This window comes from Pseudomonas sp. B21-028 (assembly GCF_024749045.1).
Taxonomy (GTDB): Bacteria; Pseudomonadota; Gammaproteobacteria; order Pseudomonadales; family Pseudomonadaceae; genus Aquipseudomonas.
Genome location: NZ_CP087184.1, coordinates 3,439,843 through 3,901,215, shown reverse-complemented (window position 1 = coordinate 3,901,215; position 461,373 = coordinate 3,439,843). Strand labels below are relative to the sequence as shown.

Sequence of the window (461,373 nt, the reverse complement as noted above, 5' to 3'; positions counted from 1 at the left end):
AGCAGGCTCGGCTGGGAGTCTTCAAGGATCAGCCGGATACGTTCATGGGGATAGCTCAGGTCGATCGGCACATACGCCGCGCCGGCCTGCACGACGCCGAGCAGGGCGACGATCAGCTCGGGCGAGCGGGGCATCATGATCGCCACCCGGTCGCCCTGGCCGATACCCTGCCGGTGCAGCCAGCTCACCAGTTGCGCGCAGGTATCGCTCAGTTGGCGATAGGACAGGCGGGTCTCTTCGAAGCTCACGGCGATCTGTTCGTCATGGCCCGCCAGGCGATCCAGCAACAAGGACGACAGATTGTCATGGGGCATGGCCGTGACCGGCGTTGGCATGGTTTGGACGGAGTCGGGCAACCAGGCCGGTATGCTCGGCGCCGAACCGGGCCCGGCGATCATCAGTTCAAGGGTGCGCAGCAGGTAATCGGCGTAGGCCTCGGCCTGGCTGGTGGCGACCCGCGCCGTGCAGTAATCCATTTTCAGTATCAGTGAACCGTTGGCGGGATGGCGCCCGATGGTGGTCAGCAGGTCATAGTTACTGGCTTCCGTGGTGTCCCATTCGGTGAGGATTTCCTGGTTCTGCGCCAGCATGTCCTTGAGCACATAGAAGTCGACGTAGTTGAACACCACGTCCAGGGCGACGGCGGTTTCGCGATGGATCAGTGCGAACGGATAGCGTCGGTGGGCGAACACCTGTTGCTCCTGGGCGATCAGCGCGCGGATCACCTCGAGCCAGTTGTGGCCCTGGGTGCTGAAGCGCACGGGCAGGGTGTTGAGGAACAGGCCCAGCACCGAGGCCGCATCTTCGAATTCCGGGCGACCGTGGCTGATGACGCCACACAACACATCGGTCTGGTTGGACAGAATGGCTTGGGCGAAACCATGGGCCGCCAGCAGGACGGCGCGCAGCGGCAGGTCGTGGGCTCGACAGAACGCCTCGAGCCGCGCCAGGTCTGCCGGGGGCAGCTCGCGCCAGGCCGAGCGGTGCGGAGCCGGGTCGGGGGCAACCACGGAAACCCAACTGGTCATGGAGGCGGCGGGTGCGTCGCGCAGGTATTCGCGCCAGAAGTCCCGGTGGACGTCGGACGCCATGGCGTCCTGCTCCAGGGCGGCAAAATCGGCGGGTGTGGTGCTCAGCACGGGCAGTACGTCCGTATCGGGCTCCGAGGTATAGAGCGTGATCAGGTCACGCATGAGGGTGGCGACGCTCCAGCCATCGAGAATCGCATGATGGAAACTCAACACCAGGTCGATTTCCTGGGCCGCGACAAATACGCAGAACTGATACAGCGGCGCCCGTTGCCAGTCTTCGCGGTAGCGCTTGCGCTCCTCCACATAGGCGGCAATCGCCTGGGCCCGTGCTTCAGGGCTCAGTGACACGGCGTCGATGATCTGCACCGGCGGCTCGACCCTTGAATGAATCCGGGCCATGGGGGTATCGGCGTGACCGATGTCGAACGACATGCGCAATGCCGGGTGACGGCGGATCAACGCGCGACAGGCCCGGTCCCAGGCGCGCGGATCCCAGCGCAGGCGCAGGCGGTAGCGGAAGATGTCGTGATAGATCGCCGAATCCGGGTGCATCATCGAGTGGTAGATCATCCCGACTTGCAGTTGCGAGGCGGCAAAAACATCCTCGAACTCACCTTCGCTGGCCAGGCGGATCGCCTCCGGCACCTGGGCGAACGGCGCGACATGGGACGAGGGAGACAGCTCCGCCGACGCGCCAGCTTGTGCCGGCAGGCTCTGAGCCAGTTCAGCGATGGTCGGGTGCTGATAGACCTGCGCCAGCGTCAGGGCGATCCCTTGTTCACGGGCCTTGATCTGCAAGTGGATGACCTTCAGGGAGTCGCCGCCGAGCATGAAGTAATTGTCGTGGATGCCGGGCACGGGGCGTTGCAGGTTGTCCGCCCAGAGCTGGGTCAGTGCCTGTTCCAGGGCGTTGCGCGGCGCGGTCGCGTCGGTGCTGCCAAAGGATTGCGCAGGCTCCGGCAAGGCTTTGCGGTCGAGCTTGCCGTTGGCGTTCAAAGGCAATTGTTCGAGCTGGATCAGGTGCCGGGGCACCATGTAGTCGGGCACATGCTGGCGCAAGGTTGCACTCAGGGCCTGGGGTGACAGCACACAGCCGGGCTCACCCACCAGGTAGGCACTGAGGCAGGCATCGCCTTCGGTTTCCTGGCGCGCAATGACCACGACTTCCTTGACGCCCTCACCAGCCGCCAGGCGTGCTTCGATCTCACCGAGTTCGATACGCAGGCCACGGATTTTTACCTGGAAATCGTTGCGGCCCAGGTATTCGATGCTGCCGTCGGGCAGCCAGCGACCGAGGTCGCCGGTCTTGTACAGGCGCGCTTTCGGGTCAGCCTGGAACGGGTCGCGGATAAACCGCTCGGCGGTCAATTGCTCGCGATTCAAGTAGCCCCGAGCGACCCCGATGCCGCCGATGTGAAGTTCGCCGGCGATGCCCGGCGGCAACAGTTGCAGGTTGGCATCGAGAATGTACAGCTGGGTATTGGCGATCGGGTGGCCGATAGGGACGATGCCCGGGTGTACATCGGGCCGGCAATGCCAGGCGGTCACGTCAATGGCCGCCTCGGTGGGGCCATAGAGGTTGTGCAACTGCACCCCTGGCAGGCGTTCGAAAAAGCGCGCCTGCAACGCATGGGGCAAGGCTTCGCCACTGCACAGGACTTTTTCCAGGGCCGGCAATGGTTGCGCCGTGACCTGATCGAGGAACACCTGCAGCATCGACGGCACGAAATGCAGCAGGGTGATGCCGGCGCTGTCCATGATCTCCAGCAGGTAGCGAGGGTCCTGATGCCCGCCGGGAGCGGCGACCACTAGTTGCGCGCCACTGAGCAGCGGCAGGAAAAACTCCCAGACGGACACGTCGAAACTGAACGGGGTTTTTTGCAGGACGCGGCTGTGCTCATCGAGCTGATAGGCGTCGCGGGCCCAGAGCAATCGGTTCACCACGCCGTCATGCTGGTTCATGACGCCTTTGGGCAGGCCGGTGGAGCCGGAGGTGTAGATCACGTAGGCCAGGTGCCGGGGCGTCAATCCAAGGGCAACGGGGTCCGGGTTGTGCTGCGGTTGCCGGGACAGGTGCTCGAGATCGCTGTCCAGACACAGCACCGGCATCGTCACGGCGGGCAGGCTGCTGAGCAACACATGGGTGGTCAGCAGGGCGCTGGGGGCACTGTCGCTCAACATGTGGCGCAAGCGGTCGGCGGGATAACCCGGGTCCAGCGGCACGTAGGCGCCGCCCGCCTTGAGAATGCCCAGCAGGCCCACCACCATTTCCAGGCTGCGCTCCAGGCAGATGGCGACCCGTGCGTCCGGGCCGATACCTGTTTCGAGCAGGGCGTGGGCCACCTGATTGGCCCGTCGGTTCAGTTCAGCGTAGGGCAGCGTCCGGTCTTCGAAGCGTACCGCTGTGGCTTCGGGACGCCTGGCTACCTGGGTTTCGATCAGTTGATGAAGCAGTACGTCGCTGGGGTAGTCGACCGGGGTGTGGTTCCATTCATTCGCCACCCGGTAGCGCTCGACAGCGGGCATGATGTCGAGGGCGTTGACCGGTACTTCGAAATTATCGACCACTGCGTGCAGCGCGGTCATGAAGCGCTGTTGCAAGGCCTCGATCTGCTCCGCGTCGAACCAGGCTTCGTTGTAGATGAAGTGCATCCACACATCATCGTCCGGCTCGGCTTCGCGAATGTGCATCGCCAGGGGCATCTGTTCGTAGCCATTGCTGAGCTTGACCGGCTGGGCGGGCGCGGATCCGTACCAGGTGTCCTGATCCTGTTCGTAAGACACCACCAGGTCGAACAGTTGCCGCCGCCCCATGTTCTGCAGGCCCAGTTCGCGGTTCAGTTCGCTCAACGGATAGCGTTGATGGCGATAGTCCTGCTTGAGTGTCAGGGCGATCCTGGCAACCAACTCGCCGAAGCTCAGTTCGGTGCCCAGGCTCAGGCGCACCGGGCTCATGCCGACGAACAGGCCGACCGTGGCCTTGTGTGCGGCGTTGGCGCGATTGAGGATTGGCATGCCGATCACGATCTCATCGCGTTGCGTAACCCGTGCGAAGTACGCGTAAAGCAGGCCCAGCATGGCGTGGAAGACCGTTGCTTGCCCGCAGGCCCTGGCCTGCTCGCCGAGACGATTGTAGAGCGCCCGTGGCAAGCGCCAGGCGTGGTTCTGGCTGGGGGTCAGGCGTTGTTCGAATCGACCGGGGTGACGCGGCGCGAGCAAGGGCTCAGGCACGTTGCGGTATTTGTCCAGCCAGTACTGGCGCTGACGCTGGAAGGCAGGTGAGTCCTTGTCGTTCTGCTGCTGCTCCACATACGCCTGGTAGGTCGGCGCCGGCGGCGGCGTTTCCGTCGGGTGCAGTATTGCAGTGTAGGCTGCGCTGATGGCTCGGCTGATCATGGCGAAGGACCAGCCGTCGATGATCAGGTGGTGGCAGTTGGCGAAAAAGTAATGGAGGTCTTCGCGAACCTTGATCAGGTCCATGCGAAACAGCAGTCCGCCTTCAAAGGAAAACGGCGTTTGCAGGTTGACTTGCAACAGGGCCAGGGCGCTGGCCTGGGGATCGGCGTCTGCCGAGACATCGTGCAAGGTCAACGGCGCGCCGGCCGATTCCAGAAAGCGCTGCCGCGGCAGCGGGTGCTCCGCCGAGCCGGGCACCAATTGAATGCGCAGGGCGTCGTGGCGACTGATCACCTGGTCGATGGCCTGTTTCAACTTTTCGGCGTCGACCGGGCCGTTGATGCAGGCATACCCGCCGATGTTGTACAGCGGGCTGTCGCCGTGCAGCACTTGATCCAGCCAGATGTCCAGCTGCGGAGCGGTAAGCGGGTAGAGCAGGTCCATGTTCGTCGTCCTTTTCAAAAGCCAGACAGAAAAAGCGCCTGGCGCTCTTCTGTCGGTGGCTGTTTCATCCATGATTACGCCGGGCAATGCTTGCCTTAAGCAGCGCGTGACCGGGCAGTCCGGGCGAGCGCCTCGATCTGCAGGGCCGCCGCTTCACTGGCGCTGTCACCGCCTGGAATCAGCGTACGGTAGAGGTCGCAACTGGCGCGCACCTCCTGGCTGTTCAAGACTTTGTCCAGCGCCGCGGCCAGCGCCTCGGCGGAGGCGGGCGGGAAGACCCGCAAGCCACAACCCAGGCGCTCCATTCGTGCGGCGTTGTCGAATTGATCGTGAGCGAACGGCGTGGCGATCTGTGGCACGCCGGCGGCCATGGCCAGGGCCGTGGTCCCGACACCGCCGTGATGCACCAGCGCCGCGCTGTGGGGCAGGATCCGACTCATCGGCACGTAGCGCCGGACCAGGATCCTGCCTTCGCTGGACACTGAAGGGTCCACCGGCTGGCTGGTCAGGAACACGCCGCGGCGGTTGATCAATTTCAGTGCCTGAACCGCCGCAGTGAAATATTGCTCGCCATTGACCATGGTCGAGCCCGGGGTAAACACCACCGGCGATGCCTCGTTCAGGAAGTCTTCCAGTTCGGCGTCGAGTGGTTGCAGACCTGACTCATCGAACAACGGGAAGCCGGCCAGGACGGTCTGGGCCGGCCAGTCACGCTGCACGGAGGCGAACCATTCCGGAAACAACCCCAGCACCCGATCAGGCGAGGAAATCCACTGGCTGATAATGCGTTTGGTCGGCGCCAGCCCCAGCTCCTGGCGGAAGTTGTTGAGCTCCGGCGCCATGACCCGGTCAAGAATTGCTCGTTCGATCATCCCCAACAGCAGCCGCTTCACCGGATAGGGCACGAACGCCGGCAGATTGGCACCCGGTGGATGGGTCGAAGGCGCGGCGGCCGACCAGAAACCGAACGGCGACACCTGCGCAGTGATCAGTGGGATACCGTGTTTTTCCTGCAGCAGACGCGCGGAGAATGCCCACAAGGACCCCAGCATGACCGTTTCGTCGTCACAGGCCTGTTCCAGTAGCCGGTACTGTTCGCGCAAGGTGCTGGCGATGGTTTTCCAGAGAGTCGGCAAGGACGTGCGCGGATGCCACAGCGCCGGGTCGGCCATGACCTCGTCATATTCCTCGCGGGTACCCAACGGCAAGAAGTTGAAACCACAGCGCTCGATCAACGGCGCGAACGCCGCGCTGGCGCAAAACGTGACCCGGTGCCCGCGTGCCACAAGCGTGCGGCCGATGCCGACAAATGGATGAACGTCACCGGCTGAGCCGACGGCCGTAATGATCACATGCATAAGGTTCCCTCCAGAGTGATCCTGCGGTGGTAGGCCACCCTGATCAGCAGCGATCAGAGACCGTCCGTGGACTCCGTCCACTAAAACGATTCAGCCTGTGGGGGGGCATTAGGCATTGGTGGAAGGCAAAAGTCTGTGGCGGAAAATGGGGACACTCGACGACTGGTAGGTGTACAGCTGCGATCCAGTGTGGGAGCGGGCTTGCTCGCGAATGCGGGGTGTCTGTCACGGAGATGTTGAATGTGCCGCCGTCATCGCGGGCAAGCCCGGCTCCCACAGGTCTTGGGGTGGATGCAAAGGCTGTGTACACCACCAAATCCAGTGTGGGAGCGGGCTTGCTCGCGAATGCGGGGTGTCTGTCACGGAGATGTTGAATGTGCCGCCGTCATCGCGGGCAAGCCCGGCTCCCACAGGGGGTTGTGGTGTATGCAAAGGCTGCGTCCACCCCCAGACCCAGTGTGGGAGCGGGCTTGCTCGCGAATGCGGGGTGTCTGTCACGGAGATGTTGAATGTGCCGCCGTCATCGCGGGCAAGCCAGGCTCCCACAGGGGGTTATGGCGTATGCAAAGGCTGCGTCCACCCAAATCCAGTGTGGGAGCGAGCCTGCTCGCGATAGCGGAATGTCTGTCACGGAGATGTTGAATGTGCCGCCGTCATCGCGGGCAAGCCCGGCTCCCACAGGGGGTTGTGGTGTATGCAAAGGCTGCGTCCACCCCCAGACCCAGTGTGGGAGCGAGCCTGCTCGCGATAGCGGAATGTCTGTCACGGAGATGTTGAATGTGCCGCCGTCATCGCGGGCAAGCCAGGCTCCCACAGGGGGTTGTGGCGTATGCAAGGGCTGCGTCCACCCCAGATCCAGTGTGGGAGCGAGCCTGCTCGCGATAGCGGAATGTCTGTCACGGAGATGTTGAATGTACCGCCGTCATCGCGGGCAAGCCCGGCTCCCACAGGTCTTGGGGTGGATGCAAAGGCTGTGTACACCACCAAATCCAGTGTGGGAGCGAGCCTGCTCGCGATAGCGGAATGTATGTCACGGAGATGTTGAATGTGCCGCCGTCATCGCGGGCAAGCCCGGCTCCCACAGGTCTTGGGGTGGATGCAAAGGCTGTGTACACCACCAAATCCAGTGTGGGAGCGGGCTTGCTCGCGAATGCGGGGTGTCTGTCACGGAGGTGTTGAATGTGCCGCCGTCATCGCGAGCAGGCTCGCTCCCACAGGGTTGTGGTGTATGCAAAGGCTGCGTCCACCCCAGATCCAATGTGGGAGCGAGCCTGCTCGCGATAGCGGTAGGTCGGCTAGCATCCATGCTGACTGACCTGCGCAAACCCGACCCTATGCCATGGCGCAATCCTTCAGGGCCTGGGACATCGCCTCGCCCAACCGGGCCACGTGAGGGGCCTTGACCACGGTGTTGTGGGTGCCGGGAAGGGCGGTCACGTTCACCTGGTCATTGAGCAGCCCGCGCCAGCCCAGGGTCGGGTCGTTGCGTTGCTGTTCGCTCGCGGTGAACAGCGATACCTCGAGCGGGCTCGGTGGGCTGACGTAGGCGCCGATGGCCTGCCGCATCGCATAGGCCACTCCCAGGTGGGTGCGCAGCAGGGCGGCGTCGATGTCGTGGGGCAGTTCCTCCGGTAACAGGCGGTGAGTGATGCACAGCGTCAGCATCGCGTCGATGGCCGAGTGCTGTGCCAGTTCCGTCAATTGTCCGAGCAGGTCGGGGGCGATTTGCTCGGGGAGCCAGGCCATCAGAAACTGCGCTTCACTCAACGCTTGTATCGGCACCGGTTCAGGACGGGCCGACGCATCGATGATGCCCAGGAACTCCACCACCTCGCCGCCGGCCAGCAGTTGACGAGCCATTTCATAGGCAATCAAACCACCGGCCGACCAACCGGCAATCCGGTACGGACCTTGCGGCTGGACCTGACGGATGCCCGCCAGGTAACGCGTCGCCATGGATGGGACATCCGACAGCGGTGCTTCTCCCGCCACCAGGCCACTGGCGGCCAGGCCATAGACCGGGACCTGGGGATCCAGCGACGGCGCCAGGTCCCGTGCGTATTGCACCTCGCCACCGAGTGGGTGCACCAGGTACAGCGGCCGCTGGGAACCGCTGCGACGGATCGGTACGAGATTGCTGTTGGCCCCCGGTCGGGCTTGCCCATCGAGGGTCCTGGCGAAACCGGCAATGGTCGGTTCGACGAACAGGTCGCGCACGGCGATGGGCTTGCCGAGTACCTTGCGCAAGCGCGAAGCCATCTGTACCGCCATCAACGAAATCCCGCCGAGGCTGAAGAAGTCATCGTGACGGCTGATGCGCTCCTGTTTGAACAGGTCCCGCCAGAGCGCCGCGATGGCGATTTCGGTCTCGCCCCGAGGAGCTTCGTAAGGCAAGGCGGGGGCCGGGCTGTCTTCGGTGCCGGTCGGCGAGGCCACGGCAGTGACCGAGCGCTCCAGCGGCGGCGTATTTTCCAGCAATTGGCCGATAGATTGCCGTGAATCGGTCACCAGGTTTTCCAGGACCTTGGCGAACAATCCGGCGATGTTCTGCACGGTCTCCCGGTCGAACAAATCGTCGGCGTATTGCAGGCTGCCGCCGATGCGCTCGCCATTGTCGATCAGCGACAGCGACAGGTCGAACTGGGTGGTGTTGTGCGGGCTTTCCAGGGTTTGCACCGCAAGCCCCGGCAGTTGCAGCGGCGCCGGTGGCGTGTTGTCCAGGCTCAACATCACTTGGAACAACGGGCTGTGGCTCATGCTGCGAGTCGGCTGCAGCGCACTGACCACCTGCTCGAACGGCAGGTCCTGGTGACTGTAGGCCGCCAGTGTCTGATCCTTGATCCGCGCCAGCAACCCGTCGACGCGGCTGTCGCGCCCGGTATCGATCCTCAACGCCAGGGTATTGGCGAAGAAACCGATCAGCGCCTCCAGCTCCGGCCGCTGACGGTTGGCCACCGGTGTGCCGACCACCACATCGTGTTGTCCGCTCAGGTGGCTCATCAACACCGACCAGCCGGCCAGCAGCACCATGAACAACGTGGTGCCCTGGGCCTGGCTGAAGGCACGCAGTTCGGCGCTGAGGGACGCAGAAAAGGCGCAGTCGACGATACCGCCGGCATAGCTCTGTATCGCCGGACGCGGACGATCCAGTGGCAGGTTCAGCAGCGCGGGCGCGCCTTCCAGCTGTTGCCGCCAGAAGTCGATCTGCGCCTGCAAGGCCGGGCCTTCGAGGGATTTGCGCTGCCAGGCGGCGTAGTCGACGTATTGCAGCGCCAGCGGCGGCAACGGGTCTTTCTGGCCCTGAGCGAATGCGCTGTAGAGCACGCTCACTTCCCGGGCCAGGACGCTGTTGGACCAGCCATCGGAGACGATGTGGTGCAAGGTCATGAACAGCACGTGCTCGTCGTCCGCCAGTTGCACCAGGTGGCCGCGCATCAGCGGCCCCTGATTCAGATCGAACAACTGCGTGGCGTTGGCTTGGCCGAGGCGTTCCAGCGTGGCCGTGCGTTCGTCGGCCGGCATCTGGCGCAGGTCCTGTTGTTCCAGCTGGAAGCGGTAGTCGGCCGGGGCGATTTTTTGCACCGGCTCGCCGTCCACCAGCTCGAAACGGGTGCGCAGGGTTTCATGGCGCGCCACCAGACGATCGAGGGTTGCCTGCAAGGCGGACTTGTCCAGCGAACCCGTCAGGCGCAAGGCCAGGGGCAGGTGGTAGGCGGCGCCGGCGGCATGGTCCAGGTGATCGAGGAACCACAGCCGTTGCTGGGAGAAGGACAACGGCAGTCGTCCCGAGCGATTGGCCAGGGGAATCGATGCCGCCTCGTTGGGCGACGCACTGTGGACCAGCGCGGCGAGACCACGCACGGTCGGTGCGTCGAACAGTTCGCGCAGGGTGATCCGCGCGCCCAATTTGCGACGTAGCCTGGACAGCAGTTGCACGGCCAGCAGCGAGTGACCGCCCAGCTCGAGGAAGCCGTCGTGACGGCCAACCTGATCCAGGTGCAGCAGGCCTTTCCAGATCTCGGCGATGGCGATTTCGGTGTCACCCAGCGGCGCCTCGTAGGCTTTGCTGGCGAGAGAGTCCTGACCGGGTTCGGGCAAGGCACGGCGGTCGAGCTTGCCGTTGGCGGTCAGCGGCAGGGCGTCCAGGTGCACAAAGGCGCTGGGCACCATGTACTCGGGCAGGCCACTCAACAGCGTGCTGCGCAATTGCTCGGCCGGCACCGGTTCGCCGCAGACGTAGGCCACCAGGCGTTTGCTCTCCGCGTCACCCTGGCTGTCCTCACGGGCGATCACTACGGCTTCGCGGATACCCGGGCAAGCCACCAGGGCATTTTCGATCTCGCCCAACTCGATGCGGAAACCGCGGATCTTCACCTGGAAGTCATTGCGGCCCAGGTATTCCAGCGTGCCATCGGCCAACCAGCGACCGAGGTCACCGGTCTTGTACAGGCGGGCGTTCGGCTCGCTGTTGAACGGGTCGGCAATGAAGCGTTCGGCGCTCAGTTCCGGCCGGTTCAGGTAACCCCGGGCCACGCCGACACCGCCGATATGGATTTCCCCGGCCACCCCCAACGGTGCCGGTTCGCCTCGCGCATCCAGCACGTGGACCTGGACGTTGGCGAACGGCCGACCGATGCTCGGCCGTTCACCCAAGTCGCGAATCAGGTCGAGGGTGGCGTCCACCGTGCACTCGGTGGGGCCGTACATGTTGTAGAACCGGATGCTCTGGCAGTTGCGCAGTTTCTCCCAGGTGGCGGCGTTGATCGCCTCGCCACCGAGCAGCACGCTCACCGGCTGGTAGCTCTGACGCTCCAGCAGGCCGGCGGCGAGCAGGGTGTCGAGCTGCGACGGGGTGGAGTCGAAGGCGTGCACTTGATGCTGTTCGAGGAAGTCCAGCAACTCGCTGCCGCTGGCGCGGATCAGTTGCGGGATGATCACCAGGCGATGGCCGGAGAACAGCTGGGAGATGCCCTTGATCGACATGTCGAAGAAGAACCCGGCGTTCAGGGCCACGGTGGCCGGGGTCGGGCAGTGCTGGTGGGTGGTGCGGGTCAGCACATTCCAGAAGTTGAACACCGAACGGTGCTCGACCATCACGCCCTTGGACTGGCCAGTGGAGCCCGAGGTGTAGATCACGTAGGCCAGATTTTCCGCGGTGAGGTCTGGAATCTGTGGGTTGCTGTCGAAAACCGCATCGTCCGCCGCTTGCAACGACTCCACGATATCCAGCAGCAACACCGGCAGTTCCCCGGACGGCAGGGACAGCGCCGACTGGGTCAACAACGCCTGGGGTTGGCTGTCCTGCAGCATGAAGGCCATGCGCTCGGCCGGGTGGGCCGGGTCGATGGGCACATAGGCTGCGCCGGCCTTGAGCACGCCCAGCAGGCCAACGATCATTTCCAGGCTGCGCTCGGCGCAGATGGCCACGCGTTGATCGGGCTGCACGCCGAGGTCGAGCAGCTGCCGGGCCAGGTGGTTGGCGCGGCGATTGAGCTGGCGATAGCTCAACTGGCGGTCTTCGCAGACCAGGGCCACGGCGTCGGGGTTGGCCTGCACCTGGGCTTCGAACAGCTGGTGGATCGGTTGTGCCGGGCCAAAATCGCCGGCGGTGCGGTTGAAGTCTTCGAGCAGCAACTGGCGTTCGCTGGCGGGCACCACGTCGAGGCCGCTGGCGAGGCGGTCAGGGGCTTGCTCCAGGGCATCCACCAGGGCGGCCACGGCTTGGCCGAGATAGGCGGCGATGCGTTGCGGGTCGATGCCGGTGATGGACTGGGCCGTCAAGGAGAAGCCATCAGCCACATTCGCCACGGCGATTTCAATGGGGTAGTTGGTGCGGGTTTCCGAGGCGATGAAGTGCATGCCTTCGTGCTCGCCCATGTCCTCGACGTTTTCCCCGGAGGCGTTTACCAGGTCGCCATGACGGCAGTTGAGGATCACCGTGAACAGCGGCAACGAAGCGTCCACCGCACTGCAACGCTGGGCCAGGGCCAGGGAGGCCTGTTCGTGGGTCAGCAGTTCACTCAGTTGCTGGTAGGCGTCATGAACAATGTCGCTGACGGTGTGCTGCTGCAAGCGGATGCGCATCGGCAAGGTGTTGATGAACATTCCCAGCGCGTGGTCGGCACCGGCGTTGCCTTGGGAGCGACCCGACAACACCGTGCCGAAAATCCCGTCGTCGCGGCCGCTGGTCGCGGCTACCACCAGGCCCCAGGCCGCATGGAACAGCACCGAGGTGGGTACCCCTTGCTGGCGCGCCGTGCGGTGCACCCGGGCACTGAGTTCATCGCCCAGGTGCTCGACCGCGCGCTTGATCCCGGCGCCATTGCCACGCACATCCAGCACCCCGTAAGGCGCAGTGGTAGAGTCGACGTCCGCCAGTAAGCGCCGGAAGTAGGCTTCGTGGTCGGCCTGGGACACGCTGGCGGCCTGGGCGATGAAGTTACGGTAAGGCTGGGACGGCGGCAGGCTGTCGGCCTGGCCGGCCAGGACTGCCTGGATCTCCAGCATGATCAACCGCAACGTGACGTTGTCACTGACCAGGTGATGGTCGAGCAGCGCCAGCAGCCATTGTCCGCAAGGTTCGTCGTGGATGATGTAGGCGGCAATCAACGGTGCCCGCTGCAGGTCGAGGCGCAGATGATGGGTGTCGGTCGTGTCGCGCAGGATCTGCAAGGCATCTTCGCCGGGGACGCATTCCAGGTTCACCACCGGCAGTTGCGCCTGGCGATGGACGACCTGCACCGACTGCGGCAGGCCCTGCCAGCGCAGGGCGGTGCGCAGGATGTCGTGGCGGTCGATCACCACCTGCACGGCGGCCAGGAAGTCATCGAGCAACTGGCGTCGGTTGAACGTCACCACCGTACGCATCAGGTACGCATCGCCTTCGGATTGCAACAGGTGGTGGAACAGGATGCCTTCCTGCAACGACGACAGCGGGTAGATGTCCTGCACATTGGCGGCGCCGCCGGGAACATCGGCGACGATCTGCTCGATTTCCTGCTGGCTGAGGGTCACCAGCGGCAGCATGTGCGGTTCGATCGCGGTGCAGTCGGCGGGAATCAGGTTCTCCGGTACGACCCGCTGCGTGTTGTTGCCGCCGGCCAGGACCGCGGCCATGGCCTTGAGGGTCGGCGCCGAGAACACCGTGCGCACGTCCAGTTGCAGGTCGGCCTGGCGCAGACGCTCGATCAGGCTGATGACCAGGAAGGAGTGGCCGCCGAGTTCGAAGAAGTGATCCTGGCGACCCACCCGTTCTACCCCGAGCAACTCCTGCCAGGCATTGGCCAGGGTGATTTCGATGGCGCCCAGCGGTGCGTCATACCGCTGGCTCGCGGCGGCGGAGGCGTCCGGTGCCGGCAAGGCGTTGTGGTCCAGCTTGCCGTTGGTGGTCAGCGGCCAGGTCGCCAGGGTCACGAAGGCACTGGGCACCATATGCTCGGCCAGCACGCTCGCCAGTTGGCTGCGCAAGGCCGACGATTCCACGACCACCCCATCATGGGCGATCAGGTACGCCACCAGGCGCTTGTCGCCGGGTTGGTCTTCGCGCACGGTCACCAGGGCTTCACGGACTTCGGCGCAGGCCAGCAGTTGGGCTTCGATTTCGCCCAGCTCGATGCGGAAGCCGCGGATCTTGATCTGCGAGTCGTTGCGGCCCACATAGACCACCCCGCCGTCGGTCCGGTAGCGAGCGATATCGCCGGTGCGGTACAGCCGGGCATCGGCGTGTGTCGCGAACGGATCGGGAATGAAACGCTCGGCGTTCAGTTCGTCGCGATTGAGGTAATGCCGGGCCACACCGGCGCCGCCGATGTAGATCTCGCCATTGACCCCCACCGGCACCGGTTGCCCGTAGTCGTCGAGAATCCGCAGGCACAGGTCGGGCAATGGCGGGCCGATCAGGCTTGGCGCGCCCGCGTCGATTTCTTCCTGGCTGACCGGGTAATAGGTGGCGTGCACGGTGATTTCGGTGATGCCGTACATGTTCACCAGGCGCGTGCGGGACAGCGCCGTGCGCGCGGTCCATGGCCGCAGGCTGCGGAAGTCCAGGGCTTCGCCGCCGAAAATCACTTCCCGCAGGCCGTGCTCCAAGTCGCTGCGCTCACGGGCCTCGATGAACTGGCGGAAGGCACTCGGCGTCTGGTTCAGCACAGTCACCTGTTGCTGGCAGACCAGTGCATAGAAGTCGTCGGGCGAACGGGCCACGTCGCTCGGAACCAGCACCAGCTTGCCGCCGTAGCTCAGCGCGCCCCAGATTTCCCAGACCGAGAAGTCGAACGCGAAGGAGTGGAACAGCGTCCAGACGTCGTTGCGAGTGAAATCGAACAGTTCGGCGGTGGCGTCGAACAGGCGCGCGACGTTGCCGTGCTCCACCAAGACCCCTTTGGGCAACCCGGTGGAACCCGAGGTGTAGATCACATAGGCCAGATGCCGCGATGTCAGGCCGAGGGTATCGGCGTCCGGGTTGCGGTCCAGTTCCGCCAGGTCGTCGGCGGCGAGGTCCTCGTCGAGATTCACCACTGCCACGGCGTGCTCGGGCAGCGCGTCGAGGCACGCCGGTTGTGCCAGCAGCGCGACCGGGGTGCTGTCGTCCAGCAGGTAGCCGAGTCGTTCGGCGGGGTAGGCCGGGTCCAGTGGCACATAGGCCGCACCGGCCTTGAGCACCGCCAGTACCGCGCAGACCATTTCCACGCCGCGTTGGGCCAGGATCGCCACCCGGTCGTCAGGGCGCACACCCTGGGCCAGCAGCGTCTGGGCGATGCGGTTGGCCCGGCGGTTGAGGGCCTGGTAACTCAATTCCGTGTCGCCAAAGACCAGGGCAATGGCCTGGGGCTGGGCGGTGGCGAGTTGTTCGAAGCGCTGATGAATCAACGGGTCGGGAGTAAACACGGCCTTGGACGGTAACGCCGCTGGCGAGGCCTGGCGCTGTGCAGGGCTGAGCAATGGCAAGCCGAGCACGGGTTGTTCGACATCCGCCACCATCGCTTCCAGCAGGGTCTGGAAATGCTGGGCGAAACGCTCCACGGTGGTGCGGTCGAACAGGTCGCTGGCGTATTCGATCACGCCAGCCAGCGTGCCGCCGTCATTGCCCAGGGTCAGCATCAGGTCGAACTGCGAGGTTTCATGGGCCTGGGCCACGGGCACCAGGGTCAGGCCGGGCAGGCTCAGTTCGCCACCACCCGGGGTATTGTCCAGCGACAGGGCGACCTGGCACAGCGGGTTGTGGCTCAGGGAGCGGGGCGGCTGTACGGCTTCGATGACCTGTTCGAAAGGAATGTCCTGGTGCTCGTGGGCCGCCAGGGTGGTCTGTTTGATCTGCTCCAGCAGTTGCGCCACGCTCGGGTTCTGCGTCAGGTCTACGCGCAGGGCGAGGGTGTTGACGAAGAAACCGATCAGGTTTTCGGTCTCGGTGCGGCCGCGGTTGGCCGTCGGTACGCCGATGACCACGTCCCGTTCGTTGCCCAGACGCGCCATGAGCACCGACCAGGCACTGAGCAGTGCCATGAACAGGGTTACGTTGTGGGCCTGGCAGAACTGCTCCAGGCGTTCGCGCAAGGCCGGGGCGATGGTCACCGCGACGTCGCCGCCCCGATAGCTCTGCATCGCCGGACGTGGGCGGTCGGTGGGCAGGGACAGCAGGGCCGGCGCGCCTTCCAGGTGTTCACGCCAGAACCCGGCCTGGCGACCGAGCCGTTCGCCGTCGAGGGTCTGGTGCTGCCAGGCGGCGTAGTCGGCATATTGGATCGGCAATGCTGGCAGGGGATCGGGCTGCTGCTGGCTGAAGGCTCGGTATAGGGCGGCGAATTCCTTGACCAGTACACCCACCGACCAGCCGTCGGAGATGATGTGGTGCTGGGTGATCAGCAGGATGTGTTCGTCATCGGCCAGGCGCAGCAGGCGCCCACGAATCAGTGGCCCACGGCTCAGGTCGAACGGCGCCAGGGCCTCGGTGTTGCCGATGCGTGAAGCGCTGAGGCTGGCCTGTTCATAGGGCAGCGCACGCAGGTCCTGTTCGGCCAGGGCGAAGCCACAGTCCGCGGGGGCGATGACTTGCACCGGCTGTTCGCCACGGCGGTCGAAGGTGGTGCGCAGGCTTTCATGCCGGGCCACCAGGCGATCCAGCGCGGCCTTGAGGGCAACACGGTCGAGATCGCCACGCAGCAACAGGGCCGCCGGCATGTGGTAGGCGCTGCCGGCGCCGGAATCGAGTTGGTCGAGGAACCATAGGCGCTGTTGGGCGAACGACAACGCCAGCGGCCCGTTGCGGTCGACCAGGCCGATGGTCTCGGCCTCGGCGGTGAGCGGGTGACCCACCACCCGCGCCAGTTCTTCCACGGTGGGGTGGCTGAACAGTTCGCGCAGCATCAATTCGCAGCCCAACTGCTGGCGCACCCTGGAAACCAGTTGCGCGGCCAGCAGGGAGTGCCCGCCCAGTTCGAAGAAACTGTCATGGCGTCCCACGCGCTCCAGGCCCAGCAATTCCTGGAAAATCTGCGCCAGGGCGGTTTCGGTGGCGCCCTCGGGGGCGGTGTAGCCGCGCTCGGACATGGCGCCCAGGTCCGGCTCGGGCAAGGCATCCTGGTCGAGTTTGCCGTTGGCCGTGAGCGGGTAGGCGTGCAGGCTGACGAAGGCCATCGGGATCATGTAGTCGGGCAGGGTCGCGCCCAATTGCTTGCGCAAGGCGGCCACTTCCAGCACCGCACCCGCACGGGGAATCAGATAGGCGATCAGGCGCTTGCCCTGGTTCGCCTCATCACGGGCCAGCACCTTGGCTTCGCGCACGCCCTCGCAGGCCAGCAGCTTGGCTTCGATCTCCCCCAGTTCGATGCGGAAACCGCGGATCTTCACCTGGGCGTCCATCCGGCCCAGGTGCACGATCTCGCCGTTGTCCAGCAACTTGCCCAGGTCCCCGGAGCGATACAGCCGCTCGCCGGGACGGAACGGGTCGGCAATGAAGCGTTCGGCGCTCAGGGCCGGACGGTTCAGGTAGCCGCGGCCGACCCCCAGGCCACCGACGCAGATCTCACCGGCCACGCCTACCGGCAGCAGCCGCTGCTGGGCGTCGAGCACGTAGGCCACGGTGGTCGGAATCGGCCGTCCGACATTGGAGATGCCGGCGGCGATGTCGGCCGCGCCAATGGCTTTGTAGGTGACGTGGACGCAGGTTTCGGTGATGCCGTACATGTTCACCAGGGCCACATGCCCGAAGGCAAGGTGGAAGGCATCGAGCTTGCCCAGCTCCAGGCTTTCCCCGCCGAAAATCACGTAGCGCAAATGCGCCAGACGTACCTCCGGCGTAGCCAGGGCGGTGGCACTGAGCTGATGGAACGCCGAGGGGGTCTGGTTCAGCACCGTCACCTGTTCGCGTTCGAGGAAGTCCAGCAGCGCTGCCGGATCCCGACGCAAGGCCTCGGGCACCAGGGTCAGGCGTGCGCCATGGAGCAGCGCACCGAAGATTTCCCAGACCGAGAAGTCGAAGGCGTTGGAGTGGAACAGCGACCAGACATCCTCGGCATCGAACTGGAAGTCCGGGCGGTTGTTGTGCAGCAGGCGCACGACGTTGCGGTGTTCGAGCAGCGCACCCTTGGGTTCACCGGTGGAGCCCGAGGTGTAGATCACATAGCACAGGTGCTCCGGGGTGTTGACGTGGGTCGGGTTGGCGACGCTGGCGTCGACGTTGCCGAGGGTCGGATCGAGGACCTCGATATCCAGCGCTTGCAGCGCCGGCGCCATGCCCTGGCGAGCGATGGCCTTGCGTGCGCCACTGTCGCGCAGCACATAGGCAATACGCTCCTGGGGCGAGGCCGGGTCGATGGGCACATAAGCGCCGCCGGCCTTGAGCACCGCCAGGGTGGCGACGATCATCTGCACCGAGCGCTCCAGTGTGATGGCCACCAGTTCCTGGGGCCGCACACCTGCGGCGCGCAAACGGTGGGCGAGGCGGTTGGCCTGTTCGTTGAGCTGGCGATAGCTCAGCTGTTCCTCGCCGAGGTTGACGGCAATGCGTTCCGGGGTCCGGCGGGCCTGCTCCTCGAAAATCTGCTGCAGGGTCAGGGTGTCGGGCCAGGCCGCTTCGCTGTCGTTGAAGTCGATGATCTGCCGTTGCCGCTCGGCGCTGTCCAGCAGGGGAACGTCGTCGACGCGCTGCCGGGCATCCTCGACAAAGGCTTCCAGCAGGCGCACGTAGTGGCGCATCAACTGCTGGATGAACCCGGCGTCGAAGAACTCCGCGTTGTACACCACATGCCCGGCCCAGCGTTGTTCGCCAGCCGTGATCAACAGGTGCAGGTCGTTCTTGCCATAGCCCAGGTTGCTTTCCAGGGTACTGACCGCCAGCCCCGCGACCAGGGCGCTGGCGTCGGTGTCGCGCTGGAAGTTGAACAGCACGTCGAACAGCGCGGTGCGGCTCATGTCCTTGGCCGGATTCAGCGCCAGCACCAACTGGTCGAACTGCATGTGGCGATGGCGCAGGGCCTGGGTCAGGTTGTGGCTGGTCTGTTCCCAGAGCTGTTGCAAGGTGCTGTCGCTGTCGCAGAACCCGCGCATCACCAGCAGGTTGTCCAGCGGCCCGACCACGTCGTTCAGGCCGGGCTCGCGGCAGGCGGCCGTGGTGCCGATCACCAGTTCGTCGTGGCCGGCATAGCGGCGCAGCAACGCGGTAAAGGCGCTGAGGGCCAGGCTGTCGCTGCTCACGCCGACTTCCCGGGCCAGGGCTTCGAGGCGGCGGACCAGTGGCGCTTCGAGGGTGAAGGCATGGGTCGCTTCGGCAAACACATGCACGGCCATGCGCGGGCGATTGAGCGGCAGCTCCAGGGCTTGCAGCTTGCCGCGCAACTGATAGCTCCAATAGGCCCGCAGGTTCTCCAGCACCGCAGCCGGGAGCTGGTGTTGCCAGGCGGCAAAGTCACCGTAGCCCAGCGGCAGGGCCGGCAGCTCGGCGTTGCGTTCGGCGCAGGCGGCTTCATAGAGGGCCAGCAGGTCGCGCTTGAGCAATTGCATGGAGGTGCGGTCGGCCAGCAAATGATGCACGGCAATCGCCAGCACGGCGGTGCGCTCGTCCGCCTGCACCAGGCTGGCACGCACCAGGCTGCCGCCGTTCATGGCCAGCGGCCGACGGGTCTCGGCCAGGGCCTGGGCGGCGAGGTTGTCCGAGTTGCCGTGGATCCGTTCAAGGGCCAGGGTGGCCGGCCCGTCGAAGCACTGCCAGGCACTCGCACCGTCGCTCTGGATCCGGCAACGCAGGATATCGTGACGGGCCAGCAGGCCATCGAGGGCGGTTTGCAGGGCCGCTTGGTTGATCTCGCCGGTCAGCTCCAGCAGCAAGGGGATGTTGTGATAGACCGGGTTGGCGTCGTACAGGTAACCGGTCTCGAAGGTGTCGACGAACCAGAGCCGTTCCTGGTGATAGGACAGCGGCATGCGCTCCGGCATTGGCGCCAGCGCGGTGATGGGCGGCAGGGCCAGGGTCGGGTCCAGTTCCAGTGCACCGATACGGGTGTCCGGTGCTTCGGTGAAACAGTGCAGCAGGCGTTCGAAGCGCGCCGCGAGGCGTTCGACGGTGGCGGCATCGAACAGCGCGGTGGAATACGACAGGCTGCACGACAGGCTCGAGCCACCTTCGTCGATGTGCAGGGAAAGATCGTGTTGGGTGTTGTCCTTGCGCGACGGCAGGAACTCCAGGTCCAGCCCCGGCAACTGCAACTGGCCGCCGGCTCCCCCGGCATTGGTGTAGAGCATGGTCTGGAACACCGGGCTGTAGCTGGCGCTGCGCGGCGGCTTGAGGGCTTCGACCACCAGTTCGAACGGGGTGTCCTGGCGACTGGAGGACTCCAGCATCAGGTCCTTGACCTGCTGCAACACCTGCTCGAGGGTCGGGTTGGCTTCCAGGCGGATGCGCAGGGCCAGGGTGTTGACGAAGAAGCCGATCAGCGACTGCACGTCCTGGCGGTCGCGGTTGGCGGCAACGGTGCCGATCACCAGGTCCTGCTGGCCGCTGATCCGCGCCAGCAATATCGCCCAGGCCGCCATCAGGGTCATGAACGGCGTCGCGGCGCGGGACTGGGCGAACCGGGCGATGGCCGCGGACAGCGCGGCGGGCAGGTCGAAACCCAGGGTTTCCCCCCGATAGCTTTGCACCGCCGGGCGTGGCCGGTCGGTGGGCAGCGCGAGCAACGCCGGGGCGCCGGCCAGGTGAGCGCGCCAGAATTCCACCTGCTGGTCGAGGCGCTCGCCTTGCAGGTGGCGGCGCTGCCAGGCGGCGTAGTCGGCATATTGCAGCGCCAGCGGCGGCAGCGGATCGGCTTGTCCGGCGCTGAATGCCTGGTACAGCGCGGCGAATTCCTTGACCAACAGGCCGATGGACCAGCCGTCGGAGATGATGTGGTGCTGGGTGATCAACAGCCGATGCTCATCGTCGGCCAGGCACAGCAATGTGCCGCGGATCAGCGGACCGTGCAGCAGGTCGAACGCTCGGGCCGCTTCCTCTTCCGCCAGCCGGGCCGCTTGCCGTTCGGCCTCGTCCCGAGGCAAGTGGCGCAGGTCCTGTTCCTGCAGGTTGAAGCCGCAGTCGGCCGGGGCGATCACCTGCACCGGCTGTTCGCCATCGCGGCGGAAGGTGGTGCGCAGGCTTTCGTGCCGCGCCACCAGGCGATCGAGGGCGTTCTTCAGCGCGGTCCGGTCGAGGGTGCCGCGCAGCACCAGCGAGGCGGGGATGTGATAGGCGGCGCTGGCGGTCGGGTCCAACTGATCAAGGAACCACAATCGCTGCTGGGCGAACGAGAGCGCCAGCGGACCCTCGCGATCCGCGCCGGTGATGTCGTCGGGAGCCGTTTCGATGACCCGTGTGGCGCCGCGCTGCTTAAGCAGACGCAGCAGTGCGGCACGTTTCAACTGGTCGAGACTATCGTTATGTTCGTTCAATTGTTAAGCATCCTTGGAGACGATAGCGAGCAGTTCGCTTTCAGACAGCGAAGCCATTTCTTGTTGCAGGTCCATCAGTTCGTCCGACTCGTACTGGGCCAGTTGCAAGGTGGTGATCAGGTCGGCCAGTGCCAGCAGCGACGAGTGTTCGAACAGGCTCCTGAGGGGCACTTCGACGGCGAAGTTTTCTCGTGCCCGCAGGGTGACTTGTACCGCCAGCAGCGAGTGGCCGCCGAGCTCGAAGAAGTCGTCGTGCCGACCGATCCGCTCCAGGCCCAGCAGGTCGGCCCAGATCTGCGCCAGCAGCTCTTCGGTTTCGCCGTTGGGGGCTTCGTACTCGCGATAGGCGAAGTCTTCGCTGCGAGGCGCGGGCAGGGCGCTGCGGTCGAGCTTGCCGTTGGGGCTCAGTGGCAACTGCTCGACCACCACGAACGCCGCCGGGACCATGTAGTCCGGCAACTGCGAGGTCAGGTACGGGCGCAAGGTGCTGCTGGCATTGCGGCCGGCCAGGTGCGGCTCGACGCTCAGGTAAGCCACCAGGCGCAGGGCCCCCGGGCTGTCTTCGCGAGCGATGACGGCCGCCTCGCGCACCCCCGGCAGGGTCAGCATCAGGGCTTCGATTTCGCCGGGCTCGATGCGGAAACCGCGGATCTTGACCTGCTGGTCGTTGCGTCCGAGGAATTCGAGTACGCCGTCGGCGCGCATGCGCACCAGGTCACCGGTGCGGTACATCCGCGCCTCATCGTCCGGGCTGAACGGGTCGGCGAGGAAGTGTTCGGCGTTCAGTTGCGCACGGTCCAGGTAGCCCCGGGCGACACCCGCGCCACCGACATACAGTTCACCCGGCACGCCGAGGGGTGCCGGCCGGCCCTGTTCGTCGAGCACGTACAGGCGGCTGTTGGGGATGGCACGACCGATTGGCACCGTGCCCTGGTCCTGGGCAGTGCAGCGATGCACCGTGGCCCAGACCGTGGCTTCGGTGGGGCCGTACTCGTTGTACAGGGCGATGGCCGGTTCCAGGCCCGCACATTCCTGTACCAACTGGGCCGGGCAGGCTTCGCCGGCGACGATCATCTCCCGCAGGCTGCGATGCCCGTTTTCACTGGCAAGGCTCGCCAACACCAGCCGGCCGAGGGACGGCACGCACAGCAGTGAGGTGATGGCCTGTTCGTCGATGAAGCGGGCGATGGCTTGCGGATCGCGGGCGGCTTCGGCCGCCGGAACGCACAAGGTGCCGCCGCTGATCAGGGTGCCGAAGATCCCTGCCACGGAGCTGTCGAAGGCAATCGACGAGAGCAGCAGGAAGCGCTTGTCGATCGCCGGCCCGTACACCGTGCGCCGGGCCAGCGTCGAGGCGACCAGGTTGCGGTGTTCGATCATCACACCCTTGGGTTTGCCGGTGGAGCCGGAGGTGTAGATCACGTAGGCCAGGTGCGCCGGGGTCAGGCCGGTGGCATCCCAGCGCGGATCGCGGGTATTCGTCTGCGCCGCCAGGGCCTGTTCGATGGCCAGGTAGCGGGTGCCTTCCTGCAGCGTGCCGACGGCTGCGCGACCGACCGGATCGGCCAGCAGCAGGCGTGGCCGCGCATCCTCGACAATCGACACCAGGCGTTCGGCCGGATAGCTCGGGTCCAGCGGCACGTAGGCGCCGCCGGCCTTGAGAATACCCAACAGGCCGCTGATCATCGCCGCGCTGCGTTCGACGCAGATCGCCACCAGATCCCCCGGTTGAACCCCGGTGGCGATCAAGTGATGGGCCAGGCGATTGGCTTGGGCATTGAGCTCGGCGTAAGTGAAGGCTTGCCGAGCGTCGACCAGGGCACAGGCGTCCGGCGTGCGGAGTACCTGCTCTTCGAACAGGTGCTGGATGCACAGGTGCGTCGGGTAGTCCTCGCGGGTCTGGTTGAAGGTTTCCAGCAGCAGGTTGCGTTCCTGGGGCGGCAGCACGTCCAGTTGCGTGAGTGGAATCCGTGGCGTGTACATCAAGGCCTGGGTCAGTTGTTCCAGGGCCCGTTGCATCAGGGCGCAGATGCGTTGCGGGTCCACCGCCCGGACGCTCTGCACCGTCAGCCCCAGGGCATCGCCATAGTCGTTGACCGACAGGGTCAGCGGATAGTTGGTGCGCTCGGCGCTGTTCAGGATGCGCATGCTTGGCCATTGCAACTGGCTGTCGTCGCGCTGGTGCCGATAGTTGAGCAGGGTGGTGAACAGCGGCAAGGCACTGGGCACGTCGCTGCAGCGTTGGGCCAGGGCCAGGGAGGCCTGTTCGTGGGCCAGCAGTTCGATCAGGTCGCGGTGGGTCGCCAGGACCTTGTCGTTGGCGCCAGCGCCGGCCAGTTGTACCCGCACCGGCAAGGTGTTGATGAACACCCCCAGGGCCCGTTCGGCCCCCGCCGAGCCTTGTAGGCGACCGGCGACCACGGTGCCGAACACCACATCGTCGCGCCCGGTGCAGCGGGCCAGCACTTGCGCCCAGGCCACGTGGAACAGCGCCGCCGGGGTGATGCCGCGTTCCCTGGCCTGGGCCCGCAGGCGCAGGTTGAGTTCGAGGCTCAATTGCACGCTGGCCTCTTCGATGTGATTGCCGTCCCCTTGTACTTCGAGCAGGTCGAAGGGCGCGGTGGGCGAATCGACGTCGGCCAGTCGACGGCTGAAGTAGGCCTCGTGGACCTGGGCCGGCGTGGCCTGGGTCTGGGCGATGAAGTCGCGATAAGGCTGTGGTGTGCCGAGGCTGTCGCCTTGTCCGTGGAGGATGGCGTGGATTTCTTCCAGGACGATTTCCAGGGTGACGTGGTCGCTCGCCATGTGGTGATTGAGCAGCGCCAGCATCCAGCGTTCGGAATGCGGATCCCGGGCAATGCAGGCCCGCATCAGCGGTGCCTGGCGCAGATCCAGGCGCAGTTGCCGTGGGTCGCTCAGGGTTTCGAGCTGGCTCAGCGGGTCTTGGTAACTGTCCAGGGTGACGCTGTGCACCGGCAGGCGGGCCTGGCGTTGCACCACTTGCACTGCCTGGGGCAAACCGTCCCACTGCACGCAGGTGCGCAGGATGTCATGGCGGTCGATCACCTGCTGCAAGGCGCCGATAAAGGCGTCGAGGCGCTGGCGGTCGTCGAACTCGAGCATCGAGCGCACCAGATAGGCGTCGCCTTCATGTCCGAGCAAGTGATGGAACAGGATGCCTTGCTGCAGCGGGGCCAGGGGATAGATGTCCTGGATGTTCGCGGCGCCGCCAGGTACCGCAGCGACGATGCGTTCCAGCTGATCCGCCGTCAGGTCCACCAGGGGCAACATGTCCGGCGTCAGGCTGGTGCAATCGGCCGGGATGCGGTTGGCCGGGGCCTGGAAGGCCGTGTGGGTGGCATCCGTCAGGGCCGAGGCGAGGTCCCGCAGGGTCGGTGCGCCGAAGACGCTGCGCACGTCGGCGTTCAGGCCGTGTTCGCGCAGGCGTTCGATCAGGCTGACCGCCATCAGCGAATGACCGCCGAGTTCGAAGAACCCATCGTGGCGGCCGACCTGTTCGAGGCCCAGCAGTTGTTGCCAGATATCGGCGATGGTCCGCTCCACCGTGCCTTGCGGTGCTTCATAGGCCTGGCTGGCGTAGGCGTCCTGATCCGGTTCGGGCAGGGCGCGGCGGTCCAGTTTGCCGTTGGGGGTGAGTGGCAGCGTGTCGAGCACCACGAAGGCGCTGGGCACCATGTGCTCGGGCAGGCGGCCGAGGAGTTCGACGCGCAACTCTGTGGCGGCCGCCGGTTCGCCGCACAGGTAGGCCACCAGGCGTTTGCCGGTCTGGTGGTCGCGGGGGACGACGGCCGCTTCGCGGACCCCGGTGAGGGCGGCGAGGGCGGCTTCGATTTCTCCCAGCTCGACCCGCAGGCCACGGATTTTCACCTGATCGTCGTTACGTCCCAGGTATTGCAGGGTGCCGTCGGGCAGCCAGCGGCCGATGTCGCCGGTCTTGTACAGGCGCGCCCCGGCCCGCTCGCTGAACGGGTCGTCAATGAAGCGTTCGGCACTGAGCTGCGGCAGGTTGAGGTAGCCCCGCGCCACACCGACACCGCCGATGTGGATCTCGCCGGGCACGCCCAGGGGCAGCAACTGGCCCTGGCTGTCCAGCACATGCAGTTGCATGTTGCGGATCGGCCGGCCGATCGGAATCGAGCGGTTGCGGTAAGCCCCGAGATCGGTGTCGGCGGTGTACCAGGCGACCACGTCGCTGCACTCGGTCGGCCCGTAGCTGTTGATGATCGCCGGCCGTGGCAGCGGCAGTTTTTCCAGCATGGCGACCTGGATCGGCTCGCCGCCCAGCACCACCCGTTTCAGGCAGGCCAGTGATTCGTGCTGATCGGCGTCCACCAGGGCGTGAAAGGCGCTGGGGGACATGTTGAGGTGGGTGATGCCGGCCTCGGCGATCTGGGCGACGATGGCGCTCGGGTTGAACGGCTCTTCGGCCAGGTGCAGCGAGGCGCCGACCATCAGTGGGGCGAGGATGTTTTTCTGGGTCAGGTCGAAGTTATAGGACGAGGCCAGCAGCACCGCGTCGCCGGCATGGAAGGCCAGGTCGTCGAGGTACCAGTCCAGCAGGTTGCGCAGGCCGCGATGTCCGACCATCACGCCTTTGGGCAAACCGGTGGAACCGGAGGTGTAGATCACATAGGCCAGATGACCGAAGTTCAGCTCGTTCACTTGCGGGTCATGGGCCGGCTGCTGCAGCAGCGCCGGGCTGCCCAGTTCGAGAGTAGACAGGCCTTGCGGCACCGGCAGTCCGTCCAGGCTTTGCTGGCGCACCAAGGCTTTCGGTGCGCTGTCGGCGAGCATGTGGGCCAGGCGTTGCGCCGGGTATTGCGGGTCCAGCGGCACATAGGCCGCCCCGGCCTTAAGGATGCCCAGCAGGCCGATGACCATCTCCGGGCTGCGACGTGCACAGAGGCCGACGGTGTCGTCAGGTCCTACGCCCAGGGCGATCAGGCCGTGGGCCACGCGGTTGGCCTGGGCGTTGAGTTCGGCGTAGCTCAGGGTTTGCCCGGCACCGACCAATGCCACTGCATCCGGCGTGCGACCCGCCTGTGCGGCGAACACGGCGTGGGGGAAGCGGCTCGGGCTTTCATCCAGGGTGACGGGGGCAGGGTTGAACGTCTCCAGCAACTGCCGGCGTTGTGCGTCATCCAGCAACGGCAGGGTCGCCACCGGCTGCGTGGCATCATCGAGCATCCCATCGAGCAGGTGCAGCAGGTGCCGGCCCCAGCGGGCGATGGTGCTTTCGTCGAACAGGTCGGTGGCGTACTCGAACTGGCCACTGATGGTTTCGCCGTCGTCATTGAGCGACAGGCTCACATCGAACTGGGTGGTGCCGGTCGGTTGCGGCAACGGGCTCAGGTTCAAGCCTGGCAATTCCAAAGCCTGGTCCTGTGGCGTGTTGCCGAGCACCAGCATGGCCTGGAACAGCGGGCTGTGGCCGAGGCTGCGTTCCGGTTGCAGGGCTTCGACCACTTGTTCGAACGGCAGGTCCTGATGGCCGTAGGCGTCGAGGGTGGTGGCTTTGATGCGTTCGAGCAGGTGTTCCACAGGGCTGTCGGCCGGCACGTCGATGCGCAGGGCCAGGGTGTTGACGAAGAAGCCGATCAGCGCTTCGGTTTCACGCCGTGGACGGTTGGCGACCGGCGTGCCGACCACGACTTCCGATTGATTGCTCAGGCGCGACAGCAGGATCGACCAGGCCCCCAGCAGGGTCATGAATGGGGTCAGGCCGCGCTGCTGGCTGAAGCGCCGCAGGCGCGCGCTCAATGGGGCGGGCAGTTGCAGTGTCAGTGCGGCGCCCTGGTAGCTCTGCACCTGGGGCCGCGGATGGTCGGCCGGCAGTTCCAGCAGCGCCGGGGCGCCGGTGAGGTGCTCCTTCCAGAATTGCGTCTGGGCGTGCAGGCGCTCGCCTTGCAGGTGCTGCTGTTGCCAGGCAGCGTAGTCGGCGTATTGCAGGGCCAGGGGCGGCAGCGGGTCTTCGCGATCCTGGCTGAACGCGGCGTACAGCGCATTGAACTCACCGATCAACACCGCCACCGACCAGCCGTCGGAGACGATGTGGTGCTGGGTCACCAGCAGGATGTGTTCGTCCTCGGCCAGGCGCAGCAGGCGTCCGCGAATCAGCGGGCCGCTGCTCAGGTCGAAGGCGGCGCGGGCTTCTTCCTGGGACAGCTGTTCGACGGCCTGTTGCCGGGCCTCGGCGTCCAGGGCTTGCAGGTCATGTTCCACCAGGGTGAAGCCGATCTCGGCCGGGGCGAAACGCTGGCGTACTTCGCCGTCCTGGCGGTCGAAGGTGGTGCGCAGGCTTTCGTGGCGGGCGACGATGCGGTCCAGGGCCCGTTGCAGGGCTTCGCGGTCCAGGCAGCCCCGCAGGTGCAGGGCGGCGGGCATGTGGTAGGCGACGCTGGCGGCATGGTCCAGTTGATCGAGGAACCACAAGCGCTGCTGGGCCAGGGACAACGGCAGCGGCTGCTCGCGGGAGACCACGGCAATCGCCTGGAGCCGCGATTGGCCGGCCTGCTCGACGTGTCGGGCCAGTTCGCTCAGGGAGGTCTGGGCGAACAGGGTGCGCAGGTCGATCTCGGCGCCGAGGTCCTGGTGCAAGCGGGCTTGCAGTTGCACGGTAAGCAGGGAGTGGCCACCCAGTTCAAGGAAGCCGTCGTGACGGCCAACCTGATCCAGGTGCAGCAGGTTTTTCCAGATCTCGGCGATGGCGACTTCGGTGTCGCCTTGCGGCGCTTCGTAGGCCTTGCTGGCGAGGGCTTCCAGGCCGGGCTCGGGCAGGGCGCGGCGGTCGAGCTTGCCGTTGGCGGTGAGGGGCAGGGCGTCCAGGTGTACGAAGGCGCTGGGTACCATGTATTCGGGCAAGTGTTTGAGCAGAGTGCTGCGCAGCTCTTCGGCACTGGCCGGTTCACCGCACAGGTAAGCCACCAGGCGACTATCGTCCCGGGCAATGACCACGGCGTCGGTGATGCCGGCACAACCAAGCAGCACGTTCTCGATCTCGCCCAACTCAATGCGGAAACCGCGGATCTTCACCTGGAAGTCATTGCGGCCCAGGTACTCCAGCGTGCCATCGGCCAACCAGCGACCGAGGTCACCGGTCTTGTACAGGCGGGCGTTCGGCTCGCTGCTGAACGGGTCGGCGATGAAGCGCTCCGCGCTCAGTTCCGGCCGGTTCAGGTAACCCCGGGCCACGCCGACACCGCCGATATGGATTTCCCCGGCTACCCCCAACGGTGCCGGTTCGCCCCGCGCATCCAGCATGTGGACCTGGACGTTGGCGAACGGCCGACCGATGCTCGGCCGTTCACCCAAGTCGCGGATCAGGTCGAGGGTGGCGTCCACCGTGCATTCGGTGGGGCCGTACATGTTGTAGAAGCGGATGCTCTGGCAGTTGCGCAGTTTCTCCCAGGTGGCGGCGTTGATCGCCTCGCCACCGAGCAGCACGCTCACCGGCTGGTAGCTCTGGCGCTCCAGCAGGCCGGCGGCGAGCAGGGTGTCGAGCTGCGACGGGGTGGAGTCGAAGGCGTGCACCTGATGCTGTTCGAGGAAGTCCAGCAACTCGCTGCCGCTGGCGCGGATCAGTTGCGGGATGATCACCAGGCGATGGCCGGAGAACAGCTGGGAGATGCCCTTGATCGACATGTCGAAGAAGAACCCGGCATTCAGGGCCACGGTAGCCGGGGTCGGGCAGTGCTGGTGGGTGGTGCGGGTCAGCACATTCCAGAAGTTGAACACCGAACGGTGCTCGACCATCACGCCCTTGGACTGGCCGGTGGAGCCGGAGGTGTAGATCACGTAGGCCAGATTTTCCGCGGTCAGGCCCGGTACTTGTGGGTTGCTGTCGAACGCCGCATCGTCCGCCGCTTGCAACGATTCCACGATGTCCAGCAGCAACACCGGCAGTTCCCCGGACGGCAGGGACAGCGCCGACTGGGTCAACAATGCCTGGGGTTGGCTGTCCTGCAGCATGAAGGCCATGCGTTCGGCCGGGTGGGCCGGGTCGATGGGCACATAGGCTGCGCCGGCCTTGAGCACGCCCAGCAGGCCAACGATCATTTCCAGGCTGCGCTCGGCGCAGATGGCCACGCGCTGATCGGGCTGCACGCCGAGGTCGAGCAGCTGCCGGGCTAGGTGGTTGGCGCGGCGATTGAGCTGGCGATAGCTCAACTGGCGCTCTTCGCAGACCAGAGCCACGGCGTCGGGGTTGGCCTGTACCTGGGCTTCGAACAGCTGGTGGATCGGTTGCGCCGTACCGAAATCGCTGGCGGTGCGGTTGAAGTCTTCGAGCAGCAACTGGCGTTCGCTGGCGGGCACCACGTCGAGGCTGCTGGCGAGGCGTTCAGGGGATTGTTCAAGGGCGTCCACCAATGCAGCCACGGCCTGGCCCAGGTAGGCGGCGATGCGTTGCGGGTCGATGCCGGCGACAGCTTGGGCGGTCACGGAGAAATCAGCGCCTTCATCCGCCACGGCCACTTCGATCGGGTAGTTGGTGCGGGCTTCGTTGCTCAGGAAGCGCACACCGTCCCAGGCCAGGACCTGATCGGTGTTGGCCAGCGAGCCGCCGTCGGTCTGATGGCGGTAGTTGAGCAGTGTGGTGAACAGCGGCAGGCCGGCGCCGACGCCACTGCAGCGTTGGGCCAGGGCCAGGGAGGCCTGTTCGTGGTTCAGCAGTTCGCTGAGGTCGCGGTAGGTTTCGTCCACCAGCGCGGCCACCCCGAACCCGGCCAGTCGGACCCGCACCGGCAAGGTATTGATGAACACCCCCAGCGCCCGGTCGGCACCCACCGAGCCTTGCAGGCGGCCGGCGACCACAGTGCCGAACACCACGTCGTCGCGGTCGGTGCAGCGCCCAAGCACCTGGGCCCAAGCGATGTGGAACAACGCGGCTGGGGTGACGCCGGCCGCGCGCGATTGGGCGCGGATCCGTCGGCTCAAGGCTGGATCGAGACGCACGCTGGTTTCGGCAACCTGGCTGCCGTCACCCTGGACATCCAGCACACCAAACGGCGCGGTGGGTTCGTCGACAGTGCCCAGGCGCTGGCTGAAATAGCTTTCGTGAGCTTGCGGCGGCGTCGTGAGGATCTGGGCGACGAATTCCCGATAAGGCATCGGCGGCGGCAGGCTGTCGCCCTGGCCTTGCAACAGGGCCTGGACTTCTTCGAGGACGATGCCCAGGGACACATGGTCGCTGATCATGTGATGGTCGAGCAGCGCCAGCAAGCAGCGTTCAGAGTGCGGAACCCGGGCGATGCAGGCGCGCATCAGCGGCGCCTGTTGCAAGTCCAGGCGCAGGTGCCGGGGATCGCTCAGGCGTTCCAGTTGAGCGCGCGGGTCTTCATCGGCGGCCAGGGCGATGTGCTGCAGCGGCAGTGTGGCCCGGCGTTGCACCACCTGCACCGGCTGCGGCTGGCCGACCCAATGCACGGCGCTGCGCAGGATGTCGTGGCGGTCGATCACCTGCTGCAAGGCACCGACAAAGGCCTCGAGACGTGCGTGGTTGTCGAATTCGATCAGCGAGCGGACCAGGTACGCATCGCCTTCGTGTCCCAGCAGGTGATGGAACAGAATTCCTTGCTGCAAGGGGGCCAGCGGGTAGATGTCCTGGACATTGGCGGCCCCGCCGGGTACGGCGGCGACGATGCGTTCGAGCTGGGCCTCGGTCAGTTCCACCAGGGGCAGCATGTCAGGTGTCAGCGCAGTGCAGCCATCCGGAATCCGGTTGGCCGGGGCGAGGAACGGCGTTTCGTTGCTGCGGCTCAGGGCCTGGGCCATTTCCCGCACGCTGGGCGCGGTGAACACCGTGCGTACGCTGGCGCTCAGGCCATGCTGGCGCAAGCGGTCGATCAGGCTCACGGCCAGCAGCGAATGTCCACCGAGTTCGAAGAAACGGTCGTGACGGCCAACCTTGTCGAGGCCCAGCAAGTCCTGCCAGACGTTGGCAACGATCTGTTCGATCTCGCCTCGCGGTGCCTCGTAGGCGCGGCTGGCGAACGCTTCCTGGCCCGGCGCGGGCAGGGCGCGGCGGTCGAGTTTGCCGTTGGGTGTCAGCGGCAACGCTTCAAGCTGGACGAAGGCGCTCGGCACCATGTACTCGGGCAGCGCCGCCAACAGTACGGCACGCAATTGCTCCACCGGCACCGGCTCGCCACACAGGTAGGCGACCAGCCGTTTGCTGTCGGACTGCCCCGGTTTGCTTTCCTGGGCAACCACCACCGCTTCGCGGACACCAGCGCACCCGGCGAGGACGGCTTCGATTTCCCCCAGCTCCACGCGGAAACCGCGGATCTTCACCTGATCGTCGTTGCGTCCCAGGTACTGCAGCGTGCCATCGGCGCACCAGCGGCCAAGGTCGCCGGTCTTGTACAGGCGTGCGTCCGGATCGGTGCTGAACGGGTCGGCGATGAAACGCTCGGCGGTCAGTGCCTCGCGATTGAGGTAGCCGCGAGCGACACCGACGCCGCCGATATGAATCTCCCCGGCGACCCCCATGGGCACCAGGTTGCCGAGCGCATCCAGCACGTGCAGTTGGGTGTTGCGCAGCGGTTTGCCGATGGAGCGGAAATCGTCGTGGTCGCTTTCCATGCGGCGGATCGAGGCGTTGACCGTGGCTTCGGTCGGGCCGTAGGCATTGAACAGCGCCGGGCGATGGCCGGCGCGGGCGAACCACTGGCTCACCGCCTGCTTGCCCACCGCTTCGCCACCGATCATGAACTGACGCAGGCAAGCGGGCAGCGCGACATGGGCGTCCCGGGCGACCTGCTGCCAGAACACGGTCGGCAGGTTGGCGACGCTGATTGCGTACTGCTCGCAGAGCGCGGCGAAGGCGGCGGTGCCGGCGATCCAGGCATCGCTGCGCAGCACCAGGGTGGCGCCGGACAGCAAGGCGCCAAAGATCTCTTCCACCGACATGTCGAAGGTCATGGTGGCGAATTGCAGAATGCGATCCTGGGGATTCAGGCCGTAGCGTTCCTGCAGGGCACCGATCTGGTTGCACACCGAGCGGTGTTCGAGCATCACGCCTTTCGGCTTGCCGGTGGAGCCGGAGGTGTACATGACGTACGCCAGGTGCCGGGAGGTCAGGCCTTCGACCCTTGGATTGCTGTCATCGCCCTCAGTCGAGTCGTCCAGCAACAGCTGCGGCATGTGCAGCGCCGGCAGTTGTTCGGCCATGGTTTCGATCAGGTAGCCCTGAGTGAGCAGCACCCGTGGCGTGCTGTCGTCGAGCATGTGCTGCAAGCGGTCCTGCGGATAGTTCGGGTCCAGTGGCACGTAGGCGCCGCCGGCCTTGAGAATGGCCAGGATGCCGACGATCATTTCCGGACTGCGTTCCACCAGCAGCGCGACCCGTTCGTCCGGGCGCAGGCCGGCGGCGATCAGGCGATGGGCAATGCGATTGGCCCGGGTGTTGAGTTCGGCATAGCTGAGGCTGACCGCTTCGGCCTGCACGGCGATGGCTTGGGGACGCTTCTGTACGTGCTGTTCGAACCATTCCTGCAGCAGCCTGCCTTCGGCAAACGGTGCGTGGGTCTGATTGAAGCCGCCGAGCAGTTGCCGGCGTTGTTGGTTATCCAGCAATGGCAGGGTCGCCACCGGCTGCGTGGCGTCGTCGAGCATCCCGTCGAGCAGGTGCAGCAGGTGCCGGCCCCAGCGGGCGATGGTGCTTTCGTCGAACAGGTCGGTGGCGTATTCGAACTGGCCGCTGATGGTTTCGCCGTCATCGTTGAGGGACAGGCTCACATCGAACTGGGTGGTGTCGGTCGGTTGCGGCAACGGGCTCAGGTTCAAGCCTGGCAATTCCAAAGCCTGGTCCTGTGGCGTGTTGCCGAGCACCAGCATGGCCTGGAACAGCGGACTGTGACCGAGGCTGCGCTCCGGTTGCAGGGCTTCGACCACTTGTTCGAACGGCAGGTCCTGATGGCCGTAGGCGTCGAGGGTGGTGGCCTTGATGCGTTCGAGCAGTTGTTCCACAGGGCTATCGGCCTGCACGTCGATGCGCAGGGCCAGGGTGTTGACGAAGAAGCCGATCAGCGCTTCGGTTTCACGGCGTGGGCGGTTGGCGACCGGCGTGCCGACCACCACCTGGGACTGGTTGCTCAGGCGCGACAGCAGAATCGACCAGGCGCCCAGCAGGGTCATGAATGGGGTCAGGCCGCGCTGCTGGCTGAAACGCCGCAGGCGCGCGCTCAATGGGGCGGGCAGTTGCAGCGCCAGTGCGGCGCCCTGGTAGCTCTGCACCTGGGGCCGCGGATGGTCGGCCGGCAGTTCCAGCAGTGCCGGGGCGCCGTTGAGGTGCTCCTTCCAGAATTGCGTCTGGGCGTGCAGGCGCTCGCCTTGCAGGTGTTGCTGTTGCCAGGCGGCGTAGTCGGCGTATTGCAGGGCCAGGGGCGGCAGCGGGTCTTCGCGGTCCTGGCTGAACGCGGCGTACAGCGCATTGAACTCACCGATCAACACCGCCACCGACCAGCCGTCGGAGACGATGTGGTGCTGGGTTACCAGCAGGATGTGTTCGTCCTCGGCCAGGCATAGCAGGCGTCCGCGAATCAGCGGGCCGGCGCTCAGGTCGAATGCGGCGCGGGCTTCTTCCTGGGACAGTTTCTCGACGGCCTGTTGCCGGGCCTCGACGTCCAGGGCTTGCAGGTCATGTTCCACCAGGGTGAAGCCGATCTCGGCCGGGGCGAAACGCTGGCGCACTTCGCCGTCTTGGCGCTCGAAGGTGGTGCGCAGGCTTTCGTGGCGGGCGACGATGCGGTCCAGGGCCCGTTGCAAGGCGTTGCGGTCCAGGCAGCCACGCAGGTGCAGGGCGGCGGGCATGTGGTAGGCGACGCTGGCGGCATGGTCCAGTTGATCGAGGAACCACAAGCGTTGTTGGGCCAGGGACAGCGGCAGCGGCTGCTCGCGGGAGACCACGGCAATCGCCTGGAGCCGCGATTGGCCGGCCTGCTCGACGTGTCGGGCCAGTTCGCTCAGGGAGGTCTGGGCGAACAGGGTACGCAGGTCGATCTCGGCGCCGAGGTCCTGGTGCAGGCGGGCTTGCAGTTGCACGGTCAGCAGGGAGTGGCCACCCAGTTCGAGGAAGCCGTCGTGACGGCCGACCTGATCCAGGTGCAGCAGATTTTTCCAGATCTCGGCGATGGCGACTTCGGTGTCACCTTGCGGCGCTTCGTAGGCCTTGCTGGCGAGGGCTTCCAGGCCGGGCTCGGGCAGGGCGCGGCGGTCGAGCTTGCCGTTGGAGGTGAGGGGCAGGGCGTCCAGGTGTACGAAGGCGCTGGGTACCATGTATTCGGGCAAGTGCTTGAGCAAGGCGCTGCGCAGTTGCTCGGCCGGAACCGGTTCGCCACAGACATAGGCCACCAGGCGCTTGCTCTCGGGTTGACCGGGATGGTCTTCCCGGGCAATCACCACCACTTCGCGGACACCGGGGCACAGCGCCAGGGCGGCTTCGACTTCGCCGATCTCGATGCGCAAGCCGCGGATCTTCACCTGGAAGTCATTGCGGCCCAGGTACTCCAGCGCGCCGTTGGCGAGCCAGCGACCGAGGTCGCCGGTCTTGTACAGGCGTGCGTCCGGCTCGTTGCTGAACGGATCGGCGATGAAGCGCTCGGCGCTCAGTTCCGGCTGGTTCAGGTAGCCCCGGGCGACGCCGATGCCACCGATGTGGATTTCGCCGGCGATCCCCAACGGTTGCGGTTCGCCACGGGTATCGAGCACGTGCATCTGGATGTTCGCGATGGGCTTGCCAATGGGCACGCTTTCGCCGGGATCGCTGGGGCGGCAGTGCCAGGCGGTCACGTCGATGGCCGCTTCGGTCGGACCATAGAGGTTATGCAGTTCAACGCCCGCCAGTTGCCGTTCGAAGCGCCGTTGCAGGGCACGGGGCAGGGCTTCGCCACTGCACAGCACGCGGCGCAGCGAGGGGAAATCCTGGCTGTCGCGGTGTTCCAGGAACAGGTCGAGCATCGACGGCACAAAGTGCAGCATCGTGATGCTCGCCTCGCGCATCACTCGGGCGAGATAATCCGGTTCCTGGTGGCCGCCGGGCCGGGCCATGACCAGCTCGGCGCCGGCCAGCAAGGGCAGGAAGAATTCCCAGACCGACACGTCGAAGCCGAACGGGGTCTTTTGCAGGACCCGGTCGCTGGCGTCGACGCCGTATTCGTCACGGGCCCACAGCAAGCGGTTGACCACGCCGAGGTGTTCGTTCATCACCCCCTTGGGAGTGCCCGTGGAGCCCGAGGTGTAGAGCACGTAGGCTAAATGCTTCGTGGTCAGGCCCAGGGCCTGCGGATCCGGATTGTGTTCGGGCTGTGCGACACGTTCGTCGTCATCGAGCACCAGCACCGGGATTGCCAACGCCGGCAACTGCTCCAGCAAGGCCCGGCTACTGAGTACGGCACGGGGACGACTGTCGTCGAGCATGTAGGCCTGGCGTGCGCTCGGCAGGTCCGGGTCGATGGGCACGTAGGCGCCACCGGCCTTGAGAATCCCCAGCAGCGCGACGACCATTTCCGGGCCGCGCTTGAGGCTCACGGCCACGCGGTCATCCGGCTTGACCCCCAGTTCGATCAGGTGATGGGCGAGCTGGTTGGCCTGGCGGTTGAGTTGCTCGTAGCTGAGCAGCGGTCCGCTATCGCCGCGCACGGCGCAGTGATGAGGACGTTGCTCGACCTGCTGTTCGAACAGGGTGTGGATCAACACATCCCGCGGATACTCGCGGGCGGTGGCATTGAACTCGACTTGCAGGCGCTGGCGTTCGGCCGCGCTCATCAGCGGGTAATCGCCCACCGGCGTGTCATGCTGGTCAAGTACCGCTTCGAGCATCGAGACGATGCGTTGTTGCAGCAGCCGGGCCTCTTCCACGCTGTAGTAGGCGGTGTTGAAGTTGAAATCCAGATGCACGTCTTCGAACGGGTGGTAGTCACGCACGAAGATCGCCATGGGCGTCTGTTCGTAGCCGTTATCCATGGTGATGACGGTGGACGAGGTGCCGCCGAACTGGTCGTCACCGTCCAGGCTTTCGAATGACAGCGAAACGTCGAACAGCTGCCGACGCCCGGCCTGCGCGAGGCGCAGGATGCGGTTGAGCTCGGCAATCGGGAAGCGCTGGTGGCGATAGCAGCGGCGCAGTTGGCCGCCGGCGGCGTGCATCAGGTCCAGCAGCGAGGCGTCGAGGTCGACGGGCAGGCGAATCGGGCTCACCGAGGAAAACATCCCTGCGGTTTCCTTGGTGCGGGCATTGGTGCGGTTGTGCACGGGCATGCCGATGACCATCTCATCGACGCCCACGGTACGGCAGAAATAGGTGGCGACGACGCTGATCAACACGTGGGCCACCGACAGGCTGCGCTCGCTGGCGAATTGCGTCAGGTCGTTGTAAAGCGCCCGCGGCAGCATCGCCTGGACCTGGGCGCTGGGGGCCAGTTCATTGGCCTGGCCGGTCGTGAAGTCGGCCCGGCGTTGCAGCAGCGACGGCGGCAACTGCGCGTAGGTTTCCTGCCAGAACTCGCGGTCGCGCTCGTAGCGTGACGATTGCAGGTAGTCGCGGTCGTCCTCCAGGAACGACAGGTAGGAATGTCCTTGGGCGACTTCGTCGTTGCCGGCCAGCAAACCGTTGTAGGCGGCACCCACGGCATGGCCGATCAGCGCCACGCCGATACCGTCGGTGACCAGGTGGTGATAACGGTTGAGCCAGTAGTGACGGTTCGGGCCACAACGCACCATGCGCGCTTCCCAGAGTTGGCCGGTCAGTTCAGGGAACGGCTGGCGGAAGGCGTTGCGCAGGTACTCCATCGCCAGTCCGGCATCGGCTTCAGCCTCGGTAAACTCGACGATTTCCAGCTTGACCTGGACCTCCGGCAAGACCCGCTGGCGGCCGATGCCGCCTTCATGGCTGAAGCTCAGCCGCAGGGCGTCGTGGTTGTTGGCCACCAGCTCGATGGCTTTCTCGAACAGCGGGATGTCGATTTCGCCCTTGATTTCCAGGGACATGCCGATGTTGTAGTAGGGCAGGTCCGGGTGCGCGATCTGGTCGAGCCAGATGCCCTGCTGGACGGAGGCCAATTCGTGGGTGGCGCAGTCTTGCGTGGGCAGCATTTCGGTCGACGAATCCATTTCGGAGCACCTGCAGACAGAATCAATTGAGGTTTGTCTCCGTTCGAATGGCGGTGCATGAAGGCCTGGGCGACTGCCAGTCGGCGGATGCAAATGGTCGTGGAGAGGACATCGGGGCCGTAGGCAGGCGCCTGATGCGAGGGGGGGCGTCGGGGGGGCTGTGGTGCGGCTGTCGATGGGCCGTCCTGCCGTCCGGTCACGCCTGATGTCCCTTCACAACGTGGGAAAAAATTAGAGGATCCGTTTCCCGGTGTCTGTCATGGGAAGCAGGGACAACGGCGGGAAACGCGGCTTTGCGGTGCTTGGGCGTGGTCGCGCGAGTCTGTTATACCAACGACCCTGAGTGAGTTTGCGAGGGTTGAACATGCCACTGATCGCCGAATCGGATCGTCCGGTTTCCAAGTTCTGGAGCCTGTCCCGTTTTCCCAATCACCCGCAGGCAGGGGCGGTCGAAGTGATCGATGCGCTGGCGATTTCCAAGGAGGATTTCACCCGCCGCTATGTCAATCGCAACCGGCCCTGCCTGATCAAGAATGCCGTGCGGCACTGGCCGGCCTTCCACAAGTGGAACCGCCTGGACTACCTCAAGGCCCACTCGCACAACAGTAACGTAGTGGTCCGTTCGCAGATCGTCTCGGAAGTCATCGGCTGGTCCAATCCCAAGGTCAAGGCCGAGCTGACCGAGTATGCGAACACGGTCTACCGGGACATGCCGTTCCATGAGTTCCTCGACAGCCTGGGGGAGGGCGATTCGCCGCTGGTGGCCGACAGTTGCCGTTTCTCCGAAGGCTCGGCCATCGAGCGGCTGAAGGAGGACGTCGGTGGCCTACCGTTCATGCCTCAGTTGGGCAAGACCCGGGCCTATCCTCCCCATCGCAGTTTCCTGTACCGCAACTCCTACACCGATTGGCACTTTCATGTCACCGACGAGACGTTCATGGCCCAGGTGGTCGGGGCCAAGGAGGTCCTGCTGCTGCCGCCGGACGAGACCAGTTGGCGGGCATTGCGACCGGTGATCGAAGAAGCGGGCTACCTGTACGACATCGATACCGGGCGTTTCCCCGGAACGCTGGACCTGCGCGCCCTGCGCACGGTAGTGGAGCCGGGTGATGCGTTGTACATCCCGGTCTACTGGTGGCATGCGGTCCAGTCGATGGACGATGCGTTCGGTGCCACGGTCGCAGCCACGTTCCCAACCCCTTTGCATGTCAGCGGTAATATCAGCTCGCCTATCGCCAGGCGGGTGTTGCGCACCTATCTGTTTTCCCGTTATGCCCCCCTGGTGCTTGGCGCGGTGGCGTATTCCCTGGTCTATCGACTGATGAGCAAGCTGGTGGATGTCGCCACGTCCCGCGATGTGCGCACATGAGCCTGGTGAGCGACCGCAAGGGCTTCGATCTGGGGCGGGGTTTCTATTTCCTCTGGTGTGGCGAATCCCTGGCGGTCATCGGCACGGCGCTGATGGAGTTCGCCCTCGGCGTCTGGGTGTACACCCACACCGGCTCGGCGGTGGCGTTTGCCAACGTAGTACTGGCGGCCACCTTGCCGGCGGTGCTGTTCCTGCCGCTGGCGGGAGGGCTGGCGGACCGGATCAGTCACCGGGTCATCATTGTCTGTTGCGATGTCAGCCTGGCGGTGCTGTTACTGGGCGTCATGGCGTTGCTCTGGTTCGAACGGCTGGAGCCGTTGCACCTGTACATCTTCAATTGCCTGGCGTCGATTGTCGGCGCCTTCCGCAAGCCGGCGTACCAGGCGGCCGTCAGCACGATTGTCGCCCCGGATAAATTCACCCGGGCCTCGGGATTGATCAGCATCAGCAAGAACGCTTCGGCCCTGGTGGCGCCCCTCTTGGCGGGGGCGATCATGGCGAAGGCCGGGCTGGTGACGATCCTCGCGGTGGATCTGCTGACGTTCTGTTCCGGCACGCTGTTGGTGATCAAGGCGTTTTCCCATGTGCGGCCGCCAGCGGCCCATCACGACGCGATAGCCAAGGGCACGGTGTTCGGCGGTGCCCTGGGCAACGTCGCCGCGGCCCTGAAATTCTTCGTCGCCGAACGCCTGATGGCCGGGCTGCTGGTGTACACCATGATGCGCAGTGCGCTGTTGGCCCTGGCGACCCTGATGATGACACCGCTGCTGTTGTCGACCCTGGGCAGCCAGGTCCTGGGCATGGCCTATACCTGGGCGGCCCTGGGCGGTTTGGCCGGGGCGGGGTTGTTGATTTCCATGGGCAATCCGCGCCGGTTGATGGCGATGGTGGCGGTGGCCGACCTGTTGCTGGCGGCGTGTGTCGTGGCCCTGGGGATGGTCTCGCAGGCCGTGGCCTACTGCGCCTTGGCCTTCGTCGCGATCACCATGGCGAGCATCGCCGATGCCAGCGTGAACGCGTTGTGGATGCGCAGGATTCCCGCCGGCAGTCGCGCCAGTGTATTTGCCTTGATCAGCATGTTGACCATTGCTGCCACCAGCCTGGCCGTCATCGTTGGCGGCTTCCTGGTCGACCATTGGTTCCAGCCGGCGTTGATGCCGGGCGGCCTGTACGCCGATTCGATCGGGCGCTGGCTGGGGACAGGCCCGGGGCGTGGGGTGGGGATGCTGTTCGTGGTCGCCGGGGCGCTGTTTGCGCTGCTGCCGCTGGGCGTTCTTCTCTACGGGCCGATGCGTCGCCTGGACGAGGCGCCCACGCCGATGGCCGTGGCACGGATGGTCGACGGCCCGCAGGTCGACCCGCTGTGACGCTGTACCGGATTCCCGTGACAGACAGGCCGGGCCCGCTGGGTCAATCTTCCCAGGCTGGTCCGCTGCGCCCCTCATCGCCACCGGAATCGACAATCCTCAACAAAAGGAGCTCCTATGCGCCCGTCGTTTTATGATTCCAGCCGTTTTCCGCACCTCAAGAACCTTGCCGACAACTGGGAAGTGATCCGCGAGGAGTTCCTGGCCCTCGATGCGCCGACCCTGACCATCAACCGCGTGGGCAAGTCGATCACCGAGATCGTCGATGAAGTCGCCGCGCACATGGAGGCCGGCGGTGAGTATGGCTGGCTCTGGGGCTGGGGCGATGACATGGACGTCATGCCGGAATGGACCCAATACGGTCTGGTCGCCTATGACACCCCGATCCCCTATGCCCGCGCCGCCATGCCCGGGACCATCGACCTGCTGAGCAAGATCCCCGGGATCAAGCTCTGCGCCTTGCTGCGCATGGAGCCGAACGTTTTCCTCGGCACCCATTCCCACACCGGTACCTGGGAAGAAGGCCTGTTGCACATGCAGCTGACCATCGATGCCCCGACCACTCAGAACTATGCCTACCTCAACGTCAATGGCAACTTCAACCAGAGCACCAACGGCAACCTGGTGATCTTCGACGGCTCCCTCGACCACTTCGCCGTCAACGCTTCCCGGGCTCACCGTACTGTGCTTTATCTTGAGTTCTACCGCGAGAAGCACATGGCGGCGTGAGGTTCGCCTGGTTGGGTGGGTTGGCGCGGTCTCCTGCCTCAACTCACCATGGCAGCCCGGTAAGCCCCTGGCCCTATGCCAAAAGCTTGTTTGAACTGCCGGGTAAGGTGGCTCTGATCAGCAAAGCCGAGCTCCGCGGCAACCCTTGACGGGGCAATGCCTTGCTTCAATAACACTTGTGCACAAGCCAGGCGCTTTTGCGTGACCCAGCTATGGGGAGGCAGGCCGGTTGCGTTGCGAAACACGCGGGCAAAGTGAAAAGGGGAGAGACCGACGCTGGAGGCAAGCTCCTCAAGCGACGGGGGGAACGCCAGGCGCTCAAGCAGTATTTCCCTGGCTCTGCGCACCGCTACAGGCTCCTTTCCTGGCGCTGCGACCGGGCCTATCCCGGCATGCCGCTGGAACAGCATCAGCGTGGCTTCCCTCCACGCGGTTTGTTGCAGCAATACCGAGGCCTCATGTTCTGCAAACAGATGAACGTTACTGAACGCTCGCGCCACTTGTGAATCGGTCAAGACACTGCTGATAAAGCGGGGAGAGCCATTGAAACGTATATCCAGCTCTGCCAGGACCTCGGCAAGTTGCGCCAACGTGGGGTAAAACCCTCGGTAGCGCCATCCTTCATGGTGGGCGGTTGCACCGGTATGCAGCTCATCCGGATTGATCAGGACCACGGTTCCGATGGGGGCAACGTGTTCACTGCCTCGATGCCGAAACCGCTGCGCACCCGACTCGATGACCGAGATGACAAAACTGTCGTGAACGTGAGGGGTGAAGCGCTGCTGGTAATATTGAGCGTGCAGCAATTCCACGCCACCCAGGCTTGAGGCTTGCCAGAAATGCGTGTTTTCAATCTTGCTGGCCACGGCTCACCTCAGAATAGAGACCTGAACAGGTAGAAACAGCCCATGCTGACCAGGACGCTCGTCAGCACCCGTCCCGTCCAGAGCATGAGACCCACGGTGCAGAGCCCACCCAGCAGGTAGGGATTCAGAACGCTCAGGCTCAGCGTATGGCCTGGCATGAAAATGATGGGCCCGCAGATCGCCGTCAACATCCCTGGCACCGCGAAGGAAAGAAAATCCCGGGTGCCTTGGTTCAGTCTAAACGGTAAGCGTGGCTCCAGAAACAGGTAGCGGTTCAGGAACACAATCACACCCATTCCAGCGATAACGGCGAGGATCATGAGCGTCCCTCCATGAGCCGCTTGCAGACGAAACCCGCAGCCATGCCAGCCAGCCCCGACACCACCAGCGCAGACTCCCAACGCAAGTAACTGAGCAGCACCGAGCAGGCGAGGGATACGAACACACAAATGATCGTCGGGACCGATTTCACCACAGGGGTGACCAACGCGATGAAGGTCGCAGCGATGGAAAACTCCAACCCGAGCGACTCAAGGTTAGGAATGCTCTTGCCCAACAGGATCCCTGCCAGGGTGAACACATTCCACGCCAGGTAAAAGCTGAGGCCGACACCCAGGGCAAACCAGCGGCTGAAGGTCTTTTGATCGTACTGGCTGTTCAGCGCGAAAAACTCGTCGGTCAAAAGAAAGCCGAGGCCTATTCTCCATCGTGAAGAAAGCGAGGAAAGGGTAGCGCGCATGTGCAAACCGTAAAGCAGGTGCTGCGACGTCAGGAGCAGGGTCGTCACAAGAATCGAGGACAGGCTGGCCCCTGTCTTGATCATGCCAATGGCGACGAGTTGGGCGGCACCGGCAAAAACAATGGCCGAGAAGCCTTGGCTTTCGAGAGGCGTCATCTGGGCATCGATCGCCAATGAACCAACCAGCAAGCCCCAGGGAGCGCAGGCCAGGGACAGTGGAATCACAGCCATCGCGCCTTTCCAGAAGGCTTGATAAGGCGAAAGGGTGGAACGCATGGGCGATGCACGTCGATTATGAATGGGGTTTCAGGATCCCGGATCGTGCGGTGGCCGTATTGAACGATATTGCTGTTTGGGGGGGCGCTGGAGCACCTTCACGGACAGGCTGAGTATCAGCCTGGAAATGAGTCAAAAGTCGGTGATTCCACTCTCTGGAAGGCCCTGTTCGGACCTTCCGGAGAGACGGCGGGGCAGTCACGTCTTGAACCGCAGTACCAGATTGTTCAGGTTTACCGCGAGTTGCGACAGTTCGTTGCTGGCAATGAGCGTTTGACGGGTTCCTTCGCTGCTTTGCACCGCCAGATCGCGAATGCTGACCAGGCTTCGATCCACATCACGTGCTACATGCGCCTGTTGCTCGGACGCCGTTGCGATTTGCAGGTTGCGTTCGTTTATCTCCAGTACGGCATGGGTGATCTGTTGCAAGGATTGCCCGGCGTCTTCTGCAGTTTTCCTGGTGCTATGCACTTCCTGGGTGCTTTTGTGCATCGACTCCACCGTGGCAGAAGAACCAGCCTGTATCGCTGCGATCATCAGCTCGATTTCCTGGGTGGACGTTTGCGTACGATGTGCCAAGGCGCGCACTTCGTCGGCAACCACTGCAAAGCCTCGACCTTGCTCGCCTGCTCGCGCCGCTTCGATGGCGGCATTCAATGCCAGAAGATTGGTCTGCTCGGCAATGCCCCTGATGACGCTCAACACTTTGCTGATGTCTTGGGCTTGGCCGGCCAACGTCAGAACTTGTGCGGATGAACCTTCCACCAGGCTCGTCAGATTGCGCATGGCCGCCAGGGTTTCAATGACACGTTCATTGCCCAGGTCTGCCGACAGGCTCGACTGTTGGGCTGCCTGGGAGGTTGACGTAGCATTGCGAGCCACTTCTTCAACGGCCGCACTCATCTCGTTGACTGCAGTAGCGGCTTGCTCGATTTCGCTGCTTTGTTGCTGCAATGTCCGGTCAGCGCTTTCAGTGATGGACGTCATTTCGACGGCTGCAGTACTTAATTGAGCAGACGCACCGGAAATCTCCAGAACAGTTCGCCGCAGTTTCTCCGACATGATGTTGAGCGCCTGCATCAGGCGGGATGCTTCATCTTTCCCGGTGACCTCAAGCTGCCGGGTCAGATCCCCTTCGGCAATGCTTTCAGCCAGTTTCAGCGATGTATTGATCGGAACGACAATGCTGCGGGTCAAGGCGACAGCGAGGAAGACCGTGAGAATCAGCGCGACGACTACGACAATCATCAGGACGTTGACGCTATGGCCATACACTGCCGTTGCAATGGCGCCTGACTGCTCCGTCTCTTTTGCATTCAGCTCGCGCATGAGCGTGAGTTTTTCTTGATAGGCCGTGGCGCGGTTTGCCTGTTCCGAGTTGGCAAAGACAACGGCCTTGTCATGGTCGGAAGCGTCCATTGCGATGACTTGCTTCAATCCATCGATGTAGACGTTCATCGCGGTTTGGGCGTCATCGAGCTGGGCGCGGTCCTTGTCGCCTGTCATCAGATTCTGCCGATAGTATTCGCTGCGCGACTGCAGAGTCTCCATGGCTTGTCGTACTTTGGCTTGTGACGTGCTTTTGACTGAGGGATCGGTGCTGGCCAGCATTCTGATGCTCTCGAGACGAGCGTGTAGAAGCGCAATTTGAATATCATCGACCACTTGAATGCTAGGCAGTGATTTTTCTTCTATGTCTTGTTCCGCGGTGCGCAAATGACCGATTTGAACGTAGGAGAAGCCTCCCAGCCCGATCAAAAGCAAAGTGATTGCACCGAAGCAGAATGCAGCCCTGCGCGCGATATTGAGCGATCTCAGATTCATGTTTGGCTCCGGTGGCGTACCACGTAACGCCTTTCGAGAGCTGGCTCTTTGCCAGCTATTACAGGGTTGGCCAGAGCGGATGAAAATTCTGTGAGTTGTTTGTGGTTTTTTTGCGAATGAGGAAGAGCGCGGTTATCGAGATATTGTTACCTAGGACTGCTGGAATGAGTGGCAATGACTGCGGGCTGCTTATGCCACGCCATGGTGGATCGGCGCCAACCAGATTCCCCAGTCACAGCAAATTGCGAGACGATTACGCATACATGTGTTCGCCCTGATCGAGCCTCTTTACTGATCGCTACGCCGTTGTTACGGAGATGAGATGACGTTTCCACCCTTGCACAATTTCAAAGTGTTCGAGAGCGTAGCCCGCTTGGGCAGCCTGGCGGCCGCTGCAGTTGAGTTACATGTGACAGTCGGCGCTGTGAGTCAGCAAGTCAAAGCGTTACAGGCCAGCCTGGGTATAGAACTGTTCGAGAAGCGCGGCCGGCAACTGGTGCTCACCGCCAATGGTCGGCTGCTGCAAAAGCATGTGGCGAACGCAATAGGCGAGATCAGCAGTGCGGTAACCGCAATGCAGTCCGGTTCTGATGCCGAACAGGACGTTGTTGAAATCACCCTGTCCATTCCGCCTGCCGAGGGCGTGGAGTGGCTGACTACGCCGTTGCTGCACTTCATGGAGGCATCGGACTCGGTGCGGGTGAACGTGATCACCGCACCGGGGATGCCGCAAGTAGACTGGCGTCGCGCCGATGTGGCGGTAATTTACGGTTCGCCGCCATGGCCAGGCGTCTGGTGGCGCTTGATGCACGGTATTCGCATGACTCCCGTGTGCAGCCCGCAATATTTGCGAGGGCCGAAAGCCATTCGCGAAGTAACGGATCTGGCTCGACACCGCCTGCTCCACGAAGACACTGGCAGCCAGTGGCAGCAATGGCTGGCCGATGCAGGCTGCAGCCTTATCTGCAAGGAGGACATCTATTTTGAAGATTTTGGCATGGTCTTGCAGGCCGCGCGCGATGGTTTCGGCGTGGCGCTGAGCGATGAACTCGTGTCTGCCCGCGATCTCGACGAAGGACGTTTGGTGCGTCCGCTGCCGAGCACGGTGCCCGCGCTGCACAATTACTATGTTGCCTGTCGTGAAAGCGCGCGTGAACGCCCGGAAATCCGGGCGTTCATCAACTGGTTACTCGCTACGGCCGGTCAGCCCGATCAGTAACCGTAGCCTCGACCATCGGTGAACTGGATGTTGGTGAGAATGCTGATGTCCTTTTCGACCTTGTACAGTTCGGAACTCTTGATCAGTTCCGGGTCGCTGAAGGTTTCACCTTTGGCACGCCCGGCGAGGATCAGCGCCATCTTGTCGCGAATCGACTGTACATTGGCGTAGGTCATCGCCGGCACTTTGGTCGGATCCTCGTCCGCATGAGCACCATAAATGGCGGTCTGCTGGTTGATCATTTTCAGCGTGGCGTCGAGAGAAGCGACGTAGTCTTTGAGATTGCCTGCCAGTAGCCACGACGGATAGACATGATCCCCGGAAAGCAAGATGTTATGCGTCTCATCGAAGAGCGCGACTTCGTCCTGCGTGTGTCCCGGCACGCTTATCAGACGCATCTTCAGACCGCCAAGGTCGATGGTCTCGTCGGGTTTTATCAGTCGCGCGACCTTGAAGGGCGGCACCACCATGTGATCGAAGTTGCCCAGATAAACCGGCTCGGGTACACGGTAGAAGTCATCCTTGTCCTTGAATTGACGAGTGAATGGCGTATCGACCAAGTAGATACTTTTGAAATTGTGTAGGCCACCCAGGTGATCGAAATGCAGATGTGAGGGCAGCAGCGAGAGTGGCTTGTCAGTGATCTTGCTTGCCACCAGCGTGATGTCTTCTTTCTGATTCGCACCCGAATCGAACATCAACGCCTGGTCATTGCCGACCAATAAGTACGAAAAATTCTTCTGGTAATAACCGGGTTCGCCAATGGCGTAAAGGAAGTCCGTCAATTTATGCACGACGAAGGCCGAGCCTTGCGTTTTATCGGCCTCCTGCGCTTGAAGAGCAGACGATGCGGATAGGAAAACAGAGGAGGCGAGGGTCAGGAATCTTACGAGTTTGCGCATGGTGTGCGAACCTTTTCTTATATTCAGCGGATGGCGGGCTGTTTGTTGCCTTGCCTATCTCACGGGTTGTCGGTTCACACATCAATGGATGATTTTTAAAGTGGGATACTTGAGTTCAGCTAAAGCGTGAGTCGAACAGTTTATTTTCAAAGAGGCTGCTGCCCCTTCAACCCTTCCACACAAAGGGCATGAAGAGTTTACTGATTCGGCTGGACATGGCAGAAATAAGCTACTTTACTGACCCGCTTGCTTATCGCTCAGGGAGAGCGCCGTGCCTTTGCAAATCCAACTTTCGGAAAATGTGACCGAATCAGAGCGGTTGGGAATTTTGAACCCGCTGCTGGCCCATAATCTTGCCAATGGTGGGGACGATGGCCACGAAACCTTTGCCCTGTTGCTACGAGCCCCGGATAGCAATGAAGTCATTGGGGGACTGTATGGAAAGATTTCTTATCGGTGGCTGCTCATCGATCTTGTCAGTGTTCCCGAGTCGATGCGTGGTCAGGGTATCGGAGAACGACTGATGCGCATGGCAGAAGACGTGGCAAAGGAAAAGCACTGCATCGGGATCTGGCTGGAGACTTTCAGCTTTCAGGCGCCGGAGTTTTATCAAAAGCTGGGTTATTCCGAATTTGGACGCCTGGCGGATTATCCGCCGGGATATGCCCGGTTCTATTACCAGAAGCGGCTATGCTGACAGTGGAACAAACCAGTGTGGTGCTAGTCTTCAAGTCTGCTCCCTGCAACGGGCTGTTCTTACCGGGGGCGATGCGCAACGTTGGAGTGTTTTTTACACAGGAGGTTTAGAGCGTGTCCTGGAAGTCAAATCTTGTAACGCTGGCCCTGTCTGCCGTTGCCTTTTCGGCGCAGGCCCAATCCGATCGTGAAGTGGTCGAGGACATGGTGACTCGCTCGGCCAATGTCTGCCCAGGCCACAGCACCGAGCGCACCACGCCCACGGTGAAGGCGGTGCCTGTCGGCGCGTTGCGGGTCATGCTTGACCGCGGTTTGGTCATGTGTCCCGACCGGCGCCTCGATGTCGACGCACCGGCCGTGTTCTACGGTAGCGTTGGCGTATTCGAATGGAACCCCGAAGTGCCTGCAAGCTCGGAAGTGATCGTCAAGCAGATCGACGCCATGACCCGCAAGGACGAGTACCCATCGGACACCTTGGTTTGGGACGCGGAGGGTATGCCACTCAAGCAGCGCACTGTACCGGCTTTCGAATCCAAGCCAGGGGCTGCTGTGCTGTATCGGGTACGCTAAGCCCTGCCGACGAGGCGCGTGGAAGTAGGCGTCAGATTGGTTTATAGGGTCATGGCTGTAGGTACCTACGCCGAATTAGATTCGACCCCATATCCCGTTCAGCATCCACGCAATGGCTGCTTTTGGTCAACGTCCGTCTGTAGTGATCGATAGATGTCCTTCGATGACATTTCAGCACGGCTACTCTTGTGTCCACTCTCCAAACTAAGCGGCCTTGATGCTTATTCGTATTCTGATTGTGTCATTCTTTTTGTGGACTTCTGTCAGCGTCTACGCGGATGAAGAGGTGTCGCAATTCATCGAACGCGGCGCTTGGACTGCAGCGGGAAGCCAGATCTATGACGCGGCCTGGAATAGACGTCCAAGTTCGGACATTGCCATCTCCCTGGCTCGATCCGGCTTTACTGATCTGGCCATTGCCCGCGCCGATGAACCCTTCCGAAATAGTAAATCCTATGTTCTGAGGGCCATCGCGGAAAAAGGCAAAGGGCTCACAGACACTCAGCGCACTCACATCCTCGACGAAGCGCTCCGGGCAGCCACCTCTCCAGACCAGCAAGTAAGTATCGCGCTGGCGTGGGCGAATCTCGACAAGCCCGAACGAGCCATTGCTATTTGCCGAAAAGCTATGGCTGATGCTCGGGGCAACCGTGATTACACCAGACGTATACTTGAGGATCTGGCAATCAGCGAAAACTTTCAGCTGGCCTCAGCTTTAGCTCAAGACCTTGTCGTGTTCGCCGAAGCAACTCAGGGTGACGACGACCCTTATATATACCTCGGCCTGGCGCAGTTGTTTGGATTAGCGGGTGACGAAATACGGGTGGAAAAAGCACTCCAGGCAGCCGAGCAACGCGTCTACCACCTGCCGCGATGGCAGCAGGCTAACGTCAGGGCGAGAATGGTCAATGTCGCGTTACTGAATGACCTGCCCGAGATGGCCGCAATAATCACGCCGCAGAAATACACGCTGATGGAATGGACGCGGTACTACGCTCGTCATAGGGACTACCGCAAGGCAGAAGAGCTGACCCAGGGCATGCGCGACACTCTATACGTTTCGCCTCGAAACGACAGCCTGGCGTATACCATCCGTACGGCGGTTGCTAATGGCGATATCAGACAGGCCAGCGAGATGGTCGACAGGCTAGTGAACATCGACTCCGCGTATGTAAAGCTGCAATTATTCATCGGTCGGGCCTATGTCAGGGCGGGCCGGAATGCAGATGCCTCAAGTGCCTACGCGAAGGCCGCAGCTAAGTATTTGCGGCTGGAGGAACGTACCTACAGCCAACATGACGCTGAGGTATTAGCCCAACTAGTTCACGCATCCAGGATCCATGGTGAGGAAAAGCTCGCCAAGCTCGTCATGGACCTAATGCCGACCATCATTGCAAAAAACTATTCAAAGAATCTGGATGGACAAATACTGAGCCGAGTGTACTTTGCCGCCATTCTTAACGAGGCCGGAGAAAAGGCGGCGGCCTCAACTTGGTTAGCCCAAGCATACGAAATACTGAAGGCTGAGCCCGAACCAGATAAAAGACTAGGATTTGACGATCTTGAGTTGCGTATTGCGGAAGGTCTCGGGGAAGCAACGGATTTAGAATTACCGAACCGCTAGCGAGGCTGATACCACCAGACCACCAGCAAACGGCCGAGGCTACGATCCCCACCGGGGAACTTACTCACCACATCGAACGAGTACAACAGTCGTTCCTGCCCACTCGATAACCGTCCCATCATGCGCGTAATCTTCCCACTGGTCGATGAAGTGATTTTGCCGTAGACGCCACAGGAGTTCCATTCTTAGCAAAGTCGACCTGAAGCAGGCCATGACAAGTGGTTATCAAATAAAGAAGGTTTCGCAGTTTTATCTGACTCTTGACTGGTCATTCCCAGCCCAGTTCTCTGTAGGAAGTCTTGTCTTGTTCGGGAAAGTCCGTCAGGTATTCGCCCCACTGCATGTGCGCATAATATTTGGTCATCGCTTCAAAATGACTTTCAGCCTCGACCTCCCAAACAAGCTTCGCTTCCGAATGCATAAGCGCACGCGCACCATCACCTTGAGCACCAGCTAGACAAAAGGTTTGACAACCATCAGGCTCCTGCCAAAGTTCATGATTCATATTCGAGGCTCTGTTTGTTAAGGCCGTTATGGTGTCCGGAACGAATCGCTCGAAAGCGCCATTCACGAACGTTGGCTTTTGGCCGCTTTCTACTTGTCTTGAATCCACAACTCGAAGCGGATTTTCAAGCTTGATCATCGTGAATTGATTTTATGAGCAACAGCTCGTAGGTCAAATCTGCTTCATGGAATGTGGAGCACCATTCTTGAAAGCCTGACCGGGGCTCGCACAATAGACGGACGATGAGTCCGGACTCCGTACTAAAAATTTCTTTGACGACTGCGATATCCCCAGGCGTTGCATCACGAAAATTTATCCAGTCAACATACACAGCCTTCGTAGGATCGACGTGGATTAGTTTTATTAAGTCGCCTTGGGAAAGTGCCATAGCGTGTTTTTAATACCTCATACCGATCAGGTAAAGCCTAGTTCGAGGAGCTGCTCCTGGCCGGTTGTTGCCAGCCGCGAAGGCATTTTCGGTCGAGAGCGAATGTCTGTACATCATATTTATCCGGGCGTTCATGCCCCTGGGCCCGGTTGTGGGAGTAGGGGGTTAAAACTTGTCATCGTGATCAGGCGACGGCTAAAGCGATATCCCTTTGCTGCTGCATGAATCCGATTTCAATCGAGGCGGCCGATGGCACGTGCAAGATTTGCGCGTGCCTGCTGCTCGAATGCGTCGAAGTAGGGTGCGGTTGTATAAATGCGCTCGCGCACTAGAAAACCCTCCAGGATCTGGCGTCGCTTTCGGCGATATACAGGCATCGGCACGTGCAGGTACTCGCGGCGGATTTGTTGGTCGTACTCTTCGAACCGCTCGGACGATGCCCCAAGGATCGCCAGATCCGTGTCCACCAACACCGCCTCGTCTACCGACTGCGGGGCGCTGTCGTGCCGGGTCGCCATGACCAGGTCGTAAAGCCTGCGGCGCGTTTCGTCGTCCAGGCCGCTATTACGGGCCACCTCGTCCAGCCATTGGGCGCTGCGCAACTCGTTGTCGCTGCGCAGGGGGTCGTAGATTGCGTCGTGGAACCACAGCGCGAGGTCGACTTCGGCGGGGGCTTGGCAGGCGGCGTTGACGAGTCGACGCACCTGAAGGCACTCAGCCAAGTGCTGGCGGTTGTGGTACGCGCGGTGTGGCTCGTCGTAGTGCCGAATGAGTTTTTCGTGCGTCTCTTGCGACGCGCATCTGACTCCTAACTCCGTCCAGACGCGAGCCCAGGCGGTAAAACCCAGGGCCTCAGGCGCGTCGAGGTCGTCGTGTGCCCTGGCTCGGAATAGGCTGCTTTCTTCTGACTGTCCCGTCATTGCTGCTCCCGCACATCAAAGTAGTGCTACACCCAGGCGATCAATGTCGGTGCGAAGGCCACCGGCAGAAGTGGCCGCGCTGGGTAGATAGGGTAAACGCCCCCGGATAAGCACCTGATGCCATCCGCGAATCCTCGGGCTGCTGTGCGTTACAGGTCCAATGTTTTCGCCATTATGATCGTGCGCTCCGACCCGTGAAACTCGTCCCTGACTTTTTTGTAACCAAGCGATGCATAAAACCCCTCTGCGGTGATTGAGGAGGGAACACGTAGCAGGTTCAGACCTGCATTCTTGGCAATTAATTGAATCCTCTCCATCAAGCGTCTCCCGATCCCTTTTCCTTGATAGTTCGGATCGACAAACACACTTCGAACGACGTCTTGGTCAAGACTCGCTGTTGCGACGATATGATTGTCGACTACTGCCACAAGGACCTGGCGCTGAGTCAACAGGTGAAGGATTGCCGCGGGAGAAAAGCTTTGCGCCACTTGATCGATGATGTCGGATGAGTAGTCTTGGGCATTGGACTTGCGGAGGCTTTTAATGATCGTTCGACTGATAGCCGGCGCGTCTACGCTCATAGCGTTTCGAATCAGATAATCCGTCAAGGCAGGTCCTTCCGTGTCATCGTTTGAACTTGGAAGACTTCGGGCTCATTGATACCAGTCGTCTACTTTTGCGGCACCTGGAAATCTCGAAAACATTACATCCCACGCCGCACCCGTCCCGGCGTCTCCCCATAGACCTCCTTGAACTTCTTACTGAAAGCCGCCTGGGATTGATACCCCACCTGGGAGGCAATGTCAGTCAGTCCCAAGTGTGAATGGCTCAACAGGCTGAAGGCCAGCTCCATTCGAACCTGCGTCAACAAAACCCAAGGCGAAACGCCGGCTACCCGCACGAAAGCTCGCATGAACGTGGCGCGGGACATGCTCGCAAGTTCGGCAAGCGCATCCACTGTCCATTCGTGACCTGGATCGGCCAGCATCGCCTGCCAGGCTTGGCCCAGTCGTTTATCGGCCAACAGGGCCAGGGTGCCGGTGTGTTGGCCGTGGCTTGCGAGGTGAGCGCGCAGGATCAAGGTGAACAGCGCCTGGGACAAGGCATCGAGTAAGAAGTGTGCGCCGACCTGATCGCTATCGGCTTCACCTCGCAACAGGTCGACCAGTGCCGGCAAAGGGGCACTTGCAGGGAGAACCGCGCTGGGAATCACGAGATGTTCGGGGAGGGCGGTGAACAACAGGGAGGCACGATTGTAGTGGAAGTTCCCGCAAAGCATGTCCAGGTCCGTGCTTCCGCGGCCAATGCGGTAAAGCGGCAGTGTTCCACCGGAAACCAGCCGCGGGGTACCCGGCTCAGCCGTTTTCCCGATGCCATGCAGCAGGTGCGGTGCCCCACGGGGCAGGAGCAGAATGTCTCCTGCTCGCATCGGCAGGCGCTGGCCATCCGGAAATTCGACTCGGCATTCTCCTGCCAAGACAACGTGATAGGGCGCTTTTCCCAAGGCTTCCTGTTGGTGATCGAGTGCCCAATCTCCTTGAAACTGACACCGCAGATCCACGCTGCCCCGCACATTGGCCAAACTGATGAGTTTATCGATCGAATTCATTTGAGCGCTTCGCATAAAAAGTTGAGCGGATTGGACAAACCCGAATCACGCCCTGGGGGGAGACTGAGCCTGTCGAAACAGTACACCAACTTGCTCAGGAGTCATGCGATGTTCAACAACTGGTCCGAACTGCTACCCACCATTCAGAAGGCTTTCGGTGCGCTCGGAAAGAGCAACCCTAAAATGGTCAAGGCCTATATGGCCCTTGGCGAGGCTTCCGCCGAAAACGATGTGCTGGATGCGAAAACCCGAGAGTTGATTTCGATTGCCGTCGCTGTTACCACCCGTTGTGACGGATGTATTGCCGTCCATGCGGATGCGGCGATCAAGGCTGGAGCAAGCCGCGAAGAAGTGGCGGCTACATTGGCAAGCGCAATCTCGCTCAACGCCGGCGCTGCCTATATCTATTCGTTACGCACGCTGGAGGCGTACGACTCGCTGAGAAAATAGATCCGGCTGGCGCAGGTGTCAGGCCTCGGTACCGTGCGGTACCGGGGCTTTTTAATGCCTGCGGGATCTTCGGGATTACGCCCCGACGCAGCGCGCAAGGTTATCCACTACGATGAGACTGCGAGTTCACTGACGATGGAGACATACCCACGATGAACTACACGGGCGCCTGTCACTGCGGAGCGGTTGGCTTCGCGTTTGAAGCCGAAGTTGAAGAACTGATCAGTTGCGACTGTTCGCTGTGCAGCAAGCGCAATGCGTTGATGGCCACGGTGCCGCGGCAGCATTTTCGCATCAGCCGTGGCGAAGATGCGCTGCGTCTGTATCGCTGGAACAGCGGCGTGGCCCAGCATTACTTTTGTGGTGCGTGCGGGATCTATGTATACCACCGACGTCGCAGTAATCCCGAGGTACTCAGCGTCAATGCGTGCTGTATCGATGGATTGGATTACCGCGCCCTGCCGTTGCGTCATGTCGATGGCAAGAACCGAAGCCTGGTCGGCCCGCCTTGAGCACAATGCTTGTTCGACCACAGGGTGCCGACCTCAATGGTTGGCACCGTGCCCAGGTCATGAGTCCAAAGGCGGGCAGAGCCTAATGCCAGTCCTGGCGGCGCAAAACCTGTGGGAGCAAAGCTTGCTCGCGATAGCGGCGGCACCGTCAACATTGTTGCTGACTGACGTACCGTAATCGCGAACAAGCTTTGCTCCCACAGGTTTGCTTAACTGACTGGCATCAGGGCAGGCCTCTGTCTGGCAGCTCAGACAGCCACCGATTCCAGCGTCGCTTCAAGAAAGCGGAAGGCAGTCTGTTTCGAACGTAGGGTCGATTCAAAGAACGCCAGGTGACTGCCGTTGCGTTCCACATGCAGCATGGCATCGCTGATGGACTCGGCGATGCGCTGGGAGCCGCCGATGTGGGTGGTTTCGTCGGCGTCGCCGGCAACCACCAGGGTCGGCACGCTGATCTGTCCCAACCGTGACTGCAACTCGGTCTTGTTCAACGCATCGTTGAGCCGTGCATAACGGTAGAACAGCTCCTCGTTGACGTAGGGGTAGAGCGCCGCATGGGCGATCGAGTCCGGGATGGTCGCCAGTGTCGCCTGGTCCAGGAACAACGCCTGCAAGTCGCTGGCTTCGTTGCGGTCGACGGCGGCCGACTCCATCAGCCATTCGAAATTCTGCTGATGGGCGGTGCGCAGGCTGTTGTCGCCGAGGTTGTAGTCACCGTGCCACAGGCTCAGGGAGTTCACCCGCCCGGGGTGGATGGCGGCGGCGCTCAAGGCGATCACCGCGCCGCCGCAGATGCCCATCAAGTGCGCACTGGGCAGTTCGTAGTGGTTCATCACGTTGATCAGGTCGCCGACCTGGGCATCGGTGTCCACGGAGAGTTGGTCGAACGAGGTACAGGAACCGAACAGCCCCCGGGTTTCCCAGGTGACCACGAAGAATCGCTCGCTCAGCGCATTGAACCAGTCGCGACACAGGTCGAACGGCATGCCGCAGGGCAGGGCCAGGACGATAGCCGGGCGCTTGCGATCCTTACTGGCGTGCACCGACAACGCAACGTTGTCGCGGGTGATCAGGTGCACGGTCTCGACCTCGGGCACCGAACCACTGAAATCGAAGTGTCTGACCAGGTGCCCGAATTCCCTGACACTTTCGAACTCGTCGAAGTGATCATAGGAGTAATCCAGCGCCTGGCAGATTTTCTTGCTGATGAACATCTCGAAAGACGACAGCTGCCCTTCGCCATCGTGCACGTACTGCACGGCTTTGACACCGATGCGTGCGAAGGTAGCGCTGACCGCCCGCTCCGTGGCTCTCACGCTGGGGGAGGCCTGGTCGGGTGATGGTCCATCTGCCTGAGCGAGGAAGCTCAGGCAGATGGGGTCGGGCAGATGGATGGCAAGGTGCCTAAGCATCCTCACGGTCTCACACAGGCGCGTTGCTGCGTCGGTGGAAATAGTCATGGATTGGGGACTCCTGTCAGGCACGTTGCGCATGCCACTGTCTTATGGCACCGAAAAATCAGACCGCTTCGAATTTCTTGCCTCGGGTGGTATGGGTGACAAGGCGGTTGTATTCCGGGGTCTTGTCCCCGATCACCTGGACCGCGCCGTATTTCTCAAGGCTGATGCGACCGCCGTACTCCTCGATATGCTCGGAGTCCGGGTAGATCTTCACGAAGGACGGTACATAGCGTGAGGCGAAGCCCATGCGCATGTCCTGGGACTCGCCGCTGTGGGGGTAGGAGGCGTGCATCAGGGTCGACCAGAAAATGATGAACTGGCCGGCTTTCATCTGCATCGGTACGGCGGCGGATTCGTCAGGCTTGAAGTTCTCGTCGATCTGCAACTGGCGATAGTCGTAGCCGAAGAAGCCACGGCGCACGCCATCCTTGACCACCGTGCTGTTGTTGGCATCGGGATCGTAGGCCATGCGCTTGGTTTCGTCGTAGTTCATGCTGTTCTGGGTGCCGGGAATGAACTGCAGGCAACCATTGGCGATGTTGGCGTCGGTGAACGCGGTCCAGACGGTGATGGTGCCGCCGAAGTCTTCGTTCTCAGGCCACAGGATCTGCGGCTTGCCCGAGGCGTTGGCGAAGGTGTCGGCCTGGTGCCAGTCGGTGCCTTCGTCGCCGGGGTATTTGGGGAAGAACTCGGTGCGCCAGCACAGTACGTCCGGACCGAGGATGCTTTCGACGCGGTCGCAGATCTGCGGACGGCAGATGTGGCTGGCGAGGAATTCGTCGTCCAGGTGGCGATCATAGTTGGCGATATTGGTGCCGGCGGAAATCGCATCCAGGTCCTGGTAGGCCGCGGCGCTGCGGTCGAGCAGGCGCAGACGGGTGCGTTTCCAGGTTTCTTTCATTTCTTCGGGGGTATAGGCGTCGAAAGGACCGATGAAACCGTTCTTCTCGAAGGACGCGCGTTCTTCCGGGGTCAAGGCGAATTTCTTGCTCATGGGCTGTTCCTTTTCGGTCAATGGGCTTGGACAAGGGAGCGCTGGATGCAGTCGGCCAATACCTTGGCGGTCGCGCCGTCGGCCAGTACGCCGGGGTCCAGGTTGACCTTGTAGTGGGCCTTGAAGGTGCTCAGGGAGCGAATCAGTGCCAGGGAGGTACCGCCAAAGTCGAAGAAGTCATCGTTCAGGCCGATGTTCTTCAGGCCGATATCCTGCGACCACACCTTGAGCACGAATTGCTCTTGCTCGGTAAGGTTGTCGGCCGCGTGCTGCACGGTGGCTTCTATGGATTCGGGCGAGGGCAGGCGTTGCTTGTCGATCTTGCCGTGGTCGGTGACCGGCAGTTGCGCCAGGGCGATATAGGCCGAAGGACGCATGTAGTCCGGCAGGTTGGCGGCCACCAGCGCGGCGACTTCGCTGCGGACCTGTTCGGTCCAGGCATCCACGCCCTGGGCCGGCACCACGTAGGTAACCAGGCGCCAGTCGCCATCGCCGTAATCGTGACCGGCCACATGGGCGGCGGCCACGGCGGGACTGCTCTGCAGGCAGGCCTCGACCTCGCCGGGCTCGATGCGGAAGCCGCGGATCTTCAGTTGCTCGTCGCAACGCCCGGCGTAGCGATACTCGCCGTCATCGCCCAATACCACCAGATCGCCGGTGCGATAGGCGCGGCTTGAGGTCCCTGGCAGTTGCACGAAACGCTCGCTGTTCAGGGCCGGGCGGTTCAGGTAACCCAGCGCCACGCCGGCGCCTTCGATGTACAGCTCACCGGCGGTGCCCTGGGGCACGGGTTGCCGGTCGGCATCGAGCAGGTTCAGGCGCCAGCCATCCAGCGGGGCACCAATCGATACCATGGCGGCACTTTCCAGGTCCTGGCCCAGCACGCGCTTGAAGGTGGTATGCACCGTGGCTTCGGTGATCCCGTACATGTTGATCAGCGCGGGTTTCTGGTCGCCGTGGCGTTCGACCCATGGACGCAACACGGTGGCCGGTAGCGCCTCGCCGCCGAATACCACGTAGCGCAGCGCCAGTGGCTCCTTGGCCTGGCGGTCCGCCTCATCGAGGCCACGGAAGGCCGAAGGGGTCTGGCTCAGGACGGTCACGCCCCGGTCGACCAGCCATTGACGGGTGGCGGTTGGCGAGCGCGACACATCGTAGGGCACCACGGCGACCTGGCCACCGTGGGCCAGAGCGCCCCAGATCTCCCAGACCGAAAAATCGAAGCCGATGGAGTGGAACATCGACCAGACGTCGTGCTCGTTGAAAGCGTATTCACGCTGGGTGCTTTCCAGCAGGCGGCTGACGTTGCCGTGGGCGACCAGCACACCCTTGGGTTCGCCGGTGGAACCGGAGGTGTAGATGACGTAGGCCGGTGCCTGTTCGGGGTTGCGGCGGTCGACATCGCCGATCGGTTCCAGCGCCGGGCCGGCCAGCAGATCGGCCAGCGGCAGGACGCGCACGGACGGACTCTGCGCCAGCTCGGCGGGCTCGCCGATCATCAGGCTCAGGCCGCTGTCGCGCACGATGTGTTCGACGCGCTTGCCGGGGTATTGCGGGTCGACCGGGACGTAGGCGCCGCCGGCCTTGAGAATGCCCAGCAGGCTGATGACCAGGTCGACGCTGCGCGTCAGGCACATCCCCACCAGCATGCCGTCGTTGACGCCTTCCTGGCGAAGACGGGCTGCCAGTTGTGACGAGGCCGCTTCGAGTTGCGCGTAGCTCAACGCGCGAGTGGCGTCGGAGACGGCCGTTCGCTCGGGAAATTCACGGGCCCGGGCGGTAAAGATTTCATGCAGGAATGCACCGGGCGTGAGAGGGGCTGGCGCGGGGTTGACCGATCCGCCAGTGTTCTTAATCGGCATGACTAACGCTCCTGTTGATTGCCAGGTGCAGCGTATTTGCGCGGTTGCGAAAACCGTTGCACTCGAGACGTCACTGCGGCCCACGGGATCGTTTAATGCGCCTGTGCGATTCGCAGCTGTCGCATTTCAGCACCGACTTTGTGCCGGCGTCTGTCGCGGGAAATGGGGACAAACCGCGTTCGGATGAACGTCGACTCCGACGGTGTAACCGGGCGTGTCGGGTCTGTCCCGGTTTGCGGTGCCAGACATCACCGTGGATCAGTGTTTTTATCCTTGCCCGACAGTGGGGCGCATTGGTTTTGCCCCGTACGACGTGGATCCGAGGATCCGTGGTTCAGGAGTGATGAATGAGTCTTCAAACTAACGCTTCGCCCGTGATGAGCGATGACGGGACGGCGGATTCGCTTTCCTGGCCCGGTCAGCCAGTCGATGGGCAGGTCAGATTGTCGCTGCTCGCCGATGGCTTGAGCCTGCCCGTGGTGATCGAGGCGATCGCCCCTGGCCTGGATCCGTCGGCATGGGCTGGCACCCACCGCGAGGCCATCGAGGCACTGTTGTGTCGCCATGGCGCGGTGCTGTTTCGTGGTTTCGAACTCGCCTCGGTACCGGCCTTCGAAGCGTTTGCCGAAGCCTTGTCCCCCGGCTTGCACGGCAGTTACGGCGACCTGCCGAAGAAGGAAGGGGGGCGTAACGTCTACCGCTCCACGCCTTATCCCGAACGGGAAATGATCCTCTACCACAACGAGAGTTCGCACCTGGAAAGCTGGCCAAGCAAGCAGTGGTTCTATTGCGAACAGCCTTCACGGGTCGGTGGCGCGACGCCGCTGGCGGACATCCGGCAAGTGTTGCGACACCTGCCTGCCGAGGTGGTGGCCCGCTTCGAACAAAAGGGGCTGATGTACAGCCGCACCTTCACCGCCGGGGTCGAGCCAAGCTGGGAATCGTTCTTCGGCACCACCGACCGTGGAGAAGTCGAACGGCGTTGCCGCGAGCAAGGCACCGATTTCGAATGGCTCGACGGCGACAGCCTGCAAGTGCGCACCCTCTGCCCGGCGGTGATCCGTCATCCGCGGACCGGCGAGGCGGCGTTCTTCAACCAGGTGCAGCTGCACCATCCGTTCTGCCTCGGCGAAGAAATGCGCGAAGACCTGCTCGACATGTTCGGCGCCGACCGTTTGCCGCGCATGGTCAGTTATGGCGATGGAACACCGATCGAAGACGAGGTCATGACCCTGGTCGGCGACGCCTACGAGACCTGCGCCGTCAGGTTCGACTGGCGCAAGGGCGACGTGATCATGCTCGACAACATGCTGGCCGCCCACGCTCGCGATCCTTACGAGGAACCGCGCCTGATTGTCGTGGCGATGGGCGAGATGACCGCCCGGGGCGATGTATGGCGACCGGCGTGAGCCCTTTCGCGATTCCATTCGAGGATAGCAACCCATGAAGAAAGAGAAGAAAGAGAAGAAAGCAAAGAAAGTGAAGAAGCCCAAAGCGGGTTCGGTCATGCGCCTGTTATGGCGCAACCATCCCTGGCTGACGCTCTTTACGCTGGTCTGCGGTGTCATCAGCGGGGTCGCGTCCATCGCGGTGGTGAACGTGATCAACGAGGCTATCCACAATGACGGCTCTCGCCTGCATGCGCTGTACTGGTTCATCGGCCTCAGTGCCACGGCGCTGATCTTGCGTAACGGTGCTGCCTTGTTCCCGGCCTACGCCAGCATGCGCATCATGACGCGGTTGCGCATTGCGCTGTGTCGCAAGATCCTCGCCACGCCGCTGGAAGAAGTGGACCGGCGCGGCCCGCCCAACGTGCTGACGATGTTGACCAACGACATCCCGCAATTGAATACGACGCTGATCATCATGCCCACGATCCTGGTGGAGACGACGGTGTTCCTGTTCGGCATCGCCTACCTGGCCTACCTGTCGTGGGTCGTGTTGGCTTTGACGGTGTCACTGATGATCCTGGGGGTGGGGCTTTATCTGTTCTTCTTTTCCTGCGGCGTCAGGAACACCTCCCGTGTGCGGGATGAGTACACCGCGTTCAATGAATACACCCATGCCCTGGTGTTCGGCCTCAAGGAGCTCAAGCTCAATGGCGTGCGCCGCCGCTGGTTCGGCCGCTCGGCCATCGAGGCGTCTTCCACCCGCGTGGCGCGCTACAACTTCGTTGAGCGCGTGTGGTACACCGCCGCCGACAACGTCGGGCAACTCACGCTGTCATTGTTGATCGGTTGCCTGCTGTTCGCCGCGCCCCTGGTGAGCGCCGTCGACCCGAAAATCATGACCGCCAGCGTCCTGGCCGTGCTGTACATCATGGGCCCGTTGTCGTTGCTGGTCGGGGCGATGCCCCTGCTGGCGGCGGGCCGTGTGGCCTGCACGCGTCTTTCGGAGTTCGGCTTCTCGATCAACGATCCGCATCCGGAGCCCATCGAGACCGACGTGCCCAAGGTTCATCTGCTGGAGCACAAGAAATCGTGGAGCCGCATCGAATTGAAGGCCGTGCGGATGAATTATCAGGAGCTGCACGCAGAGACCGGTTTCTCCCTGGGACCCGTCGACCTGACAGTGCAGGCAGGCGAGTTGATCTACATCGTCGGTGGCAACGGTTGCGGCAAGAGCACCTTGGCCAAGCTCCTCTGCGGGCTCTACATCCCCCAGGAGGGTGAGGTCCTGCTCGATGGCAAGCCGGTCACGGATGAAAATCGCAACGACTATCGCGATCTGTTTTCCGCGGTGTTCTCCGACTTCCACCTGTTCAATCGCCTGATCGGCCCCGATGAGGAGGAGGGCAACGCCATCCTGGCGAGCAAGTACCTGGAAACCCTTGGGCTGGCGGACAAGATCAAGATCGAAGGAGACGGTTATTCGACCCTGAAGGCCTTGTCCTATGGCCAGCAGAAACGCCTGGCCCTGGTGTGTGCGTACATGGAGGACCGGCCGGTGTACGTGCTCGACGAATGGGCCGCCGACCAGGATCCGCCGTTCAAGAAGTTCTTCTACGAGGAGCTGCTGCCCGACCTCAAGCGCCGTGGCAAGACGGTGCTGATCATTACCCATGACGACCAGTACTTCCAGCTGGCCGATCGCATCATCAAGTTGTTGGACGGCCAGATCGTTTCCGACATCAACTGCGCCCTGCGCGACAAGCGAGCCTGAATGGCTGTCCTGACTGCACCGTTCGGCTTGCGATGTTGTCGCGACAACACCCCTGCCAACCCGTAAAAGACGCCTGACGCAAAACCCGCCCGACAATGGAGTTTCTGTCGGGTGGCGCCGGCTGTCTGCGCGAATCTGCATCATCAACTCCAGGCTTGCCCTGTTGCGTTTGCCCCGGGCAGCACTGACAAATATCTGAGAAGGAACGTATGACATTTTTCTTTGCTGTGGGTGTTGTTGTCGCAACGGGCCTTTCGGCCGGCCGTCATCCGGAAACTGCCGGCGTACAAGTGACGGGGGGCTGTGTATGAACCAGTCCCTGGAGCTTGCGGCAACCTATCCGCTGACGGCGTCCCAGCGGGACATCTGGCTGGACCAGATGACCAAGGGCGATTCCCCCCTGTACTCCATGGGTGGCTACCTCCATATCCAGGGTGCTGTCGACCCTGAGCGCATGGAGCAGGCGGTCGAGCTGCTGGTCCGCAAGCACGACGCCTTGCGCACGGTCCTGCACTGCGACATCGGCGGCGACGGCGTGCCCATGCAGACCCTGGTCGAGTCGCTGGAGGTGCGGGTCCCGCTGATCGACTTCTCCAATCGTCCCGAGCCGTATACCGCGGCCCAGACCTGGGTGCAACAGGGGCTGGAAGTGCCATTTGCTCTCGATAAGGGGCCGCTGTTTCGCTTCTACCTGGTCAAGCTCGATGACGCTTCGTTCTATTTCGTCGTCAACCTGCACCACATCATCCAGGACGGCTGGGGCATCAACCTGATGCTCGCCTCCCTCAGCGATCTGTACAACGCCTTGGGGGAAAACCGCGAACCTGACCTGTCGGCACCGTCCTATGCCGGGTTCATCGAGGATGACGCCCGTTACCACGACTCGGACCGTTTCCAGCGCGACCAGGCCTACTGGCTCGACAAATACCGGGATGTGCCGGATCCATTGTTCACGGCCCGTTACCGTGATCGCTTCGTCGAGCCTGTGGTGCCCAGCGCCCATGCCATGACGTCCTTCCCACAGACACTGAACGAGCGGATCGACGCCCTGGCGCTGGCCCATCAGGTCTCGCGTTTCCCGGTGCTGCTGGCGACGTTGTACGTGTACTTTGTCCGCACGACCCAGCGCGACGAGCTGGTGGTGGGCCTGCCGATCCTCAATCGTTCCAATCCGACCTTCAAGCAAACCGTGGGGTTGTTCACCCAGGTCAGTGCCATGCGCTTGAGATTTGCCGATGACCTGTCGTTCGGCGAACTGATCCAAGAGGTGGCGCGGGCGCTCAAGCAGGACTATCGCTACCAGCGGTTTCCTTTAAGCGACATCCATCGCTCCCTGGAGCTGCGGCGTGACAATCGCGCGCAGCTGTTCGACGTGTCGTTCTCCTACGAGGAAGAGAACTATCTGTACCGGTTCGGTGACGCCACGGCCTATTCGGTGAAGAGTTCCAACGGCCAGGAGCAGATGCCCCTGGCGATCCATTTCCGGACCAACCCCAACGAGAAAAATGCCTGGGTGCACTGGATCTACAACCAGGCGTTCTTGCAGGCCGATGAAATCGAGGCAATGGCCGAGCGCTTCGTCCACGTGCTGGAGCAGGGGTTGGGTGACGATACGCTGCCGATCCATGATTTTGTCCTGCCGACACCGGCTGAAGCCCGTCTGCTCCAGGCCTGGAACGCGAGCGATGCGCAGCGGTATGAGCACGACCGCACGATCCACAGCCTGTTCGAAGCACGGGCCGCCGCGCAGCCTCGCGCGGTGGCGGTGGTCCATGAAGAGCAGACGCTGACCTACGGCGAGCTGAATGCCCGGGCGAACCAGGTCGCCCATCGTCTGCTGGCCCTGGGTGTGTTCCCGGATGACCGGGTGGCGATCTGCGTCGAGCGTGGCCTGGACATGATCGTTGGCCTGTTGGGCATCCTGAAATCCGGCGCCGGCTATGTGCCGCTGGACCCGGCCTATCCCCAGGACCGCCTGGCCTTCATGCTCGAGGACAGCTCGCCGGTGGCGTTGCTCACCCAGGCGGCGCTGCAAGAGCAAGTGCCTGTGCTGTCTGTCCCGGTGCTGTTGCTCGATCAGCCAGAGGCCGCGGGGTTTGCCGAGCAGCCACGGCATGATCCGAATATCGGCACCCTGGCCGCCCATCACCTGGCCTACGTGATCTATACCTCGGGTTCGACCGGCTTGCCCAAGGGAGTGATGGTCGAGCATCGCAATGTGGCGCGGTTGTTCTCGGCCACCCAGCCGTGGTTCGACTTTGGCCCGCAAGATGTCTGGGCGTTGTTCCATTCTTTTGCCTTCGATTTCTCGGTCTGGGAAATCTGGGGCGCGCTGACCCATGGCGGTCGCCTGTTGGTGGTGCCGCAGCTGGTCAGCCGTTCGCCGCAGGACTGCTACGCGCTGTTGTGCGAGGCGGGCGTTACGGTGCTGAACCAGACGCCAAGCGCATTCCGCCAGTTGATCGCGGCCCAGGGCGAAAGCGAGCTGAAGCACAGCCTGCGTCAGGTGATTTTCGGTGGCGAAGCACTGGAAACCGGCATTCTCAAGCCGTGGTACGCCCGGGAAATCAATGCCGATACGCAACTGGTGAACATGTACGGCATCACCGAAACCACGGTGCACGTGACCTATCGCGCGCTGCAAGCGGCCGATGCCCAGTTGATCGGTGTCAGCCCGATCGGCAAGCGTATTCCCGATCTGCGCCTGTACCTGTTGGACAAGTACGGCAAGCCGGTGCCCAAGGGCGTGGAGGGCGAGTTGTACGTTGGGGGCGCCGGTGTGGCGCGAGGCTACCTGAACCGGCCGGAGCTCAACGAAGCGCGGTTCCTGCCCGATCCGTTCGGCACCGATGCGAACGCGCGGATGTACCGCACCGGCGACCTCGGTCGCTGGTTGAGCAACGGTGAACTGCAATACCTGGGGCGCAACGATGAGCAGGTGAAGATCCGCGGTTTCCGTATCGAACTGGGTGAGATCGAAGCGAGGCTGACGGCCTGCGCAAAAGTGCGCGAGGCCGTGGTGATCGCCCGGGAAGACGAGCCGGGGAACAAGCGGCTGGTGGCCTATGTGCTTGCCGAAGACGGCGCCTGTGTGTCTGCGGGCGAGTTGCGCAGCGAGCTGCTGGGCTCGCTGGTGGACTACATGGTGCCGAGCGCCTTCGTGATGCTCGACGCCTTCCCGCTGACCACCAACGGCAAGCTCGACCGCAAGGCGTTGCCGGCTCCCGATTCGCAGGCGTTTGCCCGTCGCAGCTATGAAGCGCCGGTGGGCCAGGTGGAAATCACCCTGGCCGCTTTGTGGGCCGAGCTGCTGGGCGTCGAGCAGGTGGGACGTCACGACCGTTTCTTCGAACTGGGCGGCCACTCGCTGCTGGCGGTCAAGCTGATCGAACGCATGCGCCAGTTGGACCTGAGCGCCGACGTCGGCGTGCTGTTCGGCCAGCCGACGCTGGAAACCCTGGCCACTGCCACGAGCACCAGCGGCGGTGTGGTGGTGCCGGAGAATCGGATTACCTGGGACGTCGAACGCATCACCCCGGACATGCTGCCCCTGGCGACGCTGACCCAGGGTGAAATCGACCGCATTGTCGCCACCGTGCCGGGGGGCGCGGACAATGTGCAGGATATCTATGGCCTGGTGCCGTTGCAGGAAGGCATCCTCTATCACCACCTGGCGACCAGCGAAGGCGATCCGTACCTGCTGCAGGCCCTGTTGCGTTTCGGTACTCGCCAGCAGTTGGACGCGTTCGCACAAGCCTTGCAGGCGGTCATCGCCCGGCACGACATCCTGCGTACCTCGGTGGCGTGGGAAGGGCTCGGCGAACCGGTGCAGGTGGTCTGGCGCGAGGCGCGCCTGAGGGTCGAAGAGTTGGCCCTGGACCCGGCCGAAGGCGACATCGCCGACCAGTTGCAGGTCCGCTTCGATCCCCGTCATACCCGCTTCGATCTGCGCCAGGCGCCGATGATGCGTATTCACTTTGCCGAAGATGCCGCCAGCGGCAGTTGGGTGGCGGTGCTGCTGTTCCATCATCTGATCGATGACGCCACCTCCCTCGGCATGCTGGGCAAGGAAATCGATGCGCACCTGCAAGGTCGTTCGGCGGAGCTGCCGGTGTCGGTGCCTTACCGTAACTACGTGGCGCAGGTGCGGCTGGGCAGTCATCCCGAGCAACATGAAGCGTTCTTCAGCGAGATGCTCGCCGACGTGGACGAGCCGACGCTGCCGTTCGGCCTGCAGGATGTGCAGGGCGACGGCAGCGGCATCGAAGAAGCGATGCTGGCGCTGGATGTCGGGCTGGCCCGGCGTCTGCGTGCCCAGGCCCGGCGCCTGGGGGTGAGCACCGCCAGCCTGCACCACTTGGCCTGGGGCCAGGTGGTGGGGCGCTTGTCCGGTCGTCAGGACGTGGTGTTCGGCACCGTATTGATGGGCCGGTTGCACAGCGGACAGGCGGCCGGACATGCCTTGGGCATGTTCGTCAACACCCTGCCGTTGCGGGTCGAGGCGGGGAACCAGGGAGTGCTGGCCGCGTTGCAGGCGACCCATGGCCGCCTGGCGACGCTGCTGGGCCACGAACATGCGCCGTTGTCGTTGGCACAGCGGTGCAGTGGCGTTGCGGCGCCGGCGCCGCTGTTCAGTGCGCTGATGAACTATCGGCAGACCGCCGTGGCGGCACAGGCGAGCGAGGACGCGGGCCAGGCGAGAATCTGGGCCGGCGCGGAAATCCTCGGCGGCGAAGAACGGACCAACTACCCGCTGTCGCTGTCGGTGGATGACCTTGGTGATTCGTTTGGGCTGACCGTGCAAGCCGTGGCCGGGATCGGTGCGCAGCGGGTTTGCGGTTACGTGCACACCGTACTCGAAGCATTGGCCGATGCCCTCGACCAGGATGGCAACACCCCGCTGCACACGCTGGCCTTTGTCCCGCCAGCGAACGCCAGCAGTTGTTGCACGACTTCAATGCCTTCGACGCGGTGTACCCGTCGGGGCTGCTGGTCCATCAGCTGTTCGAGGCCCGTGCCGAAGCTCAGCCTGAAGCCGTTGCGCTGACGTATCAGGGGCAGAGCCTGAGCTACGGCGAGCTGAATCGGCTGTCCAACCAGATCGCCCATCGTCTGATCGAGTTGGGTATCCGTGCCGACGACCGGGTGGCGATCTGTGTGGAACGCAGCCTGGAAATGGTCGCGGGGCTGGTAGGTATCCTCAAGGCCGGGGCCGGCTATGTGCCGCTGGACCCTGCTTACCCGGCCGAGCGGCTGGTCTACATGCTGGAAGACAGCGCACCGAAGGTGCTGCTGACCCAGCGCAGCCTGCAAGAGCGCTTCCCGGCGGCGGGTGTGCCGGTCTTGCTGCTCGACGGTGAGGAGCGCGACGCCGCCGGCATCGACCGGCAACCGTCCGGCAACCCGGACGTCCAGGCGAACGGCCTGAACCCCGACAGCCTGGCGTATGTCATCTACACCTCGGGTTCTACCGGCCAGCCCAAGGGCGTCGCCATGCCGCACCGCGCCCTGGTCAACCTGATGCAGTGGCAGATCGACCTAGCCGCGCAACAGGGGCGCGCCGCTGCACGCACCTTGCAGTTTGCCGCGCTCGGCTTCGACGTGGCGTTCCAGGAAGTCTTCAGCACCTTGTGTGCCGGCGGCGAGCTGTCGCTGATCCATGCCGACATCCGTCTGAATTTCCATCGTCTGTTCGAGCATATCCGCCAACAGCGCATCGAACGCCTGTACCTGCCGTGCATCGCCCTGCAAGCCTTGGCCGAAGCGGTCGCCGGCGATGGCGAAGGCACGCCGCTGGCATGCGACTTGAAAGATGTGATCACTGCCGGCGAACAGCTGCGCATCACGCCACAGATCCGCGCATTGTTCGAGCGTCTGGATGGCTGTCGCCTGCATAACCACTATGGGCCAACCGAGTCCCACGTCACCACCGCCCTGACGCTGCCGGATGATGTCGCCGCCTGGCCGACGCTGCCGGCCATCGGCCAACCGGTGGCCAACACCCGCATCTACCTGCTGGACGCACAGCAGCAACCGGTTCCGGTCGGCGTGGCCGGCGAGATCCACATCGGCGGCATCTGTGTTGCCCGTGGTTACCTGAACCGCGATGACTTGACCGCCGAACGCTTCGTCCGCGATCCGTTCGCTGGCGATGAACAGGCGCGCCTGTACAAGACCGGTGACCTGGGCCGCTACCTGCCCGACGGCCATATCGAGTACCTGGGCCGCAATGACGATCAGATCAAGATCCGTGGCTTCCGCGTCGAGCTGGGGGAGATCGAGTCCAGGCTCTGCCAACATGGTGGAGTCAAGGAAGCGGTCGTTGTCGCCCGAGAAGACCAACCCGGCGAGAAACGCCTGGTGGCCTACATCACCGCCCAGGCGGCGGATGCGGCGCCGGAGGCCGACGAATTGCGTGCGCACTTGCAGGCGCTGCTGCCGGACTACATGGTTCCGGCGGCCTACGTGCGCCTGGACAAACTGCCCGTGTCGCCCAACGGCAAACTCGACCGTCGCGCGTTGCCGGCCCCGGAAGCGGACGCCTTCGCCAGCCGTGCGTACGAAGCGCCACTGGGCGAGGTGGAAACCACGCTGGCAGGGTTGTGGGCTGATGTGCTCGGTGTCGGGCAGGTGGGGCGCCACGATCATTTCTTCGAACTGGGCGGACATTCGCTGCTGGCGGTAAAGCTGATCGAGTTGATGCGCAAGGCTGGGCTGAGCGCCGATGTGCGGGTGCTGTTCGGCCAACCTACCTTGGCCGCCCTGGCGGCGGCGGTGGGCAGTCGTGCCGAGGTGAGCGTACCGGCCAACGGCATTGACGCGGGTTGCGAACGGATTACCCCGTCGATGCTGCCGCTGGTGACGCTTGATCAGGCAACCCTCGACCGGATCGTTGCCGGTGTGCCGGGCGGTGTCGGCAATGTCCAGGACATTTACCCGTTGGCGCCGTTGCAGGAAGGCATTCTCTACCACCACATTGCCGCCGAAGAAGGCGACCCCTATCTGCTGCAAGCCACCTTCGCCATGGACAGCCGCGCTCGACTCGACGGCTTCGTCGCCGCCTTGCAGGCTGTGATCGACCGGCACGATATCCTCAGGACCGCGCTGCTGCGCGAAGGCCTTGAGGCGCCGTTGCAGGTGGTTCTGCGCCAGTGCCGGTTGATGCTCGAAGAGCAGGTCCTCGATCCGGCCAAAGGCGATATCGCGACGCAGTTGCAAGGGTTGTTCGATCCTCGCCGTTGCCGGCTGGCGCTCGACAAGGCGCCACTGATGCGCCTGGCCTGTGCCTGGGACAGTGTGCACCAGCGCTGGGTCGCGATTCTGCTGTTCCACCACATCGCCTTGGACCATACCGCGCTGGACGTGATGCAGGAGGAAATGCTGGCGTTCCTCAATGGCGAGGCCGACCGCCTGGAAGCGGCCATGCCTTACCGCAATTACGTGGCGCAAACCCTGTTGGGCGTGCCGCGTGAGCAGCATGAGCGCTTTTTCCGTGACATGCTCGGTGATGTCGACGAGCCGACGCTGCCGTTTGGCCTGCGAGAAGTCCAGGGGGACGGCCGGGGCGTCGAAGAGGTCAAGCTGAACGTCGATCCGGATCTTTGCCGGCGTCTGCGGCGGCAGGCGCGTCAACTCGGCGTGAGCGCGGCAGCCTTGCATCACCTGGCGTGGGCACGGGTACTGGGGCGCGTGTCCGGCCGCGAGGACGTGGTCTTCGGTACCGTGCTGCTGGGCCGCATGCAGAGCGGCGAGGGGGCGGACCGTGCCCTGGGCATGTTCATCAATACCTTGCCGCTGCGAGCCGATGTAGGTGGGCAGGGCGTACGCGCCGGGGTCAAGGCGATCCACGCGCGCCTGACCGCGCTGTTGGGCCACGAACATGCCTCGCTGACACTGGCCCAGCGTTGCAGTGGCGTGCCGGCTTCGCTGCCGCTGTTCAGTGCCTTGCTGAATTATCGGCACAGCCCGCTCCAGGAAGGCGACAGTGTCGACCGCTGGGCAGGTACCCAGGTACTGGACGTCACGGAGCGGACCAACTATCCGTGCATGTTGTCGGTGGACGATCAGGGCGAAGGCTTCCTGCTGAGCGTGCAGACGGTCGGCGGGGTTGATGCCCGCCAGGTCGGCGCCTACATGCAGACGGCCCTGGCGAGCCTGGTGGATGCACTGGAGTGTGCGCCTGAATCCGCGATCAACGATCTGGAAATCCTGTCTGAGCACGAGCGCCTGCAGGTATTGCAGGACTTCAACAGCACCGCGGCCGATTACCCTCTGGAACAGACCGTTCATGGGTTGTTCGAGGCACGGGTGCAGGCCTGTCCCGAGGCGCTGGCGGCAGTGCATGACGAGCACAGCCTGACCTACGCCGAGCTGAACGCCCGAGCCAATCGCCTGGCCCGTCATCTGGTCGGCCTGGGCGTTCAACCGGGCGAGCGCGTGGCGATTTTGCTGGAGCGCTCTCTTGAACTGTTGGTCAGCCAACTGGCGGTACTCAAATGCGCCGCCGCCTTTGTACCGCTGGATATCCACGCGCCCCTGGAACGCCAGCAGTTCATGGTCGAAGACAGCGGGTCGCGGGTCCTGCTGACCCTGAGTGCCACGACCGCGGCGCGAGGCCCTGTGCGTGTCGATCTGGATTGCGTGGCGCTGGATGAAGCGCCCGCGAACCTCGACCTGATGCAGAGCGCCGAATCGGTTGCCTACATCATGTACACCTCGGGCTCTACCGGCACGCCGAAGGGTGTGCTGGTGCCGCATCGGGCGATCAACCGCTTGGTGATCAACAACGGTTATGCCGACTTCAACGAGCAGGACCGGGTGGCGTTTGCCTCCAACCCGGCGTTCGATGCCAGCACCCTGGATGTCTGGGCGCCGTTACTCAACGGCGGCTGCGTGGTGGTGGTCGATCAGGATGTGCTGTTGTCCCGGGAGCGTTTTGCCGCGCTGTTGACCGAGCAATCGGTCAGCGTGCTGTGGATGACCGCTGGTCTGTTCCACCAATATGCCGCCGGCCTGATGCCGGTGTTCAAACAGCTGCGTTATCTCATCGTTGGCGGGGACGTGCTCGATCCGGCGGTGATCGGTCGTGTCCTGAAAGAAGGCGCACCGCAGCATCTGCTCAACGGCTATGGCCCGACGGAAGCGACCACGTTCACCACCACGCACGAAATCCGTACCGTGGGCGAGGGGGGAATTCCGATTGGTCGTCCTGTTGGCAACAGTCGGGTCTACGTGCTGGACGCCCGACGGCAACCGGTGCCGGTGGGTGTGGCGGGCGAGTTGTACATCGGTGGCGATGGTGTGGCAAAAGGGTACCTGAACCGCCCCGAGCTGACCGCCGAGAAGTTCGTCGCCGACCCGTTCAGTGCCGACCCGACGGCTTTGCTCTACCGCACCGGTGACCTGGCGCGCTGGCGCGCGGACGGCACCGTGGATTACCTGGGCCGTAACGACGATCAGGTGAAGATCCGTGGTTTCCGCATCGAACTGGGCGAGATCGAAGTCAAACTTGCCCAACATGACGCGGTGAAAGAAGCGGTGGTGCTGGCTCGTGAAGACGTGCCGGGCGACAAGCGCCTGGTGGCTTACTTCACTCATTCTGAAGCGGTGGACATCGAAACCCTGCGCAGCCACCTGCAAGCGCAACTGCCGACCTATATGGTCCCCGTGGCCTACGTACAGCTTGATGAACTGCCCCTGACTCCCAACGGGAAGCTCGACCGCAAGGCCTTGCCGGTGCCGGAACACGATGCACTGATCACCCGTGGCTATGAAGCCCCGCAAGGCGAGACCGAAACCGCCCTGGCGCAGATCTGGCAGGACCTGTTGGGGCTGCAACAAGTGGGACGTCACGACCACTTCTTCGAACTCGGCGGCCACTCCCTGCTGGCCGTCAGCCTGATCGAACGGATGCGCCAGGCCGGTTTGAGCGCCGACGTGCGCGTGCTGTTCAGCCAACCGACCCTGGCCGCGCTGGCGGTGGCTGTCAGCGACGATGGCGGCAATGAGGTCCGCGTCCCGGCCAACCTGATTGTGCCGGACTGCCAGCGTATCACCCCCGACATGCTGCCTCTGGTGACGTTGACCCAGGACGCCATCGACTGCATTGTGGAAACGGTGCCGGGTGGTGCACGCAACGTGCAGGACATCTACCCGTTGGCACCGTTGCAGGAGGGCATCCTCTATCACCATCTGGCGGCCGAACAGGGTGACCCCTACGTGCTGCAAGCACAGTTCGCCTTCGACAGCCGCGAGCGCCTGGATGATTTCACCCAGGCCTTGCAGGGTGTGATCGATCGCCACGACATCCTGCGCACGGCCATGGCCTGGGAAGGGCTTTATGAGCCGGTGCAAGTGGTCTGGCGCGAGGCCTCGCTGGGCATTGAACACGTGGAGCTGCAGCCTGAGGACGGCGACATTGCCGTCCAGTTGAACACCCGGCGGCACCTGGATATCCGCCAGGCGCCGTTGATGTGCATCCGCTTTGCCCAGGATGAAACCCACCAGCGTTGGGTGGCGACCCTGTTGTTCCATCACATGGCGCTTGATCACACGGCACTGGACGTGGTGCGCCACGAAATGCAGGCACACTTGCTGGGCCAGGCTGACCAATTGGGCGACGCGGTGCCGTACCGCAACTATGTGGCCCAGGCCCGCCTGGGGGTGAGCCGTGAAGAACACGAAGCGTTCTTCCGCGAAATGCTGGGTGCCATCGATGAACCTACGTTGCCATTCGGCTTGCAGGATGTGCGTGGCGACGGCAGCGATGTCGAGGAGGCCAGTCAAGAGGTCCCCATCGATCTGAGCCATCGTCTGCGCAGCCAGGCCCGTCAATTGGGCGTGAGCGCGGCAAGTCTCCATCACCTGGCCTGGGCCCTGGTGCTGGGCCGGGTATCGGGTCGCGAAGACGTGGTGTTCGGCACGGTCCTGATGGGCCGGATGCAAGGGGGCGCGGGGGCCGACCGCGCCCTGGGGATGTTCATCAATACCTTGCCGCTGAGCATGCAGGTGGGCGCGCAGAGCGTGCGCGATGGTGTGCTGGCGACACATGCGCGGCTGACCGGGTTGCTGGGGCATGAGCACGCGTCCCTGGCCCTGGCCCAGCGTTGCAGCAGCGTGGTTGCACCGACGCCATTGTTCAGTGCTTTGCTCAACTATCGTCATTCGATGGCGGAGCCCTTTGCCCCGCAAGCATCTCCGGCCTGGCAAGGCATCGAGGCGCTGGGTGGCGATGAACGCACCAACTATCCGCTGACTCTCAGCGTCGATGACCTGGGAGATGGCTTCAGCCTGACGGCGCAGATCGAGTCCCGGATCGGGGCCCGACGTGTCTGCGACTACATGCAGACGGCCCTGATGAGCCTGGCGGATGCACTGGAACAGGCGCCGCAAACCCCACTGCACGGGCTGGCGATCCTGCCCCAGGCCGAGCGCCGTCAGGTACTCGAAACCTGGAACGCGACGGACCGGGTCTATGCCGGTGCTGCGCTGATCCACCGGCAGGTCGAAGACCAGGCCAGTGCCCGGCCCGAAGCGGTGGCGGTGGTGTATGAAGGCCAGACGCTGACCTACGGCGAACTCAACGTCCGGGCGAATCGACTCGCCCACCGATTGCTGGCTCTGGGGGTCCGCCCGGATGACCGGGTGGCGATCTGTGCCGAACGAAGCCTGGAGATGATCGTCGGGCTACTGGGCGTGTTGAAATCCGGGGCGGGTTATGTCCCGGTGGACCCGGCCTATCCGGCGGAACGTATCGCTTACATGCTGCAGGACAGCGCGCCGGTGGCGGTGCTGGCGCAATCTTCCACGCGCTTGCTCCTGGGCGAGGTCTTGGTGCCGGTGCTGAATCTGGACCCGGACCAGAACTACGCTGCCGAAGCCGTGGCCAACCCGGAAGTGTCCGGGCTCGACGCGGGGCATCTGGTTTATGTGATCTACACCTCGGGCTCCACCGGCCAGCCCAAGGGGGTGATGGTCGAACATCGTAACTTGCGCAACCTGGTGGGCTGGCATTGCGAGGCCTTCGGGGTGCGACGCGACAGCCGCACTTCGAGTGTGGCCGGTTTCGGTTTCGACGCCGCCGCCTGGGAGGTCTGGCCGGCGCTGTGCGCGGGGGCCACCTTGTTGCTGCCACCGGCCCATGCGGGCAGTGAGGATGTCGATGGGTTGCTCGACTGGTGGCAGGCCCAGGCCCTGGATGTGTGCTTCCTGCCCACCCCGGTGGCTGAGTATGCCTTTGGTCGCAACCTGGGCCACCAGCGCTTGCACACCTTGCTGATCGGCGGTGATCGCCTGCGCAAGCTGCCGGTGGACGCTGCTTTCGAGCTGATCAACAACTATGGCCCCACCGAGACCACCGTGGTCGCCACCTCGGGGCGGATCGACGCCACGCAGGCGGTGCTGCATATCGGCAAGCCGGTGGGCAATACCCGGGTCTACCTGCTCGATGCCCGATTGCAACCGGTTCCTGTCGGCGCGACGGGTGAGCTGTACATCGGCGGCGCGGGGGTGGCGCGGGGTTACCTGAACCGTGAACAACTGACTGCCGAGCGCTTCGTGAGGGATCCTTTCAGCCCGGCCGAGGACGCCAGGATGTACCGCACCGGTGACCTGGGGCGCTACCTGCCGGACGGCAACATCGAGTATCAGGGGCGCAATGATGGGCAACTGAAAATCCGCGGCCAGCGCATCGAGCTGGGAGAAATCGAGTCCCGGCTCGGCGATTGTGCCGGCGTGCGGGAGGCGGTGGTCGTTGCGCTCGAGGACGCTTCGGGGGACAAGCGTCTGGTGGCCTACTACACGGTGCGGGAGGGTGAGGCCCCGGCCCCGACGATCGATAGCCTGCGTGAGCAATTGCAGGTGCATTTGCCCCGGCACATGGTGCCGTCGGCCTACCTGCGCCTCGATGCGTTGCCATTGACGCCGAACGGCAAGCTTGACCGCCGCGCCTTGCCGGCCCCTGGCAGCGAGGACTATTCGGGCCGAGGTCATGAAGCGCCCGAGGGTGACACGGAAATCCGAATGGCCGAGATCTGGCGCGAGTTGCTGGGTGTGGACCGAATCGGCCGGCATGATGATTTCTTCGAACTGGGCGGCCATTCGTTGCTGGCGGTGAGATTGATGTCCCTGGTGCGCCAGCAAATGGACGTGGAACTGAGCCTCGCGCAACTGTTTGCCAACCCTGACCTGCGAGCGCTGTCTGCCCAGGTCGCCGAGGCGACGACGAGCACCCTGGCGCCGATCATGCCGGTGCCGCGGGACGAGCGCCTGCCGTTATCGTTTGCCCAACAGCGCTTGTGGTTCCTGGCGCAAATGGACGGAGGCAGCGCCGCCTATCACATCTGCGGCGGCTTGCGTCTCAAGGGCCAACTGGCAACTGGCGCCCTGCGCGAAGCGCTGGACCGGATCGTTGCGCGCCATGAAGCCCTGCGTACCACGTTCGATCTAGTCGATGGTGAAGCGGTGCAGTGCATCGGTGCCGAAGGGATCGGCTTTGCCTTGATGGCCCATGACCTGACGCATCACCTCGACCAGGAAGCCGAACTGGCCAGGCTGACCGACGACGAATCGCAGGCACCGTTCGACCTGCAACAGGGACCACTGATCCGTGGCCGGCTGGTGCGGCTGGCGGATGACGAGCATGTCCTGCTGGTGACGATGCACCACATCGTCTCGGATGGCTGGTCGATGGGCGTGCTGACCCATGAACTGGGGGCACTCTACCAGGCCTGCCTGCATGGCGCCGCCGACCCGTTGCCGGCGCTGCCGGTTCAGTATGCCGACTATGCCGTGTGGCAACGTCGCTGGCTGAGCGGTGAGGTCTTGAGCGAACAGAATGCCTACTGGCAGCAGACGCTGGCGGATGTGCCGCCGCTGCTGACGTTGCCCACGGACTACCCGCGTCCCGCGCAACAGGATTACCGCGGCGCGAACCTCGCGCTGGCGCTTGACTCTGAGTTGACGGCCGACCTCAAGGCGCTGAGCCAGCGCCACGGCACGACGCTGTACATGACCGTCCTGGCCGGCTGGGCCGCGGTGCTCGCACGGCTGTCGGGGCAGCAGACGGTTGTCATCGGCTCGCCGGTGGCCAACCGCGGGCGTGTCGAGGTCGAGGGGCTGATCGGCTTCTTCGTCAACACCCTGGCCCTGCCGATCGATCTATCGGGCCAACCGAGCGTCGAAACCCTGCTGCAACGGGTCAAGACGCAGACGTTGGAGGCACAGGCCCACCAGGATCTGCCGTTCGAGCAGGTTGTGGAGCGGGTCAAACCGGTGCGCAGCTTGTCCCACAGTCCCTTGTTCCAGGCCATGCTGTCCTGGCAGGCCGTCGATGGACAAGCCTTTGCCCTGGAAGGCCTGATCCTTGAAAGCACGGGTGCACCGGCCCGTGGCGCGAAGTTCGATCTGTCCCTGAGCCTTGGGGAGGCGAACGGCCAGATTGCCGGCAGCCTGGAGTACGCCACGGCGCTGTTCGATCAGACGACCATTGAGCGTTACCTCGGTTACCTGGAACGCATGTTGCGAGCGATGGTGGCGGATGCCGATGTGACGGTCGGTGAGATTGCCTTGCTCGGGGAAACCGAGCGCCTGCAACTGGAACGGTTCAACGCCACTGAGGCTGCATATCCGCTGGAACAGACCATTCACGGGCTGTTCGAGGAACAGGTGCAGCGCACGCCGGAGGCGGTGGCCGTGCTGCATGGCGAGCAGCGCCTGACTTATGCCGAATTGAACGAACGGGCCAACCAACTGGCGCATTACCTGCGCGGGCAGGGCGTGCGGCCGGATTCGCGGGTGGCGATCTGCGTCGAGCGCGGTGTCGACATGGTGGTGGGGTTGTTGGCGATTCTCAAGGCCGGCGGTGGTTATGTGCCGTTGGATCCGGCGTATCCGGCGGATCGGATTGCCTACATGCTTGAGGACAGTGCGCCGGCCGTCGTTTTGGCCCAGAAGGCAACCCTTGGGTTGTTGGCAGAAGCCTCGATGCCAGTGATCGACCTCGGTAGCGGACTGTGGCAGGACAAATCCGTCCTGAATCCGTTGGTGCCTGAGCTGACTTCTGCACATCTGGCTTATGTGATCTACACCTCGGGTTCGACTGGTTTGCCTAAAGGCGTGATGATCGAACACCGCAACACGGTGAACTTCCTGACCTGGGCGCATCGCTCCTTTGACGATCAAACCCTGTCGAAAACCCTGTTCTCGACCTCGCTGAACTTCGATCTGGCAGTGTACGAGTGCTTCGCGCCGCTGACGTCGGGCGGCAGCATTGAGGTCGTCACTAATGTGCTGGAACTGCAACAGGGCGAGCACGACATCACCCTGATCAACACCGTACCGTCGGCGCTCAAGACGTTGCTGGAGTCCGGTGGGCTGGGCGAGGGCGTGGACACGGTCAACGTGGCCGGTGAAGCTTTGAAGCGCAGCTTGGTGGAAACGCTGTTCGAACAGACTTCGGTCAAGCGTCTGTGCAATCTCTACGGTCCCTCGGAAACCACCACTTATTCGAGTTGGGTCTCGATGGCCCGCGAAGATGGGTTTGCCGCGCACATCGGCAAGCCGGTGGCGAACACTCAGTTCTATTTGCTGGATGAACATAAACAACCGGTGCCATTGGGTGTTCCAGGGGAAATCTACATCGGTGGCGCGGGTGTCGCCCGTGGTTACCTCAATCGTGATGATCTGACCGCAGAGCGTTTCCTCAAGGATCCGTTCAGCAGTACCGCGAACGCCCGGATGTACAAAACCGGCGATTTGGGTCGCTATCTGGCGGACGGCAACATCGAATACCTCGGCCGTAACGACGACCAGGTGAAGATCCGCGGTTTCCGCATCGAACTGGGCGAGATCGAAACCAAGCTCGCCCAGCATGAGGCCGTGAAAGAAGCGGTGGTGCAGGCCCGCGAGGACGTGCCGGGTGACAAGCGTCTGGTGGCTTACTTCACCGAAGCGGCAACGGTGGACATCGAAACCCTGCGCAATTATCTGCAAGCGCAACTGCCGGAATACATGGTCCCGGTGGCGTATGTGCGTCTCGACGCCATGCCCCTGACCCCCAACGGCAAGCTCGACCGCAAGGCCCTGCCGGCACCCGACCACGAAGCATTGATCAGCCGTGGCTACGAAGCCCCTCAGGGCGAAATCGAAACCACCCTGGCGCAGATCTGGCAAGACCTGCTCAAGGTCGAGCGCGTCGGTCGTCACGATCACTTCTTCGAACTCGGCGGCCACTCTCTGCTGGCCGTCAGCCTGATCGAGCGGATGCGTCAGGTCGGCCTGAGCGCCGACGTGCGCGTGCTGTTCGGTCAGCCAACCCTCGCCGCACTGGCGGCAGCAGTGGGTAACAGCAGCGAAATCGTGGTGCCAGCCAACGGCATCCCGCTCGACTGTACGCGTATCACACCCGACATGCTGACACTGACCACCCTGGACCAGGACGCCATCGACCGCATTGTGGCGACAGTGCCAGGCGGCGCCCGCAACGTGCAGGAGATCTATCCGGTTGCGCCGTTGCAAGAAGGCATCCTCTACCATCACCTCTCGGCCGAACAGGGCGATCCCTATGTCCTGCAGGCCCAATTCGCCCTACAGGACCGGGCGCGGCTGGATGACTTCATTCAGGCCTTGCAAGGCGTCATCGATCGTCATGACATCTTGCGGACCGCCATCCTCTGGGAAGGTCTCGACGAACCCCAGCAAGTGGTCTGGCGAGAGGCGCCGCTAGGACTGGAAGCACTCGTGCTCGATCCACAGGCCGGAGACATCGGCGAGCAACTGCATGAGCGCTTCGACGCTCGCCAGTTTGCCCTGGACATGACCCAGGCGCCGTTGATGCGCCTGGCATTCGCCGAAGACCCGTCCAACCAGCGTTGGGTGGCAATGTTGCTGTTCCACCACATCGCCCTCGACCATACGGCGCTGAAAGTGGTGCAGCGCGAAATGCAGGCGCACCTGCAGGGCCAGGCCGGGCAGTTGGACACTCCCGCGCCGTATCGCAACTATGTGGCCCAGGCCCGCCTGGGGGTGAGCCGTGAGGCCCACGAAGGATTTTTCCGCGAGATGCTCGGTGATGTCGATGAACCGACACTGCCGTTCGGCCTGCAACAGGTCCAGGGTGATGGCCGCCATATAGAGGAAGCCAGGTCGCTGCTCGACAACGATCTGAGCCGCCGCCTGCGGGCTTTGGCACGACAAGCGGGTGTGGGCGCCGCCTGCCTTCATCACCTGGCGTGGGCGCAGGTGCTGGCGCGGGTTTCAGGCAAGCCTGAGGTGGTGTTTGGCACGGTGCTGATGGGTCGGATGCAGGGCGGTCAGGGAGCCGACCGCGCGTTGGGCATGTTCATCAATACTCTGCCACTGCGCGTGAGCGTGGGTGAGCAGGCCGTCAAGGCCGGCGTCAAGGCGGTCCACGAGCAACTGACCGCACTGCTGGGTCATGAGCACGCCTCGTTGGCACTGGCGCAACGCTGCAGTGGGGTGAACGCACCGACGCCTTTGTTCAGCGCGCTGTTGAACTACCGCAACTCCAGCGAACAGACGGACACCGATGAAGCCCTGGAAGCCTGGCAAGGCATCGAGACCCTGGGCGGCGAAGCTCGCACCAACTACCCGCTGACGCTGTCGGTGGATGATCTGGGTGAAGGTTTTGCCCTGACGGTCCTGACCCTTGGCGGTGTCGGCGCGCAGCGGGTCTGTGGCTTCATGGAAAGCGCATTGCGTAGCCTGGCCGCAGCCTTGGAATCCAACCCGACCGCACCCTTGCAGAGCCTGGATATCCTGCCTTCATCCGAACGTGGGAAAGTGTTGGAAATCTTTAATGCGACCACTCGCGGCTACCCGCGGAACAGGACCGTACACGGCCTGTTCGAGGCGCAGGTGCAAGCTCGGCCGCAGGCCACCGCTGTGGTTCACGGTGAGCACCGCCTGACGTATCGCGAGCTTAATTCCCGGGCCAACGCCCTGGCCCGCCACTTGCTCGATCTCGGCGTGCAGTCGGGTGACCCGGTGGCCCTGGGGCTTGAACGCTCCATCGAGATGCTGGTGAGCCAACTGGCGGTGCTCAAATGCGGCGCCGTCTATGTACCGCTGGATGTCAGTGCTCCCGTCGAGCGTCAGCGCTTCATGGTGCAGGACAGCGGGGCGCGGCTCGTGCTGGCATTGAGCACGATGGCCGTGCCTGAAGGCGCGCACCGGGTGGACCTGGATACCGTCGAACTGGTTGAGACGGCCGATGACCTCGATTTGGTCCAGAGCGCCGAATCGGTCGCTTACATCATGTACACCTCCGGTTCCACCGGGATGCCGAAGGGCGTGTTGGTGCCGCACCGGGCAATCAGCCGTCTGGTGATCAACAACGGTTACGCCGATTTCAACGAGCAGGACCGGGTGGCGTTTGCCTCCAACCCGGCCTTCGACGCCAGTACCCTCGACGTCTGGGCGCCACTGCTCAACGGCGGGTGCGTGGTGGTGGTCGAGCAGGACGTGTTGTTCTCCCAGGAGCGGTTCGCGGCGCTGTTGCGCGAGCAATCGGTCAGCGTGCTGTGGATGACCGCCGGGCTGTTCCACCAGTACGCCGCTGGTTTGCTGTCGGTGTTCAAGCAACTGCGTTACCTGATCGTGGGCGGCGACGTGCTGGATCCGGCGGTGATCGCTCGGGTATTGAAGGATGGCGCGCCGCAGCATCTGCTCAACGGTTATGGTCCGACCGAGGCCACGACGTTCACGACCACGTATGAAATTCAAACCGTGGGCGAGGGCGGTATCCCGATTGGTCATCCGATCGGCAACACCCGTGTCTATGTACTGGATGCGAATCAGCAACCCGTGCCGGTCGGTGTGGCAGGTGAGTTGTACATCGGTGGCGACGGCGTGGCGAAGGGATACCTGAACCGCCCGGAACTGACCGCCGAGAAGTTCGTCGCCGACCCGTTCAGCGCCGACCCAGCCGCTTTGCTCTATCGCACCGGCGACCTGGCGCGCTGGCGTGCCGACGGTGCCTTGGACTACCTGGGCCGCAACGACGACCAGGTGAAGATCCGTGGTTTCCGTATCGAACTGGGTGAGATCGAAGCGCGGCTTGCCCGGCATGATGCCGTCAAGGACGCGGTGATCCTGGCCTGTGAAGAGGCGCCAGGCGAGAAGCGGCTAGTGGCCTACTTCACCCAGCACGACCCGGATGCCGAGGTGGCCATCGAAACCTTGCGCGAGCACCTGCATACGCAGTTGCCGGACTACATGGTGCCGGTGGCCTATGTGCGGCTCGAGGTCCTTCCGCTGACTGCCAACGGCAAGCTGGACCGCCGCGCACTGCCGGCTCCGGACGCCAAGGCTTGCGTCAACCGCGAGTACGAGGCCCCGCGAGGCGACATCGAAACCACCCTGGCCCGGCTCTGGGCCGAGGTGCTCAAGGTCGAGCAGGTCGGTCGTCACGATCACTTCTTCGAGCTGGGCGGGCACTCGCTACTGGCGGTGACCCTGATCGAACGTATGCGCCAGATCGGCCTGAGTGCCGACGTGCGGGTGCTGTTCAGCCAGCCGACCCTGGCGGCGCTGGCGGCGGCCATCGGCAGTGGCAGGGAAATCGAGGTGCCGGCGAACCTCATCGAGCCTGGCTGTGGGCATATCACCCCGGCCATGCTGCCGCTGGTGACCCTTGACCAGGAAACGATCGACCGGATCGTCGCCACCGTTCCGGGTGGGGCAGCCAACGTGCAGGACATCTACCCGCTGGCACCCTTGCAGGAAGGCATCCTCTATCACCACCTGGCCGCCGAGCAGGGCGATCCCTACGTGCTGAAAGCGCTCTTCAACCTGCAGGGTCGGGATCGGCTGACGGCATTCGTCGATGCGCTGCAACATGTCATCGATCGCCATGACATCCTGCGCTCCAGTGTGGTGTGGCAAGGCTTCGATTCGCCGGTGCAGGTGGTCTGGCGCGAGGCGGCGCTGCATCTGGAGGCCGTCGACCTGGACAGCTCCGCTGGCGATATCGCTACTCAGTTGCAGGCTCGCTTTGACCCACGGCATTACCGGCTCGATATCACCCAGGCCCCGATGATGCGCCTGGTGTATGCAGAGGACCCGCTCAACCAGCGTTGGGTCGCACTGTTGTTGTTTCACCATATGGCCCTGGATCACACGGCCATGGAGGTGGTGCGCCACGAGATGCAGGCGCGCCTGCTGGGCGAGCCAGGTCCAACGGCGGCGGCCGTGCCGTACCGCAACTATGTGGCCCAGGCGCGGCTGGGGGTGAGTCAGCAGGAGCACGAAGCCTTCTTCCGCGAGATGCTCAGCGATGTTCAGGAGCCGACATTGCCGTTCGGTTTCCAGGATGTGCAGGGCGACGGACGGGATATCGAGGAGGCCAGGCTGCCTGTCGACCTGTCTTTGAGTCTGCGTCTGCGGGCCCAGGCGCGCCATCTCGGCGTGGGTGCGGCCAGCCTGGTTCATCTGGCCTGGGGGCAGGTGCTGAGTCAGGTCTGCGGCAAACCGGATGTGGTGTTTGGCACTGTGCTGATGGGCCGGATGCAGGGCGGCGATGGCGCCGATCGGGCGTTGGGTATGTTCATCAACACCTTGCCGTTGCGGGTGGACGTGGGCGACCAGGGCGTTCGTGACGGCGTGAAAGCCACTCACGCCCGGCTGACCGGTCTGCTGGGGCACGAGCACGCCTCCCTGACCCAGGCCCAGCGTTGCAGCGGCGTAGCCGCGCCGATGCCGTTGTTCGGTGCGTTGCTCAATTATCGGCATAGCGCGGTTGACGAGTATTCGAGCGAGACCCAGGCCGGCTGGGAAGGCATCGAAACCCTCGACATGGAGGAACGCACCAACTATCCGCTGAGCCTCTCGGTGGATGACCTGGGCGAAGGTTTCGGCCTGACGGCGCTGGCCGTACCGCAGATCGGCGCACAGCGGATCTGTGTCTATATGAACATCGCGCTGGAGCATTTGGTGGAGGCCCTGGAGCAGACGCCGCAGAGGCGATTGGACAGTCTGTCGATCCTGCCATCGGCCGAGCGCCAACAGGTGGTGGCAGACTTCAACGCGACCACGCGCAGCTATCCACGGGACAGGACCGTCCATGACCTGTTCGAAGCACAAGTGCAGACGCGTCCGGATGCCGTTGCCGTTGTCCACAATGGACAACGCCTGACTTACCGCGACCTCAACGCCAGGGCCAACCGCCTGGCCCGTCACCTGATCGGTCTGGGCACCCAACTGGGCGATAGCGTGGCCATCGGGCTGGCGCGTTCGATCGATCTGCTGGTCAGTCAGCTGGCGGTTCTCAAGTGTGCTGCCGTCTATGTGCCGCTGGATGTCAACGCACCGGTCGAACGCCAGCAGTTCATGGTCCAGGACAGTGGCGCACAGGTGGTGTTGACCCTGAGCACAAGGATCGTGCCTGAAGGTCCGCTACGGGTGGACCTGGATACCGTCGAGCTGGACGAGTCCGCCGATAACCTCGATCTGACCCTGAGCGCCGAATCGGTCGCGTACATCATGTACACCTCCGGTTCCACCGGCACCCCGAAAGGCGTTCTGGTGCCGCACCGGGCGATCAATCGCCTGGTGATCAACAACGGTTATGCCGACTTCAATGAGCAAGACCGGTTGGTCTTTGCCTCCAACCCGGCATTCGATGCCAGCACCATGGACGTGTGGGGCGCGCTGCTCAATGGTGGGCAAGTGGTGGTAGTCGACCACGAAACCATGCTTGAGCCAGCACGTTTTGCCCAAGTGCTGAGGGAGTCGGGGGCCACCGTGTTGTTCGTGACCACGGCAATCTTCAATCAGTACGTGCAGCTGATTCCTGAGGCCATTGGTGGTTTGCGCATTCTGCTGTGCGGTGGCGAACGGGCCGACGTGACGTCGTTCCGGCGTCTGTTGGGCCTGGCGCCGACATTGCGTCTGGTGCATTGCTATGGCCCGACTGAAACCACCACCTTTGCCACCGCGCTGGAAGTGAAGACGGTGGCAGAGGACGCGCAAAGCGTGTCGATTGGCGGACCGATCTCCAATACCCGTGTCTATGTGCTGGATGCGAATCAGCAACCCGTGCCAGTCGGCGTGGCGGGTGAGCTGTACATCGGTGGCGATGGCGTGGCCCTCGGCTATCTGAACCGTCCGGAACTGACCGCCGAGAAGTTCGTCGCCGACCCGTTCAGCGCCGATCCGGCGGCCTTGCTCTACCGCACCGGCGACCTGGCGCGCTGGCGTACCGACGGAACCGTGGATTATCTGGGCCGTAACGACGACCAGGTGAAGATCCGTGGTTTCCGGATCGAGCTGGGCGAGATCGAGGTCTGTCTGGGCCAGTGTGCCGGCGTGAAGGACGCCGTGGTGCTGGCGCGACAGGACGACAACGGTCCTAAACGTCTGGTGGGTTACGTGATTCCCGAAGCGGGCGCCACCCTGTCGGTTCACGACCTGCACAGCCAGTTGGTAAGCACGTTGGCCGAGTACATGGTCCCCAGCGCCTTCGTGGTGCTGCCATCCTTCCCGCTGACCGCCAACGGCAAGCTGGACCGTCGTGCCTTGCCGGCGCCGGACGCGGACGCTTACGCCAGCCGTGAATACGCAGCCCCGCAAGGCGAGATCGAAACCACCCTGGCCCAACTGTGGGCCGAGGTGCTCAAGGTCGAGCAGGTCGGTCGCCACGATCACTTCTTCGAGCTGGGCGGGCACTCGTTGCTGGCGGTGACGCTGATCGAACGCATGCGTCAGGCCGGCCTGAGTGCCGACGTGCGCGTCCTGTTCAGCCAGCCGACCCTGGCGGCGTTGGCGGAGGCGGTGGGCAGCGGCAAGGAAATCACTGTTCCGCAAAACCTGATTCCGCTGGATTGCGAACACATCACCCCGGCCATGTTGCCGCTGATGACCCTTGACCAACAGACGATCGACCGAATCGTCGCCACCGTTCCGGGTGGTGCTGCCAACGTTCAGGACATCTACCCGCTGGCGCCGTTGCAGGAAGGCATTCTCTATCACCACTTGACCGCCGAGCAGGGCGATCCCTATGTGCTGCAATCGCAGTTCGCCTTCGACAACCGCGAGCGTCTCGACGCATTCGTCGAGGCCTTGCAGGTGGTCATCGACCGCCACGACATCCTGCGCACCAGCGTGGCCTGGGAAGGCCTGGACGAACCGCTGCAGATGGTCTGGCGCAAGGTGCTGCTTGAGCCGCAACGCTTCGAAGCCGATGTCACGGCCGGCGATGTCGCCACGCAATTGGCGAGCCGCTTCGATGCGCGCCACTATCGCCTGGACCTGCGCCGTGCACCGATGCTGCAACTGATCTACGCCCGGGACGAGGCCCAGGACCGTTGGGTGGCGATCCTGCTGTTCCATCACATCGCGCTGGACCACACCGCGTTGGAGGTGGTGAACCACGAGATGCAGCTTTATCTGATGGGCCAGGCTGGGCAGTTGACGGAGGCGGCGCCTTATCGCAATTACGTGGCCCAGGCACGCCTGGGGGCGAGCGAGGCGGAGCACGAGGCGTTCTTCCGCAAGATGCTCGGTGATGTCGATGAACCCACGTTGCCCTTCGGGCTCGCCAAGGTGCGAGGTGATGGTAACGGTATCGAGGAGGTGACAGAGGCGGTCGACGAGAGCTTGAGCCAGCGCCTGCGCATCCGGGCCCGGTTGCTGGGGGTGAGCGCCGCGAGCCTGGTGCATCTGGCCTGGGCGCAGGTTCTGGCCTTGGCGTCCGGCCAGTCCAGGGTGGTGTTCGGCACGGTGTTGTTGGGCCGGATGCAGGGCGGTGAAGGCGCCGACCGGGCATTGGGCATGTTCATCAACACCCTGCCGATCCGGGTGCAGGTGGACGGGCAAGGCGTGCGCGAGGCCGTCAGGACGACCCATGCGCGGCTGACCGGGCTGTTGGCCCACGAGCATGCCTCGCTGGCATTGGCCCAGCGGTGCAGCGGCGTGGCCTCACCGACGCCTCTGTTCAGCGCACTGTTGAACTACCGGCACAGTTCGGTGGAGATGACGGATGAAGGGCTGTCGGCCTGGGATGGCATGCAGATGCTGTCCAGTGAAGAGCGTACCAACTATCCGCTGACCCTGAACGTCGATGACCTCGGCACAGGCTTCAGCCTGACGGTCCAGGTGGACGCGCAACTCGATGCCCAACGCCTCTGTGGCTACATGCAGAAGGCGCTTCGCAGCCTGGTGGAGGCCTTGGAAGAGGCGCCGCAGACACCGGTGCAGAGTCTGGCGGTGATGCCAGCGGCCGAGCGTCGGCAGTTGCTCGACGACTGGAATACGACGGGCCAGGCGCATGCCCATGACGTACTGCTGCATGCCCGGTTCGAAGCCTGGGCGGCGGCGAACCCCGAAGCGCCGGCTCTGGTCTTCGAAGAGCAGGTGCTGACCTACGGCGAACTCAACGCCCGGGCGAATCAGCTTGCCCATCGCTTGGTGTCACTGGGTATCCGCCCGGATGATCGCGTGGCGATCTGCGTCGAGCGCGGGCTGGACATGATCGTGGGGCTACTGGGCATCCTGAAATCCGGTGCCGGCTACGTGCCGGTCGATCCGGCCTATCCGGCGGAGCGCATCACCTACTTGCTTGAAGACAGCGCGCCGGTGGCGATTGTGATGCACACCGCGACACGGGACCTGCTAGTCGAGGGGGCGGTTCGGATAGTCGACCTGAATGATCCCGGGCTGCATAGCCAACCTGAGGTCAATCCGCATGTGCCAGGGCTGACGTCGCACCACCTGGCCTATGTGATCTACACCTCGGGCTCCACTGGGCAGCCCAAGGGCGTGATGGTCGAGCACCGCAACGTGGCGCGCCTGTTCTCGGCCACGCAATCGTGGTTCGAGTTTGGCCCGCGGGATGTCTGGGCGTTGTTCCATTCGTTTGCCTTCGACTTCTCGGTCTGGGAAATCTGGGGTGCTTTGCTCCATGGCGGGCGATTGCTGGTGGTGCCGCAACTGGTCAGCCGTTCTCCCCAGGACTGCTACGCGTTGTTGTGCGAATCGGGGGTCACCGTGCTCAACCAGACCCCAAGCGCGTTCCGCCAGTTGATCGCGGCCCAGGGCGAGAGCGATCTGAGCCACAGCTTGCGCCAGGTGATTTTTGGCGGTGAAGCACTGGAAACCGGGATCCTCAAACCGTGGTATGCCCGCGAGGCCAATACCGGTACGCAACTGGTGAATATGTACGGCATCACCGAAACCACCGTGCACGTGACCTACCATGCGCTGGAGGCCGCGGATGCCCAACGGGTTGGCGTCAGCCCCATTGGCAAGCGCATTCCAGACCTGCAACTGTACGTACTCGATGTCCGGCGCGAGCCGGTGCCGGTTGGTGTGGTCGGTGAAATCCATGTCGGCGGCGCCGGTGTCAGTCGTGGCTACCTGAACCGCGCCGAGCTGACCGCCGAGCGCTTCCTCGATAACCCTTTCAGCGCCGAGCCGAACGCACGGATGTACAAGACCGGCGATCTGGGACGCTGGCTGGCCGACGGCAGCCTGGAGTATCTGGGACGCAACGACGACCAGGTGAAGATCCGCGGTTTCCGTATCGAGTTGGGAGAAGTCGAGGCGACCCTGGCCGATTGCGAAGGAGTCCGCGAAGCGGTGGTCATTACCCGGGAAGACCAACCGGGCGACAAACGCCTGGTGGCTTATGTCATCGCCATGGCGGATGTACAACTCACCGCCGCTGATCTGCGCCTGCGCCTGCTCGGCACTCTGGCCGAGCACATGGTGCCGAGCGCCTTTGTGTTGCTGGACGCTTTCCCGCTGACCAGCCACGGCAAACTCGACCGCAAGGCGTTGCCGGTGCCCGATCAGTCCTCGGTGGTGAGCCGCGGCTACGAGGCCCCTCAAGGCGCGGTCGAGAGCGCCATTGCCGGGATCTGGCAAGACCTGCTCCAGCTCGAGCAGGTGGGGCGCCAGGACAACTTCTTTGAACTGGGCGGCCATTCGTTGCTGGCGGTGAAACTGATCGAGCGTATGCGTCAGATCGATCTGGCCGCCGACGTCCGGGTGCTATTCGGCCAGCCAACGCTGGCAGCGCTGGCCGCGGCGGTAAGCGGTGCCCGCGAAGTAACGGTACCGGCCAATGGTATTCCCGATGGTTGCACCCGTATCACTCCCGATATGCTGCCGTTGGCCGACCTGGATCAACAGGCGGTCGACGGACTGGTTGCAAGAGTACCCGGTGGCGCCAGCAACGTGCAGGACATCTACCCGTTGGCGCCGTTGCAGGAAGGCATTCTCTACCACCATCTCGCTGCCGTGCAGGGCGATCCCTACCTTCAGTACATGACGTTTGCGTTCGATACCTTCAGCCGTCTCGAAGCTTTCACCCAGGCGCTGCAGGTTGTCGTCGCACGGCATGACATCTTGCGCACGGCCGTGTTCTGGGAGGGGCTGGCCGAGCCTGTGCAGGTGGTCCTGCGGCAAGCGCAACTGGATGTCGAACCGGTGCTGCTGGACCCGACAGCCGGGGACATCGCCGGGCAACTGCATGAGCGCTTCGATCCACGTCATTACCGCCTGGACATCCGTCAGGCACCGATGATGCGGGTTGCTTATGCCCAGGACCCGGCGAACCAGCGCTGGGTGGGCATCCTGCTGTTCCATCACCTGGTGGACGATGCCACTTCGCTGGGGGTGCTGGCCGCGGAAATCGAGGCGCACATGCTCGGTCAGGCGCAACATCTGCCCGCGTCGGTACCTTATCGCAACTATGTGGCGCAGGCACGTCTGGGCGTGAGTCGCGAGGCCCATGAAGCGTTTTTCCGTGACATGCTCAGTGACGTCGACGAACCGACACTGCCGTTCGGCTTGCTGGATGTGCAGGGTGACGGCAGTGGTATCGAAGAGGTGCGCCAGGACGTCAGCGCGGACCTGTCACGGCGTCTGCGCAGCCAGGCCCGTCAGTTGGGTGTGAGCCCCGCCAGCCTGTATCACCTGGTCTGGGCGCAGGTGCTGGGCGCGGTGTCGGGACGGGACGACGTGGTGTTTGGCACCGTGCTGGTCGGGCGGATGCAGGGGGGCGAGGGGGCCGACCGGGCCCTGGGAATGTTCATCAACACTTTGCCTTTGCGGGTGAGCCTGGGACAGGTCGGGGTGCGTGCCGGGGTCAAGGCGACCCATGCCCGCCTGACCGCGCTGCTGGGCCATGAGCATGCTTCGCTGGTGCTGGCCCAGCGCTGCAGCAGCGTGGAAGCACCCATGCCGCTGTTCAGTGCCTTGCTCAACTATCGCCACACCGCCACGGTCGCTTCGACCGAGGCGCTGACGGCCTGGAGCGGTATCGAACTGCTTGGCGGTGAAGAACGGACCAACTATCCGTTGACCCTGTCGGTCGACGATCAGGGCGCGGGGTTCAGCTTCAGCATCATGACCCCGGCGCGGATTGGCGCTCAGCGTCTGTGCGGCTATGTACAACAGGCGTTGCACAACCTCATATGGATGCTCGAGCAGACCCCCGAGGCGCCGCTGCACCAACTGGCGATCCTGCCGACGGAAGAGTCCGAGCAACTGCTGGAGACGTTCAACGCGACGCAAGTCGACTACCCGGAAGAGCCGATTTTCCACCGCGCCTTCGAAGCCCAGGTGGAGCGCACGCCGCAAGCCCTGGCGGTTCAGCAGGGTGGGCAGCAGCTGAGCTATCGCGAGCTCAATGCGCGTGCCAACCAGTTGGCGCATTACCTGCTTGAGCAGGGTGTGAAGCCGGATTCGCGCGTGGCGATCTGTGTCGAGCGCAGCGTCGACATGGTCGTGGGGCTGCTGGCGATCCTCAAGGCGGGCGGCAGCTATGTGCCACTGGACCCGGCCTACCCGCTGGATCGGATCGCCTACATGCTGGAGGACAGCGCGCCTGCAGCAGTGCTGGCGGAAGCCGGCACCTGTGGGCTGCTGACAGAGGCCGCGATTCCGCTCATTGCCGTCGACGGCGATGCCTGGTTGGACCGGCCGACGGGCAACCCGTCCGTGACGGACCTGACCCCGGCTCACTTGGCGTATGTGATCTACACCTCGGGTTCCACCGGCAAGCCGAAGGGGGTGATGGTCGAACACCGCAACCTGACCAACCTGCTGTGGGCGATGCGCGACACCCTGGCTGTCGCGCCGACCGATCGCGTGCTGGCACTGACCACCCTGGGCTTCGACATTGCTGGCCTGGAGCTGTACCTGCCGCTGGTCTGCGGTGCGGGCGTGGTGTTGGCGACCCGCGACCAGGGGCGCGACGGTCGATCCCTGGCCGAGCTGGTCGCCCACCATGGCGTCACCGTTGCCCAGGCCACCCCGGCGAGCTGGCGCATGTTGCTGGAGTCGGGTTGGCTGGGGGATCAGCAACTGACCGCGTTGTGCGGCGGTGAAGCGTTGCCCGCTGAGCTGGCCCAACGCCTGGGTGCCCGGGTCAAGACGCTGTTCAACGTCTACGGCCCTACCGAAACGACGATCTGGTCATCGTCCACCCCGGTTGAAGACCCGGAGTCGGACGGCGGCCCGGTCAGTATCGGTCGGCCCATAGCCAATACCCGGCTCTACCTGCTCGACGCTCACGGCAAGCCTGTACCGGTGGGCGTAGCGGGCGAACTCTACATCAGTGGCGCGGGGGTGGCGCGGGGGTACTTGAACCGCGATGAGCTCACCGCCGAACGCTTCCTCTGCGATCCGTTCAGTGATGTTGCGAACGCCCGTATGTACCGCACGGGTGACCTCGGCCGCTATCTGCCGGATGGCAGGGTCGAATACCTGGGCCGCAACGATGACCAGGTGAAGATCCGTGGCTTCCGCATCGAGTTGGGCGAGATCGAAGCCAGGCTGGCCCAGCATGCAGGCGTGAAGGATGCCGTGGTACTGGTGCGCGAAGACATGCCGGGGGAAAAACGTCTGGTGGCCTACTTCACACAGCATGATCCAGACGCGGCGGTGAACATCGAAACCCTGCGCATGCACCTGCAATCCAGGCTGCCGGGCTACATGGTCCCGTCAGCCTACGTGCGCCTCGACCTGCTGCCGTTGACCCCCAACGGCAAACTCGATCGCAAGGCCTTGCCGGCACCGGACCTGGCGAGCGTCATCCGCCGCGGTTACGAAGCCCCGGTGGGCGACACCGAAATCACGTTGGCCCAACTGTGGGCTGAAATTCTCAATGTGGAACGCGTTGGCCGCCACGATGACTTCTTCGAGCTGGGTGGGCACTCCTTACTGGCTGTCAGCCTGATGGAGCGGATGCGCCAGGAGGGCATGGAAGCGGATGTGCGGACACTGTTCGAGCAGCCGACGCTCTCGGATTACGCGGCAATGACAGAAAAAATGGAGATTGTCCTGTGAACGTGATCGAACTGTTGGCGACCCTGAAGGAAAAAGACGTACAGCTTTCGGTCAAGGGCGATCAGCTCGTGGTGCGGGGCCGGAAGCAGTCGTTGAGCGAGCCGGCGGTCCTGGCCTTGCTGCGCGAGCACAAAGCTGCGCTGATCGAGCTGATCCAGGCCGGGCAATACGACGCCGGCCAGACCGGAAACGTCGAGATCCCCGCCAATACCATCCCCGCCGGCTGCACGCGGATTACCCCGCAGATGCTGCCGCTGGTGACGCTGGACCAGGTGGCCATCGATCGCATCATCGCGACGGTGCCCGGCGGCGCCGCCAACGTGCAGGACATCTACCCGCTGGCACCCTTGCAGGAAGGCATTCTGTACCATCACCTGACCGCCGCCCGTGGCGATTCCTACGTCTTGCAGGCCCGCTTCAGCTTCGACCGGCGCGAGCGCCTGACGGACTTCGTCGAGGCTTTGCAGAGCGTGGTCGATCGCCACGACATCCTGCGTAGCGCGGTCGTGCGCGAGGGATTGGAGGAGCCGGTCCAAGTGGTCTGGCGCCAGGCTCGAGTGGGCGTCAGGGACCTTGGCGACTCGCTCGGCGAGGGCGATGTCATGGCGCAGTTGCAGGCCCGTTTCGATCCCCGTCAGTACCGCCTGGATATCAGTCAGGCACCGTTGCTGCTGCTCGTCTTCGCCGAAGACGTGGCCAATCAGCGTTGGGTAGCCTTGCTGCTGTTCCATCATATGGTCCTCGACCATACCGGGCTGGCCATCGTGCAGCATGAAATGCAGGCCTGGCTGACCGGGCAGGGCGGCCAACTTGAGCCTGCCGTCCCTTACCGGAACTATGTGGCGCGCACCCGGCAGGCCGCCCAGCGTCAGGCCGATGAGGCCTTCTTCGTCAAGATGCTTGGCGATGTCGATGAGCCGACGCTGCCATTCGGTCAGCAGGATGTGCTGGGCGACGGCAGCGCCATCGAGGAGAGCCATCGACCGCTGGCGCCTGAACTCAGCCGACGCCTGCGTGGGCAGGCCCGCCAACTCGGGGTCAGCGCGGCGAGTATTTTCCACCTGGCCTGGGCCCAGGTGCTGGGCTGTGTCTCGGGACGTAAAGATGTCGTGTTCGGTACCGTGATGCTTGGGCGCATGCAGGCCGGAGAGAGCCTGAGCCGGGCACTGGGCATGTTCATCAACACTCTGCCGTTGCGGGTGGACGTGGGCGCGCAGAGTGCACGCGATGGGGTAAAGAGCACCCATGGCTGGTTGAGCGCTTTGTTCGGCCACGAATATGCCTCGCTGGCCCTGGCACAACGTTGCAGTGGCGTGGCGGCACCGGCGCCGCTGTTCAGCGCACTGTTGAACTACCGCCATAGCGCTGGTGCGGCCCAGGTACCCGCTCCGGAAGCGCTCCAGGCTTGGGAGGGCATTGAAACCCTGGGCGCCCAGGAAAGGACCAACTATCCGCTGATCCTGTCGGTGGACGATTTCTCCGATGACTTTGCCTTGGAGGTGCAAGCGAGCGTCCAGATCGGCGCGCAGCGGGTCGGTGCCTATATGGAAATGGCGCTGGCGAATCTGGTGGAGGCGCTGGAGCGTGCGCCTGAATCGCCATTGGCCGGCTTGCCGATTCTGCCTGCGGCGGAGCGCGAGCAACTGCTGGTGGCGTTCAACGCCACCGACGCCGGGTATCCGCTGGAGCAGACTATTCACGGGCTGTTCGAGGAACAGGTGCAGCGCACGCCGGAAGCGATGGCAGTGCTGCATGGCGATCAGCATCTGACTTATGCCGAACTGAACGAACGGGCCAACCGGTTGGCGCACTACCTGCGCGGGCAGGGCGTGCAGCCGGATTCGCGGGTGGCGATCTGTGTCGAGCGCGGTGTCGACATGGTGGTGGGGTTGCTGGCGATCCTCAAGGCGGGCGGCGGTTATGTGCCGCTGGATCCGGCGTATCCGGCGGATCGGATTGCCTACATGCTCGAGGATAGTGCACCGGCCGTCGTTTTGGCCCAGAAGGCAACCCTTGGGTTGTTGGCAGAAGCCTCGATGCCAGTGATCGACCTCGGTAGCGGGCTGTGGCAGGACGAATCCGTCCTGAATCCGTTGGTGCCTGAGCTGACTTCTGCGCATCTGGCGTATGTGATCTACACCTCGGGTTCGACCGGCCTGCCGAAAGGCGTGATGATCGAGCACCGCAATACGGTGAACTTCCTGACCTGGGCGCATCGCTCCTTTGACGCTCAAACCCTGTCGAAAACCCTGTTCTCGACCTCGCTGAACTTCGACTTGGCCGTGTACGAATGCTTCGCACCGCTGACGTCTGGCGGCAGCATCGAAGTGGTCACTAATGTACTGGAACTGCAACACGGTGAGCACGACATCACCCTGATCAACACCGTGCCGTCAGCGCTCAAGGCTCTGCTGGAGTCCGGTGGGCTGGGTGATGGCGTCGACACGGTGAACGTGGCCGGTGAAGCCCTCAAGCGCAGTCTGGTGGAAATGCTGTTCGAACAGACTTCGGTCAAGCGCCTGTGCAATCTCTATGGGCCTTCGGAAACCACGACCTATTCCAGTTGGGTCTCGATGGCTCGCGAAGATGGGTTTGCCGCGCACATCGGCAAGCCTGTGGCGAACACCCAGTTCTATTTGCTGGATGAACATAAACAACCGGTACCGCTGGGTGTTCCAGGGGAAATCTACATCGGTGGCGCCGGGGTCGCTCGCGGTTATCTGAATCGCGACGATCTAACCGCAGAGCGTTTCCTCAAGGATCCGTTCAGCAGCGCTGCAAACGCCCGGATGTACAAAACCGGCGACCTGGGTCGCTACCTGCCGGACGGCAACATCGAATACCTCGGCCGTAACGACGACCAGGTGAAGATCCGCGGTTTCCGCATCGAACTGGGTGAGATCGAAGCCAAACTCGCCCAGCATGAGGCCGTGAAAGAAGCGGTGGTGCAGGCCCGCGAGGACGTGCCGGGTGGCAAGCGTCTGGTGGCTTACTTCACTGAATCGGCAACGGTGGACATCGAAACCCTGCGCAGTTATCTGCAAGCGCAACTACCTGAATACATGGTCCCCGTGGCGTATGTGCGTCTCGACGCCATGCCGCTGACCCCCAACGGCAAACTCGACCGCAAGGCCCTGCCGGCACCGGAGCTGGACTCGGTCATTACTCGGGGTTACGAAGCCCCCCAAGGCGAAATCGAAACCACCCTGGCGCAGATCTGGCAAGACCTGCTCAAGGTCGAGCGCGTCGGTCGTCACGATCACTTCTTCGAACTCGGCGGCCACTCCCTGCTGGCTGTCAGCCTGATCGAACGGATGCGTCAGGTCGGCCTGAGCGCCGACGTGCGCGTGCTGTTCGGTCAGCCAACCCTGGCCGCACTGGCGGCAGCGGTGGGTAACGGCAGCGAAATCGTGGTACCGGCCAATGGTATCCCGCTCGACTGTACGCGTATCACACCCGACATGCTGACGCTGACCCACCTGGACCAGGACGCCATTGAGCATATCGCGTCGATGGTTCCAGGTGGCATGGGCAACATACAGGACATCTACCCGCTGGCGCCGTTGCAGGAAGGCATCCTCTATCACCATCTGGCCGCCGAACAGGGCGACCCTTACGTGTTGCAATCGCAATTCGCTTTCGACAGCCGCGAGCGTCTGGACGGGTTCATCGAGGCGTTGCAAGTGGTGATCGATCGCCACGACATCCTGCGGACCGCTATCGTCTGGGAAGGCCTCGACGAACCTCAGCAAGTGGTCTGGCGCGAAGCACGTCTGGGGGTGGAGGCGTTCGTTGCGGATCCGCAGGCCGGCGCCGTCACCGCGCAAATGCACCGTCGCTTCGATGCCCGGCACTATGCCTTGGACCTGACCCAGGCGCCGCTGATGCGCCTGGCGTTCGCCGAAGACCCGTCCAACCAGCGCTGGATCGCGATGTTGCTGTTCCACCACATCGCCCTCGACCATGCGGCAATGAAAGTGGTGCAGCGTGAAATGCTGGCGCACCTGCAAGGCCAGTCCGGGCAGTTGGACACCCCCGCGCCGTATCGCAACTATGTGGCCCAGGCTTGCCTGGGGGTGAGTCGTGAGGAGCATGAAAGCTTCTTCCGCGAAATGCTTGCTGACGTCGACGAGCCGACACTGCCGTTCGGTCTGCAGGACGTGCAGGGTGACGGTCACGATATCGAGACCGCTACACGGCTACTCGACAGCGACCTCAGCCGCCGTCTGCGGAGCCTGGCCCGCCATTCGGGCGTGGGCACGGCAAGCCTGCACCACCTGGCCTGGGCCCTGGTGCTGGGCCGGGTATCGGGCCGCAGCAATGTGGTGTTCGGCACGGTGTTGATGGGCCGGATGCAGGGCGGCGAGGGAGCCGATCGTGCATTGGGCATGTTCATCAATACCCTGCCGCTTCGCGTCGATGTCGATGAGCTGGACGTCAAGGCGGGCGTCAAGGCGGTTCATGCCCAACTGACAGCCCTGCTGGGGCATGAGCATGCCCCATTGGCACTGGCCCAGCGTTGCAGTGGCGTGGTTGCACCGACGCCGTTGTTCAGTGCGTTGCTGAACTACCGTAACTCCAGCGAGCAGGCGGCTGGGCAGGACACTCCGTCGGTCTGGCAGAATATCGAAATACTGGGTGGCGAATCACATACTACCTATCCGCTGACTCTCAGCGTCGATGACCTGGGGGATGGCTTCAGCCTGACGGCGCAGATCGACTCCCGGATCGGGGCCAGCCGTGTCTGCGACTACATGCAGACGGCCCTGATGAGCCTGGTGGATGCGCTGGAACAGGCGCCGCAAACCCCACTGCACGGGCTGGCGATCCTGCCCCAGGCCGAGCGCCGTCAGGTACTCGAAACCTGGAACGCGACGGACCGGGTCTATGCCGGTGCTGCGTTGATCCACCGGCAGGTCGAAGACCAGGCCAGTGCCCGGCCTGAAGCGGTGGCGGTGGTGTATGAAGGTCAGACGCTGACCTACGGCGAACTCAACGTCCGGGCGAATCGACTCGCCCACCGATTGCTGGCTCTGGGGGTCCGCCCGGATGACCGGGTGGCGATCTGTGCCGAACGAAGCCTGGAGATGATCGTCGGGCTACTGGGCGTGTTGAAATCCGGGGCGGGTTATGTCCCGGTGGACCCGGCCTATCCGGCGGAACGTATCGCCTACATGCTGCAGGACAGCGCGCCGGTGGCGGTGCTGGCGCAATCTTCCACACGCTTGCTCCTGGGCGAGGTCTTGGTACCGGTGCTGAATCTGGACCCAGACCAGAACAACGCTGCCGAAGCCGTGGCCAACCCGGAAGTGTCCGGGCTCGACGCGGGGCATCTGGTTTATGTGATCTACACCTCGGGCTCCACCGGCCAGCCCAAGGGGGTGATGGTCGAACATCGTAACTTGCGCAACCTGGTGGGCTGGCATTGCGAGGCCTTCGGGGTGCGACGCGACAGCCGCACCTCGAGTGTGGCCGGTTTCGGTTTCGACGCCGCCGCCTGGGAGGTCTGGCCGGCACTGTGCGCGGGGGCCACCTTGTTGCTGCCACCGGCCCATGCAGGCAGTGAGGATGTCGATGGGTTACTCGACTGGTGGCAGGCCCAGGCCCTGGATGTGTGCTTCCTGCCCACCCCGGTGGCTGAGTATGCCTTTGGTCGCAACCTGGGCCACCAGCGCTTGCACACCTTGCTGATCGGCGGTGATCGCCTGCGCAAGCTGCCGGTGGACGCTGCTTTCGAGCTGATCAACAACTATGGCCCCACCGAGACCACCGTGGTCGCCACCTCGGGGCGGATCGACGCCACGCAGGCGGTGCTGCATATCGGCAAGCCGGTGGGCAATACCCGGGTCTACCTGCTCGATGCCCGATTGCAACCGGTTCCTGTCGGTGCGACGGGCGAGCTGTACATCGGCGGCGCGGGGGTGGCGCGGGGTTACCTGAACCGTGAACAACTGACTGCCGAGCGCTTCGTGAGGGATCCTTTCAGTCCGGCCGAGGACGCCAGGATGTACCGCACCGGTGACCTGGGGCGCTACCTGCCGGACGGCAACATCGAGTATCAGGGGCGCAATGATGGGCAACTGAAAATCCGCGGCCAGCGCATCGAGCTGGGAGAAATCGAGTCCCGGCTCGGCGATTGTGCCGGCGTGCGGGAGGCGGTGGTCGTTGCGCTCGAGGACGCTTCGGGGGACAAACGTCTGGTGGCCTACTACACGGTGCAGGAGGGTGAGGCCCCGGCCCCGACGATCGATAGCCTGCGTGAGCAATTGCAGGTGCATTTGCCCCGGCACATGGTGCCGTCGGCCTACCTGCGCCTCGATGCGTTGCCATTGACGCCGAACGGCAAGCTTGACCGCCGCGCCTTGCCGGCCCCTGGCAGCGAGGACTATTCGGGCCGTGGTCATGAAGCGCCCGAGGGTGACACGGAAATCCGCCTGGCCGAGATCTGGCGCGAGTTGCTGGGTGTGGACCGGATCGGTCGGCATGATGATTTTTTCGAACTGGGCGGCCATTCGTTGCTGGCGATGAGGTTGATCGAACGGATGCGCCAGCTCGGTCTGGCGGTCGATGTGCGCATGCTGTTCAGCCAGCCGACATTGCAGGCTTTGGCCGCTGCGGTAGGCGGGCATCGCGAGGTGGTGGTGCCGGCCAACGCGATCATCGAAGGCTGCCAGCGGATCACTCCGGACATGTTGCCGTTGACTGCCCTGGACCAGGCGACGATCGATCGTCTGGTGGCGGGCGTGCCGGGCGGCGTGAGCAATGTCCAGGACATCTATCCGCTGGCACCGTTGCAACAAGGCATTCTCTACCACCATCTGGCTGCCGGACAGGGTGATCCCTATCTGCTGCAATCACAGTTCGCCTTCGACAGCCGCGAGCGCTTCGATGCCTTCGCCAGGGCGCTGCAGCAAGTGATCGACCGTCACGATATTCTGCGCACGTCGCTCGCCTGGGAAGGCCTCGACGAGCCGGTTCAGATTGTCTGGCGCCAGGCACCGCTGCATCTGGAAACCTTCATGCCCGATCCGGCTCGCGGTGACATCGCCAGGCAGTCCCATGAGCGCTTCAACGCCCGGCATTACCGGCTGGATCTGCGCCAGGCGCCGATGTTGCGTCTGATCGTGGCCGAGGACGCGCCCAACCAGCGTTGGGTCGCGACGCTGCTGTTCCACCATACGGTGCTGGACCACACCGCACTGGAAACCCTGGTGCATGAAATGCAGGCCCACCTGCTCGATAGGGCGCACGAGTTGGGTCCTGCGGTGCAATACCGCAACTACGTGGGGCAGGCCCTCTTGGGTGGCAGCCAAGAAGAACATGAAGCGTTCTTTCGCGAAATGCTCGGCGATATCGAGGAACCGACGTTGCCGTTCGGTCGCCAGGACGTGCAGGGCGACGGCAATGATGTGGAGGAGGTGAAACAGGCGCTGGAGGCGGGGCTGTGCCGGCGTCTGCGTGGGCAGGCGCGGCGGTTGGGTGTCAGCGCGGCGAGCGTGATGCACCTGGCCTGGGCCCAGGTACTGGGCCGCGTCAGCGGTCGCGACGAAGTGGTCTTCGGCACGGTGCTGTTGGGGCGGATGCAGGCGGGGGACGGCGCCGACCGTGCCTTGGGCATGTTCATCAATACCCTGCCGTTGCGGGTCAGCCTTGGTGAGCCGGTCGCACGTGAGTCGGTCAAGGCCATCCACAGGCGGCTCACCGAGCTGTTGGGACATGAGCACGCGCCGCTGGCGCTGGCCCAGCGTTGCAGCGGTGTGACGGCGCCGACACCGCTATTCAGTGCGTTGCTCAATTACCGTCACAGTGCCGAGACAGTGGAGGTCGGGGCTGAGGGAGTGTGGCAGGGCATCGAGGTTCTCGGTGGCGAGGAACGCACCAACTACCCGTTGTCGCTGGCAGTGGATGATGAAGGCGAAGGATTCAAGCTGGTTGTGCAGGCGATGGCCGGGATCGATGCCCGACGTATCGCGGACTACATGCAGACCACGCTCTACAGCCTGGTCAGCGCCTTGGAAAGCGCGCCCGATACTCCCTTGCATACGCTGCAAAGCCTGCCGCCGGCCGAGCTTGAGCTGTTGCTGGACACCTGGAACGCCACGCAAGTCAGCTATCCGCTGGAGCAGACGATCCATCAACTGTTCCAGGTCCAGGCGCAGGTATCACCTGATGCCGTGGCCGTCGTCTTTGGCGACCGCTCGTTGAGCTACGCCGAACTGAACGGGCAGGCCAACCGGCTCGCCCATCGCCTGCTTGCCCAGGGCGTGCGCCCGGACGATCGGGTGGCGATCTGTGTGGAGCGCGGCCCGGACATGCTGGTCGGGCTACTGGGTATTCTGAAGTCGGGCGCGGCCTACGTCCCCCTGGACCCGGCGTACCCGAACGAACGTCTGGCCTACATGCTTCACGACAGCGCGCCGCTGGCGCTGGTGGTGCACGGTGCTACCCGAGGCTTGTTGGCCGACGCCGGGTTGGAGGTCGTTGATCTCGACAGTGCCGAGGGCCAGGCTTTCTCCCTGGACAATCCGTCCGTGCCCGGACTGACTTCGGCACACCTGGCCTACGTGCTCTACACCTCGGGATCGACCGGCAGGCCGAAGGGCGTGATGGTCGAGCACCGCAATGTGGTCAACCTGTTGTGGGCGATGCGCGACACCCTGGACGTGACACCCTCCGACCGGATGCTGGCGCTGACCACCCTGGGCTTCGACATCGCCGGTCTGGAACTCTACCTGCCGCTGGTCTGCGGTGCGCAGGTGGTGCTGGCCTCCCGTGACCAGGGCCGTGACGGGCAGGTGCTGGCCCGGATGATCGCCTCCCACGGCATCACCCTGGCCCAGGCGACTCCGGCTAGCTGGCGCATGTTGCTGGAGTCGGGCTGGGAAGGCGCGCCCGGGCTGGCGGCACTGTGCGGCGGCGAAGCGCTGCCCGCCGACCTTGCCCGGCGCGTGGCGGAGCGGGTCCGGATCTTGTTCAACGTCTATGGCCCGACCGAAACGACGATCTGGTCATCGTCCATGCCGGTCGGGGCGCTGGAAGCGGATGGCGGCTCGGTCAGCATCGGCCGACCCATCGCCAATACCTGCTTCTACCTGCTCGACCACCACGGCAATCCGGTGCCTGTCGGCGTTGCGGGTGAGATCTGCATTGGCGGCGCAGGTGTGGCGCGGGGCTATATGAACCGCGCGGACCTTACCGCTGAACGCTTTGTGAAGGATCCGTTCAGTGTCCAGGCGGACGCACGGATGTACCGCACCGGCGACATCGGTCGCTACCTGCCGGACGGCCGGATCGAGTACCTGACCCGCAACGATGGGCAAGTCAAGATCCGTGGCCTGCGCATAGAACTGGGGGAAATCGAAGCAGTGCTTGCCGGTTGCCCGGGGGTGAGCGAGGCCGTGGTCATCGCGCGCGAAGACCTGCCCGGCGAGAAGCGTCTGGTCGCGTATTACCGCACCCAGGCCGACTCGTACGCACCGACGGCCGAGGCGTTGCGGGCCCTGGTGCTTGGGCAACTGCCCGAGTACATGGTGCCGGTGGCCTACGTGCGGTTGGACGCGATGCCGCAGACGCCCAACGGCAAGCTGGATCGCAAGGCGCTGCCGGCGCCGGAGTCGACGGCCGTGGGTCTGCAGGCCTATGAGGCACCTCAAGGCGATGTCGAGCTGCTGCTGGCAGACGTCTGGCAGCAACTGTTGGGCCTGGACCGGGTCGGCCGGCATGATCGGTTCTTTGAGTCGGGCGGGCATTCGCTGTTGGCGATGCGGCTGATCTCACAGGTGCGCCAGCGCCTTGGGGTAGAGCTGACACTCGGTGATCTGTTCGCTCATTCGCAATTGAGCGAGCTGGCCCTGGTGGTATCCGGCGCGGCACGCAGTACGTTGCCGTCGATCGTGCCGGTCGATCGGGATGAGCCGCTGCCGCTGTCCTTCGCCCAGCAGCGTCTGCTGTTCCTGACGCGGATCGAAGGAGCCAGCTCGGCCTATCATTTACCGGTGGCCTTGCGCCTGACGGGAGCACTGGACCGCAACGCGTTGCAGCGGGCCCTGGACCGGATCGTGGCGCGCCACGAGGCCCTGCGTACGACCTTCGTCCAGAGTCCGGAACTACCGGCGTGGCAGCGTATCGACGCCCAGGACAGTGGCTTTGCCTTGGAAACTCTCGATCTGCGCGCCGACTCCATGGCGCAGGCGTCAATGCAGGCACTGATCGAGAGTGAAGCCGGCGCGGCCTTCGACCTCGAGCGCGGGCCGCTGATCCGTGGCCGGCTGGTGCGGTTGGCGGATGACGAGCATGTGCTGATGGTGACGATGCACCACATCGTTTCGGATGGCTGGTCGATAGGGGTTCTGACCCGGGAGCTGGTCACGCTCTACAGCGCCTATCACGAGGGTCGAGATGACCCACTTCCGGCGCTGGAAGTGCAGTATGCCGACTACGCGGTCTGGCAACGCCGCTGGCTGAGTAGCGAGGTACTCAAGTGCCAGGGCGCCTGGTGGCAAGCTGCGCTGGCCGATGCGCCGGGGCTGCTGATGTTGCCCTCCGACCGTCCACGGCCGGCACACCAGAATTATGCCGGCGCAAGCCTGGCGGTGCGCTTCGATGCGGCGCTTGCCTCGGACCTCAAGGCCTTGAGCCAGCGCCATGGAACGACGCTGTACATGACCGTGCTGGCCGGTTGGGCCGCGGTGCTCGCACGGCTTTCAGGGCAGGACATGGTGGTCATCGGCTCGCCAACCGCCAACCGCAGGCGAGGGGAAGTCGAGGACCTGATTGGTTTCTTCGTCAACACCCTGGCTTTGCCCATCGACGTGTCGGGCCAGCCCAGCGTCGAGGTCCTGTTGCAGCGGGTCAAGACGCAGACGTTGGAGGCACAGGCCCACCAGGACCTGCCGTTCGAACAGGTGGTGGAACTGGTCAAACCGGTGCGCAGCCTCTCTCACAGCGCCATATTCCAGGCCATGTTGTCCTGGCAGAACACCGAGGGTGTTGAGCTTGTCCTGGGTGATCTGAAGCTCGAAGCACTGGGGGCGGCGAGGCGAACGGCGAAATTCGACCTGTCCCTTGACTTGGGCGAAGTCGACGGTTGTATCCAGGGAACATTGGAATACGCCACGGCGCTGTTCGATCAGACGACCATTGAGCGTTACCTCGGTTACCTGGAACGCATGTTGCGAGCGATGGTGGCGGATGCCGATGTGACGGTTGATGAGATTGCCTTGCTCGGTGAAACCGAGCGCCTGCAACTGGAACGGTTCAACGCCACTGAGGCTGCGTATCCGCTGGAACAGACCATTCACGGGCTGTTCGAGGAACAGGTGCAGCGCACGCCGGAGGCGGTGGCAGTGCTGCATGGCGAGCAGCGCCTGACTTATGCCGAATTGAACGAACGGGCCAACCAACTGGCGCATTACCTGCGCGGGCAGGGCGTGCAGCCGGATTCGCGGGTGGCGATCTGTGTCGAGCGCGGTGTCGACATGGTGGTGGGGTTGCTGGCGATCCTCAAGGCGGGCGGCGGTTATGTGCCGCTGGATCCGGCGTATCCGGCGGATCGGATTGCCTACATGCTCGAGGATAGTGCACCGGCCGTCGTTTTGGCCCAGAAGGCAACCCTTGGGTTGTTGGCAGAAGCCTCGATGCCAGTGATCGACCTCGGTAGCGGGCTGTGGCAGGACGAATCCGTCCTGAATCCGTTGGTGCCTGAGCTGACTTCTGCGCATCTGGCGTATGTGATCTACACCTCGGGTTCGACCGGCCTGCCGAAAGGCGTGATGATCGAGCACCGCAATACGGTGAACTTCCTGACCTGGGCGCATCGCTCCTTTGACGCTCAAACCCTGTCGAAAACCCTGTTCTCGACCTCGCTGAACTTCGACTTGGCCGTGTACGAATGCTTCGCACCACTGACGTCTGGCGGCAGCATCGAAGTGGTCACTAATGTACTGGAACTGCAACACGGTGAGCACGACATCACCCTGATCAACACCGTGCCGTCAGCGCTCAAGGCTCTGCTGGAGTCCGGTGGGCTGGGTGATGGCGTCGACACGGTCAACGTGGCCGGTGAAGCGCTCAAGCGCAGTCTGGTGGAAGCGCTGTTCGAACAGACTTCGGTCAAGCGCTTGTGCAATCTCTATGGGCCTTCGGAAACCACGACTTACTCCAGTTGGGTGTCGATGGCCCGCGAAGACGGGTTTGCCGCGCATATCGGTAAGCCTGTGGCGAATACCCAGTTCTATTTGCTGGACGAGCACCAGCAACCGGTGCCGCTGGGTGTACCGGGGGAAATCTACATCGGTGGCGCGGGTGTCGCCCGTGGTTATCTCAATCGTGATGATCTGACCGCAGAACGCTTCCTCAAGGATCCGTTCAGCAGCGCTGCAAACGCCCGGATGTACAAAACCGGCGACCTGGGTCGCTATCTGCCCGATGGCAACATCGAATACCTCGGCCGTAACGACGACCAGGTGAAGATTCGCGGTTTCCGCATCGAACTGGGTGAGATCGAAGCCAAACTCGCCCAGCATGAGGCCGTGAAAGAAGCGGTGGTGCAGGCCCGCGAGGACGTGCCGGGTGACAAACGCCTGGTCGCCTATTTCACCCAATCGCAAGCAGTGGGCATCGAAGCCCTGCGCAGCCACCTGCAAGCGCAGTTGCCGGCCTACATGGTCCCGGTGGCCTACGTACACCTCGACACACTGCCGCTGACTCCCAACGGCAAGCTCGACCGCAAGGCCCTGCCGGTACCCGCCAGTGACGCGTACTCCGTGCGTCAATACGAAGCCCCACTGGGTGACACCGAGATGAAGCTCGCAGCGTTGTGGGCCGAGTTGCTGAAGGTCGAGCGTGTCGGCCGCCATGACCATTTCTTTGAACTGGGCGGGCATTCGTTGTTGGTCGTGACGCTGATCGAACGCATGCGCAAGGAAGGCATGGAGGCTGATGTCCGTGTGCTGTTCGGCCAGCCGACGCTGGCACTGGTGGCCGCGGCGGTGGGGCAGGTGCAGCGTATCGAAGTGCCCGAGACAAAGATCCCGGCGCTCACGCGCCAGCGACGTATCTGAACCCTGGCGGTGGGGAGCCTGCTCGCGATAGCGGTGGGTCAGTTGGCATTGATGCTGGATGGGCTGACGCCATCGCAAGCAGGCTCGCTCCCACGGGGTTCGGGGTGTTTGCCGGGTGCTGCGGGCTTTCACGGTCCAGGGTGGGAGCGAGCCTGCTCGCGATAGCGGTGGGTCAGTTGGCATTGATGCTGGATGGGCTGACGTCATCGCGAGCAGGCTCGCTCCCACGGGGTTCGGGGTGTTTGCCGGGTGCTGCGGGCTTTCACGGTCAGGGTGGGAGCGAGCCTGCTCGCGATAGCGGTGGGTCAGTTGGCATTGATGCTGGATGGGCTGACGTCATCGCGAGCAGGCTCGCTCCCACGGGGTTCGGGGTGTTCGCGGATGCTGCGGGCTTTCACGGTCAGGGTGGGAGCGAGCCTGCTCGCGATAGCGGTGGGTCAGTTGGCATTGATGCTGGATGGGCTGACGTCATCGCGAGCAGGCTCGCTCCCACGGGGTTCGGGGCGTTTCCCGGATGCTGCGGGCTTTCACGGTCCAGGGTGGGAGCGAGCCTGCTCGCGATAGCGGTGGGTCAGTTGGCATTGATGCTGGATGGGCTGACGCCATCGCGAGCAGGCTCGCTCCCACGGGGTTCGAGGCGTTTCCCGGGTACTGCGGGCTTTCACGGTCCAGGGTGGGAGGGAGCTTGCTCGCGATAGCGGTGGGTCAGTTGGCATTGATGCTGGATGGGCTGACGCCATCGCGAGCAGGCTCGCTCCCACGGGGTTCGGGGTGTTTGCCGGGTGCTGTGGGCTTTCACGGTCCAGGGTGGTGGGGAGCCTGCTCGCGATAGCGGTGGGTCAGTTGGCATTGATGCTGGATGGGCTGACGCCATCGCGAGCAGGCTCGCTCCCACGGGGTTCGAGGCGTTTCCCGGATGCTGCGGGCTTTCACGGTCCAGGGTGGGAGCGAGCCTGCTCGCGATAGCGGTGGGTCAGTTGGCATTGATGCTGGATGGGCTGACGTCATCGCGAGCAGGCTCGCTCCCACGGGGTTCGGAGTGTTTCCCGGATGCTGCGGGCTTTCACGGTCCAGGGTGGGAGCGAGCCTGCTCGCGATAGCGGTGGGTCAGTTGGCATTGATGCTGGATGGGCTGACGTCATCGCGAGCAGGCTCGCTCCCACGGGGTTCGGGGTGTTTCCCGGGTGCTGCGGGCTTGTGCCCGCCTGCCCGTTGCCGGGACTTGTCCCTGCTTCCCATGACAGACATGCCCTACTGAATGCTCTAATTTTTTTTGGCCTGTAAGGAGACAGTCCCGGAGAGGGCTCTCCTTCGGTTGAACATGACGATATTCACTGCATTGGCCTGCCCGACGTGATCGGCCCATCAACTGCCAGTCCTCGCGTCCAGGCGACACGCCGTCTCTGAAAGTCACACTGATCGTCAACCACTCCGAACCAGAAAAGCAGGTCCTTCGATGCAATTCAGCGAACTGATGGCAGCTCTTTCCAAGCACCCGATCCGTCTCCAGCAGGACGGCGACAACCTGCTGATCCAGGGCGATGACGAAGGGCTGGACGGTGCGTTGTGGGATAGCCTTACCGCGCATAAGCAGGAATTGCTCGATTTGGTGGGGACCAATGGCGGGGATTGGTTGAGCCCGGCGTTTCGCATCACGCCGGACATGCTGCCGCTGGCGAGCCTGACCCAGGAGGACATCGACCGGATCGTCGAGAGTGTGCCTGGCGGCGCCGGTAACGTGCAGGACATTTATCCACTGGCGCCGTTGCAGGAAGGCATCCTTTACCATCACCTTGCCGCAGAACACGGCGATCCCTATGTGCTCCACGCCTTGTTCGGGGCCGACCGGCGTACCCGTCTTGACGACTTTACCCGGGCCTTGCAAGGGGTGATCGATCGCCACGACATCCTGCGCACATCGGTGTTCTGGGAAGGCCTCGAAGAGCCGGTGCAGGTCGTCTGGCGCGCTGCCAGTCTGACGTTGGAAGAGATCGTACTTGATCCGCTTGACGGTGCCATCGAGTGGCAATTGCAGCAACGTTTCGACACCCGGCACCATCGGCTGGACGTGGGCAAGGCGCCTTTATTGCGCCTGGTCTGTGCGCAGGATCGCCCGAACGAGCGCTGGGTGGCGATTCTGTTGTTCCATCACATGGCGCTGGACCATGTGGCGCTGGAGCTGGTGCAGCATGAGATGCAAGCGTTTCTGCTCGGCATGCCCGATGCCTTGCCTGAGGTGGTGCCATATCGCAATTATGTGGCGCAGGTCCGGCTCGGGGCGGGTGACGATGCTCATGAGACGTTCTTCCGCCAGATGCTGTCCGATGTCGATGAACCGACGCTGCCCCTGGGCTATGCCGAAGTGCCCAAGAACGAATCGGCGGTCGAAGAAGTGCGTTTCCCAGTCGATAGTGCGTTGAGCCGTCGTCTGCGGGCTCAAGCCCGTCAGTTGGGCGTCAGCGCGGCGAGCCTGCATCACCTGGCCTGGGCCCGTGTGTTGGGCGGGCTTTCGGGCAGGGATGACGTTGTGTTCGGCACGATATTGATGGGCCGGATGCAGGGCGGTGACGGCTCCGATCGCGCGCTGGGCATGTTTATCAATACCCTGCCACTGCGGGTGCGACTGACTGGGCAAGGCGTGGGTGAAGGCGTGGCGTCCACCCATGAGAGCCTGGCGGCCCTGCTTGGTCACGAGCACGCTTCGCTGGCGCTGGCCCAGCGTTGCAGCGGTGTTCCGGCACCTGCACCGTTGTTCGGCTCATTGCTCAACTACAGGCATAGCGGCACGGCCCAGCAGCTACCGGCGGCCCAGACACTCAAAGCGTGGGAAGGTTTGCAGGCCCTGGCAAGCGCGGAGGAAACCAACTATCCGTTGACCCTGTCGGTGGATGACCTGGGTGCGGACTTCAGCCTGAGCGTCTTGGCCTTGACTGAAATTGGCGCCCGGAACGTCGGCGAGTGCATGCTGACGGCGCTTGAGAGCCTGGTCCAGGCGCTGGAGCAAGCCCCGGAAATGCCGCTGCATCAGCTCAATAGCTTGCCACCGGACAAGCGTCGGCAGTTGCTGGTGGATTTCAACGCAACCACGCGGCGCTATCCGCAGGACAGAACCGTCCATGGATTGTTCGAGGCGCAGGTGCAGCTCAATTCGGATGCACCGGCCGCGGTACATAACGAACACCACCTGAGCTATGCCGAGCTGAACGGCCGGGCCAATTGCCTGGCCCGGCATCTGATCGTCCTGGGGGTGCAGCCGGGTGACAGTGTGGCGATTGCACTGGAGCGCTCGATTGACTTGCTGGTCAGTCAACTGGCCGTCCTCAAGTGCGCCGCCGTCTACGTGCCGCTGGACGTCAACGCACCGGTCGAACGCCAACAGTTCATGGTGCGGGACAGCGGAGCGCAAGTTGTATTGACCCGCAGCGCAGCGACTGCCCTTGAAGACACCGTGCGGGTGGACCTGGACACCGTGGTGCTGGACGGAACCTCCGATAACCTGAACCTGAACCTGACGCAGAGCGCCGAATCCGTCGCCTACATCATGTATACCTCCGGTTCCACCGGGATGCCGAAGGGTGTGCTGGTACCCCATCGCGCAATCAACCGCTTGGTGATCAACAACGGTTACGCCGATTTCAACAAGCAGGATCGAGTCGCGTTTGCCTCGAACCCGGCCTTCGACGCCAGTACCCTCGACGTCTGGGCGCCGTTGCTCAACGGCGGTTGCGTGGTCGTGGTCGAGCAGGATGTGCTGCTGGATCAGGCGCGCTTTGCCGCGCTGTTGACCGAGCAGTCGATCAGCGTGCTGTGGATGACCGCCGGGCTGTTCCACCAGTACGCCGCTGGTTTGCTGCCGGTGTTCAAGCAACTGCGTTACCTGATCGTGGGCGGCGACGTGCTGGATCCGGCGGTGATCGGGCGCGTGCTCAAGGATGGCGCGCCGCAGCATCTGCTCAACGGTTATGGCCCGACCGAAGCCACGACGTTTACCACTACTTACGAAATCAAGACCGTGGGCGAGGGCGGTATCCCGATTGGTCATCCGATCGGCAACACCCGCGTCTACGTGCTGGATGCGAATCAGCAACCCGTGCCAGTCGGTGTGGCGGGTGAGTTGTACATCGGTGGCGATGGCGTGGCGAAGGGATACCTGAACCGCCCGGAACTGACCGCCGAGAAGTTCGTCGCCGACCCGTTCAGCGCCGATCCGGCGGCCTTGCTCTATCGCACCGGCGACCTGGCGCGCTGGCGTGCCGACGGCGTCGTGGATTACCTCGGTCGTAACGACGACCAGGTGAAAATCCGTGGTTTCCGTATCGAACTGGGCGAGATCGAGGCGCGGTTGGGCCAGTGCGCCGGCGTGAAAGACGCCGTGGTGCTGGCGCGACAGGACGACAACGGACCTAAACGCCTGGTGGGTTATGTGATCCCTGAAGAGGGTGTCACGTTGTCAGTGCACGAACTGCGCAGCCAACTGGCGAGCACGCTGGCCGAGTACATGGTGCCCAGCGCTTTCGTGGTGCTGCCATCCTTTCCGCTGACCGCCAACGGCAAGCTGGACCGTCGCGCCTTGCCGGCGCCGGACGCGGACGCCTACGCCAGCCGTGAATACGCAGCCCCGCAAGGCGAGATCGAAACCACCCTGGCCCAACTGTGGGCCGAGGTGCTCAAGGTCGAGCAGGTCGGTCGTCACGATCACTTCTTCGAGCTCGGCGGTCATTCGTTGTTGGCGGTGACGCTGATCGAACGCATGCGCCAGGCCGGCCTGAGCGCCGACGTGCGCGTCCTGTTCAGCCAGCCGACCCTGGCGGCGCTGGCGGCCGCCATCGGCAGTGGCAGGGAAATCACTGTTCCGCAAAACCTGATTCCGCTGGATTGCGGACACATCACCCCGGCCATGTTGCCGCTGGTCACCCTCGACCAACAGACGATCGACCGGATCGTTGCCACCGTTCCGGGCGGTGCCGCCAACGTCCAGGACATCTACCCGCTGGCGCCGTTGCAGGAAGGCATTCTCTATCACCATCTGGCCGCCGAGCAGGGCGACCCCTATGTGCTGCAATCGCAGTTCGCCTTCGACAACCGCGAACGTCTCGACGCATTCGTCGAGGCCTTGCAGGTGGTCATCGACCGCCACGACATCCTGCGCACCAGTGTGGCCTGGGAAGGTCTGGACGAGCCGCTGCAAGTGGTCTGGCGCAAGGCGACGTTGCACCTTGAAACGGTCGATCTCGATCCGGCCGCCGGTGATGCTGTGACACAACTGCGCCAGCGCTTTGACCCTCGGCATCAGAGCCTGGACGTCAGCCAGGCACCGCTGATGCGCTTGTCCTATGGGCGCGATGACGTCAATCAACGTCTGGTGGCGACTTTGCGGTTCCATCACATGGCCTTGGATCACACGGCGATGGAAGTGGTCCAGCATGAAATGCAGGCGCACTTGCTGGGCGAAGCCGCAGAGCTGAGTGCAGCTGTGCCGTACCGCAACTATGTGGCTCAGGCCCGTTTGGGTGTGAGCCGTGAAGAACACGAGATGTTCTTCCGCGAGATGCTTGGGGACATCGATGAGCCGACGTTGCCGTTCGGCCTGCACGATGTGCAGGGGGATGGCCATGGTATCGACGAGCTCCACCGGAGCGTGGACCCCGCATTGTCCGAGCGTTTGCGGGCCCAGGCGCGCCAGCTGGGTGTCAGTGCCGCCAGCCTGATGCACCTGGCCTGGGCCCAGGTGTTGGGCAAGGTCTCCGGCAAGCAGGAGGTGGTGTTCGGCACCGTGCTGATGGGGCGGATGCAGGGCGGCGAGGGCGCCGACCGGGCGCTGGGGATGTTCATCAACACCTTGCCGCTGCGGGTGGACGTGGGCGCGCAAGGCGCACGTGCCGGAGTCAAGGCCACCCATGCCCGCTTGACAGCTTTGTTGGGTCACGAGCATGCCTCCCTGGCTTTGGCCCAGCGTTGCAGCGGCGTAGCGGCGCCATTGCCACTGTTCAGTGCCTTGCTCAACTATCGACACAGTGCCACGGGCGAGCTTTCGGCGCAGGCGACGGACGCTTGGCAGGGTATCCATGCCCTGGATGGCGAAGAGCGCACCAACTACCCGCTGACATTGAACGTCGACGACCTGGGCAACGGTTTCAGTCTGACGGTACTGGTGGCGGCGCAAATTGGCGCGCAGCGGGTCTGCGGGTACATGCACACGGCCCTGGAAAAACTCGTGGAGGCGTTGGAGCGGACGCCGCAGGCGGCGTTGTATCGCCTGCCGATTCTGCCGGTGGCAGAACGCGAGCAACTGCTGGTGGCGTTCAACGCCACTGAGGCTGCATATCCGCTGGAGCAGACCATTCACGGGCTGTTCGAGGAACAGGTGCAGCGCACGCCGGAGGCGGTGGCCGTGCTGCATGGCGATCAGCATCTGACTTATGCCGAACTGAACGAACGGGCCAACCGGTTGGCGCACTACCTGCGCGGGCAGGGCGTGCAGCCGGATTCGCGGGTGGCGATCTGTGTCGAGCGCGGTGTCGACATGGTGGTGGGGTTGCTGGCGATTCTCAAGGCCGGCGGTGGTTATGTGCCGCTGGATCCGGCGTATCCGGCGGATCGGATTGCCTACATGCTCGAGGATAGTGCACCGGCCGTCGTTTTGGCCCAGAAGGCAACCCTTGGGTTGTTGGCAGAAGCCTCGATGCCAGTCATCGATCTGGGTAGCGGACTGTGGCAGGACGAATCCGTCCTGAATCCGCAGGTGCCAGAACTGACCTCGTCGCACTTGGCCTACCTGATCTACACCTCGGGCTCCACCGGTTTGCCTAAAGGCGTGATGATCGAACACCGCAACACGGTGAACTTCCTCACTTGGGCCCATCGGTCGTTCGATGCTCAGACGCTGTCGAAGACGCTGTTCTCGACTTCGCTGAACTTCGATCTCGCGGTCTATGAATGCTTCGCGCCGCTGACGTCGGGCGGCAGCATCGAGGTGGTCACTAATGTGCTGGAACTGCAACACGGCGAGCACGACATCACCCTGATCAACACCGTACCGTCGGCGCTCAAGGCGTTGCTGGAGTCCGGTGGGCTGGGCGAGGGTGTGGACACGGTCAACGTGGCCGGTGAAGCGCTCAAGCGCAGTCTGGTGGAAGCGCTGTTCGAACAGACTTCGGTCAAGCGCCTGTGCAATCTCTATGGTCCCTCGGAAACCACCACTTATTCGAGTTGGGTCTCGATGGCCCGCGAAGATGGGTTTGCCGCGCACATCGGCAAGCCGGTGGCGAACACTCAGTTCTATTTGCTGGATGAACATAAACAACCCGTGCCGTTGGGCGTACCGGGGGAAATCTACATCGGTGGTTCCGGGGTTGCTCGCGGCTATTTGAACCGTGATGACCTGACGACTGAACGTTTCCTCAAGGATCCGTTCAGTAGCGCTGCAAACGCCCGGATGTACAAGACCGGCGACCTGGGTCGCTACCTGCCGGACGGCAACATCGAATACCTCGGCCGTAACGACGACCAGGTGAAGATCCGCGGTTTCCGCATCGAACTGGGTGAGATCGAAGCCAAACTCGCCCAGCATGAGGCCGTGAAAGAAGCGGTGGTGCAGGCCCGTGAAGACGTGCCGGGCGACAAACGCCTGGTGGCTTACTTCACTCAATCGCAAGCGGTGGACATCGAAGCCCTGCGCAGCCACCTGCAAGTGCAGTTGCCGGCCTACATGGTCCCGGTGGCCTACGTACACCTCGACGCACTGCCCCTGACCCCCAACGGCAAGCTCGACCGCAAGGCCCTGCCGGCACCCGACCACGAAGCATTGATCAGCCGTGGCTACGAAGCCCCCCAGGGCGAAGTCGAAACCACCCTGGCGCAGATCTGGCAGGACCTGCTCAAGGTCGAGCGCGTCGGTCGTCACGATCACTTCTTCGAACTCGGCGGCCACTCTCTGCTGGCTGTCAGCCTGATCGGGCGGATGCGTCAGGTCGGTTTGAGCGCCGACGTGCGCGTGCTGTTCGGCCAGCCGACCTTGATGGCGCTGGCGGCCGCAGTGGGCAGCGGCAGCGAAATCCAGGTACCGGACAACGGCATCCTGCTCGGTTGCACGCGGATCACACCGCCGATGCTGCCCCTGGTCGAACTGGACCAACAGGACATCGACCGCATCGTCGAGACGGTGCCGGGTGGCGCGCGCAACGTACAAGACATTTATCCGTTGGCGCCGTTGCAAGAGGGCATTCTCTACCACCATATTGCCGCGCCGTCGGGCGATCCCTACGTGTTGCAAGCCACGTTCACCGTTGCCGATCCCGAGCGGCTGGACGCGTTTGCCCATGCGCTCCAGGGCGTCATCGATCGTCATGACATCCTGCGCACGTCAGTGGTCTGGGAAGGCCTGGACGAGCCGGTGCAGGTGGTTTGGCGCAAAGCGCAACTGGCGGTGGAAGAGGTGGTGCTGGCGGCGGGTGCGGGAGATATCGCCGGGCAGTTGCGCGAGCGATTCGACACGCTGCATTACCGTCTCGATATGCAGCAGGCGCCGCTGATGCGTATTGCATTCGCGGAAGACCAGCCCAACCAGCGCTGGGTGGCGATCCTGCTGTTCCACCACATGGCCCTCGATCACACGGCGCTGGAGTTGGTACGCCACGAGATGCAGGCCTACCTGCTGGGCCAGGCCGACCGGTTGGGCGAAGCGGTGCCGTTCCGCAACTACGTGGCTCAGGCCCGCCGGGGCGTCAGTCGCGAGGAGCATGAGGGGTTCTTTCGCGACATGCTCGGTGACGTCGACGAACCGACCTTGCCGTTCGGCGTGCAGGATGTGCGCGGTGACGGCAGCGATATAGAAGAGGCCAGCTTGCAGCTGTCCGGCGACCTGAGCCGCCGCCTGCGGGCCCAGGCGCGTGAGTTGGGCGTGAGCGCGGCGAGCCTGCACCATCTGGCCTGGGCCCAGGTGCTGGGCCAGGTGTCCGGCAAGCAGGATGTGGTGTTCGGCACGGTGTTGATGGGGCGCATGCAGGGCGGCGACGGCGCTGAACGTGCGTTGGGCATGTTCATCAACACCTTACCGCTGCGGGTGGAAGTGGGCACGGGGGATGTGCGCGGCGGCGTGAAGACGACCCACGCCCGATTGACCGGTTTGCTCGGCCATGAGCACGCCTCCCTGGCCCTGGCCCAGCGCTGCAGCAGCGTGGTCGCGCCGATGCCGTTGTTCAGCGCCTTGCTCAACTACCGGCACAGCTCCGTCGATGTCACTTCAAGCGACGCACGGGCCGCTTGGGATGGCATCGAAATCCTGAGCAACGAAGAACGCACCAACTACCCGCTGACCCTGTCGGTGGATGACTTGGGTGAAGACTTCCTGCTGACGGCGCTGGCTGTGCCGCAGATCGGCGCGCAGCGGGTCTGCGCCTACATGAACATTGCGCTGGAATACTTGGTGGAGGCGCTTGAGCAGGCGCCGCAGACGCGGTTGAACAGCCTGTCGATCCTGCCATCGGCCGAGCGTCGGCAGTTGCTGGTTGAATTCAACGCAACCACCCGCAGCTTTCCACGGGACAGGACCGTCCACGGACTGTTCGAGTCCCGGGCCCAGGCCAGCCCTGAAGCGCCGGCGGCGGTGCACGACGGGCAGAGCCTGGCCTACGCCGAATTGAACAGCCGGGCCAATCGCCTGGCCCGTCACCTGATCGACCTTGGCGTCAAACCGGGCGAGCGTGTGGCGATCCTGCTGGAGCGTTCGATTGACCTGCTGGTCAGTCAACTGGCCGTCCTCAAGTGCGCCGCGGCTTATGTGCCGCTGGATATCCACGCGCCCCTGGAACGCCAAGACTTCATGGTGCAGGACAGCGGAGCGCGGATCCTGCTGACCCTGAGCGCTACGACCACACCGCAAGGCACGATGCGGGTGGACCTGGACACCGTGGTGCTGGGCGGAACCTCCGATGACCTGAACCTGACGCAGAGCGCCGAATCCGTCGCCTACATCATGCACACCTCCGGTTCCACCGGGATGCCGAAGGGTGTGCTGGTACCCCATCGCGCAATCAATCGCTTGGTGATCAACAACGGTTATGCCGATTTCAACAAGCGGGATCGAGTCGCGTTTGCCTCGAACCCAGCCTTCGACGCCAGTACCCTCGACGTCTGGGCGCCGTTGCTCAACGGCGGTTGTGTGGTCGTGGTCGAGCAGGATGTGCTGCTGGATCAGGCGCGCTTTGCCGCGCTGTTGACCGAGCAGTCGGTCAGCGTGCTGTGGATGACCGCCGGGCTGTTCCACCAGTACGCCGCTGGTTTGCTGCCGGTGTTCAAGCAACTGCGTTACCTGATCGTGGGCGGCGACGTGCTGGATCCGGCGGTGATCGGGCGCGTGCTCAAGGATGGCGCGCCGCAGCATCTGCTCAACGGTTATGGTCCGACCGAAGCCACGACGTTTACCACCACTTACGAAATCAAGACCGTGGGCGAGGGCGGTATCCCGATTGGTCATCCGATCGGCAACACCCGCGTCTACGTGCTGGATGCGAATCAGCAACCCGTGCCAGTCGGCGTGGCGGGTGAGCTGTACATCGGTGGCGATGGCGTGGCCCTCGGCTATCTGAACCGTCCGGAACTGACCGCCGAGAAGTTCGTCGCCGACCCGTTCAGCGCCGACCCAGCCGCTTTGCTCTACCGCACCGGCGACCTGGCGCGCTGGCGTACCGACGGAACCGTGGATTATCTGGGCCGTAACGACGACCAGGTGAAGATCCGTGGTTTCCGGATCGAGCTGGGCGAGATCGAGGCGCGGTTGGGCCAGTGCGCCGGCGTGAAAGACGCCGTGGTGCTGGCGCGACAGGATGACAACGGACCTAAACGCCTGGTGGGTTATGTGATCCCTGAAGAGGGTGTCACGTTGTCAGTGCACGAGCTGCGCGGCCAACTGGCGAGCACGCTGGCCGAGTACATGGTGCCCAGCGCTTTCGTGGTGCTGCCATCCTTCCCGCTGACCGCCAACGGCAAGCTGGACCGTCGCGCCTTGCCGGCACCGGACGCGGACGCCTACGCCAGCCGTGAATACGCAGCCCCGCAAGGCGAAGTGGAACAGACCCTGGCGCGGCTCTGGGCCGAGGTGCTCAAGGTCGAGCAGGTCGGTCGTCACGATCACTTCTTCGAGCTCGGCGGTCATTCGTTGTTGGCGGTGACGCTGATCGAACGCATGCGCCAGGCCGGCCTGAGTGCCGACGTGCGCGTCCTGTTCAGCCAGCCGACCCTGGCGGCGCTGGCGGCCGCCATCGGCAGTGGCAGGGAGATCACTGTTCCGCAAAACCTGATTCCGCTGGATTGCGGGCACATCACCCCGGCCATGTTGCCGCTGGTGACCCTCGACCAACAGACGATCGACCGGATCGTTGCCACCGTTCCGGGCGGTGCCGCCAACGTCCAGGACATCTACCCGCTGGCGCCGTTGCAGGAAGGCATCCTCTATCACCACCTGGCCGCCGAGCAGGGCGACCCCTATGTGCTGCAATCGCAGTTCGCCTTCGACAACCGCGAACGTCTCGACGCATTCGTCGAGGCCTTGCAGGTGGTCATCGACCGCCACGACATCCTGCGCACCAGTGTGGCCTGGGAAGGTCTGGACGAGCCGCTGCAGATGGTCTGGCGCAAGGTGCTGCTTGAACCGCAGCGCTTCGAAGCCGATGCCACGGCCGGCGATGTCGCCACGCAACTGGCGAGCCGCTTCGATGCGCGCCACTATCGCCTGGACCTGCGCCGTGCACCGATGCTGCAACTGATCTACGCCCAGGACGAGGCCCAGGACCGTTGGGTGGCGATCCTGCTGTTCCACCACATGGCACTGGACCATACCGCGCTGGATGTGATGCAGCATGAAATGCAGCTGCACCTGTTGGGGCAAGGCGAGCGATTGGGCGAAGCGATGCCTTATCGCAACTATGTGGCCCAGGCACGCCTGGGGGCGAGCGAGGCGGAACACGAGGCGTTCTTCCGCGACATGCTCGGCGATATCGATGAGCCAACACTGCCCTTCGGCTTGCAGGATGTGCAAGGGGACGGCCATGGCATCGATGAGGTCCGTGAGCCGGTGGATCTCGTGCTGTCCAGGCGTCTGCGGGCTCAGGCCAGGCAATTGGGCGTCAGTGCCGCCAGCCTGGTGCACCTGGCCTGGGCGCAAGTACTGGGCAAAGTGTCCGGCAAGCCGGACGTGGTGTTCGGCACGGTGTTGCTGGGCCGGATGCAGGGCGGTGAAGGCGCCGACCGGGCGCTGGGGATGTTCATCAACACCTTGCCGCTGCGCGTGGACGTGGGCGCCCAGGATGTTCGTACCGGGGTCAAGGCGACCCACGCCCGACTGACGGGCCTGCTGGGCCATGAACATGCCTCCCTGGCTCTGGCCCAGCGTTGCAGTGGCGTGGCGGCACCGACGCCGCTGTTCAGCGCCTTGCTTAATTACCGTCACAGCGCCGCCGAGGTGACCCAGGATGGCCTCTCGGCCTGGAACGGGATCGAGGCGCTCAATGGTGACGAGCGCACCAACTACCCATTGACCCTCAACGTCGACGACTTGGGGGAAGGTTTCTCCCTCACGGCCCTGGTCGAAACCTCGATCGGTGCCGCACGCATCTGTGGTTACATGCAGATGGCGCTGGACAGTCTGGTCACCGCCCTGGAGCAAGCGCCGCACACTGCGCTGCACGCATTGACGGTCCTGCCGCCAGCCGAACGCCGGCAGTTGCTGGAAACCTGGAATACCCAGGATGCCGAATATGCCGCGCAGGCCCTGATCCATCGTCAGTTCGAAGCCTGGGCAGTGGCCCAGCCTGACGCCGTGGCGGTGGTCCATGAAGAACAGACGCTGACTTATGGCCAGCTCAATGCCCGCGCCAACCAGTTGGCCCACAGCCTGTTGGCCGTGGGTATTCGTCCGGACGACCGGGTGGCGATCTGTGTAGAGCGCGGCCTGGACATGATCGTCGGCCTGTTGGGCATCCTCAAGGCGGGGGCGGGTTATGTGCCGCTGGACCCTGCCTATCCGGCGGAACGCATTGCCTACATGTTGCACGACAGCAGCCCGGTAGCGCTGGTGACCCAGCGGGAATGGTGTGAAACCCTGCCGCCATTGCGCGTGCCGACCGTGCTGCTCGATCCACTCGAAGCCGGCGAAATGGAGCAGCAGCCACGGCATAACCCGGATGTGCCGGGCCTTGAGGCCAGTCACCTGGCCTATGTGATCTACACCTCCGGCTCGACCGGCTTGCCCAAGGGCGTGATGGTCGAGCACCGTAACGTCGCCCGGCTGTTCTCGGCCACCCAGCCCTGGTTCGACTTCGGCCCGCAAGACGTCTGGGCACTGTTCCATTCCTTCGCCTTCGATTTTTCGGTCTGGGAAATCTGGGGCGCATTGACCCATGGCGGACGCCTGCTGGTGGTGCCGCAACTGGTCAGCCGCTCCCCGCAATACTGCTATGCGCTGCTGTGCGAGGCCGGGGTGACCATCCTCAATCAGACGCCGAGCGCGTTCCGCCAGTTGATCGCGGCCCAGGGCGAAAGCGACCTGGACCACAGCCTGCGGCAGGTGATCTTCGGCGGCGAAGCGCTGGAAACCGGGATCCTCAAGCCCTGGTACGCCCGTGAAACCAATGCCCGCACGCAACTGGTGAACATGTACGGCATCACCGAAACCACCGTGCATGTGACCTACCGCGCACTGTGTGCTGCCGACGCCCAACTGACCGGTGTCAGCCCCATTGGCAAGCGCATTCCTGACTTGCAGTTGTATGTGCTCGATGTACAACGCGAACCCGTGCCGGTCGGTGTGGTCGGCGAAATGTACGTCGGTGGCGCGGGTGTGAGCCGGGGTTATCTGAATCGCGATGAACTGACGGCCGAACGCTTCCTCGACAACCCGTTCAGCAAAGAACCGAACGCCCGCATGTACAAGACCGGTGACCTCGGTCGCTGGCTGGCCGACGGCAGTATCGAATACCTCGGACGTAACGATGACCAGGTGAAGATCCGTGGTTTCCGGATCGAGCTGGGGGAGATCGAGGCCAAGCTGGCTGCCTGTAGTGGCGTGCGTGAAGCCGTGGTCCTGGCGCGCCAGGACACCCCGGGTGACCAGCGCCTGGTGGCCTACGTGATTGCCGAGGAGGGCGAGCCACCGTCGGCGGCCGAACTGCGCGCCGAGCTGTTGGGTTCCCTGGCGGAATACATGGTGCCCAGCGCGTTCGTGATGTTGACGGTATTCCCGCTGACCACCAACGGCAAACTGGACCGCAAGGCCTTGCCGGTGCCCGACCAGTCCTCTGTGGTGAGCCGTGAATACGAGGCGCCCCAAGGCGAGGTCGAGACGGCGATTGCGCGGATCTGGCAAGACCTGCTGCACGTGGAGCAGGTCGGCCGTCATGATCATTTCTTTGAAATGGGCGGCCATTCGCTGCTGGCGGTGAAACTGGTCGAGCGCATGCGCCAGATCGACCTGGCCGCCGACGTCCGCGTGCTGTTCGGCCAGCCGACGCTGGCGGCACTGGCGGCGGCCGTGGGCGGCGTGCGCGAAATCGTGGTGCCGGCCAACCTCATCCCCGCCGACTGCACGCGAATCACTCCGGACATGCTGCCCCTGGTCGATCTGGACCAGGACGGTATCGACCGTGTCGTCGCGTCAGTGCCGGGCGGTGTACGCAACGTGCAGGACATCTATGCCCTTGCACCCTTGCAGGAAGGGATTCTGTATCACCACCTTGCTGCGGCCCAGGGCGACCCGTATCTGCAATATGTACAGTTCACCTACGACAGCCGCGCCCGCCTGGACGACTTCGCCAGGGCGTTGCAAGGCGTGGTGTCCCGCCACGATATCCTGCGCACCGGCGTGGTCTGGGAAGGGCTGGACGAACCTGTGCAGGTGGTCTGGCGCGAGGCCCGACTGGGGCTCGATGAGATCGTGCTGGACCCGGCGGCGGGAGATATCGCGCAACAACTGCGCGAGCATCTGGACCCACGGCATCACCGCCTGGACATCCGTCAGGCGCCGATGATGCGTATCGGCTATGCCGAAGACGTGGTCAACAATCGCTGGGTTGGCATGCTGCTGTTCCACCACATGGTCGACGACGCGACGTCTCTGGCCATGCTCACGGCGGAAATCCAGGCCCATGTGATGGGGCGCGAGCATCTGCTGGCAACCTCGGTGCCGTATCGCAACTACGTGGCCCAGGCCCGTCTGGGCGTCAGCCGCGAAGAGCACGAAGGGTTCTTCCGCGAGATGCTGGGCGATGTGACCGAGCCGACGTTGCCGTTCGGCCTGCGGGATGTGCAGGGCGACGGAGGTGGGATCGAAGAAGTCCGCCAGCCGGTCGATGGGGCGCTCAGCCAGCGCCTGCGGACGCAGGCCCGTCAGCTCGGAGTGAGCGCGGCGAGCCTGTATCACCTGGCCTGGGCGCAGGTGTTGGGCCGTGTCTCGGGCAAGGACGACGTCGTGTTCGGCACCGTGTTGCTGGGCCGGATGCAGGGCGGCGAGGGCGCCGACCGGGCACTGGGGATGTTCATCAACACCTTGCCGTTGCGTGTGGAACTGGGCACCCAGGGCGTACGCGCCGGGGTCAAGGCGACCCATGCACGCTTGAGCGCATTGCTCGGCCATGAGCATGCTTCTTTGGTTCTGGCCCAGCGTTGCAGTGGCGTGACCGCGCCGGCACCGTTGTTCAGCGCGCTGCTGAACTACCGCCATATCGGTACGCAGACGGCCTCCAGCGAAGCCATCGCGGCCTGGGAGGGTATCCAGGTACTGGGCGGCGAAGAGCGGACCAACTACCCGCTGACGCTGTCGGTGGATGACCTGGGTGAAGGCTTCAACCTGACGGTCATGGCCGAGGCGTCGATCGGTGCCGGGCGTGTCTGCGGCTATGTGCAATGTGTGCTGGAACAACTGCTGGAGGCGCTGGAACAATCGCCCCTGGCGTCTTTGAACAGTTTGCGGATCCTGCCGCCGGCCGAGCGCCGGCAGTTGCTGGAAACCTGGAATGCCGCGGATGTGGCCTACGCCGACAATGCGCTGATCCATGGGCAGTTCGAGGCCCGTGCCGGTGCGCAACCCGATGCGCTGGCAGTGGTGTATGAAGACCAGGCCCTGACCTACGGTGAACTCAACGCCCGGGCCAACCAGCTCGCCCATCATTTGCTGTCCCTGGGCATTCGCCCGGATGACCGGGTGGCGATCTGTGTCGAGCGGGGCCTGGACATGATTGTCGGCCTGTTGGGGATTCTCAAGGCGGGCGCCGGTTATGTGCCGCTGGATCCGGCCTATCCGGCCGAACGCCTCGCCTACCTGTTGCGGGACAGTGCGCCGGTGGCCGTGTTGGTACAAACCACGACACGTCGCTTGTTGGCCGACATTTCGGTCCCCGTGGTCGATCTCGATGGTCGCGACTGGCAGGACCAGTCCGTCCGGAATCCGCAGGTGGCGGGGCTCGACTCCAGCCATTTGGCCTATGTGATCTACACCTCCGGCTCGACCGGCTTGCCCAAGGGGGTGATGGTCGAGCACCGCAACGTCGCGCGGCTGTTCTCGGCCACGCAACCGTGGTTCGACTTTGGCCCGCAGGACGTCTGGGCGCTGTTCCATTCCTTCGCTTTCGATTTCTCGGTCTGGGAAATCTGGGGCGCGCTGACCCATGGCGGTCGCCTGTTGGTGGTGCCGCAGCTGGTCAGCCGTTCGCCGCAGGACTGCTACGCGCTGTTGTGCGAGGCCGGCGTCACGGTGCTGAACCAGACGCCAAGCGCATTCCGTCAGTTGATCGCGGCCCAGGGCGAAAGCGAGCTGAAGCACAGCCTGCGTCAGGTAATCTTCGGTGGCGAGGCACTGGAGACCGGTATTCTCAAGCCGTGGTACGCCCGGGAAATCAATACCGGCACGCAACTTGTGAACATGTACGGCATCACCGAAACCACGGTGCACGTGACCTACCGTGCGCTGTGTGCGGCGGATGCCCAACTGGTGGGCGTCAGCCCGATTGGCGGGCGCATCCCCGACTTGCAGCTGTACGTGCTCGACGCCCAACGCGAGCCGGTGCCGGTGGGCGTGGTTGGTGAAATGTACGTGGGTGGCGCCGGTGTGAGCCGGGGTTACCTGAACCGCGCCGAGCTGACCGCCGAGCGTTTCCTCGACAACCCGTTCAGTAATGAGCCGAACGCACGGATGTACAAAACCGGCGATCTCGGTCGCTGGCTGGCGGACGGCAGCATCGAATACCTGGGCCGTAACGACGACCAGGTGAAGATCCGCGGATTCCGTATCGAGCTGGGCGAAATCGAGGCAGCGCTGGCGGCTTGCGAAGGTGTCAGCGAGGCGGTGGTCATCGCCCGCGAGGACGAGCCGGGCGACAAGCGCCTGGTGGCTTATGTCATCGCCAGGGAAGACGCGCAGCTATCGGCTGCCGACCTGCGCACGCAGCTACTGGGTTCGTTGGCGGACTACATGGTGCCAAGCGCCTTCGTGATGCTCGAAGCCTTCCCGCTGACCACCAATGGCAAGCTGGATCGCAAGGCGTTGCCGGCACCGGATCAATCGGCAGTGATCAGCCGTGAATACGAAGCTCCCCAAGGGGAAGTGGAAAGCGCCATTGCCCGGATCTGGCGGGACTTGCTCAAGCTCGAACGAGTAGGGCGCCACGACAACTTCTTTGAACTGGGCGGTCATTCGCTGCTGGCGGTGAAGTTGATCGAGCGCATGCGCCAGGTCGATCTGTCCGCCGACGTGCGGGTGCTGTTTGGCCAGCCGACATTGGCCGCGCTGGCTGCCGCAGTCGGCGGACACGCGGAAGTCGTGGTGCCGGCCAACCTCATTCCCGCCGGCTGCATGCGAATCACCCCGGACATGTTGCCCCTGGCCGACCTGGACCAGGACGCCATCGACCGGATCGTGGCCACGGTCCCGGGTGGCGTGGCGAACGTGCAGGATATCTACGCCCTGGTGCCGTTGCAGGAGGGCATTCTCTACCACCACCTTGCCGCGGAACAGGGCGACCCCTACGTGCTGCAGGTGCTGTTCGGCTTTGACAATCGCGAACGGCTACAAGCCTTTGCCCATGCCTTGCAGAGCGTGGTATCGCGTAATGACATCTTGCGCACCAGCATGGTCTGGCAAGGCTTGGCGGCACCGGTGCAAGTGGTGTGGCGCCATGCGACCCTGGGCCTTGAAGAGGTCGAGGTGGATCCCGCGGCTGGCGAGGTGGTACAGCAACTGCACGGGCGTTTCGATCCGCGGCATTATCGTCTCGACATCGCCCAGGCACCGCTGATGCGCCTGGCCTATGCCCAGGACGTGGCGAACCAGCGTTGGGTCGGCATGCTGTTGTTCCATCACATGGCGCTGGATCACACGGCGCTTGAAGTGGTGGTGCACGAGATGCAGGCCAGTTTCCTGGACCAGCCGCACCTGCTTTCGCCTGCCGTGCCGTATCGCAATCATGTGGCCCAGGCGCGGCTTGGAGTCAGTCGCGAGCAGCACGAAGGGTTTTTCCGCGAGATGCTCGGCGATATCGATGAACCAACCCTTCCGTTCGGCCTGCAGGATGTGCAGGGTGACGGCAGCGGCATCGAAGAAGCGCATCAGGACGTGGACGCCGGGCTGGCCCAGCGCCTGCGTGCCCAGGCCCGTCAACTCGGCGTGAGTGCGGCAAGCCTGGTCCACCTGGCCTGGGGTCATGTGGTCGGCCGGGTTTCGGGCCGTGAAGAAGTGGTGTTCGGCACCGTGCTGATGGGGCGGATGCAGGGCGGCGATGGGGCCGATCGGGCCCTGGGAATGTTCATCAATACCTTGCCATTGCGCGTCAGCGTCGGTGCCCAGGGCGCCCGCGCCGGTGTCAGGGCAACCCATGACCGGCTGTCAGCCTTGCTCGGTCACGAGCACGCTTCGCTGTCCCTGGCTCAACGTTGCAGTGGCGTGCCGGCCTCGCTGCCGTTGTTCAGCACCTTGCTGAACTATCGCCACAGTGCCGCTGAAGCGGTGTCCGACAACGCCATCTCGGCCTGGCACGGGATTCAGACCCTGAGCATGGAAGAGCGGACCAACTATCCATTGTGCCTCAACGTGGACGACCTGGGCGAGGGCTTCCGGCTCACGGCCCAGGCCGTGGCCGAAGTGGGGCCCCTGCGTGTCTGCGGTTACATGCACACGGCGCTGGACAGCCTGGTGACGGCGTTGGAGCGCGCCCCGGACCTGGCGTTGCGGGCATTGTCGATTGTGCCGGCGACGGAACGCGAGCGGTTGCTGGTGGACTTCAACGCCACCCAGGCCGATTACCCGCAGGAGCAGACCATCCACGGCCTGTTCGAAGCCCAGGTACTGCGCACGCCGGATGCCGTGGCGGTGCGCCACGGCCGACAACAGCTCAACTATCGCCAGCTCAATGGCCTCGCCAACCGCCTGGCCCATTACCTGCGCAAGCAGGGCGTACAACCCGATTCACGGGTGGCGATCTGTGTCGAGCGTAGCATCGACATGGTCGTGGGCCTGCTGGCGATCCTCAAGGCCGGCGGTGGTTATGTACCGCTGGACCCGGCGTATCCGCTGGACCGGATTGCCTACATGCTCGAAGACAGCGCGCCGGCGGCGATCCTGGTTCAAGGCGCCACCCGCCACTTGCTGGGCGAGACGGCGGTGCCGGTGATCAACCTCGACAAGGGCGTCTGGCAGGACGAGGCAGCGCCCAATCCCGAGGTGCCGGGCCTGACGTCCTCGCACCTGGCTTACGTGATCTACACCTCGGGTTCGACCGGTTTGCCCAAAGGCGTGATGATCGAGCACCGCAATACGGTGAACTTCCTGACCTGGGTGCATCGCTCCTTTGACGCTCAAACCCTGTCGAAGACGCTGTTCTCGACTTCGCTGAACTTCGACCTCGCGGTCTACGAATGCTTCGCGCCGCTGACTTCTGGCGGCAGCATTGAAGTGGTCACTAATGTGCTGGAACTGCAAGACGGCGAGCACGACGTCACCCTGATCAACACCGTGCCGTCGGCGCTCAAGGCGTTGCTGGAATCTGGTGGGCTGGGTGAAGGTGTCGACACGGTCAACGTGGCCGGTGAAGCTTTGAAGCGCAGCTTGGTGGAAACGCTGTTCGAGCAGACTTCGATCAAGCGCCTATGCAATCTCTATGGTCCCTCGGAAACCACCACTTATTCGAGTTGGGTCTCGATGGCCCGCGAAGACGGCTTTGCCGCGCACATCGGCAAGCCGGTGGCGAACACTCAGTTCTATCTGCTGGATGAACACAAACAACCGGTGCCACTGGGCGTGGCCGGGGAAATCTACATCGGTGGCGCGGGTGTCGCCCGTGGTTACCTCAATCGTGATGATCTGACCGCAGAGCGTTTCCTCAAGGATCCGTTCAGCAGCGTACCCAACGCCCGGATGTACAGGACCGGTGACCTGGGCCGCTACCTGCCGGACGGCAACATCGAATACCTGGGCCGTAACGACGATCAGGTCAAGATCCGTGGCTTCCGCATCGAACTGGGTGAAATCGAAGCCAAGCTCGCCCAGGCTCCAGGCATCAAGGAAACCGTGGTCCTGGCCCGGGAAGACGTACCGGGCGACAAGCGCTTGGTGGCGTATTTCACCCAGCACGCGCCGGACGCAGCAGTCGACATCGAAGCCCTGCGCGCCCATCTGCAAGCGCGCTTGCCGGCCTATATGGTGCCCGCTGCCTACGTGCGCCTGGAGGCCTTGCCGCTGACGCCCAACGGCAAGCTCGACCGCAAGGCCCTGCCGGCGCCGGACCTGGATGCCGTCATCTCCCGGGGCTATGAAGCGCCGCAAGGCGAAGTCGAAACCGCCCTGGCGCAGATCTGGCAAGACCTTTTGGGCTTGCAACAGGTCGGTCGCCATGACCAGTTCTTCGAACTGGGAGGCCATTCATTGCTGGCGATTCAATTGATTTCCCAGGTGCGCCTGCGCCTGGGTGTGGAGTTGGGCCTGACCGAGTTGTTCGCCCAACCCCAGCTCATGGGCTTGGCGCAGGCCGTGGCCCAGGCCGGTCGCAGTACGTTGCCGGAGATCGTCCGGGTTTCCCGAGAGGAGGACCTGCCGCTGTCGTTCGCCCAGCAGCGCCTGTGGTTCCTGGCCCAGATGGAAGGCGCCAGCGCGGCCTATCACATGCCTGCCGGGCTGCGCCTGCGCGGTGTGCTGGATCGTCCCGCCTTGCAGCGGGCGCTGGACCGCATCGTCGCCCGTCACGAGTCCCTGCGTACTCTCTTCGTGCAGGTCCAGGGCCAGGACCAGGACCCCCGGCAGCGCATCATGCCGGCCGATGTCGGTTTCGCGCTGCTGCACCATGACCTCCGCGGCCAGGCCGATGCCGAGGAGCAACTGCATGCGCTGGCGGCAGAGGAGGCCACCGACACCTTCAGCCTGGAACAGGGCCCATTGATCCGCGGCCGCCTGATCCGCCTCGGCAACGAAGACCATGTGCTGCTGGTCACCATGCACCACATCGTTTCGGACGGCTGGTCCATTGGTGTGTTGATCAAGGAACTGGCGGCGCTCTATGAAGCGTTCCGTCATGACCTGGAGGATCCATTGCCGGTCCTGACGGTGCAGTACGGCGACTACGCTGTCTGGCAACGTCGCTGGTTGAGCGGCGAGGTACTGCAAGCCCAGAGCGACTACTGGCGCCAAGCCCTGGCCGATGCACCAGCCTTGTTGATGCTGCCCACCGACCGTGCGCGTCCCGCGCACCAGGACTACGCCGGGGCGACAGTGCCGGTGGTCTTCGATGCTGACCTGACCGCCAGCCTCAAGGCTCTCAGTCAGCGCCATGGCGTCACCTTGTACATGACCTTGATGGCGGCCTGGGGCGCATTGTTGAGCCGGCTTTCGGGCCAGGAAGAGGTGGTGATCGGCTCGCCGGTCGCCAACCGCACGCGCTCGGAAATCGAAGGGTTGATCGGTTTCTTCGTCAACACCCTGGCCGTGCGCATCGATCTCTCTGGCGCGCCGACCGTGGAAACCCTGCTGGCCCGGGTCAAGGCCCAGGCCCTTGGTGCCCAGGCGCATCAGGACTTGCCGTTCGAGCAAGTGGTGGAAGTACTCAAGCCGGCGCGCAGCCTGGCCCACAGCCCGCTGTTCCAGGCCATGCTGTCGTGGCAGACCCATGACAACAGCGAATTGGTATTGGGGGACTTGAAGCTCGAAGGCCTGGGTGCGGCTAGCAACGTCGCCAAATTCGACGTGTCCCTGGAACTGGGCGAGATCCAAGGGCAGATGTTCGGCGCCCTCGAATACGCCACGGCGTTGTTCGACGAGCGCACGATGCAGCGTTATCTCGGCTACTTCGAGCGCCTGCTGCGGGCCATGGTTGCAAGCGACCAGGCCCCGGTCGAACGGATCGCGCTGTTGGACGATGCCGAACGTGAGTACCTGCTGGAGGGGCTCAACGCTACCCAGGCAGCGTACCCACGTGAACGGACAGTCCATCAGCTGTTCGAAGCCCAGGTCGAGGCTCGACCGGATGCCATCGCTGTCGCGTCCGCTGATGAGCGCCTGAGTTACGCCGAACTGAACCGCCAGGCCAACCAGCTTGCCCATCACCTGATCGGGCTGGGTATCCGCCCGGATGACCGGGTGGCGATATGCGTCGAACGTGGTGTCGAAATGCTGGTCGGCCTGTTGGCCATCCTCAAGGCCGGTGCCGGTTACGTGCCGCTCGACCCGGCGTATCCGGCTGAACGGTTGGCCTACATGCTTGCCGACAGTGCTCCGGTGGCACTGCTCACCCAAGATGAACTGCTAGGGTGCCTGCCGGCGTTGACGGTCCCGGTGGTGCTGCTCGACCGCGCCGAACGCGTGCGTTGCGGCATCGCCGGCGGTCGTGACGATAATCCGCTGGTGGCGTCCCTGGGCGTGCGCCACTTGGCTTACGTCATCTATACCTCGGGCTCCACCGGCAATCCAAAAGGGGTGATGATCGAACACCGTGGGCTGGTCAACTACTGCGTCGATGCGGTCCGCTTGTTTGGCCTGACAGCGGCCGACACGGTGCTGCAACAGAACACCCTGAACTTCGACCTGTCGGTGGAAGAGATCTTCCCGGCGCTGCTGGCCGGCGCCACCCTGGCTCCCACCCGGCAGCTGTTTGGCAGTACCGAGTTGCAACAGAATGGCGATATTCGCCCGACCTTCCTGCACCTGACGGCGGCCCATTGGCACACCCTCGTGGCCGAGTGGCATAACACGCCGGCCCAGGCCCGGGACCATTTGAGCGACGTGCGGCTGATCAACGTCACCGGCGATGCCTTGTCGACGCAGAAACTGCGGATGTGGGACTCGGTTTGTCCCGCGCATACCCGACTGGTCAACACCTATGGCCCGACCGAGACCACGGTGTCCTGCACGGCGGCCTACATGGAGCATGACGCCGTCAATGGCATTCTCGGCAACGCCAGCATCGGCAGACCGATGGCCAACACCCGTATCTACCTGCTCGATGCGCACCGCCAACCGGTGCCGTTCGGAGTCGCGGGGGAAATCTTCATCGGCGGCGACGGTGTGGCGCGCGGTTACCTGAACCTCGACACCCTCAGCGCCGAACGCTTCCTGGCCGATCCGTTCAGCGACCAGCCCGATGCGCGCCTGTACAAGACGGGTGACCTGGCCCGCTATCGTCCGGACGGACGCCTTGAGTACCTGGGGCGCAACGACTTCCAGGTCAAGGTCCGCGGTTTCCGTATCGAACTGGGCGAGATCGAGGCCCGGCTGAGCGAGTGTGCCGGGGTCAAGGAAGCGGCGGTGATCGTGCGCGAAGACACCCCGGGGGAAAAACGCCTGGTGGCCTATGTGGTGCCGCAGGCCGGAACGAGCCTGGACGCCACGACCTTGCGCGCGCAGTTGTCGACGCAACTGGCCGAATACATGCTGCCCGGCGCGTTCGTCAGCCTGGCCGCGCTGCCGCTGACGCCGAACCGCAAGCTCGACCGCCAGGCCCTGCCGGCACTCGATGCCGAGGCGCATGCCAGCCGCACCCATGAAGCGCCTCAAGGCCACACGGAAAGCGTCCTGGCGCGGATCTGGCAAACCCTGCTCAAGGTCGAGTCGGTGGGCCGTCACGATCATTTCTTCGAACTGGGTGGCCATTCCCTGCTGGTCATGCGTTTGATCGCCCAGGTGCGCGAGCAATTGGGCGTGGAGCTGAACCTGAGCGATGTCTTTGCCCAACCGCAACTGAGCGCGCTGGCCCGGGTGCTCTCCCAGGCGGCGCGTAGCACCCGGCCTGGCATCGTGCCGGTGTCCCGCGAACAAGCGTTGCCATTGTCTTTCGCCCAGCAGCGCCTCTGGTTCCTGGCGCAACTGGACGGGACCAGCGCGGCGTATCACATCCCCACGGGCCTGCGCTTGCGAGGTGCGCTGGACATCCCGGCGCTCACCCGCGCACTGGACCGTATCGTGGCCCGCCACGAGGCCCTGCGTACCACCTTTGTGCAGGCGCAAGGACAGGAAGTGGAACAACGCATTGCGCCGGCCGATATCGGTTTCGCCTTGCAGCTGCATGTCCTGGCTGGGCGAGCGGACGCCGAAAGCGAACTGCTGGCCCTGTCCGGGGAAGAGGCTCGCCAGGCCTTCGACCTGACTCGCGGCCCACTGGTACGTGGCCGGCTGGTAAGCATGGCGGACGATGATCACGTGCTGTTGGTCACCCTGCACCACATCGTTTCGGATGGCTGGTCTGCCGATCTGCTGACCCATGAATTGGGGATGCTGTATGAGGCGTTCCGTCAGGGGTATGACGATCCACTGCCGGCGTTGCCGATCCAGTACGCGGATTACGCCCTCTGGCAGCGACGCTGGCTCACTGGGGAGGTATTGGAGACACAGGAGCGCTACTGGCAGCAGACCCTGGCCGACGCACCGGCCCTGTTGACACTGCCGACCGACCGGCCACGGCCCGCACAGCAAGACCACGCTGGCGCGGCGGTGGGGATCGTTCTCGACGAAACCCTGACCCAAGGCCTCAAGGCGTTGAGCCAGCGCCATGGCGCCACGTTGTTCATGACGATCATGGCCGCCTGGACCACGGTGCTCAGTCGCCTGTCCGGCCAAGACGACGTGGTCATCGGCACGCCGGTGGCGAACCGCATGCACGCGGAAGTCGAGGGCCTGATCGGCCTGTTCGTCAACACCCTGGCGCTGCGTGTCGATGTCGCGGATGAACTGACCGTGCAAGCTTTGCTGCAACAGGTGAAGGCGCGGACCCTGGAGGCCCAGGCTCATCAGGATTTGCCTTTCGAGCAGGTGGTGGAGGTGGTCCGGCCACTGCGCAGCCTGTCCCACAGCCCGGTGTTCCAGGCCATGCTGTCATGGCAGAACAACGAAACCACCGGGTTGGAGCTGGGCGATATGTCGCTGCAAGGGCTGGGCGTGACCAGCCGCACGGCGAAATTCGACGTGTTGCTGGACATGGCCCTGATCGATGGGCGCCTGTTCGGTTCGCTGGAGTACGCCACGGCGCTGTTCGACACGGCCACGATGGAACGCTACCTCGGTTACCTGGAGGACGTACTGCGGGCCATGGTTGCCGATGAGCAGACCCTGGTGGCCCAGATCCCGTTGCTGGGTGACAACGAACGCCAGCATCTGCTGGAAACGTTCAATGCCACTTCGGTCGACTACCCGCAAGGCCTGACCCTGCACGGCCTGTTCGAGGCACGGGTCGCGGCCAGTCCGGACGCGGTTGCCGTGGTGTCTGGCGAGGCACAACTGAGCTACACGCAACTGAATGGCCGCGCCAACCAGATTGCCCATCGCCTGCTGGAGCTGGGCATCCGTCCGGACGACCGCGTGGCGATCTGTGCCGATCGCAGCCTGGACATGGTTGCCGGCCTGCTGGGCATTCTCAAGGCCGGCGCGGCGTATGTGCCGCTGGACCCGGATTATCCAGCCGAGCGCCTGACCTACATGCTGGAAAACAGCGCGCCGACGGTGGTGCTCACCCAAGTCAGCTTGCAGGCGAGCCTGCCAGCGTCCGCTGCCAGGGTGATCGTGCTCGACGAAGAGGACTTCGCCACGCAGCCAACCGGCAATCCAATGGTGCAAGGCCTGCGGGCCGATCATCTGGCCTATGTGATCTACACCTCCGGTTCCACCGGCCTGCCCAAGGGCGTGATGAACGAGCACGGCGCGGTGGTCAACCGCCTGCTGTGGATGCAGGACGAGTACGGCTTGAGCGCGTCGGACGCGGTGCTGCAGAAGACTCCGTTCAGCTTCGACGTGTCGGTGTGGGAATTCTTCTGGCCGCTGTTCAGCGGCGCGCGGCTGGTGATGGCACGTCCGGGCGGGCATCGCGACCCGGCGTACCTGCGCGAAGTAATCCAGGCCCAGGGCATCACCACGCTGCACTTTGTGCCGTCGATGCTGGATGTGTTCCTGGCCCATGGCGAGGCGGGACAGTGCGAAGGCCTGGTGCGGGTGATGTGCAGCGGCGAGGCGTTGCCGGGGCATCTGGTGCGGCGCTTCAAGGCGCAATTGCCGCACACCGGCCTTTACAACCTGTACGGCCCGACCGAAGCAGCGGTGGACGTCACGGCGTGGGACTGCGCGGGCGCAGAAACCCCGGAAAGCACGCCGATCGGCAAGCCGATCGCCAACACGCGGATCTACCTGCTCGATGCCCATCAGCAACCGGTACCTTTGGGCGTGGCCGGGGAAATTTATATCGGCGGCGTGCAGGTGGCGCGGGGTTACCTGAACCGCCCGGAACTGACCGTCGAGCGTTTCCTCGACGACCCGTTCAGTGACCGGTCGAACGCACGGATGTACCGCACCGGCGATCTGGGTCGTTACCTGCCGGACGGCAATATCGACTACCTGGGCCGTAACGACGACCAAGTCAAGATCCGCGGTTTCCGCATCGAGTTGGGCGAGATCGAGGCCAAGCTTGCCCGGCACGAGGCGATCAAGGAAGCCGTGGTGCTGGCCCGTGAAGACGTGCCGGGGGCCAAGCGCCTGGTGGCGTACTTCACCGTGCACGGTGACGAGCACAACGTCGAGATCGAAACCCTGCGTGCCCAGCTGCAAGGGCAACTGCCGGAGTACATGGTGCCGGCGGCCTATGTGCGCCTTGAGGCGCTACCGCTGACCCCCAACGGCAAGCTGAATCGCAAGGCACTGCCTGAGCCGGACCTGGCCTCGGTGATTTCCCGTGAGTACGAAGCGCCGCAAGGCGCTGTGGAAACGACGCTGGCACACCTGTGGGCCGAGCTGCTCGAGGTCGAAAGGGTGGGGCGTCATGACCACTTCTTCGAACTGGGCGGTCATTCGTTGTTGGCGGTCACGCTGATCGAACGCATGCGCCAGGCCGGTTTGAGCGCCGATGTGCGCGTGATGTTCGGCCAGCCGACCCTGGCTGCGCTGGCGGCCGCCGTGGGTGGCACGACGGAGATTGTGGTCCCGGACAACGGCATCGTGCCGGGCTGCTCGCGGATCACTCCGCAGATGTTGCCGCTCGCCGACCTCACCCAGCAGGAAATCGACGCCATCGTCGCCGGGGTGCCCGGTGGCGTGGGCAATGTCCAGGACATCTACGCCCTGGCGCCGTTGCAGGAAGGGATTCTGTATCACCACCTGGCTTCGCAGCAGGGCGATCTCTACGTGCAGCAGGCCATGTTCAACCTCAAGGACCGTGCCCGGCTGGATGACTTCGTCAATGCCCTGCAAGGGGTGATCGAGCGGCACGATATCCTGCGCACGGCCGTGCTCTGGGAGGGCTTGCGCGAGCCGGTGCAGGTGGTATTGCGCGAGGCGCGATTGACGCTGGATGAGTGTGTTTTCGAACCCGGCCAGGATGTCGCCGCGCAGTTGCTGGAACGCTTCGATCCGCAACATTACCGGCTCGATGTACGCCAGGCCCCGCTGATGCGCATGGCATTTGCCCATGACCCCGTCAACGGGCGTTGGGTGGCGATCCTGCTGTTCCACCACATGGCGCTCGATCACACCGCGCTGGAGGTGGTGGAACACGAGATGCAAGCGCATCTGCTGGGGCTGGCGGATCGGTTGGGCGACGCGACGCCGTTCCGCAATTACGTGGCCCAGGCCCGATTGGGTGTGGGCCGTGAGGCTCATGAAGCGTTCTTCCGCGACATGCTGGGTGATATCGACGAGCCGACGTTGCCGTTCGGCGTGCTGGACGTGCGCGGTGATGGCAGCGCTGTCGAAGAGGCCGGGTTGAATCTTTCCGTTGACCTGAGCCGTCGGTTGCGGGCCCAGGCCCGTCAGTTGGGCGTGAGTGCCGCCAGCCTGCATCACCTGGCCTGGGCCCAAGTGCTGAGCAAGGTCACCGGCAAGCAGGATGTGGTATTCGGCACCGTGTTGATGGGACGGATGCAAGGTGGCGAGGGCGCCGACCGGGCGCTGGGGATGTTCATCAACACCTTGCCGTTGCGGGTCAAGGTCGGTACCGAGGAGGTGCGTAGCGGCGTGAAGGCCACCCACGCCCGGTTGAGCGGTTTGCTGGGCCACGAACATGCCTCGCTGGCACTGGCCCAGCGCTGCAGTGGCGTGGCCGCGCCGATGCCGCTGTTCAGCGCCTTGCTCAACTATCGGCACAGCGCCGTCGAGATGGCTTCGAGCGAGGCGTTGACGGCTTGGGACGGTATCGAGGCACTGAGCAGTGGCGAACGCACCAACTATCCATTGACCCTGTCGGTGGACGACCTGGGCGAAGGCTTCAGCCTGAGCGCGCTGGCCGTGCCGCAGATAGGCGCGCAGCGGGTTTGCGTGTATATGAACATTGCACTGGAGCATCTGGTGGAGGCGCTGGAAACGTCGCCCCGGACGCCGTTGAACAGCGTGTCGATACTGCCTTGCACCGAGCGTCGGCAAGTGTTGGTGGACTTCAACAGCACGGACGTGGATTTCCCTGTGCATCCGACAATCCACCAGCGATTCGAAGCGCAAGCGGCCATGTACCCCGCTAGCGTGGCGGTTGTGTATGGTGAGCAACATCTGGCCTACGACGAGTTGAACCGTCAGGCCAACCAATTGGCGTATCGCCTGCTGGCGCTCGGCATACAGCCTGAGGACCGTGTCGCCATCTGCATGCAGCGCAGCCTGGAAACCGTCGTCGGCCTGCTGGCGATTCTCAAGGCCGGTGGCTGTTATGTGCCGATGGATCCGGCTTATCCAGTGGACCGTCTGGCCTATCTGCTCAAAGACAGTGCCCCGGTGGCGCTGCTGACTCAGACGGTGCTGCAAGAACGCCTGCCGAGCCTGGACGTGCCGGTGCTGTTGCTGGACGGCGATCAGGGAACCATGGCCGATTTGACCGGGCATGCTGAAGCCAACCCGGCGCTCGCGGCGCTGACACCGCAATGCCTGGCCTACATCATCTACACCTCGGGCTCCACCGGCGAACCCAAAGGCGTGATGGTCGAGCATCGCAACCTCGACAATCTGGTGAGCTGGCATTGCCAGGCGTTCGAGCTCAAGCATGGCAGTCTCACCTCGAGCGTGGCTGGTTTCGGTTTCGATGCGGCGGCCTGGGAAGTGTGGCCGGCGCTGTGTGCCGGGGCCACGTTGTTGCTGCCACCTGCCCATGCGGGCAGTGAGGATGTCGAAGCGCTGCTTGACTGGTGGGATGCCCAGGCGCTGGACGTAAGCTTCCTGCCCACGCCGATTGCCGAGTATGCGTTCAGTCGCGACCTGACTCAGAATCGACTGCGTACCTTGCTGGTCGGCGGAGACCGTTTGCGCAAGCTGCCTGTCGACCCGCATTTCAGCCTGATCAATAACTATGGCCCCACGGAAACGACGGTGGTCGCCACTTCGGGCCGGATCGATGCTTCGCAGCCGCTGCTGCATATCGGTAAGCCGGTGGCCAATGCGCGGGTTTATCTGCTCGATGCACAACAGCAGCTGGTCCCGCTTGGCGTGGCAGGCGAGCTTTATATCGGTGGGGCGGGGGTGGCGCGAGGTTACCTGAATCGCGATGACCTCACCGCCGAACGCTTCCTGCGGGACCCGTTCAGCAGCGCTCCGGATGCCAGGATGTACCGCACCGGGGATATGGGGCGCTACCTGCCGGACGGCAATATCGACTATCTGGGGCGCAACGACGATCAGGTGAAGATCCGTGGTCTGCGCATCGAGCCGGGTGAAATCGAGGTAAAACTCGCCCGGCACGATGCGGTAAGAGAGGCGGTGGTATTGGTCCGCGAGGCCGGGTCGGGCGAGAAACGCCTGGTGGCTTATTTCACTCAGCACCCAGCGGACGAAAGGGTGCAGATCGAAGATTTGCGCAGGCATCTTAAAGCACAGCTGCCCGACTACATGGTGCCGGCTGCCTACGTATGCCTCGATGCGCTGCCATTGACACCCAACGGCAAACTCGATCGCAAGGCATTGCCGGAACCGGATCAGGAAGCGCTCATCCATCGCGTATACGAAGCTCCACAAGGTGAGACCGAAATCCTTCTCGCGCAGATCTGGCAAGACCTGCTGGGCCTGCAACGGGTCGGTCGCCATGACAGCTTTTTCGAGCTGGGCGGGCATTCGCTGTTGGCCATCCGGTTGGTGGGGGCACTGGCACAGGTCGATCTGAAGCTGTCGCTGGCCGAGTTGTTCGAACACGAAACCGTCGCGGCAATGGCGTCGATGCTGCAAACCCGCATAACGGATACCCAGGTGAAGGAGGTTGTTGTACCGGTACGCACCACGGGCCGGCAGACCCCGCTGTTCCTGGTGCACGAGTTCAGTGGGCTCGACCTGTACTTCCCGACATTGGGCAAACACATAGACCCCGATATCCCGGTGTATGGCCTGCCCGCCGTCGAATGGGGCGAGCCGCAGTTGCAAACCATGGAGTGCATGGCCTCGCGGCTGGTGGGGATCATTCGTTCGGTACAGCCCAAGGGGCCTTATCGCCTGGCCGGCTGGTCGTTCGGTGGCGTGCTGGCTTACGAAACCGCGATCCAGCTGATCGGCCTGGACGAGGAGGTCGAGTTTGTCGGCCTGATCGACAGCTACCTGCCTCGGCTGGTGGATCAGGGTCGGGAGCGCTGGGCATTGGACGAAGCCCACAAGCTTCATCTGTTGGACCGCTGCGATGTCTTCTGGAAGGCTGCACTGCCTGGCGCGGGCGCGCAGGCGCAGGTTCTGGAGAAACTGGCCGGTCTGCAAGGGCAACTGGATCGATTCGATTTCCAGGGCCTGGTGCAGCATTGCCGCGACGAGGCGCTGCTGCCTGCCGAACTGTCCATCTACAGCGCCGGGCAGCTCTGGCAGTACCTCGATCGCGAAGTGGCCCATGGTCACGCGTTGGCCCATTACCGGGTGTATCCGATTTCCGTGCCGGTGCATCTGCTGGTGGCCGAAGAGCGCAAGGACGACGCTCCCGGGCACTCCGGCTACCTGGGCTGGGACGCTGTCCTGCCGACGTCGCAGCTGCATTGCGTCAAGGTTCCGGGTAACCACCAGAGCATGATGCAGGCGCCGCATGTCCAGGCGTTGGGCCAGGCCATCAGTGCTGAACTTCACACCGCCGCATCGCGTCCGGCACCCTCACCGAAGAGCGGTTACCAGCCGCTGCTGACGATCCAGGGCGGGCGGGCCGATCGGGCGCCGATCTTCTGCGTACCGGGGGCCGGCGACAGCGTCACCGGTTTCATCGGCCTGACCGACGCCTTTGGCCCGGACTGGCCGATCCATGGGCTGCAACACCGTGGGCTGGACGGCAGCACAGAGCCTTTCAGCCTGGTGGAAACCGCCGCCCAGGCGTACCTCGAAGCCATCGACAAGGTGCAACCGGAGGGACCGGTGCATCTGCTGGGGCATTCCTTCGGTGGCTGGATTGTCTTCGAGATGGCGGCCCGCCTGAACGCCCGTGGCCGCAAGGTGGCCTCGTTGACGCTGATCGACAGCGAATCGCCGGGCGGTAACGGCGTGGTGGGCAAGCCTTATACCGGGACTGGGGTGTTGAACCGGTTGATCGAGGCGATGCAGCTGGCCTCGGGCAAATCCCTGGGTATCGATGCCACGGTATTCGGCGCCCAGGACGATTCGGCGCAGATGCGCTTGCTGCATGCCGGCATGGTCCGCGCCGGCATGTTGCCGCAGCGCTCGGCGGTGGATTCGATGCGCGGCCCGGCTCGGGCCTTCGGTACGGCCTTGCGCACGGTGTATCAACCGCAACATCGCTACACCGGACCGGTGCGGTTGGTGCTGGCCAATGATCCGACCCTGGACACGGCTGGTAACAAACGCGAACAGGAACAGATGATCGAAGGCTGGCGCAAGCATATCCCTGATCTCAGTATCTGGTACGGCCCGGGCAACCACTTCACGATTCTCAAGGCGCCTCACGTACATAACCTGGCTGCCTGGTGGCAGGACGGCCTTCCCATGCTCGATGAGGAGGAGGCCAGTGACTACGTCTAGCCGTCCTTCCTTTGGGCGCACCCATGGAACCCGGCGCTGCATTGGCCGGGCCTGAACTCAACGCACTCATGGTTATTTATGGAAAAGTCGAAGTTTCGAAAAATCGCTATCGTGCTTGTCCTGGTCGTGGTGACCGGCCTGGTTTTCTACAGCGCTCAGTCGCCGGGCAAACCGCCGGAGTATCTGACCGCCACGGTCGAGCGCACCGACATCGAGAACGCGGTGCTGGCCACCGGGACGCTCCAGGGCATCAAGCAGGTCGATGTCGGGGCCCAGGTGTCCGGGCAACTGAAGTCGCTCAAGGTCAAGCTGGGCGACAAGGTGAAGAAGGGCCAGTGGCTGGCGGAAATCGACCCGTTGCTGGCGCAGAATTCCTTGCGCCAGGCCCAGGTCAACGAAGAGAACCTGAAGGCGAAGCGACAAGCCACCGCGGCACAACTCAAGGATGCGAAAGCCACCTACGATCGCTACAAGGTGCTGCAACCGGACGACGCGATTTCCAAGCAGGAATACGAGACCGCCGAATCGAACTACAAGGTGGAGGCTGCCAACCTGCTGTCCCTCGACGCACAGATCAAGGATGCGCAGATCCAGGTGGAGACGGCCCGGGTCAACCTGGCCTATACCCACATCGTCGCGCCCATCGACGGCTACGTCGTGGGGATCGTGACCCAGGAAGGCCAGACCGTGATCGCCGAACAACTGGCGCCCGTGCTGCTCAAGTTGGCCGACCTGGACACCATGACCGTCAAGGCCCAGGTATCCGAGGCCGATGTGATTCATATCGTGCCCGGGCAAGAGGTGTATTTCACCATTCTCGGTGAAGCGGAAAAACGCTACTACGCCACGCTGCGCGGCACTGAACCGGCACCGCAGAACTTCCTCGAAAGCCAGAACTCCGGGGCGCCCAAGCAGAACACCGCGGTGTTCTACAACAGCCTGTTCGACGTGCCGAACCCCGATCATCGCCTGCGCATTTCGATGACGGCCCAGGTCCGTATTGTCCTGGACAAGGCCAAGGCCGTGCTGACGATTCCGGTCGCGGCCCTGGGCCCGAGGAACCAGGATGGCAGCTACGTGGTCCGGGTACTGGATGCCGAAGGCAAGGCCCAGCCGCGTAACGTCCAGACGGGTATCAACAACAACGTCAGGGCTGAAATCAAGGACGGCCTGGCTGAAGGCGACAAGGTCGTCATCGGTGAGCCCACCCCAGCTGTGGCGGGAGCCTGACCATGACGCGACCACTGTTGGAGCTCGAGGGGATCACCCGCAGCTTTCAAGCGGGCGAAAAGGCGTTCATCGCGCTCAAGGACATCAACCTGACGATCAACGCCGGGGAAATCGTGGCAATCACGGGGGCGTCCGGTTCCGGCAAATCCACCTTGATGAATGTGCTCGGTTGCCTCGATCATCCGAATTCCGGCAGCTACAAAGTGGACGGGCGCGAAACCGGCTCGATGGACGATCATGAGCTGGCGGAGCTGCGTCGCGATCACTTCGGTTTCATTTTTCAGCGCTATCACTTGCTGCCCCACCTGAGTGCCTTGCACAACGTCGAGATGCCGGCCATCTACGCCGGTACCGCCGAGTCGCAACGGCACAACCGTGCCGGGGAGCTGCTGGGCCGCCTGGGACTGACCGGGCACCTGGCCAATCGACCCAGCCAGCTTTCCGGCGGGCAGCAGCAACGGGTGAGTATCGCCCGGGCCTTGATGAACGGCGGCGAGATCATTCTCGCCGACGAACCCACCGGTGCGCTGGACACCACCAGTGGCAAGGAGGTGATGAAGATTCTGCTGGAGCTCAACGCGGCGGGGCACACGGTGATCATCGTGACCCACGATGAGAAAGTGGCGGCCTACGCCCAACGCATCATCGAAATCCGCGACGGCGAGATCGTCAGCGACCGGGCCAATCCGCAGCGCTCGATGGAAGACCAGCCGCCACAAGGCACCCCCCCGACCAAGGTCAAGCCGTCGAACCGGCTGCTTGCCAGCTTCGGGCCGTTCAGCGAAGCGTTCAACATGGCGTGGGTCGCGCTGATCTCGCACCGGATGCGAACATTGCTGACGATGCTGGGCATCATCATCGGCATCACCTCGGTGGTATCGATCGTGGCCATCGGCGAAGGGGTCAAGCAATATGTCCTGAAAGACATCGAAGCAATCGGTAGCAATACCATCGAGATCATTCCCGGGGCCGACTGGGGCGACAGCCGCTCGACGGCGATCGAAACCCTGGTGCTCTCCGACGTCACGGCCCTGAGCGACCTGTACTACATCGACAGCGCCACCCCGAACCTGGGGCGCAACCTGCTGTTGCGCTACCAGAACATCGACGTCAATGCGACCGTCAACGGTGTGAGCGAGAGTTACTTCCAGGTGCGCGGGATCAAGATCGGCTCGGGCGTGGCGTTCAACAAGGACGACTCGAGGCGGCAGTCGCAAGTGGTGGTGATCGACCATAACACCAGCCAGCGACTGTTCGGCTCGCACACCGACCCGCTGGGCAAGGTGATCCTCGTCGACAACCTGCCTTGCACCGTCATCGGCGTGACCGAGGACCGCAAGAGTGTCTTTAATACCAGCAAGAACCTGAACATCTGGATGCCCTATGAAACGGCGGCGGGGCGCTTGCTGGGCCAGCGTTTCCTGGACAGCATCACGGTGCGGATAAAGGACGGGCAGCCGAGCAAGCTGGTGGAAGACAACGTGGTCAAGCTGCTGACGCAGCGCCATGGCACCAAGGACTTCTTCACCTACAACCTCGACAGCGTGATGCAGACGGTGCAGAAGACCAGCCAGTCGCTGGCGCTGCTGCTCTCGCTCATTGCAGTCATCTCACTGGTGGTGGGGGGCATCGGCGTGATGAACATCATGCTGGTTTCGGTGACCGAGCGAACCCGTGAGATCGGCATCCGCATGGCGGTGGGGGCGCGTCAGTCCGATATACGCCAGCAGTTCCTGGTGGAAGCGGTGATGGTCTGCCTGCTCGGGGGCACGATTGGCATTGGCTTGTCGTTCAGCATCGGCTACGTCTTTTCGATCTTCGTCAAGGAATGGCAGATGGTGTTTTCGATGGGGTCGATCATCACCGCGGTCGTCTGCTCGACACTCATCGGCATCGTGTTCGGCTTCGTACCTGCCCGCAACGCGGCGCGACTTGATCCGATCAATGCCTTGGCGCGTGATTGAGGTCGGGGCCAGCGTCGCTGTCCTCTGTGGGAGCGAGCCTGCTCGCGATAGCGGTGGGTCAGCTTGTGGGGATGTTGGCTGTGCCGACGCCATCGCGGGCAAGCCCGGCTCCCACAGGTGATTTATGTCGGACGCAGAGCCAGCAAACACCAGGAACCACTGTGGGAGCGAGCCTGCTCGCGATAGCGGTGGGTCAGTTGGCGGGTATGTTGGCTGTACTGACGCCATCGCGGGCAAGCCCGGCTCCCACAGGGATTTGTGTCGGACGCAGAGCCAGCAGACACCCGGAACTACTGTGGGAGCGGGCTTGCTCGCGAAAACGGTGGGTCAGCTTGCCGGGATGTTGGATGTGCTGACGCCATCGCGGGCAAGCCCGGCTCCCACAGGGATTTGTGTCGACGCAGAGCCAGCCAACACCAGGAACTACTGTGGGAGCGAGCCTGCTCGCGATAGCGGTGGGTCGGCTTGTGGGATGTTGGCTGTGCCGACGCCATCGCGAGCAGGGCTCGCTCCCACAGGGGATCAGTGTCAGACACAAAGCCAGCAGACACACGGGACTACTGTGGGAGCAAGCCTGCTCGCGATAGCGGTGGGTCAGCTTGCGGGTATGTTGGCTGTGCTGACGCCATCGCGGGCAAGCCCGGCTCCCACAGGGATTTGTGTCGGACGCAGAGCCAGCAGACACTCGGAACTACTGTGGGAGCGGGCTTGCTCGCGAAAACGGTGTGTCTGCTTGCCGGGATGTTGGCTGTGCTGACGCCATCGCGAGCAGGGCTCGCTCCCACAGGGGATCAGTGTCAGACACAAAGCCAGCAAACACTAGGAACTACTGTGGGAGCGAGCCTGCTCGCGATAGCGGTGGGTCAGCTGGCGGGTATGTTGGCTGTGCTGACGCCATCGCGGGCAAGCCCGGCTCCCACAGGTGATTTATGTCGGACGCAGAGCCAGCAAACACCCGGAACTACTGTGGGAGCGGGCTTGCTCGCGAAAACGGTGTGTCTGCTTGCCGGGATGTTGGCTGTGCTGACGCCATCGCGAGCAGGGCTCGCTCCCACAGGGGATCTGTGTCAGACACAAAGTCAGCAAACACACGGAACTACTGTGGGAGCGAGCCTGCTCGCGATAGCGGTGGGTCAGCTTGCAGGTATGTTGGCTGTGCTGACGCCATCGCGGGCAAGCCCGGCTCCCACAGGGATTTGTGTCGGACGCAGAGCCAGCAGACACACGGGACTACTGTGGGAGCGAGCCTGCTCGCGATAGCGGTGGGTCAGCTGGCGGGTATGTTGGCTGTGCTGACGCCATCGCGGGCAAGCCCGGCTCCCACAGGTGATTTATGTCGGACGCAGAGCCAGCAAACACCAGGAACTACTGTGGGAGCGAGCCTGCTCGCGATAGCGGTGGGTCAGCGTGCATTGATGTTGGATATGTTGACGCCTTCGCGAGCAGGCCCGCTCCCACAAAGGGGGGCGGGTGCTAGCGTGCTGCAAAGGGTGGTTTTTCAGACTGTTTCGCGTGCCGCCTGGGGGCGTGTTTCGACGATCTTTGCGAGTGACTGTTCAAACCGGTCCAGGACCATGTCGACTTCACCCTCGGTGATGGTCAGGGGCGGCAGGAACCTCAGTACCGCGCCGTGGCGTCCTCCGGTCTCCATCATCAGGCCGTTGTCGAAGCACTTGAGCTTGATGGCCTGTGCCAGGGCGCCGTCGGCCTGGCCGGCGCGTTGGGTGGTGGTCGGTTGGGTGATTTCCACGCCGATCATCAAGCCGCGACCGCGGATGTCGCCGATGAAGGAAAACCGCTGCGCGATCTGCTGCAGGCCGTTTTCCAACCGTTTGCCCATCCGGGCGGCATTGGCAACCAGATTGTCTTTCCTGATCTGACGCATGGTTGCGGCACCCGCGATCATCGCTATCTGGTTACCGCGGAATGTGCCCGCGTGCATGCCGCGGCCCCAGGTATCCAGATGCCTGGCATACACGATGACCGACAAGGGGTAGCCGCCGCCGATGGCTTTTGACAGCACCAGGATGTCGGGCACGATACCCGCGTGCTCGATGGCGAAGGTATTGCCGGTACGACCCAGGCCGGTCTGGACTTCGTCGACGATCAGCAGGATATCCTGCTCGAGGGTGATCTCCCGCAAGCTCCTCAGCCAGTTGGCCGAGGCCGGGATACAGCCACCTTCGCCCTGTACGACCTCGACGATCACCGCCGCCGGCTTCGCAACGCCCCCTTCAGGGTCCGACAGTACAGTGCGGATGTAGTCGATGGACAACTGATCGGTATGTTCGCCATCGGTGCCGAACGGACAGCGGAAGCGATAGGGGAACGGCAAGAAGTGTGCGCCCTGGGCAATGAGACCTTCGGCGCTCTTGGGCGACAGGTTGCCCATGGCGGACAAGGCCCCGGCAGTCATTCCGTGATAACCGCCGTGAAAAGCCATCAACGGCGAGCGGCGGGTGTAATGGCGTGCCAGCTTGATGGCGGCCTCGACGGCATCCGAACCGCTGGGCCCGCAGAACAGGATCTTGCTGGTCTCGCGCATGTTCGCCGGCAGCATCGAGAACAGCTCTTGCACGAAGGCATGCTTGGCCGGTGTCGCCAGATCGAGGGCCTGCTGCAGATGATCGCCCGCGAGAAACGTCATCACGGCGTCCCGGACTTGCGGCGGGTTGTGCCCCAAGGCCAGGGTCCCGGCGTTCGACAGGCAATCGAGAAATTCCTGGCCACTGGCGTCCTTGATCCGCATTCCCTTGCCGCTGACAAACAGCCGCTGGAAAGTCTGCGCATAGGTCCGCGCATTCGACTCGATACTTTCGAGATAATTGAGTGCTTCCATGTTCGATCATCCGTTGGCTATGGAAAGGGAGGCGGGCGCAGGACATCCGCAGGTTCCTGTGGGAGCGGGCTTGCTCGCGAAAGCGGTAGGCCAGCTTGCACTTATGCTGAATGTGCTGACGCCTTCGCGAGCAAGCCCGCTCCCACAAAAGGGGCATTCGTTGCCAGCAACAGAGCGGCCCATATCAGGCAAGTCCGGGCCATTTCAGCAGGCCTCTGCATTTAGCGCGAGCTTTCTGGCCGGCACCTGTCCCCGTTTCCCACGCCAGACACAAAACCGGCCCCAAGGTTAAATAACCGAATCGAATCTGCCGCGTCCCTGAACGGTCCGTTCACTCTGCCAGGCTTCCAAAAAACCTATGTATGCCTTCAAGCCCCGGGAAAACCTACTGCTGGTGACACTGTGTGCGGCGGTCCTGAGCGGCTGCGTATTGGGACCGGATTATCGGGTGCCGGTCGTCCCGGTCGCGACACAGTGGCAGGCCCCCTTGCCCCATGGTGCGTCCGTGGCCGCCTTGGCGGACTGGTGGCAGCAGTTCGACGACCCGGCATTGGCCGAACTGCTGCGCCTAGCCGAAGCTGACAGTCCGTCGATGGACCAGGCGTGGGCCAATATCGCCCTGGCACGGGCGACTGCGGACAGCGATGCAGCCGATGCCTTGCCCAAGGTCGATGGCCGGTTATCCAAGGGGCGTGGCGGCCAACAGACGGGGCCCCAGCGCCTGGGCGGCTCAGGTTCTTCCGCCGCGCTGGACGCGGCGTGGGAGCTCGACCTGTTCGGCAAACTGCGGCGCAATAACGAAGCGGCCCGTTCACGGGTCGAGGCGCGGGTCGATGACTGGCATGACGCCCGGGTTTCCCTGGCGGCACAGGTGGGCGACTACTACGTGCAATACCGTGGTTGCCAGAAACTGGTGCTGGCCTATAGGGATCAGGCCCAATCGCAACAGGATACGGCGCGCATCACCCGTCAGTCGTTCGATGCCGGCTTCACATCGTCCGCCGATGCGGCCCTGGCCGATGCCAGTGCCGCCAGCAGCGCGGCAGCCCTGGTCCAGCAGCAAAGCGAGTGCGAGGTGCTGCTCAAGAGCCTGGTGGCATTGACCGGCGGCGACGAAGGACGATTGATCGGCGTGCTTGGCAAGACCCCGGCGCAACTGCCGGAGCCCGCCGGACTCAACGTGCAGCAGATCCCCGCCGACCTGCTGCGCCAGCGCCCCGATGTAGCCTCCCGCGAACGGGAACTGGCGGCGGCGAATGCCGAGATCGGCGTGGCCCAGGCCGAGCGGCTACCGAGCCTGAGCCTGTCCGGCACCTTTTCCGTCGGCAATACGGTGGGGCAGCACAACCGCTCCTGGTCGCTGGGCCCGGTGTTGTCGGTCCCCCTGTTCGACGGCGGCAAACGTCGCGCGGCGGTGGACGGTGCCAAGGCTACCTACGACGCGGCCCTCGCGGTTTATCGCCAGACGCTGCGCACCAGTGTCATGGAAGTCGAACAGGCCCTGGTGCGTCTCGATGCGGCGCGGCGACGGGAGTCCGATGTCGAGCGTTCCACTGCCGGTTTTCGTGAGTCGTTCGAGGCCATCGACCGCAATTGGCAGGCTGGCAGCGTCAGTCTGCTGGACCGTGAAACCGCCCGCCGCCAGGCGCTGACGGCGGAAATCGAATTGATCACCTTGCAACAGGATCAGGTTCGCTACTGGATCGCGCTGTACAAGGCATTGGGCGGCGGATGGCAAATCGGTCAGCCGCTGGCTCGGCACCCGACATCGAACGGAGAAGGCGTGTGAGGCCAATGTTGCGAAAGATCCTGCTGACCATCGCCGTGCTTGCGGTCGTGGCAATCCTGCTGACGTTTCGCCGTGGCGCCGAGCCGGTCGCGGCCGCCCCCAGTATCAGCAGCCTGAGCGTGGAAGTGGTCCAGGCCAGGCCCCAGCTCTGGCCGCAGCTGCTGTTCGCCAATGGTGCACTGGCACCCTGGCAGGAAGCGGTCATCAACGCCGAGACCAGCGGACTGCGCATCGCCAGCCTCGAAGCCGACGTGGGCAGTCGGGTAAAGAAGGGGCAATTGCTGGCGACGCTCGCTTCTGACACGGTGCTCGCCGAGGAAAGCAAGCAGAAGGCGCTGGTCGCCCAGGCAGTAGCCAACCTGGAGCAGGCCCGGTCCAACGACCGTCGTGCCCGGGTCGTCGGCCAGGGCGGCGCCTTGTCGGAGCAACAGCGCGAAGACTATCGCATCAAGGTGGCACTGGCCGAGGCTGACCTGGCCGGGGCCCGGGCGGAATTGCAAAGCACCCGGATCAGGCTGCGGCAAACGCGTATCGTGGCGGTGGACGACGGCATTATTTCCGCACGCACGGCACTGCTCGGCAAGGTGTTGTCCGCCGGTGACGAGCTGTTTCGCCTGGTGCGTGACGGTCGCATCGAATGGCAGGCAGAGCTGGATGCCCGGCAGTTGGCCCAGGTCCAGGCCGGCCAGGTCGCCCGACTGACGTTGCCGGGGGGGCAGAGCCTGGAGGGGCAGGTACGGTTGGTGTCGCCCACCTTGAGTACCAAGACCAGCCGGGCATTGGTGTATATCTCCTTGCCCACCGGCAGCCCCGCCCAGGCCGGCATGTATGCCAGCGGCCAGATCGAACTGGCGCCCCGCCAAGCGCTCACGGTGCCGGACACGGCGGTGATCCTGCGTGATGGCCGCTCCTATGTGTTCACCCTCAACGACGACATGCACGTGGTCCAGCGACCGGTGGTGGTGGGCAGGCGGATGCACGAGGCGGTGGAGATCCTGAGTGGGCTGGATGATCAGGCGGCCCGTATCGTGCGTGCCGGTGGCGCCTTCCTCAATGACGGCGCGAGTGTGACCCTCGTGCAATCCCAGGTCGCTCAACCATGAATATTTCAGCCTTGTCGATCCGCTATCCGGTCCCGGCGGTGATGCTGTTTATCCTGCTCACGCTCTTCGGCCTGTTGGGCTTTGGCAAACTTGCCATCCAGGACTTCCCGGACATGGACCTGCCGATGGTGGTGATCAGCGCCTCGCTGGAAGGTGCCGCCCCCGAACAGCTGGAAACCGAGGTGGCGCGCAAGATCGAAGACAAGCTCACGTCCTTGCGCCTGCTCAAACATGTGACGACCGTGATCACTGACGGCGCGGTCAGCATCAGCGTCAGTTTCGACATCGACAAGGACGGCAACGAGGCACTCAACGAAGTGCGCAACGCGGTCGATAGCGCCATGCCGCAATTGCCGGCCAGCCTGGATACGCCTTCGGTGTCCCGGCTGACCACCAGCGCATCGCCGCTGCTGACCTATGTCATCGCTTCCGACGTCCTGGATGAAGAAGCGCTATCGTGGTTTGTCGATAATGAGCTGAGCAAACAGCTGCTGTCGGTGCCGGGCGTGGCCCTGATTTCACGCATTGGCGGGGTTGACCGGGAGGTCCAGGTCAATCTCGATCCGGCCTTGATGGCCGGGTTGGGCATCCGTGTCGCGGACGTCGCAGCACAGCTGCGGGCGATGCAGAAGGACAACTCTGGTGGCCAGGGCAATCTGGGCAGCGGCCAGCAGGCCGTGCGCACCCTGGGGGCCATCGATGATCCGGCGGCCCTCGGCGCCATCGATATTCCCAGCGGCGATGGCCGCCTGCTGGCGTTGAACCAACTGGCGGAGATTCGCGACACCCACGCCGAGCGCAGCAGCCGGGCTTTTCGCGACGGCAAGCCGGTGATCGGCTTCCAGATCACCCGGTCACTGGGATTCTCCGATATCGGTGTGGCCAATGATGTGCGCCAGCGCATGACCGAGTTTGTCCAGCAGCATCCCAATGTGCGCATCGACGAGGCCAGCGATACGGTCAAGGCCGTACTCGCCAACTACCACGACTCGATGAACCTGCTCTACGAAGGCATGCTGCTGGCGGTGCTGGTGGTGTGGTGGTTCCTGCGGGACTGGCGCGCCACGCTGATCGTCGCCACGGCGTTGCCGTTGTCGATCATCCCTACCTTTGGCGTGATGTACCTGGCCGGGTTCACGCTCAACGCTGTCTCCCTGCTGGCCCTGGCGTTGGTCATCGGTGTGTTGGTGGATGATGCCATCGTCGAAATCGAGAACATTGCGCGGCACCTGCGCATGGGCAAGACGCCGCTTCAGGCGGCCACCGAAGCCGCCGATGAAATCGGCCTGGCGGTGCTCGCCACGACCGCCACCCTGGTCGCGGTGTTTCTGCCCACGGCGTTCATGGGCGGCGTGGCTGGCAAACTGTTTCGCCAGTTCGGCGTGACCGCCTCGGTGGCGCTGTTGTTTTCGCTGCTGGTGGCCCGGGTCCTCACGCCGATGATGGCGGCGTACTTCCTCAAGGCAAAAACCGATGCCGCGCATGACGGCCCGTTGATGACCCGCTACCTGGGCTGGATCCATACCAGTTTGTCCCGCCGCAAAACCACGATGGTCCTGGCCAGCCTGTTTTTCATCGGCGCCCTCGCACTGGTGCCGTTGTTGCCCACGAGTTTCCTGCCGGCCCAGGACGTCGGTCGCAGCCGGATAACCCTGGAGCTGCCTCCCGGCACGACGCTGGAGAAGACCACCGCGATGGCATTGCAGGCCAGCGAAAGGCTGAGCGCGATGCCCCAGGTCAAGCATGTGTTCATCTCGGTGGGGACGGCCAGCAGCTCGGGCGCCGGGGCAGCCGATATAACCGGCGCCGGTGACGCCATCCTGACGGTCGATCTGGTGGATCGGGATCAGCGCGACCTCAAACAGGTGCAAGTCGAGGCACAGATGCGCGAGGCGCTGCGTACATTGCCCGGAGTACGGATCAATGTTGGGGGCGATGGAAGCGGCGAGAAACTCAATATCATCCTGGCCAGCGACGACGGCGACCTGCTGGAGCGCACGGCAAGTGCTCTGGAACCGCAACTGCGCGAGCTGCACGGGATCGGTAATGTCACCTCCAGCAGTGCCCTGCAACGCCCGGAAATCCAGATGCGCCCGGACTTTGCCCGCGCGGCGGAACTGGGCATCACCAGCCAGGAAATCGCCGATACCTTGCGCATGGCAACCTACGGCGAATACTCCTCGCAGTTGGGGAAAATCAATCTGTCGCAGCGTCAGGTGGATGTGCGGGTGCGCATGGATTCGCTGCTGCGCGACGATTTGCAAAGCATCAACCAACTGAGGGTCACCGGTCGCGACGGCCAGGTCGCCCTGGCCTCATTGGGAGAGATCAGCCTGGGCAGCGGGCCGGCGCAGATCAGTCGGCTCGATCGCTTGCGCAATATCACCCTGTCCATCGAACTCAACGGGCGCAACCTGGGCGAAGTCATGGCCGAGGCCAGCCAGCTACCGGCGATGCGCAACCTTCCACCGGAGGTAAAAAGGGTGGAGCAGGGCGAGTTGCAACTGATGACTGAATTGTTCGGTAGCTTCAGCCTGGCCATGGCCATCGGAGTGTTCTGTATCTACTCGGTCCTGGTGCTGTTGTTCCACGACTTCCTGCAACCGGCCACGATTCTTTCGGCGCTGCCGCTCTCTCTGGGCGGTGCCCTGGTGGCCCTGTTGGTGTGCAACTTCAGCTTCTCCCTGCCATCGGTCATCGGTTTGCTGATGTTGATGGGCATCGTGACCAAGAACTCCATTCTGTTGGTGGAATACGCGATCATGGCTCGCCGCGATTATGGTCTGGGCCGATATGACGCGTTGGTGGATGCCTGCCACAAGCGTGCCCGTCCCATTCTGATGACCACCATCGCCATGGGCGCAGGCATGTTGCCCACCGCGCTGGGAATGGGTGAAGACCCCAGCTTCCGGCAGCCGATGGCCGTGGTGGTCATGGGCGGCTTGCTGACTTCGACGCTGTTGAGTCTGTTGGTGGTGCCGGTGATTTTTACTTATGTCGACGATGTGTTGGAGTGGCTGAAGCTGCACGTGCGCAGATCGACCGGGGAAAGAATGGAGGGGAACAATACGCGGGCATGAATCATCCCCCAACGCCCGCTCGATTGCAGTGATCGAGCAAAGGTTGGGGGGGACGTTTTATACGGCTTGGCGAATTGCCGGGGTACCATTCCACTCGATGCCCGAGGGCGTGGCATCCATCGAGTGCATCCAGCGGATGAGCGAGCGGCGTCCACCTATGCCCATCTTGATAGCGGCACGTTTCAGATAACTTTCGACGGTGTTGACTTTCAGGTTGAGTTGTTCGGCCAGTTCCGGGGCGGTGCGTCCGGCCAGCAAACCGACACACACTTCGGTTTCACGGGAGGACAAGCTCAACCCGGACAAAGCCAGCCGGTCGGCGAATCTCTGGCGTAATGCTTCCATCCCGCCATTTTCCGGACCATCCAACGGCAGGCAAGCATCCTGTCGGTGGACCTCCGCTGGCACCAGGGCGGCAACATGTTCTTCGACCATGGGTAACAGAAGGCAGGAAAAATCTTTCAGCAGGGCATGTTCCTGTGCCGTGAATCCGCTGGAAAAAGGTGAGCGGTAGACGGAAAGAACATAGCGAATACCATTTTTACGGGTGGTCAGGTGCAGTTGAGAGGTGGTGTTGTGGTAGAGGAGGCTGTCCGATTGTTCACGATTGAGCAGGCAGCGGGAAAAATTGGGGACTTTTTGTGGGGTCGAATCCTCGAAAAAAATATCATCGGCGAGGAAAAAAGGCTTGGCGGTATGCGCATCCATGATCGCGTCGATGCAGGCGCTGTCCATGCCGACGCCACCTATGCTGGAAGTGCTGGGTTCAGAAATATGGCTCGATCCTATTCTTTGCTCGGTAATATGCGTTGCGTCGACAGGTATTTCGGTAAGTATCAAGTCGTGCAACAAGCGAGGAAAGTTGCGGCTTCCAGTACTGGCAATCACTTTGCCAACATGCGGGAATAGTCGTTGTAGGTTCATCCTTTCTCCAATTTCATGCCAGAGTCTTGGTGTTATAGATGCAACTCGGTGTGCATTTGTTTTTTTGTTGGAGTGTTTCGGTCAGTGTGCGCTTGGTCGATGTCAAAGGGTTTATGGGATGTGTCTGTTGAGCGGTTGTCCATAAGAAATTGTTCGTAGGCGGTGATGGTCTGGATGGCATTCTTTCTGAGCACTTCTTTATAAGCGTCAGACGTGCAGGGCAGTGTGCCGTAGATGATGGTCTCGCCCTTTGAGCCCCGCGCCGTGTTGTGCCTGTCAACTATCCACCCGGAACGTTTCAGAATTTTTTCCATCATGGTGTCGACGACAATTTCATAGGTATCTATATTTTGCAGTTGTGCAAACTTTATCATTGACAGAAAAAGTGCCACCGTGCGAACGTCCATGTTGGTCTGGGTGACTTGCACCGCGGAAGTTCTATCGGCCGAAAGTGCGAATCGGGTGGCTTCCCAACAGTAAGGTGAACGAGGCCTGATGTTGTCGGTGGGAAGAATGAAACTTAGAGCGCCACTCATGAGAGTCGGTTTGTTGGAAGGGCGTAATCGCACACAGCCGGAGACCTGTTCATGGGTGTGAGTATAAATATAGACTGCGTCAGGATCGTCATATTCATCCCATTCGTAATCACTGCCTTGATAACTTTCAATGTCCCACTTTTTTCTATCGATGAAGGCGGTTTTACGAATAGCAAGAATTTGTTGCAGCGTTTGGGTTGGTATTTTCGAGTAGCCTGCAATGCGGGTAGATACGCCGGAAAAATGATGAATACAAGAGGAGTAGTTCATGAGTGACGTTTCTTGGTTGTGGGTGAGGCTACTGTTGACTTTGCACTAAATCATTTCAACTGTACTAAAGTACAGTGCTGAATTTTGTAGAGTGGATAGTCTAATTAGTTGAGGGATAAATGCGATGAATAGTGTTTTGGAAGAGGAGGGAGAGAGCTGGTTTAGTACCGTCTAGTGTCCAAAAAAGTACCGGATTGAAGTAAGCGCTGGATGTCGCAAAGAGATAACCTGAGGGCGTATTCAGCTAACGGGTGAATGCCTGTTTTTTTGACGGTTGGCTGGAGCTCCCATAAAGCACTGATAATGGGCGGGTCGAAAAATTGACACCGAAACCGAGGTAAGTAACCAGTTTGTCATAAAGATTCGGGAGTGTTCTTAAATTGCAGGCTTGCGGCCCTGCTGAAAGTCTAAACGACTGTATGAACTATGGGTAGAAGGCACAATACGATGCCGTCGTAGCATTAGTGTAACTGCTCTAAGTGTGAAAAATTGGTCTGACGTCATACAACTAAAAAGTTGATGTTGTATGAAGAGGGCCGGTCCGAACCTGAAAAGATGAGCCATCGTGGCTCCTGGCATGGATGATCTTATGTCTTATATCGCGTTTTCACTGATGACTGTCCTGTTGGTTCCGGGACCGACTAATTCATTGCTGCTGCAAACCGGAATAAAGAGAGGGCTGAACGCTCGCTCCATGAGGTTTGTCGTGGCGGAGTGGCTGGCTTATGTCATCCAGATGACGATGTGGGGAGTTTCCATCGATCTCCTGATGACTGAGCATTCCTGGGTGGTTATTGCGACAAAGTTCTTTGCTGTGTGTTTTTTGTTTTATATTTCCCTGAAACTTTGGTTCTCGGTAAAAGACCATCTGCCTGGCGACTCGGTAGGCATCAATGTGCCTGACCTGTTCGTGGCGACGCTGACCAATCCGAAAGGGCTGTTCTTCGTTTCCTTTGTTGCGCCGACCGGAACGTTTTTGTCACTGAGCGACTACTTGCCATTCATGATGTTGTTCACGGCTATCATATTTCCGGTCGGGCTGGTCTGGATCGCGATTGGGGCATTCTGCGGACGTAAACTCCACACCATCGTTTCCGGCCGGTTTTTGAGTCGGGCCATTTCGCTGGTGATTGGTTTGTTCGCGTGCGGCATGCTTTTCAACATTGCATCACAAGTAGTGTTCGCCTGAGGGGCGTAACTGCGGTAATGCCAGGTATGGCGTCGGATCTCGATAAGATCGTCGCCAGAGGGGAGAGGTATAGAGGAAAGGGGTCAAACGAAGTTCAGTTGCACCGCTTTGATCATAGCTTGCTTGACATTGGTGCAATCCATTTTTTCGGTCATCTGCTTGGCGTGAAACTTCACCGTTCGCTCGGTGATATTCATGATCAGGCCGATCTCCTTGTAGTTTTTTCCCAACGCGAGCCAGCGCAGGAATTCAATTTCCCTGGGCGATAGTTTCAAGTTGCTTTCAATGCTGGTTGTCACGGGCCGATATTGATTGGCGATGACGCTGAGGGTTTTGATGATGAACAGATTCGAGCGGACGATGAGGGGGAAGTCGGGATCATTCTCTTCTGAAGACAGGTGAAGTGAACCGAATGCCCGACCGGGTTCATGGATGGGAACGGTGTAACCCTGTTTGATGCCGTAGGAGGCTGACTGGTCGAATATCTCGGGATTGTTGTCTAGTTCCGCCGGTATTTCATTCCAGAAAAAAGGTGTTGCCGTGATGGCCGTGTTGGCCATGACCGGATCTGATTTGTAGAGTGAGTTCTTGCGGTAGGTATCCACCCATTCGGATGGATAGTTGCTGTAGATGGAAATCTTGGAGCTGTTGAGCGGCGTAGGTTCAAGATGGACGTAAGCGAACTTGTCAATCCCCAGTTTGGAGAATATCCACCCCAGTATCTCGGTGTACTCCTCTTCGCTCACACCCGAGATGTTGTTCTCCACTTCCTGGATCAAATTGAACAGATGGCTTGAAATGGGCTTGAATGATGCCATTGTGCCTCCTGGCAAGTACGGTCTCACACCGTGGGCAGCGAGACCGCTAGTTAAACTACACGTACTGAAACGATTAACTGGAACGCAGTATAGACAGCTTTTCCGACACAGCCAGTGGCATTAAAAAAGCTTAATGTTCACGCTGCAGCGCACTTTTCAGGAACCCTGCCGTTCGACTTTGCGCACAGTCGGCCACCTGGCCCGGCGTTCCGCAAGCCACTACTTTTCCTCCCTGGGAACCTGCTCCCGGACCGATATCGATGACCCAGTCGCTTTGCGCCACCACCCGCATATCGTGCTCCACCACGACCACCGTGTGGCCGTCATCCGCTAGGCGATTCAACTGCACGAGCAGGCGATCGACATCTTGGGGGTGCAAGCCATTGGTTGGTTCATCCAATACATACAACGTCGCCCCTCGGGCTTTACGCTGCAGTTCCGTCGCCAGCTTGATGCGCTGGGCCTCGCCGCCGGACAGCTCCGTGGCCGGTTGACCCAGGCGCAGGTAGCCTAATCCGATATCCTGCAGGACCTGCAATGCACGTCGTGGCGCCGCTTGTCCGGCAAATGCCTCGAGCGCCTGGTTGACGGTCAATTGCAACACCTGCGCGATGTTCAGTCCCTGCCAGTTCACGGTCAGCGTCTGTGGGTTGTAGCGCGCACCATGGCAGGTCGGGCAGGGGGCATATACGCTGGGCATGAACAACAACTCGACACTGACGAAGCCTTCGCCTTCACAGGTTTCGCAACGGCCCTTGGCGACGTTGAAGGAAAACCTCCCGGCATCGAATCCCTGTTCGCGGGCCTGCTGCGTTGCGGCAAACAACTTGCGCACGTGGTCGAACAACCCGGTGTAGGTGGCGAGGTTGGAACGCGGTGTACGGCCGATGGGTTTCTGGTCCACCCGGACCAGGCGCTTGATGGTGTCGAGCCCGCCGGCGACACGTCCGTCGCTGGTCTGTTCGGGTTCGTCTTCCAGGCTTGCCTCATCCGGTTCGGGGTCGTGGCTGGCCAGGCCCAGGTGGGTGCCCACCAGGTCCAGCAGGGCCTGGCTGACCAGGCTGGATTTACCGGAGCCGGAAATGCCGGTCACGGCCGTGAAGCAGCCGAGGGGAAAAGCAACGCTCAGATTGTCGAGATTGTTGCGGGTGATGCCCTCCAGGCGCAGCCAGTCGGCGGGTGTTCGCGAGCTGCGCGGGGCAAGAGTCTGTTCGGCAAAGAGATAAGCGCGGGTTCGCGATTCCGGCACTTGGGCAAGACCGCCAGGCGGGCCACTGTAGAGAATCTTGCCACCTTGTTCGCCGGCATCCGGGCCCACGTCGATCAGCCAGTCGGCGCGGCGCATGGTGTCCAGGTCGTGTTCGACCACGAACACCGAATTACCCGCGGCCTTGAGGCGTTGCAGGGCGTCGAACAGGGCTTCGCTGTCGGCAGGGTGCAGGCCGGCGGAAGGTTCGTCCAGCACATAGATCACCCCGAACAGTTGGGAGTTGAGCTGGGTCGCCAGGCGCAGGCGTTGCAGCTCGCCGGAGGACAGCGTCGGGGTGCTGCGCTCCAGGGCCAGATAGCCCAGGCCGAGGTCGATCAGGGTGACGATCCGCTCCAGCAGTTCGGCGGCAATGCGCTGGGCGGCCAAGCGTTTTTCCAGCGACAGGTTGGGCGTATGGCGTGCGTCCGGCCCGCCTGCGTGGGGGTTGTCACCCCTGGCGGCACGTTGCTCGCGAGCCTCTCTGGTTTGCCGGTGGGTGAGGACCCCGGTCGATTCTTCGGGTTGCTCCAGATAATCCGGAGCCGTGACACCCTTGAGCACATCGGCCAGTTCCAACAGGGAAAGATGCGACAGCTCGGCGATGTCCAGGCCGGCAAACGTCACGGTCAGCGCCTCGCGCTTGAGACGTTTGCCCGCGCATTCGGGGCAGGCACTGGCGCGCATGTACTGCGCCACGCGTTTGCGCATCTGCGCGCTTTGCGATTGCATGAAGGTGTGCAGCAGGTAGCGCCGGGCGCCACTGAACGTGCCCTGGTAACTGGGTTCGAGTTTGCGCTTGAGAGCGGCGCGGGTCTGGGCCGGCGTCAGCCCGGCGTACACAGGGACGGTGGGTGTTTCTTCGGTGAAGAGGATCCAGTCGCGCTGCTTTTTCGGCAAGTCGCGCCACGGGATATCGACGTCATAGCCCAGGGTCACCAGGATATCCCGCAGGTTCTGGCCCTGCCAGGCCATCGGCCAGGCCGCGACGGCGCGCTCGCGGATGGTCAGCGAAGGGTCCGGCACCATGGACTCCTCGGTCACTTCGTAGACCCGGCCCAGGCCATGGCATTGCGGACACGCGCCCTGTGGCGTATTGGGCGAGAAGTCCTCGGCATAAAGCATCGGCTGGTCGGCCGGATAGCTGCCCGCCCGGGAGTACAACATGCGAATCAGGCTCGACAAGGTGGTGACGCTGCCCACCGAGGATCGCGCACTGGGCGTGCCGCGTTGCTGCTGCAAAGCCACCGCCGGCGGCAGCCCTTCGATGCTGCCCACGTCCGGCACGCCCACCTGGTCGATCAGACGTCGCGCATACGGCGCGACGGATTCGAAATAGCGGCGCTGGGCTTCGGCGTAGATCGTCGAGAAGGCCAGCGACGACTTTCCGGATCCCGACACGCCGGTAAACACCACCAGGGCATCGCGGGGGATATCGACATCAATGTTCTTGAGATTGTGTTCGCGGGCGCCACGCACCCGGACGAAACCGCTGTACTCGGGCGGTGGGGCAGAGCTGTCCAGGCTGACGCGTGGGGGCATCGGGTGTTCCTTGTAGTTCAGTGCGACCTTAACCCGTTGAGGCTGCGCGGCGAAACTGCATCGCTCGGCAAATGCAAAATGCAGCCTGAGTCACAGCGATGAAATCATGCGACAGGCTTTAGCGGTTTTCGTGCGATAAAAATTTACTGGCGTTGAAAGAAATGAGAAAAGCTTCTCATTTTTCCGATGGATATGGACCTTTCATGCCTCGATCAAAACTGTTCGTCACTCTGTTTGCCGCGCTGTTGGGCGCCGCCGGGCTGTGGTACATGTGGATGCTGACCAGCGCCAAGCTGGAGTGGGGCGGTGCCAGTCCAGACCAGCAACAGCTCGGATCGGTGAAGGATACCCGGCTGCGAGCGATGACCCAGTATTGCACGGGCGTCGTCGTGACCGCGCAAGGTACCTGGCTGGTCGGACGCCTGGATGGTGATGCCAGCCAGTTGAACCCCGGTGCCGAGGTGGTGAACCTGGACACCGTGGTCTATGGCAGACCGAAAGCGCCAGAGCCGGAGGGGTTTTACGCCAACCTCATCGTCCGTGAAGAGGAAACCTCCTTCATTTCACGCCTGGATGCCCAGGGGCAGTTCCAACTGGTGGCTCACGTCAGTGGCGCGGCTTGCCTGGTCGCCAGTCCGGACGGCGCCAGTGTATTCCTGCTGACCGGTCTTGACCGGCCTGAAAGTGCCAGTGGCGACGACATCAACCAGACCGTGGTCTTGCGCAGCGACGATCAAGGCAAGCGCTGGACCTGGTTGAGCAAAGGCTGGTTTGCCGGTGCCGACCAGTTGGCCTGGAGCCTGAAGCCATATTTTCACGGCGCTGACGAAGTCTGGGCCTGGGGCCGGCCGGCCACGGCGGATGACTTCGGCGGCGAGGCGACCCCGGGAGCCGTTCCCACCGGGGTCTTCTACTCTGCCGATCGTGGCATGAGCAGCACACCGGTCATGGCGTCCGAGTCGTTGCTGGTGTCCGCTGAGTCAGTGCAGGAAAAACACCCCGATATTACTCAATGGCACACCGACCTGGGCGAGCAAGGGGATGTGCGAACCAATGTCCTGCAACTGGATGCCCAGCATGCCTTCATCTGGGTGTCCCAGCGCTTTTGGGCCAGCAATCCCGATGGTGTCGGCAACAACCTCGCGTTCAACCTGACCACCCGCGCCCGTTTGCAGCGTGAAGCGGGGGAGTGGCGAGTAGTGGAGCTGCGGCGTGAAGACAATCTGTTTATCAGCAAGCTGATCCAGAACGACAGCGGACGGGTCGTCGGACTGATCGACCAGGGCAACCGTGGCCGCGACCTCATCGCCGAACTGGACACCCGCGCGCTGACCTGGCGCACCTTGAGCGAGCTGCCCAGCGCGTTTGCACCCCTGGCCTCGGAGAGCCGGGTGCGCGAGGAGAATTTCTGGGTCGGGCAAAACAGCTTGCTGATCAACACCTCCAGCAGACACCACCCGCCGCGCTGGCTCTACTGGTGGTCGGACGCGACCATTTCGGCCGACGGGGTGTTCTATTCCAACGACTGGGGCCAGTCCTGGAAGCGCCTGGACATTGATGGTTACCTGGGCGTTGTCGGGTTTCAGCCGGCTCAGGACCGGGTGATCTGGGGCAACGGCAATTGGTACGACAATAATGATGGCGGGCTTTATTCCTATGGGTTGCACTGAATGAATGGCTGATCGGCGTTGTCTGTCTGGCGCTTCGCGAGCAGGCTCGCTCCCACAGTGGATTTGCGGTGGATGCGGTATCGAAGCCTAGCGCCGGACCCTGTGGGAGCCGGGCTTGCCCGCGATAGCGGTGGCAGGGGCAACATAGGGGCAGGCTGGACCGACGCCTTCGCGAGCAAGCCCGCTCCCACAGTGGATTTTGCGGTGGATGGGGTATTGATGCCGGGCGCCGGACCTGTGGGAGCGAGCCTGCTCGCGATAGCGGTGGCAGGGGCAAGCATAGAGGCGGGCTGAGCTCGGGGGGCCCTCGTTAACGATTTACCGCTGTTCAGTGGGATGTCCCTTCGACAAACTCGATCTTGTTGCCGACGTTGTACTTGCCCGAAGGCTTGTTCATGGGCAGGCGCTTGATTTCCTCGAGTGTATTGCTGTCATACACGATCAGCGCACCGTCGGTGTCCCAGATGCTCAGCAGCAGATGACGGCCGTCACGGGTGAACTCGACGTGGGCGGCGGTCTTGCCGGGCATGGGGCGCAGGGTGCGGGCGATTTCCAGGGTCTGTTTGTCGATCAGGTGAATGGCATCGTTGCCCTGGGCGAAAAATACGTCGGTCCAGGCGTAGCGGGAATTGGCATGGCTGCGCAGGAAGAACCCCGGTCCCAGGGTCGGAATCTGCTTGATGACTTTCCAGGTGTCGAGGTCGATCACCGACACCAGTCCCTTGCTGATATTGGGCGTCGCGAACAGCCAGCGCCCGTCGCGTTTCCAATAGGTGCCCGAGCCCAGATGAGGCATCCCCGGCAAGGCGATGTCGGTCACCACCCGGCCGGAGTCCAGGTCGATCACCTGTCCGCCCTGGGCCTGGCGGGAGGTGGCGAGCAACTGGCGGTAATCGGGCGAGAAGGAAAAATCATCCAGTTGGTCCTGGACCTCGATGCGCCTTGGCACGAAGTCCGGCTTCGGACCGGTGGACAGCTCCCAGACTTCCTTCACATCCTTCAAGGCGACGATGAAACTGTTGCGCGGCGGGGCAGTGTAGACCGCGCTGACCCGCGAAGCCTGGCCATCGCGGCCCACCGTCTCGATCATCTTCACCAGCGACAGGTCCCGGGCATCCAGCACCGCGAGATTGCCGGGCAGGTAATTGCCCACCAGCACCCAGCGACCGTCCTTGCTCACCGCCAGATTGCGGGTATTGAGCCCGGCGCGCACCTCGGCGATCAGCTTGAGATTGTGCAGGTCATACAGGCTGATCCAGCCGTCCCGGGACGCCAGGTAGACGAAGCGCCCGTCAGGGGAAAACTTCGGCCCGCCATGCACGGCAAAATGTGAGGCGAAGCGGGCCAGCACTTCGAAGCGATCGCCATCGACGATGTCGACATGATGATCGCCGGCTTCCACCACCACGAACAGGTTCAACGGATCGGCGTTGTGCTGGGGCTTGTCGGAAAGGGTTGCGACATCCGCCAGCATGCGGTGGCTGTGGCGGATGTCCTCTTCGCTCCAGGTCGGCTCGACGGCGGGCGGACGCTGGAGGTAATGGGTCAGGCTGTCGATCCGCGCGGGTTCGAGCACCGCGCCGAACGCCGCCATCTGGCTCGCCGGGCGACCGTTCTCGATCACCTGGCGGATTTCGTCGGGTTTGATCCGGCTCAGGCTCTGGGGCAATAGCGCGGGCCCGGCGCCGCCGATGCGATTGACGCCATGGCATTGTTGGCAGTGCTGCTGGTAATCGCGCTCGGCCTGTTCCCGGTCCGGCCCGCCGCTCACGCTGCCGTGGGCCGCGCTGATCCACAGCAATGATGTCAGCCACCAGCACCTCATGGCGCCACCTTCGACAATTGAGGCCGGGTGGGTAGGGGCAGCAGGCGCGCCGGATGATGCAGCGGTTGCTGGGCGAACAGCCCGACCACCTGGCCGATCACCGTCAGGGTCGGCAGGCCTTCGGCGCAACGCCTTGCCAACTCCGGCAGTTGCGCGAGGGTGCCGCGCAGCACTTGCTGGTCGGGGCGGGTGCCGTTGCTGACCAGTGCCGCCGGGGTGTCGGCTGCCAGGCCGGCCTCCATCAACCGCGCGGCAATGGTGCCCAGGTTCGACAGCCCCATATAGAACACCAGGGTCTGGCTGGCCTCCGCCAGGCTTTGCCACGGCAGGTCCAGGTCGCCTTCGCGTTGCAGATGGCCGGTGATGAAGCGACAGGAGTTGACCAGGTCGCGATGGGTCAGCGGGATGCCGGCGTAGGCACTGCAACCGGACGCGGCGGTGATGCCGGGTATCACCTGGCAATCGATGCCACGGGCCAGCAGGTATTCCAGTTCCTCGGCGCCACGGCCGAAAATGAACGGATCGCCACCCTTGAGCCGGACCACCCGTTGGCCCTGGTCGGCGAGATCGGCGAGCAGCTCATTGATTTGCGGTTGGGGCAGGCTGTGGCAGCCAGCCGCCTTGCCGACATAATGCCGGGCGCACGGCAATGGGATCAGGCTCAGCAATTGTGGGCTGATCAGGCGGTCGTAAACCACCGCATCGGCCTGCATCAACAGGCTCCAGGCGCGCAGCGTCAACAGGCCAGGGTCACCGGGGCCGGCGCCGACCAGAGCGACTTCGCCCGGTCTGAAGGGGGATTGCAACGCCGCGGGTAGAACGAGGGGGACGGGCATGGGGTTTCCTTGGTTCGGACTCAAGTTATCGGGTGCAAGGCATCGCCACGCTGGGGATCGCATCCAGGCCAATTTCCTCGTCGCTGAGATGGCAGCCGGGGTCCTGGCCCCACAGGTCGCCATTGGCCCAGGCGCGGGTGCGGGTGTTGCCGTTGCAGATCGCCAGCCAGCGACATTGTCCGCAGCGACCTCCGACAGTTCGCGGATGCTCGCGCAGTTTCAGCAGAAGCGCGTCGGGGCGCTCCAGCCAGAGGGTCTTGAACGGCGTCTGGCGGACATTGCCCACCGAGTGCTGCCACCAGTAGGTGTCGGGGTGGACCTCGCCGGTGTTGTCGATATTGGCGATACCACTGCCCGAGGCATTGCCGCCCCAGGCCCGCAGCATCCGCTCCAGTTCGGCGCAGTGGTGAGGCTGACGGCGGGCGATCCATTGCAGCAGCAGGATCGCATCGGCGTCATTGTTGCCGCTGACGAAATCACTCTCGCGGCCCTGTTCGATGTCGCTCCAGGCCCGCTCGAAGATCATCGTCATGGCTTCGCGACTCATCTGTTGATGGGCATCGAGCTTGCGGCTGCGCTTGCCCCGGCCGCTGTAGTTGAGGTGCGACAGATAGAACTTCTGCACGTCGTACTCATTCATCAGGTCCAGGAGCCGGGGCAGTTGGGCATGGTTTTGCTGGGTCAGGGTGGTGCGCAGTCCGACCCGGATCCCTCGCTCACGGCAGAGTCGGATGGCGGCCATGGAGCGGGCGAAGCTGCCTTTGAGCTGGCGGAAGGCATCGTGGGTCGCTTCCAGGCCGTCGATGCTGATGCCGACGTAGTCGAAGTTCGCGGCGCGGATCTGCTCGATATTGCTCGGGTCGATGAGCGTGCCGTTGGTGGACAGGGCGAGGAAGAAGCCTTTGTCGCGGGCATGGGCGCTGAGCTGGAACAGGTCCTCGCGCAACAGGGGTTCGCCGCCGGAGAGGATCAGTACGCGCACACCGGCGTCATGCAGGTCGTTGATAACCTTGAGCGCGGCGGCAGTGTCCAGCTCGTCGCGAAACACGCTGTCGGCCGAGGTGGCGTAGCAGTGCTTGCAGGTCAGGTTGCAGCGCCTGAGCAGGTTCCAGATCACCACCGGCGCCCGGCTGCTGCCCGCGGGTGCGGTGCGTGGGGCGGGGCACTGGCCGGCCAGGGCGCGCAGATAGTGGCTGATCCTCAACATGGTCGCTCCTTCCGATACACGAGTTCTCGATCTATGGGCTCAGTGCACAAACCTGTGGAAGCAAAGCTTGCTCGCGACTGGGGCAAGTCAGTCGACTGCTATTGGCTGTTCCACCGCCATCGCGAGCAAGCTTTGCTCCTACAGGGTTGTGGTTTAACTGACCGGCGTCAGGCGCAGGCCGGTTTTCTTCAGGATGCGGCTGCTCACCAGCATGTCGTCGGCGGCACAGGCATCTCCCAGCAGGTAGCGCAGATGGTCGCGGTAGCTGTCGATTTCCGCGCGGCTGCGGCCATGGACCATGGCGAACAGGTTGTAGCGCCAGCCAGGCCTGCGCGGACGCCGGTAGCAGTGGCTGACGAAGGGCTGCGCGCCCAGCAGCGAGCCAAGGCGCGGCATGTCGGCGTCGGCGACGTCCCAGACGGTCATGCCGTTATGGCGATAGCCCAGGCGGTAGTGGTTGGGAACGGCAGCGATGCGGCGGATGGCGCCTTCGGCCTGCAGGCGTTTGAGCAGGTCGAGGGTGGATTCCACGCTCAGTCCCAACTGTTCCGCGAGCCAGGCCCAAGGGTCTTCCAGCAGCGGCAGACCTTCCTGGGTCAGTTCGACCAGTCGCCGCGCCAGGGATGTTTCACTCAACGGCGGTGGTGCTTGCAGCGACGGTTCAGACGGGGAAATACAGGCCGACATGGTAAGTCTCCTCCTTGGGCAGGTTCAGCGGCACCAGGCCGGTCAGGCGCTCGATGCGCAACAGGCTGGCGCGAATCGCCTGTGCACTGGCGCAGGCCAGCACGAACCACATGTTCAGGTGGTGTTCGCGGCGATAGTTGTGGGCCACCTCGGGCATCGCCGCGAGCTGCTCGGCAACGGCTTCGAAACGGGCGTCGGGCACTGCCAGCGCCGCCAGGGTGAACGCACCGCCCAGGCGGTCGACATCGAACATCGGGCCGAAGCGGGTGAGCACGCCGTCGTTGAGCAATTCGTGCAGCCGGTCGAGCAGTTCGGCGCTGCTGCTGTCCAGCTCAAGGGCCAATGCCTGCCAAGGCTGGCGCACCAACGGCAGGCCCAGTTGCAGGCGGTTGATCAGGCGTCGGTCGAGGTCATCCATCAATACGGGCTCCTGCCGGAGCGGTGAAGCGTCCACCGCATTGCTTGAACAGCTGGGTGCTGAACAGCAGCTGGTGGGGCAGATCGTCCAGCAAGTGCTCGGCCAGCAATGCCTGGACCTGGGCCTCGACCCGGTCACGCTGACGACCGTGGATCATGCAGAACAGGTTGTACTGCCACTGGGGCAGGCGCCGTGGTCGCTGGTAGCACAGGTTGATGCCCGGGGCTTTGCCGAGGCGGCGACCGACTTCATCCACCAACGCGTCCGGCACATCCAGCACCAGCATGGCGTTGGCGGCAAAACCCAAGGCCCGGTGGTTGACCACCAGGCCGACCCGGCGAAACAGGCCTTGTCCCTGCCATTGCCGTATCTGCTCGAGCACCTGTCGTTCGTCGGCGTCGATCTGTTCAGCCAGGACCTGGAAGGGGCGTGGCGTCAGGGGCAGGCCGCTCTCCAGGAGACGGCGCAGCGCCAGCGATTGCTGTTCGCTCAACGGTTTGTTCATGGGGTGGCCTCCAGGACAAAGCCCAGGTTGATGCGGTAGGCGGTGAGCATGGGCAGGTCCAGCGGTGTCAGGCCGGTGTCGCTCTCCAGTTCCCGGAGAACGTTTTCCAGATGCGCGCGGTCGGGGCCGGTGAGGACGAACCACAGGTTGTAGCGATGCTCCCGGGCATAGTTGTGATTGACCTCGGGATATTGGCTGACGCGGGCGGCCACCTGTTGCAAGCGGTCCTCGGGCACGGCCAGGGCCGCCAGGGTGCTGGCACCGGCCCGGGAATGCTCGAACACCGGGCCGACCCGGTACAGGGTGCCGGCCACTTGCAGGTGTTGCAGGCAGTCAAGGACTTGGGCTTCGCTGCAACCGAGGGCGTCGGCCATCGCCCGATAGGGTTCGGCGCACAACGGCATGCCATGCTGGAAACGGTCGATCAGGCGACGGGCCAGTGAATTCCCGATCATGCTCAATACCCCGGTTTATGCGCGCGACTGCTGAAGAAAATGCCGCTGGGACTGAGAGCGGGCAGGGTCGCGAGGCGTTCGAGTCGGTAAGGGTCCCAGACCTGTACCTCGTTGCCGTCCCGAATCGACAGCCACACCTGGTCGCCGCGAGCGGTGAATTCCATGTGCAGCACCGCCGGTCCCGGCCGCAGATCGGCCACGATGGCATGGGTCTGGATGTCGATGACCTGGACCCGGTCGTTGTCCGGATAAGCGAAGTTGACCCACAACTGCCGGGCGTCCGGTCGTGCCGTGACAAATACCGGCTGGCCGGCCACGGCGATGGTGTCGGTCTGCTGCCAGTCACGGGCATCCATCACCAGCACCTGGTGATGCCCTACGGCGGGGACGAAAGCCTGTCCGTCGGCCAAGGCCCAGCCTTCCAGGTGAGGCATCTTGTACACCGGGAGCCGCGCCTGACCGCGTCCGTAATGCCCCAGCACGCGCTTCACGCCGCGTTCCGGATGCCACAGGTCGAGCTGCGCCATGCCGTCCTCACCGAACAAACCGGCCATGTAGTAGCGGCCCTCGGGCGTGATCAGCGCGTCATAGGGCTGCTGGCCGATGGCGGTGAAGCGCTCGATGCGTGGTAGTGGGCCCTGGCTGAAGTCGGCGGTCCAGATTTCGCCGGTGTCGAACAGGCTGAACACGAAGCGCTGTCCCGGTGCGTCCACCAGACCGACCACCCGGGAGCGCTTGCTGCCGTCTGGCAAGGGCGTGGCCGGGATGTCGGCGATCTGTTCCAAGGTGCGGGCATCGAACACCTTGACGCCGCCGGGTTCGTAGTTGGAGACGGCAATCAGCTTGCCGTCCTGGCTGATCGCACCGCCAATGCTGTTGCCGCCCTGGAGGATGCGCCGCTCGATCCGCAAGGTCAGCAGGTCGACTTTGCTCAAGCCGCCGTCACGACCGAACACGTAGGCATAACGCTGATCGCGGGAGAACACCACTGACGCATGGGAGAGGTCGCCCAGCCCTTCGATACGACCGAGCGCGGTGCGCCGCTCGCTTTCGATGATCTGCAGGCTGCCGCTGGCGCGCTCCACCACCACACCGAGGTCGCCGGTGCCGCGCAGCGGTGTCTGGGCGCAGGCCGACAGCAACAACACCGCGGCTGAAAATGACAGGAGGGAACGGATCATGGGGCGGGTTTTCCTTGCAGGAGCCGGTCCACCAGCCAGCGGATGTCGTCAGGCCCGAGCAGCGGCGCCCAGCCGGGCATGGCACTGCCGGGGCGGCCTTGGGTGACGGTGGCGATGAGGTTGTCGCGGGGTTTTCCGGCCAGGGCGGCACGGGTCAGGGGCGGGCCGAGGCCGCCGGTCAGGTACAGGCCGTGGCAGGCGCCGCAGTCCTGGTCCAGCAGGTGTTGCAATTGGGCCTGGCGCTGGGGATCGGGGGTGGCCAGGGCGCAGGCAGAAAAGGCCAGGAGCAGGGCCGTCGTCCAGGTTGCAGCGCTGTGTCGTTCCATGACGTCCTCCTGAATTGAAAGGGTGCGAGCAACAACAATCATCTGTGGTGAGAGGATTGATCTGTGGCTAGGGGATTTATCTGTGGCGAGGGGATTTATCCCCGCTGGGCTGCGGAGCAGCCCCCAGAACCTGATGTCGCAGTGTGTCAGGCTGATGAGTGCCGCTTTTTTGTGGGGCTGCTCCGCAGCCCAGCGGGGATAAATCCCCTCGCCACAGATCCACTTGCTACAGATCCCCTCGCTACAAAGTGTCTCTCGCCAGGGGCTATTTAAGGCTCAACACCCATGCCGCCAGAACCTTGGCTTCCTCTTCGGTCACCGGATTCGCTGGCATCGGCATCGGCCCCCAGTTGCCTTGCGTCCCTTCCTTGATGTGCTTGGCGAGCACTTCCTGGGCCCCGGGGACGCTGGCGTTTTTCGCCGCGACGTCCTTGAGGGCCGGGCCTACCACCTTGGTGTCGATGGCATGGCAAGCCGCGCAGGGTTTGCTCTTGAACAGTGTCGGGCCATCCTCGGCCAGCGCCGGTTGCAGGCTGGAGAGGGCGGTCAGGGCCAACGCGATCAGAATAGGCTTCATGGTTTTTCCTCTTATTGATGGAGCTCAATAGATGTCATGTTGGGTGTTGTAGACGTTGAATTTCCCGGTCGGAGTGATCAGGCGCTTGTCTTTGATCACGTCCTTGACCTTGAGGGTCTTGTCGTCGATCACCACCAGTGCCGACTCGTCCTCCTGGCCGCTCCAGACCGAAAACCAGACCTCGTCGCCGGCCTTGTTGTATTCAGGCTGAACCACCCGCAGCGCGCCTTTCTTGATGCCCGCGTACTCGGCAATCGGCAGCACGGTGTAGCCGGCGTCGAGCTTGTCGATGTCGAACACCGCCACCGACTGACTGAGCTTGGCGTCGGGGCTCAAGGTGGTGTCCACATACAGGTGACGGGACTGGGGATGGGTCTTGATGAACAGTGAACCGCCGCCCTGGCCCTGCAGCGAGCCGACCTGTTTCCAGGCATATTGCGGGTGCTTGACCGGGTCGGTACCGATCATCGAAACCCCGGCATCGCCCAGGTGGCTGGTGGCCCAGACCGGTCCGTACAGCGGATGGTTGAAGTTGGCGCCGCGCCCCGGATGAGGGGTCTTGCCGACGTCCACCAGGGCGGTGAGCTTGCGTTCCTTGGAGTCGATCACTGCCACCTTGTTGGAGTTGTTGGCCGCCGTCATGAAGTAGCGATGACTGCTGTCCCAACCGCCGTCATGGAGGAACGGCGCGGCGTCGATGCTGGTGATGGTGAGGTTCTTGATGTCCTGGTAATTGACCAGCATCACCTTGCCGGTTTCCTTGACGTTGACGATGAATTCCGGCCACTCGTGGGAGGCGATGATGGCCGCCACACGCGGCTCGGGATGGTATTGCTGGGTGTCGACGGTCATGCCCCGGGTCGAGACGATCTGTTTCGGCTCCAGGGTTTCGCCGTCCATGATGGTGAACTGCGGCGGCCAGTAGGAACCGGCGATGGTGTACTTGTCTTCGTAGCCCTTGAACTTGGAGGTTTCCACCGAGCGGGCTTCGATGCCCACCTTGATCTCCGCGACCTTGGTCGGCTCTTTAGGCCACAGGTCGATCATGTCGATCCTGGCATCCCGGCCGATCACCAGCAGGTAGCGCCCCGACGCCGAGATGCGGGAAATGTGTACCGCGTAGCCGGTGTCGATCAGCTTGACGATTTTCTTGGTGTCGCCATCGATCAAGGCAATCTTGCCGTCATCGCGCAGGGTGACGGAAAACAGGTTTTGCAGGTTGAGGCTATTGAGCTGCCGGGTCGGCCGGTCCTCAGGCTTGACCAGCACTTTCCAGGTCTTGAGGGTTTGCGCCATGCCCCATTCCGGTGGCGTTGGCGGGGTGTGCTGGATGAACTTGGCCATGACCGTGATCTGGTCTTTGGTCAACGCATTGGAGGTGCCCCAGTTCGGCATGCCGGCGGCCGAGCCGTAGGTGATCAGCGCTTCCAGGTACGCCTGGCCACGTGCCTGGGTGATGTCCGGCGTCAGCGGTTTGCCGGTGGCGCCCTTGCGCAGTACGCCGTGGCAGCCGGCGCAGCGCTGGAAGTAGATTTCCTTGGCCGCGTCGAAGTCGGCGTGGCTCAGGTCCGGCGCGCCTTCGGTCTTGACCATGCGCGGTTGCTCCGGGGCGGCGGGTTGGTCGGCGAAGGCGTGGGGCGCGGCCAGCGCCGTACACAGCGCCGTGACCCTCAGGACCCACGATTTTTTGTGGCTGATCAGCATTCCATTTCTCCTCAGGCATGACCCGCGCTGCGCTGTAACGGATGTTCGGCGCGCAGGTTCCGGGTGCAATGCAAGGCTATTCCCTGCTCAGTGATTACTCGCTTGACCTCGATCAAGTTTGCCCGCCGAGTGCCTTGCCAGGTTGTCGCAGGGCCCCGTAGCGTGAGCGGTAATCGTATTGTTCAAGCAGGACACGCCATGAACCTGAGTCAGATCTCCCCCCATCCGGACGAACCTTTCTATCAACCCCAGGACAACGAACAGGCACTGTTCGAACAGGCCTGGCACCACGGCATGCCGGTGCTGATCAAGGGGCCGACGGGCTGTGGCAAGACCCGTTTCGTCCAGCACATGGCTCACCGCTTGAAGCTGCCGCTGTATACCGTGGCGTGCCACGACGACCTGAGCGCCGCCGACCTGGTGGGCCGCCACCTGATCGGTGCCCAGGGCACCTGGTGGCAGGATGGGCCGTTGACCCGGGCGGTGCGCGAGGGTGGCATCTGTTACCTGGACGAGGTGGTCGAGGCGCGGCAAGACACGGCGGTGGTGTTGCATCCGCTGGCCGACGATCGTCGGCAGCTGTACCTGGAACGCACCGGCGAAGTGCTCCAGGCACCTCGTTCCTTCATGCTGGTGGTGTCTTACAACCCCGGTTACCAGAACCTGCTCAAGGGCATGAAGCCCAGCACGCGCCAGCGTTTCGTCGCGATGCGTTTTGGCTATCCGGCCGTGGCGGATGAAGAGCGCATCGTCGCCCGTGAGGCGGGCGTGAACCTGGACCTGGCCGCCCAGGTGGTGCGCCTGGGCCAGGCCCTGCGCCGGCTCGATCAGCACGACCTGGAAGAAGTGGCTTCGACCCGCCTGCTGATTTTCGCCGCGCGCATGATCGGCGCCGGCATGAATCCGCGGCAAGCGTGCCTGGCGTGTCTGGCCGAGCCGTTGAGCGACGATCCGCAGACTGTCGCCGCCTTGATGGATGTGGTCGATGTCCACTTCGGCTGAAATCGCAGTCATGCCCCGGCGTCTACCGGGGGATCTGGCGATGTGGTTCTTCATCCTCGCCGAGCTCTCGGTGTTCGCGCTGCTGATGCTGACGTTCGCCGTCGCCCAGGCGTTGTATCCGCAAATCTTCAGCGAAGGCCGGCAGTTGCTGGATCGCTCGACGGGACTGGCGATGACGCTGAGCCTGTTGACTGCCGGGCTGTTCGCCGCACTGGCCCTGGAGCAGGTCAAGCTGGATCGGCCGCGCCGGAGTGCTCTGCTGTTGTGCGTGGCGTTGCTGTTTGCATCGGGCTACGTGGGCATCAAGCTCAGCGAATATGCCCATCTCTCGGCCAGCGGCCTGGGCCTTGAGCACAACACCTTTTTCACCCTGTACTGGATCCTAACCGCGTTCCATTTCCTGCATGTGCTGCTGGGCATGGCGATCCTCGGCTGGCTGGCCGAGGGCTGTCGGCGAAGTCGCCATGGCTCGCGGCAGTGCAGTGGCCTGGAGTCCGGCGTGTTGTATTGGCACATGGTGGACCTGGTGTGGGTGCTGTTGTTTCCGCTGGTCTACATCCTGGATTGAGCCGAGGCGCTCGTGTCGAATTCCCATGTTCTGATTCTTTGCTGGATGGCACTGGCGGTGCTGAGCGGCGGCACCGTCGCCCTGGGCCAGTTCGCCGGTTCCGGTGTCGTCTCCGTCGCGCTGCTCAGCGTGGCGGTCACCAAGGCCTGGCTGATCGCCGACGGCTTCATGGAGCTGCGCCATGCGCCGCGATTGTGGCGGTGGTTGGTGTTGAGTTGGGCGGTGGTGCTGGCGACAGTCATCGCAACGGTCCTGCTGTCCGCGCCTTGAGCCTCAAACACCGCATTGTGGCGAGGGGATTCATCCCCGCTGGGCTGCGAAGCAGCCCCAAGGCCGGTGCCTCGGTGTGTCAGGCTGATTGAGTCGGTAGTTTTGGGTCTGCTTCGCAGCCCAGCGGGGATAAATCCCCTCGCCACAGAAGCCTCGTTGCCTGGCTTTCGGATACCGCTGGAACAACCCACCAAAACCATCGGAGATTCTTGATCGCCATCAAGCGGTTCCTGACCCCTCGCTTCTTAGAATGAACACGCCAAGCAATGAGGAAGTGACCATGTCAGATACCTTCACCAAAGGCATGGCCAGGAATATTTACTTCGGGGGAAGCGTGTTCTTTTTCCTGATATTCCTGGCCCTGACCTACCACACGGAACAGACCTTTGCGGAGCGCAGCAACCAGGCGCAATTGACCGAATCGGTGATACGCGGCAAGGGCGTCTGGGAGCGCAACAACTGCATCGGCTGCCACACGCTGCTGGGCGAGGGCGCGTACTTCGCGCCGGAGCTGGGCAACGTGGTCAACCGCCGTGGCGGCGAGGAAGCCTTCAAGCCGTTCCTGCAGGCCTGGATGAAAATGCAGCCCCTGGGTGTACCCGGGCGCCGGGCCATGCCGCAGTTCCACTTGAGCGAGCAGGAGGTCGACGACATCGCCGAGTTCCTCAAGTGGAGTTCGAAGATCAATACCAATGGCTGGCCGCCAAACAAGGAGGGCTGAGAGATGAGCATGGCTAATCCGCATCTGAAATTCGCCTCGCAGGCCGTCGCCAAACCCTACTTCGTGTTTGCCCTGATGCTGTTCCTGGGGCAGGTGTTGTTCGGTTTGATCATGGGGCTGCAATACGTGGTCGGCGACTTCCTGTTCCCGCTGATCCCCTTCAACGTGGCCCGCATGGTCCACACCAACCTGCTGATCGTCTGGCTGCTGTTCGGCTTCATGGGCGCGGCCTACTACCTGATACCAGAGGAGGCCGACCGCGAGCTGCACAGTCCGATATTGGCGCGGGTGCTGTTCTGGGTGTTCGCCGTGGCCGGGGTGCTGACCATCCTGGGTTACCTGTCGGTGCCTTACGCCACCTTGGCCAGGATCACCGGCAATGACCTGCTGCCGACCATGGGACGCGAGTTCCTGGAGCAGCCGACCATCACCAAGATGGGCATCGTGGTGGTATGCCTGGGCTTTCTCTACAACATCGGCATGACCCTGCTCAAAGGGCGCAAGACCACCGTCAGCATGGTGATGATGACCGGCCTGATCGGCCTGGCGGTGTTCTTCCTGTTCTCCTTCTACAACCCGGAAAACCTGGCCCGCGACAAATACTACTGGTGGTGGGTGGTGCACCTTTGGGTCGAAGGTGTCTGGGAGCTGATCATGGGCGCGATGCTGGCCTTCGTGCTGATCAAGGTGACCGGCGTGGACCGGGAAGTGGTGGAGAAATGGCTCTACGTGATCATCGCCATGGCCCTGATCACCGGGATCATCGGCACCGGCCACCACTTCTTCTGGATCGGCGCGCCGGAGGTCTGGCTGTGGGTGGGTTCGATCTTCTCGGCGATGGAGCCGCTGCCGTTCCTGGCGATGGTGATCTTCGCGTTCAGCATGGTGAGGAACCGTCGCCGGCAACACCCGAACCGCGCCGCCACCTTATGGGCCAAGGGCACCACGGTCACCGCGTTCTTCGGCGCGGGGGTATGGGGCTTCCTGCACACCCTGGCTCCCGTCAATTACTACACCCACGGCTCGCAGTTGACGGCAGCCCACGGTCACCTGGCGTTCTACGGGGCCTACGCGATGATCGTGATGACACTGATCAGCTACGCCATGCCCCGTTTGCGCGGTTTGGGCGAGGCAGCGGACGAGCGTTCCCAACGCCTGGAGATCTGGGGCTTCTGGCTGATGACCCTGTCGATGGTGATGATCACCTTGTTCCTCACCGCGGCCGGTGTTGTCCAGGTGTGGTTGCAACGCTGGGCGGCGGACGGCAGTGCCTTGCCGTTCATGGCCACGACCGATCACTTGCGTCCGCTGTTCTGGGCACGGCTGGTCAGCGGCGTTGGCTTCCTGCTGGGGTTGCTCTGCTATCTGTTGAGCTTCAGGCAGCGCGGGCGTGCGGCTCAACGCATTCCGGCAGCGGTGGTGTCTTCGTGAGTGATCACGACAACTGAAGCGGACCCATTATTTGTGGCGAGGGGGTAAATGCCCTTGCCACAAAGAGGAGAACAACCATGGCATTCACCCTCGAACTGGAAGAATGGGTCGGCAGTGTCTGGCACCGCTTCATCACTCGGCGTGCCAGCGCCGATTTTCCCGAGGCACGGGTCGAGCTGAGCGATCGGCAGCGATCCCTGCAGGTGCTGTTTCACGCCACCGGCGGCGCTCGTCACCAGGGGGTGGAGGCGGTCAGTGATCGCGACCTGCTGTTGCGCCGCAACCTGCTCCAGCAGATCGCCGGTACCTGCAAGCAAACGCCATTGGCTTGGTGTGACGCGGACAACCTGCGGCTGCCGGCGAGCCTGGCGGCGTTTCCCGATGCCGGCTTGAACGAAGAGCTGTATCGCTGGCTGGCCTTGCTGGCCGCGCAGTCGGGGCCGATGAAACACTGGGGGCGGGACAATCAGCGTTGGACCCAGGCCGTGTTGCGGCGCTACCCGGCGCTACGTGCTCGTTATCGGCGGCTGGTGGAAGCACACCTGTCCCTGCGTCCCGATCCGGCGGCACTGAATCGCGACGAAGCCTTGCTTGAGCGCGCCCTGTGCCAGGCCTTGCGCGACCCCGGCAGTGTCGAGCATTTCCCTCGCAGCGAACGGGCGGCCTGGCCGTTACCGTTGTGGCTGTATCCGCCCCGGCATCTGGGCAATCCCCAGGCCGGCAACCTTGAGGAATCCGAGCAATACCTGGCGACCCCGCCGGGTGAGCAGCGGGGTGGACGCAAGCGCGCCGAGCGGATCGACGAAACCACCCGTGACGGCGGACTGCTGATCGTTCGCCTGGAAAACCTGTTCAGTTGGACCGAGCATGTGGACCTGGATCGCTGGTCCGACGACAGCGAGGACCCAAACGCTGCACGGGTCGCCGAGGACCTGGACCAGTTGACCCTGTCGCGCACCCGGTTGCGCAAGGGCGGCGGCTTGAAACTGCACCTGGATCTGCCGCCGGCGGATGTGGATGACGTGCCGTTGGGCGAGGGCATCCGGCTGCCGGAATGGGACTATCGCAAGCAACACCTGCAGGACGATTTCGTCAGCCTGCAAACCTTCATTCCCAGGGATTGCCAGCCCCAGCCCCTGCCGTCACGCCTGCGAACGCCGGCCCAGCGCCTGCGCCGCCAGTTCGAACACCTGCGCAACGACCGACAATGGTTGCGCCAGCAAACCCAGGGCTCGGAGCTGGACTTGCAGGCCTGGCTGGATTTCCACGTCGAGCGCCAGCATGGCCCATGCAGCGAGCGCGGCCTGTTCATCGAGCAGCGCCAGACCCGTCGTGACCTGGCTTGCCTGTTGCTGGCCGATCTGTCGATGTCCACCGACGCCCACCTCAACGACGAGCACCGGGTGATTGATGTGATCCGCGACAGCTTGCTGCTGTTCGGTGAAACCCTGTCGGTACTGGGGGACGATTTCGCGTTGTACGGGTTCTCATCGTTGCGCCGCCATCATGTGCGGATACATGAACTCAAGGCCTTCAATCAACGCTACGACGACCACACCCGTGGCCGTATCCAAGCACTCAATCCCGGTTACTACACGCGCATGGGGGCGGCGATCCGCCAGGCCACGCAACGGCTGGCGGGCTGCAAGCGGCGACGCAAACTGCTGTTGTTGCTCAGCGACGGCAAGCCCAACGACCTGGACCTCTACGAAGGACGCTACGGCGTGGAAGACACCCGCCAGGCCGTGCTGGAAGCGAGGCGCCTGGGCTTGACGCCGTTCTGCATCACCATCGATCGCGAAGCGGGGGACTACCTGCCGTACATGTTCGGCGCCAACGGCTACACCTTGATCCGCCAGCCCGAACAGCTGCCGCTGCGTCTGCCGCAGCTGTATCGGCAACTGACCCAGGACTGAGGGTTCAGACGATGTCGCGGGGCAACCAGAAGAACATGATGATGCAGAAAATCGTCAATCCGACACAAAACCAGGTGAAGCGTCGCAGCCGGCGTTCCGTGGCCACCGCAGTGCTCTCCGGCAGGGGCATGCCGCACTGGCGACACTCGAGGTCATCCGCCGGGTTGGCCTGTTGGCAGTACAAGCAAGTAGCCTGGGCGCTCATTCGAACTGCTCCAGGCGCAGGCGGTCGAGAATGGCGATCTGGCGGCCGTCCTGGGTGATGATCTTTTCGTCGATCAAGCGCCGGATGATCCGCGAAAAGGTTTCCGGCTGGATGGACAGGTGGCCGGCAATCAACTGCTTGGCCATCGGCAGTTCGAACTGGCTGTCCACGGTCTGCAGGCGAACCAGTTGCGTCAGCAGGTAGCGCACCACGCGGTGAGTGGCGTTTTTCAGCGACAGGGTTTCGATCTCGTTGACCCGCTGGTGCAGGCGCACGCAGAGCTTGCCGAGCAGGGCAAAGGTCAGCCGGCTGTTGCTTTGCAAGAGCCGCATGTAGGTGGCGTTGGAGAGGCGATACAACTGGGTCGGGCAGACGGCATCGGCGGACGCGACGTAGTTGGGCGTATCCATCAGCATCATGGCTTCGGCGAACGTCTGGCGCTCACCAATCACCTCGAACACCTTCTCCTGACCGTCCGGGGTCAGGCGATAGATTTTCACGGCCCCGGCAATCACGAAGTAAAACGCTTGCGCCGGCTCCCCCTGGCGAAACAGCGGGTCGCCCTTGTCGATGTTCAGCAGTTGGCTGGAACTCATCAGTTCGTCGAGCTGTTCGTCATTGAGCGGTTCGAACAGATGATGACTGCGCAGAATCTGGTGATGGACGCGGTGGAGCACCATGGCGTGGATCCTTGTGATAACGGGGAAATTGATTGGGGTCAGACGAGGTTCAGGGACAGGCCGCTGGCCAGTGCCACGACGCAGGAGAGCAGAGGGAACCAGATGAGCGGCAGGGCGACATGTTTCATGGGCGTTCTCGGCAAAAGGGTTATGCCGTGCCTGAGCAAGAGCCGGGCCATGCTTGCGGGCCTTGTGTTTCGGCGATTTCCGTTGACCAGGGTCAAAACAACCTCGGCGTAACAGGGTGAAAATAACCACGAAGCGGTCATAAATACCCTGTCCTCCTGTGGGAGCGAGTCTGCTCGCGATAGCGATGTGTCAGCCGACTCGCTGCCAACTGCCAGGCCGCTATCGCGAGCAGGCTCGCTCCCACAGAGGAAGAGGGTTGTTCTTTGAAGGATGGGCGCGCGCTTCGTGCGGTTCCGGCAAGCCCCTTGCAAGTCCCGCTTCGAAGCGGACCGCCGGGGGGCTTGCTTGATCTGAGACAAGCCCCGTCGGCGCCGATAGCCGATCATTCGGATCTGATTGTCGACCCTCGTCCCGGGGCCATTCCCGGGAGGGTTAAGGAGTGAAGTATGCAAGTGCTTGACCGTCGCAAGGCCATGGCCATCCTGCCGTTATGGCGCCTGGCGTTCCGGCCGTTTTTCCTCGCCGGCTGCGTGCTTGCGTTGTGTGTCGTGCCGCTGTGGCTGGCGGTGTTCAGCGGGCGGCTGTCGGCCTGGCAACCGGCGGGAGGCTGGTTGGCCTGGCACCGTCATGAGCTGTTGTTCGGTTTCGGCCTGGCGATCATTGCCGGGTTCCTGCTGACGGCGGTGCAGACCTGGACGGGTACGCCGGGGCTCAGCGGCAAGCGCCTGGCGGCATTGGCGCTGGTGTGGCTGGGGGCGCGGCTGGCCTGGCTGGTCGATGCACCCTGGCCGTTGCTGGCGGTACTGGAGGTGGGTTTCGCCCTCGCGGTGGCAGCGTTGATGGGCGTCACGCTATGGTGCGTGCGGCAGAAACGTAATTACCCGATCGTGCTGGTGTTGCTGCTGTTGGCCGCAGCCGATGGGTTGTCGGTGTACGGCCTGGTTCAACAGGATGACGGCATGCAGCGGCAAAGCGTGCTCACCGGCCTGTGGCTGGTGGCGGCGATGATGGGGCTGATCGGTGGACGGGTGATCCCGTTCTTTACCCAGCGCGGACTGGGGCGCGTCGAGGGCGTTGCGCCCTGGCCATGGCTGGATCGACTGCTGTTGGGCGGCTCGGCCCTGGTGGCGCTGCTTTATGCCGGCGGTGTGGCGTTGTCGGCCAATGTCTGGACCGGCCTGTTGTTTGCCGCCCTGGCGACGGGGCATGGGGTTCGCTTGATCCGTTGGCACGATCGGGACTTGTGGCGGGTGCCGCTGCTGTGGTCGTTGCACCTGGCCTACGCCTGGCTGGCGCTGGCGTGCCTGGGCATGGCGCTGTGGCATTTCGGCGCGCCGCTGAACCCGAGCCTGGCGGTGCACAGCCTGACCATTGGCGCCATGGCCGGGCTGATCCTGGCGATGATCGCCCGCGTCAGCCTCGGCCATACCGGGCGTCCCCTGGAGCCGCCACTGGGCATGACCCTGGCGTTCATCCTGCTCAATCTCGCGTGCCTGAGCCGAGTGTTGCTGGTGCTGGTGTTCCCGTTGGGCGCGTTGTGGCTGGCGGGGTTGTGCTGGACGCTGGCGTTCGGACTCTATGCCTGGCGCTATGGGCCAATGCTCTGCCGGGCTCGGGTGGATGGGCATCCGGGATGAGCCGAATGAATGGAGACAATCGATGATGTATGGGGTCTTGCTGGTCACGCACCTGTTGGCGGCCATTGCTTTCATCGGCACGCTGTTCTTCGAGGTGTGCATCTGGCACACCGCTCGCCGGCCATTGGCTCAAGGCGCCCGGGATGCCGCCGACCAGGCCATCGCCCAGCGTTCGCGCCGGGTGCTGCATGCTGTGGTGCTGTTGTTGTACGGCGCTGGCATCGGCCTGGCCTGGCAGCATCGCGGGGCGTTGAGCCAGCCGCTGGGCAGCAGTTTCGGCCTGCTGCTGAGCCTGAAGATCCTGCTGGCCCTGAGCATCATCGGACACTACCTGCTGCTGGCCTATTGGCTCAAGCGTGGTCGCCTGAGCCCGGCCCGGGCCTGCTGGCTGCGGCGCAGCATCCTCGGGCATATGCTAGTGATCGTTGTGTTGGCGAAGGGGATGTTCTACTGGCAGTTCTGAGCCGGAGGACAGCTTCCAACTCACCCCTGTGGGAGCAAAGCTTGCTCGCGATGGCGTCGGATCAGCCACTATCAAGTGGTTTGATCCACCGCTGTCGCGAGCAAGCTTTGCTCCCACAGGGTGATAGAGGATGTTGGTTATTGAGCTAGATCCATCGCCTTGACGAACAACACGTTGTTCTCCAGGTGGATGTGCTGCATCAGGTCGTCACGCAGTTCCACCAGGCCACGATACAGGGCGCGCCAGGTGTTGCAGGCGTCGGCGGGCGGGGTGATCTGGTCGGTCAGGGCGAGCATGGTTTCCAGGGCTTCGCCGTGCTGGTCATGTTCGTAGCGCAGCACCTGGATCGGTGCCGAGGCCCGTTCGCCCAGGCCTTGTTGCAGCATCGGGAACAGCACCTGTTCTTCCTTGAGCATGTGGCCTTCGAGTTCCTGATACAGATCCTGGAGGTGATTGGCCAGGCCGTTCGGGCAACTGGGGCGGGCGCCATGCACCTGCTCGACACGGCGGGCCAGGCGGATCAGTTCCGGCAGTTGTTCGCGGTGGCGGGCGTGGTAGCGTTCCAGGATGTGGGCGATCAGCAGGGCCTGGGGTTCGTCGCGCCAGTCGTGGCCGAGCTCCCCGGCGGCTTGCAGCGTCTTGAGGGCGTCGGCGATCAGCAGCGGGTTCAGGCCTTTGCCCAGCGCCGCTTCACGCAGGGTCTTTTGCCCGCCGCAACAGAAGTCGAGGCTGTAATGATGGAAGGTACGGGTGGCACCGGGAATGTCGCAGGCCAATTGGCCCAGGCTTTGTTCCAGCAGTTCGAGGCTCATCGTGTTTCCTTGGGTTGAATCCCGGTAGGGACAGATGATTTGGCATTGCAGCCGGCATGCCATTTTCAACTGATTGATATTAAAAGAATTTATTTTATGGTCGGGTGAATCCAACCCCGGCTGGAAAGGGTCAAACCAACCCTGGAGGGTCATCACTACCATGCTGCGTGAAAGCCTGGCCGCCGACCTGATCGTCGAGCTGCCCAATGCCGTGCGGTTGCAGCGCCTGGTGCAGACCTTGCGCGAATATTTCAACAGTGGCGCCGTGGGGTTGCTGCGCCTGGACGATGACAGTCTCAGGCCCGTGGCGACCGTCGGCCTGGTCCATGAGGCGCTGGGCCGTCGCTTCGTGATCGCCCAGCATCCACGCCTCGCGGCGATCATGGCTTCGCGCGAGCCCACCTGGTTCGAGCCCGACAGCCGATTGCCGGACCCTTATGACGGCTTGCTCGATCACCACGTCGGCGAGCCACTGCCGGTGCACGACTGCATGGGTGTGAGCCTGTACGTGGAGGGGCGCCTCTGGGGGGCGATCACCCTGGATGCGTTGCACGCCGGTACCTTCGACAGCCGTGCTCGCGAGGAGCTCAAGCGCTGCACCCTGCAGATCGAGGCGGCGGTGCGAGTGACCCGGCTGGAGCAGGAAAACCGCAGCCTGCGGGCGTCGCGCAGCGACTCGCCGGACCTGCACCTGCCCGTCGAAGAGGGCGAGATCCTTGGTCGCAGCGAGGGCTTGCAGCAGTTGCTCAACGAATTGGACGTCTTGGCCGATTCCGAACTGCCGGTTCTGTTGTTGGGGGAAACCGGCGTCGGCAAGGAACTGTTCGCCCGGCGCTTGCACAGGCTGTCCCGGCGCGGTCACAAGCCTCTGATCCAGGTCAATTGCGCGGCGTTGCCGGAATCCCTGGCGGAAAGCGAGTTGTTCGGTCATGTCAAAGGCGCGTTTTCCGGCGCGACCACCGACCGCGCCGGGCGTTTCGATGCGGCCAATGGCGGCACGCTGTTTCTCGACGAGGTCGGCGAGTTGCCGCTGAGCGTGCAGGCCAAGTTGCTGCGCACGCTGCAAAACGGCGAGATCCAGCGCCTGGGGGCGGACAAGCCGCTGCATGTCGATGTGCGGATCATCGCCGCCACCAACCGGCACCTGCCCGACAGCATTCGCGACGGACTGTTTCGCGCTGACCTGTATCACCGCCTCTCGGTCTACCCGGTGCCGATTCCGCCGCTGCGCGAGCGCGGTCACGATGTGCTGATGCTGGCGGGACATTTTCTCGAGTTGAACCGCACGCGACTGGGCTTGCGCGGCTTGCGCCTGTCTCCTGCCGCGGAGCAGGCGCTGCTGGCATACAGCTGGCCGGGCAACGTGCGGGAGCTGGAACACGTGATCAGCCGAGCGGCATTGAAGCAGCTCAGCCGGGGCGCCAGTCGCAGCTTGATCATGACCTTGGAGCCGCAGGTGCTGGACCTCGACGTCAGTGCCAGCGCATCCAGCGCACTAGCCATGCTCGAGCCTCTGGAATCGCTCGAGGCGCCGCCCCAGCCCTTGAGCGAAACCGTCGATGCGTGCCAGCGCCAGGCGATCCTCAAGGCCCTGGACCGTTGTGGGCAGAACTGGGCCGGGGCGGCGCGGTTGTTGGAGGTCGATCCGAGCAATCTGCATAAACTGGCGCGGCGGTTGGGGCTCAAATAGCGGCTCCGCCAGAGGTCGCTTCATCGCGAGCAGGCTCGCTCCCACAGGGGTACGGCGGCGTGCTCGGATGTGTGAGCGAGCACGGTCCAGGGTGGGAGCGGGCTTGCTCGCGAAAGCGGTGGGTCAGCTTGCGTTGATGTTGAATGTGCTGCCCCGCCATCGCGAGCAGGCTCGCTCCCACAGGGGGACGCCGGCGTGCTCGGATGTGTGAGCGAGCACGGTCCAGGGTGGGAGCGAGCCTGCTCGCGATAGCGGTGGGTCGGCCTGCTCTGAGTCACTGCGCCTCGGGAACCGCGAGCCATTGGCCGATGACTTTCTGGTAGCTGCCGTTCGCCTTGCTCAGGTGCAGCCACTGGTCGACGTACATTTTCCAGGTGGTATCACCCCGAGGCAGCAGGTAAGCCTTTTCGCCGTATTGCAGGTAGCGGGTCGGGTTGACGGCGCACAGGCCAGGCTTGAGTTTCTGTTGGTAGAGCGCTTCCGAGGCATCGGTGATCATCACATCGGCTTTCTTGTCCAGCAGTTCCTGGAAGATGGTCACGTTGTCGTGAAAGCTCAACTGGCCCTTGGGCACGAAGGCGCGGACGAAGGCTTCGTTGGTGCCGCCGGCCGGTTCCACCAGGCGTACCGAAGGCTGGTTGATCTGCTCGAGGGTCTGGTAGCGCGACTGGTCTTCGCAACGGACCAGCGGGATCTTGCCGTCCACGTCCAGGGTGTCGCTGAAGTAGGCTTTCTTCTGGCGCTCGAGGGTCACCGAGATCCCGCCCATGCCGATGTCGCATTTGCCCTCGGTCATATCCGGCATCAGGGTTTTCCAGCTGGTCTGTACCCATTGCACCTTGACACCCAGGCTTGCGGCCAGGGAGCGCGCCATGTCGGTGTCGATGCCTTCGTATTCGCCGGTTTCAGTTTTGTAGGTGTAGGGCTTGTAGTCGCCGGTGGTGCACACCTTCAATTCACCACGTTGCAGGATCTGGTCAAGGTGCGAAGGCGTCGGCTCGGCCTGGGCGCCGCAGGACAGTGCCAGCAGGCCGCAGAACGTCATTGTGCTTGTTATATTTTTCATCGGGGCACACGTCTCGCAAGGGAAAGGGGACAGGACGGGCAGTGTAGTAAAAGTGTTTGCAGGCTGTCACGGGCACGTCGGCAGCGCCGGCTGCTCATGGCGCGGTCGCGTCGGGTCGTTGCTGGAGGCTTTCGAGGTAGGCGCGGAACATATCGGCCATGGCGCCGGCATATACCTCAATTTCCTCAGGCGAGCGCGGGACGGTCGAAAATTGCTTTCCCACCTTGCTGAGGGTCGTGATGATCAAGTCGCCCGCCAGGCTTCGGGTCTGTGAAGAGGCGGCTGGCAGTACTTGCAGCATGAAGGCATCGACCGACTGCTGGACCGACACCCGTGCCGCCCGTGCCTCGGGGGCATCGCGGTAGAGCGGGGCGGCGTCATCGAGCGCGCCACGCATCCGGGCCTCGTCGCATTCGGACTGGACGAATGCCCTGACAAGACTATGCAGCCGCTCGAAGGGCGGCCTCACCTGGTCGTCAAGGATCCCGCGCAGCATGTCGCTGGTTTGCCGCCACTCATCACTTTGCAGGCGGAACAGGATAGCCGCCTTGTTCGGGAAGTATTGATACATCGACCCGACGCTGACACCGGCTCGCTCGGCCACGCGGGCCATGGTGAAGCGCGTGGCACCCTGGCTTTCCAGAACCTGAACAGCGGCCTCCAGGATGGCTGCGACGAGCTCGGTGGAACGTACCTGCTTGGGTTGTTTGCGCGAGGATATCTGTGGGCTTGGGCGTTCGGACATGGAGGCATCAACCTCGGAGGGGAATGCGATTTAACCTTACAGGCCTTTAGCGGGCAATGATCCCATGGTCGATCGCGTACTTCGCCAGGGCCGCCGGTTTGTCGATATTGAGCTTGCGGCGGATGCTCAGGCGGTGGGTCTCGACGGTGCGCACGCTGATGTCCAGCTCGCGGGCCATCTCCTTGTTGTTCAACCCCTGGACCATTTTGAGCAGCACCTGGCGCTCACGGGGTGTCAGCTCGTCATCGGTACTGGGGGCGGCGGCGAGCCGCTGGGCGATCTCTGCGCTGTAGAAGGTGCCGCCGCCGATAATGGCCTCGATGGCGGCGATGATCTCCCGCGAAGGTGCATTCTTGAGAACGTAGCCGCTGGCGCCGGAACGCACCGACTCGCTTACGTATTCATGATTGTCGTACATGCTCAGGACCAGGATCTTGAGGCTGGGGTACTGCTTGCCCAGCCGCCGGGTCAATTCGAGGCCGTTCATGTCCTTGAGGCCGATGTCCATCAGCAGCAGGTCCGGCTGGCAGCGCCCGACCATCTCGATCGCCTGCGCGCCGTTCTCGGCTTCGCCCACCACGTCCAGTTGGGGCATGACGGACAGCAAGGCCCGGATGCCGTCGCGGACCAGGGAGTGATCGTCAACCAGCGCGACGCGGATCGCAGGGGGCAGGGTCATTGGCAGGGGCTCTCGCTATAAGGGGAACGCATCAGCTTTCCGTGGCCGACAGGTCCATGGGCAGCAGGACGTCCAGCTCGCTTCGCCCCGCTGTCGACGTCAGCTCCAGTCGCCCGCCGAAATGCTCGACCCGTTCGCGGATGTTCCGCAGGCCGATACCGGCATGGCCACGTTCGACTTGCGGGACATTGAAGCCCATTCCGTCATCCACCACCGTCAGGCGCAAGGATTGAGCGGAGCCGAACAAGGTGATGGCGACACGTTTCGCTCCGGCGTGGCGTTCGATATTGGTCAGGGCTTCCTGGGCGATGCGGAACAGCGAGACCGGTGCGCCATTTTCCAGCCGGCAATCGAACTCATTGCTTCTGTAGGACACCTCGAGCCCGCTGCGCTGTTCGAATTCGGCCGCGAGCTGACCGATGGCGGCGGGCAGGCCCAGGGTGTCGAGCAGGGAAGAGCGCAAGTCGTGGGAGATGCTGCGGATTTCACCGATGGCTTCCCCCAGCCGGTCCGTTGCGTTCTTGAGGATGCCCAGGCCGTTTTCCTGACCGTTTTCGAGCACATGACAGGCCAGCTCGAACTGGAATTTGATCGACACCAGCAACTGGCTGATGCCGTCGTGGAGTTCGCGGGACACCCGCGAACGTTCTTCCTCCTGCAAACTGACAATACGTTGGTTCAGCCGCTGCAGTTTCTTGTCGGCCAGGCGATGTTCGCTCACGTTGAGGGTCATGCCGCCGGCGAACACCAGCAGGACCGCCACCAGTGCAATGGCGGCAATGGCCTGCATGGTGGTGTGGATGCCATGGGCGACTTCATCGCGAGCCTGCTGGGTGGCGCGTTCGACATCTTCCAGGTAGATCCCGGTGCCAAGCATCCAGCCCCACCGATCCAGCATCACCACGTAGGCCAGCTTTTCGCTCACCTGGCCGGAGGACGGCTTGTTCCAGGCGTAACGCTGGAAACCCTCGCCGGTCTCGGCACTTTTGATCAATGCCTGGATGACAGGCAGGCCGTGGGGGTCCTTCATGTCCCAGAGGTATTTGCCCACCAGTTCCGACTGACGCGCGTGCATCAGGCTGCGGCCCTGGCGGTCATAGACGAAGAAATAGCCGTTGATGCCGAAGCTGAGCTTGCGCAGCTCCTCGAGCACCTGTTGCTGTGCGCGTTCGTCCCCAAGGCCGCCGTTGTACAGCGGCGCGATCAGGCTCTGCGCCATCTCGACGTAGTTTTTCAGCTCGGCGCGCTTGCTGGCCAGGATGCTGTCTTCGATCAGTTGCGCCTGTTGATCGCCCAACTGGCGGTTGAGCGAGATCACCAGCGCACAGATGACGGCTATCGCCAGGACCAGGGGCAGGATCCCGAGGGCGACGATTTTGTGTTTGAGCAGCATCTGTACTCCTGCCAGGGCCTGACGCGGGGAGGTGGATGGTCGGCATCATATGCCAAACATCGTACCGGATTGGAGATAAAACCTGTGGGAGCAAGACCTGTGGGAGCAAGCTTTGCTCCCACAGGTTTGCACCTTTGATCCTTAACTGGCATTAGGGCAAGCCTTGCTCCCACAGGGGCCGGTGTGCGTCTACGTAGTACTACGGATTTATTTATTGACGTCGGACAGGGATATTGGGCCCGCTCCGATTAGCCGGGGCACACTATAAAAACAATCGCCGCAGTCCACTGGACCTCGGCAGGAGACACGCAATGACAACCCGTCTGGTTAAACACCTCGCCTGGTTTGCCGTGGCTGTTCTGGGAGCCTGTGCGTTGAGTGTCGTGGCCTTGCGCCGCGGCGAACCCATCAACGCCCTCTGGATCGTCGTCGCAGCCGTGGCCATCTACCTGGTCGCCTACCGCTACTACAGCCTCTTCATCGCCAACAACGTGATGCAACTCGATGCGCGCCGGGCCACCCCTGCCGTGCTCAACAACGATGGCCTGGACTTCGTCCCGACCAACAAACACATCCTCTTCGGTCACCACTTCGCCGCCATTGCCGGCGCGGGGCCGCTGGTCGGGCCGGTGCTGGCGGCGCAGATGGGCTACTTGCCCGGCACGCTCTGGCTGATCGCCGGCGTGGTGCTGGCCGGGGCCGTGCAGGACTTCATGATCCTGTTCCTGTCCACCCGTCGCAACGGTCGCTCCCTGGGCGACATGGTCCGCGAGGAAATGGGCCGCATTCCCGGCACCATCGCGCTGTTCGGCTGCTTCCTGATCATGATCATCATCCTCGCGGTGCTGGCGCTGATCGTGGTCAAGGCCCTGGCCGAGAGCCCGTGGGGGATCTTCACGGTGATGGCGACCATCCCGATCGCGATGTTCATGGGCATCTACATGCGCTACATCCGCCCGGGCCGCATCGGTGAAATCTCGCTCATCGGCGTGCTGTTGCTGCTGGGTTCGATCTGGCTGGGCGGGCAGATCGCCGCCGACCCGGTCTGGGCCAAGGCCTTCAGCTTCACCGGGATCCAGATCACCTGGATGCTGATCGGCTACGGTTTCGTCGCGGCGGTGCTGCCGGTGTGGCTGATCCTGGCCCCGCGGGACTACCTGTCGACCTTCCTCAAGATCGGCACCATCGTCGCCCTGGCGATCGGCATCCTGGTCACCATGCCCGAGCTGAAAATGCCGGCGCTGACCCAGTTCACCAACGGCCTGGGCCCGGTGTGGAAGGGCGGGCTGTTCCCGTTCCTGTTCATCACCATCGCCTGCGGCGCGGTCTCGGGCTTCCATGCGCTGATCTCCTCGGGCACCACGCCCAAGCTGCTGGACAACGAAACCAACGCCCGCTACATCGGCTACGGCGGCATGCTGATGGAGTCCTTCGTGGCGATCATGGCGATGGTCGCCGCGTCGGTGATCGAGCCGGGCGTGTACTTCGCCATGAACAGCCCGGCGGCGGTGGTCGGCGGTGATGTCGTGGCCGTGGCTCAGACCATCAGCGGCTGGGGCTTTGCCATCACCCCTGATGCCTTGCAGGCGGTGGCCCGGGACATCGGTGAAACCACCGTCCTGGCCCGTGCCGGCGGCGCGCCGACCCTGGCGGTCGGTATCGCGCAGATCCTGCATTCGGTGCTGCCGGGTGAGAACACCATGGCGTTCTGGTACCACTTCGCGATCCTGTTCGAAGCGCTGTTCATCCTCACCGCGGTGGACGCCGGCACCCGTGCCGGGCGGTTCATGCTGCAGGACCTGCTGGGTTCGTTCGTACCGTCGCTCAAGCGCACCGATTCCTGGACCGCCAACCTGATCGCCACCGCCGGTTGCGTGGCGCTGTGGGGTTATCTGCTGTACCAGGGCGTGATCGATCCGCTGGGCGGCATCAACACCTTGTGGCCGCTGTTCGGCATCTCCAACCAGATGCTGGCCGGTATCGCCCTGATGCTCGCCACCGTGGTGCTGATCAAGATGAAGCGCCAGCGCTACATCTGGGTCACGCTGCTGCCGGCGGCCTGGCTGCTGATTTGCACCACCACGGCGGGCCTGATCAAGCTGTTCGACGCGAATCCTGCGATCGGCTTCCTGGCCCTGGCGCGCAAATACAACGATGCCCTGGCAGCCGGCCAGGTCCTGGCCCCGGCCAAGAGCATCGAGCAGATGCAGCACGTGGTGTTCAATGCCTACACCAACGCCACGCTGACGGCACTGTTCCTGTTCGTGGTGCTCAGCATCCTGTTCTACGCGCTCAAGGTCGGCGTTGCCGCCTGGGGCACGAAAGAGCGCACGGATAAGGAAGCACCTTTCCAGGCCCTGCCGGACGCCTGAAACGAGGATTGCAACGATGTTCAATGACTTGAGTCGCCTCGGTAAATACCTCGGTCAGGCCGCCCGCCTGATGGTCGGCATGCCCGACTACGACAACTACGTCGAGCACATGCAGACCAAGCACCCGGACAAACCGCTGATGGACTACGAGGCGTTCTTCCGCGAACGCCAGGAGGCCCGTTACGGTGGCAAGGGTGGGCCGAAGTGCTGTTGACCGCAGCCCTGAGGTAAACCCTCTGTGGGAACGAGCCTGTGGGAGCAAGGCTTGCCCGCGATAGCATCGCCTCGGTATCACTGTAGACCGAGGCGCCTGCATCGCGGGCAAGCCTCGCTCCCACATCTATGGTTACCCCCTTTTCTGCAATACTGTCTTTGATGCGTGTTTGGCTTGCTTTCATCTATCCGGCGTCTGGGTGGGGAATTGCGTCCCCCGCGCCTTGATGAGAATTCGATGCCCGACGATCCTGATTAGTTGAACGGCCTTGCAGCCGTGTGGGAGCCCAGGGTTTTCGTCAGGCCGGTTAGCCGTTCATGTCATCTGTTATCCAGCATCGCAAAACCAGGTAGGTGGTGCTCGGGTAATAGCGGGGTCAGGCGTTCATCGCGCTTGGCCCTGCATCGAATACCGTATGGTTTGCCGCAATTGACCAAGCGATCCTGGCTAACTTGTTGGCCAGTGCGCAGACCACAAGGTTGCGGTGACGGTGGCTGGCCAGGAGCTTGCGAACCCAATCGGCCAGCTTCCCTTCCTGTCGATCCAGCCTGTTCACATACGTCTGGGCACACTGGACGAACAGGCGCCTTTGATTTCGATCGCCACGCTTGCTGATGCCCAAAAGTACCGTCCGTCCGCCCGTTGAGTGTTGTTTGGGGACCAGTCCAATTGACGCTGAGAAGTCTCGACCACATTTGAACTGCTTACCGTCGCCCACTTCGGCAGCCAGGACGCTGGAGGTGATCGGACCCACGCACGGCATTGTCATCAGGCGGGAGGCCAGATCATCTCCAGCGGCCTGGCAGTCGACCTCCTTGTCTAACGCCTTGATACGCAGATTGAGGTAGAGGTAATGCTCGTACAAGTCCGCCAGGAGTTTGCGGATGAGCCCATGAAATGAACTTGCCTCCAACAGGGCTGGTATGTCCTTGAGCGATTTGTAGCCTGGAGTCAGGCTGACGCCGACTTCCAGAAACGCTGCATGGATCCGATTGACGGTCGCCGTGCGATCCTTAATGAACGAGTCGCGCACCGAGTTGAGCATCGCCAAAGCCTGCTGAGCTTGGTTTTTAACCGGTACAAAGCGCATCGTGGGACGACTGGCGGCCTCGCAGATTGCCTCGGCATCGGCGAAATCGTTTTTGTTGCTTTTCACATAAGGACGTACGAGATGAGGCGCTATCAGTTTGGGAGAATGCCCAAACTTGGCGACTTCTTGCGCCATGAAATGGGCCCCACCACAGGCTTCCATCACGACGATGCACGGTTCGAGATTTGCTAGATGCTGGAGGAGCTCCACTCGCTTAAACTTTTTGCGCAGAAGTGGATGCCCCTGATCATCTTGCTCATGTACGTGAAAGGTGAGCTTTCCAAGGTCGATGGCGACAACGGCTACTTTGTTCATGACGGCGGTCTCCGGTAGATCCCCCTGTGAAAGCTTAGTGGGCGTTCACAGGGGGCAGCGGGGGTAGCCATCTCATTAGTTGTTTTGGGTAGCCTCAGGCTTTGCGTTCGCCACCGATTCCCTGTGGGAGCGAGCTTGCCCGCGAAGGCGTCGGGTCAGTTGATGAGATGTCGACTGACCCACCGCCATCGCGGGCAAGCCTCACTCCCACAGTTGTTTTGGGTAGCCTCAGGTTTTGTGTTCGCCACCGATTCCCTGTGGGAGCGAGCCTGCTCGCGATGGCGTCGGGTCAGTGATGAAGATGTCGGCTAATCCACCGCTATCGCGAGCAGGCTCGCTCCCACAATGCTTCTTGTTGGCTGACTCTCACTCCGCCAACAACACCGCCGCATCGAACCCCACCCGCAGATTGCCCCAATGGCGGCCGTCGAAGAAGAACGGGACGTCGATCTCGGTCATGATTTCCCCGGTATCGCGCAGGTAGGTCTGGAGCAGGAAGCGCTGGACGTTGCCCGCCGCGCGCAGGCCGATGGGGTCGTTGAAGATGCGTTTGTTGCGGCACACCGGGAGGTCGACGGCGCGGTCACCGGTGGGTGGTTTCGACACCCAGCTGTTGTTCACCGGGCAATAGCCCTTGGTGTCGACGATGAACGAGACCTTGCCGCCTGGTGTGCTGCGGGTGAGGGCGTCGCAGGCTTCCTGGCAGACCTGGGCAAAGCGTTCGGTGTAGCCGGTCATGTACTGCTTGGGATCGGTGCCGGGTACCAACTGGTAATTCTGGTCGAACAGGTTGACGCCCTCGCGGTGCAGTGCCTCCAGGCGTACCTGGAGAGTGTCGCGGCACTGACTGGCGCGGGTGATGGCCGCATCCAGCTTGCCGTGGCCGAGCACGAACCGGCCCAGTAGCGCCTGTACCTTTTCAGCGACACCGGACAGGTCACGGGTAGCGGTCGCCGAATGCTGCATGCGCTGATCGATCGACTGGCTGTCGGCGTGGATCCGGGTGACCCGTTCGTTGATGCCGGTGTTGGTATCGGCGAACTGCTGGATGTGCCCGGCGATGTCGGCCAACTTGCCGTTGGTGGATTCGAAGTCGACGATCATGCTCTCGAAGTGGCCGGAGGCACGCTCCACGACTTTCTGGGTTTCCCGGGCGTTGTGGCTGATCTGGGTGGTCTGTTCGTGGGTGGAGCCGACCTCCTCGAGCATGGCGTCAATGTTGCGCGAGATGTCGTCCGTGGCCCGGCTGACGTTCTGCGCCAGGGTCCGCACTTCATCGGCCACCACGGCGAAGCCCCGGCCGCTCTCGCCGGCACGGGCGGCTTCGATGGCGGCGTTGAGGGCCAGGAGGTTGGTCTGGGCAGAGATCTGCTGGATCAGGCCGACGATGGACTTGATGCTCGATGAACGCTGGTTCAGGGCGCCCACCAGCGTCGCGAACTCATTGAGGCCGCCGGCAATTTCGCCGATGCTGCCGGTCACCTCCAGCAGTTCGGCATAGGAATCGCGGGCCATGCTCAGGTTCTGGGCGGTGGTGTTGGAGATGCCCTGGGTCTGGCGCGAGACTTCTTCGATACGGTCCACGGCGGAGTTGCTCTGCTCCATCACTTCCTTGGCGAAACGTGCCTGGTGGGTGGCACTGTCGCTGGAATCGCTGATGTTCTTGAGCGAGCGCGCCGACTCGACGGCGATGTGCACGGTGAGCGCCTGGACGTTGCTGATGATTTCCCGCTGCTTGGCCAGGAAACGGTTGCAGGTGCTGGCCAACACGCGGATTTCGTCATGGGTCACCAGCGGCAGGTCCCTGGACAGGTCGCCTTCGCCGTTGGCTATTTCCTCCAGTGCCCGGGTCATGGCGGTGACGGGGCGCACGATGAGGTGGCGAAAGTACCAGACCATGAAGTTGATCATGCACAGTGTCAGGAGTGCCCCGAACAACAGGGCCTGGGTCAGGCTGTCGAGCCGACCCTCGATCTGTCCCAGCAGGGCGGTGTCTAGCTGCGCGTTACGCAACTGCACCACAATGTCGGTACGGGCGCTGAGGGCTACCCAGTACAGCAACCCGCTGACGGCGACCAGCAGGAAAAGGCTTGAGAGTTTCCTGGTGAGCGTATCGAAGAAGTGCATTTCGATGGACTCGTACAAAGCCTTCAACGTCTGCATGCCATAGCTCCTGGGCAAAATAATCTCTCAATGGAATACATTCGACCGCTAGGGCCAAAGCTTTAGTGCGTTGGGGCGTTTTGATATCACTTTGGCCACTTTGTTTGTTTGGTGTACGGAGAATCTGTGGGAGCGAGCCTGCTCGCGATGAGGGCGTCACATCCAAACAGGGTGTGACTGATACGCCGCTATCGCAAGCAGGCTCGCTCCCACAGGGGTTCGCCGCGGCAATAAGGTCCTGGAAAACATTTACTGGGAATCATTCTCAAAGTATATTCACTCGCATTAACATCCCCTGTGAGTGCCGCGTCTTGAATCGTTTCACCCCTCCTGCGAATCGCAACGTCTTCATCAAGTGTGTATTGCCGACTTTGTCCTGCTGCTTCATCGCCAGCCCGCTGTGGGCCCAGGATGTAATCCAACTGCCCACCACGGACATCCAGGGCAGTCGCGTCACTCAAGATGAGGTCTACACGGCATCGCAAGCCAGCACGGCGAGCAAAAGCGATGTCCCGATCAAGGAAGAGGCGCAATCGATCAATGTGGTGCCCCGGCAGACCCTGGACGATTATCAGGTGCGCTCACTGGGCGATGCGATGAAGTTCGTCAGCGGCGTCAGCCAGGGCAATACCCTGGGTGGTTCGCGGGACTCGCTGATCAAGCGTGGTTTCGGCACCAACGACGATGGCTCGATCCTGCGCGACGGCGTGCGTTCTAACCTGGGACACAACTTCAGTGCCACCACCGAACGGGTCGAAGTGCTCAAGGGCCCGGCCTCGATGCTGTATGGCGCGCTGGAGCCTGGCGGCCTGGTCAACATCATCAGCAAAAAGCCCGAATACACTCAAAGCACCACGCTGAGCGGCTCGGCCTACAGCGAAGGCGGCGGCACCCTGGCCGTGGACACCACCGGGCCGCTGGGCGATACCGGGCTGGCGTATCGGTTGGTTGCCGAGCGTGGTCATGAAGATTACTGGCGCAACTATGGTGTGAATGAGAGCACCCTGGTCGCGCCGTCCCTGGCCTGGACCGGAGAGCGGGCTTCGTTGAACCTGAGCTATGAGTACAACGAATATTCCAACCCGTTTGACCGTGGGACGGTGTTCACCGACGGGCATCCGGCGGATATCGATTATGACAAGCGTCTCGACGAGCGCTGGACCAGGAGCGTGGGGATTCGTGAGACGGCGACGGCACGTTTCGAGTATGAGCTGAGCGAGGCGTGGAAGACTCGGGTGACTTATGGCTGGAACAATGACCGCTACAGTCTTTCGATTGCGCAGCCCGACACTCTGACGGGAAATCTATTGAGTCGAAAGGCCAATGGTGCTCATTACGACGACGAAACCCGCTATGCCAGTTGGGATTTCATGGGTAAGCAGGAGCTGTTCGGTCAGCGCCATGATCTGCTGATCGGTGTCGATAATCAGGTGTCCGATCAATACCGTGGCAAGACCTACCGTGGCACTGCACAAGGAGGGTTCGATATCACCGCGCCGGTTTATGGTGGCCTGGCAGAGCCAAGCAAGATAAATGCTGCGCAAAGCAACCTGAGTAACAAACTGACTTCCAGCTCCGTTTACCTGAAGGACAACTGGCACCTGGATGATCGGTGGATTCTCGTATTTGGCGGACGCTACCAGCATTACGATCAGTTCAGTGAAACGGGAATGATCAAGCGAGTGCCTGTTCGCGACGATAACGGCGATGCCTTTGTTCCGTTTCTTGGACTGGTCTACAAGGCGGATGAAACCTTGTCCCTGTACGGGAATTACAGCCGTTCGTTCAAGCCCAACGATACCGTCGATGACAACCTCAGCACTTTCAAGCCGGAGGAGGGGCGCAGTTATGAAATCGGTGCCAAATATGATCCTCTGCCTGGGCTGAATATCAATCTCGCCTTGTTCGATATCGAAAAAAAGAATGTGGTAACCAACACGGTGGTCGGTGGGAAAACCATTGCAGAAGCCGCCGGCAAGGTCGGCTCCCAAGGCCTGGAACTCGACATCACCGGACGTCTCGCCGAACGCTGGGACCTGATCGGCACCTACGCCTACACCCATACGGAAATACTGGATGATCCAAAGAACGAGGGCCATCGCCTGTCGGACGCGCCCAAGCACACCGCCAGCCTGTACCTGTCGCACCACTTGAACGTACCCGCCGAATTCGGCGCCTGGCACGCCGGTGCCGGCGCACGCTACGTCGGTGAGCGTGCGGCCAACAATGCCAACGATTTCTGGCTGAGCAGCTACACCGTTGCCGATGCTTTCCTGCGCTGGGAGTCGCCGGTCTTCGGGCACAATACGTCGCTGCAACTGAACGTGGACAACCTGTTCGACAAGCAGTACTACCCGTCCTCCACCGGCAGCCAGTTGCAGGTCGCCGTCGGGGAACCACGTACCGCGCGCCTGAGTGCCAGCGTGACGTTCTGATCCTTGAAAACAAAAAAGCCCGGACCTTCAAGTCCGGGCTTTTTTTTGCTTTGTCTTTTGCTTCAGGGCGCCATCGCGAGCAGGCTCGCTCCCACATGGGTTGCAGGTGTGCACATGATCTGTGTTCACCATGAATCCCTTGTGGGAGCGAACCTGCTCGCGATAGCGGTCTAACTAGCCGGCACGATCAACGAAACGCCGGCACCACATGCTTGATGAACAACTCCAGGGACCTTTTCTTTTCGGCATGAGGCAGGCTGTTGTCGCACCAGAAGCTGAACTCGTCGACGCCCAGTTCCTGGTAGTACTTGATGCGCGGAATGATTTCTTCCGGGGTACCGATCATGGCCGTCCTGTGCAGGCTCTCCAGTTCGAACTCCGGGCGACCGGCGAATTTTTCTTCCGGGCTTGGCGCCAGGAAGCCGTTGACCGGGGTTTCCTTGTTGCCGAACCAGGCATCGAAGGTGCGGTAGAACTTTGCGATGGCCTTGGCCCCGACTTGCCAGCCTTCCGGGTTGTCGGCCGAATGTACGTGGGTGTGGCGCAGCACCATCAGTTGCGGGCGCGGTACGTCGGGGTTGTTGTCCAACGCGCTTTGGAACTTGTTCTTCAGGTCGAGGACTTCTTCGTCACCCTTCATCAACGGCGTCACCATGACGTTACAGCCGTTGGCGACGGCGAAGTTGTGCGAGTCCGGGTCGCGGGCCGCGATCCACATGGGCGGGTTCGGCTTCTGGATCGGCTTGGGCACGCTGGTGGAGGTCGGGAATTTCCAGATGTCGCCGTCATGGGCGTAGTCGCCTTGCCACAGTGCCCGTATCGCCGGAACCATTTCTCGCAAGGCCTGGCCGCCGGAGGCCGCTGGCATGCCGCCGGCCATGCGGTCGAACTCCACTTGGTAAGCGCCACGGGCCAGGCCGACTTCCATGCGGCCGTTGCTGATAACGTCCAGCAATGCGCATTCACCGGCTGCCCGCAGCGGGTGCCAGAACGGCGCGATGATGGTGCCGGCGCCCAGGTGAATGGTGGTGGTCCTGGCTGCCAGATAAGCCAGCAGTGGCATCGGGCTGGGTGAGATGGTGTATTCCATGGCGTGGTGTTCACCGATCCAGACGGTGCTGAAGCCGCCGGCCTCGGCCATCAGGGTCAGTTCGGTCAGGTCTTCGAACAACTGGCGATGGCTGACGCTTTCGTCCCAGCGTTCCATGTGTACGAACAGGGAAAATTTCATGGCGCTATCTCTTGATGATTGACGATCGGTTCAGGCAAGGACGGGCAGGGCACCCATCTTTCCGTGGCAATACACCAGCGGGCCCTGGGTGTGTTGCGGCACGATCAGGTTCTTCACGGCGCCGACCATGATGGCGTGGTCGCCGCCTTCGTATTCACGCCACAGTTCGCATTCGATGATGGCGGTGGCATTGCCCAGCAACGGGTTACCCAGCTCACTCAGAGTCCATTCGATGCCCTGGGCTTTGTCCTTGCCTTTGCGGGCGAAGGCATAGGCTTCGTTCTGTTGCCCGCCGGAGAGCAGGTGGATGGCGAAGCGCTTGTTGCGGATCAGCACCGGGTAGGAATCGGAACTGTAGTTGGGGCAGAACAGCACCAGGGCCGGGTCCATCGACAACGAGCTGAAAGCGCTGGCGGTGAGGCCGACGATCTGGCCGTCGTCATCAAGGGTGGTGATGACCGTCACGCCGGACGGAAACGAGCCCATGACCTGTTTGTAAACGTTGGCATCAATCATTTAGCAGTCCTCGCACGTATGCGGTAGTGACGCCGTGTTCATCAATGAGCACCGGCGGCTTTGTTCAGGTCGCTCTCGGCCCATTGGGTGTAGACACAGGCATCGGCGGTGGCCCAGCGCACACGCACCGGATCGCCGGCCTTGAGCGGCATGCCGGCGGCTGAGAGGGCCTTGACGGTCATGGCGGTGCCGCCGGACGTCACCACGCTGCAGGTCTGGCTTTCACCGAGGAACAGCACTTCGACGACCTTGGCCGAGACTTCATTCCAGCCCGCCGCCAGGGGCTCTTGAGCAGCCTGTTCGGTGCTCAGCGCCAGGGCCTTCTCCGGGCGGACCATCAACAACACATCCTGGTCGGTGTGCAGGCCGGCGGTCAGGCGGATCGACAGCGACTGGCCTTCGAAGGTCGCCACCGCGTTGCCCTGGGCCTTGAGCTTGAGGAAGTTGGAGTTGCCGAGGAACGACGCGACAAAGGCATTCGGCGGGTTCTGGTAGAGGTCGTAGCCGGTGCCCAGGCCGACGATCTTGCCGTGGCTGAAAATGGCGATGCGCTGGGACAGGCGCATGGCTTCTTCCTGATCGTGGGTCACGTAGACGATGGTGATGCCCAGGCGCCGATGCAACTGGCGCAGTTCATCCTGCAGGTCCTCGCGGAGTTTCTTGTCCAGGGCGCCAAGGGGTTCGTCCATCAGCAGGATGCGTGGCTCATAGACCAGCGCCCTGGCGATGGCGACCCGTTGTTGCTGGCCGCCGGAGAGTTGCGAAGGGCGGCGATGAGCAAACTGTTCCAGCTGCACCAGCTTGAGCATGGCATCGACCCGACGGTCACGCTCGGCCGGCGCCAGTTTGCGGATCGCCAGGGGGAAGGCAATGTTGTCGCGTACCGACAGGTGCGGGAACAGCGAGTAGCGCTGGAACACCATGCCGATGTCGCGCTTGTGCGGCGGGACGTTGACCAGGGATTTGCCGTCCACCAGGATCTCGCCGCTGCTGGGGGTTTCGAAGCCGGCCAGCATCGACAGCGTGGTGCTCTTGCCCGAGCCGCTGGAGCCGAGGAACGTCAGGAACTCACCGTCCTGGATCTCCAGGGCGATGTCGTCGACGGCGGCAAAGTCGCCGTAGTGTTTGTTCAGGTTGCGCAGGCTGACCAGGGTTTTGTTGTTCTGTTGTGCGGGATCTTTGACGGCACTCATCGGGTTCTCCTAGGCGCTCAGGCGCTGATTTCATTGCGCCGGCGCAGGGCGGCGGCGATCACCATCACCAATACCGAGAGGCCGATCAGCAGCGTCGAAGCGACGGCGATCACAGGCGTCAGGTCCTGGCGCAGGGTGGTCCACATCTTTACGGGCAGGGTTTGCAGAGTCGGGCTGGCCATCATCACGCTCAGCACCACCTCGTCCCACGACACCAGGAACGCGAACAGGGCGCCGGCGATCATGCCCGGGCGGATGGCCGGGAAGGTGACCTTGAACACCGCTTGCAGCCGCGAGGCACCGCAGATCACGGCGGCGTCTTCGATGGACTGGTCGAACAGCTTCAACGAGTTGATGATCGAGATGATGGTGAACGGTAACGCGACAATGACGTGGCTGACCACGAACGCGAACATCGTGCCGGTGTAGCCAAGCTTGAGGAACAGCGCATACACCGCCACGGCGATGATCACCAGCGGCACGATCATCGGCAGGGTGAACAGGCCGTAAAGCATTTCCCGCCCCGGAAACCGACCACGCACCAGGGCAAATGCGGTCGGCAGGCCCAGTGCTACGGCGCAGATCGTGGTCAGCACCGCAACCTTGAGACTGGCCAGCGCGGCGCTCATCCAGTCGGGGTTGGAAAAGAACTGGCCGTACCATTTGAGCGTCCAGCCCGGTGGCGGGAAGACCAGCCACTGGGACGAGCCGAACGACAGCAGCACGATGAATACGATCGGTAGCAGCAGGAACAGCCCGATCAACCCGGTCGTGAAGTACAGACCGAAGCGCATGCGCCGGCTCATGGCATTGGGAGTCAGGAGCATGACGATTTACCTCGCGTTACTGGCGCCAACCGGGGATTCCGGCTGAAGCTTCAGGTAGAAGTAGAACAGCACCAGCGTGATGACGATCAGCAACGCGGCACCGGCGCTCGCCAGGCCCCAATTGAGGAACGATTGCACCTGCTGGATGATGAACTCGGGCAGCATCATGTTCTGCGCGCCACCGAGCAACGCCGGGGTGACGTAGTAACCCAGGGACATCACGAACACCATCAGGCCACCGGAAAACAGCCCCGGCCGGCACAGCGGCAGGAACACCCGGAAGAAGTTGGTCCAGGGACTGGCACCGCAGATGGAGCCGGCCTGCAGGATCATCGGGTCGATGGCTTGCATAGTCGCCTGCAACGGCAGGACGATGAACGGGATCATGATGTAGCTCATGCCGATCACCACGCCGGTGAGGTTGTGCACCATCTCCAGCGGCTGATCGATGATCCCCAGGGCCATCAGCGCCTTGTTGATCACCCCGGAAGCCTGCAATAACACGAGCCAGGAGTAGGTCCGGGCCAGCAGGCTGGTCCACATCGACAGCAGCACGATGTTGAGGATCCAGCGACCCCAGCCACGGGGTACCAGGGTGATGGCCCAGGCCAGGGGAAAGCCCAGCAGCAAGCTGAACAACGTCACCAGGCCGGCCACCGAAAAGGTATTGAGCAACACTCGGGTATAGGCCGAGTTGGCGAACAGTTGCTCGTAGTTGCCCAACCCGGGCACCGGCTCCAGCACGCCACGCAACAGCAGGCCGATCAGCGGTGCCAGGAAGAACAGGCCAAGAAACAGCAGGGCGGGCGCCAGGTTACCGGCCCCGCGCCAGCGTTGGGCCAGCGACGGCGTCGTCGCGGCCTTGGCGGTTGCCACGCCGGCAGCGCCTGGGGCGCTCCCGGTGTGCCGGGTTGTCGTTGCCGACATTTTCATTTGACCAGCCATTCGTTCCACCGTGTCGCGATGTCCTGACCGTTCTTGGCCCAGTACGCGAAATCGAGCGTGATCTGATCCTTGGCGTAGGCGGTCGGCAGATTGGGAGCGAGCACCGAATCCAGGCGCGCGACGCTATCAACGTTGACCGGCGCATAAGCGGTCAGGTTGGAGAAGTCGGCCTGGCCCTTGGCACTGCTGGCGCTGGCCAGGAACTTCATGGCGGCGGCCTTGTTCTTCGAGCCCTTCGGCACGACCAGGATGTCGGCCATGACCAGGTTCTGTTTCCAGCTCACGCCCACCGGCGCGCCGTCCTGTTGCAGTGCATAAATCCGGCCATTCCAGAACTGGCCGAGGCTGGCTTCACCGGACGCGAGCAGTTGCTGGGACTGAGCGCCGCCGCCCCACCAGACGATGTCTTTCTTGATGGTGTCGAGTTTCTTGAAGGCGCGATCCAGGTCCAGGGGATAGAGCTTGTCCTGGGGCACGCCGTCGGCCAGCAGGGCCAGTTCGAGCACGCCAGGGCTCGGCCATTTGTACAGGGCGCGTTTGCCGGGGTAGGTCTTGGTGTCGAACAGCGCGGACCAGTCCTGCGGCTTACCGGCGCCGAGCTTGCCTTCGTTGTAGCCGAGGACGAAGGAGAAGTAGAAGGAACCTACGCCGTGTTCGGAAACGAAGCGCGGGTCGATCTTGTCGCGCTGGATGACCGAGAAGTCCAGGGGTTCGAGCAGGCCTTCGGCGGCGGCGCGCAAGGCAAAGTCAGCTTCGACGTCAACCACGTCCCACTGCACGTTACCGCTTTCGACCATGGCCTTGAGTTTGCCGTAGTCGGTCGGGCCATCCTGGACGACAGTGATGCCGGTGCTCTTGCTGAATGGGTTGGCCCAGGCCTGTTTCTGCGCATCCTGGGTCGTGCCACCCCAGCTGACGAAGTTGACGCTTTCAGCCGCCATCGCCCCTTGGCTGGTGACACCTAGCAAGCCAGCAAAAAGAACGGCAACTGCACTTTTCTTCAACACCATTTTCACGCCCTCATTGTTGTGTTTATTGAGCGGGCTTGTGTGTGCCCGCTTATCGGGAGCTATAGGTCCATCTGGCTTTGCAGGACCGGGCCAAGGGCTGAATGGCTGTGCTTTCCCTGCCGGGCGCACTTGGCTGAAACGTTCGGTCTATGGAATATCATATTATGGTATTCCAAACTTTCTGCAAGCATTTTGCCGTACCGGCTATCTGTCCGAGGCAGATTTTTTTCTATGGTCTTTTCAGGTAATCATTGTCCTTGTGGGAGCGAGCCTGCTCGCGATGCGGCGTCTCATTCGGCCTTGCAGTGACTGAATCACTGCTATCGCGAGCAGGCTCGCTCCCACAGGGTGTTCCCGGCTAATCGGGATTCACTCGGTAAACGGAATGCTCTCCACCACCTCAAGGTCGTACCCCGTCAAACCGGCATACTTGAGTGGCGGTCCCAGGTGGCGCAACTTGCCGACGCCCAGGTCCTGGAGGATCTGCGCCCCGGTCCCCACCTCTGAATAGATGCGTGACTGGGAGCGGCTGAACTGGCGTGGTGGCTGGGTGAGTTGCGGCACGCGTTCGAGCAGCGCCTGGGAGGACTCGTGGTTGGCCAGCACGACCACCACGCCGCAACCCTCTTCGGCGACCCGTTGCAGGGCCGCCCAGAGTGTCCAGTTGGACGGGCCGTTGTATTCGGCGCCCACCAGGTCCCGCAGTGGGTCGATGACGTGGACCCGCACCAGGGTCGGTTCTTCCCGGCGGATGTTGCCCATGACCATCGCCATGTGCACGCCACCTTCGATGCGGTCTTCAAAGGTGAACAGCCGGAAGGTGCCGTGCACGGTGGGCAGTTCCCGTTCGCCGATGCGTACCACGGTGTGTTCGGTGCTCAGGCGATAGTGGATCAGCTCGGCGATGGTGCCGATCTTGATCCCGTGTTGGCGGGCGAACACTTCCAGGTCCGGGCGGCGGGCCATGGTGCCGTCGTCGTTCATCACTTCGACGATCACCGACGCCGGCGTGAAGCCGGCCAGGCGCGCCAGGTCACAGCCGGCTTCGGTATGCCCGGCACGGGTCAGGACGCCACCTTCCCGGGCGCGCAACGGGAAGATATGTCCTGGCTGCACGATATCGGCGGGACCGGCATCGGCGGCGACGGCCGCGGCCACGGTGCGCGCCCGGTCGGCAGCGGAGATGCCGGTGGTCACGCCGGTGGCGGCTTCGATGGACACGGTGAACGCCGTGCTGAACACGCTGCCATTGCTCGGCACCATCTGTTCGAGCCCCAGGCGCTGGCAGTGTTCGTCGGTCAAGGTCAGGCAGATCAGTCCACGGGCTTCTCTCGCCATGAAGCTGATGGCCTGGGCGCTGCAGCAATCGGCGGCCAGCAGCAGGTCGCCTTCGTTTTCCCGGTCTTCGTCGTCCACCAGCAGCACCATCTTGCCCTGACGGTAGTCTTCGATGATTTCTTGAATACTGTTAAAGGCCATGTAGGGCTCTCTTTGTTCGGGTGGGATGCAGGATGGAAACCGACTGTGGTATACCATAATACAAATTAACCCGAGAGGTCACTATGAAGGCGTACTGGATTGCCCATGTGGATGTCACCGACCCTGATCAATATAGCCAATACACCCAGCGGGCTCCGGCGGCGTTTGCCTTGTACGGAGGCCGGATGCTGGCCCGGGGCGGGCGTAGCGAGGCGATGGAGGGCAGGGCCACGCCGCAGCGCAGCGTGGTGATTGAATTCGATTCCTACGAGCAGGCGCTGGCCTGTTATCACTCGCCGCAGTATCAGGAGGCCAAGCACCACCGCAAGGAGGTGGCCCGGGCCGAAGTGATCATCGTCGAGGGCGTGCCTACCTCGTAGGCACTGATGTTGCGTCAATTACCTGTGGGAGCGAGCCTGCTCGCGACAGCGGTGGTTCAGTCGCAGCGATGTCGAATGACAAGCCGCCATCGCGAGCAGGCTCGCTCCCACAATGGACTCGTGGTGTGTGCAAGGTTTATGTACGGCATCGAACTCTGTGGGAGCGAGCCTGCTCGCGATAGCGGTGGCACAGTCAACGTGGATACAGGCAGCTTGGCGTCTTCGCGAGCAAGCCCGCTCCCACAAAGGGGTCAACGGATGAAGTGGATCTTGCCGCTGTCGTCGTTGCCGATGTAAATGCCATAGACCCCGGCCTGGCGCTCCTCGATGTAGCGTTCGAGGATCTGGCGGATGGCCGGGTAGTAGATGCTGTCCCAGGGAATGTCCTCTGGGGCGAAGAACTGGCAGGCGAGGGTTTCCGGGCCGAACTGGCCGGTGATTTCCAGCGCGACGGCGCGGAAGATGATGTACACCTCGCTGATCTTCGGCACGCTGAAGATCGAGTAGGGCGAGACGATGTCCGCCCGTACGCCGGTTTCTTCCCAGACTTCTCGCAGCGCCGCCTGCTCGGTGGTTTCGTTGCCTTCCATGAACCCGGCCGGCAGGGTCCAGGTGCCCGGGCGTGGAGGGATGGCGCGTTGGCACAACAGGTATTTGCCGTCCTGCTCGATGATGCAGCCGGCAATGATCTTCGGGTTGACGTAGTGGATGTAGCCGCAGCCGCCACACATCAGTCGCTCATGGGTATCGCCCGCCGGCAGGCGTTGACTCAGATCGCTGCCGCCACACTTTGGACAAAAGTTCGGGCTGAACATGTCAGTGTCCTATGCGGGGTTCTTTCAGGGCGATGGGGACCGTGATTTCAGGAATGGCGCCGGTCTCTTCCTGCTTGCGCTTGAGGTACTCCAGCGCAACCTTGGCCGCGGCCCGTACGTGGTCCACGGACGCTTGGTGGGCGGCCAGCGGATCGCCGCTCTTGATGGCTTCGACGATGCGTTCCATTTCCTGGTTGCTGGCGCCGCGGCGGTTTTCCTGGGACACCGACGTGGCCCGCAGGTAGCTGATGCGCGCCTGCAGCTGGCGCAGTTGGGTCGCGGCCACATGGTTGCCGGAGCCTTCGAGCAGCACGTCGTAGAAACCCTGTACCGAATCCAGCACCTGTTGCAGTTCGCCGTCCTTGAGGGCTTCGCGGTTTTCCTTCAGGGCCTTTTCGAGGGCCTTGATGTCCTTGGCGCTGGCGCGCAGGGTGAATAGCTGAACGATCAGCCCTTCGAGCACGCAACGCAGCTCATAGATGTCACCGGCATCGCTCAGGGTGATGATCGCGACCCGTGGCCCCTTGGCATCGGCGAATTCCACCAGGCCTTCGGACTCCAGGTGACGCAAGGCTTCGCGCACCGACGTGCGGCTCACGCCCAGGCGATCGCACAGATCACGCTCGACCAGACGATCTCCCGGCAGGAGCTGGAAGTTCATGATGGCGCTTCGCAGCTTATCCAGCACGATCTCGCGCAGGGTGACGGGGTTGCGATTGACCTTGAAGCTGTCGTCGAGTGGCAGGCGTTTCATGGGCGTTGCTCTTTAGGTGGCTGTCCACGCAAAAAGAGCACGTCGATCATCGTCACGTGCTCTTTGCAAAAACAGCCAAGGTTAACTGGAGGCCTCGGCATCGGCTTCAGCGAAGGCTTCACGGGCGAGCCGGAAACTGTCGACGGCCGCGGGTACGCCGCAATAAATACCGACCTGAAGCAGGATTTCGCGTATTTGTTCACGACTCAGGCCGTTGCGCAAGGCACCGTGTACATGCAGTTTGAGTTCGTGAGGTCGATTGAGGGCTGAAATCATGGCCAAGTTTATCATGCTGCGTTCCTTGAGCGACAAACCCTCACGGCCCCAGACGTGACCCCAGCAGTACTCGGTGACCATTTCCTGCAAGGGCCGGGTGAAGTCGTCCGCGTTCTCGATGGAGCGCTTCACATAGGCTTCGCCCAGCACTTGGGTGCGGATCTGCAAGCCTTTCTCGTACTTTTCGTTGCTCATTGCGATTCTCTCCCGTGGGGCTCAGAGCCCGCCCATCAAGGTGTATTTGAGCTCAAGGTAATCCTCGATGCCATATTTGGAGCCTTCGCGCCCCAGGCCCGACGTCTTGACGCCACCGAACGGGGCTACCTCGGTTGAAATCAGCCCTTCGTTGATGCCGACCATGCCGTATTCCAACGCCTCGCTCATGCGCCAGGCCCGGCCCAGGTCGCGGGTGTAGCAATAGGCGGCGAGCCCGGAATCGGTGTCGTTGGCCATCTGCACGGCCTGGGCTTCGCTGTCGAAGCGAAAGACTGCCGCCAGTGGGCCAAACGTTTCTTCCCGGGCGACTTTCATCTGTGGCGTGACGCCGGCCAGCACCGTCGGCTGGAAGAACCCGTGTCCCAGGGCATGGCGTTCGCCGCCGCAGAGCAGACGGGCACCGTGGGCGAGGGCGTCCTGCACGTGATCCTCGACCTTGGCGACGGCCCGCTCGTTGATCAGCGGACCCTGGCTGACGCCGGCCTCGAAACCGTCGCCGACCTTCAGTTGTGCCACGCGCTCGGACAGGCGCGCGACAAATGCGTCATGAATGCCGTCCTGCACCAGGAAGCGATTGACGCAGACACAGGTCTGCCCGGCATTGCGGAACTTGGCGATCAGCGCTCCGTCCACCGCGCGTTCCAGGTCGGCATCGTCGAAGACGATGAAGGGGGCGTTGCCGCCCAGTTCCAGCGATACCTTCTTCAAGGTTGGCGCGCACTGGGCCATCAGCAATTTGCCAATGGCCGTGGAGCCGGTGAACGACAGCTTGCGCACCAACGGGCTGCCCGTCAGTTCGCCGCCGATGGCCACGGCATCCCCGGTAATCACGTTGAAGATCCCCGCTGGAATCCCGGCCTGCTCCGCCAGGGCTGCCATGGCCAAGGCCGAGAAGGGTGTTTCCGGCGCGGGCTTGACGATGCAGGGGCAGCCAGCGGCCAGGGCGGGACCGGCCTTGCGGGTGATCATCGCTGCCGGGAAATTCCACGGGGTGATGGCCGCGACCACACCGATCGGTTCTTTGCTGACCACAATGCGGGCATCGCCCTTGTGGCTGGGGATGGTGTCGCCATAAATGCGTTTGGCTTCTTCGGCGAACCACTCGATGAAACTCGCGGCGTAGAGGATTTCGCCTTTGGCTTCGGTCAGCGGCTTGCCTTGTTCGAGGGTGAGGATTTCTGCCAGCGCATCGGCGTTTTCAAGCATCAGCCCGTGCCAGCGCTTGAGGATCTGGCTGCGCTCCTTGGCGATCAGCCCGCGCCAGGCCGGCCAGGCCTTGTTGGCGGCGGCGATGGCCTGGCGGGCCTGTTCGGCACCCAGGTTCGGCACCCGGCCGATCAGCTCGCCATTGGCCGGGTTGAAGATTTCCTGGCAGGCGCCATCGGGTGCTTCCAGCCATTGGCCGTCGATGTAGGCCTGCTGGCGGAACAGTTGCGAGGCTGCTGGACTCATGCCGGCTCCTGAAATAAAGATAGAAAAATCACTTCTGGCCCCTGTGGCGAGGGGATTTATCCCCGCTGGGGCGCGAAGCGGCCCTAAGACCTGCCAGCTCGGTGTGTCAGGTTGATTGAGTTGACAGCTTTTGGGGCCGCTTCGCGCCCCAGCGGGGATAAATCCCCTCGCCACAACAGTGTTCGGCTCAGGTTCTCCTTGCGCCGTTCAGCCCAACGCGGGCAAGGCGCCCAGCTTGCCCTTGTGGTAGATCATCGGCGTGACCGGCTGCTCGGGCAGGATCAGGTGCTTCACCGCGCCGACGATGATTGCGTGATCGCCACCGTCGTATTCGCGCCACAGTTCGCATTCGATGATCGCCGTGGCTTTGGCCAGGATCGGGTTGCCGAGGTCGCTCAGGTGCCAGTCGATGCCCTTGGCCTTGTCCTTGCCTTTACCGGCGAAGGCGTAGGCTTCGGCGGTCTGGTCGGCGGACAGCAGGTGAATCGCGAACTGCTTGCTGTCCCGCAGGATCGGGTAGGTGTCGGAAGCGTAGTTGGGGCAGAACAGCACCAGCGCCGGGTCGATCGACAGCGCGCTGAACGCACTGGCGGTGATGCCGACGATGTTCCCTTCAGGGTCCAGGGTGGTGACCACCGTGACGCCGGAGGGGAACGAGCCCATGACTTCTTTGTAAATGCCGGGTTCGATCATGGCGGCGGTCTCCTAGCGCATCACGAAGGGGTCAGGCATCGGTGCCTGAGAGAGATTGATCCACACCGTTTTCAGTTCGGTATAGGCCAGCACCGAATCGATGCCGCTTTCACGTCCGTAGCCGCTGTTCTTGAAGCCGCCGATAGGCGCCATGGCCGAGACGGCACGGTAGGTGTTGACCCAGATGATGCCCGAGCGCACGTCCCGGGCCAGGCGATGGGCGCGGCCGAGGTCGCGGGTCCAGATGCCGGCGGCGAGACCGAATTGCGAGTCGTTGGCGATGGCCAGGGCTTCGGCTTCGTCCTTGAAACGAATTACCGAGGCCACCGGGCCGAAGACTTCTTCCTGCATGATCTTCATCGAATTGTGGTCGCATTCGAACAGGGTCGGTTCATAGAACCAGCCTTCGCCCAGGTTCTGCGGACGCTTGCCACCCAGGCGCAGCCGCGCGCCCTCGGCGATGGCATCGGCGACCAGGCCTTCGACCACTGCCAGTTGCTGGGCGGTGGCCATAGGGCCCATTTCGCTGCTGTCGTCCTGCGGGCTGCCGATGCGGATGCGCTTGGCGCGTTCTTCCAGGCGCGAGACGAACTCATCGTAGATTTCGTCCTGCACCAGCAACCGTGAACCGGACACGCAGCTCTGGCCCGACGCCGCATAGATCCCTGCAATCGCGCCGTTGACAGCGCTGTCGAGGTCGGCGTCGGCGAAGATGATGTTGGGTGACTTGCCCCCCAGTTCCAGGGACAGCTTGGCGAAGTTCTCCGCGCTGCTGCGCACCACATGGCGAGCCGTGGCGGCGCCGCCGGTGAAGGCGATCTTGCGAACCAACGGATGGCGGGTGAGGGCGGCGCCGGTGCTCGGGCCGTAGCCGGTCACGACGTTGACCACGCCCGCTGGAAAGCCGGCTTCCAGGGCCAGGCGTGCCAGCTCCAGGATGGTTGCCGAGGCATGTTCGGACGGCTTGATCACGATAGTGTTGCCGGCCGCCAGTGCCGGGGCAAGCTTGATCGCGGTCAGGTACAGCGGACTGTTCCAGGGAATGATTGCCGCCACCACGCCCATGGCTTCGTGCACGGTGTAGGCAAACATGTCCGGCTTGTCGAGGGGCAGGGTGCCGCCTTCGAGCTTGTCGGCCAGGCCCGCGGTGTAGTGGAAGAACTCCGGCAGATAGCCGACCTGGCCCCGGGTTTCGCGGATCAGCTTGCCGTTGTCGCGGCTTTCCAGCTGGGCCAGTTGTTCCTTGTTCTCGGCGATCAGGTCACCGAGACGACGCAGCAACTTGCCCCGGGCGGTTGCGGTAAGGCCGCGCCAGGCAGGGCTTTCGAAAGCCGTTTGCGCCGCCTGGACGGCGCGTTCGACATCGGCTTCGCCGGCATCGGGCAGTTCGGCCCAGGCCTGGGCCAGGGCCGGGTTCAGGCTTTCGAAGGTCTTGCCGGACAGGGCATCGACCCATTCACCGCCGATGCACATCTGGAAGCGTGCGAGTGTCATGCAACGATCCCCTTTATTGGATTGTGTTGGGCGTACGCCTTGTCGAGGAATTCCAGTAGCAACTGGTTGACCAGGCGTGGCGATTCCACCGGCATCATATGCCGTTGCTCGGCAAGCACCGCAACGGCGGCACCGGGTATGCGCGCGGCCAGTTGCTCAGCCATCTCGGGGGTTGAACCCGGGTCCAGCTCGCCGGTGGCGATCAGCGTCGGCGCCTGGATGCTGCCCAGGTCGTCGGCGCGGTACATGTCCTGGGTGGCGAACAGTTCGTAAGTGGTCAGATAACCCTGGGGGTCGTTCTTCGCCAGGGTCTGGCGCAGCGCGGCGATCTGTGCCGGGTTGGCCGCCTGGTATTCGCGGCTGAACCAGCGTGACAGCGCCGCTTCGGCGTTGGCGTCCGGGCCATGCTCGGCGGCCTGGGCGGTACGGGCAATGACCCCGGCGCGTTGCTCGGGGCTGCGGTTGAACACACTGTTGAGCACCACCAGGCTTTGCAGGCGCTGCGGGTAATGCAGGGCGAAAGCACGTGCCACCAGCCCGCCCATGGAGAAACCGATCACCGTGGCCTGAGGCAGTTGCAGGTGGTCGAGCAGCTCCAGCAACTGGTCGGCGTAGCCGAGCAAACCGGTGCCGCTGGCCGGGCGTGGGCTGGCGCCATGGCCGAGCATGTCATAGGCAATCACTCGGTATTTAGTGGCCAGGCCGACGACCTGGCCGCCCCACATTTCTTTATTCAGGCCCACGCCGTGGATCAAGACCACGGGCTGGCCTTGGCCGGTCGCCAGGTAACTGGTGCCGGCCGGGGTGAGTTCAGCGGTGAGCCGAATCATGGAGCGCTCCTGCATGCCTTTTCTTGTTATGGGGCCGGGCTGAATTATTGCGCCTTCTCGGCGGCCAGTTCTTCCAGGTCGATATAGCGGTTGCCGATGCGTGGATGCAGGCGACCACCATCGGCGCAACCCAGCACCACGACGATTTCGTCGGCGCGCGGTGCGTCTTCGATCTGCATTTCCAGGGTGATGTAGTGCGAACGCAGGCCCTCGTCGTCCTTGTGCATCATCGGGATCTGGATCGAGGTGCCAGGGCCGCCGCGTTTGTTGGTGAAGCTCAGGTAGCTCTTGGCCTTGACCGCCTCGCGGTAATGATTGCCGAAACGCAGGGTATGGATCACGGCGGAAGCGTGCTCGATTTCACCGTCGGCGCCGACGACAGCGGCCTTGCCGTAGGCTTCGATTTTCTGCGCACCGCCGATGATGCCCACCAGGCGTTCGACCATCAGCGCACCGAGATCTGAACAGTTGGCGCGGATTTCCGGCTTCAGGTCTTCGACGAAACCACGACCCAGCCAAGGGTTTTTCATGACCACCGCCAGCCCGACCATGGTCACCGGCTTATCCGTGACCTTGCCACCTTCGATAAAGGTTTCTTCGACATAGCTGACGATCTTGCGAATTTCGAAACTCATGAGCTGCTCCGTGGACGGGTGAAAGATGTCTGTGCGTATGATGGTATACCATAATACTGCCTGCGCAAGTGCCTCCGTAGAGTTTGTTCGCGAGGAGGCGACAGAAGGACTTGCAAGGAGGGGCCCGCCTAACGCTCGGAGAGATCACGGGTGGCGAAGGAGGGCGAGAGAAAGCAGGCGTCCGATGCCAAAGAAATTGCACAAGGGGTGAGGCCCAGCGTTTGGGGGCAAGGGCGCGTGGCGTTTTCTGATTACAGTAAAGGCATAAGCTAATCGCAAATTGAACTAAAAGAACAAATTGACAATCTGTTGTCTGAATATAGGCTTCCAAAGCGTTGCCGGGTGGGCACGCACAAGACTTGGCCAAGATGGCCTGTCTGATGAGAATACTGGAGTTGTTTGGCATGGATAGCGGAGTGTTTGGCGGGCTGATGGTGATGTTGTGTTGGGGGATCTCGGACTTTATTCAAAGCCTTATGATTCGCCAATTAGGCACCGCGAAAACAATGTTGGTTCGTAACATATTTACTTTTGCTGTTGCACTCCTTCTCGGCGTGTATTTGATCGCTTCCCATCAACTCAGGTTTGATGCGACCGCTGTGTTGATCATTACCTGCAGTTCTGCCGCGTATGTGTCCGGGTATTATTTCTACATGCGTGGCTGTGAAGTCGGCAATTTATCCCTGGTCTCCCCGATCGCCTCTACCTATAGTCTCGTCACTATTTTTTTCTCCATCATTTTTCTCCGGGAAAGCCTGGCTCCGGTTGCCTGGCTCGCTGTATCGATTATTTTTATCGGTATTGTCATGACCTCCGGCAATATCTTCCAATCGTTGCGCGGTGGCTCACAAGGCTTTCTCCAGGCCATCCTGGCCATGGTGGGTTTTGGCGTGGCCTTCTTCATTCTTGGTTTTTCCGCAAAGACACTTGATGTCACCAATGCTTTTTTCTATTCCGCGTTAACCCAGGCTGTTCTTTTCATGGCATTGGCTTTGAGCAAAAACGGTCGGCTGGAAAAAGGTGATCTGACCCGGCGTCGTGGAGGATATTTTCTTACGCACTCTATATTGGTCAATGCAGGTTGGGTGTTTTACATCTTCGCTTCCAAAGTGGGTGATCTCTCGCTTGTTACGCCTATCAGCTCCGTGTACTCCGGAGTAACGGTGTTATTGGCCATTGCCATTTACAGGGAAATAACCACCCTGGGACAAAAGGTCGGAATAGGCACCGTTCTTGTTGGGGTCTTTTTGCTTAGTTATAAATGATCGTCATTAAACTATGGCTCTCCTCATGGAGGGTGACTGATATTGTTGTGCCGAATACCTCTGCTGGTCATTTGGCACTGCATGCATGCCCATTTTAATTCTGTATGCCGAAAGCGGTAGAAGGAGTTCTTGGAATGATGCAGCGGAAAACAAACCTTATCGACGATCTACCCATTGCCTTGGATCTTGTCACTAAAATCGATGAATGGGCGGATCAGTATCCTGAAAGAACAGCGATAGTGTTTCAAGGTCAGCCAGTCACCTATGCGGTACTTTCAAATCGAAGAAAAGCACTCGCCAAGCACCTCTTGAGCCAAGGTCTTGGCGTGGGAAGCAAGATCGGAATCCACTTACCCAGGGAGCCTGATCTGATCGTGGCCTTGACTGCGGTTCTGTCGATAGGCGCCATCTTTATTCCACTTCCTCCGGATTCACCACCGCAGCGTAATGAACTGATCTCCAGGCTCGCCCATCTGGACGCCGTGATTAAATCTCAGTCGGTTGATCTTTCACAGTGGCCCATAGGCACATGCCTGGATATCGAGGCGGTGGACTGGTGTGATTCGACATTGTTCTTCGAACCCCTTGTCGATGACCTCTCGCTGGCCTACATATTGTTCACTTCGGGTTCAACGGGGCTTCCCAAAGGGGTGATGGTCCGTCGACAGAACCTCGCTTATTTCTTATCTGCGATCAATGAGGTGATTGATTTTCCGGCGTGGGGAGCGCTCGTTTCCACCACGACCTATGGTTTCGATATTTCCATCCTGGAGTTTTTCCTGCCTCTTGCCCAAGGTGGCACGCTGTACCTGGCCAGTGAGCAACAGAGCCGGGATGGCCAGGCGATCGCGAACTTGCTCGACCACTGCGACAAGGCCTTGCTTCAAGCCACCCCGGCTACCTGGAGGCTGCTGATAGCGGCAGGGTGGCCCCGTACCTGCGCCGTCGGAGCGCTGTGTGGCGGTGAAACATTGCCCGTTGAATTGGGTGAAATAATCTTCCGCTCGGCGAGGGCGGCCTGGAACCTCTATGGACCGACAGAAACAACGATCTGGTCTTTCTGCCATCGCCTGCAAGCCAGCGACTTCACCGGTTCAGCGACCAGTGTCCCCATAGGCCAGCCTTTGCCCGGTACGCGTTTTCGATTGTCTGAATCGCAAGACCCTTCGGGGTCCGAACTGGTGATCAGTGGCCCCGGGGTCAGCGCGGGTTATTTCAATCGGGACGATCTGACCGCGGAGAAATTTCAAGGAGCTGAGACAGGTGGCGCTTCAGCGACCTACTGCACCGGCGATCGGGTTCGACAACGGCTTGATAACTCGCTGGTTTTTATCGGACGTAAGGACCGGCAACTCAAACTGAATGGCTATCGTATCGAGCCCGGCGAGATCGAGTCGGCCCTTCATAAGTCCGGGCTGGTCAGTCAATCGGTCGTCACGCTGGTGGAACATGCGCCTGATGACCGCAGGCTGGCTGCCTATGTGGTGCTGGATAACCAGGCGTCCAGCCAACGCGACGCGGATGCCGGTGTCTGGCTCGACGTGTGGGAAGCCGCTTACCTGTCGGCCCAGAAAAACGAGGTCGCCAGTGCCGAAAGTGGTTACACCTCAAGTTTCTCAGGCGACTTGATCCCGGACAGCGATTTGCGTGAATGGGTGCAGGCGACGGCTTCGCGGGTCCTGGAGTTCGCCGGTCACTCGGTGCTGGATGTTGGCTGCGGTATTGGCATGACGGGGGCGGTTCTGCTGGAGAGCGGCCTCCATCGTTACGTCGGTTGCGATGCCTCCGAGGCGGCGGTTGAGCGCGCGCGCTTGCGTCTGGAGCAGGTCACCAGTCCCCAGGCATCCCGTGTGGTGATGAAGAGGGCGGCCCATGAGCTGGACGCGCTGGATGAGGCGCCTTTCGACGTTGTTCTCCTGAATTCGGTCATCCAGTACTTCCCGGACACGGCCTACCTTGTCGGTGTACTTGAAAAAGCTGTCGGCCTGTGTCGCAAAGGTGGCGTGATTGTCATCGGTGATGTGCCTTACGCGTCCCTGAAACAGGTCTTGTCTGCCGCCGCGAGCCGTACACGGAAACAACTGAGGCGCGCACTTCCCGTGATCGGAGAAGGGGAGTTGTGGCTGGATCCTCTGCAGATCAAGCAACTGGCCTATGCAGTGAAGCGAGTCGTCCACGTAGAGACTGAATTGCGAACGGGGCAGGGCAAGGATGAAATGACCCGTTATCGTTACGACGTCATCATCAGGCTCGACAGGGATGACCGAGCGATTCTGGCGCCGGCAGCACGCTATTCGTATCCGCACGAGCGTCTTCACGCACAGGACCTGGGTCAATGGCTGGCATCGATGCCTTCGTCGTTCGTGCTTTCGGGTGTTCCGAACGTCAGGATCAGCCTGGATCTTCAGCTTGCCGAAGGCGGCTCTTCGATCCGCCCGAGCGAGGCCTGCGACCCGGAATACATTCGTCAATGGGCGGCGAGCCGTCATCGCCAGGCCAAAGTACGCTGGAGCGATAGCCTCCCCGCCGGGACAATGGACATATTCGTGGGGCCCCATGACAGCCTGGACCCTACGTTCGAGCCGCGTCCTGCGTTGAGCGACATGCAGATGGAACCCCCTCCTGTCCGGGAAATCGGGGATGCCGCTATGCGGCAAGAGCTCATCGAGCAACTCAAGGCATCTCTGCGAGCTCATGTGCCTGCCTACATGATCCCCGCTCATTTCATTTTCCTGGAGCGTTTCCCGCTGACGTTCAACGGCAAGCTGGATGTCGCCGCCCTGGAGCGGTTTGCGCCTCGCGTCCACTCCAGGCGCTTGCCCGCGGACGATCAGTCGTTGTCGGTCAAGCAGCGCCTGACGCAAATATGGTCAGACATCCTGATGAATGCCTCGATACATCCGACGCTGAGCTTTTTTGCGCAGGGAGGATCCTCTCTGCTCATCGTCAACCTGACCCGGGCATTGAACGATGCCTTTGGCTTGAACCTTCAAGTCACGGAGTTGTTCGAGGTGAACAGCCTTGACGCGCAAACCCGCCTGATCAACCAAAAGCTGGGATCGGGTGACGCCTCGTCCAAGAATCCGTTTCCTTCTTCCAGTGTGGACCGCAGGACCGCCGCCATCAGATCAGCGGCGCGTAGACGCCAGAAGCAGTTATAGGCGCCATGTGCCAAGTCACTTTCAAATTTGGGAGAGAAGAGGATGAGCGAAACCAATTATCACGGGAATGAGATTGCCGTCATTTCCATGGCTTGCCGATTCCCCGGTGCCGACTCCGTTGACGCCTTCTGGGAAAACCTGGTCTCGGGACGGGAATCCATCGACTCCATTTCGCTGGGGGCCTTGCTGGAGGCCGGTGTGGCAGCTGAACAGGCTGACCGAGAGGACTACGTCGCCAGAGCGGCCCGGCTGGACAATGTCGATCGGTTCGATGCCGGCTTCTTCGAGATGCCGGCCCGCGAAGCGGCGATTACCGATCCCCAGCATCGTCTGCTGCTCGAATGCGCCTGGGAGGCGTTGGATGCGGCGGGCTTGAGCAAGGATCGTGAAGCACTGAACATCGGTGTTTTCGCCGGTGCAGGCCATAACGATTATCTTCATAACCAGGTTCTAGGCGAAGGGACCGGCGAAAGCGGTTTCCTGGACAGCAGCGCAGGCTTCATGAATCTGCTGGGCAACGATAAGGATTATCTGTCGACGCGGATCGCCTACAAACTGGGGTTGCGGGGGCCCGCGCTGAACATTCAGACGGCGTGCTCGACCTCGCTGGTCTCGATCCATATGGCGTGTCAAAGCCTATTGCTGGGCGAGTGCGATGTCGCGTTGGCCGGCGGCGTGACCGTGCTGGTCCCGCATGCCATGGGCTATGTCTACCAGGAGGGAATGATCCAGTCGCCGGATGGGCATTGCCGGGCGTTCGATGGGTCCGCGCAGGGAACGATCTTTGGCAGCGGTGCCGGGCTGGTCACGCTCAAGCGTCTTGCCGATGCCCTGGAGGCGGGCGATGCCATCCAGGCGGTCATCAAGGGGTCGGCCATCAATAACGACGGCTCCAATAAGGTCAGCTTTGCCGCTCCCAGTTCCCAGGGACAAGCCCAAGTCATTGAGCAAGCGCTGGCGAATGCCGAGGTGAGCGCTGCGACCCTCGGCTTTGTGGAAACCCATGGGACGGGGACCCCATTGGGCGATCCAATCGAGTTCAAAGCGTTGAGAGATGTGTTTACGCAGCACGGTGCCGGGGCAAACACCTGTGCATTGGGAGCGGTGAAAACCAACATCGGTCATCTCATCGCCGCGGCTGGCGTGGCAGGCTTTATCAAGACCGTGTTGGCCCTCAAGCACCGGACGATTCCCGCCACGCTGCACTTCACCCAGGCCAACGAAGGCATTCATCTGGACGGCAGTCCGTTCTTCATCAGCGCTCGAACCGTTCCATGGCCGGCCACTGACCTGCCGCGTCGCGCAGGCGTCAGTTCTTTCGGCGTGGGAGGGACGAACGCACATGTCGTTCTCGAAGAGGCTCCCCTGCGGCCGGCCCGTCCGGAGAAAGAGGCCGACGGTCCTTATCTCCTGGCGCTTTGCGCAAAGGACCGCGGCGCCCTGAAAGACCAGATCACCCAATACCGGGAATGGCTCGAACGTCCCGGGACGCCTTCCCTGGGCGATATCTGCTACAGCGCCCGGGTCGGGCGGGCGGAGTTCCCTTTTCGTTATGCCGCATCGGCCCGCCAGACAGAAGCCCTGCTCGCCAAGCTTCAACAGGGCGATCAGGATATTCGCTGGGTCGATCCTGCGGGGGAGCCTGGGCTGGTGTTTGTCTTCACCGGACAAGGGGCTCAGTTTCCAGGCATGGGCAAGGATCTCTACGCGCATAACGAGGTGTTCCGGGCGTCTCTCGATCGCTGCGATGCGATTGCACGGACTTGCATGGGCGTTTCCCTGCTCACGATCCTTTTCCCTTCCGCGCAGGATGATGCCGGGCTGATCGATCAGACACGCTACGCACAACCTGCGTTGTTTGCGCTGGAATATTCCCTTGCCCAGGTGTGGCTGAGCCTGGGCGTCGTCCCCGATATCCTGCTCGGGCACAGCCTGGGTGAGTTTTCGGCGGCCTGCGTCGCAGGCGTATTCAGCCTGGAAGACGGTATGACCCTGGTGGCCGAGCGGGGTCGCCTTATGCAGGCGCTGCCGCGGGATGGTGGAATGTCAGCCATCACACTCAAGGGCGAAGCGTTGGAGCAACTGCTGGCGGAACATGCCATTGACCTGAGCATCGCGGCCATCAACGGCCCAGGTAATGTGGTGGTGTCCGGTGCGTTGAATGAATTGGACAGGCTCCACCGTGTGCTCGATGCCCGGCAAACCCAGTTCACGCGCCTGAAGGTTTCTCACGCGTTTCACTCTGCACTGATGGAGCCGATGCTGGCCTCCTTTGCCTCCGTTCTCAAGCGTATCAGCCTGTCGCCGCCGCGCTATCCGCTGATCAGTAACGTCAGCGCAGAGATCGCGACAGCGCGCCTGGTGACGCCGGAGTACTGGCTGGAACATGTTCGCCAGCCAGTACGTTTCATGGACTGCATCCAAGCCGCATTCGAAAACGGCGGCCGCACTTTCCTCGAGATTGGGCCGAAGGCGGTGCTGTCAACGATCGGAGCGGCGTGCCTGCAACCTGATGACGCCGACCAGGTCAGCTGGATAACCAGCCTGAGCAGTAAGATCGCCGATCGGGACCAGCTTCTGCAAAGCGCGGGACAGCTGTTCGAGTCCGGGGTCGAGCTGGACTGGAATACGCTTCTGAACGGTTCGGCGTCGACACGCGTCACTGTCCCGAATTACCCATTCCAGCGGTCCTGCCACTGGCTGGGGCGTCCTGTCCCAGCCAAGTCGCAATGGCTGACGACCGTGGAATGGGTGCCGCAACCCAGCCGTACGCCGGTCGTTGACAATCAGAGTCCTAGCGGGATGTGGCTGTTTATCGGCGGCACCAGCGAGTTGGTCCAGGGTATTGGCAAGAGTCTGCCGAGTACTGACGGGCCGGTGGTTCATGCGCTGTTCGCCGATGATTGCCGCCGGGTCAGCGCCCATCTCTGGCACATCAGGACCGGTTTCCCCGAGGACCTCCATGAGCTGTTCCAGTCGCTGCCAGTCTCTGCGCAATGCCCGCTCAAAGGCGTGGTTCACCTCGGCGGGACCGACCCGATAGCCTCCCAGGATCGCCTTTCAGGACAGGAAGACCTCGCTCCCCTGGAGACCGGTCTCTACAGCGTGGTGGCGACCCTGCAAGCACTGGCGAGCGCCTCCAGATCAGAGGTCGCCAGGTTCTGGATCGTGACACGCGCAGCGGTCAACGTACGTTCGGCTTCTTCGTTGATCAATGTCGCACAGGCGCCGCTTTGGGGATTGGCCAAAGTGATCGCACAGGAAGAGCCCGCGGCCTGGGGCGGCTTCATCGACTTGCCGCCAGACCTGGAGGATGTCGATCTGTCGCTTGCCGCGCAATTGATGCTTGCGAGCGGCCAGGAGGATCAATTCGCTATTCGCCAGGGTGGCGTCCATGTACCCAGGCTCGTGGAAGCCTCCCCAGGGAAGTCGAGGCACATGGCGTTAAGTCCGCAAGCGACCTATCTGGTTGTTGGCGGGTTCGGTGGGCTAGGGCGCGAGGTCCTTGCCTGGCTGGTGGAAAAGGGCGCCCGTCATTTGGCGGTGGTTGGGCGCAAGTCGCTGGACGCAACGGGCTCGACCGTGCTGGACAGCTTCAGGCACCAGGGGGTGGGCATCGATTATCTGCGTATGGATATCGCCACGGGTGAGGCCGCCGAAACCCTGGCGTCGTACATCGGTACTTTGCAATGGCCGCTACGAGGTGTGTTGCAATTGGCGGGGACAGTTGAAGACGCTGTCCTGTCGAAACTGAGTGCGTCGTCCCTCCATCATGTCCTGTTGCCAAAACTGCAGGGCACCCAGGTGCTGGATCGGGTCACCCGCGATCAGCCGCTGGATTTTTTCATCGGATTTTCCTCGATCAGCGCGTCGCTGGGTTTCAAGGGCCAGGCGAACTATGTCGCGGCCAACAGTGCGATGGACGCCATCATGGAAAACCGCGTCAGTTCGGGATTACCCGGTTTGAGCATCGCCTGGGGCCCCTGGTCCTCCGAAGGCATGGCCAGTCGGGTCGACAGTGTCTTCAAGAAGCGCTTGTCGGCATTGGGCATCAACTTCATATCCGCGCAAGCCGGCTTGCAGAGATTGTGGGACAACCTGTCCGCACAAGGTGTCATGGGGATCGCGCCGATCGACTGGAAGCCCTATAAGGCCCACTTGCAATCCAGCGACTGGCCCTACCTGTCGCTGATTGACGCGCAGCATCCAACGGGCGAGACGACGGCGGAGGGCGATACGGTTCCTTTCCTGGACACGGTGTCGTCGCTGGATGGCGAGCAGCGACAGGCGTTCATCCTAGATCGGTTGAGGTCTGTTGCAGCGCGTGTCGCAGGCGGCTTCGACTCTGATGCGATGCCCATGGACAAGTCCCTCACGATGATGGGGTTTGATTCGCTGATGACCGTTGAATTTCGCAACAGTCTGAAAAAGCTCGGCATCAATTTCCCCCTGGGCAGGCTTATCGTAGGTGCCACGCTCAACGATATCGGCGATTTCGTACTCGAGCATGTCGAGGCGGCCCGTCCGGGCGATCCGGTCGAGCCGACAAAGGCTGGCCCACCCAGGTCGCAAGAGGAGCAGACCTCCGGCTGCCTGGTTATTCCAGTCCCTCGACCCCAGGCCACGCTGCGTTTGATCTGCTTTCCCTATGCGGGCGGCGGGCCGGCGGTGTTCAAGGGGTGGGCAGATCGACTACCGGATCATATCGAGCTCTGTCTGTTGCAATTGCCCGGACGCAATGCGCGACTGGGGGAGAAGTCGTACACCCGCATGGAAGAGCTGGTGACAAACCTGACGCCGGATCTGCTGCCCTACCTGGACCGGCCGTTCGCATTCCTTGGCCTGTGCCTGGGCGGTGTCCAGGCGTTTGAAGTGGCGCAACGCCTCGCCAAGGCGCATGACCTGTACCCCTCACAGCTGATTTTTGCCGGAAGCCGGGCACCGCATTTCTACAACGAGCATCAATTCGCCTCGGATGTCCTGCAGTTCAATTACGAATCGGATGGTGAGTCCGCGCAAAAGGGTGACAGCGAGCTCATCGCCATGCTCAAGGAAATGAATTTTGCCAACAATCAGGCGCTGTTCGATGACGCTGAAATGCGTGACTTGATGCTTCCAATCATCAAGGCGGACTACGAAGTCAATAACACCTACCTGTACCGGGCCCATCCGCCGCTGGCGGTGCCCATTACCTCGATTGGCGGACGGATCGATCCCTACGCCACTGGCGTGCACATCACCGGCTGGCGTGAACATACCACCGACGCGTTCAGGTCGGTGTTCTGTGCCGGGGATCATTACTTTGTGGAAGGCCAGCGAGATCTGATCGCCAGTATCGTGGTGGAAACGCTTGCCGGTTCACCCACCCCGGCGCCCCATCGCCCCGCAGAAAACGTTCACTCATAGGAGAGTTCAAATGCCTTCAATGTTCTTGCGTACTGTGCTGTGCTTCATCCTGAGCCTGACGTCCCACTGGGCTTTGGCGACATCTGACCCGCGTCCGATCCGGTTCTACGACGGTGGCTGGGAAAATATCCAGATCGACAATCATATCGCCATGTACATCCTCAAGCATGGATACGGTATGAACGTGGAATCCGTCAGCCTTGATATTGCGCAGATGCAGAATGCGATGGAGACCGGTGCCATCGATATCAATATGGAGGTGTTTACCTCGCTGATGCCACAGTGGGTCCAGGATCAGACGGCGAAGAAAACCATCCTCGATTTCGGCCCCACGTATGAACGTCTTACCCAGGCTTTCTATGTCCCCACCTACATGATCAAGGGCGATGCGGGGCGCGGCATCAAGCCGACGACCCCCGATCTGAAAAGCGTCGCCGATCTCCCCAGGTACGCCGAGGTCTTCAAGCAGGCATCGGGGTCGGGCAAGCCGACCTGGCTGAACTGCATCAGCAGTTGGGCGTGCCGGGAAATCAACCTGATTAAGATGGCCACCTACGGGATCGATAAAACGTTCACGCCAGTGGAGCTCAAGTCCGAGTCGGCACTCAATGCCGCGATCATCTCCGCTTACGAGAAAGGGCAGCCCTTCATGACGTACTACTGGGATCCGAGCCCCCTGATGGGTGAGTTGGCCCTTACGCGTCTGGAGGAGCCCGCCTACAGCGAAGCCTGCTGGGAAGCGATCAAGCAAAGCCTCGCCCAGTTCAAGGAAGGCGTTGGGAGCCGACAAGCCTGTGCCTATGCAGATATCCCGCTGAATAAATACACCTCAGCCAAGTTCGCCGAAGAGCATCCGAGCGTCATTCCTTTCCTGAAGTCGATGTTCGTGGGAACCGACACCATCCGGACCCTGGCAACCCGAATGGTCTCCAACAAGGAGACCCCCGAGCAAACGGCGCGCTATTACTTGCGTAACCACACCGCCGATTGGAAAGGGTGGGTGCCTGAGGATGTGTTCAAGAAAGTCTCCGAGACACTGTAGAAAAGGCATCAGGGACGGGTCGCAACGAAAAAAGGCATGCCGAGAGAATCGGTATGCCTTGTTGTTTGTGCCTGAGTGGGCAGGCAAGACATTCTCGTGACTCCCGTGCAGTGAGTAAAAATTTCCCCCTTTCAGGGCATTCACGCCCTGTTACCGGTCTTTGTGCACCTATTCGACCCGTTCCCGCGCTCTCCACGGGAAGCTGAAATAAAACGTTTCAGCTCTAGAGCCTGCTTTTGTCGCAAAAACGACAGCGAACTTCGCCTGATCGTAATTTTCGCGCTGTTTTTCCACCGGTTTTTTGCCGCTTCATGCTTAGGCATAGCCTTTGCTACGCTTCAACAACCCAAGCCAAACCACCGATGGCTTCAGACGGAGGAATTCATTACGCGGATTTAACAGGGGGCGCACGTCATCCAGACGCAAAGGCCACACCAGAGACGGATGTCTATCGAGGTGCCGAGAGAAAACAGGGCTCATTAGCGCAAGGCAAGGCCGGACCATTGGAATGACGAAGTAATAAGAAATGCCGTGTAGAACGCGGCTGGGAGTTGGCTATGCCCCGAGCTTTTTTTGATGAAATGTATGACGCCAAGGGTGACTGCCGCCCGCATTACCAAGCCTTCGCACGTTGGCTGGCGGACACGCCGGTCGAACTGCTCGAGCAGCGCCGACGCGAAGCCGACCTGCTGTTCCATCGAGCCGGGATCACCTTCACCTTGTACGGGGACGAGCAGGGCACCGAGCGGTTGATTCCCTTCGACATCATTCCCCGCAGCATCAAGGCCAGCGAATGGCAGAAGGTCGAGCAGGGCTGCATCCAGCGGGTCCAGGCGCTGAACATGTTCCTGGCCGACATCTATCACCAGCAGCACATCCTCAAGGAAGGGATCATTCCCGCCGAGCAGGTGCTGGCCAACGAGGGTTACCAGATTGCGATGCAGGGCCTGAACCTGCACCGGGGCATCTACGCCCATATCGCCGGTGTCGACCTGGTTCGAGACGGTGACGGCAGTTACTACGTGCTGGAAGACAATCTGCGCACGCCCAGCGGTGTCAGCTACATGCTCGAAGACCGCAAGATGATGATGCGTCTGTTCCCCGAACTCTTCGCCGCCCAACGGGTAGCCCCCATCGATCATTACCCGAACCTGTTGCTCGACACCCTCAAGAGCTCGAGCCCGCTGGATAACCCTACCGCGGTAGTCCTGACCCCGGGCCGCTTCAACAGCGCCTACTTCGAACATGCGTTCCTGGCTCGGGAAATGGGCGTGGAGCTGGTGGAGGGCGCCGATCTGTTCGTGCGCGACGACCATGTCTACATGCGCACGACGGCCGGTCCCAAGCAGGTGGATGTGATCTACCGGCGTCTCGACGACGCGTATCTCGACCCGCTGTCGTTCAATCCCGATTCGATGTTGGGTGTGCCAGGCCTGATTGCCGTCTACCGTGCCGGCAATGTGGTGCTGGCGAACGCGGTCGGTACCGGCGTCGCCGATGACAAGTCGATCTACCCTTACGTCGACGAGATGATTCGTTTCTACCTCACCGAAGAACCCATCCTGAAGAATGTCCCTACCTGGCAGTGCCGCAAGCCCCAGGAACTGTCCCATGTGCTGGCGAACCTGCCTGATCTGGTGGTCAAGGAAACCCAGGGCTCCGGCGGCTACGGCATGCTGGTGGGGCCAGCGGCCACCGCGGCGGAAATCGAAGACTTCCGTGCACGACTCAAGGCCCGTCCCGAGGCCTACATCGCTCAGCCGACCTTGAGCCTGTCCACGTGCCCGACCTTTGTCGAAAGTGGCATCGCGCCGCGCCATATCGACCTGCGGCCGTTCGTGCTGTCAGGCAAGGAAACCCGCCTCGTGCCGGGTGGCCTGACTCGCGTGGCACTGCGCGAAGGCTCGCTGGTGGTGAATTCGTCCCAGGGCGGCGGCACCAAGGACACTTGGGTAGTGGAGGATTAAGACATGCTTTCAAGAACCGCTTCGGACCTCTACTGGATGTCCCGCTACCTGGAGCGCGCAGAAAACCTGGCGCGTATGCTCGAAGTCAGTTACTCGCTGTCCCTGATGCCCCAGGCCGGGCGCAGCGACGGTCATGCCGAGCTGGCGATGTCGCTGCTGGCGGCCGGTACGCTGGATGACTACAACGCGCGTAATGGCGAACTCAACAGCGAGCAAATGCTGCATTTCTTCGCCCTGGATGAAACCAATCCCGGCAGTATCTACAGCTGCCTGCGGGCGGCGCGGACCAATGCCCATGCGGTGCGCGGACGCATCACCGCGGACATGTGGGAAAACATCAATGCCACCTGGCTGGAGATGCGCAACATCGCCAGCAATGGCCTGGGGCGCTACGGCATCAGTCATTTCTGCGAATGGGTCAAAGAGCGTTCGCATCTGTTCCGCGGCGCGACGTCGGGCACCATCATGCGCAACGATGCCTACTGTTTCATTCGCCTGGGGACGTTCATCGAGCGGGCAGACAATACCCTGCGCCTGTTGGATGCACGCTACGAAATGTTTGGCGAGGAGTCGGAAGAGGTCAGCGACAGTTCGGCGCGCGGTTATTACCAGTGGAGTGCCTTGCTGCGGGCGCTGTCGTCGTTCGAGGCGTTCAACGAGATCTACCGTAATGCGCCGAATGCCGAGCAGGTTTCGGAGATGTTGCTGCTGCGCGCCGATGTCCCGCGCTCGTTGCATGCCTGCATCGAGGAACTCGATCAGATCCTCGCCAGCCTGCCCGGCCACAACGGCCGTCCGGCCCAGCGCCTGGCCGCGGAACTGAATGCGCGCCTGCGGTATTCCGGGATCGATGAGATCCTGGCGTCGGGCCTGCACCTTTGGCTGACCGACCTCATCGACCAGATCCGTCATCTGGGCCAGACCGTTCACGAGTCCTATCTGGAGGTCGTATGAAACTGTCCATACGCCACGACACTACCTATCGCTATACCGATGAAGTCTGCACCAGCATCCAGTTCCTGCGCCTGACCCCGAAGGACAGCCAGCGCCAGCGCATCCTGCAATGGCATCTGGAATTGCCGCGACTGGTGCGCAGCCAGATCGACCCCTACGGCAACATCCTGCATGTGATGACCATGGACGAGCCCCACGGCGCCTTGGTGCTGACCGCTTATGGCGAGGTGGAAATCCACCAGGCGGTGGAGATGGAACCGGACCCGCAGTCGCCGCTGCCGTTCCTGCGCACGAGTCGTCTGACCCAGGCGGATGACGCGCTCAGCGCATTCGCCATGGAACAATGCGCAGGGCGACGCGATCGTGCGGCACTGGTCGATCTGATGGAGGGCCTTGCGGCGCGCATGCCCTATAGCCCGGGCACGACCGCTGTCAGCAGCACGGCCGCCGAGGCGTTTGCCGGTGGCGCGGGCGTCTGCCAGGATCATACCCATGCTTTCCTGGCCTGCGCGCGCAGCCTCGGTATTCCGGCGCGCTATGTCTCCGGTTACTTGTACACCGAAGATGAATCTCATCTGGCCAGCCATGCCTGGGCCGAAGCCTGGCTGGACGACGGCTGGTACAGCTTCGACGTGACCAACCGCCTGACCCGTCCCGACCGGCACCTGAAACTGGCGGTCGGCCTGGACTACCTCGACGCCTGCCCGGTACGCGGCATGCGCCGGGGCGGCGGGGCAGAACAGATGCACGCACGAGTGCAGGTGAACTCGATGGTGCAGGTGCAACATCAATAAGCCGGACATTCGCTGACGCTGAAGGCCTCATCGTCGGATCGCCGCCCGGAGCAGGCTCGCTCCCACAGGGTCTGGGGGTGTATGCAAAAACTGCGTCCATCCAAGTCCAGTGTGGGAATGGCGTCGTGCGCAATCCAGCGACCACCCGGATCCCCTGTGGGAGCGAGCCTGCTCGCGAAGCGGAGGGTCTGTCATGAAGATATTGAATGTTCCGACCCCATCGCGAGCAGGCTCGCTCCCACAGGGTCTGGGGTGTATGCAAAAACTGCGTACATCCAAGTCCAGTGTGGGAATGGTGTCGTGCGCAAATCCAGCGACCACTCGGATCCCCTGTGGGAGCGAGCCTGCTCGCGATAGCGGTGGGTCTGTCATGAAGGTATTGAATGTTCCGACCCCATCGCGAGCAGGCTCGCTCCCACAGGGTCTGGGGGTGTTTGCACATGCTGCGTCCATCCAAGTCCAATGTGGGAGCGGGCTTGCCCGCGATGGCGTCTGTACATTCGCTACCGGATGATCGTCGGTTTATAGTCGACGGCCATGTCACGTTTCCAGGAAGGAGCCGTATGTCCGAGCCCACGATCACCATTGCCCGTTTCACTGAAGCCCATCTCGACGCAGTTACCGCACTGTATAACGACCCGGCCGTTACCCGTCAGGTGCTACAGATGCCGTTCCAGTCCACCGAGGTCTGGCGCAAGCGTCTGGCGATGGACGATGAACGCCATGTGAAACTGGTCGCGCTGCATCAGGGCACTGTCATTGGCAACCTGGGGCTGGAGCAGTACTCGCGTGTCCGTCGTGCCCACTGCGGTAGCCTCGGTATGGGCGTTGCCGTCGCCTGGCAAGGCAAGGGCGTGGGCTCGATGCTGCTGGCCGCCGCGTTGGAGGTGGCGGACAACTGGATGAACCTGCGACGGGTCGAGCTGACGGTATACGCCGACAACGAGGCCGCTGTCGGGCTGTACCGTAAATTCGGCTTCGAGACGGAAGGCCTGATGCGTGACTATGCGGTGCGTGACGGGCGCTGGGTTGACACCCTCGCCATGGCGCGGCTCCGTTGAGCAGGTTGTAGCAAGGCCGGGCACCTCAGGCCTGTCGATCAATCCAAGGCAAACGCTACTGCCGCCCGCGCATGCAGGTGGGTAGTGTCGAGCAGGGGCAGGGCGCTGTGCTCGGGTTTGATCAGCAGGCCGATTTCCGTGCAGCCCAGGATGATCGCCTGGGCGCCACGGCGGGTCAGGGACTCGATGACCTGCTGGTAGACCTCGCGCGATGCCGGGTTGATCACGCCCACGCAGAGTTCGTCATAGATGATGCGGTGCACCGCCAGGCGCTCTTCGGCGTCGGGTACCAGGACGGTCAACCCTTGGGCACTCAGCCGTTCCTTGAGGAAGTCCTGCTCCATGGTGAACGCCGTGCCCAACAGACCGACCGTCACGGTGCCCCCATCGAGGGCGGCCTGGCCGGTGGGGTCGGCGATGTGCAGGAATGGAATCGAAATGGCCGACTGGATCTGCGCCGCCACCTTGTGCATGGTGTTGGTACACAGCACCACGCACTCGGCACCGCCGGCCTGGAGGCGTTGCGCGGCATCTACCAGGATGGCGGCGGCATCCTCCCAGCGCCCGGCGTGCTGGGCCTGCTCCACCGGGCCGAAGTCGACGCTGTGCATCAGCAGTTGCGCCGAGCGCAATGGCCCGAGCCGGTCCCGTACCTGCTGGTTGATCAAGCGATAGTATTCGGCGCTGGATTCCCAGCTCATGCCGCCGATAAGGCCGATGGTGCGCATTGGATGTCCTCGGGCAATGGCCTGTGTCGACGGGACAGGCCTGCCTGGAGTCTCCAATTGTTCAGGCACGGGGGCCAGCGGAATATCAACTGTAACGCTCATCTTTGCGCCAGGTGTCATGGTATGGGCGCCTTGCCGCCGCCATCCAGGGGAAAACGAAAAACCTGGGCAGGCGCGTGTTCGATCTGTTGACTATACCTGTAGTCCCGGCCCGTCTCGTGTGGCTTACAGGAGTGACAGCATGAAATTCGCGTCCACCATCAGCATCGCCTGTGTCTTCTCGCTCACCTTGGCGGGTTGCTCCAGCAAAGTCACTCAGCCAGATGAATACTCCGGGTTCCTGGGGGATTACAGCCGGCTGAAGGAAGAGAAATCACCTTCGGGAGCCGAGGTGATGCGTTGGGTCGATCCGCAGATCGATCCGGACAAATACACCCACATCTATATCGAGCCGACGCAGTTGTACCCCAAGCCGAAGCCGACCGTGAAAATTCCCCAGGCCACCTTGTCCGGCATCACCGCGTATTACGACCAGGCGCTCAGGCGAGAAGCAGGCAAGTCCTTGCCCCTGGCGACCGCTCCAGGCCCGGGCGTATTGGTGATGCGTGCGGCCATCACCGCCGTCGGCAGCAAGACCGAGGGCCTGAAGCCTTATGAGGTGGTGCCGATTGCGCTGGTGGCGGCCGCGGTCAGTACCGCCAGCGGGATTCGCGACCAGGAAACCACGCTGGGCACCGAGGCGGTGTTCCTCGACGGCGGTAACAACGCGGTGATCGCCCAGGTGGTGCGCAAGGGCACGGGCAGGCCGTTATCCAATGACTCCCAGGTGATGAAGCCTGATGACGTCAAAGGCGTCATCGATGGGTGGGCGGTGGATCTGCACCAGTCGTTCCTGAAGCTCAAGGACAAGTAGCGGCCTCCGAGCCGTGACTTTTTATGTCCAGCCATAGGTCGCGGCGGGATTTCATGGTTAACTCCGGCCTCGACCTTTTTCAAACATGTCAGAAGGAATCCGTTCATGGCTCAAGTCACCCTCAAAGGCAACCCGGTTCAAGTCAATGGCCAGTTGCCGCAAGCCGGTTCCAAAGCGCCAGCCTTTTCCCTGGTTGCCGGCAATCTGTCAGACGTTTCCCTGAAGGATTTCGCCGGCAAGCGCAAGGTGCTGAATATCTTCCCAAGCGTCGACACCCCGACCTGCGCCACGTCCGTGCGCAAGTTCAATGCCCAGGCCAACGAGCTGAACAATACCGTGGTGCTGTGCATCTCCGCTGACCTGCCGTTCGCCCAGGCGCGTTTCTGCGGCGCCGAAGGCCTGGAGAACGTCCAGAACCTGTCCACCCTGCGCGGTGCCGAGTTCATCGAGAGCTACGGCGTGGCCATTGCCGACGGCCCGCTGAAGGGCCTGACCGCCCGTGCCGTGGTTGTGCTGGACGAAAACGACACCGTGTTGCACAGCGAGTTGGTCAAGGAAATCGCCGAAGAGCCAAACTACGACGCTGCGCTCGCGGTCCTGAAATAAGTGCTCCTGAAATAAGTGCTCTGACCGGAGTATTTATTACAATTGTTAACGGCCTGGACCTGTCCAGGCCGTTTTCTTTTGCACTTCAAACGCTTAGCCTGCCACGCGATACGTAAGCCCAAGGTAAATTGCCGGTAAAGGCGCTTTGCTAAATACCCGCCAGTGCTTATCGTTCAGCCTTCCATAAAAGATGCCCACGCGCCCAATGGTTGATCACTCCATGCAATCCTCTGCTCCCCGCAATTCCCGTCGCTGGCTGTTGAGCCTGTTCATCGTGCTGGTCGTCGCAGTGCTGGCCTGGAAATTCTGGCCCGCCGGCGCGGATCACAAGTCCACCACAGGACAGAAAGCCGCCGCTGGGCACATGGGGCGTTCGGGCGGCATGCGGCCTGGGTTTGGCGGTGCGACGGGGCCGATCCCGGTTCGGGTGGCAGCCGCCGTCACCGGGGATTTCCCTTTGTATTACAAGGCATTGGGCACGGTCACGGCGCTCAATACCATCAACGTGCGCAGCCGGGTCAGCGGTGAGCTGGTCAAGATCGCCTTCGAGGAAGGGCAGATGGTGAAGGCCGGGGACCTGCTGGCCGAGATCGATCCGCGTCCCTACCAGAACGCCTTGCTGCAGGCCGAAGGTACGTTGCTGCAAAACCAGGCCCAGTTGAAAAACGCCCAGGTCGACCTTGAACGCTATCGCGGCCTGTATGCCGAGGACAGCATCGCCAAGCAGACCCTCGACACCGCGGCCGCGCTGGTGGGGCAGTATCAGGGCACGGTCAAGACCAACCAGGCGGCGGTCAACGACGCTAGGCTCAACCTCGAATTCACCAGGATCCGCGCGCCGATCTCCGGGCGCGTCGGCTTGCGGCAACTGGATATCGGCAACCTGGTGGCGGCCAACGACACCACGGCCCTGGCCGTCATCACCCAGACCCAACCCATCAACGTCGTGTTCACCCTGCCGGAAAACAACCTTGACACGGTGCTGGCCCGCTATCGCAGCGGCGCGAAGCTGCCTGTCGAAGCCTGGGACCGTGGGGACGTGAAACTCCAGGCCCGCGGTGTGCTGCAAAGCCTGGACAACCAGATCGACATCACCACCGGCACCCTGAAATTCAAGGCCCGCTACGATAACCGCGAGCAGTCGCTGTTCCCCAATCAGTTCGTCAACGTGCGCCTGTTGGCCGACACGCTCAAGGGGGTGGTCCTGGTGCCGACCGCCGCCATTCAGTTCGGCACCAACGGCACCTTCGTCTATGCCCTGGAGGGCGATAAGAAGGTCACCGTCAAGCCGCTGAAGATTGGCGCCAGTGATGGCGAGCACACCGTGGTCACCGAAGGCCTGGCCGCCGGCGACCGGGTGGTGCTCGAAGGCACTGACCGCTTGAAGGAAGGCAGCGAAGTGGAGGTGGTCAACGACAGCCAGGACGTGCCCACCACGCCAACCGAACACCTGCAGGGCAAGCCTGCGGCAGCCCCGGCTGAACCGGCTGGGGCCGACAAGGCGAAAAAGGGCGACGCATGAACCTCTCGCGGCTGTTCATCCTGCGTCCGGTCGCCACCACGCTGAGCATGCTGGCCATTGTCCTGGCTGGCCTGATCGCCTATCGGTTGCTACCGGTGTCGGCCTTGCCCCAGGTCGACTATCCGACCATCCGCGTCATGACCCTGTACCCGGGCGCCAGCCCCGACGTGATGACCAGCGCCGTGACCGCGCCTCTGGAGCGGCAGTTCGGACAGATGCCCGGCCTGACCCAGATGGCGTCTACCAGCTCGGGTGGCGCCTCGGTGATTACCCTGCGCTTCAGCCTCGAGATCAACATGGATGTCGCCGAGCAACAGGTGCAGGCGGCGATCAACGCGGCCAGCAACCTGTTGCCGACTGATCTGCCGGCGCCGCCGGTGTACAACAAGGTCAACCCGGCCGACACCCCGGTGCTGACCCTGGCGATCACTTCCAAGACCATGCTGCTGCCCAAGCTCAACGACCTGGTCGATACCCGCATGGCACAGAAGATCGCCCAGATCAGCGGAGTCGGCATGGTCACCATCGCGGGTGGCCAGCGCCAGGCGGTACGGATCAAGGTCAACCCCGAAGCCCTGGCGGCCAACGGCCTCAATCTGGCGGACGTACGCACCCTGATCGGTGCATCCAATGTCAACCAGCCCAAGGGCAACTTCGACGGCGAGACCCGGGTGTCGATGCTCGATGCCAACGATCAGTTGACCTCACCCAAGGACTACGCCGAGCTGATCCTGGCCTACGCCAACGGTGCGCCGTTACGGCTCAAGGACGTGGCGCAGATCGTCGATGGCGCCGAGAACGAGCGCCTGGCTGCCTGGGCCAACGAAAACCAGGCCGTGCTGCTGAATATCCAGCGCCAGCCGGGGGCCAACGTCATTGAAGTGGTGGACCGGATCAAGGCGCTGTTGCCGAGCATCACCGACAATCTGCCGGCCGGGCTGGACGTCACGGTGCTCACCGACCGCACCCAGACCATCCGCGCCTCGGTCACCGACGTGCAGCATGAACTGCTGATCGCCATCGCCCTGGTGGTCATGGTGACGTTCCTGTTCCTGCGTCGTTTCAACGCCACCATCATCCCGTCGGTGGCCGTGCCGTTGTCGCTGATCGGTACGTTCGGCGTGATGTACCTGGCAGGGTTCTCCATCAACAACCTGACGTTGATGGCCCTGACCATTGCCACCGGTTTCGTGGTGGACGATGCCATCGTCATGCTGGAGAACATCGCCCGTTACATCGAGGAGGGCGACAGCCCGTTGCAGGCCGCGCTCAAGGGCGCGAAGCAGATCGGCTTCACGCTGATTTCCCTGACGCTGTCGCTGATTGCCGTGTTGATCCCGCTGTTGTTCATGGCCGATGTAGTGGGGCGGCTGTTCCGTGAGTTCGCCATCACCCTGGCGGTGGCGATCCTGATTTCCCTGGTGGTTTCCCTGACCCTGACGCCGATGATGTGCGCGCGCTTGCTCAAGCGTGAGCCGAAGGAGGATGAGCAGGGGCGCTTTTACCGTGCCAGCGGCGCGTGGATCGACTGGTTGATCGCCGCCTATGGCCGCAAGCTGCAATGGGTGCTCAAGCATCAGCCGTTGACCCTGCTGGTGGCGGTGGGCAGCCTCGTGCTCACGGTGGTGTTGTACCTGGCCGTGCCCAAGGGGTTCTTCCCGGTGCAGGACACCGGGGTGATCCAGGGCATTTCCGAGGCACCGCAGTCGATTTCCTTCGCCGCCATGAGCGAGCGCCAGCAACAACTGGCCAAGGTGATCCTTGCAGACCCGGCGGTGGAGAGCCTGTCTTCGTACATCGGCGTGGACGGCGACAATGCCACGCTCAACAGCGGCCGCCTGCTGATCAACCTCAAGCCCCACAACGAACGGGATGACAGCGCCAGCGAAATCATCGCCCGCTTGCAGCCGCAACTGGATCGCCTGGTGGGCATCCGCCTGTTCATGCAGCCGGTGCAGGACCTGACCATCGAGGACCGGGTCAGTCGCACCCAGTATCAGTTCAGCCTGTCGTCGCCGGACGCTGAATTGCTCACCCTGTGGAGTGGTCGCCTGGTGGAGGCCCTGGCCCGCCAGCCGGAACTGACCGACGTTGCCAGCGACCTGCAGGACAAGGGCCTTCAGGTCTACCTGGTGATCGACCGCGACGCCGCTTCACGCCTGGGCGTGTCGGTGTCGAACATCACCGATGCGTTGTATGACGCGTTTGGTCAACGGCAGATTTCCACCATCTACACCCAGGCCAGCCAGTACCGGGTGGTGCTGCAGGCCCAGTCTGGAGAAAGGATCGGTCCCCAGGCCCTGGATCAGATTTACGTCAAGACCACCGACGGCGGACAGGTGCGGTTGTCGAGCCTGGGCCGGGTCGAGGAGCGTCAGGCCCAGTTGGCGATAGCCCACATCGGCCAGTTCCCGGCAGTGATGATGTCCTTCAACCTTGCGCCGGGCGTGGCCCTCGGGCATGGGGTTGAGGTGATCGAGAAGGTCCAGCACGAAATCGGCATGCCGGTGGGCGTGCAGACTGAATTCCAGGGCGCTGCCCAGGCGTTCCAGGCCTCGCTGTCGAGCACCTTGCTGTTGATCCTGGCGGCGGTGGTGACCATGTACATCGTGCTGGGCGTGCTGTACGAGAGCTACATCCACCCGATCACGATCCTCTCGACCTTGCCCTCGGCGGCCATCGGCGCTTTGCTGGCGTTGATCCTCAGCGGCAATGACCTGGGCATGATCGCGATCATCGGCATCATCCTGCTGATCGGCATCGTCAAGAAGAACGCGATCATGATGATCGACTTCGCCCTCGATGCCGAGCGCAACCAGGGTGTCGATCCGCAGACGGCGATCTATCAGGCAGCATTGCTGCGCTTCCGGCCGATCCTGATGACCACCCTGGCGGCGCTGTTCGGCGCGGTACCGCTGATGCTCGCCACCGGCTCCGGCGCGGAATTGCGCCAGCCTCTGGGGCTGGTGATGGTGGGCGGATTGCTGGTGAGCCAGGTGCTGACGCTGTTTACCACGCCTGTTATCTACCTGGCGTTCGATCGGTTGGGACGGCGGTTTGCCAAGCCTGATGCGAAAGAGGTGCAGGCATGACGGTTTGTAGAACGATGACCACCATGCACCCAAGGCAGAGGCGCTTTTTGTGGCGAGGGGATTCATCCCCGTCAGGCTGCGTAGCAGCCTCTTTTGTGAGCGCTGCGCACTCAAGCGGGGATAAATCCCCTCGCCACAAAAGCACTTGCCGCTTGAAGCTTGAGGCTTGGAGCTATCCTCCATGAACCTCTCCGGCCCCTTCATCAAGCGTCCCGTCGCCACCATGCTGCTGAGCTTCGCCATCATGCTGCTCGGTGGTGTGTGCTTCGGCCTGCTGCCGGTTTCGCCGCTGCCGCAGATGGATTTCCCGGTGATCGTGGTCCAGGCCAACTTGCCGGGGGCCAGCCCGGAGGTGATGGCTTCGACGGTGGCGACGCCCCTCGAACGGTCCTTCGGCGCCATCGCCGGGGTCAACACCATGAGCAGCCGCTCCAGCCAGGGCTCGACCCGGGTGATCCTGCAATTCGACCTGGACCGCGACATCAACGGCGCGGCGCGGGAAGTGCAGGCGGCCATCAATGCCTCGCGCAACCTGCTGCCCAGCGGCATGCGCAGCATGCCGACCTACAAGAAGGTCAACCCGTCCCAGGCGCCGGTCATGGTGCTGTCGCTGACCTCGGATGTATTGGAGAAAGGCCAGCTTTACGACCTGGCCTCTACCATTCTGTCCCAGAGCCTGTCCCAGGTGTCGGGCGTCGGCGAAGTGCAGATCGGCGGCAGCTCGTTGCCGGCGGTGCGCATCGAACTGGAGCCACAGCTGCTCAACCAGTACGGCGTGGCGCTGGATGACGTGCGCAAGACGATCGCCAACAGCAACGTGCGCCGACCCAAGGGCTCGGTCGAGGACGACCGGCGCATGTGGCAGGTCCAGGCCAACGACCAGCTGGAGAAGGCCAAGGACTACGAAACCCTGATCATCCGTTACCAGGACGGCTCGGTGCTGCGCCTCAAGGACGTGGCGAAGGTCGCCGACAGCGTCGAGGATCGTTACAACAGCGGTTTCTTCAATAACGATGCCGCGGTGCTGCTGGTGATCAACCGCCAGGCCGGCGCCAACATCATCGAGACAGTCAACGAAATCAAGGCGCAACTGCCGGCGTTGCAGGCGGTGCTGCCGGCCAGCGTCAAGCTGAACCTGGCCATGGACCGGTCCCCGGTGATCAAGGCGACCTTGCACGAAGCGGAAATGACCCTGCTGATCGCGGTGGCCCTGGTGGTGCTGGTGGTGTTCCTGTTCCTCGGCAACTTCCGCGCTTCGCTGATCCCGACCCTGGCGGTACCGGTGTCGCTGGTGGGCACGTTCGCGGTGATGTACCTCTACGGGTTTTCCCTGAACAACTTGTCGTTGATGGCGCTGATCCTCGCCACCGGCCTGGTGGTGGATGACGCCATCGTCGTGCTGGAAAACATTTCCCGGCACATCGACGAAGGTGTGCCGCCGATGAAGGCCGCTTACCTCGGTGCCAAGGAGGTGGGCTTCACCTTGTTGTCGATGAACGCTTCGCTGGTGGCGGTGTTCCTGTCGATCCTGTTCATGGGCGGCATCATCGAGAGCCTGTTCCGCGAATTCTCCATTACCCTGGCGGCGGCCATCGTGGTCTCGCTGGTGGTGTCTCTGACACTCACGCCGATGCTTTGCTCGCGTTGGCTCAAGCCCCATGTGCCAGGCCAGGAAAACCGTCTGCAAAGGGAGAGCCGGCGTGTCAACGAATGGATGGTTCGCGGTTATGCCACCAGCCTGGACTGGGTGTTGCGTCATCGACGCCTGACCTTGCTGAGCCTGCTGGTGACCATCGGGGTCAACGTCGCGTTGTATGTGGTGGTGCCGAAGACCTTCATGCCGCAGCAGGACACTGGCCAGTTGATCGGTTTTGTACGCGGCGACGACGGCCTGTCGTTCAACGTGATGCAGCCGAAGATGGAGATCTTTCGCCGTGCCGTGCTCGAGGACGACGCGGTACAGAGCGTGGCGGGCTTCATCGGCGGCAACAACGGCACCAACAACGCGTTCATGCTGGTGCGCCTCAAGCCGATCAAGGAACGGAGCATTTCCGCGCAGAAAGTCATCGAGCGCTTGCGCAAGGAAATGCCCAAGGTCCCCGGCGCCCAGTTGATGCTGATGGCCGACCAGGACCTGCAATTCGGTGGCGGTCGCGAGCAGACCACCTCGCAATACTCCTACATCCTTCAAAGTGCCGACCTGGCGTCCCTGCGTCAGTGGTATCCCAAGCTCGTGGCGGCCTTCAGAACCTTGCCGGAGCTGACCGCCATCGATGCTCGTGAAGGTGGCGGGGCGCAGCAGGTGACGCTGGTAGTGGACCGCGACCAGGCCAAGCGCCTGGGCATCGACATGGACATGGTCACCGCCGTGCTGAACAACGCCTACAGCCAGCGCCAGATCTCGACCATCTACGACAGCCTGAACCAGTATCAGGTGGTGATGGAGGTCAATCCCAAGTACGCCCGCGACCCGAACACCCTGGAGCAGGTGCAAGTGATCACCGCCGACGGCGCGCGAGTGCCGTTGTCGACCATCGCTCATTATGAGAACAGTCTGGAAGACGATCGGGTCAGCCATGAAGGACAGTTCGCTTCCGAGAGTATTTCCTTCGACATGGCCGAAGGGGTGACGGTGGAGCAGGGGACTGCCGCCATCGAGCGGACCATTGCCAAGCTCGGCATGCCCGAGGATGTGATCGTGAAAATGGCCGGCACCGCAGACGCCTTCGCGGCGACACAGAAGAGCCAGCCGTTCATGATCCTCGGGGCATTGCTGGCGGTGTACCTGGTATTGGGTGTGTTGTACGAAAGCTACATTCATCCGCTGACCATCCTGTCCACCTTGCCGTCGGCGGGGGTCGGCGCGCTGCTGTCGATCTACGTGCTGGGCGGTGAGTTCAGCCTGATTTCCCTGCTGGGGCTGTTCCTGCTGATTGGCGTGGTGAAGAAAAACGCGATCCTGATGATCGATCTGGCCTTGCAACTGGAACGGGGCGGGCAGGCCCCCCTGGAGTCGATCCGCAGCGCCTGCCTGCTGCGCTTGCGGCCGATCCTGATGACCACTTTGGCGGCCATCCTCGGTGCCGTGCCGCTGTTGATCGGCGGCGCCGAAGGTTCGGAAATGCGCCAGCCGCTGGGCCTGACCATCATCGGCGGGCTGGTGTTCAGCCAGGTCCTGACGCTTTACACCACACCGGTGGTTTACCTCTATCTCGACAAACTGCGCCATCGCTTCAACCGCTGGCGCGGCGTGCGCACCGATGCTGCCCTGGAAACTCCGCTATGACCGACCGTTCGTTCTTCAACCTTGTCGCGCCGCTGGCGACTGCCCGTGGCTCGCGGGCACTGAGCCTGGCGCTGTGCGTGGCGATGCTCAGCGCCTGTGCGATTGGCCCGGATTACCAACGCCCGCAGGCCGCCGCGCCGGCGCAGTACAAGGAGGCCCAGGGCTGGCGCCAGGCCAACCCCAGCGACGCCCTGGCCCGTGGGGCCTGGTGGGAGCTGTACGCAGACGCGCAGCTCAATGGCCTGGTGGAAAAGCTCAACACGTCCAACCAGACCGTGGCCCAGGCCGAAGCCCAGTACCGCCAGGCCCAGGCCCTGGCGCGCAGTGCCCGGGGGGCGTTCTTTCCCTCGGTGGACCTGACCGTCGGCAAGAGCCGCTCCAGCCAGGGCACCGGCAGCAGCAGTTCGAGCCTGAGCAGCTCATCCAGTGGCATCCGCGACACCTACAGCGCCCAGGCCGGGGTCAGTTGGGAAGCCGACGTCTGGGGCAAGCTGCGGCGCACCCTGGAGGCCGATGAAGCCAGTGCCCAGGCAAGTTTTGCCGACCTGGCCGCCATGCGCCTGAGCCAGCAATCGGAACTGGTGCAGAATTACCTGCAATTGCGAGTGATCGACGAGCAGAAGCGTCTGCTGCAGACCACGCTGGAGAACTATCAGCGTTCGCTGAAGATGACTGAAAACCAATACCGCGCCGGGGTGTCCGGCAGGGACGCAGTGGCCCAGGCGCAAAACCAGCTCAAGACCACCCAGGGCGACCTGATCGATTTGATCTGGCAGCGTGCCCAGTTCGAAAACGCCATCGCCGTGCTGATGGGCTTGCCTCCGGCCGAGTTCAGCCTGGCGGAAACCCGGGACATCCCGTCGTTGCCGCAAATCCCGGTGGCGCTGCCGTCGCAGTTGCTCGAACGCCGGCCCGACATCGCCTCGGCGGAGCGCTCGGTGATGGCCGCCAACGCCAATATCGGCGTGGCCAAGGCGGCTTATTACCCGGACCTGACCCTGAGCCTGAGCGGCGGTTACAGCAGCAGTACCTACGACAACTGGATCAGCGTACCGAATCGCTTCTGGTCGGTGGGGCCGCAACTGGCCATGACCTTGTTCGACGGCGGCCAGCGTTCGGCGGAAGTCGACCGCAGCGTCGCGGCCTACGACCAGACCGTCGCCACCTATCGCCAGACCGTGCTCGACGGGTTCCGCGAGGTGGAAAACTACATGATCCAGCTCAAGGTACTGGAAGACGAAGCCCGCGTGCGCCAGGAAGCCCTCGACGCCGCGCGCGAATCCTTGCGCCTGACCCAGAACCAGTACAAGGCCGGGCTGATAGCCTACCTCGACGTGGTGACCGTCCAGGCCACAGCTCTGAGCAACGAGCGCAGTGTGCTGAGCCTGCAGCAGAGCCGGTTGATCGCCAGCGTGCAGTTGATCGCGGCGTTGGGCGGGGGGTGGGATGGGCAGATGGAGACGGATGAGTAAAATCGTTGGGAGGGCTTTTTGTGGCGAGGGGATTTATCCCCGCTGGGCTGCGCAGCGGCCCCAGAATCTTAGGGCCGCTTCGCGCCCCAGCGGGGATAAATCCCCTCGCTACAAGTTTGTCTCACGGCGACCAGCGAGTCCTGCTTTTGGCCGATGCACTGCCTACGACCTGTCTCAATGGCTTGTTATAGTTCAAGCCTCTTTTTCAGCCGGTAAAGGATCACTGCCATGTCGCAATACCAAGCGTTCAACGTTGAACTTGCAGACAACATTGCCCATGTGCAGATCAATCGCCCGGACAAGATCAATGCAATGAACGCCGCGTTCTGGAGCGAGATCGTCGAGATATTCCAGTGGATCGACGACACCGACGAAGTGCGGGCAGTGGTGCTGAGCGGTGCCGGCAAGCATTTTTCCTCTGGCATCGACCTGATGATGCTGGCCGGCGTGGCCAATGAGCTGGGCAAGGATGTCGGCCGCAATGCCCGCCTGCTGCGGCGCAAGATCCTGCAACTGCAAGCCTCGTTCAACGCCGTGGACAACTGCCGCAAACCGGTGCTCGCGGCGGTCCAGGGGTATTGCCTGGGCGGTGCCATCGATCTGATCAGCGCCTGCGACATGCGCTACGCCGCCGAAGACGCCCAGTTCTCCATCAAGGAAATCGATATCGGCATGGCCGCCGATGTTGGCACATTGCAACGCTTGCCCCGGATCATCGGGGACGGCATGCTGCGTGAACTCGCTTATACGGGGCGCACGTTCGGTGCCGAGGAAGCGCGCGGTATCGGCCTGGTCAATCGCGTCTACGGTGATGCCGCCAGCCTGCTCGACGGCGTGATGGGCATCGCCCGGGAAATCGCCGCCAAGTCGCCGATTGCCATCGCCGGCACCAAGGAAATGATCAGCTACATGCGCGACCACCGCATCGACGACGGGCTGGAATACGTCGCTACCTGGAACGCCGCCATGTTGCAATCGTCGGACTTGCGCGTGGCCATGGCCGCCCATATGAGCAAACAGAAACCCGAATTTCTGGATTGACTGACCATGATTTCACGCTGGACCACCGCAGTACTCGATACCGATCTTCCTGGCGGCTGGGCCGTGGCCCGGAGCCCGGAAGGCTTTCTGTTCGATGACAACGGCGCGCTGTTTCCCCGCGAATGGCTCAAGCGCCAGGACCTGTCGGTCCTCGCCGAGCATGGCATCGGCCATTTGGATGGTGAGCCGGTCTACCTCCTCGAGTTGCACGCCTCGCAGGACATTCCCGGTTGCAACTGGAAAGGCCTGCGGGCCTTCATGCTCGAGGACGATCACACGCTGTTCAAAGTGCTGGGCTATGCGGCGCAGATCGCTACCTGGGCCCGTGAGCACCGTTTCTGCGGCAGTTGCGGCAAGCCCATGGGCCAGATTCCGCTGGAGCGGGCGATGTATTGCGATGTGTGCGACCTGCGGCACTATCCGCGGCTTTCACCGAGCATGATCGTGCTGATCACCCGTGGCGATGAAGTCCTGCTGGCCCGTTCGCCTCGCTTCGTCACCGGGGTCTACAGCACCCTGGCCGGGTTCGCCGAACCGGGCGAGTCGGCCGAGGATTGCCTGGTTCGCGAAGTGCGCGAGGAAGTCAGCCTCGAAGTGAAGAACATCCAGTACATGGGTAGCCAATGCTGGCCGTTCCCGCATTCGATGATGCTGGGCTTCCACGCGGAGTACGCCAGTGGGGACATCGTGTGCCAGGAGGATGAAATCGAGGACGCCCAGTGGTTCAACGTCCACGACTTGCCTCCGTTGCCGGCGTCGCGCTCCATCGCGCGTTATCTCATTGACCTCTATGTGGCGCGGCGCCTAGGCCATGCCGAACCAGTGCTGCCAGACTAGGCGCACGGTCAGCCCCAACACTACGGTGATGAACACCGGCCGGATGAACTTTGCGCCGCCACTGATGGCGGTGCGGGCGCCGAAGAACGCGCCGATCATCACCGAGAGGCCCATGCACAAACCAATGATCCAGTCCACTTGCCCCGAGAGCATGAACACCACCAGCGCCGCGATGTTGCTGACGAAGTTCATGCTACGGGCCACGCCGCTGGCCTTGACCAGGTCGATGGGGTAGAGCAGCAGGCTGCTGACGGTCCAGAACGCGCCTGTGCCGGGACCGGCCACGCCGTCATAGAAGCCCAGGGCGAAACCCTGGGGTGATTGCCATGTCTTCTTGATCGGCGCGTGGCTGTCCAGCGGCGCCTTGGGCGTACCGCCGAACAACAGGTACAGGCCACAGGCGAAGACGATCACCGGCAGCATCTTGTTCAGCCATTCGGCAGGCAGGTAATGAGCGACGATGGCACCGCTCAAGGCGCCGACCAACGTACCAACCAACGCATGGGTCCATTGCTTCGGATCGAACAGCTTGCGCTTGTAGAAGGTGAAACTGGCCGTAGCCGAGCCGAAGGTAGCGCTGAGCTTGTTGGTCCCCAGGACCAGATGCGGCGGCAGGCCGGCGGTCAGCAGCGCCGGAGTGGTCAGCAAGCCACCGCCGCCGGCGATGGCATCGATGAAACCGGCCAGGAAGGCGACAACGGTAAGAATGGCGAGGGTGGTGAGGTCAACGCTGAGTTCAAAAGGCATGGAAAAGGCTTATTCGGCAGGTCGCAGGAGGGCTGCGGGGAAGGCCGGTATGTTACCCGTAATGGCTCTGGGCCGCGACTCCGGCATGAGGGCGTCGGGGAATCCTTGGCGAGGGAGCTTGCTTCTCCTGGGCTGTGTAGCTGCCCCCTCGTCATCTCAATCACTCTGGCCGAAACACTGCGCGTAAACAGTTTTCACGCTTGTCCTTGAACATCGCATAACCCTCGACCGACTGCTCCAGCCCCATGGCATGAGTCAGCAGGTAGGAAGGGTCTAGTTGGCCTTTCTGGATGTAGTCGAACAGCCGCGTCACATAGCGTTGCCCCGGTTGCTGGCCCGAGCGCAAGGTCAGGGACTTGTTGACGATGGCTCCCATCGGAAACTTGTCCAGCAGGCCGCCGTACACCCCGACCACCGACACCGTGCCGCCCTTGCGACAGGCTCGGATCGACTGGCGCAGCACGGTCCCGCGCTCGGTGTGCAGGCGCATCATCTGCTTGGTCTTGTCGTAGTAATAATCGACCTCGGTGCCGTGGGCTTCCATGCCCACGCAGTCGATGCAGCGATCCGGACCGCGGCCCCCGGTCAGTTCCAGCAGGGCGGCATGCACGTCGATGGTTTCGTAGTTGAGAGCAATCGCACCGGCCTTTTCTTCGGCCAGGCGCAAGCGGTCGGGGAAGCGGTCGATGGCGATCACCCGCTCGGCCCCCAGCAAGTAGGCGCTGGAAATCGCCATCAACCCGACGCCGCCGCAGCCCCAGACCGCCACGGTGTCACCGGGTTGGATATTGGCGTTATCGGCGGCGAAAAAACCGGTGGGCACCGCATCGGAGACGAATACGGCTTGTTCGTCGCTGACTCCTTCGGGGATGGTGAACAGGTTGACGTCGGCGAAGGGCACGCGGATGTAAGTGGCGTGGCTGCCGGCAAAGCCGCCGAAGGCGTGGCTGTAGCCGATGATGCCGCACGCCGGCTGGCCGTAGGCGATGTCGGTGGCACTGGGGTTGGGGTTGGAGTTGTCGCAACAGGCAAAATCCGCGCGTTGGCAGTGCTCGCACGCACCGCAACCGAGGATCGACACGGTGACGACCCGGTCGCCTTTCTTGAATTGAGAGATGGCCGAACCTGTTTCTACCACTTCACCCATGAACTCATGGCCGATGATGTCGCCGGCTTGCATGGTTGGCACGTAGCCGCCCAGCAGGTGCAGGTCCGAACCGCATACCGACGACAGCTTCACCCGCACGATGGCGTCCCGAGGGTTGAGGATGGACGGATCATCGACGGTTTCAACTTGCAGCTTGTTGGGGCCTTGCCAGGTCAGTGCGCGCATCAGGCAGTTCCTCCATTGAGAGGCGTGGGTGACGGATCGGTCGATGCAGGGGTGGCGGAACTCGGCGGGTGGATGAACAGCAAATCCTTCTCTCCGTGGGGCCGGATCCTGTTGGTGGTCACTTCGCCGGTCTCCAGTTGCTGCTTGATGCTGCGCAGCAGGTACAACAAGGCTTTGTCCGAGAACCTGGAAATGGCCGCGGCCAAGGCATAGCCGGCAGCCCCGAAGGAGGGCTGGCAGGCGACGATGATCTTGATCTGCGTGCCCCGGCCTGTCGGCGCATCGCTGAAATGTATCTGGATATCGTGTTTGAACCGGGTGCCCGGTGCGGCCAGCCAGTGCAACTTGCGGCCTTCCTTGGGTTCACTCTGTTCGAGATCACAGTGCAAGGTCTTGTCCCTCGGCCCATGGGCCACCCAGCGGTAGGTACGCTCGCCGGTCTGCTTGATGGTATCGACCCAAGGCACCAGGGCGCCCAGGTTGGCCGGGTTGCGGCAGAACGCGAAGACTTCCTCCCGGGGTTTTCCAATCGTGATGCTGCGGGAGATCACTTTGCTTGAATCCCACCCCCGATCTTGCTCGAAAGCCCGCTCGAACGGGCTGTGGGTCAGCGCTTGCTTGACCCTGCACGAGCCGGAGTAAGCCCGCCAGGCCGCACAAGCCCCGAGCAGAACTTGCGGCCAACCCCTGAGTCCGCCCTGGCGCAACCCATTGGCAATCAGCAGGGTGCCGGCCAGCAGCGACACCGCACGCTCCGGTGTACCGAGATTGGGACGCGACGGACTCGGCACCGCAGCCCGGCTCGCGACCAATGGTGGACGTTCGGTCATGATGGTTTTCCTTATCAATTCGAAGGCGACATAAGGAATGAGCCGCCGGGTCTGTGGTTGTTCCATCGACATCCAGGGTTTCCGATGAGGAGGGTCCCTGCCGGGTGCATGGCTGCGGGATACGAGAGGGGAAAGGCTCGCCTGCGAACGATTTTTTTTTGAAATCAAGGGGTTGTCAGCTTTGGCAAATGAGTACATAATTGCGCCCATCGAATGCGTTGGGGCGTAAAAAATCTCAATGTTTTCAAGGAGATAGCGCTGAGTAAGCGGTTTTTTTCCAACCAGGTAAGTACACGGTTGATGTGGTGTGATTGCATCAGGCGTTTGAGGCCGAATAGCAAAATGGTTATGCAGTGGATTGCAAATCCACCTACGCCGGTTCGATTCCGACTTCGGCCTCCACTATAAAAAAGCTCTGTAGATCTATGATTTACAGAGCTTTTTTCTTTATGGGGCAATGAAGCTTTTGTCTTGAAAAGGACATGGGCAACCTTGCTTCGTTGGGGAGGGATGTATATATTTCGTCCCTCTGCTGCACCAGCCTCGATCCTGTCGGATCCTCTGATCCGTCGCTTCCACGAGGCTGACCGCGCTACCGCCCGAATGGCGAAACTGGTAGACGCATGGGACTTAAAATCCCCCGCTCGTAAGGGCGTGCCGGTTCGATTCCGGCTTCGGGCACCATATAAAACAAAGGGTTGCATGAGATATCTCAGGCAACCCTTTTTGTTTGCGCTCAGTTTACCGGGCGGCGTCGAAGGCCCTCATAACCGCCGCCTGAACGCCTCAAGTATCTCCCGCATACCTTTCTTCATCTGCAATTGCGCAATGGTGTCCAGCGGATACCAGAGACAATCACTGATTTCGTTCAGTGGCCTGGCCGCCCCAATGTCGCTGACTGAAGCCTCGAATACGTGATGCAGGGTGTCGCCATCGCTGATGCGCATCAGGTAGAGCAGGTTTTCGGCGCCCAGTCCGGTTTCTTCTGCAAGTTCCCTGAGGGCTGCATCGGCATGGCTTTCGCCACGTTCGACCGCGCCGCCCGGCAAGGCCCAACGGCTGTTGGGTTTGCGTACCAGCAAGATGTGGCGATTTTCCTCGCAGATGACGGTCGCTCGAATTTTCATGGGCATGCTCGTTCAGTGACTGTCATTAAAATGAAATATAACTGAAATATTCGAGCCTTGCGTCATCGACAGTCCCAGGCAACGGTCCTCGGCTCATACCCTTACGACCGCAGCGATGCGGGAAAGACTGACTTCATTCTGTGCCTGGTTTCTCGTCTGTCGGGCTTTCTGGCGCTGGCTGCATTCATGACCGGCCATCGCCAAAAATGAATCAGATCCAAAAAAAGGTATCCATGTTGGGTGGATGGCCGACCCCTGGGCAGCGGGGAGAGAGGAAAGATGACGACTGTTGAAGATTTCAAAGTCAAATCCCATGAGCTCCTGGTGGAGCTCGATTCGGCGACATCGGAGATGATGACGCTCATTTGTGCCCATCAGATGTCCGGAATGGCTTGGGAAGAGGCCGTACGGCGCCAGCATGAAGCCTATGAGCGATGGGTAGGCTATATGAACGAACGTTCATAGACCTGTCGCCACAGATTCTTTGAACGGACCCGAAGGGCCTGTGCCTAATCAACAGTGACCTGTGTGGCTGATTCGTACAGGCCACTAACCGTCAAGAGGATCGGGCCATGTCTGAATTAGCCAGTTATTTCTGGATCGCTGTCGCGGTACTGCTGTTGCTTGTTGATCTGTGGGCGATCGTCAGTGTGTTTCGCAGTGACAAATCGGCCGGGACCAAGGCCGGCTGGGCCTTGCTGCTGATCATTCTGCCTGTGTTGGGTCTGATCATCTGGGGCGTGGCCGGGCCTCGGGGAATCAAGGAAGGCCCGTCGTCGCCGGAACACAGCAAGGGCTAATGATTCTTCCACCGGCCGCCGGTGCTCTCACAGTCTTTTTGCGCTTGCTGCAGCTGCTCGACGCCGTAGTAGTACCAGGTGATCTGCGCGTGATCGGGAATGTTGACCGATCCACCGTTGCTGTCTTTGCTGGTTGAACGAGGGTTCGCCAGGGTTTCCTGGGTGAGTCTGGCTTGGCACGTTGCGACATATCCGTCGGCGCAGCTGTCGACCGGCGTCTTCTGGGTGCTGAGCGCCGTCTGGTTTTCGTTGCTGCACGACCAGCCGATAGCCCCGTCGGGCATGCCTTTGTATTCATAGCAGGCATGGGTTTCGACGGCTGGCACCGACTGGCTCTGGGCCCGGGTGATGACATCGCAACCCTGGGCCATGACGGTGGCCGGGCTTGCACAGGCGATGAGCAACAGGATTCTGGCATTCATGGTGGCTCTCCTTTTCGCGATTTTCTGCACCTATCAATATCGAGGCGCAAAAGGTTTGCGCGTTCCATCGGCTTTTCAGCCGGTAGAACTCAGGAGTCGCGTGGCTGACGCAAAGCGTTAGCGGAATTTGGGCAAGGGCCGTTCAATGGGCTTGAGAGATGACAGTGCGTGCTGGATCGACGGAACGTCTTTATCTATATCGCTCAGGCGATCCCGGATACGCATGGCAGTCGGGTGGCCGCCATTGTGGTCGACCCAGTCGGCAATTTCCTTGCAGGCCGCCGTCAGGCGAGTCTGGCGCGATTCCAGCAGGGTGAGCAGGGTGGTGATGGACTCTTTTTCGGACATGTCACACCTCCATTCAGGGTTGATAGGCAGCACGAAATCCGCCGCAGTCGGGTCGTACTGTGCTTTAAGCGTAGTTGAGTTATTACCGGTTTGCCGGGGAATCCGGCGCCCGGCGGGAAGCCGGCGCGCCGAATGAGTAAAGGTCATGAAATCAGCCGGACTCCTTGATCCAGGTGGGTGCGACGCTCGCTCGCCAGCGCACGTCGGTGATGCCGTATTTTTCCGCAAGGGGTTTGGTAACCCGCTTGACTTTCTCCCTCCCGAATTTGGGTATGCGCCCGACACCCGCGTCGCAACTGGCCCAATGCCAAGCTTCGGAGTTATTCATCACTTCGGCTCGAATGATGAATGACTTGGGCTCGCCATGGAGCATGTAGTCGATGATGTAAAGCGATGGCCCGCCCATAAATCCTCCCTAATTAGTCCTATACGGATGGATGCGGAGGCGTTCGGAAAATTCAATCGGATTTCCAGACGGTCGAAATAGACACGTCAGGCGCCAGATCCGGTCTACAACAAGCGAAACGAAGCATTGCTCACCGCCAGGAACCAAACCCGGTTAACCTTCTCCAAGGTGGGCTTCAAACATCATGCGCCAGGGAGCGGAGGCGTAGCAGTGCGGTATTACATAAAGGCAGAACATGAAAAACATCGCCAGGGCGCTGGTCATTGCAGTGCTCGCCAGCGGTTTGTCGGGGTGCATCGGATCACCCATCGAATTGACTGCGCAAACCGAGCAGCGCTTGCGTGAACAGCCTCCGATCCGTTTCCTGCTGACGTTCGATGATGGGCCTAGCGCATCGTCCTTCTGGAATCCGAGCATTGATGTGTTAGATGCCCTTGCACAGAACCCGGTGCAACCCGGGATCAAGGCCGTGTTCTTTGTCCAGACCCGTGCCTGGCGCGCTGGCGACAGCGATATCGGTCGATTGGTGATGCACCGTGAGCATAGCGAAGGTCATCTGTTGGGTTTTCATACGGCCACCCATTGGCACACCAATCATCGCTTCCTGAGTCCCAAGGATCTGGAACAATCGCTCATCGACGGTGGGACCGACATAGCTGCCATTACCGGTGCGGCGCCCACCCTGGTAAGGCCACCGTTCTGGAGTTATGACCGGCGCACTTTCACCGCCTACCAGCGGCATGGCATGCATGTGTTGCTCACCGACCTGAGCGCCAACGACGGCAAGATCTGGGGGATCACCGTCAGTCCGCGCCGACGGATCAACCTGACCCGCCAGCTCTCCGAAGTACGCGAGCGCATCGCTGCCGGGCAATTGCCTGCGGTGGATGGCGTGATTCCCGTGGTGGTCACATTCCACGACCTCAATCGCTATACCGCCCGACACGCCCGGGAGTACCTGCAGATCCTGGTCGACAGTGCCAGGGCTACGGGAGTGAGGACCGACGTCAAGCCGTTCTATGACGATCGCCAGGCGCTGGAGCGGGCCGCCATGGCGCGTACGGTCAAGGAAAGCGGCCAGCCGGTGCGCCTGCCCGGCCTGTGGGACTGGCTTTGGGATTCGGATTCTCACTGATGAATGGTTGCGACGTTCGGTCGGCACCCTGGCGAAACTGAGTGTAAGGTAGACGCTGTAGCCCTTGGTCCATACCGAAGGAGGTTGACGATGAGTACCGCAATGCTGACGAAAATGCACATCAACGGTTATGACGTCCTCAGCGTAAACAGCGGCCCATGGAGGGTCTGTACCCAGGCTGACCGGCTGGGTTCTTTCGCTTCGCGTGAAGAAGCACTGGCTTACGCGGCGGCGTTGCCAGCCAGGAGAAACCGCGAGGCGCGGGCGACGAACGCCAAGTAACCGGGGCGGACGCTAACCGTCCAGTGGGAGCGGGCTTGCCCGCGAACGCGGCGTCTCAGGCGTCATATCAATGTCTGACCCACCGCCATCGCGAGCAGGCTCGCTCCCACAGGTTATTGCTGGAAGCCAAGGATTATGTGACCGCGCAGACCCCTTGTGGGAGCGAGCCTGCTCGCGATGGCGTCGGCACATTCACCACCAGTGCTTGCCCTACACCAAGCTTCTTCAAGACTGTGCCAGTTCCAGCGGAATCTCCAGCGTGAAGAGGGCGCCCTGACCTAGTCCATCGCTATGGACATGGAGGCGACCATTCATCTCGACCGCTGCCAAGGCGCAGCTGTGCAAACCGAACCCATGGCCGTCCTTGCGAGTCGTGAACCCGTGGTTGAAGATGCGAGCCAGATTATCGGGGGCGATGCCTTCACCTCGGTCCTTGACGCTGAGGCATAACGTTGTCCGGTCGACGATCCGTATGCCCAGGATCATCTCCCGTGGTTCGGAAACATGGGACATCGCGAATTTTGCATTACTGATCAGGTTGATCAGGACCAGCAGGAGCCGGTGTTTGTCGCCCATGATCGTGGGGGCGTCCTGATAGTCCTTGATGACAGTGACGTGATGCCGGTTCAGTGCGCCCGAGTTCATGCGCAACGCATCTTCGAACAAGTCACTGACATTGAGCGGCTCGACCAGCCTGGCCGCCCCGGCATAGGATTGCTGGGTGGTGACAATTTCCTTGATGTGGTCGACGCTCTTGGTCAATTGCGCCAGTTCATCGATCAACAGTGCCTGCTCGGCAGCGATGGAATCGACCAACTCATTGAAGTAACGGGGAAGCAATCTACCCTTTTCATCGAGGGTCATGAACTGGCCAAGGTCTTCGGCGTGTTCATTCATCATCTTTACCGCTTTTCCGAGCCCCAGTGTCTTGCTGTTCTTCAATTTGCGGGTGACGAGCTCGGCGGAAATGTTCACGCTGTTAAGCACGTTTCCAACGTTGTGCAGTACGTTCGTGGCAATCTCGGCCATGCCCGCCATCCGTGCCGCGTCCACCAGTTCGCGCTCGGCCTCTCGCAACTCGCGAGTACGTTCCTCCACCCGCTCCTCCAGCCGTTCATTGGACAACTGCAGCGCGTGGTTGATCAGGTTGATGACGGCGTAGCTGCGCACCAGCCGCACGGCCAGGTAGATCATCAACAGCGCCATGAGGGTGGCGCATACGGCCAAATAGATATGATATTGACGGTCGGTTGCAGCCGTCCGGCGCTGTGTCTCATTCAACAGCTCATTGATGTTGTCCAGCTCCCGGGCCACCGGCATCACATTGATGCGGTCAAGCAGATCATTGACGATCGGCTGTTCCTCGATAATCGACCGGACATGCTGCTTCAGCATGACAAAGGGCGGCTGGTAAGGGGCGGGTAACCCATTGATGAAATCTTCCAGCTCGGTTAGTTGACTCTCTACTTCCTTGGCCTTGTCTGATGTGACATAGGTGGCGTACTCCAGTGTCGTCAGTGTCAGCTCAAGGACATTGGAGGCTGTTGTCAGACGCTCCGTCGCACTGCCAATCATCAACTCCTTGAGCCGCGCCTGAATGTCATTTTCGGCCGTGGGCAACGCATCCAGGGCCGTACGCAAGTTCGCATTGTGCCGTTCGAACTCTTCTACCAGCAGGGTCTTGTTCTTGATCGCATCCACATAACCCTGGCGCCTGGAGTTCCAAAGAGCGGCCAAGGGCCCGGCATTGTTGAGCCGTTCCAGTTGAGCCCAGCGATTGTCCGCTTCCGCCGGTGGGGCCAGCGACAGGTTGTTATTGGCGCCGATCTTTTTCCTCAGAATCTTGACGTTCCAGTCGGCGTCGGACTGCTTGAGTTGCCGGATGAAATCACGAGACTCGAAGTAGGTCGTGGTGTCATAGGTATAGGATTTGATCAGAAAGAATATCAAGGCCGAGAAAACGGCCAGCGCGACGGCCAACAAGGCAGGCCACTTATATTTTTGGATAATCGTGGTCACGCTGTTCTCCTGTCCGGGATGTCGATCGACGGAGTCGCTGGGTTTACGAGTCGGGCGAGGGTTTCAGGGTGTGAAACGATGGGCTGAGGCTGTCTGGAGCGGATTGGCTGTGGTGGGTACACGTTGAGCTCCCTGCTGACGCTGAGCTGCGGGTTCGTCATTCAGGCCAGTGTAGCGCTAACGGGAAATGGGGCGATTTTCCCTGTTTGGGAACAGGCGCGGCCAGGGCAGGCCGCGCCAGCGCGATTACTTGGTGTCGATGAAGGGCAGGGTGCTATTGGGTAGCACGGTGGTCGGCAAGACCCCGTTCCAGCGCTCGGCCTTGGTCAGTTCCACCAGATTCTGGTTGCTGGCCAGGGCTTGGGCCCGCGCCTTGATCGCCTCGGCTTCGGCCTTGCCACGCAGTTCGGTGGCCAGTGCATCCGCCTTCGCCTGGGCGATCTGCGAGTCGGCTTCCGCCTGGGCCTGGGTTACGCGAATCTGTGCCTGGACCTGCTCAGTGGCGAGCTGTTGCTCGCGGGTCTTGACCTGGACTTCCGCTGCCATGCGCGCTTCGATCGCTTTTTCGTAAGCGTCACTGAAGTCGATGTTCTCGACCTGGACGCTGTCGATGATCACCGGGCCGGTGATGGTGGACTTGATGGCGCTCGAAATGTCGTTGACCAGCTGGACGCGGTTCTGCACCGCGGCCACGGCATTGAACCTGCCGAACACGTTCTCTACCTGGGTTGGCACCTGCCGGCTGATCATCCGGTCGCGGATGCCTTCTATATCCTTGAACTGGCTGTAGACCTTCGCCACGTCCGCTGGCGCAATGTGCCAGGACACCGATACCTTCAGTTGGGCGGACTGTTGATCCTTGCTGTACGCCTGGAGGTCTTCATAGGAAGTGACTTGGCTTTGTACGCTGATCAGGCGTACGGACTCGATGAAGGGCATCTTGAACGACAATCCCGGTTCCACGACCCCGACCAACGCACCGTTGCGCAGCAGTACGCCGCGTTCGGTTTCGTCGACCGTGTACCAACTGCCAAAGAGTACGCAGAGCAAGAGGATGCCCATGATTGCTGCAACGAGAGAGCCGATGGTTTTGCTGGTCACTGTTCTTTCCTTTGAATGAGAGCGGGGGGCGATGTGCCGTATCCAGCACTAAAGTCGACAGCTGTTTTTCTGAACGCCAGACACGAAAAAGCCCTGAATGATCAGGGCTTTAACGTACAAATATGGCGGAGGCGATGGGATTCGAACTCATGGACCTGTTACAGTCGACGGTTTTCAAGACCGTTGCCTTAAACCACTCGGCCACACCTCCGTATTGCGTTGCGGGCGCCATAATACCCGAATGAAACACACTGTCAAACTCTCTGCGTAGCTTGTTACAGGGCGTCTGTTATGATCCTTGCCACTGAATGTTTCAAACCGGAGGAGTGTCGCCATGCGCGAACAGGATTACGCAGTGAACAACAGCGTGCAGGCCGAGCAGCTAGAGGTTAGCCGCGTCCTGCGCAACACTTATGGCCTGCTGGCACTCACGCTGGCTTTCAGCGGTGTGATGGCCTACGTCGCCCAGCAAATGAATGTCGGCTACCCGAACGTGTTCGTGGTGCTGATCGGCTTCTATGGGCTTTTCTTCCTGACCAACAAACTTCGCGATTCGGGCTGGGGCCTGGTTTCGGCGTTCGCCCTGACCGGCTTCATGGGCTTCATACTCGGGCCGATCCTCAATCTTTACCTCAAGATGCAGGGCGGCGCCGAACTGGTCAGCTCGGCCTTTGCCATGACCGCACTGGTGTTCGGTGGGCTGTCGGCCTATGTGCTGATCACCCGCAAGGACATGAGCTTCCTGGGCGGTTTCCTCACCGCCGGGTTCTTCGTACTGGTGGGGGCGATGCTGGTCAGCATCTTCTTCCAGATCAGCGGCCTGCAATTGGTAATCAGCGCCGGTGTCGTACTGTTCTCCGCGCTGATGATCCTGTACCAGACCAGCGCCATCATTCATGGCGGCGAGCGCAACTACATCATGGCGACCATCAGCCTGTATGTATCGATCTACAACCTGTTCGTCAGCCTGTTGCAGCTGTTTGGCCTGATGGGCCGCGACGACTGAATGCACACGCTATTCAAAGCCCGCTTCGGCGGGCTTTTTTTCGTCCCCGTTTCTGTCTCGACTCACATCATCGGTGGCAGACGCCGCTTGACCGGGGTCTTCTTGACGATGGCGGTATTGGTTTCGGCAAGAATATTGAGCTTGTCCAGCAAGGTATCCAGCTGTTCCATCGAGCGCACGTGCAGTCGGGCGATGAAGCAATCGTCGCCGGTCACCTTGTCGCATTCGGTAAATTCGGCGATGGCCTGGATCTGCCGCTCCACTTCCTGCAACTGCCCCGGTAACGGGCGGATGCGGACAATGGCCTGGAGCTGGTAGCCAAAGCACTTCGGGTCTACCTCAACGGTATACGCCCTGAGCACGCCGCGCTCCTCCAGCCGCCGCAGGCGCTCGGCCACGCTGGGAGAGGAGAGGCCGCTCAGGTTCGCCAGGGCCTTGAGCGAGCGCCGGGAATCTTCCATCAGCGCACTGATGAGAATCTGGTCAATATCGTCGGTCATTTCGACTCCGTTAGGCGAATGTCTGAAGTTGCCTTGATAAAAAAGGTCGAATGGCAGTTTAGCCTTTTTCGGCTCATGGAGAACCCCTTCACCGGCTTGTCATACTGTGCCCACTTGCTGAAGGAGCCTGATGATGGACAAGACCTTACGTCGCGGTTCGCTGGAAATGACCGCCGCCATGCTGATTTCCGGAACCATAGGCTGGTTCGTGCTGGTTTCCGGCCTGCCGGTGCTGGATGTGGTGTTCTGGCGCTGCGTGTTCGGCGCGGTCACCTTGTTGCTGATTTGCGCCGGTTTCGGTTTTTTACGCCGGGACATCCTGACCCGCACGACATTTCTGCTGGCGGTGCTCAGCGGCGTGGCGATCGTTGGCAACTGGGTGTTGTTGTTCGCCTCTTACTCGCGGGCCTCGATTGCCATCGGCACGGCGGTGTACAACGTCCAGCCGTTCATGCTGGTGGGGTTGGCGGCGCTGTTCCTGGGGGAGAAAATCACCGCGCAAAAGCTGTTCTGGCTAATGGTGTCGTTTCTCGGGATGCTGGCAATTGTCAGCGCCCACGGTGAACAAGGGCAGGGCAGCGGGGAGTATCTGGTGGGCATCGCCCTGGCACTCGGGGCGGCATTGCTGTACGCGATTGCCGCGCTGATCATCAAGCGCCTGACCGGCACCCCGCCGCACCTGATTGCGCTGGTGCAGGTCAGCACCGGTGTATTGCTGCTGGCACCCTGGGCGAACTTCTCGGCCTTGCCGCAACAGCCCGAGGCCTGGGCCAGCCTCGTCACCCTCGGCATGGTCCACACCGGGGTCATGTATGTGTTGTTGTACAGCGCGATCCAGCGCTTGCCGACCGCAATCACCGGCGCACTGTCATTCATCTATCCGATCGCGGCGATCTTCGTCGACTGGTTCGCCTTCGGCCATCGCCTCGAACCACTGCAATGGCTGGGTGTGGCGGCGATCCTGCTGGCGGCCGCTGGCATGCAGCAGGGCTGGGGCATCAAGAGGCGTCGCCCAGCCCTGCTGTAATGCGGGTCAGAAGATGTAGTCGGTGGTCAGGAAGTTCGAGTCCCGCTCGCGGATGATGTCGCTGATCAGCGCCTTGTTGCTCTCCTGGAATTTGGTCGCCACCAGGGTGCGGATCGAAAAAGTACGCAACGCATCGTGCACGGACAAGGTGCCCTCGGCCGAGTTTTTCCGGCCGTTGAACGGGAAGGTGTCCGGCCCGCGCTGGCATTGGGCGTTGATGTTGATGCGCCCGACCTGGTTGGCGAACGTGTCCACCAGCTTGCCGACTTCAGCCGGATGGGTGCCGAAAATACTCAGTTGCTGGCCGAAGTCCGACTCCAGCACGTAGTCGACCACGGTATTGAGGTCGCGATAGGGCACGATGGGGACCACCGGGCCGAACTGTTCCTCGTGATAGACCCGCATCGCGGTGTTTACCGGATAGAGCACGGCGGGGTAGAAGAATGAGCTGCGGGATTCGCCGCCGTGTGCATTGGTCACCGATGCACCCTTGGCCACCGCGTCGTCCACCAGGGACCGCAGGTAATCGATCTTGCCGGCCTCGGGCAGCGGCGTCAGCGCCACACCGTCCTCCCAGGGCATGCCCGGCTTGAGGGCGGCGAGCCTGGCATTGAATTTCTCGATGAACGCCGGTGCCACGTCCTCATGGACGAAGAGGATTTTCAACGCGGTGCAGCGCTGGCCATTGAATGACAGCGAGCCGGTCAGCGCTTCGCTGACGGCATTGTCGAGGTCGACGTCGGGCAGCACCAGCCCCGGGTTTTTTGCATCCAGCCCCAGGGCGGCGCGCAGGCGGTGTGGGCGCGGGTGGAGTTTCTTCAGGTCGCTGGCGGCTTTGTTGGTGCCGATGAAGGCGAAGATGTCGATCTTGCCGCTGGCCATCAACGCGCTGACGGTTTCCCGGCCGCTGCCGTAGATCACATTGATCACTCCTGCCGGGAAACTGTCACGGAAGGCTTCCAGCAGTGGACGCACCAGCAGCACGCCGAGCTTGGCCGGCTTGAATACCACGGTGTTGCCCATGATCAAGGCGGGGATCAGGGTGGTGAAGGTTTCGTTCAGCGGGTAGTTGTAAGGCCCCATGCACAGGGCCACGCCCAGGGGCACGCGACGGATCTGGCCGAGGGTGTCCTGCTCCAGCTCGAAGCGGCTGGAGCGCCGGTCGAGTTCCTTGAGGGCATTGATGGTGTCGACGATGTAGTCGCAGGTGCGGTCGAACTCCTTCTGGGAGTCCTTGAGGTTCTTGCCGATCTCCCACATCAGCAGCTTGACGACGGCGTCGCGTTGTTCGCGCATGCGCGCCAGGAAGGTTTCCACGTGGCGGATGCGTTCGGCCACCCGCATCGTCGGCCACAGGCCCTGGCCGCGGTCATAGGCGCGGACGGCGGCATCGAGGGCGGTAAGGGCGGTTTCTGCATCGAGCAGCGGCGTGCTGCCCAACACCACCTGTTCATCGCCTTGTTCACCGGCCAGATACACCGGACTACGCACGACGGCCAGCGGTCCCGGCCAGGTCTTCAGGACGCCATCGACCAGGTATTCACGCTGCTCGATCCGCTCTTCGAGGCGATAGGCCAGGGGGATATCAGCGGCACTGGGAAACAGATTGGCGAGAAGGTTGGCTGTGGTCATGTCGTTACTCCCTCAAAGAAATGAACCCTGCGACGACTAGCCGTCGTCTTCGCTTCCAGGGTTATACGCCTTAATGGGGGGAGTTTTTAAGTGGCAGGGGCCGGCAACTGCGTTTTTGCCGACCCGGATGCGCAATGCTGCTCACTTGAGACTTGCGCAGTTCGTTGTGGCGAGGGGATAAATCCCCTCGCCACAGTTCGGTGTTTCACCAGCGCATCCGTACGCCCAGGCTGGCAATCACGCCATTGAGGTCGTTGTCGTCGACGTCGCTGCTGTAATCGGCGCTGACGTACAGGCTCACCACCGGCGTGACCCGAGCCACCAGGCCCAGGCCCAGCTCGACGGTGGAGGATTTGCGGCTACTGCTGATCTTGTCGACCTTGTCCAGGGAAAGGGTGTCTGCGCTCTGGACGGTGTGCCACAGGTTGGTCCGCACGTAGGGCTCCACGCCCAGGCCGTTGACTTCATAAGTACCTTTGAGCCGTGCCCCCACACGCCCGCTCCAGGTACTCAGTGCACTGCTGCTGCCGTCCTCGGTGTTACCGGTGTCGAGGGTCACGCGCTGGTTGATCAATTGCGCCTGGGGTTCGACCACCCAGTTGTCACTGATGCCGATGGGAAAGCCACCTTCGACCGACAGCGTGACGGCATTGCCTTCGGCTGCCTGGCGCTGGCCCTGCTCGGTACGGCTGTAACCGTTGACCCGGCCGCCACTGGCGCTCAGGTCCACATGCCAGCCAGCGGGGCCGGTGAGGCTCCAGTAGGCGCCCAGGTTCGTTCCCTGCAGGTTCAACGCGTCTTTGCCCGGTTCGGCCATGACCGGGCTTACCAGCATGCCGCCGGTATTGGCGATGATCTGGCTCTGGCCACCGATCAGGCCCATGCGCTGGGTATGGCCGTTGTCGTTGCGAAGCGTGAACAGGGCGGGGCTCTTGTCGGATGCAGGCTCGGGATTGATGAGGGTGGCATTCGAGTCGTCGGAGGGTGTTCGGCCATACCAGGATTGCTCGACGGGCCAGGCCATGACCTCCATGGATGAGCACAGCAACAACGAAGTCGACACGGTATAGAAGGTGGTGGTGATTTCTTGTGGGCGGGGGGAAGTTCTCATGGGGGTCTGCCTTGCAATCGCATGCGTCTCTCGCTTTGGGCGTCTCTCCTACCCCGAATGAGGGGCGACCGAATGGATTGAGGCAAGTCTCGGGCGGCCCGCCGTAACGGGTTCCCGAGGCCTGCCCCTGACTGTATTTCCGGGGGTAGTACGGTGTAGTCAAGAAGACCGATGTCATCGCGTCAAGAAACTGTGCGATGAATGGCGTTATGAAATCAGGCCCGATAAATAACTGATTCTTTTCGGTTATCGATGGGCCTGATTGGCGTCAAATCACCGTCGGACGCGGTCGCGCTGGGGTCACCAACTGACCCGCACACCAAGATTGCCCGCCACGCTGCGTTGTTGGTTGCTGTCCAGATTGTTGCTGTAGTCCGCGCTGGCATAGACGCTGACGGAGGGGGCCAGGCTTACGATCACGCCAACGCCCAGATCGCCAGTGGAGGCGCGCTGTTGGGTTTCGACCCGTTCGGTGTTGTCGAATGTCACCGTGTCGGTGCCGGAAAAGGTGTGCCACAGGTTTGCCCGCAGATACGGCTCGACAGGCATGCCACTGACTTGATAACGGCCCTTGAGCCGGGCGCCGAGGCGGCCGGTCCAGGCGCTGTCGGAATCGAATTCGACCCTGGAGACACCGTCGTCCTGGCTGTCCAGGGAGATTTTCTGGTGGATCACCTGGACCTGGGGTTCCAGGACCCAGTCAGTGGCCACGGCGAATGGGTAGCCGGCCTCCGCGGAGAGGGTCAGGGCGTGCCCACGGTTGTCGATCTTGAGACCGCGCTCGGAGCGGTTGTCGCCATCCAGCCGCGTGCCCATCACGACCGCGTCGACATAACCGCCGGTGGGATCGGTGAGTGTCCAGTAGAGCCCGTAGCTGTCGCCATCGAGCTCTATCTTGCCGGCGCGTCGGTCCTGGAGGCCCAGGTTGAAGCCGTCGACATTACCGTTCAGTTCGGTGTGGCCGACGAAGAAACCGATGCGTTGGGTCTGGCCGCCCGACATCTGCGAGCCGTACAGGTCGTTGCCCACCTGGAAGCCTTTGATGGAGCCGTCGAACCGAGGCGAAACCGTACCGGCCCAGCTCTGGTCCAGATCCTTGCCATAGACCCGTCCCCAACCCGCGCCAAACGCGCCGGTTTCGGTGAGCAGGCGCTGGTCGCCCTGGCGGTCATGGAAGGTGCCCAGGGCCATCAGGGTCAGTTGCGCCGCCGCGGGAGGCAACACCGACCAGGTGGGCACTTCGGGGCGATACAAGGGAATGGGCGCGGCGCCCGGCACTGCCGCCGGCAACGACGGCAAACCCGGGCTGGGTGCCGCCACCGGTCCGGCGACCACGGTCGAGCGCAGGTACCAGTTGTTTTCATTGCCGTTCACGCCCCCCTTGAACAGGCGGTAATCGAAGGCGCCGGCCGACACTGCATTGGCCAGCGAAAACGCACCGCTGTCGCTGACCGCGCCGCCCTGGGCCTGGACCAGCTCGATACCGTCTTGCGTGGTCAGTGCGCCCGCGCCCCCCACATTCGTCACAGTGATGGCGGTGGTTCCCGTGAGCGTTCCTCCATTGACCACCAGCTTGTCACTGGGCGAGTCATCGGCTCCCAGAACCGATTGCAGGCGTAGCTGGCCGTTGGTACCGACGTAGTGACCCTGCACGGTGAGGGTGTCGTTGGTGCGGGTATTGTCCCGGGCAAGGTCCACCGTTCCACCGTTGTTGAGCGTTGCCAACTGGCCGGCGGTGAACGGTGTGAGGCTGCCCTGGGTCGAGGTCAACACGCTGCTGCTGTCGAGGGTGAGGGTGCCCGTGGCCGTGGCGCTGTCGCCCAGGACCAGGGTGTCATTCAGGTCCAGGCGCGAACTCTGGGTGAGGTTGACGTTCTCCCAATTGACGTAACGGGCGCCCGTGCCGGAGGTGCTGCCTTCAAGGGTCAGGACGTCCTGGCCCAATCCGCCGTTCAGGCTTGGGGTGACGGCCAGCGCGGTTTCATCGAGACCGCGCAACAGCGCCGTGTCATTGCCATCACCCATCGAAATGGCAGAGTGGATCAGGCCACCGCTCCACTGCAATTGGTCATTGCCGGCACTGGCACGGACCTCGCCGATGATTTCGCCACCGCTGACGGTAATGCTGTCATTGCCGCCACTGACACTGACGTTGCCGCCGATGCGTCCCGCCGAAAGGATGATGGTGTCCTGGCCGAAGCCGGTCACCAGGTTACCGATGATCTGGCCGCCCGACATGTCGAAAAGGTTGTCGTCGAGCTTCATATCGACCCGCCCGATCGTACCGCCGCTCATGTGCGCGATATCGCCGTCCTCGAAGGCATCGACAATGGTGCCGCCGGACATCGTGAACGTATCGAGGCCATCGCCCTGGGACAGGGACAGGATGCGGCCGCCGGTCATGAGAAAATCGTCGGCCTCCGAGCCCTGGCTCACGTCACCGTCAATCACGCCGTTGGCATGGATTTCGATGTGATCGACGCCTTCGTCAAACGTGACGTCGCCTTGAATGACGCCACTGCCACTGGCGGGCATGGTCAGGCTGTTGTTGCCAGAAAGGTCCGTCAGCCCGGGGCTGGTGCCGCTGTCGCAGACATAGGTGTCGTTACCGGCGGTTGGCGTCAGCGTACAGGCCGCCATGACGTTGGGAACGGGGAACAGGAAGGGTGTGGATACCCATAAGGCGTTGAACAGCCGCTTGAAACCATGATCGTGCGAGCTCATGCGCTATCCCTCTGCATCGGCATTCGGGGAATGCCGGTTTCAGCATCGGCTGCACGACAGCTGGCACACAGGGCCTGGCAACGCTCGCTGTATGGGATGGCACCGTAACAATGAAAGGTAGGCGTCGCTACTGTCAGAACTTACAGGTGGCACGTTGTCATTAGCGACCCGTCGTCGGCTTCACAGATGCACTTCCACTGACAATGGCAGGTGGTCGCTCAGATGCGTCCAGGGCTTGCTGCCGAGGATTTTCGGGGCATGGCTGGTGGCGTTACGCAGGTAGATGCGGTCCAGGCGCAGCAGGGGGAAACGGGCCGGGTAGGTCCTGGCCGGGCGGCCGTGGTGGTGCTCGAAGGCCTCGTGCAGATACTGACGCTGGGCGAGGGTGATGTTGCCGCGCAACTGCCAGTCGTTGAAGTCGCCGGCGATGATCACCGGAGCGTCCTCGGGCAAGGATTCGAGCAATTGGCAGAGCAGTTTGAGTTGTAATTGACGATGGCTTTCCAGCAGGCTCAAGTGCACGCAGATCCCATGGACTTCGGCATGGCCTGGCACGTCCAGCACGCAATGCAGCAAACCACGCCGCTCCGGGCCGGTGATTGAAACGTCGAGGTTGCGGAACTGGCGGATCGGGTACTTGGACAGCAGCGCGTTGCCGTGATGGCCGTCGGGGTACACCGCGTTACGGCCGTAGGCGAAGTCGCTCCACATGCTGTCGGCAAGGAACTCGTACTGGGACGTCTGTGGCCAATTGTCGTAGCGCGAGGCATGGCGGTCGTGCTCACCCAGTACTTCCTGCAGGAAAACCAGGTCGGCACCGGTACTTCGCACCGCTTCACGGAGTTCCGGCAGGATGAAACGGCGATTGAGGGCGGTGAAGCCCTTATGGGTATTGACCGTCAGCACCTGCAGCCGATGGACCGCCACAGGCGAGTCCAATGGCACCGATTCGACAGCCCGCCAGTCGGGATCGCGAGTCACATTCACTCCTGAATCAGAGGTACCTGTTCATGCGACTGATGGGGGCATTGGCAGTTCCGGATATTTACTGTTTCAGCCAGTTTTCATGTTGATCCATCACCGATTTCGCGAGCAGGCTCGCTCCCACAGGAGATTTGTAGCGACACTGTATTGTGTGACCATCCGAAGCCAATGTGGGAGCGAGCCTGCTCGCGAAGAGGCCCTACCTGACCCAACGCTTTCGTGGTGCTTCAGATGAACACAATCTCATACGGCAACCCCATGCGGTCCAGGATGACCCGCGGCACCAGCGGGGCGATACCACTGGCGGGTTCACCGTTGAGCTGGCTGGCATAGGCGTGCATCGCATGGCGTTTGCGGGCGGTGGTCCAGACGTCCAGGCGCAGTTTTCGCGCACGATGCCAGGGGATCTTGTTCTGCTCGCGAACCGGCCAGTGCCAGGCCCACACAGGCAGTTCGTTGAACGTCGCGCCCACGCTTTCGGCTGCCAGTGCTCCTGCGCGGCCGACGGTCTCGTGATCACTGTCGCCGTCCTTGCGCCAGGTGCCGAACACCACGTCGCCCGGTCGCAAGTAATGGCCGATGAAGGCGGTCAGCTGTGCCTCATGTTCGGTCAAGGCTTTTTCCGGAAAGCCGCCGCGCACCCACTGCAAGCCGTGGGTCGATATGCCCAGGCGATGCAGGGCATCCACGCTTTCCTGGGGGTGGGGCCGATAGATGCGCAGGCGCTCATCGGTCCACAACGGCGAAGCAGGGTGGTTGAGGTCACCGTCGGTGACCGAGATCAGCAACATCGGATAGTCCAGGTTGCTGAGTAACTGCAGCAACCCGCCACAGGCACCGATCTCATCGCCAGGGTGCGGGGAGAGGATGACGGCACGGGCGCCGGCGGGGATGAGTGTCTGGGTGCTGATGATGGGAATGTCGGCCAGCCGGGGCGAGCTGTTCCAGATTTGCGGGTGCTGCCGGCCGTGCAAGCGAGAGGCAAGTTTCATGGGATACGTCCTTGTTGTATTCAATCTTTCAGCCACGCCTCGAGCCGACTGCCCGGGTGCCCTCGAAAGGGCTGGCTGCGATCCGCAGTGCTCCGAATCCTGGAATACCGCCTGCGAAGTATTGACCATGACGCTCGATTCGTCGCGTCACTTGTGTATCTGAACTGCAATTTCTTATTCGAACTGAACTGTACAAGCGGGTGACACGGCTCCTGGGCCGCGTCCTTGCGGCACCTGATTCTCTGTAACCGTTTATCACCGAGCCTGTTCTATTCTTCGCGTTGCAACTCGAACAACAGCAAGGAGCGGCCCGTGACGGAGTACTCGGAATCGAAGTCGAAACGCTCCTGGCCCCGCACCTTGGGCTGGTTGGTGTCTACCATGCAGGTCCAGAAGCTGCCTTCAGGTACTTCCGGCAGGCGGAAATTGACGATGTCATGGTGCGCGTTGACCACCAGCAGCAACGTCGCGTCACCGCCCTTGCGGCGGATGCCGGTCTCCTGGGCGCGGCCGTCCATCAACATCCCCAGGCAGCGACCATGGCTGTCCTGCCACTGTTCAATGGTCATCTCGCTACCGTCCGGTGCCAGCCAGGTCACGTCCTTGACGCCGATGTCCTCGTTGTAATTACCCACCAGGAACCGTCCGCGCCGCAGGATCGGGTAGGCCAGGCGCAACTTGATCAGGCGTTTGACGAACTCGAGCAATGCCGCGCCGTCTTCGCTCAGGTCCCAGTTGACCCAGCCGATCTCGCTGTCCTGGCAATAAGCATTGTTGTTGCCATGCTGGGTGCGGGCGAACTCGTCCCCGGCGACGATCATTGGCGTGCCCTGGGCCAACAGCAGGGTCGCGAAGAAGTTGCGCATCTGCCGATGGCGCAGGGCGTTGATCTGCGGATCGTCCGTCGGACCTTCGACGCCGTGGTTCCAGGACAGGTTGTTGTTGCTGCCGTCCTGGTTGTTTTCATCGTTGGCTTCGTTGTGCTTGTCGTTGTAGGACACCAGGTCATGCAGGGTAAAACCGTCGTGGGCGGTGACGAAATTCACCGAGGCATAGGGACGGCGCCCGCGCTGGTTGAACATCTCGCCCGAGGCGGTCATGCGGCTGGCGAAATCAGCCAGCTGGCCGTCATCGCCTTTCCAGAAGGCGCGCACGGTGTCGCGGAACTTGTCGTTCCACTCGACCCAGCCCGGCGGGAAGCGCCCCACCTGATAGCCACCGGGGCCACAGTCCCAGGGTTCGGCGATCATTTTCACCTGGCGCAGCACCGGGTCCTGGCGGCAGGCGACGAGGAAACTGTGGCGCTCATCGAACCCGTCGTGATACCGGCCGAGGATGGTGGCAAGGTCGAAGCGGAACCCGTCGACGTGCATCTCCGTGGCCCAGTAGCGCAGGGAGTCGGTGACCATCTGCAACACGCACGGATGGCTCAGGTCCAGGGTGTTGCCAGTGCCCGAATCGTTGATGTAGTAGCGTTTGTCGTCGGGCATCAGCCGGTAGTAGGAGGCATTGTCGATACCGCGCATGGACAGGGTCGGGCCCTGCTCGTTGCCTTCGGCGGTGTGGTTGTAGACCACGTCGAGAATGACCTCCAGGTTGGCATCGTGCAGGTGCGCGACCATTTCCTTGAACTCGGCGATCTTGCCGCTGGCCAGGTAGCGCGGGTCGGGGGCAAAGAACGCGATGCTGTTGTAGCCCCAGTAGTTGGTCATGCCCTTGTGCAACAGGTGCTGGTCGTTGACGAACGCATGGATGGGCAAGAGCTCCACCGACGACACCCCCAGCTTGCGAATGTGTTCAAGCACGTCATCGACCATCAGCCCGGCGAAGGTCCCGCGCAGGTTTTCCGGTACGGCGGGGTGGCGCATGCTGATGCCGCGCACATGGGTCTCGTACAGGATGGTCTTGTCCCAAGGCACGCTGACGCGATGGTCATGGCCCCAGGTGTGGGCAGGGTCGATGACCTTGCACTTGGGCACGAACGGGGCGCTGTCGCGCTCATCGAAGCTGAGGTCGCCGTCGGGGTGGCCGATGGTGTAGCCGAACAGCGCCTCGGACCATTTCAATTGGCCGACCAGTTGTTTGGCGTAGGGATCGATCAGCAGTTTATTGGGATTGAAACGATGACCGTTCTCCGGATCGTAGGGACCGTAGACCCGGTAGCCGTAGATCAACCCCGGATGGGCATCGGGCAGATAGCCGTGGTAGATCTCATCGGTGTACTCCGGCAGCTCGATGCGTTCGACTTCGACCTCGCCGGTGTCATCGAAAATGCACAGTTCGACCTTGGTGGCGTTGGCTGAGAACAACGCGAAATTGACCCCCAGGCCATCCCAGGTCGCGCCGAGCGGGAATGGCAGCCCTTCACGAATCCGCGAGGCCTCGATAACAGGCGGCGGGGTGGTTTTCTTTGGACGGGTCATGGGTTGCTCCTGCAAAAGACAGACAGATACGGCAAAGCGGGTGGTTCAGAAATCATTGGTTCCAGTGTGGCCAGAGCTGGCGCTCCAGTGTGACTAGAGCTGACACAGAACCCTGTGGCGAGGGGATTTAGCGAAACGTCGCACCGCCCCGCTGGGGCGCGCAGCGGCCCTGTTTTCTTGGGGCTGCTACGCAGCCCAGTGGGGCGGTGCGACGTCTCGCTGAATCCCCTCGCCATAAATGCGGTCTGCTTGATCCCGAGGATCAAACCGCCGGTGGCTTGCGTGCCGCTCGTGGTTTTTTGTCAGCCGGCTTGCCAGCCGCTGGCGCCGCCGCAGCGGGTTTAGCCGCTGGCTTGGCCTTGGGCGCAGCGCTTTTTGGCGGCGCCTTGGCCGGGGTGCTCTTGGCCGCCACAGGCTTGATGCCATCGGCCTTGCTGGCGGCTGGTTTGCCGGCGGCCTTGGCTGGCTTGCTCGGCGCCAGCGCTTCGGCTTCGGCCAGTTTGCGCGCCATCTCCCAATGACGCTCTTCCTGCCCGGCAGGCTTACCTTCGGATTCCCAGATCTGATAGGCGAATTCACGAATGCGTTTATCGTCGGTACTCATCGCAATGCTCCTGACATGACTCAAGACGGGATAAAGACGTTGACCGGGAAATCCCCCAGCGCGGTGCTGACCATCAACTCCCCTTGGGGTGTGACTGCTGCACGTGTAAAAAGTCCCTTCAGTTTTCCATCCTCCACGGCGAACGGTAACGAAACGCGGGTATCGCCCCAGTTCGAAGCGGTCACCCAGGGTTCGGTACCGTTGCCCAGCAGGCGGGCGGCGTGGATCGGTACCACGACGATGGCCCGCTGTTGCTCGTGCTCACGCATGAAGGCCAGGACCCGGTCCGCGTGTTCGCCGGTCACTGGTAAGGGCTGGTAGCTGCCCTGGCGGAACAGCTGCGGGTATTCGGCCCGCAAGGCCAGCGTCCTGGCGATCAGGGCCTGCTTGACCCGACCATCGCGCCAGTCGCGTATCAGCTCGGCAGGAGGGCTGTCGGCCTGGATCGCCTGACGGCGCGCGTCGAAGTCCACCGGGCGACGGTTATCCGGGTCCACCAGGCTGAAATCCCAGAACTCGGCACCCTGGTACAAATCCGGCACGCCGGGTACGGTCATGCGCAACAAGGTCTGCGCCAGGCTGTTGAGGGCGCCCGCCGGAGCGATGGACTGGACAGCCTCGGCGAGGGCGCTGCGCAGCGGCAATCCTTCATCGCAGAGCAACAATCGTTCGAGGAACATTTGGGTCGCCTGTTCATAGGCGTCGTTGACGGCCGCCCAACTGCTTTGCAACTTGGCTTCACGCAACGCCTTGCGCTGCCACTGCCACAGGCGTTCGTTGTAGTTCGAGAGTGCCTGGTGATCATTGAGATCGAGGTCCAGCGGCCAGCTTCCGAGCAGCGCCTGGTACATGATCAGCTCATCGCCGGCCGAGGGCGCGGCCGGGTCGCTGTGCAGCGACGGCGACAGAATCCGCCATTGCTCGACGCACGCGGTGTACCAGTCGGCGCGTTCGCTGAGCACGGCCAGCCGTGCCCGGGTGTCTTCACCACGCTTGTGGTCGTGGGTGGCAGTCGTGATCAGGTTGTCGGGAAAATGCGCCTGCCGTTCCAGGCAAGCGTCATGGAATTGCTGCAGCGGTGCGCTGAAGCGTTCGGTGTTGTAGCCCACGTCATTGCGCGACAGCAGGACCGCCGAACGATACAGGGCCGTGTCCTCCACGGCCTTGGCGGCAGCGGGCGAGGTCAACTGCTGGAAGCGCACACAGGCATGGCGCAGCCGCTTGCGCTGGCTCCCTCGCGGGCGTTGTCGCCATGGCATCCCGCCGAGCCAGTCGGCCAGGCAGTCGAGCACTGGCCAGTCGGCTTCGCCGAGGGTCTGCCTGGCGCCTTCCAGGGCCTGGCGGAAAAAAACCTCGTCCTCGGCGCCACGGCCCAAGGGGCTGATGTAGGTGCGGTACACCGGGAAGTGCACGATGAGCTCCTGCAACGCCCGGCGAATCGCGCCGAGGGTCAGGTCGCGGGTCATCACGTCATCCCGGGCGACTTGGAGCAGGGCCTGGGCGACGCTCTCGAAGTCCCCAGCCAGGGAACCATTGAGAATCTGCTGGCGGGCCAGGCGGGCTTCTTCGATGAAGTGCGCCGGCCGTTCGCTATGGCGGTTCCAGAATTCGGCGAGGAGGGCGGCACCGCTTGGATCATGCTGCAGCAGCGAAACCTGGTTCATGAATTCGTAGCCGGTGCTGCCATCGATGTTCCAATCCCGGCGCAACGTCTCGCCATCGCCGAGGATTTTCTCGACGAAGATCGGCAAGTGTCGTGACGGGGACAGCGCATCGACGCGCCTGCGCAATTTGCGACAGTAACCGCGAGGGTCGGCCAGGCCATCGATGTGGTCGATCCGCAGCCCGTCTACCAGTCCGTCGCGGATCAGCTCGAAAATCTTTGCGTGAGTGGCTTCAAACACCGCCGGGCGTTCGACCCGCAGGCCACCCAGTTCGTTGACATCGAAAAACCGCCGCCAGTTGATGTCGTCCGCCGCCGTGCGCCAACTGGCGAGGCGGTAGCTCTGGCGTTCCAGCAATTCATGCAGGCGCTGGAAACCCTCGGGCTGCTCGGAATCGTAACCGCGCAGGTTGTCTTCGATGGCGCTCAGGATTTGCGCCTGCGTAGCCAGTTCGCTCAATTCCTGCTGGAGCGGGCGGGCGAGGCTATGGGCGTCGGTCTGGTAGTTCAGCGTGGTGAAACGCTCCGCCAGGGCCTTGAGGGAATCGGCCTGTTCGGCCGGCAAGGTGTCGGCGGGCCTGAGCAGTTCGCCGTACTGCATCGGACAGATGGGAAAGTGATGCTCGTAGTGCTCGACATAGAAGCGGCCCAGGGCAGGATCGAAGCGCAGCTTCAGCGTTCCTTCCTGCAATGCCACGCCGTAGTCGCTGCCCAGGAATGGCAGCAGCAGCTGGCCTTCCATCAGCGGATCGGGAGAGTGCCACTGGATATCGAAGAACTGGCCATAGGGGCTCAGGCGCCCCCACTCCAGCAGGTCAAGCCACCAGGGGTTGTCGTTACCACCGACGGCCATGTGATTGGACACGATGTCGAGGATCAGGCCCATCCGATGCTCGCGCAAAGTTGCCACCAGGCGCTTGAGCGCGGCTTCGCCCCCCAGTTCGGGGTTGACCAGGGTCGGGTCGACCACGTCGTAGCCGTGCATCGAGCCGGCGCGGGCCTTGAGCAGGGGCGAGGCATACACGTGACTGATGCCCAGCGAGGCGAAGTACGGCACCAGCGGTACCGCATCGTCCAGGGTGAAGCCTTTATGGAACTGCAGGCGCAGGGTTGCCCGCAGCGGTTGGGTCGACGTCTGTTTCATTGGTCACGCTCGTTCGCCTGAAGCCTCGCGCAGGCGAGTATTTCCAGACGCCGGGCGGCGTCCGGGCCATCCAGCAGCGCCTGGCTCTCGCCGGGCAGGCGCCTGCGCCAATTGGGATGAGTGTCGGTGGTGCCGGGCAGGTTGGCCTGCTCGTCGATGCCCAGGGCGTCTTCGAGCGGCAGCAGCACCAGCGGCGCACGGGTATGGCCAAGAAAGCGCACGCTGGCGTCCAGTACCTGATCGGTCTCGCGATGTTCTTCGCGAAAGTTCTGCGGGTCCTGGTTCAACACGTCGCGCAGGCCCTCGCGCTCACGTTCGCGGTGACGACGCCAATCCATTTCGGTGTGGGAGTCGATCAGGTCCAGCCGGGCGTTCCAGTCGATGTCATGACCATGCCACCAGCCGTTGAGGGTCGGCAGGTCATGGGTGCTGGTGGTCGCCAGGGCGTTGTCCGGCCAATCGAGAATGGGCTTGAAGCGGGTGTTGTCTTGTTCGAACAACAGCACCCGCATGCCCAGGATCGAGCGGGCGCTGAGCTTCTCCCGCAGCCCATCGGGCACGGTGCCGAGGTCTTCGCCGAGCACGATGGCTTGATGACGATGGGATTCGAGGGCCAGCAGGCGCAGTAAGTCGTCCACCGGATAATACAGGTAGGCGCCTTCGGAGGGCGGCGCGTCGTTGGGGATCACCCACAGTCGTTGCAGGCCCATGACGTGATCGATGCGCAAGCCGCCGGCATGGGCAAAGTTGGCCCGCAACATTTCAATGAAGGCGCGAAAGCCGTTGCGCACCAGGCCTTCCGGTGAAAACGCCGAGATGCCCCAGCCCTGGCCGGAACGATTGAGGATGTCCGGTGGCGCGCCCACGGTCAGCGCGGCCAGCAACTCATCCTGGCGGCTCCAGGCCTGGCTGCCGGCGCCGTCGGCACCCACCGCCAGGTCGGCGATCAGGCCGATGCCCATGCCGCTGGATCTGGCGGCGCTCTGGGCCCGCTCCAGGCATCGTGCAATCAGCCATTGGCAAAAGGCGTAGTAACCGATTTCGTCGGCGTTTTCCTCGGCGAAACGCGCCAGCGCCGCACTGCGCGGGTTGCGCCACTCTTCGGGCCATTGGCGCCAATCGAGGCTTTCGCCGCGAGCGGCGCGATCCGCTTGCAGGGCCTCGAAACGGCAGTGGTTTTCCAGGGCTTCGCCGCTGGTGTGGCGGAAACTGCTGAAGTCTTCATGTAGCGGATGCTCGCCCTGGCTGAAGCCGTCGTACAGGGCACGGAGGATTTTCTGCTTGGCCTCGGCCGCCACCGGCCAGTCAACCAGGGGCTGTTCTTCGAGATGGCGCAGTTGATTGACCAGGCCCGTGGCGTCGATCGCCGTGCGCAAGGCGCGTTCACCCAGGATCGTGCCTGGCGCGGCATACAGGCTGTTGAGGAACAGGCGGCTCGATGGCGAGTAGGGGCTATAGCGCCCGGTGTCGCTGCTGAACATCGCGTGTATCGGGCTGATAGCCAGGGCTTCGGCACCGCGCTCGCCGGCCACCCGTGCCAGTTCTTCCAGCGCCTGGGTGTCGCCGAAGCCGCCGTCGCCAGGGCGGCGCAGCGCATACAGCTGTGCGCTCAAGCCCCAGGCCCGGGGCGTCGGGTCGTCGACGGCCTCGGCCACGCTGTAGCAGCGGGCGGGCGCGACGGCCAGGGTGAAATGCTGGTCCTGGATGCGGACCTGCTGGTAGCCCACCGGGACCATCCCCGGCAGCTTCGCGTCGGCGTCGAGCTTCAGGTTCAGCGTCGCGCCGTCTTCGAGCTGGATTTCGCAGGGCATCGAGCCTTCGAAATAGCGGCTCAGGTCGACGCTGGCGCCGACGTCGGCGGTGATCAAGGGGGGTAGACGATGGTTCTGCTGATCTTCCTGCAATTGCAAAAGACTGGCGTCGATTTCCTGGGCACTGCCGGCCGGATGGCCCAGGCCCGTCAGGACCGAGCGCAATACCGCCGGCGAGACTTTCTGGGCCCGGCCATTGGCGTCGATCCAGTCCACCGCCAGGCCCGCGCGGCCGGCGAGGATTTCCAGTTGCGCATCGCTCATGGGCGCTCTCCAATAATGTTGGGCAACGTTGCCGCTTGCGTCAGAGTGACCAGCGCGCTGTAGGGCGCAAGAGCACCCTGTTCCAACAGACCCATGGCTTGCTGCGGATGTTCGAAAAGAATGCGCGCCTCCTCCGGGGCGCTGTGTTCAACCGGCTGCTCGCTGAGGTTCAGGTCGATGCGCAGCACGCTGCCATCCTCCATCCGCCAGCGTGCACTGATCGCGCCGTGGCCCAGCACGTCGGCCCCCAATGCCTGGATCGCGGGCAGGCGCGGGACGATCTCTTCGCGACGGATTTTCAGCAACTGACGGTACAGCGCCTCGCTGGCTTGCTGCTCCGGCCTACGGGACTCCAGATTCGGCCGTGAAGCATCGAACGTGGCGGCTGCGTTGGGATCGGGAATGCGTTCGCGTTTCTCGGGATCGGCAAAGGCGCTGAAGGCCTTGAACTCGTTGCGCCGACCCTCACGCACCAGCTCCGCCAGCTCACCGTGGTGGCTGGTGAAAAACAGGAACGGCTGTTCGGCGAGCACTTCGTCACCCATGAACAGCAACGGAATCATCGGACTCAGTAGAAGAAGCACTGTCGCCGCCTGCAGGGCTTGGGGCGGGGCCAATTGGTGCAGGCGTTCGCCCAGGGCCCGGTTGCCGATCTGGTCATGATTCTGCAGAAACAGCACGAAGGCGTTGGCGGGCAAATGACCGCTGGGTTCGCCCCGGGGCTCGCCGTGGCGGTTGAGATGGCCCTGGAACACGAAGCCCTGGCTGAGGCAGCGTGCCAGTTTTTCCGTGGGCTGTTCGGCATAGTCGGCGTAATAGGCGTCGGTTTCCCCGGTGAGCAACACGTGCAGGGCGTTATGGCCGTCGTCGTTCCACTGGGCGTCGTAACCCTGCTCGAGCAGGCTGGCCTGGTTGTGTTCGTTTTCCACGGTCAGCCAGACATGCCGCGCCGGGTCGACCTGTTGACGCACCCTGGCGGCCAGCTCCTGGAGAAAGTCCGGGTCTTCAATCGCGTGCACGGCATCCAGGCGCAAGCCGTCGAAGCGGTATTCCAGCAACCACATGAGCGCATTGTCGATGAAGAAGTCCCGCACTTCGCGGCGACGGAAATCGATGGCCGCGCCCCAGGGCGTGTGCTTGTCTTCGCGAAAGAAACCCTTGGCGTAGCGATGCAGGTAATTGCCATCGGGGCCGAAGTGGTTGTAGACCACATCCAGGATCACCGCCAGGCCATGACCGTGGGCGCTGTCGATCAGGTGCTTGAGCTGTTCCGGCGTGCCGTAGGACGCCTGGGGCGCATAGGGCAGGACGCCGTCATAACCCCAGTTGCGATCACCGGGGAACTGCGCCAGGGGCATCAGTTCGATGGCGGTGACACCCAGCCCGGCCAGGCGTGCCAGTTGCTGCTCGACCCCCTCGAAGCCACCGAGGGTGCCGACGTGCAATTCATAGATCACCGCTTCGTACCAGGGGCGGCCGGACCATTGGGTGTGGCGCCATTGATAAGCGTGGGGATCGACCACCACGCTGGGGCGGTCGATGTCTCCGGCCTGGGCACGGGAGGCGGGGTCGGGTACCTCCAATTCTCCGTCGATGTTGTAGCGGTAGCGAGTACCAGCAGGGCAACGGGTCTGGATCATGAACCAGCCGTTGGCTTGGGGCAGCAGTGGTATTGATTCGCCAGTGTCGAATTCGACACTGACGTAAAACGCATCCGGGGCCCACAGGGCGAAACGCGTGTGCTCGGCATCAAGCATGGTCGCGCCGTGGGTCCAGGTGTCAGGCGTCCTTGACGGCATCGATCACCTCATTGTCTGGCCGATTTACCCAGGGATTTCGCCACCAGTTGTTCGTAGAGTTCGGCGTAGGGTTCGACCGCCTGGCACCAGTTGAAAGGCGCCGACATCGCCCGGCAGCGCATGGCGTTGAGCAGTTCGGGGAAGGCGAAGACCTTGAAGGCCCGGCTCAGTGCCTGCTTGTAGCTGTCCACGGTGGACTCGGCGAACAGAAAGCCGGTAATGCCGTCTTCGATGGTGTCCGCCAGGCCGCCGGTATTGCGCGCCACCGGCAGCGAGCCGAAGCGCTGGGCGTACATCTGGCTCAGGCCGCAGGGTTCATAGCGCGATGGCATCAGCAGGAAGTCGCTGCCGGCGAACATCCGCCGTGCGTCGGTCTCGTTGAAGCCGATGCGCACGCCGATCCGACCGGGGAAACGCAGCGCCAGCTCGCGCATGGCCTGTTCTTCTTCCGGTTCGCCACGGCCGATGATGGCGATCTGGCCGCCGGACTCGACGATGAATTCGGCCACGGCTTCGGTCAGGTCCAGGCCTTTCTGGTACACCAGGCGCGATACCACGGCGAACAACGGGCCCTTGGATTCATCGAGGCCGAACAGTTCACGCACGTGGGCGGCGTTCACCGCCTTGCCCTCCCAGTCGCCAATGGCGAATTTGCGGAACAGGTGCGTGTCGGTGGCCGAATCCCAGCTTTCGTCGATGCCGTTGGGGATCCCGCTGAGCAAGCCTTGTTGGGTCTTGGCCGCGAGGAAACCGTCGAGCCCGCAGCCGAACGCCGGGGTGGTGATTTCCTGGGCATAGGTGGCGCTGACCGTGGTGATATGGCTGGAATAGGCCATGCCCGCCTTGAGAAACGACAGCTTGCCGTAGAACTCCATGCCTTCCTGCTGCAGCGCGTGCTCGGGAATGCCCAGCTCAGGGCAGGAGGCCAGGCTCACGACGCCCTGGTACGCCAGGTTATGGATGGTGAACAGGGTCGGTGTGCGTTGTCCGCGCCAGTGCATGTAGGCGGGTGCCAGCCCGGCCGGCCAGTCATGGGCATGGACCAGGTCGGGGCACCAGTGGATCTGTGCCAGGTTGGCGGCGATGTCCGCAGCGGCCAGGCCCAGGCGTGCGAAGCGGATGTGGTTATCCGGCCAGTCGCGGCCATTGTTGGCGCCGTAGGGCGAGCCTTCGCGGGCAAAGAGTTCGGGGCAGATCAGCACGTAGATCACCAGGCCGTCGGCCATGTCCATGCGTCCGATCTTGCAGGGTGGCAGGGCCGCATGGCCGCCGAGTTCACCAACGATGTGGATCGGATTACCGCTGTTCATCACCTGCGGATAACCGGGGATCAGCACCCGGACATCATGCAGGCCGGCCATCGCCCGGGGCAGTGCGGACGAGACGTCGCCCAGCCCCCCGGTCTTCACCAGGTCGGCGATTTCCGAAGTGACGAATAAAACTTTCTTGCGGTTGGGGTTCTGGCGGACGACGGGGAGCAGTGCCTTGCCTCCGGTGGACAGCACCGGTGCCGTCGGCGATTCAGCCGCCGGCGGTAGTTGTGAACGGACTTGCTGGGGTTCCAAGGCAGCACTGATCATAAGTATCTCCTGTATCTCGATCTGTTTCCGGCACGCGCCAGAGCTGTTGTTTCATTGGCCGAATCCTGCGGCCAGGCGCACAAGCGCTACGCAAGGAGAGCGAAGCGCTGCCCAATGCGGCTAAGCGAATCAGGTAATGGGACTGTGCAAGGACTGCACCAGCCGCTGTTGCCCTACCTCTAACCTGACCCGTCGCCGTTGCGAAAAGTTTCGACTTTTTTTCGTCGAAATGACCGGTCGGTTTTCCTCCGGGATCGGCAGTCTAGGACAGAACCTAGAGCGGTGCGGTGCGCTTCGTCGATTTGTCGGACAATCACGTTTTTTGTCGGCAATGTCTTACATGACGGCGGGAGATACGCGCCGACGAAGTGCACTTATCTGAAATAAAAATGCGGTAAGGGGGAGGAGTGGTTTCATCGACGTGCGCGACCGGGTGACGGGATGCACCATTGGAGTGCGCGCGAAATAGAGGCGTTTTGATAGCTCTTCCGATGAAGGAAATTCTGTTTTTTGTGGGAGCGAGCCTGCTCGCGATAGCGTCAGCACAGTCAAGATCTTCATCGACTGATCCACCGCTATCGCGAGCAGGCTCGCTCCCACAGGAGATCTGCAGTGGCTTCGGATCTTGCTATCACAGGAGAGCCCATGTGGGAGCGAGCCTGCTCGTGATAACGATCTGTCAGCCGGTCGAGGTCAGCAAGCGGATCGGTGCGCCGGCCGCCCAGGCTTGCAGGTCTTCGATCATCTGCCCATAGAACTGCCTGTAGTTCTGCCGGCTGACATAACCCACGTGCGGCGTGGCCAGTACGTTGTCCAGCGTTCGGAACGGGTGATCGACAGGCAGGGGTTCCTGGGCGAATACATCCAGGGCGGCGCCGGCCAGGCGTTTGTGGCGCAGGGCATCGATCAGCGCGTTTTCATCGACGATTGGCCCCCGTGCGGTGTTGACCAGCAGCGCCTCGGGTTTCATCCACGCCAGCGCCTGGGCGTCCACCAGGCCTCGGGTACGTTCACCCAGCACCAGATGGATCGAGAGAATGTCTGCCTGCTCGAACAACTGCTGTTTGCTCACGTAGGTCACGCCCACCTCGGCGGCCTGCTCGGCGGTGAGGTTCTGGCTCCAGGCGATCACCCGCATGCCGAACACCTGGCCGAACTGTGCCACTCGCTTGCCGATGCTGCCCAGGCCGAGGATGGCGAGGGTCTTGCCGTGCAAGTCGCCACCGAGGCCCTGCTGCCACAGGCCCGCACGCAGGGCATTGGCTTCCTGGACAAGATTGCGGCTCAGGGCCATCACCAGCGCCCAGGTCAGTTCGGGGGCCGCGTGCTTGTAGCTTTCGGTGCCGCACACCTGGATGCCCAGCTCGGCAGCGGCCTTGAGGTCGAGGGCGGCATTGCGCATGCCGCCGGTGAGTACCAGCTTGAGATTCGGCAGGCGACGCAGCAGGCCTGCGTCGAATGCCGTGCGTTCGCGCATCACGCAAATCACCTCGAAGGGTGCCAGACGTTCGGCGAGGGTGTCGCGGTCGGCAGGGTAGTCACGCAGGAACGTGACCTGGCCGATGCTGTCCAGGGCCGACCAGTCCACCACGTCCCGTGCCACGTCTTGCCAATCGTCGATGACCGCTATTTGCACCGCCATGGAACACCTCGTCAGGGAATGGGTTTGTTCAGCCAGTTCAGCAACGCTTCATGGAAGCGGTCCGGCTCTTCCATCTGCGGAGCGTGCCCCAGATGAGGGAACTCCACCAGGGTCGAGCGCGGGATGAGCTGGGCGGCCTGCTTGCCCAGTACCTCGTAGCGGCCGAGCCTGGCTTTTACCGCCGGTGGGGCGATGTCGCTGCCGATGGCCGTGGTATCGGCGGTACCGATCAGCAGCAGGGTCGGCATCTTCAGGTCCTTGAATTCGTAGTAGACCGGCTGGGTGAAGATCATGTCGTAGATCAGCGCCGAGTTCCAGGCGACCTGGGTGTGTCCGGGCCCCTTGTTCAAGCCGGCGAGCATGTCCACCCAGCGCTCGAACTCCGGTTTCCAGCGGCCGCCGTAGTAGGTCGTGCGCTCGTAATTGCGAATACCGTCGGCGTTGAGCTTCAGCTCCCGTGCGTACCATTGGTCCACGGTGCGGTAGGGCACGCCAAGGGCCTTCCAATCCTCCAGGCCGATAGGGTTGACCATGGCCAGGCGCTCTACCTGATCGGGAAACTGCAAGGCATAACGGGTGGCGAGCATACCGCCGGTGGAGTGTCCCAGGATGACTGCTTTCTGTATGCCAAGGGCCTTGAGCAGCGCCTGGGTGTTGCTAGCCAGTTGCTGGAAGCTGTACTGGTAGTGGTCCGGTTTGCTGGACGTGCAGAAGCCGATCTGGTCCGCCGCAATCACCCGGTAACCAGCCTCGCTGAGGGTCTTGATCGAGTCGCCCCAGGTGGCGGCGCAGAAGTTCTTGCCGTGCATCAGCACGACGCTACGGCCATTGACCTTGCGCTGGGCCGGTACGTCCATGTAGCCCATCTGCAGGGACTTGCCCTGGGACTGGAAGGTGAAGTGCTTGAGGGTATAGGGGTACTCGAAACCCTGGAGTTCCGGCCCGTAGGCCGGCCCTTGCACAAGGCTTTCGGCATGGGCGGCCAGCGGCAGGGCGGCGGAAAGGAACAGGCTGGATAACCAGCGAAGGGTGGGGCGCGGCATGGTCGATCTCCTTGTGGCAGCCGGCCGATCCTGGAGCGGCCCGGTTATGGCGACATTAACCACAGGCAATCGACAGGCCGGAATGTTCAACCGACCCAGGAAAAATGCAACTGACGCGGCGCGGCGATCTCCGTCAGTGGGCCGGGTAATCCGCCACCACGGTCTGCGTTCCGTCTTTCTTCAGGCCGATCACCTGGTAGGCGTCGCTCATGCCGTCCATTTCCATGCCGGGCGACCCCATGGGCATGCCGGGTGCGGCCACGCCGAGCAAGTCGTCCCGTTGGCTCAACGCCCGTACCTGATCGGCAGGGACGTGGCCCTCGACGAATTTGCCGTTGATCTCGGCGGTATGGCAGGAACGCATGTTGGGCGCCACGCCCAGGCGTTGCTTGACTGAACTCATATCGGTTTCGACATGGTCGTTGACCTTGAAGCCGTTCTCTTGCAGATGAGCAATCCATTTCTTGCAGCAGCCGCAGTTGGCATCGCGGTGCACATCGATGGTGGTCGGTGTGGCCGCCTGGGCCAGGGTGGTGACGAACAGGGCGCTCAGGGCGAGCAGGTGCAGGGGATTGGCCATGGAAGCGGTCTCGTGTGGAGCAGGTTGGCGGGAGGATAACAGAGTAGCGGTTGCGAGCTGACGGGGTGCTGAGGGGCGGATGACAGAATTGTCAGGTGGATGGAATGAATAGTCGCCACCGCTCGCCAGCTCGCCCACTGAAGATCCAGTGTGGGAGCGAGCCTGCTCGCGATAGCGGTTTAACATTCGACATCAATGCAAGCTGATCCACCGCCATCGCGAGCAGGCTCGCTCCCACAGGGGAGTGCTCCCATGAGCCCTTCAGGGCTGCATGGGAGCAACCGTTCTCAGCGAAGCTTGAACCGTCCCATGATCGCATTCACCCGACTGTTGGCTTCCAGCAGTTGTCGGGTGTTGTTTTCGCTGGCCAGTCCGCCTTCTACCAGTTCCTCCACCATATGGCGGATCTGCACCATGCTGCGGTTGATTTCTTCGGTCACGGCGCTCTGTTGTTCGGCGGCAGTGGCGATCTGGGTGCTCAGGCTGTTGATCTGGCCGACGGAGCCGGCCATTTCATCCAGGCCGCTGTTGACCCGGGAGGTCGCGTCGGCAGCCGACTGGCAACTGGCCTGGGTATTTTCCATCGCCAAAACCGACGAGCTCACGCCTTGGGTCAGGCGGGTCAGCATTTCGTTGATTTCCGAGGTGCTGGCCTGGGTGCGGGCGGCGAGGGCACGGACCTCGTCGGCCACTACTGCAAACCCGCGGCCTTGTTCGCCGGCCCGGGCGGCTTCGATGGCGGCGTTGAGTGCCAGCAGGTTGGTCTGTCCGGCAATGGCACCGATCACGCCGAGAATCTCGGTGATGCGTTGCGCGTCCTGCTGCATGCTCTCGACCTTGCGGGTGGCGCCGGCGACTTCATCGATCAACGCCACCACGCTGTTGGAGGCTTCGCCCACCACGACACGAGAGCGATCGGCGTGTTCGTTGGCGCGTTGGGTGAACGCAGCCGTTTCGGCGGCGTTCTGGGCCACGCTCTCGGCCGTCGAGCTCATCTGGGTAATGGCGGTCACGGTCTGGTCGGTTTCCGAGGCGTGGCGCATCAGGATCTCGCTGGTATGGGCCGAGGTCCGCTGCAGGTTGTCCAGGCTCGACGCCATGGCGCCGGTGGCCTGGGTAACCTCACTGATCATGTCTTGCAGGTAGACGATGAAGCGGTTGACCGAATGACCAATCGCTCCCAGTTCGTCCTCGGCGCGGACGGTGATGCGTCGGGTCAGGTCGGCATCGCCGGTGGACAGCGCATCGATGTTGCCCTTGAGTACCTTCATGCGGCCGGTCAGTTGGCGGATTGCGTACAACTGCATCAGCACCAGCAGGATGACCATCGGGATCTGCAGCAGGCTGAGCGTATTCAGTACATCATCGCGCTGAGCGGTGATCAGGCGGGTTGGCAAGGCGGTGGCGAGGAACCAGGGCGTGCCTTCGATGGGGCGCATGAAGAACGTGCTGGCTTCGCCCTTGTTGTCGAATTCGACCCGCTGCAACGGCTGGTCGCGCTGAGCCAGGCCCGCCTTGACCTGAGCGGCAAACGGCAAAGTGGCCGCCAGTTCGCTGATGTTCTTGAGGACGATCGGACCGCTGATGCGCGAGCTGTTGCTGATGATCTTGCCGTCGCCTTCGACAATCAGCATTTCGGCGTTCAGGTCGGCTTCCTTGCGCGCCACCAGGTCATTGAAGAAGCCCAGGGTCACGTCGATGGTGGAGACGCCGTAAGGCACACCGTTTTTCTGGATGGCCATGGCACAGTTGGTGCGCGGTTCGGCGCTGGCGTCATCTTTATAGGCGGCGGCCCAGGCGCATTTGCCGGGCGGGGTGGCCATGCCGCCCTTGTGCCAGGGCTGCTCGTAATAGTTCGGCGCGGCGTCGCTGTTCCAGAACGTGTTGACTACCAGTTTGCCGGAGCCGTCGCGATGCCAGAACGTGCTGAATTTGTTTCGTCCTTCGGCTCGCTGGTTGGGCAGCGGCCAGATCCCGCCACCGAAGACTTTCGGTTCGCCATATTGATCCACCAGGCCGGGGAGTACCTTGTCGATGGCATCGCTGTCGAGCAACGGAATGGTCTGGGTAATGCTGCGTTGCTGGGCCTGCACTTTGTTCAGCTCGCCCTGGATCTGCTCCGCGACTTCGCCGATGCGATTGAGCGCGACTTGTTCTTCGGTCTGGCGCAGCTTGGGCGCGACCAGATAGCTGATGCCCACGACGGTCAGGAAGGACAACACCAGGATGAATAAGATCAGGAACAGCGTGTAGCGAGCCTGAATGGTGCGGAATGAGGGCATTGGACAGTTCCTTGCTCGAAGGCATCTTTTGGGACGGTAGACATGTCTGTATCGGCTCCTCGCCATTGCGCTTGAATGTTCCATGCTTGACAGAGGGGACCGTTCGTCGCCAACGTTGCCCCTGTCACGCTGCCGAACTGGACTGCCTGCCTCTCCAGTTCCGCGTATGGAACTGCAACTCATCGTGCAGTCGTTGCATCGGCTCCGCATGCAAGTCCAGGTGGCGAGCCAGCGCGCCACGGTGAAACAGCGCCTGCCAGTTCAGCTCGCCTTCGGCGGGCACCATGCCGGTAAAAATGAATCCGGCAGTCATCAACCGTCGGTAGTCCTCGGGAAATTGGCGGCGCAGTCCGAGTCGTACCGCGATCGACCAGTGGGCCGGCAAGCGTTGCAGTTGTCTGGCCAGGTGCCGGCTCATGTGTCCGGCGATGACGTCGATGCGCCCGGGTAATGAGCTGATCTGCAGCGGCTGCATCGGGGCAGGTGCGTCGTCGAAGGTGGTGCCGAATTGTGCAGCCAGGGGCGCCATCAGCCATTGGCACGGGGCAGGCCATTGCACGTCGGGCAACGGCCGGCGATGGTCGCCCATCACCTGACAGCCGACCACTATGGTCTCGGTTTGGGCCTCGGTTTGGGTCGCGGAGAATGGCGAGGGCACATGGTCGGGCATCAGTCCCATGTCATGGAAACCGAGTCGTTGTGCCAGTCGTTGGCTATAGAGGTGGCTGGTGACCTGTTTGATGGACAGCCTGACGAGGCCGAGATCCTTGCAGCGATCCAGTAGCTGCCGGCCCAGGCGGGTAGCAATCTGACTGCCTTGCAGCGCCGGGTCCACTGCCATCAGCGCCAGCTCGGCATCCTCCCGGTTCGCCGCAGGTCGGCACAACGCGGCGTGGCCAACCACCCGCTCCTCCAGCACGGCGACCATGGAAAACCAGTGTCGATGCTGGTGGTGCTGGCAAATCATGTGGGGCACGTAGACGTCTGGCGAAACATAGTGATCCCCGTATACCCGGCGGAACAGTTCGCTGATTCCAATGGCGTCGGCGGGCCTGAACGGCCTGATGACCAGGGCACTCATCTGACGTGCCTCGCTGCCATCGGGCCATAGCCCCGGCGATCGACGACCTGCAAGTGTTTGCCGGAGCGTGGGTGGCGCTCCAGATCCTGCGCCTGGCAGGCTTGGACATGCAGAACGAGTTGATCGATGCCCGGATGCTGCTGGATCAAAGCGAGTTCCAGCGCCTGGGACAATGACCCGCAGAGGCTCGACGGATGATCGGGTACCCATTTGAGCACCACACGGTCATTGTTTTCGACGGGCTCGATGATCAGTTGCCATTGGAGTTCGCCGCCAATGTCCCGAATGATCTCGCTGATCCGCTGCGGAAACAGCGAAACCACGCCGACCCGTACCCGCTGGCTCTGCGCGCTACGTCCCGCCAGTTCGAACTTGCGTCGTGGAGTGCCGACAGGCTCTCGCCAACAGGCCCGGTCCCCCACGGGATAACGCACCATCGGCATCAGGGTCCGGGTGAAGTTGGTCACCACCAGGTTGCCTGGGCGGTCACAGGCTTCGATAACCTCGCCGCTCACTTCATCGATGATCTCCAGCCGCGTCTGTTCGTCGAATACGCGGTGCTCGCCGGGCAAGCAATCAGGGGTGCTGGCCCCGACCAGTCCGGCGTCCACGCTGGCATAACCGATGGACGCGAAGCGTGCCTGGGGGAAGACTTGTCTCAACATTGGAAGTTGACGCTCGAACAGGTGCTCCCCACCGAACAGCACGGTGGTGATACCGGACAGCGTTCGGCCCTGCCGGTCCAGATGACTGGCAATGGCCAGCAGATGGGCCGGTACACCCGCCAGCACATTGATGCGGTGTGCAGTGACGGCATCGGCCAACACATCCGGATCGATCGACCCGGTGAAGGGGAACTCGGTAATCGGCAGGTCAACCTGGCAAAGGGCACCGTGGATGAACAGGAAACTCGCATACAGGTCCCCCGAGAAGAACAGATTGGCAATTCGATCGCCTGTATCAAGCTGGGTGGACAGGCCGCCTGCGAAGCCATCGAGCATTCGCTGCCATTCCTCATGGGTGTACACCGACAGCTTTCCCTGGCTGGTCGTGCCACCGGTTTTATAGATCAGTGCGTCCGTGACGGGACCGGTCAGTACATCCCAGGTGTCCAGGTCATGGCTGCCGCTCCAGTAATCGTTGGCGTCGACAATCGGCAGGTCCTCGAACGCACAGCCTTGCGCGGGTAAATGCTTCCAGTGTTTCTGGTAATACTTTGAATGCAGGCGCACGTGGGCGAGCCATTGTTCGAATGGAAAGGAAGTGCTCATCAGGGACTCTCGGGCTATGAAGTTCGCTGGTTAAGGCGCAGGCGAAGGGCTATAAGCCAGGGCTTCTGTCATCAATCACCAGCGGGACTTTGCCGCTGTGTCTGTTATGTTCGAAACATTCGGGCGTACAGGGTTGGACTTCCAGTACCAGCAGTGCGGCATCGACGGATGCGCACAGCGGTTGCAGTGCCAGGACCCTGCGCCGTACCGTTTCGGCGTCGCCATCGGCGCGGATCAGCATGCGCTCGCAGCCGCTGCTGTGGTGATCGAGGACGATTTGAATGGCCACCTGGGCCAGTTCGGCCAGCTCCTGGCTATTGATGGATTCCGTGGCAACGCGCAGCACGCGGCCGTGGCGCTGGCGCAGCTCGAACCTGGGTGATTCCAGGCCACAAGGGCAGGGGCCCGGCAGCCAGCGTCCGCAATCGCCGACGTCGTAGCGCTGCAGAGGTTGCGCCTGGCGCTGTCGGGAAGTGAACAGCAAGCGCCCGGTTTCCCCCGGCGCGACCGGCGTATCCTGATCCAGGTCGATGACTTCCAGGTATTGAATGTCGTCCATCAGATGGAACACGCCATCCTCGCTGGCGGCGCAGGCATGGCCGAGAGGGCCTGCGTCCACGCTGCCGTACAGGGCCGAGCGAATGCGCGTGACGCCGCAAGCCTGGAACAACTGTCGAGTGGCTTGTCCCAGGTGCTCGCCGCCCAAAAGGATTTTGCACACACCGCCGTAGTCCTGAAGGAGGCTCCTCTGGCTGGAAAACAGACGGTGCAGTGTGCTCGGCATGCCGATCAACGTATTGATGCCATGGGCGACGATCATCCGGGCGATTTCGTCGAACGCCTTGTCTGTCGGCGCGCCCATGGGGTAATGCACGACGTTCATCTGTTCGAGTATTTTCGAGAAACTGAAAAAACCGCCGTAGAGGTTGCCCCCGTAGAACAGGTTCATCACCCGGTCGTGTGCGGGGTCCAGGCCGGCTGCACGCAGTCCGTCGGCGGCGGCACGCATGTGGCGGTCGAAATCGCGATAGCTGTAGCACGACAGCACGGGGGCGCCACTGCTGCCACCGGAACGGAAGAACAGTTGTGCCTGGGCTGCGATGGGGAGGGCCATGAAATCGGCCTTGCCCATTATCGGTGTTGAAGGAGTCATCGATATCGGCGCCGGAGAGGCGTCCAGGGTGACACGATGACTCGCGACGTGGGGTTCAAGGCCGACCGACACCCGCCTGCTCAAGCGTTGCAGTGCATAGACGCCGTCATGGGGCTCGCCGTCATAGCCCTGCTGAATCTCACGGGTTGTCGAGAGGCGGGAGACGCCGGCGGCTATCAGGCGACGTGTCAGCCCTGGCGCCTGTTCCGGTTCACAGATGAGTGCGCAGCTCTGCAAGACGTTCCGCCAGGGCAACAGTGTCTCGGTCAACCGTGCTTGGGGGACGGGCCGCAACAGCAGGGTGCGAAACAGTGGCGACGGCGACAGGTCGCGATGATGTTCCCAGAGGATGCGCCAACCCTCACCGGTCCAGACCTGGCCTGCATGTCCCGCGAAGCTGTGGTCCAGCCGGGTGAGTGCCGTTCGGGTGGTGATTTCACAGGCTTCGGCAGTGGTGAGCGCCAGGGCGGGCCAGCGTCCGGCCCTTCGCTCGAATGCGGCGGCCAGGGCGCTACCCACTTGCTCCATCACGACGGGTTCGTCAGTGTCGACCAGCAGCCATTGCGGGCTGGAGCAGGCTTGCTGGTTGAGGCGGCAGATTTCATCCACCAGGTCATCCATTGCCTGGGGGGTGGCCGCGTGAGGCGAGAGGTAGGCGAAGCTGACGCGATGCCCCCAGTCGATCCAGCGACACCCGCTCGGGACCTGCTCGCGCAGGGCCTTGAGTGCCGTCTCGCCACCCCAGGCGCTGACACCTTGTGCCAGGGCGAAAAGGCGCTGGCTGTCATGGTGGGGAACCGGCAACACCGCCAGATAATCGCAGAGCCGGCCACTGCTGTCGCATGCCAGAAAAGCCGCCAACAGGCGCGCTGTCAATGCGCCATCCTGTGTGCTCGGGCGTATCCAGTTGATATTGCCGGCCAGCAGGCTTTCCAGGGCCGCGCAGAACGCCAGCAAGGGCGCATTGCTCGGCGTGACGTGCACCACCAAGCCCAAGGGCTGCCAGCTTTCAAAGGGGCCGTCGCTGTAGTCGATGCGCCGCAGCGAGCGAGGATCCGCTCCCAGCTCCCGCGCGAGTTTCAAGCTCAATTGCTCGCGCCCGCAGAATGCGATCAGCGCCTGGCGTTGGTCCTCGTCGAGGAACGCTTCCCGTCCCGCGCGCAGTCCTTGGGCGAACGCCTCGGCGCAGTCGAGCACGCTGTCGCTGGGGGGCGACGACGCCAGGAGGGCGGGCAGTTGCGCTTGCAGGCGTTCGAGGGCCTGGTCGAGTGTCAGGCTCGCGTGCAGCTGGCCGTTGATGAGGTACATATCATTGCTCCTTGATCAGTTCCGCGGCGGCCATGGCGCAGCTTCGGCTGGCGCTGGTGCCGGCGCGACCATGCAGTTCGAACCATTGGGTGCTCGAACCGCATTCACAGTCGGCGGGGTGCAGGGTCGCCAGGTCGCTCATCACCACGGCATGGGCGGGGCTGGAAGAGATATAGGGCGAAACGAATGACAGCAATCCGGCCTCGCCGAGCGGCTGCACGTCGAAGTTCGAGGGGTGACGGATGAAGACTTTCGAATAGACCGGTACATGAAACCGGTGCTCAGCACATTCGATGTAGGGCACGGCGTGCTCGACTGCACCGTAGCCGTCGCGGCAGCGATGGGCTTCGATGCCCAGTTGCCGGGTGATGCGCTCATAGACTTGGTGGCGGGGTATTTCCCGGTCAGCCTGTTTCTTCCAGCCGCCGCCCAGGAACACCAGGGAATCAGGCGCGAGCGTCAGATTCGGGACGCCGCTCTCGCGCATGCGCTCAAGTACGTGCCAGAGCAGCGCCGGAAAGCCGAAGATCCTCACCGGCAGGCCTTGCTCAGCGAACGTCTGCAGGGCGCGGATGACGCCGAAAACGTCGAACTCATGACCGTTGCCGGTGTGTCGCAAGGCATAGATCAGGCTGTTGACCGGGGCGAAGCGACACAGGAACTGATCGGTATAGGCCGTACCGAGGCGATTGTCCGGTTCGGGTTCATGGCTGAGCAACAGGTAGTTGCAGGGCGCGTCCGGCGTGGACCAGCCGTAATGATCGAAGATGCGCGCCACCATCCCCTGGGCCGCCGTCATGCTGCGTTCGTCATAACGCATGCGGCTTTTCTGGCCGCCGGTACCGGATGAAGTGAGTTCCAGGGCCTCCTCGCCCGTAGGACTGATCAACAAGCGTTGTTTGAAGTAGTTGGCGTAGATGGGCGGCAGGCGCGACCAGTCCGTCAGGTGTTCCAGGTCCTCGACGGCGAGTCCGTTGGCGTTGAGCCAGTCTTCGTAGCCGGGGGTGTGATGGCTATGGAACAGGCTGATCTCGGCCATGGCCCGATCGAACAGCCCGGAGGGTATCGATTCGGGGCTATAGGGCTGGGGCAATGCACACAGCGCATCGGCGTGGGGAAAATGAATCATTGGTTAACTTTCCTCGGGAGCGGAAAAATTCAAACGGGAGCGACCGGTCGCGACATGAACAGGCACAACGCAACAGGACAACTGAGCCCGGCGATACCGGCCATCAAGGCAAAGGATTCCAGGCTGGTGCCGGCACCCAGCAACGCCAGCAGCGAACCGGCAGCGGTCATCACGGCGATGGAGATCATCCCGACCATGGCCGAGACCAACCCCTTGCTGTCGTCGCTGGCAAACAACGCCAGTCGATACAGAGCCGCATTACCCAGGCCGAGGCCGAGGGCATACAGCGAAAGGCCGCCGACCAGCGCAGGCAGGGGAAGGGGGAATCGGCTGAAGATGACCAAGGCGAGCAGGCCGGCGCACAGAGGCCATAGGCTGCAACGGAGCACGCCGCGTACGCCGATCCGTTCCACCAGGGCATTGAGCAGAAGATTGCCGAGGATCACGGCGGCGAACACCGGGATCTGCCAGAGCCCATACACCAGTGGAGAAACGCCCTGTCCCTGTATCAGCAGCAGGGGCGACAGGCCGATCCAGGCGATCAATGGCAGGCTCATCAGCCCCAGCGCGACGCTGGCCGCCATGAATCCGGGGTGGCCGAGCAAGGCGCCATAGCGCTTGATCAGTGCACGCAGTTCGACAGGAGCAGGTGGCGGCTGTTGGCTGCCCGGCCTCGAGTGGCGTGGCATGAATCCCCAGAGAGCCAACCAGCTCAATGCCCCGAGGCCGGCCAGCAGCAGAAACAGTTCGCGCCAGGACAGCCATTGCAGAAGCAACCCTCCCAGCAAGGGGCCCAGCAGGGGCGACAGGAGGGCCAGGTTCCCCAGCAGTGCCATGATTTTCACGGCATCCGACTCGTTGAACATGTCCTGTATGGCGGGATAGCTGACCGCAATCACGAAGCCCAGGCCCATGCCCTGGACAAGGCGAAGGCCATTGAACCCCTGCATCTGGCTGACCTGGGTGGCCGCCGCGCAAGCCAGCACGAACCCGGCGCAACCGGCGAGCATGAACGGCCGACGTCCATGACGATCCGACAATGGCCCGATCAACCAGGGCAGCAGGACGCCACCCAGCAGGTAGAGATTGAATGCGTAGGGAATCTGATCCGCAGTGGCCCCGAGCTCTTCGGTGACGGCGAGCATGGCGGGCATGATCAAGTCACTGGCCATGTACGTTAATAATTCGAAGAGTGCGATAGCCAGGCAAAAACCTGTCAATCGTTCAGGCGAGAAAGTGGTCCGCAAGTTTGGCATTCCCAACGTTTATTTCGAGTGGAGAGGTAAGCGCCTCTTATTCGAGAGTACGTTGGGGGGCATAAGGCTTGAAAGACAGAGTTCTCCGATGTTGACGACGGAAATATGTTTGGCAGGCGTAAGAAAAATGCCAGCAGATGCGGACATTTATTTCCGAAGGAAGTCAGTAAATTACAGGTTGATAAGTAGGAGAAATCGTAGCGTTGATGGGCGCGCTGCAGACGCTTCGCCCGCGGCGCAACGAGAAAGTCCTAGCGGTGCTGGTCGAAACCAGGCCCCTCAGGATGTCCCGATCCGTCCCCATGACCGTGGCCAGGGGGGGAAAAAAGACAACCGCTCAGCGGCAGGATCGCTAACAGCGGCAGTAGCAGTGACATGTGACGAAACATAAATAGAATCCTCATGATTGAAAACCATGGTTGCGCGGCAGCGCTCCTTCGGTTGTACCATGGGGACCCCCATTGGCTGCCGCTTGTCCCTGGAACCGGGTAGGCAGTTGGCAAGCGAACGGATACAGAACGGATACATTCAGGAATTGGCAATGACTCATTCGCAACGTTTGAAATACTCGATTCTGATTGTCCTCGTGGTCCTGGCGATCATGCTGGGGCTGTCGTGGATGCAGAACAAAGGCATGATCAGCGAGCAGCTGTTTCAATACATCGCCATTGCCGTGGCGGTGATCGTGGTGGTGATCAACGGTGTGATGCGGCGCAAGGTCAAGCCCTAAGGGTATTCCCCGGCGGCGAGCACGGCCATGGCCCTGGGGTGCAGGCTGTAGCTCTTGTCGGGATTGAGTGTCACCACCCCTTCGCTGCACAGGCGCTTCAATACCTCGCGAACACTGAGAAAGGACAAGGGAATGTCCAGCCCCAACAGCTGACTGTGCACGCCTCGCACGCCCAGGCAATGGTTCTCCACCGTAGCCGTGAGCAATACGTCGATGATCTTGAGGCGAATCAGGCTGGTCCTGAGTCCGAAGCTCTTGAGCAGGCGCCTGATGTGTTCGTTACTGCCTCGTTCCGTCGCGTTGGCGAGCAGGTTATTCGGGGTTGTCATCGAGACGCCGTCCGGCCTCGGCTTATTCTCCATGGGCAGTTGCGCGTTTTGCATGCAAGAGGTCCTTACCAGCCTGATCTGAAATAGTCACGCGTGCTCCTTCAAGAGGAACGGCCAATCATGCGGGCCGTGATGTGAAAAATTCGCCGGGATGTCGTTAAACCCTTGTGATTGTTCGGGTACAGGCGATTTTTTTTGCGTTCGGGCTGGGGCGAGCATGTTCAGGAGGGCGAGTCGAGCTGGCGTCCCAACTCACAGATGAGCAGGGTCAGCGAGTCGGCGTTTCGAAGGATGACGTCGATGCGCTGGTCCGCCGAGCTGGGATTCAGAAAGACATCACGCGCCTCGTTCATGGTTCTGGCGCCGGTCACTTTGAGGATTTCCCTGGCGGTAGCCTTGAACTCGGGAAGCAACTCCAGGCTCTTGAACGTGCTGGCTGTGGTATCCCACCCCAAGAACAACCTTGAACGTGGCGTGGTCAGCGAGAGCCCATTGAGTTGCTGGTCCTTCTGCGCTTCATACCGGGTTCGTCCGTAATGAGTGATTTGCGAAATCAGGTCGGGAAATGGCAATAACGCGTCCAGGTAAGCGATGTCATGTGTGTCGAGCAACTGATGGGTCAATTCGTGGATGAGGGTCGCTCCCTGGGCATGAGCGTCGACATTGAAGGACTCGGGAACGATGGCCTTGTACGCGTCCAGTCCTGCGTTGAAGAAAAATTGCGTGAGGTAGATTTTTCCGGCTGCATTGGGTTCGAGCACGAATGCAGTCGCCGTATCGTCGGCACTTTTGAGGTTGCCGATCACGATGCGTTTTTCGTTCAGCGTTTCCCAGGATGGGTCGGCCAGCACCTGGCATATCGGAGCAACCGTGGCTTGTATCCTGGCGATCAAGCTGGCATCGACCTGTGCGACGCCGAAAAAGACCTTGAGGTAAGTATCCAGCCGGGAACCCGATGAAACCCGTTGCCTGGCCTGATCGAGATTATGGAGCGCATTGAGGGAATAATACCTGGCTGTCTCCAGCGCCTGCACAATGACGTTTGCATGGTGGGGGTATTTCCTGCGTATCTCAGCCATGCCTCTGGCTTCGATATTCAGCGTATCTGCGGCCTTGTAGTCGCTGTACCTGTTCGCAAGGGTCGACATCACCTTGCCGTAACGAATGGTCTGTCGTTGTGGGTCAATGGTCCACTCCTGGCTCCCAGGCAATCTTTCCAGTATCGGTCCCTCTCCCTTGTCATGGACCACGCGCCAGACCTGATTGACCTTCGCCACTTGAAAGACTTTGCCAACAACGCTGACATACAGCTTGCCGGAGCCTGCGGCCTTGTAGGTGCCGTCAGCGGGGTTCTTGTGCAGATCCTGGAGGCTTACGCCCGTGGCTTCGAAGGCTTGGAGGTTGGTGCGGATAGGGGCTGTGGAAGCGATGTCCTTCCAATGGATCGGAGCCGCGGGTGTGTTTTGCGAGGCAGCGCCGACGGGGTCGAGCAGCCCGAACGTATCCTCCCTGTTCATGAAGCCGAGCGACACCATTTCCGCGGCACCGGCAATGAAGTCATGCAGGCCGGTTTTCCAGTCATGTTGCTGCAACGCTTCGGAAGAAGATTTGAAGTCTTGATAGCTTTCCCACAGTGTTTCGAAAAAATTCAGTTTGCCCGGCAGTTGCCTGCCCACGAACCTGGCACCGACGCTGAGCAGATGCCGCACGGCTTCCCAGTCGAACTGACGTTGCCTGTCTGTTTGAGTGGTGAGCAGGTCCGCTAACAAATGGGTATTGTCATCGAACAATGTATCGAGGATGTTCGTTCGGACCGGTTTCGAAGCGAGGGTAATTTCCGATCGCTGCCCGAGGGTGGAGATGAACAGATTTTTGAACGTGCTTCGCTGGTTGGCAGGCAGGCGACTGATTAACAAGTCTTGTAGCGGTCCTGGCCTGTTGAAGGCGTCCACGACACTCGCTTCGTCCTTGAACTCGGTGAAACCCGGGCCTGTATGGTAGGGGGCGTACAGAACGTGGGGCGCTTTCGCATCGGTGCTTGACCCGATCAGGTAAAGCCCTAGGGCCTTGATCGCCGCAGCACCATCGGTCTTGATCAGCTCCAGGGGACGGATCAGCGCGCTGGCGCCTTTTACCGCCTGACGGGCAATGGCGTCCGGCATGTCCAGCACCTGGCGAATCAAGTCGAAGGCCGAAGGGGAGAGGTACTGTTGTAGGCACCGTGCGTGAGCGTATTGCAACAGTTGCCAGGGTAGCTGTTGGCCGAAGCGCTGTTTTCTCTGTTGAACGTCCTCTGTCGTACCAGACAGCTTGTCCAGCACATGTCGTTTATACGAGGTGGAAATATCCAATGACAGCAGCAACTGTTTGACCGCTGCCTCGTTCAGGCTGTCAGGCAGCTTGCGTCTGGACGTCGACGACACCTTGAATCCGGTTTTCCGGGTGACATCGATAGGGTTCAGGGCGAACGCGTCCAGGGAGCTGGGAGGCCCCGCCAGCGCGAGGTTCGGTGTGATCTGGATGGTCGTCGGGTCCAGGTCCTTTTCGGTAAAGCGCGCATCCAGCAGCGCTTTCAGTTTTTTACGGGTATAGGTCTGCAAGGGCTCGATACCGTCCAGGTAGTCCTTGCCATCGATCACGCTGTTTCGATATTGCTCAAGCAGATCGATATGCAGGCGCTGCTCCTCGAGAGAAGCCATGCCGAGCCAGGCAGGCAGCTTCTGTTGCCACCAGTCCGCCTGGGCGATGCGTTTGGCACGGGCCAGGTTGGTAGGGGCGCCCTTGTTCAGCAATGCTTCAAGGCTCCTGACCAGTGCCGTCCCGGTCAGTTGCCAGTCCCGGGTTCTCAAGGTCTTCAAGTAGCCGTGTTCGGTCTCGAACAACCTGATGAACGAATTCATCCGATCGAGCAACACGTTGTCTTCAATCAACTCAAAGGTCTCGAGCTGGTAACGCCCGTGAGGCTTGCGTTGGGCACTGGGCAGGTTGGCGAGCAGGCCAAAGCGTTTGCGGGAGTCGAGCAGGTTTCGGTTCAATTGTTTCGTCGCGACGTCGACGGAGGGAAATACCTGCAAGCCGTCGGTTGGCGTCCAGAGGACTCCCAGGCCTGAGTAGGGCGTGTCCAGTCCTCCGCGCTCGGTCAGGAAAAAACAATTGGCGAGGGGAAAGGAGGTTGTGTTGTCCTCCGTGGTGCAGGCAAGCCTCAGTGAATAGGCATCGGGCCGAAAGCCTTTGAGGCCAATGCGCTGCTCGCGATTCGGATAGTCGCCATCGTAGACAAACACACTGTTGATGAGATCGTCTGCGGCGGGCGGCAGTGTCCCGTTGAGTTTCCTGAGTTCGGCTTCGGCCCGTATTCCCAGGGAAAAAACGTTGCTGAGTTCAGGCAGCAGGGCTCTGAGTCGGCTGTGCAGTGAGATTTCGTTGGAGAGTGGCAGTTGGGCGAACAGTGTGTTGAAAGCCTCTTCGACGGTGGTATAGCTCTTGATCCTTCTCGTCAGTTGATCGGCCATGAAGTTGGACGGCCGCGAGTCGCCATAGAAGGCTGGCAGGGTGCCCCAGTGCCCATCGGTTCCATGTTCCAGCAGGTTCCTGTTGATCAGGGAGCGGATATCCAGTGCCTTGTCGACCAGGGCATGGATGTTCACGGTGCCCTGGCGGGACATCTCCAGGGCGTAGTGAAGGTTGCTGATCTGCTTACCGATGATTGCATCCGCCAGGGACTCGAATAGCGGCAGCGTCACTGAACGTCCTGAGACCTGTGGCTCATCAAGGCGCAGAAATCGGTTGCGCTCTTCCAGGCTCAGCAGGCTGTAGAGTTCCTCCTTGCGTGCCAGGCTTGTCGGCGTAGCCAGCAGCGCGTCCTTGAAGCCGCGGTAATGGTCGACTTTCTGCAGGTCATGACCGGGCCTGTAGAGATAGTGCTCTTTGCCACTGATCATCAGCGACCCGGCAAGCTCCACATGGAGCGGCTCATATTCCCAGAGGCGAATCGTTTCGATGAACAGAGGCGTTTCGTCCTGGCGGGATGGCCCGAACAATCGGAGCAGCTCCTGGCTTTGCGCATCGGTCAGTTGCCTTTGCTCCCGTTTACCCAGGATGGTTGCGCGCAGGGCATCGCTGAGAACCTGCGAAAGTAGCTCCCGGCGTGAAATATGGAACGGGCCGGTGGCGCTCCAATAGGCATTGATGCAATCGGTGAGCTTGGGGATCAGGTTCCCAGAGGTGACCCGCAGCAGGCTTTCCCACTGCCGCGAATTGTGTGGCGCTGCCGTGATGTCCGGATGGATGAAATCGACGTCATGTCGTGCTGGCCGGCCCTGATGGTGGAAGTACACCAGGACCGCTTCGGACAGTGACAGGTTGTTGGTCACTTTGCCCATGGTCGGATCACCCAGCCCTGCATCGGCGGTGATTGTGACGCGGGTCTGTTGAGGGTCAAAGTTCGCCAGCACTTCTTTCAATACCTGGTCCAGCATCGAGGTCAGCGAGGGCAATTCGATCAGCTCATTGACCATGGTCAGCGCGTTGAGGCTTTGAGCGTGCTCGATGGAGTCGACCTGGGCCTTGAACACATCGCCGTCTATGGTCCGCCGGGCCTGGCTGATAATGGCGCCGGTGTTCAGTTCGGCGCGTTGGGAAATGGACAGGAGCTGGAACAGGCCGTCACGCTCGGCAGGGGTTGCGAGCATTTGATCAATCCGGGTTTCCAGCGCCTGCGGGGTGTCGAATTTCTCGATCCCACCCTGCGGCGTGTAGAGGAATGCCGGCTTGGAGTTCGAGGTGTCGACGTCTGGCAAGGTAGTCAGCGTAAAGCAGCCGGCCAGCGGAATCGGCGCCTGGCCCTCGGCCTGGAGCAGAACGGTTTCGGCAGACATTGATGGCGTTTGCGCAGCGCGCAGCATGTGGCTGGGCAGGGCTGCATGGTGCAGCCAGTCGAGGTCGGTTTGCGTCAACCCATCGGTTGCGCTCAATTCGTCCAGGCGGATGGCATCCAGGACGTCGGGGAATAGCAGTGGCGTGGTCTCACGGGGCATCGTTGCTTCTCGATCAAGGCGCCATGAGGCAGCCCGTACGTGGATGAAGCGGCCAGCCTAGAGAACGATGAAAGGGCAAAGGTGGTACATAGTTACCGCACGCGAAGCTTCAGAGCTTTCAGGCTGAGGCGCTCGGGACATGCCTGCGGTGAAAAGATTGACAGCACGCGCCTGAAGCGGTGTTTAATCCGGCTTTGTCCCCCCTCACTGCGGCTACCTCCAACAATCATTCTGGAGCTTCAGATGTCTGCGCTATCCGATCATGCCGGTTCCGGCCCCCTCTCTTTAGATGCCTTGGTGGAGCTGCTGGAGAAAATTTTCCTGCGACATGGCACCTCGGCCGAGGTCGCCCGTACCCTGGCTGAAAACTGCGCCCGCGCGGAACGCGACGGGGCCCACAGCCATGGGGTGTTTCGTATGCCTGGCTATGTCTCGACGCTGAACAGCGGCTGGGTCAACGGCCAGGCGGTGCCGGTGGTTGAAGACGTCGCATCGGGATTCGTCCGGGTGGACGCCGGAAACGGTTTTGCCCAGCCGGCCCTGGCTGCGGCACGGCCGTTATTGGTGGCGAAGGCGCGCAGCGCCGGTATCGCGGTGTTGGCTATCCGCAATTCCCATCACTTCGCGGCCCTCTGGCCGGACGTCGAGCCGTTTGCCTACGAAGGCTTGGTGGCGTTGAGCGTGGTCAACAGCATGACGTGCGTGGTACCCCATGGCGCGGACCGTCCGTTGTTCGGCACCAATCCCATTGCCTTCGCCGCGCCACGGGCCGGCGGCGAGCCGATTGTATTTGACCTGGCCACCAGCGCCATCGCCCATGGCGACGTACAGATTGCCGCGCGCAAGGGCGAGTTGTTACCGCCAGGCATGGGGGTGGACAACCTCGGCCAACCGACCTGCGACCCGAAGGCGATTCTTGAAGGCGGCGCGCTCCTGCCGTTTGGCGGGCACAAGGGGTCGGCGTTGTCGATGATGGTCGAACTGCTGGCGGCGGCCCTGACCGGCGGCAATTTCTCGTTCGAGTTCGACTGGAACAACCATCCGGGGGCCAAGACGCCGTGGACCGGGCAATTGTTGATCGTGATCGACCCGAGCAAGGCCGCCGGACAGAACTTTGCCGAGCGCAGCCAGGAGCTGGTCAGGCAAATGCAGGGGGTGGGGTTGCAGCGGTTGCCGGGGGATCGCCGCCATCGGGAACGAAGTCATTCCGATGAGCATGGGATTGCGCTGGATGAGCAGACATTGCAACAGCTGCGGGATTTGGCGGGGCTGTAATCCGAAGGAATTGCTGCCTGATAACAGTCGGTTTCAAGCCTCAAGCCTGTGGGAGCAAAGCTTGCTCGCGAGTAGGCCAGTCAGTCGAACTGTATCGGCTGGTCCGCCGCTATCGCGAGCAAGCTTTGCTCCCACAGGCTTGTTGCTTAACGCCTTCCGAGCAACAAGCCCACCACCAGCCCGAAACCGGCGGAAACCGCCACGGTTTGCCAGGGATGGCCGCCGATGTAGAGTTCAGTGGCATCGACCATGGGCCGGGTACGTTCTCGTGCGCTGGAGACCGAATCCAGGGCCTGCTGCAGTTTCTGGGAGATCTGACCCCGCAGGCTTTCGGCATCTTCACCGACCAGTGACTCGCTGCTCTTGAGCAGTTTTTCCGACTCTTCGATCAAGGCCTTCAATTCACTGAACACTTGATCCTTGATCTGCTCTCCGTTCGCTTGCGCGGTGGGTCTACGAGCCATCGGGTTACTCCTTGCTGATGATTACCGTGAACAGTGGAGTGTTGCGCTTGTGCAAAAGTTGCAGTGACCGGTGTTGTCAGTAGGCCAAGTCTAAATGAGGGTTAAGACGTTATCCCGCAAGGTGTAAGATGTCGCCTATTTACGCAACAGGTAATGTCCATGAGTTTCAATCTGGCTGACAAGCCGCTGGCCGAGCGTGCCGCGCTGGAAGACGAAAAATCCCGACTGTTCGAGTTGTGGCAGAACAACCTGGGCAAGGCCAAGGGCGACGCTGCCCGGTTGTTTGGCGAGCGCTCCAAGCGCAAAGGCAAATGGGCCGAATGGGTACGTGCCGAACTGGACGGCATGTCGCCTCCGGAATACGCCAACATGGTGCGCAGTGAGGTCAATCGGCTGATGGCCACCAACAAATAGACCTCACGCAAAGGTCCTGACGATGGCCTCGCGAACCTTGACCACCGCCGGATCCATCTGGGTGTGGGTGCGCCATCCCAGTTCGATGGGATAACGTGGCAAGGCGAGGGGGCAGGGCAGCAACGCCAGGCCACCGAACGCGGCAATGGCCCGCGCCGCATGCCCCGGAATGGTCGCCACGGCGCGGCTGCCCTTGAGCAGAAACGGCAACGCGGCAAAATGCGTGGTCGAGGCACACACCTTCCGGCTCAAACCGAGCCCGGCCAGTCCCTCGTCGGTGATGCCGATGAAGCCACCCGATGACACCAGCAGATGTTCGCGGCCCACGAACGCCTCCAGGCTGAGGGTCTGCTGGTCTTCCTCCAGGCTGGCCGGGTCGACCAGGCAGGCATAATCGCCTTCACCCAATACCTGGCGGCTGAGCAGCCGTTCCGTGAAACCACCCGCCGTGATCGCCAGGTCGAAATTGCGCTCCATCAGGTTGCGACCGACGATCTGGCTGTGGGTCTGGCGAAAGATCAGGCGTAACCCCGGCGCCCGTCGCGCCACTTCCTCGATCAGCCGACGCCCGTAGGCCAGTTCGAAGTCGTCGGACAGGCCGACGATGACCGAGCGGCCGTCGTAATGATTGGTATCCGGATCGATCATCGCCAGGCTCTGGCGGCACTTGTCCAAGGCCTCGCTGATCACGGGCTTGAGTTGATTGGCTCGCAGCGTCGGCGCCAGGCCTCGACCGGTGCGCACGAACAGTTGATCGCCATACACATTGCGCAGCCTGCGCAGCGCCGCGCTGATGGCCGACTGGGTCACCCCCAGGCGCAACGCGGCGCGGCTGGCGCTGGATTCGTCGTGCAGGGCTTCGAAGGTCTTGAGCAGGTTGAGATCAAGATTGGCGATATTCATGGGGCTCATATCGTTTAGCAATGTATTGGGCTTTATTCATGATCGGCCGACGCCTGAGAATCAGCAACACCTGATGACCAAGGAGTTGAACACCCATGCCAAAATCCATTGTGGCTGCCCTGCAGATCGGTTCCTTGCCAGGTGGCAAGGAGGAGACACTGGCGCAGATCCTTTCCTACGAAGACGCCATACGCCAGGCCGGCGCTCGCCTGGTGGTGATGCCCGAAGCGCTGTTGGGTGGCTATCCCAAGGGTGAGGGGTTCGGGACCCGACTGGGTTACCGGCTGCCGGAGGGGCGTGAGGCATTCGCCCGCTACTTTGCCAACGCCATCGACGTACCGGGTGTCGAAACCGAGGCGTTGGCCGGCCTTTCGGCGCGCACGAGGGCCAGTCTGGTGCTGGGCGTCATCGAACGGGCCGGCAGCACCCTGTATTGCACGGCGCTGTACTTCGAACCCGATGCGGGGCTGGTGGCCAAGCATCGCAAGCTGATGCCCACCGGCACCGAGCGGCTGATCTGGGGCAAGGGCGATGGTTCGACGTTGCCGGTGATCGACAGCCAGGTCGGGCGGGTCGGCGCGGCGGTGTGCTGGGAAAACATGATGCCGCTGCTGCGCACCGCGATGTATGCCAAGGGCGTGGAGGTCTGGTGTGCGCCAACGGTGGATGAGCGGGAGATGTGGCAGGTGACCATGCGTCACATAGCCCATGAGGGGCGATGCTTTGTGGTCAGTGCCTGTCAGGTCCAGGCCTCGCCTCAGGCACTGGGCATCGATGTCGAGCACTGGCCGGCGGAGCGTCCATTGATCGCTGGTGGCAGTGTGATCATCGGTCCCATGGGAGATGTGCTGGCCGGGCCGTTGAAAAACGCGGCGGGGTTATTGACCGCCGAAATCGACACCGATGAGCTGGTGCGGGCCCGTTATGACTATGACGTGGTCGGTCATTACGCCAGGCCGGACGTGTTCGAACTGGTGGTGGACGAGCGGGCCCGGCCCGGCGTGCGGTTCACCGCTTGAATCACCAGGTTGCCGCGGACCCCGGCAAATCTAGGGTTCCGCGGTCGACGAAGCGCATGGTGCCGAACAATCCTCCGGAGAGTTTGCCCTTGAGCACATAGGGCAGGTTATCCAGGCCCTGGACCTGGCTCAGGCCCAGGGTCTGGCGCAGCACCGAAAAGGCCGAAATGCTCACGGGGACGCTCAAGACCGCTTCGGAGTAGCGTGGAATGGAGCCGCTCTGATCGCTGACCCCGGTCGCCAGCGTGCGGTCGTTGACCTCCAGGTCCAGCGCCACGCCGTTGTATTCGATAGCGGTTTCGTTGGGGTTCTGCAGGCGCAGCTTCACGGCAAAGCGCATCTCCAGGTCCTGGCTGGGCAAGGGTTCGATGCCGACCACGTTGATGTTCAGCGGGTCGCGGTGCGGGAAGAGGGCGCAGGCACTGAGGCTGAGCAGTGTCAGTAAAAGGAACAGGCCGGGGATTCTGCGCATGGGCGTACTCTCACGATAAATTTTGGTCACGATAACTCACACCCAAAGGCAAGCGAAGAACCCTGTGGCGAGGGGATTTAGCGAAACGTCGCACCGCCCCGCTGGGCTGCGCAGCAGCCCCAGAACAGGCGACTCAATCTGTCTGGTATATCGAGGCGTGAGTATTTAGGGCCGCTTCGCAGCCCAGCGGGGCGGTGCGACGTTTCGCTAAATCCCCTCGCCACCAAGTACTCCAAATCCAGATAGACGCTGGGCTCCTGACAGTTTCTGACAACAGCCTCTGCTAATCTGCAGCAACTTTTTTCATCTGGATTGCCCATCGTGTCCCGTACCACTCGGCTGCTCACTTTGTTGCAAGTCTTGCGCGGCAAGCGCTGCCCGGCCACCGCAGCGACATTGGCGGCAGAGTTGAAGGTGTCCGAGCGCACGCTCTACCGCGACATTGCCGAGCTGACCGCCCTTGGGGCGCCGATCCAGGGGGAGGCGGGCATCGGCTACGTATTGCGCAGTGGCCTGTTCCTGCCGCCACTGATGTTCACCGCCGATGAAATCGAAGCCATTGTCCTGGGTTTGCGCTACGTGGATCAGCGCGGCGATGAGGTGTTGGGCAAAGCGGCCGCCGATGCCTTGGCGAAGGTCGCCGCGGTGTTGGCCCCCGATGTCCGGGACGCCTTGCGCAATCCTACGGTGTTGCCCGGTCCGCCGGGGTATGGGTATCCGCAGAATACGGTGGAACTGAACGTGTATCGCCAGGCAATCCGTACTCAGGCGAAGTTGCACATCGATTACGCCGACGTGAACAACACGCCGAGCCAGCGGCTGATCTGGCCCCTGGCCCTGGGTTTTTTCAACGAGGCGCGGGTGGTGGTGGCCTGGTGCGAACTGCGGGGCGCCTATCGAACCTTTCGCACCGACCGGATTGCCTCGGCAACCGAGCAAGGTGAGCGTTATCCCGGCAGGCGCAGCGACTTGCTGCGGGCCTGGATGAAGTCGATGCAACTGGACGACACCGGGCGCTTCACTCCTGACAAGAACTGACATGAGGCTGTTTTAGCATGGCGCCAGGTCGATAAAACAAGGAGCCGTACCATGTCCAATCCCGTCTCTTCCCTGGCCCCGGCCATCGCTGGCTACATCGCGGCCGCCAATGCCCGTGACAGCTCGGCGGTGACCCGTTTCTTTGCCGAGGATGCCAATGTGTTCGATGAGGGCCAGCACCGGGCTGGCACCCAGGCCATCATCCAATGGATGGAAGACACTTCCCGCCGCTTCCAGCCACGGGTCGAAGTGCTCAACGTGCAGCAACGCACGGGCAAGGTGCTGGTCCACAACCTGATCTCGGGGACGTTCCCTGGCAGTCCGCTGGAGTTGCGGTACACCTTCCGGCTCGATGAGCAGGGCAAGATCAGCCGGCTGGATATCTCGATTTAAAAGGAGCCAGCTCCTGTGGCGAGGGGATTTATCGAAACGTCGCACCGCCCCGCTGGGGTGCGAAGCGCCCCCAGACATACTGCCTGACACACCGTGCTGCCAGGTTTTAGGGCCGCTGCGCGACCCAGCGGGGCGGTGCGACGTTTCGCTAAATCCCCTCGCCACAAGTCCCATGCTCGGTTCGCGTGATCGTTCATTGTCCGGCATGGCATACTCAGCCCCTTCCTCTTCCGGACCCGGGCCGCATGACTTTCGACTCCCCCTTGAGTGCCTGGCAGCACGCCATCGAACATCACGGTTTTGTCCAGGATGAGGCCCAGGAGTTGGCGATCATGACCCTGGAGCAATGCCACAAGGCGCTGCATGAGGGAAGCAAGTCGATCAAGGGGGTGTATCTCTGGGGGCCCGTGGGGCGTGGCAAGACCTGGCTGATGGACCGTTTCCATGAAAGTCTCCAGGTTCCGGCCCGTCGTCAGCATTTCCATCACTTCATGGCCTGGGTGCACCAGCGTTCGTTCCAGCTCACGGGCACGCCGGACCCGTTGCAGGCCCTGGCCAGGGAGCTGAGCCGGGAAGTGCGGGTACTGTGTTTCGATGAGTTGTTCGTCACTGACATTGGTGATGCCATCATCCTCGGGCGCCTGTTCCAGGTCATGTTCGAGCTGGGCATGGTGATAGTGAGCACCTCGAACCTGCCACCCGAGGAACTCTATGCCAACGGCCACAACCGTGAACGGTTCCTGCCGACCATCACGGCGATCAAGCAACACATGCAAGTCGTGCCGGTGAACGGCTGGCAGGATCACCGCCAGCACCCGGGCGCGGTGCAGCAGCGCTATTGGCTACGGGAAGCCGGACAGCCGGACCCGTTGGGGGCGGTTTTCGAACGGTTGAGTGCAGGGCAGCAGTCCAGCGCCGGTCCGGTGCAAGTCGGCCATCGCCTGCTGGAGCCGTTCAAGGCCAGCGACACAGTGCTCTGGAGCCGCTACCTGGAGTTGTGCGAGCAGCCGTTCTCGGCCCTGGATTTCATGGGGCTGTGCGACCGCTACAAGGTTATCCTGCTCAGCGACGTGCCCTGCCTGAGTGCCGAGCAGCGCGAAGGACGTATTGCCCGTGGTACGGAAGACGGTGTCGAGCGGGTCGAGGCGGGGGATCGCGAGCTGCCGCAACTGTCGGTCCACGATGACGGTGTGCGACGCTTCATTGCCCTGATCGACGAATGCTACGATCGCAAGGTGCCGCTGTACCTGTCGGCCGAGGTGCCCATGGATCAGTTGTATACCCAGGGCTACCTGCAATTTCCGTTTCGCCGTACCCTCAGTCGGCTCCAGGAAATGCAGATGCAACGTTTCGGTCAGTTCGCCTGACCTCTACCCACCGACGGCCCCCTCTGTCGGTACCTACCCGCCGTATCCGCGAAGAGAGATGCAAGGTCATGGAAGAAGCCAAGGACGTTCTCGTACTGCAAGCCAGCTATACCAATCCGGTTCACGCCGAAGCGATCTGTCACGTCCTCAACGGCTATGCGGAAGACCCCATGGGTGGTGGCCAGTCGCTGTCGGCCGAAGTCTTGCTGCACCTGCCGGAGGAACTGGCCAAGCGCCCCCACGCGTTCAGCGTGCTGGCATTCGTCAACGGCGAGCCGGCGGGGCTGGTCAATTGTTTCGAAGGTTTTTCGACCTTTGCCTGCCGTCCGCTGGTGAATATCCATGACGTTGCTGTCATGAAGGCGTTTCGCGGGTTGGGCCTGAGCCAGAAGATGCTGCAGAAAGTCGAGGACATCGCGCGTCAGCGCGGTTGCTGCAAGATCACCCTGGAGGTGCTGGAAGGCAATGCCGTGGCCCAGGCCAGCTATTCGAAGTTCGGCTTCGCCGCTGGCATGTTCGACCCGGCCCACGGTCGCATGCTGTTCTGGACCAAGCCTCTGTAAAAAACTGACTGTGTCGGACCCTGTGGGAGCGGGCTTGCTCGCGAAGGCGGTAGGTCAGCCAATGATTAGGTTGACTGACGCGGCCCCTTCGCGAGCAAGCCCGCTCCCACATAAGTTACGCGATTGTTTTGCGGTTACTGCTGCACCACCTTGACCGCTGGCGCCTTGGACTGCATCAGGCTGAAGTCGATCAGCGCCTTGTGCTGGCGTTGATAGGGATTGCCGATCAACAGCGGTCGGGCCAGGAAGTCGGTACTGACCAGGCTCTTGCTGCGGTCCAGTTCATCGAAACTCAAGCCCGCCAGGTCTGCCCAGGTATGGATCAGCTCAGAACTGCTGTAAGGCCGTGACAGGTCGCCGGCAAAGTTCCAGTCATGGGTTTCACGCCACTTGGGCGATGCCCAGGCCATGAATGGAATGGTGTACATCGGCGCGGTGGGCTTGCCTTCGTTGCGGCCCAGGGTGGAGTGACCCGCTGAGTCGAACACGTCTTCACCGTGGTCCGACAGGTACAACAGGAAGCCGTTGGGGTCGCTCTTGGCGTAGTCCTTGATCAGGCTGGAAACCACGAAATCGTTGTACAGCACTGCGTTGTCGTAGCTGTTGTAGGTAGGCACCTGATCGTCACGCAGGCCCGCCGGTACGCCCTGGCGGTCGGTGAACTTGTTGAAGGTTGGTGGGTAACGGTACTGGTAGCTCATGTGAGTGCCGAGCAGGTGCACCACGATCAACTTGCGCGGTGCGGTATCGGCCAGGGCCTTGTTGAACGGAGCAATCACGTCGCCATCGTACTGCGCGGCGTTCTGGTTGCGGTTGTTGTTCAGGTACACCTGCTCATCGGCCTGCTGGGAGAACGTGGTGAGCATGGTGTTGCGCTTGGTCATGGTCTGCTGGTTGGTGATCCAGAAGGTCTTGTAGCCCGCCTGCTTCATCATGCTGACCAGCGAAGGGGTCGTCAGGTACCGGTCCGGATTCTGCTCGTCGGCGAATGTCAGCACTTGTTGCAGCGCCTCGATGGTGTACGGGCGTGGCGTAATCACATTGTCGAAAACCGCCAGTTGGTCCTTGAGCTTGTCCAGCTCCGGCGTAGTCTCCCTCGGGTAGCCATACAAGCTCATGCGCTGACGGTTGGTGGACTCACCGATCACCAGCACCAGGGTCGCCGGCTGGTTGGCCATGGTGTCCTTGAGGTTGCGCAGCGGCTTGATCTTGCTGGTACTGTGCAACATGCCTTGCATGTTGGCCAACTGCTCGCCATAGCGACGGTATGCCACCAGCATCTGCCAAGGCACGGCCGGCTCGATACGGTCTTCGAATTTTTCCAGGCCGCCGGCCAGGGAACCGGTGCGCTGGGTCTGCTTGACAAGCGGGTAGCCGATGACGGCGCCGAGGATCACCACTGCGGCTACCAGAGCCTGGCCGCGAGGCAGGTACACCGGACGCAGGCGCGTCCAGAGGAAATAAGCCACTGCGGTATGAGCGAGGAACGCCGGCACCATCCACCAGGCAAAATACTGCGTCATGTACTCGCCGGCTTCAGCCACGTTCGATTCGAACATGATGAAGATGACGCTTTGGGAGAATTCCTGCTGATAGATGAAGAAATAACCCAGGCTGGCCATGGAGCAGGCCCACAGCACTACACCGATCAGTGCGGCGAGCAGACGGGTCCGGGCAGGGAAAAGCAACATGGGCGCCAGCCACACCGCACTCATGATGAATGCCTGGCGAAATCCGGAGAAGCCGGACGTATCGCTCAACAGGATAAGCAGTTGAGTAATGCCCGAGAAATACCAGAAGAATAGGAAAAGCCAGCCGAACCCGGCCCAGTCGAAACCTTTCGCAGTCGTTTTGCTGCGTTTGAACAGACTCATCAAGCGCTCCAGCCTTTTTTATCTACACCGACGAAGCTGTTGGCACCGGATTGGTAACCGCAGGCATGCGCCGAGCACCCTAAAGGTCGGGAGTATCCCGAGAGTGTTGTGAAAACTTTGTGAGTTTCTCGCTTGGAGAACGCTGGCCTGGGTGCGAAAGCACGTGTGGCGAAGGGGTATCCCTGCCGGGTGCAAGGATATTGTCGTAGGAGCTGCCAAGCGGAGCGAGGCTGCGATCTTTCCATTTACACTTGAATCTCAGCGAGATCAAGATCAAAAGATCGCAGGCTCCTAAGGTGATTATCGAGCCAGGGCCTGGCCCTGATGAGACAGTTGGGCATGCTGCAGCTGCATGCGCAACTGGGTCACTTCATCGAGCAGCAGATCGCGTTCTTCCTTGAGAAGGCGCAATTCGTCGCGACGAATGGTCACGTAAAGGGTTTGGGGAGGACGTGCGGTAACGACTGGGTCCATTGCTCACCTCGCAAATGGCTACATCAACTATAGAGATGTCGCCAGCTTTTTTGGTCGACACCCTACTATCGGCGCCGATTCTGATTTCTTTTGCTCGTGAATGGAACTTTTTTATTTTTCATGGTCGTCGTGCCTTCAACCGAGTTTGAAGCGATACCCCCTTGTGATCGCACGAATTAACCGGAAACTATGCAGCAAGGCTCTGGACTAACCTCCATTTGTCGCAGCCAAATCATATTGAAGCTAAACCTTTGACTTACCTTTATTTGTAGTAGGGAGCATCAGCACATGCAACTCGGGATTATTGGACTGGGCCGCATGGGCGGCAATATTGCGCGGCGCCTGATGCTCAATGGGCATGCCACGGTGGTCTATGACCGCAATGCCGCGTTCGTCGAAAACCTGGCCCAGGAAGGCGCCACGGGCGTGGCGGATTTGCCAGCACTGGTGGCCGGGCTGGAAAAACCGCGAGCGGTCTGGGTCATGCTGCCGGCCGGCGCGCCCACGGAAGACACCATCAACGCGCTCAGCGAGTTGCTGGAGCCAGGCGATGTGATCATCGATGGCGGTAATACGTATTACAAGGATGACATCCGTCGCGCTCAATCCCTGTCGGAAAAGGGTCTGAGCTACATGGATGTGGGCACTTCCGGCGGCGTCTGGGGCCTGGAGCGCGGTTATTGCATGATGATCGGCGGCGATGCCGACGTGGTGACGCGCCTGGACCCGCTGTTCGCCAGCCTGGCGCCGGGCATGGGCGATATTCCCCGCACCCGTGACCGCAAGTCCGACGACGATCGCGCCGAGCGTGGCTATATCCATGCCGGCCCCGCGGGTTCCGGGCATTTCGTGAAGATGATCCATAACGGCATCGAGTACGGCATGATGCAGGCCTTCGCCGAGGGCTTCGACATCCTCAAGACCAAGTCCAGCGAAAGCCTGCCACCGGAACAGCGTTTCGACCTCAACCTGGCCGACATCGCCGAAGTCTGGCGGCGCGGCAGCGTGGTTTCGTCCTGGTTGCTGGACCTGACAGCCGATGCCCTGGCCAGCGATCCCAAGCTGGACGGCTTTTCCGGCGAAGTGGCCGACAGCGGCGAAGGACGCTGGACCATCGAGGCGGCCATTGAGCAAGCGGTGCCGGTGCCGGTGCTGTCCAGTTCGCTGTTCGCCCGGTTCCGTTCCCGCCAGCAGAGTACCTACGGCGACAAAATGCTGTCCGCCATGCGCTTCGGCTTCGGCGGCCATGTGGAGACGCCGAAAAAATGACCTCGATCGGCAGGAAGTCCAAGGCAGAACCCGCACCGCCGACCACGTTGTTCCTGTTCGGTGCCCATGGTGACCTGGTCAAGCGCCTGCTGATGCCGGCGCTGTACCACCTCAGCCGTGACGGGTTGCTGGGGGATGGACTGCAGATCATCGGCGTTGATCACAACGCCATCAGCGACGTGGACTTCGCCAGGAAACTCGAGGACTTCATCCGTCACGAAGCGGCGAGCAAGGGCGGCGATGCCGGCCGTGCGCTCGACCCGGTGCTATGGGGCCGCTTGGCCAAGGGCATCAGCTACGTGCAGGGTGACTTCCTCGACGACAGCACCTACACAGCGCTGGCAGCGAAGATCGCCGCCAGCGGTACCGGCAATGCGGTGTTCTACCTGGCGACCGCGCCGCGCTTTTTCAGTGAAGTGGTCCGCCGCCTCGGTGCGGCCGGGTTGCTTGAGGAACAGGCTGATGCCTTTCGGCGGGTGGTGATCGAAAAGCCGTTCGGCTCGGATCTGCACACTGCCGAAGCGCTCAATGCCTGCTTGCTCAAGGTCATGAGCGAGAGGCAGATCTATCGGATCGATCATTACCTGGGCAAGGAAACCGTACAGAACATCTTGGTCAGCCGTTTCTCCAACAGCTTGTTCGAAGCGTTCTGGAACAATCATTACATCGACCACGTGCAAATCACCGCCGCCGAAACGGTGGGGGTGGAAACCCGTGGCAGTTTTTACGAGCATACCGGCGCCCTGCGGGACATGGTGCCCAACCATCTGTTCCAGCTGCTGGCGATGGTGGCCATGGAGCCACCGGCCGCCTTCGGTGCCGACGCGGTACGAGGGGAGAAGGCCAAGGTCGTCGGGGCCATCCGCCCCTGGTCGGTGGAACAGGCTCGCGTCAATTCGGTACGCGGCCAGTACGTCGCTGGCACCATTGATGGCAAGCCGGTGAACGGTTATCGCGATGAAGCCAACGTGGCGACCGACAGCGGCACCGAAACCTACGTCGCGCTGAAGGTCATGATCGACAACTGGCGTTGGGTCGGGGTGCCGTTTTATCTGCGTACCGGCAAGCGCATGAGCGTGCGGGACACGGAAATCGTCATCTGCTTCAAACCGGCGCCGTATGCGCAGTTTCGCGATACTGAAGTCGAGGAATTGCAGCCTACCTACCTGAAGATTCAGATCCAGCCCAATGAAGGCATGTGGTTCGATCTGCTGGCCAAGCGGCCGGGACCGGCCCTCAAAATGGCGAATATTGAATTGGGCTTCGCCTACAAGGATTTCTTCGAAATGCAGCCATCCACGGGTTACGAAACCCTGATCTACGATTGCCTGACCGGCGACCAGACCCTGTTCCAGCGTGCCGACAACATCGAGAATGGCTGGCGTGCCGTGCAGCCGTTTCTCGACGCCTGGCAGCAGGACGCGACCGTCCAGCCCTACAAGGCCGGAGAAGATGGCCCGGCGGCCGCCGATGACCTGCTGGCACGCGATGGTCGCGCCTGGCATGACCTCGGATGAGTGATCAAGTGAAACGCCCCATCCGTTTTTTGCTCAGCGATATGGACGGCACGCTGCTTCTGCCCGATCACAGCCTCAACCAGCGCACCATCGAAGCCGTTCGATCCCTGCGCGAGGCCGGTGTGTTGTTCAGCCTCGCCACCGGACGGCCGCCCCGGGCGATGTTGCAACAGATCGAAGCCCTGGGTGTCGACTTGCCCACGGCGGCCTTCAATGGCGGTACCCTGGTTCATCCGGACGGCAGTTTCCTCGCCGTGCACTACCTGCCACCCGAGGTGGCGTTGACGACCCTGGCGCTGTACGCCGATCAGCCTGGCATCGAGGTCTGGGTGTTTGCCGACGGCCATTGGCTGGTGCGTGACGCCCACGGGCCGATGGTGCCGGTGGAAACCCGTGGCCTGGGCTATCCGCCCGTTGAAGTGGAAAGTTTCGAGCCCTACCTGGAGCGGATCGACAAGATCGTCGCCACCAGCGCCAATACGGAACTGCTGGTCGAGCTGGAGGCCCGCTTGCATCCGCTGCTCAAGGGCCAGGCCCAGGTGTCGCGTTCGCAACCGATCTACCTGGACGTTACGGCGATACACGCCAACAAGGGAGAGGCACTGTCGACCCTGGCGGCATTTCTGGGTGTGCCGCTGGAGCAGACGGCGGCCATGGGAGACGGCGGCAATGACCCGGCGATGTTCCACCGCGCGGGCCTGTCGATTGCCATGGGGCAGGCGGAAGAGGCGATCAGGCGCCAGGCCGACGTGATTACCGCATCTGTTACCGAAGACGGCGCGGCGCTGGCGATCGAACGTTACATCCTGCCGCGATAACTGAACCGGAACCTGTGGGAGCGAGCAGGCTCGCTCCCACAAGGGCTCCGCGTTGGGCTGCAAGATCCCTGGCTACAGCCAATACGTCACCGCAAACCACCCCAAGCCACCCATGACCACGGTATACGGCAGTGCCATCCATACCATCCGGCCATAGGACAGGCGAATCAGCGGGGCAATGGCCGAGGTCAGCAGGAACAGGAAGGCGGCCTGGCCGTTAGGCGTGGCAACGCTGGGCAGGTTGGTGCCGGTATTGATGGCTACCGCCAGGGTCTCGAACTGTTCGCGGCTCATGTGGCCGGAGACGAAGGCTTGCTTCACCTCGGTGATGTAAATGGTTGCCACGAACACATTGTCGCTGATGGCCGACAGCAGGCCGTTGGCGATGAACAACATGCCGGGCTGTTGATTGGCGGGCAGGGCCAGTACCCATTGGATCAGCGGTGTGAACAACTGCTGGTCATGAATTACCGCCACCACCGCAAAGAACACCACCAGCAGCGAGGTGAACGGCATCGCGTCCTTGAACGCATTGCCCAGTCGGTGCTCATCGGTGATGCCGGTGAACGCGGTAATCAGCACGATCACCGCCAGGCCGATCAGGCCGACTTCGGCGATATGCAGGGCCAGGGCCACGATCAGGATCAGTGCGGCGATGCCCTGGACGATCAGGGCCGCGCGCTGCCGTGAGGTGCGCTCGCGGTTGTCCTGCTCCGCGTAGTCGGCCAGCACGGCACGAACGTTTTCCGGCAGCAGCGTGCCGTAACCGAACCAGCGCAGCTTTTCCAGTGCCACGCAGGTCAGCAGCCCGGCCACCAGTACCGGCAGCGAGACAGGGGCGACTTTCAGGAAGAACTCCGCGAAGTGCCAGCCCATTTCATGGCCGATCAGCAGGTTCTGTGGCTCTCCCACCAAGGTGCATACACCACCCAGCGCGGTGCCGACGACACCGTGCATCAACAGGCTGCGCAAAAATGCCCGGAACTGGTCCAGATCCCCCTGGTGCAAGGAAGGCAGGTCGTGGTCCTCATCGACGCTGCTGTCCTGGCGTGGATCATTTCCCGAAGCGACGCGGTGATAAACCGAATAGAAGCCCACGGCGGCGCTGATGATCACCGCGGTGACGGTCAACGCATCGAGAAAGGCCGACAGGAACGCCGAGAGAAAGCAGAACATCAAGGCCAGCAGCGCCTTGGAGCGCACGCCCAGCAGCAGGCGGGAGAACAGGAAGAGCAGCAGATCCTTCATGAAGTAGATCCCGGCCACCATGAACATCAGCAGCAGGATCACCGGGAAGTTGTGCAGCAACTCGTCGTACAGCGCCTTGGGGGTGGTCATGCCCAGCGCCAGGGCTTCGATCAGCAACAGGCCGCCGGGCATCAACGGATAGCACTTGAGGGCCATGGCGAGGGTGAAGATAAACTCCACCACCAGCATCCAGCCCGCCACGACCGGACCGAGGGTCCACAATACCAGGGCATTGACGATCAGGAAGGTGATGATGCACGCCTTGTACCAGCGTGGTGAGTGCCCAAGGAAGTTGTGGGCGAACGCCTGAGTCATAGAACCGGACATCGGCTGCTCCTTTTATTTAGAAGCGCGCAACTTGCCGTAAGCAATGCGGAATATCAAGCGTAGGAATTCATACCGCTTCAATCACGCTTGAAGTTTTCCGGATCATGCCCAATATCCGGTCACCACGGCTTGGTAGGTACCGTGGAGGGAATGGCCTCCCACCAGGATTTTTCCGTTGGCCTGTATCGCCAGGGAGGTGGCGGTGTCCAGGCTGTAGCCGAGTCGCGTGCGAACCCAGCCTTTGCCCTGGCCGAACGCCGGGTCGAGGTTGGCGTCCGACAGATGCCGGGCCAGAATGAAGTCGGCCTCGATACCACCGAAGGTGGCTCCGGCGGTGACCAGCTTTCCATCGGATTGAACCTGGGCGGCGGTCCACTGGCTGGCGTTGCGTCCGATCTCCAGGAGCTGGCACTGTCCCTGGTTGCAGTGTTGATCCGGCTTGCCGTCCCGGTGCACCTTCAGGGACAGGCAATACATAGGGTCGCGACTGCTGCCGAACGCTTGCAGATCACCGTTCTGATGTTGAACGATCTGGTTGATCATCACGCTGCACTCCTTGGCGGCGATGGACAGGAAGCCGTTCTCGCCGAAGCTGTCATCGAGTCTGCCGCTGGGGTCATAGCGCACCATCAAGCCTTGCTGGGGCAGATCGATGGCGCCGCCCACTACGATGTTGCCGTCGGCCTGGAGTGCGAGACAGCTCAGCCAGGTGTTCTTCAACAGGCGCCGGACCATGACAAAACCGCCTCTGTTGAATGAGCTGTCCAGTGTGCCGTCCGGTAGCAGGCGGATCAGGATGCCGACATGGTCGGACAGCTGGTAATGATGGTTGGCCAGTAACAGAATCCGACCGTCAGCCTGCACGCGCATGTCGCAGGCTTCGAGGCCTGGTAGGCCAGGTGGCAGCCAGGGGTCGCGCAGACCTTGGGAGAGATTGCCTTCGATCCGGATGACTTGTTGCCCGGCGTTGCCGAAACCGGGAGCGGGGTGGCCTTGTTGATCGAACAGGGCCAGGGCAGGGAGGGTGTGGTCGGTGCTTTCGTAATGCAGGCCGGATAATAGAATTTTTCCGTCGGGCAGCTCGGTCACTTTGGCTGCCGTTGCTTCGAAGCCGGGCTCAAAAGAACCGATTACACAGCCACCGGTTCCAAAGCCCGGATCGGTCGAACCGTCGTGGTTGAGCCGTGCGAGCCCGAACCGGCTGCCATGAGGTGTCTCGATCCTGGCCGCCACCAGAATTTTTCCGGTACGGTCGAGGGTCAGCCCGGTGGTCAGGCTGGAAGTGCTGCCGGAAAATTGAACCAATGCCTTGCCGTTGTTGGCAAAGCCAGCATCCAGTTGGCCGGCGTGTACCGCCGCCATTGGAAGCTCAGGCGCGAATTGATTGAGCATGCCTGCCTCTCCTTGCGCGTCGACCGGCCCGGAGGGGCGATGACTGCATGAGGGCAACATTCAATCCCTGAATGTGACAGCGCACAACTGTCAAACCTTGCACAAATAGCTGCGAATCGTGCCAGAGCGATGGCTTTTCGACTCAGTGCCAAGCCTGCTATCAATACAGGCTCGGACTGTATACGGAAAAGAGGGTGTTTATTCCGGCATCGACCAGGATTGCAACTTGTAACCTTCCTGGCTCAATTCGGCGCGGGCCTGTTTCAACAGGTTGGCCAGTTGGGCTGGATCGGTATAGGCACTGCTTGGAATCTGAGTGCGGCCAATATGGGTATTGGTGCGGTCGACGACGGTAAGGCTCAACTCGCCGTTACCATCCTGCGGGGCCCAGGCCACGCACTGGAAAGGTTTAAATGCGCGGTCGGCAATCAAAAGAGCTTCGTTGATACGGAGCGGGGCGTTCATGGCGTTCTCTCATAAAAGTGCCCAATCAGATGATGTGCCGTCGGTTGGGCGGACCGTGCGGCGGGTTACTTGTACTGATGTTCCGAACCGTGGGTCAGGTCACACAATCCTCGAATAAATTTCGATTTTCTTTCAGACCCGGTAAAAAGCCTTTTGTTTGAAAGCATCTTGAAAGATTTGCGCCACGACAACTAACGAAACGCTCGCTTATAACCATTTTTAAGTGATTTCAATAATCAATTGATACAAGGAAGTGTCAACTTCTTGCTACTGTTACATGCAGGTCCGCCAAACGACTGTTTCTAATCATATTTCTTATTTTTGGCGCCAAGGATCAGTCATGATCGAAGCCAGTACGTCACGTCGTCTGCTCGTGGTTGATCCCTGCGATGATTGCCATCGCCTGTTACCGGGCCTACGCACCGCTGGTTGGGCGGTAGAGAGTTGCTCGCTCGAACATGCCGGTGATCGAACGTGCGACGTAGGCCTTTTGAGGTTGCAACCTTTTCACCTGGAGCGTCCGGAGGCGGTCAAGGAATTGATCAGCCGCAGCGGTACCGAGTGGATCGCGGTGCTCAACCAGGAAGTGCTGCGCCTGAAGAATGTGGGCGATTTTGTCTGCGAATGGTTTTTTGATTTCCATACGTTGCCCTTCGATGTGTCACGGGTCCAGGTGACACTGGGCCGGGCGTTTGGCATGGCGCGCCTGCGCGGACAGGGCTCGGTTCATATCCAACTCCCTGAGCATGAACTGCTGGGCGACAGCAAGCCGATTCGTGAACTGCGCAAGTTGTTGGGCAAGCTGGCGCCCACCGAGTCGCCGGTATTGATTCGTGGCGAGAGCGGTACCGGCAAGGAGCTGGTGGCGCGCACCCTGCATTCGCAGTCCCTGCGTCGCAACAAGCCGTTCATTGCCATCAACTGTGGCGCCATCCCCGAACATCTGATCCAGTCCGAATTGTTCGGTCACGAAAAAGGGGCGTTTACCGGCGCTCACCAGCGCAAGATCGGCCGCATCGAAGCGGCCCACGGCGGGACATTGTTTCTGGATGAGATTGGCGACCTGCCGCTGGAGTTACAGGCCAATCTGCTGCGATTCCTGCAGGAAAAGCACATTGAGCGGGTGGGTGGCAGCCAGCCGATTGCCGTCGATGTCCGGGTACTGGCGGCCACCCATGTGGATCTCGAAGCGGCCATCGAGCATCGGCTGTTTCGCGAAGACCTGTACTATCGCCTGAACGTGCTGCAAGTGGTGATGGCGCCGCTGCGGGAACGCCACGGCGACTTGTCGATGCTCGCCAGTCACTTTTCCCATCTCTACAGCCAGGAAACCGGCCGCCGGCCCCGCAGCTTCAGCGAGGATGCGCTGGTGGCGATGGGCGTGCACGACTGGCCGGGCAACGTCAGGGAACTGGCCAATCGTGTCCGTCGCGGCCTGGTGCTGGCCGAGGGGCGGCAGATCGAAGCCCGGGACCTCGGCCTGGCCAGCCCTCATGGGGTCGTGGCACCGATGGGCACCCTTGAAGACTACAAGACCCGTGCCGAGCGCCAGGCACTGAGCGATGTGCTCAACCGTCACAGTGACAACCTGAGCGTCGCGGCCCGCGTGCTGGGCGTGTCCCGGCCAACGTTCTATCGCCTGCTGCACAAGCATCAGATCCGCTGAATCACTCCCTGAAGCAAGGTCACTGGAAAAACCTGTGGAAGCGAGCCTGCTCGCGATGACGGTAGCGCAGACACCTGTTTAGTGACTGATCCACCGCTATCGCGAGCAGGCTCGCTCCCACAGGGTTCCGCGCTAGAAGTAATACGGAAACTTGAGGCTGAAGCTGAAGTCCGGCGCATCGTCGGTCAGGCCGATGGACAGGTTGGGCACGATGGTCAGGTTGTCGGAGGCGGCGATGGTCATGCCGATATTGAAGTAGCCGGCATTGGCATCACTGGAGACCACTGACTCCCAATCCCCACCGTCCTGCTTGAGCTTGCTTTTCTTCTGGATCAGGTCCGATACCGAGAACGACATGCTCATTTTCTCGTTCAACGCAAAGGCCAGGCCTGCGCCGATCTGGAAGCTGTCGCCGATCCGCACCTTGCCCGGCACTTTCTGGTTGACGGTGGAACTGATGTCATCGAACGATTCTTCGAAGTTATGGGTGTAGGCCAGGGTGCCGAACAGCACGGCCGGGTCGAAGGTCTTGACCAGGGAAAGCCCGGGGGTGATCGACCAGACGCCGTTGCCGGTGGGTAGATCCTCGGGTACGAACAGGTTGGTGTTGCTCTGGGACTGACGCAGCTTGATGCCGAATGGATCCTTGCCGGTAGGGGCCTTGACGCGCAGGGTCACCACCGCGTCGGGAGTGTTGATCGATTCGTCCATGAACTTGTAGGCAATGCCGAAATTGACATCGCCGATGGTGGGATCGCGGGTGACGGTTTCTTCGCTGGTGACACCGGCCGCGCCGTTATTGGCACCCCCGGACTGGTACGTGGATTCCCGGTAGACCACCGGCACATTGAGGTCGAACTGCCAGCGATTGTCGAAGTTGTAGCGGCCGGTGAGGTCCAGCGTCCAGGTGTCGGCCTTGATCCGGTCCAGGTTGATGTTGCCCAGGAAAATCGAATCCAGGGCCAGGAAGCCGTTGAGGATCAGTTGCCGGGTGTCGTAGCGCGAATAGGTCACGCCGGTCTCGAAGCTGAATTTGCCGCCGCCGAAGAAGCCGCTGGCCTCGTCATAGAGGTTGGAGACACTCTGGGCCGGTTGCGAGTCGTCGGCCAGGGACTGCCCGTAGCCGCTGCCGGCCACGTTCTGGTTGCCTTTCATGTCGGCCGGGGATTTGACCAGGCGCTTGGGCTGTGGGGCGGCGGGCTGGTCTTCCACCTGACGTACCCGCTGTTCGAGTACCGCCAGGGCTTTTTGCTGGACCTCGTATCGTTGCCTGAGCTCAAGCAGCTCCCGTTTCAATGCCTCTACGTCCGCATCCGGTGCCGCTTGCAACAGAGTCGCCGGGAACAACGTGCTTAGACACATTACAGCGCGCAACGATACGGATCGATACATGAAAATGCCGTCCCTATTTTCCCAGTGGTCGAAAGGCAGCGTAGTTCAATACCCAAGGTTGCGCAGGCCGCGCAGCTGCGTCAGGTTGCAGTCCAGCGCTCCGGCGCTGGGGCCGTTGTTGTTCAGCACCACATTGAGTTGGGTCATGTTGTTGACCAGGTTGCTGTTGCCCAGCAGGCGGGTATTTTGCAAAAGGCCACCCTGGGCGACTTGCTGCAACGCGCTGCCCTGGTTATGACTGGCCTGGATCGCCATCTGTATGCCGCTGCCGGTAGCGGTCACCGCGACGCTGCCGGCGGCGTTGCTGCCGCTGATGGTCTGGCCACGGGTCAGCAACTGGCCTTGGGCGGGAACGAGGGCGGAGGGCCGGTTGCTTTCCTTCACGTTGATGCTGACGTTGTTGTAGGCGGTATTGCCGTCACCGGCAGCGCGTACGCTCTGGGTCACACCGTGGCTCGTCCCAAGACCTGCGCCACCGGTAATGTTGCCGCTGCCCTGTTCCGGAGCGCTGCCGTTGCCGGTCTGCTTGATGGTGGAAACGTAGAACTCGGGTTTGACGGTTGAGGCCTGGATCTGCATGGAGCTGGTTGCGCCGATCAGGTCGCCGCTGGCGTTGCGCCAGGTACTGCTCATGACGATGCCGAAGCTGATGACCCGCCCTGGCATGACATAACGACCGCGCAGCTCGGCGAGCTCGTGGTCCTCGATTTCGATGGGTTTGAATCCGGCATGGGCATAGCCGGACACGGTCGCGGCCAGGCAGGCCAGCGACAGCCAGTGTGAAGTTTTCATGTACCGCTCCCGGAGCATCCTGCTCCTTTTTGTATTTGTCGTTGGCAGTGGGTCGGCGATTAAAAAAAGTCGCTCTGTATGAAACCGAAATCCATCAATTCCGCATCCTTGACCGGGTTGAACCCGTCCAGCTTGTTACGTGCCGTCAGCGGTTGCGGGGGGCTGCGCAGTGCGTTGGTCTTGTCGTAGCCGGGACCGACGATGGCAAAGACGATGCCGTTCCAGCCCTTGACGAAATCGTCGTGGGCGTAGCGCTTGTGCCCCAGCACCGGGTCGCCGATGTAGACCCATTGCTTGTCGGCCCGCTGCAACACCACGAAGTGCTTGTAACCACGTATTTCCATCAGCACCACCACTGGAATCGTCACGGCTTCGAGCTTTTGCGCCGGTATCCGGTAGCCTCGGGCGCGCATGCCGATGCTTTCCACGTAGCGCTTCATGTCCAGCATGGAGAAGCCCTGGGTACGCACGAGGTCCGGGTCGGCATTGACCAGCATGCCCTTGATGACATGCTCTTCATCGACGTCCAGCCAGTAGGCCTGGCGCAGCACCGTGGCCAGTGCGGCGGCACCGCAACTGAAATCGGTTTTCTGCTCGACGATGTCGCTGAACTTGCGCTCGCGCACGCTTTGCACCGGTTTGTAGACCAGCATGCCGCCGGGGAGGGCGGCGACCGGCATTTGCGCGGCTTCTGTGACACAAGCCATGCAAAGCAGCAGGGAAAGGGCAGTCGCACGCATGATCGATACGCCTTGTGGAAACCCTGGAAAAGAAGCCCCGTTGCCGGGGCCCCATTTCACACGTAGCTACATGCAGGCTTTGCAGCCGGCAGCGATGGACAGCGAATTGCTCTGCTGGTTGCCCACGCCCGCCGACACGTTGGCGCCGCCGTTGCCGGAGAAGCCGTTCATGGAGTTGTTCATGGTGGCGTTGTTGATGACAGGGTTTTTCCAGCCATCGCGGGTCAGCACTTGCTGGGTGTTGCTGCCGGCCAGTTCGAAAGTGCCCACGGCGGAGAACTTGAACTTGTCGTCATCATGACCGCCGCCATAACCACCTTTGTTGCCCCAGCCGCCATGGTCGTTGTCTTCGGCGGTGCCGGTGCCTTTGGCCTTGAACGTGCCGGAGGCTTCATAGGTGCTGGTGAGGGTGTCGGTCTTGTAGGTCCGCACGCCTTTGTTATCCACTACCAGGCCGGTAGAGGTCTGGTCGGCGGCGGCCGAGGCTTGTGCTACACGGCCACCCGATACGGCGATGGCCAGGTTGTTTTTCTGTTGGTTGAAATTGCCGGCGGTCACGTTGATGCCGATGTTGCCGGAGCCGTTGTTGCCCGCGTTGGTGAGCGACGCGTTGTTTTGAGTCGAGTTGTTTTTGACGTAGTTGTTGTTATTGACCTGGGTGGCACTGGACATGGAGACAGCCGAACCGAAGATGAAGCTTTCGTCCGCGGTGGCCAGGGCGGCGGCGTTGTCCTGCTGGTTACCGTCGCCGGCCGCGACGTTGGCGCCCATGTTACCGTTGCTGCCATTGAGCGAGTCCTTGGCTTCAGCGGTGTTCCTGGTGGCCTGGTTGGTCACCACGTTGCCGTCGCTGTTCTGCTCATCCAGCACCGTAGCCCCAGCACCGGCGCTGATGGAGAGCAGTTGATCCAGCGTCGGGCCTTGGTGGTCATGACCGCCATGACCGTGACCGTGGTTGTTATCGTTGCCACCGGCCTGTGCGGCCATTGCCATGACAGCGGCGAGAGCGAAAACCAATGGTTTGAGTGCCATTGTTGGTTTCATGGTGTTTCTCCTTGCGTGTCGTTGGTTAAGTGTGTCGGTACTTTCTTATGGGTCTACTGCCCGGGTCAGTCGGTGACCCGGATGCTCAGGGTGTTGGCCATGCGGTTCCCCACCCCGGCGCTCTGGTTCACCTGGATGACCCCTCGGCTGCCGGTGAAGGCCTGGTCGCTGGTGACGACCTGGCGGCTGCCGGTTGGGGCGCCAGTTGCTCCTGAGTTCGGTAACAGCGCCACGTTCTGTTGAGAGAGCGCGCTGTCGTCAATGCTCTGCGGCTGGGCGCTGATGCCTACCCGCATGACATTGGCCATCTGGTTGTTGGCCCCGGCGGACTGGTTGACGCCCAGCACACCGTTGCCGTTGCTGAAAGAGCTGCCGCCGATGCGGGCGGTTGCGTTCATGGAGGGATCGGCGGGGGTATCCAGCCGTTGGCGCACCTGGGTGCTGGCCTGGGCTTCGGTGCCGATGGCAATGGCACGGGTGTTGGTCTGCTGGGTCCGGTCGCCCGCCGCCTGGTTGACGTTGAAGTTGCCGGTATAACGGCTGCCGGAGTCCTGCAGGTTGGCGCTACTGACCACCGCCACGCCGGGGTCGGCAAATACCGTGGATGAGCCGAGCAGGGCCAGCAGGAACAGGGCTGGTCTCATGTCATTGACCTCCCGCCAGGCGACCCAGCGGAGCCAGGCCTGAACTCAGGGAGCGGTTGATCGTGCCGGAAATCGCACCTCCACTGCCGCCACCATGGCCGGCCCTCATGCCGGGCATGCCGCTGGGGTTGGTCACGACATTCAGGCCTTGTACGCCGGTACTCGTATTGAAGGTGTTGCGGATCGATGAGCCGCTGGCGACGCTGGCAAATTCACCGTCGCTCAGTTCGGTGCTGGTGGTCGCTTGGCCGATTCGGGTGGATGGGTTGGCATTGACGGTGGTCGGGTAGGGATCCTTGCCACCGTTGCGACCGATATGGACGGGCTGCACGTCACGGTTGAGGACGATGACGCCGTTGCCTTCGGCCTGTACCGGCAGGCTGAGGGTCGCGCCGGTGGCGCAGCCGATCAGCAACAGGACGGTCAAACTTTTATCGAAAGTTCCCACGGCATCGATTCCTTCTTCGGTGGGCTGGCCTTTATCCAGCGTTGCGAAGGGGAAAGAGCAGATGTCGTGCCGGGTTTGTAAAAGCCTTTTGATTCAACAGGTTGGCTGTTGCGGCGCAACGGCTGGTGCGTGACCTGTTTCAAGGCTGAGACAAGCCTTGTGAAGGTCAATTGGCCATCTGCTGTCAAATGGCTCTGGATCCAGGCTCTTGAGGGGGTGTTTCAGTGACTTGACAGTCAGGATGGCAAACCGCTGAAACAGCGTTGGATCCGGGTTTGACGCGGCGGGGATGTTTCAAGGATGCAACAGGATGGCACTATGATCCCACCTTTTTCTGGGAGATCCGTTCAGGCCTGGAGTAATTGGGTCACGGCTGCGAACACCTGGCGTTGACGCTGTGCCCAATCGCCTTCGATCACCTGGAAAGGTTGCTGATGCCGAACCAGCCAATCCTCGATGGCCATGAAAAATTGCAGGCGATGCGCCAGTTCAGGTTGGCAGCGCAGGCCGTCGCCAGTCCAGTCGACCTGCTCGGGGCTCAATAGCAGATGCAGGTCGTAATGCCGGCTCAGCAAGGCCGGCTCCAGCCAGTCCGGGCAGTCGCCGAACAGGGTCCGGCTCCAGAGGATATTGCTCAACAGGTGGGTGTCGAGGATCAGCAGCGACGGTTGTCGGGCGCGGGCTGCGTCTTCCCAGGCCAATTGTCCGCTGGCGATTTCGGTGATGTCGTCCAGACAGGTGTCGCGGGGGTTCTGTTCCATGAAGTGGCGGACGTATTCGTCTACACGCAAGCCACCGAAGTGCCCCTGCAACTGCGCCGCCAGCCAGCTCTTGCCGGCAGACTCGGGGCCGGTCAACACCACCACCTTCATGCGCGCAGGGCCGGGTCGGCGCGCCATTCCCGCCAGCCCTGCACGGCCAGCAGGGTGAACAAGGCATACAGCGCGGCGGTCAGGTGCAGCCCCTTGTAGATGAACAGGCCGACGAAGATCACATCCAGGGCGATCCACAAAGGCCAGCATTGCACGCGCTTCTGCGCCATCCACCATTGGGCCACGAGGCTGAAGCCGGTAAGCGCCGCGTCGAGCCAGGGTTGGGCGGCGTCGGTCCAGTGCGCCATGGCAGCGCCCAGCACCAGGCTGCCCGCGGCCCCGACAGCCAGACAAAGCAGCACCGACGGTCCACCCAGCCGTGTGACCTGGCGCCCGTCATGACGTTGGCCGGCACGGGTCCATTGCCACCAGCCGTACAGTTGCAGTGCGGCGTAGACCACTTGCAACAACATGTCCGAGTAAAGCTTCACGTCGTAGAAAATCCAGCTGTACAGCACCACCATGACCAGGCCGATCGGCCAGCACCAGGGGTTCTGCTTGACAGTCAACCAGACAGCGATCACGCCGAGGGCTGCGGCAAACAGTTCAAGCCCGGACATGGCGGTTCCTTGGGGGATGGAAAAGGGGGGGGCGATTGTAAACGTTATGGTGGGGACAGCTCCAACATCAATGTTGGATGTGCCGGCGTTATCGCGAGCAGGCTCGCTCCCACAGGGGTTCCGGGTTGATTGCAGGATCTGTGGTTGCCAGAGAAACCTGTGGGGGCGGGCTTGCTCGCGAACGCGGTGTTGGATGTGCCGGTGTTATCGCGGGCAAGCCCGGCTCCCGCAGGGTTGCGAGGTGTTCTCGGAATAGCGGCGGCCGCAGATCCCTTGGTGGGAGCGAGCCTGCTCGCGAAGGCGGCCGTACAAACGCTGAAATCAAATCTGCCTGACGTAGGTCCCGACACCCCTGAGGATGTTCTGCAATGTCAGTTCCACCTCCGCCAAGTCCGCTTCATCGGTGTCATGGCTGATTTCCAGCACGTCATCGCCATTGAGCACATCGGCGTCCGCCGCGGCGACTTCGATTTTCAGCAGTGTCGGGCTGAGGGTGACTTTCACGCCGTCCAGGGTCGACGGCTCGCCATCGAGGGCGATTTCCAGTTCATCTTCGTCGGGATAGCGGGTCATCAGGAACATTTCGCCCTGCAGGCTGTGACAGCACAGCATGGCCATGTTGTCTTCTTCGTCGTCGCACGGGTTGGCGATCAGAAGGGCGGTGGTCATTTGCATCGGGGCGGCTCCTGGCTCGATGAGCCTTGCGGGTGCGGAAAAGCGGATTCTGCCAGCACGGAGGATTTACTGCGACCACCTGCGTAATCCGTGCGCGATTTCAAATCGTGGGGTGCCGATTGCCCCGCAGGCTGCTAGGGTTGTTCGATGCGCTAGCCGATGACCGAATATGTCGCAGCGCTGCAAGCAGGGGCCTTGTCGCACTCGTTAAGCTGCGCAACGGATGCGCACGTGCACGGGCGTTTCCTGTAGATGCCCAAGACATGGAAATGGAATGTGACCTGCGGGTCTTGTCCAGCTTCACCCACCTGTCGTCCTGTTTCCTCTGCCCGAGAATCAGGAACAGGATGGCCGGCAGCCCGAAAGGGGCTGCATGACGCTTCCATCAATAACAAGCCCAAGCGGAGTACCACAGATGGCGTTCTTCACCGCAGCCAGCAAAGCCGACTTCCAGCATCAACTGCAAGCGGTACTGGCGCAGCACATCAGTGAACAGGCACTGCCACAAGTGGCGCTGTTTGCTGAACAATTCTTCGGCATCATTTCCCTCGATGAACTTACCCAGCGCCGGTTGTCCGACCTCGCCGGCTGCACCCTGTCCGCCTGGCGCCTGCTTGAGCGCTTCGACCACACGCAATCGCAGGTCCGCGTCTACAACCCCGATTACGAACGCCACGGCTGGCAGTCGACCCACACCGCAGTGGAAGTGTTGCACCACGACCTGCCGTTCCTGGTGGACTCGGTACGTACCGAGCTGAACCGCCGCGGCTACAGCATCCATACCCTGCAGACCACCGTGCTGAGCGTGCGCCGTGGCAGCAAGGGCGAGTTGCTGGAAATCCTGCCGAAGGGCACCCAGGACGAGGGCGTGCTGCAAGAGTCGCTGATGTACCTGGAAATCGACCGCTGCGCCAACGCCGCCGAACTCAGCGTCCTGAGCAAGGAACTCGAGCAGGTACTGGGTGAAGTGCGCGTGGCCGTGGCCGACTTCGAGCCGATGAAAGACAAGGTCCAGGAGATCCTCACCAGCCTGGACAACAGCGCCTATGCCATCGATGCCGAAGAAAAAAGCGAGATCAAGACCTTCCTGGAGTGGCTGGTGGGCAACCACTTCACCTTCCTGGGCTATGAAGAGTTCGTGGTCCGTGACGATGCCGATGGCGGCCATATCGAGTACGACCCCGAGTCGTTCCTCGGCCTGACCAAGCTGCTGCGCGCCGGCCTGACCGCCGATGACCTGCGCATCGAGGACTACGCCGTCAACTACCTGCGTGAACCGACGCCGCTGTCGTTCGCGAAGGCCGCGCACCCGAGCCGTGTACACCGTCCGGCTTACCCGGATTATGTGTCGATCCGTGAAATCGACGCCGACGGCAAGGTCATCAAGGAATGCCGCTTCATGGGCCTGTACACCTCTTCGGTGTATGGCGAGAGCGTGCGCGTTATTCCGTACATTCGCCGCAAGGTCGCCGAAATCGAGCGTCGTTCGGGCTTCCAGGCCAAGGCGCACCTGGGCAAGGAACTGGCCCAGGTGGTCGAAGTGCTGCCCCGCGACGATCTGTTCCAGACCCCGGTGGATGAGCTGTTCAGCACCGTGATGTCCATCGTGCAGATCCAGGAACGCAACAAGATCCGCGTGTTCCTGCGCAAAGACCCGTACGGCCGTTTCTGCTACTGCCTGGCCTACGTGCCGCGCGATATCTATTCCACCGAAGTGCGCCAGAAGATCCAGCAAGTGCTGATGGATCGCCTGAAGGCCTCGGATTGCGAATTCTGGACGTTCTTCTCCGAATCGGTATTGGCCCGCGTGCAGTTGATCCTGCGGGTGGACCCGAAGAACCGTATCGACATCGACCCGCTGCTGCTGGAAAAAGAAGTGGTGCAGGCCTGTCGCAGCTGGCAGGACGACTACGCGAGCCTGGTCATCGAGAGCTTCGGCGAAGCCCAGGGCACCAACGTGCTCGCCGACTACCCGAAAGGCTTCCCGGCCGGCTACCGCGAGCGCTTTGCCGCGCATTCGGCGGTGGTCGACATGCAGCACCTGCTGAGCCTGAATGAAAAAAATCCGCTGGTCATGAGCTTCTACCAGCCGCTGGGCCAGGTGTCCGGCCAGCGTGAGCTGCATTGCAAGCTGTATCACGCCGACACGCCGCTGGCGCTGTCCGATGTGTTGCCGATCCTGGAGAACCTCGGCCTGCGCGTGCTGGGCGAGTTCCCGTACCGTCTGCGCCACACCAACGGCCGCGAGTTCTGGATCCATGACTTCGCCTTCACCGCCGCCGAAGGGGTGAACCTCGACATCCAGCAGCTCAACGACACCTTGCAGGACGCCTTCGTCCACATCGTCAGCGGCGATGCCGAGAACGATGCGTTCAACCGCCTGGTGCTGACCGCCGGCCTGCCGTGGCGCGACGTGGCGCTGCTGCGTGCCTACGCCCGCTATCTCAAGCAGATCCGTCTGGGCTTCGACCTCGGCTACATCGCCAGCACCCTGAACAACCACACCGACATCGCTCGCGAGTTGACCCGGTTGTTCAAGACCCGCTTCTACCTGGCCCGCAAGCTCACCGGCGAGGACCTGGAAGACAAGCAACTGCGTCTGGAGCAGGCGATCCTCACGGCACTGGACGACGTCCAGGTGCTCAACGAAGACCGCATCCTGCGTCGCTACCTGGACCTGATCAAGGCCACCCTGCGGACCAACTTCTACCAGACCGACGCCCACGGCCAGAACAAGTCCTACTTCAGCTTCAAGTTCAACCCGCACCTGATCCCGGAACTGCCGAAGCCGGTGCCCAAGTTCGAGATCTTCGTCTACTCGCCACGGGTCGAAGGCGTGCACCTGCGCTTCGGCAACGTCGCCCGTGGCGGCTTGCGCTGGTCCGACCGTGAAGAAGATTACCGCACCGAAGTCCTGGGCCTGGTAAAAGCCCAGCAAGTGAAGAACTCGGTGATCGTGCCGGTCGGTGCCAAGGGCGGCTTCTTGCCCCGTCGCCTGCCACTGGGCGGCAGCCGGGACGAGATCGCGGCCGAGGGCATCGCCTGCTACCGCATCTTCATCTCCGGCCTGCTGGACATCACCGACAACCTCAAGGACGGCGCCCTGGTGCCGCCAGCCAACGTCGTGCGGCATGACGACGATGACCCGTACCTGGTAGTGGCTGCCGACAAGGGCACCGCGACCTTCTCCGACATCGCCAACGGCATTGCCATCGACTACGGCTTCTGGCTGGGCGACGCCTTCGCCTCCGGCGGTTCGGCCGGCTATGACCACAAGAAAATGGGCATCACCGCCAAGGGCGCGTGGGTCGGCGTGCAGCGCCACTTCCGCGAGCGCGGCATCAACGTCCAGGAAGACAGCATCACCGTGGTCGGTGTCGGCGACATGGCCGGCGACGTGTTCGGTAACGGTTTGTTGATGTCCGACAAGCTGCAACTGGTCGCGGCGTTCAACCACCTGCACATCTTCATCGACCCGAACCCGGAACCCGCCAGCAGCTTCGCCGAGCGCCAGCGTCTGTTCGACCTGCCGCGTTCGGCCTGGACCGACTACGACACCAGCATCATGTCCGAAGGCGGCGGCATCTTCTCGCGCAGCGCGAAGAGCATCGCCATCACCCCGCAGATGCAGGCACGTTTCGACATCAAGGCCGACAAGCTGACCCCGACCGAACTGCTGAACGCCTTGCTCAAGGCGCCGGTGGACCTGTTGTGGAACGGCGGTATCGGCACCTACGTCAAAGCCAGCACCGAAAGCCACGCCGATGTCGGCGACAAGGCCAACGATGCGCTGCGCGTGAACGGTAACGAACTGCGCTGCAAGGTGGTGGGCGAGGGCGGCAACCTGGGCATGACCCAGCTGGGCCGTGTCGAGTTCGGCCTGCATGGCGGCGCCACCAACACTGACTTCATCGACAACGCGGGCGGCGTGGACTGCTCCGACCATGAAGTAAACATCAAGATCCTGCTCAACGAAGTGGTGCAGGCCGGCGACATGACCGACAAGCAACGTAACCAGTTGCTGGCGAGCATGACCGACGAAGTCGGTGGTCTGGTGTTGGGCAACAACTACAAGCAGACCCAGGCCCTGTCCCTGGCGGCCCGTCGCGCATTCGTGCGGATCGCCGAATACAAGCGCCTGATGAACGATCTGGAAGTCCGTGGCAAGCTGGACCGCGCCATCGAGTTCCTGCCGACCGAAGAACAGCTGGCCGAACGCGTCGCGGCAGGCCATGGCCTGACCCGTGCCGAACTGTCGGTGCTGATCTCCTACAGCAAGATCGACCTCAAGGAAGCGCTGCTCAACTCCCTGGTACCGGACGACGACTACCTGACCCGGGACATGGAAACCGCGTTCCCGGCGACGCTGGTGAACAAGTTCTCCGAGGCCATGCGTCGCCATCGCCTGAAGCGCGAGATCGTCAGCACCCAGATCGCCAACGACCTGGTCAACCACATGGGCATCACCTTCGTCCAGCGGCTCAAGGAGTCCACGGGCATGAGCCCGGCGAACGTGGCGGGCGCGTATGTGATCGTGCGGGACATCTTCCATCTCCCACACTGGTTCCGTCAGATCGAAGCCCTGGACCACCAGGTGTCGGCCGATGTGCAACTGGAGCTGATGGATGAGCTGATGCGCCTGGGCCGTCGTGCGACCCGCTGGTTCCTGCGCAGCCGCCGTAACGAGCAGAACGCTGCTCGCGATGTGGCTCACTTCGGTCCGCACCTGGCGGCGTTGGGCCTCAAGCTCGACGAACTGCTGGAAGGGCCGACCCGCGAAGGCTGGCAGACCCGCTACCAGGCCTACGTGGCCGCCGGCGTGCCAGAGTTGCTGGCGCGCATGGTTGCGGGTACCACGCACCTGTACACCTTGCTGCCGATCATCGAGGCGTCCGACGTCACCGGCCAGAACGCCGCCGATGTGGCCAAGGCCTACTTCGCCGTGGGCAGCGCCCTGGACATCACCTGGTACCTGCAACAGATCAGTGCCTTGCCGGTGGAAAACAACTGGCAGGCCCTGGCCCGCGAAGCGTTCCGCGATGACGTCGACTGGCAGCAACGGGCGATCACCATCTCGGTCCTGCAACAGGGCGACGGCACCCAGGACGTGGAAACCCGCCTGGCGCTGTGGCTGGAGCAGCACCAGGACATGGTCGAGCGCTGGCGTGCCATGCTGGTGGACATCCGTGCCGCCAGCGCCACCGACTACGCCATGTACGCGGTTGCCAACCGCGAACTGCTGGACCTGGCGTTGGCAGGTCAGACGGTCTTGACGGCCAACTGATCCGGCGTTGAATGAAAAAGCCCCGCATTGAGAGATGCGGGGCTTTTTTTGTGGGCGCCGGTCCATGCCAGGCACTGATTCTCCTTGTGGGAGCGAGTAGTGTGGTGGATCTTTATTTTTTCAGCGGGATCAACACCGCTTCCTTCTCACCCATCACCATGAATACCAGCAATTTTGCCGGCTCGGTCGCGCTGGCATTCTTCGAGACCAGGTGCTCGGAACCGGCTGCCTCATACCAGAACTCCCCGGCCTTGTAGGTGATCGCCGGTTCGCCTTTGACCTGGGAGGTAATGGCGCCTTCGAGCACGTAGGCCATGGCCGTGCCCTCATGTTTGTGGGCGATGGACGACTGGCCCGGGGCGTAGTCGACGGTCAGCATCATGGCTTTCTTGCCCGGCAGGTTTTTCAGCATCTTTTCCTGCAACACCTGGACCTTCTCCGAAGGTGCTGTTTCGTGGGCGTAGACCTGGGCGATGGGCAGCAGGCTGAGGGCGGCGATCAGGGAGAGGGTTTTCATGGCAATGGCCTTCGTGGGGTTTGAGTGGATCCGCGCTGTTGCGTCGATGGAACCACCCTATGCCCGCTGGCGGGGCAAGCAAACGTCCAATCTTTCGGAAGGCCGGTAGACCAATTGGCCTACCGATCCATGACAAGCTGCCGGTGATCTTGTGGCGAGGGGATTTATCCCCGCTCGAGTGCGCAGCACTCGCCAGATAGGCGCCGTCAAGAATATTTGGGGCCGGCTCAGGAGTGCGGGCAGTTCAGACAATCGGGAAACTATTGAAATCCACGCTTCGGGCCAGGCGGTTGTCGATCAGGCCGATAAACCCCTGCACTTCGGGGCAGTTGAAGTGGGCCTGCATGGCCGCTTCCGATTGCCAGCGGGCGCTGACGGTCCAGCGGTCGCCGTCCACCGGGCACCGGTCGACCATGTAGGCGTCGCAGCCGGGCTGGGTGCGCAGGGTTTCGACGATTTGCCGCAGCTGTCGGCCCAGTTCTTCCGAGCGACCGGCGGCGGCTTGCACCTGTACGGTATTGATCACTTGGCGAGACATTGTTCAGGCTCCTGAATCAAGTCGGACGGAATGTTCACAATCAACGACACCGATGCAGGATAGGCCTGCATCGGTGAACATCAAACAGCCAATGGGCGGATAAGCGGGCAGTCCAATCGCTCAGGCGACCTGCTGCAGGATGTCCCGCAAGCGATCCAGGGCGATATCGATGTCCAGGACTTCGATGGCGCCAAAACCGAAGAACAGGCCCGGCCGCGGCGGCGCTTCGTTGAAGAAGCCCTCAAGGCTGTACAGCCCGACCTCGACTTTTCTCGCCAGCTCGATCACCAGCGGCAGATCGATCGGTACTTTGCACAACACCGCCAGATGAAAGCCGGCGGTGGTGGGCACGGCTTCGAACCAGGGCGACAGATCCCCGGCCATGCGCGCCAGGATCCGCTCGCGACGTCCGGCATACAAGGCGTGGCAGCGACGGATGTGCTTGAGCAGGCAGCCTTCGGCGATGAACTTGGCCAGCGCCCATTGGGGCAGGGTGGAGGTGTGCTGGTCGGTGAGACGCTTGGCCAGGATCACCGCTTCGAGAATCGCCGGCGGCAGGATGGCGTAGCCGAGCCGCAACTCCGGCAGCAGGGTCTTGGAGAAGGTCCCGACGTACGCCACTATGCCGCGTTCGTCCATGCTCTGCAGCGAGTCGGCGGGCCGGCCTTCGTAACGGAACTCGCTGTCGTAATCGTCTTCGATGATGATCGCGCCGAGCTCATAGGCCCGCGCCAGCAGAGCCTCGCGCCGGGCCTGGCTCATGGGCATGCCCAGGGGAAACTGGTGGGAGGGCGTGACATAGATCAGCCGTGTGCCGTCGGGGATCTGGTCCACCCGCATGCCCTGGTCATCCACCGGCACCCCGACCACCGTGGCGCCGTGGGAGCCGAACAGCAATCGTGCCGGTGGATACCCCGGATCTTCCATCGCCACCAGGCTGCCGGACCGGGTCAACACCCGTGAAATCAGATCCAGGGCCTGTTGCGCACCGTTGCACACCACCACGTCATCGTCCTGACAGTTGACCCCCCGGGAAAACGCGATGTGCCGGGCTATGGCATTGCGCAGTGCCGGCAGGCCCCCGGGCTGGCTGTAGAGGCCCTTGGCGTTGGCGATCTGGCGCAGGGCATGGGCGGTGCAGCGACGCCAGTCGTCCAGGGGAAACTGCCCCTTGCCGGTGGCGCCGCCGATGAAGTCATAACGCAATGCGCTTTCGGGCGTGGGATGGCGCAGCAGGTCCGGCATGTTCCGCCAGGCCTCGACGACGTCGGCCCCGGCCAGCTCCCGGTGGTTTTGTTTGCGCACGATCCTGGCCGGCCGCGCATTGACGTAGGTACCCTTGCCGATGACGCCGGTCAGGAAGTTCTCGTAGGTCAGTTGGGCGTAGGTGTCGGAAACGGTCTTGCGTGAAACGCCCAACTGTTCGGCGAGCAGGCGGCTGGGCGGCAGTTGCGTGCCGGCAGCCAGGCGACCGCTTTCGATTGCGTCGCGCAACTGTTGGTACAACTGACTTGTCAGGTCCTTGCGGCCTTTGATGACGACATGAAGTTCCATACCCGCGGGCTCCCGGACAATCGCCTGGCGGCAGCGTCAAAGCTGCAAGATTACCTGCATTGTGCATTCGGATAGAAGTTGCGTGGAGGAAATCCGGCAGATTGGTCTGGCGCGCAGTGGCCCTGGTTTTTTCGAGCAATTGGACCTGTCGTCGACGGCCTTGAGGTTCTACCGTGAAGAGATCCCTGTCACGGAGCCCGACATGAGCCAGCGTCTGGATTACTACAGTGCGTCCCCTGGGGCGATGAAAGCGATGATTGGCCTGGAAGCGTTGACCAGCCGCCTGAGTATCGAACCGGCGTTGCTGCACCTGATCAAGATCCGCGCCTCGCAACTCAATGGCTGTGCCTTCTGCACCGACATGCACTCGGTGGATGCACGACGCTTGGGTGAAACCGAACGGCGTCTGTTCGCGGTGGCCGTATGGCGCGACAGCGGCTTTTTTACTGACCGCGAACGCGCCGCCCTGGCTTGGACCGAAGCGGTGACGCTGTTGGCCCAGAGCCAGGTACCGGACGATGTCTATGCCCAGGCCCGTGCCTGCTTCAGCGAGGAGGAGATGGTGGACCTGACGATGGCGATCAGCACCATCAACAGCTGGAACCGGCTGGCGGTGAGTTTCCGCCAGCGCCCCGGTGACTGAGTCAGGCGGTGTCTGATCGGCCGCTTTCGCGAGAGGCGCCCACAGGTCCGACAACCCCGAGCGAGCCTGCTCGCGATAGCGTCGGTAAGATCACCGCAGGGATCGGCATTGACAACGATCAAGGCCGGTCCGCCTCGTAGCACCCACACTGGGTAAAACCCTTGTGGAGATCACCCTCATGCCCCTGTCCCTGGCAGACATGCGCCGCCAATACACCCGCGATGGCCTGGACGAAGCCCATACCCCCGACGATCCGCTGGCGCTGTTCGGGCTATGGATGCGACAGGCCCGGGAAACCGAAAACCCTCCGGTCGAGGCCAACAGCATGGTCCTGGCGACAGTGGACGAGCAGGGCCGCCCCCATGCCCGGGTGTTGTTACTCAAGGGCTTTGGCGAAGACGGCTTCACGTTCTTCGGCAATTACGGCAGCGGCAAGGGCCAGGATCTGGCAATCAATCCCTGGGCGGCGATGACGTTCTTCTGGCCGGGCCTGGAGCGTCAGGTGCGCATCGAAGGACAGGTTCGCCGACTCGATCCCACACTGTCGGATGCCTATTTCAACTCACGCCCGCTGGCCAGCCAGCTCGGGGCCTGGGCGTCGCCGCAAAGCCAACCGCTGGACAATCGCGCCGCGCTGGAAAGCTTGCTGGCATATGCCGAACAACGTTTCGCCGACCAACCGGTGCCGCGCCCCGGCCAGTGGGGCGGCTATTGCCTGCAACCGGAGCGACTGGAGTTCTGGCAGGGCCGCGCCGATCGCTTGCATGACCGTCTCGACTATCGCCGGCAGGACGGCGGGTGGCAGCGCAGCCGTCTGGCGCCCTGAGCGCCAGGGGAGGTACCTCCACGGAGGAATAGGCCCGGCACCGAATGCGGTTCAGGCTGGGCCATCTTCTCTGACAGGACGGCTGATCATGGCCCATCTGACGCAACGCCAATTTCAACCGCTGAACATTGCGGTGCTCACCATCAGCGATACCCGCAGCTTCGATACCGACACCTCCGGCCAGACGCTCGTCGATCTGCTGCAAACAGCCGGTCACGTACTGATCGACCGGGGGCTGGTGAAAGACGATATCTACCAGATCCGCGCCCAGGTCTCCCAGTGGATCGCCGACCCAACGGTGCAAGTGGTATTGATGACCGGCGGCACCGGTTTCACCGCCCGCGATAACACGCCACAAGCAGTGGCGCCCTTGCTGGACAAGCAGGTGGATGGCTTTGGCGAATTGTTCCGTCAGGTTTCGCTGGCTGAGATCGGCATGTCCAGCCTGCAATCCCGCGCACTGGCCGGCATGAGCAATGGCGTGCTGGTGTGCTGTCTGCCGGGGTCGCCGGGCGCTTGCCGGACCGGTTGGGAACAGATCCTGGCCGGGCAGTTGGACAGTCGCACCGGGCCATGCAATTTCACTCCTCATCTCAAGCCCCAGGCGGACGTTGTGCCGGTGGCCTGCGAGACGCGCTCATGAGCGGCCGCGGATGTGGATCGGCGTGCGACAGCGGTACGTTGATGCCGGTGGATGAGGCCATCCGTCACCTGCTCGACCAGGCGCCGCCGCCACCGCCGATCCAGCGGACTGGCCTGGACCAGGCCCTGGGCCGTGTATTGGCTGCCGATGTCCTGTGCCCCATGAACCTGCCTGCCTGGGACAACAGCGCCATGGACGGTTACGCCCTGCGGGCCGTCGATCTGTCTCCCGCCGGGGGATACCTGGCGTTGAGCGGACGAATCGCCGCCGGCGACGGGCCGGGTGAGCCGTTGCGGGAAGGGCAGGCGGTACGGATTTTTACCGGCGCGCCATTGCCGCCGGGTGCCGACACCGTGGTGCCCCAGGAGAGCTGCCGGGAGGAGGGCGGGCGGGTCTGGGTATCGTCGGCCAGGCAAGGGGAGCATGTGCGCAAGGAGGGTGAAGAGCTGCGCCGAGGCGAACGATTGTTCAAGGCCGGTACTCGCTTGCGGGCCCAGGAGCTGGGACTGCTGGCCGGCGCCGGGATCGCCTCGGTGGAGGTTTATCGTCCCTTGCGGGTTGTCTTGCTCAGCAGCGGCGACGAACTGCGTGAACCGGGCGAGCCATTGGCGCCAGGGCAGATCTATAACAGCAATCGCCGCAGCATCGCCGCGTTGTTGCGTGGTTGGGGTTTCGAGGTGCATGACTTCGGCGTCATGCCCGATCGACTCCAGGCCAGCCAGCAGGCACTGAGCCTGGCCGCCGCCGACTGTGACGTACTGCTGACCTCCGGCGGTGTATCCGTGGGCGAGGAAGACCATCTCAAGCAAGCCATTGAGCGTCTCGGCAGCATCGACCTCTGGCGCCTGGCGATACAGCCGGGCAAACCCCTGGCCTTCGGCGACGTGGCCGGCACGCCCTGGCTCGGATTGCCGGGTAACCCGTCGGCGGCGCTGATCACGGCGCTGGTGGTGGTGCGTCCGTTCCTGTTCCGCGCCCAGGGCATGGATCAGGTGCTGCCCGTGCCCTTGCATGTGCCGGCCGGTTTCGACTGGTTGCAGCGCAACCGTCGCCGCCAGTACCTGCGGGCCCGACTGGTGCCGGACGCCGAAGGTCATCTGTGTGTGGTGCCGCACCCTCAGCAAAGCTCGGCCATGTTGACCGCCGCCTGCTGGGCCGATGGACTGGCGGTGGTAGGGCGCGAGGCGCAGGTGCACAAGCACGACCGGGTGATGTACTTGCCGTTCGCCGAGCTGATGTCTTGACGGCAATTGACTGCCGTCAAGGTCACCGGCTGACGGCTGGCTAGACTGGCGGCGCCCCAGGTTTTCTCACGAGGATGCCCCATGCAACTGGTTTGCCCGGCAGGGAATCTGCCTGCCCTCAAAGCGGCGGTGCGCCAAGGCGCCGATGCCGTCTATGTCGGCTTTCGCGATGACACCAATGCCCGGCATTTCGCCGGGCTGAACATGGACGACAAACAGTTCGACGCGGCTGTCGCGCACATCCGCCAGCATCAACGCAAGCTCTATGTCGCCGTCAACACCTACCCGCAACCCAAGGGGTGGGAACGCTGGCAACGGGCGGTGGATCGTGCCGCCGATTTCGGCGTGGACGCCCTGATCGCCGCCGACCCCGGTGTGCTCGGCTACGCCAGCCAGCGTCATCCTGACCTGGCGCTGCACCTGTCCGTCCAGGGCTCGGCGACCCACGCCGCCGCCCTGGCGTTCTACGCCCAACGCTATGGCATCCGGCGTGCCGTGTTGCCTCGGGTGCTGTCCCTGGCCCAGGTCCGGCAGGTGGCGGCAGGCAGTCCGGTGCCCATCGAGGTCTTCGGTTTCGGCAGCCTGTGCATCATGGCCGAGGGCCGCTGTCACTTGTCCTCCTACATTACTGGTGAGTCGCCGAACCTCTGTGGCGTCTGCTCGCCGGCGAAGGCCGTGCGCTGGAGCGAAGATGCCGAGGGGCTGAGTGCCCGTTTGAGCGAAGTGCTGATCGACCGCTACACCCCACAGGAATCGGCCGGTTACCCGACCCTGTGCAAAGGCCGCTTCCTGGTGGGCGGCAAGCGCTTCCATGCACTGGAAGAGCCCACCAGCCTGGACACCCTGGACCTGCTGCCGGAACTGACGGCCATCGGCGTCGAGGCGGTGAAAATCGAAGGCCGCCAGCGTAGCCCGGCCTACGTGGAACAAGTGACCCGGGTCTGGCGCGCCGCGCTGGATACACACCGGGCCGCGCCGCAGCGTTTCCGCGTGCGCGAAGAATGGCGCCAGGTGCTGGCCGGTCTGTCCGAAGGCAGCCAGACCACCCTGGGTGCCTACCATCGATCATGGCAATGAGGAGGGCCAGATGAAACTCAGCCTGGGACCGGTCCTGTTCTACTGGGACAAAACACAACTGGGAAATTTCTACGCCGAGATGTCGGCCTTGCCGCTGGATGTGATCTACCTGGGGGAGACGGTGTGCTCCAAGCGCCGGGCCTTTTCCCTGGACCAATGGCTGGGGTTGGCGCGGGAACTACAGGCGTGCAGCCAGGCCCAGATCGTGCTGTCGAGCCTGACGCTGATCGAGGCGGCCTCGGAGTTTTCCACGTTGCGTCGCCTGTGCGACAACGGCCAATTGCTGGTGGAGGCCAACGACATGGGCGCCGTGCAAGTGCTGGCCGAGCGCAAACTGCCCTTTGTCGGTGGGCCGGCCCTGAACCTGTACAACGGTCACGCCCTGGCGCAGTTGCTCGACAGCGGCATGATCCGCTGGGTGCCGCCGGTGGAGTGTTCGGCGGCGCTGATCAGCGATGTACTGGAGCAAGTGCGGGAAATGGATCGCGAGGTACCCGAGGTGGAAATCTTCGCCTATGGTCATCTGCCCCTGGCCTACTCGGCGCGTTGCTTCACCGCCCGGGCTGAAAACCGGCCCAAGGACGACTGCCAGTTCTGTTGCATCAACTACCCCGACGGCCTGGCGTTGAGCAGCCAGGAAGGCCAGCAATTGTTCACCCTCAATGGCATCCAGACCATGTCCGGCGAGGTGAGCAACTTGCTGGCCGATTACAGCGCCTTGAAGGCATGCGGTGCCGACGTGCTGCGCCTGAGTCCTCGGGCCCAGGGCATGGCGGAGGTGGTCAAGGCTTTCGACCGGGTCCGCCAGGGCGAGACGCCGCCACTGTTTGTGGAAGGGTGTAACGGCTACTGGCACGGCCATGCCGGCATGCTGAAGGTAGAGGAGGCGGGGCTGTGCTGAGTCCGAAGAAGTGGATGCTCAAAGGCGCCGACCGCGTGCTGCCGCTGATCGGCAAGGTACCGTTCGCGGTGCAGCGACTGGTGTTGCAGCAGGCGCTCAATCGGTGCCTGGCCGAACCGCTGCACGATGGCGGGTTCGATGTACTGCGTGACCGCTGGCTGTGCCTGCGGGTGCCTGACCTGGGCTTGCGCTGGTACCTGACGCTGGGGCGTGAGGGCCTGCGCATCGCCGAACGGGCCGAAGCCCAGGTCACCATCAGCGGCAACTGGCGTGAGTTCCTGTTGCTCGCCAGTCGTCAGGAAGACCCCGATACGCTGTTCTTCCGACGGCGGCTGGTCATCGAAGGCGATACTGAGCTGGGGTTGGCACTGAAGAACCTGATCGACAGCCTCGATCCGGACGTGTTGCCACCCTGGTTGTGGCGCAACCTGGAGCGGGCGGGGAAAGGCCTGGCGACGGTGGGATGAGATGAAGGCACTTGATGATTTGCCCCTGGTGTACTCCTGCTCCGGCTGCTCCAACGTCGCGCAACTGGCCAATACCGTCGCCCTGCGCCTGGACCGCGCAGGCCTGGCCGAGATGTCCTGCATCGTCGGGGTGGGCGGGCACGTCGCGGTGCTGGTCAACAAGGCCCGCTCGGGACGGCGGATCATTGCGCTGGACGGCTGCCCCTTGCAATGCGTGCAGGGCTGTTTGCAGCAACACGGGTTGAAGGCGGATGTGCCTGTGGTCCTGAGCCAGTTGGGCTTGCGCAAGCGGTATGGGGTCGATTGCACGGAAGACGAGGGGGATGCCTTGTTCGAGTACCTCGTACCGATTGTCAGGGGGCCAAGCGCAGATTAGAGGGGCCGCTCCTATCCTGTGAGTCCTGCGATCACCACAATGCGGTGCTATTGCTGGTAATCCACCAGCGCCTCCTCGGCCAGGATGCGAATGTTGCGCCGCTCCATGGCGATCAGGCCGCCGTCCACCAGGCGATGGAGAATGCGCGAGAAGGTTTCCGGCTGGATACCCAGCTTGGAGGCCACCAGGCGCTTGGACACTTGCAGCACCACCTGGCCGTTGCGGGGATCGCGCTCCTGCAACAGGAAATTGATGACACGCCGGCTGGCGCTGGCCAGGGTCAGGTTATCGATGTCCTTGAGGCGTTGGTGCAAGTGCATGCTGATGCTCGCCAGAATCGCCAGGCAGACCTTGGGTTGGTCTTCCAGGGCCTTGCGATAATGGGTGCCTTCGATACTCACCAGCACGCTGTCCTTGAGCGCTGCCGCGCTTACCGGATAGCAACGGGCCTGGCTGAACAGCAGCGCCTCGGCGAAGGTCTGGCCGGGCTGGATGATCTCCACCAGGTTCTCCTGGCCCTCGCCAGTGACCCGGAACAGCTTGACCTGACCGCTGATCAACAGGAAAAACCGCCTGGCCGGGTCGCCCTGGTGCATGAGTGTGCTGTTGCACTCCAGGCGCTTGAGCACGGCCAGGTTGCACACGTCTTCGAAGACGCGCTCCGGCAAGTGGCTGAACAAGTGGTGACGACGCAACATTAGAACGATGGAAGGGTGAGTCAGCATGGCGTACCTCCGCGTGCCGTCATGGTAGAACCCCACGCGCCGCCGGCCTATGCCTCGGCAGGCCTACCTCGGAAGAGGGATGGGGGTCGTGCACTACCTCTCAAACCCCAAAATGTGGTCAGTGCCAGACACAAAACCAGCAGACGCCAGGAACCACTGTGGGAGCGGGCTTGCTCGCGATAGCGGTGGGTCAGCTGGCGGGGATGTTGGCTGTACTGACGCCATCGCGGGCAAGCCCGGCTCCCACAGGGATTTGTGTCGGACGCAGAGCCAGCAAACACCAGGAACCACTGTGGGAGCGAGCCTGCTCGCGATAGCGGTGGGGCAGCTTGCCGGGATGTTGGCTGTACTGACGCTATCGCGGGCAAGCCCGGCTCCCACAGGGATTTGTGTCGGACGCAGAGCTAGCCGGCACCAGAAACTACTAATGAGATGGCTACCCCCGCTGCCCCCTGTGAACGCCCACTAAGCTTTCACAGGGGGATCTACCGGAGACCGCCGTCATGAACAAAGTAGCCGTTGTCGCCATCGACCTTGGAAAGCTCACCTTTCACGTACATGAGCAAGATGATCAGGGGCATCCACTTCTGCGCAAAAAGTTTAAGCGAGTGGAGCTCCTCCAGCATCTAGCAAATCTCGAACCGTGCATCGTCGTGATGGAAGCCTGTGGTGGGGCCCATTTCATGGCGCAAGAAGTCGCCAAGTTTGGGCATTCTCCCAAACTGATAGCGCCTCATCTCGTACGTCCTTATGTGAAAAGCAACAAAAACGATTTCGCCGATGCCGAGGCAATCTGCGAGGCCGCCAGTCGTCCCACGATGCGCTTTGTACCGGTTAAAAACCAAGCTCAGCAGGCTTTGGCGATGCTCAACTCGGTGCGCGACTCGTTCATTAAGGATCGCACGGCGACCGTCAATCGGATCCATGCAGCGTTTCTGGAAGTCGGCGTCAGCCTGACTCCAGGCTACAAATCGCTCAAGGACATACCAGCCCTGTTGGAGGCAAGTTCATTTCATGGGCTCATCCGCAAACTCCTGGCGGACTTGTACGAGCATTACCTCTACCTCAATCTGCGTATCAAGGCGTTAGACAAGGAGGTCGACTGCCAGGCCGCTGGAGATGATCTGGCCTCCCGCCTGATGACAATGCCGTGCGTGGGTCCGATCACCTCCAGCGTCCTGGCTGCCGAAGTGGGCGACGGTAAGCAGTTCAAATGTGGTCGAGACTTCTCAGCGTCAATTGGACTGGTCCCCAAACAACACTCAACGGGCGGACGGACGGTACTTTTGGGCATCAGCAAGCGTGGCGATCGAAATCAAAGGCGCCTGTTCGTCCAGTGTGCCCAGACGTATGTGAACAGGCTGGATCGACAGGAAGGGAAGCTGGCCGATTGGGTTCGCAAGCTCCTGGCCAGCCACCGTCACCGCAACCTTGTGGTCTGCGCACTGGCCAACAAGTTAGCCAGGATCGCTTGGTCAATTGCGGCAAACCATACGGTATTCGATGCAGGGCCAAGCGCGATGAACGCCTGACCCCGCTATTACCCGAGCACCACCTACCTGGTTTTGCGATGCTGGATAACAGATGACATGAACGGCTAACCGGCCTGACGAAAACCCTGGGCTCCCACACGGCTGCAAGGCCGTTCAACTAATCAGGATCGTCGGGCATCGAATTCTCATCAAGGCGCGGGGGACGCAATTCCCCACCCAGACGCCGGATAGATGAAAGCAAGCCAAACACGCATCAAAGACAGTATTGCAGAAAAGGGGGTAACCATAGATGTGGGAGCGGGCTTGCTCGCGAAAACGGTGTGTCTGCTTGCCGGGATGTTGGCTGTGCTGACGCAATCGCGAGCAGGGCTCGCTCCCACAGGGGATCTGTGCCAGACACAAAGCCAGCAGACACCAGGAACCACTGTGGGAGCGAGCCTGCTCGCGATAGCGGTGGGTCAGCTGGCGGGTATGTTGGCTGTACTGACGCCATCGCGGGCAAGCCCGGCTCCCACAGGGATTTGTGTCGGACGCAGAGCTAGCCGGCACCAGAAACTACTGTGGGAGCGGGCTTGCTCGCGATAGCGGTGGGTCAGCTGGCGGGATGTTGGCTGTACTGACGCCATCGCGGGCAAGCCCGGCTCCCACAGGGACTTGTGTCGGACGCAGAGCTAGCCGGTACCAGAAACTACTGTGGGAGCGGGCTTGCTCGCGAAAACGGTGTGTCTGCTTGCCGGGATGTTGGCTGTGCTGACGCCATCGCGAGCAGGGCTCGCTCCCACAGGGGATCTGTGTCAGACACACTGCCTGCAAGCACTAGGTGGGAGCTGATTCAGCCGGCTCCGCGCAAATGCTCCATCGCCCAGACCGCCGCCTCGACCCGCGAGCGCAAGCCGAGTTTGTGCAGGAGGTTCTTGACGTGGACCTTGACCGTGCCTTCGGTGATGCCCAGTTTGTGCCCGATGACCTTGTTGCTGTAGCCGCTGGCGATGGTCTTGAGTACCTGGCGTTCGCGTTCGGTCAGTTCCACTTCGGGCTGGCGCGGTGGCGAGCGCAGGGCCTGGGCCATGACGCGGGTCAGGCCGGGACTGATCACCAGGGCCCCGCCGAGGGCGTCGCGGATGTACTGGATCAGCAATTCGGGTTCCATGTCCTTGAGCAGGTAGCCATTGGCGTCCAGGCGCAGGGCATCGCGGATGTCGTCCTCGGCGTCGGACACGGTGAACAGCAGCACCTTGCCGCTGTAGTGCATGGCCCGCAGCCGACGCAGGGTCTCGATGCCGTTCATCTGCGGCATGTTGTTGTCCAGCAGCACCAGATCGGGCTTGAGCGGTTCGATCAGCGTCAGGGCTTCTTCGCCATGGCTGGCTTCGCCGACGATCTGCAGATCGTCTTCGAGCTCGAGCATCTGACGGATCCCGCGACGCATCATCGGATGGTCGTCGACCAGTAGCAGGGAGTGGCGCAGGGGGGCGTTCATGTGGCAAGGCCTTCGGTGGGTTGACCCAGGAATTCCGGTTGGAAGCGCACCTGGATACGGGTGCCCTGGGGAGTTCGGGAGAGAATCTGCAACCGGCCACGCAGGCTGCGGGACCGCTCGTTCATGATGTTCAGGCCATGGTGTTCGCGCTGGTCCACCTCACCGCTGAACCCACGGCCATCGTCTTCGATCGACAGCTGGACCGTTTCGCCTTCCTGGCGCAACTGCAGCCAGGCGTTCTCGGCATGGGCATGCCGCAGGCAATTGGACAAGGCTTCGCGAGTGATCTGCAGGATGTGGATCTGCTCGCTGGCCGACAGCTCGAAGGCCAGGGTGTCGATGAACAGATGCACCTGGAAATCCCCACGGGCGGAGAACTCTTCGGCGGTGTCCTTGAGCTCCTCCACCAGGCCGTCGTCATGGATCTGCAAGCGGAAGGTGGTGAGCAACTCGCGCAACTGGCGATAGGCGTTGTTGAGCCCTTCGCGCAATTCCCCGGTCACCGTCTCCAGGGTCTGCACCGGTTCGCCACGACGCATCAGGGTCTGCATGCGACTGACTTGCAGCTTCATATAGGACAGGGCCTGGGCCAGTGAGTCGTGCAGTTCCCTGGCAATGATCGTGCGTTCGTCGAGCAGCAGCAGGCGATGGTCCTGCTCGCGCTGGCGCTTGAGCGACAGTGAGGTGCCGATCAGGTTGGCCAGGGCCTGGATCAGCGCGGTTTCCCAGGGCCGTGCCGAGTGGCCGTCGACAAAGTGCGCCTTGAGTTCGCCCAGCTCATTGCCCTGGTTGCTGATGCTGAACGTCAGCGGTTGCGCAGCACCATGTTTCTGGCAAGTGGCGCAATCGCTGCTGGCGCAGACCTCGCGGTTGTTGGCGCCGTGAATGGCCAGCAGCTGTCGCGCGGGTGCCTGCAATTGTCCTTGCAGGCACAGCGACAGGCGCAGGCCCGGCAGCCGTTGCTGGAAGCGCTGGATCAACTCGTCCAGGCCTTGGGCATTGGCCTGGCGCGTAGCCAGGCTGCGGCTGCTCTGGTACAGCAGCTCCAGGGCGGCATTGGCCTGTTGCAGGTTCAACGTCTTTTGCCGGACCTGGTTCTCCAGGGTGCGATGGGACTCCTCGATGGTTTCGGCCATGGTGTTGAAGCTGGTCGCCAACTGGCCCAATTCATCCTCGGACTGATGATTGACCCGCACCTGGAACTCGCCACGGCGAAAACGCTGGGTCGCGACCACCAGCTCTTGCAAGGGGCTGATCACGCTGTACTGCAATTCGTACAGGCCGATGAGCAGGATGATCATGGTGCTGAACAGCGCCATGCCCTGGATCGTCTGTTGCCAGCCCTGTTTGTGCTCGCTCTGGCGTTGCAGCAGGGTGACGAACCGGTCCAGTTGCTCGACGAACGCGTCGGCACTGGCCTGGAAGAACGCCGAATCGCCGCGCTCGACGGCAGGGCGCAGCGTCTGGTTCCAGCGTTGCAAGAGGTCGCGATAGCTCTGGTGCAGGGCGGTGGTCGGGCCGTCTTCCAGCACGGCGCGAAGGGCAGGGCTATTGAGGCGTTGCTGCAGGCTATCGATGATCGGGGTGACGTCCCCGGTGGCACCGGCCGCCAGTTTCCAACTGAGGTGGTAGGTCTCCATGCGCACCGAACCGGCGGTGTTGATCGCCGCTGCATCGCCCTGGCTGAACCAGGCGATCAACCCGGCGCTCAGGGAGCTGGCCAGGGCGAGGATGGCGATGAGAATCACCGCGACCCCGGCGCGTGCGGGCAGGGAACTGCGCAGCCAGCCCATCATCGTGGCTGGCCCTGGAAAAAAATGTTCAAGCCTGACATGGAGCGTCCCGGACGAGGGGTGTTGCAGCCGTCCTGGGCGCACTACCTCTAAAGAGTTGTTGGCCGCTCCGTTTCGATAAAAGCCTCGGCCAACTTGTTCAAGAGATTGATAAACAAAGGGTTCTATCAATTTCCAGATCTACCCCCTTGGAGGTAGACGGGCCCAGCATAGGCCAGGACGGCCCCTGGGCTCGTTGACCCAGGTCAAGTTTTTACCGGGTTCGCATCACTAGGCTGCGCTCATCGAATCGAGGGGAGTGCAGCGTGATGCGAGCGCAAGTGCAACAAGGGCTGGTACTGGGGATGAGTACCCTGGCCTTCACCGTGTGCTTCATGGTCTGGATGATGTTTGCCGTGCTGGGCGTTCCGATCAAGGAAATGCTCGCCCTCAACGAGACCCAATTCGGCCTGCTGGCCGCCACTCCGGTACTGACCGGTTCGCTGGTGCGCCTGCCCCTGGGGATCCTGACCGACCGCTTTGGCGGGCGGATCGTGTTCTTCCTGTTGATGCTGTCCTGCGTATTGCCGCTGTACCTGATCACCCTGGCGACCGAGTTCTGGCAGTTCCTGGTGCTGGGCCTGTTTGTCGGCCTGGCCGGCGGTTCGTTTTCGGTCGGTATCGCCTACGTCGCCAAGTGGTTCGACAAACAGAACCAGGGCTTCGCCATGGGTGTGTTCGGCGCCGGCAACGCCGGTTCCGCGCTCACTAAGTTCCTGGCCCCGGCCCTGATCGCCCTGGGCACCTGGCACCTGGTGCCGAAGGTGTTCAGCGCGATCCTGTTCATCACTGCACTGCTGTTCTGGTTCCTCACCGCCGAGAAAAAGGAGCATCGCAGCGTCGGTGGCGCGAGCCTGCGCGAACAACTCAAGGCCTTGAAAGAACCGGCCGTGTGGCGCTACTGCCAGTACTACTCGATCGTGTTCGGCGGCTACGTCGCCCTGGCCTTGTGGATGACCAAGTACTACGTGCAGGAATACGGTTTCAGCCTGCAAAGCGCCGCGCTGCTGGCCGCCTGCTTTTCCCTGCCGGGCGGCGTGCTGCGTGCCGTCGGTGGCTGGATGTCGGACCGCTGGGGCGCCCAGAGCGTGACCTGGTGGGTGTTGTGGGTCAGCTGGATCTGCCTGTTCCTGCTGTCCTACCCCCAGACCCAGCTGCAAGTGCACACCGTCAACGGCATCGTCGACTTTCACATCGGCCTCAGCGCCACGCTGTTCACCGTGCTGCTGTTCGTGATGGGCATCGCCTTCGCGTTCGGCAAGGCCTCGGTCTTCAAGTACATCGCCAACGACTACCCGAAAAACATGGGCGCGGTGTCCGGCATCGTCGGCCTGGCCGGCGGCCTGGGCGGCTTTGTGCTGCCGATCCTGTTCGGTGCCCTGGTGGACCTCACCGGCGTGCGCTCGTCCTGCTTCATGTTGCTGTACGGCGTGGTCTGGGTCTCGCTGATCTGGATGTACCTCAGCGAAATCCGCAAGCGCCCGCTGCTGGGCAAACAACCACTTGCCAGCCAATCCCCGTTTTCCAGCATTGCCCAAGGAGAAGAACATGTCCGTTCTGCAAACGCCTGACAAAGGCCCGGTCATTCATGACTGGCGCCCGGAAGACCCGGCCTTCTGGGGTCGCAGTGGCAAACAGACCGCACGGCGCAACCTGTGGATCTCGATCCCGGCGCTGCTGCTGGCCTTCGCGGTGTGGATGGTCTGGAGCACGGTGATCGTGCGCCTGAACGCCATCGGTTTCAGCTTCAGTACCGACCAGTTGTTCTGGCTGGCGGCACTGCCGGGACTGTCCGGCGCGACCTTGCGAGTGTTTTACTCGTTCATGGTGCCGATCTTCGGCGGACGCCGCTGGACGGCCCTGAGCACCGCCTCGCTGTTGGTGCCCGCGCTGTGGATGGGCTTCGCCGTGCAGGATCCGGCCACGCCCTACAGCGTGTTCGTGCTGATCGCACTGCTCTGCGGCTTTGGTGGCGGCAACTTCGCCTCGAGCATGTCCAACATCAGCTTCTTCTATCCCAAGTCCCAGCAGGGCACCGCTCTGGGCCTGAACGCCGGCCTGGGCAACCTCGGCGTGTCGGTGATGCAGTTCTGTGTGCCGCTGGTGATTTCCTTCGGAGTGTTCGGCTTCATGGGCGGCCAGCCGCAGGTGTTGGCCGATGGCAACACGCTGTGGTTGCAGAACGCCGGGTTCATCTGGGTGCCGTTCATCCTCGCCGTGACCCTGATTGCCTGGTTCGGCATGAACGATCTGTCCAGTGCCCGTGCGTCGTTCAGCGAGCAAGCGGTGATTTTCAAGCGCAAGCACAACTGGCTGATGTGCTGGTTGTACCTGGCCACGTTCGGCTCGTTCATCGGTTTCTCCGCCGCGTTTCCACTGTTGATCAAGACCTCGTTCCCGGACGTCATCGCCCTCAAGTTTGCCTTCCTCGGCCCCCTGGTGGGTGCCCTGGTGCGGCCATTGGGCGGCTGGCTGGCGGACAAGCTCGGTGGCGCGAAAGTCACCCTGTGGAACTTCGTGCTGATGATCGCGATGGTGTTCGGTGTCCTGCACTTCCTGCCGCAAGGCGGCCAGGGCGGGAGTTTCTACGGTTTCCTGGGAATGTTCATGTTGCTGTTTATCACCACCGGGGTGGGCAACGGTTCCACCTTCCGCATGATCCCGGTGATCTTCCGCACCCTTCACGAAAAAGCCGCCCTGGGCAAAAAGCCCGAGCAGCGTGAGCAAGCGCTCAAGAACGCCGGCAAGGAATCGGCCGCGGTGCTGGGTTTCAGCTCGGCCATGGGCGCGTTCGGCGCGTTCTTCATTCCCAAATCCTTCGGCACTTCGATGGCCCTGACCGGCGGCCCGGAGATGGCCTTCTACATGTTCGTCGGCTTCTACCTGAGCTGCATCGTGGTGACCTGGTGGTGGTATGCGCGCAAGGGCGCCGCGACACCTTGCTGATTCGAAATTACCTGTTGCGTGGGCGGGGCGCAGACCCCGTGAAGCAAGCCTGAGAGGAAAGACACTGTGAGTCATTTACTGGATCAACTGCGGTTCTTCAACCGCAAGCAAGGCGAGTTTTCCGAGGGGCATGGCGAGACTCGCAAGGAGTCCCGGGACTGGGAGAACGTCTACCGTTCCCGCTGGCAGTACGACAAGATCGTGCGCTCCACCCATGGGGTGAACTGCACCGGCTCGTGCTCGTGGAAAATCTACGTCAAGAACGGCCTGATCACCTGGGAAACCCAGCAGACCGACTACCCGCGCACCCGCAACGACCTGCCCAACCACGAGCCACGCGGCTGCCCTCGTGGCGCCAGCTACAGCTGGTACATCTACAGCGCCAACCGGCTCAAGTACCCGAAGGTGCGCAAGCCATTGCTCAAGCTGTGGCGTGATGCCCGGCAAACCCTGCCGCCGGTGGAAGCCTGGGCCAGCATCGTCGAGAACAAGGCCAAGGCCGACTCGTATAAAAGCAAGCGCGGCATGGGCGGCTTCATCCGTTCCAACTGGGAAGAAGTCAACGAAATCATCGCCGCCGCCAACGTCTATACCGTCAAGCAACACGGCCCTGACCGGGTGGTGGGCTTCTCGCCGATCCCGGCCATGTCGATGGTCAGCTACGCCGCCGGCGCTCGCTACCTGTCGCTGATCGGTGGCGTGTGCCTGAGCTTCTACGACTGGTACTGCGACTTGCCACCGGCCTCGCCGATGGTCTGGGGCGAGCAGACCGACGTGCCGGAATCGGCCGACTGGTACAACTCCAACTACATCATTGCCTGGGGCTCCAACGTCCCGCAGACCCGTACCCCCGACGCGCACTTCTTTACCGAGGTGCGCTACAAGGGCACCAAGACCGTGGCAATCACCCCGGACTATTCGGAAGTCGCCAAGCTCACCGACCTGTGGCTCAACCCTAAGCAGGGCACCGATGCCGCGCTGGCCCAGGCGTTCAACCATGTGATCTTCAAGGAATTTCACCTGGACAGGCCCAGCGCCTATTTCACCGACTACGCCAAGCGCTACACCGACCTGCCGGTGCTGGTGATGCTCAAACCGATGCTCGGCACGGCGCCGGGCGCGGGCTACCAGCCGGACCGTTTCCTGCGGGCCGGCGACCTCACCGATAACCTCGGCCAGGACAACAACCCCGAGTGGAAAACCATCGCCCTCGATGCGGCCGGCGAACTGGTCTCGCCCCAAGGCTCCATCGGCTATCGCTGGGGTGAGAAGGGCAAGTGGAACATCCTGCCCCGTGAAGGCGGCGAGGGGCGTGAGATCGACCTCAAGCTGAGCCTGATCGGCGGCGATGTGGCCGAAGTGGCTTTCCCGTACTTCGCCGGCGAAACCCAGGAGCACTTCCAGCACGTGGCCGGTGACGCGGTGCAGTTCCGTCGGGTACCGGTGCACAGCGTGGTGCTGGCCGACGGCAGCGTGGCGAAAGTCGCCACCGTGTTCGACCTGTCGGCGGCCAACCTGGCGATCGACCGTGGCCTGGGCGGCGCCAACGTGGCCAAGGACTACGACGACGCCTCGGTGCCTGGCACGCCGGCCTGGCAGGAGCAGATCACCGGTGTCAGCCGCGAGAAGGCGATCCAGATCGCCCGCGAATTCGCCGACAACGCCGACAAGACCCGTGGCCGCTCGATGATCATCGTCGGTGCGGCGATGAACCACTGGTACCACATGGACATGAACTACCGCGGGCTGATCAACATGCTCATGCTCTGCGGTTGCATCGGCCAGACTGGCGGCGGCTGGGCTCACTATGTCGGCCAGGAAAAACTCCGCCCGCAGTGCGGCTGGTTGCCCCTGGCCTTCGGCCTGGACTGGAACCGTCCTGCGCGGCAGATGAACGGCACCAGTTTCTTCTACGGCCACAGCTCGCAATGGCGCCACGAGAAGATGAGCATGCACGACGTGCTCTCGCCCCTGGCAGACAAGTCGCAGTTCCCCGAGCACGCCCTGGACTACAACATCCGCGCCGAACGCGCCGGCTGGCTGCCCAGCGCGCCGCAGCTCAACACCAACCCATTGCACATTTGCCGCGACGCCGCCGCCGCGGGCATGGAGCCCAAGGACTACGTGGTCAAGTCCTGGCAGGACGGGTCGCTGCGCTTTGCCTGTGAACAGCCCGACAACCCGGTGAACTTCCCGCGCAACATGTTCATCTGGCGCTCCAACCTGTTGGGTTCTTCGGGCAAGGGCCACGAGTACATGCTCAAGTACCTGCTCGGCACCAGGAACGGCGTGATGAACGAAGACATCGGCCAGGTCGGCGACTGCAAGCCGACCGAGGCCGAATGGGTCGACGAGGGCGCCATCGGCAAACTCGACCTGGTGACCACCCTGGACTTCCGCATGTCCTCGACCTGCGTGTACTCCGACATCGTCTTGCCGACCGCTACCTGGTACGAAAAAGACGACATGAACACCTCGGACATGCACCCCTTCATCCACCCGTTGTCGGCGGCGATCGACCCGGCCTGGGAGTCGCGTTCGGACTGGGAAATCTACAAGGGCATTGCCAAGGCGTTCTCGGCCATGTCGGTCGGACACCTGGGTGTCGAGAAGGACCTGGTCACCGTCCCGTTGATGCACGACAGCGTCGGCGAGCTGGCCCAGCCGTTTGGCGGCACCGACTGGAAAACCGCCGGGGTGGCGCCGCAACCGGGCAAGAACGCCCCGAACCTGCAAGTGGTGGAGCGCGACTACCCGAACATCTACAAGCAATTCACCTCCCTGGGCCCGATGCTCGAGAAGCTCGGCAACGGCGGCAAGGGCATCAACTGGAACACTGACACCGAAGTGAAATTCCTCGGTGAGCTGAACCACCACGAAGTGGACGCCGGCATCAGCCAGGGCCGGCCAAAAATCGACAGCGCCATCGACGCCGCCGAAGTGATCCTGTCTCTGGCCCCGGAAACCAACGGCCACGTCGCGGTCAAGGCCTGGGCGGCGCTGTCGGAATTCACCGGCATCGACCACAGCCACCTGGCCGTATCCAAGGAACACGAAGCGATCCGCTTCCGCGACATCCAGGCCCAGCCGCGCAAGATCATTTCCAGCCCGACCTGGTCCGGCCTGGAAGACGATCACGTGAGCTACAACGCCGGCTACACCAACGTTCACGAGTCGATCCCCTGGCGCACCATCACCGGCCGCCAGCAGTTCTACCAGGATCACCCGTGGATGCAGGCGTTCGGCGAACAGCTGATGAGTTACCGGCCACCGGTCAACACCCGGACCATCGAAGGGGTGAAGGGCAAGCGCAGCAACGGTGAGCCCGAGATCGTCCTCAACTGGATCACGCCGCACCAGAAGTGGGGCATCCACAGCACCTACACCGACAACCTGTTGATGCTCACCTTGAGCCGTGGCGGGCCGATCATCTGGCTCTCCGAGATCGACGCCCGGCGCGCCGGCATCGAGGACAACGATTGGGTCGAGTGCTTCAACGCCAACGGCGCGCTGACCGCCCGGGCGGTGGTCAGCCAGCGGGTCAAGGAGGGCATGGTGATGATGTACCACGCCCAGGAACGGATCGTGAACGTGCCCGGTTCGGAAACCACCAAGACCCGTGGTGGCCACCACAACTCGGTGACCCGCGTGGTGCTCAAGCCCACCCACATGATCGGTGGCTACGCCCAGCAGGCCTACGGCTTCAACTATTACGGCACGGTCGGCTGCAACCGCGACGAATTCGTCGTGGTGCGCAAGATGGCCAAGGTCGACTGGCTCGACGGTTCCAGCGGCGATGACCTGCCGCGTCCCCTGCCGACTGAGCTGGATTGAGGAGATTGAAATGAAGATTCGTTCACAGATCGGCATGGTCCTGAACCTGGACAAATGCATCGGTTGCCACACCTGTTCGATCACCTGCAAGAACGTCTGGACCAGCCGTGAAGGCATGGAATACGCCTGGTTCAACAACGTCGAGACCAAGCCCGGCATCGGCTATCCCAAGGAATGGGAAAACCAGGACAAGTGGAAGGGCGGCTGGGTGCGCAATGCCGACGGCTCGATCAACCCGCGCATCGGCGGCAAGTTCCGCGTGTTGGCGAACATCTTCGCCAACCCGGACCTGCCGGGCCTGGACGACTACTACGAACCGTTCGACTTCGACTACCAGCACCTGCACACCGCGCCCCTGGGTGAGCACCAGCCCACCGCGCGGCCGCGCTCGCTGGTCTCCGGCAAGCGCATGGAGAAGATCGAGTGGGGCCCGAACTGGGAGGAAATCCTCGGCACCGAGTTCGCCAAGCGGCGCAAGGACAAGAATTTCGACAAGATCCAGGCGGACATTTACGGCGAGTACGAAAACACTTTCATGATGTACCTGCCGCGCCTGTGCGAGCACTGCCTGAACCCTGCGTGCGCGGCGTCGTGCCCGAGCGGCGCGATCTACAAGCGCGAAGAGGACGGCATCGTCCTGATCGACCAGGAAAAATGTCGCGGCTGGCGCATGTGCATCAGCGGCTGCCCGTACAAGAAGATCTACTTCAACTGGAAGAGCGGCAAGTCGGAAAAGTGCATCTTCTGCTATCCGCGCATCGAAGCCGGGATGCCAACGGTCTGTGCGGAAACCTGCGTCGGCCGGATTCGCTACCTCGGCGTGCTGCTGTATGACGCCGACCGCATCAGTGAAGTGGCGAGCACCGCCAACGAACAGGACCTGTACGAGAAGCAACTGGAGATCTTCCTCGACCCGAACGACCCGGCGGTGATTCGTCAGGCCCTGGCCGATGGCGTGCCGCAGTCGGTGATCGACTCGGCACAGCGCTCGCCGGTCTACAAGATGGCCGTGGACTGGAAACTCGCACTGCCGCTGCACCCGGAATACCGCACCTTGCCGATGGTCTGGTACGTGCCGCCACTGTCGCCGATCCAGAACGCTGCCGCCGCCGGCACCGTGGGCATGAACGGGGTGATCCCGGACGTCGACAGCCTGCGCATTCCGCTGCGCTACCTGGCCAACCTGCTGACCGCCGGCGATGAAAAGCCCGTCAAGCTGGCCCTCAAGCGCCTGCTGGCAATGCGTGCCTACAAGCGTTCCGAACAGGTGGACGGCGTGAAAGACCTGCAAGTGCTGGCCGATGTCGGCTTGAGCGTGAACCAGGTCGACGAGATGTACCGCTACCTGGCCATCGCCAACTACGAAGACCGTTTCGTCGTGCCGAGTGCTCACCGCGAAGACGCCATGAGCGACGCGTTCGCCGAGCGCTCCGGGTGCGGCTTCAGCTTCGGCAGCGGTTGCAGCGGCAGTTCCGACACCAACATGTTCGGCGGCAAGAAAGCCAACCGTCGTGACGTGATCAAGACCGTGCAGTTGTGGGAGGAATGAACATGCGCATTCTCAAGGTGATTTCGTTGCTGCTCGACTACCCGACCGAGACCCTGGTGGCCGGTCGTGACGAGCTGGAGCAAGCGATTCTCCAGGCGCGGGAAATCAGCCCCAACCAGCGCGCCGGGTTGTTCGAATTGCTGGAGGTGATCTGCGCCAAGGATCTGATGGACGGCCAGGAGCACTACGGCGCGTTGTTCGGCCGCGGCCGTTCGCTGTCGCTGTTGCTGTTCGAACATGTCCATGGCGAGTCCCGCGACCGGGGCCAGGCCATGGTGGACATGATGGCCCAGTACGAAGCGGCCGGCTTCGCCATCGGCGTCAAGGAGCTGCCGGACTACATCCCGTTGTATCTGGAGTTTCTCTCCACCCGCGAAGACCTCGAGGCCCGCGAGGGCCTGGCGGATGTCGCGCACCTGTTGGCCTTGCTCGCCGCGCGTCTGGATGAGCGTGAAAGCGCCTACGCCAGTTGCTTCCGGGCGTTGCTGCAAATCGCCGGCGCCGAACCCCAGGGCGCGGTAGCCGAGCTGCGGGAGCAAGTGAAGGCCGAGCCACGGGACGACTCCCTCGAAGCCCTGGACCGGGTCTGGGAGGAAGAGGCGGTGGATTTCATGAAGGCCGAACAGCAGGACCGTTGCAGTTCGCTGCCGAGCGCGCCGGGCAGGGCCCGGGAAGAAAGTGCGGTGCCGTTGCACTGGGTGGATTTTCAGCATGAAGGGCGGGCCGTTGCGCCGGCCGGGGAGGTAGGCAATGTCTAAGTGGGATCTGTTGTTGTTCGGGGTCTACCCCTATGTCGCCCTGGCGATTTGTCTGCTCGGCAGTTGGGCGCGGTTTGACCTGTCCCAGTACACCTGGAAGGCCGGCTCCAGCCAGATGCTGAACAAGCGCGGCATGCGCGTGGCGAGCAACCTGTTCCACGTCGGCGTGCTGTTCGTGTTGGCCGGGCACTTTGTTGGCCTGCTGACGCCGTCGGCGATCTACCACCATGTGCTGAGCACCGAGAACAAGCAGTTGTTGGCGATGGTTTCCGGCGGCTTCTTCGGCGTACTGGGCCTGATCGGCTTGCTGATGCTGCTCAACCGGCGCCTGAGCGACCCGCGGGTGCGCGCTACGTCCAATACCTCGGACATTCTGGTGTTGGTGGTCTTGCTGGTGCAACTGGTGCTGGGGCTGATGACCATCGTTGCCTCCACCGCCCACATGGACGGTTCGGTGATGGTGATGCTGGCCGACTGGGCGCAGAACACCGTGCTGTTGCGTCCGGTGGAAGCCGCTACGTCGATGGCCCCGGTGGGCCTGGTCTACAAGCTCCATGTGCTGCTGGGCCTGACCCTGTTCGTGCTGTTCCCGTTCACCCGTCTGGTGCACATCGTCAGCGCGCCGGTCTGGTACCTGGGACGGCGTTATCAAATCGTTCGGCAGAAATTCTGAGGAGGCGATCATGGCCAGTGGATGCGGATGTGGTGGTGGTAACGGCGGCAGCGGCGGCTGTGGATCTTCAGCAAAGGCGGCGCCCGTGGCGGATGTCGCGCCCGTTGGGGCGGTGCAGTTCGAGCCGGTGGCGGTTGAGGAAGCGCCGCCGCAGTTGATCGCCAGCAGTGAACAGGAATGGCCGATTATCAGCGTCAACGGGGTGGCGATCACCCCGCAGGCGATGGCCCAGGAGCTGCAGTATCACCCGGCGCAGAGTCGGGAGGATGCGGTCTATCAGGCGGCGCGGGCCCTGGTGATACGGGAATTGCTCCAGCAGCGCATCGCCGAGCTGGGCTTGTCCCTGCAAGTCGGTGCCGGTGAAAACGAAGAAGAGGCGGCGACACGGTTGCTGCTCGAACGCGAAGTGCAGGTGCCGCAATGCGACGAGGCGACCTGCCTGCGTTACTACGAAAGCAACCGGGCGCGCTTTCACAGCGCACCGTTGCTGGCGGTGCGGCACATTCTGCTCGAATGCGCGCCGGACGACGCCGAGGGGCGCAGCCTCGCGCATGTCCAGGCCGGGCTGCTGCTGGAAAGACTCGACCAGGCCCCGGGCAGCTTCGCCGAGCTGGCCCAGAAGTATTCGGCTTGTCCGTCCAAGGAGCAGGGCGGATCGCTGGGGCAGATCAGCAAGGGCCAGACCGTGCCTGAGCTGGAGCGGCAGTTGTTTGCCCTGCCGGCGGGACTGTGCGGCAAACCGCTGGAGAGTCGCTACGGCTGGCACGTGATCAGCATCGACCAGCGCATCGACGGCCAGCCGTTGCCTTACGAGGCGGTGGCGACGGCGATCCGCACCCAGCTGCAGCAGGGCGTCTGGCAGAAAGCGCTGGTGCAGTACCTGCAAACCCTGATCGGTGCGGCGGACATTCGCGGCATTCATCTTCAGGGCGCCGACTCGCCGCTGGTGCAGTGAGCATCGACTCGAACAGGGGGCATTCATGAACGCTGTGCTGCAGGATGGATTTGGGCGCCAGATCGATTATTTGCGGATGTCGGTGACCGACCGTTGTGATTTTCGTTGTGTGTATTGCATGGCGAAGAACATGACCTTCCTGCCGCGTCAGCAGGTACTGACCCTGGAAGAGCTCCAGCGGTTGGCGCGGCTGTTCGTTGGCCTGGGGGTGAAGAAGATCCGCCTGACCGGCGGCGAGCCGCTGATCCGCCCGGGTATCGTCGGGCTGTGTCGCGATATCGCGGCATTGCCCGGGCTGCGGGAACTGGTGATGACCAGCAACGGCTCGCAGCTGGAACGGTTGGCCAAACCGCTGGCCGATGCTGGCGTCAAGCGCATGAACATCAGCCTCGACAGCCTGGACGGCGAGCGTTTTCGGGCCATCACCCGTAACGGCAACCTCGACCAGGTGCTGGCCGGTATCGAAGCGGCGAAGGCGGCCGGGTTCGAGCGGATCAAGATCAACTGCGTGGTGATGAAGGGGCGCAATTTCGATGAGGTGCCCGCGTTGGTGCAGTACGCCATCGAGCAGCGCATCGACATCAGCTTCATCGAGGAAATGCCCTTGGGAGAGGTAGGGCGTTCCCGGGGCGAGTCGTTCTGTTCCAGCGATGAAGTCCGGGCCATGATCGCCCGTCATCACCGGTTGCTCGACAGCGCCGAGAGCAGCGGCGGGCCGGCGCGCTATGTACGCCTGGAGCGTCACCCTGACACGCGGATCGGCTTCATTTCACCGAACACCCACAACTTCTGCGCCAGTTGCAATCGGGTGCGCATGACCGTTGAAGGGCGCTTGCTGCTGTGCCTTGGACAAGAGAACTCCCTCGACCTGCGTGGCTTGCTGAGGCGCTATCCGCTGGAGGACCAGCCAGTGATCCAGGCGGTGCAACACGCCTTGCGCGGCAAACCCTTGCGCCACGATTTCGACCCGGGTGGGGAGGTGCAGATTGTGCGGTTCATGAATATGAGTGGGGGGTGAAGAGCATCGTTGCCTGTGGCGGCGCTATCGCGAGCAGGCTCGTTCCCACATGGGGTTTGGGTTGACTGCAAGATTTGTGTTCACCCAGGTCCCCTGTGGGAGCGAGCCTGCTCGCGATAACGGCGCCCCAGTCACATCCCTATCAACTGACTCGCCCCCTTTCGATTCTTGACATCAGTCAATTGCAAACCGATCTATCCCCCGTACTCTCCACTGCATATTGTGTTTTATGAATTTCAAAAGCCTATATGTAGTGTCTGGAGCCCAAATGCAAAGCACGTTGATTTCAGTAGGGTGCAACCGCCTGCACAAGCGCGACGGCAGTGTGGTCGCCTTTGATGCGGACAAGATCCGCCAGGCGCTGATCGCCGCCGGCAAGGCCACCGGTGAGTACGCCGAGGTTGAAGCCGAAGCACTGCTCAACGCCGTGCTGGCCCGGTTGGAAGGGCAGTCGCGATTGAACGTCGAGCAGATCCAGGACCGGGTCGAGCGGGTGTTGATGGACGCCGGTTTCTTCCTCTCCATGCGCGCCTACATCGTTTACCGCGAGCAACACGGACGCTTGCGCCGGGATCGCCGTACCCTGGTGGAAGTCGCCACGTCGATGAACGAATACCTCGACCGCGAAGACTGGCGCGTGCAGGCCAACGCCAACCAGGGCTATTCCCTCGGCGGGTTGATCCTCAACGTGTCGGGCAAGGTCACCGCCAACTATTGGCTCGACGAGGTCTACAGCCAGGCCATCGGCGAGGCGCACCGCGAGGCCGACCTGCATATCCATGACCTGGACATGCTTGCCGGCTACTGTGCCGGCTGGTCCCTGCGCACGCTGTTGCACGAAGGTCTCAACGGCGTGCCGGGGCGGGTCGAGGCCGGGCCGCCCAAGCACCTGAGCAGCGCCCTGGGGCAGATGGTGAATTTCCTTGGCACCCTGCAGAACGAATGGGCCGGGGCCCAGGCCTTCAGCTCGTTCGACACCTACCTGGCGCCCTACGTGCGCAAGGACCGGCTCAGCTACGACGAGGTCCGCCAGTCTCTGCAGGAGTTCATCTACAACCTCAACGTACCCTCGCGCTGGGGCACGCAAACGCCGTTTACCAACCTGACCTTCGATTGGGTCTGCCCGCAGGATCTGCGCGAACAGATCCCGGTGATCGGTGGCGAAGAGATGCCGTTTGCCTACGGCGACCTGCAAGCGGAAATGGAGTTGATCAACCGTGCCTACATCGAGGTGATGCAGGCCGGCGATGCGAAAGGGCGGGTGTTCACCTTCCCGATCCCGACCTACAACATCACCCACGACTTTCCGTGGGACAGCGAGAACGCCGACCGCTTGTTCGAAATGACGGCCCGCTACGGCTTGCCGTACTTCCAGAATTTCCTCAACTCGGACATGCAGCCCAACCAGGTGCGGTCGATGTGCTGCCGTCTGCAACTGGACGTGCGTGAGCTGCTCAAGCGTGGCGGCGGCTTGTTCGGTTCGGCGGAACAGACCGGCTCCCTCGGGGTGGTGACGATCAACTGCGCCCGGCTGGGCTACCTGTACAAGGGCAATACCAGTGCGTTGTTGCAACGCCTCGATACCCTGATGGAGCTGGCGAAGGAAAGCCTGGAGGTCAAGCGCAAGGTGATCCAGCACCACATGGATGCCGGCCTGTATCCCTACACCAAGCGCTACCTGGGCACCTTGCGCAATCACTTCTCCACCATCGGCGTGAATGGCCTGCATGAAATGCTGCGCAATTTCACCGACGACCAACAGGGGCTGCACACCGAGCAGGGCCGCGAGTTCGCGCTGCGGTTGCTGGATCATGTGCGGGCGACGCTGTTGCGCTTCCAGGAGGAAACCGGCCATCTCTACAACCTGGAAGCCACGCCTGCCGAAGGCACCACCTACCGCTTCGCCAAGGAAGACCTTAAGCGCTACCCCGATATCCTCCAGGCCGGCAGCCCGGTTGCGCCGTACTACACCAACTCTTCGCAATTGCCGGTGGGATTTACCGAGGACCCGTTCGAGGCCCTGGAACTGCAGGACGAACTGCAATGCAAGTACACCGGCGGCACCGTGTTGCACCTGTACATGGCCGAGCAGATTTCTTCCACCCAGGCCTGCAAGCAATTGGTGCGCAAGGCCCTGGGGCGGTTCCGGCTGCCGTACCTGACGGTCACGCCGACGTTTTCGATCTGCCCGGTGCACGGCTACCTGGCCGGCGAACACGAGTTCTGTCCCAAATGCGACGAGGCGTTGTTGCTGCAACAGCAGCAGGCACGCAGCGTCCACTGATCCGATCATCCACCGTAAGGAGTTTCACCATGAATGAATCGCGCAACCTTCCGCAGGCCCAGCGCCAACGTTGTGAGGTCTGGACCCGGGTGATGGGTTATCACCGCCCGGTGGCGGCGTTCAACCCGGGCAAGCAGTCCGAGCACCGCGAGCGGGTGCATTTCACTGAACGCGCGGCCGGGCGTCCATGAGTCGAGTGCTGCGGGTCGGGGGCATGGTGCCCCTGACCACCCTCGATTATCCGGGCCAACTGGCCTGCGTACTGTTTTGCCAGGGCTGCGCCTGGCGTTGTCGTTATTGCCATAACCCGCAACTGATCCCGCCCCGTGGCAACGAAGAAGTGGATTGGTGCCGGGTGCTGGCGTTCCTGCAACGCCGCCAGGACCTGCTCGACGCTGTGGTGTTCAGCGGTGGCGAGCCGACCTTGCAGGACGGCCTGGGCTCGGCCATGGAGGAGGTGCGGCAGATGGGCTTTCGCATCGGCCTGCACAGCGCCGGCATCAAGCCAGCGGCGTTCGCCAAGGTGGTCGGGCAAGCCGACTGGGTGGGCTTCGACGTCAAAGCGCTGCCTGAAGATGCCCTGGACGTGACCCGGGTCGAAGGCAGCGGCACGGCCAACTGGCGCAGCCTCGACCATCTGCTGGACAGCGGCGTGGATTACGAGTGCCGCACCACGGTGCATTGGCATCTGTTCGACCCCGAGCGGCTACTGACCCTGGCCCGGCGCCTGAGTGAACGGGGCGTCAGCCGGTTCGCCGTGCAACTGGTGCGCACGGCCCGGATGCTCGACCCGCACCTCTCCAGCGTTTCGGCACACGCCTTGCAGCCCGAACTGTGGGCCGCTCTGCGGGAGCTGTTCCCCTCGTTCGTGTTGCGCAGCTAAGCCTTGTCGGGACGAACGACACAGCGGCTCGGGATGACCGGGCCACTCTTTTTTCCAAGGTTTTCAAATGCGCTGCCGGACCGGCAGGTAGTTGAACAGGGAGCATTTGATATGACCAGACTCACCACCGCCCAACGCATCGTGATCGGCTTTGCCATCGCACCACTGGCCTTGATCGCCCTGGCGTTGTACGCCTTGAACGACCTGGCTGTGTTGCGCGACCAGGCTGAGCAGATCGTCCGGCAGGATTGGCCGAAGATCGACCCGATCATGGTGATCGCCACGGGCGTGCGCGATAACGCCAGGAACACCCGGGACTTGCTGATCGATAAGAATAATGCACAGGTGCAGCAAGCCATCGATGCCACGCGACAGCGCATCACCCAGGCTTTCGCGACGTTAGAGCCGCTGTTGTTTCAGCCCGAAGGCAAGGCGGCTTTTGCCGAATTGAAGAAGCGTCGAGAGGCCTACGTGGCGGCATTCGTCCAGGTGCAGACGCTGATCCGCCAGGGCGCGACGGATGAGGCAATGACGCAACTCAGGCAGGGTGTGATCCCGGCGGAGCTTGAGGTGTACAAAAGCCTGGAAGGGTTGATGGCGATGCAGGGCAAGCTGTTTGCCGAGCGTGAGCAACTGGCCCAGGCACGCTACAGCGATGCGCGGCGCAACATGCTGATGTTGGTCCTGGCCTGCCTGGCCGTGGTGAGTACCGTGGCGATACTGGTGACCCGCAGCGTGACCCGACCGTTGGGCGGCGAGCCCGATGACGCCGCGCGGGTGCTGAGCCACATCGCCCAGGGCGACCTGACGATCCGCGTGCCGGTGGGCGTCGGCGCCAACGACAGTGTGATGAGCAACATGCACGATATGCAGCAGAACCTCAACACCATGGTTCGGCACATTGCAGCCTCGGTGGATCGGGTAGCCAGTTCATCCGAAGAGCTGAGTGCGGTCAGCAGCCAGACCAACAGCACGTTGCAGTTGCAAGGCATGGAGATCGAGCAGGCCGCGGCGGCGGTGAACCAGATGACAGCGGCGGTGGACGAGGTGGCGCGCAACGCCGTGAGCACCAGCGAAGCCTCGCGGGTCTCCGAGCAGACCGCCCAGCGTGGCCGTGAACAGGTCCAGCAGACGGTCGCCTGCATCTCGGCGCTGGCGGACGGCGTGACGGACACCTCGGCGCGCATTCAGCAACTGGCAGGGCGGGTCGAGGGCATCAGCACCGTACTGGACGTGATCCGCGGCATTGCCGAGCAGACCAACCTCCTGGCCCTGAACGCCGCCATCGAAGCCGCCCGGGCCGGCGATGCCGGACGCGGCTTTGCGGTGGTGGCTGACGAAGTCCGTGCACTGGCTCATCGCACCCAGGATTCGACCCGGGAAATCGAGGACATGATCGGCAACATCCGCCAGGACAGCGGGCACGCCGTGACGGCCATGCAAAACAGCAGCGAGCGGGTACAGGACACCCTGCAAGTCGCCCAGCGCTCCGGTGACGCCCTGGATGAAATCGCCCGCTCGATATCGCAGATCAACGAGCGCAACCTGATGATCGCCAGCGCCACGGAACAACAGGCCCTGGTGGCCCGGGAAGTGGACCGTAACCTGGTGGGCATTCGCAACCTGTCGGAACAGGTGCTGCTGGGGGCAAGGCACACCGATACCGCCGGCCAGGACCTGGCACAGATGGCCGGCTCGCTGCATGAGACGGTGGCGCGGTTCAAGGTGTAGCCGAGTCGGGGTGAAAGGTATGTGGGAGCCTGCTCGCGATAGCGGTGTGTCAGTCCAGGAAGATGTCGGATGTGCGGGCGTCATCGCGAGCAGGCTCGCTCCCACAGGTTCTGGCGGCGTATGCACTGTCTTGTGGGATCACCACCCCCAGAACTGCAACCACCAGCCATATCCCACGAGGCCGCAGGCCAATGCCAGGCACGCCATGGCGGGTAGTCGTCGAGCCGGGGACACTTGCTCCAGGCGTTTCCAACCCAGCCACAGGCTCCAGGCCATCGCCGCCAGCAAAAGCGCGGCCCGCGCTGGTTGCACCCATTCGAGCAACAATCCTTCATAGCGCAACAGCTTCACCGTGGTGGCCGACAAGCCGAGAAACAGCCCTGCACCACCAAGAGGCGTCAAGGTGATGGCTAAGGGCCAATAGTGTGCAGCATCTCCCGACATTTTCGCCGCCAGGCGTATCAGCAGCGTCAACGACCCCCCCAGCAGCAAGGCACTCATGCCCAGGTAGGCGAGGATGCAAAACCCATCGAGCCAACTGAAACTGTCATTGAGCTGCGGGTAGTGTGTCAGCAGCCACCATGGCGCGTTGTCCTGGAGGGGCCAGAGCAGGTCGTGGGTCACCAGCCATTGGGCCAGGTTCTGTTTCAGGGCGATGAACCACGGGCTGACGGTCCACTGGAAAGCCCCCATGGCCAGGCCGATGACGCCGAACAACAGCAAGCGCACGTCCCACGGCGAGACGCTGTTCGGTGTCGAGTGAAGAATTTCCTGGTTGCTGGAACGGGCGATCAGGCGCACGGCATTGCGCTGGCCGCTGCAACGACCGCAGGCATGGCAGTCGGCGGCGCCGCGCATGCGACGAATGTCCAGCAAGGGCGCGCAATTGGGCGGTGGTCGACGGGGCCCGGGATTTTCCAGCCAGCGTTGTTCGTCCACCTGAAAATGCACCGGTGCCAGGCGCGCGAGCAGGGCGAAGACGCCGCTGACCGGGCACAGGTAGCGGCACCATACCCGTTTACCCCGGGCGAACAGCAGGCCGACAATCACCGCCGCGATGGTCGAGCCGCCGAGGATCAGCAGCGCAGCCTGGGCATAGTCATAGACACTGATGAGTTGGCCATAAATCGTGGTCAGGCAGAACGCCAGGGTTGGCCAACCGGCCCAGCGCAGGCCTCGCGGCATGCCCAGGCCTTTGCCATATCGGCTGGCCCATTCGCTCAAGGCACCCTCGGGGCACAGCACGCCACACCAGAGCCGACCGAACAGCACGATCGACAGCAACACGAAGGGCCACCAGAGGCCCCAGAACAGAAACTGGGCCAGCAGCGTGAGGTTGTCGAACAGGCGCGCCTGGCTGTCCGGCAAGGGCAGGAAGGCAGGGACCACCAGCAACACCCCATAAAACAGCACCACTGCCCATTGCACGGCACGGATGGTCGCGCCATGGCGGCGCATGCCGTCGCCCAGGCGCTGGAGCCAGGCGTTCAGGTCGGGCATGGCAGGGTTTCCACCTTGCGCGGCCGCAGCCAGCCGACGACGGCCAGCCAATAGCCGATCCACACCAGCAATGTCAGTGCGCTGGGGCTCGCCCGATACCCGGCAAAATCGGCGAGGAAACCACCGAGCCCATGGCCGTCATCCAGGATCGCGCTGCTGTCCCACAGGGCATCGCCGATGCCGCGATACACCGCCTCGGGCCAGTCCATCGCAAGCAACTGCCCGCCGACCCGCTCGATGCCGCTGACCAGCAACGCCGCTCCCAGCAGCAGAAGAATTGCCTCGCTGATGGCAAAGAAACGTGGCCATGAGATGAACCGTCGACTGCCGTGCAGCAAGGAAACGGTCAGCAGCGCCAGCACCAGCCCAGCCACCGCGCCCACGGCGAACATTCCCAACTGCGGCCCTTGCAGGCGGGCCCCGGCGCCATACAGGAAAACCACGGTTTCACTGCCTTCGCGGCTCACGGCCAACAGCGCCAGGACCAGCAGGCCGAGGCCACCCTGGCGGTCCAGGCTCCGGTCGGCTTGACGGGTCAGGTCCTGCTTGAGCCTGCCGGCATTGCGGCGCATCCAGCCCACCATTTGCACGATCAGCACACTGGCGACCAGCGCCAACGAGGCCTGGAACCACTCGTTGGCCGCGCCGCTCATGGCCTCGCCGGCCAGCAGGATCAGCCCGGCCAGCGCAGCCGAAAGCAGCAGGCCCAGGGCCGCGCCGCTCCAGACGTAGCGCAGTAACGGCCGGGTCTGTTGCTGACGGCTGACCCAGGCCTGGAGAATCCCGAGCACCAACAATGCCTCGACGCTTTCGCGCCAGACAATAAACATCGATTGAGTCATGCGAACGCCTCCTGCTGACCGATCACTGGGCCAGGATGCCGCCCTCGGGCAGTTGCGGATTGAATTCATCGAAAAATGGATAGCGCCCCGGACGCAGCGGATGAATCACGACGAAGGTGGTGACTCCGGGCGACAGCACTTTTTCCACGCGCAATGGCGTGCTTTCGAACTCCGCCGGGCCCTGGCCGACGTTCTTCAGCACGATCTTGAAGCGCTGCCCGGCCGGTACTTCCAACAGCGGCGGGGTGAAATGTCCGTCGCGGATGCTCAGTTCATAGGTCGGCAACTCGGCCTGGGCCAGCGAAGGCAGCAGGCCCACCAGCATCAGCCAGGCCAGGCGTCCATGCCTTGCGGGCCGCCCGCGGGTTCGGCGGTCCATCTTCAATATCCGCCTTTCTTGCCGATCCCGGCGTAGACGAATTCGTAGTGCAACTCACAACGCTCGAACCACGGCGCGACGCCGGTTTCCTTGTCGGTATGACGACCGAGGGAGCCATGACCGCTCGGAGGCAGGACGGTGAAGGTCAGTTGATATTTGCCGGGGCCGAGCAGTTTCACGTTGTCGCCATAGTGCGGTCCGTCATTGGCGACCATGGCGTGGAAATCACCCTTGAGCTCGGTGTCGTTGCCCTGCTTTTTCAGCTGGAACGACACGTTGAGGTAGGGCACGAAGCTGCCTTCCTGAAAGCCTTGCGAGTTGTCCGCCGTGGCGCGGATGTCGGCTTCCAGGTGAACGTCGGAATCGGCGGTGGCGCGCATCATGCCGGCTGGAGCCATTTCAATCGGTTGCAGGTACACCGCGCCGACTTCCAGTCCCGGGCACAATTGCGGTTCGCCGATGGGGTATTCCTTGGCCTGGGCCAGTGGCGCGAGAACGAGGAGGGCGAGAGACAGGGGAGTGAGCGTGCGCATGATGACTTCCTGGACGACGTAAGAGTTGGCCGGAGTCTAGGGAGCTTCGCTGCGAATAATAATGATTATTGTCAATTTTCAGCGTGATTCTGCGAAAGAAATGGCAGGGTCGTTCTTGATCGAAATCAAGGGTGGTTCAAGCCTGGTGCGATAGGGTGCAGCTACACCCATCCGTCAGCGGGGTTCCCATGGCCAAGCCCTTTCCCCTCAGCCCCAAGCACCCTGAACGCATCTGCTGGGGCTGCGACCGCTACTGCGCATCGAACGCCCTGGCCTGTGGCAACGGCGCCGACCGGACCATGCACCCGGCCGAGATGATTGGGGAGGATTGGTACCTGCATGGGGATTGGGGGTTGGAATTGACTGACATAACAGCAAAGGTCGTGGACCCGAGCGCCAGTTCCCTGAAGGAATAAAACGCTCTGTGGCGAGGGGATTTATCCCCGCTGGGCTGCGCAGCGGCCCCAAGATTGTGGGGCCGCTACGCGCCCCAGCGGGGATAAATCCCCTCGCCACATTAAAACCTGCCAGCCGGGAAATAACTGGCCGGCAGATGTACTCAGAGCTTCGGCATCTGCCCGATCCGTCCCATCATTTCGGTCACGATCTGCAAGTCCAGCATGAACTGCTCGACTGTCTTGAACTCGTTGTCGTTATGACCGGTGTACTTGACGTTGGGCATTGCCAGGCCGAACTGCACGCCGTTGGGCAGGTCGTGGACCGATGTGGCGCCCGCGGAGGTGCCGTATTTGTGCTCCATGCCCAGGTTTTCGGTGGCCACGGCCAGCAGCGCCTTGACCCATTCGCCCTCGGGGTTGCGGTACATTGGCTCGTCGATGGAGTAATCGAAGGCCACTGCAACATGGGACTTCTTGCTCCAGGCCGCCAGTTTGTCGGCGATCTCAGTCTTGAGCGCTTCGGTGGACTTGCCGACCGGAACGCGCAGGTTGACGGCGAGCTTGAAGGTCTTGTCATCCATGCCGACAAAGGTCAGCGAGGCGGTCAGCGGGCCCATGAACGCGTCGGAGAAGCCAATCCCCAATTGTTTACCCAAGTAGTCCAGGCCCCAGTTGTCGGCGGCGTAGCGGGCGGCGTCGGTGATGTGGTTGTGCTTGAGTGCAACCTTGTTGTCCAGGCCGTTGATGAAGACCAGCATCCGCGCTACCGGGTTGACGCCGGACTCGGGCTCTGACGAGTGAGCGGAAACACCGGTGAAGGTCAGTTGGACGTCCTTGCCGACGACCTGGCTGGCGACCTTGAAGTTGCCGCCATTGCGCTTGGCATAATCGGTACCGGCCTTGAGCAGGCTGGCGGCCAGTTCGGCAGGCTTGTCAGCGACGAAGGTAGCCACCGATGTCGATGGAATCTGGTTGGTTGCCAGGCCACCGGTCAGCGCGGTGATTTCGGCGCCCTTGCCTTGCGCCGGACGACGGGCAAAGTTCGCCATGACCGTGCCGTAGCCTTTCTCGGCAATCACCACCGGGTAGCCGCCATCCAGTGCCAGGTTGTAATTCGGCGTCGGGTTGTGTTCGAAGTAGTAAGGGATCGCGTCACCGGTGGTTTCCTCGGTGGTGTCCACCAGCAGCTTGAAATTCCGCGCCAGCGGCAGCTTCTCTTCCTTGATGATCTTCATGGCATAGAGCGCCACGACGATACCGTTCTTGTCGTCCTCGGTGCCCCGGCCGTACATGCGGTCGCCCACCAGGGTGACTTTGAACGGATCGAGTCGCGTGCCGTCCTTCAGCACCCAGTTCTCCGGAGTCACCGGCACCACGTCGGCATGGGCGTGGATGCCGACGACTTCGTCGCCACTGCCCGGCAGGGAGATTTCATAGACGCGGTTGTCGATGTTGCGGAAGTTCAGGTCGAAAGTCTGGGCGAGACTCTTGATCTTGTCGGCGATCTTGAGGAACTCGGGGTTCTCGTGCTGGGCCACGCCTTCCTTGCGGAAGGTCGGGATCGCCACCAGCTCTTTCAGGGTTTCAGTGGCCGCGGCGCCATATTTCACCCGCGCATAGATACCCAGCAGGCGATGGATTTCATTCTGTTGTTCGGCCGAAAGGGTCTTGTTGTCGAGGAAGGCGCTGATGGCCGGACCCAGGTCAGCGGTTTTGGCTACGTCGCTCTTGGCCACGCTGCCGAGGAATTGCCTGAAGTCCGTGACCGACGTGTCAGCGAGGGTTTTGACCAGGGTTGCGCTCTGCTGCGCGGTGATGTTGGCGAGTGCTGGCGCGGAAAGCGTTGCGAAGCTGGACAGCAGCAGGGTGGTCACAGCCAGGTGCTTGAGCGAGAAGTCCATTGCTGGGGCATTCCTTTGCGGAGGAGTTGAAGGAAGATGTCTCATTGGCGAAACGACTACGCAACCTACCACCGCAGGTCAGCGGGCGGGGAGTCCACGAAGTAGGATTTGTCGCACACTCAAGCAAAAACGACGCAGAAATGAAAAACAAGGGTAGGCAACCCATGTGGGAGCGAGCCTGCTCGCGATGACGGCGGCACATCCGACATCATCCCAGGCTGACCTACCGCTATCGCGAGCAGGCTCGCTCCCACAGAGAGGGTGTAGCGGTGACTTAATGCGGGGCGCGGGGGATGGTCTTGAGCAGGTCCTCGGGGCTGATGTGGCCGACAACCGGCTGCGCCGTGCTGCCCGGCAGCGGCAGGTCGAGGATGTGGCCCTTGATCTTGCCGACCACGTGCATCTCGCAGGGTTTGCAGTCGAACTTCAGCGTCAGGACTTCGTCCCCGTGGATGAGCTGCATCGGCGCGACCTTGGTGCGCACGCCGGTGACGCCCTTGGCCTGCTTGGGGCAGAGGTTGAACGAGAAGCGCAGGCAGTGCTTGGTGATCATCACCGGCACTTCACCGGTTTCCTCGTGGGCCTCGAACGCCGCGTCGATCAGCTTGACCCCATGGCGATGATAGAAATCCCGGGCCTTCTGGTTGTAGACGTTGGCCAGGAACGACAGGTGCGACTCCGGGTACACCGGTGGCGGGCTGGTCTCGGCCTTGCGACCACCGCGGGGGTGCGCTTCGATGCGGGCGGCGGTCAGGGCCTCGATGGCTTCGCGACGCAACGCCTTGAGCTGCGAGTTGGGAATGAAGAATGCCTGGGGCGCATCCAGCTCGATGGCGGTGGCGTGGTATTCGGTGGTGCCCAGCTGGCCGAGCAGGTCGTGCAATTGCTCCAGGGCCTGTTCCGGCTTGTTGGCCACGCCGAACGGCCCGTCCAGGGCGACGCTGGCACAAATGCCTTCCTCGCTGGTGGCCGTCAGTTCCAGGCGCGCTTCGCGCAGATGCGCGATCCACGCCAGGCCGACACGCCGCTCGGATGAGGTCTTGAGCAACGCTTGCTGCCAGTTATGGTCCAGGTTGCGGCTCAACGGGTGGTTGGGACGCAACTGGTACATGCCGGCCGGCATCTCGTTCGGCTCGACGCGGTAGCGGTAGCGCTTCTGGCCGTCTTCTTCGAACTCACCCTTGGGCTCGGCGATATTGGCCCGGAAGCCCACCACTTCACGCTTGACCAGTACGTTCAGGCCGTCGCCGTTGGACAACGGATCGAAGGTCACGACCTGCAGGTCGCGCTTGCCGACTTTTTCCACCACGCCCACCGGCACGCCGGTGAAGGTCGGCGAGTCGAAGGCGCCGATGTCGATCTTGCGCTCGCTGACGAAGTAGTCGGTGCTGCCCCGGTGGAAGGTCTTGTCCGGGTCGGGCACGAAGAAATGCGCGGTACGGCCGCTGGACGCACGGGCCAGGTCCGGACGGTCTTCGAGGACGTCGTCCAGGCGCTGGCGATAGTAGGCGGTGATGTTCTTTACATAGCCCATGTCCTTGTAGCGCCCTTCGATCTTGAACGAGCGCACGCCGGCCTCCACCAGGGCGCGGATGTTGGCGCTCTGGTTGTTGTCCTTCATCGACAGCAGGTGTTTTTCATAGGCGACGACCCGACCCTGGTCGTCCTTGAGGGTGTAGGGCAGGCGACAGGCTTGGGAGCAGTCGCCACGGTTGGCGCTGCGACCGTTCTGGGCGTGGGAGATATTGCACTGGCCGGAGAACGCCACGCACAGCGCGCCGTGGATGAAGAACTCGATGGCGGCATCGGTTTCGTCAGCGATGGCGCGGATTTCCTGCAGGTTCAACTCACGGGCCAGTACCAGCTGCGAAAAGCCGGCCTGATCGAGGAACTTGGCCCGGGCCAGGGTACGAATGTCGGTCTGGGTGCTGGCGTGCAGCTCGATCGGCGGGATGTCCAGCTCCATCACCCCCAGGTCCTGGACGATCAGCGCGTCGACACCCGCATCGTACAGCTGGTGGATCAGCTGGCGGGCCGGCTCCAGCTCGTTGTCGTGCAGGATGGTGTTGATCGTGGTGAACACGCGGGCGTGGTAGCGATGAGCGAACTCCACCAGCCGGGCGATATCGCCCACCTCGTTGCAGGCGTTGTGACGCGCGCCGAAGCTCGGGCCACCGATGTACACGGCGTCGGCGCCATGCAGGATGGCCTCGCGGGCGATGGTCACGTCGCGGGCAGGGCTGAGCAATTCCAGATGATGTTTGGGCAAGGACATGTGTTTTTAGTCAGGCTGGTCACGGTCGAAGCGGGCATTGTAGCCGTCAGGCGCCTTGCCGGCACCTGTGGACTTGGATTTGCGCGATCCGGACCGATGCACGGCTGTCCCTTCCCGGGTCAACCCGACGTGGCGTTGGCGCTGCACCAGCGGTTTCGGCCGGTGTTCTTGGCCAGGTACAAAAAGGCATCGGCGGCCTTGATCAACATGGCGGGCGTCAGGTCCACGGTGCCCGGCTGGCTGGTGGTGATGCCCGCGCTGGCCGTGACGATGCCCAATGGATGATCACCATGTTCGATGTTCAGCGCCCTGATGGCGTCGAGAATGTCCTGGGCGATCTTGGCGGCACCGGTGCCGTCGGTATTGGGCAGCAGGACGGTGAATTCTTCGCCGCCGTACCTGACCGGCAGGTCCCCCGGCCGTTTTACCGCGCTCTGGATCGCCCCGGCGATGGCCCGCAGGCACTCATCCCCGGCGGCGTGCCCGTACTTGTCGTTGAAGCGCTTGAAGTAGTCGACATCGAGCATGATCAGTGCCAGGGACGAGCCCTGGTGCCTGGCCAGGCGCAGCTCATCGGCCAAGGCCAGATCCAGCTTCCTGCGGTTGCCCAGCCCGGTCAGGCTGTCGGTCAAGGCCATGTCCCGCATGCTCTGGTGTGCATGACGGATCTGCTTTTCCATGGTCATCCGGTAGCGCAGTTGGCTCAGCACGATGAGCCCGAAGCCGACCAGGGTGACGATCAGGAAAACCAGCACGAAGCCGGTCTTGAGCAGGTCGCGGCGCCAGGGCGCGATGATGGAGTCCCGGGACAGGCCGGCTTCCACCACCAACGGATAGGTGGTCAGGGCGCGGTAGCCGTACAGGCGTTCGGTGTCGTCGATCACGGCGCGGGCTTCGGCGGTGCCCTGGTTCGAGGTCGGCAGGAAGCTCTTGAAGATCACGCTATTGACCAAGCTCTTGCCGATCACCGTCTCGACGAAAGGGCGCCGTACCAGGAGGGTGCCGTTGCGCATGGCCAGGACCAGGGCGCCCTTGTCGTCGATCTTGAAGTCGCCGTAGTAGTCCACGAAATAGGCGACCTTGACCGTTCCAAGCAGCACGCCAGCGAACGAACCGTCGGGGTTGTTCAGGCGTCGGGAAATGGGAATGATCAGATCATGGGTGGAGCGGCTCCTGATGACCTCGCCGATGCGCACGTTTCGATCCGTGTGGGTGCGGTGATACTGGAAATAGTCACGATCGGCGTTGTTCGCCGGTTCCGGAATCGCTTCCTTGTCGGTGACCACCCATTGCCCATCGGGCCCGTAGATAAACAGTCCATGCAGTTGCGGCATGATGGCGGATTGCTGCATCAACAGTTTATGGATGCGCGGGATGTCGATGTTCTTGAGCCCGTCACCTTCCACCCGCTCGCTGAGTGCGGCGGTCACCACGTCCACCTGGCGAATGGTGTCTTCGGCGTGCTGAGCCGTCGCCCGCGCCAGGTTCGTCACCGAATCGCGGGCGGCCGAAAACGCCGCCCGGTAGTCGCGCCAGGTCCTCCAGCCCTCTACGGACAGAAAGGCTATCACCACCACCAGCATGAAACTGACGGTAAGCCTCAATGCCGCGCCTGGCCGCGCAGCCTGGGGGTCGAAGTCCTCGACAGGGCTCTCGCTCCCTGGCTCCGGCCGTTTGCGTCCGAGCATCAACATTTCCTTTTACGACAAGTCTGCGCACTATGGCTGCGCAGCCTATCTTATTCAATTCCAGCACGTCAGCCAGTTGCGATGACGCAGACACAGCGGGGAACCTCATGAAAGTTGGTGTCATTTCCGATACCCACGGCTTGCTCCGCCCTGAAGCGCTTGCGGCGCTGGCGGGGTGCGAGCGGATCATTCATGGCGGTGATATCGGCAGCCCCGGAATCCTCGAGCAACTGGCCTCCATTGCTCCGCTGCACGTGGTGCGCGGCAACAATGACCTCGATGCCGATTGGGCCGGGCAACTTGCCGATCGTTTGCAATTCGATCTGTGTGGGTGGCAGGTCCTGCTGGTGCATGACATTGCCGATGTGCCGGCTTCGCTCGATCCGGACGTGAAATTGATCATCACCGGTCACTCCCACAAGCCGGGCATCGATTGGCGTGGCGAGCGCTTGTACCTGAACCCCGGCAGTGCCGGCCGGCGGCGTTTCAAGTTGCCGGTGACGCTGGCGCTGCTGGAGGTGAGTGCGGGTTCGATCGAGCCGCGGATCGTTCGTTTATTGGGATGACGACAGGGGTTTAGTACTGGGGTTCTCCTGATCCACCGCTATCGCGAGCAGGCTCGCTCCCACACGGGAGGTGCGCTGGCCGCGAGTTCACTGTTCACCATCAATCCCTGTGGGAGGTGCGCTGGCCGCGAGTTCACTGTTTCACCATCAATCCCTGTGGGAGCGAGCCTGCTCGCGATGGCAGTCTGTCAGTCTCATCAGTCTTGGCTGATCCACCGCTATCGCGAGCAAGCTAGCCCCCCCGCTGGTTTCCGGGCTGGGCGCGAGATAGTTGCTCGTCTTCAGAGTGCCAGGCGCACATACAGCTTTTTCCTCTCCAGCAACTACAAAAACCCTCGTTTCGCAAATTCCCGCCTGCCAACACAATCGCTTCACACCCTTCAGGTCCCTGTACCGAAGAACAAAAACAACACAACCGAGGCGGCCGCCATGACCGACCTGATCAACTCTCCTGCCGGAAGTGCAAGACATGACCGTTGAAACCCTACACATCGATACCCTTGTAGTCGGCGCCGGCCAGGCCGGTATAGCCATGAGTGAACACCTGAGCCGGAACGGCGTGCCGCACCTCGTCCTGGAGCGCAACCGCATCGCCGAAGCCTGGCGCACGGCGCGCTGGGACTCGCTGGTTGCCAACGGCCCGGCCTGGCATGACCGCTTCCCGGGGCTGGAGTTCGAGGGCCTCGACCCGGATGCGTTCGCAGCCAAGGATCAGGTGGCCGATTACTTCGAAGCCTATGCCAACAAATTCAGCGCGCCGATCCGCACGGGTGTGGAGGTCAGAAAAGTCGAGCGCAATGTCGGCCGTCCCGGCTTCATCATTGAAACCTCGGAAGGGTTGATTGAGGCCCTTCATGTGGTGGTTGCCACCGGACCATTCCAGCGGCCGGTGATTCCGCCGATTGCGCCGGACATGGCGACGGTCACTCAGATCCATTCCGCCCTGTATCGTAATCCACGGCAATTGCCGGACGGCGCGGTGCTGGTGGTGGGGGCAGGGTCGTCGGGGGTGCAGATCGCCGATGAGCTGCGGCGTGCCGGCAAGCGGGTCTACCTGTCGGTAGGCGCCCATGATCGTCCTCCACGGGCCTATCGCAACCGTGATTTCTGCTGGTGGCTGGGCGTACTGGGCGAATGGGATGCCGAAGCCGTCCAGCCCGGCAAGGAACACGTGACCATCGCCGTGAGTGGTGCCCGCGGCGGTCATACGGTGGATTTTCGCCGGCTGGCCCACGAGGGCATAACCCTGGTGGGGCTGACAAAGGCATTCCATGAGGGCGTGGTGACGTTCGAGGCCAATCTTGCCGAGAACATTGCCCGAGGCGATGAAAACTACCTGGCGCTGCTGGATGCCGCCGACGCCTACATTGCCCGCAACGGCCTGGACCTGCCGCTCGAGCCAGAGGCACGCCACCTGCTGCCTGACCCGCAATGCCTGACCCACCCGATCCTCGAGCTGGATCTGGTCGACGCTGGCGTGACCACGATTATCTGGGCCACGGGCTACTCGGTGGATTACAGCTGGTTGAAGGTCGATGCGTTCAACGCCAGCGGCAAACCCCGGCACCAGCGCGGAGTTTGCAGCGAACCGGGTCTGTATTTCGTCGGCCTGCCATGGCAGTCGCGTCGAGGGTCGGCCTTCATCTGGGGGGTATGGCATGACGCCCGGCATGTCGCCGATCACATCGTGAAGCAGCGCACCTACCTCACCTATCGAGACGCAGCCCAGCGTCAGGACCAGGACGTTCACGCGCAGTCGCCCGGCACCGATTCACGCAGTCCAGAAGCCAGCCTCATGGGAGTTCGCTGATGCCTACCCACACTCGTATCCGCATGTTCAACACCCAAGATACCTACCCGAACCAGACGCTGGACAACGACTTGTGCCAGGCCGTGCGCGCCGGCAACACCGTCTATGTGCGCGGTCAGGTGGGCACCGATTTCGACGGGCAGCTGGTGGGCCTCGGCGACCCGCGTGCCCAGGCCGAACAAGCCATGCGCAACGTCAAGCAATTGCTTGAAGAGGCCGGCAGCGACCTGAGCCATATCGTCAAGACCACCACCTATTTGATCGACCCGCGTTACCGCGAGCCGGTGTACCAGGAAGTCGGCAAATGGCTTAAGGGCGTGTTCCCGATTTCCACCGGACTGGTGGTCAGCGCTCTTGGTCAGCCGCAGTGGTTGATGGAAATCGATGTGATCGCGGTGATTCCCGAATAAGGAGCGGAACATGACTTTTTCTATCGTTGGGCGTTGCGCCGAAACCGGTCAGTTAGGCGTCGCCATCAGTTCCTCCAGCATTGCCGTCGGTGCCCGTTGTCCCTGGTTGCGGGCCGGTATCGGCGCGGTGTCGAGCCAGAACATTACGCTGCCGGCCCTGGGACCGCTGATCCTCGATGAACTGGCCGACGGCCTGGAGGCGCGCGAGGCGGTGGATCGCGCCCTGGCTCGCAATGGCTATAGCGAGTACCGCCAGGTGGCGGTCGTCGATGCCCATGGAAATACCGCGATCTACAGCGGCAGCCATGCTTTGGGTATTCACAATTCGCTGGCCGGTGAGCAGTGTGTGGCGGCTGGAAATCTACTGGCCGGCGAGGGCGTGATCGACGCCATGGTTGCTGCTTTCGAAGGCAGTGAAGGCTGTCTCGCGGCCCGTCTGATGAACGCTTTGCGAGCCGGCCAGGAGGCGGGTGGAGAGGCCGGGGCGGTGCACTCCGCCGCGCTTTCGGTGGTGGATGACTTGACGTGGCCAATTGTCGATCTACGGGTGGACTGGGTCGAGCAGAATCCCATCGGCGAACTGGAAAAGCTCTGGGTCGCCTACCAGCCACAATTGCAGGACTACCTGACCCGCGCCCTGAATCCGACCCTGGCCCCTCGCTACGGAGTGCCGGGTGATGAGTGATTTGCGCAGCCGCGCATTGCTCGCCAGGCTGGTGGGTTTTGCCACGGTAAGCCGCGACTCGAACCTGGCGTTGATCGGGTTCGTGCGCGACTACTTGCACGGCCTGGGGGTGGCCTGCGAACTGGTCTACAACCCGGAGCGGACCAAGGCCAACCTGCTGGCGAGTATCGGCCCGTCGGTGCCCGGTGGCGTGGTGCTGTCCGGGCACACCGATGTGGTGCCGGTGGACGGGCAGGCCTGGACGGTCGAACCGTTTTGCCTGAGCGAGGCAGATGGCAAGCTTTTCGGGCGTGGCACGGCGGACATGAAGGGCTTTCTCGCCTCGGTACTGGCGGCGGTGCCGATGTTCCTGTCCAGCCCGCTGCGGCGACCGGTACACCTGGCGTTTTCCTATGACGAAGAAGTCGGATGCCTGGGCGTGCGCGGCTTGCTGGAGGTACTGCCGCAACGCATTGAGCAACCGGCGCTGTGCCTGATTGGCGAGCCCACCGGGCTTCAACCTGTGCTGGGACATAAGGGAAAGCTGGCGATGCGTTGCCACGTCAAGGGCGCGGCTTGCCACTCGGCCTACGCGCCTTCCGGGGTGAACGCCATCGAGCAGGCGGCGCGCCTGATCGGCCGGTTGAGCCAGATCGGCGCCGGGCTGGCCGAACCGTCACGGCATGACGCACGTTTCGATCCGCCGTACTCGACGGTGCAGGTCGGGGTTATCCAGGGCGGCACGGCGTTGAACATTGTCCCGGCCGATTGCCGTTTCGATTTCGAAGTGCGTGCCTTGCCGGACTTTGCTCCCCAGGCCGTCGTCGAGCAACTGCGGGCCTATGCCGAACAATTGCTGCCGACGATGCGGGCGGTGCAAGCCGACACCGCGATCCATTTTGAGCATCTGTCTGCTTACCCCGGTCTGGCGACCTCGCCGGACAGTGCCGCGGCGCGCCTGCTCGCCCGACTGTGCGGCAACGATGCGTTCGGCACCGTGGCCTTCGGTACCGAAGGCGGGCTGTTTCATCAGGCAGGTATTGCGACGGTGATCTGCGGCCCCGGCAGCATGGAACAGGGGCACAAGCCCGACGAATACGTAAGCGTTGAACAAATGGCGGCCTGCGATCGCTTGATGGATCGCCTGGCCAATGATCTCAGCGAGTCCGACGACCGCTGACAAAGGAACCTGCGATGAACGACTTCAATGACTGGAAGAGCCGGGCGGCAGAGCTGCGCCTGAGAGATCGCGCCTTGATCGACGGCGTGCCGACAGAAGCGGTCGATGGCGCACGGTTTGAGGTCATCAATCCGGCCAATGGGACACGGTTGGCGAATGTGGTGGCGTGCGGCGAGCGGGAGGTCGATCTCGCGGTGAAAGCCGCGAGGCGGGCTTTCGAACGAGGCCCTTGGGCGCGCATGGCGCCGGGTGAACGCAAGACCGTGCTGTTGCGTCTGTCGCAACTGATGCTGGCGCACCGCGAGGAACTGGCCTTGCTCGACAGCCTGAGCATGGGCAAGCCGGTGATGGATGCCTGGACCATCGACGTGCCCGGTGCCGCCCATGTCTTTGCCTGGTACGGCGAGAGTCTCGACAAGCTTTACGATCAGGTCGCGCCGTCGGCGGCAAATGTCCTGGCCACCATTACCCGTGTGCCGCTGGGTGTCATCGCGGCGGTGGTGCCGTGGAATTTCCCACTGGACATGGCGGCCTGGAAAGTCGCCCCGGCACTGGCCGCCGGCAACAGCGTGGTGCTCAAACCCGCCGAACAGTCACCGTTCTCGGCCTTGCGCCTGGCCGAACTGGCCCTGGAAGCCGGCTTGCCGCCCGGCGTGCTGAACGTCGTGCCGGGCCTCGGCGAGCAGGCCGGGAGGGCGCTGGGCCTGCATCCGGACGTCGACTCACTGGTGTTTACCGGCTCTACGGAAGTCGGCAAATACTTCATGCAGTACTCCGCGCAGTCCAACCTCAAGCAGGTCTGGCTGGAGTGCGGCGGCAAGAGCCCGAACCTGGTATTTGCCGACTGCCAGGACCTGGACCTGGCGGCGCAAAAAGCTGCATTCGGGATTTTCTTCAACCAGGGCGAAGTGTGCTCGGCCAACTCGCGGCTGCTGGTGCAGCGCTCGATTCACGATGAGTTCGTCGAGCGGCTGGTCGCCCAGGCACGCCAGTGGCAACCGGGTAATCCCCTGGACCCGGCGAGTCGCTCCGGGGCCATCGTCGACGAACGCCAGACCGCGCGAATCATGCAGTACATCGGGCAGGCACAGGCCGAGGGTGCCCGGCTGGTCTGCGGTGGCCGTCAACTGAGCTTCGATGGTTCCGGAAACTTTATCGAGCCGACGATCTTTACCGGTGTGAAGCCAGACATGCAGTTGGCCCGCGAGGAGGTGTTCGGGCCGGTCCTGGCGGTGAGTGCATTCGAGGATGAAGAGCAGGCCATCGCCATGGCCAACGAGCATATCTACGGACTGGCGGCATCGCTGTGGACGGACGACTTGAACCGTGCGCACCGCGTGGCGCGACGCCTGGAGGCGGGCACGGTTTCGGTCAACACCGTGGATGCGCTGGACGTCACGGTGCCGTTTGGCGGTGGCAAGCAATCGGGCTTCGGCCGCGACCTTTCCCTGCATTCGTTCGACAAGTACACGCAACTCAAGACGACCTGGATTCAGCTCCGTCACTGAGTGCAATCCGGTTTTCAACCGCAATCGATTTGTTCTCCCCAAGAAAAAGAAAAAGGAGCAACCGATGGACAGTTCTTCAAGCGTGCCGTTGCAATCCGTTGACCCATCCCTGGCCAGGCCTCGCCGACGCCTGGGCCTGAGTGCCCTGCTGGCGGTGGCCGTGGGCCTGGTGGTGTCCCAAGGCGTCATGGTGCTGATGTTGCAAGGCGCCGGTATCGCCGGCATGGGCTTTGTCATACCGCTGGCCCTGGCCTGGCTGCTGGCCTTGAGTTACGCCTGTTCGTTTTCCGAACTGGCGATGATGATCCCTCGCGCCGGCAGCCTGAGCAGCTACACCGAGGTCGCCATCGGTCAGTTTCCGGCGATCCTGGCGACGTTCTCCGGTTATGTGGTGGTGGCAATGTTCGCCTTGTCGGCGGAGCTGCTGCTGATGGAGTTCATCATCGACAAGGTCTACCCGCACTCGATGCCGCCGTTGAGCGTGGCGCTTGGGGTGTTGTGTCTGTTCACGGTGCTCAACCTGTTCAACATCGACATTTTCTCGCGCCTGCAAACGGTGCTGGCGCTGGTCATGACGGTGATGTTGCTGGTGATGGGCTTGGGGGCGCTGACAAGCGACGGGGCCGGCAGTGTCTCGACCCTGGTGACGACGTCCGGCTGGAACCCCATGGGGCTCGGGGTCGTTGCACTCACGGCAATGGCCGTGTGGGGCTTCGTCGGGGCTGAGTTCGTCTGCCCCCTGGTGGAAGAAACCCGGCACCCGGAACGCAACATCCCGGCCTCGATGATGATCGGCTTGACGGTGATTTTCGTCATCATCTGCCTGTACTGCCTGGGGGCCTTGCTCACTGTGCCGCAGGCCGAACTGGCCAGTAACGGCTTACCGCATTACCTGTTCGCTACCACCGTGTTCGGCGAAGCGGGCCAGATCTTGCTGGTCAGTGCGGCCATCACCGCCACGTGCAGCACCCTCAACAGTTCGCTGGCGGCCATCCCGCGCATGTTGCTGGGCATGGCGCAGAACGGCCAGGCCTTCGGCGTATTCAAACGCACCGGCAAGCGCAGCGGCGCACCCTGGGTTGCTGTGCTGTTCGTGGCGGCCGTCACCGGTGTGCCGCTGCTGTTGATGCACGACCACCCGGACGCCATCAATCTTCTGCTGCTGGCTGCCGCCCTGGCCTGGTTGCTGGCCTACATCATCACCCACATTAACGTGATTGCCCTGCGTCGACGCTATCCCCACGTGCATCGCCCGTTTCGCACGCCGTGCTATCCGCTGCCCCAGCTGTTCGGCATCGCCGGCATGCTGTTTGCCATCTGGCATGTATCCCCGAGCCCGGAAATGACCTTGCCGATCTTCGCCAGCGCGGGTGCGGTGCTGGGCATTGTTTCGCTGATCGCGGTGGTGTGGATCAAGTGCGTCATGGGCAAGCCGCTGTTCAAGCCCGAGCCGCTGGCGGCAGGCCGAGACACCGGTAACGAAAAGATCAATCAGCAAGGAGACTTCCAATGAACGCGTCATTCAACGCAACCCGCAGCACCCGTGAATACCAGGCGCTGGACGCGGCACACCATATCCATGCGTTCCTCGACCAGAAAGCCCTCAATGCCGAAGGGCCCCGGGTAATCGTTCGCGGTGAGGGCCTGGCGTTGTGGGATAACGACGGCAAGCGTTACCTGGACGGCATGTCCGGGCTGTGGTGCACCAACCTGGGTTACGGTCGCCAGGACCTGGCCGCCGCGGCGAGCCGCCAGTTGGAGCAATTGCCGTACTACAACATGTTCTTCCACACCACCCACCCATCGGTGGTGGAGTTGTCCGAACTGCTGTTCAGCCTGCTGCCGGAGCACTACAGCCACGCCATCTATACCAACTCCGGCTCCGAGGCCAACGAGGTCCTGATTCGCACGGTGCGGCGCTACTGGCAGATTCTCGGCAAGCCGCAGAAGAAAACCCTGATTGGCCGCTGGAACGGCTACCACGGTTCGACCCTGGGGGCCTCGGCCTTGGGCGGCATGAAATTCATGCACGAGATGGGCGGCGTGATCCCCGATGTGGCGCACATCGATGAACCGTACTGGTTCGCCCACGAAGGCGACTTGAGTCCGGCCGAATTCGGCCTGCGGGCCGCTCGCCAGCTGGAGGAAAAAATCCTCGAGCTGGGTGCCGACAATGTCGCCGCGTTCGTTGCCGAGCCTTTCCAGGGCGCGGGCGGGATGATCTTCCCGCCCGACAGCTACTGGCCGGAGATCCAGCGCATTTGTCGCCAGTACGACGTGCTGTTGTGCGCCGATGAAGTGATTGGTGGCTTCGGTCGTACCGGTGAATGGTTCGCCCATGAACATTTCGGCTTCGAGCCGGACACCTTGTCCATCGCCAAGGGCTTGACCAGCGGCTACATCCCCATGGGAGGACTGGTCCTGTCCCGGCGCATGGCCGAGGTGCTGGTGGAGCAGGGCGGAGTGTTCGCCCATGGCCTGACTTACTCCGGACATCCGGTGGCCGCCGCGGTGGCAATCGCCAACCTCAAGGCCCTGCGCGACGAGGGCATCGTTACCCGGGTCAAGGACGACACCGGACCGTATCTGCAACGCTGCCTGCGGGAGATCTTCGATGGCCATCCGCTGGTTGGCGAGATCCAGGGGGTGGGCATGGTCGCGGCCCTGCAACTGGCCGAAGACAAGGACCTCCGCAAGCGCTTTGCCAACGAGAACGAGATGGCCTGGCAATGCCGCACCTTCGGTTTCGAGGAAGGCGTGATCATCCGTTCCACCCTTGGCCGGATGATCATGGCCCCGGCGCTGGTGGCCAGCCACGCCGACATCAACGAGCTGGTCGACAAGACCCGTATTGCTGTAGACCGCACCGCCCGCGCTTACGGTCGCCTTTGAGTCCCGTCGCCGGCTCGTGCGGGCGAGCCGGCTCCAAACGACCTGGCGTCGTACAGGTCATGAGAGGAATCGATCGATGTCCAGATCCTTGCGTTGCACTGTTGCGTGTATGGTGGCGTTGTCGAGTGCCAGTATCGTCGCCGCGCCGCCGAGTCTCACCGTGATCTCCTTTGGCGGTGCCACCAAACAGGCCCAGGACACGGCCTACTTCCAACCCTTCAATGCCAGCGGTGCGGGAAGCGTCGTGGCCGGTGAATACAACGGCGAGTTGTCGAAGATCAAGGCCATGGTCGCAGCGGGTCACACCAGCTGGGACGTGGTCGAAGTGGAAAGCCCCGAATTGCTGCGTGGTTGTGAAGAGGGGCTGTTCGAGAGGCTCGACCTGACGCATCTGGGGGATCCGGCGAACTTCGTTCCCGGTACGCTCACCGAGTGCGGCGTGGCGACCTATGTCTGGTCGATGGTCCTGGCCTATGACCGGAGCAAGCTCGCCAAGGCCCCTGGATCATGGGCGGACTTCTGGAACGTCACCGACTATCCGGGCAAGCGCGGTTTGCGCAAGGGGGCCAAATACACCCTGGAAATCGCATTGCTGGCGGACGGGGTCAAGGCGCAGGAACTGTATAAGGTGTTGGGCACCCCCGAAGGTGTGTCCAGGGCGTTCGCCAAACTGGACCAGATCAAGCCGGACATCCAGTGGTGGGAGGCCGGCGCCCAACCAGCCCAGTGGCTGGTGGCGGGCGATGTGGTGATGAGCGCTGCCTACAATGGCCGGATCGCCTCGGCGCAGAAGGAAGGCATGACGCTGGAGATTGTCTGGCCGCAAAGTTTGTATGACCCGGAGTATTGGGCGGTGGTCAAGGGGACGCCGAACAAGGCCCTGGCGGAACAGTTCATCGCTTTCGCCAGCCAGCCGCAGGCCCAGAAAGTGTTCTCCGAAAACATCCCTTATGGGCCTGTACATCGCAAGACGTTGAGCCTCTTGCCTGTAGCGGTGCAACAGCAACTGCCCACCGCCGAGGCCAATCTGGCTGAAGCGCGGGCGGTGGATGCCGAATTCTGGGTTGATCACGGCGAGGAGCTTGAGCAGCGTTTCAATGCCTGGGCTGCGCGCTAGCGGCCTCGCCACACTGTTCATTGCAGCCATTGCTGGAACTGCTCCTTGCAATAATCGACGAACAACTGCGCCGGCTTGGTGAGGTGCGCCCGTTTGAGCCAGCCGGCTACCAGTGCCGAGCCGGTCACATCTTCGGTGATGTTGACGCACACCACCTGTTGCCCGTCATAGGTGCAGGTGGAGTGCGGCCGGGTGACCAGTACCGAGAAGCCGAACGCCTGGCCGACCATGCCCCGCACCATTTCAATGGACGGCGAGCTGAAGACGATATTGGGCGTCAGGCCCAGCTCTTCGAAAATGCTGACGAAATAGGTTCGGCTGGGTTGTACGTCTAGCAGGATCATCGGCTCCAGGGCCAGGTCGCGAAGCGATACTTGCGCCTGGTTGGCAAAGCGATGCCCGGCCGGCAACAGTGCGTAGGGCCGCTGTGGCGCCATCAGGGCCTCGGTTTCGATGGTGCTGTCCAGATCGTGCTCATAGAAAATCGCCAGGTCGAAACGACCGCCGGTCAACCCCTGCATGAGTTCCTGCTGCTCGCCGTCCTGCAGGCGTATCTCGACGCCCGGGAAGCGCTCGCGAAATCCCGCGATCAGTCGAGGCAGATAGAGCGGGGCGACGGTTTCGAAGCACCCGATGTCGATCTGGCCGCTGATCACATCGTTGTCGGCCAGCGCATTCTGCTCGAACTCACGGGCCATGCGCAGCAGTTCCTGGGCCTTGCGATAGAAGCGAGCGCCGCCAGGTGTCAACGACACTCCCTGGGCGTGATGACGAATAAGCAACTGCACGCCAAAACTGTCCTCCAGGCCTTTGACGGCCGTGGCTATCGACGGTTGGGCGATGTACAGCTTGCGAGAGGCTTCAGCCACGCTGCCACATTCAACCGTTGTGACGAAGTACTTCAGCTGACGCAAGGAATAGGACGCCACGGCACACCTCGATCCGGATGGTTTTTTGCCTACCTTACCTTGTGATGCTCGGGCAGGGGACGTGGATTGATGCGGATTTTCCTGGGCAGTGGCGATATTCAGGCTGGGCAGACACGAAAAAACACCCGCCTAACCATCAATGGCGGGTGTCTGGGAAAAACCGGCTCAGAAAGGAGGGACCTGGCCGGGGTTGGAAAGTGAAATCATGCCACCGGAATCGATGGGTCGGCCGCTGCCAGTGCTGCCGCGCGGTCGGCGGCGGGTGGGTAGATCCATATCGAGTTGATCTGGGTCTTGAGGGTCTTGGCCTCCTGGCCCACCAGTTTGAGCTGGCGATCCCAACCTTCGGTGTACACCGCGCCCCAGGCGCCCAGGTCCAGGCAGGTCACGTATTTGGGCTGGCTGTAGGGCATCGGTGCCACGCCCAGCAGGTCGGCGGCAACGTTGTTGCCGGCGTAGCGCCCCAGGGCGATGGCGTGCTGGCAGGACATTGCCGCATAGTTGCCCACGGTGTCGGTGGCGGCATAAGCCACGTCACCGGCGGCGAAGATGTGGTCCTGGCCCAATACTTTCAGGTTGCCGTCGACGTGCAAGCGCCCCTGGCGATCACGGGTGCCGGGTACGTGTTCGGTCAACGGACTGGCACGGAAACCGACGGTCCAGACCACGGTGCTGGATTCGATGCGCTGGCCGTTCGACAGGGTGACGCCGTCGGCATCCACCGATTCGACCGAGGCGTTGAGGATCCATTCGATGCCCAGGTGAGCGGACGCTTCGATCAGGGAAGGGCGGATGCCTTCGCCCAGGGAGGCGCCGATCTCTGGGGCTCGGTCGACGACGATGACCCGGATGTTGGCCTGCTCGCCCAGGGCGGCGCGCAGGCGAGCGGGCATTTCGGTGGCGGTTTCGATCCCGGTAAAGCCGCCACCGGCCACCACCACGGTGTTGCGGGCTGGGCTGTCCGGCAGGTTGGCGAGGGACTTGATGTGGGCTTCGAGGCGGGTTGCCTGCTCGATTTCATCGACGTCGAAGGCATGCTCGATCACACCCTTGAAGTCAGCACGCATCAACTGACTGCCGGCGGCGAGCACCAGACGGTCATAGTTCAGCGTGCCTTGGGCGCCGGAGGCGTCGCGATAGCCCACTTGCTTGAGACCGGCATCGACGCTCTGCGCCGAGCCCTGCACGAAATTCACCCCGACCGCGTTGAACAGTCCGTCCAGCGGGGCCTTCATCGTATGGACGTCCGGCTCGTAGAATCGTGGCCGGATGCGCAGCTCCGCCTGGGGCGCCAGGACGGTAATCTGCACATCGTTGCGATCATGCTGGTCCAACAGGCGGGCCGCGCTCAAAGCGCTCCAAACCCCACCGAAACCTGCGCCAATTACCAGAATATGCTGTTTCATGATGTGCTCCCGAAGACAAAATCGATACGTTGAATTGTTCAGCTGTTTCAGCGTGACCGTGTCGCGAAGTACCCGAACGTGCGTGGCTTTCTGCATTCAGCTTCGGTTCGCTGTAGGAAATGGTATTCGCCGGCCCGGCATCCGACACTTCTACATAAGGTCAGCGGGGGCATGTCTGCGTATGAAGGATCTATACGAAGGTGTTAGAGCGACGGATGCACCGCATCCCTTGTGGGAGCGAGCCTGCTCGCGATGACGGCGGCACATTCAACATGGATGCAAGCTGACCCACCGCTATCGCGAGCAGGCTCGCTCCCACAAGGGTTGGTGGTCGGACGCTGCTTTCGTGAACCCCACGGAACCTGTGGGAGCCGGGCTTGCCCGCGATGACGGCGGCACATTCAACATGGATGCAAGCTGACCCACCGCCTTCGCGAGCAAGCCCGCTCCCACAAGGGTTGGTGGCTGAACGCTGCTTTCGTGAACCCCGCGGAACCTGTGGGAGCCGGGCTTGCCCGCGATGACGGCGGTACGTTCAACATGGATGCAAGCTGACCCACCGCCATCGCGAGCAGGCTCGCTCCCACAAGGGTTGGTGGTTGGACGCTGTTTTTGTGAACCCCGCGGAACCTGTGGGAGCCGGGCTTGCCCGCGATGACGGCGGCACATTCAACATGGATGCAAGCTGACCCACCGCCATCGCGAGCAGGCTCGCTCCCACAAGGGTTGGTGGCTGGACGCTGTTTTTGTGAACCACGCGGAACCTGTGGGAGCCGGGCTTGCCTGCGATGACGGCGGTGCATCCAACATGGATGCAAGCTGACCCACCGTCTTCGCGAGCAAGCCCGCTCCCACAGGGATTGGTGGCTGGACGCTGTTTTTGTGAACCCCGCGGAACCTGTGGGAGCCGGGCTTGCCCGCGATGACGGCGGCACATTCAACATGGATGCAAGCTGACCCACCGCCTTCGCGAGCAAGCCCGCTCCCACAGGGATTGGTGGCTGGACGCTGCTTTCGTGAACCCCGCGGAACCTGTGGGAGCCGGGCTTGCCCGCGATGACGGCGGTACATTCAACATGGATGCAAGCTGACCCACCGCCTTCGCGAGCAAGCCCGCTCCCACAGGGATTGGCGGTTGGACGCTGTTTTTGTGAACCCCGCGGAACCTGTGGGAGCCGGGCTTGCCCGCGATGACGGCGGCACATTCAACATGGATGCAAGCTGACCCACCGCCATCGCGAGCAGGCTCGCTCCCACAGGGATTGGTGGCTGGACGCTGCTTTCGTGAACCCCACAGGGAATGTTTGATTGTTTCAGCCAACCGGCCGATTGAGCACCGAGTCGATGCTGGCGATCAATTCAGCGCAGTGAAACGGCTTGGGAAAGAATGCCACCGGCTCCACTGCGCCGGCCTTGACCCGGGGCATCGGGGCGAGATGGCCGGTGATGAAGATGACCGGGATGTGAATGCCTTGGTCGGCCAGTTCGTTGTACATCTGGATGCCGCTCATGCCGGGCATCGTGATATCCAAGATCAGGCAGGCGGTCTGTTCGGGGCCGCTGTAGGTCAGGAAATCCAGCGCATTGGCATACGTTCGAACGGTATAGCCGCTGGAGCGCAACAGACCCTCCAAGGCGATTCGAACGGACTCATCGTCATCGACCACTGAAATAATTGCGGTATTGGACATTTAGGTACCGAAGGTGATGTCAGGTCGCCATTAAGGCCCCGTCTTCCCTGCAAGATACCCTGTCCTGTCACCCCGCCAAGCTATACCTGGGTATGAACCTTCAACCGGCGCGTTGCATGTCCAGCGCCTGGGCCATGCGCACCAGATCGGCGAATGAGCGCGCACGCATTTTGCGCATGGCCTGGCCCCGGTGGATCTTGACCGTGATTTCGCTCAGGCCGATTTCCCCGGCGATCTGTTTGTTCATCAATCCCGACACGGCCAAGGCCATCACCTGCTGTTCCCGGACCGTCAGGGTCGCGTAACAGTCCTGGAGCTCCCGACGGCTAAGGTCGGACTCGCGGCGCAATCGATCCCGCTGGAGGGCTGCGGACACTGCATCGATCAAGTCCTGCTCCCGGAAGGGTTTGCTCAGGAAATCCACCGCGCCGGCTTTCATGGCCTTGACCGTCATGGCGATATCGCCGTAGCCGGTCATGAACACAATCGGCAGGTTGATATTGGCCGTTGCCAGTTGCTGCTGGAACTCCAGGCCGCTGGTGCCTCGCAACCGCACGTCGAGCACCAGGCAACTGGGCTGGTCGGGGCGCGGGTGTTGCATGAACTCCGTCACCGAACCGAACAATGAGACCTGCAGGCCAATAGAGCGCAACAGGCCACCGAGGGCTTCGCGCAGCGGTTGATCGTCGTCGACGATATAGACGAGCGGCTCGTCGTTGATGGTCTGGCGGGTGGTGTGGGGGGGCGTCATCGGCTTTCCGAAACGAATCATTGGCAAGTGAGCAGGGGCGGTGCGAACCAGCACGAAGTGCCTTGGGGCTGCGCTCGGATCCTACGGTCATGGAAATCGCTGCATCTTAAAAGTGCCGCTTATCCACCAGGAAGGACATAAAACCCTGAAATTGCGCCACGGCCCTGAAGCGCTGCATACCGAAGTATCAGTGAGCTTGCCTAAAGGTTGAATGGGTTGTCCCCAGGTACAACAGACAAGCGCGCGGCCACCGGCATAACCTGCCAGGCATACCGTCGCCGGTGCGTCTCGATGAAAGGGCCGGCGATGATCCTGTCAACTCCTGACTCAATGGCCTGGCGCCTGGGACGGCTACTATGATGAACAGAAATGACCTGCGTCGTGCTGACATCAATCTGCTGGTTGTCTTCGAAACCCTGATGCACGAGCGAAATGTCAGTCGTGTCGGCGAAAAGCTCTTTCTCGGTCAACCGACGATCAGCAGTGCATTGGCACGCTTGCGACTGATGTTCGATGACCCCTTGTTCATCCGTTCAGGTCGGTTGATGGAGCCGACGTCACGGGCCCAGGAGATATTCTCCAACCTGAGCCCGGCACTGGACGGCATTGCCGCTGCCCTGAGTCGCTGCCAGGCGTTCGATCCGGGCACCAGTGAGGCGACCTTTCATGTCGGAATGTCCGATGACGTTGAGTATGCGTTGCTGCCGGGTCTGTTGCGCCGCCTGCGGGTCGAGGCACCTGGCACGACATTGGTGGTGCGCCGGGCTGATCAATGGCAGATGTCCCAGTTGCTGATCAGCGGGGAAATCACCCTCGGCATCAGCCACACCCTAGAGTTGCCGGCCAATGCCCGGCGCAAGGACTTGCGTCGGATTCGGCCGATGCTGTTGCGGGCCGATTCGCAGCCGGGCGAATTGTCCCTGGATGAGTTCTGCCAGCGACCCCACGCGGTGGTGTCGTCCATGGGCAATGTCATCGATGACTCCGATCGCGCCTTGAGCCTGATCGGGCGCCAACGCCGGGTGGTGCTGACCGTGCCACAGTTCAGCGCCTTGCCCGTGCTATTGGCTCACAGCGACATGGTTGCCATCGTGCCGGACTATGTCGCCCAGGCAATGGCGACGGTCGCAGGCTTGAGGGCCGAGCCGGCGCCGATTCGCTTGCCCGAGCACGCGCTGTCGATGGTCTGGGGCGGTGCTTCGCACAACGACCCGGGCGAGTGCTGGCTGCGCTCCCGTTGTAGCGCGTTCGTAGCCGAGCACGCCGGGCATCAGGATTCCAGGAAGGTTGCTTGAGCGCTGCAAGGCAGGCTAAAGGCGTATCCCGCCGGGTCGACACGGGCTTGCGCTTGCGCCACCAAGCGCTGCACCCATTCGGCATCCTGCTCATTGATCACCGCGTAGCGGTCCGGTGGAAAAAAGGTCCAGTGATGGGCGGCCTCGGCAAGGCGCTTGAGTTCATCGCCAGACAACCAGTAAGACGTGTCGATCAACGGAATCGGTGCGCCGTCGAAACGCCGGCCCAGCGGCAACTGGGTACCGGGGGCGAAGGCAATCGCCAGTTGCGCCCGCGGTTGAAGCTGCTTGGCCGGCGCAGGCGCCTGCCCAATCCGAGCGTAGGTGAAGTTGCCCGGGAATTGCTCCTTGAGCACCAGCCAGTGTCCCGCCTCGGTCCTGGCCAGGATCCACTGCGATACACCGCTGTCTTGCATGTGCACGATTTTATCGTTGACCCAGAGCATGAGGGTGTTGCAGTCGGGGTCAAAGTCGCTGGACCACAGGCAGAAACCCGAGACCAGGGTATGGCGCTCAAGCTCGACCACACCCTGGTCCGGCATGGACTGCCAGTAGCGTTTGGTCGGGTCGTGCTTGTCCCGCAGGAAATTGCGCAGCGCCCAGGCCGTGGTGAAAAGCACTACCGCGACCGCCAGCCATGCCAATGATTCACCGATGATGGAGTCCAGGTCCAGGCCAGGGGCAAACAATGTTCGATAGAGCAACAGCCCCAGGAGGAATGCGATGGGGGGCAACAGGGGGCCGAAGCACAGCGGCGGCATCAGCACCGCGATCCAGTTGAAGCGATGATGGGCCGCATAATCATGGGCCCAGGCCTGCTCCTGGGGAAGCATCGGCGCCTGTTCGCGCGGGCCGATGCCCGAGTCTGGGGTCCAGAAACGTATGTATTGTGTGTAGGAGAAGTCGTTCATGGACGAAGTCATGCTCGTTAGGTAATCGTTGGGAGCCCCAGCCCGGTCAGCGGGAAAAGCGCTTGCGGTAATCCCGGGGTGAAATCGAAAGGTGGCGCTGGAAGGTATGGCGCATCCGCTCTTCGTCACCAAAACCGCAGGAGAGGGCGATCTGGTCGATATTGCGTTGGGAGTCTTCCAGCAACCTTCGTGCGGCTTCCAGGCGAAACAACTCGATGGCCTTGGCCGGGGTTCGTCCGGTCTGGCGCTTGTAGACCCGGGCAAAATTGCGCGGGCTCATCCGCGCCTGGCGGGCCAGCCGTTCGATGGTCAGGTCGTCGTCCAGGTGCTCGGCAATCCATAGGTGCAGTTCGTCAAAGCCGGCGCTGTCCTGGGTTTGCAGTTGCAACAGCTGACTGAACTGCGCCTGGCCACCGGGGCGCTTGAGAAACACCACCAGCTCCCGGGCCACCTGCAGGGCGACATGGCGACCGCAGTCGGCTTCCACCAGTGCCAGGGCCATGTCGATGCCGGCGCTGACTCCCGCCGAGGTCCACACGTGGTCCTGCTGGATGAAAATCGCATCCATGTCCACTGCTACCGCCGGGAACCCGCTTTTCAGCATGTCGCACATGGCCCAGTGCGTTGCGGCGCGGCGTCCGTCCAGCAAGCCGGCCTGGGCCATCAGGAACGTGCCGCTGCACACCGATGCGGTGCGTCGGGCCCTGACCGAGGCACGGCGCAGCCAGTCGACCAGTTCGACGCAATCGATCATCGCCTGGCGGATGTCGGGCGCGCCGGGGACGATCAGCGTGTCGATCAGGACATCGTCGAACTGGCGCAGGCTGCTGGTCTCCACGACCAGGCCTTCGGCGGTTCGCATCAACCCACCCGCGAGGCTGGCAGTATTCATGGCGTAGCCGGGCAGGCCGCGTTCGGCCATGGCCTTGGTCGCCGCCCAGAACACCGTCTGGGCCCCGGTCAGGTCCAGAAGGCCCATTTGCGGGTAGGCCAGAAAGACCAGCGTGCGTGGCTGGGTAATCGATTGGGTGGCGAGGTCGATGTCATGGGGCATTTCGTTCATGGTGGCACGGATGTTCAAGAAGTCGATTTCATTGTGCTTTATACACCGCAAGGCAAGCCATGCCGGGTCGATTATCCATTTTCGGCACAATTGCACGGTATGCCCGGGAGACGGAATGGAACTTGCGTAATCTTTGCCCAACAAGCCCAGGAATCGATGAAGGTCGGGTCAATGAATAACAATACCATCGCATCGCCGGTCAATCGGTTCCGTACCGTAGACATCGACGAGCATGCCCGGAACATGGGCGGTTGGCAGGTCTGCTACGACCAATTGACTCCTGGACGTTTCGAAGGCGAGTTGATTGAATTCCGTTCCGACTGGATGCAATTGGTGCGCGACCGCTCTAATCAGGCCATGACCAAGCGTGGCATGGCCTGGGAAGGGGCCATCACTTTCAGCATGCCGTTGGTGGCGGACGGCCCGGTGTTTTGCTCCGGGCATCCGATCCTCGAGCCCAGCCTGCTGGTGGCCCGAGGGCAAAACTTGCCTGAATTGCGCACGCCCCGGCATCTGGATGTACTGGGCGTCGCCATCGACGAGCAGGCGCTGGCGCACGTGCTGGAACGCCAGGGCAGTCGTTTTCGAATTACCGATCTTCCCAAGTGTTACCGCCTCGGCGACTCGACGCTGCCGGCTGAGCTGGCGGCGCTGTTCGCGGAGTTGGAAAGCGACCAGGGACGGGACTCGCTGTTGGGCTACGAGTCGATCCGCCGTGGCCTGCGGGATACGGTGATGCTGCATATGCTGGAACTGGTGGCGCCGGACGAGGCGCCGCCCCTCAGCCCCACGGCACGCAAACGCATGGTGGACCGGGCCCGGGAGTACGCGTTGAGCCATGTCGACGAGCCGCTGTCGATCCTTGACCTGTGCAACCACATCGGGGCCAGTCGGCGCAAATTGCAGTATTGCTTCCAGGAAACCCTGGGTATCAACCCCGTGGCCTATTTGCGGGCGCTGCGCCTCAATGCCGTACGCCGGGAGCTGCGCAGCGGCGAACAGGTCCAGGGCGTGCAGGAAGTGGCGGCACGCTGGGGTTTCTGGCATTTGAGCCGGTTTTCCAGCGACTATCGGGTCCTGTTCGGCGAAACACCTTCGCAAACCCTGCGTCGCACGCATCTGTGCTGAAAACGGATAACGGCCGATGAAGCCTGCTCCCTAGGATGACCCCACCACCATATGGTCGGAAGGGGCATTCGATGAATCACAATAAGAAAACAAACGTCTTGCGCTTTACCTGGTTGACCCTGGGGATGCTCGGCCTCTGCGCCGGCGCCCATGGCACCGAAAACGGCGCGCCGACCACGGCGGTCGGGGTCTATGACTTCGGTGCGGGCATGATGCCGCCGGCCACGCCCTTCGGGACCGTCGGCCTGCGCACGGCGTTCTACTCGGCCAACGTGCAGAAAGACCGCCACGGTAACTCGGCGGACAACAATTTCTCCCTGGATGTGCTGTCCATCGGCGTCGCCTACATGCGCATGACCGATTACACCGTGCTGGGCGCCAAATATGGCTTCGGCACCGTGGTGCCATTCTTCAAGATGGACGCCTCGGTACAGGTGCAGACACCCGTCGGCCCGCTGGATCTCCAGGCCGATCCGTTTCGCCTGGCGGACGTCCAGTTCCTGCCGCTGATCCTGCAGTGGACCCTGTCGCCGAACCTGTTCGTCAACACTCAGTTCCAGATTCAGGCACCCACCGGCGACTACGACAAGAATCGCCTGATTTCACCGGGGCTCAACCACTGGACGTTCTCGCCGATCGTCAACGCCACCTACCTGTCCGACAGCGGCTTTGAAGTGTCTTCAAGCTTTGAAGTCGACGTGAACACCCGCAACAACGCCACCGACTACAAGAGCGGCGTCGAGTATCGCCACGAGTTTGCCGTGGGCCAGCACGCCGGGCCCTGGACGGTGGGGGTGGGCGGCTACTACTACCGCCAGTTCACCGACGACGATGCACCGGGACTGGAGAGCGGCAACCGCGCCCGGGTGATGGCCGTGGGGCCGGCGGTGAGCTACTTCAAACCCGGTATTCCGCCGGTCTGGCTGCACGTCTACAAGGAGTTCGACGCGCGTAACCGTGCCGAGGGCTATACCGCGGCGTTGCGTATCTCTCAAAGTTTCTGAAGGGGCTCGCCATGAACCAATCAAGTTCCGTTTCAACGGCCGCGACCCCCTCGCGCCAGGCTGGTCGGCGTGAGGGCCTGGTGCTGATGCTGGGCAGTAGCCTGACCATCATGGGCTCGGTCATGGTTGCGCCGATCCTGCCCCGGCTGGGTGCCGAATTCGGCCCCGTCGAATCGCGCGCCGATCTGCTCGTGCCGCTGGCGGTCACGGGGCCGGCCTTGGCGATTGCCCTGTGCGCGCCACTGGCCGGTTGGCTGGCCGACCGCATCGGGCGCAAAGCGCTGCTGGTGATTGCCACTTTGCTGTATGCCTTGCTCGGCGCCTTGCCAGCGCTGCTCGACAGCCTGCCCGCGATTGTTGGCACAAGGCTGCTGTTCGGCTGCACCGAAGCGGCCGTCATGACTTGCTGCGCCACCCTGATCGCCGACTATTGGCACGGCGAGGAGCGCTTGCGCTACGTCAACCGGCAGGTGGTGACGATCGGCCTGGTAGGCGCGCTGTTCTTCGTCGTGGGCGGGGCGCTCGGGGAACACTCGTGGCGTTCACCGTTCCTGCTCTATCTGCTGCCATTGCTGCTGGTGCCGGCGATGGTGAAGATGCTGTGGGAACCCCCGCTGGCGAGGCGCCAGGTGGTGCAACAGCCGCTCGATGAGACGGGCCCGACCAAGGTCGCGGTGCGGCAGTTGGTAGTCGGCTACCTGATGATTCTGGGCGGCATGGTCCTGACGTTCGTCGTGCCGGTCCAGGCGCCGATGCTGCTGGTCAGCCTGGGCATCACGTCGAGCACGATGATCGGCCTGGCCGCGGGCCTGAGCCTGCTGGCAACCCTGGTGGGCTCATTGATGTGGCCGCTGTTGCGCCGCCGCTTGGGTGTCGCCGGCTGCAACGCCTTGCTGCTGAGCCTCATCAGCCTGGGCCTATGGTTGCTGATGCGTGGGCAGAGCTACAACGCGGTGCTGGTGGCGGTCTTCATCCAGGGGCTGGGTTCCGGGTTGCTGGTGCCGAATGTGATGGCGCCGGTGATGAACGCCCTGACTGCCAGCACCCGTGGCCGGGGGTTGGGCGGGTTCACCTCGTTCCTTTATATCGGGCAGTTCGTCAGTCCGCTGGTAGTGGCCTCTGTGATTGCCTTCGCCGGAGACCTGCGTCACGCCATTCAATGGATGGCCTTCGCCGGCCTTGTCGCGGCACTGCTCTGGGTGATTGCCGGCCTGCGCGCTCGCGGCCGCGACCAGGCGAGCCCTGTCGATTCAACACGCCCGGCTCACGCCAATCGTCATGAATAAGGAATCCGAAGCATGAGTATGCAAGACATCCACCAGTTGATGGATCGCGAAGACGCCATGGGGTTGGCCGAGTGGGTCCGGCGCGGCGAGGTCCGGCCTGGCGAACTGCTCGAGGCGGCTATCGAACGCCTGGAGCGGGTCGAGCCGCAACTCAATGCAGTGGCCGAGCGGCTGTACGACTCGGCGCGGGAGGCGGCGCAAACGCCTGAAATGGGGCAGGGCCCGTTGGCCGGCGTGCCGACGTTAATCAAAGACCTGTTTTCGCCGGTCAACGGTGCGGCGATGACCAATGGCTCTCGCTCCCTGGGTGCCGCTCGTGCGGATTTCGAGGCGGAAGTGGTGACGCGTCTGCGGCGGGCAGGGTGCCAGTTGATGGGCACCAGCACATCGCCGGAGTTCGGTACGTCGTACTCCACCGAGTCCACGCGTTTCGGCGCTACTCGCAACCCCTGGAATACCGATTACAGCGCCGGTGGCTCCAGCGGCGGCGCGGCGGCGTTGGTGGCGGCCCGGGTGGTGCCGTTCGCCCATGGCAACGATGGCGGCGGTTCGTTGCGGGTGCCGGCGTCCTGCTGCGGCGTGTTCGGCCTCAAGCCCAGCCGTGGCCTGCTGCCGTCGGGGCCGATCGTGGGGGAGGGCTGGGCGGGGATGGGCACGCCCCATGCGATCACGATGTCAGTGCGTGACAGCGCTGCGTTGCTGGATGCGACCGCCGGGACGGATCTCGGCGCGCCCTATGCCGCACCAGTGCAGGCGCTGCCTTACGTGACGGCGCTGCAGCGCGATCCGAAACCGTTGCGCATTGCCCTGGTCGAACAGCTCGGTCCCTGGCCGACATCGCCTGAAAGTTTGCGGGCGGTGGGCGAGGCGGCACGGCTGTGCGAATCCCTGGGGCATCGTGTCGAGCCGGTGAGCCTGCCGGTGGTATTGCCGGAATTTCTCGACCAGGTGTTCACCATCATCGGTGCAAGTACCCGCCACTACGTCGATCTGCTGGGCCAGATGCGCGGCCTCGCGGTCCAGGCCGAAGAACTGGAAGTGCGCACCCGGATCATCCTGCGGGACAAGGGGAATGTGAGCGGCGCCCAGTACGCGGCCGCTGTGGAGTGGATACACGGCCTGGGCCGGCAACTGGCGCTGTTCATGCAGGATTACGACCTGATCCTCACGCCGGTCCTGACCCGTGAGCCGGCACCGATTGGCGAGCTGGACATCCAGGATGTATGCCTGAGCCTTGATCAATTGATCGAGCGCTACCACAGCTACTCGCCCTTCACCGCGTTGTTCAATGCCAGCGGCCAACCGGCGATGTCGGTGCCGTTGTCCTGGAGTGCCAGGGGCTTGCCCATGGGCGCGCATTTTGCCGGACGCTTTGGTGAGGAAGCCACGTTGCTGGCCCTGGCTGCGCAACTGGAGCGAGCCCAGCCGTGGCGGGGTCGGATGCCAGCGGTGAATGCTTGCTGGTGAGCAGGAGGGAGGCGTGTTGCGCGAGCATTGGGCTGCGTTGAACTAAGCATCTGTGCACAACGCCGTACCTGTGGGAGCCGGGCTTGCCCGCGATGGCGGCGGCCCAGTCAACATTGATGCAGTCTGACCCAGCGCTTTCGCGAGCAGGCTCGCTCCCACATGGGGCTGCGTTGAACGCAGCATCTGCACGACGCCGTACCTGTGGGAGCCGGGCTTGCCCGCGATGGCGGTGGCCGAGCCAACATTGATGCAAGCTGACCCGGCGCTTTCGCGAGCAAGCTCGGCTCCCACATGGGATCGGCGATATGCCCGGCATTTGTGGAGCGACACCGTACCCTGTGGGAGCGAGCCTGCTCGCGATGGCGGCGGCCCAGTCAACATTGATGCAGTCTGACCCAGCGCTTTCGCGAGCAGGCTCGCTCCCACATGGGGCTGCGTTGAACGCAGCATCTGCACGACGCCGTACCTGTGGGAGCCGGGCTTGCCCGCGATGGCGGTGGCCGAGCCAACATTGATGCAAGCTGACCCGGCGCTTTCGCGAGCAAGCTAGGCTCCCACATGGGATCGGCGATATGCCCGGCATTTGTGGAGCGACCCCGGACCCTGTGGGAGCGAGCCTGCTCGCGATGGCGGCGGCCCAGCCAACATTGATGCAAGCTGACCCGGCGCTTTCGCGAGCAGGCTCGCTCCCACATGGGGCTGCGTTGAACTCAGCATCTGCACGACGCCGTACCTGTGGGAGCCGGGCTTGCCCGCGATGGCGGTGGCCGAGCCAACATTGATGCAGGCTGACCCGGCGCTTTCGCGAGCAAGCTCGCTCCCACATGGGGCTGCGTTGGACGCAGCATCTGTGCACGACGCCGTACCTGTGGGAGCCGGGCTTGCCCGCGATGGCGGTGGCCGAGCCAACATTGATGCAAGCTGACCCGGCGCTTTCGCGAGCAAGCTAGGCTCCCACATGGGATCGGCGATATGCCCGGCATTTGTGGAGCGACACCGGACCCTGTGGGAGCGAGCCTGCTCGCGAAGAACGATCGCACCGGGTGTCGCGCCAGGAACCATGAGCACTGCTCCAGGATTAGACTGAGAGCACCCGCGCAGATCTTGCGCGGGAGCCAGGCGCGTGCTCCCACGTTTGCCAGGTGTTTCCCCACTCGGTGATGCGGCAGCGCGCAGCCGCGTGTCAATCCATCCGACCACCGCTACAGTTTTCAGGTCCTGCATGCCCGTGTCGACGGTGGCCTTCTCACAGGAGGGTACGTAATGGACGAGGCAAAACTCAACGAGTTCATGGGCAAGCTGGTGTCCGACATGGGCGCCTCGGCGATGCTCGCCAATGTGATCCTTGGCGATGAGCTCGGGTTGTATAAAGCCATGGCGGATAGCCGGCCGGTCACGTCTCGGGAACTCGCGTCCAAGACGGGCTGCAATCCGCGACTGGTCCAGGAATGGCTCAGCGCCCACGCCGCATCCGGGTACATGGAGCACCACGAGGGCCAGTTCGTCTTGCCTGAAGAACAGGCGTTGGCGCTGGCCATCGAGGATTCACCGGTGTACGTGGCGGGCGGCGTCATGGTGGTCGCCTCCATGTTCCACGACAAGGACAAACTGGTGGCGGCCATGCGCGGCGATGGAGGGCTGGCCTGGGGTGACCACCATCCCTGCATGTTCCACGGTACCGAACGGTTTTTCCGGCCCGGGTACAAATCCTACCTGGTGTCGCAATGGTTGCCGGCGCTGGAGGGGGTCGTCGACAAGCTCACCGCCGGTGCCAAGGTGGCAGACATCGGCTGCGGGCATGGCGCGTCGACAATCGTCATGGCGAAGGCCTTTACGGCCTCGCGCTTTATGGGGTTCGATTATCACGCGCCCTCCATTGCCATGGCGACGCAGCGTGCCGAAGAGGGGGGCGTCGACGACCGCGTCAGCTTTGTCCAAAGTACCGCGAAGAGCTTCCCGGGAGATGATTACGACCTGGTCTGCTATTTCGATTGCCTGCACGACATGGGGGACCCGGTCGGTGCAGCACGGCACGCCTATCAGTCGCTGAAGGCAGACGGTACGGTGCTGCTTGTCGAGCCCTATGCCAAAGACACGTTGGACGAGAACATGACCCCCGTCGGCCGACTGTTCTATGCCGCCTCCACGTTCATCTGTACGCCGAACTCGCTGTCCCAGGAAGTGGGGCTGGGCCTGGGGGCGCAGGCTGGGGAGGCGAGGTTGCGGGAAATCTTTGCCGAGGCGGGTTTCAGACACTTCCGGCGGGCAGCGGAGACGCCTTTCAACCTGATCCTGGAGGCTCGCAAGTAGCCATGCGCAGGCTCGTACCCACTCGGACTCCTGTGGGAGCGAGCCTGCTCGCGATAGCGGTTTATCCGCTGACGGCGAAGGTGGCTGCTGGCGCCTTCGCGAGCAGGCTCGCTCCCACAAAGGGCTATCGGCGCTACTTCATAGCCACCGGGGTGTGGTGAAGAACGAGGCCATTTCCGAGCGGGCCAGTGCCGAGCCGAAATAGGGGCCCTGGACATGGTCGCAGGCGACGTTGCGCAATTGCCTGAATTGCCTGGCGTTTTCGATCCCTTCGGCGGTGACCATCAGTCCTACGCTGCGGCTCAGGCGGATCATCGCCAGGACACCTTCGTGATCATGCTCCAGGCCCAGTTGCGAGAGGATATTGCGATCGAAGCGAATGCCGTCGAACGGCTGGTTCAAGACTTCGCGAAGGGAGGCGATGTTGGTGCCGAACTTATCGATGTTGATCCGCACCCCCAGGTCCTTGAGGGCGTGCAAGGTATCGGCGACGGTCTTGTGATCGACCAGAAGAATGCCCTCGGCCACTTCCAGGACCAGCCGATGGGGAGCCAGGTCGCTCGTCTCAAGTGCCGTCTGTACCTGCTTGAGCAAGAAGCTGCTGCCGAACCATTTCGGCGACACCGCGATGGAGACGTTGACGGGCGTTGGCCAGCTCGCCGCTTCCTCGCAGACATTGATCAGCATCCAGGTTCCCAATTCCTCCAGCTGGCCTGACGCTTCGGCAACCGGAATGAAGTCGGCGCCACCCAGTTCACCCTTTTCGGGATGGTGCCAGAACGTCTGGGCTTCAAAGCCGTACAACTGCTCGGCGTTGACATCGAAACGCGGCAGATAGCGCAGTTCCAGCTGGTCCCGGTGCATGGCGTCGCGCAGTTGCTGTGCATAGCGCCGGCGGTCGCGGGCCACGTTACCCATCGCTTCCACGTAGACGCGCCAGGTGTTGCGGCCGGCGGCCTTGGCCGCGTACAAGGCGATGTCTGCCTGGCGCAACAGTTCATCGGCCCGGCTGTCACCGGGGTGCGCCCAGGCCACGCCAATACTCACTCCCAGGTACAGGGTGTTGCCGTCCAGGTGCATGGGGCGCTGCATGCAGTCGATCAGGCGTCCACAGAGTTGATCGAGGTCTTGGGCATTGCCTGGTTCGGGCATGACAATGACAAACTCATCACCGCCCAGACGGGCCACCAGGTCGGAGTTGCGCACGTTCTGTTGAAGGATATGGGCCACTTCCTTCAACACTTTGTCGCCCACGGCATGACCCAGGGAGTCGTTGACCGGCTTGAAGCGGTCCATGTCCAGGTTCAGCACGGCCAACGACACGCCGCTGGCCGGGTCCATGTACTCACTGAGGCAATCGAACAGCCGGTTGCGATTGGCCAGCCCGGTCAGCGGGTCGTGCAGGGAGAGGTGCTTGATCTGGGCCAGTGCCCGCAGTTCATCGGTGATGTCGGTGGCGGTGCCACGGAACCCCAGGGCGCCGGCATCAATGGCCCGGACCGAGAGTTTGCAGGTGCGTATGCGTTGATTGCGTGCGGTGTACTCGCACAACAGCGGGTTCGAAGACGCGTTGTTGGCGCCGCCGAGCAGCCACTGGGCAATGGAAATTGACCCACCGTGAGGGTGCAGCAGCTGGTGCAGGGGCTTGCCCAGCCACTCGGCGGGACTGAACCCGGTCACTTGCTCGAAGCGTTCCGACAGATAGGTCAATGTTCCGGCCGAATCGACTTCCCAGAGCCAGTCGGAGGACACTTCGGCGATGTCGCGGAAGCGTTCTTCGCTACGCTCCAACGCCTTGCGGTGTGCCAGCAGGCTGTCGTACTGGCGTTCCTGGGCGCGAAGCGTCATCAGGGCATGGCGCAACACGGCGAGGGCCAGGATCCCCAGGATCAGCAGCGCCAGCACCAGCAAGGGCAGCAAGACCTTGCGCAAATCGTTGCCCGGGGTAGACGGTCGCCATGCCAAGGCTTCGTGGATGCCGTCGCCAAGCGATAACTCGGCCGTTCCGTCCGGGCCCGGCTTATGGGCGATATAGGCATCGGGAAGCGCAAAGTCCCGGGCCAGATTCTCCAGCGAAGCCGGGTCGAGGACTTTCACGAACAGCATCAGGCTGGCCGGTCCCGGGATCTCGCGCACGCTGTTGTCGGTGCCGGTGGTGATGGCCGACGCGGCGACGAATGCGGGCGCGCCGTCGTGATGCAGCAACTTGACGATGACTTCGTCACGGTTTTCCGCTGTCCGGGCGGTCTTTCCCAGGCCTTGCAGGTCTCCCGTCAGCCAGGTGCTGGCATCGGCGTCGCTCATTTCGCCGTTGATCACCGAGTAGACCGTTTTGCCCTTGGGGGAAATGACGAACACGGCCTGGTAGCCGTAGAGCGAATAGACGCTGCTGCCGACATTTTCCTGGTCGTAGGCCCAGGCTTTATCCACCTTTACATGCAGATGCCGGTAGGCGTCGCTCCATTTGGAGTAGTCGCTCAGGTCGCGACCGATACCGGTGCGGATGCCGTCGATGGCCCGTTGGGCAAAAAACAGGCTCTGTTCCCAGGCACGCTTGTCCTGGGCTCCGGTGATGTTAAGCAGCACGGCAATCGCCAGCGCGGACATGACAAACAGCAGGAGCATGATGGCCGGGAAGGTGCGTCGGGTGAAACTTCGGGTTGGCTTGCCCGGGGAAAGCTCGGTGGAGTCGTTGCCTGCATCTTCAGTCATAAACAAGTCATCAGCTAAACGCGAAATATCCCGCACGCCCCCTGTATCGGCTGCCAGGCCAATTAACTTAACTGGCCTGACACTCGGTAACTTGATGAAGCGGTCAGGTATTGGCGCGGGTGCGTGATGACTGCCGTTGACGTCCTTATTCCTTATCGTGGCGATGGCTCGGCAACAGGGCGCCCAGGACCTGTTTGGCGGTCTCCACCACGATGCCTCGTTCGTTCGGATCCCCCTGGAGCAGGGCCGAGGCGAATTTTTTCGCCTGTTCCAGTTTGATATGAGGTGGCAAGGGAGGCACGTCGGGGTCGGTCCGGAATTCGATCAGAACCGGACGTTCGGCCGCCAGCGCTTCTTCCCAGGCTGCGGCGACTTGATCCTCCTGCTCGACGAGGATGCCCTTTAGGCCAATGGATTCGGCAAAAAGGTGATAGGGCACGTCCGGGATGTCCTGGGACGCCTCGAATTTCGGGTCACCCTCCATGACGCGTTGCTCCCAGGTCACCTGATTCAAATCCTGGTTATTGAATACCGCGCAGATCCACGTGCCATTGGCCCAGGTGCGCCAGTATTTGGCGACGGTGATCAACTCGGCCATGTTGTTCATCTGCATCGCGCCGTCACCGACCAGGGCGATGACCGGCCGCTGGGGATGACAGAACTTTGCCGCAATTGCATAGGGCACTGCGGCACCCATGGACGCCAGGCCACCCGACAACGAGCACATCATGCCGCGACGGATCTGGATATCCCGGGCAAACCAGTTGGCGCAGGAGCCCGAGTCGCAGGTGATGATGGCGCGGTCCGGCAAGCGGGGTGACAGCTCGAACGTGACCCGTTGCGGATTGATCGGTTTGGCCGAGACCAAGGCGCGTTTCTCCAGGGTCTTGTCCCAGTCTGCGCGCCAGTGCTCGATTTTCTTGCGCCAGCCGCGGTCGGTCTTTTCTTCGATCAGCGGCAGGAGGGCGCGCAGGGTGTCGGCGCAATCGCCTTGCAGGTTGACCTCCATGGGGTAACGCAGGCTGAGCATGTCCGGCTGAATATCGATCTGCACCCCGCGGGCCTGGCCTTCGGGTGGGAGGAATTCGGCATAGGGGAAACCGGAGCCGATCATCAACAGCGTGTCGCAGCCGGCCATCAGGTTATCGCTGGGTTCGGTGCCCAGCAGCCCGATGGAACCGGTGACCCAGGGCAGGTCATCCGGTACCGCGGCTTTGCCCAGCAGTGCCTTGGCCACGCCGGCACCAAGTTTTTCGGCGATGGCGATCACTTCGTCTGTTGCCTGCAGCGCACCGGCGCCCACGAGGATGGCGACCTTCTTGCCGGCGTTGAGGACTTCGGCGGCTTGGCGCAGATCTTCTTCGTAGGGCACGACCCTGGGTTTGCGGTAGCCGACGCCGGAGTGAATCGTGCCGTGCTTACGCGGCGGCGGGGTGTATTCCATGTCCTGCAGGTCATTGGGCAGGATCAGCGCGGTGACACGCCGCTCGCCCACGGCGGTGCGGACGGCACGGTCAAGCAGATGGCGCACCTGGGACGGAGTGCTGGCCTGCTGGACAAACGCCCCGGCCACATCCTTGAACAGGCTGACCAGGTCCAACTCCTGCTGGTAATGCCCGCCAAGGGCGGCACGGGCCTGCTGGCCGCTGATGGCGAGTACCGGCATGTGATCCATCCGAGCGTCGTAGAGGCCCGTCACCAGGTGCGATGCACCCGGCCCCGAGGTGGCGATGCACACCCCCAGCTCGCCGGTGAATTTGGCGTGGGCACAGGCCATGAATGCGGCCATTTCCTCGTGGCGTGCCTGGATGAAGCGGATCTTTCCATTGGCACGGTTCAAGGCGCCGAAAACACCATTGATGCCATCGCCCGGATACCCATAGATACAACGAACCCCCCATTCATAAAGGCGTTCCACCAGAAAATCACCGACGGTCATGCTCATGTCTGTCCCTCATTGCTGGGCCGCAGCCGCCTGGGGCGGCGTGCAGCGTTGGGTGGCTACACAGGACTGGACCGACACAAGTCTTCCAAGGTTTCGATTTTCGACGGAGGGGGGCGATGGCCGGCTGGCGTCTCGGGCATATTGATGCAAACTGAGCCACCGCTATCGCGAGCAGGCTCGCTCCCACAGAGGGATTTGTGGTGGACGCGATTCCGTGAACGCCCGCGGAACCTGTGGGAGCCGGGCTTGCCCGCGAAGACGGCGGTACATCCAGCATTGATGCAAACTGGGCCACCGCTATCGCGAGCAGGCTCGCTCCCACAGGGGGATTTGTGGTGGACGCGATTCCGTGAACGCCCGGGGAACCTGTGGGAGCCGGGCTTGCCCGCGAAGACGGCGGTACATCCAGCATTGATGCAAACTGGGCCACCGCTATCGCGAGCAGGCTCGCTCCCACAGGGGGATGAAGGTGTACGCGATTGGGTGAGCACCCCGGAAACCTGTGGGAGCGAGCCTGCTCGCGATAGCGGTGGGCCGGTCAGCCCGGGGTCAACTGCCGACCGGGGTGTCGCGGTTCAGGCGCAGTTCGGCGCATAGGCCGCCGCCTTCGCGGTTGCTCAAGGTCAGTGAGCCGCCCATGGCCGTCGCCAGTTGCTGGGCGATGGCCAGTCCCAGCCCGGTCCCACCGGTTTCACGGTTGCGCGAGCTTTCCACCCGGTAGAACGGTTTGAGCACTTCGGCCAGTTCCTGCTCGTTGATGCCGGGGCCGCGGTCCAGGACCTGGATCGCCAGTTGGCCATCGTTCTCGGCCTGCACCTCGATCCGGGCCGCACCACCGAATTTCAGCGCGTTGTCCACCAGGTTCACCAGCACCCGGCGCAAGGCATGGGGGCGGGTGTCGATGACGGCGGCGTTCTTTCCGGACAACTGCACATCCTGTCCGGTGTCCTGGTAGTCGAACACCAGGCTGTCGAGAAACGCATCCAGACTGATGCGGCAGCTGGCCTCGGTGGCGCCGTGGATGCTGCGGGCATAGGCCACGCCTTCGCGCACAAGGTGTTCCATTTCACCCAAGTCGCTCCAGAGTTTGTCCTTCTCAATGCCCTCATCCATGAATTCCGCCCGCAGCTTCATGCGGGTGATGGGGGTTTGCAGATCATGGGAGATCGCCGCCAGCAACTGCATGCGCTCCTTGAGATAGGCGGCGATGCGGTCCTGCATGGCGTTGAATGCCTTGGCGGCATGGACTACTTCGGTCGGGCCTTGTTCATCCAGGCGTACGCTGTGGACATTCGGGTCGAGGGTTTCCACGGCCTGGGCCAGCCGGGTCAGCGGGCCGACGGCGATGCGCACGGCCAGCCAGGTACAGCCGATCAGCAACGCCAACTGCCCCAGCAACACCACCGGCAACCAAGGGGACAGGGGCATCATGGCTGGCCGGACGTCGATGGTCAGCGGGCTGCCGTCGCTCAGGCGCAGGTGCGCCTGGTAATGCTTCTGCGGGCCCGGAATGTCGATAAAGGTCAGGGGATAGGCCTGGCCGATGGCGTCCTCGATCGAACTCACCGAGATCGGCGCGTCGTCACGGGCTATCGGCTGGCCGGGTTGCCCTTCGTTCAGCAGGTAACCGTAGTTGCGCCGGGTGAGCTTGGGCAACCAGGCCGGGCGTTCGGCGGCGGGCAGGCGGTCCAGGATGGCGACGGAAGTCGAGACATCGGTTTCCAGGTTGCCGAGCATGGTGGACTTGGCCGTCTGGTAGCGCTCGTAGTATTGGGCGCCGAACGACAAACCCTGGGCCAGGATCAGGCCGATCAGGAAAATCAGCGACAGCCGCGAGGCGAGGGTGCGCGGCCACCGTAGCGGCAGACTCATGTCGACGCCTCGAGAATTTCCACCGGCAAGGAGAAGACATAGCCTTCGCTGCGCACGGTCTTGATGTAGGCCGGCTCGCGAGCGTCATCCAGCAGACGCTGGCGCAGGCGGCTGACCAGCAGGTCGATGGAGCGATCGAACAGATCGGCGTCCCGGCCCTGGGTCAGGTTCAGCAACTGGTCGCGGTTGAGCACCCGCTGCGGATGGTCGAGGAACACCCGCAACAGCCGGTATTCCGCGCCGCTCAGGGCAACCATGGTGCCGTCGCTGTCCAGCAGGTGTCGCGCCGTGGTGTCCAGGCGCCAGCGACCGAACGCCAGCAGGCGGCCGCTTTCGGTGACCACCAGGTTGGGCGGCAGCATGCGGGTGCGGCGCAACACCGCGTTGATCCGGGCCAGCAGCTCACGGGCGGCGAAGGGTTTGACCAGATAATCGTCGGCGCCCATTTCCAGGCCAATGATGCGGTCGGTTTCGTCGTTGCGGGCGGTGAGCATCAGCACCGGCGTGGCCTTGTGCTTGCCGGCGCGCAGTTCCCGGCACAGGACCAGGCCGTCATCGCCCGGCATCATCAGGTCCAGCACGATCAGGTCCACCGGCGTGGTTTCCAGAAAGGCGCGCATCTGCCGGCCATCGGCGACGACGGTAGTGCGCAGGCCGTTTTTCTTCAGGTAGTTGCCCACCAGTTCTCTGATTTCGCGATCGTCATCCACTATCAACACGTGATCGACATGATCCATGGTGTCCAGCCCTCTTGGCGTTTCGTTGTGATCAGAATACAGGGGCCGGCGGATCCGGCTCACGACGGTTTGTATTGCAGTGTATCTGGCGCCCGGCGGATACACAGCGATGCAAAAAGCCCCTGGCTCGATACAGGCGCGATACCTCAGGGGCATTCAATGGCATCCAACGAGGCAACACACCCGGCCTCGACAGCAAACACACTCATTGAATGAATCGAGGACATCGCCATGAACACCAAAGCCATCTACGCCGCCTGCCTTTTCGCCGCACTGAACATCTGCACCCTGTCGGCCCGGGCCGAAAGTAACGTCCAGGCGCAGACCTACGCCTACGGCAACCACCTGGACATCCAGAAAGTGCTCACCCTCTCCGAAGACGCCGGGCCTGCCTGCGGCGTGGTCAATGCCCACATGACCTACCTGGATTCGGCGGGACATCACCAAGCACTGGAATACCGCAAGTTGGCTGACCACTGCAATAACGATAATTGATGTTAAACATTAATAATGATTAATAACTAACTGTTTTTAATCGATAAATATTTGCTGAATGGCCCGAAACGGCCTGACTGCCCATGAGGTGATGCCATGCTTCTGATCGCTTTCCTCGGCGGGATCCTGACGATCCTCAGCCCTTGTATTCTCCCCGTGGTGCCGTTTTTGTTCGCCCGGGCCAATCGTACCCCCGGTTCGATGTTGCTGACCCTCGGCGGCATGGTGCTGACGTTCGCCCTGGTATCGAGCCTGGCGGTGGTCAGCAGCGACTGGGTACTGCGTGCCAGCAGCGTGGGTCGGCAAGTCGCCCTGGGCGTGATGGTGCTGTTCGCCTTGTCGCTGATCTTCAGCCGGGTTGGCACCTGGTTGGCGCGGCCATTGGTCAGCCTGGGCAATCGCGTCGATGCGGGCGCCGGGCGACTGGGTGGGCCGTTGGCATCGGTGTTGATCGGCGTCGCCACCGGGTTGCTCTGGGCGCCCTGTGCCGGACCGATACTCGGTGTGATCCTGACCGGAGCCATGCTGCAGGGCGCGAGCGCCGGGACCAGCCTGTTGCTGCTGGCCTACGGCCTGGGCAGTGCCTTGTCACTGGGGACCCTGATCTTCGCCGGACGTGGTTTGGCCGCACGGCTGAAGCTTTCGCTGCCGGTGACCGCCTGGCTGCGTCGTGGCAGCGGTGTGGTGGTGTTGCTGGCCGCCGTGGCGATCGGTACCGGCGCCGATGATCGACTGTTGGCCAGTACCTCTTCCCAAGGGGCCGCGAGCCTGGAACAGAGCGTGCTGAAAAAGGTTCCCCAGGCAATCGACTATGTGATCAGCAAGGCCAGCGCCAACCCGATGCCGAACCTCGAGTCCCACGGCGCCATGCCCTCGCTGGACGGTGCGGTGCAATGGCTGAACTCACCGCCGCTGAGCAGTGAATCGCTGAAGGGCAAGGTGGTGCTGGTGGATTTCTGGACCTACGACTGCATCAATTGCCAGCACACGCTGCCCCACGTGAACGACTGGGCCAAGAAATATGAGAAGGACGGGTTGGTGGTGATTGGCGTCCACACCCCGGAATACGGCTACGAGAAGATCATCGACAACGTGCGCCAGCAGGTTCGCAAGCTGGACATCAACTACCCGGTGGCCATCGACAACCAGTACGCGATCTGGCGCGCCTTCAACAACCAGTACTGGCCGGCGCACTATTTCATCGATGCCAAGGGGCAGGTGCGCTACAGCCACTTCGGTGAAGGCCGCTACGGCGAGCAGGAGCAAGTGATCCAACAATTGCTGCAGGAGGCCAAGGTGAGCCAGTAAAGCTGTGGCGAAGGGCCAGTCGAGTACTGGCCCCTCGTTTGTTTGAAGGTTGTCAAACTTCTTTTATTTCATAAAGTTGGACGACAAACCTATGCGATTTTCTATGTGGGGCGCGGCCATGTGGGTCGTGGCGACAACTCTCCTGGCCAGCGTCTCGCTCGACACCCAGGCCCGGGCGCTGACGCAAAACCAGCAGTCCGTATGCCGTTGGGGGGCGGAAATTGCGGCAGGCGCACAAGCCTCCAAGCTTTCCGGTGTGTCCCTGTACGGCGCCCGAAAAAAGCTGCAAGTGCGCAAATTTCCCCGGCCTTGGATGCGCATGACCGCCCTGGGTATCACCGAACAGACCTACGACAGCGCCTCCCGCCTCAAGCCCGCCGCAGTCAAGCAGACCTACTATGAGCAGTGCGTGCGTCACGAGTTGGCGCGCCGCTAGGTTCTGTACGAAAAGCCTTGATACTCGTTCATGCTGCGTTGAAAACAGCCTCGGAATGCTCATGTACTTCAGTACAGTCGGACGCGACCCCAGGCGTTCCTCGGCTGTTTTCGTCTTGCCTGACCTTCGTCTCAAGACTTTTCGTACAGAGCCTAGCCGATTCCGTTCATGCCGGGCTTCGGCCAGGCATGTCGATGCCGTGCTGATGGACCCTTCGGTACAGGGTGGCCCGGGAAATGCCCAGGGCCCGGGCGGTCGCGGTGGGTTTCCAGCGATGGCGCACGAGGGCATCGAGCAGGGCCTGGCGTTCCGGGCTGGCGCTGGGCTCAGGGGCAAGGGCAGCGACGGGCGAGCCGTGCAACGACTCGGGCAGGTGAGCGCGCTGGATCACCCGGCTCTCGCATACCGCACAGGCGTAGCGCAGCACATGGCGCAACTGGCGGACATTGCCCGGCCAGTGGTAGCCGAGCAGGCATTCCAGGGCCGCGCTGCTCAATTGCACGGCGCCGCCGCAGCGGGCCGACTCTTCTTCGAGGATGCGGTTGATCAGTGTCAGCCGGTCACTGCGCTCGCGCAGCGGCGGCAGCTGGAAGCGGGCGCCGCCCAGGCGGAAATACAGGTCCTCGCGAAACTCGCCGGCGCCGACCAGGGCTTCCAGGTCGCGGTGGGTGGCGCAGATCACCTGGATGTCCACGGCTTTGCGGCGCGACGCACCCAGAGGCGCCACTTCCCCCTCCGCCAGCACCCGCAACAGGCGCGTCTGCAAGGCCAGCGGCATGTCACCGATTTCGTCCAGGAACAGCGTGCCGCCGTCGGCCTGTTGCAACAGGCCCTGCATGCCCTTGGCCGAGGCGCCGGTGAAGGCCCCGGCCACGTAGCCGAACAACTCGCTCTCGATCAGGCTTTCAGGAATCGCGGCGCAGTTCAGCGCGACGAAAGGACGCTCACGGCGCTGGCTGGCCTGGTGCAACTGGCGGGCGAACACCTCTTTGCCTGAGCCGGTTTCGCCCTGGATCAACACCGGCAGGTTGCGATCCTTGACCCGCACCGCCAGGCGCAGGCTGTCGGCCAGGCGTGGATCGACGTCGACCGGCGCCATCGCCACCCGCGTACGCGGCTGCGCCCGCTGCCGTGGCGCGCTCAAGCGGCCGTGCAGGGACGGCTCGCTACCCTGGCGGCTGAAGGGGTAAAGGCTCTCATCCCGGGCACGGTGCAACCATTGCTGATCGAAGACCTGGCTGATGTGCTGCGGCACCTGGCCGTACTGCTGCAGCAGGTACTGGCGTGCGGCGGGGTTCAGGGCTTGAAGGCAGCCATCGTCGTCCCAGGCGAACAGATAATCGGGCTGGCTGTCGACGTAGCCGGCGTTGCGATGGGCCCGCAGCACCCAATAGCCCTGGGCGCTGCTCATGAAGAATGCCTGTTCGATTTCACGGGCGCTCTGCACCACCATCTGACGGATCAGGTGCTGCGAGCGGCGCTCATCCGGCGAGCGGACCGCCGACACGTCCAACACCCCGAGCAGTTCCCCCTGGGGGTCGAAGACTGGCGCGGCGGAGCAGGTCAGGCCAATGAACGCGGCGCGGAAGTGATCGCGCTTGTGCACTGTCACCGGCGCCTTGGCCGTGAGCACCGCCGCCACGCCGCAAGTGCCTTCCTCGCCCTCCGACCAGCAGGTGCCCAGGTAAAGCCCGGCCTTGCGACAGTCATTGCGTATGGCGGTTTCGACTCGGTAGTCGATGGTCTGGCCCTGGGCATCGGTCAGCAGCACACAGTAGTCGGCATCCCGTACCCGACCATGGAGGCGCGCCACCTCTTCGCTGGCGATATTGAGGAACAGCTCGGAGCGCTCGCGACATTGCTTGAGCACGTCCTCGGAGAGGATGCGCGGGCCCTGTAGCGAGCCGGGGTCGAGGTGATGTTGCTCCATGGAGCGACGCCAGGAGTCGAGGATCAGGTCCGGGACGGGCAACTGCGGCAATTGGTCCGCGTTCTTCACGACGCGGCTGACGCAATCCACATGGGCCCGGGAGTGAGCGGAAAGCATGACTGGCCTCCGGTTCAGCTTCTTATCGTTGTGCGCCCATTAAGCGCCGTTCGCCGAGCCCAGACAAGCTTGGCGGAATTGGTCGCCGGCGTGAGACGCCACGTCTCACGGTCTCGCCAACGGCTCGTGCAGGCTGACATGTGGCGTCTCACAAGGCCTTGTCCCGGTTCGTGGTTTATCTCGCTTCGAGGGCTCTGGCTCGGGCATCCGCTGGTTCTTTTCTGCAACTGGCACCGCCCTTGCTCTATGCCCTGGGCCCGCACGACGGGTCTTCCAATAATAAAAACGAGGTACGCCATGTCTTCCTGCCCTGGTCATTTGCCCGTCACGTCCGCGGTGGCGCCATGAGTCGCCGCCCCCTGACGGTAGGCATCATCGCCAACCCTGCTTCGGGGCGCGACGTGCGCCGCCTGACCGCCAACGCCGGACTGTTTTCCAGCACCGACAAGGTCTCGGTGATCCAGCGCTTGCTGGCGGCTTTCGGCGCCACTGGCATCGAACAGGTGCTGATGCCCACCGACATGACCGGCATCGCCGCCGCCGTGCTGAAGAACAGCCACAGCCGCCAGGCGCGCGACAGTCATTGGCCGGCCCTGGAGTTTCTCGACCTGACCTTGCGCCAGACCGTCGAAGACACTCGCAGGGCCGCACGCCTGATGGCCGAGCGCGAGGTGGCGCTGATCGCCGTGCTCGGCGGCGACGGCACCCACAAGGCCGTGGCCGCCGAAGTGGGCGATATCCCGTTGCTGACCCTGTCCACCGGTACCAACAACGCCTTCCCCGAGCTGCGCGAGGCCACCACGGCAGGGCTTGCCGGCGGGTTGTACGCCAGCGGCCGGATCCCCGGGCAGATCGGCTTGCGGCGCAACAAGCGCTTGCTGGTGTGCGAGGCCCGTCGCGGCCTGCGGGAAATCGCCCTGGTGGACGTCGCCGTGTCGCCGCTGCGCTTCGTCGGCGCCCGAGCCATCAGCCGGGCGGCGGATCTGGCCGAAGTCTTCGTGACCTTTGCCGAGCCGCAATCCATCGGCCTTTCCGCGTTGTGTGGCTTGTGGCTGCCGGTGACGCGGCAGGAGCCAGGCGGGGCCTGGATGCGCCTGGACCCGCAATCGCCCGAAGCGCTGCTGGTGCCGCTGGCTCCAGGCCTGTTGCAGGGCTGCGGCGTGCTCGCGGCCGGCCGCCTGGAGCCAGGCGTGGCCCACCCGTTGGCGCTGTCCAGTGGCACGTTGGCCCTGGATGGCGAACGGGAAATCGAATTCAACCCGCAGGACCGTCCCACGGTCACCCTCGATGCCGGCGGCCCGCTGAGCATCGATGTCGACGCGGTGCTGGCCTACGCCGCGCAGCAGCGCTTGCTGGGCATCGACCGCGAACATCCGCAACACCCCCTGAACCTGAAAGTCAGTCTTCAAGACACTCCTGGAGAATAAAAAATGTCGACACCGCTCACCCACGATCAACTGCTGCACGCCTACCAGGTGATGCGCACCATCCGCGCGTTCGAAGAGCGCCTGCACGTGGAATTCGCCACCGGCGAGATTCCCGGTTTCGTCCACTTGTATGCCGGCGAAGAGGCATCGGCCGCCGGGGTCATGGCCCACTTGGGCGATGACGACTGCATAGCCTCCAACCACCGTGGCCACGGCCACTGCATCGCCAAAGGCGTGGATGTCTACGGAATGATGGCGGAAATCTACGGTAAGAAAACCGGGGTCTGCCAAGGCAAGGGCGGCTCCATGCACATCGCCGATTTCGAGAAGGGCATGCTTGGCGCCAACGGCATTGTCGGGGCAGGTGCGCCGCTGGTGGTCGGTGCGGCGCTGGCAGCCCGGCTCAAGGGCACCGACAGCGTCGCGGTGGTGTTCTTCGGCGACGGCGGCTCCAACGAAGGCGCGGTATTCGAGGCGATGAACATGGCTTCGGTGTGGAACCTGCCGTGCCTGTTCATCGCCGAGAACAACGGCTACGCCGAGGCCACGGCCTCCAATTGGTCGGTGGCGTGCGATCACATCGCCGACCGCGCCGCCGGGTTCGGCATGCCGGGGGTGACGGTGGACGGTTTTGATTTCTTCGCCGTCCACGAAGCCGCCGGGGCGGCCATCGAGCGCGCCCGGGCCGGGGAGGGACCATCGCTGATCGAGGTCAAGCTGACCCGCTATTACGGCCATTTCGAGGGCGATGCCCAGACGTATCGGGCACCGGATGAGGTCAAGCACTTCCGTGAAAACCAGGACTGCCTGATGCAGTTCCGCGAGCGCACCACCCGGGCCGGATTGCTTTCGACCGAGCAACTGGACCAGGTCGACCGGGAAGTGGAACTGCTGATCGACAACGCGGTGCGCAAGGCCAAGTCCGATCCCAAGCCTGCGGCGGCGGACCTGCTCACTGACGTCTACGTCTCCTACCCCTGAACGCCCCTTATAAAACAAGAACAGAGAACTCCATCATGGCGAGAAAAATCAGCTATCAGCAGGCAATCAACGAAGCCCTGGCCCAGGAAATGCGCCGCGATACCAGCGTATTCATCATGGGCGAGGACGTGGCCGGTGGCGCCGGCGCGCCCGGTGAGAACGACGCCTGGGGCGGTGTGCTTGGCGTCACCAAGGGCCTCTACGATCAGTTCCCCGGTCGTGTGCTCGACACCCCGTTGTCGGAAATCGGTTACGTCGGCGCAGCGGTTGGGGCTGCGACCTGTGGCGTGCGCCCGGTCTGCGAACTGATGTTCGTCGACTTCGCCGGCTGCTGCCTGGACCAGATCCTCAACCAGGCGGCGAAGTTTCGCTACATGTTCGGTGGCAAGGCCTCCACACCTTTGGTGATCCGCACCATGGTCGGTGCCGGCCTGCGCGCCGCGGCCCAGCATTCACAGATGCTCACGTCCTTGTGGACACATATCCCCGGGCTGAAGGTGGTGTGCCCGTCGTCGCCCTACGATGCCAAGGGCTTACTGATCCAGGCGATCCGCGACAACGATCCGGTGATCTTCTGCGAGCACAAATTGCTGTACGGCATGCAGGGCGAGGTGCCCGAAGAGCTCTACACCATCCCGTTCGGCGAGGCCAACTTCCTGCGCGACGGCAAGGACGTGACCCTGGTGTCCTACGGCCGCATGGTCAACACCGCCATGGAGGCGGCGCGCAGCCTGGCCGGGCGCGGTATCGATTGCGAGGTCATCGACCTGCGCACCACCAGCCCGATGGACGAGGACAGCATCCTCGAAAGCGTGGAGAAGACCGGGCGCCTGGTGGTCATCGATGAGGCCAACCCACGCTGCTCCATGGCCACCGATGTCTCGGCGCTGGTTGCGCAGAAAGCCTTCGGCGCGCTCAAGGCGCCGATCGAGATGGTCACCGCGCCGCACACGCCGGTGCCGTTCTCCGATTCCCTGGAAGATCTGTACATCCCTGACGCGGCGAAGATCGAACAAGCCGTGCTCAACGTGATCGAGTGGAGCAAGCGCTGATGAGCCAGATTCATACCCTGACCATGCCCAAGTGGGGCCTGTCGATGACTGAAGGCCGGGTCGATGCCTGGCTCAAGGAGGAGGGCCAGGCCATTACCAAGGGCGACGACGTGCTGGACGTGGAGACCGACAAGATCTCCAGCAGCGTCGAAGCGCCGTTCTCCGGCGTGTTGCGTCGGCAGATCGCGCGGCAGGACGAAACCCTGGCGGTCGGCGCGTTGCTGGGCATTGTTGTCGAAGGCGAGGCCAGCGACGCCGAGATCGATGCGGTCATCGAGCAGTTCCAGTCCAGTTTCGTGCCGGGTGACACCGGCGATGAAGACACCGGCGCGAAACCGCAGAAGGTCGAGCTGGACGGCCGGGTGATCCGCTACTTTGAACGCGGCGAAGGCGGCATGCCCTTGGTGTTGGTCCACGGTTTTGGCGGGGACCTGAACAACTGGCTGTTCAACCATGAGGCCCTGGCGGCCGGCCGCCGGGTGATTGCCCTGGACCTGCCGGGCCATGGCGAGTCCGGCAAGGCTCTGCAACGGGGTGACCTGGACGAGCTGAGCGGCGCGGTGCTGGCCTTGCTCGATCACCTGGACATCAGCGTCGCGCACCTGGTGGGGCATTCCATGGGCGGTGCCGTGTCGCTGAACACCGCACGCTTGATGCCACAGCGGGTGCGTTCCCTGACGCTGATCGGCAGCGCCGGCCTCGGCCCTGAGATCAACGACGGCTACCTGCAAGGCTTTGTCGAGGCCTCCAACCGCAACGCGCTCAAGCCGCAATTGGTGCAGTTGTTCTCCAATGCCGAGCTGGTCAACCGCCAGATGCTCGACGACATGCTCAAGTACAAGCGCCTGGAGGGCGTGGAGACAGCGTTAAAGCAGCTGTCGGCGACCTTGTTCGCCGAGGGTCGCCAACAGGTGGACTTGCGCGAAGTGGTGCAGGCCGGTCACGTGCCGACCCTGGTGATCTGGGGCAGTGACGACGCGATCATCCCGGCGACCCATGGCGAAGGGCTGGACGCCCAGGTCGAGGTGCTGGCCGGCCAGGGCCACATGGTGCAGATGGAAGCGGCCGAGCAGGTCAATCGATTGATCCTTGAGTTCATTGAACAGCACTGATCGAACGGGCGACGAGCGAGTCGTCGCCCCCCAGCATTCTGGAGAAACGCTATGAACGCTTCAATCAAGCCTACCCGCAGCATGCGCGCCGCCGTCTGGCATGGCCGTAACGATATCCGCGTCGAAGACGTACCGTTGCCCGTTTCGCCGCCCGCCGGCTGGGTGCAGATCCGCGTGCAGTGGTGCGGCATCTGCGGCTCCGACCTGCATGAATACGTGGCCGGACCGGTGTTCATTCCGGTGGACGCGCCACACCCGCTGACCGGTATCAAGGGCCAGTGCATCCTCGGCCACGAGTTTTGCGGCGAAATCGTCGAACTGGGGGCCGGGGTAGAGGGCTTCAGCGTTGGCGAGCCGGTGGCGGCGGATGCCTGCCAGCACTGCGGGACCTGCTACTACTGCACCCACGGGCTCTACAACATCTGCGAGAACCTGGCGTTCACCGGCCTGATGAACAATGGCGCGTTCGCGGAGCTGGTCAATGTGCCGGCCAATTTGCTCTACAAGTTGCCTGCCGGTTTTCCTTCCGAGGCCGGCGCGTTGATCGAGCCGTTGGCGGTGGGCATGCACGCGGTCAAGAAGGCCGTCAGCCTGCTGGGTCAGAACGTCGTGGTGGTCGGCGCCGGGACCATCGGCCTGTGCACCATCATGTGTGCCAAGGCCGCCGGGGCGGCCCAGGTGATTGCCCTGGAGATGTCCGGGGCACGCAAGGCCAAGGCCCTGGAAGTCGGCGCCACTCATGTCATCGATCCCAACCAGTGCGATGCGCTGGCCGAAGTGCGTCGCCTGACCGGTGGGCTGGGCGCCGATGTCAGCTTCGAGTGCATCGGCAACAAGCACACCGCCAAGCTCGCCATCGACCTGATCCGCAAGGCCGGCAAATGCGTGCTGGTGGGGATTTTCGAGGAGCCGAGCGAATTCAACTTCTTCGAGTTGGTATCCACCGAGAAACAGGTGCTCGGCGCGCTGGCCTACAACGGCGAGTTTGCCGACGTCATCGCGTTCATCGCCGATGGCCGCCTGGACATCTCGCCACTGGTGACCGGGCGCATCCAGCTGGAACAGATTGTCGGGCAGGGCTTCGAGGAGCTGGTCAACAACAAGGAGCACAACGTGAAGATCATCGTGTCACCGGCGCGGACCTGATTTTTCCTGATGTGGGCGATTGGCGATGGCCGGCGGCGGCCATCGCATTTTTTATGCCTTGGATTCAATCCGGCTGATAGGCCCGCCAGACACGGCCTTCGTCGAGCTGCAACTGCTGTTCTTCCGTTTGCCGGAACTTGCGGTCGCAGTCGAGGAAAAACTCGTCGAGCTGTGGCGGCTCGAGGTCGGTGTCGCTGAGCATCGTGTGGACCTGGCCACGGTGGTGAATCTGGTGTTCGAACAGGTGCAGCAGCAACCGGTCGATACGCTCGGGCACCACCGCACCGTCGGCGCGTACCAGCTCGACGGACCGGGCGAGGTCTTTCTCCCGCAGGGATTCGCAGAACGCCACCAATCGCCGGTCGGTGCGGGCCTGGTTTTGCACCAGGTCGGCAAAGACCAGGGTTTCGGAGAAATCCTTGATCTGACCGTCACGATCGCCTTCCAGGGCGGTGAGGTAATAGCGATCCACCTCCAGGATATGGCAGAGCGTGGCTTGTATGGACGGAAAGAACCCGGTGCGGCGCGTCAGGTATTCGTCCTCGCTCAACTGCGCGCAAGTGCTGAGCAACCGGTGGTTGGCCCATTGGTTGTTCAGGGCCTGGGCCAGGAAATAGTTCATGGGAAGCCTTCCTTGTGGGAGCGAGCCTGCTCGCGATGACGGCGGTACATCCAGCATAGCCGTTCCAGACAGACCGCTATCGCGAGCAGGCTCGCTCCCACAGTGGGTTTATGTGCTGGCTGATAGTCCTCCATATACCTCGGTCAGTGTGGGAGCGAGCCTGCTCGCGATGACGGCGGTACATTCAGCATAGCCGTTCCAGACAGACCGCTATCGCGAGCAGGCTCACTCCCACAGGGGACTTCATTGGCCTCGGGTCAGAGCCCCACATCCGGCAACACCGGGCGATTCGCCAGGGCCTTGGCCATGATCTGTTCCACATACACCCGGTCTTCTTCCGGCAGAGCCAGGCGTGGTGGGCGGGTGAGGGCGCTGCCGCGGCCGGCGATGGCTTCGCACAGCTTGATGCATTGCACCAGGTCGGCGCGGGCGTCGAGGTGCAGGATCGGCATCAGCCACTCATAGATCGGCATCGCTTCGGCAAAACGGCCATCGCGGGCCAGGCGGAAGATGGTTTCGCCTTCCTTCGGGAACACGTTGGACATGCCCGAGACCCAGCCTTCGGCACCCACGGCGAGGCTTTCCAGTACCACGTCGTCAAGGCCCGCGAACAGGACAAAGCGATCACCTACTTCATTGCGCACGTCGATGAAGCGCCGGGTGTCGCCGGAGGAGTCCTTGAAGCACACCACGTTGTCGCAATCGGCCAGGGAAATCAGGATGTCCGGGGTCACGTCGTTTTTGTAGATCGGTGGGTTGTTGTAAACCATCAGCGGCACGTCGGCATGCCGGGCTACGTAGCGAAAGTGCTCGGCGGTTTCGAACGGCTTGGAACTGTAGACCAGTGCCGGCATCAGCATCACGCCGTCGACGCCGACCTTGCGCACCGCATTGGCGACCTTGGCCGCCTGCACGCTGGTGAATTCGGCCACGCCGCAGATCACCGGCACCCGGCCCCGGGAGGCGTCCACCGCGACTTCGGTCACGGCGATTTTTTCTTCGGCGCTCAACGAGGTGTTTTCCCCCACCGAACCGCAGACCACCAGGCCCGAGACGCCGTCACGGATGACGTTGGAAATGACCTCATGGGTCTTGTCCAGGTTGATGGAAAAGTCATCGTTGAATTGGGTGGTGACGGCGGGGAATACGCCGCTCCAGTTGATGCGTTTGCTCATGGGTTGTCTCCGGTGGTTAATGGTTTGTGGCGAGGGGATTCATCCCCGCTGGGGCGCGAAGCGGCCCCAATCTGGCGACTCGCTGCGCCAGACAGATACAGGGGGCTGCTTCGCAGCCCAGCGGGGATGAATCCCCTCGCCACAAGGGATCGATGTGAGTTCGAAAGTCATGCGCCAGGCCACGTATCTGAAAGCCGATAGCCCTGCGGCCACGGATCAGCCGGATCCAGCAATAATTGATGCGTCCCGGTGATCCACGCCCGCCCGGCAATGCACGGGTAGATCGCCGGTCGCCCGGCCACGTCGGTCAGCGAGTCGATGCGGCAGTGGAATTCGGAGCCGATGATCGAGCGCCCGATGAACCGTTCACCCACCTGCATCAACCCCTTGGCCTGCAGCACCGCCATGCGTGCCGAGCACCCGGTGCCGGTGGGGGAGCGGTCGATCTTGCCGGGTTGGATCACCACGGCGTTGGCGCCGGTCGCGACACCTGATTCCATGACAATGGGCGCGGCGATCTGGCAGAACGAGATATGTGACCAGTCCGGGTTAAGCGGATGCTCGAAACCCAATTGTTCGTTGGCGGCCCGGGTGATTTTCAGCCCGGCAGCCACCAGGTCGGCGGCCTCGTCAGGGCGGATGGCAAAACCCAGGCGCTGGGCGTCGACGATGACGAAACTGTCGCCGCCATAGGCGGTGTCCACCTGCAGCGAGCCCAGGCCTTCCACTTCGATCCAGGCGTCGAGGCGGTCGGCGAAGGAGGGTACGTTTTTGATCTCCACCCGTTGCACCTTACCGTCGCGGCAATCGGCGACGGCTTCGATCAACCCGCCAGGGGCCTCCAGTACCAGTCGGGTCTGGGGTTCGGTCATGGGCAGGATGCCGCTGTCCAGTAGCACAGTCGCGACGCACAGGGAGTTGGAGCCGGACATCGGCGGCGTGTCGGCCGGCTCCATGATGATCCAGGCCATCTGTGCCCGCGGATCCTTGGCCGGTACCAGCAGGTTGACGTGGCGGAACACGCCGCCACGGGGTTCGTTGAGGACGAAGTTGCGCAGGGTCTCGTCCCGGGCGATCCAGCGCGATTGTTCCCACACCGTGGCACCGGGGGGCGGGGCGACGCCGCCGACGATCACATCGCCGACTTCGCCTTCGGCGTGACAGCTGACGATGTGGATGATTTTTGATGAGCGCATTGGGCTGCTCCTTGTGTTGTCTGTTCGGGCCTCATCGCGAGCAGGCCATTGGCTATTTCACCGACTTGAGAAACGCTGCCGTCTCCCGCTGCATCGGATTGCCAATCACCTGGTCCGGCGGCCCGATCTCATGCACCCGGCCATTGCAGAAGAACGCCACGCGGTCGGACACGTCCCGGGCGAAGCGGATTTCGTGGGTCACCAGCACCATGGTCATGCCGTCCTCGGCGAGCATGCGCATGGTGTCCAGCACCTCACCCACCAGTTGCGGGTCCAGGGCCGAGGTGGCTTCGTCGAACAGCATGTAGTCCGGCGACATCGCCAGGGCCCGGGCGATGGCCATGCGCTGTTGCTGACCGCCGGACAGCTTGTTCGGGAAGGCCTTGAGCTTGTCCCCCAGGCCTACGTGCTCCAGCTGTTTTACCGCCAGGGCCTCTGCCTCCTGCTTGCTCTTGCCCAGCACCTTGCGTGGCGCCAGCATCACGTTCTCCAGCACGGTCAGGTGCGGGAAGGCGTTCCATTGCTGGAAAACAATGCCGATCTTCTGCCGCAAGTGATTGAGATCGGTGGCGCGGTCATGCACCTCGACACCGTCCACGCGGATGCTGCCTTGCTGGATCGGCTCCAGGCCGTTGATGCACATCAGCAGGGTCGACTTGCCGGAACCCGAGCCACCGATGATCGACACCACTTCACCCTTGTCCACGGTCAGGCTCACACCCTTGACCACTTCCAGGTCGCCGAAGGATTTATGCACGTTCTCGATCTCAATCATTTTCCTGCCACCTTCTTTCCAGACGTGCGCCGAGGCGGGCGACCACCAGGCTCATGACGTAGTAAATGAGGCCTGCGATGCACAGCACCAGCAGGGGTTCCTGAATGCGCGTGACGATGGTTTGCGAGGCACGCAGCAGCTCGACGATGCCGATCCACATCACCAGCGCGGTGTCCTTCATCACCCCGAGCACCAGGTTCAGCCAGCCGGGAAACGCCACGCGCGTGGCAATCGGCAGGACGATGAAGCGCAAGTCCTGCAGGTAGCTCAAGCCCAGGGAACGGCTGGCCCGCCGAGTGCTCAGCGGCACGGCCAGCACCCCGCCGCGGACGATTTCGGTGAAGTACGCGGCGGCGTAGACTCCGAGCACGATGCAGCCGACGGCGAAGGCGCTGAGGTTCAGGCCGACGATGCTCTTGAGGGAGTTGAACAGCACGAACTGGATCAGCAACGGCACGCTACGAAACACGTCCAGTACCCAGGCCAGCGGCAGGCTGGCCCGGGGCAACAGGGCTCGGAGCAGGCCGAACAGCAAACCGGCCAGCGTGCCGAGCAGGATCGACCAGGCGGTCAGTTGCAGCGTGACCCAGGCCCCGTCGAGCAAGAACAATAGGTCGTTGACGGTGAGGCTTGTTGTAAACATGACCGGCCCTCAATAACGGAACAGGCGCCAGGACAACAGCCGGGCGAGCCCGACGATCAGCTTGGCGATCAGGTAATACAGCGCGGCCGCGAGGGCGAAGTATTCGAAGGTGCGGAACGTCTTGACGTTGTATTCCTGGGTCACCCCGGTGAGGTCGTTGTTCAGGCCGACCACCACGCCCAGTGAGGTCATCAGCACCGCCCAGACCATCTGGTTGGCCAGCGGGTAGAACACGATGCGCAGCAGTTGCGGGACGATGATCATCCGATAGGCCTGGAACGCGCTCATGCCCAGGGAACGGGCGGCGCGCATCTGCGTGCCGGGCACGGCCTTGAGGCCACCGCGAAAGTTCTCCGCCAGGTAACCGGCATTGTTGAAGGTGATCCCGGCCAGTAACGCCAGCCAGGAACTGACGTGCAGCCCGAGGGAGCCGAGGCCGAAGTAGAGGATGTAGATCTGGAACAGCGACGGCGTGTTACGGGCGATGGACACCCAGCCATTGCCGATGCCGCGCAACAATGGATGGCGCGCCTGGCGCATCACCGTCAGCACCAGCGCGATCAGCACGCCGAAGATCATCGACAGCGCCGCGGTCTCGAATGTGACCCAGGCCCCGGCGAGCATGTCGGGCAATGCACGCAGGGCCGGGCGCCACTGGAAGCTGTAGTCAAACATGGAAGGGGTTCCCTCGGCGGGTGGCAGGTTGCAGCCAGAGCGGCGGCTGACCCGTGGCGGTGGCGGTGCATGCGGCTTCGACGCAGGCCGCGAGGCTGGCGAAGTGCACCCCGCGCCCCACCAGGCCGGGTGCGTAATGGGCGTATTTGCCGGAGTTGGTCATCAGGGTGGTGGCAGCGGGAGGGATGACCGGTTCGCCCAGCATGCACCAGCAGGTGTCGGTCACCAGTGTGGCGCCGAAGGCTTCGATGGCGTCCAGATGGCCCGCCCGGCGGGCCTGTTCCAGTACCGCTCGACCGCAGGTGATGGCGAGCACCACGTCCGGCTGCTTGCTCCGGCCGGTGCAAAGAGCCGCCAAGGCGGCAAATTCGCTGAGGGAAAAATGCGGATTGCCCAGGGAGACCACGTCCACCCGGTTGTCCCGGGCACTGTTCAGCTCACGCCAACTGGCAAGCAGGCCCGCGGCATCGACGGTTTCCATCGGTAGCGGACAGTCCACCTCTACGACAGCGGCCGGGTCGAGGGCTTCCGGCGTGACCCCGGCGATGTGGAATAACGGCGCGGCACTGGTGGTGGCGAACGCGGCGCCGAAGGCTTTCAGGTCATCCAGGGTCGGCGCGGCGTGTTCCAGGCCGCGTATCAACGGAATGCGCCGACCTGTCAGGCCGCCGATGTGATAGCCCAGCAACGGATAGAAGCTGTCGTCGATGTCGCGCAGTTCCGAAACATCGACAATCAGCCGGGCCTTGCGCTGGTCGTCCAGGTGACAACCGCTCAAGGGTGCCCGGCCGCACAAGGCAATGCAGATATCCAGGAAGTCCGGGTACTTCTGCGTGCGAGCCCCGAGCACACTGTTGGCGTAGACCACCGCGTTGGACTCGGCCCAGACGATCTGCTCGCCGGCCCTGGGCGCGGTGTCCAGCAGATACGGCGCGCAGGTGAAGCTCAGCTGCGCGCCCATCGCCATGTAGGCATCGCCCAAGGCACTCGCCGGTTCGCCCAAGGCCGGGTCTACGCCCAGTTCACGCCAGCGGCGCTGATCCACGGAAATGGAATTGAGGGTGGTGGGCACGCGTACCTTGGCGCCCCACTGCACCAGTTGCTCGGCAAAGCGCAGGCTGGCCGGGCCGGTGTAGATGCAACCGTCGATGTGCGCCTGGGTCACGTCCAGCAACTGCGTGGCACCCTGGATTTCGGCCATTCGCAAGACGATTTGCATCGCCACCTGGGCGGCCTTGCCGTGGCCGCCGTCGAGCAGTGCCCGGTCCTGTTCGGTGAGGCTGACGGTAGACGGCGTGGGCGGTTGCAAGGGGACCTTGGTGCCATCCCAGTAATCGTTGGGGCGACGGCCGGACAGGATCAGGCAATCGCCTTCGACGCGCACGAAGCCCTGGCCGCGCAAACCGTCGAAGGCTTCACGACCGATCTGCACCACCGGCAGGGAGCGCTGGAAAATCAACTGCGCCACCAGCACGCCCAAGGTCAGGATCTCATCCGCTTCGGCCAATACCAGCGCCGCGGGTGCGTGGCCGTTGCTGATCAGTTCCATCAAGACGCTGCTGCCGGTGCACGAGCCGCGTCCGCTGGGAATCGCCAGCACGCGCCCGGCCAGACGCTCGCCGCTGAGGGGGTGATGGCGGTCGATGACTTCACCGCTGGCCGGATCCACACCGCCCCAGAAACTCAAGCCCACATCGGCAAAGAGCAGGGCGCCCTGGGCGGCACCCTCCACCAGACTGCGGCCCACGACACGGATAGGCGTGCTTGGCATGCCCCGATCCTCAGTAATAGACCTGCGGGACGGTCAGGTTGGCCGGTGGAATGTCGGTACCGACCCATTTGACGAACAGCTCTTTATAACGGCCGGTGCGCACCTGTTGGTTGACGAACAGATTGAGGTAGTTGATCAGGCCGAACTCGTTGCGCTTGGCGCCAAGGGACACATAGTCGATGACATAAGGTGCGTCACCGGCGATCTTCAGGTTTTTGTATTTCCCCGACTTGATGGTCGCGGCCGCCACGGTATTGGTCACCACCGTCGCCTCGATGTGCCCTTGGGCGACGGCCAGCAGCGTATCGTTCTGCGACTGGTAGGCGCGGAAGCTGCCGCTGCCCCAGTTCTTCTGGTCTTTCTCCAGCGCGATGGCTTCATAGGTGCCGCTGGTATTGCCCACGGCCTTGCCCTTGAGGTCGGCGAAGCTGTTGATGCCAGTGTTGTCGCGGGTCAGCACCACCATCTGGAAGGCGAAGTAGGGCACGGTCAGGCCGACGGTCTTGGCCCGTTCCAGGGTGTCGGAGGTGGAGGCGACGATGACATCGGCGCGGCCGGAAATCAGCGCCGGGATCCGGTCCGGGAACGGTGTTTCCACGACTTCGGCATCTACCCCCAGGACCTTGGCCAAATCGTGGCAGTAGTCCACGTCGAAGCCCGCCGGTTTGTTGCTTTCGTCACGAAAGCCCATGGGCGGGAAGTCCAGGGTCACGGCGCAGCGCAGCTTGCCGGAGCCGATGATGTCATCGAGCTTGTCGGCATGGGCGGGGGTGATGAACAAAGGTGCCAGGACAACACTTAACGCTACGGCCAATGCAGGGTTTTTCATAAATGCCTCGCTGTCGAATAAATGCGGTGAGATATCGTATTGAGGATTTCGTATACGATATTAGATAAGCAATCGGCGTGCCTGTCTGACGAATCTCTCGCTTTAATAGGTAACTCGTTGATAAAAAACAAGTAATAGAGGGCGGTGGGGTGGCACGGTGCTGAAGGCCGTTTCAGGAGGGTGTTACAGATGGGAGCAATGAGGTGTGCTCCGGCGCCCTGTAAGGGAACAGATTCAATGCTGGCTTTCCCGATACTGGCTCGGCGACAGGCTGGTCAAGGCGCGGAATTGGCGACTGAACGCGCTGTGGTCGGTATAACCGCAGCGCAGAGCGATGTCGGTGATGGGCAGATCCTTGTCCAGCAGCAGGCGCGAGGCTTCTTCCAATCGGGCCTTGTGAATCATTTGCCGGGGCGTGAGTTGGAAAATGCGTTTGCAGTGCCGCTCCAATTGCGCCACCGACAAGCCGGCGATGGCGGTCAGTTCGGCAAGGCTGATGGGGCGGGCAAAATGGCTTTTGATGTGGGCATCCACTGCCGCCAGTTTCTGGAATGCCGGGTGTCCGGACTGCGGCAGTTGCAGGTCCCGAGAGATGCCGGCCAGGCCGACGATCTGGCCGTTGGGCTCGCGCAGGGCGATTTTATGGGTCAGGCACCACACGCTCTGGTTGCCGTAGTACAGGTGGAGTTCGAGTTGGTCCGCCAGCTCCCGGCCGCTGGCCAGCACCCGTCGGTCCTGTTCGGTATACAGCGGGCCGAAGCGCTCGGGGAATACCTGCTCGGCGGTGCGGCCGAGCAGATCGGCGCTGTGCTTGAAGCCACAGCGCCGGGCCAGGGTCTGGTTGACGAAGGCGTAGCGGGCCTGCGTGTCCTTGATGAAGAACACCACGTCCGCCAGGGTGTCGAGCAGCGGTGCGATGGATTGCATGCTGTGCAGCAGGGTGTCCAGGTCGCAGGGGGTGAAGGATGTGAGCGAGGGATACATGGGCCGGCATCATTTGGGTGGAGGCAAGGGTTGCGCAAGAGTAGCAGCAGAATGACCGGCCAACTCATGTGGGAGCGAGCCTGCTCGCGATAGCGGTGTGTCAGCAACCTACCTGTATCTGATAAAGCGCTATCGCGAGCAGGCTCGCTCCCACAAATGGATCGCTGTCTGGCTCAAGCGTGCGGGGTTTCCTCCAACCCCAGCAAGGTTTCGATCCGTGCCGGGCTGAACGGTGGGCGTGGGGTGGGGGGCGTCCAGTCGAACAGATACTCCAGGGCGGCGCCGCAGACCCGGCCCTGGCACGCGCCCATGCCGCAACGGCTGGCGAGCTTGGCTTCGCGCCAATTCACGTGGCCGATCAGGTCGCCGTAGGGCACGTCTTCGCACCGGCAGACCAGGGTGTCGGCCCGGGCCAGGGATTTGAGTCGCCCATCGAGGGCGAAGGCCTTGTTCAGTGTCCGGGCGAAACCCTGCCAGCGTTCCCGACGCGGCCACAGGCGTTGGGCGGCCACGGTATCGTCGACTGCCGCGTGACCGGCGATGGCGCCTTCCACCAGCGCCAGTTCGCTGCCGCCGAAACCGGTGCACTCACCGGCGGCGTAATGGTCCAGGCGAGTGGTCGCCTGCCAGGCGTCCACCGCGAGCGCATTTTCGGCAAGCTCGCAGCCCAGGGCCTGGCCGAGCTGGGTATTGGGGATCAGCCCGAAGCCACACGCCAAGCGGTCGCAGGCCAGCTCGACGACCTTGCCCTGTTGCAGTAGACGCACGCCTTCGAGTCGCTCCCGACCCAAGGCCTCCAGCACATGGCTTGCGGTGCGGTAGTGCCTATCGAACAGCGTGAACGCTTGCAGGAATTTGCCTGGCCAGCGCGGCAATTGCGCGGCGAAACCGGCCACGGCGGCACGGCTGGCCTGCTCGGCCACCCGTAGCACGTGAGCACCCTGGTGCCTGGCCGTGGCGGCACTGGCCAGCAGCAGCGGCCCGCTCCCGGCGATCACCAGGCGTTCATCGCGTACCGGCAGGCCCGCCTTGATCAGTGCCTGCAAGCCGCCAGCGCCAGTGACGCCGGGCAGGGTCCAGCCGGGGAAGGGCAGCAGCAACTCCCGGGCACCGGTACACAGGATCAAACGCTCGTAGGTGATCTGCCAACCGCGCTCGGCATTCTCCACCAACAGGGTTTTATCGGCGGCGCAAGCGATGACCCGGGTGCCGGCATGGCAGCGCACATTGGCGCAGGCCTGCAACTGTTCGCGCAGGTGGCGTGCCGCAATGGGCAGGCTGGCCTGGGGACCGTCGCGCCAGATCTGCCCCCCAGGTAAGGGGTTGTCGTCCAGCAGCACGATTTGCGCGCCGCGGCTGGCCGCGGCCAGGGCGGCGGCCATGCCGGCGGGGCCGGCGCCGATGATCAGCAGGTCGGTGGTTTCGTTCATGGTCGGGTCTGCACGTGCATGCCGTCGCGGCACAGGGTCTGGCAGGCCAGGCGGCGCTGGCCGTCGATTGTTACCCGGCACTCCTGGCAGATGCCCATGCCGCACAGGGGCGCACGCCGTTGGCCGCTGACCGAGGTGCGACTGCAACCGTCCGCGCCCAAGGCCAGGGCGGCGGCGACGCTGGTGCCGGGGGTAACCGTGAGTGGGCGGCCGTCCAGGATCAGTTCAGGCATCTATTGGGCTCCGTATGGAATTGTGGCGAGGGGATTTATCCCCGTTGGGCTGCGCAGCAGCCCCTCTGGATTACCCTGACACATCAAGTAGCCAGACTTCAGGGCCGCTACGCGCCCCAACGGGGATTTAGCTGACATACACAGGCTCCCCCAGAAAACGCTCCGGCAGGTACGCTTGAGGGGCCAGTGGCGAGGCTTCGTTGAATAGCTGCGCCACCAGCAGGTCAGCTGTCGCGGGGGCCGTTGTGATTCCCAGTCCTTCATGTCCCACCGCCAGCCAGAGGCCCTTGCGTTGCGGATGCTGTCCCACCAGCGGCAGGCCGTCGGGGCTGGCGGCGCGGAAGCCGGTCCAGGCGCGGATACCGTTGAGCTGTGCCAGCCCGGGCATGTAGTCGATGGCGCGCTTAAGCATCTTCGCCAGCATCCAGCCTTCCACCTGCGGGTCGACCGTGCCGAATTGCCGCGAGGTGCCGATGAACAACTGCCCGGTGGGACGCGACTGGATATTGCACGCCACCGATGGGCCGCTGGCGTTGTGGGCACTGGTGACGTAACCCAGTTCGACCAGGGTGTGGGTGACGGTGGCGGGGTAGCGATCGGTGATCAGCAAGTGGCCCTTCTTCGGCTCGATCGGCAGCTCCGGACACAGCTCGGTGGCCTGGATGCCGTTGGCGAGGATCACCGCCTCGGCCCTCAACCAGCGCCCGTCGTCCAGGCGTACACGCGAACCGTCCACTTCGGCGACCTGCGCCCGTTGCTGGCGGATGTGCGGACCGCCCAGCATCCAGCGCGCGGCGGCGGGGGCGTAGAGGATGCCGTCGCCCTTGATCAGCAGGCCGCCTTCCAGACCTTCGCGCAACTCGGGTTCGCGCTGACGCAGGGCCCCGCGTCCGATCAGCTCGCAGTCTTCTCCGTGGGCCAGCAGATTCAGGTACTTGCTATTGGCGACCGCCATCTCCTGCGCATTCGCCGCCAGCCACAGGGTGCCGTTGTTGCGCCAGGCACAGCCTTCGGGCAGAAGGTGGCCCAACTCGCGCCAGCGTCGCAGGGAGTATTGACAGAGGGCCAGTTCCGCCGGATTGTCATCCAGCACCAGCAGATGACCCATGCCCGCCGCCGTGGCGCCGTGCCAGCCGGCGTCGAGCACTACCACCTTCAACCCACGCTGGGACAATGCCCGGGCACAGGCCGCACCGATAATGCCGGCCCCGATGACGATCACGTCCGCGATCAAACCCCCGGTCACAGGCGAATACCCCAGGCGAACGGGTCATCCGCTTCGATGATCAGCGTGGTTTCGGCGCTGATATAGGCCCGGCCGCGAATCGTCGGCACGATGCGCTCGCCCACCTGTTCATAAGAGCCTTCGAACTCGCTGCCGATCACACTGGCCTGGCGCCAAGTCTGGCCGGGTTGCAACTTGCCGTCCGCGGCCAGGCACGCCAGCTTGGCGCTGGTGCCGGTGCCGCAAGGGGATCGGTCGTAGGCCTTGCCGGGACAAAGTACGAAGTTTCGGCTGTCGGCGTGCGGGTCGTCGGCGAACAGTTCGATATGATCGATCAGCCCGCCGTCCTCGCCACGAAAGCCTTGTTGCTCCAGCGCTTGCTGCACGGCATAGGTATAGGCAGTCAATGCGTCGAGGTTGTCGCTCGCCACCCGCTGGCCGTGGTCGGCGATGAGGAAAAACCAGTTGCCGCCCCAGGCCACGTCGCCTTCCACCGGACCGATGCCGGGTACCTCCAGGCGCAGCGCCTTGCGATAGCGATAGGCGGGCACATTGCGCACGCTGACCGAGCGATCCTCATGCAAGGTGGCCTGTACCGTGCCCACCGGGGTTTCGATGCTGTGCACGCCCGGGCCGATCCGACCCAGGTGTGCCAGCGACGCCACCAGGCCGATGGTGCCGTGGCCGCACATGCCCAGGTAGCCGCTGTTGTTGAAGAAGATCACCCCGGCGCAGGCGTTCGGGTCGACCGGTTCACAGAGCAGCGCGCCCACCAGCACGTCGCTGCCCCGGGGTTCCAGCACGCAGGCGGCGCGCCAGTCATCATGCCGCGAGGCCAGGCGCTGCCTGCGTTCGGCCATGCTGCCCTGGCCGAGGTCGGGAAAACCGTCGGTGACCAGTCGGGTCGGTTCTCCGCCGGTGTGGGAATCGATCACAGTGATGCGCTTCATGGGGCCACGTCCGTTCAGATAAGTGAACGCAAGCGTGGCCCGCGGCAGGGGACGGCGGCTTGATGGTTTTATCTGTCGCCCATGACGAAATCGGCACAGTGCGGGGGCGGTCATCAGTCTGAAGCGTATCGCCACTGCCACTCGATATGTTCCGTACTGATGCCCAAGGCCTCGAATTTTTCCGCCACGTAGCGCAGACAGGCGCCTCCATCAGGGCGGTAATGCCCGGAGGCGTCGTTGACCATGGCAATGACATGCTCCATGCGATGTTCCCTGATCCTGAACTCCCCGGCGCACATGACCGGCCTGCCGCTACCGAGTTGGCTGTGCCTGATGTAGTTGGCCCGGTCAGCATGTTCCCAGCGTTTATAGATGATGGAGTTTTCCGGGGTATACACCCAGGTGTAGCTATTGGAGTGGTCGTTGGGAGAGAGTATTTCGCTGGTTTGCGATTTCAGTTGATTGCCGATCAGTTGGCCATCCCACATCCCCACCAGTTGACCGACGCCGTCGATTTTCGACGGATCATAGCAACGCCAGTGCATGAGATCGCCGATGAAGGGCATCCACCTGATCGGGTAGGTCTGGGCGTTGAGATCGATCGATCGCTTGTCGGAGTTCATCCAATCGGAAAAATGCACATGGCCCGACCATACGGCGAGCAAGTGCGAGGATGAGTTCCTGAGCCAACGGCGCACCTGCTTGAAGGACAGGTTGGTGTAGATGTCATTGGCCTTGATCAGTACCGATTCCAGCTCCCAGTCATCGGTGGCGATCGGGTGGGCTTCGGGCCTCTGGTAGAAGGTCACGCCGTCGATTTCGGACAATGAGATCCGGGGGCGGCCGAACAGTCTTGGCAGGTCGATTTCCACCGTGATGGTCTGCCCGACTCGCGGGGCTTCACAGAATAATTGCATCTGACTGAGAGGGCCCATGGACACATACAGGGTGTCGTCGGTGCCGGCCCAATGCTCATCGGTGATCGAGGCTGTCACCGTCAGGGTGTCTACAAAAGTGTCGGTCATGATTAAAGGTGCGTTCTGTCTCTGATTAAGAAGTCACCGATTCTGGCGCCGCCTGGCAGGACGCTGGTGGTACATATGTATATGCGCAAAAAAAATGCCGGGTCGCTCAGCGGCCCGGCATTGTCTTATAGCGATCCGCTTCAATGACTGGACGGCAGGAACTCGAACAGCGTCTTGCAGACGCCGGCGATGTGCTCGTCCAGCAGTTTCACCGCCCGTTCGACATCACCGGCACGGCAGGCATCGAGGATTTCCCGGTGCTCGTGATCGGCGCGCTCCTTGCCGGCCGACAGACTCATCTGCATGCGCAGGTAACGCTCCAGTTTGTCGTGGACCGAGCGGATCAGACCGACCAGGAAGGGCCGTTGTGCCGGCTCGTAGAGGCAAGCGTGCAACTGCCAGTTGAGTTCGGCCCAACGCCCGACGTCATCCTCGCCGATGAACTCGCGACAGATGGCCTCGGCGCGAGCGAAGGTCTCCTCGGTCATGTTGGGAATCGCCAGGCGCAGCACCTTGTCCTCCAGCAACATCCGCACTTCGAACATCTGCGCCAACTCCACCTCGGACATCCGCGTGACCATCGCGCCGCGATTACGCTGGAACATCACCAGCCCTTCGGCCTCCAGCCGCTTGAGAGCTTCGCGCACGGGGATCTTGCTGACGTTGAACTGACGGGCGATATCGTCCTGGCGAATCGGCTCGTCCTCGGCAAAATGCCCGGCCACGATGGCCTCGCGCAGGTGACGGGTAATGATTTCCGAAGTGGAAGGGGTGTTGCCCAGGTCAGGCAGTTTGAACTTGGATAAAGTCACGGCGGCGGGTCGGTTGCTGAGTTGGGGATATGGTATACGACTTGGCGGAGGTGGTGGTGCGCAACCCTCCAGACGAGTGAGCCCTTTGTGGCGAGGGGATAAATCCCCTCGCCACAAGGGTTCCCTGTTCAGCCGTGGGACAGGCGGGTGACATACGCCTCTGTCCGGACGATGACCCATCCCGTCACCAACGCACCCAGCGACAGCGCCACCCCAAACAGTGTCAACGCCACATCGGCGCCGAATCGGTCAGCCAACAGGCCGGTCACCACCACCGGAATGCTGAACCCGATGTACGCGAACAGGAAGAACCCGGCACTGACCCGGGCCTTTTCCTGGCCGGCCATTGCGGTGATCGCCGAGAGCCCGCCCAGGTACAGAAAACCATAGCAGGCGCTGCTGGCCCCCAGCGCCCCGAGCAGCACCGCGGTCAGCGAGCCGGTGCTCGCGCCCCAGGCCAGCAGCCCGTAGCTCAAGGGCAGCACCAGCAAGCCAAGCCCGGTGGCCCTGGCCGGCTGCATGCGGCGGACCCACGGCTGGAACAGCAACCCGCAACTGATCACGGTGAAGGTCGACAGGCCCGACCATTGCTGCAGGTCGTGACGTGCCAGTACCGAGGGCAGTATCGCGATCACCAGGCCCGAGGTCGCCCAGGCCAATAGCATGGAGAAGCCGTAGGGCAAGCTGCCGGCGGGGAACAGCGGCAGACGCAGCATTGGCGCCCGGGTCGTTCTGGCGGCAGGGTCCGGCAGCCTGGACACCACGATGAACGCGATAGCGGCCAGGAACAGCTGCAACCAGAAACTGCCGGGTACGACACTCTGATGGACAAACAGGAACAGACTGGTCAACGCCGCCCCCAGGCCGAAGCCCAGGGAGGTACTGGCGGTGATCCGATTGGCGGCGGAGCGGGTATCGCTGCCCGCCAGCAGTTCGGTCATGTAGGCCGTCGACGTTGCCGAGGCCAGGCCCGTGCCCACGCCCATCATCAACCGTGCCAGACCCAACGCAACGAGGTTCGGCCAGATCGAAGTGATGACCGTCGCCAGCATCGACAAACACAATGCCAACAATATCAGCGGCCGGCGTCCCACCCGGTCGGCCAACCCGCCGAAGGCCAGCAGCACCGGCAACACCCCCAGTACGTAACACGAGAACGCCACCGCCGTGGCGCCGGCCCCATAGCCGGACGCCTGAGCGTAGGTGGTGTACAGCGGTGCCTGGAGGTTGACCGCGAGGGTGATCAGGCAAAGGCCGAAAGCCAGTCCCCATGAGTGTCGATGCTGTGCGTTCAAGCGTGTTCCCCGGGAGTCGTTGAGTAGGCGTCCGCTGGACTATCACTGCCGGGCTTCGCGGGAACAAGGAACAGGCCGAGGGGTTTTGTGATTAACTGTTCGCTCGAAATTTGGGAACACTTCAAGGGCGCCCCGTATGGATCTGAACATCGACCGCAATGCCGCCGAGCCTATGATCCGGCAATTGATGACTCAGCTCGTGGGCTGGATCAGCAGTCATCGCATTCGTCCCGGTGCCCGAATGCCTTCCATCCGGCAATTGGCCCAGGAAAATGACGTCAGCCTGTCGTGCGTGATCAAGGCCTATGACCAACTGGTCGCCAGCGGGGTGTTGGAATCCCGGCATGGGTCGGGTTTCTTTGTTGCCCAACAAATGTCCCGGCCGGTGGAGCCGGATGCTGAAACGGGCGAGGGGGCGTGGACGTTATTCGACAACGAGTCGACACAGCTCAAGCTCGGCTGCGGTTGGTTGCCCGACGCCTGGCGCGACGACACCGATCTGGGCCAGGCGATCCGCCAGGTAGTGCGCAGCGACAACCACGCACTGTTCAACTACAGCACGCCCCTGGGCTCTGTTCCTCTGCGCCAGCACATCCAGAAACGCCTGGGCCTGATCGACATACACGTCGATCTTGCGCAGATCCTCACCACCCAGGGCGCCAGTCATGGGCTTGATCTGCTGGTGCGCACGCTGCTCAAGCCCGGTGATCTGGTCCTGGTGGAAAGCCCTGGCTATTACAATCTGTTCAATCTGCTGAAGTTGCACGGGGTCAAGACCCTGGCGGTTCCCAGAGGTACCCAAGGCCCGGATATCGACAGCCTGGAGCGCTTGCTCGACCAGCACAAGCCCACCTATTTCTTCATCAACAGCATGTACCAGAATCCCACCGGCACCAGCCTTGCGCCGAGCGTCGCGTATCGTCTGCTGCAACTGGCCAACCAGCACGATTTCCGCCTCATCGAAGACGACATCTACGCTGACTTCCAGAATGGGCCGACGTCCCGCCTCGCGACCCTCGACAGTTTGGACCGGGTGATCTACCTGGCGAGCTTTTCCAAGACACTGTCCAGTTCGCTGCGCATCGGTTACGTGGTCGCTCAACCCGACATCATCAACCGGCTGGCCGAGGTCAAGATGGTGACCGGCATCGGCTGCTCGCTGTTGGCGGAAAATGTCGTGGCGACACTGCTCGCCAACGGGGCTTATCGCAAGTTGCTGCAACGCCTGCGCCAGCGTTTGAACAAGCAGATGGCGAGTACGCTGCGCCAACTTGACCAGGCGCATTGGGAGGTCTTCGCCGAGCCGACCGGAGGTCTGTTCGTGTGGGCCAGACCCCGGCATGTGGAGAGCGGGCGGGTGCAGCAGATCGCCCGTGAAGCGCAGGTCCAGCTCTCACAGGGCGCCAGTTTCATGCCGGCGAGGGAGACGTGTGACTGGCTGCGGCTGAACGTGGCGTTCGTTCAGGACGTTCGGGCGCAGAGGTTTTTTCGGAAGATAGAAGAGGCATCGCTGGAGGGAGGGGCGGAACAGAGGAATGAAGCTGTGTGAGAATTTGTGGGAGCGAGCCTGCTCGCGATAGCGGTGTATCAGGAAGACAATTTCCAGCTGACACACCGCTATCGCGAGCAGGCTCGCTCCCACAATGGAACTCTCGACAGCAGAGACAAGACGATAATGGGAATGTATGTCAAACGGGAATGAGTTGCTGTATCTTTCGCAACACATTCTTGTCGGCCGTCCGGAGACGGTCGGTGTTTTTCCATTAGGGTTGTGCGATGCGTCGGATTCTCGTTTCACTGTGTGTGCTCCAGGCTTATTCCGTTTCCACGTGGGCTGATGAGCCCATTGCCCCGGACCGGGCGCCGCTGGAGTTGCAGGCCACGGACATCGTGGGCCTTTCGGACAATGAAACCGCACAGGGTCCCGTCAACGGCTATCACGCCACCCGTTCGGCCAGCGCCACGCGCACCGACACGGCCATCCATGAAACCCCGCAATCCATCAGCGTGGTGTCCCGCGACGTGGTGGAAGACCTTGGCGCCACGCGCCTGCAGGACGCCCTCGATTACGCGGGCGGGGTGGGGCGGGCCAACAACTTCGGCGGCCAGGGCCTGACCACGTTCACGGTGCGCGGCTTCACCACCGGTGAGTTCTACCGCAACGGATTTCCGATCAACCGTGGCTACCCGAACATGCCTGACGCCAATACCATCGAGCGGCTTGAAGTGCTGCGCGGTCCGGCGACCATGCTGTACGGTCGTGGCGATCCGGGCGGCACGTTCAACGTGGTGTCCAAGCAACCGCTGGCCGAGCGCACGGTGACCCTGGGCAGCCAGCTCAACGACCAGGGCATGCGTCGCGGCACACTGGACGCGTCCGGCCCGTTGGATGAAGAAGGAAGCCTGGCCTATCGCCTGAACGTGATCGGCGAGGGCGGTGACACCTTCCGTGACCACGTCGAGACCGAACGCTATGGCGTCGCGCCGGTGGTGACCTGGCAGGTCAACGACACCACCCGCCTCACGTTCGAAGGCGACTTCATGCGCAACAACCATCCGCTGGACCGTGGCCTGACCCATTATCCCGGCCAGCGTGGCACGGCGTCCCGGGATACCTTCTTCGGCGAAAAAGACGCCGGCAAACTGCACAACGACAACAACATGCTGCAGGTGCGTTTCGAGCACATGCTCAACGACGACTGGACCCTGGCCGGCGGCACCCAGTGGCTCGACGGCACCTTGCAGGGCAACGCGGTGGAAGGCAACGGTATCGCGGCCGATGGCCGTACCCTGGGCCGTAACTTCAACTACCGCAAACTGGAATGGACCGACCGAGACACGCAGCTCAACCTTACCGGGCACTTTTCGACCGGCGGCTTCGAGCACACGCTGTTGACCGGGGTCGAGTATGAAGACTACGACTATCAGTCCATCATCCAGCGTTCCGCCCCAGGGGCGGGTGCCTACCCGATCGATATCTTCAATCCGGTGTATGGCCAGCCACGTCCGGCGTTGACGCGAACGCCAACCCATGACCAGGAAAACCTCAAGACGCTGGGTGTGTTCATCCAGGACCAGGTGGCGCTCACCGAGCGGTTGAAACTGCTGGCCGGCGCACGTTTCGAGCGGTTCGAGCATCAATATGAGAATTTCGCGGCCAGCAACGGGGACTGGGATGCCAGCCACAACGCGACCACTCCGCGCCTGGGGATGATTTATGATTTGACCGACACCGTGGCGGTTTACGCGAACACGGCCCGTTCTTTCAAACCCAACATGGGGCGCAGTCGTCAGGGCGCAGGCTTCAAGCCGGAAGAGGGCAAGTCCTATGAAGTGGGCGTCAAATGGGAGGCGCTGGACCGTCAGCTGAGCGTCGATGCGGCGGTGTATCAGATCGAGAAGCGCAATGTGCTGACCGACGACCCGCTGGATGCCACATTGAAAGTGGCCGCCGGCGAAGTGCGCAGCCGTGGATTCGACCTGAACGTGGCGGGCAACCTGACGCCGGAATTGCGCATGATCGGCGGCTACGCTTACGTCGATGCCGAGGTGACCAAGGACACGGGCATCCCCAGTGGCACCCGCCTGCTCAACGTGCCCAGGAATACCTTCAGCCTGTTGAATGTCTACGAATTCCAGGATGGCGGCCTCAAGGGGCTGGGCCTGGGAGCAGGGGTCAAATACGTGGATGAGCGGGCCGGCCAGACTGCGGCGAATGCGTTCTCGATGGACAGCTACACCGTCGTCGACCTGCTCGGCTACTACAAGGTCAACGAACGGATCCGCCTCAACCTGGACCTGAAGAACCTGTTCGACGCCGATTACGAGGAAGGCGCCTTCGGCAACGTCTACGCCTACCCGGGCGCACCGCGAACCGTCCAGGCCGGTATCTCCTACACCCTCTGAAGCCAATGCAATCCCTGTGGGAGCGAGCCTGCTCGCGATGGCGATAAGTCAGTCAATACTGGGCTGACTGGAATGACGCCATCGCGAGCAGGCTCGCCCCCACAAAGGAAACTGTGGCGGCTCCTACCACTTGCCCGTGCTCATCCCGCCATCCACCGGCAGTACCGCGCCGGTCGTGAAATCGGCGCCCGCCAGATACAGCACCGCTTCGGCGATTTCCCCTATGGTGCCCACGCGGCCGGCCGGGGCCAGGTTGTTGAGGAATTCGCGATGGGCCGGGTCGTGCATCGGCGTATCGATGATCCCGGGCGCAACGGCATTGACCTTGATGTTGTGGGGCGACAGTTCAAGGGCCAGGGCACGGGTCATCTGGTTGACGCCCCCCTTGATCAACACCGGCAGCGCGGCCGGCACCTGGATATTCGGTTGCAGGGCCACGGCGGCGGAAATGTTGATGATGAAGCCCTGCCGGCGACCGATCATGTGCGCGGCGGCGGCCTGGCTGGCGTAGACCAGGCCCTTGAGGTTGGTATCCAGCAACGACTCCAGGTCCTGGGGGCTGTATTCGATGAAGGGTTTGGGCAGGAAGAACCCGGCATTGTTCACCAGCCCGTCAACGGCCCCGAACGCTTCGACGGCCTTGGCGATGAGGCGGGTCGAGGTCGCCGGGTCGGCGATATCGCCGGCCACACCGATGAAACGGTCCGAGTGATCGAACCGGCCGGCGGCATCGTCCAACCCCGAGCGGGAGCGGGCATTGCCGACCACGTTATAACCCCGATCCAGAAACGCCTGGACCAGACCCAGGCCAATGCCGCTTGAAGCGCCGGTGATGATGACGGTTTTGTTGAGACTCATGATGTGACTCCTGATCGTTGAGTTGCACCGCTGCGCCGGTAGGGGCGGTGGTTGAGATCAGGGTATTGATGCGCTGAGGGTTGATAAACGGGGTGGGCGGTACTTGAGTTGATACCTGGTGTAATCAATCTCCCATTCAACATAAGCCCCTGTGGGAGCGAGCCTGCTCGCGATAGCGGTCTGTCAGCTAAAAATTGTTTTACTGACAGACCGCTATCGCGAGCAGGCTCGCTCCCACAAGGGAATAGTCAACAGGCATAAAAAAGCCCGGCCAATCAGGCCGGGCTCGATAAAGCAGGTGCTCACTCCTTGGGAAGACTTCGATATTGCGTCGTCGTCATGCCCGCATAACCCCAGTTATCCGTATCGACTTCCTCGATCACGATATGGGTCAGGTGCGGATCCTTGCCCAGTACGCGCTGGAGGGTTTCGGTGATCTCCGAGATCACCTGGGCTTTCTGTTCGCGGGTGACGCCATCGCGGGTGATACGCACATTGACGAAAGGCATGTTGCACTCCTGCTGGTTGAGAAAAGGTGCGCAGGCTTCCCTGCGCAACCGAAGCCACTGTATTTATACGCCACGGACTGATAAACAGGCAGCTGCGATCTTCAGTTGATACACGGTGTAATGAATCATGAAGCGACATTTCGAAGACCTGCAGTTGGGCAGCATAGAACTGTTCTGCCTGGCGGCCGAAGCGGGCAGCTTTACGGCGGCGGCCCAACTGGCGGGCGTGACCCCGGCGGCGGTGAGCCGTTCGATCTTTCGCCTGGAGGAACGCCTGGGCTCGCGGCTGTTCGTGCGCACCACCCGCAGCATCCGCCTGACCGAGGCCGGTAAGACCTATTTCGAGCAGTGCCGGCAGGCGTTGACCCAGCTGGTGGAGGCGCAACAGGAAATGATGGGGGCGCAATCGGTGCCGTCCGGGCAACTGCGCATCAGTCTGCCCACCACTTATGGTCATCACCGGATCCTGCCGTTGCTGCCGGCCTTCCGTGCGCAGTATCCGCAAGTCAGCGTGGACGTGCACCTGAGCAATCGGAACATCGACTTCGTGGCCGAGGGTTATGACCTGGCGATTCGGGTCAGGGCCCAGCCGGACTCTTCCCTGATCGCCCGGTTGCTGGAAGATGCGAAGCTGGTGGTGGTCGCGGCGCCGGACTATTTGCGCAAGGCCGGCACGCCGCGCACCCTCGAAGACCTGGACGATCATGAATGTATTCAATTCGAGTTGCCCAGCAGCGGTCGGCGGATTTCCTGGTTGTTCAATGTCGATGGCAAGGAGCGGGAGGTGTTCGGCCAGGGCAACTATTGCTGTTCGGACGATGTGCTGGGCGGTGTGACGCTGGCCAGGCACGGTGCGGGATTGTTCCAGACCTACCGGTTCATCGTCGAACAGGAACTGGCGGACGGGAGCCTGGTGGAAGTGCTGCAACCTTTCAGTGGCCGCTCACGTCCCTTCACATTGCTCTATCCCCATGGCCGCCACATGCCCCAGCGGGTTCGCGCCTTCGTCGATTTCCTGTTGCAGCACCGGGAACAGTGGGCTGCCATCTAGGGGCAACCCCTGTGGGAGCGAGCCTGCTCGCGATAGCGGTAGTCACTGGACTGACGCCATCGCGAGCAGGCTCGCTCCCACATTGGGTTCAGGGTTGACCGTAAGATCACTGTCTACCGACAAACCCTGTGGAAGTGATTAGAACTTGAACGCCTGCCGCCCGATCAGCAGCCACTTGCCGTTCTTCTGCTTCTGCCAGATCTGGAAGTTCTCGATTTCAGTCGGCACGATGTCGGTGCCCTTGATCGCCTGGGCCGAGAAATGGTTGCGCACCAGGGCGGTGTCACCGGACAGGGTGATTTTCTGATTCTTCATTTCCAGGGTCTTGAACGCGCTCTTGCCGGTTTCGATGTCGGCGATAAAGGCTTTCTTGTCCTGGATGTTGCCGCTGGAGTGACCGTAAGTGAGGTTCTCGGCGGCCAGTGCCTGAAGCTGTGGAATGTCCTTGTGCAGCATGGCCTGGGTCAGGTGGTCGACGGCCTGGGCCACGTCCTGCTCGGCCGAAGCAGCGGCCGTGGCTGCGTAGCCGCCGAACAGGCACAGGAAGCTGATCACCAATGTCGCTTTTTTCATGGGTGTGTCCTTGTTGTTGTAGGTATGAGAATGAGCGCTTTGGGTTGCACTCATCTGTCATCGTACAACTACTTGATGGTGACGGGAACAGCTGAGTTGCTGATCGGTCGGGAACCGGACAATGTGGCGAGGGGATAAATCCCCTCGCCACAAATGTGTACTCGACAAGCCTGCTTCGGCAGGCCACGGATCAAAATCCCTCGCGAACCGCCCCGCGAATCCCTTCCAGCAACATGGTGAACGCCGGGTTGTCATTGTCCTCATGCCACACCAGATGCAACTCGCTCTGTACCCCTTCGCCCAGATCGATTTCCCGGAATACCACCTGTTTGAACACCACGCTGGTGGCACAACGCGGCACCAGCGCCAGGCCCATGCCGGCGTTGACCAGCGCCAGGATCGTCAGCGACGACCCCAGCCATTGCACGAACTGCGGCGCGACCCGGGCCGAGCGGAGCATGCCGGTGAGCAATTCGTTGAAGGGCGGGTAGGCGGAGTGGGAATACATCAGGAACGGCTCGCCATCGAGGTCCTGGACACTGACGGAATCGGCGTGGGCCAGCGGATGGCCGGCAGGCACCGCCAGGACAAACGGCTCGCGCACCAGACACTCGGTGGCGTAGCCGGTCTCCAGCAGCGGCGAGCGGACGATGCCCAGGTCGATGCGCCGCGCGCGCAAGGCCTCGTGCTGTTGGTAGGTGTTCATCTCCGAGAGGACGATTTTCACCTGGGGCTGTTTCAGCCGTGCCTCGGCGATGACCTTGGGCAGAAACTCGTACACCGCACTGCCGACGAAGCTGATGGTGACCGAGCCGATGTCGCCCTGGGCAAAACGCCGGGCGGCCGCGGCGGCTTGTTGCGCCTGCTCCAGCAGGTTCTGCGCTTCGATGAAAAAAGCCCGGCCGGCGGCGGTGAGCGCAACGCTGCGGGTGCTGCGGGTGAACAGCTCGACGCCCAGGTGATGCTCCAGCAATTGGATCTGCCGGCTCAAGGGCGGCTGGGTCATGTTCAACCGTTCGGCGGCGCGACGGAAATTGAGTTCTGTCGCGACGGTGGTAAAGCAGCGCAGTTGGGCCAGTTCAAACATTGATTCAATCCAGGTATCAATCAAGTGCCAAGTTAGATTAGACGGGAACAATGCCCCCCGTCCATCATCGAGCCGTTCCCCACAAAAACAACGACTGGGAGGCTCTCCTTGAATTACGTACCAGACTCCACGCATGACAGCACCCTGGCGCGCGCCGCGGCCAAGGTCAAACGTCATGTACTGCCCCTGGTGGTGGTGATGTTCATCGTCAACTACATCGACCGGGTCAACATCGGCTTCGTGCGCAGCCACCTGGAAACCGATCTGGGCATCGGTGCCGCGGCCTACGGGCTTGGCGCCGGGCTGTTCTTCGTCGGCTACGCGCTGTTCGAAGTGCCGTCCAACATGCTGCTGCAACGCTACGGCGCCCGGGCCTGGCTGACGCGGATCATGTTCACCTGGGGCGCGGCGGCGATGGCCATGGCTTTCGTGCGCGGTGAAACCAGCTTCTACGTGCTGCGCTTCATTCTCGGCGCGGCGGAGGCGGGGTTCTTTCCCGGCATCATCTACTACTTCACCCAATGGTTGCCGGCCAACGAACGCGGCAAGGCGATGGCGATCTTCCTCAGCGGTTCGGCCATCGCTTCGGTGATTTCCGGGCCGGTGTCCGGTGCGCTGTTGAATGTCAGCGGCATGGGCCTGCATGGCTGGCAGTGGATGTTCCTGATCGAAGGCTTTGCCTCCATCGTGCTGTGCGGGTTTGTCTGGTTCTGGCTGCAATCGCACCCCAACCAGGCGAAATGGCTGACCGCCGAAGAGAAAGCCGTGTTGACCGCGACGATTGCCGAAGAACAACGGGCCCGGGAAGCCGCCCAGGTGATCAAGCCATCGATGTTCAAGCTGCTCGCCGACCGGCAGATCGCGCTGTTCTGTTTCATCTACTTCTCCATTGCCCTGACGATCTACGGCGCCACGTTCTGGCTGCCGAGCATGATCAGGAAGATGGGCAGCCTGGGGGATTTCCAGGTCGGTTTGTTCAACTCCATCCCGTGGATCATTTCCATCGTGGCGATGTACGCCTTCGCGGCCCTGGCCGGCAAATGGAAGTTCCAGCAGGCGTGGGTGGCGGCGACTCTGGTGATTGCGGCGTTCGGCATGTTCATGTCCACCACCGGCGGGCCGATCTTTGCCTTCGTCGCTATCTGTTTCGCGGCCATCGGTTTCAAGGCCGCGTCGGCGCTGTTCTGGCCAATTCCCCAGGGCTACCTGGACGCTCGCATCGCGGCGGCGGTGATTGCCCTGATCAACTCCATCGGCAACCTCGGCGGCTTCGTCGCACCGACAGCGTTCGGCTTCCTGGAGCAGACCACCGGCTCCATCGAGGGCGGCCTGTACGGCCTGGCAATTACCTCGCTGGTCGCCGCCGTGGTGATCTTCTTCGCCCGCACCTCGCCGGGGCGTGACACGCCCGACTCATTGTCCGGCAAGCGCGAAGTCGTCGCGCAGGCCCATCCATCGGAAAACACCCAAGCCCTGAACCCTGGCCCATCGGGAGCCGCTGTATGAAGATCAAACGCGTCACCGTCACCCCCATTGCCTTTCGCGATCCGCCGTTGCTCAACGCCAGCGGCATTCATGAACCGTTTGCGCTGCGCTCGATCATTGAGATTGAGAGTGACAACGGCTACATCGGTCTGGGCGAGAGCTATGGCGATGCACCGGCCCTGGCGATCCAGCAACAATTGCAGGAGCAGTTGATCGGTCTGGACCCGTTCAACCTCAACCAGTTGCGGGCCATCGTCCAGGCCACCGTCGCCGCGCAACGGCCCGCCAGTGGCGCCGGCGCCGAACTGGCGCCGGGCTCCCACGCGAGCAAGGCCGTGAGCAACGCCTACTCGGCATTCGAAGTGGCCTGCCTGGATCTGCAAGCCCATTACCTGAACGTGCCGCTGGTGGATCTGCTGGGCGGGGCGATTCGCGAAGAAATCCCGTTCAGCGCCTACCTGTTCTTCAAGTACGCCGAGCACATCGATTCGCCGTATCCGCCGGACAGCTGGGGCGAGGCGCTCAATGAACAGCAGATCGTCGCCCAGGCCCGGCGCATGATCACCGACTACGGTTTCAAGAGCATCAAGCTCAAGGCCGGCGCGCTGGAGCCGGAGCATGAAGTGGCGTGTATCAAGGCGCTGAAACAGGCCTTTCCCGGCTACCCTTTGCGCATCGACCCGAATGCCAACTGGTCGCTGGAAACCTCCATTCGCATGGCCGAACTGCTCGGCGACGACCTGCAGTATTACGAAGACCCGACTCCGGGGTTAGAGGGCATGTCCGAGCTGCACAAGCGCACCGGCCTGCCGTTGGCGACCAACATGGTGGTCACCGATTTCGACGAATTTCGCCGCAGCGTGGCGCTGAACAGCGTGCAGATCGTGTTGGCCGATCACCATTACTGGGGCGGCCTGCGGGACACCCAGGCGCTGGCGAAAATGTGCGACACCTTTGGTCTCGGCGTGTCGATGCACTCGAACTCGCACCTGGGCATCAGCCTGATGGCCATGGCCCACGTGGCGGCCGCGGTGCCGAACCTCGACTATGCCTGTGACACCCATTATCCGTGGCAGGAGCCGGATGAGGAGGTGATCAAGGGAGGCAAGCTGCCGATCGTCGATGGCTGCGTGAAGATCACCCGGGCACCGGGGCTCGGGCTGGAGCTGGACCGGGATCAACTGGGCATGCTGCATGAACAGTTCCTGCGTTGCGGCATTCGCCAGCGCGATGATGTGCGGCAGATGCAGCGCTACCGGCCGGACTGGAAGACCGTCAAGCCGAGGTTCTGAACCGAAGCAAAGGGGGGCCTTTGTGGCGAGGGGATTCATCCCCGCTGGCTGCGAAGCAGCCCCCATTCTGTCTGGCATACCGAGTTGTCAGGTTTTAGGGGGCCGCTTCGCGACCCAGCGGGGATGAATCCCCTCGCCACAAGTAGGTGTGCCAGCCCACACCCAAAGTACCGCGCCCGTCGGCATGGCAGTCGTACACCCAAACTGCCGCGCCGGGCCGACGCTTCCAAAGCACCCGCCAATTGCCCCCAAGGCAGCGTATGGCGGGGCCCGTAGCCTTTCGATAATCGCCTCCGACATCCCGTCCCCTGTTGCGGAGCGCGCCATGCACAACAATAAAAATACCCGTCGCCGTTTTATGCCTGCGGTCATCGCCAGTCTTTCGACCCTCGGCCTGACGTCGTGGGCCCAGGCCGAGATCATGCTGTACGACAAGGACCAGACCACTTTTTCCACCGATGGCTACATCAACGCCTTCTACGTCAACAGCGACGTGGACCGGGCCGGGGAGCAGTTCGACCGGCGCCAGGCGCGGGTCAAGATGGGGTTCCTGCCCAACTACCTGGGCTTCAACATGAGCAAGCAGGTCGATGACCTCAAGCTCGGCGCCCGCGCGTCGTTCTGGGTGACCATCAACGACAGCGAAACCAACGGCACCGACACCGCCATCGACGTGCGCCAGTTCTACGGTACCGTCGCCAACCCGGAGTGGGGTGAGGTGTTGATCGGCAAGGACTTCGGCCTGTTCGCCCGCTCCAACATCCTGCTCGACGAATTGCTCGCCGGCTACGGCCAGGTCAGCGATACCCTGGGCCTGGTGGACGGCGGTGGCGTGTCGTTCGGCAACATCGGCAGCGGCTATCCCTATCCGTTCCCGACTTCGCAGATCACCTATCGCACTCCGGTCATGGACGGGCTGCGGGTGGCGGTGGGGATCATGGACCCGGTGGACACCAACGACAACAGCGCCACCGGCAAGGCCTACCAGGAAAACCCGCGCACCGAGAGCGAGATCACCTACCAGTTCGACCTCGGCGGCGCGAAGATCTACAGCTGGCTCAACGGCAGCTACCAGACCTCGGACAACACCGACTCCACTGTCGAATCGGTGACCTCCAAAGGCCTGGGTTATGGCGTGCAGGCGAAGATGGGCGGCCTGTCGCTCACCGGCTCCGGGTTCCAGGCCAAGGGCATCAACCCGTTCTTCACCAACAACGCCGGCGAAGCCACGTTGCGCAACGTCGACAGCAAGGGCTATCTGCTGCAAGGCTCCTACAAGCTGGGCAAGAACCGCCTGGCGTTGTCCTACGGCAAGACCGATGACGACGGCAACGGCGTGGTGGGCAGCGGTGCCGATTACGAAACCCGCGGCATTGCGCTGTTCCATGACGTCAACGACAACCTCAAGCTCGTGGCCGAGTACAACCAGTTCGAAATCAACGGCCACGACACCAGCGCCCAGAACGAAGACACCGATACGTTTGCGGTGGGGGCTGTGTTGACCTGGTAATACCTATGGCAACGCAACCCCTGTGGCGAGGGGATTTATCCCCGCTGGGTCGCGGAGCGGCCCCAGAAAACAGTTCAGTCGACACAAATCTGGGTGACTGAAAAAGGGGCCGCTTCGCAGCCCAGCGGGGATAAATCCCCTCGCCACAAAGGTGTTCCAGCTTAGGTCAGTGTTTTTGTGGTGGCCCCAGCCGTGCGCATCGCGGCGCGGGCCGCCACCGTTCTCATCCCATGGAAGCGCACACCCGCTACCCAAGTAGCATTCGTGGGCCCGGCGCGGCTTCGTACACTCAAGGCTCCTGTCACGGAGGCGAAGATGCAGCAGGCCCAGAGCGAAGGCGTGGTAAGCGCGATGTCCCAGGCAACGGATGTCGAGCAAGTGGCCCAGGAACTGGCGCGGCAGTTGCTGCATCCGTACCTGGGCTTCGTGCTGTTTTTCTGTTCCGCCGAATACGACCTGCCGGCCCTCGGCCAGGCACTGTCCCGGAGCTTCGGCGGGATTCGCCTGGTGGGCTGCACCAGCGCAGGGGAAATCACCGCCCAGGGTTATGGCCGCAACTGCGTGACAGCAGTGGGGTTCGACCACCGGCATTTTTCCATTGCCGCCGAGTTGATCGGTGAAATGGGCCATTTCAGCCTGATCGACGCCCAGCAGATGGTCGAACGCCTGGCAAGCGGCTGTCGCAGCAATGCCCTGGCACCGATCAAGGGGCACAGCTTTGCACTGACCCTGCTCGACGGTCTGTCCAGCCGCGAAGAAATGGTGCTCGCGGCGCTGAGCGCTGCCCTGGGGGACATCCCGCATTTTGGTGGCTCGGCCGGCGACGACAATTACCTGACCCACACCCACGTGTACTTCGAAGGCCAGTTCCACAGCGGCGCGGCCGTGGTGGTGCTGATCAATACCTGGCTGGAATTCGAGGTCTTCACCACCCATCACATCCTGCCCCGGGAAGAGAAACTGGTGGTGACCGGCGCCGACAGCGCTTCGCGCCGGGTCTATGAGCTCAACGCCGAACCCGCGGCCGAGGAATATGCCCGGCATATCGGCGTGCCGGTGAGCGCCCTCGACTACCGGGTGTTCGCCGCCCATCCGCTGGCGGTGCGCATCAATGACCAATACTACGTGCGGGCCGTCCAGCAGGTGCACCCGGACCTGAGCCTGAGTTTCTACTGCGCGGTGGAGAACGGCATCGTCCTCACGGCCATGACTCCGGGCCCCTTGTTGACCAACCTGGAAAACCTTTTTGACGGCTTGCAGGCGCGGCTCGGCGATCTGTTGCTGACCATCGGCTGCGACTGTTTTCTCAGGCGCCTGGAGCTGGAAGATCGCGGCGGCCTGGAGCAGATCGGCCAGTTCCTGTGCAAACAACGGGTGATGGGTTTCAACACCTACGGAGAACAGTTCAATGGCATGCACATCAACCAGACCTTCACCGGAGTTGCCATTGCCCGCCATCGCGTCCCCGGTCATCGCTGATCTGCAAGCGCAGATCGCCGGACTGCAACACGAAAACCACAAGTTGCAGCGCATCAACGCCGCGTTGATCGAACGGGTGGAGTCCGGCGTAACCCGGGGCAGCGACCCGTATGCGGCGTTCCAGCATTCGGTGGTGCTGGCCGAGCAGGTGCGCGAGCGCACCGATGCGCTGAACCAGGCCATGGCCGAGCTCAAGGCCGGCAATCATCTGCTCGGTGAGGCGCGGTTGCGGGCGGAAACGGCCCATCGGCACCTGATCGATGCCATCGAAAGTATTTCCGATGCGTTCGTGCTGTTCGACGCACAACAGCGCATCGTCCTGTTCAACAGCCGCTTCAAGGCGTTCTGGGCCCACAGTCGGGTGCGCATCATGGCCGGGATGCGCCTGGGCGAGGTCAAGCGCCTGATGACCGCCAACGGCTTGTTCAGCGAAGAAAACCGCGGCCAGGATGATGAGCATGTGCTGTATCGCCTGCAGAACGGCCGCTGGTTGCAGGTCAGCGAGCGGCCGACCCAGGAGGGTGGCCGGGTGATCCTGTTCACCGACATCACCGACGTGAAACTCAGTGAAACCGTGCGCCGCGAGCAGGCCATCGCGCAGAAGTCCCACCTGTTGCAGCGTGCGGTGGACAACCTCTCCCAGGGCGTGGCGATGGTCAACGCCCAGGGCGTGCTGGAACTGTGGAACCGGCGCTTCCTGGAGCTCAGCGGCCTGGCCCCGGTGGCGGCCCACCGGCCGTTCAACGAAGTGATTGCCGACAGCGAACTGCAACTGTTGACCCCGGCCAGCCGCGACAGCAATGGTCGGTTGATTCATGAGCGTGAGCAGCGTCTCTCCGACGGCCGGGTCCTGGAAATCCGCACCCATCCGCTGCCCACTGGCGGCTACGTCAACACCTTCACCGACATCACCGAGCGCTACCAGCACGCCGAGGCGTTGAGCGAAAGCGAGCGCTGGATCCGCTTGATCACCGACCATGTGCCGGCACTGATCGCCTACCTCAATGCCGACCTGGTTTATGAATTCACCAACAAGGTCTACGAACAGTGGTATTGCTGGCCCCGTGGCGTGATGCTCGGCCAGAGCCTGCGCGAAGCCCACAGCGAGCAGCATTACCAGCGCCTGGAAGCCTACGTGGCCCGTGCCCTCGCCGGGGAGAGCGTGACGTTCGAATTTGCCGAAACCAACATCAACAACCAGGAACGCTACATGTTGCGTTCCTACGTGCCGAACCGCTTGGCCAATGGCGAGGTGGTGGGGATCTTCGTGCTGATCCGCGACATCACTGAACGGCGGCGCACCGCCGAGGCGTTGCACCAGGCCTATCAGAACCTGGAACAGCGGGTCCAGGAGCGCACGGCGGAACTGACGACGCTCAACGAACAGCTGCTGCGCGAGATCGACGAGCGCAGCCGCGTGGAACTGCGCCTGCGCGAAGCCAAGCGCGAGGCCGAGCAGGCCAACCTGTCGAAGACCAAGTTCCTGGCGGCGGTCAGCCACGATCTGCTGCAACCGCTCAACGCCGCGCGACTGTTCACCAGTGCCTTGCTCGAACGGCGTGAGCCGGTGGCGAATGCGCACCTGGTGCGCAACGTCAGCAATTCCTTGCAGGACGTCGAAAACCTGCTGGGTACTCTGGTGGACATCTCCAAGCTCGATGCCGGGGTGATCAAGGCGGACGTCGCGCCGTTCGCCCTCAGCGAATTGCTCGGCAACCTGGCCGCCGAATACGCCCAGGTTGCCCGCAGTGAAGGACTGGCGCTGCGCTTCGTGCCTTGTTCGGTGCTGGTGCGCAGTGACCTGCAGCTACTCGCCCGGATCCTGCGCAACCTGCTGAGCAACGCCATCCGCTATACCCCCAGCGGCCGCGTGGTGTTGGGGTGCCGGCGCCAGGGGCAGCGGGTGTCGATCCAGGTCTGGGACTCCGGCATCGGCATTGCCGAGGAGCGCCTGGAGGAAATTTTCCAGGAGTTCAAGCGCGGCGATGTACAGCGTCCCAACCAGGATCGCGGGTTGGGCCTGGGCCTGGCGATTGTCGAGAAAATCGCCGGGATCCTCGGCCACCGGATCCAGGTGCGCTCGTGGCCGGGCAAGGGCTCGATGTTCGCCATCGACGTGCCGCTGAGCGCCACCGCGCCCAAGCCGGTGCCGTGCGTGGACATGAGCGAGCCGATGCTCGAGCGCTTGCGCGGAGCGCGGATCTGGGTGCTGGATAACGACGCGGCGATCTGCGCCGGCATGCGTACGTTGCTGGAAGGCTGGGGCTGTCGGGTCGTCACCGCGCTGTCGGAACAGGACCTGGCGCGCCAGGTGGACAACGACCACGCCGAGGTGGACCTGTTGATCGCCGACTATCACCTGGACAACGACCAGAACGGCGTCGACGCCGTGGCCCGGATCAACGCCTGCCGCAGGTCAGCGATCCCGGCGATGCTGATCACCGCCAACTACAGCAACGAACTCAAACAGCAGATCCGCGAGCGCGGACACACCCTGATGCACAAGCCGGTGCGGCCGATGAAGCTGAAGATTGCGATGAGTCATTTGCTGGCCCAGTCCAACCATCCCTGAGCCGAACACTTTTTGTGGCAAAGCAACTGTGGGAGCAAAGCTTGCTCGCGATGCAGGCACTGGAGTGTCAGAAAGAACACTTGGCTTCATCGCGGGCAAGCCTTGCTCCCACAACGTTTCTCCCCGCAAGAGCGCAGTACTTCAACGCCGCAGATACGCGCCGAAATCAATATCCCCCGCGCTGAGAATCGCCTGCACCCGGTTGTGCACGTTGAGTTTGCGCAGAATCGCCGAGACGTGGGCCTTGACCGTGGTTTCGGCGATGTCGAGGGTGTAGGCGATCTGTTTGTTCGATTCGCCCTTGGTCATGCGCTCGAGCACCAGCAGTTGCTTGCGGGTCAGGGCCTGGAGCAGTTCGGGCGGGAAGGCCGGGGTTTCGTTCAGGCGACGGCCTACCGGGTTCTTCTGGGTGCGGATGATGTCCGGTGGCAGGTACACGTTGCCATTGAGGATCTGCTCGATGGCGTCGGTCATCTGCGAGCGCGGCGAGGATTTGGTGATGAACCCCACCGCGCCGTAGGTGATAGCCTGCAAGACGATCTGTTTGTCCTGCTCGGCCGAGACGATCACCACGGGAATGGTCGGGGCCTCGTTGCGCAGGTTGATCAGGCCATTGAGGCCGTGCATGCCGGGCATGTTCAGGTCCAGCAGGATCAGGTCCAGGTCGTCGTGCTCGGCGGTCAGGGCCAGGGCGCTGTCCAGGTCGGCGGTTTCCATGACCTCGCTGCCAGGAAAACCGTCGCTGATGACGTTATGGATGGCTTCGCGAAACAGTGGGTGATCGTCGGCTATCAGGATTTTATACATGGCCATTCACCTCATTATTGTGTTGTGGCTGGAGCAGTTGCACGCACGTTCAAGATCAGGGAAAAGGTTCAGGCCGCGCCGCTTGCAGGGGCAGGTGGGCAGCCTCCCACGCATCGACGCCGTCGCGGTACCAATACAGATGCTTATAGCCCATGGCTGCGGCGCGTTTTACCGCGTTCCAGCTCAGCCAGCAATCGGAGCGGCAATAAAAGACCAACGGTTGCTCCGCATGCCCGGCGGTGGCCTGGCGCAGGTGGTAAGCGAGGTAATCCTGCCAGGTCGGGTCGAGTTCGCCGTCACCGGTATTGGCCAGCCAGAGGCTGCCGGGGAGGTTGGCGTGGGGCTCGTTGTCGATGAAACGTCCCTGGACCCAGGGTCGACGGTAGACGTCGATCAGCACCGGGGCGGGTGTCTGTCCGAGCAGTTGCTGCAACGCCGGGGTATCGACCGTTCGGGCGCCTTCCACTGTCTCAGGAGTGGGGCTGCGATACCGGTCGATGCGATAACCCTGGGGCGAAAACAGCGCCGTGTCGGCCAGCGCGACATTCAACCACAGGCCCAGCAAGACGACCGCCAGTAAACGGAGCATAGGATTGATCCTTGTTGTTATGCGTCCATTACATGCCAGGGTCGCGGTCTTGGGAATGCGACCATGGACAGGGAAACCAGTACTAAAGTCGTAATTTATGGCCTTTGCACAATGGTCTGTACGCCCGCGAACCCTGTGGGAGCCGAGCTTGCTCGCGATGGCGGTGGATCAGCTTGCGGCGATGGTGACTGTGCCGCCGTCATCGCGAGCAAGCTCGGCTCCCACAAGGGAATGTTTTCCTTCAAAGGGATCTGTATCGGTTGGCTCAACCCGCCTTGCGCAGCGCCGCATGTTGCGGGTTGAAGGTCCACACCGCCAGCAGCGCGAACACCAGGGTCAACCCCACGCACACCGTCATCGCCAGCAGGTTGAACTGTCCATACAAGGCATACCGCACCAGTTCCACGCCGTGAGTGAACGGGTTCACCGCGCACAGCCAGTACAGCCACGGGCTGGCCTCGAGCATCTTCCACAGCGGATACAGCGCCGAGGACAGGAAGAACATCGGGAAGATCACGAAATTCATCACCCCGGCGAAGTTCTCCAGTTGCCGGATCGCATTGGACAGCAGCAAGCCCAGGGCGCTGAGCATCAGCGCCACCAGCAACAACGCCGGCAGCGCCAGCAACAGGCCAATGGCCGGCGGCTGGACGCCGTACAGCCAGGCGATGGCGAGGAAGGCGTAGACCTGCAGCAACGAGATCAATGACGTCGCCAGCAGTTTGCTCGCGAGCAGGAAGGCGCGGGGCAGGGGGCTGGTCAGCAGCACCCGCATGCTGCCCATTTCCCGGTCGTAGACCATCGAGAGCGAACCCTGCATGCCGTTGAACAGCAGGATCATGCAGGCCAGCCCAGGCACGATGTACACCTCGTAGGGAATGTAGGTGTCATAAGGCGCGATGATCGCGATGCCCAGTGCCGCGCGAAAACCGGCGGCGAACACCAACAGCCACAGCAGCGGGCGTACCAGGGCGCTCAGCAATCGTGTGCGCTGTAATACGAAGCGCAGCCATTCGCGCATGACGATGCCGCTGAAACATTGCCAATACGCGTTCATGCCTGGGCTCCCGAAGTGGTCAAGCGGGTGAAGGCCGAACCCAGAGTGCCGCCATGTTCCTGGCTTACGGCCTCGGCGCGGCCGCTGGCGACCAGGCGGCCCTGGTGCACGATCAGCAGATCGTCACAGGGTTGTACTTCATCCAGCAGATGGGTGGTCCAGAGCACGCTGATGCCTTGTTCGTCACACAGTTGACGGATGTGCCGGCCCAGGGCCTGGCGGCTGGCCGGGTCGAGGCCGACGCTGGGCTCGTCCAGCAGCAACAGCCGGGGTTCGTGCAACAGCGCCCGGGCGATTTCCACCCGGCGACGATGCCCTCCGTTGAGCGCTCGGACCCGTTCATGGCGTCGCTCGGTCAACTGTTGGCGGGCCAGCTCGGCGTCGATCCGGGCCATCCCTTCGCGCCGCGACAAACCGTGCAAGGCGAGGTGATAGCGCAGGTTCTGTTCGACACTCAGGTCCAGGTCCAGGGTGCTTTGCTGGAACACCACGCCCAGCTGTTGCAGGGCCTGCCGTGGCGAATGCTGCAAGGAGTGGCCGCCGACACGGATCTCGCCACGCTGCACATCGTAGAGGCGCGTGAGCAGGGCAATCAGCGTCGATTTGCCGGCGCCGTTGGGGCCCAGCAGCGCGGCGAAGCGTCCCGGGGCGAGGCTGAAATCCATCTGCTTGAGGGCTTCGCGCGGCCCGTAGGCAAAGCTCAGGTCGCTGACCTCCAGGGCGTTCATGGCGTCACCACCACACCCCAGGGGTAGCGCCCGACCTTCACCGACTTGAGCACCTTGCGGCTCTGTACGTCGATCACCGAGACATCGCCGCTGACGCCGTTGGTGGCCAGCAACTGGCGCTGGTCCGGGGTAAATGCCAACTGCCAGACCCGGCGCCCTACCAGCAGGTAATCCAGGATCTCGAAGGTCTTCGCGTCGATCAACGCCACATGGTTGGCCGGGCCCAGGGCGACAAAGGCCAGCTGGCCGTCGGCGCTGAGCTTGATGCCCACCGGCTGGACTTTGTCCGGGTGAACGCCCTTGATCTGGAAGGTCAGGGTCTTGAGTACCTTGCGGGTCGCGACATCGAGAATCGTCACGGTGCCGCCGATTTCCGCCGAGGCCCAGAGCTGGGTGCCGTCGCGATTGAACTCGACGAAGCGCGGTCGCTGATCCACCAGCGTGCTGTCGGCCAGGGTCTGGGTGCTGGTGTCGATCCAGTGCAGCATGTTGGTGGTTTCACTGGTATTGACCGTCCACTTGCCGTCGGGGCTGACGGCCATGCCCTCGGGCTCGACACCCACGCCGATCTGGCCCAGCACCTCGGAGGTCTGGGTGTCGATCACGGTCACCAGGGCGTCGTCTTCGTTGGAAACGTAGAGCCAGCGATCATTGGGATGCAGGGCAAACTGCTCCGGGTCCTTGCCGGACGGCAGTTCCTTGATGATCTTGCGGGTGGCGACATCCATCACCTGGACCCGGTCCGAATCGCTGGCGCAGATGTACAGCAGGCGATTGTCGTGGGACAGCAGCAGACCCCGTGGACGCTGGCCCACCGGCAGGGTTTCGACCACTTCCAGGCTCTGCATGTCGATCAGGCTCAGGCTGTTGTCTTTCTCGTTCGAGACCCAGGCGATGCTGGCGGCGGCAGGGCCGGTGGCGAGCAACACCGCGCCGAGGGCGAGCACCTGGCGCAGCAGGATCGGTTGGAACAGCGGGCGGCGCATGGCGGTTTTCCTTATTGTTGTTGTCGATCAGGGGTAGCGGCAGCTCACTTCGGGCTGGTCGTAGCCCAGGCTGTCCATTTCATTGCTGGGGTGCAGGAAACCGTCCTGGGGCGAAGTGCTGACCAGGGCCCGTGGCTGGACCAGGGGAATCGGTTGGCGCAGTTGTCCGTTCCAGGGGCGATAGCTGAGCTTGCGCCCCTTGAAACCATCCAGCGGCAACTGATCGCTCAAGGCCAGTTGGCGGATGGCGATTGGGTCGGCCTGGCGCAGTTTGCTCACCGCGCTGGCGATGCTGCGCACGGCGATCCAGGCGGCGAAGTCACGGTCGTTCATCCAGCGTCCGGCCAGGGCTTCGAAGCGCTTTTGCAACTGCGCCGCGCCGTAGGTTTCCACGGTCTTGTGCCAGCCGGTGGGGGTCAGTCCCTGGGTGCCGGCCACCGGGCGCGGGTACCAGGTCTGGTAAGGCAGGTACTCACCGAAGTCGCCACGTTCATCGGCCACCAGCACCACGTCGTATTCGGCGGTCTGGGTGAACAGTGGCATGTCGGCCTGGGCGCTCCGGCGCTGGTCATTGTCGAACTGCCAGGTCTTCTCGGCCACGGTCTTCAGGCCGAAGCGTTTCATGGCCCGGCGCAGGGCGTTGGCATAGGCCTGGTCCTCGGGCGTCTGCCCAACAATCAGCAACGCCTTCTGCCATTTGCGCACGACGCTGAATTGCACCAGCGCGTCGGCGAGCATGGCCCGGTCGGGCAGGCTGTGCAGCACGTTGCCCAGGCAGTCAGTGGTGCGCAGGCTGTCGTCGGGACTGCCGGCGTTGAACAGCAGGCTGTCGGGCAGGGCCGCGCTGAGCTGGCGCAGACTGGCGGCCGGTGCGTTGACCACGAACAGCCGCAGGCCCTGCTCATGCTGTGCGCGGGCGGCCTGGAGCAAGGCTTCGGGGCTGTCGACGCTGGCGCTTTCCAGGCGGTAATCCTGCTTGAGAAAACGTCCGGTGCTGTTGCTGTCGATGATCGCCAGTTCGGCGCCGCGCAAGCCCGCGTCGGCGGGCTCGACAATGACATTGGACAGCAGCGGCCCCGGGTCGGGACGGTAACCCAGGTATCCTATGCGCACCTGCAGCGGCATTGCGTCCTCAGCCTGGACGGCGGTGGCTGCCATCAGAGCGATCAAGGTGAAGCTGACGAGCCGGCGCATAACACCTCCATTGCGGGTAGCGCCAGCATAGGAAGCCCTTGGTCAGGGGGGAATATGCAGAAAGTACCGCCGGGGCAGTACCAAGGTAGTAGCTCGTGGTCGACGAGGGCGTTTTAGGATGCAGGCAATCGTCATTCATCAGGGAGCGGACAGACCGTGCGGACTTTCAAGGCATTGCTGCTGCCGTTGTTGCTGATCCTGAGCTTGATTGGGGTTGATCGGCTGTCCGGTGGTCACCGCGGTCCCCCTGTGGGAGCGAGCCTGCTCGCGATGACGGCGGCACATCCAACATCCCCGCCGGCTGGAGCACCGCTATCGCGAGCAGGCTCGCTCCCACAAGGGGCATGTGCCGATGCCGTGATGGGCTGTTGAGCATGTCGGCCCTGTGGCGGATCAATCTGTGGGTGGTGGCCTTCTTCGGCCTGGTCACGCTGGCCTGTGCGGGCCTGTTGCTGCATCAGGCCATGACCGACGTAAAGCGCGAGCTGCAATCGGCCGGTTCCGTGGTGCAGTACCTGCGCGAAACCGCCGAGCGCGATCCGGCCAGCCTTCAGGAGCGCCTGACCGGTAGCCTGCGCCATGTGCGGGTGCGCTGGCTGGCACCGGGGGAAGCCTTGCCGACGGGCGTCGACAGCGGGCTGAAGGCCTGGCTCGGCCGGCAAGTGCTCGTCGACGGCTCGGCGCCTCAGGTGATCGGCCTGCGGGACGGTCGTCAGGCCTGGATCGCCGTCGACCCACGGGACGAAATCGAGGAAATCCTCGACTCGCTGGTGCAGTTGCTGGGCGTCTGCGCCATGGCCCTGCTGGTCAGTCTGCTGGTGATCCGCTGGGCGGTGCGCCGGGGCATGGGGTTGCTGGATGAGTTGCTCGAAGCGTTGCGCCAGGTGTCGACCGGCGATCTGCGGGTGTGCTTGCCCGCCGAAGGCATCCCGGAGGCGCGGCAACTGGCGGGGCATTTCAACCGGATGACCGCTGCCCTGGCCCGGTCCCAGGCCGATAACACCCGACTCACCCAGGCGCTGTTGGCTGTCCAGGAACAGGAGCGCACCCACTTGGCCCAGGCCCTGCACGATGACCTCGGTCAATACGTGGCCGGCATCCGCGCCCGGGCCTGCCTGCTGCGCCTGGTCACCGACCAGCCGTCGGTGCTGGAGCAAACCGTCAGCCAGCTCGAAGATCACTGCGAGCACTTGCAACAAGGCTTCCGGGCGTTGGTGCACGACCTGTACCCGGTGGTGCTGCAGCACTTGCCGCTGGACGAGGCCATCGGATTGTTGGCGCGGCAATGCCAGGACACCCATGGCATTGCCTGCGAATTGCGGGTCGATGGCGCCTTGCCGCCGTTGTCCGGGCCAGACAAGATCCATTTGTATCGCCTGGTCCAGGAGGCACTGACCAACGTTGCCCGTCATGCCAGCGCCACCCGGGTGCGGATCCGCTTGCACCGGCGCGGCGGACGCCTGCGGCTGTGGGTGCGCGACAACGGCCTGGGGGCGACGCAGCCGCCCCGAGCGGGTGTCGGCCTGCATTCGATGTCCGAACGGGCTCGCAGCCTGGGTGGCGAGCTGCGTGTCATCTGCCGCCCCGGTGCCGGTTGGGCGCTGGCGGTGAATATCCCCCTGGAGGCGCGATGAACATTTTGTTGGTGGATGATCATGCAGTGGTCCGGCAGGGCTTCGCCAGCCTGCTGCGGGCCTTGATGCCTGATCTGCAGGTCCGTGAAGCGGCCACGGGCGAAGAGGCGCTGAGCCTGGTGCAGGAGCAGGTGCCGCACCTGGTGATCATGGACTTCGGCCTGCCCGGCATCAGTGGTCTGGAAACCACCCGGCGCCTGCGCCAGCGTCTGCCGCAACTGCGCGTGCTGTTCTTCAGCATGCACGATGAATTGCCGTTGGTGCGCCAGGCGCTGGACGCCGGCGCCGCGGGTTACCTGACCAAGAACTCGGCGCCTCAGGTCCTGGTGGAGGCAGTGCGGCGGGTACTGGCCGGCCACGCCTATATCGAACAATCCCTTGCGACCCAACTGGCCTGTGCCAGCTCCCGGCACAACGCCGATCCGCGCTTGCAATGTATGACCCAGCGCGAGCTGGAAATTTTCGTCATGCTCGCCAAGGGTACCCCCGCCCGCACGATCGCCGAGCAACTGTGCATCAGTGCCAAGACCGTGTCCAACCACCTGACGCTGCTCAAGAGCAAGCTGCAGGTCAGCTCCCATGCCGAGCTGGTGCATTTGGGTATCGATATGGGCGTGGTGCGGGTGGCGGGGTAAAACCTCGCCACGGGGGACCGTGGGTTACTGGGCCCAAGACATTGGGCACCCAGTACAACCCTCCATGTTCGCTCCCTGGAAATTCCCATAGTGCTGGCGTGAACCGCTCAGGTTGGCCTGTTCCAGGTTGCTTTCCCCCAGCTTGGCTTCCTGCAGGTTGGCGTCCCGCAGGTCGGCACCCTTGAGGTCGGCCTTGCTCAGCCAGGCCATCTCCAGATCGGCGGCTTGCAGATTGGCATCGTGCAGGCGCGCGCCGGACAGTCGGGAAAATTGCAGGTACGCGGCGCTCAGGTCGGCGCCTTGGAACTGTGCGCCCTGGGCGAACACCCCCCAGGCCTGGACAGCCTTGAGGGTGGCGTCGGTTAAGTCGGCCAGGCGCAGGTTGCTTTGTTGCAGGCTGGCGCGGGTCAGGTTGGCGCCTTGCAGACGGGCTTTCTCCAGATTCGCCAGGTCCAGCCGTGCATGGCGCAGATCGGCACCCCGCAGGTCCGCGCCGCTGAGGTTCATCTTGCGCAGGTCCTGGTTCGCCAGTTGGGCACCTCGCAAGTCGGCACCGGGGCATTGACTGGATTCGGCGATGACGCAGCCGTTGAGGGTCAGGGGGGCTTCGGTGTCGTCGGCGTGGGCGCTGAAGACGAGCAGCACCCATGCCAGGGGCAGGTAATTCATGGCAGTAGACTCGGTCAGCCCTGTGGGAGCGAGCCTGCTCGCGATTCGGTGTGTCAGTCGACATCTATTCAGGCTGATCCATCGCTTCGCGAGCAGGCTCGCTCCCACAGGGGAATGGGTTGAGGTTTTGAGGGACGCGCTACTTCTGCGCCGTGGCCTTGTCCCAGCCTGGGATCTTGAACACCCAGAACGAGCCGCCCTGTGCCACGGGCTTGGTCAGCTCCGCCATGTCGCCGCCCCACAACGGCACGGCGCCGCCATAACCGACGGTCACGCCGATGTACTGCTCGCCGTCCTGTTCCCAGGTGATGGGCGGGGAGACGATGCCGCTGCCGGTCTGGAATTTCCACAGCTCCTTGCCGGTCCTGGCATCGAACGCCTTGAAGAAGCCATCACCGGTGCCGGTGAACACCAGGTTGCCCTTGGTCGCCAGTACGCCGGCCCACAATGGCAGCGGCTCCTTGTGCTCCCAGACCACCTTGCCCGTGCTGGGGTTCATCGCCCGCAGGCTGCCGACGTGATCGTCGTACATGCGCTTGATGCGAAACCCCATGCCGAGGTAAGCCGAGCCCTTCTTGTAGTTCACTTCCTCGGTCCAGTATTCCTCTTTCCATTGGTTGCCCGGGACGTAGAACAACCCGGTGTCCTGGCTGTACGCCATGGGGTTCCAGTTCTTGCCGCCCAGGAACGGCGGCGAGACTTCCACCGGCTTGCCCCGGGTTTCGCCGGGCAACGGCTTGGCCGGGCGCTGGCCGGGGTTCTCCACGGGGCGACCGGTCTTGAGATCGATGTGGCTGGCCCAGGTGATGTTGTCGACGAAGGGGAACGCGTTCTGCAACTTGCCGTTGTTGCGGTCTACAACGTAGAAGAAGCCGTTGCGGTCGGCATGGGCGGTGGCCTTGATGACCTTGCCGTCTTTGTCCTTGTAGTCGAACAGCACCAGCTCGTTGTTGCCGGAAAAATCCCAGGCATCGTTGGGCGTGTGCTGGTAGAACCACTTCACTTCGCCCGTGCTCGGGTCGACGCCGACCTGGCCGGAGGTGTAGAGGCTGTCATAGTCGTGGGGGTTGCCGTCCTTGGCTGTCCGGGCCCAGGTGTTCCAGGGGCCGGGGTTGCCCGCGCCGACGATGATGGTGTTGGTCTCGGGATCGAAACTGGCGCTCTGCCAGGGCGCGCCGCCGCCGTGGCTCCAGGCTTCGACCTTGCCCGTTTCAGTGGTCTTGTCGTCGGGCCAGGAGGGCGCCTTCACATCGCCGGTGGGGGTGCTGTCCTTGCCGTTGAGGCGACCCATGTGGCCCTCGACGAAGGGACGCATCCAGACTTCCTCGCCCGTCTCGGGATCGCGGGCGAACAACTGCCCGACCACGCCGAATTCATCGCCGGAACTGCCGTGGATCAGCAGCACCTTGCCGCTGGTCTTGTCCTTGATCAGCACCGGGGCGCCGGTCATGGTGTAGCCGCCGGCGTGATCGCCGAACTTCTTGTTCCATACGACCTTGCCGGTGTTTTTGTCCAGGGCGACCACTCGGGCGTCCAGGGTGCCGAAGTAGATCTTGTCGCCATAGATGGCCGCGCCGCGATTGACCACGTCGCAGCATGGGCGAATGTTGTCCGGCAGGCGGTGGTTGTAGGTCCATAGGCGCTTGCCGGTCTTGGCGTCGAGGGCGAACACCCGCGAGTAGGAGCCGGTGACGTAGACCACGCCGTCGCTGACGATGGCCTGGGATTCCTGGCCGCGCTGCTTCTCGTCGCCGAATGAGTAGGACCAGGCCGGGGTCAGCTTGAACACGTTCTTATCGTTGACCTGGGCCAGCGGGCTCCAGCGCTGGGCGTTGGTGCCCATGCCGTATTGCAGCACGTCTTTGGTGGTCAGGTGGTCGTTGGCGATGTCTTCCCAACTGACCCCCGACGCTGCGGCGCGGGCCAAAGGGCTTAGCGACAGACTGCCGGCCAGCAGCAAGGCAACGGTCAGGGAGGAGAGGGCGGGTAGCGTTTTTATTCTCATGGTGGCAGTTCCCAGTGAAAGGTTTTGGCACGACTAGGTTGGGTCGCGCCGGGGGCCCGCCGATACGGAAAAAGTCCCGCCTTTGCCGGGAAGACTTCCCGAACCACCTGTCTTTGCGACTTGCGTCGGATGGCCTGCTACCAAGGAACTAGGACCCGGCCACCAAAGCAGCATTCGGCTGGCGCGGCACGGTTCCTAAGATGACGGCACGGCCTCTGTAGAGAGGTCAGCGTGCAATCCAGAGGGCATAACAATGACAACAAAACGCAACGCCATCATCGCTACCGCTTTGCTGATGGGGCTGGCCGGCGCAGGCTCCGTGTGGGCCCATGGCAACGTAGTGCCCCAGGCAGTGGAGACCAAGGGTCTGACCCCGATCAAGGACACCGGCGTCGCGTTGGATGGCGACGGCTGGGCTTCCGTGAACCCCTACCGCACCTCGCCCGAGCATGACCGGGCCGTGGAGATCGGCGCGTCGGCCTACAACCAGAACTGTGCCGCGTGCCACGGCCTGGAAGCCAAGTCCGGTGGGATCGCGCCCGACCTGCGCATGTTGGACGCCGCTGAAGCCGGCGATGAGTGGTTCGTCGAGCGGGTGCGCCACGGCGCGGTGCGCGACGGTCGGGTCTACATGCCGAAAATGGCCGACTACCTGAGCCAGGAAGCCCTTTGGGCGGTGCGCACCTACCTTGACAGCGTGCACGTCGAGGAGTGATCGCCATGCGCCTGTTCGCGTGGGTAATCTGCAGCGTGCTGCTGTGTAGCCAGGCCGTGCAGGCGCAAGTGCGCAGCTACGACCAGATGATTGCCTCCGGTGAGTTGAAGGTGGCGGTCTACAAGGACTTCGCGCCCTACAGCTTCGAAGCCGACGGCCAGCCCAGGGGCGTTGATGTGGAACTGGCCCAGGCCCTGGCCAAGGCGCTGGGTGTGCGCCTGCAACTGATCTGGGCGCCACCCGGCGAGAAGCTTGACGACGACCTGCGCGATTACATCTGGCGCAGCAGTCCGCTGCACGATCGCCAACTGGCCGACCTGATGATGCGCGTGCCCTACGATCACGACTACGTGCAAAGAAGCAACGATATCGGAGAACTGGAAAACGCCCAGGTGGTGATGTTCGGGCCTTACCAGCAGGAGTGTTGGCAGGTGGCCTATGACCGCCGTCGATTGGATTCGGTCGGCAGCGTCGCGGTGTTTCAGCAGCATCCCATCGGGGTTGAAGTCGACAGCGTGCCGTCGTTCTACCTGACGTCGGTGTTCAACGGCATGCTTAGCGCCAAAACCCATCATTACCCCAGCGTCGCCCAGGCGTTCAAGGCCATGCGGGCAGGTGAGGTCGACGCCGTCATGGCCATGCGCGGGGAGATCGACTGGCAGGTCCACGAGGCGGCCGATGCGCAATTGGCGCTCGCGGAAAATGCCTACCCGAACATGGGCAAGCAGCGTTGGGAAATCGGCATGGCGGTGCATGAAAGCAACCGGCAACTGGCCTATGCGGTAGAGGAGGCGCTGGAAGGCCTCATCCGCGACGGCAGCCTCAAGGCCGTCTATGCCCATTACGGCCTGCGTTACGACGTGCCGGACATGTACCAATAGGAGCGCAGGGATGAAATGGCTCGCGTGTTGCCTGCTGGGGGTCGGCCTGCCAATGATGACGCTGGCGGCGGTCGAGCCGGGAAAGGACCCGGTTCCGTCGGTGATGTGGGCGTTCTATCACAAACAACTGCTGGGCGACGCGCCGTTCGTGTTCGACGAGCGGGTCCGGCTGCTGGCGCCGCCCTTTGCCGAAGATGCCCGCCAAGTGCCGCTGGAAATCGACGCTCGCGCCTTTGCCGGCGACGTGGTGCGGGTGCTGGCCTGGGCAGAGCTCAATCCGTTGCCCAGGATCGTCGACTTCCGGCCGGAGGCGCGGGTGTTGCCCTGGCTGTCGATCCGCATCCGTATCGAGCAAGCCACGCCGCTGCGCGCCGCCGTGCAGACCCGCGATGGCCTGTGGCACGTCGGCTCGACCCTGATCGATGCGGCCGGCGGTGGCTGTACCGCGCCCAGTGTGGTGCGCACCCAGCCAGGCTGGGAGGAACACCTGGGCGAAGTGCTCGGTGCCCGTTATCCCCGGGGCGACACCAGTCGGCTGCGTGTGCAGGTGGCCCATCCGATGGATAACGGCCTGGTGAGCGGCATTCCTGAATTCTTCCTCAACCAGGCTCAATTGCTCGACGCCGACGGTCAGGTGCTGGCGCGCCTGGAGCTGTTCCCGGCGGTCAGCGAAAACCCCAACCTGGGCTTCGACGTACAAGGCCCCGGACAGACCCGCCTGATGTTGCGCGACAACAGCGGCAATCAATTCGAGGCGGCGATCCCCTGACCCCAAGGAGCGCGCCATGCGCTGGATGCTATTGATCTGCTTGTGCCTGCCGGTGTGGGCCGGCGCGGCGGACTATTCGCTCAAACCCCGGCAGATTGCCGAGGGGACGTGGCTGCTGGAAGGCAGCACCGAGAACTTCGCCAAGGCCAACGGCGGCAACATCGTCAATACCGGTTTCATCGTCACCGATGCCGGCGTGGTGGTGATCGACACCGGGCCGTCGAAGCGCTACGGGGAAGCCCTGCGCCAGGCCATCGCGGCGACCACGGACAAACCGGTGATCCAGGTGCTGTTGACCCATCATCATCCGGACCATGTGCTGGGCAATCAGGCCTTCAGCGACGTTCCTATCGGCGCCCTGGCGGGTACCACCGACCTGCTCCGCCAGCAGGGCGACGCCATGGCCGAAAACATGTACCGGCTAGTGGGCGACTGGATGCGTGGCACCGAGGTGGTGCTGCCGACCCAAACCGTGATTCCCGGTACGCTGAAGGTGGGCAATCATTCGTTGCGGCTGTTGCAACTGGCCGGGCACACCGGGGCTGACCTGGCGATATTCGACGAAACCACCGGCGTGTTGTTCGCCGGCGACCTGGTGTTCTACGAACGGGCCTTGACCACGCCAAACAGCCCGGGGCTGGAGGTGTGGCTCAAGGACCTGGACACCTTGCAGGCCTTGCCCTGGACGCTGATCGTCCCCGGTCATGGCCCCGTGGCGAGCGATGTCCGGCCCTTCGTGCAGATGCGCGACTACCTGGGCTGGCTCGACCAATTGATGCGCGACGGCGCCGCCCGGGGCGACGACATGGCCGAGATGATCCGCAGCCCCATTCCCGAGCGCTTTGCCGGGATCAGCCTGAGCCGCTATGAGCTGATTCGCAGTGTCAGTCATCTTTATCCGCGGTATGAGCGAGTGGGGATGAAGCGGGTGGATGCCAAATAGTCTGGGCAAATGAAACCTGTGGCGAGGGGATTCATCCCCGCTGGGCTGCGAAGCAGCCCCAGAAATAGTTTGATCGACACAAAGTCGGAGTGGCTGAAAAAGGGGCCGCTGCGCAGCCCAGCGGGGATGAATCCCCTCGCCACAGTGGCTCGCGCCAAACCCCACATGTACCAAGGAACTAGAAAACTCAACACAGCGTGCAATTGTTGGTAGCGGCTCCGAGCCCAAGAATCTGTGGCAGACCGGGAAAATTTCCCGGGTATAACAATAACCGCAGAGGTAGCCGTCATGACTCATCCCGCACGTCGCCAACCCTTCGCCGTGAGCCTGCTGCTCAGTGCCATGCTGCTGTCCGGTTCGGCCCTGGCCGCCGTGACCGATCAGGAAATTCTCCAGGACCCGAAAAACCCGCAGCAGATCGTCACCAACGGTCTCGGCGTCCAGGGCCAGCGCTACAGCCCGCTCGACACCCTTAATGTCAACAACGTCAAGGACCTGCGGCCGGTCTGGGCGTTCTCCTTCGGCGGCGAAAAACAGCGCGGCCAGCAGGCCCAGCCGATGATCAAGGATGGGGTGATGTACCTCACCGGATCCTACTCGCGGGTGTTCGCGGTGGACGCCCGTACCGGCAAGAAACTCTGGCAGTACGACGCGCGCCTGCCCGATGACATCCGTCCCTGCTGCGACGTGATCAACCGTGGCGTGGCGCTGTACGGTGACCTGGTGTTCTTCGGCACCCTCGATGCCAAGCTGGTCGCCTTGAACAAGGACACCGGTAAGGTGGTCTGGAGCAAGAAGGTCGCTGACCACAAGGAAGGCTATTCCATCAGCGCCGCGCCCATCGTCGTCAACGGCAAGCTGATCACCGGCGTGGCGGGCGGCGAGTTTGGTGTGGTGGGCCAGATCAGCGCCTTCGATCCGAAAAACGGTGAGCTGCTGTGGACCCGGCCGACCGTGGAAGGGCACATGGGCTACGTCTACAAGGACGGCAAGGCTGTCGAGAATGGCATCTCCGGTGGCGAGGCCGGCAAGACCTGGCCGGGGGACCTCTGGAAAACCGGTGGCGCTGCGCCCTGGCTGGGCGGCTACTACGATCCGGAAACCAACCTGCTGCTGTTCGGCACCGGCAACCCGGCCCCGTGGAACTCCCACCTGCGTCCTGGCGACAACCTCTATTCCTCGTCGCGTCTGGCGCTGAATCCGGACGACGGCAGCATCAAGTGGCACTTCCAGAGCACGCCCCACGACGGCTGGGACTATGACGGCGTCAACGAGCTGATCTCCTTCAACTACAAGGAAGGTGGCAAGGACATCAAGGCGGCGGCCACCGCTGACCGTAACGGTTTCTTCTACGTGCTCGATCGCACCAACGGCAAGTTCATCCGTGGCTTCCCGTTCGTAGACAAGATCACCTGGGCCAGCGGCCTGGACAAGGACGGTCGGCCGATCTACAACGAGGCCAGCCGTCCGGGCGCGCCGGGCAGTGAAGCCAAAGGCAGCTCGGTGTTCGTCGCCCCGGCGTTCCTCGGTGCGAAGAACTGGATGCCGATGGCCTACAACCGGGACACCGGGCTGTTCTATGTGCCGTCCAACGAGTGGGGCATGGACATCTGGAACGAAGGCATCGCCTACAAGAAAGGCGCGGCGTTCCTCGGCGCGGGGTTCACCATCAAGCCGCTGAACGAGGACTACATCGGCGTGCTGCGGGCCATCGATCCGAAGACCGGCAAGGAGGTCTGGCGCCACAAGAACTACGCGCCGCTGTGGGGCGGGGTACTGACCACCAAGGGCAACCTGGTGTTCACCGGTACACCTGAAGGTTTCCTCCAGGCCTTCAACGCCAAGACCGGGGAAAAGGTCTGGGAATTCCAGACCGGTTCCGGCGTGCTCGGCTCGCCGATTACCTGGGAAATGGACGGCGAGCAGTACGTCTCCGTGGTTTCGGGCTGGGGCGGCGCCGTACCGCTGTGGGGCGGTGAAGTGGCCAAGCGGGTGAAGGACTTCAACCAGGGCGGCATGCTCTGGACCTTCAAGCTGCCGAAGGATCTGGTGGCCAAGCGCTGAACCGAAGCAGGGCTGAGCGCTGTCTTTGTAGTGAGATAGCAACCTGTGGGAGCACGGCTTGCCCGCGATGAAGTTGACGCGGTTCATCTTGAAACCGAGGCGCTTCCATCGCGGGCAAGCCTTGCTCCCACAGAGCAAAAGCGCCGATGCCAGTTTTCTGCATTCCAACCCACAAACCTACGACCAAATAACGAGAGCCCCTCCTGCCAACGACGCATTCGTCTGGCCGGCGGGGCTCTCTACCATCGGCCTATCGCCTGTCCCGTGACAGGCATCGACCAGGCAGAGGCCCATCATGATCTACGCACAACCCGGAACCCCAGGTGCCGTCGTTTCCTTCAAACCGCGCTATGGCAACTTCATCGGTGGCGAATTCGTCGCGCCGGTGCATGGCGAGTACTTCACCAACACGTCGCCGGTCAACGGTCAGGTGATCGCCGAATTCCCGCGATCCAGCGCCGCCGACATCGACAAGGCCCTGGATGCCGCCCATGCCGCCGCCGATGCCTGGGGCAAAACGTCGGTGCAGGACCGCTCCCTGGTGCTGCTGAAAATCGCCGACCGTATCGAACAGAACCTGGAAATCCTCGCGGTCAGCGAAACCTGGGACAACGGCAAGGCCGTGCGCGAAACCCTCAACGCCGACGTCCCGCTGGCGGCTGATCATTTCCGTTATTTCGCCGGGTGCATCCGTGCCCAGGAAGGCGGCGCGGCCGAGATCAACGAGTTGACCACGGCGTACCATTTCCATGAGCCGCTGGGCGTGGTCGGGCAGATCATCCCGTGGAACTTCCCCTTGCTGATGGCGGCCTGGAAACTCGCCCCGGCCCTGGCTGCCGGTAACTGCATCGTGCTCAAGCCGGCGGAGCAGACGCCGCTGTCGATCATGGTCTTTGCCGAACTGATCGCCGACCTGCTGCCGGCCGGTGTGCTGAACATCGTCCATGGTTTCGGTCGCGAAGCCGGCGAAGCCCTGGCGACCAGCAAGCGCATCGCCAAGATCGCCTTCACCGGTTCCACCCCGGTAGGCTCGCACATCATGAAATGCGCCGCCGAGAACATCATCCCGTCCACCGTAGAGCTGGGCGGCAAGTCGCCGAACATCTTCTTCGAAGACATCATGCAGGCCGAGCCGGCGTTCATCGAGAAGGCGGCCGAGGGCCTGGTGCTGGCGTTCTTCAACCAGGGCGAAGTCTGCACCTGCCCATCCCGCGCCCTGGTGCAGGAATCGATCTACGACGAATTCATGCAAGTGGTGATGAAGAAGATCGAGCAGATCAAACGCGGCGACCCGCTGGACACCGACACCATGGTCGGCGCCCAGGCGTCCGAGCAACAATACGACAAGATCCTTTCGTACCTGGACATCGCCCGCGAGGAGGGTGCCGAACTGCTGACCGGCGGCGCGGCCGAGCGCCTGGAGGGGGACTTGTCGAGCGGTTATTACATCCAGCCGACCCTGCTCAAGGGCCACAACAAAATGCGTGTGTTCCAGGAAGAAATCTTCGGCCCGGTGGTGGGCGTGACCACCTTCAAGGACGAAGCCGAAGCCCTGGCGATCGCCAATGACAGCGAGTTCGGCCTCGGCGCCGGCCTTTGGACCCGCGACATCAACCGCGCCTACCGCATGGGGCGGGCGATCAAGGCCGGGCGCGTGTGGACCAACTGCTATCACCTGTACCCGGCCCACGCGGCGTTCGGCGGCTACAAGAAGTCCGGCGTGGGGCGTGAAACCCACAAGATGATGCTTGACCATTACCAGCAGACCAAGAACCTGCTGGTGAGCTATGACATCAATCCGTTGGGCTTCTTCTAACCTTCGGAAACAGCGCTAAACCCTGTGGGAGCGAGCCTGCTCGCGATGAAGCCGGATCAGTCGACAATTGTGTTGGCTGACCCGGCTTCATCGCGAGCGGGCTCGCTCCCACATTGGATTGATGTAGAACCTGCTACCAACGCACCCCATCCACCGCTTCGAAAGTAGCATTCGAACCCACGGCACCCCGTGCATTAATGACCTTGCCGGAATCGTCCGGTACAAGAAGAGGAAAGACCCATGTGGACTAAACCCGCGTACACCGACCTGCGTATCGGCTTCGAAGTGACGATGTACTTCGCCAATCGATGAGCGTCGGCCCGGCCTGATGCGTTCAGGCCGGGCTACCCATTGGTCTGATTGCATTACCGGCGGGATGCTTTAGGCTCTGGGTATCCAACACAATAAGAACAGGCTTACCAATGAGCCATGTACCCGAAAAGATGAGCCTCAGCCCGCTGCGCAAGTTCGTTTCTCCTGAAATTATGTTCGGTGCCGGTTGTCGGCACAATGTCGGTAATTACGCCCAGACCTTCGGCGCGCGCAAGGTGTTGGTGGTCACCGATCCAGGCGTCATCGCCGCCGGCTGGGTGGGTGATGTCGAGGCCAGTCTCCAGGCCCTGGGTATCGATTACTGCATCTACAGCGACGTTTCGCCCAACCCCCGGGTCGAGGAAGTGATGCTCGGTGCCGAGCTGTACCGGGAAAACCACTGTGACGTCATCGTCGCGGTCGGTGGTGGCAGCCCCATGGACTGCGGCAAAGCCATCGGGATCGTGGTCGCCCATGGCCGCAACATCCTCGAATTCGAAGGCGTCGACACCCTGCACGTGCCGAGCCCACCGCTGATCCTCATTCCCACCACGGCCGGGACTTCGGCCGACGTCTCGCAGTTCGTGATCATCTCCAACCAGCAGGAGCGCATGAAGTTCTCCATCGTCAGCAAGGCCGCCGTGCCGGATGTCTCGCTGATCGACCCGGAAACCACCCTGAGCATGGACCCGTTCCTGTCGGCCTGTACCGGCATCGACGCGTTGGTGCACGCTATCGAGGCCTTCGTCTCCACCGGTCACGGCCCGCTCACCGACCCGCATGCGCTGGAGGCGATGCGGCTGATCAACGGCAACCTGGTGCAGATGATCGCCAACCCGGCGGACGTCGCCCTGCGGGAAAAGATCATGCTCGGCAGCATGCAGGCCGGGCTCGCGTTCTCCAACGCGATTCTCGGCGCCGTGCACGCCATGTCCCATAGCCTGGGAGGCTTCCTGGACCTGCCCCATGGCCTGTGCAACGCGGTGCTGGTGGAGCATGTCGTGGCGTTCAACTACAACTCGGCGCCGGATCGTTTCAAGGTGATCGCCGAGACGCTGGGAGTCGACTGCCGTGGATTGAATCATCGACAGATCCGCACCCGATTGGTGGAACACCTGATTGCGCTCAAACACACCATCGGCTTCCACGAAACCCTGGGCCTGCATGGCGTGAGCACTTCGGATATTCCTTTCCTGTCCCAGCACGCGATGGATGATCCGTGCATCCTCACCAACCCTCGGGAGTCGAGCCAGCGGGATGTCGAGGTCGTCTATGGCGAAGCCCTCTGACGAACAGCAAAAGGCCCTGGCCGGGCTGCTGGGGCTGGGCAATCATTCGACGCGCAAGAGCCATTACCCCGAACTGGCGGCGCGCCTCGAGGATCTGGAGCTGGCCCGCCAGCGCCTGCAACAGCTCAACGACCAGTTGGAACAGCGGGTGGCCGAGCGCACCGATGAGTTGCTGGAGGCCAATCACAACCTCCAGCAGCAGATCGCCCAGCGCAAGCTCGTCGAGCAGCAGTTGCGCGACGCCCGCGACGCCGCTCAGGCCGCCAACCGCAGCAAGGACAAGTACCTGGCCGCCGCCAGCCATGACCTGCTCCAACCGCTCAACGCCGCACGCCTGCTGATCGCCACGCTGCGCGAGCGCCAGTTGCCGAACACCGAGCAGGTCTTGGTGGAGCGTACTCACCAGGCCCTGGAGGGCGCGGAAGACCTGCTCACCGATCTGCTGGATATTTCCCGGCTGGACCAGGCTGCGGTTCGCCCGGACGTTGCGTCCTATCGCCTGGACGAGTTGCTGGCGCCGTTGGTTTCCGAGTTTCAATCGGTGGCGGGCGCCGCGGGGCTGGAGCTGCGTGCGCGTTTCGGCGAGGCAGTGGTCATGACCGACCTGCGCCTGCTGACGCGCATCTTGCGCAACCTGCTCAGCAACGCCTGCCGCTATACCAACCAGGGCGGCATTCTCCTGGCCGCCAGGCGCCGGGGAGGGCGCCTGAGCCTGGAAGTCTGGGACACGGGACGCGGGATTGCCGCCGACTGCTTGGAGTCGATCTTCCTTGAGTTCAACCAGCTGGACGTAGGCCGGGCGGCGGACCGCAAAGGTGTGGGATTGGGGTTGGCTATCGTCGAGCGCATCGCCCATATCCTTGGCTACCGGGTCCAGGTGCGTTCCCGGCCAGGACGCGGCTCGGTGTTCAGCATCGAAGTGCCGCTGTCGGATGAAAAACCGTTGCCCCTGTCCGAGACACCGGTCCTGGCAATGACTGGCAACCCGTTGCCCGGCCGCCGACTGCTGGTGATCGACAATGAACTCAGCATCCTGCAAAGCATGGCCGCGCTGCTGGGGCAGTGGGGCTGCGACGTGCTGACCGCCACCGACGAAGCGGCCGCTCTCGAGGCGCTGCAAGGCCACGCACCGGAGCTGATCCTGGCGGATTTCCACCTGGACCATGGGGTGGTCGGCTGCGAGGTGGTCAGGCACTTGCGCGAGCATTTCCAGCAGACCATCCCGGCGGTGATCATCACCGCCGACCGCAGCGACCAATGCCGCCGCGCGCTGCGCAAACTGAATGCGCCGCTGCTGAACAAACCGGTCAAGCCAGGCAAGTTGCGAGCGGTGTTGAGCCAGTTGCTGGGGTAGCACCCACCGCTCCCACAGGCTTTTGCAAGTAACCCCGAATATTTTCGAGCTGAAGACCGCCATCAAAACGCCGCCATTTGATCGGCGTTTTCGCCCTGAATGTAAAAAGAGGCTTCGGTCTGGTTATTTCATTCTGTAAACTCCCCCCGCTGCGACAATCGGGCACGGCCACGCCAGCCCCGATCAAGACCGTTTTGCAGTGTCCCTCACCCAGCTGAAGCCAAGACCTACAAGAAGTCAGTGCCGGAGAGACAGAAAACTTGAGGCCGCTGATTACGCGGCCCTGTAGGTCCATCCTCCAGTCCATTCGAACCCGCCGCGCTGGCGTTGCCGGCCATGGGCGTGGTCTATCCTTGAACAGACCGGAGGGCGGAATGGCGTTCCATCCTAGGGATACACACATGTTGAAGAAAACACACACGGCGCTGCTGGGCCTGGCGATGGCGATGGGTCTTGCGACCACGCACGCCGCCGAGGCAAAAAAAGTGGATGTCCTGCTCATCGGTGGGGGCATCATGAGCTCGACACTCGGCGTCTGGCTCAATGAGCTGGAGCCGGGCTGGACCATGGAAATGGTCGAGCGCCTGGACGGTGTTGCCGAAGAGAGTTCCAACGGCTGGAACAACGCCGGTACCGGTCACTCCGCGCTGGCCGAGCTGAACTACACGCCGGAAGACAAGGACGGCAAGGTCGAGATCGCCAAGGCCATCGAGATCAACGAAGCCTTCCAGATCTCCCGTCAGTTCTGGTCCTGGCAGGTCAAGAACGGCGTACTGAAGAACCCGCGCTCGTTCATCAATTCCACGCCGCACATGAGCTTCCTGTGGGGTGACGACAACATTGCGTTCCTGAAGAAGCGCTACGAAGCCCTTCAGGCCAGCCCGTTGTTCGCCGGCATGCAGTACTCCGAAGACCCCGCGCAGATCAGCAAGTGGGTTCCGCTGATGATGCAAGGGCGTGATCCGAGCCAGAAAGTCGCGGCCACCTGGAGTCCACTGGGTACCGACGTGAACTTCGGCGAAATCACCCGCCAGTTTGCCGCTTACCTGCAAACCAGGCCGAACTTCTCGCTGAAACTGTCCAGCGAAGTGGAAGACATCACCCGCAATGAAGACGGCACCTGGCGCGTTTCCTACAAGAACCTGAAGGACGGTACCGAAACCGAGACCGACGCCAAGTTCGTGTTCATCGGCGCCGGCGGTGGTGCCTTGCACCTGCTGCAGAAGTCCGACATTCCGGAAGCCCGCGAATACGCCGGCTTCCCGGTGGGTGGTTCGTTCCTGGTGAGCGAGAACCCGACCGTTGCCCAGTTGCACCTGGCGAAGGCCTACGGCAAGGCTTCGGTGGGCGCGCCACCGATGTCGGTTCCGCACCTGGATACCCGCGTACTCGATGGCAAGCGGGTGATCCTGTTTGGCCCGTTCGCGACCTTCTCCACCAAGTTCCTGAAGAACGGTTCGTACTTCGACCTGCTGACCAGCACCACGACCCACAACGTCTGGCCGATGACGAAGGTCGGTATCGAGCAGTACCCGCTGGTCGAGTACCTGGCCGGCCAGCTGATGCTGTCGGACGAAGATCGTTTCAATGCGCTGAAGGAATATTTCCCGCAGGCCAAGCAGGAAGACTGGCGCCTGTGGCAGGCCGGCCAGCGCGTGCAGATCATCAAGCGTGACGAAGAGAAGGGCGGCGTCCTGAAGCTCGGCACCGAAGTGGTCGCCTCCCAGGACGGCAGCATCGCCGGCCTTCTGGGTGCCTCGCCAGGCGCCTCGACCGCCGCACCGATCATGCTGAGCGTGCTGGAGAAGGTCTTCAAGGACAAGGTCGCCAGCCCGGCCTGGCAGGAAAAGCTGCACCAGATCGTGCCAAGCTACGGCACCAAGCTCAACGACAGCCCTGAGCGCGTGGCTCAGGAGTGGGCTTACACCAGCGAAGTCCTGCAACTGGATCCGCCACCTGCGATCGGCAAGCCAGGCGCCCCTGCGGCACCGGCCAAGCCGGCTGCCAAAAGCGACGGCAACCCAGCGGCTGATATGGCGCTGTAAAGCGGACATTGTCTGTTGATGCATAAAAACGCCGCTCATTGAGCGGCGTTTTTTATTGGGTGATCAGCGATGAACCGCGGTCATGGGCGTTTCCCGGAAGCGCCGGTCAAAATCCTCCGCCAACTGTGCCAGGGTAATGCTGCCCAAACGCTTGAGCAGCAACGCCTGGGCCTCATCGAAGGCGTCGGTCAACGCCCCGTTGACCGCTTGTTCCACCAGGCATTGCGGGTGATCGGTGGACAGGCCGATGGAGAAAATCGAGGTACTGCCCAAGGCCTGATGGATGTCGAGCAAGGTCATGTCCGATAGGGGCTTGCTCAGGGTCCAGCCGCCCCGATGGCCTTTTTCCGATGTGACATAACCTTTTTCCTTGAGCAGCGCCATGGTCCTGCGCACCACCACCGGGTTGGTGCCCAGCATCTGGGCGATGGTGTCCGAGGTGGCGGACTGTTGGTGGCGGTCCATGTGGATCAGGACATGCAGCATGCGGGACAGGCGGGTGTCGGTTCTCATGAGGGACGTGGCGTTCTGTGACTTTCGACAAATGCGAGTATCGCCTGTAATGGCAAAAGTTACGAGATCGTTGACAGGTGCTTTTCAAGAAACTTACGATGTGTCGAGACTTTCATCCCATCGACACTTTCCTTGGAGATCGATCATGCGCTACGACGTCATCATTGCAGGCGGCAGTTACGCCGGTATGTCCGCAGGGCTTCAACTGGCCCGTGCCCGGCGCAAGGTGCTGGTGATCGATGCCGGCCAGCGTCGCAACCGGTTCGCCGCAACCTCCCATGGCTTTCTCGGCCAGGACGGCCGGGCACCCGGTGATATCGCCGAGGATGCCCGTGCCCAGCTCATGGCCTATCCAACCGTGGAATGGCTCTCGGACAGCGCCGTCGGCGCCGCTGCCGAGGCGGGCGGCTTCAGCGTGGAAACCGCCCGTGGCCAACGCTACAGCGCCCGGCGCCTGTTATTGGCCACGGGGGTCATCGATGATCTGCCAGCGGTGGACGGACTGGCGGAGCGCTGGGGCAAAAGCGTTTTCCATTGCCCTTACTGTCACGGATATGAGCTCGAACAAGGGCCGATTGGCGTATTGGCAACTTCAGAAATGTCGCTGCACCACGCGCTGATGCTCCCCGACTGGGGCCCGACGACGTTCTTTCTCAATGGCGCGTTCGAGCCAGACCCGGAACAGCGAGCGAGTCTCGAACAGCGGGGAGTGGCCGTGGTGTCGGAGCGTGTCGAACGCATTGAAGGGGAGCGGGCCAATGTCGTTCTGGCCGATGGCCGAATGGTGGTGATCGATGGGTTGTTTGTCTTGCCGCGTACCCGCGTGGCCGGCTCGCTGGCCGCGTCCCTCGGCTGCGAGCTGGAAGACGGTCCCCTCGGGGCCTTTATCCAGACCGATCTGACCCGCGAAACCAGCGTGCCGGGGGTGTTTGCCTGCGGCGATGCGGCAATGCCGTTCGGGTCGGTCGCGCTGTCCGTCGGCGACGGGGTAAGGGCCGGGTCGGGGGTGCATCGGTCGTTGATATTTGCGAAGGAGTAAGACCTCTAGCAGGCTATTGAGTGCCGAACATGGCAGTCCAATAGATACCCGCATCGCTCTTCGGGTCCACGGCATAACCGGCACCCAGCTCGCGGAACTGCGGGTTCATCAGGTTGGCGCAGTGCCCCGGGCTGGCGAGCCACCCGTCCACCACCTTCAGGGCCGTGTCCTGTCCGGCGGCGATGTTCTCGCCGATCAATTGGCCCAGGTAACCGGCCAGTTCGGCGCGGTCGCCCGGCGTGCGGCCGTCGCGGTCCTTGTGGTCGAAGAAATTGTTGTTTGCCATGGCCCGCGTATGGGTTACGGCGGCCAGGGCCAGGGTGGCATTCCAGGACAGTGGCGTGGTCGCCGCGAAGGTCTCGTTCCCGCACCGGCGGGGCTGGGTGCGGGCGCTATTGATCAGCTTCAGCAGCTTCTGGCCTTCGGCTTGCCAGGCCCCCAGGCGAGCCGACAACAAGGGCCGCGCCAGCACAATGCGCCATTCGCGATCCAGGCGGCTGACGCCGATGTCGACAAACTGTGGGTCCAGCACCACCTGACAAAAACTTTCCTGTATGGCTTTCATCGCCGATTGCGCATTGCGCGGCCCGGACAGGCTGATTGCCTGCACGTTGACCATCGGATAGGCCGTGTGTGCCAGCGCTTGCTGCAGGTCGCCAATGCCGTTGGCCGACAGGATCAACCGCGAATCCATCGCCAATGGTGGCAATTCCAGGGAGGCCTGGCCCGCGCAGCTTTGGGATTGGCTGCGATACAGGTTGATGGACTCGATCAGTTGCGTCTCTTCGGTAGCCACGGCGCCGACGGAAAACGCCAGCCCCAGCGACAGCACGGCCAGGCGCAGAATGGATGAAATGGCACGCATGTAAATCTCCCTTGAGCGGACGGCGCCTATGATGCGCAATTTTTGCCCCACTGGGGCAACGGTATTCACGCTCTTTTTAAATCCCTGGACAGTACCGTCTGGTACCGGTCGGGACAATCCTCATGTAGTGGGATCAGTTTTCTGCCGAATAAGTCCATGATTGTCATTTCAAAGCCATAAAATCGGCAAGAATCGCCCGGCGCCAGTGGCGAATGTGAAAGGTTGACGGAGCCCGTCATGTTGAAAGTGATTGAGCAGCAGGCCAGCGCATCGCTGCGTCAGCGGATGGAGAAGGCCGGGTGCGCCTTTGAATTTATCGTGCTCGCCCCCGAGGCCGGCGAGGTGATCACCCCGACGCATCACCGCCAGGCCGTGGATCAATTATTCCTCGCCATCAAGCACCTGTGGCTGGAGCGACATCGCCAGATGATTCTCGATCCTCGCTACGCTGACGCGACGCCTCCCAACATGACTTGGAACCTGGACAAGGCCATGGCCAAGCCTCTGAACCGGCAAGAGATCGCGCAACTCATGGGAGTGGACAAGCAGGCGCACAATCCGCCACCGTTTGCCTTGTACGAGGCCTTTTGCGAGCCGCCTTACGGTACGCGCTTCAGCGATGGCGACTCACAAGTGCTGTTCAGGGAGTGGCTCGACCTGCTCGGGCTTGAGGCGGGCGTCGAGGTGGAAGTACTGAACTGGGTCGACAATTTCAACCTCGACTGGCTGGCCAGCGATGAGCCCGATCCCGCCCGGGACCCCTGGAGTGATTATTTCGACGACGGCCTGGAGTGGTGGGGCGTGTGGTGCCTCAGCATCTGGAATCCCCAACGCCGGACACTCAGCGTGCTGGCGGCCAGCACCACGGATTGAGGCAATCAACGCGCTGCCTGCGCCCTACCTAGCGGCACCGCACGGATCATCACGCTGATCGCCGCCAATGCCGCGATCAGCAAACCCGGCGACGTGGCCAGCAACACTCCCGTGGTTCCCGCCCCGGCAGCCAGGATCTGTCCGGCAGCCAGGGGACCTGCGACCGAACCCAGCCGGCCGATGGCAACCGCCGCGCCGACGCCGGTGGCACGCACGGCCGTCGGATAAGAGGGCGGCGCCAAGGCGTACAACACCAACTGCGCGGCCATGACAAACAGGCCGGCACAGAACCCGGCGATGGCCATCGGTACGATGCCGACCGACAAGCCGACCCCGGCCAGGGCACTCAACAACCCGGCATAGACGAACAGCACCACCTTGATCCCGTTGCAGCGGTCCAGCAACAGGCCGCCGAGCAACGAGCCGAGGGTTCCGCCAATATTGAACAGCATCTGTACCAACCCGGCCTGGGGCTTGCTGAAGCCTTGTTCCAGCAGCAATGACGGCAGCCAGTTGAGTAGCATGTACATGACCGTCAGGGTGAAGAAATAACTCAGCCAGAGCGCGAGGGTGGTGCGGCTCCGACCTTCACCGAACAGCGCCTGACCCGTCGAAGCACGCGCTTCTGCGCCGACATCCCGGGCCTGGCTAAAGGCGCTGGACTCCGGCAGCCACAGCAGCATCAGCGGCGCCACCAGGAGTGGCGCGAGGCCGCCGATGAAGAAAGTCATCTGCCAATGTTCACCAAACAGCATCGCGACCACGGCCGCCAACGCACCCCCCAACGGCACGCCCGCGTACATCACGCTGATGGCCGTGCCTCGGCGTTGTTCACCCACGGCCTCGGCGCACAGGGCGATGAGGTTAGGCAGGGCGGCGCCAAGACCCAGGCCCGTCATGAAACGCACCAGCAGCAGGCTGGCGTACTGCTCGACATAAGCGGTGCTGAGGGAAAACACACCGAACACCAGCACGGCGCCGATAAGGATTTTCTTGCGGCCGATGCGATCCGCGATCCAGCCGCCGAAGAAGGCGCCGGGCAGCAGCCCGATGATTCCCGCGCTGAACACCCAGCCCATCATTTTCGGGTCCAGCACAAAGGTCTGTCGCAGGCCCGCAGCCGCAGTACCGGCCGATTGCAGGTCGAAACCCTCGATCAGCGCAACGATGAAACACAAGGCGATGGTCAGCGTCGCACGACGCGCCGGATGATTCATGACAAGTCCTCTTATTGTTTTTGTCAGGGCCCGGCTTTCAGCCAGTCGGGAAGCGGAATTCAGATTAACAAACCTAACTAAAAAATGAAGGGTTTCGAGCACTGGCGTTTTTTAGGGAATATCACTAATAAAAACAGCAAGTTGACGGTAAATTTTAGAGGAGTAGAAAAAACGGTTAATGATATTAATGTTCGATTATCGGTCATTGCGGATTGACGAGGAGGGGGCTCGGTTTCCATTCTCCTGCTCCGTGTCCTTCTTCAACCGTTGGGGACCGCTAAAAAACAACAACAATAAAAGGACTTTCGAACATGCCGAACCTTGTCCGGGGGGCTTGTGCAGCAGCCCCAGCTACACGCCTTGCTCATCTGCTGGTTCTGGGGCTGAGCCTGTCCTCGACCACGGCGTTGGCCGCGGGCTTCATCGATGACAGTCACGGCACCCTGACCCTGCGCAACTACTACATAGACCGCGATTACAAGGACGACGGCGCCAAGACCGCGGCCAGGGAATGGGCCCAGGGGGCGATCATGAACATGGAATCGGGCTTCACCTCCGGCACCCTCGGTTTCGGCGTCGATGCGCGGGGATTGCTGGGGATCAAGCTCGACTCTTCGCCCGATCGCAGCGGCACCGAACTGCTGCCAGTGTCCAGCAGCGACAAGCGCGCGGCGGACGAGTATTCGCGCCTGGCCCTGACCGGCAAGCTGCGCTTCGGCCAGACCCTGGTGAAGACCGGCGATGTGTCGATCTTCTTGCCGTTCGCGTTCGCCAGCCCGTCACGGTTGCTGCCGCAGACCTTCCGCGGCACGACCCTCAGCTCCAAGGACATCGAGGGGTTGACGCTGAACACCGGCTACATCGATCGCATCAACCGACGCGACTCCACCGACTACCAGCCGATGAGCATCGCCTCACCCAACCGCCGCTTCAACGGCGCGGCCACCTCATCCCACATGACGTATGCCGGCGGCGATTACCAGGTCAACAAGGACCTCAGCCTGCGCGCCTACCACGCCGAAGTGGCGGATCTGTATCAGCAGGACACCCTGGCGTTGCTGCATAACCTGTCCCTGGGCGACGGCGTACTGACCACGGACCTGCGCAGCTTTTTCAGTCGTGAAGAGGGTGCCGCCAAGGCCGGCAAGGTGGACAACCGCAATGTCTCGGCGCTGGTTGGCTATCGCTGGGGCGGCCATCGGGTCAGCCTGGGCTACATGCACGCCAGCGGCGACACCGCCACGCCCTATGTGTCCGGCACCGAGTTGATGGGCTTGAGTGAGATGACCATGAGTTCGGATTTCCTCAACGCCCGGGAGCGCACCTGGCAGGCGATCCATGACTACGACTTCGCCGCGGTCGGCGTGCCCGGGTTGAGAACGCGCTTGCGTTATGTGCGTGGCGACCACATTGACCTGGCGGCGCTCGGTGCCGATGACCGCAAGGAGCGTGAGTTCCAGATGGAGCTGGGGTATGTGATCCAGAGCGGTCCGCTCAAGGATGTCGGGCTGCTGGCGCGCAAGTCGATCTACCGCAATGACTTTCCGGGCAGCGCAGCGTTTCGCGACGAGAACCAGACGCGGTTTCTGGTGACGTACAGCGTGCCGATCTGGTGAAGGATGGGGGTGATCCAGGGCTCTTGTGGCGAGGGGATTTATCCCCGTTGGACTGCGCAGCAGTCCTTTGAACGGTCACCTCGGTGAGCCGGCCCTTTGGGGGCTGCTACGCAGCCCAGCGGGGATAAATCCCCTCGCCACAAAAGCATCCTGCTACTGATGGACCTTCTTCAACAGCCACAAGCGCATCCTGCTACTGATGGACCTTCTTCAACAGCCACAAGCGCATCCTGCTACTGATGGACCTTCTTCAACAGCCACAAGCGCATCCTGCTACTGATGGACCTTCTTCAACAGCCACAAGCGCATCCTGCTACTGATAGACCTTCTTCAACAACCGCAACAACTCTTCCCGCTCCGCCTCCGAGAGGGCCGCCGTGGAGTCGAGATCGCTCTGGGCGGCGATCTGCTTGAGTTCCTTGAGCAGGGTTTCGCCGGTCTTGCTCAGGAATATCCCATAGGAGCGCTTGTCCGGCTTGCAGCGTACCCGCACGGCCAGCGCCCGGCTTTCCAGCTTGTTCAACAGCGGCACCACTTGCGGCGGCTCGATTGCCAGGGCCTTGGCCAGGTCGGCCTGCATCAGGCCGGGGGTCTGGTCGATGATCGCCAGCGCCGAGAACTGGGCCGGCCGCAGGTCATGAACGGCCAGTTGACTGATGAGGTTCTGGAACAGTTTCAGCTGGGCGCGACGCAGGGCATAACCGATCAGGTCATCCAGCGCGGAGTCCAGCGGTGCCGGCGCGGGGCCGCCGTCAGTCACGACCGCGGCGGGTTCGGCAAGCTTGGAAGACTTGGCCATCGAAAAAAGCATCCTCAAGGTGAATTATTAACAAGGCTATCCAGTTTGCCGGGGTTACGCCGCGATGGCTACGGTCGATTACACATTCATTGATCGAGGCCGTCATTTTTAGGCGCGAGAAAACCTGGATAAATCGATTAATAGTTAATTGACATAACTAGTTTTGCGGTTTAGCTTTTGTTCATCTTCAGCCAAGAACAAGAGAGCACGTGTCATGAGCAATTACGAAGGTCGCTGGACAACGGTCAAAGTCGACGTCGAGGAGGGCATTGCCTGGGTCACCCTCAATCGCCCGGAAAAACGCAATGCCATGAGCCCGACTCTCAACCGCGAGATGATCGACGTGCTGGAAACCCTGGAACAGGATCCGGCCGCTGGCGTACTCGTGCTGACTGGCGCCGGTGATGCGTGGACCGCCGGCATGGACCTCAAGGAGTATTTCCGCGAGGTGGACGCCGGACCGGAAATCCTCCAGGAAAAAATCCGTCGCGAAGCCTCGCAATGGCAGTGGAAGTTGCTGCGCATGTACGCCAAGCCGACCATCGCCATGGTCAACGGCTGGTGCTTCGGTGGTGGCTTCAGCCCGCTGGTGGCATGTGACCTGGCGATCTGCGCCGACGAAGCCACGTTCGGCCTGTCGGAAATCAACTGGGGCATTCCGCCCGGCAACCTCGTCAGCAAGGCCATGGCCGATACCGTGGGGCATCGCCAGTCGCTGTACTACATCATGACCGGCAAGACGTTCGGTGGGCAGAAAGCCGCCGAGATGGGCCTGGTCAACGAAAGCGTACCCCTGGCGCAACTGCGCGAGGTCACGATAGAGCTGGCGCGCAACCTGCTGGAGAAAAACCCGGTGGTACTGCGGGCCGCCAAGCATGGGTTCAAGCGTTGCCGCGAACTGACCTG

General features: G+C 62.6%; 300 protein-coding genes, 3 tRNA genes and 2 pseudogenes (2 of these 305 cut by a window edge). 141 read left to right on the top strand and 164 right to left on the bottom strand.

All coding sequences use genetic code 11. The features are described from left to right. The 4 genes and pseudogenes from LOY35_RS16445 to LOY35_RS16430 all read right to left on the bottom strand — a co-directional run. Positions 1 to 4,871 carry the 5' portion of a non-ribosomal peptide synthetase gene (locus LOY35_RS16445; RefSeq protein ID WP_258624846.1) on the bottom strand. Its footprint begins 2,395 nt before the window's first position, so the window shows 4,871 of its 7,266 coding nt (coding positions 1–4,871); its start codon is at positions 4,869 to 4,871; its stop codon lies beyond the left edge, outside the window. Positions 4,872 to 4,966: 95 nt separating this feature from the next. After that, a complete protein-coding gene (locus tag LOY35_RS16440) occupies positions 4,967 to 6,229 on the bottom strand; it encodes a glycosyltransferase (protein ID WP_258624843.1) in 1,263 nt (420 codons plus the stop codon). A 1,332-nt stretch (positions 6,230 to 7,561) separates the two neighbouring features. Continuing rightward, positions 7,562 to 21,145: pseudogene (locus tag LOY35_RS16435) on the bottom strand (amino acid adenylation domain-containing protein); the annotation flags it as partial. 3 nt (positions 21,146 to 21,148) lie between these two features. Next, complete coding sequence (locus tag LOY35_RS16430; RefSeq protein ID WP_258624840.1) at positions 21,149 to 37,273, bottom strand: non-ribosomal peptide synthetase; 16,125 nt, start codon at positions 37,271 to 37,273, stop codon at positions 21,149 to 21,151. 364 nt (positions 37,274 to 37,637) lie between these two features. Between LOY35_RS16430 and LOY35_RS16425 the strand changes: the two genes are divergently transcribed. From LOY35_RS16425 to LOY35_RS16415, 3 genes are all read left to right on the top strand, one after another. Then, on the top strand, positions 37,638 to 38,642 hold the full coding sequence (locus LOY35_RS16425) for a cupin-like domain-containing protein (RefSeq protein WP_258624838.1): 1,005 nt from the start codon (positions 37,638 to 37,640) through the stop codon (positions 38,640 to 38,642). After that, entirely contained in the window at positions 38,639 to 40,009 is a 1,371-nt protein-coding gene (locus tag LOY35_RS16420) for an MFS transporter (RefSeq protein WP_258624837.1), read from the top strand. Before LOY35_RS16425 ends, LOY35_RS16420 begins: the two co-directional genes overlap by 4 nt. Before the next feature lie 117 nt (positions 40,010 to 40,126). Next, positions 40,127 to 40,738: an aspartyl/asparaginyl beta-hydroxylase domain-containing protein gene (locus LOY35_RS16415; RefSeq protein WP_024780235.1), complete on the top strand. Its 612-nt coding sequence runs from the start codon at positions 40,127 to 40,129 to the stop codon at positions 40,736 to 40,738. A gap of 38 nt (positions 40,739 to 40,776) precedes the next feature. On the opposite strand, the gene LOY35_RS16410 is transcribed toward LOY35_RS16415, so the two are convergent. From LOY35_RS16410 to LOY35_RS28600, 5 genes and pseudogenes are all read right to left on the bottom strand, one after another. Beyond that, positions 40,777 to 41,604: an AraC family transcriptional regulator gene (locus LOY35_RS16410; RefSeq protein ID WP_258624836.1), complete on the bottom strand. Its 828-nt coding sequence runs from the start codon at positions 41,602 to 41,604 to the stop codon at positions 40,777 to 40,779. Between the two features lie 8 nt (positions 41,605 to 41,612). Next, complete coding sequence (locus LOY35_RS16405; protein WP_258624835.1) at positions 41,613 to 41,924, bottom strand: AzlD domain-containing protein; 312 nt, start codon at positions 41,922 to 41,924, stop codon at positions 41,613 to 41,615. Next, positions 41,921 to 42,619: an AzlC family ABC transporter permease gene (locus LOY35_RS16400; RefSeq protein WP_258624834.1), complete on the bottom strand. Its 699-nt coding sequence runs from the start codon at positions 42,617 to 42,619 to the stop codon at positions 41,921 to 41,923. Before LOY35_RS16400 ends, LOY35_RS16405 begins: the two co-directional genes overlap by 4 nt. Before the next feature lie 198 nt (positions 42,620 to 42,817). Continuing rightward, on the bottom strand, positions 42,818 to 43,606 hold the full coding sequence (locus LOY35_RS28605) for a methyl-accepting chemotaxis protein (RefSeq protein ID WP_408981258.1): 789 nt from the start codon (positions 43,604 to 43,606) through the stop codon (positions 42,818 to 42,820). Between the two features lie 69 nt (positions 43,607 to 43,675). Beyond that, positions 43,676 to 44,443, bottom strand: a pseudogene (locus LOY35_RS28600) (MCP four helix bundle domain-containing protein); the annotation flags it as partial. A gap of 322 nt (positions 44,444 to 44,765) precedes the next feature. Between LOY35_RS28600 and LOY35_RS16390 the strand changes: the two are divergent. Further along, positions 44,766 to 45,662, top strand: a complete 897-nt coding sequence (locus tag LOY35_RS16390) for a LysR substrate-binding domain-containing protein (protein WP_258624832.1) — start codon at positions 44,766 to 44,768, stop codon at positions 45,660 to 45,662. On the opposite strand, the gene LOY35_RS16385 is transcribed toward LOY35_RS16390, so the two are convergent. Further along, positions 45,656 to 46,564 (bottom strand): MBL fold metallo-hydrolase, encoded by a 909-nt coding sequence (locus tag LOY35_RS16385; RefSeq protein WP_258624829.1) that lies wholly within the window; start codon positions 46,562 to 46,564, stop codon positions 45,656 to 45,658. The genes LOY35_RS16390 and LOY35_RS16385 overlap by 7 nt on opposite strands. Positions 46,565 to 46,835: 271 nt before the next feature. On the opposite strand from LOY35_RS16385, the gene LOY35_RS16380 reads away from it, so the two are divergent. The 3 genes from LOY35_RS16380 (at position 46,836) to LOY35_RS16370 (ending at position 49,454) form a co-directional block, all read left to right on the top strand. Next, positions 46,836 to 47,261, top strand: a complete 426-nt coding sequence (locus tag LOY35_RS16380) for an N-acetyltransferase (protein ID WP_258624828.1) — start codon at positions 46,836 to 46,838, stop codon at positions 47,259 to 47,261. A 113-nt stretch (positions 47,262 to 47,374) separates the two neighbouring features. Then, positions 47,375 to 47,830: a hypothetical protein gene (locus tag LOY35_RS16375; protein ID WP_258624827.1), complete on the top strand. Its 456-nt coding sequence runs from the start codon at positions 47,375 to 47,377 to the stop codon at positions 47,828 to 47,830. A gap of 217 nt (positions 47,831 to 48,047) precedes the next feature. Next, entirely contained in the window at positions 48,048 to 49,454 is a 1,407-nt protein-coding gene (locus tag LOY35_RS16370; protein WP_258624826.1) for a hypothetical protein, read from the top strand. A 268-nt stretch (positions 49,455 to 49,722) separates the two neighbouring features. Here LOY35_RS16370 and LOY35_RS16365 read toward each other — a convergent pair whose 3' ends face one another. The 4 genes from LOY35_RS16365 to LOY35_RS16350 form a co-directional block, all read right to left on the bottom strand. Next, positions 49,723 to 50,097 carry a hypothetical protein gene (locus tag LOY35_RS16365; protein WP_258624823.1) on the bottom strand — a complete coding sequence of 125 codons (375 nt, stop codon included), beginning with the start codon at positions 50,095 to 50,097 and terminating at the stop codon, positions 49,723 to 49,725. A 483-nt stretch (positions 50,098 to 50,580) separates the two neighbouring features. Continuing rightward, the gene (locus LOY35_RS16360) at positions 50,581 to 51,267 is read right to left on the bottom strand and encodes a hypothetical protein (RefSeq protein ID WP_258624820.1); all 687 of its coding nucleotides are present in this window, start codon (positions 51,265 to 51,267) and stop codon (positions 50,581 to 50,583) included. 149 nt (positions 51,268 to 51,416) lie between these two features. Further along, entirely contained in the window at positions 51,417 to 51,848 is a 432-nt protein-coding gene (locus tag LOY35_RS16355; RefSeq protein ID WP_258633659.1) for a GNAT family N-acetyltransferase, read from the bottom strand. A gap of 122 nt (positions 51,849 to 51,970) precedes the next feature. Further along, positions 51,971 to 52,876, bottom strand: coding sequence for an AraC family transcriptional regulator (locus tag LOY35_RS16350; RefSeq protein ID WP_258624819.1), 906 nt, complete (start codon positions 52,874 to 52,876; stop codon positions 51,971 to 51,973). A gap of 108 nt (positions 52,877 to 52,984) precedes the next feature. On the opposite strand from LOY35_RS16350, the gene LOY35_RS16345 reads away from it, so the two are divergent. Both LOY35_RS16345 and LOY35_RS16340 read left to right on the top strand, forming a co-directional pair. Continuing rightward, positions 52,985 to 53,326, top strand: a complete 342-nt coding sequence (locus LOY35_RS16345) for a carboxymuconolactone decarboxylase family protein (RefSeq protein WP_258624817.1) — start codon at positions 52,985 to 52,987, stop codon at positions 53,324 to 53,326. 152 nt (positions 53,327 to 53,478) lie between these two features. After that, positions 53,479 to 53,838 (top strand): GFA family protein, encoded by a 360-nt coding sequence (locus LOY35_RS16340; protein ID WP_258624815.1) that lies wholly within the window; start codon positions 53,479 to 53,481, stop codon positions 53,836 to 53,838. 248 nt (positions 53,839 to 54,086) lie between these two features. Here the strand turns inward: LOY35_RS16340 and syrC are convergent, their stop codons facing one another. Genes syrC through syrB1 form a run of 3 tightly spaced genes read right to left on the bottom strand, consistent with a single transcriptional unit; the run spans position 54,087 to position 58,154 of the window. Further along, a complete protein-coding gene (gene syrC / locus LOY35_RS16335) occupies positions 54,087 to 55,298 on the bottom strand; it encodes a syringomycin E biosynthesis aminoacyltransferase SyrC (protein WP_258624814.1) in 1,212 nt (403 codons plus the stop codon). Between the two features lie 58 nt (positions 55,299 to 55,356). Continuing rightward, positions 55,357 to 56,292 (bottom strand): syringomycin E biosynthesis L-threonyl-[L-threonyl-carrier protein] 4-chlorinase SyrB2, encoded by a 936-nt coding sequence (gene syrB2, locus LOY35_RS16330; protein WP_258624812.1) that lies wholly within the window; start codon positions 56,290 to 56,292, stop codon positions 55,357 to 55,359. Between the two features lie 17 nt (positions 56,293 to 56,309). Next, positions 56,310 to 58,154: a syringomycin E biosynthesis L-threonine--[L-threonyl-carrier protein] ligase SyrB1 gene (gene syrB1, locus LOY35_RS16325; RefSeq protein WP_258624810.1), complete on the bottom strand. Its 1,845-nt coding sequence runs from the start codon at positions 58,152 to 58,154 to the stop codon at positions 56,310 to 56,312. A 347-nt stretch (positions 58,155 to 58,501) separates the two neighbouring features. On the opposite strand from syrB1, the gene LOY35_RS16320 reads away from it, so the two are divergent. The 8 genes from LOY35_RS16320 (at position 58,502) to LOY35_RS16290 (ending at position 139,291) form a co-directional block, all read left to right on the top strand. Then, on the top strand, positions 58,502 to 59,563 hold the full coding sequence (locus LOY35_RS16320; protein WP_258624807.1) for a TauD/TfdA family dioxygenase: 1,062 nt from the start codon (positions 58,502 to 58,504) through the stop codon (positions 59,561 to 59,563). A gap of 34 nt (positions 59,564 to 59,597) precedes the next feature. Further along, positions 59,598 to 61,316: a cyclic peptide export ABC transporter gene (locus LOY35_RS16315; RefSeq protein ID WP_258624806.1), complete on the top strand. Its 1,719-nt coding sequence runs from the start codon at positions 59,598 to 59,600 to the stop codon at positions 61,314 to 61,316. 307 nt (positions 61,317 to 61,623) lie between these two features. Next, positions 61,624 to 66,363 carry a non-ribosomal peptide synthetase gene (locus LOY35_RS28595; RefSeq protein ID WP_408981160.1) on the top strand — a complete coding sequence of 1,580 codons (4,740 nt, stop codon included), beginning with the start codon at positions 61,624 to 61,626 and terminating at the stop codon, positions 66,361 to 66,363. Then, positions 66,258 to 90,626, top strand: coding sequence for a non-ribosomal peptide synthase/polyketide synthase (locus LOY35_RS16310; protein WP_408981159.1), 24,369 nt, complete (start codon positions 66,258 to 66,260; stop codon positions 90,624 to 90,626). The genes LOY35_RS28595 and LOY35_RS16310 overlap by 106 nt, the downstream gene beginning before the upstream one ends. Further along, on the top strand, positions 90,623 to 103,687 hold the full coding sequence (locus LOY35_RS16305; protein ID WP_258624804.1) for a non-ribosomal peptide synthetase: 13,065 nt from the start codon (positions 90,623 to 90,625) through the stop codon (positions 103,685 to 103,687). The genes LOY35_RS16310 and LOY35_RS16305 overlap by 4 nt, the downstream gene beginning before the upstream one ends. 1,456 nt (positions 103,688 to 105,143) lie before the next feature. Next, complete coding sequence (locus tag LOY35_RS16300; RefSeq protein ID WP_258624802.1) at positions 105,144 to 136,097, top strand: non-ribosomal peptide synthetase; 30,954 nt, start codon at positions 105,144 to 105,146, stop codon at positions 136,095 to 136,097. Positions 136,098 to 136,175: 78 nt separating this feature from the next. Then, a complete protein-coding gene (gene macA / locus LOY35_RS16295; RefSeq protein ID WP_258624801.1) occupies positions 136,176 to 137,327 on the top strand; it encodes a macrolide transporter subunit MacA in 1,152 nt (383 codons plus the stop codon). Between the two features lie 2 nt (positions 137,328 to 137,329). Next, a complete protein-coding gene (locus LOY35_RS16290; protein ID WP_258624799.1) occupies positions 137,330 to 139,291 on the top strand; it encodes a MacB family efflux pump subunit in 1,962 nt (653 codons plus the stop codon). Between the two features lie 1,498 nt (positions 139,292 to 140,789). Here LOY35_RS16290 and LOY35_RS16285 read toward each other — a convergent pair. After that, the gene (locus LOY35_RS16285; RefSeq protein ID WP_258624797.1) at positions 140,790 to 142,130 is read right to left on the bottom strand and encodes a diaminobutyrate--2-oxoglutarate transaminase family protein; all 1,341 of its coding nucleotides are present in this window, start codon (positions 142,128 to 142,130) and stop codon (positions 140,790 to 140,792) included. Positions 142,131 to 142,488: 358 nt separating this feature from the next. On the opposite strand from LOY35_RS16285, the gene LOY35_RS16280 reads away from it, so the two are divergent. Genes LOY35_RS16280 through LOY35_RS16270 form a run of 3 tightly spaced genes read left to right on the top strand, consistent with a single transcriptional unit; the run spans position 142,489 to position 148,102 of the window. Then, positions 142,489 to 143,919 carry an efflux transporter outer membrane subunit gene (locus LOY35_RS16280; protein ID WP_258624795.1) on the top strand — a complete coding sequence of 477 codons (1,431 nt, stop codon included), beginning with the start codon at positions 142,489 to 142,491 and terminating at the stop codon, positions 143,917 to 143,919. 8 nt (positions 143,920 to 143,927) lie between these two features. Further along, complete coding sequence (locus LOY35_RS16275) at positions 143,928 to 145,022, top strand: efflux RND transporter periplasmic adaptor subunit (RefSeq protein ID WP_258633656.1); 1,095 nt, start codon at positions 143,928 to 143,930, stop codon at positions 145,020 to 145,022. Beyond that, positions 145,019 to 148,102, top strand: coding sequence for an efflux RND transporter permease subunit (locus tag LOY35_RS16270; RefSeq protein WP_258624793.1), 3,084 nt, complete (start codon positions 145,019 to 145,021; stop codon positions 148,100 to 148,102). The genes LOY35_RS16275 and LOY35_RS16270 overlap by 4 nt, the downstream gene beginning before the upstream one ends. Before the next feature lie 57 nt (positions 148,103 to 148,159). On the opposite strand, the gene LOY35_RS16265 is transcribed toward LOY35_RS16270, so the two are convergent. Both LOY35_RS16265 and LOY35_RS16260 read right to left on the bottom strand, forming a co-directional pair. Further along, positions 148,160 to 149,026, bottom strand: a complete 867-nt coding sequence (locus tag LOY35_RS16265; RefSeq protein ID WP_258624791.1) for a helix-turn-helix transcriptional regulator — start codon at positions 149,024 to 149,026, stop codon at positions 148,160 to 148,162. 32 nt (positions 149,027 to 149,058) lie between these two features. Further along, entirely contained in the window at positions 149,059 to 149,832 is a 774-nt protein-coding gene (locus LOY35_RS16260; protein ID WP_258624789.1) for an acyl-homoserine-lactone synthase, read from the bottom strand. Between the two features lie 589 nt (positions 149,833 to 150,421). On the opposite strand from LOY35_RS16260, the gene LOY35_RS16255 reads away from it, so the two are divergent. Continuing rightward, positions 150,422 to 151,021, top strand: coding sequence for a LysE family translocator (locus LOY35_RS16255; RefSeq protein ID WP_258624787.1), 600 nt, complete (start codon positions 150,422 to 150,424; stop codon positions 151,019 to 151,021). Positions 151,022 to 151,104: 83 nt separating this feature from the next. Here the strand turns inward: LOY35_RS16255 and LOY35_RS16250 are convergent, their stop codons facing one another. Beyond that, a complete protein-coding gene (locus tag LOY35_RS16250; protein WP_258624786.1) occupies positions 151,105 to 151,839 on the bottom strand; it encodes a LuxR family transcriptional regulator in 735 nt (244 codons plus the stop codon). Between the two features lie 130 nt (positions 151,840 to 151,969). After that, positions 151,970 to 154,627 (bottom strand): excinuclease ABC subunit UvrA, encoded by a 2,658-nt coding sequence (locus LOY35_RS16245; RefSeq protein WP_258624783.1) that lies wholly within the window; start codon positions 154,625 to 154,627, stop codon positions 151,970 to 151,972. 203 nt (positions 154,628 to 154,830) lie between these two features. On the opposite strand from LOY35_RS16245, the gene LOY35_RS16240 reads away from it, so the two are divergent. Next, positions 154,831 to 156,297 (top strand): hypothetical protein, encoded by a 1,467-nt coding sequence (locus tag LOY35_RS16240; RefSeq protein WP_258624779.1) that lies wholly within the window; start codon positions 154,831 to 154,833, stop codon positions 156,295 to 156,297. Positions 156,298 to 156,625: 328 nt separating this feature from the next. Here the strand turns inward: LOY35_RS16240 and LOY35_RS16235 are convergent, their stop codons facing one another. The 11 genes from LOY35_RS16235 to LOY35_RS16185 form a co-directional block, all read right to left on the bottom strand. Beyond that, on the bottom strand, positions 156,626 to 158,122 hold the full coding sequence (locus LOY35_RS16235) for a nitrite reductase (RefSeq protein WP_258624776.1): 1,497 nt from the start codon (positions 158,120 to 158,122) through the stop codon (positions 156,626 to 156,628). Beyond that, positions 158,119 to 158,958, bottom strand: a complete 840-nt coding sequence (gene cobA / locus LOY35_RS16230; RefSeq protein WP_258624773.1) for a uroporphyrinogen-III C-methyltransferase — start codon at positions 158,956 to 158,958, stop codon at positions 158,119 to 158,121. The genes LOY35_RS16235 and cobA overlap by 4 nt, the downstream gene beginning before the upstream one ends. 25 nt (positions 158,959 to 158,983) lie before the next feature. Beyond that, complete coding sequence (nirJ, locus tag LOY35_RS16225; RefSeq protein ID WP_258624769.1) at positions 158,984 to 160,165, bottom strand: heme d1 biosynthesis radical SAM protein NirJ; 1,182 nt, start codon at positions 160,163 to 160,165, stop codon at positions 158,984 to 158,986. A gap of 153 nt (positions 160,166 to 160,318) precedes the next feature. Beyond that, complete coding sequence (locus tag LOY35_RS16220; RefSeq protein WP_258624768.1) at positions 160,319 to 160,852, bottom strand: Lrp/AsnC family transcriptional regulator; 534 nt, start codon at positions 160,850 to 160,852, stop codon at positions 160,319 to 160,321. Continuing rightward, a complete protein-coding gene (locus LOY35_RS16215; RefSeq protein WP_258624765.1) occupies positions 160,827 to 161,270 on the bottom strand; it encodes an Lrp/AsnC family transcriptional regulator in 444 nt (147 codons plus the stop codon). The genes LOY35_RS16220 and LOY35_RS16215 overlap by 26 nt, the downstream gene beginning before the upstream one ends. After that, positions 161,263 to 161,775: an AsnC family protein gene (locus LOY35_RS16210; RefSeq protein ID WP_258624764.1), complete on the bottom strand. Its 513-nt coding sequence runs from the start codon at positions 161,773 to 161,775 to the stop codon at positions 161,263 to 161,265. Before LOY35_RS16210 ends, LOY35_RS16215 begins: the two co-directional genes overlap by 8 nt. Continuing rightward, entirely contained in the window at positions 161,772 to 162,230 is a 459-nt protein-coding gene (locus LOY35_RS16205; RefSeq protein WP_258624762.1) for an Lrp/AsnC family transcriptional regulator, read from the bottom strand. The genes LOY35_RS16210 and LOY35_RS16205 overlap by 4 nt, the downstream gene beginning before the upstream one ends. 2 nt (positions 162,231 to 162,232) lie before the next feature. Beyond that, positions 162,233 to 163,411, bottom strand: coding sequence for a cytochrome D1 domain-containing protein (locus LOY35_RS16200; RefSeq protein WP_258624759.1), 1,179 nt, complete (start codon positions 163,409 to 163,411; stop codon positions 162,233 to 162,235). Next, positions 163,408 to 163,737 (bottom strand): cytochrome c, encoded by a 330-nt coding sequence (locus LOY35_RS16195; RefSeq protein WP_258624752.1) that lies wholly within the window; start codon positions 163,735 to 163,737, stop codon positions 163,408 to 163,410. The genes LOY35_RS16200 and LOY35_RS16195 overlap by 4 nt, the downstream gene beginning before the upstream one ends. 265 nt (positions 163,738 to 164,002) lie before the next feature. Beyond that, a complete protein-coding gene (locus tag LOY35_RS16190; protein WP_047702838.1) occupies positions 164,003 to 164,314 on the bottom strand; it encodes a c-type cytochrome in 312 nt (103 codons plus the stop codon). Positions 164,315 to 164,338: 24 nt separating this feature from the next. Then, entirely contained in the window at positions 164,339 to 166,018 is a 1,680-nt protein-coding gene (locus LOY35_RS16185; protein ID WP_408981158.1) for a cytochrome D1 domain-containing protein, read from the bottom strand. Positions 166,019 to 166,216: 198 nt separating this feature from the next. On the opposite strand from LOY35_RS16185, the gene LOY35_RS16180 reads away from it, so the two are divergent. From LOY35_RS16180 to LOY35_RS16155, 6 genes are all read left to right on the top strand, one after another. Continuing rightward, on the top strand, positions 166,217 to 167,020 hold the full coding sequence (locus LOY35_RS16180; protein WP_258624750.1) for a CbbQ/NirQ/NorQ/GpvN family protein: 804 nt from the start codon (positions 166,217 to 166,219) through the stop codon (positions 167,018 to 167,020). After that, on the top strand, positions 167,004 to 167,588 hold the full coding sequence (locus LOY35_RS16175; protein ID WP_258624749.1) for a cytochrome c oxidase subunit 3 family protein: 585 nt from the start codon (positions 167,004 to 167,006) through the stop codon (positions 167,586 to 167,588). The genes LOY35_RS16180 and LOY35_RS16175 overlap by 17 nt, the downstream gene beginning before the upstream one ends. Before the next feature lie 12 nt (positions 167,589 to 167,600). Next, on the top strand, positions 167,601 to 167,858 hold the full coding sequence (locus LOY35_RS16170) for a cytochrome C oxidase subunit IV family protein (protein WP_258624747.1): 258 nt from the start codon (positions 167,601 to 167,603) through the stop codon (positions 167,856 to 167,858). Between the two features lie 280 nt (positions 167,859 to 168,138). Continuing rightward, positions 168,139 to 168,579, top strand: a complete 441-nt coding sequence (locus LOY35_RS16165; protein WP_258624746.1) for a cytochrome c — start codon at positions 168,139 to 168,141, stop codon at positions 168,577 to 168,579. 3 nt (positions 168,580 to 168,582) lie between these two features. Further along, positions 168,583 to 170,010 (top strand): cbb3-type cytochrome c oxidase subunit I, encoded by a 1,428-nt coding sequence (locus LOY35_RS16160; protein WP_258624744.1) that lies wholly within the window; start codon positions 168,583 to 168,585, stop codon positions 170,008 to 170,010. Between the two features lie 77 nt (positions 170,011 to 170,087). Then, complete coding sequence (locus LOY35_RS16155) at positions 170,088 to 171,926, top strand: nitric oxide reductase activation protein NorD (RefSeq protein WP_258624742.1); 1,839 nt, start codon at positions 170,088 to 170,090, stop codon at positions 171,924 to 171,926. Positions 171,927 to 171,930: 4 nt separating this feature from the next. On the opposite strand, the gene LOY35_RS16150 is transcribed toward LOY35_RS16155, so the two are convergent. Further along, complete coding sequence (locus tag LOY35_RS16150; protein ID WP_258624740.1) at positions 171,931 to 172,131, bottom strand: protein DnrP; 201 nt, start codon at positions 172,129 to 172,131, stop codon at positions 171,931 to 171,933. Further along, complete coding sequence (locus LOY35_RS16145; RefSeq protein ID WP_047702847.1) at positions 172,128 to 172,811, bottom strand: Crp/Fnr family transcriptional regulator; 684 nt, start codon at positions 172,809 to 172,811, stop codon at positions 172,128 to 172,130. The genes LOY35_RS16150 and LOY35_RS16145 overlap by 4 nt, the downstream gene beginning before the upstream one ends. Positions 172,812 to 173,386: 575 nt before the next feature. Between LOY35_RS16145 and LOY35_RS16140 the strand changes: the two genes are divergently transcribed. Both LOY35_RS16140 and LOY35_RS16135 read left to right on the top strand, forming a co-directional pair. Next, the gene (locus LOY35_RS16140; protein WP_258624737.1) at positions 173,387 to 174,577 is read left to right on the top strand and encodes an NnrS family protein; all 1,191 of its coding nucleotides are present in this window, start codon (positions 173,387 to 173,389) and stop codon (positions 174,575 to 174,577) included. A 22-nt stretch (positions 174,578 to 174,599) separates the two neighbouring features. Continuing rightward, positions 174,600 to 175,040 carry a hypothetical protein gene (locus LOY35_RS16135; protein WP_258624736.1) on the top strand — a complete coding sequence of 147 codons (441 nt, stop codon included), beginning with the start codon at positions 174,600 to 174,602 and terminating at the stop codon, positions 175,038 to 175,040. Positions 175,041 to 175,177: 137 nt separating this feature from the next. Here the strand turns inward: LOY35_RS16135 and ytfE are convergent, their stop codons facing one another. Then, positions 175,178 to 175,852 (bottom strand): iron-sulfur cluster repair protein YtfE, encoded by a 675-nt coding sequence (gene ytfE, locus LOY35_RS16130; RefSeq protein WP_258624734.1) that lies wholly within the window; start codon positions 175,850 to 175,852, stop codon positions 175,178 to 175,180. Between the two features lie 160 nt (positions 175,853 to 176,012). Here ytfE and norR point away from each other — a divergent pair, with 160 nt between their 5' ends. Further along, positions 176,013 to 177,542, top strand: coding sequence for a nitric oxide reductase transcriptional regulator NorR (gene norR / locus LOY35_RS16125; protein ID WP_258624733.1), 1,530 nt, complete (start codon positions 176,013 to 176,015; stop codon positions 177,540 to 177,542). Positions 177,543 to 177,816: 274 nt separating this feature from the next. Here the strand turns inward: norR and LOY35_RS16120 are convergent, their stop codons facing one another. From LOY35_RS16120 to LOY35_RS16105, 4 genes are all read right to left on the bottom strand, one after another. Next, positions 177,817 to 178,608 (bottom strand): transporter substrate-binding domain-containing protein, encoded by a 792-nt coding sequence (locus tag LOY35_RS16120; protein ID WP_258624730.1) that lies wholly within the window; start codon positions 178,606 to 178,608, stop codon positions 177,817 to 177,819. A 94-nt stretch (positions 178,609 to 178,702) separates the two neighbouring features. Further along, positions 178,703 to 179,353, bottom strand: coding sequence for a TetR family transcriptional regulator (locus LOY35_RS16115; RefSeq protein ID WP_258624729.1), 651 nt, complete (start codon positions 179,351 to 179,353; stop codon positions 178,703 to 178,705). Positions 179,354 to 179,399: 46 nt separating this feature from the next. After that, a complete protein-coding gene (locus LOY35_RS16110; RefSeq protein ID WP_258624728.1) occupies positions 179,400 to 180,032 on the bottom strand; it encodes a response regulator transcription factor in 633 nt (210 codons plus the stop codon). 31 nt (positions 180,033 to 180,063) lie between these two features. Continuing rightward, entirely contained in the window at positions 180,064 to 181,425 is a 1,362-nt protein-coding gene (locus LOY35_RS16105) for a cache domain-containing protein (protein WP_258624726.1), read from the bottom strand. A gap of 311 nt (positions 181,426 to 181,736) precedes the next feature. On the opposite strand from LOY35_RS16105, the gene LOY35_RS16100 reads away from it, so the two are divergent. Together LOY35_RS16100 and LOY35_RS16095 are read left to right on the top strand one after the other, a co-directional pair. Then, positions 181,737 to 183,797 (top strand): carbon starvation CstA family protein, encoded by a 2,061-nt coding sequence (locus tag LOY35_RS16100; RefSeq protein WP_258624725.1) that lies wholly within the window; start codon positions 181,737 to 181,739, stop codon positions 183,795 to 183,797. 16 nt (positions 183,798 to 183,813) lie between these two features. Beyond that, on the top strand, positions 183,814 to 184,011 hold the full coding sequence (locus tag LOY35_RS16095) for a YbdD/YjiX family protein (RefSeq protein WP_003201656.1): 198 nt from the start codon (positions 183,814 to 183,816) through the stop codon (positions 184,009 to 184,011). A 376-nt stretch (positions 184,012 to 184,387) separates the two neighbouring features. On the opposite strand, the gene LOY35_RS16090 is transcribed toward LOY35_RS16095, so the two are convergent. Then, positions 184,388 to 185,416 carry an IS110 family transposase gene (locus LOY35_RS16090; protein ID WP_258624523.1) on the bottom strand — a complete coding sequence of 343 codons (1,029 nt, stop codon included), beginning with the start codon at positions 185,414 to 185,416 and terminating at the stop codon, positions 184,388 to 184,390. Positions 185,417 to 185,782: 366 nt separating this feature from the next. Further along, positions 185,783 to 187,579 carry a methyl-accepting chemotaxis protein gene (locus tag LOY35_RS16085; protein WP_258624724.1) on the bottom strand — a complete coding sequence of 599 codons (1,797 nt, stop codon included), beginning with the start codon at positions 187,577 to 187,579 and terminating at the stop codon, positions 185,783 to 185,785. A gap of 311 nt (positions 187,580 to 187,890) precedes the next feature. On the opposite strand from LOY35_RS16085, the gene LOY35_RS16080 reads away from it, so the two are divergent. After that, the gene (locus LOY35_RS16080; protein ID WP_258624723.1) at positions 187,891 to 190,014 is read left to right on the top strand and encodes a TonB-dependent siderophore receptor; all 2,124 of its coding nucleotides are present in this window, start codon (positions 187,891 to 187,893) and stop codon (positions 190,012 to 190,014) included. A gap of 187 nt (positions 190,015 to 190,201) precedes the next feature. Here the strand turns inward: LOY35_RS16080 and LOY35_RS16075 are convergent, their stop codons facing one another. The 7 genes from LOY35_RS16075 to ribBA form a co-directional block, all read right to left on the bottom strand. After that, positions 190,202 to 191,245, bottom strand: coding sequence for an LLM class flavin-dependent oxidoreductase (locus LOY35_RS16075; protein WP_258624722.1), 1,044 nt, complete (start codon positions 191,243 to 191,245; stop codon positions 190,202 to 190,204). A gap of 30 nt (positions 191,246 to 191,275) precedes the next feature. Continuing rightward, complete coding sequence (locus LOY35_RS16070; protein WP_041022976.1) at positions 191,276 to 191,761, bottom strand: flavin reductase family protein; 486 nt, start codon at positions 191,759 to 191,761, stop codon at positions 191,276 to 191,278. Between the two features lie 41 nt (positions 191,762 to 191,802). Next, positions 191,803 to 192,954, bottom strand: coding sequence for an ABC transporter ATP-binding protein (locus LOY35_RS16065; RefSeq protein ID WP_258624720.1), 1,152 nt, complete (start codon positions 192,952 to 192,954; stop codon positions 191,803 to 191,805). A 17-nt stretch (positions 192,955 to 192,971) separates the two neighbouring features. Next, positions 192,972 to 193,781 (bottom strand): ABC transporter permease, encoded by an 810-nt coding sequence (locus tag LOY35_RS16060; RefSeq protein ID WP_258624718.1) that lies wholly within the window; start codon positions 193,779 to 193,781, stop codon positions 192,972 to 192,974. Positions 193,782 to 193,787: 6 nt separating this feature from the next. Beyond that, entirely contained in the window at positions 193,788 to 194,714 is a 927-nt protein-coding gene (locus LOY35_RS16055; protein WP_258624716.1) for an ABC transporter permease, read from the bottom strand. Further along, the gene (locus LOY35_RS16050) at positions 194,711 to 195,736 is read right to left on the bottom strand and encodes an ABC transporter substrate-binding protein (protein ID WP_258624713.1); all 1,026 of its coding nucleotides are present in this window, start codon (positions 195,734 to 195,736) and stop codon (positions 194,711 to 194,713) included. The genes LOY35_RS16055 and LOY35_RS16050 overlap by 4 nt, the downstream gene beginning before the upstream one ends. A 369-nt stretch (positions 195,737 to 196,105) precedes the next feature. Next, the gene (ribBA, locus tag LOY35_RS16045) at positions 196,106 to 197,215 is read right to left on the bottom strand and encodes a bifunctional 3,4-dihydroxy-2-butanone-4-phosphate synthase/GTP cyclohydrolase II (RefSeq protein ID WP_258624712.1); all 1,110 of its coding nucleotides are present in this window, start codon (positions 197,213 to 197,215) and stop codon (positions 196,106 to 196,108) included. 83 nt (positions 197,216 to 197,298) lie between these two features. Here ribBA and LOY35_RS16040 point away from each other — a divergent pair, with 83 nt between their 5' ends. Beyond that, on the top strand, positions 197,299 to 197,595 hold the full coding sequence (locus LOY35_RS16040; RefSeq protein WP_258624710.1) for a DUF1330 domain-containing protein: 297 nt from the start codon (positions 197,299 to 197,301) through the stop codon (positions 197,593 to 197,595). Between the two features lie 251 nt (positions 197,596 to 197,846). Here the strand turns inward: LOY35_RS16040 and LOY35_RS16035 are convergent, their stop codons facing one another. The 8 genes from LOY35_RS16035 to LOY35_RS16000 all read right to left on the bottom strand — a co-directional run bounded on the left by LOY35_RS16035 (position 197,847) and on the right by LOY35_RS16000 (position 204,760). Next, complete coding sequence (locus tag LOY35_RS16035; protein ID WP_258624708.1) at positions 197,847 to 198,410, bottom strand: NUDIX hydrolase; 564 nt, start codon at positions 198,408 to 198,410, stop codon at positions 197,847 to 197,849. A gap of 1 nt (position 198,411) precedes the next feature. Next, positions 198,412 to 199,164 carry a GntR family transcriptional regulator gene (locus LOY35_RS16030; RefSeq protein ID WP_041022984.1) on the bottom strand — a complete coding sequence of 251 codons (753 nt, stop codon included), beginning with the start codon at positions 199,162 to 199,164 and terminating at the stop codon, positions 198,412 to 198,414. Positions 199,165 to 199,245: 81 nt separating this feature from the next. Next, entirely contained in the window at positions 199,246 to 199,635 is a 390-nt protein-coding gene (locus LOY35_RS16025; protein ID WP_258624706.1) for a carboxymuconolactone decarboxylase family protein, read from the bottom strand. A 21-nt stretch (positions 199,636 to 199,656) separates the two neighbouring features. Continuing rightward, entirely contained in the window at positions 199,657 to 201,108 is a 1,452-nt protein-coding gene (locus LOY35_RS16020; protein WP_258624705.1) for an NAD-dependent succinate-semialdehyde dehydrogenase, read from the bottom strand. A gap of 207 nt (positions 201,109 to 201,315) precedes the next feature. Beyond that, complete coding sequence (locus tag LOY35_RS16015) at positions 201,316 to 201,801, bottom strand: flavin reductase family protein (protein WP_041022987.1); 486 nt, start codon at positions 201,799 to 201,801, stop codon at positions 201,316 to 201,318. 12 nt (positions 201,802 to 201,813) lie between these two features. After that, a complete protein-coding gene (locus LOY35_RS16010) occupies positions 201,814 to 203,295 on the bottom strand; it encodes an aldehyde dehydrogenase (RefSeq protein WP_258624704.1) in 1,482 nt (493 codons plus the stop codon). Then, entirely contained in the window at positions 203,292 to 204,125 is an 834-nt protein-coding gene (locus LOY35_RS16005) for an alpha/beta fold hydrolase (protein WP_258624702.1), read from the bottom strand. The genes LOY35_RS16010 and LOY35_RS16005 overlap by 4 nt, the downstream gene beginning before the upstream one ends. A gap of 44 nt (positions 204,126 to 204,169) precedes the next feature. Then, the gene (locus LOY35_RS16000; protein ID WP_258624700.1) at positions 204,170 to 204,760 is read right to left on the bottom strand and encodes an amino acid synthesis family protein; all 591 of its coding nucleotides are present in this window, start codon (positions 204,758 to 204,760) and stop codon (positions 204,170 to 204,172) included. 404 nt (positions 204,761 to 205,164) lie between these two features. Here LOY35_RS16000 and LOY35_RS15995 point away from each other — a divergent pair, with 404 nt between their 5' ends. The 8 genes from LOY35_RS15995 (at position 205,165) to LOY35_RS15960 (ending at position 220,410) form a co-directional block, all read left to right on the top strand. Further along, a complete protein-coding gene (locus LOY35_RS15995) occupies positions 205,165 to 206,025 on the top strand; it encodes a DMT family transporter (protein WP_258624697.1) in 861 nt (286 codons plus the stop codon). A 134-nt stretch (positions 206,026 to 206,159) separates the two neighbouring features. Continuing rightward, positions 206,160 to 209,186, top strand: a complete 3,027-nt coding sequence (locus tag LOY35_RS15990) for an AMP-binding protein (protein ID WP_258624696.1) — start codon at positions 206,160 to 206,162, stop codon at positions 209,184 to 209,186. A 42-nt stretch (positions 209,187 to 209,228) separates the two neighbouring features. Continuing rightward, entirely contained in the window at positions 209,229 to 214,592 is a 5,364-nt protein-coding gene (locus LOY35_RS15985) for a type I polyketide synthase (protein WP_258624695.1), read from the top strand. A gap of 10 nt (positions 214,593 to 214,602) precedes the next feature. After that, entirely contained in the window at positions 214,603 to 215,634 is a 1,032-nt protein-coding gene (locus LOY35_RS15980; RefSeq protein WP_258624694.1) for a glycine betaine ABC transporter substrate-binding protein, read from the top strand. 557 nt (positions 215,635 to 216,191) lie between these two features. Further along, complete coding sequence (locus LOY35_RS15975; protein WP_258624693.1) at positions 216,192 to 217,601, top strand: circularly permuted type 2 ATP-grasp protein; 1,410 nt, start codon at positions 216,192 to 216,194, stop codon at positions 217,599 to 217,601. A gap of 3 nt (positions 217,602 to 217,604) precedes the next feature. Continuing rightward, complete coding sequence (locus tag LOY35_RS15970; protein ID WP_258624691.1) at positions 217,605 to 218,555, top strand: alpha-E domain-containing protein; 951 nt, start codon at positions 217,605 to 217,607, stop codon at positions 218,553 to 218,555. Further along, positions 218,552 to 219,349, top strand: a complete 798-nt coding sequence (locus LOY35_RS15965; protein ID WP_258624688.1) for a transglutaminase family protein — start codon at positions 218,552 to 218,554, stop codon at positions 219,347 to 219,349. The genes LOY35_RS15970 and LOY35_RS15965 overlap by 4 nt, the downstream gene beginning before the upstream one ends. Before the next feature lie 563 nt (positions 219,350 to 219,912). After that, complete coding sequence (locus LOY35_RS15960; RefSeq protein ID WP_047698788.1) at positions 219,913 to 220,410, top strand: GNAT family N-acetyltransferase; 498 nt, start codon at positions 219,913 to 219,915, stop codon at positions 220,408 to 220,410. Positions 220,411 to 220,448: 38 nt separating this feature from the next. Here the strand turns inward: LOY35_RS15960 and LOY35_RS15955 are convergent, their stop codons facing one another. Continuing rightward, on the bottom strand, positions 220,449 to 221,138 hold the full coding sequence (locus LOY35_RS15955; RefSeq protein WP_258624684.1) for an aspartate/glutamate racemase family protein: 690 nt from the start codon (positions 221,136 to 221,138) through the stop codon (positions 220,449 to 220,451). Between the two features lie 241 nt (positions 221,139 to 221,379). Here LOY35_RS15955 and LOY35_RS15950 point away from each other — a divergent pair, with 241 nt between their 5' ends. From LOY35_RS15950 to nudC, 8 genes are all read left to right on the top strand, one after another. Continuing rightward, positions 221,380 to 222,051, top strand: a complete 672-nt coding sequence (locus LOY35_RS15950) for a DUF3313 domain-containing protein (RefSeq protein WP_258624683.1) — start codon at positions 221,380 to 221,382, stop codon at positions 222,049 to 222,051. Positions 222,052 to 222,156: 105 nt separating this feature from the next. After that, positions 222,157 to 222,657 (top strand): thiol peroxidase, encoded by a 501-nt coding sequence (gene tpx / locus LOY35_RS15945; protein WP_258624681.1) that lies wholly within the window; start codon positions 222,157 to 222,159, stop codon positions 222,655 to 222,657. Between the two features lie 205 nt (positions 222,658 to 222,862). Continuing rightward, positions 222,863 to 224,179 (top strand): MdtA/MuxA family multidrug efflux RND transporter periplasmic adaptor subunit, encoded by a 1,317-nt coding sequence (locus tag LOY35_RS15940; protein ID WP_258624679.1) that lies wholly within the window; start codon positions 222,863 to 222,865, stop codon positions 224,177 to 224,179. After that, positions 224,176 to 227,271 carry an MdtB/MuxB family multidrug efflux RND transporter permease subunit gene (locus LOY35_RS15935; protein WP_258624677.1) on the top strand — a complete coding sequence of 1,032 codons (3,096 nt, stop codon included), beginning with the start codon at positions 224,176 to 224,178 and terminating at the stop codon, positions 227,269 to 227,271. The genes LOY35_RS15940 and LOY35_RS15935 overlap by 4 nt, the downstream gene beginning before the upstream one ends. A gap of 181 nt (positions 227,272 to 227,452) precedes the next feature. Beyond that, a complete protein-coding gene (locus tag LOY35_RS15930) occupies positions 227,453 to 230,557 on the top strand; it encodes an efflux RND transporter permease subunit (RefSeq protein ID WP_258624674.1) in 3,105 nt (1,034 codons plus the stop codon). Further along, entirely contained in the window at positions 230,554 to 232,029 is a 1,476-nt protein-coding gene (locus LOY35_RS15925; RefSeq protein WP_258624672.1) for an efflux transporter outer membrane subunit, read from the top strand. The genes LOY35_RS15930 and LOY35_RS15925 overlap by 4 nt, the downstream gene beginning before the upstream one ends. Before the next feature lie 228 nt (positions 232,030 to 232,257). Continuing rightward, positions 232,258 to 233,070 carry a crotonase/enoyl-CoA hydratase family protein gene (locus LOY35_RS15920; protein ID WP_258624670.1) on the top strand — a complete coding sequence of 271 codons (813 nt, stop codon included), beginning with the start codon at positions 232,258 to 232,260 and terminating at the stop codon, positions 233,068 to 233,070. 6 nt (positions 233,071 to 233,076) lie between these two features. Beyond that, positions 233,077 to 233,907, top strand: a complete 831-nt coding sequence (gene nudC / locus LOY35_RS15915) for an NAD(+) diphosphatase (protein ID WP_258624667.1) — start codon at positions 233,077 to 233,079, stop codon at positions 233,905 to 233,907. On the opposite strand, the gene LOY35_RS15910 is transcribed toward nudC, so the two are convergent. The 3 genes from LOY35_RS15910 to LOY35_RS15900 form a co-directional block, all read right to left on the bottom strand. Continuing rightward, positions 233,875 to 234,654 (bottom strand): TSUP family transporter, encoded by a 780-nt coding sequence (locus tag LOY35_RS15910; RefSeq protein WP_258624664.1) that lies wholly within the window; start codon positions 234,652 to 234,654, stop codon positions 233,875 to 233,877. The genes nudC and LOY35_RS15910 overlap by 33 nt on opposite strands. A gap of 160 nt (positions 234,655 to 234,814) precedes the next feature. Further along, positions 234,815 to 235,987, bottom strand: coding sequence for a zinc-dependent alcohol dehydrogenase (locus tag LOY35_RS15905; protein WP_258624663.1), 1,173 nt, complete (start codon positions 235,985 to 235,987; stop codon positions 234,815 to 234,817). After that, positions 235,987 to 236,817 carry an SRPBCC family protein gene (locus LOY35_RS15900; RefSeq protein WP_258624662.1) on the bottom strand — a complete coding sequence of 277 codons (831 nt, stop codon included), beginning with the start codon at positions 236,815 to 236,817 and terminating at the stop codon, positions 235,987 to 235,989. The genes LOY35_RS15905 and LOY35_RS15900 overlap by 1 nt, the downstream gene beginning before the upstream one ends. A 328-nt stretch (positions 236,818 to 237,145) precedes the next feature. Between LOY35_RS15900 and LOY35_RS15895 the strand changes: the two genes are divergently transcribed. Both LOY35_RS15895 and LOY35_RS15890 read left to right on the top strand, forming a co-directional pair. Next, positions 237,146 to 237,219, top strand: a tRNA-Cys gene (locus LOY35_RS15895). Positions 237,220 to 237,414: 195 nt separating this feature from the next. After that, positions 237,415 to 237,501, top strand: a tRNA-Leu gene (locus LOY35_RS15890). Positions 237,502 to 237,581: 80 nt separating this feature from the next. Here LOY35_RS15890 and LOY35_RS15885 read toward each other — a convergent pair. Then, positions 237,582 to 237,944, bottom strand: a complete 363-nt coding sequence (locus tag LOY35_RS15885) for an NUDIX hydrolase (RefSeq protein WP_258624661.1) — start codon at positions 237,942 to 237,944, stop codon at positions 237,582 to 237,584. Between the two features lie 279 nt (positions 237,945 to 238,223). Between LOY35_RS15885 and LOY35_RS15880 the strand changes: the two genes are divergently transcribed. Continuing rightward, positions 238,224 to 238,409: a hypothetical protein gene (locus LOY35_RS15880; RefSeq protein WP_258624660.1), complete on the top strand. Its 186-nt coding sequence runs from the start codon at positions 238,224 to 238,226 to the stop codon at positions 238,407 to 238,409. A 107-nt stretch (positions 238,410 to 238,516) separates the two neighbouring features. Beyond that, positions 238,517 to 238,744 carry a PLD nuclease N-terminal domain-containing protein gene (locus tag LOY35_RS15875; protein ID WP_047698619.1) on the top strand — a complete coding sequence of 76 codons (228 nt, stop codon included), beginning with the start codon at positions 238,517 to 238,519 and terminating at the stop codon, positions 238,742 to 238,744. Here the strand turns inward: LOY35_RS15875 and LOY35_RS15870 are convergent. From LOY35_RS15870 to LOY35_RS15860, 3 genes are all read right to left on the bottom strand, one after another. Further along, positions 238,741 to 239,166, bottom strand: a complete 426-nt coding sequence (locus LOY35_RS15870; RefSeq protein WP_258624657.1) for a hypothetical protein — start codon at positions 239,164 to 239,166, stop codon at positions 238,741 to 238,743. The genes LOY35_RS15875 and LOY35_RS15870 overlap by 4 nt on opposite strands. Before the next feature lie 117 nt (positions 239,167 to 239,283). Next, positions 239,284 to 239,514, bottom strand: a complete 231-nt coding sequence (locus LOY35_RS15865) for a hypothetical protein (protein WP_258624655.1) — start codon at positions 239,512 to 239,514, stop codon at positions 239,284 to 239,286. A 151-nt stretch (positions 239,515 to 239,665) separates the two neighbouring features. Continuing rightward, positions 239,666 to 239,920 (bottom strand): DUF6555 family protein, encoded by a 255-nt coding sequence (locus tag LOY35_RS15860; protein WP_258624653.1) that lies wholly within the window; start codon positions 239,918 to 239,920, stop codon positions 239,666 to 239,668. A 235-nt stretch (positions 239,921 to 240,155) separates the two neighbouring features. Between LOY35_RS15860 and LOY35_RS15855 the strand changes: the two genes are divergently transcribed. Both LOY35_RS15855 and LOY35_RS15850 read left to right on the top strand, forming a co-directional pair. Beyond that, positions 240,156 to 241,055 (top strand): polysaccharide deacetylase family protein, encoded by a 900-nt coding sequence (locus LOY35_RS15855; RefSeq protein ID WP_258624652.1) that lies wholly within the window; start codon positions 240,156 to 240,158, stop codon positions 241,053 to 241,055. Positions 241,056 to 241,145: 90 nt separating this feature from the next. Further along, positions 241,146 to 241,337 (top strand): DUF2188 domain-containing protein, encoded by a 192-nt coding sequence (locus tag LOY35_RS15850; protein ID WP_258624651.1) that lies wholly within the window; start codon positions 241,146 to 241,148, stop codon positions 241,335 to 241,337. Positions 241,338 to 241,562: 225 nt separating this feature from the next. Here LOY35_RS15850 and LOY35_RS15845 read toward each other — a convergent pair whose 3' ends face one another. The 3 genes from LOY35_RS15845 to LOY35_RS15835 all read right to left on the bottom strand — a co-directional run bounded on the left by LOY35_RS15845 (position 241,563) and on the right by LOY35_RS15835 (position 244,668). Continuing rightward, on the bottom strand, positions 241,563 to 243,356 hold the full coding sequence (locus LOY35_RS15845) for a sensor histidine kinase (protein WP_258624650.1): 1,794 nt from the start codon (positions 243,354 to 243,356) through the stop codon (positions 241,563 to 241,565). 246 nt (positions 243,357 to 243,602) lie between these two features. Further along, the gene (locus tag LOY35_RS15840) at positions 243,603 to 244,457 is read right to left on the bottom strand and encodes an SPFH domain-containing protein (protein ID WP_258624648.1); all 855 of its coding nucleotides are present in this window, start codon (positions 244,455 to 244,457) and stop codon (positions 243,603 to 243,605) included. Between the two features lie 123 nt (positions 244,458 to 244,580). Next, a tRNA-Ser gene (locus LOY35_RS15835) sits at positions 244,581 to 244,668 on the bottom strand. Positions 244,669 to 244,791: 123 nt separating this feature from the next. On the opposite strand from LOY35_RS15835, the gene LOY35_RS15830 reads away from it, so the two are divergent. Continuing rightward, the gene (locus LOY35_RS15830; RefSeq protein ID WP_258624647.1) at positions 244,792 to 245,463 is read left to right on the top strand and encodes a Bax inhibitor-1/YccA family protein; all 672 of its coding nucleotides are present in this window, start codon (positions 244,792 to 244,794) and stop codon (positions 245,461 to 245,463) included. A 62-nt stretch (positions 245,464 to 245,525) separates the two neighbouring features. Here the strand turns inward: LOY35_RS15830 and LOY35_RS15825 are convergent, their stop codons facing one another. After that, positions 245,526 to 245,963 carry an Lrp/AsnC family transcriptional regulator gene (locus LOY35_RS15825; RefSeq protein WP_258624645.1) on the bottom strand — a complete coding sequence of 146 codons (438 nt, stop codon included), beginning with the start codon at positions 245,961 to 245,963 and terminating at the stop codon, positions 245,526 to 245,528. A gap of 133 nt (positions 245,964 to 246,096) precedes the next feature. On the opposite strand from LOY35_RS15825, the gene LOY35_RS15820 reads away from it, so the two are divergent. Further along, positions 246,097 to 246,990, top strand: a complete 894-nt coding sequence (locus LOY35_RS15820; protein ID WP_258624644.1) for a DMT family transporter — start codon at positions 246,097 to 246,099, stop codon at positions 246,988 to 246,990. A 6-nt stretch (positions 246,991 to 246,996) separates the two neighbouring features. On the opposite strand, the gene LOY35_RS15815 is transcribed toward LOY35_RS15820, so the two are convergent. From LOY35_RS15815 to LOY35_RS15720, 20 genes are all read right to left on the bottom strand, one after another. Further along, positions 246,997 to 248,622, bottom strand: a complete 1,626-nt coding sequence (locus LOY35_RS15815; RefSeq protein ID WP_258624642.1) for an NADP-dependent glyceraldehyde-3-phosphate dehydrogenase — start codon at positions 248,620 to 248,622, stop codon at positions 246,997 to 246,999. A 205-nt stretch (positions 248,623 to 248,827) separates the two neighbouring features. Then, a complete protein-coding gene (locus LOY35_RS15810; protein ID WP_258624640.1) occupies positions 248,828 to 249,733 on the bottom strand; it encodes an autotransporter outer membrane beta-barrel domain-containing protein in 906 nt (301 codons plus the stop codon). A 300-nt stretch (positions 249,734 to 250,033) separates the two neighbouring features. Continuing rightward, positions 250,034 to 252,457: an autotransporter outer membrane beta-barrel domain-containing protein gene (locus LOY35_RS15805; RefSeq protein ID WP_258624638.1), complete on the bottom strand. Its 2,424-nt coding sequence runs from the start codon at positions 252,455 to 252,457 to the stop codon at positions 250,034 to 250,036. 180 nt (positions 252,458 to 252,637) lie between these two features. After that, complete coding sequence (locus LOY35_RS15800; protein WP_041022052.1) at positions 252,638 to 253,438, bottom strand: endonuclease/exonuclease/phosphatase family protein; 801 nt, start codon at positions 253,436 to 253,438, stop codon at positions 252,638 to 252,640. Positions 253,439 to 253,668: 230 nt separating this feature from the next. Further along, positions 253,669 to 254,433 carry a PIG-L deacetylase family protein gene (locus tag LOY35_RS15795; protein WP_258624636.1) on the bottom strand — a complete coding sequence of 255 codons (765 nt, stop codon included), beginning with the start codon at positions 254,431 to 254,433 and terminating at the stop codon, positions 253,669 to 253,671. Positions 254,434 to 254,702: 269 nt separating this feature from the next. Further along, positions 254,703 to 256,856 carry a glycogen debranching protein GlgX gene (glgX, locus tag LOY35_RS15790; RefSeq protein WP_258624635.1) on the bottom strand — a complete coding sequence of 718 codons (2,154 nt, stop codon included), beginning with the start codon at positions 256,854 to 256,856 and terminating at the stop codon, positions 254,703 to 254,705. Between the two features lie 262 nt (positions 256,857 to 257,118). Beyond that, on the bottom strand, positions 257,119 to 257,460 hold the full coding sequence (locus LOY35_RS15785; RefSeq protein ID WP_258624632.1) for a DUF2934 domain-containing protein: 342 nt from the start codon (positions 257,458 to 257,460) through the stop codon (positions 257,119 to 257,121). A gap of 20 nt (positions 257,461 to 257,480) precedes the next feature. Then, positions 257,481 to 260,267 (bottom strand): malto-oligosyltrehalose synthase, encoded by a 2,787-nt coding sequence (locus LOY35_RS15780; RefSeq protein ID WP_258624631.1) that lies wholly within the window; start codon positions 260,265 to 260,267, stop codon positions 257,481 to 257,483. Beyond that, positions 260,264 to 262,342, bottom strand: coding sequence for a 4-alpha-glucanotransferase (gene malQ, locus LOY35_RS15775; RefSeq protein ID WP_258624629.1), 2,079 nt, complete (start codon positions 262,340 to 262,342; stop codon positions 260,264 to 260,266). The genes LOY35_RS15780 and malQ overlap by 4 nt, the downstream gene beginning before the upstream one ends. Further along, positions 262,339 to 264,141 carry a malto-oligosyltrehalose trehalohydrolase gene (gene treZ, locus LOY35_RS15770; protein WP_258624628.1) on the bottom strand — a complete coding sequence of 601 codons (1,803 nt, stop codon included), beginning with the start codon at positions 264,139 to 264,141 and terminating at the stop codon, positions 262,339 to 262,341. Before treZ ends, malQ begins: the two co-directional genes overlap by 4 nt. 8 nt (positions 264,142 to 264,149) lie before the next feature. Beyond that, a complete protein-coding gene (gene glgA / locus LOY35_RS15765) occupies positions 264,150 to 265,721 on the bottom strand; it encodes a glycogen synthase GlgA (RefSeq protein ID WP_258624626.1) in 1,572 nt (523 codons plus the stop codon). Between the two features lie 679 nt (positions 265,722 to 266,400). Then, positions 266,401 to 267,363, bottom strand: a complete 963-nt coding sequence (locus LOY35_RS15760; RefSeq protein ID WP_258624624.1) for a D-2-hydroxyacid dehydrogenase family protein — start codon at positions 267,361 to 267,363, stop codon at positions 266,401 to 266,403. A gap of 11 nt (positions 267,364 to 267,374) precedes the next feature. Next, a complete protein-coding gene (locus tag LOY35_RS15755; RefSeq protein WP_258624621.1) occupies positions 267,375 to 268,406 on the bottom strand; it encodes an alpha/beta fold hydrolase in 1,032 nt (343 codons plus the stop codon). A 133-nt stretch (positions 268,407 to 268,539) separates the two neighbouring features. Then, positions 268,540 to 268,986 carry a DUF411 domain-containing protein gene (locus LOY35_RS15750; protein ID WP_144921701.1) on the bottom strand — a complete coding sequence of 149 codons (447 nt, stop codon included), beginning with the start codon at positions 268,984 to 268,986 and terminating at the stop codon, positions 268,540 to 268,542. 287 nt (positions 268,987 to 269,273) lie between these two features. Continuing rightward, on the bottom strand, positions 269,274 to 271,268 hold the full coding sequence (locus LOY35_RS15745) for a methyl-accepting chemotaxis protein (protein WP_258624618.1): 1,995 nt from the start codon (positions 271,266 to 271,268) through the stop codon (positions 269,274 to 269,276). A gap of 124 nt (positions 271,269 to 271,392) precedes the next feature. Further along, positions 271,393 to 272,349: a GNAT family N-acetyltransferase gene (locus tag LOY35_RS15740; protein ID WP_258624615.1), complete on the bottom strand. Its 957-nt coding sequence runs from the start codon at positions 272,347 to 272,349 to the stop codon at positions 271,393 to 271,395. Further along, entirely contained in the window at positions 272,346 to 273,620 is a 1,275-nt protein-coding gene (locus tag LOY35_RS15735) for a phenylacetate--CoA ligase family protein (RefSeq protein ID WP_258624612.1), read from the bottom strand. The genes LOY35_RS15740 and LOY35_RS15735 overlap by 4 nt, the downstream gene beginning before the upstream one ends. 49 nt (positions 273,621 to 273,669) lie before the next feature. Then, positions 273,670 to 276,081: an acyl-CoA reductase gene (locus LOY35_RS15730; RefSeq protein WP_258624607.1), complete on the bottom strand. Its 2,412-nt coding sequence runs from the start codon at positions 276,079 to 276,081 to the stop codon at positions 273,670 to 273,672. 1 nt (position 276,082) lies between these two features. Beyond that, entirely contained in the window at positions 276,083 to 277,210 is a 1,128-nt protein-coding gene (locus tag LOY35_RS15725; protein WP_258624604.1) for an acyl-protein synthase, read from the bottom strand. A 29-nt stretch (positions 277,211 to 277,239) separates the two neighbouring features. Next, entirely contained in the window at positions 277,240 to 278,466 is a 1,227-nt protein-coding gene (locus tag LOY35_RS15720; protein WP_258624601.1) for an MFS transporter, read from the bottom strand. A 541-nt stretch (positions 278,467 to 279,007) separates the two neighbouring features. On the opposite strand from LOY35_RS15720, the gene LOY35_RS15715 reads away from it, so the two are divergent. Next, the gene (locus tag LOY35_RS15715; protein ID WP_024780171.1) at positions 279,008 to 279,196 is read left to right on the top strand and encodes a hypothetical protein; all 189 of its coding nucleotides are present in this window, start codon (positions 279,008 to 279,010) and stop codon (positions 279,194 to 279,196) included. Here the strand turns inward: LOY35_RS15715 and LOY35_RS15710 are convergent. Together LOY35_RS15710 and LOY35_RS15705 are read right to left on the bottom strand one after the other, a co-directional pair. After that, positions 279,193 to 279,579: a fe2+ zn2+ uptake regulation protein gene (locus LOY35_RS15710; protein WP_258624599.1), complete on the bottom strand. Its 387-nt coding sequence runs from the start codon at positions 279,577 to 279,579 to the stop codon at positions 279,193 to 279,195. The genes LOY35_RS15715 and LOY35_RS15710 overlap by 4 nt on opposite strands. A 167-nt stretch (positions 279,580 to 279,746) precedes the next feature. After that, entirely contained in the window at positions 279,747 to 284,561 is a 4,815-nt protein-coding gene (locus LOY35_RS15705) for a M35 family metallopeptidase (protein ID WP_258624598.1), read from the bottom strand. 243 nt (positions 284,562 to 284,804) lie between these two features. Here LOY35_RS15705 and LOY35_RS15700 point away from each other — a divergent pair, with 243 nt between their 5' ends. Further along, positions 284,805 to 285,836 (top strand): Ldh family oxidoreductase, encoded by a 1,032-nt coding sequence (locus LOY35_RS15700; RefSeq protein WP_258624596.1) that lies wholly within the window; start codon positions 284,805 to 284,807, stop codon positions 285,834 to 285,836. A 146-nt stretch (positions 285,837 to 285,982) separates the two neighbouring features. On the opposite strand, the gene LOY35_RS15695 is transcribed toward LOY35_RS15700, so the two are convergent. Further along, entirely contained in the window at positions 285,983 to 286,300 is a 318-nt protein-coding gene (locus LOY35_RS15695; RefSeq protein ID WP_258624595.1) for a YqjD family protein, read from the bottom strand. A 159-nt stretch (positions 286,301 to 286,459) separates the two neighbouring features. On the opposite strand from LOY35_RS15695, the gene LOY35_RS15690 reads away from it, so the two are divergent. Beyond that, positions 286,460 to 286,714, top strand: a complete 255-nt coding sequence (locus LOY35_RS15690; protein ID WP_258624593.1) for a hypothetical protein — start codon at positions 286,460 to 286,462, stop codon at positions 286,712 to 286,714. A gap of 3 nt (positions 286,715 to 286,717) precedes the next feature. Here the strand turns inward: LOY35_RS15690 and LOY35_RS15685 are convergent, their stop codons facing one another. Next, positions 286,718 to 287,626: a LysR family transcriptional regulator gene (locus LOY35_RS15685; RefSeq protein ID WP_258624591.1), complete on the bottom strand. Its 909-nt coding sequence runs from the start codon at positions 287,624 to 287,626 to the stop codon at positions 286,718 to 286,720. Between the two features lie 86 nt (positions 287,627 to 287,712). Between LOY35_RS15685 and LOY35_RS15680 the strand changes: the two genes are divergently transcribed. Then, on the top strand, positions 287,713 to 288,636 hold the full coding sequence (locus LOY35_RS15680; protein ID WP_258624589.1) for a carbon-nitrogen hydrolase family protein: 924 nt from the start codon (positions 287,713 to 287,715) through the stop codon (positions 288,634 to 288,636). A 1-nt stretch (position 288,637) separates the two neighbouring features. Here LOY35_RS15680 and LOY35_RS15675 read toward each other — a convergent pair whose 3' ends face one another. Then, entirely contained in the window at positions 288,638 to 289,108 is a 471-nt protein-coding gene (locus tag LOY35_RS15675) for an LEA type 2 family protein (RefSeq protein WP_258624587.1), read from the bottom strand. A gap of 321 nt (positions 289,109 to 289,429) precedes the next feature. Between LOY35_RS15675 and LOY35_RS15670 the strand changes: the two genes are divergently transcribed. The 4 genes from LOY35_RS15670 (at position 289,430) to LOY35_RS15655 (ending at position 292,469) form a co-directional block, all read left to right on the top strand. Then, a complete protein-coding gene (locus LOY35_RS15670; protein ID WP_258624584.1) occupies positions 289,430 to 290,146 on the top strand; it encodes a YafY family protein in 717 nt (238 codons plus the stop codon). Between the two features lie 51 nt (positions 290,147 to 290,197). Beyond that, complete coding sequence (locus tag LOY35_RS15665) at positions 290,198 to 290,539, top strand: nuclear transport factor 2 family protein (RefSeq protein WP_041023185.1); 342 nt, start codon at positions 290,198 to 290,200, stop codon at positions 290,537 to 290,539. A gap of 245 nt (positions 290,540 to 290,784) precedes the next feature. Continuing rightward, positions 290,785 to 291,906 carry a cell division protein ZapE gene (zapE, locus tag LOY35_RS15660; RefSeq protein WP_258624580.1) on the top strand — a complete coding sequence of 374 codons (1,122 nt, stop codon included), beginning with the start codon at positions 290,785 to 290,787 and terminating at the stop codon, positions 291,904 to 291,906. 68 nt (positions 291,907 to 291,974) lie between these two features. Beyond that, the gene (locus tag LOY35_RS15655) at positions 291,975 to 292,469 is read left to right on the top strand and encodes a GNAT family N-acetyltransferase (protein WP_041023187.1); all 495 of its coding nucleotides are present in this window, start codon (positions 291,975 to 291,977) and stop codon (positions 292,467 to 292,469) included. A 134-nt stretch (positions 292,470 to 292,603) separates the two neighbouring features. On the opposite strand, the gene LOY35_RS15650 is transcribed toward LOY35_RS15655, so the two are convergent. Next, on the bottom strand, positions 292,604 to 294,343 hold the full coding sequence (locus LOY35_RS15650; RefSeq protein WP_258624578.1) for a phosphoethanolamine transferase CptA: 1,740 nt from the start codon (positions 294,341 to 294,343) through the stop codon (positions 292,604 to 292,606). 300 nt (positions 294,344 to 294,643) lie between these two features. Next, the gene (locus LOY35_RS15645) at positions 294,644 to 294,817 is read right to left on the bottom strand and encodes a DUF6026 family protein (RefSeq protein WP_162843604.1); all 174 of its coding nucleotides are present in this window, start codon (positions 294,815 to 294,817) and stop codon (positions 294,644 to 294,646) included. A 264-nt stretch (positions 294,818 to 295,081) separates the two neighbouring features. Here LOY35_RS15645 and gnd point away from each other — a divergent pair, with 264 nt between their 5' ends. From gnd to LOY35_RS15630, 3 genes are read left to right on the top strand one after another with little or no spacing between them, the layout of a single operon-like run. After that, on the top strand, positions 295,082 to 296,086 hold the full coding sequence (gene gnd / locus LOY35_RS15640; RefSeq protein ID WP_258633652.1) for a phosphogluconate dehydrogenase (NAD(+)-dependent, decarboxylating): 1,005 nt from the start codon (positions 295,082 to 295,084) through the stop codon (positions 296,084 to 296,086). After that, complete coding sequence (zwf, locus tag LOY35_RS15635) at positions 296,083 to 297,603, top strand: glucose-6-phosphate dehydrogenase (protein WP_258624576.1); 1,521 nt, start codon at positions 296,083 to 296,085, stop codon at positions 297,601 to 297,603. The genes gnd and zwf overlap by 4 nt, the downstream gene beginning before the upstream one ends. Next, positions 297,600 to 298,421 carry an HAD family hydrolase gene (locus LOY35_RS15630; protein ID WP_258624574.1) on the top strand — a complete coding sequence of 274 codons (822 nt, stop codon included), beginning with the start codon at positions 297,600 to 297,602 and terminating at the stop codon, positions 298,419 to 298,421. Before zwf ends, LOY35_RS15630 begins: the two co-directional genes overlap by 4 nt. Positions 298,422 to 298,493: 72 nt before the next feature. On the opposite strand, the gene nhaB is transcribed toward LOY35_RS15630, so the two are convergent. From nhaB to LOY35_RS15615, 3 genes are all read right to left on the bottom strand, one after another. Beyond that, complete coding sequence (nhaB, locus tag LOY35_RS15625; protein WP_258624571.1) at positions 298,494 to 299,996, bottom strand: sodium/proton antiporter NhaB; 1,503 nt, start codon at positions 299,994 to 299,996, stop codon at positions 298,494 to 298,496. 102 nt (positions 299,997 to 300,098) lie between these two features. Continuing rightward, positions 300,099 to 301,388 (bottom strand): hypothetical protein, encoded by a 1,290-nt coding sequence (locus LOY35_RS15620; protein WP_258624568.1) that lies wholly within the window; start codon positions 301,386 to 301,388, stop codon positions 300,099 to 300,101. 198 nt (positions 301,389 to 301,586) lie between these two features. Next, on the bottom strand, positions 301,587 to 301,853 hold the full coding sequence (locus LOY35_RS15615; RefSeq protein WP_047698525.1) for a hypothetical protein: 267 nt from the start codon (positions 301,851 to 301,853) through the stop codon (positions 301,587 to 301,589). Between the two features lie 340 nt (positions 301,854 to 302,193). On the opposite strand from LOY35_RS15615, the gene LOY35_RS15610 reads away from it, so the two are divergent. Next, a complete protein-coding gene (locus LOY35_RS15610) occupies positions 302,194 to 303,519 on the top strand; it encodes a sigma-54 dependent transcriptional regulator (RefSeq protein WP_258624565.1) in 1,326 nt (441 codons plus the stop codon). A gap of 132 nt (positions 303,520 to 303,651) precedes the next feature. Here the strand turns inward: LOY35_RS15610 and LOY35_RS15605 are convergent, their stop codons facing one another. The 9 genes from LOY35_RS15605 to LOY35_RS15565 form a co-directional block, all read right to left on the bottom strand. After that, positions 303,652 to 304,911, bottom strand: coding sequence for a hypothetical protein (locus LOY35_RS15605; RefSeq protein WP_258624562.1), 1,260 nt, complete (start codon positions 304,909 to 304,911; stop codon positions 303,652 to 303,654). A gap of 45 nt (positions 304,912 to 304,956) precedes the next feature. Further along, positions 304,957 to 305,703 (bottom strand): hypothetical protein, encoded by a 747-nt coding sequence (locus LOY35_RS15600; RefSeq protein WP_258624560.1) that lies wholly within the window; start codon positions 305,701 to 305,703, stop codon positions 304,957 to 304,959. A gap of 59 nt (positions 305,704 to 305,762) precedes the next feature. Further along, positions 305,763 to 306,443 (bottom strand): C39 family peptidase, encoded by a 681-nt coding sequence (locus LOY35_RS15595; protein ID WP_258624558.1) that lies wholly within the window; start codon positions 306,441 to 306,443, stop codon positions 305,763 to 305,765. Between the two features lie 66 nt (positions 306,444 to 306,509). Beyond that, the gene (locus LOY35_RS15590; protein WP_258624555.1) at positions 306,510 to 307,487 is read right to left on the bottom strand and encodes a heme utilization protein; all 978 of its coding nucleotides are present in this window, start codon (positions 307,485 to 307,487) and stop codon (positions 306,510 to 306,512) included. A gap of 65 nt (positions 307,488 to 307,552) precedes the next feature. Continuing rightward, positions 307,553 to 308,131, bottom strand: coding sequence for an adhesin (locus LOY35_RS15585; RefSeq protein ID WP_258624550.1), 579 nt, complete (start codon positions 308,129 to 308,131; stop codon positions 307,553 to 307,555). Between the two features lies 1 nt (position 308,132). After that, positions 308,133 to 308,579, bottom strand: a complete 447-nt coding sequence (locus LOY35_RS15580; protein ID WP_258624548.1) for a hypothetical protein — start codon at positions 308,577 to 308,579, stop codon at positions 308,133 to 308,135. Positions 308,580 to 308,926: 347 nt separating this feature from the next. Then, positions 308,927 to 309,451 (bottom strand): AAA family ATPase, encoded by a 525-nt coding sequence (locus LOY35_RS15575; protein ID WP_258633650.1) that lies wholly within the window; start codon positions 309,449 to 309,451, stop codon positions 308,927 to 308,929. Further along, positions 309,448 to 310,011, bottom strand: a complete 564-nt coding sequence (gene pnuC / locus LOY35_RS15570) for a nicotinamide riboside transporter PnuC (protein ID WP_258624547.1) — start codon at positions 310,009 to 310,011, stop codon at positions 309,448 to 309,450. The genes LOY35_RS15575 and pnuC overlap by 4 nt, the downstream gene beginning before the upstream one ends. Before the next feature lie 321 nt (positions 310,012 to 310,332). Continuing rightward, positions 310,333 to 310,686, bottom strand: a complete 354-nt coding sequence (locus tag LOY35_RS15565) for a hypothetical protein (RefSeq protein ID WP_258624545.1) — start codon at positions 310,684 to 310,686, stop codon at positions 310,333 to 310,335. Positions 310,687 to 311,101: 415 nt separating this feature from the next. Between LOY35_RS15565 and LOY35_RS15560 the strand changes: the two genes are divergently transcribed. Beyond that, entirely contained in the window at positions 311,102 to 315,970 is a 4,869-nt protein-coding gene (locus LOY35_RS15560; RefSeq protein ID WP_258624544.1) for an NAD-glutamate dehydrogenase, read from the top strand. Between the two features lie 112 nt (positions 315,971 to 316,082). Here the strand turns inward: LOY35_RS15560 and LOY35_RS15555 are convergent, their stop codons facing one another. The 3 genes from LOY35_RS15555 to LOY35_RS15545 all read right to left on the bottom strand — a co-directional run bounded on the left by LOY35_RS15555 (position 316,083) and on the right by LOY35_RS15545 (position 318,579). Further along, entirely contained in the window at positions 316,083 to 316,487 is a 405-nt protein-coding gene (locus LOY35_RS15555) for a cupin domain-containing protein (RefSeq protein ID WP_047703262.1), read from the bottom strand. 244 nt (positions 316,488 to 316,731) lie between these two features. Further along, entirely contained in the window at positions 316,732 to 317,025 is a 294-nt protein-coding gene (locus LOY35_RS15550; RefSeq protein ID WP_258624542.1) for an antibiotic biosynthesis monooxygenase family protein, read from the bottom strand. A 120-nt stretch (positions 317,026 to 317,145) separates the two neighbouring features. Continuing rightward, positions 317,146 to 318,579: a PLP-dependent aminotransferase family protein gene (locus tag LOY35_RS15545; protein WP_258624541.1), complete on the bottom strand. Its 1,434-nt coding sequence runs from the start codon at positions 318,577 to 318,579 to the stop codon at positions 317,146 to 317,148. 202 nt (positions 318,580 to 318,781) lie between these two features. On the opposite strand from LOY35_RS15545, the gene LOY35_RS15540 reads away from it, so the two are divergent. The 8 genes from LOY35_RS15540 (at position 318,782) to LOY35_RS15505 (ending at position 324,756) form a co-directional block, all read left to right on the top strand. Then, positions 318,782 to 319,222, top strand: a complete 441-nt coding sequence (locus tag LOY35_RS15540) for a carboxymuconolactone decarboxylase family protein (protein WP_258624540.1) — start codon at positions 318,782 to 318,784, stop codon at positions 319,220 to 319,222. A gap of 178 nt (positions 319,223 to 319,400) precedes the next feature. After that, complete coding sequence (gene pdxH / locus LOY35_RS15535) at positions 319,401 to 320,048, top strand: pyridoxamine 5'-phosphate oxidase (protein ID WP_258624535.1); 648 nt, start codon at positions 319,401 to 319,403, stop codon at positions 320,046 to 320,048. 88 nt (positions 320,049 to 320,136) lie between these two features. After that, complete coding sequence (gene moaB, locus LOY35_RS15530; RefSeq protein ID WP_258624532.1) at positions 320,137 to 320,691, top strand: molybdenum cofactor biosynthesis protein B; 555 nt, start codon at positions 320,137 to 320,139, stop codon at positions 320,689 to 320,691. Continuing rightward, positions 320,688 to 321,935, top strand: coding sequence for a gephyrin-like molybdotransferase Glp (gene glp, locus LOY35_RS15525; protein WP_258624529.1), 1,248 nt, complete (start codon positions 320,688 to 320,690; stop codon positions 321,933 to 321,935). The genes moaB and glp overlap by 4 nt, the downstream gene beginning before the upstream one ends. Positions 321,936 to 322,016: 81 nt before the next feature. Next, positions 322,017 to 323,012, top strand: a complete 996-nt coding sequence (locus LOY35_RS15520; protein WP_258624528.1) for a peptidase U32 family protein — start codon at positions 322,017 to 322,019, stop codon at positions 323,010 to 323,012. Positions 323,013 to 323,022: 10 nt separating this feature from the next. Beyond that, on the top strand, positions 323,023 to 323,913 hold the full coding sequence (locus LOY35_RS15515; protein WP_258624527.1) for a U32 family peptidase: 891 nt from the start codon (positions 323,023 to 323,025) through the stop codon (positions 323,911 to 323,913). Further along, positions 323,907 to 324,380, top strand: a complete 474-nt coding sequence (locus LOY35_RS15510; RefSeq protein ID WP_258624526.1) for an SCP2 domain-containing protein — start codon at positions 323,907 to 323,909, stop codon at positions 324,378 to 324,380. Before LOY35_RS15515 ends, LOY35_RS15510 begins: the two co-directional genes overlap by 7 nt. 1 nt (position 324,381) lies before the next feature. Beyond that, positions 324,382 to 324,756 (top strand): putative zinc-binding protein, encoded by a 375-nt coding sequence (locus LOY35_RS15505; RefSeq protein WP_258624525.1) that lies wholly within the window; start codon positions 324,382 to 324,384, stop codon positions 324,754 to 324,756. 47 nt (positions 324,757 to 324,803) lie between these two features. Here LOY35_RS15505 and LOY35_RS15500 read toward each other — a convergent pair whose 3' ends face one another. Further along, positions 324,804 to 325,481, bottom strand: coding sequence for a Crp/Fnr family transcriptional regulator (locus tag LOY35_RS15500; RefSeq protein WP_258624524.1), 678 nt, complete (start codon positions 325,479 to 325,481; stop codon positions 324,804 to 324,806). A 503-nt stretch (positions 325,482 to 325,984) separates the two neighbouring features. On the opposite strand from LOY35_RS15500, the gene LOY35_RS15495 reads away from it, so the two are divergent. Next, positions 325,985 to 327,013 (top strand): IS110 family transposase, encoded by a 1,029-nt coding sequence (locus tag LOY35_RS15495; protein ID WP_258624523.1) that lies wholly within the window; start codon positions 325,985 to 325,987, stop codon positions 327,011 to 327,013. Positions 327,014 to 327,806: 793 nt separating this feature from the next. Here the strand turns inward: LOY35_RS15495 and narL are convergent. Together narL and LOY35_RS15485 are read right to left on the bottom strand one after the other, a co-directional pair. Beyond that, entirely contained in the window at positions 327,807 to 328,454 is a 648-nt protein-coding gene (narL, locus tag LOY35_RS15490) for a two-component system response regulator NarL (protein ID WP_258624522.1), read from the bottom strand. Next, positions 328,451 to 330,250 carry a HAMP domain-containing protein gene (locus LOY35_RS15485; protein ID WP_258624521.1) on the bottom strand — a complete coding sequence of 600 codons (1,800 nt, stop codon included), beginning with the start codon at positions 330,248 to 330,250 and terminating at the stop codon, positions 328,451 to 328,453. The genes narL and LOY35_RS15485 overlap by 4 nt, the downstream gene beginning before the upstream one ends. A gap of 305 nt (positions 330,251 to 330,555) precedes the next feature. On the opposite strand from LOY35_RS15485, the gene LOY35_RS15480 reads away from it, so the two are divergent. The 12 genes from LOY35_RS15480 (at position 330,556) to LOY35_RS15425 (ending at position 346,917) form a co-directional block, all read left to right on the top strand. Next, positions 330,556 to 331,857: a nitrate/nitrite transporter gene (locus tag LOY35_RS15480; RefSeq protein ID WP_408981257.1), complete on the top strand. Its 1,302-nt coding sequence runs from the start codon at positions 330,556 to 330,558 to the stop codon at positions 331,855 to 331,857. Further along, on the top strand, positions 331,835 to 333,232 hold the full coding sequence (locus tag LOY35_RS15475; protein WP_258624518.1) for a NarK family nitrate/nitrite MFS transporter: 1,398 nt from the start codon (positions 331,835 to 331,837) through the stop codon (positions 333,230 to 333,232). The genes LOY35_RS15480 and LOY35_RS15475 overlap by 23 nt, the downstream gene beginning before the upstream one ends. Positions 333,233 to 333,298: 66 nt before the next feature. Beyond that, positions 333,299 to 337,066: a nitrate reductase subunit alpha gene (locus LOY35_RS15470; RefSeq protein ID WP_258624515.1), complete on the top strand. Its 3,768-nt coding sequence runs from the start codon at positions 333,299 to 333,301 to the stop codon at positions 337,064 to 337,066. Positions 337,067 to 337,076: 10 nt separating this feature from the next. Next, entirely contained in the window at positions 337,077 to 338,615 is a 1,539-nt protein-coding gene (gene narH / locus LOY35_RS15465; RefSeq protein WP_258624513.1) for a nitrate reductase subunit beta, read from the top strand. 2 nt (positions 338,616 to 338,617) lie between these two features. After that, positions 338,618 to 339,373 carry a nitrate reductase molybdenum cofactor assembly chaperone gene (gene narJ, locus LOY35_RS15460; RefSeq protein ID WP_258624507.1) on the top strand — a complete coding sequence of 252 codons (756 nt, stop codon included), beginning with the start codon at positions 338,618 to 338,620 and terminating at the stop codon, positions 339,371 to 339,373. Further along, positions 339,366 to 340,046 carry a respiratory nitrate reductase subunit gamma gene (narI, locus tag LOY35_RS15455; RefSeq protein ID WP_258624504.1) on the top strand — a complete coding sequence of 227 codons (681 nt, stop codon included), beginning with the start codon at positions 339,366 to 339,368 and terminating at the stop codon, positions 340,044 to 340,046. The genes narJ and narI overlap by 8 nt, the downstream gene beginning before the upstream one ends. A gap of 10 nt (positions 340,047 to 340,056) precedes the next feature. Continuing rightward, on the top strand, positions 340,057 to 341,001 hold the full coding sequence (locus LOY35_RS15450; protein ID WP_258624501.1) for a peptidylprolyl isomerase: 945 nt from the start codon (positions 340,057 to 340,059) through the stop codon (positions 340,999 to 341,001). 25 nt (positions 341,002 to 341,026) lie between these two features. Next, positions 341,027 to 342,019: a GTP 3',8-cyclase MoaA gene (gene moaA, locus LOY35_RS15445; RefSeq protein WP_258624500.1), complete on the top strand. Its 993-nt coding sequence runs from the start codon at positions 341,027 to 341,029 to the stop codon at positions 342,017 to 342,019. 268 nt (positions 342,020 to 342,287) lie between these two features. Then, entirely contained in the window at positions 342,288 to 344,303 is a 2,016-nt protein-coding gene (locus tag LOY35_RS15440; RefSeq protein ID WP_258624499.1) for a ribonucleoside triphosphate reductase, read from the top strand. A 29-nt stretch (positions 344,304 to 344,332) separates the two neighbouring features. After that, positions 344,333 to 344,494: an anaerobic ribonucleoside-triphosphate reductase gene (gene nrdD / locus LOY35_RS15435; protein WP_144929447.1), complete on the top strand. Its 162-nt coding sequence runs from the start codon at positions 344,333 to 344,335 to the stop codon at positions 344,492 to 344,494. Further along, the gene (locus tag LOY35_RS15430; RefSeq protein ID WP_258624496.1) at positions 344,491 to 345,186 is read left to right on the top strand and encodes an anaerobic ribonucleoside-triphosphate reductase activating protein; all 696 of its coding nucleotides are present in this window, start codon (positions 344,491 to 344,493) and stop codon (positions 345,184 to 345,186) included. The genes nrdD and LOY35_RS15430 overlap by 4 nt, the downstream gene beginning before the upstream one ends. A 111-nt stretch (positions 345,187 to 345,297) precedes the next feature. Beyond that, on the top strand, positions 345,298 to 346,917 hold the full coding sequence (locus tag LOY35_RS15425; protein ID WP_258624490.1) for a methyl-accepting chemotaxis protein: 1,620 nt from the start codon (positions 345,298 to 345,300) through the stop codon (positions 346,915 to 346,917). Between the two features lie 138 nt (positions 346,918 to 347,055). Here the strand turns inward: LOY35_RS15425 and LOY35_RS15420 are convergent, their stop codons facing one another. Genes LOY35_RS15420 through LOY35_RS15405 form a run of 4 tightly spaced genes read right to left on the bottom strand, consistent with a single transcriptional unit; the run spans position 347,056 to position 350,171 of the window. Continuing rightward, positions 347,056 to 348,417 (bottom strand): 4Fe-4S binding protein, encoded by a 1,362-nt coding sequence (locus LOY35_RS15420; protein ID WP_258624488.1) that lies wholly within the window; start codon positions 348,415 to 348,417, stop codon positions 347,056 to 347,058. Beyond that, positions 348,405 to 349,259, bottom strand: a complete 855-nt coding sequence (locus tag LOY35_RS15415) for an FTR1 family protein (RefSeq protein WP_258624486.1) — start codon at positions 349,257 to 349,259, stop codon at positions 348,405 to 348,407. Before LOY35_RS15415 ends, LOY35_RS15420 begins: the two co-directional genes overlap by 13 nt. A 22-nt stretch (positions 349,260 to 349,281) precedes the next feature. Beyond that, complete coding sequence (locus LOY35_RS15410) at positions 349,282 to 349,638, bottom strand: cupredoxin domain-containing protein (protein WP_258624483.1); 357 nt, start codon at positions 349,636 to 349,638, stop codon at positions 349,282 to 349,284. A 2-nt stretch (positions 349,639 to 349,640) separates the two neighbouring features. Then, positions 349,641 to 350,171: an iron transporter gene (locus tag LOY35_RS15405; protein WP_258624480.1), complete on the bottom strand. Its 531-nt coding sequence runs from the start codon at positions 350,169 to 350,171 to the stop codon at positions 349,641 to 349,643. 188 nt (positions 350,172 to 350,359) lie between these two features. On the opposite strand from LOY35_RS15405, the gene LOY35_RS15400 reads away from it, so the two are divergent. After that, positions 350,360 to 350,587 (top strand): DUF3079 domain-containing protein, encoded by a 228-nt coding sequence (locus tag LOY35_RS15400; RefSeq protein ID WP_258624479.1) that lies wholly within the window; start codon positions 350,360 to 350,362, stop codon positions 350,585 to 350,587. A gap of 143 nt (positions 350,588 to 350,730) precedes the next feature. Here the strand turns inward: LOY35_RS15400 and LOY35_RS15395 are convergent, their stop codons facing one another. From LOY35_RS15395 to LOY35_RS15385, 3 genes are all read right to left on the bottom strand, one after another. Continuing rightward, positions 350,731 to 352,470, bottom strand: coding sequence for a dipeptidase (locus tag LOY35_RS15395; RefSeq protein WP_258624477.1), 1,740 nt, complete (start codon positions 352,468 to 352,470; stop codon positions 350,731 to 350,733). Between the two features lie 274 nt (positions 352,471 to 352,744). Then, the gene (locus LOY35_RS15390) at positions 352,745 to 354,745 is read right to left on the bottom strand and encodes a U32 family peptidase (RefSeq protein ID WP_258624465.1); all 2,001 of its coding nucleotides are present in this window, start codon (positions 354,743 to 354,745) and stop codon (positions 352,745 to 352,747) included. Positions 354,746 to 354,864: 119 nt separating this feature from the next. Beyond that, positions 354,865 to 356,433, bottom strand: coding sequence for a sensor domain-containing diguanylate cyclase (locus LOY35_RS15385; protein ID WP_258624462.1), 1,569 nt, complete (start codon positions 356,431 to 356,433; stop codon positions 354,865 to 354,867). A gap of 107 nt (positions 356,434 to 356,540) precedes the next feature. Between LOY35_RS15385 and LOY35_RS15380 the strand changes: the two genes are divergently transcribed. The 9 genes from LOY35_RS15380 (at position 356,541) to LOY35_RS15340 (ending at position 366,580) form a co-directional block, all read left to right on the top strand. After that, positions 356,541 to 356,999: a metallophosphoesterase family protein gene (locus LOY35_RS15380; protein WP_258624459.1), complete on the top strand. Its 459-nt coding sequence runs from the start codon at positions 356,541 to 356,543 to the stop codon at positions 356,997 to 356,999. Positions 357,000 to 357,468: 469 nt separating this feature from the next. Continuing rightward, positions 357,469 to 358,809 (top strand): NAD(P)/FAD-dependent oxidoreductase, encoded by a 1,341-nt coding sequence (locus LOY35_RS15375; RefSeq protein WP_258624457.1) that lies wholly within the window; start codon positions 357,469 to 357,471, stop codon positions 358,807 to 358,809. Further along, positions 358,809 to 359,219 carry a RidA family protein gene (locus LOY35_RS15370; RefSeq protein ID WP_047702883.1) on the top strand — a complete coding sequence of 137 codons (411 nt, stop codon included), beginning with the start codon at positions 358,809 to 358,811 and terminating at the stop codon, positions 359,217 to 359,219. Before LOY35_RS15375 ends, LOY35_RS15370 begins: the two co-directional genes overlap by 1 nt. A 10-nt stretch (positions 359,220 to 359,229) precedes the next feature. Continuing rightward, positions 359,230 to 359,904, top strand: a complete 675-nt coding sequence (locus LOY35_RS15365; protein WP_258624455.1) for a DUF1028 domain-containing protein — start codon at positions 359,230 to 359,232, stop codon at positions 359,902 to 359,904. Then, the gene (gene argE / locus LOY35_RS15360; protein ID WP_258624445.1) at positions 359,897 to 361,063 is read left to right on the top strand and encodes an acetylornithine deacetylase; all 1,167 of its coding nucleotides are present in this window, start codon (positions 359,897 to 359,899) and stop codon (positions 361,061 to 361,063) included. Before LOY35_RS15365 ends, argE begins: the two co-directional genes overlap by 8 nt. A 14-nt stretch (positions 361,064 to 361,077) precedes the next feature. Next, positions 361,078 to 362,571, top strand: coding sequence for an aldehyde dehydrogenase (locus LOY35_RS15355; RefSeq protein WP_258624442.1), 1,494 nt, complete (start codon positions 361,078 to 361,080; stop codon positions 362,569 to 362,571). A 64-nt stretch (positions 362,572 to 362,635) separates the two neighbouring features. Next, complete coding sequence (locus LOY35_RS15350) at positions 362,636 to 364,084, top strand: APC family permease (protein WP_258624441.1); 1,449 nt, start codon at positions 362,636 to 362,638, stop codon at positions 364,082 to 364,084. Continuing rightward, complete coding sequence (locus LOY35_RS15345; RefSeq protein WP_258624440.1) at positions 364,081 to 365,463, top strand: aspartate aminotransferase family protein; 1,383 nt, start codon at positions 364,081 to 364,083, stop codon at positions 365,461 to 365,463. Before LOY35_RS15350 ends, LOY35_RS15345 begins: the two co-directional genes overlap by 4 nt. A 109-nt stretch (positions 365,464 to 365,572) precedes the next feature. Continuing rightward, a complete protein-coding gene (locus LOY35_RS15340; protein WP_258633649.1) occupies positions 365,573 to 366,580 on the top strand; it encodes an ABC transporter substrate-binding protein in 1,008 nt (335 codons plus the stop codon). A 17-nt stretch (positions 366,581 to 366,597) separates the two neighbouring features. Here the strand turns inward: LOY35_RS15340 and LOY35_RS15335 are convergent, their stop codons facing one another. The 4 genes from LOY35_RS15335 to LOY35_RS15320 all read right to left on the bottom strand — a co-directional run bounded on the left by LOY35_RS15335 (position 366,598) and on the right by LOY35_RS15320 (position 371,357). Then, positions 366,598 to 367,509 (bottom strand): LysR family transcriptional regulator, encoded by a 912-nt coding sequence (locus tag LOY35_RS15335; RefSeq protein WP_258624437.1) that lies wholly within the window; start codon positions 367,507 to 367,509, stop codon positions 366,598 to 366,600. Positions 367,510 to 367,712: 203 nt separating this feature from the next. Next, positions 367,713 to 368,915: an NAD(P)/FAD-dependent oxidoreductase gene (locus tag LOY35_RS15330; protein WP_258624434.1), complete on the bottom strand. Its 1,203-nt coding sequence runs from the start codon at positions 368,913 to 368,915 to the stop codon at positions 367,713 to 367,715. Between the two features lie 1,313 nt (positions 368,916 to 370,228). Then, on the bottom strand, positions 370,229 to 370,606 hold the full coding sequence (locus LOY35_RS15325) for a response regulator transcription factor (protein WP_258624432.1): 378 nt from the start codon (positions 370,604 to 370,606) through the stop codon (positions 370,229 to 370,231). A gap of 100 nt (positions 370,607 to 370,706) precedes the next feature. Continuing rightward, positions 370,707 to 371,357 (bottom strand): response regulator transcription factor, encoded by a 651-nt coding sequence (locus tag LOY35_RS15320; protein WP_258624429.1) that lies wholly within the window; start codon positions 371,355 to 371,357, stop codon positions 370,707 to 370,709. A 356-nt stretch (positions 371,358 to 371,713) separates the two neighbouring features. Here LOY35_RS15320 and LOY35_RS15315 point away from each other — a divergent pair, with 356 nt between their 5' ends. After that, positions 371,714 to 372,652 carry a LysR family transcriptional regulator gene (locus LOY35_RS15315; RefSeq protein ID WP_309475885.1) on the top strand — a complete coding sequence of 313 codons (939 nt, stop codon included), beginning with the start codon at positions 371,714 to 371,716 and terminating at the stop codon, positions 372,650 to 372,652. Here LOY35_RS15315 and LOY35_RS15310 read toward each other — a convergent pair. After that, positions 372,628 to 373,563 (bottom strand): hypothetical protein, encoded by a 936-nt coding sequence (locus tag LOY35_RS15310; RefSeq protein WP_258624427.1) that lies wholly within the window; start codon positions 373,561 to 373,563, stop codon positions 372,628 to 372,630. The genes LOY35_RS15315 and LOY35_RS15310 overlap by 25 nt on opposite strands. Positions 373,564 to 373,609: 46 nt before the next feature. Further along, entirely contained in the window at positions 373,610 to 374,626 is a 1,017-nt protein-coding gene (locus tag LOY35_RS15305) for a GlxA family transcriptional regulator (RefSeq protein WP_258633644.1), read from the bottom strand. A 171-nt stretch (positions 374,627 to 374,797) separates the two neighbouring features. Between LOY35_RS15305 and LOY35_RS15300 the strand changes: the two genes are divergently transcribed. The 5 genes from LOY35_RS15300 to LOY35_RS15280 all read left to right on the top strand — a co-directional run bounded on the left by LOY35_RS15300 (position 374,798) and on the right by LOY35_RS15280 (position 381,821). Continuing rightward, on the top strand, positions 374,798 to 375,754 hold the full coding sequence (locus LOY35_RS15300; protein WP_258624423.1) for a helix-turn-helix domain-containing protein: 957 nt from the start codon (positions 374,798 to 374,800) through the stop codon (positions 375,752 to 375,754). Between the two features lie 71 nt (positions 375,755 to 375,825). Then, the gene (locus tag LOY35_RS15295) at positions 375,826 to 376,758 is read left to right on the top strand and encodes a transporter (protein WP_258624419.1); all 933 of its coding nucleotides are present in this window, start codon (positions 375,826 to 375,828) and stop codon (positions 376,756 to 376,758) included. Positions 376,759 to 376,769: 11 nt separating this feature from the next. Then, positions 376,770 to 378,044, top strand: a complete 1,275-nt coding sequence (locus LOY35_RS15290; RefSeq protein ID WP_258624414.1) for an MFS transporter — start codon at positions 376,770 to 376,772, stop codon at positions 378,042 to 378,044. Positions 378,045 to 378,056: 12 nt separating this feature from the next. After that, a complete protein-coding gene (locus LOY35_RS15285) occupies positions 378,057 to 379,511 on the top strand; it encodes an amidase (RefSeq protein WP_258624413.1) in 1,455 nt (484 codons plus the stop codon). 1,263 nt (positions 379,512 to 380,774) lie between these two features. Continuing rightward, the gene (locus LOY35_RS15280; RefSeq protein WP_258624410.1) at positions 380,775 to 381,821 is read left to right on the top strand and encodes a class I SAM-dependent methyltransferase; all 1,047 of its coding nucleotides are present in this window, start codon (positions 380,775 to 380,777) and stop codon (positions 381,819 to 381,821) included. A gap of 138 nt (positions 381,822 to 381,959) precedes the next feature. Here LOY35_RS15280 and LOY35_RS15275 read toward each other — a convergent pair whose 3' ends face one another. From LOY35_RS15275 to LOY35_RS15260, 4 genes are all read right to left on the bottom strand, one after another. After that, a complete protein-coding gene (locus LOY35_RS15275; RefSeq protein ID WP_258624407.1) occupies positions 381,960 to 384,533 on the bottom strand; it encodes an EAL domain-containing protein in 2,574 nt (857 codons plus the stop codon). 145 nt (positions 384,534 to 384,678) lie between these two features. Then, positions 384,679 to 386,478, bottom strand: coding sequence for a thiamine pyrophosphate-requiring protein (locus tag LOY35_RS15270; RefSeq protein WP_258624405.1), 1,800 nt, complete (start codon positions 386,476 to 386,478; stop codon positions 384,679 to 384,681). 549 nt (positions 386,479 to 387,027) lie between these two features. Continuing rightward, a complete protein-coding gene (locus LOY35_RS15265; RefSeq protein ID WP_258624403.1) occupies positions 387,028 to 388,350 on the bottom strand; it encodes an ATP-binding protein in 1,323 nt (440 codons plus the stop codon). After that, positions 388,347 to 389,087 carry a response regulator gene (locus LOY35_RS15260; RefSeq protein ID WP_258624401.1) on the bottom strand — a complete coding sequence of 247 codons (741 nt, stop codon included), beginning with the start codon at positions 389,085 to 389,087 and terminating at the stop codon, positions 388,347 to 388,349. Before LOY35_RS15260 ends, LOY35_RS15265 begins: the two co-directional genes overlap by 4 nt. Positions 389,088 to 389,318: 231 nt before the next feature. Between LOY35_RS15260 and LOY35_RS15255 the strand changes: the two genes are divergently transcribed. The 3 genes from LOY35_RS15255 to LOY35_RS15245 all read left to right on the top strand — a co-directional run bounded on the left by LOY35_RS15255 (position 389,319) and on the right by LOY35_RS15245 (position 391,326). After that, on the top strand, positions 389,319 to 389,582 hold the full coding sequence (locus tag LOY35_RS15255; protein ID WP_258624400.1) for a DUF2790 domain-containing protein: 264 nt from the start codon (positions 389,319 to 389,321) through the stop codon (positions 389,580 to 389,582). Positions 389,583 to 389,678: 96 nt separating this feature from the next. Further along, positions 389,679 to 390,890 carry a cytochrome c biogenesis protein DipZ gene (locus LOY35_RS15250; protein WP_258624398.1) on the top strand — a complete coding sequence of 404 codons (1,212 nt, stop codon included), beginning with the start codon at positions 389,679 to 389,681 and terminating at the stop codon, positions 390,888 to 390,890. Positions 390,891 to 391,008: 118 nt separating this feature from the next. Beyond that, entirely contained in the window at positions 391,009 to 391,326 is a 318-nt protein-coding gene (locus LOY35_RS15245) for a hypothetical protein (RefSeq protein ID WP_258633643.1), read from the top strand. A 166-nt stretch (positions 391,327 to 391,492) separates the two neighbouring features. Here the strand turns inward: LOY35_RS15245 and LOY35_RS15240 are convergent, their stop codons facing one another. Then, the gene (locus LOY35_RS15240) at positions 391,493 to 393,373 is read right to left on the bottom strand and encodes a sigma-54-dependent Fis family transcriptional regulator (RefSeq protein ID WP_258624397.1); all 1,881 of its coding nucleotides are present in this window, start codon (positions 393,371 to 393,373) and stop codon (positions 391,493 to 391,495) included. Between the two features lie 344 nt (positions 393,374 to 393,717). Here LOY35_RS15240 and LOY35_RS15235 point away from each other — a divergent pair, with 344 nt between their 5' ends. The 5 genes from LOY35_RS15235 (at position 393,718) to LOY35_RS15215 (ending at position 399,091) form a co-directional block, all read left to right on the top strand. Next, positions 393,718 to 394,800 (top strand): ATP-NAD kinase family protein, encoded by a 1,083-nt coding sequence (locus LOY35_RS15235; protein WP_258624395.1) that lies wholly within the window; start codon positions 393,718 to 393,720, stop codon positions 394,798 to 394,800. A gap of 3 nt (positions 394,801 to 394,803) precedes the next feature. Further along, a complete protein-coding gene (locus LOY35_RS15230; RefSeq protein WP_258624392.1) occupies positions 394,804 to 395,781 on the top strand; it encodes a thiamine pyrophosphate-dependent dehydrogenase E1 component subunit alpha in 978 nt (325 codons plus the stop codon). Positions 395,782 to 395,816: 35 nt separating this feature from the next. Further along, positions 395,817 to 396,833 carry an alpha-ketoacid dehydrogenase subunit beta gene (locus tag LOY35_RS15225; protein WP_258624389.1) on the top strand — a complete coding sequence of 339 codons (1,017 nt, stop codon included), beginning with the start codon at positions 395,817 to 395,819 and terminating at the stop codon, positions 396,831 to 396,833. Then, a complete protein-coding gene (locus LOY35_RS15220) occupies positions 396,833 to 397,945 on the top strand; it encodes an acetoin dehydrogenase dihydrolipoyllysine-residue acetyltransferase subunit (RefSeq protein ID WP_258624386.1) in 1,113 nt (370 codons plus the stop codon). The genes LOY35_RS15225 and LOY35_RS15220 overlap by 1 nt, the downstream gene beginning before the upstream one ends. An 81-nt stretch (positions 397,946 to 398,026) precedes the next feature. Then, positions 398,027 to 399,091, top strand: coding sequence for a 2,3-butanediol dehydrogenase (locus LOY35_RS15215; protein WP_258633641.1), 1,065 nt, complete (start codon positions 398,027 to 398,029; stop codon positions 399,089 to 399,091). A gap of 64 nt (positions 399,092 to 399,155) precedes the next feature. Here the strand turns inward: LOY35_RS15215 and LOY35_RS15210 are convergent, their stop codons facing one another. The 16 genes from LOY35_RS15210 to LOY35_RS15135 all read right to left on the bottom strand — a co-directional run bounded on the left by LOY35_RS15210 (position 399,156) and on the right by LOY35_RS15135 (position 414,731). Beyond that, on the bottom strand, positions 399,156 to 399,713 hold the full coding sequence (locus tag LOY35_RS15210; protein ID WP_258624383.1) for a DinB family protein: 558 nt from the start codon (positions 399,711 to 399,713) through the stop codon (positions 399,156 to 399,158). A gap of 257 nt (positions 399,714 to 399,970) precedes the next feature. Then, a complete protein-coding gene (locus LOY35_RS15205) occupies positions 399,971 to 400,888 on the bottom strand; it encodes a dihydrodipicolinate synthase family protein (RefSeq protein WP_258624380.1) in 918 nt (305 codons plus the stop codon). A gap of 167 nt (positions 400,889 to 401,055) precedes the next feature. Next, a complete protein-coding gene (locus tag LOY35_RS15200) occupies positions 401,056 to 402,084 on the bottom strand; it encodes a trans-3-hydroxy-L-proline dehydratase (RefSeq protein WP_258624378.1) in 1,029 nt (342 codons plus the stop codon). A 52-nt stretch (positions 402,085 to 402,136) separates the two neighbouring features. After that, positions 402,137 to 402,859, bottom strand: a complete 723-nt coding sequence (locus LOY35_RS15195; protein WP_024777747.1) for an amino acid ABC transporter ATP-binding protein — start codon at positions 402,857 to 402,859, stop codon at positions 402,137 to 402,139. After that, positions 402,852 to 403,502 (bottom strand): amino acid ABC transporter permease, encoded by a 651-nt coding sequence (locus LOY35_RS15190; RefSeq protein WP_258624375.1) that lies wholly within the window; start codon positions 403,500 to 403,502, stop codon positions 402,852 to 402,854. Before LOY35_RS15190 ends, LOY35_RS15195 begins: the two co-directional genes overlap by 8 nt. Before the next feature lie 9 nt (positions 403,503 to 403,511). Next, positions 403,512 to 404,177 carry an amino acid ABC transporter permease gene (locus LOY35_RS15185; protein WP_258624373.1) on the bottom strand — a complete coding sequence of 222 codons (666 nt, stop codon included), beginning with the start codon at positions 404,175 to 404,177 and terminating at the stop codon, positions 403,512 to 403,514. Further along, complete coding sequence (locus tag LOY35_RS15180) at positions 404,170 to 405,948, bottom strand: aconitase family protein (RefSeq protein WP_258624372.1); 1,779 nt, start codon at positions 405,946 to 405,948, stop codon at positions 404,170 to 404,172. Before LOY35_RS15180 ends, LOY35_RS15185 begins: the two co-directional genes overlap by 8 nt. A 10-nt stretch (positions 405,949 to 405,958) precedes the next feature. Beyond that, entirely contained in the window at positions 405,959 to 406,777 is an 819-nt protein-coding gene (locus tag LOY35_RS15175) for a transporter substrate-binding domain-containing protein (protein WP_258624370.1), read from the bottom strand. Positions 406,778 to 407,011: 234 nt separating this feature from the next. Continuing rightward, positions 407,012 to 407,761, bottom strand: a complete 750-nt coding sequence (locus tag LOY35_RS15170) for an AraC family transcriptional regulator (protein ID WP_258624368.1) — start codon at positions 407,759 to 407,761, stop codon at positions 407,012 to 407,014. A 173-nt stretch (positions 407,762 to 407,934) separates the two neighbouring features. Next, positions 407,935 to 409,191: an FAD/NAD(P)-binding oxidoreductase gene (locus tag LOY35_RS15165; protein ID WP_258624367.1), complete on the bottom strand. Its 1,257-nt coding sequence runs from the start codon at positions 409,189 to 409,191 to the stop codon at positions 407,935 to 407,937. Then, positions 409,188 to 409,424, bottom strand: a complete 237-nt coding sequence (locus LOY35_RS15160; protein ID WP_258624366.1) for a (2Fe-2S)-binding protein — start codon at positions 409,422 to 409,424, stop codon at positions 409,188 to 409,190. Before LOY35_RS15160 ends, LOY35_RS15165 begins: the two co-directional genes overlap by 4 nt. Positions 409,425 to 409,551: 127 nt before the next feature. Then, entirely contained in the window at positions 409,552 to 410,670 is a 1,119-nt protein-coding gene (locus LOY35_RS15155; protein WP_309475884.1) for an FAD-dependent oxidoreductase, read from the bottom strand. After that, the gene (locus tag LOY35_RS15150) at positions 410,667 to 411,599 is read right to left on the bottom strand and encodes a 4-hydroxyproline epimerase (RefSeq protein WP_258624364.1); all 933 of its coding nucleotides are present in this window, start codon (positions 411,597 to 411,599) and stop codon (positions 410,667 to 410,669) included. Before LOY35_RS15150 ends, LOY35_RS15155 begins: the two co-directional genes overlap by 4 nt. 113 nt (positions 411,600 to 411,712) lie before the next feature. After that, complete coding sequence (locus LOY35_RS15145) at positions 411,713 to 412,624, bottom strand: hypothetical protein (protein WP_258624362.1); 912 nt, start codon at positions 412,622 to 412,624, stop codon at positions 411,713 to 411,715. A 140-nt stretch (positions 412,625 to 412,764) separates the two neighbouring features. Continuing rightward, entirely contained in the window at positions 412,765 to 413,436 is a 672-nt protein-coding gene (locus tag LOY35_RS15140; protein ID WP_258624360.1) for a GntR family transcriptional regulator, read from the bottom strand. A 128-nt stretch (positions 413,437 to 413,564) separates the two neighbouring features. Continuing rightward, positions 413,565 to 414,731, bottom strand: a complete 1,167-nt coding sequence (locus LOY35_RS15135) for an MFS transporter (RefSeq protein ID WP_258624359.1) — start codon at positions 414,729 to 414,731, stop codon at positions 413,565 to 413,567. Positions 414,732 to 414,867: 136 nt separating this feature from the next. On the opposite strand from LOY35_RS15135, the gene LOY35_RS15130 reads away from it, so the two are divergent. Together LOY35_RS15130 and LOY35_RS15125 are read left to right on the top strand one after the other, a co-directional pair. Next, positions 414,868 to 416,280: a PLP-dependent aminotransferase family protein gene (locus LOY35_RS15130; protein WP_258624358.1), complete on the top strand. Its 1,413-nt coding sequence runs from the start codon at positions 414,868 to 414,870 to the stop codon at positions 416,278 to 416,280. 227 nt (positions 416,281 to 416,507) lie between these two features. Next, positions 416,508 to 418,637 (top strand): TonB-dependent siderophore receptor, encoded by a 2,130-nt coding sequence (locus tag LOY35_RS15125; protein WP_258624357.1) that lies wholly within the window; start codon positions 416,508 to 416,510, stop codon positions 418,635 to 418,637. 123 nt (positions 418,638 to 418,760) lie between these two features. Here LOY35_RS15125 and LOY35_RS15120 read toward each other — a convergent pair whose 3' ends face one another. Beyond that, complete coding sequence (locus tag LOY35_RS15120) at positions 418,761 to 419,495, bottom strand: SDR family NAD(P)-dependent oxidoreductase (protein WP_258624356.1); 735 nt, start codon at positions 419,493 to 419,495, stop codon at positions 418,761 to 418,763. A gap of 302 nt (positions 419,496 to 419,797) precedes the next feature. Further along, positions 419,798 to 420,004, bottom strand: coding sequence for a 4-oxalocrotonate tautomerase family protein (locus tag LOY35_RS15115; RefSeq protein WP_003202537.1), 207 nt, complete (start codon positions 420,002 to 420,004; stop codon positions 419,798 to 419,800). 127 nt (positions 420,005 to 420,131) lie between these two features. On the opposite strand from LOY35_RS15115, the gene LOY35_RS15110 reads away from it, so the two are divergent. Next, entirely contained in the window at positions 420,132 to 421,055 is a 924-nt protein-coding gene (locus tag LOY35_RS15110; RefSeq protein WP_258624355.1) for a LysR family transcriptional regulator, read from the top strand. A 138-nt stretch (positions 421,056 to 421,193) separates the two neighbouring features. Here the strand turns inward: LOY35_RS15110 and LOY35_RS15105 are convergent, their stop codons facing one another. Together LOY35_RS15105 and LOY35_RS15100 are read right to left on the bottom strand one after the other, a co-directional pair. Next, positions 421,194 to 421,628 (bottom strand): nuclear transport factor 2 family protein, encoded by a 435-nt coding sequence (locus tag LOY35_RS15105; protein ID WP_258624354.1) that lies wholly within the window; start codon positions 421,626 to 421,628, stop codon positions 421,194 to 421,196. A gap of 190 nt (positions 421,629 to 421,818) precedes the next feature. Next, positions 421,819 to 422,715, bottom strand: a complete 897-nt coding sequence (locus tag LOY35_RS15100) for a LysR substrate-binding domain-containing protein (RefSeq protein ID WP_258624353.1) — start codon at positions 422,713 to 422,715, stop codon at positions 421,819 to 421,821. 108 nt (positions 422,716 to 422,823) lie between these two features. On the opposite strand from LOY35_RS15100, the gene LOY35_RS15095 reads away from it, so the two are divergent. From LOY35_RS15095 to nahK, 5 genes are all read left to right on the top strand, one after another. Continuing rightward, positions 422,824 to 424,221, top strand: coding sequence for an MFS transporter (locus LOY35_RS15095; RefSeq protein WP_258624351.1), 1,398 nt, complete (start codon positions 422,824 to 422,826; stop codon positions 424,219 to 424,221). Beyond that, positions 424,218 to 425,492: a glucarate dehydratase family protein gene (locus tag LOY35_RS15090; RefSeq protein WP_258624350.1), complete on the top strand. Its 1,275-nt coding sequence runs from the start codon at positions 424,218 to 424,220 to the stop codon at positions 425,490 to 425,492. The genes LOY35_RS15095 and LOY35_RS15090 overlap by 4 nt, the downstream gene beginning before the upstream one ends. Before the next feature lie 325 nt (positions 425,493 to 425,817). Further along, the gene (locus LOY35_RS15085) at positions 425,818 to 427,002 is read left to right on the top strand and encodes a porin (protein WP_258624349.1); all 1,185 of its coding nucleotides are present in this window, start codon (positions 425,818 to 425,820) and stop codon (positions 427,000 to 427,002) included. Positions 427,003 to 427,317: 315 nt separating this feature from the next. Continuing rightward, positions 427,318 to 428,481: a nitric oxide-sensing protein NosP gene (gene nosP / locus LOY35_RS15080; protein WP_041021388.1), complete on the top strand. Its 1,164-nt coding sequence runs from the start codon at positions 427,318 to 427,320 to the stop codon at positions 428,479 to 428,481. Continuing rightward, positions 428,411 to 431,053, top strand: a complete 2,643-nt coding sequence (nahK, locus tag LOY35_RS15075; RefSeq protein WP_258624341.1) for a hybrid sensor histidine kinase/response regulator NahK/ErcS' — start codon at positions 428,411 to 428,413, stop codon at positions 431,051 to 431,053. Before nosP ends, nahK begins: the two co-directional genes overlap by 71 nt. A gap of 141 nt (positions 431,054 to 431,194) precedes the next feature. Here nahK and LOY35_RS15070 read toward each other — a convergent pair whose 3' ends face one another. The 6 genes from LOY35_RS15070 to LOY35_RS15045 form a co-directional block, all read right to left on the bottom strand. Further along, complete coding sequence (locus LOY35_RS15070; RefSeq protein WP_041021386.1) at positions 431,195 to 431,860, bottom strand: response regulator transcription factor; 666 nt, start codon at positions 431,858 to 431,860, stop codon at positions 431,195 to 431,197. A gap of 55 nt (positions 431,861 to 431,915) precedes the next feature. Next, positions 431,916 to 432,449 carry a PQQ-dependent catabolism-associated CXXCW motif protein gene (locus LOY35_RS15065; protein WP_258624339.1) on the bottom strand — a complete coding sequence of 178 codons (534 nt, stop codon included), beginning with the start codon at positions 432,447 to 432,449 and terminating at the stop codon, positions 431,916 to 431,918. A gap of 265 nt (positions 432,450 to 432,714) precedes the next feature. Continuing rightward, positions 432,715 to 433,506, bottom strand: coding sequence for an ABC transporter permease (locus tag LOY35_RS15060; protein WP_258624334.1), 792 nt, complete (start codon positions 433,504 to 433,506; stop codon positions 432,715 to 432,717). Further along, positions 433,503 to 434,234, bottom strand: a complete 732-nt coding sequence (locus LOY35_RS15055) for an ABC transporter ATP-binding protein (protein WP_258624331.1) — start codon at positions 434,232 to 434,234, stop codon at positions 433,503 to 433,505. Before LOY35_RS15055 ends, LOY35_RS15060 begins: the two co-directional genes overlap by 4 nt. Continuing rightward, positions 434,231 to 435,220 carry a YVTN family beta-propeller repeat protein gene (locus LOY35_RS15050; RefSeq protein ID WP_258624328.1) on the bottom strand — a complete coding sequence of 330 codons (990 nt, stop codon included), beginning with the start codon at positions 435,218 to 435,220 and terminating at the stop codon, positions 434,231 to 434,233. The genes LOY35_RS15055 and LOY35_RS15050 overlap by 4 nt, the downstream gene beginning before the upstream one ends. Positions 435,221 to 435,247: 27 nt before the next feature. Continuing rightward, the gene (locus tag LOY35_RS15045) at positions 435,248 to 436,414 is read right to left on the bottom strand and encodes an ABC transporter substrate-binding protein (protein ID WP_258624325.1); all 1,167 of its coding nucleotides are present in this window, start codon (positions 436,412 to 436,414) and stop codon (positions 435,248 to 435,250) included. Between the two features lie 374 nt (positions 436,415 to 436,788). On the opposite strand from LOY35_RS15045, the gene LOY35_RS15040 reads away from it, so the two are divergent. After that, positions 436,789 to 438,048, top strand: a complete 1,260-nt coding sequence (locus tag LOY35_RS15040; RefSeq protein WP_258624323.1) for a histidine kinase — start codon at positions 436,789 to 436,791, stop codon at positions 438,046 to 438,048. Continuing rightward, the gene (locus LOY35_RS15035; RefSeq protein WP_258624321.1) at positions 438,045 to 438,683 is read left to right on the top strand and encodes a response regulator transcription factor; all 639 of its coding nucleotides are present in this window, start codon (positions 438,045 to 438,047) and stop codon (positions 438,681 to 438,683) included. Before LOY35_RS15040 ends, LOY35_RS15035 begins: the two co-directional genes overlap by 4 nt. A 24-nt stretch (positions 438,684 to 438,707) precedes the next feature. On the opposite strand, the gene LOY35_RS15030 is transcribed toward LOY35_RS15035, so the two are convergent. Continuing rightward, positions 438,708 to 439,352, bottom strand: a complete 645-nt coding sequence (locus LOY35_RS15030; RefSeq protein ID WP_258624318.1) for a pentapeptide repeat-containing protein — start codon at positions 439,350 to 439,352, stop codon at positions 438,708 to 438,710. Between the two features lie 139 nt (positions 439,353 to 439,491). After that, a complete protein-coding gene (gene exaA, locus LOY35_RS15025) occupies positions 439,492 to 441,357 on the bottom strand; it encodes a quinoprotein ethanol dehydrogenase (protein WP_258624315.1) in 1,866 nt (621 codons plus the stop codon). 253 nt (positions 441,358 to 441,610) lie between these two features. Here exaA and pedF point away from each other — a divergent pair, with 253 nt between their 5' ends. From pedF to mqo, 10 genes are all read left to right on the top strand, one after another. Beyond that, positions 441,611 to 442,072 (top strand): cytochrome c-550 PedF, encoded by a 462-nt coding sequence (pedF, locus tag LOY35_RS15020; protein WP_258624314.1) that lies wholly within the window; start codon positions 441,611 to 441,613, stop codon positions 442,070 to 442,072. A 5-nt stretch (positions 442,073 to 442,077) separates the two neighbouring features. After that, the gene (locus LOY35_RS15015) at positions 442,078 to 442,953 is read left to right on the top strand and encodes an ABC transporter substrate-binding protein (RefSeq protein WP_258624309.1); all 876 of its coding nucleotides are present in this window, start codon (positions 442,078 to 442,080) and stop codon (positions 442,951 to 442,953) included. 10 nt (positions 442,954 to 442,963) lie between these two features. Continuing rightward, entirely contained in the window at positions 442,964 to 443,722 is a 759-nt protein-coding gene (locus LOY35_RS15010; RefSeq protein ID WP_408981157.1) for a quinoprotein dehydrogenase-associated SoxYZ-like carrier, read from the top strand. Positions 443,723 to 443,738: 16 nt separating this feature from the next. Further along, positions 443,739 to 444,665 (top strand): quinoprotein relay system zinc metallohydrolase 1, encoded by a 927-nt coding sequence (locus LOY35_RS15005; RefSeq protein WP_258624307.1) that lies wholly within the window; start codon positions 443,739 to 443,741, stop codon positions 444,663 to 444,665. A gap of 288 nt (positions 444,666 to 444,953) precedes the next feature. After that, on the top strand, positions 444,954 to 446,729 hold the full coding sequence (locus LOY35_RS15000; protein WP_258624305.1) for a PQQ-dependent methanol/ethanol family dehydrogenase: 1,776 nt from the start codon (positions 444,954 to 444,956) through the stop codon (positions 446,727 to 446,729). A gap of 295 nt (positions 446,730 to 447,024) precedes the next feature. Further along, on the top strand, positions 447,025 to 448,545 hold the full coding sequence (locus LOY35_RS14995; protein WP_258624304.1) for an aldehyde dehydrogenase family protein: 1,521 nt from the start codon (positions 447,025 to 447,027) through the stop codon (positions 448,543 to 448,545). Positions 448,546 to 448,785: 240 nt separating this feature from the next. Further along, complete coding sequence (gene pqqA / locus LOY35_RS14990; protein WP_003243383.1) at positions 448,786 to 448,857, top strand: pyrroloquinoline quinone precursor peptide PqqA; 72 nt, start codon at positions 448,786 to 448,788, stop codon at positions 448,855 to 448,857. Between the two features lie 131 nt (positions 448,858 to 448,988). Then, a complete protein-coding gene (ercA, locus tag LOY35_RS14985; RefSeq protein WP_258633635.1) occupies positions 448,989 to 450,146 on the top strand; it encodes an alcohol dehydrogenase-like regulatory protein ErcA in 1,158 nt (385 codons plus the stop codon). Further along, positions 450,130 to 451,500 carry a hybrid sensor histidine kinase/response regulator gene (locus tag LOY35_RS14980; RefSeq protein WP_258624301.1) on the top strand — a complete coding sequence of 457 codons (1,371 nt, stop codon included), beginning with the start codon at positions 450,130 to 450,132 and terminating at the stop codon, positions 451,498 to 451,500. Before ercA ends, LOY35_RS14980 begins: the two co-directional genes overlap by 17 nt. Positions 451,501 to 451,901: 401 nt before the next feature. Beyond that, positions 451,902 to 453,545, top strand: coding sequence for a malate dehydrogenase (quinone) (gene mqo, locus LOY35_RS14975; RefSeq protein ID WP_258624298.1), 1,644 nt, complete (start codon positions 451,902 to 451,904; stop codon positions 453,543 to 453,545). A gap of 63 nt (positions 453,546 to 453,608) precedes the next feature. Here the strand turns inward: mqo and LOY35_RS14970 are convergent, their stop codons facing one another. Beyond that, positions 453,609 to 454,058: an Rrf2 family transcriptional regulator gene (locus LOY35_RS14970; protein WP_258624296.1), complete on the bottom strand. Its 450-nt coding sequence runs from the start codon at positions 454,056 to 454,058 to the stop codon at positions 453,609 to 453,611. Between the two features lie 145 nt (positions 454,059 to 454,203). Here LOY35_RS14970 and LOY35_RS14965 point away from each other — a divergent pair, with 145 nt between their 5' ends. After that, positions 454,204 to 455,097, top strand: a complete 894-nt coding sequence (locus tag LOY35_RS14965) for an NAD(P)/FAD-dependent oxidoreductase (RefSeq protein WP_258624294.1) — start codon at positions 454,204 to 454,206, stop codon at positions 455,095 to 455,097. Positions 455,098 to 455,110: 13 nt separating this feature from the next. Here the strand turns inward: LOY35_RS14965 and LOY35_RS14960 are convergent, their stop codons facing one another. Continuing rightward, a complete protein-coding gene (locus LOY35_RS14960) occupies positions 455,111 to 455,962 on the bottom strand; it encodes a CAP domain-containing protein (RefSeq protein ID WP_258624293.1) in 852 nt (283 codons plus the stop codon). A 237-nt stretch (positions 455,963 to 456,199) separates the two neighbouring features. On the opposite strand from LOY35_RS14960, the gene LOY35_RS14955 reads away from it, so the two are divergent. Beyond that, positions 456,200 to 456,835, top strand: a complete 636-nt coding sequence (locus LOY35_RS14955) for a hypothetical protein (protein ID WP_258624291.1) — start codon at positions 456,200 to 456,202, stop codon at positions 456,833 to 456,835. 5 nt (positions 456,836 to 456,840) lie between these two features. Here the strand turns inward: LOY35_RS14955 and mhpT are convergent, their stop codons facing one another. After that, positions 456,841 to 458,052 carry a 3-(3-hydroxy-phenyl)propionate transporter MhpT gene (gene mhpT / locus LOY35_RS14950; RefSeq protein WP_258624290.1) on the bottom strand — a complete coding sequence of 404 codons (1,212 nt, stop codon included), beginning with the start codon at positions 458,050 to 458,052 and terminating at the stop codon, positions 456,841 to 456,843. Positions 458,053 to 458,363: 311 nt separating this feature from the next. Here mhpT and LOY35_RS14945 point away from each other — a divergent pair, with 311 nt between their 5' ends. Beyond that, complete coding sequence (locus tag LOY35_RS14945) at positions 458,364 to 459,668, top strand: OprD family porin (RefSeq protein ID WP_258624287.1); 1,305 nt, start codon at positions 458,364 to 458,366, stop codon at positions 459,666 to 459,668. Between the two features lie 313 nt (positions 459,669 to 459,981). On the opposite strand, the gene LOY35_RS14940 is transcribed toward LOY35_RS14945, so the two are convergent. Next, a complete protein-coding gene (locus tag LOY35_RS14940; protein ID WP_258624285.1) occupies positions 459,982 to 460,467 on the bottom strand; it encodes a MarR family winged helix-turn-helix transcriptional regulator in 486 nt (161 codons plus the stop codon). Positions 460,468 to 460,681: 214 nt separating this feature from the next. On the opposite strand from LOY35_RS14940, the gene LOY35_RS14935 reads away from it, so the two are divergent. Continuing rightward, positions 460,682 to 461,373, top strand: partial view of a p-hydroxycinnamoyl CoA hydratase/lyase gene (locus LOY35_RS14935; RefSeq protein ID WP_024777695.1) — the 5' portion only. It continues 139 nt past the right edge of the window; the window shows 692 of its 831 coding nt (coding positions 1–692); the start codon lies at positions 460,682 to 460,684; its stop codon lies off the right edge, out of view.

What these genes read in the sequence shown, in the direction of transcription:
- LOY35_RS15340 (WP_258633649.1), top strand. Translation starts at nt 365,573, where the DNA reads ATGGTGGCGTTGTCGAGTGCCAGTATCGTCGCCGCGCCGCCGAGTCTC.
- malQ (WP_258624629.1), bottom strand. Translation starts at nt 262,342, where the DNA reads ATGAGCGATGCGCAACTGGAAATCCTCGCCGGCCGCGCGGGCCTGGCG.
- LOY35_RS15780 (WP_258624631.1), bottom strand. Translation starts at nt 260,267, where the DNA reads ATGAAACAGACGTCGACCCAACCGCTGCGGGCAACCCTGCGCCTGCAG.
- LOY35_RS15010 (WP_408981157.1), top strand. Translation starts at nt 442,964, where the DNA reads ATGAAATGGCTCGCGTGTTGCCTGCTGGGGGTCGGCCTGCCAATGATG.
- LOY35_RS16300 (WP_258624802.1), top strand. Translation starts at nt 105,144, where the DNA reads ATGCAATTCAGCGAACTGATGGCAGCTCTTTCCAAGCACCCGATCCGT.
- LOY35_RS16315 (WP_258624806.1), top strand. Translation starts at nt 59,598, where the DNA reads ATGAAGAAAGAGAAGAAAGAGAAGAAAGCAAAGAAAGTGAAGAAGCCC.
- LOY35_RS15965 (WP_258624688.1), top strand. Translation starts at nt 218,552, where the DNA reads ATGAAACTGTCCATACGCCACGACACTACCTATCGCTATACCGATGAA.
- glgA (WP_258624626.1), bottom strand. Translation starts at nt 265,721, where the DNA reads ATGATCAGTGCTGCCTTGGAACCCCAGCAAGTCCGTTCACAACTACCG.
- LOY35_RS15600 (WP_258624560.1), bottom strand. Translation starts at nt 305,703, where the DNA reads ATGAAAACTTCACACTGGCTGTCGCTGGCCTGCCTGGCCGCGACCGTG.
- syrB1 (WP_258624810.1), bottom strand. Translation starts at nt 58,154, where the DNA reads ATGCCGATTAAGAACACTGGCGGATCGGTCAACCCCGCGCCAGCCCCT.
- LOY35_RS15760 (WP_258624624.1), bottom strand. Translation starts at nt 267,363, where the DNA reads ATGGCGGTGCAAATAGCGGTCATCGACGATTGGCAAGACGTGGCACGG.
- LOY35_RS15620 (WP_258624568.1), bottom strand. Translation starts at nt 301,388, where the DNA reads ATGCTCAATCAATTCGCGCCTGAGCTTCCAATGGCGGCGGTACACGCC.
- LOY35_RS15950 (WP_258624683.1), top strand. Translation starts at nt 221,380, where the DNA reads ATGAAATTCGCGTCCACCATCAGCATCGCCTGTGTCTTCTCGCTCACC.
- LOY35_RS16235 (WP_258624776.1), bottom strand. Translation starts at nt 158,122, where the DNA reads ATGAGGTGCTGGTGGCTGACATCATTGCTGTGGATCAGCGCGGCCCAC.
- LOY35_RS16280 (WP_258624795.1), top strand. Translation starts at nt 142,489, where the DNA reads ATGTATGCCTTCAAGCCCCGGGAAAACCTACTGCTGGTGACACTGTGT.
- LOY35_RS14960 (WP_258624293.1), bottom strand. Translation starts at nt 455,962, where the DNA reads ATGCGTGCCATTTCATCCATTCTGCGCCTGGCCGTGCTGTCGCTGGGG.
- LOY35_RS15565 (WP_258624545.1), bottom strand. Translation starts at nt 310,686, where the DNA reads ATGCAAATGACCACCGCCCTTCTGATCGCCAACCCGTGCGACGACGAA.
- LOY35_RS16425 (WP_258624838.1), top strand. Translation starts at nt 37,638, where the DNA reads ATGCCACTGATCGCCGAATCGGATCGTCCGGTTTCCAAGTTCTGGAGC.
- LOY35_RS15615 (WP_047698525.1), bottom strand. Translation starts at nt 301,853, where the DNA reads ATGAACGCCCCGCTCCGTATCAACGAAGCTCTTTTGATTGCCGACCGC.
- LOY35_RS16040 (WP_258624710.1), top strand. Translation starts at nt 197,299, where the DNA reads ATGAAGGCGTACTGGATTGCCCATGTGGATGTCACCGACCCTGATCAA.
- LOY35_RS15515 (WP_258624527.1), top strand. Translation starts at nt 323,023, where the DNA reads ATGAAACTCAGCCTGGGACCGGTCCTGTTCTACTGGGACAAAACACAA.
- LOY35_RS15375 (WP_258624457.1), top strand. Translation starts at nt 357,469, where the DNA reads ATGACCGTTGAAACCCTACACATCGATACCCTTGTAGTCGGCGCCGGC.
- LOY35_RS15785 (WP_258624632.1), bottom strand. Translation starts at nt 257,460, where the DNA reads ATGAGTACCGACGATAAACGCATTCGTGAATTCGCCTATCAGATCTGG.
- LOY35_RS15300 (WP_258624423.1), top strand. Translation starts at nt 374,798, where the DNA reads ATGAATAACAATACCATCGCATCGCCGGTCAATCGGTTCCGTACCGTA.
- LOY35_RS15480 (WP_408981257.1), top strand. Translation starts at nt 330,556, where the DNA reads ATGCGAGCGCAAGTGCAACAAGGGCTGGTACTGGGGATGAGTACCCTG.
- LOY35_RS16105 (WP_258624726.1), bottom strand. Translation starts at nt 181,425, where the DNA reads ATGCTGCTCAAACACAAAATCGTCGCCCTCGGGATCCTGCCCCTGGTC.
- LOY35_RS15070 (WP_041021386.1), bottom strand. Translation starts at nt 431,860, where the DNA reads ATGTATAAAATCCTGATAGCCGACGATCACCCACTGTTTCGCGAAGCC.
- LOY35_RS16250 (WP_258624786.1), bottom strand. Translation starts at nt 151,839, where the DNA reads ATGGCATCATTCAAGCCCATTTCAAGCCATCTGTTCAATTTGATCCAG.
- nudC (WP_258624667.1), top strand. Translation starts at nt 233,077, where the DNA reads ATGATTTCACGCTGGACCACCGCAGTACTCGATACCGATCTTCCTGGC.
- nrdD (WP_144929447.1), top strand. Translation starts at nt 344,333, where the DNA reads ATGAATGAATCGCGCAACCTTCCGCAGGCCCAGCGCCAACGTTGTGAG.
- LOY35_RS15165 (WP_258624367.1), bottom strand. Translation starts at nt 409,191, where the DNA reads ATGAACGAAACCACCGACCTGCTGATCATCGGCGCCGGCCCCGCCGGC.
- norR (WP_258624733.1), top strand. Translation starts at nt 176,013, where the DNA reads ATGCTGCGTGAAAGCCTGGCCGCCGACCTGATCGTCGAGCTGCCCAAT.
- LOY35_RS15275 (WP_258624407.1), bottom strand. Translation starts at nt 384,533, where the DNA reads ATGACTGAAGATGCAGGCAACGACTCCACCGAGCTTTCCCCGGGCAAG.
- LOY35_RS16365 (WP_258624823.1), bottom strand. Translation starts at nt 50,097, where the DNA reads ATGATCAAGCTTGAAAATCCGCTTCGAGTTGTGGATTCAAGACAAGTA.
- LOY35_RS15815 (WP_258624642.1), bottom strand. Translation starts at nt 248,622, where the DNA reads ATGACCACAGCCAACCTTCTCGCCAATCTGTTTCCCAGTGCCGCTGAT.
- LOY35_RS15450 (WP_258624501.1), top strand. Translation starts at nt 340,057, where the DNA reads ATGGCCAGTGGATGCGGATGTGGTGGTGGTAACGGCGGCAGCGGCGGC.
- LOY35_RS15005 (WP_258624307.1), top strand. Translation starts at nt 443,739, where the DNA reads ATGCGCTGGATGCTATTGATCTGCTTGTGCCTGCCGGTGTGGGCCGGC.
- LOY35_RS15115 (WP_003202537.1), bottom strand. Translation starts at nt 420,004, where the DNA reads ATGCCTTTCGTCAATGTGCGTATCACCCGCGATGGCGTCACCCGCGAA.
- tpx (WP_258624681.1), top strand. Translation starts at nt 222,157, where the DNA reads ATGGCTCAAGTCACCCTCAAAGGCAACCCGGTTCAAGTCAATGGCCAG.
- LOY35_RS15175 (WP_258624370.1), bottom strand. Translation starts at nt 406,777, where the DNA reads ATGAAAAACCCTGCATTGGCCGTAGCGTTAAGTGTTGTCCTGGCACCT.
- LOY35_RS15410 (WP_258624483.1), bottom strand. Translation starts at nt 349,638, where the DNA reads ATGGACCGCCGAACCCGCGGGCGGCCCGCAAGGCATGGACGCCTGGCC.
- LOY35_RS15085 (WP_258624349.1), top strand. Translation starts at nt 425,818, where the DNA reads ATGCACAACAATAAAAATACCCGTCGCCGTTTTATGCCTGCGGTCATC.
- LOY35_RS15610 (WP_258624565.1), top strand. Translation starts at nt 302,194, where the DNA reads ATGATCGAAGCCAGTACGTCACGTCGTCTGCTCGTGGTTGATCCCTGC.
- LOY35_RS15220 (WP_258624386.1), top strand. Translation starts at nt 396,833, where the DNA reads ATGAGCCAGATTCATACCCTGACCATGCCCAAGTGGGGCCTGTCGATG.
- LOY35_RS15370 (WP_047702883.1), top strand. Translation starts at nt 358,809, where the DNA reads ATGCCTACCCACACTCGTATCCGCATGTTCAACACCCAAGATACCTAC.
- LOY35_RS15425 (WP_258624490.1), top strand. Translation starts at nt 345,298, where the DNA reads ATGACCAGACTCACCACCGCCCAACGCATCGTGATCGGCTTTGCCATC.
- LOY35_RS15560 (WP_258624544.1), top strand. Translation starts at nt 311,102, where the DNA reads ATGGCGTTCTTCACCGCAGCCAGCAAAGCCGACTTCCAGCATCAACTG.
- LOY35_RS16030 (WP_041022984.1), bottom strand. Translation starts at nt 199,164, where the DNA reads ATGAAACGCCTGCCACTCGACGACAGCTTCAAGGTCAATCGCAACCCC.
- LOY35_RS16430 (WP_258624840.1), bottom strand. Translation starts at nt 37,273, where the DNA reads ATGGATTCGTCGACCGAAATGCTGCCCACGCAAGACTGCGCCACCCAC.
- LOY35_RS15885 (WP_258624661.1), bottom strand. Translation starts at nt 237,944, where the DNA reads ATGAAAATTCGAGCGACCGTCATCTGCGAGGAAAATCGCCACATCTTG.
- LOY35_RS16345 (WP_258624817.1), top strand. Translation starts at nt 52,985, where the DNA reads ATGTTCAACAACTGGTCCGAACTGCTACCCACCATTCAGAAGGCTTTC.
- LOY35_RS15700 (WP_258624596.1), top strand. Translation starts at nt 284,805, where the DNA reads ATGTCTGCGCTATCCGATCATGCCGGTTCCGGCCCCCTCTCTTTAGAT.
- LOY35_RS16150 (WP_258624740.1), bottom strand. Translation starts at nt 172,131, where the DNA reads ATGAGCGCCCAGGCTACTTGCTTGTACTGCCAACAGGCCAACCCGGCG.
- LOY35_RS16020 (WP_258624705.1), bottom strand. Translation starts at nt 201,108, where the DNA reads ATGAGTCCAGCAGCCTCGCAACTGTTCCGCCAGCAGGCCTACATCGAC.
- LOY35_RS16195 (WP_258624752.1), bottom strand. Translation starts at nt 163,737, where the DNA reads ATGGAACGACACAGCGCTGCAACCTGGACGACGGCCCTGCTCCTGGCC.
- LOY35_RS16070 (WP_041022976.1), bottom strand. Translation starts at nt 191,761, where the DNA reads ATGATTGATGCCAACGTTTACAAACAGGTCATGGGCTCGTTTCCGTCC.
- LOY35_RS15920 (WP_258624670.1), top strand. Translation starts at nt 232,258, where the DNA reads ATGTCGCAATACCAAGCGTTCAACGTTGAACTTGCAGACAACATTGCC.
- LOY35_RS15035 (WP_258624321.1), top strand. Translation starts at nt 438,045, where the DNA reads ATGAACATTTTGTTGGTGGATGATCATGCAGTGGTCCGGCAGGGCTTC.
- LOY35_RS15730 (WP_258624607.1), bottom strand. Translation starts at nt 276,081, where the DNA reads ATGTACCTCATCAACGGCCAGCTGCACGCGAGCCTGACACTCGACCAG.
- LOY35_RS16390 (WP_258624832.1), top strand. Translation starts at nt 44,766, where the DNA reads ATGACGTTTCCACCCTTGCACAATTTCAAAGTGTTCGAGAGCGTAGCC.
- LOY35_RS16220 (WP_258624768.1), bottom strand. Translation starts at nt 160,852, where the DNA reads ATGTCGGCCTGTATTTCCCCGTCTGAACCGTCGCTGCAAGCACCACCG.
- LOY35_RS14965 (WP_258624294.1), top strand. Translation starts at nt 454,204, where the DNA reads ATGCGCTACGACGTCATCATTGCAGGCGGCAGTTACGCCGGTATGTCC.
- LOY35_RS16120 (WP_258624730.1), bottom strand. Translation starts at nt 178,608, where the DNA reads ATGAAAAATATAACAAGCACAATGACGTTCTGCGGCCTGCTGGCACTG.
- LOY35_RS15585 (WP_258624550.1), bottom strand. Translation starts at nt 308,131, where the DNA reads ATGAGACCAGCCCTGTTCCTGCTGGCCCTGCTCGGCTCATCCACGGTA.
- ytfE (WP_258624734.1), bottom strand. Translation starts at nt 175,852, where the DNA reads ATGAGCCTCGAACTGCTGGAACAAAGCCTGGGCCAATTGGCCTGCGAC.
- LOY35_RS15430 (WP_258624496.1), top strand. Translation starts at nt 344,491, where the DNA reads ATGAGTCGAGTGCTGCGGGTCGGGGGCATGGTGCCCCTGACCACCCTC.
- LOY35_RS16075 (WP_258624722.1), bottom strand. Translation starts at nt 191,245, where the DNA reads ATGAAATTTTCCCTGTTCGTACACATGGAACGCTGGGACGAAAGCGTC.
- LOY35_RS15650 (WP_258624578.1), bottom strand. Translation starts at nt 294,343, where the DNA reads ATGAGTCTGTTCAAACGCAGCAAAACGACTGCGAAAGGTTTCGACTGG.
- LOY35_RS15110 (WP_258624355.1), top strand. Translation starts at nt 420,132, where the DNA reads ATGAAGCGACATTTCGAAGACCTGCAGTTGGGCAGCATAGAACTGTTC.
- LOY35_RS16025 (WP_258624706.1), bottom strand. Translation starts at nt 199,635, where the DNA reads ATGAGCAACGAAAAGTACGAGAAAGGCTTGCAGATCCGCACCCAAGTG.
- LOY35_RS15970 (WP_258624691.1), top strand. Translation starts at nt 217,605, where the DNA reads ATGCTTTCAAGAACCGCTTCGGACCTCTACTGGATGTCCCGCTACCTG.
- LOY35_RS15215 (WP_258633641.1), top strand. Translation starts at nt 398,027, where the DNA reads ATGCGCGCCGCCGTCTGGCATGGCCGTAACGATATCCGCGTCGAAGAC.
- LOY35_RS16165 (WP_258624746.1), top strand. Translation starts at nt 168,139, where the DNA reads ATGTCAGATACCTTCACCAAAGGCATGGCCAGGAATATTTACTTCGGG.
- LOY35_RS15120 (WP_258624356.1), bottom strand. Translation starts at nt 419,495, where the DNA reads ATGAGTCTCAACAAAACCGTCATCATCACCGGCGCTTCAAGCGGCATT.
- LOY35_RS15100 (WP_258624353.1), bottom strand. Translation starts at nt 422,715, where the DNA reads ATGTTTGAACTGGCCCAACTGCGCTGCTTTACCACCGTCGCGACAGAA.
- LOY35_RS15595 (WP_258624558.1), bottom strand. Translation starts at nt 306,443, where the DNA reads ATGCGTGCGACTGCCCTTTCCCTGCTGCTTTGCATGGCTTGTGTCACA.
- LOY35_RS15060 (WP_258624334.1), bottom strand. Translation starts at nt 433,506, where the DNA reads ATGAACGCGTATTGGCAATGTTTCAGCGGCATCGTCATGCGCGAATGG.
- LOY35_RS15045 (WP_258624325.1), bottom strand. Translation starts at nt 436,414, where the DNA reads ATGCGCCGGCTCGTCAGCTTCACCTTGATCGCTCTGATGGCAGCCACC.
- LOY35_RS15575 (WP_258633650.1), bottom strand. Translation starts at nt 309,451, where the DNA reads ATGAAGGTGGTGGTGTTGACCGGCCCCGAGTCTGCCGGCAAGAGCTGG.
- LOY35_RS16265 (WP_258624791.1), bottom strand. Translation starts at nt 149,026, where the DNA reads ATGAACCTACAACGACTATTCCCGCATGTTGGCAAAGTGATTGCCAGT.
- LOY35_RS15015 (WP_258624309.1), top strand. Translation starts at nt 442,078, where the DNA reads ATGCGCCTGTTCGCGTGGGTAATCTGCAGCGTGCTGCTGTGTAGCCAG.
- LOY35_RS15550 (WP_258624542.1), bottom strand. Translation starts at nt 317,025, where the DNA reads ATGTCTCGCCAAGTGATCAATACCGTACAGGTGCAAGCCGCCGCCGGT.
- LOY35_RS16255 (WP_258624787.1), top strand. Translation starts at nt 150,422, where the DNA reads ATGTCTTATATCGCGTTTTCACTGATGACTGTCCTGTTGGTTCCGGGA.
- LOY35_RS15830 (WP_258624647.1), top strand. Translation starts at nt 244,792, where the DNA reads ATGCGCGAACAGGATTACGCAGTGAACAACAGCGTGCAGGCCGAGCAG.
- moaA (WP_258624500.1), top strand. Translation starts at nt 341,027, where the DNA reads ATGAACGCTGTGCTGCAGGATGGATTTGGGCGCCAGATCGATTATTTG.
- LOY35_RS15365 (WP_258624455.1), top strand. Translation starts at nt 359,230, where the DNA reads ATGACTTTTTCTATCGTTGGGCGTTGCGCCGAAACCGGTCAGTTAGGC.
- LOY35_RS16095 (WP_003201656.1), top strand. Translation starts at nt 183,814, where the DNA reads ATGTTCAATGACTTGAGTCGCCTCGGTAAATACCTCGGTCAGGCCGCC.
- LOY35_RS15295 (WP_258624419.1), top strand. Translation starts at nt 375,826, where the DNA reads ATGAATCACAATAAGAAAACAAACGTCTTGCGCTTTACCTGGTTGACC.
- LOY35_RS15820 (WP_258624644.1), top strand. Translation starts at nt 246,097, where the DNA reads ATGGACAAGACCTTACGTCGCGGTTCGCTGGAAATGACCGCCGCCATG.
- LOY35_RS15235 (WP_258624395.1), top strand. Translation starts at nt 393,718, where the DNA reads ATGAGTCGCCGCCCCCTGACGGTAGGCATCATCGCCAACCCTGCTTCG.
- ercA (WP_258633635.1), top strand. Translation starts at nt 448,989, where the DNA reads ATGAGCCTCAGCCCGCTGCGCAAGTTCGTTTCTCCTGAAATTATGTTC.
- LOY35_RS15795 (WP_258624636.1), bottom strand. Translation starts at nt 254,433, where the DNA reads ATGAAACTTGCCTCTCGCTTGCACGGCCGGCAGCACCCGCAAATCTGG.
- LOY35_RS15230 (WP_258624392.1), top strand. Translation starts at nt 394,804, where the DNA reads ATGTCGACACCGCTCACCCACGATCAACTGCTGCACGCCTACCAGGTG.
- LOY35_RS15325 (WP_258624432.1), bottom strand. Translation starts at nt 370,606, where the DNA reads ATGTCCAATACCGCAATTATTTCAGTGGTCGATGACGATGAGTCCGTT.
- LOY35_RS14995 (WP_258624304.1), top strand. Translation starts at nt 447,025, where the DNA reads ATGATCTACGCACAACCCGGAACCCCAGGTGCCGTCGTTTCCTTCAAA.
- LOY35_RS15905 (WP_258624663.1), bottom strand. Translation starts at nt 235,987, where the DNA reads ATGCGCGCACTGACCTGGCAAGGCCCCAACAAGCTGCAAGTTGAAACC.
- LOY35_RS16085 (WP_258624724.1), bottom strand. Translation starts at nt 187,579, where the DNA reads ATGCAGACGTTGAAGGCTTTGTACGAGTCCATCGAAATGCACTTCTTC.
- LOY35_RS15280 (WP_258624410.1), top strand. Translation starts at nt 380,775, where the DNA reads ATGGACGAGGCAAAACTCAACGAGTTCATGGGCAAGCTGGTGTCCGAC.
- LOY35_RS16155 (WP_258624742.1), top strand. Translation starts at nt 170,088, where the DNA reads ATGGCATTCACCCTCGAACTGGAAGAATGGGTCGGCAGTGTCTGGCAC.
- LOY35_RS15270 (WP_258624405.1), bottom strand. Translation starts at nt 386,478, where the DNA reads ATGAGCATGACCGTCGGTGATTTTCTGGTGGAACGCCTTTATGAATGG.
- LOY35_RS16015 (WP_041022987.1), bottom strand. Translation starts at nt 201,801, where the DNA reads ATGATCGAACCCGGCATTTACAAAGAAGTCATGGGCTCGTTCCCCTCC.
- LOY35_RS16320 (WP_258624807.1), top strand. Translation starts at nt 58,502, where the DNA reads ATGAGTCTTCAAACTAACGCTTCGCCCGTGATGAGCGATGACGGGACG.
- narH (WP_258624513.1), top strand. Translation starts at nt 337,077, where the DNA reads ATGAAGATTCGTTCACAGATCGGCATGGTCCTGAACCTGGACAAATGC.
- zapE (WP_258624580.1), top strand. Translation starts at nt 290,785, where the DNA reads ATGACTTTCGACTCCCCCTTGAGTGCCTGGCAGCACGCCATCGAACAT.
- LOY35_RS14940 (WP_258624285.1), bottom strand. Translation starts at nt 460,467, where the DNA reads ATGGCCAAGTCTTCCAAGCTTGCCGAACCCGCCGCGGTCGTGACTGAC.
- LOY35_RS16100 (WP_258624725.1), top strand. Translation starts at nt 181,737, where the DNA reads ATGACAACCCGTCTGGTTAAACACCTCGCCTGGTTTGCCGTGGCTGTT.
- LOY35_RS16340 (WP_258624815.1), top strand. Translation starts at nt 53,479, where the DNA reads ATGAACTACACGGGCGCCTGTCACTGCGGAGCGGTTGGCTTCGCGTTT.
- LOY35_RS15725 (WP_258624604.1), bottom strand. Translation starts at nt 277,210, where the DNA reads ATGATTCATTTTCCCCACGCCGATGCGCTGTGTGCATTGCCCCAGCCC.
- LOY35_RS16115 (WP_258624729.1), bottom strand. Translation starts at nt 179,353, where the DNA reads ATGTCCGAACGCCCAAGCCCACAGATATCCTCGCGCAAACAACCCAAG.
- LOY35_RS15735 (WP_258624612.1), bottom strand. Translation starts at nt 273,620, where the DNA reads ATGAGCACTTCCTTTCCATTCGAACAATGGCTCGCCCACGTGCGCCTG.
- LOY35_RS15040 (WP_258624323.1), top strand. Translation starts at nt 436,789, where the DNA reads ATGTCGGCCCTGTGGCGGATCAATCTGTGGGTGGTGGCCTTCTTCGGC.
- LOY35_RS15240 (WP_258624397.1), bottom strand. Translation starts at nt 393,373, where the DNA reads ATGCTTTCCGCTCACTCCCGGGCCCATGTGGATTGCGTCAGCCGCGTC.
- LOY35_RS15880 (WP_258624660.1), top strand. Translation starts at nt 238,224, where the DNA reads ATGACGACTGTTGAAGATTTCAAAGTCAAATCCCATGAGCTCCTGGTG.
- LOY35_RS28605 (WP_408981258.1), bottom strand. Translation starts at nt 43,606, where the DNA reads ATGACGTCCATCACTGAAAGCGCTGACCGGACATTGCAGCAACAAAGC.
- LOY35_RS15395 (WP_258624477.1), bottom strand. Translation starts at nt 352,470, where the DNA reads ATGGACTTCTCGCTCAAGCACCTGGCTGTGACCACCCTGCTGCTGTCC.
- LOY35_RS16370 (WP_258624826.1), top strand. Translation starts at nt 48,048, where the DNA reads ATGCTTATTCGTATTCTGATTGTGTCATTCTTTTTGTGGACTTCTGTC.
- LOY35_RS28595 (WP_408981160.1), top strand. Translation starts at nt 61,624, where the DNA reads ATGAACCAGTCCCTGGAGCTTGCGGCAACCTATCCGCTGACGGCGTCC.
- LOY35_RS16440 (WP_258624843.1), bottom strand. Translation starts at nt 6,229, where the DNA reads ATGCATGTGATCATTACGGCCGTCGGCTCAGCCGGTGACGTTCATCCA.
- LOY35_RS15900 (WP_258624662.1), bottom strand. Translation starts at nt 236,817, where the DNA reads ATGACCGAACGTCCACCATTGGTCGCGAGCCGGGCTGCGGTGCCGAGT.
- LOY35_RS15995 (WP_258624697.1), top strand. Translation starts at nt 205,165, where the DNA reads ATGGATAGCGGAGTGTTTGGCGGGCTGATGGTGATGTTGTGTTGGGGG.
- LOY35_RS15675 (WP_258624587.1), bottom strand. Translation starts at nt 289,108, where the DNA reads ATGCGCAGAATCCCCGGCCTGTTCCTTTTACTGACACTGCTCAGCCTC.
- LOY35_RS16050 (WP_258624713.1), bottom strand. Translation starts at nt 195,736, where the DNA reads ATGGTGTTGAAGAAAAGTGCAGTTGCCGTTCTTTTTGCTGGCTTGCTA.
- LOY35_RS15750 (WP_144921701.1), bottom strand. Translation starts at nt 268,986, where the DNA reads ATGGCCAATCCCCTGCACCTGCTCGCCCTGAGCGCCCTGTTCGTCACC.
- LOY35_RS16055 (WP_258624716.1), bottom strand. Translation starts at nt 194,714, where the DNA reads ATGAAAATGTCGGCAACGACAACCCGGCACACCGGGAGCGCCCCAGGC.
- argE (WP_258624445.1), top strand. Translation starts at nt 359,897, where the DNA reads ATGAGTGATTTGCGCAGCCGCGCATTGCTCGCCAGGCTGGTGGGTTTT.
- LOY35_RS15150 (WP_258624364.1), bottom strand. Translation starts at nt 411,599, where the DNA reads ATGAAGCGCATCACTGTGATCGATTCCCACACCGGCGGAGAACCGACC.
- LOY35_RS15975 (WP_258624693.1), top strand. Translation starts at nt 216,192, where the DNA reads ATGCCCCGAGCTTTTTTTGATGAAATGTATGACGCCAAGGGTGACTGC.
- LOY35_RS15485 (WP_258624521.1), bottom strand. Translation starts at nt 330,250, where the DNA reads ATGATGGGCTGGCTGCGCAGTTCCCTGCCCGCACGCGCCGGGGTCGCG.
- LOY35_RS15440 (WP_258624499.1), top strand. Translation starts at nt 342,288, where the DNA reads ATGCAAAGCACGTTGATTTCAGTAGGGTGCAACCGCCTGCACAAGCGC.
- LOY35_RS15850 (WP_258624651.1), top strand. Translation starts at nt 241,146, where the DNA reads ATGAGTACCGCAATGCTGACGAAAATGCACATCAACGGTTATGACGTC.
- LOY35_RS15710 (WP_258624599.1), bottom strand. Translation starts at nt 279,579, where the DNA reads ATGCAAAACGCGCAACTGCCCATGGAGAATAAGCCGAGGCCGGACGGC.
- LOY35_RS16110 (WP_258624728.1), bottom strand. Translation starts at nt 180,032, where the DNA reads ATGACCCTGCCCCCTGCGATCCGCGTCGCGCTGGTTGACGATCACTCC.
- LOY35_RS16035 (WP_258624708.1), bottom strand. Translation starts at nt 198,410, where the DNA reads ATGTTCAGCCCGAACTTTTGTCCAAAGTGTGGCGGCAGCGATCTGAGT.
- syrB2 (WP_258624812.1), bottom strand. Translation starts at nt 56,292, where the DNA reads ATGAGCAAGAAATTCGCCTTGACCCCGGAAGAACGCGCGTCCTTCGAG.
- LOY35_RS15860 (WP_258624653.1), bottom strand. Translation starts at nt 239,920, where the DNA reads ATGGGCGGGCCATCGCTTTACATCATCGACTACATGCTCCATGGCGAG.
- LOY35_RS15055 (WP_258624331.1), bottom strand. Translation starts at nt 434,234, where the DNA reads ATGAACGCCCTGGAGGTCAGCGACCTGAGCTTTGCCTACGGGCCGCGC.
- LOY35_RS15380 (WP_258624459.1), top strand. Translation starts at nt 356,541, where the DNA reads ATGAAAGTTGGTGTCATTTCCGATACCCACGGCTTGCTCCGCCCTGAA.
- LOY35_RS16360 (WP_258624820.1), bottom strand. Translation starts at nt 51,267, where the DNA reads ATGACGGGACAGTCAGAAGAAAGCAGCCTATTCCGAGCCAGGGCACAC.
- LOY35_RS16145 (WP_047702847.1), bottom strand. Translation starts at nt 172,811, where the DNA reads ATGGTGCTCCACCGCGTCCATCACCAGATTCTGCGCAGTCATCATCTG.
- LOY35_RS15180 (WP_258624372.1), bottom strand. Translation starts at nt 405,948, where the DNA reads ATGCCAAGCACGCCTATCCGTGTCGTGGGCCGCAGTCTGGTGGAGGGT.
- LOY35_RS15065 (WP_258624339.1), bottom strand. Translation starts at nt 432,449, where the DNA reads ATGCTCCGTTTACTGGCGGTCGTCTTGCTGGGCCTGTGGTTGAATGTC.
- LOY35_RS16215 (WP_258624765.1), bottom strand. Translation starts at nt 161,270, where the DNA reads ATGGATGACCTCGACCGACGCCTGATCAACCGCCTGCAACTGGGCCTG.
- LOY35_RS14980 (WP_258624301.1), top strand. Translation starts at nt 450,130, where the DNA reads ATGGCGAAGCCCTCTGACGAACAGCAAAAGGCCCTGGCCGGGCTGCTG.
- LOY35_RS15130 (WP_258624358.1), top strand. Translation starts at nt 414,868, where the DNA reads ATGGATCTGAACATCGACCGCAATGCCGCCGAGCCTATGATCCGGCAA.
- mhpT (WP_258624290.1), bottom strand. Translation starts at nt 458,052, where the DNA reads ATGAATCATCCGGCGCGTCGTGCGACGCTGACCATCGCCTTGTGTTTC.
- LOY35_RS15590 (WP_258624555.1), bottom strand. Translation starts at nt 307,487, where the DNA reads ATGAAACCAACAATGGCACTCAAACCATTGGTTTTCGCTCTCGCCGCT.
- LOY35_RS15935 (WP_258624677.1), top strand. Translation starts at nt 224,176, where the DNA reads ATGAACCTCTCGCGGCTGTTCATCCTGCGTCCGGTCGCCACCACGCTG.
- LOY35_RS15960 (WP_047698788.1), top strand. Translation starts at nt 219,913, where the DNA reads ATGTCCGAGCCCACGATCACCATTGCCCGTTTCACTGAAGCCCATCTC.
- LOY35_RS15245 (WP_258633643.1), top strand. Translation starts at nt 391,009, where the DNA reads ATGTGGGTCGTGGCGACAACTCTCCTGGCCAGCGTCTCGCTCGACACC.
- LOY35_RS15740 (WP_258624615.1), bottom strand. Translation starts at nt 272,349, where the DNA reads ATGAGTGCCCTGGTCATCAGGCCGTTCAGGCCCGCCGACGCCATTGGA.
- narI (WP_258624504.1), top strand. Translation starts at nt 339,366, where the DNA reads ATGTCTAAGTGGGATCTGTTGTTGTTCGGGGTCTACCCCTATGTCGCC.
- LOY35_RS16240 (WP_258624779.1), top strand. Translation starts at nt 154,831, where the DNA reads ATGCCTCGATCAAAACTGTTCGTCACTCTGTTTGCCGCGCTGTTGGGC.
- zwf (WP_258624576.1), top strand. Translation starts at nt 296,083, where the DNA reads ATGACCTCGATCGGCAGGAAGTCCAAGGCAGAACCCGCACCGCCGACC.
- moaB (WP_258624532.1), top strand. Translation starts at nt 320,137, where the DNA reads ATGGCCCATCTGACGCAACGCCAATTTCAACCGCTGAACATTGCGGTG.
- LOY35_RS15285 (WP_258624413.1), top strand. Translation starts at nt 378,057, where the DNA reads ATGAGTATGCAAGACATCCACCAGTTGATGGATCGCGAAGACGCCATG.
- LOY35_RS15695 (WP_258624595.1), bottom strand. Translation starts at nt 286,300, where the DNA reads ATGGCTCGTAGACCCACCGCGCAAGCGAACGGAGAGCAGATCAAGGAT.
- nahK (WP_258624341.1), top strand. Translation starts at nt 428,411, where the DNA reads ATGGCATGCACATCAACCAGACCTTCACCGGAGTTGCCATTGCCCGCC.
- LOY35_RS16160 (WP_258624744.1), top strand. Translation starts at nt 168,583, where the DNA reads ATGAGCATGGCTAATCCGCATCTGAAATTCGCCTCGCAGGCCGTCGCC.
- LOY35_RS15705 (WP_258624598.1), bottom strand. Translation starts at nt 284,561, where the DNA reads ATGCCCCGTGAGACCACGCCACTGCTATTCCCCGACGTCCTGGATGCC.
- pnuC (WP_258624547.1), bottom strand. Translation starts at nt 310,011, where the DNA reads ATGTCCGGGCTTGAACTGTTTGCCGCAGCCCTCGGCGTGATCGCTGTC.
- LOY35_RS15645 (WP_162843604.1), bottom strand. Translation starts at nt 294,817, where the DNA reads ATGGACCCAGTCGTTACCGCACGTCCTCCCCAAACCCTTTACGTGACC.
- LOY35_RS15225 (WP_258624389.1), top strand. Translation starts at nt 395,817, where the DNA reads ATGGCGAGAAAAATCAGCTATCAGCAGGCAATCAACGAAGCCCTGGCC.
- LOY35_RS15985 (WP_258624695.1), top strand. Translation starts at nt 209,229, where the DNA reads ATGAGCGAAACCAATTATCACGGGAATGAGATTGCCGTCATTTCCATG.
- LOY35_RS15405 (WP_258624480.1), bottom strand. Translation starts at nt 350,171, where the DNA reads ATGCGCACGCTCACTCCCCTGTCTCTCGCCCTCCTCGTTCTCGCGCCA.
- LOY35_RS16205 (WP_258624762.1), bottom strand. Translation starts at nt 162,230, where the DNA reads ATGATCGGGAATTCACTGGCCCGTCGCCTGATCGACCGTTTCCAGCAT.
- LOY35_RS15030 (WP_258624318.1), bottom strand. Translation starts at nt 439,352, where the DNA reads ATGAATTACCTGCCCCTGGCATGGGTGCTGCTCGTCTTCAGCGCCCAC.
- LOY35_RS16385 (WP_258624829.1), bottom strand. Translation starts at nt 46,564, where the DNA reads ATGCGCAAACTCGTAAGATTCCTGACCCTCGCCTCCTCTGTTTTCCTA.
- LOY35_RS16210 (WP_258624764.1), bottom strand. Translation starts at nt 161,775, where the DNA reads ATGAACAAACCGTTGAGCGAACAGCAATCGCTGGCGCTGCGCCGTCTC.
- LOY35_RS15315 (WP_309475885.1), top strand. Translation starts at nt 371,714, where the DNA reads ATGATGAACAGAAATGACCTGCGTCGTGCTGACATCAATCTGCTGGTT.
- LOY35_RS15715 (WP_024780171.1), top strand. Translation starts at nt 279,008, where the DNA reads ATGACTCATTCGCAACGTTTGAAATACTCGATTCTGATTGTCCTCGTG.
- LOY35_RS16355 (WP_258633659.1), bottom strand. Translation starts at nt 51,848, where the DNA reads ATGAGCGTAGACGCGCCGGCTATCAGTCGAACGATCATTAAAAGCCTC.
- LOY35_RS16285 (WP_258624797.1), bottom strand. Translation starts at nt 142,130, where the DNA reads ATGGAAGCACTCAATTATCTCGAAAGTATCGAGTCGAATGCGCGGACC.
- LOY35_RS15825 (WP_258624645.1), bottom strand. Translation starts at nt 245,963, where the DNA reads ATGACCGACGATATTGACCAGATTCTCATCAGTGCGCTGATGGAAGAT.
- nosP (WP_041021388.1), top strand. Translation starts at nt 427,318, where the DNA reads ATGCAGCAGGCCCAGAGCGAAGGCGTGGTAAGCGCGATGTCCCAGGCA.
- LOY35_RS15810 (WP_258624640.1), bottom strand. Translation starts at nt 249,733, where the DNA reads ATGAGAACTTCCCCCCGCCCACAAGAAATCACCACCACCTTCTATACC.
- LOY35_RS15050 (WP_258624328.1), bottom strand. Translation starts at nt 435,220, where the DNA reads ATGCGCCGCCCGCTGTTCCAACCGATCCTGCTGCGCCAGGTGCTCGCC.
- LOY35_RS15955 (WP_258624684.1), bottom strand. Translation starts at nt 221,138, where the DNA reads ATGCGCACCATCGGCCTTATCGGCGGCATGAGCTGGGAATCCAGCGCC.
- LOY35_RS15310 (WP_258624427.1), bottom strand. Translation starts at nt 373,563, where the DNA reads ATGAACGACTTCTCCTACACACAATACATACGTTTCTGGACCCCAGAC.
- LOY35_RS15185 (WP_258624373.1), bottom strand. Translation starts at nt 404,177, where the DNA reads ATGTTTGACTACAGCTTCCAGTGGCGCCCGGCCCTGCGTGCATTGCCC.
- LOY35_RS16270 (WP_258624793.1), top strand. Translation starts at nt 145,019, where the DNA reads ATGAATATTTCAGCCTTGTCGATCCGCTATCCGGTCCCGGCGGTGATG.
- LOY35_RS15500 (WP_258624524.1), bottom strand. Translation starts at nt 325,481, where the DNA reads ATGCTGACTCACCCTTCCATCGTTCTAATGTTGCGTCGTCACCACTTG.
- exaA (WP_258624315.1), bottom strand. Translation starts at nt 441,357, where the DNA reads ATGAGAATAAAAACGCTACCCGCCCTCTCCTCCCTGACCGTTGCCTTG.
- LOY35_RS15160 (WP_258624366.1), bottom strand. Translation starts at nt 409,424, where the DNA reads ATGCCTGAACTGATCCTGGACGGCCGCCCACTCACGGTTACCCCCGGC.
- nhaB (WP_258624571.1), bottom strand. Translation starts at nt 299,996, where the DNA reads ATGTCCGGTTCTATGACTCAGGCGTTCGCCCACAACTTCCTTGGGCAC.
- LOY35_RS15665 (WP_041023185.1), top strand. Translation starts at nt 290,198, where the DNA reads ATGTCCAATCCCGTCTCTTCCCTGGCCCCGGCCATCGCTGGCTACATC.
- LOY35_RS15680 (WP_258624589.1), top strand. Translation starts at nt 287,713, where the DNA reads ATGCCAAAATCCATTGTGGCTGCCCTGCAGATCGGTTCCTTGCCAGGT.
- LOY35_RS15875 (WP_047698619.1), top strand. Translation starts at nt 238,517, where the DNA reads ATGTCTGAATTAGCCAGTTATTTCTGGATCGCTGTCGCGGTACTGCTG.
- LOY35_RS15200 (WP_258624378.1), bottom strand. Translation starts at nt 402,084, where the DNA reads ATGCGCTCATCAAAAATCATCCACATCGTCAGCTGTCACGCCGAAGGC.
- LOY35_RS15105 (WP_258624354.1), bottom strand. Translation starts at nt 421,628, where the DNA reads ATGAAAAAAGCGACATTGGTGATCAGCTTCCTGTGCCTGTTCGGCGGC.
- LOY35_RS16175 (WP_258624749.1), top strand. Translation starts at nt 167,004, where the DNA reads ATGTCCACTTCGGCTGAAATCGCAGTCATGCCCCGGCGTCTACCGGGG.
- LOY35_RS15520 (WP_258624528.1), top strand. Translation starts at nt 322,017, where the DNA reads ATGCAACTGGTTTGCCCGGCAGGGAATCTGCCTGCCCTCAAAGCGGCG.
- pedF (WP_258624314.1), top strand. Translation starts at nt 441,611, where the DNA reads ATGACAACAAAACGCAACGCCATCATCGCTACCGCTTTGCTGATGGGG.
- pdxH (WP_258624535.1), top strand. Translation starts at nt 319,401, where the DNA reads ATGCCCCTGTCCCTGGCAGACATGCGCCGCCAATACACCCGCGATGGC.
- nirJ (WP_258624769.1), bottom strand. Translation starts at nt 160,165, where the DNA reads ATGTTGAGGATCAGCCACTATCTGCGCGCCCTGGCCGGCCAGTGCCCC.
- LOY35_RS15350 (WP_258624441.1), top strand. Translation starts at nt 362,636, where the DNA reads ATGGACAGTTCTTCAAGCGTGCCGTTGCAATCCGTTGACCCATCCCTG.
- LOY35_RS15205 (WP_258624380.1), bottom strand. Translation starts at nt 400,888, where the DNA reads ATGAGCAAACGCATCAACTGGAGCGGCGTATTCCCCGCCGTCACCACC.
- treZ (WP_258624628.1), bottom strand. Translation starts at nt 264,141, where the DNA reads ATGCCGTCAAGGACGCCTGACACCTGGACCCACGGCGCGACCATGCTT.
- LOY35_RS15090 (WP_258624350.1), top strand. Translation starts at nt 424,218, where the DNA reads ATGAAGATCAAACGCGTCACCGTCACCCCCATTGCCTTTCGCGATCCG.
- glp (WP_258624529.1), top strand. Translation starts at nt 320,688, where the DNA reads ATGAGCGGCCGCGGATGTGGATCGGCGTGCGACAGCGGTACGTTGATG.
- LOY35_RS15805 (WP_258624638.1), bottom strand. Translation starts at nt 252,457, where the DNA reads ATGAGCTCGCACGATCATGGTTTCAAGCGGCTGTTCAACGCCTTATGG.
- LOY35_RS15655 (WP_041023187.1), top strand. Translation starts at nt 291,975, where the DNA reads ATGGAAGAAGCCAAGGACGTTCTCGTACTGCAAGCCAGCTATACCAAT.
- LOY35_RS15385 (WP_258624462.1), bottom strand. Translation starts at nt 356,433, where the DNA reads ATGCTCGGACGCAAACGGCCGGAGCCAGGGAGCGAGAGCCCTGTCGAG.
- LOY35_RS15630 (WP_258624574.1), top strand. Translation starts at nt 297,600, where the DNA reads ATGAGTGATCAAGTGAAACGCCCCATCCGTTTTTTGCTCAGCGATATG.
- LOY35_RS15540 (WP_258624540.1), top strand. Translation starts at nt 318,782, where the DNA reads ATGAGCCAGCGTCTGGATTACTACAGTGCGTCCCCTGGGGCGATGAAA.
- LOY35_RS16140 (WP_258624737.1), top strand. Translation starts at nt 173,387, where the DNA reads ATGCAAGTGCTTGACCGTCGCAAGGCCATGGCCATCCTGCCGTTATGG.
- LOY35_RS14955 (WP_258624291.1), top strand. Translation starts at nt 456,200, where the DNA reads ATGTTGAAAGTGATTGAGCAGCAGGCCAGCGCATCGCTGCGTCAGCGG.
- LOY35_RS16190 (WP_047702838.1), bottom strand. Translation starts at nt 164,314, where the DNA reads ATGAAGCCTATTCTGATCGCGTTGGCCCTGACCGCCCTCTCCAGCCTG.
- LOY35_RS16000 (WP_258624700.1), bottom strand. Translation starts at nt 204,760, where the DNA reads ATGAGTTTCGAAATTCGCAAGATCGTCAGCTATGTCGAAGAAACCTTT.
- LOY35_RS15390 (WP_258624465.1), bottom strand. Translation starts at nt 354,745, where the DNA reads ATGTCCTTGCCCAAACATCATCTGGAATTGCTCAGCCCTGCCCGCGAC.
- LOY35_RS15545 (WP_258624541.1), bottom strand. Translation starts at nt 318,579, where the DNA reads ATGGAACTTCATGTCGTCATCAAAGGCCGCAAGGACCTGACAAGTCAG.
- LOY35_RS15690 (WP_258624593.1), top strand. Translation starts at nt 286,460, where the DNA reads ATGAGTTTCAATCTGGCTGACAAGCCGCTGGCCGAGCGTGCCGCGCTG.
- LOY35_RS15745 (WP_258624618.1), bottom strand. Translation starts at nt 271,268, where the DNA reads ATGCCCTCATTCCGCACCATTCAGGCTCGCTACACGCTGTTCCTGATC.
- LOY35_RS15000 (WP_258624305.1), top strand. Translation starts at nt 444,954, where the DNA reads ATGACTCATCCCGCACGTCGCCAACCCTTCGCCGTGAGCCTGCTGCTC.
- LOY35_RS15125 (WP_258624357.1), top strand. Translation starts at nt 416,508, where the DNA reads ATGCGTCGGATTCTCGTTTCACTGTGTGTGCTCCAGGCTTATTCCGTT.
- ribBA (WP_258624712.1), bottom strand. Translation starts at nt 197,215, where the DNA reads ATGGCCTTTAACAGTATTCAAGAAATCATCGAAGACTACCGTCAGGGC.
- LOY35_RS15145 (WP_258624362.1), bottom strand. Translation starts at nt 412,624, where the DNA reads ATGACCGACACTTTTGTAGACACCCTGACGGTGACAGCCTCGATCACC.
- LOY35_RS15755 (WP_258624621.1), bottom strand. Translation starts at nt 268,406, where the DNA reads ATGCCGCGCCCCACCCTTCGCTGGTTATCCAGCCTGTTCCTTTCCGCC.
- LOY35_RS15855 (WP_258624652.1), top strand. Translation starts at nt 240,156, where the DNA reads ATGAAAAACATCGCCAGGGCGCTGGTCATTGCAGTGCTCGCCAGCGGT.
- LOY35_RS16405 (WP_258624835.1), bottom strand. Translation starts at nt 41,924, where the DNA reads ATGATCCTCGCCGTTATCGCTGGAATGGGTGTGATTGTGTTCCTGAAC.
- LOY35_RS15420 (WP_258624488.1), bottom strand. Translation starts at nt 348,417, where the DNA reads ATGCCCGACCTGAACGCCTGGCTCCAGCGCCTGGGCGACGGCATGCGC.
- LOY35_RS15865 (WP_258624655.1), bottom strand. Translation starts at nt 239,514, where the DNA reads ATGTCCGAAAAAGAGTCCATCACCACCCTGCTCACCCTGCTGGAATCG.
- LOY35_RS16245 (WP_258624783.1), bottom strand. Translation starts at nt 154,627, where the DNA reads ATGCCCCCACGCGTCAGCCTGGACAGCTCTGCCCCACCGCCCGAGTAC.
- LOY35_RS15605 (WP_258624562.1), bottom strand. Translation starts at nt 304,911, where the DNA reads ATGTATCGATCCGTATCGTTGCGCGCTGTAATGTGTCTAAGCACGTTG.
- LOY35_RS15495 (WP_258624523.1), top strand. Translation starts at nt 325,985, where the DNA reads ATGAACAAAGTAGCCGTTGTCGCCATCGACCTTGGAAAGCTCACCTTT.
- LOY35_RS16060 (WP_258624718.1), bottom strand. Translation starts at nt 193,781, where the DNA reads ATGCTCCTGACTCCCAATGCCATGAGCCGGCGCATGCGCTTCGGTCTG.
- LOY35_RS15415 (WP_258624486.1), bottom strand. Translation starts at nt 349,259, where the DNA reads ATGACTCAATCGATGTTTATTGTCTGGCGCGAAAGCGTCGAGGCATTG.
- LOY35_RS16010 (WP_258624704.1), bottom strand. Translation starts at nt 203,295, where the DNA reads ATGACACTCGCACGCTTCCAGATGTGCATCGGCGGTGAATGGGTCGAT.
- LOY35_RS15400 (WP_258624479.1), top strand. Translation starts at nt 350,360, where the DNA reads ATGGCCAAGCCCTTTCCCCTCAGCCCCAAGCACCCTGAACGCATCTGC.
- LOY35_RS15305 (WP_258633644.1), bottom strand. Translation starts at nt 374,626, where the DNA reads ATGAACGAAATGCCCCATGACATCGACCTCGCCACCCAATCGATTACC.
- LOY35_RS15250 (WP_258624398.1), top strand. Translation starts at nt 389,679, where the DNA reads ATGCTTCTGATCGCTTTCCTCGGCGGGATCCTGACGATCCTCAGCCCT.
- LOY35_RS15870 (WP_258624657.1), bottom strand. Translation starts at nt 239,166, where the DNA reads ATGAATGCCAGAATCCTGTTGCTCATCGCCTGTGCAAGCCCGGCCACC.
- LOY35_RS16420 (WP_258624837.1), top strand. Translation starts at nt 38,639, where the DNA reads ATGAGCCTGGTGAGCGACCGCAAGGGCTTCGATCTGGGGCGGGGTTTC.
- LOY35_RS16415 (WP_024780235.1), top strand. Translation starts at nt 40,127, where the DNA reads ATGCGCCCGTCGTTTTATGATTCCAGCCGTTTTCCGCACCTCAAGAAC.
- LOY35_RS15990 (WP_258624696.1), top strand. Translation starts at nt 206,160, where the DNA reads ATGATGCAGCGGAAAACAAACCTTATCGACGATCTACCCATTGCCTTG.
- LOY35_RS15255 (WP_258624400.1), top strand. Translation starts at nt 389,319, where the DNA reads ATGAACACCAAAGCCATCTACGCCGCCTGCCTTTTCGCCGCACTGAAC.
- LOY35_RS15195 (WP_024777747.1), bottom strand. Translation starts at nt 402,859, where the DNA reads ATGATTGAGATCGAGAACGTGCATAAATCCTTCGGCGACCTGGAAGTG.
- LOY35_RS16350 (WP_258624819.1), bottom strand. Translation starts at nt 52,876, where the DNA reads ATGAATTCGATCGATAAACTCATCAGTTTGGCCAATGTGCGGGGCAGC.
- LOY35_RS15260 (WP_258624401.1), bottom strand. Translation starts at nt 389,087, where the DNA reads ATGGATCATGTCGATCACGTGTTGATAGTGGATGACGATCGCGAAATC.
- LOY35_RS14970 (WP_258624296.1), bottom strand. Translation starts at nt 454,058, where the DNA reads ATGAGAACCGACACCCGCCTGTCCCGCATGCTGCATGTCCTGATCCAC.
- LOY35_RS16400 (WP_258624834.1), bottom strand. Translation starts at nt 42,619, where the DNA reads ATGCGTTCCACCCTTTCGCCTTATCAAGCCTTCTGGAAAGGCGCGATG.
- narL (WP_258624522.1), bottom strand. Translation starts at nt 328,454, where the DNA reads ATGAACGCCCCCCTGCGCCACTCCCTGCTACTGGTCGACGACCATCCG.
- LOY35_RS14945 (WP_258624287.1), top strand. Translation starts at nt 458,364, where the DNA reads ATGCCGAACCTTGTCCGGGGGGCTTGTGCAGCAGCCCCAGCTACACGC.
- LOY35_RS15910 (WP_258624664.1), bottom strand. Translation starts at nt 234,654, where the DNA reads ATGCCTTTTGAACTCAGCGTTGACCTCACCACCCTCGCCATTCTTACC.
- LOY35_RS16290 (WP_258624799.1), top strand. Translation starts at nt 137,330, where the DNA reads ATGACGCGACCACTGTTGGAGCTCGAGGGGATCACCCGCAGCTTTCAA.
- LOY35_RS15980 (WP_258624694.1), top strand. Translation starts at nt 214,603, where the DNA reads ATGCCTTCAATGTTCTTGCGTACTGTGCTGTGCTTCATCCTGAGCCTG.
- LOY35_RS15320 (WP_258624429.1), bottom strand. Translation starts at nt 371,357, where the DNA reads ATGACGCCCCCCCACACCACCCGCCAGACCATCAACGACGAGCCGCTC.
- LOY35_RS16180 (WP_258624750.1), top strand. Translation starts at nt 166,217, where the DNA reads ATGAACCTGAGTCAGATCTCCCCCCATCCGGACGAACCTTTCTATCAA.
- LOY35_RS15925 (WP_258624672.1), top strand. Translation starts at nt 230,554, where the DNA reads ATGACCGACCGTTCGTTCTTCAACCTTGTCGCGCCGCTGGCGACTGCC.
- LOY35_RS15345 (WP_258624440.1), top strand. Translation starts at nt 364,081, where the DNA reads ATGAACGCGTCATTCAACGCAACCCGCAGCACCCGTGAATACCAGGCG.
- glgX (WP_258624635.1), bottom strand. Translation starts at nt 256,856, where the DNA reads ATGACCCGTCCAAAGAAAACCACCCCGCCGCCTGTTATCGAGGCCTCG.
- LOY35_RS15930 (WP_258624674.1), top strand. Translation starts at nt 227,453, where the DNA reads ATGAACCTCTCCGGCCCCTTCATCAAGCGTCCCGTCGCCACCATGCTG.
- LOY35_RS15505 (WP_258624525.1), top strand. Translation starts at nt 324,382, where the DNA reads ATGAAGGCACTTGATGATTTGCCCCTGGTGTACTCCTGCTCCGGCTGC.
- LOY35_RS15475 (WP_258624518.1), top strand. Translation starts at nt 331,835, where the DNA reads ATGTCCGTTCTGCAAACGCCTGACAAAGGCCCGGTCATTCATGACTGG.
- LOY35_RS16200 (WP_258624759.1), bottom strand. Translation starts at nt 163,411, where the DNA reads ATGATCCGTTCCCTCCTGTCATTTTCAGCCGCGGTGTTGTTGCTGTCG.
- LOY35_RS15170 (WP_258624368.1), bottom strand. Translation starts at nt 407,761, where the DNA reads ATGTATCCCTCGCTCACATCCTTCACCCCCTGCGACCTGGACACCCTG.
- LOY35_RS15355 (WP_258624442.1), top strand. Translation starts at nt 361,078, where the DNA reads ATGAACGACTTCAATGACTGGAAGAGCCGGGCGGCAGAGCTGCGCCTG.
- LOY35_RS16090 (WP_258624523.1), bottom strand. Translation starts at nt 185,416, where the DNA reads ATGAACAAAGTAGCCGTTGTCGCCATCGACCTTGGAAAGCTCACCTTT.
- mqo (WP_258624298.1), top strand. Translation starts at nt 451,902, where the DNA reads ATGTTGAAGAAAACACACACGGCGCTGCTGGGCCTGGCGATGGCGATG.
- macA (WP_258624801.1), top strand. Translation starts at nt 136,176, where the DNA reads ATGGAAAAGTCGAAGTTTCGAAAAATCGCTATCGTGCTTGTCCTGGTC.
- narJ (WP_258624507.1), top strand. Translation starts at nt 338,618, where the DNA reads ATGCGCATTCTCAAGGTGATTTCGTTGCTGCTCGACTACCCGACCGAG.
- cobA (WP_258624773.1), bottom strand. Translation starts at nt 158,958, where the DNA reads ATGCCCGTCCCCCTCGTTCTACCCGCGGCGTTGCAATCCCCCTTCAGA.
- LOY35_RS15330 (WP_258624434.1), bottom strand. Translation starts at nt 368,915, where the DNA reads ATGAAACAGCATATTCTGGTAATTGGCGCAGGTTTCGGTGGGGTTTGG.
- LOY35_RS16005 (WP_258624702.1), bottom strand. Translation starts at nt 204,125, where the DNA reads ATGATTCGGCTCACCGCTGAACTCACCCCGGCCGGCACCAGTTACCTG.
- LOY35_RS15940 (WP_258624679.1), top strand. Translation starts at nt 222,863, where the DNA reads ATGGTTGATCACTCCATGCAATCCTCTGCTCCCCGCAATTCCCGTCGC.
- LOY35_RS15685 (WP_258624591.1), bottom strand. Translation starts at nt 287,626, where the DNA reads ATGAGCCCCATGAATATCGCCAATCTTGATCTCAACCTGCTCAAGACC.
- LOY35_RS15720 (WP_258624601.1), bottom strand. Translation starts at nt 278,466, where the DNA reads ATGCCAAACTTGCGGACCACTTTCTCGCCTGAACGATTGACAGGTTTT.
- LOY35_RS15190 (WP_258624375.1), bottom strand. Translation starts at nt 403,502, where the DNA reads ATGTTTACAACAAGCCTCACCGTCAACGACCTATTGTTCTTGCTCGAC.
- LOY35_RS15555 (WP_047703262.1), bottom strand. Translation starts at nt 316,487, where the DNA reads ATGAAAACCCTCTCCCTGATCGCCGCCCTCAGCCTGCTGCCCATCGCC.
- syrC (WP_258624814.1), bottom strand. Translation starts at nt 55,298, where the DNA reads ATGACTATTTCCACCGACGCAGCAACGCGCCTGTGTGAGACCGTGAGG.
- LOY35_RS15265 (WP_258624403.1), bottom strand. Translation starts at nt 388,350, where the DNA reads ATGAGTCTGCCGCTACGGTGGCCGCGCACCCTCGCCTCGCGGCTGTCG.
- LOY35_RS16185 (WP_408981158.1), bottom strand. Translation starts at nt 166,018, where the DNA reads ATGCTGATCAGCCACAAAAAATCGTGGGTCCTGAGGGTCACGGCGCTG.
- LOY35_RS15290 (WP_258624414.1), top strand. Translation starts at nt 376,770, where the DNA reads ATGAACCAATCAAGTTCCGTTTCAACGGCCGCGACCCCCTCGCGCCAG.
- LOY35_RS15210 (WP_258624383.1), bottom strand. Translation starts at nt 399,713, where the DNA reads ATGAACTATTTCCTGGCCCAGGCCCTGAACAACCAATGGGCCAACCAC.
- LOY35_RS16260 (WP_258624789.1), bottom strand. Translation starts at nt 149,832, where the DNA reads ATGAACTACTCCTCTTGTATTCATCATTTTTCCGGCGTATCTACCCGC.
- LOY35_RS16135 (WP_258624736.1), top strand. Translation starts at nt 174,600, where the DNA reads ATGATGTATGGGGTCTTGCTGGTCACGCACCTGTTGGCGGCCATTGCT.
- LOY35_RS16065 (WP_258624720.1), bottom strand. Translation starts at nt 192,954, where the DNA reads ATGAGTGCCGTCAAAGATCCCGCACAACAGAACAACAAAACCCTGGTC.